This is a genomic window from [Actinomadura] parvosata subsp. kistnae (assembly GCF_900323885.1).
Classification (GTDB): Bacteria; Actinomycetota; Actinomycetes; order Streptosporangiales; family Streptosporangiaceae; genus Nonomuraea; species Nonomuraea composti.
This window is the reverse complement of record NZ_OOHJ01000018.1, coordinates 1,616,574-2,067,793: the sequence shown is the minus strand read 5'-3', so window position 1 is coordinate 2,067,793 and position 451,220 is coordinate 1,616,574. Positions and strand designations below refer to the sequence as shown.

General features: G+C 70.4%; 407 protein-coding genes, 4 tRNA genes, 3 rRNA genes, 3 pseudogenes and 2 riboswitches (2 of these 419 cut by a window edge). Of the genes and pseudogenes, 210 read left to right on the top strand and 207 right to left on the bottom strand.

The genetic code is table 11. From position 1 onward, the window contains the following. The 9 genes from trpA to KIS93_RS29530 form a co-directional block, all read left to right on the top strand. A protein-coding gene (gene trpA, locus KIS93_RS29570) for a tryptophan synthase subunit alpha (RefSeq protein WP_230465740.1) crosses the window boundary here: on the top strand, window positions 1-131 show its 3' end. The gene continues 646 nt to the left of window position 1, outside the view; the window shows 131 of its 777 coding nt (coding positions 647-777); its start codon lies beyond the left edge, outside the window; its stop codon occupies window positions 129-131. A 178-nt stretch (window positions 132-309) separates the two neighbouring features. Continuing rightward, a complete protein-coding gene (locus KIS93_RS29565) occupies window positions 310-1,080 on the top strand; it encodes an oxidoreductase (RefSeq protein WP_080044560.1) in 771 nt (256 codons plus the stop codon). Between the two features lie 31 nt (window positions 1,081-1,111). Further along, complete coding sequence (locus KIS93_RS29560; RefSeq protein ID WP_080044561.1) at window positions 1,112-1,843, top strand: SDR family NAD(P)-dependent oxidoreductase; 732 nt, start codon at window positions 1,112-1,114, stop codon at window positions 1,841-1,843. Window positions 1,844-1,982: 139 nt separating this feature from the next. After that, window positions 1,983-2,804, top strand: coding sequence for a CPBP family intramembrane glutamic endopeptidase (locus KIS93_RS29555; protein ID WP_080044562.1), 822 nt, complete (start codon window positions 1,983-1,985; stop codon window positions 2,802-2,804). After that, window positions 2,801-3,979, top strand: coding sequence for a histidine kinase (locus KIS93_RS29550; RefSeq protein ID WP_080044563.1), 1,179 nt, complete (start codon window positions 2,801-2,803; stop codon window positions 3,977-3,979). Before KIS93_RS29555 ends, KIS93_RS29550 begins: the two co-directional genes overlap by 4 nt. Window positions 3,980-4,039: 60 nt before the next feature. Next, window positions 4,040-4,819 (top strand): ATP-binding protein, encoded by a 780-nt coding sequence (locus KIS93_RS29545; protein ID WP_080044564.1) that lies wholly within the window; start codon window positions 4,040-4,042, stop codon window positions 4,817-4,819. Further along, window positions 4,812-6,194, top strand: coding sequence for an ATPase domain-containing protein (locus KIS93_RS29540; protein ID WP_080044565.1), 1,383 nt, complete (start codon window positions 4,812-4,814; stop codon window positions 6,192-6,194). Before KIS93_RS29545 ends, KIS93_RS29540 begins: the two co-directional genes overlap by 8 nt. A 31-nt stretch (window positions 6,195-6,225) precedes the next feature. Further along, on the top strand, window positions 6,226-6,495 hold the full coding sequence (locus KIS93_RS29535; RefSeq protein ID WP_186404508.1) for an STAS domain-containing protein: 270 nt from the start codon (window positions 6,226-6,228) through the stop codon (window positions 6,493-6,495). Window positions 6,496-6,674: 179 nt separating this feature from the next. After that, a complete protein-coding gene (locus KIS93_RS29530; RefSeq protein ID WP_080044567.1) occupies window positions 6,675-7,439 on the top strand; it encodes an NBR1-Ig-like domain-containing protein in 765 nt (254 codons plus the stop codon). A 57-nt stretch (window positions 7,440-7,496) separates the two neighbouring features. On the opposite strand, the gene KIS93_RS29525 is transcribed toward KIS93_RS29530, so the two are convergent. The 3 genes from KIS93_RS29525 to KIS93_RS29515 are packed head-to-tail and all read right to left on the bottom strand — an operon-like array spanning window position 7,497 to window position 10,253. Further along, a complete protein-coding gene (locus tag KIS93_RS29525; protein ID WP_222107655.1) occupies window positions 7,497-8,471 on the bottom strand; it encodes a SpoIID/LytB domain-containing protein in 975 nt (324 codons plus the stop codon). A 17-nt stretch (window positions 8,472-8,488) separates the two neighbouring features. Beyond that, window positions 8,489-9,367, bottom strand: a complete 879-nt coding sequence (locus KIS93_RS29520; RefSeq protein WP_080044569.1) for a peptidase inhibitor family I36 protein — start codon at window positions 9,365-9,367, stop codon at window positions 8,489-8,491. Window positions 9,368-9,413: 46 nt separating this feature from the next. Further along, entirely contained in the window at window positions 9,414-10,253 is an 840-nt protein-coding gene (locus KIS93_RS29515; protein WP_080044570.1) for a peptidoglycan-binding domain-containing protein, read from the bottom strand. Window positions 10,254-10,711: 458 nt separating this feature from the next. Between KIS93_RS29515 and KIS93_RS29510 the strand changes: the two genes are divergently transcribed. After that, a complete protein-coding gene (locus KIS93_RS29510) occupies window positions 10,712-10,918 on the top strand; it encodes a cold-shock protein (protein ID WP_080044571.1) in 207 nt (68 codons plus the stop codon). 719 nt (window positions 10,919-11,637) lie between these two features. Further along, complete coding sequence (locus KIS93_RS29505; RefSeq protein ID WP_080044572.1) at window positions 11,638-11,904, top strand: helix-turn-helix domain-containing protein; 267 nt, start codon at window positions 11,638-11,640, stop codon at window positions 11,902-11,904. Window positions 11,905-12,004: 100 nt separating this feature from the next. On the opposite strand, the gene KIS93_RS29500 is transcribed toward KIS93_RS29505, so the two are convergent. Then, entirely contained in the window at window positions 12,005-12,646 is a 642-nt protein-coding gene (locus KIS93_RS29500) for a DUF3159 domain-containing protein (RefSeq protein WP_080044573.1), read from the bottom strand. Then, window positions 12,643-13,788 (bottom strand): FAD-dependent oxidoreductase, encoded by a 1,146-nt coding sequence (locus KIS93_RS29495; RefSeq protein ID WP_186404507.1) that lies wholly within the window; start codon window positions 13,786-13,788, stop codon window positions 12,643-12,645. Before KIS93_RS29495 ends, KIS93_RS29500 begins: the two co-directional genes overlap by 4 nt. A gap of 98 nt (window positions 13,789-13,886) precedes the next feature. Between KIS93_RS29495 and KIS93_RS29490 the strand changes: the two genes are divergently transcribed. Then, entirely contained in the window at window positions 13,887-14,495 is a 609-nt protein-coding gene (locus KIS93_RS29490; RefSeq protein ID WP_080044574.1) for a TetR/AcrR family transcriptional regulator, read from the top strand. Window positions 14,496-14,518: 23 nt separating this feature from the next. On the opposite strand, the gene KIS93_RS29485 is transcribed toward KIS93_RS29490, so the two are convergent. Further along, a complete protein-coding gene (locus KIS93_RS29485) occupies window positions 14,519-15,337 on the bottom strand; it encodes a DeoR/GlpR family DNA-binding transcription regulator (RefSeq protein WP_080044575.1) in 819 nt (272 codons plus the stop codon). 297 nt (window positions 15,338-15,634) lie between these two features. On the opposite strand from KIS93_RS29485, the gene KIS93_RS29480 reads away from it, so the two are divergent. Genes KIS93_RS29480 through KIS93_RS29455 form a run of 6 tightly spaced genes read left to right on the top strand, consistent with a single transcriptional unit; the run spans window position 15,635 to window position 21,958 of the window. After that, complete coding sequence (locus KIS93_RS29480; protein ID WP_222107654.1) at window positions 15,635-16,927, top strand: ABC transporter substrate-binding protein; 1,293 nt, start codon at window positions 15,635-15,637, stop codon at window positions 16,925-16,927. Window positions 16,928-16,982: 55 nt separating this feature from the next. Continuing rightward, the gene (locus tag KIS93_RS29475) at window positions 16,983-17,924 is read left to right on the top strand and encodes a carbohydrate ABC transporter permease (protein WP_080044577.1); all 942 of its coding nucleotides are present in this window, start codon (window positions 16,983-16,985) and stop codon (window positions 17,922-17,924) included. Between the two features lie 5 nt (window positions 17,925-17,929). Continuing rightward, window positions 17,930-18,775 carry a carbohydrate ABC transporter permease gene (locus tag KIS93_RS29470; protein ID WP_080044578.1) on the top strand — a complete coding sequence of 282 codons (846 nt, stop codon included), beginning with the start codon at window positions 17,930-17,932 and terminating at the stop codon, window positions 18,773-18,775. 39 nt (window positions 18,776-18,814) lie between these two features. After that, on the top strand, window positions 18,815-19,678 hold the full coding sequence (locus KIS93_RS29465; RefSeq protein WP_080044579.1) for a ketose-bisphosphate aldolase: 864 nt from the start codon (window positions 18,815-18,817) through the stop codon (window positions 19,676-19,678). Between the two features lies 1 nt (window position 19,679). After that, complete coding sequence (locus KIS93_RS29460; protein ID WP_080044580.1) at window positions 19,680-21,011, top strand: ADP-dependent glucokinase/phosphofructokinase; 1,332 nt, start codon at window positions 19,680-19,682, stop codon at window positions 21,009-21,011. Continuing rightward, window positions 21,008-21,958, top strand: a complete 951-nt coding sequence (locus KIS93_RS29455; RefSeq protein ID WP_080044581.1) for a class I mannose-6-phosphate isomerase — start codon at window positions 21,008-21,010, stop codon at window positions 21,956-21,958. Before KIS93_RS29460 ends, KIS93_RS29455 begins: the two co-directional genes overlap by 4 nt. 8 nt (window positions 21,959-21,966) lie before the next feature. On the opposite strand, the gene KIS93_RS29450 is transcribed toward KIS93_RS29455, so the two are convergent. Beyond that, on the bottom strand, window positions 21,967-22,425 hold the full coding sequence (locus tag KIS93_RS29450) for a DUF3592 domain-containing protein (protein WP_080044582.1): 459 nt from the start codon (window positions 22,423-22,425) through the stop codon (window positions 21,967-21,969). Window positions 22,426-22,494: 69 nt separating this feature from the next. Between KIS93_RS29450 and KIS93_RS29445 the strand changes: the two genes are divergently transcribed. After that, complete coding sequence (locus tag KIS93_RS29445; protein WP_080044583.1) at window positions 22,495-22,992, top strand: hypothetical protein; 498 nt, start codon at window positions 22,495-22,497, stop codon at window positions 22,990-22,992. 82 nt (window positions 22,993-23,074) lie between these two features. Here the strand turns inward: KIS93_RS29445 and KIS93_RS29440 are convergent, their stop codons facing one another. From KIS93_RS29440 to KIS93_RS29430, 3 genes are all read right to left on the bottom strand, one after another. Next, complete coding sequence (locus KIS93_RS29440; protein WP_080044584.1) at window positions 23,075-23,971, bottom strand: hypothetical protein; 897 nt, start codon at window positions 23,969-23,971, stop codon at window positions 23,075-23,077. Between the two features lie 345 nt (window positions 23,972-24,316). Continuing rightward, window positions 24,317-24,580 carry a type II toxin-antitoxin system VapC family toxin gene (locus tag KIS93_RS29435; protein ID WP_230465741.1) on the bottom strand — a complete coding sequence of 88 codons (264 nt, stop codon included), beginning with the start codon at window positions 24,578-24,580 and terminating at the stop codon, window positions 24,317-24,319. 121 nt (window positions 24,581-24,701) lie between these two features. Then, complete coding sequence (locus KIS93_RS29430; RefSeq protein WP_080044585.1) at window positions 24,702-24,947, bottom strand: hypothetical protein; 246 nt, start codon at window positions 24,945-24,947, stop codon at window positions 24,702-24,704. A 1,808-nt stretch (window positions 24,948-26,755) separates the two neighbouring features. Here KIS93_RS29430 and KIS93_RS29425 point away from each other — a divergent pair. The 4 genes from KIS93_RS29425 to KIS93_RS29410 all read left to right on the top strand — a co-directional run bounded on the left by KIS93_RS29425 (window position 26,756) and on the right by KIS93_RS29410 (window position 29,859). Then, entirely contained in the window at window positions 26,756-26,962 is a 207-nt protein-coding gene (locus KIS93_RS29425) for a cold-shock protein (protein ID WP_080044586.1), read from the top strand. A gap of 354 nt (window positions 26,963-27,316) precedes the next feature. Beyond that, window positions 27,317-28,744, top strand: a complete 1,428-nt coding sequence (locus KIS93_RS29420) for a DEAD/DEAH box helicase (protein WP_080044587.1) — start codon at window positions 27,317-27,319, stop codon at window positions 28,742-28,744. A gap of 461 nt (window positions 28,745-29,205) precedes the next feature. Beyond that, complete coding sequence (locus tag KIS93_RS29415; protein WP_080044589.1) at window positions 29,206-29,607, top strand: site-specific integrase; 402 nt, start codon at window positions 29,206-29,208, stop codon at window positions 29,605-29,607. Between the two features lie 18 nt (window positions 29,608-29,625). After that, a complete protein-coding gene (locus KIS93_RS29410) occupies window positions 29,626-29,859 on the top strand; it encodes a tyrosine-type recombinase/integrase (RefSeq protein WP_080044591.1) in 234 nt (77 codons plus the stop codon). A gap of 72 nt (window positions 29,860-29,931) precedes the next feature. Here the strand turns inward: KIS93_RS29410 and KIS93_RS29405 are convergent. Both KIS93_RS29405 and KIS93_RS29400 read right to left on the bottom strand, forming a co-directional pair. Beyond that, window positions 29,932-30,007: transfer RNA gene (locus tag KIS93_RS29405), tRNA-Lys, on the bottom strand. 49 nt (window positions 30,008-30,056) lie between these two features. After that, window positions 30,057-31,211, bottom strand: coding sequence for an acyl-CoA dehydrogenase family protein (locus KIS93_RS29400; RefSeq protein ID WP_080044597.1), 1,155 nt, complete (start codon window positions 31,209-31,211; stop codon window positions 30,057-30,059). An 89-nt stretch (window positions 31,212-31,300) separates the two neighbouring features. Here KIS93_RS29400 and KIS93_RS29395 point away from each other — a divergent pair, with 89 nt between their 5' ends. Then, window positions 31,301-31,588: a PspC domain-containing protein gene (locus KIS93_RS29395; protein WP_080044599.1), complete on the top strand. Its 288-nt coding sequence runs from the start codon at window positions 31,301-31,303 to the stop codon at window positions 31,586-31,588. A 102-nt stretch (window positions 31,589-31,690) separates the two neighbouring features. Here KIS93_RS29395 and KIS93_RS29390 read toward each other — a convergent pair whose 3' ends face one another. Both KIS93_RS29390 and KIS93_RS29385 read right to left on the bottom strand, forming a co-directional pair. Further along, a complete protein-coding gene (locus KIS93_RS29390) occupies window positions 31,691-32,971 on the bottom strand; it encodes an MFS transporter (RefSeq protein ID WP_186404506.1) in 1,281 nt (426 codons plus the stop codon). Between the two features lie 110 nt (window positions 32,972-33,081). After that, window positions 33,082-33,432 (bottom strand): metallopeptidase family protein, encoded by a 351-nt coding sequence (locus tag KIS93_RS29385; RefSeq protein ID WP_206068432.1) that lies wholly within the window; start codon window positions 33,430-33,432, stop codon window positions 33,082-33,084. A 93-nt stretch (window positions 33,433-33,525) separates the two neighbouring features. On the opposite strand from KIS93_RS29385, the gene KIS93_RS29380 reads away from it, so the two are divergent. The 5 genes from KIS93_RS29380 (at window position 33,526) to KIS93_RS29360 (ending at window position 36,589) form a co-directional block, all read left to right on the top strand. Next, entirely contained in the window at window positions 33,526-35,028 is a 1,503-nt protein-coding gene (locus tag KIS93_RS29380) for a metallophosphoesterase family protein (protein ID WP_246005378.1), read from the top strand. Beyond that, window positions 35,029-35,101 (top strand) — tRNA-Glu (locus tag KIS93_RS29375). Window positions 35,102-35,199: 98 nt separating this feature from the next. Then, window positions 35,200-35,274: transfer RNA gene (locus tag KIS93_RS29370), tRNA-Asp, on the top strand. A gap of 5 nt (window positions 35,275-35,279) precedes the next feature. Continuing rightward, a tRNA-Phe gene (locus tag KIS93_RS29365) sits at window positions 35,280-35,356 on the top strand. Between the two features lie 168 nt (window positions 35,357-35,524). After that, a complete protein-coding gene (locus KIS93_RS29360) occupies window positions 35,525-36,589 on the top strand; it encodes a hypothetical protein (protein ID WP_186404505.1) in 1,065 nt (354 codons plus the stop codon). Between the two features lie 13 nt (window positions 36,590-36,602). On the opposite strand, the gene KIS93_RS29355 is transcribed toward KIS93_RS29360, so the two are convergent. Then, complete coding sequence (locus KIS93_RS29355) at window positions 36,603-36,974, bottom strand: hypothetical protein (RefSeq protein WP_080044608.1); 372 nt, start codon at window positions 36,972-36,974, stop codon at window positions 36,603-36,605. Between the two features lie 247 nt (window positions 36,975-37,221). After that, window positions 37,222-39,261 carry a cellulose binding domain-containing protein gene (locus KIS93_RS29350; RefSeq protein WP_080044609.1) on the bottom strand — a complete coding sequence of 680 codons (2,040 nt, stop codon included), beginning with the start codon at window positions 39,259-39,261 and terminating at the stop codon, window positions 37,222-37,224. 169 nt (window positions 39,262-39,430) lie between these two features. Here KIS93_RS29350 and KIS93_RS29345 point away from each other — a divergent pair, with 169 nt between their 5' ends. Beyond that, complete coding sequence (locus KIS93_RS29345; protein ID WP_222107653.1) at window positions 39,431-40,312, top strand: fructosamine kinase family protein; 882 nt, start codon at window positions 39,431-39,433, stop codon at window positions 40,310-40,312. On the opposite strand, the gene KIS93_RS29340 is transcribed toward KIS93_RS29345, so the two are convergent. Together KIS93_RS29340 and KIS93_RS29335 are read right to left on the bottom strand one after the other, a co-directional pair. After that, window positions 40,313-41,095 (bottom strand): hypothetical protein, encoded by a 783-nt coding sequence (locus KIS93_RS29340; protein WP_155128930.1) that lies wholly within the window; start codon window positions 41,093-41,095, stop codon window positions 40,313-40,315. A 142-nt stretch (window positions 41,096-41,237) separates the two neighbouring features. Further along, on the bottom strand, window positions 41,238-41,726 hold the full coding sequence (locus tag KIS93_RS29335; RefSeq protein WP_222107652.1) for a hypothetical protein: 489 nt from the start codon (window positions 41,724-41,726) through the stop codon (window positions 41,238-41,240). A 231-nt stretch (window positions 41,727-41,957) separates the two neighbouring features. Here KIS93_RS29335 and KIS93_RS29330 point away from each other — a divergent pair, with 231 nt between their 5' ends. Continuing rightward, on the top strand, window positions 41,958-42,770 hold the full coding sequence (locus tag KIS93_RS29330) for a hypothetical protein (protein ID WP_155128932.1): 813 nt from the start codon (window positions 41,958-41,960) through the stop codon (window positions 42,768-42,770). 56 nt (window positions 42,771-42,826) lie between these two features. Here KIS93_RS29330 and lpdA read toward each other — a convergent pair whose 3' ends face one another. Next, entirely contained in the window at window positions 42,827-44,206 is a 1,380-nt protein-coding gene (gene lpdA / locus KIS93_RS29325; RefSeq protein WP_080047436.1) for a dihydrolipoyl dehydrogenase, read from the bottom strand. Between the two features lie 39 nt (window positions 44,207-44,245). Then, window positions 44,246-44,620 carry a tautomerase family protein gene (locus KIS93_RS29320; RefSeq protein ID WP_080044613.1) on the bottom strand — a complete coding sequence of 125 codons (375 nt, stop codon included), beginning with the start codon at window positions 44,618-44,620 and terminating at the stop codon, window positions 44,246-44,248. 21 nt (window positions 44,621-44,641) lie between these two features. Here KIS93_RS29320 and KIS93_RS29315 point away from each other — a divergent pair, with 21 nt between their 5' ends. From KIS93_RS29315 to KIS93_RS29305, 3 genes are read left to right on the top strand one after another with little or no spacing between them, the layout of a single operon-like run. After that, a complete protein-coding gene (locus KIS93_RS29315) occupies window positions 44,642-45,292 on the top strand; it encodes a response regulator (RefSeq protein ID WP_080044615.1) in 651 nt (216 codons plus the stop codon). Between the two features lie 6 nt (window positions 45,293-45,298). Beyond that, a complete protein-coding gene (locus tag KIS93_RS29310) occupies window positions 45,299-46,351 on the top strand; it encodes a quinone-dependent dihydroorotate dehydrogenase (protein WP_186404504.1) in 1,053 nt (350 codons plus the stop codon). Between the two features lie 18 nt (window positions 46,352-46,369). Then, window positions 46,370-46,924, top strand: a complete 555-nt coding sequence (locus tag KIS93_RS29305) for a GNAT family N-acetyltransferase (RefSeq protein WP_080044617.1) — start codon at window positions 46,370-46,372, stop codon at window positions 46,922-46,924. 125 nt (window positions 46,925-47,049) lie between these two features. Here KIS93_RS29305 and KIS93_RS29300 read toward each other — a convergent pair whose 3' ends face one another. From KIS93_RS29300 to KIS93_RS29285, 4 genes are all read right to left on the bottom strand, one after another. Continuing rightward, window positions 47,050-48,642: a beta-N-acetylhexosaminidase gene (locus KIS93_RS29300; protein WP_080044618.1), complete on the bottom strand. Its 1,593-nt coding sequence runs from the start codon at window positions 48,640-48,642 to the stop codon at window positions 47,050-47,052. Beyond that, a complete protein-coding gene (locus KIS93_RS29295; protein ID WP_080047437.1) occupies window positions 48,639-49,472 on the bottom strand; it encodes an N-acetylmuramoyl-L-alanine amidase in 834 nt (277 codons plus the stop codon). The genes KIS93_RS29300 and KIS93_RS29295 overlap by 4 nt, the downstream gene beginning before the upstream one ends. A gap of 69 nt (window positions 49,473-49,541) precedes the next feature. Then, on the bottom strand, window positions 49,542-49,790 hold the full coding sequence (locus KIS93_RS29290; RefSeq protein ID WP_080044620.1) for a hypothetical protein: 249 nt from the start codon (window positions 49,788-49,790) through the stop codon (window positions 49,542-49,544). Between the two features lie 121 nt (window positions 49,791-49,911). Then, window positions 49,912-50,961, bottom strand: a complete 1,050-nt coding sequence (locus KIS93_RS29285) for a LacI family DNA-binding transcriptional regulator (protein ID WP_080044621.1) — start codon at window positions 50,959-50,961, stop codon at window positions 49,912-49,914. A gap of 221 nt (window positions 50,962-51,182) precedes the next feature. On the opposite strand from KIS93_RS29285, the gene KIS93_RS29280 reads away from it, so the two are divergent. Continuing rightward, window positions 51,183-51,779, top strand: coding sequence for a TetR/AcrR family transcriptional regulator (locus KIS93_RS29280; RefSeq protein ID WP_230465745.1), 597 nt, complete (start codon window positions 51,183-51,185; stop codon window positions 51,777-51,779). Window positions 51,780-51,928: 149 nt separating this feature from the next. On the opposite strand, the gene bldC is transcribed toward KIS93_RS29280, so the two are convergent. Continuing rightward, the gene (gene bldC, locus KIS93_RS29275; RefSeq protein ID WP_013133571.1) at window positions 51,929-52,132 is read right to left on the bottom strand and encodes a developmental transcriptional regulator BldC; all 204 of its coding nucleotides are present in this window, start codon (window positions 52,130-52,132) and stop codon (window positions 51,929-51,931) included. A 322-nt stretch (window positions 52,133-52,454) separates the two neighbouring features. Then, complete coding sequence (locus tag KIS93_RS29270) at window positions 52,455-53,318, bottom strand: DUF8083 family protein (RefSeq protein WP_080044624.1); 864 nt, start codon at window positions 53,316-53,318, stop codon at window positions 52,455-52,457. 107 nt (window positions 53,319-53,425) lie between these two features. Between KIS93_RS29270 and KIS93_RS29265 the strand changes: the two genes are divergently transcribed. Both KIS93_RS29265 and KIS93_RS29260 read left to right on the top strand, forming a co-directional pair. Continuing rightward, on the top strand, window positions 53,426-54,505 hold the full coding sequence (locus KIS93_RS29265) for a Glu/Leu/Phe/Val family dehydrogenase (protein WP_080044626.1): 1,080 nt from the start codon (window positions 53,426-53,428) through the stop codon (window positions 54,503-54,505). Between the two features lie 151 nt (window positions 54,506-54,656). Further along, window positions 54,657-54,887, top strand: coding sequence for a DUF3073 domain-containing protein (locus KIS93_RS29260; RefSeq protein WP_080047438.1), 231 nt, complete (start codon window positions 54,657-54,659; stop codon window positions 54,885-54,887). Between the two features lie 215 nt (window positions 54,888-55,102). Here KIS93_RS29260 and purM read toward each other — a convergent pair whose 3' ends face one another. From purM to KIS93_RS29240, 4 genes are all read right to left on the bottom strand, one after another. Beyond that, entirely contained in the window at window positions 55,103-56,128 is a 1,026-nt protein-coding gene (gene purM, locus KIS93_RS29255; protein WP_080044627.1) for a phosphoribosylformylglycinamidine cyclo-ligase, read from the bottom strand. Beyond that, complete coding sequence (purF, locus tag KIS93_RS29250; protein WP_080044628.1) at window positions 56,125-57,561, bottom strand: amidophosphoribosyltransferase; 1,437 nt, start codon at window positions 57,559-57,561, stop codon at window positions 56,125-56,127. Before purF ends, purM begins: the two co-directional genes overlap by 4 nt. A 50-nt stretch (window positions 57,562-57,611) precedes the next feature. After that, entirely contained in the window at window positions 57,612-58,355 is a 744-nt protein-coding gene (locus KIS93_RS29245; protein ID WP_080044629.1) for an SDR family NAD(P)-dependent oxidoreductase, read from the bottom strand. 87 nt (window positions 58,356-58,442) lie between these two features. After that, window positions 58,443-58,850, bottom strand: a complete 408-nt coding sequence (locus tag KIS93_RS29240) for a MarR family winged helix-turn-helix transcriptional regulator (RefSeq protein WP_080044630.1) — start codon at window positions 58,848-58,850, stop codon at window positions 58,443-58,445. 1,072 nt (window positions 58,851-59,922) lie between these two features. Between KIS93_RS29240 and KIS93_RS29235 the strand changes: the two genes are divergently transcribed. Continuing rightward, window positions 59,923-60,597 (top strand): DUF4190 domain-containing protein, encoded by a 675-nt coding sequence (locus KIS93_RS29235; protein WP_186404503.1) that lies wholly within the window; start codon window positions 59,923-59,925, stop codon window positions 60,595-60,597. Here the strand turns inward: KIS93_RS29235 and KIS93_RS29230 are convergent. Continuing rightward, the gene (locus KIS93_RS29230) at window positions 60,594-61,031 is read right to left on the bottom strand and encodes a sterol carrier family protein (protein WP_418113503.1); all 438 of its coding nucleotides are present in this window, start codon (window positions 61,029-61,031) and stop codon (window positions 60,594-60,596) included. The genes KIS93_RS29235 and KIS93_RS29230 overlap by 4 nt on opposite strands. 114 nt (window positions 61,032-61,145) lie before the next feature. Here KIS93_RS29230 and KIS93_RS29225 point away from each other — a divergent pair, with 114 nt between their 5' ends. Both KIS93_RS29225 and KIS93_RS29220 read left to right on the top strand, forming a co-directional pair. After that, on the top strand, window positions 61,146-63,218 hold the full coding sequence (locus KIS93_RS29225) for a PhoX family protein (RefSeq protein ID WP_080044635.1): 2,073 nt from the start codon (window positions 61,146-61,148) through the stop codon (window positions 63,216-63,218). A 34-nt stretch (window positions 63,219-63,252) separates the two neighbouring features. After that, window positions 63,253-65,136, top strand: a complete 1,884-nt coding sequence (locus tag KIS93_RS29220; protein WP_080044636.1) for an ABC transporter ATP-binding protein — start codon at window positions 63,253-63,255, stop codon at window positions 65,134-65,136. On the opposite strand, the gene KIS93_RS29215 is transcribed toward KIS93_RS29220, so the two are convergent. Further along, window positions 65,094-66,512, bottom strand: a complete 1,419-nt coding sequence (locus KIS93_RS29215) for a DHA2 family efflux MFS transporter permease subunit (protein WP_080044638.1) — start codon at window positions 66,510-66,512, stop codon at window positions 65,094-65,096. The two genes, KIS93_RS29220 and KIS93_RS29215, sit on opposite strands and share 43 nt — an antisense overlap. A 72-nt stretch (window positions 66,513-66,584) precedes the next feature. Here KIS93_RS29215 and KIS93_RS29210 point away from each other — a divergent pair, with 72 nt between their 5' ends. Together KIS93_RS29210 and KIS93_RS29205 are read left to right on the top strand one after the other, a co-directional pair. Continuing rightward, window positions 66,585-67,229 carry a TetR/AcrR family transcriptional regulator gene (locus KIS93_RS29210; RefSeq protein ID WP_080044640.1) on the top strand — a complete coding sequence of 215 codons (645 nt, stop codon included), beginning with the start codon at window positions 66,585-66,587 and terminating at the stop codon, window positions 67,227-67,229. Between the two features lie 10 nt (window positions 67,230-67,239). After that, window positions 67,240-67,986, top strand: a complete 747-nt coding sequence (locus KIS93_RS29205; RefSeq protein ID WP_080044642.1) for a methylenetetrahydrofolate reductase — start codon at window positions 67,240-67,242, stop codon at window positions 67,984-67,986. Here the strand turns inward: KIS93_RS29205 and KIS93_RS29200 are convergent. From KIS93_RS29200 to KIS93_RS29190, 3 genes are read right to left on the bottom strand one after another with little or no spacing between them, the layout of a single operon-like run. Continuing rightward, window positions 67,947-69,431 carry an MFS transporter gene (locus KIS93_RS29200; protein ID WP_080044644.1) on the bottom strand — a complete coding sequence of 495 codons (1,485 nt, stop codon included), beginning with the start codon at window positions 69,429-69,431 and terminating at the stop codon, window positions 67,947-67,949. The two genes, KIS93_RS29205 and KIS93_RS29200, sit on opposite strands and share 40 nt — an antisense overlap. A gap of 55 nt (window positions 69,432-69,486) precedes the next feature. Then, a complete protein-coding gene (locus KIS93_RS29195; protein WP_080044646.1) occupies window positions 69,487-70,149 on the bottom strand; it encodes a Crp/Fnr family transcriptional regulator in 663 nt (220 codons plus the stop codon). A 33-nt stretch (window positions 70,150-70,182) separates the two neighbouring features. After that, the gene (locus KIS93_RS29190) at window positions 70,183-72,204 is read right to left on the bottom strand and encodes an adenylate/guanylate cyclase domain-containing protein (RefSeq protein ID WP_230465746.1); all 2,022 of its coding nucleotides are present in this window, start codon (window positions 72,202-72,204) and stop codon (window positions 70,183-70,185) included. Between the two features lie 197 nt (window positions 72,205-72,401). On the opposite strand from KIS93_RS29190, the gene KIS93_RS67655 reads away from it, so the two are divergent. Then, window positions 72,402-73,268 carry a collagen-like domain-containing protein gene (locus tag KIS93_RS67655; protein WP_196223950.1) on the top strand — a complete coding sequence of 289 codons (867 nt, stop codon included), beginning with the start codon at window positions 72,402-72,404 and terminating at the stop codon, window positions 73,266-73,268. Between the two features lie 54 nt (window positions 73,269-73,322). On the opposite strand, the gene purL is transcribed toward KIS93_RS67655, so the two are convergent. The 4 genes from purL to purS all read right to left on the bottom strand — a co-directional run bounded on the left by purL (window position 73,323) and on the right by purS (window position 77,241). Further along, entirely contained in the window at window positions 73,323-75,572 is a 2,250-nt protein-coding gene (gene purL, locus KIS93_RS29180) for a phosphoribosylformylglycinamidine synthase subunit PurL (RefSeq protein ID WP_080044649.1), read from the bottom strand. Further along, window positions 75,569-76,249: a phosphoribosylformylglycinamidine synthase subunit PurQ gene (purQ, locus tag KIS93_RS29175; protein ID WP_080044651.1), complete on the bottom strand. Its 681-nt coding sequence runs from the start codon at window positions 76,247-76,249 to the stop codon at window positions 75,569-75,571. Before purQ ends, purL begins: the two co-directional genes overlap by 4 nt. 140 nt (window positions 76,250-76,389) lie before the next feature. Next, window positions 76,390-76,776 carry an ATP-binding protein gene (locus KIS93_RS29170; RefSeq protein WP_080044652.1) on the bottom strand — a complete coding sequence of 129 codons (387 nt, stop codon included), beginning with the start codon at window positions 76,774-76,776 and terminating at the stop codon, window positions 76,390-76,392. A gap of 219 nt (window positions 76,777-76,995) precedes the next feature. Beyond that, window positions 76,996-77,241, bottom strand: a complete 246-nt coding sequence (gene purS / locus KIS93_RS29165; RefSeq protein WP_080044654.1) for a phosphoribosylformylglycinamidine synthase subunit PurS — start codon at window positions 77,239-77,241, stop codon at window positions 76,996-76,998. 231 nt (window positions 77,242-77,472) lie between these two features. On the opposite strand from purS, the gene pdhA reads away from it, so the two are divergent. The 4 genes from pdhA (at window position 77,473) to KIS93_RS29145 (ending at window position 81,597) form a co-directional block, all read left to right on the top strand. Continuing rightward, window positions 77,473-78,555 carry a pyruvate dehydrogenase (acetyl-transferring) E1 component subunit alpha gene (gene pdhA / locus KIS93_RS29160; protein ID WP_080044655.1) on the top strand — a complete coding sequence of 361 codons (1,083 nt, stop codon included), beginning with the start codon at window positions 77,473-77,475 and terminating at the stop codon, window positions 78,553-78,555. Continuing rightward, window positions 78,552-79,532, top strand: a complete 981-nt coding sequence (locus tag KIS93_RS29155; RefSeq protein WP_080044656.1) for an alpha-ketoacid dehydrogenase subunit beta — start codon at window positions 78,552-78,554, stop codon at window positions 79,530-79,532. The genes pdhA and KIS93_RS29155 overlap by 4 nt, the downstream gene beginning before the upstream one ends. A 12-nt stretch (window positions 79,533-79,544) precedes the next feature. Beyond that, window positions 79,545-81,173 (top strand): 2-oxo acid dehydrogenase subunit E2, encoded by a 1,629-nt coding sequence (locus KIS93_RS29150; protein ID WP_080044657.1) that lies wholly within the window; start codon window positions 79,545-79,547, stop codon window positions 81,171-81,173. 130 nt (window positions 81,174-81,303) lie between these two features. After that, window positions 81,304-81,597, top strand: a complete 294-nt coding sequence (locus KIS93_RS29145) for a Dabb family protein (RefSeq protein ID WP_080044658.1) — start codon at window positions 81,304-81,306, stop codon at window positions 81,595-81,597. On the opposite strand, the gene KIS93_RS29140 is transcribed toward KIS93_RS29145, so the two are convergent. The 3 genes from KIS93_RS29140 to KIS93_RS29130 form a co-directional block, all read right to left on the bottom strand. Then, the gene (locus KIS93_RS29140; protein ID WP_230465748.1) at window positions 81,594-81,857 is read right to left on the bottom strand and encodes a hypothetical protein; all 264 of its coding nucleotides are present in this window, start codon (window positions 81,855-81,857) and stop codon (window positions 81,594-81,596) included. The two genes, KIS93_RS29145 and KIS93_RS29140, sit on opposite strands and share 4 nt — an antisense overlap. Before the next feature lie 31 nt (window positions 81,858-81,888). Next, the gene (locus tag KIS93_RS29135) at window positions 81,889-82,827 is read right to left on the bottom strand and encodes an MBL fold metallo-hydrolase (RefSeq protein ID WP_080044659.1); all 939 of its coding nucleotides are present in this window, start codon (window positions 82,825-82,827) and stop codon (window positions 81,889-81,891) included. Window positions 82,828-82,966: 139 nt separating this feature from the next. Then, the gene (locus KIS93_RS29130; RefSeq protein ID WP_080044661.1) at window positions 82,967-84,772 is read right to left on the bottom strand and encodes an acyl-CoA dehydrogenase; all 1,806 of its coding nucleotides are present in this window, start codon (window positions 84,770-84,772) and stop codon (window positions 82,967-82,969) included. A gap of 101 nt (window positions 84,773-84,873) precedes the next feature. Between KIS93_RS29130 and KIS93_RS29125 the strand changes: the two genes are divergently transcribed. From KIS93_RS29125 to KIS93_RS29115, 3 genes are all read left to right on the top strand, one after another. Continuing rightward, a complete protein-coding gene (locus KIS93_RS29125) occupies window positions 84,874-85,671 on the top strand; it encodes a class I SAM-dependent methyltransferase (protein WP_230465749.1) in 798 nt (265 codons plus the stop codon). Between the two features lie 16 nt (window positions 85,672-85,687). Then, a riboswitch (guanidine-III (ykkC-III) riboswitch) is annotated at window positions 85,688-85,756 on the top strand. Between the two features lie 33 nt (window positions 85,757-85,789). After that, window positions 85,790-86,104: a DMT family transporter gene (locus tag KIS93_RS29120; protein ID WP_080047441.1), complete on the top strand. Its 315-nt coding sequence runs from the start codon at window positions 85,790-85,792 to the stop codon at window positions 86,102-86,104. Window positions 86,105-86,133: 29 nt separating this feature from the next. Continuing rightward, window positions 86,134-86,520 (top strand): VOC family protein, encoded by a 387-nt coding sequence (locus KIS93_RS29115; protein WP_080044663.1) that lies wholly within the window; start codon window positions 86,134-86,136, stop codon window positions 86,518-86,520. A gap of 18 nt (window positions 86,521-86,538) precedes the next feature. Here KIS93_RS29115 and KIS93_RS29110 read toward each other — a convergent pair whose 3' ends face one another. Next, window positions 86,539-86,988, bottom strand: a complete 450-nt coding sequence (locus KIS93_RS29110) for a hypothetical protein (protein WP_186404502.1) — start codon at window positions 86,986-86,988, stop codon at window positions 86,539-86,541. A gap of 83 nt (window positions 86,989-87,071) precedes the next feature. Between KIS93_RS29110 and KIS93_RS65750 the strand changes: the two are divergent. Together KIS93_RS65750 and KIS93_RS65745 are read left to right on the top strand one after the other, a co-directional pair. Further along, window positions 87,072-87,485: pseudogene (locus tag KIS93_RS65750) on the top strand (GNAT family N-acetyltransferase); the annotation flags it as partial. A 42-nt stretch (window positions 87,486-87,527) separates the two neighbouring features. Continuing rightward, window positions 87,528-87,998 carry a GNAT family N-acetyltransferase gene (locus KIS93_RS65745; protein ID WP_230466597.1) on the top strand — a complete coding sequence of 157 codons (471 nt, stop codon included), beginning with the start codon at window positions 87,528-87,530 and terminating at the stop codon, window positions 87,996-87,998. Here the strand turns inward: KIS93_RS65745 and KIS93_RS29100 are convergent. After that, window positions 87,985-89,991 carry a molybdopterin-containing oxidoreductase family protein gene (locus tag KIS93_RS29100; protein ID WP_080044666.1) on the bottom strand — a complete coding sequence of 669 codons (2,007 nt, stop codon included), beginning with the start codon at window positions 89,989-89,991 and terminating at the stop codon, window positions 87,985-87,987. The genes KIS93_RS65745 and KIS93_RS29100 overlap by 14 nt on opposite strands. A 213-nt stretch (window positions 89,992-90,204) precedes the next feature. On the opposite strand from KIS93_RS29100, the gene KIS93_RS29095 reads away from it, so the two are divergent. Next, window positions 90,205-92,580: a lysylphosphatidylglycerol synthase transmembrane domain-containing protein gene (locus KIS93_RS29095; RefSeq protein ID WP_080044668.1), complete on the top strand. Its 2,376-nt coding sequence runs from the start codon at window positions 90,205-90,207 to the stop codon at window positions 92,578-92,580. Here KIS93_RS29095 and mgrA read toward each other — a convergent pair. Both mgrA and KIS93_RS29085 read right to left on the bottom strand, forming a co-directional pair. Beyond that, window positions 92,549-93,547: an L-glyceraldehyde 3-phosphate reductase gene (gene mgrA, locus KIS93_RS29090; protein WP_080044670.1), complete on the bottom strand. Its 999-nt coding sequence runs from the start codon at window positions 93,545-93,547 to the stop codon at window positions 92,549-92,551. The genes KIS93_RS29095 and mgrA overlap by 32 nt on opposite strands. Next, a complete protein-coding gene (locus KIS93_RS29085) occupies window positions 93,544-95,637 on the bottom strand; it encodes a S9 family peptidase (protein ID WP_080044674.1) in 2,094 nt (697 codons plus the stop codon). The genes mgrA and KIS93_RS29085 overlap by 4 nt, the downstream gene beginning before the upstream one ends. Window positions 95,638-96,126: 489 nt before the next feature. Here KIS93_RS29085 and KIS93_RS29080 point away from each other — a divergent pair. The 5 genes from KIS93_RS29080 to KIS93_RS69140 all read left to right on the top strand — a co-directional run bounded on the left by KIS93_RS29080 (window position 96,127) and on the right by KIS93_RS69140 (window position 103,137). Further along, window positions 96,127-97,648: ribosomal RNA gene (locus KIS93_RS29080) — 16S ribosomal RNA — on the top strand. Window positions 97,649-97,939: 291 nt separating this feature from the next. Further along, window positions 97,940-101,044, top strand: a 23S ribosomal RNA gene (locus KIS93_RS29075). 63 nt (window positions 101,045-101,107) lie between these two features. Then, window positions 101,108-101,224 (top strand): 5S ribosomal RNA (gene rrf / locus KIS93_RS29070). The 16S, 23S and 5S rRNA genes sit together here, the layout of an rRNA operon. A 440-nt stretch (window positions 101,225-101,664) precedes the next feature. Continuing rightward, window positions 101,665-102,240, top strand: coding sequence for a dihydrofolate reductase family protein (locus tag KIS93_RS29065; protein ID WP_080044676.1), 576 nt, complete (start codon window positions 101,665-101,667; stop codon window positions 102,238-102,240). A gap of 639 nt (window positions 102,241-102,879) precedes the next feature. Then, window positions 102,880-103,137, top strand: coding sequence for a carboxylesterase family protein (locus KIS93_RS69140; protein ID WP_420895876.1), 258 nt, complete (start codon window positions 102,880-102,882; stop codon window positions 103,135-103,137). 887 nt (window positions 103,138-104,024) lie between these two features. Here KIS93_RS69140 and KIS93_RS29055 read toward each other — a convergent pair. Then, window positions 104,025-104,789, bottom strand: a complete 765-nt coding sequence (locus KIS93_RS29055; RefSeq protein ID WP_080044677.1) for a PhzF family phenazine biosynthesis protein — start codon at window positions 104,787-104,789, stop codon at window positions 104,025-104,027. 168 nt (window positions 104,790-104,957) lie between these two features. On the opposite strand from KIS93_RS29055, the gene KIS93_RS29050 reads away from it, so the two are divergent. Further along, a complete protein-coding gene (locus tag KIS93_RS29050; RefSeq protein WP_080044678.1) occupies window positions 104,958-105,341 on the top strand; it encodes a cell division protein SepF in 384 nt (127 codons plus the stop codon). A 487-nt stretch (window positions 105,342-105,828) separates the two neighbouring features. On the opposite strand, the gene KIS93_RS65740 is transcribed toward KIS93_RS29050, so the two are convergent. The 6 genes from KIS93_RS65740 to KIS93_RS29025 all read right to left on the bottom strand — a co-directional run bounded on the left by KIS93_RS65740 (window position 105,829) and on the right by KIS93_RS29025 (window position 113,142). Then, window positions 105,829-106,053, bottom strand: a complete 225-nt coding sequence (locus KIS93_RS65740; RefSeq protein ID WP_246005377.1) for a hypothetical protein — start codon at window positions 106,051-106,053, stop codon at window positions 105,829-105,831. Continuing rightward, complete coding sequence (locus tag KIS93_RS29045; RefSeq protein ID WP_246005376.1) at window positions 106,050-107,120, bottom strand: hypothetical protein; 1,071 nt, start codon at window positions 107,118-107,120, stop codon at window positions 106,050-106,052. Before KIS93_RS29045 ends, KIS93_RS65740 begins: the two co-directional genes overlap by 4 nt. A 162-nt stretch (window positions 107,121-107,282) precedes the next feature. Next, entirely contained in the window at window positions 107,283-109,010 is a 1,728-nt protein-coding gene (gene argS, locus KIS93_RS29040) for an arginine--tRNA ligase (RefSeq protein WP_080044680.1), read from the bottom strand. Further along, complete coding sequence (locus KIS93_RS29035) at window positions 109,007-111,322, bottom strand: HAD-IC family P-type ATPase (protein ID WP_080044682.1); 2,316 nt, start codon at window positions 111,320-111,322, stop codon at window positions 109,007-109,009. Before KIS93_RS29035 ends, argS begins: the two co-directional genes overlap by 4 nt. Before the next feature lie 130 nt (window positions 111,323-111,452). Further along, entirely contained in the window at window positions 111,453-112,472 is a 1,020-nt protein-coding gene (plsX, locus tag KIS93_RS29030) for a phosphate acyltransferase PlsX (protein ID WP_230465750.1), read from the bottom strand. 112 nt (window positions 112,473-112,584) lie between these two features. Beyond that, window positions 112,585-113,142: a DUF1707 SHOCT-like domain-containing protein gene (locus KIS93_RS29025; protein WP_230465751.1), complete on the bottom strand. Its 558-nt coding sequence runs from the start codon at window positions 113,140-113,142 to the stop codon at window positions 112,585-112,587. Window positions 113,143-113,320: 178 nt separating this feature from the next. On the opposite strand from KIS93_RS29025, the gene KIS93_RS29020 reads away from it, so the two are divergent. Further along, window positions 113,321-114,637, top strand: a complete 1,317-nt coding sequence (locus KIS93_RS29020; protein ID WP_080044683.1) for a KamA family radical SAM protein — start codon at window positions 113,321-113,323, stop codon at window positions 114,635-114,637. A gap of 392 nt (window positions 114,638-115,029) precedes the next feature. Further along, window positions 115,030-115,980: a hypothetical protein gene (locus KIS93_RS29015; protein WP_155128938.1), complete on the top strand. Its 951-nt coding sequence runs from the start codon at window positions 115,030-115,032 to the stop codon at window positions 115,978-115,980. A gap of 1,161 nt (window positions 115,981-117,141) precedes the next feature. Here the strand turns inward: KIS93_RS29015 and KIS93_RS29010 are convergent. The 3 genes from KIS93_RS29010 to KIS93_RS29000 form a co-directional block, all read right to left on the bottom strand. Continuing rightward, on the bottom strand, window positions 117,142-117,297 hold the full coding sequence (locus KIS93_RS29010; protein WP_168021673.1) for a hypothetical protein: 156 nt from the start codon (window positions 117,295-117,297) through the stop codon (window positions 117,142-117,144). Window positions 117,298-117,636: 339 nt separating this feature from the next. Further along, window positions 117,637-118,503, bottom strand: a complete 867-nt coding sequence (locus KIS93_RS29005) for an ABC transporter ATP-binding protein (protein WP_186404500.1) — start codon at window positions 118,501-118,503, stop codon at window positions 117,637-117,639. After that, window positions 118,496-119,431, bottom strand: coding sequence for an ABC transporter permease (locus KIS93_RS29000; RefSeq protein WP_080044686.1), 936 nt, complete (start codon window positions 119,429-119,431; stop codon window positions 118,496-118,498). The genes KIS93_RS29005 and KIS93_RS29000 overlap by 8 nt, the downstream gene beginning before the upstream one ends. 611 nt (window positions 119,432-120,042) lie before the next feature. Here KIS93_RS29000 and KIS93_RS28995 point away from each other — a divergent pair. The 5 genes from KIS93_RS28995 to KIS93_RS28975 all read left to right on the top strand — a co-directional run bounded on the left by KIS93_RS28995 (window position 120,043) and on the right by KIS93_RS28975 (window position 125,640). After that, complete coding sequence (locus KIS93_RS28995; protein ID WP_230465752.1) at window positions 120,043-121,551, top strand: peptide ABC transporter substrate-binding protein; 1,509 nt, start codon at window positions 120,043-120,045, stop codon at window positions 121,549-121,551. 128 nt (window positions 121,552-121,679) lie between these two features. Continuing rightward, window positions 121,680-122,624: an ABC transporter permease gene (locus KIS93_RS28990; protein ID WP_080044688.1), complete on the top strand. Its 945-nt coding sequence runs from the start codon at window positions 121,680-121,682 to the stop codon at window positions 122,622-122,624. Continuing rightward, window positions 122,617-123,591: an ABC transporter permease gene (locus KIS93_RS28985; RefSeq protein WP_080044693.1), complete on the top strand. Its 975-nt coding sequence runs from the start codon at window positions 122,617-122,619 to the stop codon at window positions 123,589-123,591. Before KIS93_RS28990 ends, KIS93_RS28985 begins: the two co-directional genes overlap by 8 nt. Before the next feature lie 11 nt (window positions 123,592-123,602). Next, complete coding sequence (locus KIS93_RS28980) at window positions 123,603-124,640, top strand: ABC transporter ATP-binding protein (protein ID WP_080044695.1); 1,038 nt, start codon at window positions 123,603-123,605, stop codon at window positions 124,638-124,640. After that, window positions 124,624-125,640 (top strand): ABC transporter ATP-binding protein, encoded by a 1,017-nt coding sequence (locus KIS93_RS28975; protein WP_080044697.1) that lies wholly within the window; start codon window positions 124,624-124,626, stop codon window positions 125,638-125,640. The genes KIS93_RS28980 and KIS93_RS28975 overlap by 17 nt, the downstream gene beginning before the upstream one ends. A 41-nt stretch (window positions 125,641-125,681) precedes the next feature. On the opposite strand, the gene KIS93_RS28970 is transcribed toward KIS93_RS28975, so the two are convergent. The 5 genes from KIS93_RS28970 to KIS93_RS28950 all read right to left on the bottom strand — a co-directional run bounded on the left by KIS93_RS28970 (window position 125,682) and on the right by KIS93_RS28950 (window position 130,011). After that, on the bottom strand, window positions 125,682-126,866 hold the full coding sequence (locus KIS93_RS28970; RefSeq protein ID WP_080044699.1) for a lipid-transfer protein: 1,185 nt from the start codon (window positions 126,864-126,866) through the stop codon (window positions 125,682-125,684). Continuing rightward, window positions 126,863-127,270 (bottom strand): Zn-ribbon domain-containing OB-fold protein, encoded by a 408-nt coding sequence (locus KIS93_RS28965; RefSeq protein WP_080044701.1) that lies wholly within the window; start codon window positions 127,268-127,270, stop codon window positions 126,863-126,865. The genes KIS93_RS28970 and KIS93_RS28965 overlap by 4 nt, the downstream gene beginning before the upstream one ends. A 54-nt stretch (window positions 127,271-127,324) precedes the next feature. Next, the gene (locus KIS93_RS28960) at window positions 127,325-128,515 is read right to left on the bottom strand and encodes a S8 family serine peptidase (RefSeq protein WP_080044702.1); all 1,191 of its coding nucleotides are present in this window, start codon (window positions 128,513-128,515) and stop codon (window positions 127,325-127,327) included. After that, entirely contained in the window at window positions 128,512-129,117 is a 606-nt protein-coding gene (locus KIS93_RS28955; protein WP_080044704.1) for a hypothetical protein, read from the bottom strand. Before KIS93_RS28955 ends, KIS93_RS28960 begins: the two co-directional genes overlap by 4 nt. A gap of 87 nt (window positions 129,118-129,204) precedes the next feature. After that, complete coding sequence (locus KIS93_RS28950; RefSeq protein WP_080044706.1) at window positions 129,205-130,011, bottom strand: SAM hydrolase/SAM-dependent halogenase family protein; 807 nt, start codon at window positions 130,009-130,011, stop codon at window positions 129,205-129,207. A 117-nt stretch (window positions 130,012-130,128) separates the two neighbouring features. On the opposite strand from KIS93_RS28950, the gene KIS93_RS28945 reads away from it, so the two are divergent. From KIS93_RS28945 to KIS93_RS28935, 3 genes are read left to right on the top strand one after another with little or no spacing between them, the layout of a single operon-like run. Further along, window positions 130,129-130,428 (top strand): DUF3263 domain-containing protein, encoded by a 300-nt coding sequence (locus tag KIS93_RS28945; RefSeq protein ID WP_080044708.1) that lies wholly within the window; start codon window positions 130,129-130,131, stop codon window positions 130,426-130,428. Between the two features lie 39 nt (window positions 130,429-130,467). Then, the gene (otsB, locus tag KIS93_RS28940) at window positions 130,468-131,238 is read left to right on the top strand and encodes a trehalose-phosphatase (protein WP_080044710.1); all 771 of its coding nucleotides are present in this window, start codon (window positions 130,468-130,470) and stop codon (window positions 131,236-131,238) included. A gap of 53 nt (window positions 131,239-131,291) precedes the next feature. Beyond that, complete coding sequence (locus KIS93_RS28935) at window positions 131,292-131,870, top strand: hypothetical protein (RefSeq protein ID WP_080044711.1); 579 nt, start codon at window positions 131,292-131,294, stop codon at window positions 131,868-131,870. A 9-nt stretch (window positions 131,871-131,879) separates the two neighbouring features. On the opposite strand, the gene KIS93_RS28930 is transcribed toward KIS93_RS28935, so the two are convergent. Together KIS93_RS28930 and KIS93_RS28925 are read right to left on the bottom strand one after the other, a co-directional pair. After that, a complete protein-coding gene (locus KIS93_RS28930) occupies window positions 131,880-133,142 on the bottom strand; it encodes an MFS transporter (protein ID WP_080044712.1) in 1,263 nt (420 codons plus the stop codon). A 44-nt stretch (window positions 133,143-133,186) separates the two neighbouring features. Continuing rightward, window positions 133,187-134,611, bottom strand: coding sequence for an alpha,alpha-trehalose-phosphate synthase (UDP-forming) (locus KIS93_RS28925; RefSeq protein ID WP_080044714.1), 1,425 nt, complete (start codon window positions 134,609-134,611; stop codon window positions 133,187-133,189). 31 nt (window positions 134,612-134,642) lie between these two features. Between KIS93_RS28925 and KIS93_RS28920 the strand changes: the two genes are divergently transcribed. From KIS93_RS28920 to KIS93_RS28895, 6 genes are all read left to right on the top strand, one after another. Continuing rightward, a complete protein-coding gene (locus tag KIS93_RS28920) occupies window positions 134,643-135,197 on the top strand; it encodes an RNA polymerase sigma factor (protein ID WP_080044716.1) in 555 nt (184 codons plus the stop codon). 79 nt (window positions 135,198-135,276) lie between these two features. Beyond that, window positions 135,277-135,418: riboswitch (SAM riboswitch) on the top strand. A gap of 13 nt (window positions 135,419-135,431) precedes the next feature. After that, the gene (gene thrC / locus KIS93_RS28915) at window positions 135,432-136,667 is read left to right on the top strand and encodes a threonine synthase (RefSeq protein ID WP_080044718.1); all 1,236 of its coding nucleotides are present in this window, start codon (window positions 135,432-135,434) and stop codon (window positions 136,665-136,667) included. 24 nt (window positions 136,668-136,691) lie between these two features. Beyond that, the gene (locus KIS93_RS28910; RefSeq protein ID WP_043633550.1) at window positions 136,692-136,967 is read left to right on the top strand and encodes a MoaD/ThiS family protein; all 276 of its coding nucleotides are present in this window, start codon (window positions 136,692-136,694) and stop codon (window positions 136,965-136,967) included. Between the two features lie 243 nt (window positions 136,968-137,210). Next, complete coding sequence (locus KIS93_RS28905) at window positions 137,211-137,411, top strand: cold-shock protein (protein WP_020546479.1); 201 nt, start codon at window positions 137,211-137,213, stop codon at window positions 137,409-137,411. 390 nt (window positions 137,412-137,801) lie between these two features. Then, window positions 137,802-139,427: a chaperonin GroEL gene (gene groL, locus KIS93_RS28900; RefSeq protein WP_080044720.1), complete on the top strand. Its 1,626-nt coding sequence runs from the start codon at window positions 137,802-137,804 to the stop codon at window positions 139,425-139,427. A 153-nt stretch (window positions 139,428-139,580) separates the two neighbouring features. Continuing rightward, the gene (locus KIS93_RS28895; protein WP_080044721.1) at window positions 139,581-140,105 is read left to right on the top strand and encodes a hypothetical protein; all 525 of its coding nucleotides are present in this window, start codon (window positions 139,581-139,583) and stop codon (window positions 140,103-140,105) included. Window positions 140,106-140,468: 363 nt separating this feature from the next. On the opposite strand, the gene KIS93_RS28890 is transcribed toward KIS93_RS28895, so the two are convergent. Both KIS93_RS28890 and KIS93_RS28885 read right to left on the bottom strand, forming a co-directional pair. Next, on the bottom strand, window positions 140,469-140,999 hold the full coding sequence (locus KIS93_RS28890; protein ID WP_080044723.1) for a YbhB/YbcL family Raf kinase inhibitor-like protein: 531 nt from the start codon (window positions 140,997-140,999) through the stop codon (window positions 140,469-140,471). Between the two features lie 150 nt (window positions 141,000-141,149). After that, window positions 141,150-143,177 carry a HelD family protein gene (locus tag KIS93_RS28885; protein ID WP_080044725.1) on the bottom strand — a complete coding sequence of 676 codons (2,028 nt, stop codon included), beginning with the start codon at window positions 143,175-143,177 and terminating at the stop codon, window positions 141,150-141,152. Window positions 143,178-143,306: 129 nt separating this feature from the next. Here KIS93_RS28885 and KIS93_RS28880 point away from each other — a divergent pair, with 129 nt between their 5' ends. Next, window positions 143,307-143,633, top strand: coding sequence for a hypothetical protein (locus tag KIS93_RS28880; protein WP_080044727.1), 327 nt, complete (start codon window positions 143,307-143,309; stop codon window positions 143,631-143,633). Between the two features lie 204 nt (window positions 143,634-143,837). Here KIS93_RS28880 and KIS93_RS28875 read toward each other — a convergent pair whose 3' ends face one another. From KIS93_RS28875 to KIS93_RS28865, 3 genes are all read right to left on the bottom strand, one after another. Beyond that, complete coding sequence (locus KIS93_RS28875; RefSeq protein WP_080044729.1) at window positions 143,838-145,484, bottom strand: DNA repair helicase XPB; 1,647 nt, start codon at window positions 145,482-145,484, stop codon at window positions 143,838-143,840. A 133-nt stretch (window positions 145,485-145,617) separates the two neighbouring features. Further along, entirely contained in the window at window positions 145,618-145,974 is a 357-nt protein-coding gene (locus KIS93_RS28870; RefSeq protein WP_080044731.1) for a hypothetical protein, read from the bottom strand. 86 nt (window positions 145,975-146,060) lie between these two features. Further along, window positions 146,061-147,539, bottom strand: a complete 1,479-nt coding sequence (locus tag KIS93_RS28865; protein WP_230465753.1) for an AMP-binding protein — start codon at window positions 147,537-147,539, stop codon at window positions 146,061-146,063. 308 nt (window positions 147,540-147,847) lie between these two features. Here KIS93_RS28865 and KIS93_RS28860 point away from each other — a divergent pair, with 308 nt between their 5' ends. Then, on the top strand, window positions 147,848-149,200 hold the full coding sequence (locus tag KIS93_RS28860; protein WP_080044734.1) for a hypothetical protein: 1,353 nt from the start codon (window positions 147,848-147,850) through the stop codon (window positions 149,198-149,200). A 23-nt stretch (window positions 149,201-149,223) separates the two neighbouring features. On the opposite strand, the gene KIS93_RS28855 is transcribed toward KIS93_RS28860, so the two are convergent. Continuing rightward, a complete protein-coding gene (locus KIS93_RS28855; RefSeq protein WP_080044735.1) occupies window positions 149,224-151,587 on the bottom strand; it encodes a helicase C-terminal domain-containing protein in 2,364 nt (787 codons plus the stop codon). Window positions 151,588-151,632: 45 nt separating this feature from the next. On the opposite strand from KIS93_RS28855, the gene KIS93_RS28850 reads away from it, so the two are divergent. Then, window positions 151,633-152,628: a serine/threonine-protein kinase gene (locus KIS93_RS28850; RefSeq protein WP_155128942.1), complete on the top strand. Its 996-nt coding sequence runs from the start codon at window positions 151,633-151,635 to the stop codon at window positions 152,626-152,628. Here KIS93_RS28850 and KIS93_RS28845 read toward each other — a convergent pair. Continuing rightward, window positions 152,621-153,238 carry a TetR/AcrR family transcriptional regulator gene (locus KIS93_RS28845; RefSeq protein ID WP_080044737.1) on the bottom strand — a complete coding sequence of 206 codons (618 nt, stop codon included), beginning with the start codon at window positions 153,236-153,238 and terminating at the stop codon, window positions 152,621-152,623. The genes KIS93_RS28850 and KIS93_RS28845 overlap by 8 nt on opposite strands. Window positions 153,239-153,323: 85 nt before the next feature. Next, window positions 153,324-153,710, bottom strand: coding sequence for a hypothetical protein (locus KIS93_RS28840; protein ID WP_080044738.1), 387 nt, complete (start codon window positions 153,708-153,710; stop codon window positions 153,324-153,326). Between the two features lie 101 nt (window positions 153,711-153,811). Here KIS93_RS28840 and KIS93_RS28835 point away from each other — a divergent pair, with 101 nt between their 5' ends. Together KIS93_RS28835 and KIS93_RS28830 are read left to right on the top strand one after the other, a co-directional pair. After that, window positions 153,812-154,432, top strand: a complete 621-nt coding sequence (locus tag KIS93_RS28835; protein WP_222107650.1) for an HAD family hydrolase — start codon at window positions 153,812-153,814, stop codon at window positions 154,430-154,432. A gap of 93 nt (window positions 154,433-154,525) precedes the next feature. Then, window positions 154,526-154,921, top strand: coding sequence for a cold-shock protein (locus KIS93_RS28830; RefSeq protein WP_080044739.1), 396 nt, complete (start codon window positions 154,526-154,528; stop codon window positions 154,919-154,921). 25 nt (window positions 154,922-154,946) lie between these two features. Here KIS93_RS28830 and KIS93_RS28825 read toward each other — a convergent pair whose 3' ends face one another. Next, the gene (locus KIS93_RS28825) at window positions 154,947-156,527 is read right to left on the bottom strand and encodes an MFS transporter (protein ID WP_080044740.1); all 1,581 of its coding nucleotides are present in this window, start codon (window positions 156,525-156,527) and stop codon (window positions 154,947-154,949) included. Between the two features lie 114 nt (window positions 156,528-156,641). Here KIS93_RS28825 and KIS93_RS28820 point away from each other — a divergent pair, with 114 nt between their 5' ends. Together KIS93_RS28820 and KIS93_RS28815 are read left to right on the top strand one after the other, a co-directional pair. Further along, the gene (locus KIS93_RS28820; RefSeq protein ID WP_080044741.1) at window positions 156,642-157,442 is read left to right on the top strand and encodes a DUF3027 domain-containing protein; all 801 of its coding nucleotides are present in this window, start codon (window positions 156,642-156,644) and stop codon (window positions 157,440-157,442) included. 66 nt (window positions 157,443-157,508) lie between these two features. Beyond that, window positions 157,509-160,544 carry a sacsin N-terminal ATP-binding-like domain-containing protein gene (locus KIS93_RS28815; RefSeq protein ID WP_080044742.1) on the top strand — a complete coding sequence of 1,012 codons (3,036 nt, stop codon included), beginning with the start codon at window positions 157,509-157,511 and terminating at the stop codon, window positions 160,542-160,544. 85 nt (window positions 160,545-160,629) lie between these two features. On the opposite strand, the gene KIS93_RS28810 is transcribed toward KIS93_RS28815, so the two are convergent. The 4 genes from KIS93_RS28810 to KIS93_RS28795 all read right to left on the bottom strand — a co-directional run bounded on the left by KIS93_RS28810 (window position 160,630) and on the right by KIS93_RS28795 (window position 165,603). Beyond that, entirely contained in the window at window positions 160,630-162,093 is a 1,464-nt protein-coding gene (locus tag KIS93_RS28810) for an alpha/beta hydrolase (protein ID WP_155128944.1), read from the bottom strand. Between the two features lie 196 nt (window positions 162,094-162,289). Next, window positions 162,290-163,531, bottom strand: a complete 1,242-nt coding sequence (locus KIS93_RS28805; protein WP_080044744.1) for an MFS transporter — start codon at window positions 163,529-163,531, stop codon at window positions 162,290-162,292. Between the two features lie 23 nt (window positions 163,532-163,554). Then, a complete protein-coding gene (locus KIS93_RS28800; RefSeq protein WP_420895875.1) occupies window positions 163,555-163,983 on the bottom strand; it encodes a MarR family winged helix-turn-helix transcriptional regulator in 429 nt (142 codons plus the stop codon). 156 nt (window positions 163,984-164,139) lie between these two features. Further along, complete coding sequence (locus tag KIS93_RS28795) at window positions 164,140-165,603, bottom strand: NCS2 family permease (RefSeq protein WP_418115103.1); 1,464 nt, start codon at window positions 165,601-165,603, stop codon at window positions 164,140-164,142. Between the two features lie 59 nt (window positions 165,604-165,662). Here KIS93_RS28795 and KIS93_RS28790 point away from each other — a divergent pair, with 59 nt between their 5' ends. Together KIS93_RS28790 and thpR are read left to right on the top strand one after the other, a co-directional pair. Next, on the top strand, window positions 165,663-165,875 hold the full coding sequence (locus KIS93_RS28790; RefSeq protein WP_080044747.1) for a DUF2530 domain-containing protein: 213 nt from the start codon (window positions 165,663-165,665) through the stop codon (window positions 165,873-165,875). A 2-nt stretch (window positions 165,876-165,877) separates the two neighbouring features. Further along, the gene (gene thpR, locus KIS93_RS28785; protein ID WP_080044748.1) at window positions 165,878-166,435 is read left to right on the top strand and encodes an RNA 2',3'-cyclic phosphodiesterase; all 558 of its coding nucleotides are present in this window, start codon (window positions 165,878-165,880) and stop codon (window positions 166,433-166,435) included. 675 nt (window positions 166,436-167,110) lie between these two features. Here the strand turns inward: thpR and KIS93_RS28780 are convergent. Next, window positions 167,111-168,079 (bottom strand): aldo/keto reductase, encoded by a 969-nt coding sequence (locus KIS93_RS28780; protein ID WP_080044749.1) that lies wholly within the window; start codon window positions 168,077-168,079, stop codon window positions 167,111-167,113. Between the two features lie 85 nt (window positions 168,080-168,164). Here KIS93_RS28780 and KIS93_RS28775 point away from each other — a divergent pair, with 85 nt between their 5' ends. Next, window positions 168,165-169,475, top strand: coding sequence for an MATE family efflux transporter (locus tag KIS93_RS28775; protein WP_155128946.1), 1,311 nt, complete (start codon window positions 168,165-168,167; stop codon window positions 169,473-169,475). A 62-nt stretch (window positions 169,476-169,537) separates the two neighbouring features. Then, window positions 169,538-170,545, top strand: a complete 1,008-nt coding sequence (locus tag KIS93_RS28770; protein ID WP_080044750.1) for a hypothetical protein — start codon at window positions 169,538-169,540, stop codon at window positions 170,543-170,545. A gap of 3 nt (window positions 170,546-170,548) precedes the next feature. Here the strand turns inward: KIS93_RS28770 and KIS93_RS28765 are convergent, their stop codons facing one another. Next, window positions 170,549-170,920, bottom strand: coding sequence for a hypothetical protein (locus KIS93_RS28765; RefSeq protein ID WP_080044751.1), 372 nt, complete (start codon window positions 170,918-170,920; stop codon window positions 170,549-170,551). A 43-nt stretch (window positions 170,921-170,963) separates the two neighbouring features. On the opposite strand from KIS93_RS28765, the gene lhgO reads away from it, so the two are divergent. The 6 genes from lhgO (at window position 170,964) to KIS93_RS28735 (ending at window position 178,583) form a co-directional block, all read left to right on the top strand. Then, window positions 170,964-172,181: an L-2-hydroxyglutarate oxidase gene (gene lhgO, locus KIS93_RS28760; protein WP_080044752.1), complete on the top strand. Its 1,218-nt coding sequence runs from the start codon at window positions 170,964-170,966 to the stop codon at window positions 172,179-172,181. A 17-nt stretch (window positions 172,182-172,198) separates the two neighbouring features. Further along, window positions 172,199-172,891 (top strand): response regulator transcription factor, encoded by a 693-nt coding sequence (locus tag KIS93_RS28755; RefSeq protein ID WP_155128948.1) that lies wholly within the window; start codon window positions 172,199-172,201, stop codon window positions 172,889-172,891. Then, a complete protein-coding gene (locus tag KIS93_RS28750; RefSeq protein ID WP_080044754.1) occupies window positions 172,891-174,318 on the top strand; it encodes a sensor histidine kinase in 1,428 nt (475 codons plus the stop codon). The genes KIS93_RS28755 and KIS93_RS28750 overlap by 1 nt, the downstream gene beginning before the upstream one ends. 65 nt (window positions 174,319-174,383) lie before the next feature. Beyond that, complete coding sequence (locus KIS93_RS28745; protein ID WP_080044755.1) at window positions 174,384-175,043, top strand: response regulator transcription factor; 660 nt, start codon at window positions 174,384-174,386, stop codon at window positions 175,041-175,043. A 100-nt stretch (window positions 175,044-175,143) separates the two neighbouring features. Then, window positions 175,144-176,916, top strand: a complete 1,773-nt coding sequence (locus KIS93_RS28740; protein ID WP_230465755.1) for a GTPase family protein — start codon at window positions 175,144-175,146, stop codon at window positions 176,914-176,916. Continuing rightward, the gene (locus KIS93_RS28735; protein ID WP_080044757.1) at window positions 176,913-178,583 is read left to right on the top strand and encodes a YfjP family GTPase; all 1,671 of its coding nucleotides are present in this window, start codon (window positions 176,913-176,915) and stop codon (window positions 178,581-178,583) included. Before KIS93_RS28740 ends, KIS93_RS28735 begins: the two co-directional genes overlap by 4 nt. A gap of 79 nt (window positions 178,584-178,662) precedes the next feature. On the opposite strand, the gene KIS93_RS28730 is transcribed toward KIS93_RS28735, so the two are convergent. The 4 genes from KIS93_RS28730 to tdh all read right to left on the bottom strand — a co-directional run bounded on the left by KIS93_RS28730 (window position 178,663) and on the right by tdh (window position 183,436). After that, complete coding sequence (locus tag KIS93_RS28730) at window positions 178,663-179,814, bottom strand: MFS transporter (protein ID WP_155128950.1); 1,152 nt, start codon at window positions 179,812-179,814, stop codon at window positions 178,663-178,665. A gap of 38 nt (window positions 179,815-179,852) precedes the next feature. Continuing rightward, window positions 179,853-180,764 carry a LysR family transcriptional regulator gene (locus KIS93_RS28725; protein WP_080044759.1) on the bottom strand — a complete coding sequence of 304 codons (912 nt, stop codon included), beginning with the start codon at window positions 180,762-180,764 and terminating at the stop codon, window positions 179,853-179,855. Window positions 180,765-181,234: 470 nt separating this feature from the next. Further along, the gene (locus KIS93_RS28720; RefSeq protein WP_080044760.1) at window positions 181,235-182,404 is read right to left on the bottom strand and encodes a glycine C-acetyltransferase; all 1,170 of its coding nucleotides are present in this window, start codon (window positions 182,402-182,404) and stop codon (window positions 181,235-181,237) included. Window positions 182,405-182,407: 3 nt separating this feature from the next. After that, window positions 182,408-183,436: an L-threonine 3-dehydrogenase gene (gene tdh / locus KIS93_RS28715; protein WP_080044761.1), complete on the bottom strand. Its 1,029-nt coding sequence runs from the start codon at window positions 183,434-183,436 to the stop codon at window positions 182,408-182,410. A 158-nt stretch (window positions 183,437-183,594) separates the two neighbouring features. Between tdh and KIS93_RS28710 the strand changes: the two genes are divergently transcribed. From KIS93_RS28710 to KIS93_RS28695, 4 genes are all read left to right on the top strand, one after another. Then, a complete protein-coding gene (locus tag KIS93_RS28710) occupies window positions 183,595-184,737 on the top strand; it encodes an ROK family transcriptional regulator (RefSeq protein WP_080044762.1) in 1,143 nt (380 codons plus the stop codon). Between the two features lie 96 nt (window positions 184,738-184,833). Next, window positions 184,834-186,039 carry a Gfo/Idh/MocA family protein gene (locus KIS93_RS28705; protein WP_080044763.1) on the top strand — a complete coding sequence of 402 codons (1,206 nt, stop codon included), beginning with the start codon at window positions 184,834-184,836 and terminating at the stop codon, window positions 186,037-186,039. Between the two features lie 12 nt (window positions 186,040-186,051). Next, a complete protein-coding gene (locus KIS93_RS28700; RefSeq protein WP_080044764.1) occupies window positions 186,052-186,639 on the top strand; it encodes an RNA polymerase sigma factor in 588 nt (195 codons plus the stop codon). A gap of 154 nt (window positions 186,640-186,793) precedes the next feature. Continuing rightward, window positions 186,794-187,219, top strand: coding sequence for a hypothetical protein (locus KIS93_RS28695; RefSeq protein ID WP_186404498.1), 426 nt, complete (start codon window positions 186,794-186,796; stop codon window positions 187,217-187,219). Between the two features lie 44 nt (window positions 187,220-187,263). On the opposite strand, the gene KIS93_RS28690 is transcribed toward KIS93_RS28695, so the two are convergent. From KIS93_RS28690 to KIS93_RS28660, 7 genes are all read right to left on the bottom strand, one after another. Next, the gene (locus KIS93_RS28690) at window positions 187,264-188,346 is read right to left on the bottom strand and encodes an SPFH domain-containing protein (RefSeq protein WP_080044766.1); all 1,083 of its coding nucleotides are present in this window, start codon (window positions 188,344-188,346) and stop codon (window positions 187,264-187,266) included. Between the two features lie 2 nt (window positions 188,347-188,348). Continuing rightward, complete coding sequence (locus KIS93_RS28685) at window positions 188,349-188,780, bottom strand: NfeD family protein (protein WP_080047447.1); 432 nt, start codon at window positions 188,778-188,780, stop codon at window positions 188,349-188,351. 73 nt (window positions 188,781-188,853) lie between these two features. Next, window positions 188,854-190,044, bottom strand: coding sequence for a L,D-transpeptidase (locus KIS93_RS28680; protein ID WP_080044767.1), 1,191 nt, complete (start codon window positions 190,042-190,044; stop codon window positions 188,854-188,856). Window positions 190,045-190,117: 73 nt separating this feature from the next. Further along, window positions 190,118-191,221 carry a fumarylacetoacetase gene (gene fahA, locus KIS93_RS28675; RefSeq protein ID WP_080044768.1) on the bottom strand — a complete coding sequence of 368 codons (1,104 nt, stop codon included), beginning with the start codon at window positions 191,219-191,221 and terminating at the stop codon, window positions 190,118-190,120. Continuing rightward, entirely contained in the window at window positions 191,218-191,976 is a 759-nt protein-coding gene (locus tag KIS93_RS28670; RefSeq protein WP_186404497.1) for a hypothetical protein, read from the bottom strand. The genes fahA and KIS93_RS28670 overlap by 4 nt, the downstream gene beginning before the upstream one ends. Then, a complete protein-coding gene (locus KIS93_RS28665) occupies window positions 191,973-193,142 on the bottom strand; it encodes a homogentisate 1,2-dioxygenase (protein ID WP_080044769.1) in 1,170 nt (389 codons plus the stop codon). Before KIS93_RS28665 ends, KIS93_RS28670 begins: the two co-directional genes overlap by 4 nt. Before the next feature lie 91 nt (window positions 193,143-193,233). Continuing rightward, complete coding sequence (locus tag KIS93_RS28660; RefSeq protein ID WP_080044770.1) at window positions 193,234-193,863, bottom strand: IclR family transcriptional regulator; 630 nt, start codon at window positions 193,861-193,863, stop codon at window positions 193,234-193,236. A gap of 129 nt (window positions 193,864-193,992) precedes the next feature. Here KIS93_RS28660 and KIS93_RS28655 point away from each other — a divergent pair, with 129 nt between their 5' ends. From KIS93_RS28655 to KIS93_RS28645, 3 genes are all read left to right on the top strand, one after another. Next, complete coding sequence (locus KIS93_RS28655) at window positions 193,993-194,553, top strand: hypothetical protein (protein WP_080044771.1); 561 nt, start codon at window positions 193,993-193,995, stop codon at window positions 194,551-194,553. A gap of 39 nt (window positions 194,554-194,592) precedes the next feature. Continuing rightward, complete coding sequence (locus KIS93_RS28650) at window positions 194,593-195,708, top strand: NAD(P)/FAD-dependent oxidoreductase (protein WP_080044772.1); 1,116 nt, start codon at window positions 194,593-194,595, stop codon at window positions 195,706-195,708. 138 nt (window positions 195,709-195,846) lie between these two features. Beyond that, window positions 195,847-196,314, top strand: a complete 468-nt coding sequence (locus KIS93_RS28645) for a hypothetical protein (protein WP_080044773.1) — start codon at window positions 195,847-195,849, stop codon at window positions 196,312-196,314. On the opposite strand, the gene KIS93_RS28640 is transcribed toward KIS93_RS28645, so the two are convergent. Beyond that, window positions 196,296-197,552: an MFS transporter gene (locus KIS93_RS28640; RefSeq protein ID WP_080044774.1), complete on the bottom strand. Its 1,257-nt coding sequence runs from the start codon at window positions 197,550-197,552 to the stop codon at window positions 196,296-196,298. The genes KIS93_RS28645 and KIS93_RS28640 overlap by 19 nt on opposite strands. A gap of 184 nt (window positions 197,553-197,736) precedes the next feature. Between KIS93_RS28640 and KIS93_RS28635 the strand changes: the two genes are divergently transcribed. Genes KIS93_RS28635 through KIS93_RS28620 form a run of 5 tightly spaced genes read left to right on the top strand, consistent with a single transcriptional unit; the run spans window position 197,737 to window position 206,094 of the window. Then, window positions 197,737-199,455 (top strand): fatty acyl-AMP ligase, encoded by a 1,719-nt coding sequence (locus KIS93_RS28635; protein ID WP_080044775.1) that lies wholly within the window; start codon window positions 197,737-197,739, stop codon window positions 199,453-199,455. Next, the gene (locus KIS93_RS28630; RefSeq protein ID WP_155128954.1) at window positions 199,448-202,192 is read left to right on the top strand and encodes an MMPL family transporter; all 2,745 of its coding nucleotides are present in this window, start codon (window positions 199,448-199,450) and stop codon (window positions 202,190-202,192) included. Before KIS93_RS28635 ends, KIS93_RS28630 begins: the two co-directional genes overlap by 8 nt. After that, on the top strand, window positions 202,098-203,420 hold the full coding sequence (locus tag KIS93_RS65735; protein ID WP_230466599.1) for an MFS transporter: 1,323 nt from the start codon (window positions 202,098-202,100) through the stop codon (window positions 203,418-203,420). The genes KIS93_RS28630 and KIS93_RS65735 overlap by 95 nt, the downstream gene beginning before the upstream one ends. Window positions 203,421-203,450: 30 nt before the next feature. Continuing rightward, window positions 203,451-204,743: a glycosyltransferase gene (locus KIS93_RS28625; RefSeq protein WP_080044777.1), complete on the top strand. Its 1,293-nt coding sequence runs from the start codon at window positions 203,451-203,453 to the stop codon at window positions 204,741-204,743. A 52-nt stretch (window positions 204,744-204,795) separates the two neighbouring features. Continuing rightward, window positions 204,796-206,094, top strand: coding sequence for a hypothetical protein (locus tag KIS93_RS28620; RefSeq protein WP_080044778.1), 1,299 nt, complete (start codon window positions 204,796-204,798; stop codon window positions 206,092-206,094). A 220-nt stretch (window positions 206,095-206,314) separates the two neighbouring features. Here KIS93_RS28620 and KIS93_RS28615 read toward each other — a convergent pair whose 3' ends face one another. The 4 genes from KIS93_RS28615 to KIS93_RS28600 all read right to left on the bottom strand — a co-directional run bounded on the left by KIS93_RS28615 (window position 206,315) and on the right by KIS93_RS28600 (window position 210,701). Next, window positions 206,315-207,658 (bottom strand): ABC transporter substrate-binding protein, encoded by a 1,344-nt coding sequence (locus KIS93_RS28615; RefSeq protein WP_080044779.1) that lies wholly within the window; start codon window positions 207,656-207,658, stop codon window positions 206,315-206,317. Window positions 207,659-207,684: 26 nt separating this feature from the next. Further along, complete coding sequence (locus tag KIS93_RS28610) at window positions 207,685-208,563, bottom strand: carbohydrate ABC transporter permease (RefSeq protein WP_080044780.1); 879 nt, start codon at window positions 208,561-208,563, stop codon at window positions 207,685-207,687. After that, a complete protein-coding gene (locus KIS93_RS28605; RefSeq protein ID WP_222107649.1) occupies window positions 208,563-209,399 on the bottom strand; it encodes a carbohydrate ABC transporter permease in 837 nt (278 codons plus the stop codon). Before KIS93_RS28605 ends, KIS93_RS28610 begins: the two co-directional genes overlap by 1 nt. Window positions 209,400-209,546: 147 nt before the next feature. Further along, complete coding sequence (locus tag KIS93_RS28600; RefSeq protein ID WP_186404496.1) at window positions 209,547-210,701, bottom strand: ROK family transcriptional regulator; 1,155 nt, start codon at window positions 210,699-210,701, stop codon at window positions 209,547-209,549. 156 nt (window positions 210,702-210,857) lie between these two features. Between KIS93_RS28600 and KIS93_RS28595 the strand changes: the two genes are divergently transcribed. The 3 genes from KIS93_RS28595 to KIS93_RS28585 all read left to right on the top strand — a co-directional run bounded on the left by KIS93_RS28595 (window position 210,858) and on the right by KIS93_RS28585 (window position 214,474). Further along, on the top strand, window positions 210,858-212,981 hold the full coding sequence (locus tag KIS93_RS28595) for an alpha-galactosidase (RefSeq protein WP_080044783.1): 2,124 nt from the start codon (window positions 210,858-210,860) through the stop codon (window positions 212,979-212,981). Between the two features lie 120 nt (window positions 212,982-213,101). Then, window positions 213,102-213,434, top strand: a complete 333-nt coding sequence (locus tag KIS93_RS28590; RefSeq protein ID WP_080044784.1) for a hypothetical protein — start codon at window positions 213,102-213,104, stop codon at window positions 213,432-213,434. A gap of 14 nt (window positions 213,435-213,448) precedes the next feature. After that, on the top strand, window positions 213,449-214,474 hold the full coding sequence (locus KIS93_RS28585) for a protein-L-isoaspartate O-methyltransferase family protein (RefSeq protein WP_080044785.1): 1,026 nt from the start codon (window positions 213,449-213,451) through the stop codon (window positions 214,472-214,474). 42 nt (window positions 214,475-214,516) lie between these two features. On the opposite strand, the gene KIS93_RS28580 is transcribed toward KIS93_RS28585, so the two are convergent. Continuing rightward, on the bottom strand, window positions 214,517-215,641 hold the full coding sequence (locus KIS93_RS28580; protein ID WP_230465756.1) for an alpha/beta hydrolase: 1,125 nt from the start codon (window positions 215,639-215,641) through the stop codon (window positions 214,517-214,519). Window positions 215,642-215,822: 181 nt separating this feature from the next. On the opposite strand from KIS93_RS28580, the pseudogene KIS93_RS65730 reads away from it, so the two are divergent. The 6 genes and pseudogenes from KIS93_RS65730 to KIS93_RS28555 all read left to right on the top strand — a co-directional run. Then, window positions 215,823-216,008: pseudogene (locus tag KIS93_RS65730) on the top strand (hypothetical protein); the annotation flags it as partial. A gap of 113 nt (window positions 216,009-216,121) precedes the next feature. Further along, window positions 216,122-221,479, top strand: a complete 5,358-nt coding sequence (locus KIS93_RS67650) for a type I polyketide synthase (RefSeq protein WP_281261980.1) — start codon at window positions 216,122-216,124, stop codon at window positions 221,477-221,479. Beyond that, window positions 221,476-222,768 (top strand): crotonyl-CoA carboxylase/reductase, encoded by a 1,293-nt coding sequence (gene ccrA / locus KIS93_RS28570; protein ID WP_080044788.1) that lies wholly within the window; start codon window positions 221,476-221,478, stop codon window positions 222,766-222,768. Before KIS93_RS67650 ends, ccrA begins: the two co-directional genes overlap by 4 nt. Window positions 222,769-222,859: 91 nt before the next feature. Continuing rightward, window positions 222,860-223,276 carry an SgcJ/EcaC family oxidoreductase gene (locus KIS93_RS28565; RefSeq protein ID WP_080044789.1) on the top strand — a complete coding sequence of 139 codons (417 nt, stop codon included), beginning with the start codon at window positions 222,860-222,862 and terminating at the stop codon, window positions 223,274-223,276. A 76-nt stretch (window positions 223,277-223,352) separates the two neighbouring features. Next, the gene (locus KIS93_RS28560; protein ID WP_080044790.1) at window positions 223,353-224,726 is read left to right on the top strand and encodes an ATP-binding protein; all 1,374 of its coding nucleotides are present in this window, start codon (window positions 223,353-223,355) and stop codon (window positions 224,724-224,726) included. Between the two features lie 34 nt (window positions 224,727-224,760). Further along, window positions 224,761-225,939, top strand: coding sequence for a tetratricopeptide repeat protein (locus tag KIS93_RS28555; RefSeq protein ID WP_080044791.1), 1,179 nt, complete (start codon window positions 224,761-224,763; stop codon window positions 225,937-225,939). On the opposite strand, the gene KIS93_RS28550 is transcribed toward KIS93_RS28555, so the two are convergent. Then, window positions 225,936-226,916: an aldo/keto reductase gene (locus tag KIS93_RS28550; RefSeq protein ID WP_080044792.1), complete on the bottom strand. Its 981-nt coding sequence runs from the start codon at window positions 226,914-226,916 to the stop codon at window positions 225,936-225,938. The genes KIS93_RS28555 and KIS93_RS28550 overlap by 4 nt on opposite strands. Before the next feature lie 62 nt (window positions 226,917-226,978). Here KIS93_RS28550 and KIS93_RS28545 point away from each other — a divergent pair, with 62 nt between their 5' ends. From KIS93_RS28545 to KIS93_RS28530, 4 genes are all read left to right on the top strand, one after another. After that, a complete protein-coding gene (locus KIS93_RS28545; protein ID WP_080044793.1) occupies window positions 226,979-227,857 on the top strand; it encodes a LysR family transcriptional regulator in 879 nt (292 codons plus the stop codon). 32 nt (window positions 227,858-227,889) lie between these two features. Further along, the gene (locus KIS93_RS28540; RefSeq protein ID WP_186404495.1) at window positions 227,890-228,090 is read left to right on the top strand and encodes an EF-hand domain-containing protein; all 201 of its coding nucleotides are present in this window, start codon (window positions 227,890-227,892) and stop codon (window positions 228,088-228,090) included. A 64-nt stretch (window positions 228,091-228,154) separates the two neighbouring features. Beyond that, a complete protein-coding gene (locus tag KIS93_RS28535; protein ID WP_230465757.1) occupies window positions 228,155-229,336 on the top strand; it encodes a helix-turn-helix domain-containing protein in 1,182 nt (393 codons plus the stop codon). Window positions 229,337-229,390: 54 nt separating this feature from the next. Continuing rightward, the gene (locus tag KIS93_RS28530; protein ID WP_230465758.1) at window positions 229,391-231,046 is read left to right on the top strand and encodes an alpha-amylase family protein; all 1,656 of its coding nucleotides are present in this window, start codon (window positions 229,391-229,393) and stop codon (window positions 231,044-231,046) included. Here the strand turns inward: KIS93_RS28530 and KIS93_RS28525 are convergent. Beyond that, the gene (locus tag KIS93_RS28525) at window positions 231,033-231,641 is read right to left on the bottom strand and encodes a TetR/AcrR family transcriptional regulator (protein WP_080044796.1); all 609 of its coding nucleotides are present in this window, start codon (window positions 231,639-231,641) and stop codon (window positions 231,033-231,035) included. The genes KIS93_RS28530 and KIS93_RS28525 overlap by 14 nt on opposite strands. Before the next feature lie 68 nt (window positions 231,642-231,709). Here KIS93_RS28525 and KIS93_RS28520 point away from each other — a divergent pair, with 68 nt between their 5' ends. Genes KIS93_RS28520 through KIS93_RS28510 form a run of 3 tightly spaced genes read left to right on the top strand, consistent with a single transcriptional unit; the run spans window position 231,710 to window position 234,996 of the window. Further along, window positions 231,710-232,435, top strand: a complete 726-nt coding sequence (locus tag KIS93_RS28520) for an SDR family NAD(P)-dependent oxidoreductase (protein ID WP_080044797.1) — start codon at window positions 231,710-231,712, stop codon at window positions 232,433-232,435. Between the two features lie 14 nt (window positions 232,436-232,449). Beyond that, entirely contained in the window at window positions 232,450-233,217 is a 768-nt protein-coding gene (locus KIS93_RS28515; RefSeq protein ID WP_080044798.1) for an alpha/beta fold hydrolase, read from the top strand. A gap of 24 nt (window positions 233,218-233,241) precedes the next feature. Next, a complete protein-coding gene (locus tag KIS93_RS28510) occupies window positions 233,242-234,996 on the top strand; it encodes a bifunctional metallophosphatase/5'-nucleotidase (RefSeq protein WP_080044799.1) in 1,755 nt (584 codons plus the stop codon). A gap of 43 nt (window positions 234,997-235,039) precedes the next feature. Here the strand turns inward: KIS93_RS28510 and KIS93_RS28505 are convergent, their stop codons facing one another. The 4 genes from KIS93_RS28505 to KIS93_RS28490 all read right to left on the bottom strand — a co-directional run bounded on the left by KIS93_RS28505 (window position 235,040) and on the right by KIS93_RS28490 (window position 238,936). Continuing rightward, the gene (locus KIS93_RS28505) at window positions 235,040-235,780 is read right to left on the bottom strand and encodes a cytochrome d ubiquinol oxidase subunit II (protein WP_080044800.1); all 741 of its coding nucleotides are present in this window, start codon (window positions 235,778-235,780) and stop codon (window positions 235,040-235,042) included. Window positions 235,781-235,792: 12 nt separating this feature from the next. Further along, complete coding sequence (locus tag KIS93_RS28500; protein ID WP_080044801.1) at window positions 235,793-237,043, bottom strand: cytochrome ubiquinol oxidase subunit I; 1,251 nt, start codon at window positions 237,041-237,043, stop codon at window positions 235,793-235,795. Between the two features lie 97 nt (window positions 237,044-237,140). After that, the gene (locus KIS93_RS28495; RefSeq protein ID WP_080044802.1) at window positions 237,141-237,809 is read right to left on the bottom strand and encodes a response regulator transcription factor; all 669 of its coding nucleotides are present in this window, start codon (window positions 237,807-237,809) and stop codon (window positions 237,141-237,143) included. Further along, the gene (locus tag KIS93_RS28490) at window positions 237,809-238,936 is read right to left on the bottom strand and encodes a sensor histidine kinase (RefSeq protein ID WP_230465759.1); all 1,128 of its coding nucleotides are present in this window, start codon (window positions 238,934-238,936) and stop codon (window positions 237,809-237,811) included. The genes KIS93_RS28495 and KIS93_RS28490 overlap by 1 nt, the downstream gene beginning before the upstream one ends. Before the next feature lie 69 nt (window positions 238,937-239,005). On the opposite strand from KIS93_RS28490, the gene KIS93_RS28485 reads away from it, so the two are divergent. Further along, window positions 239,006-239,227: a hypothetical protein gene (locus KIS93_RS28485; protein WP_080044803.1), complete on the top strand. Its 222-nt coding sequence runs from the start codon at window positions 239,006-239,008 to the stop codon at window positions 239,225-239,227. Between the two features lie 21 nt (window positions 239,228-239,248). Here KIS93_RS28485 and KIS93_RS28480 read toward each other — a convergent pair whose 3' ends face one another. Then, complete coding sequence (locus KIS93_RS28480) at window positions 239,249-240,151, bottom strand: fatty acid desaturase family protein (RefSeq protein WP_230465760.1); 903 nt, start codon at window positions 240,149-240,151, stop codon at window positions 239,249-239,251. Between the two features lie 190 nt (window positions 240,152-240,341). Here KIS93_RS28480 and KIS93_RS28475 point away from each other — a divergent pair, with 190 nt between their 5' ends. Next, complete coding sequence (locus KIS93_RS28475) at window positions 240,342-240,482, top strand: hypothetical protein (RefSeq protein ID WP_155128958.1); 141 nt, start codon at window positions 240,342-240,344, stop codon at window positions 240,480-240,482. A gap of 10 nt (window positions 240,483-240,492) precedes the next feature. Here the strand turns inward: KIS93_RS28475 and KIS93_RS67645 are convergent, their stop codons facing one another. The 3 genes from KIS93_RS67645 to KIS93_RS28460 form a co-directional block, all read right to left on the bottom strand. After that, window positions 240,493-243,369, bottom strand: a complete 2,877-nt coding sequence (locus tag KIS93_RS67645; protein ID WP_080044805.1) for an AfsR/SARP family transcriptional regulator — start codon at window positions 243,367-243,369, stop codon at window positions 240,493-240,495. 87 nt (window positions 243,370-243,456) lie between these two features. Next, complete coding sequence (locus KIS93_RS28465; RefSeq protein ID WP_080044806.1) at window positions 243,457-244,194, bottom strand: hypothetical protein; 738 nt, start codon at window positions 244,192-244,194, stop codon at window positions 243,457-243,459. Between the two features lie 38 nt (window positions 244,195-244,232). Beyond that, on the bottom strand, window positions 244,233-245,501 hold the full coding sequence (locus KIS93_RS28460) for an FAD-dependent oxidoreductase (protein WP_080044807.1): 1,269 nt from the start codon (window positions 245,499-245,501) through the stop codon (window positions 244,233-244,235). A gap of 65 nt (window positions 245,502-245,566) precedes the next feature. Here KIS93_RS28460 and KIS93_RS28455 point away from each other — a divergent pair, with 65 nt between their 5' ends. Next, window positions 245,567-246,169, top strand: a complete 603-nt coding sequence (locus KIS93_RS28455) for a TetR family transcriptional regulator (RefSeq protein ID WP_186404494.1) — start codon at window positions 245,567-245,569, stop codon at window positions 246,167-246,169. 59 nt (window positions 246,170-246,228) lie between these two features. Continuing rightward, window positions 246,229-246,447, top strand: coding sequence for a hypothetical protein (locus KIS93_RS63635; protein WP_222107646.1), 219 nt, complete (start codon window positions 246,229-246,231; stop codon window positions 246,445-246,447). Between the two features lie 64 nt (window positions 246,448-246,511). Here KIS93_RS63635 and KIS93_RS28445 read toward each other — a convergent pair whose 3' ends face one another. The 12 genes from KIS93_RS28445 to KIS93_RS28390 all read right to left on the bottom strand — a co-directional run bounded on the left by KIS93_RS28445 (window position 246,512) and on the right by KIS93_RS28390 (window position 260,496). Then, on the bottom strand, window positions 246,512-246,724 hold the full coding sequence (locus KIS93_RS28445) for a hypothetical protein (RefSeq protein WP_080044809.1): 213 nt from the start codon (window positions 246,722-246,724) through the stop codon (window positions 246,512-246,514). Between the two features lie 37 nt (window positions 246,725-246,761). Beyond that, window positions 246,762-247,112, bottom strand: a complete 351-nt coding sequence (locus KIS93_RS28440) for a nuclear transport factor 2 family protein (protein ID WP_080044810.1) — start codon at window positions 247,110-247,112, stop codon at window positions 246,762-246,764. A gap of 3 nt (window positions 247,113-247,115) precedes the next feature. Then, window positions 247,116-247,433 (bottom strand): DUF3140 domain-containing protein, encoded by a 318-nt coding sequence (locus tag KIS93_RS28435; protein WP_080044811.1) that lies wholly within the window; start codon window positions 247,431-247,433, stop codon window positions 247,116-247,118. 50 nt (window positions 247,434-247,483) lie between these two features. Beyond that, entirely contained in the window at window positions 247,484-247,930 is a 447-nt protein-coding gene (locus tag KIS93_RS28430) for a YdeI/OmpD-associated family protein (RefSeq protein WP_080044812.1), read from the bottom strand. A gap of 331 nt (window positions 247,931-248,261) precedes the next feature. After that, window positions 248,262-249,278: a LacI family DNA-binding transcriptional regulator gene (locus tag KIS93_RS28425; RefSeq protein ID WP_080044813.1), complete on the bottom strand. Its 1,017-nt coding sequence runs from the start codon at window positions 249,276-249,278 to the stop codon at window positions 248,262-248,264. 68 nt (window positions 249,279-249,346) lie between these two features. Beyond that, on the bottom strand, window positions 249,347-249,613 hold the full coding sequence (locus KIS93_RS28420; protein ID WP_080044814.1) for a sulfurtransferase TusA family protein: 267 nt from the start codon (window positions 249,611-249,613) through the stop codon (window positions 249,347-249,349). Between the two features lie 24 nt (window positions 249,614-249,637). Next, window positions 249,638-251,677 (bottom strand): sensor histidine kinase, encoded by a 2,040-nt coding sequence (locus KIS93_RS28415; protein WP_080044815.1) that lies wholly within the window; start codon window positions 251,675-251,677, stop codon window positions 249,638-249,640. A 60-nt stretch (window positions 251,678-251,737) separates the two neighbouring features. Then, window positions 251,738-255,730, bottom strand: coding sequence for an Ig-like domain-containing protein (locus KIS93_RS28410; protein WP_080044816.1), 3,993 nt, complete (start codon window positions 255,728-255,730; stop codon window positions 251,738-251,740). 9 nt (window positions 255,731-255,739) lie between these two features. Next, window positions 255,740-257,572: a glycoside hydrolase family 127 protein gene (locus tag KIS93_RS28405; RefSeq protein WP_080044817.1), complete on the bottom strand. Its 1,833-nt coding sequence runs from the start codon at window positions 257,570-257,572 to the stop codon at window positions 255,740-255,742. Then, entirely contained in the window at window positions 257,565-258,329 is a 765-nt protein-coding gene (locus KIS93_RS28400; RefSeq protein ID WP_080044818.1) for a carbohydrate ABC transporter permease, read from the bottom strand. Before KIS93_RS28400 ends, KIS93_RS28405 begins: the two co-directional genes overlap by 8 nt. Beyond that, window positions 258,326-259,237 carry a carbohydrate ABC transporter permease gene (locus KIS93_RS28395; RefSeq protein WP_080044819.1) on the bottom strand — a complete coding sequence of 304 codons (912 nt, stop codon included), beginning with the start codon at window positions 259,235-259,237 and terminating at the stop codon, window positions 258,326-258,328. The genes KIS93_RS28400 and KIS93_RS28395 overlap by 4 nt, the downstream gene beginning before the upstream one ends. Beyond that, complete coding sequence (locus KIS93_RS28390; protein ID WP_080044820.1) at window positions 259,234-260,496, bottom strand: ABC transporter substrate-binding protein; 1,263 nt, start codon at window positions 260,494-260,496, stop codon at window positions 259,234-259,236. The genes KIS93_RS28395 and KIS93_RS28390 overlap by 4 nt, the downstream gene beginning before the upstream one ends. 111 nt (window positions 260,497-260,607) lie before the next feature. On the opposite strand from KIS93_RS28390, the gene KIS93_RS28385 reads away from it, so the two are divergent. Next, a complete protein-coding gene (locus KIS93_RS28385; protein ID WP_080044821.1) occupies window positions 260,608-261,621 on the top strand; it encodes a LacI family DNA-binding transcriptional regulator in 1,014 nt (337 codons plus the stop codon). A 673-nt stretch (window positions 261,622-262,294) separates the two neighbouring features. On the opposite strand, the gene KIS93_RS67640 is transcribed toward KIS93_RS28385, so the two are convergent. Together KIS93_RS67640 and KIS93_RS28375 are read right to left on the bottom strand one after the other, a co-directional pair. Beyond that, the gene (locus KIS93_RS67640; RefSeq protein WP_080044822.1) at window positions 262,295-263,902 is read right to left on the bottom strand and encodes a cellulase family glycosylhydrolase; all 1,608 of its coding nucleotides are present in this window, start codon (window positions 263,900-263,902) and stop codon (window positions 262,295-262,297) included. A 120-nt stretch (window positions 263,903-264,022) separates the two neighbouring features. Continuing rightward, a complete protein-coding gene (locus KIS93_RS28375) occupies window positions 264,023-264,679 on the bottom strand; it encodes a TetR/AcrR family transcriptional regulator (RefSeq protein WP_080044823.1) in 657 nt (218 codons plus the stop codon). Window positions 264,680-264,772: 93 nt separating this feature from the next. Here KIS93_RS28375 and KIS93_RS28370 point away from each other — a divergent pair, with 93 nt between their 5' ends. The 3 genes from KIS93_RS28370 to KIS93_RS28360 are packed head-to-tail and all read left to right on the top strand — an operon-like array spanning window position 264,773 to window position 268,505. Further along, entirely contained in the window at window positions 264,773-265,252 is a 480-nt protein-coding gene (locus KIS93_RS28370) for a (2Fe-2S)-binding protein (protein WP_206068067.1), read from the top strand. Next, entirely contained in the window at window positions 265,249-266,235 is a 987-nt protein-coding gene (locus KIS93_RS28365) for an FAD binding domain-containing protein (RefSeq protein ID WP_080044825.1), read from the top strand. Before KIS93_RS28370 ends, KIS93_RS28365 begins: the two co-directional genes overlap by 4 nt. Next, entirely contained in the window at window positions 266,232-268,505 is a 2,274-nt protein-coding gene (locus tag KIS93_RS28360) for a xanthine dehydrogenase family protein molybdopterin-binding subunit (protein WP_080044826.1), read from the top strand. Before KIS93_RS28365 ends, KIS93_RS28360 begins: the two co-directional genes overlap by 4 nt. A 44-nt stretch (window positions 268,506-268,549) precedes the next feature. Here the strand turns inward: KIS93_RS28360 and KIS93_RS28355 are convergent, their stop codons facing one another. After that, entirely contained in the window at window positions 268,550-269,083 is a 534-nt protein-coding gene (locus KIS93_RS28355) for a TetR/AcrR family transcriptional regulator (RefSeq protein WP_080044827.1), read from the bottom strand. 82 nt (window positions 269,084-269,165) lie between these two features. Between KIS93_RS28355 and KIS93_RS28350 the strand changes: the two genes are divergently transcribed. After that, window positions 269,166-269,624: a nuclear transport factor 2 family protein gene (locus KIS93_RS28350; protein ID WP_080044828.1), complete on the top strand. Its 459-nt coding sequence runs from the start codon at window positions 269,166-269,168 to the stop codon at window positions 269,622-269,624. Window positions 269,625-269,673: 49 nt separating this feature from the next. On the opposite strand, the gene KIS93_RS28345 is transcribed toward KIS93_RS28350, so the two are convergent. Both KIS93_RS28345 and KIS93_RS28340 read right to left on the bottom strand, forming a co-directional pair. Further along, window positions 269,674-270,966 (bottom strand): ArsB/NhaD family transporter, encoded by a 1,293-nt coding sequence (locus KIS93_RS28345; protein WP_080044829.1) that lies wholly within the window; start codon window positions 270,964-270,966, stop codon window positions 269,674-269,676. Window positions 270,967-271,044: 78 nt separating this feature from the next. Beyond that, window positions 271,045-271,581 carry a hypothetical protein gene (locus KIS93_RS28340; protein ID WP_155128960.1) on the bottom strand — a complete coding sequence of 179 codons (537 nt, stop codon included), beginning with the start codon at window positions 271,579-271,581 and terminating at the stop codon, window positions 271,045-271,047. A gap of 303 nt (window positions 271,582-271,884) precedes the next feature. On the opposite strand from KIS93_RS28340, the gene KIS93_RS28335 reads away from it, so the two are divergent. The 4 genes from KIS93_RS28335 (at window position 271,885) to KIS93_RS28320 (ending at window position 275,598) form a co-directional block, all read left to right on the top strand. Next, the gene (locus KIS93_RS28335) at window positions 271,885-273,483 is read left to right on the top strand and encodes a pectate lyase family protein (RefSeq protein ID WP_222107645.1); all 1,599 of its coding nucleotides are present in this window, start codon (window positions 271,885-271,887) and stop codon (window positions 273,481-273,483) included. 475 nt (window positions 273,484-273,958) lie between these two features. Further along, window positions 273,959-274,228 (top strand): hypothetical protein, encoded by a 270-nt coding sequence (locus tag KIS93_RS28330; protein ID WP_080044831.1) that lies wholly within the window; start codon window positions 273,959-273,961, stop codon window positions 274,226-274,228. Window positions 274,229-274,538: 310 nt separating this feature from the next. Continuing rightward, window positions 274,539-274,685: a helix-turn-helix domain-containing protein gene (locus KIS93_RS28325; protein ID WP_155128962.1), complete on the top strand. Its 147-nt coding sequence runs from the start codon at window positions 274,539-274,541 to the stop codon at window positions 274,683-274,685. 25 nt (window positions 274,686-274,710) lie between these two features. After that, window positions 274,711-275,598, top strand: a complete 888-nt coding sequence (locus KIS93_RS28320; protein WP_080044832.1) for a YDG/SRA domain-containing protein — start codon at window positions 274,711-274,713, stop codon at window positions 275,596-275,598. Window positions 275,599-275,674: 76 nt separating this feature from the next. Here KIS93_RS28320 and KIS93_RS28315 read toward each other — a convergent pair whose 3' ends face one another. The 5 genes from KIS93_RS28315 to KIS93_RS28295 all read right to left on the bottom strand — a co-directional run bounded on the left by KIS93_RS28315 (window position 275,675) and on the right by KIS93_RS28295 (window position 280,713). After that, window positions 275,675-278,755: a DEAD/DEAH box helicase gene (locus tag KIS93_RS28315; RefSeq protein ID WP_080044833.1), complete on the bottom strand. Its 3,081-nt coding sequence runs from the start codon at window positions 278,753-278,755 to the stop codon at window positions 275,675-275,677. A gap of 219 nt (window positions 278,756-278,974) precedes the next feature. After that, a complete protein-coding gene (locus tag KIS93_RS68425; protein WP_329607667.1) occupies window positions 278,975-279,109 on the bottom strand; it encodes a DUF397 domain-containing protein in 135 nt (44 codons plus the stop codon). Window positions 279,110-279,127: 18 nt separating this feature from the next. Further along, entirely contained in the window at window positions 279,128-279,505 is a 378-nt protein-coding gene (locus KIS93_RS28305) for a DUF5753 domain-containing protein (protein WP_080044834.1), read from the bottom strand. A gap of 142 nt (window positions 279,506-279,647) precedes the next feature. Further along, window positions 279,648-280,154 carry a GNAT family N-acetyltransferase gene (locus KIS93_RS28300; protein WP_080044835.1) on the bottom strand — a complete coding sequence of 169 codons (507 nt, stop codon included), beginning with the start codon at window positions 280,152-280,154 and terminating at the stop codon, window positions 279,648-279,650. Between the two features lie 130 nt (window positions 280,155-280,284). Continuing rightward, a complete protein-coding gene (locus KIS93_RS28295) occupies window positions 280,285-280,713 on the bottom strand; it encodes a MarR family winged helix-turn-helix transcriptional regulator (RefSeq protein WP_080044836.1) in 429 nt (142 codons plus the stop codon). Between the two features lie 154 nt (window positions 280,714-280,867). Between KIS93_RS28295 and KIS93_RS28290 the strand changes: the two genes are divergently transcribed. Both KIS93_RS28290 and KIS93_RS28285 read left to right on the top strand, forming a co-directional pair. Continuing rightward, window positions 280,868-281,752 (top strand): MBL fold metallo-hydrolase, encoded by an 885-nt coding sequence (locus KIS93_RS28290; RefSeq protein WP_080044837.1) that lies wholly within the window; start codon window positions 280,868-280,870, stop codon window positions 281,750-281,752. A 4-nt stretch (window positions 281,753-281,756) separates the two neighbouring features. Then, complete coding sequence (locus tag KIS93_RS28285; protein ID WP_080044838.1) at window positions 281,757-282,953, top strand: MFS transporter; 1,197 nt, start codon at window positions 281,757-281,759, stop codon at window positions 282,951-282,953. A 4-nt stretch (window positions 282,954-282,957) separates the two neighbouring features. Here KIS93_RS28285 and KIS93_RS28280 read toward each other — a convergent pair whose 3' ends face one another. The 3 genes from KIS93_RS28280 to KIS93_RS28270 form a co-directional block, all read right to left on the bottom strand. Next, complete coding sequence (locus KIS93_RS28280) at window positions 282,958-283,494, bottom strand: hypothetical protein (protein WP_155128964.1); 537 nt, start codon at window positions 283,492-283,494, stop codon at window positions 282,958-282,960. A gap of 11 nt (window positions 283,495-283,505) precedes the next feature. Continuing rightward, window positions 283,506-285,341, bottom strand: a complete 1,836-nt coding sequence (locus tag KIS93_RS28275) for a DUF6571 family protein (protein ID WP_186404493.1) — start codon at window positions 285,339-285,341, stop codon at window positions 283,506-283,508. Between the two features lie 209 nt (window positions 285,342-285,550). Then, a complete protein-coding gene (locus KIS93_RS28270; RefSeq protein WP_080044841.1) occupies window positions 285,551-285,784 on the bottom strand; it encodes a hypothetical protein in 234 nt (77 codons plus the stop codon). 159 nt (window positions 285,785-285,943) lie between these two features. Between KIS93_RS28270 and KIS93_RS28265 the strand changes: the two genes are divergently transcribed. Next, entirely contained in the window at window positions 285,944-286,495 is a 552-nt protein-coding gene (locus KIS93_RS28265) for a hypothetical protein (RefSeq protein WP_080044842.1), read from the top strand. A gap of 27 nt (window positions 286,496-286,522) precedes the next feature. Here the strand turns inward: KIS93_RS28265 and KIS93_RS28260 are convergent, their stop codons facing one another. Continuing rightward, window positions 286,523-287,725: a helix-turn-helix domain-containing protein gene (locus KIS93_RS28260; RefSeq protein ID WP_080044843.1), complete on the bottom strand. Its 1,203-nt coding sequence runs from the start codon at window positions 287,723-287,725 to the stop codon at window positions 286,523-286,525. Between the two features lie 247 nt (window positions 287,726-287,972). Between KIS93_RS28260 and KIS93_RS28255 the strand changes: the two genes are divergently transcribed. Further along, window positions 287,973-289,427 (top strand): serine hydrolase domain-containing protein, encoded by a 1,455-nt coding sequence (locus KIS93_RS28255; protein WP_230465761.1) that lies wholly within the window; start codon window positions 287,973-287,975, stop codon window positions 289,425-289,427. A 150-nt stretch (window positions 289,428-289,577) separates the two neighbouring features. Next, window positions 289,578-290,801: a serine hydrolase domain-containing protein gene (locus tag KIS93_RS28250; RefSeq protein ID WP_080044845.1), complete on the top strand. Its 1,224-nt coding sequence runs from the start codon at window positions 289,578-289,580 to the stop codon at window positions 290,799-290,801. Window positions 290,802-290,822: 21 nt separating this feature from the next. Here KIS93_RS28250 and KIS93_RS28245 read toward each other — a convergent pair whose 3' ends face one another. Then, on the bottom strand, window positions 290,823-290,999 hold the full coding sequence (locus KIS93_RS28245; protein WP_155128968.1) for a hypothetical protein: 177 nt from the start codon (window positions 290,997-290,999) through the stop codon (window positions 290,823-290,825). Window positions 291,000-291,122: 123 nt separating this feature from the next. On the opposite strand from KIS93_RS28245, the gene KIS93_RS28240 reads away from it, so the two are divergent. The 3 genes from KIS93_RS28240 (at window position 291,123) to KIS93_RS28230 (ending at window position 293,760) form a co-directional block, all read left to right on the top strand. Further along, on the top strand, window positions 291,123-291,530 hold the full coding sequence (locus KIS93_RS28240) for a hypothetical protein (protein WP_080044846.1): 408 nt from the start codon (window positions 291,123-291,125) through the stop codon (window positions 291,528-291,530). Window positions 291,531-291,730: 200 nt separating this feature from the next. Further along, the gene (locus KIS93_RS28235) at window positions 291,731-293,038 is read left to right on the top strand and encodes a hypothetical protein (protein ID WP_246005375.1); all 1,308 of its coding nucleotides are present in this window, start codon (window positions 291,731-291,733) and stop codon (window positions 293,036-293,038) included. A 68-nt stretch (window positions 293,039-293,106) separates the two neighbouring features. Continuing rightward, entirely contained in the window at window positions 293,107-293,760 is a 654-nt protein-coding gene (locus tag KIS93_RS28230) for a maleylpyruvate isomerase N-terminal domain-containing protein (RefSeq protein ID WP_080044847.1), read from the top strand. Window positions 293,761-293,828: 68 nt separating this feature from the next. Here KIS93_RS28230 and KIS93_RS28225 read toward each other — a convergent pair whose 3' ends face one another. The 5 genes from KIS93_RS28225 to KIS93_RS28205 are packed head-to-tail and all read right to left on the bottom strand — an operon-like array spanning window position 293,829 to window position 298,215. Beyond that, the gene (locus tag KIS93_RS28225) at window positions 293,829-294,506 is read right to left on the bottom strand and encodes a hypothetical protein (protein WP_155128970.1); all 678 of its coding nucleotides are present in this window, start codon (window positions 294,504-294,506) and stop codon (window positions 293,829-293,831) included. Beyond that, window positions 294,497-295,954, bottom strand: a complete 1,458-nt coding sequence (locus tag KIS93_RS67635) for a hypothetical protein (RefSeq protein WP_155128972.1) — start codon at window positions 295,952-295,954, stop codon at window positions 294,497-294,499. The genes KIS93_RS28225 and KIS93_RS67635 overlap by 10 nt, the downstream gene beginning before the upstream one ends. An 11-nt stretch (window positions 295,955-295,965) precedes the next feature. Next, a complete protein-coding gene (locus KIS93_RS28215; RefSeq protein ID WP_080044849.1) occupies window positions 295,966-296,808 on the bottom strand; it encodes an ABC transporter ATP-binding protein in 843 nt (280 codons plus the stop codon). Then, entirely contained in the window at window positions 296,805-297,593 is a 789-nt protein-coding gene (locus KIS93_RS28210; RefSeq protein WP_080044850.1) for a zf-HC2 domain-containing protein, read from the bottom strand. The genes KIS93_RS28215 and KIS93_RS28210 overlap by 4 nt, the downstream gene beginning before the upstream one ends. Window positions 297,594-297,627: 34 nt before the next feature. Continuing rightward, window positions 297,628-298,215 (bottom strand): RNA polymerase sigma factor, encoded by a 588-nt coding sequence (locus KIS93_RS28205; RefSeq protein WP_080044851.1) that lies wholly within the window; start codon window positions 298,213-298,215, stop codon window positions 297,628-297,630. 120 nt (window positions 298,216-298,335) lie between these two features. Between KIS93_RS28205 and KIS93_RS28200 the strand changes: the two genes are divergently transcribed. Genes KIS93_RS28200 through KIS93_RS28190 form a run of 3 tightly spaced genes read left to right on the top strand, consistent with a single transcriptional unit; the run spans window position 298,336 to window position 302,571 of the window. Continuing rightward, window positions 298,336-300,162, top strand: a complete 1,827-nt coding sequence (locus KIS93_RS28200; RefSeq protein ID WP_080044852.1) for an ABC transporter ATP-binding protein — start codon at window positions 298,336-298,338, stop codon at window positions 300,160-300,162. After that, window positions 300,162-301,985 (top strand): ABC transporter ATP-binding protein, encoded by a 1,824-nt coding sequence (locus KIS93_RS28195; protein WP_080044853.1) that lies wholly within the window; start codon window positions 300,162-300,164, stop codon window positions 301,983-301,985. The genes KIS93_RS28200 and KIS93_RS28195 overlap by 1 nt, the downstream gene beginning before the upstream one ends. A gap of 43 nt (window positions 301,986-302,028) precedes the next feature. Continuing rightward, a complete protein-coding gene (locus KIS93_RS28190; RefSeq protein ID WP_186404491.1) occupies window positions 302,029-302,571 on the top strand; it encodes a hypothetical protein in 543 nt (180 codons plus the stop codon). A gap of 50 nt (window positions 302,572-302,621) precedes the next feature. Here the strand turns inward: KIS93_RS28190 and KIS93_RS28185 are convergent, their stop codons facing one another. The 4 genes from KIS93_RS28185 to KIS93_RS28170 are packed head-to-tail and all read right to left on the bottom strand — an operon-like array spanning window position 302,622 to window position 307,411. Beyond that, on the bottom strand, window positions 302,622-303,386 hold the full coding sequence (locus KIS93_RS28185) for a hypothetical protein (RefSeq protein WP_080044855.1): 765 nt from the start codon (window positions 303,384-303,386) through the stop codon (window positions 302,622-302,624). Further along, the gene (locus KIS93_RS28180; RefSeq protein ID WP_080044856.1) at window positions 303,383-304,615 is read right to left on the bottom strand and encodes a vWA domain-containing protein; all 1,233 of its coding nucleotides are present in this window, start codon (window positions 304,613-304,615) and stop codon (window positions 303,383-303,385) included. Before KIS93_RS28180 ends, KIS93_RS28185 begins: the two co-directional genes overlap by 4 nt. Then, window positions 304,608-305,762, bottom strand: coding sequence for an AAA family ATPase (locus KIS93_RS28175; protein WP_222107644.1), 1,155 nt, complete (start codon window positions 305,760-305,762; stop codon window positions 304,608-304,610). Before KIS93_RS28175 ends, KIS93_RS28180 begins: the two co-directional genes overlap by 8 nt. A 2-nt stretch (window positions 305,763-305,764) precedes the next feature. Then, entirely contained in the window at window positions 305,765-307,411 is a 1,647-nt protein-coding gene (locus KIS93_RS28170) for a serine hydrolase domain-containing protein (RefSeq protein ID WP_080044857.1), read from the bottom strand. Between the two features lie 64 nt (window positions 307,412-307,475). Here KIS93_RS28170 and KIS93_RS28165 point away from each other — a divergent pair, with 64 nt between their 5' ends. Both KIS93_RS28165 and KIS93_RS28160 read left to right on the top strand, forming a co-directional pair. Then, window positions 307,476-308,210: a Clp protease N-terminal domain-containing protein gene (locus tag KIS93_RS28165; protein ID WP_080044858.1), complete on the top strand. Its 735-nt coding sequence runs from the start codon at window positions 307,476-307,478 to the stop codon at window positions 308,208-308,210. Between the two features lie 205 nt (window positions 308,211-308,415). Further along, window positions 308,416-309,534: a serine hydrolase domain-containing protein gene (locus KIS93_RS28160; protein WP_080044859.1), complete on the top strand. Its 1,119-nt coding sequence runs from the start codon at window positions 308,416-308,418 to the stop codon at window positions 309,532-309,534. Between the two features lie 50 nt (window positions 309,535-309,584). On the opposite strand, the gene KIS93_RS28155 is transcribed toward KIS93_RS28160, so the two are convergent. The 5 genes from KIS93_RS28155 to KIS93_RS28135 form a co-directional block, all read right to left on the bottom strand. Next, the gene (locus KIS93_RS28155; RefSeq protein ID WP_186404490.1) at window positions 309,585-310,949 is read right to left on the bottom strand and encodes a hypothetical protein; all 1,365 of its coding nucleotides are present in this window, start codon (window positions 310,947-310,949) and stop codon (window positions 309,585-309,587) included. A gap of 149 nt (window positions 310,950-311,098) precedes the next feature. After that, entirely contained in the window at window positions 311,099-312,142 is a 1,044-nt protein-coding gene (locus tag KIS93_RS28150; protein ID WP_186404489.1) for a hypothetical protein, read from the bottom strand. A 72-nt stretch (window positions 312,143-312,214) separates the two neighbouring features. After that, window positions 312,215-312,886, bottom strand: coding sequence for a restriction endonuclease (locus KIS93_RS28145; protein WP_080044861.1), 672 nt, complete (start codon window positions 312,884-312,886; stop codon window positions 312,215-312,217). Between the two features lie 106 nt (window positions 312,887-312,992). After that, window positions 312,993-315,074: an NAD-dependent DNA ligase LigA gene (gene ligA, locus KIS93_RS28140; protein WP_080044862.1), complete on the bottom strand. Its 2,082-nt coding sequence runs from the start codon at window positions 315,072-315,074 to the stop codon at window positions 312,993-312,995. Between the two features lie 43 nt (window positions 315,075-315,117). Further along, window positions 315,118-315,498: a YybH family protein gene (locus KIS93_RS28135; RefSeq protein ID WP_080044863.1), complete on the bottom strand. Its 381-nt coding sequence runs from the start codon at window positions 315,496-315,498 to the stop codon at window positions 315,118-315,120. 61 nt (window positions 315,499-315,559) lie between these two features. Between KIS93_RS28135 and KIS93_RS28130 the strand changes: the two genes are divergently transcribed. Together KIS93_RS28130 and KIS93_RS28125 are read left to right on the top strand one after the other, a co-directional pair. Continuing rightward, on the top strand, window positions 315,560-315,988 hold the full coding sequence (locus KIS93_RS28130) for a winged helix-turn-helix transcriptional regulator (RefSeq protein ID WP_080044864.1): 429 nt from the start codon (window positions 315,560-315,562) through the stop codon (window positions 315,986-315,988). Between the two features lie 48 nt (window positions 315,989-316,036). Then, complete coding sequence (locus KIS93_RS28125) at window positions 316,037-317,413, top strand: FAD-dependent monooxygenase (protein WP_080044865.1); 1,377 nt, start codon at window positions 316,037-316,039, stop codon at window positions 317,411-317,413. On the opposite strand, the gene KIS93_RS28120 is transcribed toward KIS93_RS28125, so the two are convergent. Continuing rightward, complete coding sequence (locus tag KIS93_RS28120; protein WP_186404488.1) at window positions 317,395-318,051, bottom strand: hypothetical protein; 657 nt, start codon at window positions 318,049-318,051, stop codon at window positions 317,395-317,397. The two genes, KIS93_RS28125 and KIS93_RS28120, sit on opposite strands and share 19 nt — an antisense overlap. Window positions 318,052-318,114: 63 nt before the next feature. On the opposite strand from KIS93_RS28120, the gene KIS93_RS28115 reads away from it, so the two are divergent. Next, entirely contained in the window at window positions 318,115-318,735 is a 621-nt protein-coding gene (locus tag KIS93_RS28115) for a TetR/AcrR family transcriptional regulator (RefSeq protein ID WP_080044866.1), read from the top strand. 5 nt (window positions 318,736-318,740) lie between these two features. Here KIS93_RS28115 and KIS93_RS28110 read toward each other — a convergent pair whose 3' ends face one another. The 4 genes from KIS93_RS28110 to KIS93_RS28095 form a co-directional block, all read right to left on the bottom strand. After that, entirely contained in the window at window positions 318,741-319,211 is a 471-nt protein-coding gene (locus KIS93_RS28110; protein ID WP_080047456.1) for a PPOX class F420-dependent oxidoreductase, read from the bottom strand. A gap of 81 nt (window positions 319,212-319,292) precedes the next feature. Then, on the bottom strand, window positions 319,293-319,781 hold the full coding sequence (locus KIS93_RS28105; protein WP_186404487.1) for a GNAT family N-acetyltransferase: 489 nt from the start codon (window positions 319,779-319,781) through the stop codon (window positions 319,293-319,295). A 56-nt stretch (window positions 319,782-319,837) separates the two neighbouring features. Beyond that, window positions 319,838-320,275 carry an anthrone oxygenase family protein gene (locus KIS93_RS28100; RefSeq protein ID WP_080044868.1) on the bottom strand — a complete coding sequence of 146 codons (438 nt, stop codon included), beginning with the start codon at window positions 320,273-320,275 and terminating at the stop codon, window positions 319,838-319,840. A gap of 72 nt (window positions 320,276-320,347) precedes the next feature. Further along, window positions 320,348-321,208 carry a hypothetical protein gene (locus KIS93_RS28095; protein ID WP_155128976.1) on the bottom strand — a complete coding sequence of 287 codons (861 nt, stop codon included), beginning with the start codon at window positions 321,206-321,208 and terminating at the stop codon, window positions 320,348-320,350. Between the two features lie 65 nt (window positions 321,209-321,273). Here KIS93_RS28095 and KIS93_RS28090 point away from each other — a divergent pair, with 65 nt between their 5' ends. The 4 genes from KIS93_RS28090 (at window position 321,274) to KIS93_RS28075 (ending at window position 324,051) form a co-directional block, all read left to right on the top strand. Next, window positions 321,274-322,542, top strand: a complete 1,269-nt coding sequence (locus KIS93_RS28090) for a cytochrome P450 (protein ID WP_186404486.1) — start codon at window positions 321,274-321,276, stop codon at window positions 322,540-322,542. A 167-nt stretch (window positions 322,543-322,709) separates the two neighbouring features. After that, window positions 322,710-323,132, top strand: coding sequence for a hypothetical protein (locus tag KIS93_RS28085; RefSeq protein WP_080044870.1), 423 nt, complete (start codon window positions 322,710-322,712; stop codon window positions 323,130-323,132). Window positions 323,133-323,228: 96 nt separating this feature from the next. Further along, window positions 323,229-323,708, top strand: a complete 480-nt coding sequence (locus tag KIS93_RS28080) for a phospholipase (protein WP_080044871.1) — start codon at window positions 323,229-323,231, stop codon at window positions 323,706-323,708. A gap of 10 nt (window positions 323,709-323,718) precedes the next feature. After that, window positions 323,719-324,051 carry a DUF4326 domain-containing protein gene (locus KIS93_RS28075; protein ID WP_222107643.1) on the top strand — a complete coding sequence of 111 codons (333 nt, stop codon included), beginning with the start codon at window positions 323,719-323,721 and terminating at the stop codon, window positions 324,049-324,051. Window positions 324,052-324,114: 63 nt separating this feature from the next. Here the strand turns inward: KIS93_RS28075 and KIS93_RS28070 are convergent, their stop codons facing one another. Further along, a complete protein-coding gene (locus KIS93_RS28070; protein ID WP_080044872.1) occupies window positions 324,115-324,651 on the bottom strand; it encodes a nitroreductase family deazaflavin-dependent oxidoreductase in 537 nt (178 codons plus the stop codon). Between the two features lie 244 nt (window positions 324,652-324,895). Here KIS93_RS28070 and KIS93_RS28065 point away from each other — a divergent pair, with 244 nt between their 5' ends. The 7 genes from KIS93_RS28065 (at window position 324,896) to KIS93_RS28035 (ending at window position 331,883) form a co-directional block, all read left to right on the top strand. Beyond that, entirely contained in the window at window positions 324,896-325,354 is a 459-nt protein-coding gene (locus KIS93_RS28065; protein WP_080044873.1) for a hypothetical protein, read from the top strand. A gap of 72 nt (window positions 325,355-325,426) precedes the next feature. Beyond that, the gene (locus KIS93_RS28060; protein WP_080044874.1) at window positions 325,427-327,907 is read left to right on the top strand and encodes a polysaccharide lyase family 8 super-sandwich domain-containing protein; all 2,481 of its coding nucleotides are present in this window, start codon (window positions 325,427-325,429) and stop codon (window positions 327,905-327,907) included. After that, window positions 327,900-328,460, top strand: a complete 561-nt coding sequence (locus KIS93_RS28055; RefSeq protein WP_155128978.1) for a hypothetical protein — start codon at window positions 327,900-327,902, stop codon at window positions 328,458-328,460. Before KIS93_RS28060 ends, KIS93_RS28055 begins: the two co-directional genes overlap by 8 nt. 105 nt (window positions 328,461-328,565) lie before the next feature. After that, window positions 328,566-328,994, top strand: coding sequence for a VOC family protein (locus KIS93_RS28050; protein ID WP_080044876.1), 429 nt, complete (start codon window positions 328,566-328,568; stop codon window positions 328,992-328,994). Next, window positions 328,991-329,341, top strand: coding sequence for a YdeI/OmpD-associated family protein (locus KIS93_RS28045; RefSeq protein WP_080044877.1), 351 nt, complete (start codon window positions 328,991-328,993; stop codon window positions 329,339-329,341). Before KIS93_RS28050 ends, KIS93_RS28045 begins: the two co-directional genes overlap by 4 nt. 246 nt (window positions 329,342-329,587) lie before the next feature. After that, on the top strand, window positions 329,588-330,070 hold the full coding sequence (locus tag KIS93_RS28040) for a hypothetical protein (protein WP_155128980.1): 483 nt from the start codon (window positions 329,588-329,590) through the stop codon (window positions 330,068-330,070). A 16-nt stretch (window positions 330,071-330,086) separates the two neighbouring features. After that, the gene (locus tag KIS93_RS28035) at window positions 330,087-331,883 is read left to right on the top strand and encodes a glycoside hydrolase family 2 protein (RefSeq protein ID WP_230465765.1); all 1,797 of its coding nucleotides are present in this window, start codon (window positions 330,087-330,089) and stop codon (window positions 331,881-331,883) included. A gap of 1 nt (window position 331,884) precedes the next feature. On the opposite strand, the gene KIS93_RS28030 is transcribed toward KIS93_RS28035, so the two are convergent. Both KIS93_RS28030 and KIS93_RS28025 read right to left on the bottom strand, forming a co-directional pair. Then, window positions 331,885-334,884 (bottom strand): hypothetical protein, encoded by a 3,000-nt coding sequence (locus tag KIS93_RS28030; protein ID WP_080044880.1) that lies wholly within the window; start codon window positions 334,882-334,884, stop codon window positions 331,885-331,887. Window positions 334,885-335,024: 140 nt separating this feature from the next. After that, on the bottom strand, window positions 335,025-336,059 hold the full coding sequence (locus tag KIS93_RS28025) for a LacI family DNA-binding transcriptional regulator (protein ID WP_080044881.1): 1,035 nt from the start codon (window positions 336,057-336,059) through the stop codon (window positions 335,025-335,027). Between the two features lie 244 nt (window positions 336,060-336,303). On the opposite strand from KIS93_RS28025, the gene KIS93_RS28020 reads away from it, so the two are divergent. Genes KIS93_RS28020 through KIS93_RS28005 form a run of 4 tightly spaced genes read left to right on the top strand, consistent with a single transcriptional unit; the run spans window position 336,304 to window position 340,596 of the window. Further along, entirely contained in the window at window positions 336,304-337,242 is a 939-nt protein-coding gene (locus KIS93_RS28020) for a carbohydrate ABC transporter permease (protein WP_080044882.1), read from the top strand. After that, entirely contained in the window at window positions 337,242-338,066 is an 825-nt protein-coding gene (locus KIS93_RS28015; RefSeq protein ID WP_080044883.1) for a carbohydrate ABC transporter permease, read from the top strand. The genes KIS93_RS28020 and KIS93_RS28015 overlap by 1 nt, the downstream gene beginning before the upstream one ends. Before the next feature lie 26 nt (window positions 338,067-338,092). Next, entirely contained in the window at window positions 338,093-339,361 is a 1,269-nt protein-coding gene (locus KIS93_RS28010) for an ABC transporter substrate-binding protein (protein WP_155128982.1), read from the top strand. Further along, a complete protein-coding gene (locus tag KIS93_RS28005) occupies window positions 339,358-340,596 on the top strand; it encodes a hypothetical protein (protein WP_080044885.1) in 1,239 nt (412 codons plus the stop codon). Before KIS93_RS28010 ends, KIS93_RS28005 begins: the two co-directional genes overlap by 4 nt. Here KIS93_RS28005 and KIS93_RS28000 read toward each other — a convergent pair. Next, window positions 340,557-342,236 carry a S1 family peptidase gene (locus KIS93_RS28000; protein WP_230465766.1) on the bottom strand — a complete coding sequence of 560 codons (1,680 nt, stop codon included), beginning with the start codon at window positions 342,234-342,236 and terminating at the stop codon, window positions 340,557-340,559. The two genes, KIS93_RS28005 and KIS93_RS28000, sit on opposite strands and share 40 nt — an antisense overlap. A 250-nt stretch (window positions 342,237-342,486) precedes the next feature. On the opposite strand from KIS93_RS28000, the gene KIS93_RS27995 reads away from it, so the two are divergent. From KIS93_RS27995 to KIS93_RS27940, 12 genes are all read left to right on the top strand, one after another. Continuing rightward, window positions 342,487-343,419 carry a DUF2218 domain-containing protein gene (locus KIS93_RS27995; RefSeq protein WP_080044886.1) on the top strand — a complete coding sequence of 311 codons (933 nt, stop codon included), beginning with the start codon at window positions 342,487-342,489 and terminating at the stop codon, window positions 343,417-343,419. A 68-nt stretch (window positions 343,420-343,487) separates the two neighbouring features. Then, window positions 343,488-343,880 carry a GntR family transcriptional regulator gene (locus KIS93_RS27990; RefSeq protein WP_080044887.1) on the top strand — a complete coding sequence of 131 codons (393 nt, stop codon included), beginning with the start codon at window positions 343,488-343,490 and terminating at the stop codon, window positions 343,878-343,880. Next, a complete protein-coding gene (locus KIS93_RS27985) occupies window positions 343,877-344,722 on the top strand; it encodes an ABC transporter ATP-binding protein (protein WP_080044888.1) in 846 nt (281 codons plus the stop codon). Before KIS93_RS27990 ends, KIS93_RS27985 begins: the two co-directional genes overlap by 4 nt. Continuing rightward, the gene (locus KIS93_RS27980; RefSeq protein ID WP_080044889.1) at window positions 344,719-345,681 is read left to right on the top strand and encodes a hypothetical protein; all 963 of its coding nucleotides are present in this window, start codon (window positions 344,719-344,721) and stop codon (window positions 345,679-345,681) included. Before KIS93_RS27985 ends, KIS93_RS27980 begins: the two co-directional genes overlap by 4 nt. Before the next feature lie 45 nt (window positions 345,682-345,726). After that, window positions 345,727-346,491, top strand: coding sequence for an aminoglycoside phosphotransferase/kinase family protein (locus KIS93_RS27975; RefSeq protein ID WP_080044890.1), 765 nt, complete (start codon window positions 345,727-345,729; stop codon window positions 346,489-346,491). Window positions 346,492-346,734: 243 nt separating this feature from the next. Continuing rightward, entirely contained in the window at window positions 346,735-347,841 is a 1,107-nt protein-coding gene (locus KIS93_RS27970; protein WP_186404485.1) for a HesA/MoeB/ThiF family protein, read from the top strand. Between the two features lie 52 nt (window positions 347,842-347,893). Further along, on the top strand, window positions 347,894-348,679 hold the full coding sequence (locus KIS93_RS27965; protein ID WP_080044892.1) for an SDR family NAD(P)-dependent oxidoreductase: 786 nt from the start codon (window positions 347,894-347,896) through the stop codon (window positions 348,677-348,679). An 88-nt stretch (window positions 348,680-348,767) separates the two neighbouring features. Continuing rightward, the gene (locus tag KIS93_RS27960; RefSeq protein ID WP_080044893.1) at window positions 348,768-349,571 is read left to right on the top strand and encodes a S1C family serine protease; all 804 of its coding nucleotides are present in this window, start codon (window positions 348,768-348,770) and stop codon (window positions 349,569-349,571) included. 13 nt (window positions 349,572-349,584) lie between these two features. Continuing rightward, window positions 349,585-350,574 carry an AAA family ATPase gene (locus KIS93_RS27955; protein ID WP_080044894.1) on the top strand — a complete coding sequence of 330 codons (990 nt, stop codon included), beginning with the start codon at window positions 349,585-349,587 and terminating at the stop codon, window positions 350,572-350,574. 8 nt (window positions 350,575-350,582) lie between these two features. After that, window positions 350,583-351,515: a DUF58 domain-containing protein gene (locus KIS93_RS27950; protein ID WP_080044895.1), complete on the top strand. Its 933-nt coding sequence runs from the start codon at window positions 350,583-350,585 to the stop codon at window positions 351,513-351,515. Further along, a complete protein-coding gene (locus tag KIS93_RS27945) occupies window positions 351,512-352,471 on the top strand; it encodes a VWA domain-containing protein (RefSeq protein ID WP_080044896.1) in 960 nt (319 codons plus the stop codon). The genes KIS93_RS27950 and KIS93_RS27945 overlap by 4 nt, the downstream gene beginning before the upstream one ends. A 1-nt stretch (window position 352,472) precedes the next feature. Then, window positions 352,473-353,534, top strand: a complete 1,062-nt coding sequence (locus KIS93_RS27940; RefSeq protein WP_080044897.1) for a VWA domain-containing protein — start codon at window positions 352,473-352,475, stop codon at window positions 353,532-353,534. Between the two features lie 70 nt (window positions 353,535-353,604). On the opposite strand, the gene KIS93_RS27935 is transcribed toward KIS93_RS27940, so the two are convergent. The 3 genes from KIS93_RS27935 to KIS93_RS27925 form a co-directional block, all read right to left on the bottom strand. Continuing rightward, window positions 353,605-354,012 carry an RNA-binding S4 domain-containing protein gene (locus KIS93_RS27935; RefSeq protein ID WP_080044898.1) on the bottom strand — a complete coding sequence of 136 codons (408 nt, stop codon included), beginning with the start codon at window positions 354,010-354,012 and terminating at the stop codon, window positions 353,605-353,607. A gap of 63 nt (window positions 354,013-354,075) precedes the next feature. Then, window positions 354,076-354,645: a DinB family protein gene (locus tag KIS93_RS27930; RefSeq protein ID WP_230465767.1), complete on the bottom strand. Its 570-nt coding sequence runs from the start codon at window positions 354,643-354,645 to the stop codon at window positions 354,076-354,078. 22 nt (window positions 354,646-354,667) lie between these two features. Further along, window positions 354,668-355,558 (bottom strand): diacylglycerol/lipid kinase family protein, encoded by an 891-nt coding sequence (locus tag KIS93_RS27925; protein ID WP_080044900.1) that lies wholly within the window; start codon window positions 355,556-355,558, stop codon window positions 354,668-354,670. A 316-nt stretch (window positions 355,559-355,874) separates the two neighbouring features. Here KIS93_RS27925 and KIS93_RS27920 point away from each other — a divergent pair, with 316 nt between their 5' ends. Continuing rightward, window positions 355,875-359,144 (top strand): GH92 family glycosyl hydrolase, encoded by a 3,270-nt coding sequence (locus KIS93_RS27920; protein WP_080044901.1) that lies wholly within the window; start codon window positions 355,875-355,877, stop codon window positions 359,142-359,144. Window positions 359,145-359,323: 179 nt separating this feature from the next. Beyond that, a complete protein-coding gene (locus tag KIS93_RS27915; protein WP_186404484.1) occupies window positions 359,324-359,812 on the top strand; it encodes a CAP family protein in 489 nt (162 codons plus the stop codon). Window positions 359,813-359,870: 58 nt separating this feature from the next. Here the strand turns inward: KIS93_RS27915 and KIS93_RS27910 are convergent, their stop codons facing one another. From KIS93_RS27910 to KIS93_RS27890, 5 genes are all read right to left on the bottom strand, one after another. Beyond that, entirely contained in the window at window positions 359,871-361,259 is a 1,389-nt protein-coding gene (locus tag KIS93_RS27910) for a cytochrome b (RefSeq protein ID WP_080044903.1), read from the bottom strand. 126 nt (window positions 361,260-361,385) lie between these two features. Beyond that, a complete protein-coding gene (locus KIS93_RS27905) occupies window positions 361,386-362,138 on the bottom strand; it encodes a ZIP family metal transporter (protein WP_186404483.1) in 753 nt (250 codons plus the stop codon). 120 nt (window positions 362,139-362,258) lie between these two features. After that, a complete protein-coding gene (locus tag KIS93_RS27900) occupies window positions 362,259-363,248 on the bottom strand; it encodes a sigma-70 family RNA polymerase sigma factor (protein ID WP_080047460.1) in 990 nt (329 codons plus the stop codon). A gap of 45 nt (window positions 363,249-363,293) precedes the next feature. After that, window positions 363,294-364,079, bottom strand: a complete 786-nt coding sequence (locus tag KIS93_RS27895) for an SDR family NAD(P)-dependent oxidoreductase (RefSeq protein ID WP_080044904.1) — start codon at window positions 364,077-364,079, stop codon at window positions 363,294-363,296. A 67-nt stretch (window positions 364,080-364,146) separates the two neighbouring features. Then, the gene (locus tag KIS93_RS27890; RefSeq protein WP_080044905.1) at window positions 364,147-364,602 is read right to left on the bottom strand and encodes a winged helix-turn-helix transcriptional regulator; all 456 of its coding nucleotides are present in this window, start codon (window positions 364,600-364,602) and stop codon (window positions 364,147-364,149) included. 91 nt (window positions 364,603-364,693) lie between these two features. Between KIS93_RS27890 and KIS93_RS27885 the strand changes: the two genes are divergently transcribed. Together KIS93_RS27885 and KIS93_RS27880 are read left to right on the top strand one after the other, a co-directional pair. Then, window positions 364,694-365,287: a dihydrofolate reductase family protein gene (locus KIS93_RS27885; RefSeq protein ID WP_080044906.1), complete on the top strand. Its 594-nt coding sequence runs from the start codon at window positions 364,694-364,696 to the stop codon at window positions 365,285-365,287. A 29-nt stretch (window positions 365,288-365,316) separates the two neighbouring features. Continuing rightward, window positions 365,317-365,703 (top strand): PPOX class F420-dependent oxidoreductase, encoded by a 387-nt coding sequence (locus KIS93_RS27880; protein ID WP_080044907.1) that lies wholly within the window; start codon window positions 365,317-365,319, stop codon window positions 365,701-365,703. Here the strand turns inward: KIS93_RS27880 and KIS93_RS27875 are convergent. Both KIS93_RS27875 and KIS93_RS27870 read right to left on the bottom strand, forming a co-directional pair. Further along, the gene (locus KIS93_RS27875) at window positions 365,696-366,820 is read right to left on the bottom strand and encodes an RNA ligase RtcB family protein (RefSeq protein WP_222107642.1); all 1,125 of its coding nucleotides are present in this window, start codon (window positions 366,818-366,820) and stop codon (window positions 365,696-365,698) included. The genes KIS93_RS27880 and KIS93_RS27875 overlap by 8 nt on opposite strands. A 100-nt stretch (window positions 366,821-366,920) precedes the next feature. Further along, a complete protein-coding gene (locus KIS93_RS27870; RefSeq protein WP_080044908.1) occupies window positions 366,921-367,781 on the bottom strand; it encodes a helix-turn-helix transcriptional regulator in 861 nt (286 codons plus the stop codon). Between the two features lie 124 nt (window positions 367,782-367,905). On the opposite strand from KIS93_RS27870, the gene KIS93_RS27865 reads away from it, so the two are divergent. Then, the gene (locus KIS93_RS27865) at window positions 367,906-368,889 is read left to right on the top strand and encodes an aldo/keto reductase (RefSeq protein ID WP_080044909.1); all 984 of its coding nucleotides are present in this window, start codon (window positions 367,906-367,908) and stop codon (window positions 368,887-368,889) included. Between the two features lie 6 nt (window positions 368,890-368,895). Here KIS93_RS27865 and KIS93_RS27860 read toward each other — a convergent pair whose 3' ends face one another. Next, window positions 368,896-369,957: a serine hydrolase domain-containing protein gene (locus KIS93_RS27860; protein WP_080044910.1), complete on the bottom strand. Its 1,062-nt coding sequence runs from the start codon at window positions 369,955-369,957 to the stop codon at window positions 368,896-368,898. Window positions 369,958-370,020: 63 nt separating this feature from the next. Then, window positions 370,021-370,578: a dihydrofolate reductase family protein gene (locus tag KIS93_RS27855; RefSeq protein WP_186404482.1), complete on the bottom strand. Its 558-nt coding sequence runs from the start codon at window positions 370,576-370,578 to the stop codon at window positions 370,021-370,023. Window positions 370,579-370,721: 143 nt separating this feature from the next. On the opposite strand from KIS93_RS27855, the gene KIS93_RS27850 reads away from it, so the two are divergent. Both KIS93_RS27850 and KIS93_RS27845 read left to right on the top strand, forming a co-directional pair. Beyond that, window positions 370,722-371,504, top strand: a complete 783-nt coding sequence (locus KIS93_RS27850) for a serine/threonine-protein kinase (protein WP_186404481.1) — start codon at window positions 370,722-370,724, stop codon at window positions 371,502-371,504. After that, on the top strand, window positions 371,504-374,314 hold the full coding sequence (locus KIS93_RS27845; protein ID WP_186404480.1) for a WD40 repeat domain-containing protein: 2,811 nt from the start codon (window positions 371,504-371,506) through the stop codon (window positions 374,312-374,314). The genes KIS93_RS27850 and KIS93_RS27845 overlap by 1 nt, the downstream gene beginning before the upstream one ends. Window positions 374,315-374,344: 30 nt before the next feature. On the opposite strand, the gene KIS93_RS27840 is transcribed toward KIS93_RS27845, so the two are convergent. Then, complete coding sequence (locus KIS93_RS27840) at window positions 374,345-375,520, bottom strand: ABC transporter substrate-binding protein (protein ID WP_080044913.1); 1,176 nt, start codon at window positions 375,518-375,520, stop codon at window positions 374,345-374,347. A gap of 253 nt (window positions 375,521-375,773) precedes the next feature. Here KIS93_RS27840 and KIS93_RS27835 point away from each other — a divergent pair, with 253 nt between their 5' ends. Then, the gene (locus tag KIS93_RS27835) at window positions 375,774-376,616 is read left to right on the top strand and encodes a lytic polysaccharide monooxygenase (RefSeq protein WP_080044914.1); all 843 of its coding nucleotides are present in this window, start codon (window positions 375,774-375,776) and stop codon (window positions 376,614-376,616) included. Window positions 376,617-376,663: 47 nt separating this feature from the next. Here the strand turns inward: KIS93_RS27835 and KIS93_RS27830 are convergent, their stop codons facing one another. After that, window positions 376,664-377,305, bottom strand: a complete 642-nt coding sequence (locus tag KIS93_RS27830; protein WP_080044915.1) for a class I SAM-dependent methyltransferase — start codon at window positions 377,303-377,305, stop codon at window positions 376,664-376,666. 33 nt (window positions 377,306-377,338) lie between these two features. Next, the gene (locus KIS93_RS27825) at window positions 377,339-377,878 is read right to left on the bottom strand and encodes a hypothetical protein (protein ID WP_080044916.1); all 540 of its coding nucleotides are present in this window, start codon (window positions 377,876-377,878) and stop codon (window positions 377,339-377,341) included. Window positions 377,879-378,087: 209 nt separating this feature from the next. On the opposite strand from KIS93_RS27825, the gene KIS93_RS27820 reads away from it, so the two are divergent. Beyond that, the gene (locus tag KIS93_RS27820) at window positions 378,088-378,315 is read left to right on the top strand and encodes a hypothetical protein (RefSeq protein WP_080044917.1); all 228 of its coding nucleotides are present in this window, start codon (window positions 378,088-378,090) and stop codon (window positions 378,313-378,315) included. A 25-nt stretch (window positions 378,316-378,340) separates the two neighbouring features. Here the strand turns inward: KIS93_RS27820 and KIS93_RS27815 are convergent, their stop codons facing one another. Further along, window positions 378,341-378,835, bottom strand: a complete 495-nt coding sequence (locus KIS93_RS27815; RefSeq protein WP_186404479.1) for a CAP domain-containing protein — start codon at window positions 378,833-378,835, stop codon at window positions 378,341-378,343. A 183-nt stretch (window positions 378,836-379,018) separates the two neighbouring features. Here KIS93_RS27815 and KIS93_RS27810 point away from each other — a divergent pair, with 183 nt between their 5' ends. Both KIS93_RS27810 and KIS93_RS27805 read left to right on the top strand, forming a co-directional pair. Continuing rightward, window positions 379,019-380,017 carry an NAD-dependent epimerase/dehydratase family protein gene (locus KIS93_RS27810; protein WP_080044919.1) on the top strand — a complete coding sequence of 333 codons (999 nt, stop codon included), beginning with the start codon at window positions 379,019-379,021 and terminating at the stop codon, window positions 380,015-380,017. Between the two features lie 55 nt (window positions 380,018-380,072). Further along, window positions 380,073-380,648, top strand: coding sequence for a DUF4291 domain-containing protein (locus KIS93_RS27805; protein WP_080044920.1), 576 nt, complete (start codon window positions 380,073-380,075; stop codon window positions 380,646-380,648). Here KIS93_RS27805 and pafA read toward each other — a convergent pair. Next, on the bottom strand, window positions 380,632-381,990 hold the full coding sequence (gene pafA, locus KIS93_RS27800) for a Pup--protein ligase (protein WP_168018345.1): 1,359 nt from the start codon (window positions 381,988-381,990) through the stop codon (window positions 380,632-380,634). The two genes, KIS93_RS27805 and pafA, sit on opposite strands and share 17 nt — an antisense overlap. 155 nt (window positions 381,991-382,145) lie before the next feature. On the opposite strand from pafA, the gene KIS93_RS27795 reads away from it, so the two are divergent. Beyond that, window positions 382,146-382,541, top strand: coding sequence for a DUF6086 family protein (locus KIS93_RS27795; protein WP_080044921.1), 396 nt, complete (start codon window positions 382,146-382,148; stop codon window positions 382,539-382,541). Here the strand turns inward: KIS93_RS27795 and KIS93_RS27790 are convergent. Continuing rightward, window positions 382,507-382,932, bottom strand: a complete 426-nt coding sequence (locus tag KIS93_RS27790; RefSeq protein WP_080044922.1) for a MerR family transcriptional regulator — start codon at window positions 382,930-382,932, stop codon at window positions 382,507-382,509. The two genes, KIS93_RS27795 and KIS93_RS27790, sit on opposite strands and share 35 nt — an antisense overlap. Window positions 382,933-382,990: 58 nt before the next feature. Here KIS93_RS27790 and KIS93_RS27785 point away from each other — a divergent pair, with 58 nt between their 5' ends. Beyond that, on the top strand, window positions 382,991-384,040 hold the full coding sequence (locus tag KIS93_RS27785; RefSeq protein ID WP_080044923.1) for an aldo/keto reductase: 1,050 nt from the start codon (window positions 382,991-382,993) through the stop codon (window positions 384,038-384,040). On the opposite strand, the gene KIS93_RS27780 is transcribed toward KIS93_RS27785, so the two are convergent. The 6 genes from KIS93_RS27780 to KIS93_RS27755 form a co-directional block, all read right to left on the bottom strand. Beyond that, complete coding sequence (locus tag KIS93_RS27780; RefSeq protein ID WP_186404478.1) at window positions 384,041-384,232, bottom strand: hypothetical protein; 192 nt, start codon at window positions 384,230-384,232, stop codon at window positions 384,041-384,043. Next, complete coding sequence (locus tag KIS93_RS27775) at window positions 384,232-384,396, bottom strand: hypothetical protein (RefSeq protein WP_186404477.1); 165 nt, start codon at window positions 384,394-384,396, stop codon at window positions 384,232-384,234. Before KIS93_RS27775 ends, KIS93_RS27780 begins: the two co-directional genes overlap by 1 nt. A gap of 55 nt (window positions 384,397-384,451) precedes the next feature. Beyond that, window positions 384,452-384,712 (bottom strand): hypothetical protein, encoded by a 261-nt coding sequence (locus KIS93_RS27770; RefSeq protein ID WP_080044924.1) that lies wholly within the window; start codon window positions 384,710-384,712, stop codon window positions 384,452-384,454. Window positions 384,713-384,716: 4 nt separating this feature from the next. Then, window positions 384,717-386,105 (bottom strand): hypothetical protein, encoded by a 1,389-nt coding sequence (locus tag KIS93_RS27765; protein ID WP_080044925.1) that lies wholly within the window; start codon window positions 386,103-386,105, stop codon window positions 384,717-384,719. Window positions 386,106-386,109: 4 nt separating this feature from the next. Further along, window positions 386,110-386,337 (bottom strand): hypothetical protein, encoded by a 228-nt coding sequence (locus tag KIS93_RS27760; RefSeq protein ID WP_080044926.1) that lies wholly within the window; start codon window positions 386,335-386,337, stop codon window positions 386,110-386,112. Between the two features lie 399 nt (window positions 386,338-386,736). Then, window positions 386,737-387,036 carry a nucleoside triphosphate pyrophosphohydrolase gene (locus tag KIS93_RS27755; protein WP_080044927.1) on the bottom strand — a complete coding sequence of 100 codons (300 nt, stop codon included), beginning with the start codon at window positions 387,034-387,036 and terminating at the stop codon, window positions 386,737-386,739. 126 nt (window positions 387,037-387,162) lie between these two features. Here KIS93_RS27755 and KIS93_RS27750 point away from each other — a divergent pair, with 126 nt between their 5' ends. Then, window positions 387,163-388,173: an HNH endonuclease family protein gene (locus KIS93_RS27750; protein ID WP_080044928.1), complete on the top strand. Its 1,011-nt coding sequence runs from the start codon at window positions 387,163-387,165 to the stop codon at window positions 388,171-388,173. 49 nt (window positions 388,174-388,222) lie between these two features. Here KIS93_RS27750 and KIS93_RS27745 read toward each other — a convergent pair whose 3' ends face one another. Next, window positions 388,223-389,284, bottom strand: a complete 1,062-nt coding sequence (locus KIS93_RS27745) for a PDDEXK family nuclease (RefSeq protein ID WP_155128989.1) — start codon at window positions 389,282-389,284, stop codon at window positions 388,223-388,225. 49 nt (window positions 389,285-389,333) lie between these two features. Continuing rightward, window positions 389,334-391,823 (bottom strand): DEAD/DEAH box helicase, encoded by a 2,490-nt coding sequence (locus tag KIS93_RS27740; RefSeq protein ID WP_080044930.1) that lies wholly within the window; start codon window positions 391,821-391,823, stop codon window positions 389,334-389,336. Between KIS93_RS27740 and KIS93_RS27735 the strand changes: the two genes are divergently transcribed. The 3 genes from KIS93_RS27735 (at window position 391,822) to KIS93_RS27725 (ending at window position 396,172) form a co-directional block, all read left to right on the top strand. Further along, a complete protein-coding gene (locus KIS93_RS27735; protein WP_080044931.1) occupies window positions 391,822-393,111 on the top strand; it encodes a hypothetical protein in 1,290 nt (429 codons plus the stop codon). The two genes, KIS93_RS27740 and KIS93_RS27735, sit on opposite strands and share 2 nt — an antisense overlap. A 143-nt stretch (window positions 393,112-393,254) precedes the next feature. Beyond that, window positions 393,255-394,379 carry a hypothetical protein gene (locus KIS93_RS27730; protein ID WP_080044932.1) on the top strand — a complete coding sequence of 375 codons (1,125 nt, stop codon included), beginning with the start codon at window positions 393,255-393,257 and terminating at the stop codon, window positions 394,377-394,379. Beyond that, entirely contained in the window at window positions 394,376-396,172 is a 1,797-nt protein-coding gene (locus KIS93_RS27725; RefSeq protein WP_080044933.1) for an ATP-binding protein, read from the top strand. Before KIS93_RS27730 ends, KIS93_RS27725 begins: the two co-directional genes overlap by 4 nt. Before the next feature lie 7 nt (window positions 396,173-396,179). Here KIS93_RS27725 and KIS93_RS27720 read toward each other — a convergent pair whose 3' ends face one another. After that, window positions 396,180-396,914 (bottom strand): TetR/AcrR family transcriptional regulator, encoded by a 735-nt coding sequence (locus KIS93_RS27720; RefSeq protein ID WP_186404476.1) that lies wholly within the window; start codon window positions 396,912-396,914, stop codon window positions 396,180-396,182. Continuing rightward, window positions 396,898-397,764, bottom strand: coding sequence for an RNA polymerase sigma factor (locus KIS93_RS27715; protein ID WP_186404475.1), 867 nt, complete (start codon window positions 397,762-397,764; stop codon window positions 396,898-396,900). The genes KIS93_RS27720 and KIS93_RS27715 overlap by 17 nt, the downstream gene beginning before the upstream one ends. 1,137 nt (window positions 397,765-398,901) lie before the next feature. Between KIS93_RS27715 and KIS93_RS27710 the strand changes: the two genes are divergently transcribed. Together KIS93_RS27710 and KIS93_RS27705 are read left to right on the top strand one after the other, a co-directional pair. Further along, complete coding sequence (locus KIS93_RS27710) at window positions 398,902-404,649, top strand: DNRLRE domain-containing protein (RefSeq protein ID WP_186404474.1); 5,748 nt, start codon at window positions 398,902-398,904, stop codon at window positions 404,647-404,649. A gap of 79 nt (window positions 404,650-404,728) precedes the next feature. Continuing rightward, window positions 404,729-405,850 carry a DUF6461 domain-containing protein gene (locus KIS93_RS27705; RefSeq protein WP_080044935.1) on the top strand — a complete coding sequence of 374 codons (1,122 nt, stop codon included), beginning with the start codon at window positions 404,729-404,731 and terminating at the stop codon, window positions 405,848-405,850. Window positions 405,851-406,169: 319 nt separating this feature from the next. Here KIS93_RS27705 and KIS93_RS27700 read toward each other — a convergent pair whose 3' ends face one another. Continuing rightward, a complete protein-coding gene (locus KIS93_RS27700) occupies window positions 406,170-406,607 on the bottom strand; it encodes a helix-turn-helix domain-containing protein (protein WP_080044936.1) in 438 nt (145 codons plus the stop codon). 5 nt (window positions 406,608-406,612) lie between these two features. Further along, the gene (locus KIS93_RS27695; RefSeq protein WP_080044937.1) at window positions 406,613-407,224 is read right to left on the bottom strand and encodes a TetR/AcrR family transcriptional regulator; all 612 of its coding nucleotides are present in this window, start codon (window positions 407,222-407,224) and stop codon (window positions 406,613-406,615) included. Window positions 407,225-407,483: 259 nt separating this feature from the next. Between KIS93_RS27695 and KIS93_RS69135 the strand changes: the two are divergent. The 5 genes and pseudogenes from KIS93_RS69135 to KIS93_RS27675 form a co-directional block, all read left to right on the top strand. After that, window positions 407,484-407,768 (top strand): annotated as a pseudogene (locus KIS93_RS69135) (Dabb family protein); the annotation flags it as partial. Between the two features lie 258 nt (window positions 407,769-408,026). Then, window positions 408,027-408,491, top strand: coding sequence for a (2Fe-2S)-binding protein (locus tag KIS93_RS69130; protein WP_230466603.1), 465 nt, complete (start codon window positions 408,027-408,029; stop codon window positions 408,489-408,491). Continuing rightward, complete coding sequence (locus tag KIS93_RS27685) at window positions 408,488-409,471, top strand: FAD binding domain-containing protein (protein WP_080044939.1); 984 nt, start codon at window positions 408,488-408,490, stop codon at window positions 409,469-409,471. The genes KIS93_RS69130 and KIS93_RS27685 overlap by 4 nt, the downstream gene beginning before the upstream one ends. Beyond that, window positions 409,468-411,657, top strand: a complete 2,190-nt coding sequence (locus KIS93_RS27680; protein WP_186404472.1) for a xanthine dehydrogenase family protein molybdopterin-binding subunit — start codon at window positions 409,468-409,470, stop codon at window positions 411,655-411,657. The genes KIS93_RS27685 and KIS93_RS27680 overlap by 4 nt, the downstream gene beginning before the upstream one ends. 464 nt (window positions 411,658-412,121) lie before the next feature. Next, a complete protein-coding gene (locus KIS93_RS27675) occupies window positions 412,122-414,233 on the top strand; it encodes a HEAT repeat domain-containing protein (protein ID WP_080044940.1) in 2,112 nt (703 codons plus the stop codon). 229 nt (window positions 414,234-414,462) lie between these two features. On the opposite strand, the gene KIS93_RS27670 is transcribed toward KIS93_RS27675, so the two are convergent. The 4 genes from KIS93_RS27670 to KIS93_RS27655 form a co-directional block, all read right to left on the bottom strand. After that, window positions 414,463-414,837 (bottom strand): hypothetical protein, encoded by a 375-nt coding sequence (locus KIS93_RS27670; protein ID WP_080044941.1) that lies wholly within the window; start codon window positions 414,835-414,837, stop codon window positions 414,463-414,465. A 180-nt stretch (window positions 414,838-415,017) separates the two neighbouring features. Further along, window positions 415,018-415,926: an NmrA family NAD(P)-binding protein gene (locus KIS93_RS27665; protein WP_080044942.1), complete on the bottom strand. Its 909-nt coding sequence runs from the start codon at window positions 415,924-415,926 to the stop codon at window positions 415,018-415,020. Between the two features lie 280 nt (window positions 415,927-416,206). Next, a complete protein-coding gene (locus tag KIS93_RS27660; RefSeq protein ID WP_080044943.1) occupies window positions 416,207-416,683 on the bottom strand; it encodes a MarR family winged helix-turn-helix transcriptional regulator in 477 nt (158 codons plus the stop codon). A 128-nt stretch (window positions 416,684-416,811) separates the two neighbouring features. Further along, window positions 416,812-417,474: a DUF4097 family beta strand repeat-containing protein gene (locus tag KIS93_RS27655; protein WP_080044944.1), complete on the bottom strand. Its 663-nt coding sequence runs from the start codon at window positions 417,472-417,474 to the stop codon at window positions 416,812-416,814. A gap of 183 nt (window positions 417,475-417,657) precedes the next feature. Here KIS93_RS27655 and KIS93_RS27650 point away from each other — a divergent pair, with 183 nt between their 5' ends. After that, window positions 417,658-418,371, top strand: coding sequence for an SDR family NAD(P)-dependent oxidoreductase (locus KIS93_RS27650; protein WP_080044945.1), 714 nt, complete (start codon window positions 417,658-417,660; stop codon window positions 418,369-418,371). Beyond that, window positions 418,361-418,897 carry a MarR family winged helix-turn-helix transcriptional regulator gene (locus tag KIS93_RS27645; RefSeq protein ID WP_080044946.1) on the top strand — a complete coding sequence of 179 codons (537 nt, stop codon included), beginning with the start codon at window positions 418,361-418,363 and terminating at the stop codon, window positions 418,895-418,897. The genes KIS93_RS27650 and KIS93_RS27645 overlap by 11 nt, the downstream gene beginning before the upstream one ends. Before the next feature lie 174 nt (window positions 418,898-419,071). Here the strand turns inward: KIS93_RS27645 and KIS93_RS27640 are convergent, their stop codons facing one another. Beyond that, window positions 419,072-420,322 carry an MFS transporter gene (locus KIS93_RS27640; protein ID WP_080044947.1) on the bottom strand — a complete coding sequence of 417 codons (1,251 nt, stop codon included), beginning with the start codon at window positions 420,320-420,322 and terminating at the stop codon, window positions 419,072-419,074. After that, window positions 420,319-421,026: an ArsR/SmtB family transcription factor gene (locus KIS93_RS27635; protein ID WP_222107641.1), complete on the bottom strand. Its 708-nt coding sequence runs from the start codon at window positions 421,024-421,026 to the stop codon at window positions 420,319-420,321. Before KIS93_RS27635 ends, KIS93_RS27640 begins: the two co-directional genes overlap by 4 nt. Window positions 421,027-421,154: 128 nt before the next feature. Here KIS93_RS27635 and KIS93_RS27630 point away from each other — a divergent pair, with 128 nt between their 5' ends. Then, complete coding sequence (locus tag KIS93_RS27630; RefSeq protein WP_080044948.1) at window positions 421,155-421,718, top strand: hypothetical protein; 564 nt, start codon at window positions 421,155-421,157, stop codon at window positions 421,716-421,718. 23 nt (window positions 421,719-421,741) lie between these two features. Here the strand turns inward: KIS93_RS27630 and KIS93_RS27625 are convergent, their stop codons facing one another. Continuing rightward, entirely contained in the window at window positions 421,742-421,918 is a 177-nt protein-coding gene (locus KIS93_RS27625; protein ID WP_155129001.1) for a hypothetical protein, read from the bottom strand. Window positions 421,919-422,234: 316 nt separating this feature from the next. Here KIS93_RS27625 and KIS93_RS27620 point away from each other — a divergent pair, with 316 nt between their 5' ends. Then, complete coding sequence (locus tag KIS93_RS27620) at window positions 422,235-423,614, top strand: S1 family peptidase (RefSeq protein ID WP_222107640.1); 1,380 nt, start codon at window positions 422,235-422,237, stop codon at window positions 423,612-423,614. 703 nt (window positions 423,615-424,317) lie between these two features. Here KIS93_RS27620 and KIS93_RS27615 read toward each other — a convergent pair. After that, a complete protein-coding gene (locus KIS93_RS27615; RefSeq protein WP_080044950.1) occupies window positions 424,318-424,905 on the bottom strand; it encodes a TetR/AcrR family transcriptional regulator in 588 nt (195 codons plus the stop codon). Between the two features lie 175 nt (window positions 424,906-425,080). On the opposite strand from KIS93_RS27615, the gene KIS93_RS27610 reads away from it, so the two are divergent. The 3 genes from KIS93_RS27610 to KIS93_RS27600 are packed head-to-tail and all read left to right on the top strand — an operon-like array spanning window position 425,081 to window position 428,474. Then, complete coding sequence (locus KIS93_RS27610) at window positions 425,081-425,641, top strand: DUF308 domain-containing protein (protein ID WP_080044951.1); 561 nt, start codon at window positions 425,081-425,083, stop codon at window positions 425,639-425,641. 1 nt (window position 425,642) lies between these two features. Beyond that, window positions 425,643-427,082 carry a dihydrolipoyl dehydrogenase family protein gene (locus KIS93_RS27605; RefSeq protein WP_080044952.1) on the top strand — a complete coding sequence of 480 codons (1,440 nt, stop codon included), beginning with the start codon at window positions 425,643-425,645 and terminating at the stop codon, window positions 427,080-427,082. Between the two features lie 33 nt (window positions 427,083-427,115). After that, window positions 427,116-428,474: a tetratricopeptide repeat protein gene (locus KIS93_RS27600; RefSeq protein WP_186404471.1), complete on the top strand. Its 1,359-nt coding sequence runs from the start codon at window positions 427,116-427,118 to the stop codon at window positions 428,472-428,474. A gap of 425 nt (window positions 428,475-428,899) precedes the next feature. On the opposite strand, the gene KIS93_RS67625 is transcribed toward KIS93_RS27600, so the two are convergent. Beyond that, window positions 428,900-429,712 carry an MFS transporter gene (locus KIS93_RS67625; protein WP_268966911.1) on the bottom strand — a complete coding sequence of 271 codons (813 nt, stop codon included), beginning with the start codon at window positions 429,710-429,712 and terminating at the stop codon, window positions 428,900-428,902. A gap of 341 nt (window positions 429,713-430,053) precedes the next feature. Between KIS93_RS67625 and KIS93_RS27580 the strand changes: the two genes are divergently transcribed. Then, window positions 430,054-430,494, top strand: coding sequence for a MarR family winged helix-turn-helix transcriptional regulator (locus tag KIS93_RS27580; protein ID WP_080044955.1), 441 nt, complete (start codon window positions 430,054-430,056; stop codon window positions 430,492-430,494). An 11-nt stretch (window positions 430,495-430,505) separates the two neighbouring features. Next, window positions 430,506-431,591, top strand: a complete 1,086-nt coding sequence (locus KIS93_RS27575) for an FAD-dependent oxidoreductase (protein ID WP_080044956.1) — start codon at window positions 430,506-430,508, stop codon at window positions 431,589-431,591. A 213-nt stretch (window positions 431,592-431,804) separates the two neighbouring features. Here the strand turns inward: KIS93_RS27575 and KIS93_RS27570 are convergent, their stop codons facing one another. The 13 genes from KIS93_RS27570 to KIS93_RS27510 all read right to left on the bottom strand — a co-directional run bounded on the left by KIS93_RS27570 (window position 431,805) and on the right by KIS93_RS27510 (window position 451,059). After that, window positions 431,805-432,554 (bottom strand): SDR family NAD(P)-dependent oxidoreductase, encoded by a 750-nt coding sequence (locus KIS93_RS27570; protein ID WP_080044957.1) that lies wholly within the window; start codon window positions 432,552-432,554, stop codon window positions 431,805-431,807. 10 nt (window positions 432,555-432,564) lie between these two features. Further along, window positions 432,565-433,347 carry a transposase family protein gene (locus KIS93_RS27565; RefSeq protein ID WP_080043313.1) on the bottom strand — a complete coding sequence of 261 codons (783 nt, stop codon included), beginning with the start codon at window positions 433,345-433,347 and terminating at the stop codon, window positions 432,565-432,567. Between the two features lie 756 nt (window positions 433,348-434,103). Continuing rightward, a complete protein-coding gene (locus tag KIS93_RS27560; RefSeq protein WP_155129013.1) occupies window positions 434,104-435,252 on the bottom strand; it encodes a hypothetical protein in 1,149 nt (382 codons plus the stop codon). Window positions 435,253-435,276: 24 nt separating this feature from the next. Continuing rightward, complete coding sequence (locus tag KIS93_RS27555) at window positions 435,277-436,428, bottom strand: DNA adenine methylase (protein ID WP_080044958.1); 1,152 nt, start codon at window positions 436,426-436,428, stop codon at window positions 435,277-435,279. A gap of 2 nt (window positions 436,429-436,430) precedes the next feature. Continuing rightward, window positions 436,431-437,744 carry a hypothetical protein gene (locus tag KIS93_RS27550; RefSeq protein WP_155129016.1) on the bottom strand — a complete coding sequence of 438 codons (1,314 nt, stop codon included), beginning with the start codon at window positions 437,742-437,744 and terminating at the stop codon, window positions 436,431-436,433. Window positions 437,745-437,831: 87 nt separating this feature from the next. Then, window positions 437,832-440,000 carry a helicase HerA domain-containing protein gene (locus KIS93_RS27545; RefSeq protein WP_080044959.1) on the bottom strand — a complete coding sequence of 723 codons (2,169 nt, stop codon included), beginning with the start codon at window positions 439,998-440,000 and terminating at the stop codon, window positions 437,832-437,834. 229 nt (window positions 440,001-440,229) lie between these two features. Further along, window positions 440,230-443,088, bottom strand: coding sequence for an ATP-dependent helicase (locus tag KIS93_RS27540; protein ID WP_222107639.1), 2,859 nt, complete (start codon window positions 443,086-443,088; stop codon window positions 440,230-440,232). A 30-nt stretch (window positions 443,089-443,118) separates the two neighbouring features. Next, entirely contained in the window at window positions 443,119-445,782 is a 2,664-nt protein-coding gene (locus tag KIS93_RS27535; RefSeq protein ID WP_080044960.1) for a site-specific DNA-methyltransferase, read from the bottom strand. Between the two features lie 4 nt (window positions 445,783-445,786). After that, entirely contained in the window at window positions 445,787-448,885 is a 3,099-nt protein-coding gene (locus KIS93_RS27530) for a BPTD_3080 family restriction endonuclease (protein ID WP_080044961.1), read from the bottom strand. Window positions 448,886-448,903: 18 nt separating this feature from the next. Next, window positions 448,904-449,050, bottom strand: a complete 147-nt coding sequence (locus KIS93_RS27525; RefSeq protein WP_155129019.1) for a hypothetical protein — start codon at window positions 449,048-449,050, stop codon at window positions 448,904-448,906. Between the two features lie 420 nt (window positions 449,051-449,470). Continuing rightward, window positions 449,471-450,247: a P-loop nucleotide/nucleoside kinase family protein gene (locus KIS93_RS27520; RefSeq protein WP_080044962.1), complete on the bottom strand. Its 777-nt coding sequence runs from the start codon at window positions 450,245-450,247 to the stop codon at window positions 449,471-449,473. Between the two features lie 81 nt (window positions 450,248-450,328). After that, entirely contained in the window at window positions 450,329-450,802 is a 474-nt protein-coding gene (locus tag KIS93_RS27515; protein WP_080044963.1) for an NUDIX hydrolase, read from the bottom strand. A gap of 56 nt (window positions 450,803-450,858) precedes the next feature. After that, entirely contained in the window at window positions 450,859-451,059 is a 201-nt protein-coding gene (locus tag KIS93_RS27510) for a winged helix-turn-helix domain-containing protein (protein ID WP_268967027.1), read from the bottom strand. A gap of 135 nt (window positions 451,060-451,194) precedes the next feature. Here KIS93_RS27510 and KIS93_RS27505 point away from each other — a divergent pair, with 135 nt between their 5' ends. Next, on the top strand, window positions 451,195-451,220 hold the beginning of the coding sequence (locus tag KIS93_RS27505; protein ID WP_080044965.1) for an IS256 family transposase. Its footprint extends 1,264 nt past the window's final position; 26 of the gene's 1,290 nt are visible here — the first part of the coding sequence; its start codon is at window positions 451,195-451,197; its stop codon lies off the right edge, out of view.

Sequence of the window (451,220 nt, the reverse complement as noted above, 5' to 3'; positions counted from 1 at the left end):
CGCAGGCGTGCGCGTACGCGGACGGCGTCGTGGTCGCCTCCGCCCTCATGCGCCGCGCCCTCGACGGCGCCACCCCCGCCGAGGTGGGCGCGGACGTGGCCGCCATCCGCCGGGCCCTTCCGGCCGGCTGACGGGCCGGCTGACGGGCCGGCTGACGGGCCGGTTGACCGGGCGGGGGCCATAGGAATGTCCTATGGCCCCCGTCGCCTTTTCCTCTTTGCTTCTCCTTCTTTTCCGGGCGTAGCTTTCTGAACAGCGCGGCGAGCTTTTCCGCGCAGCTCCCTTTTCCCTGTTCGAAAGGCTTTTGGCATGTCCGGATTCGAAAAGGAACTCGCCGGAAAGCGGGCCCTGGTCACGGGCGGCACCCGCGGAATCGGCGCGGCCATCGTCAGCCGGCTCCTCGAAGCGGGCGCCGACGTGCTCACCACCGCCAGAGCCGCGACGGGCGCCGCGCCGGAGGGCGCCTCCTTCGTGCGGGCCGACGTGCGCACCAAGGCCGGGGCCGAGGCGCTGGCCGCGGCCGTCCAGGACGTGCTCGGCGGCGTGGACGTCGTGGTGCACAACGCGGGCGGCGCGCGCCCGTACGAGGGCAGTGCGGCCATCCCCGACGAGGAGTGGCAGGACGCCCTCGACCTGAACCTGCTGGCGTCGGTACGCCTGGACGCCCTGCTGACGCCGGGCATGCGGGAGCGCGGTTCGGGGGCGATCGTGCACATCTCCTCGGCAGCCGTCCTCACCCCGGAGGCGTCGTCGTTCCTGCACTACGTGGCGGCGAAGGCGGCGCTGGAGACCTACAGCCGCGGGCTCGCCGCCGAGCTGGCCCCGCACGGCGTCCGCGTGAACACCGTGTCTCCCGGCCGGGTCGCCACCCCCGGAGGTGAGCGGACGCGGACGCAGTGGGCGGAGGTGGCCGCCCGCACGGGCGTCGGCGGCGACGCCGCCGGCGCCACCCCGCCGCTCGGCCGCGACGGCCATCCGGACGACATCGCGCACGCGGTGCTGTTCCTCGTCTCGGAGCGGGCGAGCTGGCTCACCGGCAGAAATCTCATCGTGGACGGCGGCGAATTCCCGATGGGCTGAAAACCGGAAAAACCAGGAAAGGAGATTCGACATGGAATTGCGCGGCAAGACCGCCCTGGTCACCGGCGGCACCTCCGGCATCGGCCTGGCGACCGCCCGCCTGCTGGCCCGCGCGGGCGCCGACGTCGTCATCACCGGCCGCGACGCCCGGCGCGGCAAGGACGCCGTGCACGCCACGCGGGAGGACGGCGAGGTCCGCTTCGTCCCGTCCGACCTGGCCGACCTCGACTCGGTCGCCGAGCTGAGCCGCAGCAGCGGCCCGGTCGACATCCTCGTCAACAACGCCGGCGCCTTCCCCGCCGCGCTCACCCTCGAACAGAGCGTGGCGGGCTACGACCGCGTCTTCAACACCAACGTCCGCGGCCCCTACTTCCTGGTCGCCGCGCTCGTCCCGCACATGATCGAGCGGGGCGGGGGCAGCATCGTCAACGTCACCACGCTCGCCGCGCACCGGGGGTTCTCCGGCGCCTCGGCCTACAGCGCGTCCAAGGCGGCGCTGGCGTCGCTGACCCGCACGTGGGCGCTGGAGTTCGCTGATGGCGGCGTCCGCGTCAACAGCGTCGCCCCCGGCCCGACCCGCACCGAAGGGGTGCTGGCCGAGTGGGGCGAGGAGGGCAACGAGGGCGTCGCCAGGGACCTGGGTCTCACCCGGACGGCCGCACCGTCTGAGATCGCCGAGGCGATCCTCTTCCTCGCCTCCCCGCGCGCCTCGTACATCACCGGCACCACCCTTCACGTGGACGCCGGCGGCACCGCGTTCTGACCGGCCCGCGCCTGTCCCTCGTGCGAGCTACCCGCGAGTGTCCGCCGCACGGTGACGATTTCCGATCGCCGGATCCCTAGCGTTACGGGCATGACGCGACGATGCCCGTCGCGATGTCCCCCCAGGTGAGGAAGTCGTCATGCGGTTGTTGAAACAGCTGGTCCCCGTCGCGCTGGTCGCCTTCGTCGGTGGCGCGCTCGCCGGCGCGGTGCAGGGAATCTGGATCCTCACCCTGCTCGTCGGCGTCGCGACGGCCGCGCTCGCCGTGTACGTGTACGCCCGCGTGGTGCGCTGGTCCGAGCGTCGCGACCCGGTCGAGGTGGGCAGGCAAGGGGCCGTCCCCGCCATCCTCCGGGGGCTGCTGATCGGCGGCGCCCTGTTCGCGGCCGTCATCCTGAACATCGCCCTCGTAGGCGGCTACCACGTCGACGGCCTGGGATCACTGACGGGCGCGCTCGGGGTGTTCGGCTTCATGGCCGCCGCCGCGGTGACGGAGGAGCTGCTGTTTCGCGGCATCCTGTTCAGACTCGTCGAGGAACGCGTGGGAACGTGGCTCGCGCTGACGCTGACCGCGCTGCTGTTCGGCGCGTCGCACCTGTTCAACCCGCACGCCACCCTGTGGGGCGCGATCGCCATCGCGATCGAGGCGGGCGGCATGCTCGCCGCCGCCTACGCCGCCACCCGCACCCTGTGGGTGCCCATCGGGGTGCACTTCGGCTGGAACTTCGCGGCGGCCGGCATCTTCGGCGCGGAGGTCTCGGGCAACGGCACCCCCCAGGGGCTGCTGCACGGCGTGACGTCGGGGCCCACCTGGATCACGGGCGGCGAGTTCGGCCCGGAGGGCAGCATGTACGCGGTGGTGTTCGGCCTGCTGCTGACGGTCGTGTTCATGTGGCTGGCCCGCCGGCGCGGCAACGTGGTCCCGCTGCGGCGCCGCGCGAACGCTACGCTCGACGGATGACCCTGCGGCGCGTCACGGACCTGTGGCGGCGATGCGACGTCGTGGTCCGTGACCTACCGCTCGGGCTGCTGCTCGCCGGCGCGTCCCTGCTGCCCGCCCTCCACGGCAGGGGGACTCAGGTCGGCGACCTGCCCACCCGGCCCTTCGACGCGCTGGCCGTCCTGGTGATCGTGCTCGAATGCCTGCCGCTGGCCGTGCGCCGGCGGTGGCCGGCCGTCTGCCTCTTCCTAGTGTCGCTCGGCTTCGCCCTCGACCAGGTGCAGGGCTATCACGTGTTCGCCAGCAACGCGATGCCCATCGCGCTCATCAGCGCGGGCGCCCATCTCGAACGCGGCCGGCGGGTCGCGGCAGCACTGCTCACCGCCGCGTACGTGCCCCTCGCGATCGCGGTCGACCGGCTCGGCGCGACGGAGAAGGCGGACGGCTACGTGATCTTCTACCTGGCGCTGGCCCTCGCCTGGGGCATCGGCGCCTGGCTGCGCGCCACCCGCGCCGCCGAGGCGGAGCGCCGCCGCCACGCCGCCGAGGCCGCCCGCGCCGCCGAACGCACCCGGATCGCCCGCGAGCTGCACGACGTGGTGACCCACCACGTGACGGCGATGGTCGTCCAGGCGGAGGCGGCCCGCTACCTGACCGCCGCCCCCGACCGCCTCGACACGACGCTCAGCGCCGTCACCGACACCGGGCGGCGGGCCATCACCGACCTGCGGCACATGCTCGACCTGCTCAAGCCCGACCACGACACCGACGTCGGCGCGAGCTCCCCGGGCGAGCTGCGCACGCTCGTGGAGCAGACCCGGCGGGCCGGGCAGCCGGTGGAGTTCACCGAGGAGGGCAGCCCGGCGGAGTCGGCGGGCAGCGCCGAGTTCGTCACCTACAGGGTCGTCCAGGAGGCCCTGACGAACGCACTCAAATACGCGCACGGCAGCCGTACCGTCGTCCGCGTGCGTTACGGCGAGCAGGAGATCAGCGTGGAGGTCAGCACCGACGGCGCCGTCTCCAGGACCGCCTCTCTGGGCGGCAGCGGGCGCGGCCTGGCCGGCCTCCGCGAACGCGTCGACGCTCTCGGCGGCGCGTTCAGCGCCGACCGGCAGGCGGGCGGCGGCTTCCTCGTACAGGCCCGCATCCCCGCCGGCGGCACCGATCTGCTTAGCGGGGGCTGGGGCCGGGCATAGAGGTGGGCATGATGCCGCCCCGGGTCACCGTCGGCGGGAGGGCCGGAGGGAGGCCCAGGTATGGCCTTAGTGCCTGGCTCCGAAGCGAGCGAGCCGATCGAGCACCTGTTCACGGTGAGCCCCGGGGTGCTGGCCGGCATCCGGGCCTTCGTCGGCCGGCTGGCCGAGGAGGCGGGGCTCACCGACCGGGAGCGGGATCGGATCGTGCTGGTCACGCACGAGCTGTCGGCCAACGCGATCGAGCACGGCGCCACCGACATGATCTCCGTGCGGTGGGAGGACACCGACCAGGGTGTCTGGATCACCGTGTCGGACCAGGGCGTGTTCGAGGTCGGCGTGACGCTCGGCGATCGCGGGCGGGGCCTGCGGATCGTGCTCGCCCTGGCCGACGAGGTGACGATCCGGCCGGGCCGGCGCGGCGACCAGGGCACGGTGGTGCGGCTGCGGGTGCCCGTCCGCGCGAGCGTCCCGGCGGTCCTGCCGCGGATTCTCCTCGTGGACGGCGACCGGTTCTCCGGCCGGTCGTTGTCCTCGTTCCTCGACGCCGAGGGTTACCCCACGGTGGTGACGGGGTCGGCGCAGGCGGGCCGCGACGAGTCGGCGAGCCCGCCCCGCCTCGCGATCGTCGACCTGATGACCTCCAACGGCCTGACCGTCCAGCTCTGTGACGACCTCACGCGGGCGGGCGTCCCGGTCCTGGCCATGTCGATCCTGCCGCCGCCCGCGAACCTGCGCTCCAGCCGGTTCCTGCGCAAGCCGGTGCATCCCCTGGAGGTGCTGGCCGCGGTGCGGCTGCTGACCGAGCCGTCCGGCGCCGCCTCGGAGGTGCGCCGTGCCTGAGCGGCGGCTGGCGAGCGGGCAGGCCCGGCTCGACGCCATACTCGACGGCGGCCTGATCAACCCGTCCGTCGCCCTCATCGCGGGCCTGCCGGGCAGCGGCAAGACCGTCCTGGCGCAGCAGTACGCGTTCGCGAACGGCACCGAGCGGCTTCCCGCGATCTACCTCAGCACCGTCGCCGAACCGTTGAGCAAGATCCTGTACTTCGGCGAGGCCCTGTCGTTCTTCGACCCCGGCCGGGTCGGCAGGGAGGTGCTGTTCGAGGATCTCAGCGGCGAGCTCGACGACAACGGCCTGACCGGCATGCTCCACCGCATCACCGCCCGGGTCGAGCGGCAGCCGTGCTCGCTCCTGGTCATCGACAGCTTCCGCGCGCTGCGCTACCGCGGGGTCGGCGAGCGGGACTTCGAGGGCTTCGTCCACCAACTGGCCGGTCACCTGGCCGCCACCGGCACGATGGCGCTGTGGCTCGGCGAGTACCGGCGCGACGAGCTGGAGGGCTGCCCGGAGTTCGCCGTCGCCGACGCCGCCGTCCTGCTCGCCACCGAGGACTCCGGGCAGCGCGACAACCGGGCCCTGCGGGTGCTGAAGCTGCGCGGCAGCGGCTTCCGCTCCGGCGCGCACGCCTACCGCATCGAGAGCGCCGGCGTGCGGGTGTTCCCGCGGCTCAGCGACATCGACGCCGGCTCGTACGAGCTGGGTGAGAGCCGGGCGACCTCCGGCATCACCGCGCTGGACGAGCTGATCGGCGACGGCTACTGGCCCGGCTCCGCCACCCTGGTGATCGGCCCCTCGGGGTCCGGCAAGACGGTGATGGGGCTGCAGTTCATCTACGGCGGCGCGAACCAGGGCGAGCCCGGCGTGTTCGCCTCGATGCAGGAGAACCGCGTCCAGCTCGAACGGATGATCAACGGGTTCGGCTGGGACATCGACTCGCGGGGCGCCGTGCTGCGCTGCGACTCGCCCAACGACATCTACATCGACCAGTGGTACTACGACCTGCTCGAAACCATCAGAGCGACCGGCGCGCACCGGCTGGTCATCGACAGCCTCGGTGACCTCGCCGCCGCCTGCCCCGATGAGAAGCGGTTCAGGGAGTTCGTCTACGCGTTGCTCAACCACTGCTCCCGGGCGGGCATCAGCGTCCTGCTGACCTACGAGTCGGCCGAGCTGTACGGCCACACCCGGCTGTCCGAACGCGGAGTGTCACACCTGTCCGACAACGTGATCCTGCTGCAGTACCTGCGGAACGAGACTCACGTCGGGCGGGCGCTGACCGTGCTGAAGACCCGAGCCAGCCGTCATGTCCCGCAGCCCCACGAATTCGACATCACCCACGATGGCATCGACATCAAAGCACCCCTCAAGATCATTTGAGGCGCACCGGGATCAGGCCTACCCGCACACCGTGCACCTCATCGGTGAGCTGGACGTCACCGGTTGCGACGTCCTGGAGGCCGCGCTCCGCAAGGCGGCGCGCCCCGGCCGCGACCTCGTCGTCGACTGCGGCCGGCTCCGCTTCATCGACGCGGCCGGGATCACCGTCCTGGTGCGCGCCGCCCGGATGATCGGTCCCGGGCGTTTGCGGCTCACGAACGTGCGGGCCGGCCCGGCCGAGCTCATCGACCTGCTCAACCTGCCCGCCACCGTGCCCAACCTCCGCCGTGACCTTGCGTGATCGCGGGACAGCGCTTTCCCTGCGCCCCCGGAAAAGGTGGAAAACGCCGCCCTTGGGGTGGTTCGTACTGTTACCTTCGCACGGTGGACGACAGACGTGCACGGGCGGAGGCGATCGCGGACTTCGCGGCGATCCTCCGGGAGTTACGTAGCGCATCCGGTAACCCTCCTTTTCGTGAGATGTCCGGCCGGTCGGGGGCGATCTCCCACACGACGCTGCACGAGGCCACGAAGGGCAACCGGCTCCCGAGCTGGGAGACCACCGTGGAGTTCGTCAAGGCCTGCGGCGCGGACCCGGCGGCGTACCGCGAACGCTGGGAGAGCGCCAACCAGGCGGTCAGGTCGCCGGGCACAGCTCCGTCCGAGCCGCCGCCTCCCGCGCGGGACCAGGGAAGGCGGCTCCGGCCGGCCTACCTGGCTGCGGTGGCGGTCGTCCTGGTGGGAGCGGCGGTCCTCACCGTGGTCGCCGTCAATCGCGGCGCCCGGCCCGCCGCGCAGAGCGTCGCCGCGACCAGCAGCCCGTCCCTCGTCGCGTTCTCCCCGGCCGAGTGCCCCGTGCCCGCGACCAACCCGCCCTGGGCCGCCCCCCTGCACGAAGGGGACAAGGCCGAGTTCGTCGAGGACGTCACCCTTCCCGACTGCACCCGCGTCGGCGCCGGCGAGACCGTGACCAAGGTGTGGCGGCTCAGGAACGCCGGGACCGTGCCATGGAAGGGCTACTCGCTGCGCCGCCTCGACGTGACCCAGCAGAACCACCACTGCCAGACCATCTCCGACGTGCCGATCGCGGACACCCAGCCGGGCGAGACGGTCGACATCCGGACCGAGGTCACCACGCCCCGCAAGCCGGGCCTGTGCTACGTGCGCTTCAAGATGGTGGACGCCACCGGGGCGATCGTGTTCCCCGGCAACCGGCCGATCAACTTCCAGCTCATCGTCGGCTGACAACGCGGGTTCTCCGCCGTGCCGGCACGGCGGAGAACCGGAGCGGGACGCCCAGCCTCAGGAGGTGCTGAGCACGATCCCCGTGTAGTAGTGCTTGAGGATCCTGGAGTAGCTCCAGCCCGCCGCGGCCTTGTCGCGGGAGCCGTACTGCGACATCCAGTCGCCGTCGACCCAGTTGCCGCACGCCGTCGTCGTGGCGCAGTACTGCGCCCGGAAGATCTTCCCGCCTCGGGTCAGGCGGGCGCCCCAGGTGGCGTCCACGGCGGCGTTCGTCGTCGCCTTCGCGGAGCCGGGCTCGTACACCTGGCTCGACGTGTGGTCGTAGACGTCGAAGCACTGGCCGCTCGGCGTCTTGCGGTTGGAGTGCAGCGCCCAGTACCAGCCGAAGTTCTTCACGGCCATCGCCCCGGCCTTCAGCGACTCGGCGGGCCAGCTCGACACCCACTCGTTCGGCAGGACGTTCTTCACATAAGTCTTGAAGTCCACCCGTTCCACGCGGTCCAGGGAGGTCCGGTAGACGAGGATCGTCGTGGGCAGCTTCGTGTCCGTGCCGTCGGTCTTGCACTCGGCCGGCGACGAGGGCGGCGGGGTGGGCGGCGGCGCGGAGCTCAGGAACTGGTGCGAGGCGTTCTGGTTCTTGAGGGTGGCGTTCAGGTTGCCTTTGGCGCCTGCGGCGAAGTCCTGGTAGGTGCCGGCGTAGCCGGTGTTGTAGTAGACGCGGACGGTTTTGCTGCTGCGGTTCCAGACGGAGGCGGCGGCGTTCTTGATGCATTCGCCCTTGCCGGCGCCGGGGCCCTTGAAGTCGTAGCAGGTGGGTTGGGTGGTGGCGTAGTCGGCGACCGATCCGGTGAAGTCGGAGACCGATCCTTCGTTGTTGCTGTTGAAGTAGTAGCAGAACTCGCCGCTGTCGCAGACGCCGTCGCGGCTCGCGGCCGAGGCGGGCGTCGCGGTGGCGAGCAGTCCTCCGCCGAGCGCCAGCGCGGTGGCCGCCGCGGCGAGCCTCGGTAACAACCGGACCGTTCGTGCGAACACAGTCGTCCTCCTCATCGCTATCGGACGTTGTAGCCCTGGGAGTTCCAGAACGAGGTCGGGTTCGGGTTGTCCAGGTGCGGGTCGCCGACGCTCTTCGCCGCCCTCGTCTGCCGTCCCAGCCGCATCTCGACGTGGGTGTGCGCGGACGCGCGGCTCGACACCCCGTGCCACGACTCGGTGGCGATGACCTGGCCGCGGGTGACCTGCTGGCCCACGCGCAACGAGGAGAGCGGAGCGGAGTGCAGGTAGATCACCGTCTTGTTCGCGGCGGCGTTGTAGATGGCGATCGTGGACAGGTTCGCCCGGCCGGTCGCCCCGCGTACGACGTTGATGACCTCGCCCGCCACCAGCGCGTGCACGTTCGAGCCCACGCCCCGGGCGATGTCGATGCCCTCGTGCCGGCCCTCCGTCGAGGTGTAGCCGTCGAAGCCGCAGGTGATCGTGCCGCTGGCCGTATAGAGCGAGTACGACATGTTGCTGCGCGACGACGAGGACGGGCCGAACTCGTGCGAGGCGTTCTGGTTCTTGAGGGTGGCGTTCAGGTTGCCTTTGGCGCCTGCGGCGAAGTCCTGGTAGGTGCCGGCGTAGCCGGTGTTGTAGTAGACGCGGACGGTCTTGCTGCTGCGGTTCCAGACGGAGGCGGCGGCGTTCTTGATGCATTCGCCCTTGCCGGCGCCGGGGCCCTTGAAGTCGTAGCAGGTGGGTTGGGTGGTGGCGTAGTCGGCGACCGAGCTGGTGAAGTCGGAGACCGATCCCTGGTTGTCGCTGTTGAAGTAGTAGCAGAACTCGCCGCTGTCGCAGACGCCGTCACGGCCCGCGGCCGAGGCGGGCGCGGCGGCGGCGAGCAGCCCCCCGCCGAGCGCCATCGCGGTGAGGATCGTGGTGAACGTTCTCATGCTGTTCTCCTTGGTTTCGGTTCGGAAAGATCGAGTCGCGGACGGGTCAGCGGCGCCGGTACTCCTCCCAGGTGCGGATGGTCACCGCCGGGCCGTCGTCCTCGCCCCGGTCGGCGAGCCCGTTCAGGCCGAGGTAGTAGTCGCCCACCTGGTGCTGGGCCTGGCTCGACAGGCTCGGGTCGCTGATCGCGACGGCGTGGATGTGCCACGGCCAGTCGCCCTGCCGCGGGCTGCGCACCCAGGCGGCGAACCCGACCACCCGCAACGCGCGGACGACCGCCGTGCGGGTGGCGGCGCTCATCCCCGCCACCGAGACGTCGACGACACCGCCGCCGTCGTGGGTGCCCGCCGAGGTCGGGTCGCCGCCCGGGTTGTACGAGCCCTGGTCCAGGACGAGCTCGCGCCCCAGCAGCCGCTCGGCCTCCGTCAGCATGCCGTTCGTACGGGCGTTGACCACGAACCCGTCAGTGGACACGCGCCCACCGGGCTCGATGACGGCGGTGACCTTGAAACGGCCGGCGCCCAGCTTGGTGAGCGACGCCTTGCCCGGCAGGCCGTTGGCGTCGAGCCCCGTCAGGCCGAGCGACTTCTGATACTTCGCGTAGGCCGCGACGGTGGTCGTGCCGAAGTACCCGTCCACCCACTTCGCGTCCAGCAGGCTCCGGTCACGCAACGCCTGCTCGACGAGGAGCACGCTGTCCTTGGCACCCGGGGTCAGCGTGCTGTCGGGCCGCCGCGGGTCGATCTGGGCCGCCTTGACGGTGGCCTCCATGCTGACGCTGGGAAGGGCCCCCGCCTCGGCCGCCTGCGCCCCGCCCGTCCCGGTCAGCAGTGAAGCGAACAGAACGGCGGGGGCGAGTGCGGCGGCGCGTGCGGGCAGCGTCATAGTGGCTCCTGGTGCGGGGTGGGGTGTCGAGACCTGAGCGACGAGGACCAACGTCGCGGTCCGCTCAGGTGTCCGCAAGGCGAACGGTGTTGTCAGCCTGTCCGGCGTGCTGCTCTTACACGTGTACGCGCAGGTCAGAGGCCGTCCGGGGGAGTCGCCGCCCGAGCGTCCGCAAGGACACCTTCCACCGGCGGGCGGCCGCGTCGGGATCGAGCGCGTACGGCCGCAGACCGGTCCGAGCCCCGGGCTCCACGTGGGGCCTGGACACTGCTCCGCCAAACTGTGGTAGGCTTGCGGATGTTGCAGTTGTTGTACCCATAAGACTTGTGCGCACCTGGCAGACGATTCTCCAGGTGCGTTTTTTGTTTCCGGTCATCTCCGGGTGGGCTTCATCGCGGCGACACCGCGATCCGCACAGTGCGGATCGCGTGACTCCCCAATCTCTGAAGGAGATCGCCATGGCATCCGGAACCGTGAAGTGGTTCAACTCCGAAAAGGGCTTCGGCTTCATCGAGCAGGACGGCGGCGGCGCCGACGTCTTCGCGCACTACTCCAACATCGTCGCCAACGGCGGCTACCGTGAGCTGCACGATGGCCAGAAGGTGTCCTTCAACGTCGTCCAGGGCCAGAAGGGCCCGCAGGCGGAGAACATCGTGGCCGCCTGACCTGACGCGGCCGAACGGGCCCGCACCCCATCATGGGGTGCGGGCCCGTTCCATGTCCGGCCTCAGGCGGGGCGGGCAGGAAGCTTGCCATGCCTGGATCCGAAAATCTGTATCGGCGGTGGTAGACATTCGCCACTGCGCGTACTATGGTTTCTGACATAGCAAGAAACGGATCCATCGGGCAGCGAAAGTAGTTCCTGGCATCATGACGAACTGCCCGCAGCAACACGAAGTCAGAGGTTGACGGCAGAAGGTCGGACGTGACGGGCCAGCGCAGTAGGTAGGGGCCCTGATCGTGGACGCGCTGCCGAAGACGAAGTTGGCAAGTGGTCCGAAAGAGAAAGAAGAGGAAGGGAGTGTAGACGCCATCGGGATCGCCCGTTGCCGGCTGAAGTTGCGCCGCACGGGTACCGCAGTTCCACGGGATTGGTAGGTGGTCTACGGTCACGCATCCGCGATCCGCGCATCGCCGCCGCTCTATGCGGTGGATGCGCACAACAGTAAGCCGGCCGGACGGCCGGTAGATGGTGTTGAACTCTTTCGGGGCCCCGGCGCAACAGGCGCCGGGGCCCCCTGTTCGCGTGATGAGAAGGGAATGTATGGATCAACGCCGCTCGGTTGCCGAGAGTCACGCACCGGCTCCCGGCAGGATTACGGAAACGACGGCCGAACGCACGGCCGAAGACCGGTTCGACGATGAGGACTACCCCGCCTACAGCATGGGCGCGGCCGCCGAGATGCTCGGCGTCACCCCCACGTTCCTGCGGGCTCTGGGCGCCGCGGGCCTGATCGAGCCGAAACGCTCCAGCGGCGGCCACCGCCGCTACTCCCGCTACCAGTTGCGGCTGGCCGCGCGGGCCAGGGAGCTCGTCGATCAGGGCACTCCCGTGGAAGCCGCCTGCCGGATCATCATCCTGGAAGACCAGCTCGCCGAGGCGCTGCGGATCAACGCCGCCTACGAACGCGAGCGCACCGCCGGAACCTAGCGGCCGACAGCGCCCCTGCGGCCTGGTCTCGACTGCGCTGACCAGGCCACACCGCGCCCGCCCACGGCCCGAACGACGAGCCGCCGACGAGGGAGCACTCTCATCGGTTCTGTCCGATGGCCGCCGGAGCCGGGTCTGCTCGAGCCCGCAGGATCCGCCAGCACAGATAGACGCAGACGCCCATCGCGGGCGCACCGCCCAGCAGTACGGCGGCGATGCCGAGCGGAGTCACCTTCCCGGTCAGGTACAGAGGCAGCAGCACGATGGTGGCGATGCCGTACTTCGCCACGAAGACCGCCGTGCACAGCTGGTAACGCCGTCGCCGTGCCGGGTCTCGCCGCCAGCCGAACCGTTCGGCGCGTGCTGCCCCCACCGCCAGGCCGATCACGGGCCACCGCACGAGAATGGACGCGAGGAACACCGCACCCCCGGCCGCCTGCATGAGCACGGTCGGAAGGTAGAAGTCGGCCGCGTGCCCGGTGCTCCCGGCCAGCGACGCGGAGACCCCCACGACGACCAGCCCGACCGCTGCCTGCCAGTACTTCCTGCCGGCGAGCACCCGAGCCACGGCGAACACCGCCACACCGCCGACCGCCACCAGCGCGGACGTCGACACCTGACCAGTCACCAGGTAGGCGACCAGGAACAACACCCGGGACGCGGCTCCTTCGGCGACCGTGCGCCAGCCGCCCATCGCGGCGAACCAGGACAACGACTTCTGGGTCAGCACGTCGAGGCTCATGTGCCCGCCTTCGCCGCGGCGGGCGCGGGGAAGCCGTCGCGGCGCATCGTGTCCTCATAGGCGCCGATCGCGTCGATCAGGTCCAGCCGGCCGTGATACGCCTCGACCAGAGCCGCGCAGAGGCGGCGCGCGTCCTGCATCGCCAGGTTGCCGCCGAACCCTGGGGCCAGGTGGATGGCGTCGCCGATGACCGTCACCGGGCCGGCGGGCCAGGCGGGTACGGGCGGGATCGTCCCGATGCGCAGGGCGACCGTGAGGTCCGGCCACGCCTCGGTGACGACCCGCCGCAGGGCCGCGGGCAGGTGCCCGCCCAGCTCCTTGGCCAGGCGCCACCGCGCGGCCGGTGACGCGGCCTGGCCGAGCTGCTCCCGCGTGATCGGCAGAGCCCACATCGTGTAGTCCTCGGCCGTGGCGACCGCGTCGAGGGGCAAGGCGGGCAGCCACCGCTGCCGCGCGGCCACCGGCGGCTCGGTGAACCGCAGCACGCCCAGCGCCATCATCGTGCCGCCCACCTGAACGCGGGCGGGGCTGTGGCCGATCAGCTCGGGCAGCCCGGTATCGGCGATCGTCCGCAACGCGGTCGCGCCCATGAGCATGCGCCGTCCCGAATCGACCACCCGCGCGTGCGGCAGGTGCTGACGGCGGACCGCCGAGCCGATGCCGTCCGCGCCGACCAGCACGTCCGCCGTGTCCGTGCCGCCGCCGGCGAACCACACCTGGACGGTGCCGTCGGCCCGCTGCTCGAACCGCGTGAACTCCGTTCCGAACCGGACCACGTCCGCCAGCCCCGCCAGCAGCACCGCACGCAGCAGCGGGCGATGAGCCTGCCGCCCCGGGCGCGGCAGATTCCCCACGCCGGTGGCCGGTTGAGTACCCACGACGGTGAGCGTGCCGTCCACGTCGGACAACGTCAGCGTCCGCTCGCGCGGCCCGCCCATCGTGGCCTCGGCCATCGCGGCGTGCGCCGGAGGCAGGCACGCGCGCAACGCCTCGGCGCCTCGATCGTCGACGTGCAGGCTGACACCCTGCGCGCGGCCCTCTGCGTCGTCCCGCTCGTACACGACGACGTCGATTCCGGACCAGCGTAAGCCCTGCGCCAGCGTGAGCCCGCCCAGACCGGCGCCAATCACGATCACCTTCATCGCAGCCCTTTCTTCATCACTGATGAAGTTCAAGCTATCGGCGCCCGGACCTGAAAGTCCACCAGCGATGAAGAAAGCTCCGATAGACTGGCCCGGTCATGACAGAGCACAGTTCCCCCGCTCGTCCCGGCCGCTGGCGCACGGGCGCGGAAAGCAAGCAGCGCATCCTCGACGCGGCCCGCGCGCTGTTCCGCGAGCACGGCTACGGCGGCACCACGGTGCGCGCGGTCGCCGCCCGAGCCGAAGTCGACCCGGCGATGGTGTTCTACTTCTTCGGCAGCAAACAGGGCCTGTTCGCCGCCGCCGTCGAGCTGTCCGCCCAGGTCCCGCCGGCCATCGAATCGATCTTCGCCGGCGGCCTCGACGGCATCGGCGAGCGCATCGTCCGGACACTCGTGGAGAGCATCGACGCGTCGGGCCGCACCCCGCTCGCCATGCTCACCCGGTCGGCCCGGGCCGACGACCAGTCCGAGACGTTGATCCGCGAATACATCGACCGGGAGATCACCGGCCGGGTGGCGGCACTGCTCGGCACGCCGGACGCCACAGTCCGGGCCGGCATGGTCAACGTCCAGCTCCTGGGCCTCACCGTGGCCCGCTACATCGTCAGGGTCGAACCGATCGCGTCATCGTCCGTCGACGAACTGGCCGGCTGGTTCGGACCGCTCGTGCAGCACTGCCTGACCGGACCGGCCCCATCGTCCTGAGTGACGTTCGCCGGCGATCGGCCCTAGGGCCTGGTCGCAGGGGTGAGGACCTCGACGCCGCTCGTCTTGAGCGCGGCCCGCAGGTCGGCGGGCGGTGCGGTGTCGGTGATCAGATAGTCGGCGGCGCCGAGCTCCGACACCTGGGCGAACAGGCGGCGGCCGAACTTGGAGGAGTCGGCGAGGATCGCCACGCGGGCCGCACGCGAGATCATCTCCTGCATCATCGCGGCCTCGGCGAGGTTGCTCGTCGTGTAGCCGGCGTCGGCGGCGACCGCGCCGACGCCGATCAGCGCCAGGTCGCAGCTGACGTCCAGCTCGGCGCCGGTGTTGGCGCGGAAGCTGACCGGGCCGATCGTGGCGAGGGTGAGCGCGCGGACCGCACCGCCGAAGACGTAGATGTCGCGGATGGCCGTGGGCGGGAGCGCGCTCGGCACCAGCAGGTTGTTCGTGGCCACCGTGAGGTCGCGGTGCTGGCCGAGGCTGCGGGCGAGCGCGAGGGTGGTCGTCCCGCCGTTGATCATGATGGTCGAGCCGTCCTTGACCAGGGTCGCGGCCAGTGCCCCGATCTTCTCCTTCTCCTGCTCCTGCACGGCGAGCCGCTGGTCGACGGCGCGGTCGGTGCGGGAGACCGTGGAGAGGCTGACGGCGCCGCCGTACGTGCGCACGAGGATGCCCTCGGCGGCCAGTTGGTCGAGGTCGCGGCGCACGGTGTCGATGGAGACGCCGAAGCGCTCGGCCAGCTCGCCGACCGTGACCTGCCCGGACTCCGCGACGTACGCGGCCAGCTGAGCCTTGCGCCCGGCGGGTAGGTGGCGCTGCCGCTCGTCCCTGCCAACGCTCACTGATTCCCCCTTGTCAGTGCGGCAGTATGCCACAAACACGCCTCTGTTGGGCATAGTCCGGCACAGAGCCGATGAGAGTCGCAAGAGCGAGCAGCGCTGCCGAAGGGCCGGTGGCGGCGGGGATATCGAAAGCTCAGGGGGCGGCGAGGGGATGCCGATGCCTGCTTCATGGCACCAGAGTATGCCGTAGTTCGCAGCTTTCTGCGGTTCTTCTCTTGTTTACATTCGTAACCCGCTGCTAACGTGACGGCCAACGCGGCAGAGGGCGGAAAGATCTCGAAATAGAAGGAGCCCGTCATGGCGGTTCGTGCAACCCGGATGAGGCGAGTGGTGGGGACGGTGGCGGCGGCCACGACGGTCGCGTTGGCAGCGGCGTGCGGCTCGGGCGGCTCGGGCGACGACACCGCCTCCGACGGCACCGTGACCCTGGAGTTCGCCCAGTGGTGGGGGGCCGAGCTCCCGGCCGGGGAGTTCGACAAGATCGTCAACGATTTCACCGCACAGAACCCGAACATCAAGATCAAGCTGCTGAGCGCGCCGTACGCCTCGACGAAGCAGCAGCTGATCACCGGCGCCGCGTCGAAGACCCTCCCCGACGTGGTGGGCCTCGACGGCGCCTGGGTCAACGACTTCGCCAAGCAGGGCGCGATCACCGACCTGTCCAAGCTGATGGCCGACGCGAAGTACGACGCCGGCCAGCTCGCCAGCCAGGTGCAGCTCGAGGGCAAGACCTACATGATCCCGGTGGTCAACTTCGTCTATCCGCTCTTCGTCAACAAGGACCTGCTCACCAAGGCCGGCGTCGCCGAGGTGCCCGCCACGCGCAGCCAGTTCCTCGACGCGGCCAAGAAGATCAGCGCGACCGGCGGTGACGTGAAGGGCTGGGTGCTCCCGCTCGACACCGCCGTCCCCAACGGCGTCCAGAACGACGTCATGTCCTGGCTCTGGGCCTCCGGCGGCAGCATGCTGACCGGCGGCAAGCCCAACCTGACCAGCCCGCAGGTCAAGAGCGTGGTCGAGTACGTGAAGAGCCTGAACGACGCGGGCGCCATCGCCCCCGGCTCGCTCACCATGAAGGAGCAGGACAAGGTCGAGAAGTTCAGCAACGGCCAGGTCGGCATGATGATCGACTCGCTCGCGCACATCAACCTGATCAAGAAGAACAAGCCGGACCTGAAGTTCGAGGTGGCGGCCCTGCCCGCCGAGGACGGCTACACCGGCAAGCGCGGCATCCCGTACGCGTCGTGGGGCATCGGCATCTCCGACTCCACCGAGCACAAGGCCGAGGCGTTCAAGTTCGTGTCCTACCTGCTCAGCAAGGAGACCAACGCGAAGCTGAGCACGATCGCGAACGGCTTCCCCGGCAACAAGAACGCCAAGCCCGACTTCAGCGACAGTGACCCGCTGTTCAAGACCGCTTTCGACATCTACCAGCAGGGCTACCCGGCCAACGAGTTCGTCGGCCTGCCCAAGTCCGAGGACCTGATGCGCAGCTTCGCCGAGCAGCTCCAGCTCGTGCTGACCGGCAAGACGAGCGTCGACGACGCCCTGGCCAAGTCGCAGGAGTCCTGGTCCTCGGTGATCGGGTAGCCCGCCCAGGCGCCGTGCCGGTCACCCGGCACGGCGCGCGATCAAGGAGAAAGCGATGACATCCACGACGGCGCCGAAGGCCGCGGCGCCCACCGGGGGACAGGTCACACCCGGCCGGGCCCGCGCCACCCTGGCCGGGCGCCTGACCCCGTACGGCTATCTGTCCCCGACGGTGCTCCTGATCGTGGTCCTGATGGTGGTCCCCATCGTCATGGTGATCAGCTACTCGTTCCGGGACAACGTGATCGTCGAGGCGAACCCGGTGTTCGCCGGGTTCGCCAACTACACCAAGGTGCTCACCGACCCCGACTTCCTGGCGGCGCTGAAGAACACCGCCCTCTTCATCTCGGTCAGCACCGTGGCCCACCTGGTGCTCGGCCTGGCCTTCGCGATGATGCTCAACAGCCCGTTGCTGGGCGGGGTCGCCAAGGCCGTCTTCCGGATCGTCTACATCCTGCCCTGGCTGTTCACGATCGCGGTGATCGCCGTCATCTGGCGGCTGCTGCTCGACCCGTCCGGCGTGGTCAACTACGTGCTGCGGACCCTGGGCCTCATCCAGGAGGGCGTGAACTGGCTCGGCGACCCGGACAAGGCGCTCTGGGCGATCACGTTCGTCAACATCTGGTCCGGCTACCCGTTCTTCATGATCAGCTTGCTCGCGGCGCTGCAGGGCATCCCCGGCAACCTGTACGAAGCGGCCGCGATGGACGGGACGAACTGGTACCAGCGCTTCGTCCACGTGACGCTGCCCCAGCTGCGGCCGGTGATCGTCAGCATGGCGGTGCTCGACCTGATCTGGACGTCCCAGCAGTTCGCCCTGATCTGGATGACGACCGGCGGCGGCCCGCTGAACACCACCGAGATGCTCAGCACCTACACCTACAAGCAGGCCTTCAGCGAGTACGAGTTCGCGACCGCGTCCGCCGCCGCCGTCATCGTGCTGCTGCTGACGATGATCCTGGCCTTCTTCTACGTACGCCAGCAAAGGGAGCGGTGAGACGCATGGCCACCACCGTCAAGACCCGCCGCACCCTCGCCAAAGCCGGCGTCCTCACCGGGCTCGTCATCGGCGGGCTGTTCGCCTTCCTGCCGGTCCTGTGGATGGTGTCCACCTCGCTCAAGAGCAACGGGGAGGTCTTCCAGAATCCGCCGAAGCTCGTCACCGAGAGTTTCTCGTTCGACGCGTACTGGGCGATCCTGGGCGACGGCACCCAGCTGCGGTACTTCCTCAACAGCTACGTCGTCGCCTTCGCGGTGACCATCCTGACCCTGCTGGTGGCCCTGCTGGCCGGGTTCGCGTTCAGCCGCTTCACGTTCCCGTTCCAGAAGACCATCAACGCCGTGATCGTCAGCGTGCAGGCGGTGCCGCCGATCACGCTCGTCATCCCGTACTTCGGGCTCGTCGTGGGGCTCGGGCTGTACAACACCTATCCCGGCCTGATCCTCACGCACATGGTGTTCACGCTGCCGTACGCGATCATCATGATCACCGCGTACCTGAACACGCTGCCACGGGAGCTGGACGAGTCCGTCAAGGTCGACGGCGGCACCAACTGGACCGCGCTGTGGCGGATCCTGGTGCCGATCTCGGTGCCTGGGCTGATCGCGGTCGGCGTGTACACGTTCATGATCTCGTGGAACGAGTACCTGTTCGCGCTCTCGCTGACCCGTACCGACGACATGCGTACCGTGCCGATCGGCATCCAGCTGCTCATGGGCCAGCACTCCTACGAGTGGAACCAGATGATGGCGATGAGCATCCTCGGGTCCGTGCCGGTCCTCCTCCTCTTCCTCCTGTTCCAGCGACGGTTCATCGGCGGGCTCACCGCCGGCGCCGTCAAGGCCTGACGACACATACCCAGCACGCAATAAGGAGACGACACCTACATGCTGACGACCGGCAAGGCGATCCTGGACGTCGCCAACGAACACGGCTTCGCCGTGCCCGCCTTCAACATCAGCGACTGGGCGATGTTCAAGGGCATCGTGGAGATCAGCGAGGAGACGAACGCGCCGCTGATCGTCGGGATCCACCCGGACGAGGTGCGGCACATCGGCCCCGAGATGATCACCGGCATCGCCGAGCGGTCGCACAACTCGAGCGTCCCGATCGCGATCCACTGGGACCACGGCGCCACCTATGAGCAGATCCTCCAGGCGATCCGGTACGGGTTCACCTCCGTGATGATCGACGGGTCGCTGAAGCCGTTCGAGGAGAACATCGCGATCACCAAGAAGGTCACCGACACCGCGCACGTCCTCGGCCTGTCGGTGGAGGGCGAGCTCGGCACGATCGGCGGGAACGACAGCTACGCCGAAGCCGGTGCCGCCGAGATCATCTACACCGACCCCGACGACGCGGTCACGTTCGTCGAGCAGACCGGCGTGGACAGCCTCGCCGTCGCGATCGGCACCTTCCACGGCCTCTACCCGGCCCACCTCAAGCCGGAGCTGAAGCTCGACCTGCTCAAGGAGATCAAGAGCCGGGTGCGGATCCCCCTCGTGCTGCACGGCGGCTCCGGCAACCCGGACGACGAGATCCGCGAGGCGGCGCAGATCGGCATCAACAAGATCAACATCTCCACCGACATCAAGGTCGCCTACCACGACAAGATGCGCGAGGTGCTGGGCGACGACCCGAAGGTGCGCGAGCCGAACGCCATCCAGCCCGCCTGCATCGAGGCCATGAAGGTGGTCGCCGCCGAGAAGATCGAGCTGTTCGGCGCCGCGGGCAAGGGCTCCCTCTACTGACATGGCCGACGCTTCTCGGGTGATCCTGGGGCTGGGCGGCTGCGTCGACCACGAGTTGAAGCTCACCGCCGGCGTCCTGGAACAGCTTGTCGCCGAATACCGCATCGCGGCCGCGGAGCTGACGTCACCGGCCACCGTGACCAGCGAGCGGGACCTCGTGGTGTCGATCCTCGGGTACGTCGCCCGCGGCGGAGGCGGCGAACACTTCGTCGCCGCCGCCCCGGCGCTGCCGGCCTTCGCGAGCCGGTTCCCGTACCGGGAGACCCTCGGCGGCACCTCGGTGCGGGCCGGGATCGTGATGAGCCGGCTCGGCGTGCCGTCCACGCTGCACCTGGTCAGCGTCAACGACACGTTCCGCCGGCTGCTGCCGGCGGACTGCGCGTACGTCAGCAGCGGCGCCGGGGACACCTTCCACCCCCACCTGATCGTCCAGTACGACCAGGGCCTGCGGGTCCGGGCCGGCGACATCGACATCGCCGCGCCGTTCCCGAACCGCCTGATCTACGTCAACGACCCGGCGAACGCCGCCATGCTGCTCACCGGCGACCTCGGCGACCGGCTGAGCGAGGCCGACGTCTTCCTGATCTCCGGGTTCAACGCCATGCGCGACGAGGCGGAGCTCGGTGACCGGCTCACCACCCTGAAGGAGCACATGCGGCGGCTGCCGCCCACGGCGGTGACCTACTTCGAGGACGCGGCCTACCACGAGCCCGCCTTCAGCCGCCGCGTCCGGGACGAACTGCTCGACGTGATCGACGTGTACGGGCTGAACGAGGACGAGCTCCAGTCGTACCTCGGACGGCCGGTCGACCTGCTCTCGGCCGAGGACGTCGCGCGGGCGCTCACGGCGGTGCACCAGCTCATCCCGGTGCCGACGCTGGTGCTGCACACCAAGTACTGGGCCGCGGCGCTCGGCGTGGGCGACTACGCCGGCGCCCTCGACACCGGCACCGTCATGGCCGCCACCCGCTACTGCCACGGCGACACCTTCACCGAGGAGGACGTCGAACGTCTGCGCCGGCTGCCCCGGCGGCCCGAGTCGGTCGCCTTCGCGGCGGCGCTGCGCTCGCGCATGGGGGCGACCGTGGACTGCGTCCCCGGCTTCGCCCTCGACGTCCAGAACCCGACCACCGTCGGGCTCGGCGACACGTTCGTCGGCGGCTTCCTCGCCGAACTGGCCACCATGAAGGGATCGGCTTCCTCACTGAGCGGGGCCATGAAGGGTCCGGCTTCCTCACTGAGTGAGGCCATGAAGGGTCCGGCTTCCTCACTGAGTGAGGCCATGAAGGGACCGGCTTCCTCACCGAATGAGGCCATGAAGGGACACCGATGACCGTCGAGGTGCTACCGGCGAACCAGCCCGAGACCTTCTACCGCGGCGCCGGGCGGATCGCCGCGTTCCGCAACGTGGCGGCGCTGCCCGACCGCCCGGAGGACTGGGTGGGGTCGGTGACCCCCAGGTTCGGGCTCGCCCCGTCCGGGCTGTCCACCCTGGCCGACGGCCGCGTGCTGGCCGAGGCGATCGCCGCGGACCCGCGCTGGTGGCTCGGCCCGGAGCGCACCGACACCGGCGTGCTGGTGAAGCTGCTCGACGCCGGCCAGCGGCTGCCCCTGCACGCGCACCCCGACCGCCGCTTCGCCACCGCGCACCTCGCCTCGCCGTACGGGAAGACCGAGGCGTGGGTGATCGTCTCCGCGCGGCCCGGCGCGTACGTCCATCTGGGTTTCGCCCGCGACGTGGAGGCCGCCGAGCTGGCCGGCTGGGTGGCCGGGCAGCAGACCGAGGCGATGCTCGCCGCCACCAACAAGATCCCGGTCACGTCCGGCGACACGATCCTCTGCCCGGCCGGCCTGCCGCACGCGATCGGCGACGGCATCCTGCTGGTCGAGGTCCAGGAGCCGACCGACTTCTCGGTGCTGCTGGAGTACGAGGGCTTCGGCCTCGACGGCGGCCACCTCGGCCTCGGCTACGACCTGGCCCTGCGGTGCGTCGACCGCCGCGCCTGGACGCCGGCCCGCCTCGCCGACCTGCGCGGCACCCCGGAACGGCTGCTCCCCGAAACCGCGGACGAGTTCTTCACCGCCCGCCGCGTGCGTGGCGGCGAGCGCCTGGACCGCGGCTTCAGCGTGCTGGTCGTGGTGGCCGGACAGGGCCGCCTCCTGGGCGAGAAGGACGACCTGCTGCTGCGGAGGGGAGACACGCTGCTGGTCCCGTACGCGGCGGGCCCGGTCCTGCTGGACGGCCAAGTGGAGGCGATCCGCCTCTCAGCGCCCGCCTGACCAGGCCGTCACCTGGCAGGCGACCGGCGCCCCTTGACGAACAGCACCACACCGACCGGCGTGAACAACACGCCCAGCCCGCCGACGATCAAGGGGGCGAGGAACGCCGGCCAGAACGCCGCGATCACCGCGTCGGAAGGGTCGCCCGGATCGTAGGCGACGGGCACGACGTCACCCTTCTCGTACATCGGCGGATTCGTACCGGTGGAGCTCCGGAACGAGTGGCGCCTGCCGTCGACGCTGAATTCCACGGTCGGATACCACGAGACGCTCTCGCGCGTACGCCCGTGGGAGTCCCGGCTCGTGGAGGTCTTCGCGGTCATCTCGACCACGACGCCGTCGACCCGCTCGGCGGAGCCCAGGAAGCTCGCGGTCGTGACGGCCAGCGTGACGGCGACGGAGACCAGCACGAGCCCGACCACAGCGAAGATCGCCCCGATGATGGTGATGAGTCGCCCGCGCCGCATGGCGACCAGTCTGCCCTAAGGCGGGGAGAACGACCCCGTGGCCGGATGATCGTCGTAGCATGCCGTGCCATGAGCAGACGATCAACGGTCGCGGCCGTCCTCGCCCTGGCCATCCCCGCCGCGCTCGTCCCTGCCCCCGCCCTGGCCGCCCCGAAGACCTACCTCATCAAGAACGACGACCGCTGCCTGACCTACGCCGCGGACCACACCCCGGCCAAACTGGGCTTCCGCGCCCAGGCGAACTACTGCCCGTCCACGACGTTCGACGGTTATCTGTGGAAGCGCACCGCCCGCTCCCAGCTCGCCGTCACGTACCGCGGGCGCACGTACTGCCTGGGCGCCCCCAAGGGCACCGCGGTGCAGGTGGGCCGGTGCAGCGACGACAAACGCCAGCAGTTCACCTTCCCCGTGGTCAAGGAGGGCGTGTGGGACACAGTCGTCCAGATCAGATGGAAGCACCTGCGCGACCTGTGCCTGCACCACAATGTGCGGCGTCCGTGGCAGATCTCCGCGGCGACGTGCGGCCGTTCCGGCAGCGACCAGCACTGGGTCATGGTGCGCCGATGACAGCCCGCTGATCACGACGAGCACGAGCTACTGGAGGGAGCTGGACATGTCCCCCACCAAGGGCTAGATCGCTGATGTGAAATCAGTGGTCGTAGGAGATCAGGGATCGTTTCACTGGCGCGCCAGTGTTCCAGTTGTGCCAGATGGCGGCGTTGAGTGCGAGGATGCGCTGGCTGACCCTGGCCCAGAGGCCGTCGGTGGTACGGGCGTTGTGGCGTTCGAGACCGAGTTGGTTCTTCAGGGTCCAGATGATCGCTTCGATGCGTTGGCGTAGCCAGCCGGGAAAGGGCAGGGCAGGCCCAGGCTCGTCTTGGCGGTTCGGCCGGATCAGCGGGTGGCCCAGGTCAGCGGCGGCTTTCTCGATGCCGGCGCCGGCGAATCCCTTGTCGCACACGATCGGGCATGGTGCGGGCGCGATCTCGGTGACGTGCAGCAGGTGCAGGGCCTGTTTGCGTTCGTCGAGCTCTTTGGGGCAGGCCAGGCTGAAGCCGGTCACCGCGCCGTCGGCGGTGGTGATGAGCATCAGCTTGGCACCCCAATAGAAGGCGTGGTGGGACTTATCCATGCCGTATCCGGCGATTTCGCCCAGGCCGGATCGGTTGACCGTCACGCGCGATGCTCCGCAGCGGATCGGCGTGCCGTCCATCAACCGCAGCGGTTCGTGCCAGGTCGGAACCTGGCGGGCTATCCACGATGCCGCCGCCGACATCTGCGGGCCCAGATCGCGCAGCTGCCGGTTGTAGACGGCCTGGGATGGCAGTCGCGGGAACAGGTGGCCGATCCTGGCCGCTGCAGTTCGTAACCAGTAGCGTTCCTGGTCGCATCGCAGCAGCACCTGCGCCACCGCCACGACCACCGCCTCGGCCGAGGTCAGTACCGGTGGTCGACCTCGTTTGCGAGGCCGTTCCCGCGAAGGCATCACATGATCGTCCAGATAAACGTAGAGTGCCGTCAGAAGGGCGTCCAGCTCAGTCTTCACAAACCGATCTTGGACGCCCTTCGCTGTGCCCGCAGACGATCAGCGAATTTCACATCAACGATCTAGACCACCGTCATCCTCACCAACCAGGACCTGAGCATGAACGCGGCCATCCCCCGCCTCGCGGGTGTGAAGTGGTAGGGCGCCCGGGGCTCGAACCCGGAACCTACGGATTAAAAGTCGCAGTTCTCAATGCCGCACACTACCGAATCGTGTTCTCTTGTGCCGCGATGTCATCGGTTGCCCGCACTCAAAATGTCCGGAAATGCCGCCCAGTGTTATGCCGTATCAGGGGCCGACGAGCATCCGATGAGCAACCACGGGAGGGATGTCATCCTCTTACTGTCAGGGCTGTGCGGGGGTGACGTCGGTGTGCGGGAAGTCCTCGCCTTTGAAGAGCAGGGGCTGGTCGAGGTCTTTGGCGAGAGCGTAGGCGAAGCAGTCGCCCATGTTGAGCTTGGCCTTGGAGTTGTTGCCCTTGCTGTAGGTCTGGTACGCCTGGCGGGCGATCCTGGCCTGATGGGGTGTCACCGGCTCGATGATGAGGCCCATCTCATCAACGAGCGTGTCGAAGGCGTTGCGCATGGCCTCACCACGGTTGTCCGCCACGATGGCCGCTTCGACGTAGTTGACGGCCGAAATACGACATACGTTTGCGCGATGGTGTGAGCGAATGGGATGGCCTCTGGCTCACCGTTGATGACGGCAATGATGGCGCTGGAGTCGATGATCACGCGGGAAGACCCGTGTCCGGATCGTACAGATCATCAACAGACAGTCGGTCTCGACCGAGGTGGGTCCGCATGCCGGCGGCGATGCTCAAGATCCGTTCGGCCCTGCCGGCGGCTTCGGAGCGGCGTTCCAGCGCATCCAGGCGGCGTTCGAGCACTTGAGCGGCGTACTGGGTTTCCTCGGCCAGCCGGATGACCCGGCGGGCGAGGTCATGAATGGGCTCGTGTTCGAGGTCCACGCTCACCGTCGCTCGCCTCCCTCCGTCGCGGCGCTTGAGTTGCACCTCCAGCGTAACTGGTGGCCGAGCTTCACTCTGGTCGATGGCCGGCACCCTTCTGCGGTTTCCGCAAAGTCAGGGATTCTCCCCTGGCGCGATGTCGGCGGCGGCATGCCAGGTTTCCCGGATCTCAGGGCGGAGTCCGCCGCAATCGGCGATCGGCAGTCCATGTTCACGAGCCCACGCCCGCACCTGCGATGCGGTCGGCTGCTGGTCGCTTGGCCGTGCGATCTCTGCTGGTGTCCTTGGCGAGGAAGGGCACGAAGGAGCGTCGGTGGCTGGTGGGTGTTCATCTGAGCCGGACGTTGTGGTGGTGCAGCCAAGGCGGGTGAGGGTGCGGCGCCGCTTGCCATACATGTGCTCGTCCTGCACTGCCCTCGTGGATCCGCCTCTTGGGATGTTAGGAAATCTAGCCCACCTCCGCACCCGCCACATGATCGACGTGAGAGGCGGGCAGGGCCGGGGGCGAGGTGATGGCGATGAGCGAGCACGACCAGGATCAAGATGGAAGTCAAGATCGAGGGTGCGATCAGGGGCGGGGGGATGGGCTGGCGATCGTGGTGTGGCATTCGGCGGTTTGCCCGGTGATGGGCCTGCGGGGTGGGCTGCGCACCACGACCGCCGCCGGCTAGATCCGGGAGGCGGATCACGTCCTGGTCGGCCGGCTCGCCGCAGCGGTGGCGGATCTGTCACGGCTGGCGTTCTGCGACTTTGAAGGCGTGGGCGCGCTGATCGGCGCGGGTGCGCGAGCTCGGCGGTCGACTGGTGCTGGCCGGGGTGCGCGGCTGCTGCACCGCACCGGCCTGGACCGATTCTTCCGGCTGCTTCCGGGCCCGGCGGTGACCGGCGGGGCAGGCCCGCCGGGCGCCGTGCCGAAAGGCTCTGCGCAGCTGGTCGCCGGGTGAACCCCGGCCAGGCCAAGGACCATGGCAGGCGCGGCACAGGTCGTCTTGGCCGGCGGCAGGCCCTACCGGCCCCGGCGCGGGACGAATCTCGACTCGGATCGATGAACCCAGCGAAAACACCGCCACGGCTCCGCACGGAGCGACTCTGGTGATCACTTTCATCATCTTCGGCATCGCGGGCCGTCACGATCCTGGAAATCGCGCTCTGCCTGGTCATGCTTGGCCCGGCCGCCGCCGAGTTCGCCTCGTTCCTGCGTCATCACCCGTCGCGGCGCCGGCGGCGGGCTACGCCAGCTGGCCGCCGGCGCGCGGCACATCTGGCCCGCCCCAAGAACGCCCCCAAGAACGCCGTGGCGGGGTGCTGGGTCGTGCGCTGACCAGCGCCGGGGCTGCTCCGGCTGGAAGGTTCGTCCGTCCTGGCCGCTGCCGCCGGGTACCGCGCCGACCTGCTGGTCTGCTCGGCCGTACAGGCAGGCCGCGCTGGCCGGGACGCTTGCGGGCCCAGAACCGTAAGCCTTTCCCAGCCTGAACAGCGGCCTGTTCGATGAGCTGCAGGACGAGGAGATTGCCTGGCCGAACGGGGTGGCGGTGCGGGCAACGGCGCAGTTGCACCTGGAACATGCGGGTCAAGGCCGCAATGGCGCGCGGATGGTGCCGACGTTGGCGGGGGCATGCGCAGCACGGCGGCACATGTGCTAGATTGGGCTCAGTTGCAGTTGTGGTACCCATAAAGACTTGTGTGCACCTGACGGTATGTAGCCTCAGGTGCATTTTTTGTTTTTCCGGTCATCTCCGGGTGTGGTCCTGCCGCGGCGACGCGGGATCCGTTCGATACGGATTTCGGCTTTGCACCTATCAAAGGAGATCAACATGGCTTCTGGCACCGTGAAGTGGTTCAACGCGGAAAAGGGCTTCGGCTTCATCGAGCAGGACGGCGGCGGCGCCGACGTCTTCGCGCACTACTCCAACATCGTCGCCAACGGCGGCTACCGTGAGCTGCACGAGGGCCAGAAGGTGGCCTTCGACGTCACGCAGGGCCAGAAGGGCCCGCAGGCCGAGAACATCGTTCCCGCCTGACACTGACGCACCACGCAGCCGGGGCCCGCGCCGTAGGGCGCGGACCCGGCGCGTTGCTTTTGTGGCATCCCTCGTGCCGTGATGGCCTCACAACCCGAGAAGCGCAGCGTGGCTGTTCTTCCGCCGCACACCGGATGCACCACCGATGGCTCCGGTTCGGGCACAGGCCCGCTCCAGTCCTACGGCGCGGCAGCACAGCCGCGTTCTTTCGGCGAAAGCCGACCATTTCGACGTACGAACCCAGGCCGTTTCCGCCGGTTCGACTCGTCTTTTCTTCGGCTCGTGCTCGCTGTTCTTGTGCCGCTCATCGCACCGAGAACCACCTGACACGTGCCGCATCGAGGAAGGTTCTGCATGAACCACGCAACTCGCGCGCACGATCGCAACTCTTCGCCCCGGACGGGCGGCTCCGCCCGAAGCAAGGGCGGCCGATTCGGCTCTCGGTCTCAGGGCCGTTCAGGCGCCTCCAGCCGGGGCGGCAACGGGCGGCGTCCTGCTGCGGTCCAGGGAGAGTTCGCGCTCCCGGTCACTGTCACCCCGGCCCTGCCCGCAGCCGCGACGTTCGCTGAGCTGAGCATGCCGCCCGCGGTGCTGAAGGTGCTCACCAGCCTGGGCATGAACGAACCGTTCCCGATCCAGGCGGCCACGCTGCCGAATTCCCTGGCCGGCCGGGACGTTCTGGGGCGGGGGCGCACCGGGTCGGGCAAGACGCTCGCCTTCGGCCTGGCCCTGCTCGTCCGCACCTCCGGACAGCGGGCACAATCACGGCGACCGCTTGCTCTGATCCTCGTCCCCACCAGGGAACTGGCCCAGCAGGTCACCGATGCGCTCACGCCGTACGCCCAAGCACTGAAGCTGCGGCTGGCCACGGTCGTCGGCGGCATGTCGATCGGCCGCCAGGCCCAGGCGCTGCGCAACGGCGCGGAGGTCGTCGTCGCGACCCCGGGGCGGCTCAGGGATCTCATCGAGCGTGGCGAGTGCCGCCTGGACCAGGTCGGCGTCACCGTGCTGGATGAGGCCGACCAGATGGCCGACATGGGCTTCATGCCGCAGATCACCCACCTGCTCGACCAGGTGCGCCCAGGTGGCCAGCGGATGCTGTTCTCCGCCACTTTGGACCGCAACGTCGATCTGCTGGTCCGCCGCTATCTGAACGACCCGGTGGTCCATTCGGTCGACCCCTCGGCGGGCGCGGTCACCACGATGGAACACCACGTGCTGCACGTCCAGGGTGCCGACAAGCAGGCCACCACTGTGGAGATCGCTGCTCGCGACGGCCAGGTGATCATGTTCCTGGACACCAAGCACGCTGTGGACCGGCTCACCGAACAGCTGCTCAACAGCGGAGTGCGCGCCGCCGCGCTGCACGGAGGCAAGTCCCAGCCCCAGCGCACCCGCACCCTCGCGCAGTTCAAGAGCGGCCACGTCACGGCGCTGGTGGCGACCAACGTCGCGGCCCGCGGCATCCACGTCGACAACCTGGACCTCGTCGTCAACGTCGACCCGCCGAGCGACCACAAGGACTACCTGCACCGCGGCGGCCGCACCGCCCGCGCCGGCGAGTCCGGCAGCGTCGTCACCCTGGTGCTGCCCAACCAGCGCCGTGACATGACCCGTTTGATGGCCGACGCCGGTATCGTCCCGCAGACCAGCGAGGTCCGTTCGGGCGAGGCCGAGCTGAGGCGCATCACGGGCGCCCAAGCTCCCTCGGGCGTCCCCGTGACCATCACAGCACCGGTTGCCGGTCGTCGGTCGGGGCGGAACGGCAGACGATTCCGGTAGCAGCCGATGGCCGCTCGCCCAAGGCCAGGTAGTCAAGGCTTTTGGGCTGTTGGCAAGAGCGCCAGGCCGAGAAAGGCGGCGCGGCAGGCCGCCCGCGATCTCGCTCGGTCGCTGGAGGCGGCGCCGGTGACCGGGTACCGCATGGTCGCTCAGTGGTTGCGCTACTGGTTGTCGGTGGTTGTGCAGCGGATCCGGCCGACCGCGGGCTGTCGGGGCGGCACGTCGTGAGAATGTTCTCGGCTGTGGCCCAGCGCCGCACCGCTACGGCAAGCCGATCAGCGCGGCCACCCTGGAAAGGATCCGCGCGACGCTGCGGGCCGCCTTGAACGAAGCCGTCCGGGAAGACGTAATCCGTGACAACCCGGCTCGCGGACTACGGCTACCGTCGCCACGCCACGTCCACCCCCTGGTGTGGACCACGGCGGGTGGCCGCGTGGAGGCGCACTGGTGAGCGCCCCGCCGTGGCGGTGTGGACGGTCGAGCAACCCACCGAGTTCCTCGCCTTCGTCCGTGACGACCGACTATTGGCGCTGTGGTGGCTGATCGCTCTGCGCGGTCTGCGGCGCGCCGAGGTAGCCGGCCTGCGCTGGATCCACCTCGACACCGACCGGCGCGAACGCGCCATCACCTGCCAGCTCGTCCACACCGACCACGGTCTGTTCCCATGCCCGCCGAAGAGCGCCTCCAGCCAGCGTGGGATCGCTCTGGACATCGACACTCTCCGGCTGCTGTACCGCTACGAACGAGTCCAGCGCGGTGGAAGGGGCACCGCTTGGTTGCCGTCAACACCGATGTTCACGCGTGAGAACGGCAGGCAATCGATCCCGACTACCTCAGCTACCGCTTCCACAAACTGGTCCTGACCAGCGGACTTCCCCGGGTTGCGGCTGCACGACCTGAGAGATGGAGCCGCGACGCTGGCCCCGGCAGCGGGAGCGGATCCGCGCGTGGTGCAGGGCATGCTCGGACATGCGAGCATCGTGCTCACCGCCGACACGTACACGTCGGTGCTGCCGCAGCTGTATCACGAGAGCGCCTGGGCCACCGCCCGGCTGGTCCTCAAGGCGGCTCGCAAGACGGCGCGCAAGGTGAACAACGCCCGCCCTCGCAGGTGACTCACATGTGTCCCACCGTGACTCACGATCGGACGACTCGACTACACCATCGCGGGAAACCCCAGGTCGGAGTGGTAGGGCGCCCGGGGCTCGAACCCGGAACCTACGGATTAAAAGTCCGCAGCTCTGCCAATTGAGCTAACGCCCCTCGCACCAGCAAGGGTACAGAGATTACCGCCCTGCCCGCGACGCCTCCATCACCGGTAAGCCGCCATCCCCGTGAGCGCCTCCCCCAGCACCAGTGTGTGGATCTCCTGCGTGCCTTCGTAGGTCAGGACGCTTTCCAGGTTGTTCATGTGCCTGATCACAGGGTACTCCAGCGTGATCCCGTTCCCGCCCAAGATGGTGCGAGCCTGGCGGGCGATGTCGAGGGCGGCGCGGACGTTGGCGAGTTTGCCGAAGCTGATCTGCCGGGGCTCCAGCTTGCCGGCGTCCTTGAGTTCGCCGAGGTGGAGGGCGGTGAGGCCGGCCTGGGCGGTGGCGACGTACATCCAGGCGAGTTTTTCCTGGGTGAGCTGGTACGCGCCGATCGGCTTGCCGAACTGTACGCGGGTCTTGGCGTAGTCGACGGCCGCTTCGAGGCAGGCGCGGGCGGCGCCGACGACGCCCCAGACGATGCCGTAGCGGGCTTCGGACAGGCAGGAGAGGGGGCCGCGCAGGCCGGTGACGCCGGGGAGGGCGGCGGAGGCGGGCAGGCGGACGTCGTCGAAGTAGAGGGAGGAGGTGACGGAGGCCCTCAGGGACATCTTCTTGTGGATCTCAGGGGCGGAGAAGCCGGGGGTGGTGGTGGGGACGACGAAGCCCCTGATGCCGTCGTCGGTCTGCGCCCACACGACGGCGACGTCGGCGACGGAGCCGTTGGTGATCCACATCTTGGAGCCGTTGAGCACCCAGTCGGTGCCGTCCTTCTTGGCGTACGTGCGCATGTTCGCGGGGTCGGAGCCGTGGTCGGGCTCGGTGAGGCCGAAGCAGCCGATGGCCTCGCCGGCGGCCATGCGGGGGAGCCATTCCTCTTTCTGCTCGTCGGAGCCGTACCGCCAGATGGGGAACATGGCGAGCGAGCCCTGCACGGAGACGAAGGAGCGCAGGCCGGAGTCGCCGGCTTCGAGCTCGCGGCAGGCGACCCCGTACGAGACGGCGTCGGTGCCGGCGCAGCCGTACCCCTGGAGGTGCATGCCGAGCAGGCCGAGCGAGCCGAGCGCGGGCGCGAGGTCGCGGGCGGGGAAGACGGCTTCCTCGAACCAGTCGCCCACGTGGGGCAGGACGCGGTCGGCGACGAAGGACCTGACGGTGTCGCGGATGAGCCGCTGGTCAGGGTTGAGTTTGTCGTCCAGGCGCAGCAGGTCGTCCATGGTGGTCCTCTCGTGCAAGGGGGACTACCAGGGTTCTACCAGGGGCAATCCTGATGTGCGAACACCGGGCCGCCGGGCAGTCTTGAGGCATGAGCGAATACAACGTCAAGAAGCTGCGTCGCACTCACAAGGGCCGGATCATCGCGGGCGTCTGCTCGGGCGTCGGCGAGTACGTGGGGATCGACGCCAACCTGGTGCGGATCGGTCTGGCGATCGCGACGCTGTTCGGCGGGGCGGGCGTCGCGCTGTACGCGATCGGCTGGCTCCTGATGCCGGACGAGGAGCACGACACCTCGATCGTCCAGGACATCATCAACAAGCAGCAGGCCAAGTCCACCTCGACCGACTGGAGCGGCGAGCAGAAGCCGCAGCAGTGATCAGGCGGTGGTCTCGGCAGGCATGCGGGCGCTCCCGCCCAGAAGCCGCAGCAGTGATCGGGTGGTGGTCCGGGCGCTCCCGTTCAGGAGCCGCGGCGGCGATCAGGCGGTGGCCTCGGCGGGCATGCGGGCGCCCTCGTCACGGGACTCGGTCCAGATCAGGGCCAGTACGGCCGCGCTGATCACCCCGGCGACCCCCGCCAGCGCGACCACCGGCTCGGGGCCGAGTCTCTCAGCCGCGAACCCGCCCACGATGATGCCGATGCCCTGCACGGCCATCAGCCCCGACTGCACGAGGCCGAACGCCTGCGCGCGACGTTCGGCCGGTACGTACTGGACGAAGGCGGCGTTGGCCGCGAGCTGGTACGCCCCGCCGATGCCCGACAGCACCCATGCCGCCAGCACCACGGCCAGCGGCGGGCGCAACGCGGTGACGACGAGGGGCGCGCAGCTCAGGACGGCCATCCAGCCCATGAGCCGCAGCCGCCGCGGCGCCGGCACGAACCTGCTGAACAGGAACGCCCCGACGACGGTGCCGGCCGGCATGGCCGCCATGAGCAGCCCGGTGATCACGGGGACGGGCAGCGATCCGTCGGCGAGCCTGGCCGCGTACGGGGCGGCGATGCCTTCGGGCAGGATGTAGAACCCGCACAGCCAGGCGAACAGCACCAGCGTGCGCAGCTTGCGCGAGCCGAACACGAGCCGGGCGCCGCCCGCGGTCATCGACCACATGGAGGGCTTGGACGCGCCCGCGCTGGCGGGCCGGCGGCGGACGCCGGAGGCGAGGATCAGCGCCGATCCGAGGAACGTCGCGGCGTCGAGGGCGAGCGCGCGGTACGGGCCCATGGTGGCGATCAGCGCTCCGCCGGTGGCGAACCCGAGCATCTGCACGCCCTGGTTGGTCATGTTCTGCAGCGCCGAGCCGATGACGTACGCGTCACCTTCGAGCACTTCGGGCAGCAGCGCCGCCCGCGCGGCCGAGAAGGGCGCGCTGAGCAGCACGACCAGGAAGACGAGCGCGCACAGCGCCCAGAACGGCACGCCCGGCACCGCCATCGTGCCGACCAGCGCGGCCCGGACGAGGTCGCAGGCCAGCATGACGCCCCTGCGGGCGAACCGGTCGGCGAGCCCGGCCAGCAGCGGCCCGCCGGCGATGGAGGGCAGGTACGTCAACGCGTACACCGCGGCGGTGGCCAGCGGCGAGCCGGTGCGGTCGTAGACGAGGACGGCGAGCGCCACCTGGGCGAGCTGGTCGCCGAGGAGCGACAGGCACTGGCCGTACCAGAGCGCCCGGAACTCCCTGATGGCGATGACTTCCCGATATGTGACTTGTCGTGCTTCTCCGGCACGGCGATGCCGTCCCGGCGGCCGTCGCGCCCGCATGGCCCCCACTGGACTCCGCTGTGCCTGACTCAGGGTGCTCGCTATGTCACCTAAGGTGCCCGACGAGCAGGGGAGACCGCAACCGAAAGCAGCCAACCAAAAGCAAAGGGTTACCAGCCCAATTCGTGAAGGCGGGCGTCGTCGATGCCGAAGTGATGGCCGACCTCATGCACGACCGTGATGCGGACCTCGTCGATCACCTGTTCCTCGGTATCGCAAATTTCACATATCGGATTGCGGTAGATCTCGATCCGGTCGGGCAGAACTGCTGAGTACCAGTCGCCGCGTTCGGTGAGGGGGACACCGGTGTACAAGCCGAGCAGGTGGGGCTCGGGCGGGTCATCGACGACCGTGACGACGACATTGCTCATGGCACGCGTGAGGTCCGGCGGAATCGTGTCCAGGGCCTCGGCCACGAGCTCCTCGAACTTCTCCCGCGATACCTCAATCACGCCTGCCATTCTGCCCCGCTCGACAGGTAAGCAAGAAACCGTATGAAGTTCGTGCACAGGTCAAAGGCCATCCTTCGATCGCGTGCTGCGAGGCTGGCGGCGGTGCTCGCCGTGGCCGCCGTGGGCGCCTGGCTCGGGATCTTCCTCAGCGGCACCGTACGCGCCCAGGTCGGCCCGGTGGAGACCGGCATGTCGCTGCGCCCCGCCTGGGACGGCGAGACCGTCGTGGACGCCAGCCCCCTCGGCACGCTCACGTTCCAGACCCACAGCGCCCCGCTCCGGCTGCGCATCACGCTCGAGAACATCGACCAGGAACGCGCCAAGTCCTTCCTCGAAGACCCGCGCCTGGCCGAGCGCCTGCCGGCCGTGATCGAGGAGGACCTCCTCGACGGCGTGCGCGCCCTCGTGATCCGCTCACTGCTCTGTGCGGGCGCCGGAGCGCTCGTCGCGGTCCTCATGGTCTTCCGGCGCCCGAGAACGGCTCTGGTGGGCCTTCTGGCGGCTTCTGTGGCCCTGGCCGCCACCGGAGCCCTGGCGGCGCTCACGTTCCGCCCCAGCTCGCTCGTGGAGCCGCGCTACTCGGGCCTGGTCGCCGCCGCCCCGTCCCTCGTCGGCAGCGCCGAGTCGATCGTCACGCGCTTCGAGTCGTACCGCTCCCAGCTCACCAAACTCGTCACGAACGTCTCCAAGCTGTACGACACGGTCTCCACCCTGCCCCTGTACGACGCCGACCCCAAGACCATCCGCGTCCTGCACGTCTCCGACATCCACCTCAACCCCATCGCCTGGAACGTCATCCGCTCCCTCAAGGACCAGTTCGCCGTGGACCTCATCGTCGACACGGGCGACATCTCCGACCACGGGTCCAAGGCGGAGAACAAGTTCGTCGACGAGATCTCCGGGCTCAAGGTCCCGTACGTGTTCGTGCGCGGCAACCACGACTCGATCACCACGCAGAAGGCCGTCGAGAAGCAGAAGAACGCGATCGTCCTGGACGACACCTCCAAGGAGGTCGCCGGCCTGACCATCTACGGCCTCGGCGACCCCCGCTTCACCCCCGACAAGTCCGTGGCCGTCGACTCCGACCCGGCCGCGCTCGCCGACTTCGGCCGCGCCCACCTGCCCAAGGTCGGCAAGGCCGACCTGATCGCCGTCCACGACGGCGAGGTCGGCAACGGCTTCTCCGGCGCCGCCCCCATGATCCTGGCCGGCCACACGCACGAACGCCGCACCACCGTCTTCCCCACCGGCACCCGCATGCTCATCCAGGGCTCCACCGGCGGCGCCGGCCTGCGCGCCCTCGAACACGCCCAGCCCACCCCCGTCCAGGCCTCCGTCCTGTACTTCGACAGAGAGACAAAACGCCTGCGGGCATGGGACGACATCACGCTCGGCGGCCTCGGAGAGCAGTCGGTGTACATCCAGCGTCACGTGGAGCCCGACCCGCAACGTATGATTTCCCCGGAGCCAACGAACGCCCCGTCGCCAACGGGATCGATCACTGGCACCCCCGCCTCGCCGGCCGCCGGTCCGCCACTTTGGCATCAAGGGCAATCGTCCCCTATGCTTCAGAGGTCCCCGACGGAAGGCGACAGGGAAACCTAAGCCCCCATCGTCTAGCGGCCTAGGACACCGCCCTTTCAAGGCGGCGGCACGGGTTCGAATCCCGTTGGGGGCACCGCGAGCGCCTAGCGCACCCGCAAAACGGCTGGTCCAAGACCACCGAAGAGCTGGTAAGCTAAGCGAGCGCAAACAGCAAGAAAAAGCAAGACGCAAGGTCCTGTAGAGCAGTTTGGAGTGCTCGCCACCCTGTCAAGGTGGAGGTCGCGGGTTCAAGTCCCGTCAGGACCGCTCTGGGTCAGGTAGCTCAGTTGGTACGAGCGTCCGCCTGAAAAGCGGAAGGTCGGCAGTTCGACCCTGCCCCTGACCACCAGCCATTCAGCTTATGAAAGCCCCGAACGGATCGTCGTTCGGGGCTTTTTGCTCTTCACCGAAGATGCACGGACGACAATCGAAAGGCTCTGGGTGCCTGCTTGCTCGCCGTCCAGGCGGCCATGCACGTCACCGGCCAGGATCGTGAGGGCTGGGGCATACTTCCTCGATGACGACTGATGCTCCGACATCGCTGGGGTCCATAACGTGCCCGTCCGGGCGGCTGGTGGTGGCTGACACCGGTTATCTGTACCTGTGGTCGGGGGACGCGCCTCCGGTGATGGACGACGCAGTGTCGCGGGACGGCATCCGCTCATCGGTCGATCTCGCCGTGGCCGGCCCTGATGCCGAGGCCGCTGCTCGGTCCTTCAATCGTCAGCAGGGCACGTGGCTGTACGACATTCCCGAACATGGCGTCGAGCAAATGGTCGGCGTTTTCGCTGACCATTGCCAGGCGCACGGGCTCAATGCCTGGCTGGAACGTCAGGAGCCTCAGGTGGCGCATCGTGAGCGGGTCGAGCACGCGGTGCGGGCCGGCGGTTCGGAGTTCATCATGAGCGGCGTTCCCGTCGTCGCGATCGGTGGTCTGCCCACCGATCGGGGCATCGCCGTGACAGCGAGCTCCCGTGACTACGGAAGGATCGGTGTGCGATGGGAGTCGGTCACCCTGAGGGTGCGCTCCACGCCACCCGCCTCGACCAGGCTCTTGGGCCACGTCGGGGTGGACGCGGGCCGGCTCAGCCTCATCGATGCCGACGGGTTGGCATCCTGGCGGCATGAGGAGCCGCTCGACGGCCTGGCGGACGTCGCGTTCTGGGGGCGATCGGAGCAGGAGGCCGCTGCCGGCTTCGGCGCCCCGCTCCTGACGCATCCCGGTGAGGAGGGGGTGTACGGGTGGGCGGACCTGCCTGTCAGGGAGGCGGCCGACCGTGCCATCGCTCTGCAGGAGTGGAAGCAAGCCGATCCGGAACGGATGATCGCGGTCGATTTCCGGCCGCACTCCCACCACTGGCAGATCATGGCCCAGGTCAGAGCTTCGGAGCACGAGGCCGGGACGATCGAGGTCGGGGGCACCCGGACGATGTGCTTCCTGACCAGCTGGGGGGATGGCTTCTTCCCCGTCGTGGCCGGCCACGACGCCGACGGACACCTCGTGCAGGTCCGGATCCTGCTCGGCGACTCGGAGCGTCAAGCTCGACTTGAGGAGATGTACGACCGGTTCAGCCTGGATTGAGCACCGCGTTCGGTCAGGCGCGCTTGTCCTCCACGTGGATGACGGTCAGGTCGTGTCCGTCCTGGTCGCGCTTGGTGCGCCCGTGGAGGCCGACCACGAGGTGGTCGTGGTCGTCGAGCTCGTCGGGGGCGACGTAGGTGAGGATGTCGGGGTGGTGACCGGTCACCACCCAGCCGGGGGCGTCGCGTAGCTCGATGGTGTCGAAGTCGCCGGCCGGGGTGCCCGGGTGGACGGGGCCGTACTCGCGCAGGAGGGTCGTGGCCTGGTCGGCGAGGTCGCCGTCGGGCCGCATCAGGATCACGCACGTGTCGTGGCCGAACAGGACCCAGGACTTGGCGGGGTCCAGCAGGGTGCGCCAGGTCTCGATCGCGGACGTGTGGTTCATGCGGGGGAGCGTAGTGGCCGGGTACGACAACCCGGAGTGCGCGGCAACTCGGACTACGCGGCCACCCGTAGTACGCGGCCACCCGTAGTACGCGGCCGCCCGTAGTACGCGGCCGCCCGGAGTACGCGGCCGCCCGGAGTACGCGGCCGCCCGGAGTACGCGGCCACCCGTAGTACGCGGCCGCCCGGAGCACGCGACAACCCTGAGCACGCGGCTGCGGGCAGCCGCGTGCTCTGGAAAGCGCAGGTCACTCGGTCGTGCAGACCGTGCCGTTCAGGGTGAAGACGGACGGGAGGACGTTCGGGCCGCTGTAGTTGCCGACGTACCCGATCGTGGTGGTGGCGTCCGTGGCCAGGGACGGGTTCGCGGGCTCGTTGGCGGCCTTGACGTCCGAGCCGGTCTGCGTCCAGACGGCGCTCCAGCCGCTGCCCAGGCTCTGCCACGTGCGGGGCCAGGTGAAGGCGAGGGTCCAGCCGTTGAGGGGGGCGCCGTGGTTGGTGATGTCGATGGAGGCGACGTAGCCGCTGGCCCAGTCGGTCTGGATGGTCAGCTTGACCGAGCAGGAGCTGGTGGCGGGGGTGCCGGTGGTGAAGGTGAGCGGGGGTGAGGGGTCGGAGGTGGCGCCGCCGGTGTCGCGGGCGATCACGTTGACGGTGTAGCGGGTGCCGGGCTTGAGGTTGTGGACCGTGAGGGTGGTGGCGGAGGTCTCGCCGAGCTGCTCGGTGATGGCGCCGTTCTGGCGGTGGACCTCGTACTTGGCGATGGGGCGGGTGCCGGGCTTGGCGGCGGGCCAGGTGATGGTGGCGGTCCGGTCCGTGACGGCGCTGACCGTGGGCTGGCCGGGGGTGCCGGGGCGGCCGGCCTGCACGGAGGACGGCTTGAGGACGACGGTGGTCAGGGAGAGGGGCGGCAGGGTCTGGGTGGTGGCGGTGCCGGACGTCGTGGTGGTGATGGCGGTGGCGCCGTTCGTGTGGGACAGGACGGTGGGCGCGCCGGCGGCGGGCGTGAAGCCCGAGTAGGCGAGCTGGACCGGGTACGACGTGTCGGACGAGGTGTTGATCATCAGGACGGCCAGGTCGCCGTTCGGACGGCGGGCCGCGTGCGCGGTGACCTTGGGCTGGTCCGTGGCGGCGCGGATGAACCGGTCACCCGGCCGGGCGAACTTGCTCACCATCTGCAACGCGTAGTAGGGGGCGAACGGGGTGTTCAGCGCGGGCTCGCAGACGGTGCCGTCGGAGGTGCAGCTGCCGCTCGACAGCAGGCCGAAGTCGCCGTAGTCGGTGTGTCCCTCGACCTCGGTGACGGTGCCGATGCCGTTGTGGACGTTCCACCAGTCCACGGTGAAGACGCCGTTGGCCAGCAGGGACGCGTACGCGTCGGCGGCGGCCAGGGCACCCGGCTGGGTGGTGGAACCGTTGCTGCTGGAGCCGGTGTTGAACTCGGTCATCGCGATGCCGATCCGCTCCGAGCCGGGCCCGGCGTACTTGGCGATCTGGTCGCGGGTGAGCTGGATCATGTCCGGTACGTGGCCGTTCCGGTCGAGGGCGCCGGGGTACCAGTGCAGGATGACGAAGTCGATCTTCGGCCCCGCGGCGGACAGGACGATCTTGTTCCATGAGCCGCTGTCGCCCTCGGCCGTGATGGCATCGGGCCAGTTCGCGGGCGTGGTCAGCACGGCGCCGATCTTGATGGTGGGGTCGACTGCCTTCATCGCGTCGGCGTAGGCGACGACGTGGCGGGCGTACTCGTTCGGGCTCTTGTCGGCGTGGTCGTCCGCCTCCCAGGCCGAGCCGTAGTGGCCGTTGCCGTAGTTCTCGTTGCCGATCTCCCAGTACTTGACGCCGTACTTCTTGACGATGTTGGCCTCGCGCACCCAGCCGGCCGCCTCCTCGGCGGTGCCGGTGCCGTAGTTGGCGGTCACCATCGGCTGCGCGCCGGTGCGGCGCACCCCGCGCATGAACGTGTCGAAGTCGGTGTTCGGGGCGACATAACCGCCGGGGGCGGTGTGGGTGGCCCAGTGGTAGATGTCGGAGTACGAGCCGCCGGGGTAGCGCAGCAGCTTCATGCCCGCGTCCTTGAGCAGGTCGGCGGTCTGGTCCGTGCCCAGGTTGGTGTCCCAGATGGCATGGTTGGTGCCGAGGCCCGTCTCAGGGACGGTGGCCAGTGCGGCGCGGGCGTTCACCGTCACCTTGACGGCGGTGCTCTCGTCGGCGTACGCGGCAGGAGCGGTCAGAGCGGTCAGCGTCAGCAGGGCCGCCAGCGCGGCTCGCAGGGGAACTTTCGGCATCGGCGCACCTCGTGCTGGATTTGCGGGTATTCAGCTCGACGCCTCCTCCTGACCAGGAAGCATCATGATCATGGGCGCGGGGCCGCGCGGGCGTCAATCGAGGCTGAAACTTTCACGCCGCGAGCGGACGGGCGGCCGCTCGCGCAGTGACGGCCCTGTGGAGGTGACGGTGGAGGTGCCTGTGGAGGTGACGGTGGAGCTGCTGCTGGCACGGCTGCGCGCGGCCGGGTTCGAGGCGGAGTCGGTACGGGCGGCGCCCGGCGGGGTGGTGGCGCTGGCGGGGATGGCCACGTTGCGCGACGGGTCGCGGGTGTTCGCCAAGACGTTACGTTCGGCGGGGTCCGATCTGTTCGAGATCGAGGCGGCCGGGCTGCGCGCGCTACGCGAGCTGGGCGGGGTCACCACCCCGGAGGTGCTGGCCGTGACGCCGGACCTGCTGGTGCTGGAGCCGCTGCCGCCCCGCCGCGAGGACGACGAGCGCTTCTGGGAGGAGCTGGCGCTCGCGCTGGCGGGCCTGCACGCCGCCACGGCGGGCGAGCGGTTCGGCTGGCACCGGGACGGCTGGCTGGGCCGCCTGCGCCAGGACAACACGTGGGACGACGACGGGCACGCCTGGTTCGCCCGTCGCCGCATCCTGCGCTGGCTCACGGAGCCGCTGGTGGCGGCGGCGCTGGACCGCGAGGACCGCGCGGCGCTCGAACGCCTCTGCGCGGCCCTGCCCGACCTGCTGCCGCCCGCCCCGCCGGTGCTCACGCACGGCGACCTGTGGCGCGAGAACATCCTCTGCGGCCCCACCGGGGCGCCCGCGCTGATCGACCCCGCCGTCTCCTACAGCTTCGCCGAGGCCGACCTCAGCATGTTGTGGTGCTCGCCGCGCCCGCCGGCCGCCCAGCGCTTCTTCGAGGTGTACGCGGCCCCCGCGCCCCTGCCGTCCGGCTGGCAGGAGCGCATGCCGCTGTACCACCTGCGGGAGCTGCTGAGCAGCATCGCCCACGACGACAACGCCAGGGAGTGCGCCGAGGCCGTGCGGGAGATCGTCGCGCCGTTCTGATCAGTTGTACTTGTAGAGCCTGGTGGCCTTGCGCCGGCCGTGGTCGAACACCGAGGCCCGGTACATGCTGATGGACAGGTCGCCGTGCTCGGCCCTGCCGCAGGTGCCGACGCCGGCGAGCTGGTGGATCTCGTAGCGGGTGGTCGGGTCGCCGCCCACGAAGTACTCGGCGCGCGCCTGGTACTCGTCGGCGGCGGTGTCGCAGGCGTAGACGAACGTCTTGCGCTCGCCGAAGCACAGGGTCGCGGCGCCCTTCGTCGAGGTGCACGTCCTGGACTTGCCGCGGGCGCCGGCGGGGGTGGTGCGGGTGTCGCGCTTAACTGGATATTTCGCGACATTCTGGACGGTCTTCCAGCGGCCGTACTTGACCCGGTGGTTGCCCTGGTACAGCGCGGCGCGGAAGGTGACGACCTTGCCGATCTCGCGGTTGCCGCGCACGGCACCCTTGCGGCCGAGGTTGTGGATGACGTACTTGGTGCCGAGGTAGCCGTTCAGGTAGTACTCGACCGCGGGATGGCGGTGGTCGTCGGCCGTGTCCTCGATCGTGATGCCGGGGCGGTCGCTCCCGTCGGGGCCCACGCACGCCTCGGCGCCCTTGAGCCGTACGCAGACGGGCTCCGCGGCTGCCTCCGTGGGGGCGCCGACGGGCTCCGCGGTGGCCGGGGCGATCGGGGCCGCCTGGATCGTGCGATGGGGCGGTGCGACCGCGGCCGCCGCCCCATCGGTGCTGAACGCGGTGGCCATGATCACGGCCGCCGCGATGACTGCGCGACGTAATGCCACTCCAACCTCACCAGCCTCACCTGCTCGCTGAGCTTTGCCTGAGTGAGACGCGAAGAATGCAGTGAAAGTTCCGGAGTGTTCAGCAATCGTTCAGGAATAGCCAGATGCGATCGTTCAGGAAACGTCGGAAGGAATCCCTGGATCAGGCCGCGAGCCGCTTCGGCGTCACGCTGGCCAGCAGCAGGAGCAGCGCACTCTGGGCGAGCATGCCGGGCGCGAGCGGCGGCGCACCGCCGACCGACTTGGTCAGCGCGTACCACCACTGGGTGAGCGGCGAGTACGAGTCCCACTGCGGGTCCATCGCACCCATGCCGTGGTTGACCGACACGTGCATGAAGACGCCGTACGCGGAGGCGAGCAGGACGACCGCCGCCAGCACGCGCGCGACGGTGAGCACCGGCCCCGAGTCGCGCAGGAGCAGCAGCACCAGCGCGACCACCTGCAGCGCCAGCGCCACCCAGGGGATGAGCTGCGCGGGGCTCTGCCAGTGGCGTTCGAAGGCGAGCTCCAGCGCGGCGCCCACGATGCCGATCGCGACCAGCGCCAGCAGGCCCAGGCGGAGCAGCGTGGCGCCCCGGGAGGCCGGCAGGCGCGAGTGCCGTGCGGTCGTCTGAGGGGGAGTTGAGGTCATGAGGGGGGACCACCGTCCGATGCGAGGGTCTCTTGCGGAGTCGACTCCAACGTCTCCAGGCATCCTCAGAGGAGTCTGGGCGAATTCTGAAGATCTGGTGAGAAGTCCGCGCCCCGGGCGCAAGGACGACTGCACGACATCTTCACGACATCCGCACACGGCTGTGGTGGAGCCGACCGGGCCGGACGGGGTGTGCTCGGAAGGGAGAGCACACAGGGGGAGGTGCCGCCGGTGCAGAGCTGGATCGACCAGCCGATCATCGATCCCGCCGTTCCCGTGCGGGAGCGCCGCCTGCTCGCGGGTGCGCTGCCGTTCCTGCTCGGCCGGCCCGAGCCGGAGCCGCCGCGGTGGGTGCGGCGGCTGTTCGGCGTCGGCGGGCTGTGCGCGGCCGTGCCAGGGGCGGTGCTGGGCCTGACGGCGTTCCAGACGGGGCACGAGAGCATGGGGCTGGCCGCCATGATGGCCTTCCTCACCGGGGTCCTGTTCGTCGGGGTCGCCCGCCAGAACCCGGCCGATCGTTTGGCCCGCCGGCACGCCGGCCGCTTCGTCGTCCCGGCCGAGCTGGACGAGCCCGCCCTCGACCTGCTGGCCAGGGCCAGGAGGGCGGTCCGCGACGTGACCGGCTCCCGCGTGCACCGCCTGGGGCTGCTCGACGCGATCGCCAACGACGTCGTGCTGCCCGAGCGCCTGTGGGAGATCGCCAGGATCGTCCGCGTCCACACGGACCTGCGGGCCGAGCAGGCGCTGGCGCTGGCCGAGGTGATCACCCCGGAGCTGACCGCCGTGCTCGAACCTCAGCGGGAGGCGCTGCGTCGCTCGGTGGCGGCCGTCACGGAGCGGGTGTGGGAGCTGGAGGCGTACGCCTCCCGCGTCCGCGCGGCCGACTCCGCGTTACGGGCGAGCGAGCTGCAACGCAGCAACGACAAGTATCTCGACCTGCTGGCCATGACGGGCGACACGGAAGGCGTGCGTGCCCTGTCCGCGCAGGCGGACGCCCTGGCCGCCTCGCTGCGCGAGGCCGTGGCCGCCGGGCGGGATCTCTGACCCCACTGTGATCGGCACGACCGCGGAGAGCCGTACCGATCACCACCGAAGCCTCTTCACATGTTGATCATGTGGCCCGCGAGCCCGTGGATGGCCTCCTTGACGGCCTCGCCGAGCGTCGGGTGCGCGTGCACGTTGCGGGCCACCTCGTGCACCGTCAGGTCCCACTGCTGCGCCAGCGTCAGCTCCGGCAGCAGCTCGGTCACCTCCGGCCCGATCAGGTGCGCGCCGAGCAGCTCGCCGTGCGTGTTGTCACTGATGATCTTCACGAACCCGGCCGAGTCGCCCAGGCCGTGCGCCTTGCCGTTGGCCGTGAACGGGAACTTCGCCACCTTCACGTCGTAGCCCAGGTCGCGGGCCTGCGCCTCGGTGTAGCCGAAGCTGGCCACCTGCGGCTGGCAGTAGGTCGCGCGCGGGATCATCACGAAGTCGAGCTCCATGGTCTCGGCGCCCGCGATCGTCTCGGCCGCGATGATGCCCATGGACTCGGCGGCGTGCGCCAGCATCAGCTTGGCCGTGACGTCGCCGATGGCGTAGATGTGCGGCACGTTCGTGCGCCCGCGCCCGTCGACCGCGATCGCGCCGCGCTCGGTCAGCGCCACGCCGGTCTTCTCCAGCCCGTAGCCGTCGACGCGCGGCTGGAACCCGATGGCCTGCAGCACCTTGTCGGCCTCCAGCACCTGCGTCTGGTCGCCGCGCGTGACGGTGACCTTGACGGAGGAGCCGGTGTCCTCGATGGCGTCGACCCGGGTCGAGGTCATGACCTCGATGCCGAGCCGCTTGTAACGCTTGGCCAGCTCGGCCGAGACCTCTTCGTCCTCCAGCGGCACCATACGGTCGAGGAACTCGACGATGGTCACCTTGACGCCGTAGTTGTGCAGCACGTAGGCGAACTCCACGCCGATGGCGCCGGCGCCCGCGATGACGATGCTGCCCGGCAGCTCCTCGGTGAGGATCTGCTCCTCGTACGTGACCACGCGCTCGGACAACTGCGTGCCGGGGATCAGCCTGGTGGTCGCGCCGGCCGCGATGATGCAGTGGGAGAACGTGATCGTCTCGCCGTTGACCTGGAGCGTGTTCGCGTCGAGGAACGTGCCCCGCCCGTCGTACTCCGTGATGGCGTTCTTCTTCATCAGGTAGTGAACGCCCTTGACCCGCCCGTCGGCCACCTTGCGGCTGCGCTGGAAGGCCGCGCCGTAGTCGAAGGTGACCTCGCCGCTGATGCCGAAGGTCTTCGCCTCGTTGTGGAAGATGTGAGCGAGCTCCGCGTTGCGCAGCAGCGCCTTGGACGGGATGCAGCCCACGTTCAGGCAGACGCCACCCCAGTACTTCTCCTCGACGACCGCGGTGCGCAGTCCGAGCTGGGCGGCGCGGACCGCGGCCGTATATCCTCCAGGACCCGCGCCGAGAACGACGACGTCATAGTGAGTGCTCATGAGTCGGACCATACCGCCCGCCCGACTCTGCCCCTGACCTCAGACCTCCACCTTGTACGACAGAGAGAGCTCATCTGCGGGAACACCGCGAATTCCCCAGTTCGGCTTGGGCATCTCAATGATCGTGATCTCCACGTCCTCGGGGTCGAATCCCGACTTCTCGTAGATCTCGCGGATCAGCGCCTTCTTGGCCTCGTCGCTGCGGCCCGTGAAGCACACGACCTCGATGATGAGATAACGCTCACTACGCTGAGGGCAGACGAAGTCGTCCGCGTCGAGCAGCAGGAACCGGTGGAACCGCTTGTCCTCCGGGATCCCCCACGCGCTCACCAGGCACGACTGGAGAAGGTCGGAGACCTCCCGCTGCCGCCCCGCCCACACGTCCCTGCGCCCGTACACCTTCACTTGTGCCATGGTCAGCCAATATAGAGGACTGTGATCCGCATACTCCTGGCCGACGACGAGGCCATGATCAGAGCCGGGGTCCGGGCGATCCTGGAGTCCGACCCGGAGCTGGAGGTCGTGGCCGAGGCGGGCGACGGCAGGCAGGCGGTCGACCTGGCCATCAGCCACCACCCCGACGTCGCGCTCCTCGACATCCGCATGCCCCGCCTCGACGGGCTCGCCGCCGCCGCCGAGCTGCGCCGGGCCGCGCCCGGCACCGCCGTGGTGATGCTCACCACGTTCGGCGAGGACGACTACATCGCCAAGGCGCTCGACATCGGGGCCAGCGGGTTCCTGCTCAAGTCGGGCGACCCGCGCGAGCTCATCGCCGGCATCCACGCGGTCGCCGGCGGGGCCGCGTACCTGTCGCCGAAGGTCGCCCAGCGCGTCATCGCGCAGCTGTCCGGCGGCCGGATGGCCAGGGGAGCCGTCGCCCGCGACCGCATCTCCGGGCTCACCGAGCGCGAGCGCGAGGTGCTCGCCCTGCTCGGGGCCGGCATGTCGAACGCCGAGATCGCCCGCGAGCTGCACATCGTCGAAGGCACGGTGAAGGCGTACGTGAGCGCCATCCTCACCCGGCTCGACGTGCGCAACCGCGTCCAGGCCGCGATCATCGCCCACGAGGCCGGCTTGGTAGCCTGACCCGTGATGTATCGCCTCGTGTTCTCGCAGGTCTTGCGGCGTCTCGACGCCGAGGCCGTGCACCGATTCACCGTGAGCGCCCTCGCGCTCCTCGCCCGGCTGCCGCTGGTCAAGCGGCTGCTGCACCGGGCGCTCGCGCCGCACGACCCGGCCCTGCGCGTGACCGCGTTCGGCGTGCACTTCCCCGGGCCGCTCGGGCTGGCCGCCGGCTTCGACAAGGACGCCGCCTGCGCCGAGGCGCTGTCGGCGCTCGGTTTCGGCCACGTCGAGGTCGGCACCATCACCGCGCACGGCCAGCCCGGCAACCCGCGGCCCCGCCTGTTCCGGCTGGTCCGGCAGCACGCGGTGATCAACCGCATGGGCTTCAACAACGCCGGCGCCGTCGCCGCCGCCCGCCGGCTGCGCCGCACCCGCAGCGTGCCGGTCGTCATCGGCGTGAACATCGGCAAGACCAAGGTGGTGCCCGAGTCCGAGGCCACGGCCGACTACGTCGCCAGCGCCAAGGAGCTCGCCCCGCTGGCCGACTACCTCGTCGTCAACGTCAGCTCGCCCAACACGCCCGGCCTGCGCAACCTCCAGGCCGTCTCGCTCCTGCGGCCTCTGCTCACGGCCGTGAAGGAGGTCGCCGACGCCACGCCCCGCCGCACGCCGCTGCTCGTCAAGATCGCACCCGACCTCGCGGACGAGGACGTCGACGCCGTCGCCGAGCTGGCCCTGGAGCTGGGCCTCGACGGCATCATCGCCACCAACACCACCATCAAGCACGACGGCGAGACCGGCGGCCTGTCCGGCCGGCCGCTCAAGGCCCGCTCCCTGGAGGTCCTGCGCCGCCTGCGCGCCAAGGTGGGCGACCGCATCACGCTCGTGTCCGCCGGCGGGGTCGAGGACGTCGACGACGTCTGGGAACGCCTCCTCGCCGGAGCCACCCTCGTCCAGGGCTACACCGGCTGGGTCTACGGCGGCCCCCTCTGGGCCGCGCACATCCACCGGCAGCTCCTGCGCCGCGTCCGCCGCCACGGCCTCAAGTCGGTGACGGAGGCCATCGGCCGCACCGCCTGAGCCCCTTATCGTGAGACGGTGATCGAACCGATTCCCCTTGCCGGCGACGTCGTCCTCCGCCTCGTGACCGAGCAGGACGCCGAAGCCCTGCTCGCCGCCTACGTCCGCAACCGCGACCACCTCCGGCCCTGGGAGCCGCGCAGGCCCGACGAGTTCTTCACCCTGGCCGGGCAGGCCGAGCGCCTCAAGAGCCTGCTCGAACTGCAGGCCAGGGGGCAGGCCGCGGCCTGGGTCCTGGCCGACGGCGACCTCGTCGTGGGCCGCATGACGCTCAGCAACATCGTCCGCGGCCCGTGGCTCAACGCCGACCTCGGCTACTGGATCGACGCCGAGTACGTCGGCCGCGGCCTGGCCACGAGTGCCGTCCGTGAAGTGTGCCGCATCGCCGACCAGGAGCTCGGCCTGCACCGCCTCGCGGCCAGCACGCTGCTCGACAACGAGGCCTCGCAGAGCGTGCTGCGCAAGTGCGGCTTCGAGCAGTTCGGCGAGGCGCCCCGCTACCTGGAGATCGACGGCCGCTGGCAGGACCACCGCCTCTTCCAGCTCATCCTCAACGACCGCCCCGCCTTCTGACCCCCGGACGGCCGGCCGTCGCCCTCCGAGGCGAGCCGGCCTCTCCCCAAGCGAGCTGCCCCCTCCGAAGGAGGGCGGCAAGCCTTCCCCTCCCCCAAAAGAAGTACAGCGGGCGGAGGCACGGGCTAGATGCTGGGCCGGGTCGACTCCGCGTGGTGGGTCATGGCGTCGATCCGGGCCATCACCTCGGTCACCCGCACCCCGGCGGGCCGGTGGGGCCGCCGCCGCTGCCAGGGCCGCGGCCCGTCGAGCGGCCGGTACTCGACCCCGAGCGCGTCCAGCCGCCCCAGGTGCTCGCCCAGCCGCCCCGGGAAGTCGTCGGAGGCGGAGCCGGCCCACGCGACCTCGGCCAGCGCGCAGGCCCGCGGCCACAGCCGGTAGTCGACGGTGCGGGCGTCGGGCACGCGCTCGGTCCACAGCTGCGCCTGCACCCCCAGGACGTGCCCCCGCTCCTCCTCCGTCCATTCGGCGGGCGCCGGCGAGAAGGCCGCCACGTCGGAGAGGGTGATGGCGTCGCCGATGGCCATGGGCTCGTCGGGCGAGGAGGCTTCGGCGTAGTCGAAGTACAGCGGGAAGACGGGCGTGGCCACCACGTCGTGCCCGGCGGCGGCGGCGCGCCGGCCGACGTTCATGCCGCGCCACGGCATGACGACGGTGTCCTGGCGCAGCCCGCCGCTGACGAACGCCTCGTCCCACACGACGGCCCGCGCGCCGCGCTCGGCGAGCGCGTCCGCGAGCCGCCGCAGGAACCACGCCTGGAGGTCGTTGGCGGTGGCCAGCCCGAGCGACTCGCGGTAGGCGGCGATCTCGGCGGAGGCCGCCCAGTGGTCGAGGACGACCTCGTCGCCGCCGATGTGCACGTACGGGGTCTCGCCCAGCGCGCCCAGCAGCTCGTCGAAGATCGTGGTCAGGAACTCCACGGTGGGCGGCAGCGGCGACAGGATGGCGGGGGAGATGCCCCAGCGGTCGAGCACGTCGTGCCGCTCCCCGGTGGCCCCGAACTCGGGGTAGGCGGCGAGGATCGCCGAGGCGTGCCCGGGCACGTCGATCTCGGGCACGATGGTGACGCAGCGGGAGCGCGCGTAGGCGCCCATCTCGGCCAGGTCGTCGAGGGTGTAGTAGCCGCCGTGCGGCACGTCGTCGTAGGTCTCGGGCTCGCGGTAGTAGTTGGTGGCGGTGCGCGGCCGGTGCGAGGCGACCTCGTGCAGCAGCGGGTACGCCCGGCTCTCGACCCGCCACCCCTGGTCGTCCACGAGGTGCAGGTGCAGCCGGTTGAGCTTGTGCACGGCCATGAGGTCGATCAGCCGCAGGATCTCCCGCTTGGGGAAGAAGTGCCTGGCCACGTCGAGGTGCAGCCCGCGCCAGGCGTATCGGGGCGCGTCCTCGACGCGTACCCCTGGAACGGGCCAGGACCCGCCGGAGGAGAACCGGTAGGAGGCGTCGGGCAGGAGCTGGCGCAGGGACTGCGCCGCGTAGAAGGCGCCCGCCCGGCCGCCGGCCGCGATCTCCACGCCCCGGGAGCCGACCGTGAGCCGGTAGGCCTCCTCGCCCAGAGACGGGTCCCGCCGGACGTCGATCTCGCCGGAGTCGCCGGGCAGCGGGTCGAGCCCGGCCAGCGCCGTACGCACGGCGTCGACCAGGTCGCCGGACACGGTCACGCCCGAGGTCAGCACGTAGGAGGCGGAGAGGTCACGCAGGAGCGAGGGGCGAGGAATCATGCTTCGAGATAGTGCTGCAATCCGTTCGCGAGCGCCAGGGCGATCTTCTGCCGGAACTTCGGGTCCTGGAACTTGGCCGCTTCGGTGGCGTTACGCATGTTCCCGCACTCGACGAAGATCTTCGGCACCGTGGAGAGGTTGAGCCCGCCGAGGTCGCTGCGGTAGTTGAGGGCGTTCTTGCCGATGTAGGTGGAGTAGGGCAGCCCGGTGCCCTTGTGGAAGGCGTCGCGGACGGCGATGCCCAGCTTGCTGGAGGCGCCGACGACCTTGTCCACGGGCCCGTTGATCTTCTTGGGCATGATGACGTGGAAGCCGTGGCCGGCCGGTGCGGCGCCGTCGGCGTGCACGGAGATCGCGGCGTCGGCCTTGGCCTTGTTGCCGATGGCGGCCCGCTCGGTGATGCAGGGGCCGACCCCGTTGTTGCTGGTGCGGGTCAGCTTGACCGTGGCGCCCCGGCCTTCAAGGATCTTGGTCATCCGCCGGGAGACGTCCCACGTGAAGGCGGCCTCGCTGTATCCGCTGTTGGTGGAGGTGCCGGTGGTGTCGCACGCCTTCCACTGGGTCAGGACGTTGACCTTGCGGTTGATCTCGGCGGGGTGGCGGTAGTTGGCGCCGTTGTGGCCGGGGTCGATGACGACGACCTTGCCGTCGAGCGGCTTGGCGTCGGGTGGCGACTGCTTCGCGGATGAGGAGGAGGAGGGGGGTGAAGCCTGGGCCGCGGTGGTCGCGGGGGCGGCCTGACCTGCCGCGGCGCCACCGGATCCGGTGCCGCCACACGCGGAGGCGATCAGGCCGCAAACGGCGAGGACTGTGGCTGGTAGAGCACGCATGCCGTCCAACTTACGGCAGAGCGGGAGCTTGAGTCCGTCTCATACCAAGCGTGGCGAGTGACCAGTTGCTTACCAGACGCGCTCGCCGACCTCCTGACGTTCGAGCAGGGCGGCCAGCTCCCGCGCGTCCTCGGCGTCGAGGCCGAGGACGACGCGGGGGCGGCCCCACGGGTGGTCGAGCGAGTGGGCGACGTAGCTGGCGACCGATTCGGCGCCGCCGTCGGTGCTGCGCCCCCTGCCCGCCCGCCAGTGCCCCCAGGCGCGTTCGAGCTCGGCCGCCGCGCGCTGGGCGCAGGACACCAGTTCCGGATCACGCATGACTGTTCCCCCGGATCAGACCGTGGCCGGATCCGAATCCGGCCACTCTTAGCATGACCCTGCCGAGTAAACCGCCGTGTGGCCGCGCCTCCACACGGCTTGACCCGACTTTGAGGCTTCCTTAGGCAGGTCCCGTGCTCCGTCGCACGATCAGCTCAGGGCGGACCTCGCGCAGGCGCGCGGCCTTCGCGGGGTCGCCGATCCGGTCGCTCAGCAGCGCCGCCGCCGACCTGCCCATGGAGCGGCGGGCCTGGTCGACCGAGGTCAGCGAGATGTGGTGGGAGGCCGACAGGTGCGTGTTGTCGTAGCCGACCACCGAAAGGTCTTCGGGCACGCGCAGGCCCAGCTCGCTCGCGGCGGAGAGCACCCCGAGCGCCACCACGTCGTTGGCGGCGAAGATCGCCGTGGGCCTCGGGTCGCGGGTCAGCAGCGCCGTCGCCGCCTCCCTGCCGCCCTCCTCGGTCGAGTCGGCGGCCTCGACCATGATGTACGGCGCCAGCGAGTGCCTGCGCATCGCCACGAGATACCCCTCGCAGCGCGACGATCGCCGGCCCTCGATGTGCGCGATCCGCTTGTGGCCGTGCTCGACCAGGTGGTCGATGGCCAGCCGGGCGCCGAGCTGGTCGTCGTCGACCACGATGTCGACGCCGTCGAGCTCGATGTCACGTTCCCCTACGACGACGGTGGGCGTGTACGCGGTGGCCTCGATCAGCGTCTCGCTGGTCGGCGGGATGCCGAGCAGGACCAGCCCGTCGACCCTGAGCTCCAGGAAGGCCTCGACGGCCTCGTCCTCGAACGCGGGGTCCCACTGGCTGTTCCCGATCAGCATGCGCAGCCCGTCGCCGTGCAGGCTCTCCTGCAGGCCGTCGAGGAACTCCGCGTAGAACGGATTGTGCAGGTCGGCGACGAGCGCCCCGACCAGATGGGTACGGCCTTCGACGAGGCTGCGCGCCACCGCGTTCGGCCGGTAGCCGAGCTCGCGGGCGGCCTGCAGCACGGCCTGGCGCCGGTGCTCGCTCACGTGCGGGGATCCGCGCAGCACGAGGGAGACCAGCGATTTCGACACGCCGGCTCGTTCGGCGACGTTACGGATGGTGGGTCTGGGCCGAGGCAGTGCGTCTACCTCTCTTAGCTCAGTGATGGTTGAAGTGTTGACGGGCGGTCCTGACATGTGTCTCCCCCGCGATGCGGATATGGGCACCTGTCTGACCAAACGATCGAGTTAGCCGCAGGGTACGGCCTCCGTTACGGATTGGCTCAATCTGGCTGTCCAAAGCTGGATATTGACCGGAAGCTTCCACGTCAGCTCGTGGGTACGGCGTCGGATACCGTACAGATGTGACACCCGGGAAGTCAGCCGAGACGGCACGGCCGGCTCGGCGCAGGCTCAGCGTGGACCGGCGTCGGGAAGAGCTCATGGCGGCGGCGCTGGAGCTGTTCAGCACCCGCGACGCGGAAGACGTCTCGATCGACGACGTGGCTTCGGCGGCGGGGGCTTCGCGGGCCCTGGTCTACCACTACTTCGGCGGCAAGCAGGAGCTGTACGTGGCCGCGCTGAGAAGCGCGGCGGAGCAGCTGGAGTCCCGGCTGCGGCCCCAGGGGGGCGGCCGGCCGCTCGACGAGCTGGCCTCGGGGCTGTCGCGCTACTTCGACTTCGTGGAGGAGCACGCGGCCGGTTTCGCCGCGCTGCTGCGGGGCGGGCCCGCCAACAGGACCGGCGAGGTCGGCGAGATCGTCGACGGCGTGCGCCGGAGGTTGTTCCGGCTCATCCAGAAGCAGATGGGCGTCGAGGAGCCGAGCCCGGTGCTGCGCACGACGCTGCGGTCGTGGATCGCCTCAGTGGAGACGGCCGGTCTCGACTGGCTGGAGCATCGCGACCTTGAGCGCCCGATGCTGGAGAACATGCTGGTGCAGCACATGGTGGCGCTGCTCGGCGTCGCCGCCGCCCATGACGGCGAGGTCGCCGGGCTGCTGGAGCGGCTGGCGTAGGGGAGCCGCCGCCCGGGAGCGGGGGAGGCAGGGAAGAGTGGCGCCGGCGCGGGCGACGCCAACTTCCCCATCGTCACAGCGGTGGACCCGGCCAAGGCGCGGCCTGGTCCACCCCCTTAAACCCCCCTGAGGTCCGTGAGGACCCTCGGCTACTCGGAGCGCTGCTGCGGAATCCCCGCGAGCAGTGCGCGAACCTCGGTCTCCCGGTAACGCCGATGACCGCCGAGGGTACGAATCGACGTCAACTTGCCCGCCTTGGCCCACCGCGTAACGGTCTTGGGGTCGACCCTGAACATGGTCGCGACCTCAGCGGGCGTGAGCAGTGGCTCGGCCTCGGGTGTACGAGCTGACATTTGTGCGGCCTCTCCTCCGTGTGGACCGGCGTAGCGATCCTGTGACTGCCTTTGCGCGTGTCACGGATGTCCCCCTATAGCCCAGAGCGTGCGGCTTTTCTGAGCCATATGCGGCATCACCCGATGTGACCATACCGCCACGCAGAGCGATTGGCGAGCCCTTCTTTGACCCAACTGCCCGCCCCCGTGGCCATGTCACGCTCGGTGATTCTAGCGACACGGTTCGTGGTATCGCAGTGAAAACGGCAAACTACTCAGTTCGCAGAAGAGAGCAGCCGCGAGACGTGACCTACTCATGCAGGTCAGACGGCCGTATTGGGGCTCAGTTGGCAGATTCCAGCAGTTGCATTGACTTCCACCGCAGGATGACCCTCTGGTACATGGCGTAGGCAAGTTCTTCTTGACCCGTGTCCAGGCCCGTCAGGGCCGCCGAGAGCTCCGCGACGGACTGGTCGGCCTGCAACGCGTCGTCGTCCATGAGGTGGACGAGCCCGCCGTAGTCGAGCTCCACCAGGGAGTGCGGGTGGAACTCCTCCAGCCACCTCGCGACGTCCTCCACGTCGAAGTTCGCGGCGACGTCGCCCAGATGCCGGCGCAGCACGCTCAGCGCCCGCGCCGTGCGCCTCCTGGCCTGGGCCATGGAGGTGACGTAGATCAGGTTACGCCCGGTAGTGGTGGTCACGTCCTGTCCCGGGTTGGCGGAGCCGAGCACCAGCCAGCGCTCGTTCCCATCAAACGGCACGAACCACGATGGCGGCACATGCCACGCCGTGGTGCGGATATGCGTGCGCAACGCCGCCGAACCGGCCTGCCGCTTGTAGCGGTCGAAGTCGTCGGCCGTCTGCTCGGCGATCGCCTTGGGCACGAGATGGTCCATCAGTTTCACCGGAGTGGTGCCACGGAGCCGTGAGAACGCCAGCCACGAGCGCAAACGGGTTTGCCAGGGGCAGACATAGAGCCGGTCCTCAACGCGCCGCAGATAGGCGTTGGGGCTCTCCTGGGCGGGAACGGGTTGAGGGGGCATGCCGAGCAGGCGCATGACGGACTCGCCGTGCTCCGCATTGAGCGCGTTCGCACGACGAGGGCGGTCACGTGAGTCGGCATAGTCGGCCCACACCTTGCGCTCGGACTCGGCGAACGCGGTCAGTGGCTCATAGACACGGAGGTAGGCGGCATAGGGCAGCACGGAGGCATCGTGTCACGAAGCGAACCTGCGTGCACCGTCGAGGCTTACTACTCTGTGAGGTGATCTCCGCCGCGACGGTGCGGCGGACCGGACAGGGAGTCACTACCGTGACCGACGTCTTCGGAGCGTCTCACAAAGACGTTCACGAGCAGGTCGTCTTCTGCGCCGACGAGCAGAGCGGCCTGCGTGCCATCATCGCCATCCACAACACGGCGCTGGGCCCGGCCCTGGGTGGCACGAGGTTCTATCCCTACGAGAGCGAGTCCGCGGCGCTGGCCGACGTGCTCAACCTGGCCAAGGGCATGGCGTACAAGAACGCGCTGGCCGGCCTCGACCTGGGCGGGGGCAAGGCCGTGATCATCGGCGACCCGGCCCGCGACAAGAGCGAGGCGCTGCTGCGCGCCTACGGCAGGTTCGTCGAGTCGCTCGGCGGGCGCTACATCACCGCCTGCGACGTCGGCACCTACAGCGAGGACATGGACGTCGTCGCCCGCGAGTCGCGCTTCGTCACCGGCCGCACGACGGCGAACGGCGGGGCCGGAGACTCCTCCATCCTGACGGCGTTCGGCGTGTTCCAGGGCATGCGGGCCTCGGCCGAGCGCGTCTACGGCACGCCGTCCCTGCACGGCAGGCGGGTCGGCGTCGAGGGGGTCGGCAAGGTGGGGCACCGCCTGGTCGAGCTCCTGCGCGAGGACGGCGCCGAGGTGGTGATCTGCGACGTCGACCCCAAGGCGGTCGAGCGGGTGCGCCTGCGCCACCCCGAGGTGGACGTGGTGGCCGACGCGCGCACGCTGATGGCCTCCGACCTCGACGTCTTCGCCCCGTGCGCCCTGGGCGGCGCGCTCGACGACGAGACCGTGACTACGCTGCGCGCGAAAATCGTCTGCGGCGCGGCCAACAACCAGCTCGCCCACCCCGGCGTGGAGAAGCAACTCGCCGAGCGCGGCATCCTGTACGCGCCCGACTACGTCGTCAATTCCGGCGGTGTGATCCAGGTCGCCGACGAGATCGGCGGCTTCGACATGGAACGAGCCAGGTCGAAGGCTGCCCAGATCTACGACACGACTCTGAAGATCTTCGCGATCGCGGCCGACGAGGGCGTTCCACCCGCGGTCGCAGCAGATAGGCTGGCCGAGCGCAGAATGTCGGAAGTCGGGCGTATTCGGGCCATTTGGCTAGGGCACTGACGCCCCGCGCCCATACGGCGTACCGAGCTGGGCACAAAACAGGTACGGTAATAGGCGAACGATAGGCTGACGCCCGTAGTCAGGCGGCGTCAGTGTGTGGTGCGTTAGCGACGAGGGGTCGGGGACGACCCCACACGAGGGGGTCGAGCCAATGGGGCGCGGCCGAGCAAAGGCCAAGCAGGTCAAGGTTGCTCGCCAGCTGAAGTACAACAGCGGTGGCACGGATCTTGACCGTCTTCGCGACGAACTCGGGGTCGGAGACTCCAGCCGCAATGACGACGCCGACGACCTCAACGATGAGCTGGCGGATCGCTATGCCGATTACGCCGATGACTATGGCGCCGGAGACGACGACGATGGCCGTACGTCCGGCCGCCGTTAGCCGTTCTCCTGAGTGATGTGGCCGAGGGGCCCGGCGGCGCGCACGCCGGGAGCCTCGCTCACGCTCGTCGGGCCCCACGGGCAACCGTGGGGCTTTCGTCACGTGTGTCGGAAAGTTAGCGGTGGACGCATCACGATCACCTCTGTGATGCGTCCACTTCCGCATGCCCGGGCACGGGTGCGGGCCAGGCGTCGCCTGCGCCTGGCCCGTGGTCGTCAGCGGTAGCGGGCCTGGCCGGTGCCCGGCGCGATCTCGCCCATCACCCAGGCGTCCAGGCCGCGACCGGCCAGCAGCCCGATGGCCGCGTCGGCCGCCTCGGCGGGCAGCACGGCGGCCATGCCGACGCCGAGGTTGAACGTGCGGTCCATGTCGCGCTGCGCGATCTTCCCGTAGGCCGACAGGACGCCGAAGATCGCCGGAGGTGTCCAGGACGAGCGGTCGAGCAGCGCGTCCAGGCCAGGCGGCAGCGAGCGCGCGAGGTTGCTCTCGATCCCGCCGCCGGTGATGTGCGCGTAGGCGTGCACCTCCACCGCCCTGGCCAGCTCCAGGCAGTGCAGCGAGTAGATGCGCGTGGGCTCCAGCAGCTCCTCGCCCAGCGGCCGGCCCAGCTCGGGCAGCACCGCGTCGAGCGACAGGTTGCTCTCCCGCAGCACGTGCCGCACCAGCGAGTAGCCGTTGGAGTGCACCCCCGAGGAGGCCATCGCCAGCACCACGTCGCCGGCGGCCACCCGGTCCGGCCCCAGCATGGCGGACGCCTCCACCACGCCCGTGCCGGCCCCGGCCAGGTCGTACTCGTCGGGGCCCATCGCGCCGGGGTGCTCGGCCGTCTCGCCGCCGACCAGCGCCGCCCCGGCCAGGCGGCAGCCCTCCGCCACGCCGCCGACGATCTCGGCGATGCGCTCGGGCACCACCTTGCCGCAGGCGACGTAGTCGGTCATGAACAGCGGCTCGGCCCCGCAGACCACCAGGTCGTCGAGGACCATGCCGACCAGGTCGATGCCGATCGTGTCGTGCTTGCCGTACTGCTGGGCGATCATGACCTTGGTGCCCACGCCGTCGGTGGAGGTGGCCAGCAGCGGGCGCTGGTACTTCAGCAGGGCCGAGGCGTCGAACAGGCCGGCGAAGCCGCTGGCGTCGTCGACCACCTCGGGCCGCCGCGAGCGCGCGACCTTGTCCTTCATCAGCTCGACGGCGCGCTCACCCGCCTCGATGTCCACCCCTGCGGCCTCGTAAGTGCTCACGCTTTGCTCTCCAACACGAACTTGCCCACGTTGTCCTGGTCGATCGGGATCGGGTACTCGCCCGTGAAGCAGGCGCGGCAGAGCCGGTCGGACGGGATGGTGGTGGCCTCGGTCAGGCCCTCCAAAGAGATGTAGCCGAGAGAGTCGGCCCCGAGCGAGGCGCGGATCTCCTCCACCGACAGCGAGCCCGCGATCAGCTCCGCCCTGGTGGCGAAGTCGATGCCGTAGAAGCACGGCCACTTCACCGGCGGCGACGAGATGCGGACGTGCACCTCGCGCGCCCCCGCCTCGCGCAGCATCTTCACGATCGCCCGCTGGGTGTTGCCGCGCACGATCGAGTCGTCCACGACCACCAGGCGCTTGCCCTCCACGACCTCGCGCAGCGGGTTGAGCTTGAGCCTGATGCCGAGCTGCCGGATGGTCTGCGAGGGCTGGATGAACGTGCGGCCCACGTAGGAGTTCTTCACCAGGCCCTGGCCGTACGGGATGCCGCTCTCCTGGGCGTAACCCACGGCGGCCGGCGTGCCCGACTCGGGCGTGGGGATGACCAGGTCGGCCTCCACCGGGTGCTCGCGGGCCAGCACCCGGCCGACCTCGACCCGGGTGACCTGGACGCCGCGCCCGGCGATGGTGGTGTCGGGGCGGGCGAGGTAGACGTACTCGAACAGGCAGCCCTTCGGCTCCGCCAGCGCGAAGCGGCGGGACCTGACACCCTGCTCGTCGATCGTGAGCAGCTCGCCCGGCTCGACCTCGCGCACGAACGTGGCGCCCACGATGTCGAGGGCCGCCGTCTCGGAGGCCACCACCCAGCCGCGCTCCAGCCGGCCCAGCACCAGCGGGCGGATGCCCTGCGGGTCGCGGGCCGCGTAGAGCGTCTTCTCGTTCATGAAGACCAGCGTGTACGCGCCCTTGACCTGCGGCAGCAGCTCCGCCGCCGCGTCCTCGACCGAGCGGCTGCGATCCTGCGCGAGCAGCGTGGTCAGGACCTCGGTGTCGGTGGTGGCGCGGATGGAGCCCGGAGCCAGGCGCTGGGCCAGCTCCGGGGTGTTGATGAGGTTGCCGTTGTGGGCCAGCGCCAGGCCGCCCACCTCGGTGGAGCTCAGCGTGGGCTGCGCGTTCTCCCAGACGCTGGACCCGGTCGTGGAGTAGCGGCAGTGACCGATCGCCAGGTGGCCGCGCAAGGTGCTGAGCACCGACTCGTCGAAGACCTGGGCGACCAGGCCCATGTCCTTGTAGACGAGAATGCGGCTGCCTTCGCTGACCGCGATGCCCGCGGACTCCTGGCCGCGGTGCTGCAACGCGTACAGCCCGTAGTAGGTGAGTTTGGAAACTTCCTCGCCCGGAGCCCAGACGCCGAAGACACCGCAGGCGTCTTTAGGTGCGCGGTCGTGGGGGTCCAGGTCATGGCCGAGCCGGCCGTCGCCCTTCAGCACATGCCTCAGTTTAGGTTGGCCGCTTCCGTGCTCGCACACCCGGGTGGAAATCAGAGGGCGTGGGCTGACCTGCCCGCATTCGAACCGTCGCGGATGATCTCTCCCGTCACGTTGTGGTTGGCCGCCGAGCCCAGGAAGACGATCAGCGCGGCCATGTCGTCGGCGGTGGAGAGCCGGCGTGACGGCGTGCGGGCCGCGAGCCGGTCGAGCACCTCCTGGGGGAACGCGCGGACGCCGGTGACCGTGAGGCCCGCGACGGCCACGTTCACGAGGATGCCGTCCTTGCCCGCCTCCCAGGCCAGGGCCCTGGCCATGCCGTGCAGGGCCATCTTCGCGGTGCCGTACGGGCCGGGGCCCGGCACGCCCTCCTCGGCGATGCCGGACGAGACGAGCACGATCCGGCCCCACTGCCTGCGCCGCATCTCCGGCAGCACCGCCTGGATGAGCAGGGCGTTGCCGGCCACGTTGGCGTGCAGCGCCGCGGACCACTCGGCGGCCGGCACGTCCTCGAACGCCATGCTGCCCGGCTGGACCGTGCCCCAGCGGACGGCGTTCGCGACGAGGGCGTCCACCGGGCCGGTCTGCGCCACGGCGGGCGCGATCGTGCTGTGGTCCTCCAGGTCGAGATGGACGGCCGCGCCGCGGACGCCCTCCTTCTCGACGCGCCTGACGATCTCGGCGGCGCGGTCGGCGCCCTGGTTGTAGGTGATCGTGACGTCCGCGCCCGTTCTGGCGTAGGCGAGGGCGGTGGCGGCGCCGATACCGGACGAGCCGCCGGTGACGAGTACATGCATGGAAAGTCTCCTTGGAATTAGCCGACTAATTAGCCAGCTAAGTGGGAGAGGTGCTTGCGTGGCAAGGGTGTTTCGCCAGGGGTGAACTCAGCTCTGCCCGACGCGGAGGAGCTTGGCCAGCAACTCGCGCTCCTCCTGGGTGAAGCCGCGCTGGAGGTCCGCGTCGAGCTCGCGCCAGATCGCCTCCACCGGCTCGCGCAGGGCCTTGCCCGCGTCGGTCAGGTACACGCGGCCGATCCGTGGCCGGTCGGGGTCGGGGGCGCGGTAGACGAAGCCCACGCGCTCCAGGCGTTGCAGGGTCTTCGTGACGGTCGGCGGCTCGACGCCCAGCCGGGCGATCAGCTCGCCCTGCGTGAGGCCGTCCTCGCGCCACAGCTGGTTGAGCAGCAGCTCCTGGCCCACGTGCAGGCCCAGCGGGATCAGCGCGGCGGCGAGCTGGTTGCGGTGGGCCTTCATGAGCTTGATGAGCGCGTACGTCAAGGTCTCGTCCAGCATGCACTCATCTTGCCTCCCGCCTGGTGCTTTGGCGCATGGTGACCCAAGGATGAGCGGCCTCTTACCGTGTCGCGTGGTTTAGCCGACGGCTTCCGCGAAAGGGTGAAGTATCCGGCATGCAGACCCTCGGGAGACGCAGACGTGACCACACCTGAGGACCCGAACGAGCCCCGCGAGAACCCGAACGAGCCTCGCGAAGGACGGCGCCCGGGCGAGGACCGCCCCCAGGATGGCCGCTCCCAGGAGGACCGCCCCGAGGAGGGCCGCTCCCCAGAGGACCGCCCCCAGGCGGGCCGGCCCGAGAGCGCGCCGCCGCAGCACGAGCCCGAGTGGTGGAGCGAGGGCACGCTGCCGGAGGACGAGCGGCCGCCCGCGCTCCGGCCCTACGAGCCTTACGCGGGCGGGCCGACCGGCGGGGACGAGACGCCCGAGGAGTGGTCCTCCGGCGGCCCTCCGGGCGCCGGCCCCACGGCGGCGCCGCCGTACCGGAGCCCGAGCCCACGCCCCCACCCGGACCTACGCCCGCGCCTCAGCCTGGGCCTGAGCCTTCGCGGGAGCCGGGGGATGAGCCGATCGCGCCCGTTCCGCCTGTGGTGCCGCGGCCCGACGTGCCGCCGACGCACGAGCCGAGGCCGGCCGGCGAGCCGTCCCATCCCGACCTGCCGACCTCGCCGGAGACGCCGCAGCCCACCGGGAGCGACGCCGAGGCGACCCAGGTGTACCCGATCCCCGGCGCCACCCCGTCCTATCCGGGCTGGGGCGGGCAGCCGCAGGAGGAGCCGCCCGCCAGGCAGGCGCCCTCCCGCTACGAGCAGAGCGACCAGCCGGAGCAGCCGCACTTCGCACCGCCGCCCGGGGCGGGCACGCCGGCGGGGGAGAGCCCTCCGCCCTGGCAGCAGCCGCCCTCGACCGGAGAGAGCGCCTCGTCCGGGGAGAGCGCCGCGCCGTGGCAGCAGCCGCCCTCGTCCGGGGAGGGCGCCGCGCCCTGGCAAGCGGCCTCGACCGGGGAGGGCGCCTCGTTCGCGCAGGGCGGGCCGTCCGGTGGGAGCGCGGGCGGGTCGTCCGAGGAGGGGTGGCGCCCTGGGAGAGCACGCCGCCCGGAGGGACGCGGATCCCCGGAGCGGGCACGGTGCCGCAGGGCGGCCAGGCGGGCGCGCCCGGGGGTGGGCCCACGGAAGGGCAGGAGCCGGATCCGTCGGTGCCGGGCACGACGCCCTCCAGCCCGTACGGCGGCCCGCCCGGCTATCCACCACCTCCGCCCCCGGGAGCCCCGTACGGCGCCCCGCCCGGCCAGTACGGCCAGCTCGGCCAGCCGGGAGAGCACGGCGGCGCGTACGGCCAGCCCCAGTACGGCGGCCAGCCCGGCGGCCAGTACGGCGGCGAGTACGGCGGCCAGTCCGGCGGCCAGTACGGGCAGTACGGTCAGTACGAGCAGGCGAAGCCGGGCAGCGGCCTGGCCACGGCCTCGCTGGTGCTGGGCGTGGCCAGCCCTTTCCTGGTGTTCGTCTGCTTCACGGGCCTGATCACCGCGATCCTGTCGATCGTGTTCGGCTGGGTGGCGCTGGTGAAGCGGGCGGGCAAGGGCCGCGCCATCGCCGGCATCGTGATCAGTGTCCTGTCGCTGATCCTGTTCGCGATCGTGGCGATCTGGTTCTGGAACGTGGTGCAGGAGTGCGCGCACCTGCCGGGCCAGCTGGCGGATCGCTGTTTCGAGAGCAAGTTCCCCTGGATGAGCGGCACCCGCTAAAGCGGCAAATATCCGGACAAGTCGGCTCGGGCGCCGCTCGCTGACACGGCTCCTTTGGCCATGGCCTCGTCCCAGGTCAGCCGCCCGAGCGCGAGCTCGATCCACGTCCGCCCGTCCATCTCGACCACGTTCGGCGGCGTGCCGCGCGTGTGCCGCGGCCCCTCGATGGCCTGCACGGCCGCATACGGCGGCACCCGCACCTCGACGGTGCGCCCGGGCGCCGCGCTCGCCAGCTTGTCCAGCAGGTGACGAACGGCCATCCGCCCGGCGTCGCGCTCGGGCTGGAGCCCGCGCTCGTAGGCGGCCAGCACGGCGGCCACGAGCGCGTCGGGCAGCGCGGCGGCGGGCCCGTCGTAGGCGGGCTCGTCGAGCGCGACGAGCTGCCCGTCGAGGGCCGCTCTCAGCTTCTCCTGATCCATTTTGCGTGGTGGCACCCGGCCATTGTCTCGCGGGAAGCGTTCATCGAGACGGAGGTCGTCGTTCACCTGAGGTTTCGACGGCGACCGTAGCCTCCCGGCGGTACAACCGCGCACTTATCTGGAGGACCTGTGGCGAACCCCAACGCGGGGCGGCGGCTGCTGCCGTTGCTTTCCACCCCGCACAAAGGTGGCCGATCCGCGCTGACCTGTCAGTTCCGCTGCGGCAACGCGTGCGCGCATGACGTGGCCAACACCACCGGCAACGCCTACTTCGGCGACGTGGTGAAGGAGGCGCTGTCGCGGCGCGGCGTGCTGCGCGCCGGCGCGCTAGGCGCCGTCGTGGTGGGTGCGGGCGTGGCGGGGGCCGTGCCGGCGCTGGCCGACGAGCCCGGGGTGAGCGCCGCCGGGCACGGGTGGAGCGGCGGCGGCAGTGACATCAGGTTCACCGCCGTGCGGCCGAACAAGGACGACAAGCTCACCATCCCGGACGGTTACCAGTCCTCCGTGGTCGTGCGGTGGGGTGACCCGGTGCTGCCGGACGCGCCGGCGTTCGACTTCGACAACCAGACCGCCGACGCCCAGAGCAAGCAGTTCGGCTACAACTGCGACTACGTGACGGTCTTCCCGATGGGCCGGGACCGGGCGCTGATGTGGGTCAACCACGAGTACACCGACGAGAGCCTGATGTTCCGCGGTTACACCGGTGGCGCGGCGGCGACCGAGGAGCAGATCAGGATCGGGCTGGCCGCGCACGGCGGGTCGGTCGTGGAGATCGAGCGGGCGGGCAGGACCGGCGAGTGGAAGCTGGTCACCAAGGGCCGCCGCCGCTACAACCGCCGCATCACCGCGCAGACGCCGATGCGGTTCTCCGGCCCCGCCGCCGGCAGCGACCTGCTGAAGACGGCCGCCGACCCCAAGGGCACGACGCCCGTCGGCATGCTGAACAACTGCTCGGGCGGCACCACCCCGTGGGGCACGGTGCTGACCACCGAGGAGAACTTCAACCAGTACTTCGTCAACGCCGACAAGGTGCCCGCGGCGCAGCAGCCGTACATCTCGCGCTACTCGATCACCACCGGCACCCCGTCGTCGAGCCGCCGCTTCGACCGCGTCGAGGAGCGCTTCGACCTGGCCAAGCACCCGAACGAGGTCAACAGGTTCGGGTGGATCGTGGAGATCGACCCGTTCGACCCCGACTCGACGCCGGTCAAGCGCACCGCGCTCGGCCGCTTCGCGCACGAGGCCGCCACCACGACGCTGGCCCGCGACGGTCGCCTGGTCGTCTACATGGGTGACGACGGCCGCTTCGAGTACATCTACAAGTTCGTCTCGAAGAACCGCTACATCCCGGGATTCGACCGGCACAACCGGGCGCTGCTGGACGAGGGCACCCTGTACGTGGCCAAGTTCACCGGCGACAGCCCGGCGAGCGAGATCGACGGCTCCGGCAAGCTGCCCTCCGACGGCCTGTTCGACGGCTCGGGCGAGTGGATCCCGCTGGTGTCGGGCGACAGGTCGTACGTGGACGGCATGTCCGCCCAGGAGGTGCTGGTCTACACCCGTACGGCCGCCGACAAGGTGGGCGCGACGAAGATGGACCGTCCCGAGGACATCGAGCGCAACCCGGTCACCGGCGGCGTCTACGTGGCGCTGACCAACAACAGCAACCGCACGGCGGCCCAGGTGGACGAGGCCAACCCGCGCCCGTCGAACAAGCACGGCCACGTGCTGGAGATCGTGGAGCGGCGCAACGACGCGGGCGGCCGGACGTTCGCCTGGTCGCTCCCGCTGGTCTGCGGTGACCCGAACGACGCCTCCACGTACTTCGCCGGCTTCGACAAGACCAAGGTCTCGCCGATCTCCTGCCCGGACAACGTGACGTTCGACAAGGACGGCAACCTCTGGATCTCCACGGACGGCAACGCGCTGGGCATGAACGACGGCCTGTTCGTGATGCCGGTCAAGGGCAGGGAGCGGGGCTACGTGCGCCAGTTCCTGACCGTGCCGGTCGGCGCGGAGACCTGCGGCCCGCTCGTCTCGGACGACCAGCGCAGCGTGTTCGTGGCGGTGCAGCACCCGGGCGAGACGGACGGCGCGAGCCCGGACGCCCCGAGCAGCCGCTGGCCCGACGGCGAGGGCAGCCAGCCGCGCCCGTCGGTGGCCGTGGTCTGGCACGCGCAGGGCAAGAAGATCGGGGCTTGACCTCGACTTAACTTGAGGTCGTAGCGTCCATGCCATGAGCATGGAAGTGACGGCCTGGCACCAGCTGTACTCGATGAACAACCGGCCCGAGCGTCGCTCTGTCTCCAGGGCGACGCTCCGGCGTATCGGCGCGTTCGCGCGCCCGCACCGCCGCAAGCTGACGCTGTTCCTGCTGCTGAGCGTGGTGACGGCGGGCCTGGCGGTGGGGGCGCCGCTGCTGGCGGGCCGGGTGGTGGACGCCATCTTCTCCGGCGAGCCGCTCGGCGTGGTCGTCACGGTGGCGCTGGCGATCGCGGGCCTGGCGATCGCGGAGGCGGGCCTCGGCCTGGTGAACCGGTGGTTGTCGGCGAGCCTGGGCGAGGACCTCATCCTCGATCTGCGTACGGCCGTCTTCGACCACGTGCAGCGGATGCCGGTCGCGTTCTTCATGCGCACCCGCACCGGCGCCCTGGTCAGCCGGCTGAACAACGACGTGATCGGCGCGCAGCGGGCCTTCACCGACACGCTGTCCGGCGTGGCGGGCAACATCGTGACGCTGGCGCTGACGCTCGTCGCGATGGTCGGCATCTCCTGGCAGATCACGCTGCTGGCGCTGCTGCTCCTGCCCGTGTTCGTGCTGCCGGCCCGGCGGATGGGCACCAGGATCGCCCGGCTGCGGCGCGAGGCGGCCGACCACAACGCGGCCATGGGCACCCAGATGACCGAGCGGTTCTCGGCGCCGGGCGCGACGCTGGTCAAGCTGTTCGGCCGGCCGGCGCACGAGTCGGCCGAGTTCGCCCGCCGGGCCCGCCGCGTCCGCGACATCGGGGTGCGCTCGGCCATGACGCAGTCGGCGTTCGTCACCGCGCTGACGCTGGTCTCGGCCCTGGCGCTGGCCCTGGTGTACGGGCTCGGCGGCTTCTACGCCCTGGCCGGGCAGCTCGCGCCCGGCGCGCTGGTGTCGATGGCCATGCTGCTGACCCGCCTGTACGCGCCCCTGACCGCGCTGGCCAGCGCCCGCGTGGACGTGATGAGCGCGGTCGTCAGCTTCGAGCGCGTCTTCGAGGTGCTCGACCTCAAGCCGCTCATCCAGGACAAGCCGGACGCCCGGGAGGTGCCGGAGGGCCCGGTGTCGGTCGAGTTCGACGACGTGCGCTTCGCCTACCCGTCGGCCGACAAGGTCTCGCTGGCCTCGCTGGAGGAGGTCGCCACGCTCGACACGCGCGGCGGCGTCGAGGTGCTGCACGGCGTCTCGTTCCGGGCCGAGCCGGGGCAGATGGTGGCGCTGGTGGGCTCGTCCGGGGCGGGCAAGTCCACGATCGCGCAGCTCCTGCCCCGCCTGTACGACGTCGACTCCGGCGCCGTCCGGCTGGGCGGCGTGGACGTGCGCGACCTGAGCGCGGACAGCATCCGCGACACGCTCGGCATGGTCACCCAGGACGGCCACCTCTTCCACGACACGATCCGCGCCAACCTGCTGCTGGCCAGGCCGGAGGCGGACGAGGCGGAGATCTGGGACGCGCTCACCCGCGCCCGCCTGGCCGACCTCATCAGGTCGCTGCCCGACGGGCTGGACACGATGGTGGGCGAGCGCGGTTACCGGCTGTCGGGCGGCGAGCGCCAGCGGCTGACGATCGCCCGCCTCCTGCTGGCCAGGCCGCGCGTGGTCATCCTGGACGAGGCCACCGCGGCGCTCGACTCGACCTCGGAGGCGGCCGTGCAGGCGGCGCTGGGGGAGGCGCTGGAAGGCAGGACCGCCGTGGTGATCGCGCACCGGCTGTCCACCGTCCGCGCCGCCGACCTGATCCTGGTGATCGAGGACGGCCGGATCGTCGAGCGCGGCACGCACGCGCAGCTGCTCGCCGCCGGGGGCCGCTACGAGGAGCTGTACCGCACTCAGTTCGAGGACCCGACGGTCTCCGGGGTGGCGGCGGCCTGAGGCTCCTCGGGCGGGGCCGGCTGGGGGCGCAGCGACCAGAGCGCGACCGGGATCGCCGCCAGCACCACGACCGCCGCGACGACCAGCGTGAACCGGTAGCCGTCGAGGAAGGCGGGCAGCGGCGGCAGGCCGCTCGCGTTCTGCGTGGCGGTCAGCAGCGCCCCCAGCACGGTGATGCCGAGCAGCCCGAACACCTCGCGGGAGACGTTGAGGACGCCCGAGGCCACGCCTGAGCGGCCCTTGGGCATGCCGTTGAGGACGGCGGCGGTCAGGGGGACGAGCAGGCCGCCGCCGAGGCCGTACAGGATGAACCAGGGGGCGACGTCGGCGAAGTCGCCGTCGGCGCCGACGCGGGAGAGCAGGAAGATCGCGCTGCCCATGAGCGCCATGCCGAGCGCGACCGTGCGGCCGATGCCGAGCCGCGCGCTGACCTGCTGCGACAGCAGCGCGACGACGCCCATGACCAGGGCCATCGGCACGAACGAGGCGCCGGCCTGGGTGGGGCTGAAGCCGAGCACGTTCTGCAGCCACAGGGCGCTGAAGAAGTAGATGCCGAACACGCCGAACGACCAGATGCCGCTGGTCAGCATGCCGCCGGTGAAGACGCGCGAGCGGAACAGGGAGATCGCGATCATCGGCTCGGCCGCGCGCGACTCGACCGCCACGAACCCGGCGACGGCCGCCGCGAACCCGCCGAACGCGGCCAGGATGGGCGCCGAGGTCCAGCCGAGCGTCTCGCCCTCGATGAGCGCGAACGTCAGCGCGAACAGCGCGAGCGCCGACAGGGTCAGGCCGGGCAGGTCGAGGCTGTGGCGCACCCGCCGGGCGGCGGCGGGCAGGGCCCGGATCGCGATGCCGGCCGTGACGAGCCCGAGCGGGACGTTGATCAGGTAGATCCAGCCCCAGTGCAGGTGCTCGCTGATGAAGCCGCCCAGGGCAGGCCCGAGCGCCATGGACAACGCGCCGGCGCTGCTCCAGATGCCCACGGCCCGGCCGCGCTCGGCGGGGTCGGGGAAGATCTGGCCGATCAACGCGAGCGTGGTGGGCGTCAGCAACGCGGCGCCGACGCCCTGCGCGGCGCGCGCGGCGATGAGCGCCCCGCCCGAGGTGGCCAGCCCGGCCGCGAGCGAGGCCACGGTGAAGACGGCCAGCCCGCCGAGAAAGACCCGGCGGGCGCCGAGCACGTCGGCGAGCCGCCCGCCGACCAGCATGAGGCCGGCGAAGACCAGGATGTACGAGCTCACGATCCACTCCAGGCCGGAGATCGTCAGCCCCAGCTCCCGCTGGATCGTCGGCAAGGCGACATTTCCCACGTTGTTATCGAGATAGGTCATGAACGTGCCCAAGGTCACGGCGACCAGTGCCCACCACCGCATGGCGGTTCCTCCTATACAGCGTACTTGTACGCCGTATAGTTCAACTTGTACGGCGTATAGTTGTCAACCGTGATGGGAAAACTGACCGCTCAGGCGATCGCGGAGCGCGCCCTGGAGATCGGCGACACCGAGGGCATCGACGCCGTGACCATCCGCCGCCTGGCGACCGACCTCGGCGTCACCCCGATGGCCCTCTACTGGCACTTCAAGAACAAGGAACAACTGCTCGTCGGCATGGCCGACCACCTCATCGGCGGCTTCGCCCCCAAGCCCGCCGACGACCGCCCCTGGCAGGCCCAGCTCCGCGACCTCACCGAAGGTCTGATCAGGGCGCTGCGCACGCACCCCTGCGCCAAGAACGTGCTGGAGCAGATCGACCCCGTCGCCGTGCCGAACTTCCTGGCCGTCTGGAACCACGCGCTCGGGCTGGCCCGCGCCGCCGGGTTCGGCGTGGACGAGAGCTGCCTGATCACCAAGTACCTGCTGCAGAGCGCCATCGCCATCGCCGACGCCCCCGTCCACGGGCAGGCCGAGCCCGACCGCGAGGCCCGCGTCAGGGCCAAGATGGTCGGGCTGCAGTCACTGCCCGTGGAGACGTACCCGTACCTGGTGGAGATGGCCCGCCCGCTGGTGGGAGGCACGGACCCGGTGCTGTACGACACGTTCGGGGTCGATCTGGTGCTGGGCGGCATCGAGGCGCTCGCCGGCCGGCGTTAGAGTCCAGACCATGCCCTTCGAGCCGATCTGCGAGATCGAACCCCCCACCAAGCCCGATCTGAAGCACGTACGGCACCAGATCGGCACCCTCAGCAAGATCGCCCACGCGTTCCTCATCCCCGACAACCACATCGGCCGCGCCACCGTCTCCAGCGTGGCCGTCGCCCACGAGGTCGAGGCGATGGGCGGGCGCGGCATCGCCTGCCTCAACTCGCGCGACCGCAACCTGCTCGGCTTCCGGCGCGACCTGCTGACGGCGGCGGCGTACGGGGTCGACCAGTTCCTGTTCGTCTACGGCGACAAGCCCACGAGCGGCAACCGGACCGGCGACCTGAACGTGCGCTCCATGATCGAGGAGGCGCGGGCCTTCTCAGCCGACTTCCGCGTGGGGGCCGCCGCCGGGCTGCGCCCGCTGCCCGCGTGGAAGCGCACGGCCGACTTCCTGTTCTCCCAGGTCAGCTTCTCGGTGGAGCAGCAGCTGCGCTGGCGCGAGGCGCACCCGGTCGACGTGCCCGTCTACGCCGGTGTCATGGTGCTGGCCAGCGAGCGGCACGCCCGCACCCTGGCCGCCGCCATCCCCGACATCGCGCTGCCGGAGGAGCTGATCGCGAGGGTGGCCGCCGACCGCATGGCGGGCGTGGAGGCGGCCTGCGAGCAGGTCCTCGCCCTGCGCGACAGCGGCGCCTTCGCCGGCGTCCACCTGGTGCCGGTCGCCCGCTACCGCGACGTCGAGTCCCGCCTGGCGGGCGCACTCTGAGGCGCGCTCTGAGGCTGGCGGGCCAGGGCCGCCAGCACGGCGCCGATGAGGGCGACCCCGAACAGCACCGCGTACGCCCGCTGGAACCCGTCCATGAGCTGGCCCACCGCCACCGGTGACAGCGTGGACAGGGTTCCGGCGTACACCTGGGCCCGCACCTGCGGCCCCACCGAGGCGGTCAGGACGCTGAGCGACAGGCCGACGCTGATGACGATGCCGACGTTCATCACCATGACGCGGAAGCCGTTGACCACCCCCAGGCTGCCGGCCGGCAGCGCCCGCATGACCTGGGTGGTGTTGCCGGTCAGGAACGTGCCGCTGCCGCAGCCGGCCACGAACAGGCCGATCCCGATCACCCAGTACGGCGTGCCGGGGTCGGCCGTGAGCATCAGGGTGCCGAGCCCGGCCGCGCTCATCACCGCGCCGCCGATCGACAGCGCGTACGGCGAGATGCGCTGCCCCAGCAGGCCCACGATCGGCGAGGCCAGCCCGATCCCGACCGGCACGGGCAGCACGCTCAGCCCGGCCGTGAAGGCGTCCACGCCCCGGGCGGCCTGGAAGTACAGCGCCACGACGAGGATCAGCGCGGAGCGGGCGAGGGCGTTGCAGAACGAGGCGAGGTTTGCGCAGGTCAGCAGCCGCCCGCCGAACAGCCGCAGGTCCAGCACGGGGTTCGGGGCGCGCCGCTCGGCCAGCACGATCAGCGGCACCAGCACCACGAACAGGCCCGCCCCGGCCAGCACGACCGGGCTGGTAGGTCCGCTGGAGCCGGCCGTGGACAGCGCCAGCAGCAGCGCCGACAGCGCCGCGAACACCAGCACGTTGCCCAGCGCGTCCACCGGCTCCTTGGGCCGCCTGGGCATCTTGCGTAAGATCGCCGCGCCGACGCCGAGCGCGAGCAGGCCGGCGGGCACGTTCACCCAGAAGATCCACTGCCAGCCGGCGGTCTCCGCGATCAGGCCGCCGAGCGTGGGCCCGGCGAGCTGGGCCACCGACAGCGTGCCGATGTAGACGCCCATGCCCTGGCTGAGCCGTTCGGGCGGGAACGCGTCGGTGATGATCACGGTGCCGTTCGCGAGGATCATGGCGGCGCCGATCGCCTGCAGCACCCGCATCGCGATCAGGAACCACACGCCCGGCGACAACCCGGCCAGCAGCGAGGCCACGGTGAACAGCGCGAACCCCGCGAGGTACACCTCCCGCCTGCCGAGCAGGTCGGCCACCCGGCCGAACAGCACCAGGCTCGCGGTGTTGACCAGCAGGAACGACAGCAGGATCCAGCCCGACTCCAGCGCGTCGGCGCGGAAGTGCCGCACGACCGTCGGCAGCGCGACGTTGAGCGTGCTGCCGGCGATGCCGATGAGGACGAGGCCCAGGCTGGTGACCGCGCACACCCGCCAGGCGTAGCGCATGCGTGTGCCGTCTTGGGGGGTGACCGCGACCATGCCCTCCACTATGACGTACGACGTACGTCCGGTTTGGTGCCAGGGGCCCCGAACGTCACCTGGCGCGCTTGCGCAACCCTTCGAGGTCGTGGATCACCACGCGCCGCCGGCCCGTCTCGATCAGGCCCCGGTCGCGCAGGGTGCGGAGCGCCTTGCTGACCGCCTCCCGGGAGGCGCCGGTCCAGCCGGCCAGCTCGTCCTGTGACAGGGGCAGCGCCACCCGGACGCCGCTGTTGGTCTTCTCGCCGTACCGGTCGGCCAGCTCCAGCAGCCGCGTCGCCACCCGCCCGGTGGTGTCGAAGGCGCCGTACTCGATGCGCTTGCGGTCGGAGTCGCGCAGCTTGCCGCTGATGAGCCGCATGAGCAGGACGGCGATGCGCCCGTGGGACTCCAGGAACGAGATGAAGTCGCGCACCACGATCCCGGAGATCGGCTCCAGCGCGGTCACGGTCGTCGAGCGGGGCGAGCCGTCGATGGCCGACAGCTCGCCGAGCAGCGCGCCGGGGCCGCGGACGGCCAGCACCACCTCGGTGCCGCTGCTGGTGTGCGAGGAGCACTTGACCCGGCCATCCAGCAGCACGAGCACCCAGTCGGACGTGTCGCCCTCGGTCATGATGGTCGTGCCCCGGTCCCAGCGCCGCAGCCGCCCGGCCGAGCGCAGATCCTCGACCTCCTCGGCCGTGAGCATGGTGAGGAACTCTCCGGGCTCTGCATCCATGCGCCCGATTATGTCGGCACACGAACCGACTTACTACGCCAATCCCTCAAGAACGTAGGCCGTGACGAGCTCCTCCTTGCCCTTGAGGTTGAGCGCACCCAGCGACTTCACCTTCACGCCATCGCCCAGTTGCCGGTAGGTGGTCTCGCCGATCACCACCGTGCCCGGCTCGGCCAGGGCCTGGAGCCGGGCGGCTACGTTCACGGCGTCGCCCATGGCGTTGAAGCCGCGCAGCTCGGGGCTGCCGATGTTGCCGACCAGCGCGGGCCCCGTGTTGACGCCCACCCGGAACGTCGGCCACTCCACCGTGTCGACCTTCCAGGCCATCTCCTCGGCGATCTCGGCGGCGGCCTGCTGCATCTGCAGCGCCGCCCGGCACGCCTGGCGCGCGTGCCCCGTCTGCGTCGCCGGCGCGTTGAACAGCGCCAGCAGCGCGTCACCCACGAACTGCACGATCGTGCCGCCGTTGTTGAGGATGCAGGGGACGGCGGCCGTGTGGTAGCGGTTGAGCATCTCGACGATCTCGCCCGGCGTCACCTTCTCCGAGAACGTGGTGAAGCCCTTGAGGTCGGCGAACAACGCCGTCAGCTCCTTGAGCTGGCCGCCCAGCTCCGCCTGCGCCGGGTCGGCGAGCAGCGCGTGCGCCACGTCCGGCGACATGTACTGGTGGAAGAGCGTGTGCAGCTCCTGGTAGAGGCGGGCGTTCTCCAGCGAGATCGACAGCTGCCCGGCCAGCGTGGCGGCCAGCGCCTCGTCCTGGCTGGTGCGCCCGACCGGCACCTCCAGCACGCCCGCCAGGTTGCCCTTGACGGTCAGGGGGAAGGCCAGGAGCTGGTCGCGCCGGATCGGGTTGCCGTCGGTGAACGCGTAGTCGCGCGAGCCGATCTGCGTGCGCCCCTCGGACACCAGGGCGATCTTCACATCCCCGTACGCCTGCCGCACCCGCTCCAGCGACACCGTCAGCAGCTCGTTCTCCGGCAGCCCGACCTTGGTCTGCGCGCTCACCGCCACCAGCGCGGCCAGCCGCTCCGACAGCTCCCGCTCGTTGGCCAGCGCCTCGCCCGCCCGGTCGAGCACCGCCGCTTGGCCCTCGTTGAGCCGGAACTTGCCCGACAACCGGGCCGCCGCCAGCGGCTCGCCCCGGCGTACGTGCTCGACCAGCTCCTCCAGCGCCTCGTCGTAGTCGCGTTGGATGCGCCGCACGGTCGCCGCGAGCGCCACCGAGTCGAACAGGCCCGCGCTCGACCCCTCCCGCCTGAACTGCAGGTAGGAGCTGTAGGCGACGAAGACGAAGGCGAGCGTGAGCAGGATGTGCCACTCCCACCACGACAGGTGCCAGTTGAGCTGCGACATGCCCGCGACCATCGACTCGGCCAGCAGCGCGTACGCGGTGATCAGGCTGATCAGCATGGCCGCCGGGCGCCGCCGGTGCAGCAGGAACATCATGACGCTGGCCGCCGCGTACAGCAGCAGGCCGGGCACCGACGCCCACATCAGCCAGTCCATCGGCGAGACCATGGGCGGCTCGCTGAGCGGCGTCAGGCCGGGCACCAGCGACACGACGCCCCAGAGCGCCATGAACCCGAGCAGCGCCCCCCTGATGAAGTGTTGCGCCCCGAGCACCGCCGCGGCCGCCTTCTCCTGGAGCGGCAGCGCCGAGACGAACGCGAACGCCGCGGCGATCGACAGCCCCACCTGCTGGCCGATGTCGAACCCGACCGAGCCGGTGGGCAGGATCACCTTCGGCGTGGCCAGCCCGTGCAGGAAGAAGAACCCGGCGCTGCTCAGGAAGACCATGGAGACGAGGAAGAGGCGGGCGTCCTGCCGCCGCCTGGAGGCCTCGCTGATGAGGACGCCGAGCACCACGTTCACGCCGGCCACCAGGAGGATCAGCCAGAAGTGGCTGGCGTTGTGCTGCCAGAAGATGTTGATGTGCGGCTGGGCCAGCAGGAGCCAGAGGCCGAGCAGGGGCAGGATCAGGTGGATGGCCCAGACCACGCCGCGTACGGGCTGGGTGGCCGGGGGGAGGTAGGGCGTGGGGCCGCGCGTTGGCACAGACCGATTATCCACGGGAGATCGGTGTCGCCAATGCGTCCTTTTACTCACCCGAGTCGGAGACAGTCCGTCAATCTGGTCAGTAACCCTCCGTTTCGTGACATACACGTTATGTAGTCGCTGTCATCCATTGGAACGGTCGAAGCGTGAATCTCATGCACAACATGAGCACCACTCGTTCCCCTGGAAGGAAAGCCGTGGCCATCAAGATCCGTGGCGGGCGCACGATCACGCTCGCCGCCGCCGGGGCGCTGGCCGCCTCGCTGCTCACCGTCGGTGGCGTCGCCACCGCCTCCTCCGCCGCCTCCGAGGTGCACGCCTGCGTGCACAAGAAGACGCGGTACGCCCGCATCGTCAACCCGACGACGAAGTGCAGGAAGACGGAGGAGCGGATCCTGATCGGCGGCTCCTCCACCTCGACGACCACCGTCCAGCAGGGCGAGCAGGGCCGCCAGGGCGAGCGCGGCCCGGCCGGCCCCCAGGGCAAGCCCGGTATCCAGGGCCCCAAGGGCGAGACCGGCCCGGTCGGCCCGCAGGGCAAGCAGGGTGAGCCCGGCCCCGCCGGCCCGCAGGGCCCGAAGGGCGCCGACGGCAAGGACGGCAAGGACGGCCTGCCCGGCAAGGACGGCAAGGACGGCGCGACCGGCCCGCGCGGCCCCGAGGGACCGAAGGGCGACACCGGCCCGCAGGGCCCGAAGGGTCCGAAGGGTGACCCCGGCTCCGGCGCCACCTACACCACCTACACCAAGACGGCGACCATCAGGGGAACCGGCTCCGAGACCGCGAGCTGCGGCTACGGCGGCATGGTGACCGGCGGCGGCTTCTCGTTCGGCACCCTCAAGAACGCGGTCGTCACCGCCAGCATGCCCTCCGGCAACGGCTGGACCGTCAGCGTGGCCAAGGACGACAACGGCGGCGGCAACGACGACTACGACAGGAAGGCCGCCGCCCCGACGGCGACGCCGACCGCCACCCCGTCGGAGCAGACCTTCACCCACGGCGGCGGCAACAACGGCACCAGCGTCAGCGGCACCGTCTACGTCGTCTGCATGAAGAAGGCGTGACAACGGAGGAGGGCCGGCACGGAACCCCGTACCGGCCCTCGCCCGTGGAAATCCTCAGCCGAACAGCGCGGGCAGCGCCGCCGTGTGCGTCTCCCGCAGATCCTCCACGGAGACCTCGAACACGCCCTTGACGACCAGCGACGCCCCGCCGGTCACCCCGAGCCCGTAGCACGGCACGTCGTGCCGCCCGCACAGCGAGGCGAACTCGTCGTAAGCCTCGGGCCGCACGACGACGAGCGCCCGCGCGGCCGACTCGCTGAACAGGTCGGTGAACGCGTCGCCGGTCAGCTCGATCTCGGCCCCGACCCCCTTGGCCAGGCAGGACTCGGCCAGCGCGATGGCCAGGCCGCCGTCGGACAGGTCGTGCGAGCCCTCCAGCAGCCCGCGGCGGGCCGCCTCGACGAGCACGGTGGCCAGGGCCTGCTCGGCCGCGAGGTTCGCCTGCGGCGGCAGCCCGCCCAGGTGGTGGTGCTCGACGTGCGCCCACTCGGAGCCGCCGAACTCGGCGCCGGTGTCGCCGAGCAGCACGACCCGCAGCCCTTCGCCGGTGAACCCGGTCGGCACCCGCTTGGCGACGTCGTCGATGACGCCGAGCACGCCCACGACGGGCGTCGGGTGGATGGCGGTGGAGCCGGTCTGGTTGTAGAAGGAGACGTTGCCGCCGGTGACGGGCACGCCGAGCGCCTTGCAGGCGTCGGCGAGGCCGCGGGTGGCCTCGGCGAACTGCCACATGACCTCGGGGTCCTCGGGGGAGCCGAAGTTGAGGCAGTTGGTGACGGCCAGCGGCTTGGCGCCGGTGACGGCCACGTTCCGGTACGCCTCGGCGAGCGCGAGCTGCGCTCCCGCGTACGGGTCGAGCTTGGCGTAGCGGCCGTTGCCGTCGGTGGACAGCGCGATGCCCCGCGTGGTCGGCTCGGCGCCCTCGATGGCCTCGGAGATGCGCAGCATGCCCGCGTCGGCCGGCTGGGCCAGCACGGTGTTGGAGCGCACGTACCGGTCGTACTGGTCGGTCACCCACGCCTTGGAGGCGAGGTTGGGCGAGCCGAGCAGCTTGAGCAGGGTGGCGCGCAGGTCGGCGGGCCGCTCCAGCCGGTCGGGCGTGTCGGCGTTGAGCGCGGCCTGGCCGGCGGGCTCGTGGAAGGGCCGCTCGTAGACGGGGCCGTCGTCGGCGGCGGTGCCCGGCGGGATGTCCACGATGACCTCGCCGTCCCAGGTCATGACGAGGCGGCCGGTGTCGGTGACCTCGCCGATGACGGTGGCGGGCACGTCCCACTTGGCGCAGATCGCCATGAACGCGGGGATGTCGCCGGGCCGCACGACCGCCATCATGCGCTCCTGCGACTCGCTCATGAGGATCTCCTCGGGCCTGAGCGAGGGGTCGCGCAGCGGGACCAGGTTGAGGTCGACGGTCATGCCGCCGGTGCCCTTGGCGGCCAGCTCGGTCGTGGCGCAGGAGACGCCGGCCGCGCCGAGGTCCTGGATGCCGACGACGACGTCGGCCGCGTACAGCTCCAGGCAGCACTCGATGAGCAGCTTCTCCATGAACGGGTCGCCCACCTGCACGGCGGGCCGCTTGGCCTGCGACTCGTCCTCGAACGTGGCGCTGGCCAGCACGGAGGCGCCGCCGATGCCGTCGGGGCCGGTGGACGCGCCGAACAGCACGACCTTGTTGCCGGGGCCGGGCGCGGTGGCGAGCTTGATCTGGTCTTTGCGCAGCAGGCCCACGCACAGGGCGTTGACCAGCGGGTTGCCGAGGTAGCAGGGGTCGAAGACGACCTCGCCGCCGATGTTGGGCAGGCCGAGGCAGTTGCCGTAGCTGCTGATGCCCTCGACCACGCCGGGCAGCACCCGGCGGGTGTCGACGGCGTCGGCGGCGCCGAAGCGCAGCGCGTCCATGACGGCGATCGGGCGGGCGCCCATCGACATGATGTCGCGCACGATCCCGCCGACGCCGGTGGCGGCGCCCTGGTGCGGCTCGACGTAGGACGGGTGGTTGTGCGACTCGATCTTGAACGTGGCCGCCCAGCCGTCGCCGATGTCGACCACGCCGGCGTTCTCGCCCATGCCCACGAGCAGCGCCTCGGACTTGGGCGCCTTGGTGGCGAACTGCTTCAGGTGCACCTTGGACGACTTGTACGAGCAGTGCTCGGACCACATGACGCTGTAGATGGCCAGCTCGGAGCCGGTGGGACGGCGGCCCAGGATCTCTTTGACCCGGTCGTACTCGTCCTGCTTCATGCCGAGCTCGGCGAAGGGCATCGGCTCGTCGGGAGTCTCGGCCGCCCGCTTCACACTGTCTGTCATGCGTTCACCAGGTTCTTCAGGATGGAGGTGAAGATGCCGAGGCCGTCGGTGCTCGGGGCGCCGACCAGCTCTTCGACGGCATGCTCGGGGTGCGGCATGAGGCCGACGACGTTGCCCGCCTCGTTGCGGATGCCGGCGATGTCGTTGAGCGAGCCGTTGGGGTTGCCGACGTAGCGGAACACCACGTGCCCGCCCGACTCCAGCGCGGCCAGCGTGTCGTCGGAGGCGACGTAGCGGCCCTCGCCGTGCTTGATCGGCAGCACGATCTCCTGGCCGGGCGTGAACGCGTTCGTCCAGGCGGTGCCGGTCTGCTCGACCTTGAGCCGCTGGTCGCGGCAGACGTAGTGGAGCGAGGCGTTACGGGTGAGCGCGCCGGGCAGCAGGTGCGCCTCGCAGAGGATCTGGAACCCGTTGCAGGTGCCGATCACGGGCAGCCCCGCCTTCGCGGCGGGGACGAGCTCCTCCATGAGCGGCGCGAAGCGCGAGATGGCTCCGCAGCGCAGGTAGTCGCCGTAGGAGAAGCCGCCGGGCAGGAAGACGGCGTCGACTCCCTTCAGGTCGTGGTCGGCGTGCCACAGCGGCACCGCCTCGGCGCCCACGAGGCGCACGGCTCTGGCGGCGTCCTGGTCGTCGAGAGTTCCTGGAAACGTGACTACGCCCACACGGGCAGCGCTCATGACTGTCGTCCCCTCCGGAGGAATGCGCGCGCGCACCACCGTCTCTTGGGGCGGACGGCGGTGACATCAGGTTATCGGGTGCGCTCGGGTGGTCCGCATCGACTCGGTGGTGGAGCGAAGGCGCAGCTCAGGTGCCGCCGCTAGACGGCGGCGAGCTCGCGGGGACGGGCGTCGGCGCCGTCGTCCCAGGCGAGGTGCTTGCGCAGGTGGACCGTGGTGCCCCGGCCGGGGGTGATGCCGAAGGAGATCTCGTCGACGACGCTGCGCATGATCAGCAGGCCGCGGCCGTTCTCGGTGTCGGGGGGCGGAAAGGAGTGCGGCATCGTCGGGACGCCGTCACCGTTGTCGGCCACGCGCACGTCGCACTGGCCGGCGCCGATGGCCGCCGTCACCTCGTAGCGGTTGGCCGGCCCTCCGTGCCGGACCGCGTTGGAGCACGCCTCGGAGACGGCGAGCAGCATGTCGGCGATGCACGTCTCGCTCACGTTGAGTGAACGCATGGCGTCGCCTAGCACTCGCCTGACCATCGGTATGCCGATCGCATCCCGAGGCAGTGCCAACGAGAACTCAATATCCACCGGACTCCTCCGGGCGCCGGAATCTCACCTGGAGTAGGTTTCCCTGAGAAAACGGGGCTAACCGCAAAATCACGTTGTTGTTATTTAGTGTTGGCACGCCCGTGGCATTGTGGCACGGCCCAACCAGGCTTTAACCGCCCCAGGGGAAATCGGGGCGGCAAATGTGCCTTAGCCCTCGACCCGGACGCTGAAGTCCTCGATGACGGTGTTGGCGAGCAGCGTCTCCGCCATCTTGCGCACTTCTTCGAGCGCCGCCTCGTCGGCCGGGCCGTCGAGCTCGACCTCGAAGCGCTTGCCCTGGCGCACGGCCGAGACGCCGGAGAAACCGAGGCGGGGCAGCGCCCTGGCGATGGCCTGGCCCTGCGGATCGAGGATCTCGGGCTTCAACATGACGTCCACGATGACGCGGGCCACTGCGTTCCTCCTGGGAGCGGTGGGTGGGTGGGAAGCACAGCCTACCGGCGCGTGTGGCTGTCACTACAACGGGAACGGGGAGGACATGGGGCTTGCGCACAGGGCTGTGACGTCTGCCACGATGGCCCCAAACGCGTACGAACCACCACCTCGCGGTTCGGCGTTAGGTAAGGCTGGCCTAAGGTGGCAACCCCATCCCATAGACCGGCCCCTGACCAGCAGGAGTGGCGCATGACCATAGACGCCTCAGGATCATCTCCTGAGCTCGTCCAGCTGCTCACCCCGGAGGGAGAGCGGGTCGAGCATCCCGACTACGACATCGACCTGACCCCGGAGGAGATCCGGTCGCTCTACCGCGACCTGGTGCTCGTCCGGCGCATCGACCTGGAGGCCGTGGCCCTGCAACGCCAGGGCGAGCTGGGCATCTGGGCCTCGCTGCTCGGCCAGGAGGCCGCCCAGATCGGCTCGGGCCGCGCGCTGACCGACGCCGACATGGCCTTCCCCACCTACCGCGAGCACGGCGTGGCGTGGTGCCGCGACGTCGACCCGGTCAAGCTGCTGGGCCTGTTCAGGGGCGTCAACCACGGCGGGTGGGACCCCAAGGAGCACAACTTCCACCTCTACACGATCGTCATCGGCAGCCAGACCCTGCACGCCGTCGGCTACGCCATGGGCATCCAGCGCGACGACGCCAGCGCCGCCACCATCGTCTACTTCGGCGACGGCGCCACCTCCCAGGGCGACGTCAACGAGTCGTTCATCTGGGCCAGCGTCTTCAACGCGCCGATCGTGTTCTTCTGCCAGAACAACCAGTGGGCCATCTCCGAGCCGCTGGAGAAGCAGACCCGCATCCCCCTCTACCGGCGGGCCTCCGGGTTCGGCTTCCCCGGCGTCAGGGTCGACGGCAACGACGTGTTCGCCTGCCTCGCGGTGACCCGCAAGGCGCTCGAAGCCGCCCGTACCGGGCAGGGCCCCACCCTCATCGAGGCGTTCACGTACCGGATGGGCGCCCACACCACCACCGACGACCCGACGCGCTACCGCGTGGCCAGCGAGCTGGAGGCGTGGAAGCTCAAAGACCCGATCGAGCGGGTCAAGGCGTACCTGTTCAAGAACCAGCAGGCCGACCAGGCGTTCTTCGACTCCGTCGACGCCGAGGCCGACCAGCTCGGCGCCGACCTGCGCCGCCGCTGCCTGGCCATGCCCGACCCCGAGCCGCTCGACATCTTCGACCACGTCTACCGCGAGCCCCACGCCCTGATCGACCGGGAGCGCGCCCAGTTCGCCGCGTACTTGGAGGGGTTCGAGAAGTGACGGTACTGAGCTTGTCCAAAGCCCTGAACGAAGGCATGCGCCGGGCCATGGAGGACGACCCCAAGGTCCTCATCATGGGCGAGGACGTCGGCAAGCTGGGCGGCGTGTTCCGCGTCACCGACGGGCTGCAGAAGGACTTCGGCGAGGACCGCGTGATCGACACGCCGCTGGCCGAGTCCGGCATCATCGGCACCGCCATCGGGCTGGCGCTGCGCGGCTACCGGCCGGTCTGCGAGATCCAGTTCGACGGGTTCGTCTTCCCCGCCGCCGACCAGATCATCACGCAGCTCGCCAAGATGCCGATGCGCTCGCTGGGCGCGATCAAGCTGCCGGTCGTCGTCCGCATCCCCTGCGGCGGCGGCATCGGCGCGGTCGAGCACCACAGCGAGTCGCCCGAGGCGTACTTCACGCACACCGCCGGCCTGCGCGTCGTCGCCTGCTCCAACCCGGCCGACGCCTACACCATGATCCAGCAGGCCATCCGCAGCGACGACCCGGTGCTCTTCTTCGAGCCCAAGCGCCGCTACTGGGAGAAGGCCGACATCGACACCGGCTCCACCGACTGGTGGACCCCGCTGCACTCCGCGAAGATCGTCCGGCCCGGCGCCGACGTCACGCTCCTGGCCTACGGACCCATGGTCAAGACCTGCCTGGAGGCCGCCACCGCCGCCGAGGACGACGGGCGCTCCCTGGAGGTCATCGACCTGCGCTCGCTCAACCCGCTGGACGAGCCGCTCGTCATGGAGTCCGCCCGCCGCACCGGGCGCGTCGTCGTCGTCCACGAAGCCCCCGTCAACAGCGGCTTCGGCGCCGAGCTGGCCGCGCGCATCACCGAGGAGTGCTTCTACCACCTGGAGTCGCCCGTGCTCCGGGTCGGCGGCTTCTCCACCCCCTACCCCCCGTCCAAGCTGGAGGAGCACTACCTGCCCGACCTGGACCGCGTGCTCGACGCCGTCGACCGGACCTTCGGGTACTGAGGGGGTTGCGCGATGCGACGCGAGTTCAAGCTGCCTGACGTCGGCGAGGGCCTGACGGAGGCCGAGATCGTCCGCTGGCACGTCAAGGCGGGTGACACGGTCAAGGTCAACCAGATCGTCGTGGAGATCGAGACGGCCAAGTCGATCGTCGAGCTGCCGATCCCCTGGGACGGGGTGGTGGCCGGCCTGATGGCCGAGGAGGGCGACACGGTCGACGTCGGCCTGCCCATCATCGCGGTGGACACGGCCGAGGACGGCGCCCCCTCGACCCCCGCCGGCGGCGGCGCGCCTTCGGAAGCGACTTCGGCGGAGGGCGTGCCTTCGGGTGCGGGGACGCCTGCCCGCGCCTCGGCCGACCCGGCCGCCCTGGCCGACGACATGGTGCCGAGGCCGCCGGCGGAGGGCGCGGTCGAGCCCGGCGCGCACGGCAGCCCGGCCCCGAAGGAGGAACGCCAGGCGGTCCTGGTCGGCTACGGCGTCAAGACCGGCGCCACGAAACGCCGCCCCCGCAAGCAACCGTCCCGGGGCATCCCGGCCAACCCGGTGGCCAACCCCTCCCGCGTGGAGGTGGACGGCCCCCCGACCCCACCCGGAGCCGCAGGCGCCCCCGCCCCTGCCGCCGTCACGGGCGCCCCCGCCCCGGCCGCTCCCGCCGCCGCAGGCGCGGGCGCGCAGGCCCAGGCGGCTCCCGCCCTCGCCGCCGCTCCCGGCGCCGGGTCGGCGGGACGTGGTACGGCGGAGCCCGGCGCAACGCGTACGACGCCCAGCCGCATAGCCGTCCTGGCCAAGCCCCCGGTCCGGAAGCTGGCGAAGGACCTGGGCGTGGACCTGGCGACCATCACCGGCACAGGCCCCCAGGGCTCGATCACGCGGGACGACGTCCACGCGGCGGCCCAGCAGCCCCAGGCTCAGGAACCCCAGGCTCAGGAGCCCACGCCCGTCCGCGAAGAGCGCATCCCGGTCAAGGGCGTCCGCAAGGCCACCGCCCAAGCCATGGTCGGCAGCGCGTTCACCGCCCCCCACGTCACGGAGTTCCTCCAGGTCGACATGACGCAGACCATGGAGGCGGTCCGCCGCCTGCGGACGATGCCGGACTTCGCCGAGGTCAAGGTGAGCCCGCTGCTCCTGGTGGCCAGGGCGGTCCTGACGGCGGTCGGGCGGCACCCGGCGATCAACGCGTCCTGGGCGGAGGAGACCCAGGAGATCGTCATCAAGCACTACGTGAACCTGGGCATCGCGGCGGCGACGCCGAGGGGCCTGCTGGTCCCCAACATCAAGAACGCCCAGGACCTCTCGCTCCCCGACCTGGCGAAGGAGCTGGCGGCCCTCACGGAGACGGCCAGGGCGGGCCGCACCCAGCCGGCCGAGATGTCGGGCGGCACGTTCACGATCACGAACGTCGGCGTCTTCGGCGTGGACGGCGGCACCCCGATCATCAACCCGGGGGAGGCCGCGATCCTGGCGGTCGGCCAGGTGCGGGACATGCCGTGGGTGGTGGACGGCGAGCTCGCGGTGCGCAAGGTGGCGACGCTGTCGCTCTCGTTCGACCACCGGATGGTGGACGGCGAGCTGGGCTCGCTCTTCCTGGCGGACGTCGGCGCGATGCTGGAGGACCCGCTCCGCATGCTGGCCTGGAGCTGAATCAGCGGATGGAGTACGGCGGCCGCCGGGAGGACCCCTCCCCCGGCGGCCGCCGTACGGCGGGACGCCCGCACCCACCGACACCAGAGCGACCAGGGCCCGCGCCTGATACATCGATAAAGTGGCCCGTATGATTCGCCACATCGTGCTGTTCACCTGGACCGAGGCCGCGACGGCCGAGCAGAAGGCCGCCGTCACGGCCGAGCTGCGCAAACTTCCCAGCCTGATCCCGCAGCTGCGCGCGTACACGGTGGGCGCCGACGCCGGCATCAACCAGGGCAACCACGACTACGCGGTGGTGGCGGACTTCGACAGCGCCGACGACTACCTGGTCTACCGCGACCACCCCGACCACCAGAAGGTGATCGCGGAGCACATCAAGCCGATCGTGGCGACCCGCGCCGCCGTTCAGCTGGAGATCTAGAGCTCGGGCGGGTTGTTCTCGCGGTGCATGAGCCTGTTGTCGGAGGTCTGGCCCCGCCGAGGGGCCAGCACGATGCTGAGCACGACACCCACGCCGCCGACGATCATGAAGATGAGGCCGATGACGTCCATGTGCACGCTCTGCCCGAACACGTCGGGCTCGATCGCGAACCTCAGGATGGCGCCAAGCGTGAGGAAGAAGATGCTGACCCCGACCCCCATGACGACCTCCAGGCAAAAGGCGAGTACAGCCTCGGTCATACCCGGCTGACGCTGATCACACCCGTCCCGTCTAAGCGAGACAGGAAAGCGGCTCGCCTCCGTTGTAGGCGATCATGTCGAGCACGGCGGTGACCAGGTCGATCGGCGCGCCGAGGGGTTGCCCGTCGAGCTCGGAGTAGGCGCGGTGCAGGTTGCCCACGATGCGCTCGGAGTCGAGCAGGCCGGCCCACTCGCCGAGGTCGGTCTCCCTGGCCGCCTCCAGGGGCGTCAGGCCGGCCTCCTTGCCCCGCCGGGCGACGTCCTGGACGAAGCGCAGGTACCCCTCGACCCGCTCGTAGGCCTCCGGCCCGCACACCTCGCCGTGCCCGGGCACGACGGTCTCCGCCCCCAGCTCCCTGAGCTGGTCGAGGGCCCGCAGCGTGCCGGCCACCGAGCCCATGAGCACGAACGGGGTGCCGCCGTTGAAGACGAGGTCTCCGGTGAACAGCAGGCGCCGCTCCGGGATCCACACGTAGGAGTCGTTGGTGGTGTGGGCGGCGTGCCCGACGTGCCGTACCTCGCAGCGCAGCTCGTCGGAGTGCAGGGTGATGCGGTCGGTGAAGGTGAGGAACGGCGGGGTCGGCTCCATCTTGCCCCACTCCACCTCCGCCGACCACGCGGCGCGATACGGGGGCACGCCTTCGGCGATGATCTGCTCGCGCACGCCTTCGTGCCCGACGATCGTGGCCTCGGGGAAGAGCCAGTTGCCGAACGTGTGGTCGCCGTGGTGGTGGGTGTTGAGCAGCGTGGTGACCGGCCGGTCGCTGACCTTGCCGATGGCCTCGCGGAAGGCGCGGGTACGGCGTTCGGTCGCGCAGGCGTCGATGACGATGACGCCGCGGCGCCCGGCCAGGAACCCGGTGTTGTTGATCCACCAGCTCCCGTCGGGCTGCAGGTAGGCGTAGACCCCGTCGGACACCTCTTCGACGCGCGGCGGCGGCAGGGGGTGGTCGTGCGCTGAGGAGCTCATGCTCGGACGCTACACAAGGCCCGCGGGAGCACAAGGCGGGAAAGCGGAAGGGCGCCCGCTCGCGGCCGGGCGCCCTTCCTGTGTGACTGCCGCGGGTGGCAGTGAGGTGTGGCTGAAAGATCCCGCGGGGGGCGGTGGCTCAGAAGGCTTCTTCGGGCAGCTCCATCAGCTCCAGGCCGGTGGCGGTGAGCACCCGCCGCTCGGCCCCCAGCCGGGGCAGCACGGTCTTGGCGAAGAACGAGGCGGCTCCGACCTTGCCCAGGTAGAACGGGTCCTCGCCGCCGCCCAGCTTGCCCAGCGCCACCTCCGCCTGGCGCAGCAGCAGCCAGCCGATGACGAGGTCGCCGAGCGCGAGCAGGAACCGGGTGGTGTTCAGGCCGACCTTGTAGACCTCGTCGGGCCTCTCCAGCGAGCCGAGCGCCCAGCCCGCCATGGTGTCGCCCATGGCCTTGACGTCGGCGGCGGCCTCGGCGAGCAGCTTGCGCTCCTCCTTGAGCCGCCCGTTGCCCGCCTCGGAGGAGGCGAACTCGTTGATCTCGGCCAGCAGCGCGCCGACGGCGGCGCCCTGGTTGCGCAGGATCTTCCTGAAGAACAGGTCCTGCCCCTGGATCGCGGTCGTGCCCTCGTACAGGGAGTCGATCTTCGCGTCGCGGATGTACTGCTCGATCGGGTAGTCCTGGAGGTAACCGGAGCCGCCGAGGGTCTGCAGGGAGCGGGAGAGCAGCTCGTACGACCGCTCGGAGCCGACGCCCTTGACGATGGGCAGCAGCAGGTCGTTCATGGCCGCGGCGTGCCGGTCGTCGGGGTCGATGAGCAGGGTGTCCTGGAAGGTGGCCGTGTAGAGCACCAGCGCCCGCATGCCTTCGGCGTACGCCTTCTGCAGCATGAGCTCGCGCCGCACGTCGGGGTGGTGGGTGATGGTCACCCGGGGCGACGCCTTGTCGGCCATCTTGGCCAGGTCGGCGCCCTGGACGCGGGCCTTGGCGTACTCGAGGGCGTTGAGGTAGCCGGTGGAGAGGGTGGCGATGGCCTTGGTGCCGACCATCATGCGGGCGTGCTCGATCACCATGAACATCTGCTTGATGCCCTCGTGCACCTCGCCGACGAGCCAGCCGACGGCGGGGTGCTTGTCGCCGAAGGTGAGCTCGCAGGTGGTGGAGACCTTCAGGCCCATCTTCTTCTCGACGTTGGTGACGTAGACGCCGTTGCGCTCGCCGAGCTCGCCGGTCTCCAGGTCCACGTGGTACTTCGGCACGAGGAACATCGACAACCCCTTGGTGCCGGGGCCGTGGCCTTCGGGGCGGGCGAGCACGAGGTGGAAGATGTTGTCGGTCATGTCGTGCTCGGCGCTGGTGATGAAGCGCTTGACGCCCTCGATGTGCCAGGTGCCGTCGGGCTGCCGCACCGCCTTCGTCCGCCCGGCGCCGACGTCGGAGCCGGCGTCGGGCTCGGTGAGCACCATGGTGGCGCCCCAGTTCTTCTCGATGGCCAGCTCGGCGAAGCGCTTCTGCTCGGGGGTGCCGAGCTTCCACAGGGTGTAGGCGAAGTTGGGGCCGGCCGCGTACATGTAGAGGGCGGGGTTGGCGCCCAGCACCATCTCGGCGGTGGCCCAGGCGAGGCTGCGCGGGATGCCGGGGCCGCCGAGGTCCTGGGGCAGGTCGAGGTGGGCCCAGCCGCCGTCCACGAGTGCCTTGAACGACTTCTTCACGCCGTCGGGCACGGTCACGGTGGAGGTGACCGGGTCGAACACCGGCGGCTTCCTGTCACCTTCCTCGAAGGAGTCGGCGAGCACGCCGGTCGCCAGCCGGTTCATCTCGTCCAGCACGCTGCGCGCGACGTCCTCGTCCACTTCAGCGAAAGGCCCGGTGCCGAGGATCTCGCCTCTCCCGAACACCTCGAAGAGGTTGAATTCCAGGTCACGCACGTTGCTCTTGTAGTGGCCCATGGGCGTCGATCTCCTTGAACCGAGGCTTTCTACTGGTGAGTAACCTTACTCTGAAATGCTACCCGCGGGTAACCCTCGATATGCGTGGCATGCTCGTCTCCATGGACGCCGAAGAACTCGCCGCCAGGTGGCGGGATCGCCTCGACTCGTGGGCGATCCCGCACGAGATCCTGGCCCAGGCCCCCGTGGACCCGTGGAGTCATTCGCCCGAGAGGTTCGGCACCCGTACCGACAGGGCGCTGGCCGAGCCCGACGACGGCCCCACCATGACCCGCCTGGCCGAGGCGCTGCCGGAGAAGGGCACACTGCTCGACGTCGGCTCGGGGCCCGGCGCCTCGTCGCTGCCGCTGCACGCGCGCATCGGCCACCTCTACGCGGTCGACACCTCCGGCCCCATGCTCGAAGGGCTGGCCGCCAGGGCGGAGAAGCTGGGCGTGCCGGTCACCACCATCGAGGGCCGCTGGCCCGACGTCGCCGACCAGGTCCCGCAGGCCGACGCGGCCGTGGCGGCGCACGTCGTCTACAACGTGCCCGACCTGGCCGACTTCCTGCTCGCGCTCGACGCCCGCACGCAGGGGCGGGTCGTCCTGGAGCTGCCGCACCGCCACCCCATGAGCTGGATGACGCCGCTGTGGCAGCACTTCCACGGCGTCGACCGGCCGGTGCGCCCCATCGCCGAAGACTGCGTGGCCCTGGCGGCGGCGCTCGGCTTCAACGTCCAGGTGGAGGAGCGGGAGGCCCCGCTGGAACGTTTCACCTCCCTGGAGGAGCTGGCCGCCAGCGCGGTGCGCAGAGTGTGCCTCGACCCCTCCCGCACGGAGGAGGTGGCGCGCACGGCGGCGGAGCTGGGCATGTGGCCGGTGCCACGCGACCGCTGGGTCACGATCTGGTGGGAATGACGGGTTTGTCCCGCACGTTCACTTGAACGAGCGGTCAAGCTCCCGGACGAGACGCGCCGTACCCGGAACGCCAAGACGACGCACTCCAGTCAGTCTCGTCTCTCAGGGAGTGCTCATCATGGCGTGGATCGTCCTTGTGCTGGCCGGCCTCTTCGAGGTCGCCATGGCCCTCTCGCTCAAGCTCAGCAACGGCTTCTCGCATCTGTGGTGGACGCTGTCGTTCGTGGCCACCGCCGTGCTCAGCTTCGGCCTGCTCTCGTACGCGCTCAAGTCCCTGGAGGTCGGCACCGCGTACGCCGTCTGGACCGGCGTCGGCGCAGCGGGCACCGCGATCCTCGGCATGCTCGCCATGGGCGACGAGGTGTCGCCGGCGCGGCTCGTCTCCATCGCGCTGATCCTGGCGGGCGTCATCGGGCTCAAGACACTGGCTTAACGCCTTTGGTGGTGTCTATTGTGTGATCCATGATCGAGATTCACGCCGTCACCATCGACGCCGCCGACCCGTACGCCATCGCGAGCTGGTGGAGCCAGGCCACCGGGCTGCCCCTGGGCGAGGGGGACAAACCCGGGGACGACGAGGTGATGCTGCGCACCAAGCAGGACCCGTTCCTGCTGTTCATCCGCGTCCCCGAGGGCAAGACCGTCAAGAACCGGGTGCACCTCGACGTCAACGGCACCGAGGGCAGGACCCGCGACGAGGAGGTGGAGCGGCTCATCGGGCTCGGGGCGACCATCTACGACGATCTTCGCAAGCCCGACGGCAGCGGCTGGGTCACCATGCGCGACCCCGAGGGCAACGAGTTCTGCGTGTGCCGGAGCACCGCGGAGCGGGAGGCCCAGGCTCAGTAGGGTCACGGCTCAGTAGGGTCACCGGGCGGTACGCGCTCGTCCCTGCATCGTGAGCGTCACCACGCCGGCGATCAGGTAGACGAGCGCGCCGTGCCACAGCGCGTCCACGGCCGAGCCGAACACCCCTTCGCCGTCGAGCACGAGCTGCACCGGGTAGTCCAGCGCCGCGACGATGCCCGCGGGCAGCAACGCGAACTTGAACGGGTGCCTCAGCGACCAGAGCCGCGCCTGGCGGGTCACCCGGTCGCCCTCGTGCGGCTTGGACACCGCGCCGATCGCCGCGACCAGCGCGAACAGGCTGATCCCGACACCCAGCGACCACACCAGCCCGGCGCCGCCCATGAGCAGGCCGACGCCATAGGTGACGGCGGCCGCGACACCGCCGCTGATCGCGGCGGTCTTCCAAGGAGCGCCGCGCAGCGCGGCGCCGGACAGCGATACCTCATCGCGTCGACTGATTTCGTTCATGTCTTCATGCTGCCTTTCGGCCGCCCTCGGAGGCATCGGGGTCCGACCCTGAGCTGTCCCTGGGAAACTGGCATGATTCGGGCATGCGGGATATCGAGATCGTGCGGCTGGGGACGGATGAGGGCGAGCGGCTGCGGGAGGTGCGGCTGCGCGCGTTGCGGGACGCCCCCGACGCGTTCGGCTCCTCCTATGGCCGGGAGGTCGAGTTCCCGCCCGAGAAGTGGGCGGAGCGGCTGGCGAGCCCCGAGTCGCGCTGGTGGGTGGCCACGCGCGACGGCGCCGACGTCGGGCTGGTGTGCGTGCGGCTGGAGGAGGGGAACAAGGCCCACCTGCTGTCCATGTGGGTGGCGCCCGAGGCCAGGCAGGCGGGCGTCGGCTCCCGGCTGGTGGACGCGGCCGTGGAGTGGGCCAGGACCACCCCGGCCGAGGAGATCGGCCTGTGGGCGGTCGACCGCAACCACGCCGCCCGCGCCCTCTACGCGCGCAAGGGCTTCACGCCGAGCGGCAAGGTGATGGCGCTGCCGTCCAACCCGGCCCTCATGGAGTCCCACTACGTGCTGTCGCTGATCTTCCGGCGGGCCCGCAAGGAGGACGTGCCGGCCATCGTGGCGATGCTGGCCGACGACCCGCTCGGCGCCCGGCGCGAGGGGGACCCGAACGACGAGCGTTACCTGGCGGCGTTCGAGCGGATCGACGCCGACCCGTACGACGAGCTGATCGTCGCGGAGCGGGACGGCAAGGTGGTGGGCACGATGCAGCTCACGTACCTGGCGGGGCTGTCGCGGCTGGGCGCGGAGCGGTGCCAGATCGAGGCCGTCCGGGTCGCCGCCTCCACCCGCGGCCAGGGGCTGGGCCGCAAGATGATCACATGGGCGATCGACCGGGCCCGCGCCCGCGGCTGCGCGATGGTGCAGCTCACCTCCGACAAGTCCCGTACGGACGCGCACCGCTTCTACGACGGCCTCGGCTTCACCGCCTCCCACGTCGGCTACAAGCTCACACTGGGCTGATCTCCACGAAGTTGTCGTGGAAGCCGGGCCCCCTGCCCATGTCGGCGTCCCGCTCGGCCACGACGGCGTTCGGGTTGGCGCCGCCGGGGCTGAGCTTGGGCCAGCGGCCCTTCGGCGTGGCCACCACCCCGGCCGCCACCCGGTCGCTGATCTCCACGTCGGCCAGGAACTCGCCGCCGTCGTTGTGCACGCGCACCCGGCGGCCGTCCTCCAGCCCGCGCGCGGCCGCGTCGGCCGGGTTGACCAGCACGGTCGGCTCCTTGGCGCGCCGCCGCAGCTCGGGGTTGTTGCCGAAGGTCGTGTTGAGGAACGTGTGCGAGGCCGGCGTGACCAGCGTCAGCGGGTAGCGGGGGTCGGCGGCGCCGGAGGCCGTGTACGACGGCACGTACGCCTTGCCCGCCGGCGGGAAGCGCAGCCGCCCGGACGGCGTCGGGAAGCCCTCGGCGAACGGCGTGAACGGCTTGGGGTAGTTCATCCGCACCCAGCCCTCCTTGCGCAGCCGGTCCAGCGTGATGCCCTCCACCGACGGGTGCCCGCTGGTCAGCAGCTGCTCGGCCAGTTCGAGGTCCGAGTCGTACAGGGACGGCTCGGTCATCCCCATGTGCCGGGCCAGCCGCCGGAACGTCTCGGTCGTGGACAGGCACTCGCCCGGCGGCTCCACGGCCTTCTCGTTCCACAGCAGGTACATGTGCCCGTAGCCGGCGTGCAGGTCGTGGTGCTCGGTCTGCATGGTGGCGGGCAGCACGATGTCGGCGTAGTCGACGGTGTCGGTCGGGAAGTGCTCCATGACCACCGTGAACAGGTCCTCGCGCAGGAGCTGCCGCCTGATGGCGTTGGAGTCGGGGGAGGAGCCGACCGGGTTGGCCGCGTACACCCAGAAGCACTTGACCGAGGCGAGCTGCGAGGCCGCCTTCGTCATGGTGAGCGTGCGCACCGGCGCGGCGAGCAGGTCGTCGCGGCGGTCCACGTTCAGGTGCACGTGGTCGCTGGTGGAGAAGGCGAGGCCGCCGCCGGGGTGGCGCCAGTCGCCGGTGACGCCGGGGATGGCGGCGATGACCCGCAGCGTGGCGCCGCCGCCCGCGTGCCGCTGCAGGCCGTGCGTGGCGCGCAGCGCGGTGGGGCGGGTGTGGGCGAGCCGCATCCCCAGCCTGTGGACGGCCTCGGCCGGGATCCCCGTGATCTCCGCCACCCGCTCGACCGGGTGGCGCAGGATCTCCTCACGGAAGTCGTCCCAGCCCTCGGTGTGCTCGGCCAGGAACTCCTCGTCCTGGGCGTTCTCGGCCAGCACGACGTTGAGCAGCCCGAGCGCGAGCGCCCCGTCGGTGCCCGGCCTGATCGCCAGGTGCTCGTCCGCCTGGTCGGCCGTCCTGGTGCGGATGGGGTCGATGGCGACGACATGGGCGCCGTTGGCGCGGGCGTCCTGGATGAACTTCCACAGGTGGTGGCCGCTGGTCAGCGTGTTCGTGCCCCAGAGCAGGATCAGCTTGGACAGCGCGAAGTTCTCCGGGTCCATGCCGGCCGCGGTGCCGAGCGTGCGGCGCAGCCCCGCGTTGCCGGCCGCGGAGCAGATGTTGAGCCAGTGCTTGGAGGCGCCGAGCAGGTTCCAGAACCGCCGGCCGGCCACGCCCTCGCAGCCCTGGAGGTAGCCGAGCGAGCCGGTGCCCAGGTACGGCCAGATGGCTTCCCCGCCGTGCTCCTCGACGATGGCGCGCAGCCGTACGGAGATCTCGTCGAGCGCTTCCTCCCACGTGATCCGCTCGAACTGCCCCGAGCCCTTCGGCCCGGTGCGGCGCAGCGGGTACAGGATGCGGTCGTCCGCCCGGGTGTGCTCCAGGTAACGGTTGACCTTCACGCAGAGCGCGCCCCTGGTGTACGGCTGGTCGGGGTTGCCGCGCATCTTGACGGCCCTGCCGTTCTCGACGGTCACCACCCAGGAGCAGGTATCCGGGCAGTCCAGCGGACACGCCCCCAAAACCCTCAATTCACCCGACATGGGACCCAGCCTACGTCCACCGCCAGCAGGAATTCAGAGGTGAACAGTGGGAAGTGCAGCGTGTAGCCTGCCCCGTGCGACACTGCGGGGACGATTGAGCACACTGGAAGTCAGAGATCGTATGGTCCGGCACGGGAAGGTGCGGAATCGCTGTCGGTGGCCGATATCAGGGAACGAGATGACGCGGAAGGCCTCACGGAGGGAGAGCCTGCCGTGGCCGAGCCGCGCGCGGACGACGACGTCTACGTCGTAGAGCCGCTGCTGCCCCATCGCCTGCGCCGCCCCTCCGACCTGCTGCGCTTCTTCGCCACGCTCATCGTGCTCGGCGCGGTCATCCTGCTCGCCCTCGTCGCCAAGCAGACCCTCATCGGGCTGGAGGCCGACGTCAAGGAGGGCGCCGAGCTGGTGCCGCTGCTGAGCAGGATCGCCGCCTTCCTCGGCGGCGCCGCCGTGCTCATCGTGCCCGTCGCCTTCGCGGTCGAGCGCGTCTTCCACCGCGACGGCCTGCGCGTCGCCGAAGGGCTGATCGCCGCCATCGTCGGCATGGCCGGATCGTTCCTGCTCGGGCAGTGGCTCGTCGGCGGCAACGTCAACGACCTGCGGGTGCTGCTCACCGGCAACCGGCTGATCGAGCCGCTCAACACGCTGCTCACCTCGGTCATCGCCTACTCCACCGCCGTGCGCATCTCCCGCCGCCCCACCTGGCGCATGCTGATGTGGACGACCATCGCGCTCTACATCCTGGCACTGTTCTCCGGCCGCCAGATCACCATTCCCAGCGCCATCGTCACCGTCCTGGTCGGCATGGCCATCGGCTACGCCACCCTGTACGGCGTCGGCAGCCCCAACACCCGCCCCCCGGGCAACGCCGTCGTCGCCGCGCTGCGCAAGCTGTCGTTCAGCCCCGTCTCCGCCCGCCGCGTCGAGGACGACCACCAGGGCAGCCGCCGCTACGCCATCGGGCTCAAGGACGGCTCCAGCCTCGACGTCACCGTCCTCGACCGCGACCGGCAGGTGGCCGGCCTGCCGTACCGGCTGTGGCGCCGCATCCGCCTCAACTCCGAGACCCGGCGCCGCGCCATCCGCTCGCTGCGCGCCGAGCTCGAACGCGAGGCCCTCATGGCGTACGCCGCCCAGGCCGCCGGCGCGAGCACCCCGCGCCTGCTCGGCACCAGCGAGATCGGCACCGAGGCCGCGCTGCTCGCCTACGAGCACATCGAGACGCGCCCCCTCGACGAGGTGCCCGACGACGAGATCGACGACGAGCTGCTCGCCCAGATCTGGGAGCAGGTGGAGTTGCTGCAGATCCAGCGCCTGGCGCACCGCCGGCTCACCGGAGACAGCATCCACCTCGACCGGGCGGGCCGCGTCGTGCTCACCGACGCGCGCAGCGGCGAGGTCGCCGCCGGAGACCTGCTCCTGCGGCTCGACGTCGCCCAGCTCCTCACCTACCTGTCGCTGCGCGTCGGCCCCGAACGCTCGGTGCGCGCCGCGGCCGACGTCATGGGCCCCGACGCCCTGGCCGCCGCCATGCCGCTGCTCCAGCAGATCGCGCTCACCAGGGAGACCCGCGCCGCGCTGGGCAAGGCCAAGCACGTCCTGCCCGGCATCCGCGAGCACATCGTCGCGCTCAAGCCGCAGAGCAAGGTCGAGGAGGTCCGCCTCGAACGCTTCCGCCCCCGCACCCTGATCACGATCATCGCCAGCGCCGTCGCCGCCTACATCGTGCTCTCCCAGCTCAGCCAGGTGGACGTCTACCACGTCCTCACCACGGCCAACTGGGCCTGGTCGGGGCTGGCGCTGGTGGCCTCGTTCGCGAGCTTCGTGGCCGCCGCGCTCATGCTGCGCGGCTTCGTGCCCGAGCACCTGCCGCTCTGGCGCACGGTGCTCGTGCAGTTCGCCTCCTCCTTCGTCAAGCTGGTCGCGCCCGCCGCCGTCGGCGGCGTCGCCATCAACACCCGCTACCTGCAAAAACGCGGCATCCACCCGGCCAGCGCGGTGGCCAGCGTGGGCGCCTCCCAGCTCATCATGCTGGTCTTCCACATCTCGCTGCTGGCCCTGTTCGCCTACATCACCGGCTCCACCACGCCCACCTCGTTCACGCCCTCGCGCGGGCTCGTCCTGGTGATGCTCGCGGTCGCGGTGCTGGTGGTGGCGGTGCTCGGCGTGCCGCCGCTGCGCCGCCTGGTGACCTCGCGGCTGCGCAAGCTGTTCTCGAACGTGCTGCCCCGGCTGCTCGACGTGCTCCAGTCGCCGCGCAAGATGGTCGAGGCGTGCGTCGGCACCCTCATGATCACCATCATGTTCGTGTTGTGCCTCGACGCCTGCATCGCCGCGTTCGGTCACGAGATCAGCTTCACCGCCGTGGCGGTCGTCTTCCTCACCGCCAACGCCATCGGCTCGGCCGCGCCCACACCCGGCGGGCTGGGCGCGGTCGAGCTGGCGCTCGTGGGCGGCCTGGTGCTGGCCGGCGTCCCCAAGGAGCTGGCCACCTCAGCCGTGCTGCTGTACCGGCTGCTCACGTTCTGGCTGCCGGTACTGCCGGGCTGGGCCGCCTTCACCTACCTCCAGCGGCACGAAGCTCTGTGACTTTGTCGATGGCGGCCAGCTCGTCCTCGGTGAAGGCCGGGCCGTCCACGCACGCCACGTTGTCCTCAAGCTGCTGGACGCTGCTCGCGCCGATCAGCACGCTGGTCACCCGCGGATCCCGCATCGCCCACGACAGCGCCATCTGAGCCAGCGTCTGCCCCCGCGTCCGCGCGATCTCGTTCAGGTCGCGCGCCAGGTCCCGGTCGATCCGGTCGGCGCTCAGGAACCGGCTGGTCGCCGCCCGCGAGTCGGCCGGCACCCCCTCCAGGTACCGATCGGTCAGCAGCCCCTGCGCCAGCGGCGAGAACACGATGCAGCCCATCCCCGCCTCCTCCAGCGTGTCCAGCAGCCCGTCCTCGATCCAGCGGTTGATGATCGAGTAGGACGGCTGGTGGATGAGCAGCGGCGTGCCCAGCTCCCGCATGATCCGCGCGGCCTGCGCCGTCTGCTCCGGCGAGTAGTTGGAGATGCCCGCGTACAGCGCCTTGCCCGAGCGCACCGCCCGGTCCAGCGCCCCCATGGTCTCCTCCAGCGGCGTCTCCGGGTCCGGCCGGTGGCTGTAGAAGATGTCCACGTAGTCGAGGCCCATGCGCCGCAACGACTGGTCGAGGCTGGCCAGCAGGTACTTCCGCGAGCCCCACTCGCCGTACGGGCCGGGCCACATGTCGTAGCCCGCCTTGGTGGAGATGATCAGCTCGTCCCGGTACGGGGCGAAGTCCTCGCGGAAGATCCGGCCGAAGTTCCGCTCCGCCGAGCCGTACGGCACCCCGTAGTTGTTGGCCAGGTCGAAATGCGTCACCCCGAGGTCGAACGCGCGCCGCAGGATCGCCCGCGACGTCTCGATCGGCCGGTTGTCGCCGAAGTTGTGCCACAGGCCCAGCGACACCGCCGGCAGCTTCAGCCCGCTGCGCCCGCTCCGGTTGTACGGCTGGCGCTCGTAACGCCCCTCGTCCGCCTGATACGTCATGACGACGTGCCCCTCTCGATGATCCACGACAGCGCGAACGCCTCTTCCCGCCACGCGTCGTAACGCCCGCTGCGGCCGCCGTGCCCGGCGCCCATCTCCGTCTTGAGCAGGAACGGCCCGCCCTTCGCCGTGGCGCGCAGCCGCGCGATCCACTTCGCCGGCTCGTGGTAGAGCACGCGCGTGTCGTTCAGGCTCGTGATCGCCAGGATCGGCGGGTACGGCCGGCCGTCCACGTTCTCGTACGGCGAGTACCCCTTCATGTACGCGTACACCTCGGGGTCGTGCAGCGGGTCGCCCCACTCGTCCCACTCGATCACCGTCAGCGGCAGCGACGGGTCGAGGATCGTGTTCAGCGCGTCCACGAACGGCACCTCGGCCACCACGCCCGCGAACTCCTCCGGCGCCAGGTTCGCCACCGCGCCCATCAGCAGCCCGCCCGCCGAGCCGCCCCTCGCCACGATCCGCTCGCTCCAGCCGGCCTGCTTCAGGTGCCTGGCCACGGCCACGAAGTCGGTGAACGTGTTGCGCTTCCTCGTCAGCTTGCCGTCCTCGTACCAGCGCCGGCCCATCTCGCCGCCGCCGCGCACGTGCGCGACCGCGAAGACGAACCCCCGGTCCAGCAGCGACAGGCGCGGCACCGAGAAGCCCGGGTCGATCGACGTCTCGTAGCTGCCGTACCCGTACAGCACCGTCGGGGCCGGCTTGGCGGCGTCCTTGCGCTTGACGATGGAGACGGGGATCTTCGTGCCGTCCTCGGCCGTCGCCCACTCGCGGAACTGCTCGTAGTCGGCCGGGTCGTAGCCGCCGAGCACCGGGCGCCGCTTCAGCAGGATCAGCTCGTGGGAGTCGAGTTCGTAGTCGTACACGCTGGGCGGGGTCACCATGCTCGTGTACGCCAGCCGCAGCCGCGTCGTCGTGAACTGGGGGTTGCCCGCCGGGCCGACGTCATACAGGGGCTCGGGGAAGTCGATCTCGTACGCGTTGCGCTCGGCCGCCTCGGCCCGCTCGCGCCACGTGCCGCCCGCGCCGCCGTACGGCAGGACGCGCAGGCCGGTCAGGCCGTCGCGGCGGAAGTGCACCACGGCGTGGTCGGAGAACGCGTCGATCTCCAGCAGCCGCGTGTCGTCGCGGTGGGCGATCAGCGGGGTCCACTCGGCCGGGTCGTCGAGGGGGGCGGTGGCCAGCTCGAAGTTCTCGGCGTTCTCGTTGTGCAGCACGTAGAAGAAGTCGCCCGCGTGCTCGATGCCGTACTCGACGCCGGTCTTCCTGGGGCGCACCACCGTGAACTCGCCCGCCGGGTCACTGGCGTCGAGGATGCGCACCTCACTGGTGATCTTGCTGCCCGCGCCCAGCACGAGGTACTTCTCGCTGCGGGTCAGCCCGATGCCCACCCAGTACCGCTCGTCGCTCTCCTCGTAGACCAGCACGTCCTCCTGGGTGCCCAGGGTGTGCCGGTAGACCTGGTACGGGCGCCAGGCGTCGTCCACGCGCGTGTAGAAGAACGCCGAGCCGTCGGAGGACCAGGCGCCGCCGTAGAAGATGTCGGGGATCTCGTCGGGGAGCAGCTCGCCGGTCTCGAGGTTCTTGAACCTGAGCGTGAAGCGCTCGTCGCCCTTGTAGTCGGTCGAGAACGCCAGCATCGTGCCGTCGGGGGTGACGGAGCTGGTGCCGACCGAGAAGAACGCGCTGTCGCCGGCCAGCTCGTTGCCGTCGAGGATGACCTGCTCGCGGTCGAGCCGGACGCCGGGGGTGATCTCCGGGGGCGCGTCGCTGTCGGCCGGGACGCGGCACGAGACCGCGTACTGCTTGCCCTCCTCGGTGCGGGTGAAGTACCACCACGCGCCCTTGCGGCTGGGCACCGACAGGTCGGTCTCCTGCGTGCGGCCCTTGATCTCCTGGAACACCTGCTCCTGGAGGTCGGCCAGGTGGGCGGTCTGCTGCTTGAGAAAGTCGTTCTCCGCCTCCAGATAAGCGGTCGTGTCTGGATCTTCCTTGTTGCTCAGCCAGGCGTACTCGTCGATGACGGTGTCGCCGTGATGGGTGCGCTCCGTGGGGACCTTCTTCGCCACTGGCGGCGTGTTGCTGCTCACGTGGGGAGTCTATGTTCGGTCGTGATCGTTCTGTTGCCGGAGAAGCGAGCGAAGCGGCACGAGCATCGGGAAGCGCTGCTAATCTTTAAGAGCCGACGCGGTGCGGCGCAACCCTCCTCCATCACTCCGGTGACTTTGGTGTGTTGTGCCACGCTTGTCGGTAATCCCTTGAGACTCGCCGGTCCGGTGATCGATTCGCAAGTCGGTCGACGGGCTGGTAAGTTAGAGGGGTTGTCTCCGAAAGGGGGCAGGGATTAATTCCCGCAGGTCGAGCGAGTCCGGTCAATTTGACAGAGACTTGAACGGCTGGAAGAATTAAGACCACAACGACGAAATGAACGCCTCCGAGCGGGGGCCGCGAGAGTGGCTCTGGTGAGGAAGTACGCGTCCGTTTCTTGAGAACTCAACAGTGTGTTAAAAGCCAGTGCATGATTTTCATGCAACACCTCGTCAAGTATTGACGATTTGCTTGGATTAGTTTCCAGACATTGTTTGGAGAGTTTGATCCTGGCTCAGGACGAACGCTGGCGGCGTGCTTAACACATGCAAGTCGAGCGGAAAGGCCCTTCGGGGTACTCGAGCGGCGAACGGGTGAGTAACACGTGAGCAACCTGCCCCTGACTCTGGGATAAGCCCGGGAAACTGGGTCTAATACCGGATACGACCACCTCCGGCATCGGGTGGTGGTGGAAAGTTTTTTCGGTTGGGGATGGGCTCGCGGCCTATCAGCTTGTTGGTGGGGTAGTGGCCTACCAAGGCGACGACGGGTAGCCGGCCTGAGAGGGCGACCGGCCACACTGGGACTGAGACACGGCCCAGACTCCTACGGGAGGCAGCAGTGGGGAATATTGCGCAATGGGCGGAAGCCTGACGCAGCGACGCCGCGTGGGGGATGACGGCCTTCGGGTTGTAAACCTCTTTCAGCAGGGACGAAGTTGACGTGTACCTGCAGAAGAAGCGCCGGCTAACTACGTGCCAGCAGCCGCGGTAATACGTAGGGCGCAAGCGTTGTCCGGAATTATTGGGCGTAAAGAGCTCGTAGGTGGCTGGTCGCGTCTGCCGTGAAAGCCCGCAGCTTAACTGCGGGTCTGCGGTGGATACGGGCCGGCTAGAGGTAGGTAGGGGCAAGTGGAATTCCTGGTGTAGCGGTGAAATGCGCAGATATCAGGAGGAACACCGGTGGCGAAGGCGGCTTGCTGGGCCTTACCTGACGCTGAGGAGCGAAAGCGTGGGGAGCGAACAGGATTAGATACCCTGGTAGTCCACGCTGTAAACGTTGGGCGCTAGGTGTGGGACCCTTCCACGGGTTCCGTGCCGGAGCTAACGCATTAAGCGCCCCGCCTGGGGAGTACGGCCGCAAGGCTAAAACTCAAAGGAATTGACGGGGGCCCGCACAAGCGGCGGAGCATGTTGCTTAATTCGACGCAACGCGAAGAACCTTACCAAGGTTTGACATCACCCGGAAAGCTCTGGAGACAGAGCCCTCTTCGGACTGGGTGACAGGTGGTGCATGGCTGTCGTCAGCTCGTGTCGTGAGATGTTGGGTTAAGTCCCGCAACGAGCGCAACCCTTGCTCCATGTTGCCAGCAACACCTTCGGGTGGTTGGGGACTCATGGGGGACTGCCGGGGTCAACTCGGAGGAAGGTGGGGATGACGTCAAGTCATCATGCCCCTTATGTCTTGGGCTGCAAACATGCTACAATGGCCGGTACAGAGGGTTGCGATACCGTGAGGTGGAGCGAATCCCTAAAAGCCGGTCTCAGTTCGGATTGGGGTCTGCAACTCGACCCCATGAAGTCGGAGTCGCTAGTAATCGCAGATCAGCAATGCTGCGGTGAATACGTTCCCGGGCCTTGTACACACCGCCCGTCACGTCACGAAAGTCGGCAACACCCGAAGCCCGTGGCCCAACCAGCTTGCTGGGGGGAGCGGTCGAAGGTGGGGCTGGCGATTGGGACGAAGTCGTAACAAGGTAGCCGTACCGGAAGGTGCGGCTGGATCACCTCCTTTCTAAGGAGCACTCTCACCCGTCACCGCCGAATGTGTGGTGGGGTGACAGCTCACTAGTGGAGCACTGGCTACTCAGCCGGTTCGCGTCGTCGGACCGCAAGTACCGCCCCTGTAAGGGGGAGTGGGAACGGGGTTTGCGAGGGCGTGGATCGGCTGGACACACTGTTGGGTCCTGAGGAAACGGGCGACTGTTTTCTTGGAGACAGGGCCACTCAAGCAGCACTGAGGTGTTGTGGCGGTGGTTTGCTGTTTGTTGTTTGAGATTTGCATAGTGGACGCGAGCATCTTTGTGGCCAAGTTTTTTAGGGCACACGGTGGATGCCTTGGCATCAGGAGCCGATGAAGGACGTGGGAGGCTGCGTTAAGCCTCGGGGAGTCGCCAACCAGACGTTGATCCGGGGATGTCCGAATGGGGAAACCTAGCACCAGTCATGTGGTGTTGCCTCCGCCTGAATGTATAGGGCGGTTGGTGGTAACGCGGGGAAGTGAAACATCTCAGTACCCGTAGGAAGAGAAAACAAGAGTGATTCCGTGAGTAGTGGTGAGCGAAAGCGGATGAGGCTAAACCGGGCGTGTGTGATAGCCGGCAGGCGTTGCATGTCCGGGGTCGTGGGACCTTCTGGCGGTCTCTGCCGGGACTGCAGACAGTGATAAATCGATGGGGTAGTTGAAAGCTCTGGGAAGGGCTGCCGTAGACCGTGAGAGCCGGGTAGGCGAAACCTTGTCGACTGTTGGAGGGGATCCCAAGTAGCACGGGGCTCGAGGAATCCTGTGTGAATCTGCCAGGACCACCTGGTAAGCCTAAATACTCCCTGATGACCGATAGTGCACGAGTACCGTGAGGGAAAGGTGAAAAGTGCCCCGGTGAGGGGTCGTGAAATAGTACCTGAAACCGTGTGCCTACAAGCCGTAGGAGCTTAGCTGGGCTTGCTCAGCTGTGATGTGACTGCGTGCCTTTTGAAGAATGAGCCTGCGAGTTATGGTGTGTGGCGAGGTTAACCCGTGTGGGGGAGCCGTAGCGAAAGCGAGTCTGAAGAGGGCGTTTGAGTCGCATGCTGTAGACCCGAAGCGGGGTGATCTACGCATGGGCAGGTTGAAGCTCAGGTAAGACTGGGTGGAGGACCGAACCCACCAGGGTTGAAAACCTGGGGGATGATCTGTGTGTAGGGGTGAAAGGCCAATCAAACTCCGTGATAGCTGGTTCTCCCCGAAATGCATTTAGGTGCAGCGTTGCGTGTTTCTTGCCGGAGGTAGAGCACTGGATGGCCGATGGGCCCGACAAGGTTACTGACGTCAGCCAAACTCCGAATGCCGGTAAGTGAGAGCGTGGCAGTGAGACTGCGGGCGATAAGGTTCGTAGTCGAGAGGGAAACAGCCCAGATCACCGACTAAGGCCCCTAAGCGTGTGCTAAGTGGGAAAGGATGTGGAGTCGCAGAGACAACCAGGAGGTTGGCTTAGAAGCAGCCACCCTTGAAAGAGTGCGTAATAGCTCACTGGTCAAGTGATTCTGCGCCGACAATGTAGCGGGGCTCAAGTACACCGCCGAAGTCGTGGCACTGACAGCTATGTGCTGTTGGTGGGTAGGGGAGCGTCGTGTATGCGGTGAAGCGGCAGAGTGATCTAGCCGTGGAGCGTACGCGAGTGAGAATGCAGGCATGAGTAGCGAATCGAGGGTGAGAAACCCTCGCGCCGGATGACCAAGGGTTCCTGGGCCAGGCTAATCCGCCCAGGGTAAGTCGGGACCTAAGGCGAGGCCGACAGGCGTAGTCGATGGACAACGGGTTGATATTCCCGTACCCGCTTCAATGCGCCCATACTGAACCCCTTGATACTAAGAGTCCTTAACTCGCCTAAAGCCTTCGGGCTTGGGGTCAGAGTGAACGCTCGGCCTGATTGGGTAGTAGGTAAGCGATGGGGTGACGCAGGAAGGTAGTCCAGCCCAGGCGATGGTTGTCCTGGGGTAAGCATGTAGGGAGTGCGGTAGGCAAATCCGCCGCGCATTAATCCTGAGATGTGATGCCGAGCCGATTGTGGTGAAGTGGATGATCCTATGCTGCCGAGAAAAGCCTCTAGTGAGTGTTGTGGCGGCCCGTACCCTAAACCGACTCAGGTGGTCAGGTAGAGAATACTAAGGCGATCGGGTGAACTGTGGTTAAGGAACTCGGCAAATTGCCCCCGTAACTTCGGGAGAAGGGGGACCTCTGCTGGTGATGAGTCTTGCACTCGGAGCTGGTGGGGGTCGCAGTGGCCAGGGGGAAGCGACTGTTTACTAAAAACACAGGTCCGTGCGAAGTCGTAAGACGATGTATACGGACTGACGCCTGCCCGGTGCCGGAACGTTAAGGGGACCGCTTAGCCGCAGCAATGTGGCGAAGGTGAGAACTTAAGCGCCGGTAAACGGCGGTGGTAACTATAACCATCCTAAGGTAGCGAAATTCCTTGTCGGGTAAGTTCCGACCTGCACGAATGGCGTAACGACTTCCCCGCTGTCTCAACCGCAGACCCGGCGAAATTGCACTACGAGTAAAGATGCTCGTTACGCGCAGCAGGACGGAAAGACCCCGGGACCTTCACTACAGCTTGACATTGGCGTTTGGAGCGTCTTGTGTAGGATAGGTGGGAGACTGGGAAGCTCGGACGCTAGTTCGGGTGGAGTCATTGGTGAAATACCACTCTGGTCGTTTTGAACGTCTAACTCTGGTCCGTGATCCGGATCGGGGACAGTGTCTGGTGGGTAGTTTAACTGGGGCGGTTGCCTCCTAAAGGGTAACGGAGGCGCCCAAAGGTTCCCTCAGCCTGGTTGGCAATCAGGTGTTGAGTGTAAGTGCACAAGGGAGCTTGACTGTGAGACTGACGGGTCGAGCAGGAGCGAAAGCTGGGACTAGTGATCCGGCATCGGCGTGTGGAAGCGGTGTCGCTCAACGGCTAAAAGGTACCCCGGGGATAACAGGCTGATCTTCCCCAAGAGTCCATATCGACGGGATGGTTTGGCACCTCGATGTCGGCTCGTCGCATCCTGGGGCTGGAGTAGGTCCCAAGGGTTGGGCTGTTCGCCCATTAAAGCGGTACGCGAGCTGGGTTTAGAACGTCGCGAGACAGTTCGGTCCCTATCCGCTGCGCGCGTAGGAGACTTGAAAGGGGCTGTCCCTAGTACGAGAGGACCGGGACGGACGAACCTCTGGTGTGCCAGTTGTACCGCCAGGTGCACGGCTGGTTGGCTACGTTCGGAAGGGATAACCGCTGAAAGCATCTAAGCGGGAAGCTCGCCTTGAGATGAGGTCTCCCACCCTGTGAGGGGGTAAGGCTCCCGGTAGACGACCGGGTTGATAGGCCGGAGGTGGAAGCGCGGTAACGTGTGGAGCTGACCGGTACTAATAGGCCGAGGACTTGACCACAAAGCAACTCTTGCTCGCGTCCACTATGCAGTTCTGAGACAGCAAATGGCTGTTTCGCAGGGTTACGGCGGTTATGGCGGGAAGGAAACACCCGGTTACATTCCGAACCCGGAAGTTAAGCTTCCCTGCGCCGATGGTACTGCACTCGGGAGGGTGTGGGAGAGTAGGTCACCGCCGGACAATCTTTATATGGAAGGGCCCCGATTCGTCGGGGCCCTTTCTTTTTGCCCTCAAGGCGTCAGACCGGGTCCGGCGATCCCGATCCTGGGCTCCGCGGTCGCCTGGAAGCGCCCGGCTGGAGCAGGTCTTGGGCATCGCACGAGCACGCGCCGTCTCTTCGGCGGCTGCATCCGCCGGCGACGCCTTCGCCCGCCCTCGCGTGGTTGGCCGTCGAGTCGTTGGTCGATCGGCGACCGGCCCACCGCGCCGGGCATCGAGCCACCGGGAAGAAGAGCGCCATCCTCAGCGCAAGGGGGCGCCCTGCCCAGCGCGTCGGATGGGCCGGAAAAGTTTTGGGAGAAAATCCGGGAGAGGTGTCGGATCGGGGCGGGGGCGTTCGTAGCAGGGGTGAGGCCGCCGCAAGAGGCGCGCGACCAGCTTCTCGCTCGTAAGGAGTCACCATGACCGCCACCTACACCTTCGACATCTTCTCCACGCTCGACGGCTACGCCAACCACAAGGGGGACTGGGGCGGCTACTGGGGCAAGCAGGGCCCCGAGTTCCTCGCACATCGCGCCGCCGCTTACAGTGAGCCGCTGCGCATGGTGCTGGGGTCCAAGACGTACACGTCGAACGCGCCGTTCCTGGCCCCGGGCTTCGACCGCAGCCTGTTCGACGAGTGGATCACGCACATGTTCGACTCGCCGGTCACGGTGCTCTCCAACCGGCTGACGGAGCCGCTCGCGTGGCCGGGCACGACCATCGAGCCCGGCGACCCCGTCGAGGCAGTCAGGCGCCTCAAGGCCGAGTCCGACGTGCCGCTGCGCTCCCACGGCAGCCTGATGCTCAACCGAGCGCTCCTGAACGCCGGCCTCGTCGACATCATCGAGGTGACGGTCTTCCCGGTCATCAGCGGTGCGACCGGCGTCGACCGGATCTTCGACGGCGCGGACGACTTCGACCTGGAGCTGATCGAGGCCCGAACCTTCGACACCAACACGCAGGTCCTGACCTACCGACCGACCCGACACGGTTGATCGCCCGGACGCGACGGGTGTTGGTGACGGAGTGAGCGAGGTAAAGCGAGCGGGGCGATGCTGCTGCCGCCCCCGCCGGATGGACGGACCGGCCGCGCTGGGGACCCACCTGGGCCACTTACGCGGCTTGGCCCGCCCTGGGACCATACACAGCCTCGTCCGGCCTGCCTTGGAACCTTGCACGGCTTCGTCCGGCCGCTTTGGTACCTTACGCGGTTCGTCCGGCCGCTTTGGAACCCTGCACGGCTGCGCCTGGCCCGCCCTTCACACCACCGCGCGCCGCACCCGGGCCGCTGATACGGGAGAAAGCAGCTCCCATGGGTAAGGGGCGCACAGGATCGGCGATCAGGAGGCGCCTGGGCGGCTGCGCGGCGGCTTTGGTGGCGGCGTTGCCGGTAGCGATGGCGCCTCCCGTATACGCGGGGGCCAGTACCGCGCCGGCGGCCGTGACTCAGGACGGGCCGATGGCTGTCATTCGACAGAAGCGGGTGGCCGTCAGCCAGGACGGGTCGGTGTCCGTCACTCTCGACATGGGCGGGTGGCTGTGACCCGGGACGGATCGGGGGCCGCCCCTCAGCCCGGGCCGGTGGGCGTGGCCCAGGACAGGCCGGTGGCCATCACTTAGCTCGGCCGGTAACAGTGAACCGGCCTGAGACGGTAGTCGTGACCCAGAGCGGGCCGGTTGCCGGGATCCAGAAGCAAGGCGTCTCGTCGGTTCGGGGGATTGCGTACGCCGCCGCGCCGATCGGGTCGCGTCGCTTTCTGCCGCCGGCTCCTCCGCGCAAGTGGACCGAGCCCAAGGACGCCTCGCGTCTTGAGCCCGGCGTCCTTGCAGGATCACGACGAGCACGAGGCCGTCGAGGGGACCTCGCTGTCGGAGGACTGCCTGACGCTTAACATGTGGACTCCGTTCACCCGAGGCAGGCAAGCCCGTTATCGTCTTCATCCACGGCGGCTTCGTCACCGGCTCGGCTCCCAGTCCCTGGTACGACGGGACCGCGCCGGCTCTGCGGGACGCGCACCGTGGTCGGCGAATCGGCGGCAAGATCAGCATCTCGCCCTGCTCGGCAGCCCGTCCGCCGACGACCTCTACAACGGGGCGGTGTTGCAGAGCCGAACGGCCGGTACTACCGCGACCCGGCAGCGGTCGCCCAGCGCTTCACGCAGTTGGTCCGCGTCCGCGACGCCCGGCAGCGGCTGAATCCGGACGTCGGCAAGCTGCAGGAGGCCGCTCGCGAGCTGTACGCCACCAAGTTCGCTGACACCACCTTCCACCTCGTGGTCGACGGCACCGTCGTCCCCGAGCTGCCGATAGAGCGCATCGCCTCACCCGACGACCCGGCCAAAGCCGGTCATCATCGGCACCACGCTCGACGAGGCCCGCTACTGGATGTACTACCTGCCCGAGATCGACAGGCTGCCTCACGAGCTACGACGAGCCCTGATTGCGCTCCCTGGTCGGTGACCGAGCTCACGCGGCCATCGGCGCGTACCGGAGTGAGCGCCCCGACCTCACCCCCACTCAGGTCGGGATCGCGCTGAGTGGCGGCGTCGGGTTCCGCATGCCGCCATCCGGATGGAGCCCGTGATGCAAGTCCATGACCGCGCGCGACACGAATGCCGCCTTGGTGACCCGCCTCTCGCGGAAGACCGGTCGCCGCCACTACCGGGGTGATCAGCGCCTCATGCGGCTTGGGGAACGTGCGCAGGCGTTCGGCCTTGCCTGCCCGCCCGGTTCGGCCCCATAGGCCGGTAAGGGGCCGTACAGGGCTGGGCCGCGGCGATCAGACGTGCAGCTCGCCCGAGAGGACGGTGATCGCATGGCCCGCGAGGTGGACGCGGTCGCCGGCGTGGGTGACGTGGACGAGGCCGCCCCGGGACGAGAGTTGGGCGCCCACCAGTGAGGTACGGCCCAGGCGTTGCGACCAGTACGGGGAGAGGGCGCAGTGGGCCGAGCCGGTCACCGGGTCCTCCGGGACGCCCACCCTGGGGGCGAAGAAGCGGGAGACGAAGTCGGTTTTGGTACCGGGGGCTGTGACGATGATTCCTCTTGCGTCAATGAGGTTTAGAGCGGCTATGTCGGGGGTAAGAGCGATTACCGCTTCTTCCGAGTCCAGCTCCACCAGCAGGTCGAGCTGACTTTTCCCGACCCGCACCGGGGAAGCACCGAGGGCTTTCGCCAGCCCGGGAGGGGGCTCGCTGAGCGTGACCTCCTTGGCGGGGAAATCCATTGTGATCATGCCGTCGGGGCGCCGATTCACGGTAAGCGTGCCGCTGGCCGTGCTGAATTCGAGCGGCCCCTCCGCCGCACCGGTCGAATAGAGGACGTGTGCGGTCGCGAGAGTGGCATGACCACACAGCGTGACCTCAACGACAGGGGTGAACCACCGTAGCTCATCCCCTAGCAGGAAGGCGGTCTCGGAGAGGTTCATCTCCGCGGCTACGCTCTGCATCCATTGCGCAGTAACCGGAGTGTCCAACAGGCAGACAGCCGCGGGATTACCCTGGAAAGCTGAGTCAGTGAAGGCGTCGACCGTGAAGAGGCGCATGTGGCTGATGGTATACGGGGGTCGGATATCCAGCTGCAAGCAGGCTGCAAGCCGTACAAAATGGAATTAGGGCTGGGCGTGTCGCGTGGCGAATGCGGAATCGTCGGTTACCGTCCAATGTGTAGGGACGTGCCGATTACGGTGAGTTCCTGAGGAAAGGACAAGCCGATGGGGGCAGTGCGCAAGGTGGTGAGCTACCTTGGCCTGAGCGGGGTCGATCACTACGACGAGGGCTATGACGACGACGAGCAGTACGAGGACGAGTACGTCCCCGCGACCGAGCGGGCCGCCAGGCGGTGGCGCGCGAACGTCGACTCCTCGCGGATCGTGATGGTTCAGCCGCTCAAGTACAACGACGCACCGTTGATCGGCCAGCACTTCCGAGACGGTCAGACGGTGATCATGGACGTCACGGGCATGTCGATGCCTGAGGCGACGCGGATGGTGGACTTCGCCGCCGGGCTGGCATTCGGCTGCGAGGGGCGGATCGAGCGCATCGCCGAGCGCGTCTTCCTCCTCGCGCCGGCTCACGTGGAGATCGAGACCACCTGAGCCCGTAGACACCTGAGCTGAGCATCGAGGAACCTGCCCTGGGCGAGGGGCGGGTTCCTCGTCATTTTGCGGCCCGAGAACCGGACGGTGCCCAGCCCCTCGCCCCGGCTGGCCGACTGGGTGCCCAGCTCTGACTCTTGCCCAGCCTGCATTGTGCGCACCGTGCCCGCTGTGCCGTGCCCGGGGGGTGAGGTGTGCGCGCCTGTGCCGGGGTGCGCGCTGTGGGCCCGTTCCGGGGGTGCGCCTTGTGCGTCTGTGCCCGGAGTGGGCGGTGTGGCCCTGTGCCGGAGGTGCCCGCTGTGTCCGATCTGGGCAACGTGTAGGCAGCCGGGCGGAGGAACTGGCCGCGCGGTGGGGCTGGCCGTGCAAGGAGCGGCTGGCCATGCGACGTGGGCGTTGCCGCCGCGCGGTGTGGGCGTTCCCGCCGTGTGGCCGGTGTCGGGCGGGGAGCTCGCCGGCGGCGTGCTCCCCGCCCGACCGGCTGGGGTCAGTGGGCGGCGCGGGGGCCGCGGCGGATGAGGCGGGTGAGTTCGGCGGCGTCCTCCGCCGCCTGCTTGGCGCGGGTCTCCGACTCGCGTGCGTACGCGTGCAGCGCCCACACCGCCCCTTCGGCCAGCTCCTTCAGCTCGTTGACCTGCCCGGCGACGTAGCGGGCGTCGGCCTCGATGAGCTTGCGGCGCTGCCAGAGCTGCCAGCCGGCCAGGCCGATCATGGCGACGGCGGCGGCGGCGAGCAGGTGGGGCCGAGAGCGGCGCCGGCGAGGCAGGCGACGCCGGCGACGATGAGCACCAGGGCGGCCCATGGGCGGCCGCGCGGCACCATGCCCTCGGTGAGGATGGACTCCTCGGCGGCGGCGAGGGAGGCGGCGTCGGGGCCTTCGGGGCGCAGGTGGATGCGGTGGCCGAGGAGCGGGACGGTGAGGGTGGCGGGTGGTTCGAGGCGGCTGTCGGCCTCCAGCTCCTCCGCGACGCCGCGCAGGATGGGCGCGGCCACGTGCAGGGCGATCGCGGCGAGGTGCGGGTCGGCGCCGGGGCGCAGGTCGTCGAGCAGGTACGAGCTGAGCGACGCCATGGGCCCGGCGGGCCCGCCCTGCCCGATGAGGGTGCGCAGCACGGCCAGCGGCTCGTCCTCGGCCCAGGCGGCGGCCGGGGTGGCGGGGTTGTTGTCGAGCGGGGCGGGCGAGTCGTGCTCCGACTGCCGGGTGGAGGTGATCTCGGCGCAGCGGCCGCGGAGCCGGGCCAGCCGGGCGGCCGCCACGGACGGCCTGGCCAGCTCGGGGATCTCGGCCATCTCGGGGAAGTCGGCCAGGGAGGGCGGCACGACGACGGACGGCTCGCCGGGCACGAGGGCCTGCACCCACTGCTCGGGGTCGGCGTGCTCTTGGACGGCGAGGGCGTCGAGCTTGCGCAGGACGAAGATCTTGCCGGCGGGCCCGTAGGCGCCGCGGGCGGCGGCCAGCCAGAGGGAGCGCTGACCGTGGGAGACGGGCCGGTCGAGCGACAGCTCGCCGAACGCGGTGCCCAGCCAGGAGGCGTGGATGCGGCTGCCCTGCCCGGACACGGCCAGCGCCAGGCAGAGGAACAGGGCGGTCTGTTGCTGGTCGCGGCCGGCGGCCCGGCTCAGCGGCTCGAGCGGGTCATCGCCGGACAGGAGGGCGACGAGCGCTTCGAGTGCCGGGGGCAGCCAGTAGCCGGGTACGTCGCTGAAGCTCGGCGCGGCCGGAGGCGCGGTGCCCTTGGCGGCGAGGTGCGCCAGCAGCGCTTCGGCGTAGCGATGCAATTCGGTCGCTGCTTGGGGGCTCGCAGTCAGGTCCGTGCTCAAGGCAGAGAACTCCCCCATTTCGGCCTCAGTTCATGACCGCGTAAAGCCTAGCCGTTGGGGCGCGCCAACCCGGTGGAGGCGCGCCCACGACGGAACGGGAGACTTTGAGCCAACTGCCTGTTACATGCGCTCGGGGACAGGGACGCCCAGAAGGTCGAGGCCCGTCTCCAGCACCCGCAACGTCAGCGCGCACAGGGCGAGCCGCTGGTCTCGGGTCTGGGGGTCGACGCCTTCCTTGATGACCGGGCACTCCTCGTAGAACGTGCTGAGCAGGCTGGCCGTCTGGAAGAGGAACGCGCACAGGCGGTGCGGCTCGGAGGCGGCGGTGACCTGGGCGACGAGCTCGCCGAAGCCCAGCAGGTGCAGGCCGAGGGCGCGCTCGGCGGGGGCCGCGAGCACGATGGGCGCGGTGGCGTCGGCCGGGGAGATGCCGGCCCGGCGGAAGATCGAGCGGATCCGGGCCGTCGCGTACTGCATGTAGGGGCCGGTGTTGCCGGTGGTGGCCACCATGCGGTCGAGGTCGAAGACGTACTCGCTGTCGTGGCTCACCGACAGGTCGGCGTACTTCACCGCGGCCATGCCGACGGCGTGGGCGATCTCCCGCTGGGTGGCCTCGTCGTAGCCGCGGTCCTCGATGAGCTTGGCGGCGCGGTCGATGGCCTCCTGGAGGAGGTCCATCAGCTTGACGGACTCGCCGGAGCGGGTCTTGAAGCGGCGGCCGTCCTTGCCCAGCATCATGCCGATGCGCACGTGCTCGGCCTGGACGGTGTCGGGCAGCCAGCCGGCCTCCTTGGCGGCGGCGAACACCATCTGGAAGTGCAGCGCCTGCTCGTTGCCCACGACGTAGAGGATGCGGTCGGCCTTGAGGTCGTGGACGCGGTAGCGGATGGCGGCCATGTCGGTGGTGGCGTAGCCGTAGCCGCCGTCGCTCTTCCTGATGATGAGCGGCAGCGGCTTGTCGTCGGAGCCGGTGAAGCCGGGCGGGAACACGCAGAGCGCGCCCTCGCTGAGCACGGCCGTGCCGGACGCCTCGAGGTCGTCGCAGGTCTTCTGGAGCATGGGGTTGTACATGCTCTCGCCGGCGATGTCGGCGTCGGTCAGGGTGACGCCGAGCACGTCGTAGACCTTGTTGAAGAAGCGCACGGTGGCGTCCATGAACACGTGCCACAGGCGCAGCGTGTCGGGGTCGCCCGACTGCAGGGTGCTGACCCGCGCGCGGGCACGCGTCTTGAACGCCTCGTCACCGTCGAACTTGGCCCGCGCCGCCTGGTAGAACTCGGTGCCCTGGCCGGCCTCCAGTTGCGCGACCGCGGCCGGCTCGCCGATGTCGAGCAGGTGCTCGATGAGCATGCCGAACGGGGTGCCCCAGTCGCCCAGGTGGTTTTGCCTGATGACCTTGTTGCCGAGGTGCTCGTGCAGGCGGGCCAGCGAGTCGCCGACGATCGTGGTGCGCAGGTGGCCGACGTGCATCTCCTTGGCCGCGTTGGGCGCGGAGTAGTCGATCACGACGGTCTGCGCGGGCGTGACGGTGCCGACGCCGAGGCGCGGGTCGGCCAGCATCTGCCGGGCCTCGGACTCGACCCACGCGTCGCTGAGCGTGATGTTGAGGAAGCCGGGGCCGCTGACCTCGACCGTGCCGGGGAAGTCGGCCAGCTCGGCGGTGATCGCCTCGGCGACCTCCCGCGGGGACCGTCGCAGGCGCTTGGCCAGGCTCATCGCGACGTTCGCCTGGAAGTCGGCGAACTGGGAGGGCCGGATCAGCGGATCTGCGTCGGCGTGCTCGGGGCCGAACGCGCGGGCCAGCGCCTGCTGGACGCGCTCGGTGAGCACAATCTGCGGGTCGGTCATGGTCTAAGGGTACCGGCGAGCTTGACCGCGCCGCTTATCATGAGCGCCGCCACGATCGAGATGCCGGCGGCGGTCAGGTCGTTGCCGAGGTCGCCCGGCTCGAGGGCGAAGAACTCCCTGACGAACGGCAGCGCCATGCCGATGACGAACAGCACCGCCATGCCGCCGACGAGCAGCACCCGCCACCAGTTGAGCGGCCTGGCGATGAGCACGAGCACCCACCAGGTGGTGAGGAAGAGCGTGATCACGGCCGCCGTCTGGTTCTCCAGGAGACTGGCGGCGCCGTTGTGCGCGGCCCAGAACGACACCAGCACCGCCGCCGCGCACAGCACCCCCGCCGGTACGGCGAAGCGCAGCACCCGCCGCACGAACCCGGGCTTGGACCGCTCAAGGGTGGGCGCCAGCGCGAGGAAGAACGCGGGGATGCCGATGACGAGGGCGTTGACGAGGGTCGAGTGCCGTGGCGCGAACGGGAAGGCCACCCCGGCGACCCCGACGAGCAGCGACAGGACGATCGCGTAGAACGTCTTGGTGAGGAACAGGTTGGAGACCCGTTCGATGTTGGCCAGCACCCGCCGGCCCTCGCCCACGACGTGCGGCAGCGTGGCGAACCTGTCGTCGAGCAGCACGACCTGCGCGACGGCCTTGGTGGCGGGGCTGCCCGCGCCCATGGCGATGCCGAGGTCGGCGTCCTTGAGCGCGAGCACGTCGTTGACGCCGTCGCCGGTCATGGCCACGGTGTGGCCGCGGGCCTGGAGCGCGGCCACGAACTCGCGCTTCTGCTGCGGGCTGACCCGGCCGAAGACGGTGTGGGTGTCGAGCAGCTCGCCGAGCTTGGCGGGGTCGTCGTGGGGGAGGGTGCGGGCGTCGATGGAGCGCTCGCCGCCGGGGATGCCGAGGCCGGTCGCGATGGCGGAGACCGCCAGCGGGTTGTCACCCGAGATGATCTTGAGGGTGACGCCCTGCTTGGCGAAGTACCCGAGCGTCTCGCGGGCGTCCGGCCGGACGCGCTGGTCGAGCGTGACGAGCGCGACCGGCTCCACCTCCGCCTCGCCGCTCTCGGTGCCCGGCAAGGAGTCCGTACGGCACAGCGCCAGCACCCGCGTGCCCGTGGCGGCCAGCTCGGTGGCCCGGTCGAGGCAGGCGCCGCCGCGCAGCAGCACGTCGGGGGCGCCCAGCACCCAGGCGCCGTGCTCGCCGAAGTCGGCCCCGCTCCACTTGCGCGCCGAGGAGAACGGGACGGTCGAGCGGGCCGTCCACCCTTCAGGGGCGGCGGGGTGGCGGGCCCTGATGGCCTCGGCGGTGGCGTTGGGCCGCTCGTCGAGGTTGGCCAGGGCCGCCAGCGCCTGATCCGCGGCGGGGTCGTCGCCGACGGGCAGGACCTCGCCGAGGTCCATCCCGCCCGCCGTGAGCGTGCCCGTCTTGTCCAGGCAGAGCACGTCGACCCTGGCCAGGCCCTCGATCGCGGGCAGCTCCTGCACCAGGACCTTGCGCCGGCCCAGGCGGACGACGCCGACGGCGAACGCGATGGAGGTCATCAGCACCAGACCCTCGGGGATCATGGTGACGATGCCCGCGACGGCGCCGGTGACGGCGGTGCGCAGGTCGGCGGAGTTGTGCAGCTGGCTGTAGATCAGCAGGGCGCCGATCGGGATGACCAGCCAGGTGATGTACTTGATGAAGTTCGAGACGCCCGCGCGCAGCTCGGAGTGGGCGAGGTGGAACTTGCTGGCCTCCTCGGCCAGCTTCGCCGCGTACGCGTCGGTGCCGACCCGCGTCGCCACGAACGCGCCCGACCCGGCCACCGCGAAGCTGCCCGACAGCACCTGGTCGCCCTGCTGCTTGTGCACGGGGTCGGCCTCGCCGGTGAGCAGCGACTCGTCGATCTCGAGGCCGTCGGAGTGCACGACCTCGCCGTCCACGAGCAGCCGGTCGCCGGGGCCGAGCAGGATGAGGTCGCCGAGGACCACCTCGTGGGGGTGGATCTCGCGTTCCGCGCCGTCGCGGCGCACGCGTACGGGAGCCTCGTTGATCACGGCGAGGCGGTCGAGCGTGCGCTTGGCCCGCAGCTCCTGGACGATGCCGATGAGCGCGTTGGCCACGATGACCAGCCCGAACAGGCCGTCCTGCCACTCACCGAAGATCAGGATGAGCGCCCAGAGCACGCCGATGACGAGGTTGAAGAGGGTGAAGACGTTCGCCCTGAGGATCGCGCTCAGCGAGCGGCTGGAGCGGCGCGGGATGTGGTTCGCCTTCGCCTTGGCCACCTGCTCGAAGGTGAGCCCGTGGGCCACCGAGATGAGCCCGTCCACATAAGCCCCCGTTTCTGCGGATCGGTCTCACACCTTAGAGGTTCCTGAGAAGCGGGGGGAGGTACTTGAGTCGGGTCTTCGTGACCTCCTGAAGGAGGAGATCCGCCGTGCGACGGCCCTGACCTGCGCGTCACCACAGCCGGTGGGAGCGGCCCCCGGCGGACATGCGTTCGCCGATCGCGGACACCACTCCCGCGGCCGACAGGTCCGCGGCCAGTTGGCACGCCGCGCTGATGCCCTGCGCCTTGGAGGCGCCGTGGGCGATGACGACGGTGCCGTTCAGCCCGAGCAGCACCGCGCCGCCGTGCGCCTCCGGGTCGAGGCGGCGGCGCAGCTCGCGCAGGCGCGAGCGCTGCATGGCGGCGCCCAGCCGGGCCAGCCGGCTCTCGCTGACCGCCTCCCGCAGCTCGGCGAACGCGTAGCGGACCGCGCCCTCCATGGTCTTCAGCGCCACGTTCCCGGTGAAGCCGTCGGTGGTGATGACGTCGACCTTGCCGGTCAGCAGGTCGTGGCCCTCGACGTTGCCGGCGAAGTTGATGCCGGGGGAGCCCTGCAGCAGCTCGTGCGCGCGCCTGACCAGCTTGTCGCCCTTCTCGGCCTCGCTGCCGATGGTGAGCAGGCCGACCTTGGGGTCGGTGATGCCGTGCGCGAGCTCGGCGTACGTGGCCCCGAGGTGCGCGAACTGCACCAGCATCTCCGGCTTGACCTCGGCGTTCGCGCCCGCGTCGAGGAGCACGGCGGGGGCGGGCAGCGTGGGCAGGTCCACGGCGATGGCAGGTCTGAGCACGCCCTGCTGGCCCTTCAGGCGGAGCCTGCCGGTGGTCACGATGCCCGCCGTCGACCCGGCGGACACGACCGCGCAGGCGTCGCCGCGGCGGACGAGGTGGCAGGCGATCGCGATGCTGGAGCGGGGGCGGCGCAGGCTGGCCAGCGCGCCCTCGTCCATCTCCAGCGCCTCCTCGGCGCGGACGATCGGCACCTCTTTGGTGGCGTCGTGGTCGGCCAGCGCCTCGTAGAGGACGCGCGGGGAGCCGACGAGCACGACGGGCAGGCCGCGCTCCCGGACGGCGTGCACGGCCCCGGCCACGATCTCGTGCGGCGCGTGGTCGCCGCCCATGGCGTCGAGCGCCACTGGCCTGCTCTCGGACACTGCTCACCTCGTACGGCATCGAGCCCGCCGCCACGGCTTCGGCCGGTTCGCGGGCTCGGTACGTCCGCACGCAGGCAAGGCAGGTGCCAGGGTAACCGGCGGGTAGGACCGGCTAGTGCAGGTTCCAGTCGTCCTTGCCCCGGGTGACGATCACCTTGGAGAACTTCGACGCCCCCGTGAGCCGGATCAGCGGCCCGTCCACCTCGGAGCCCGCCGTCACGTTCCGCTTGCCGAACAGGGAGCTGCCCTCGTCGATGACGTGGGCGTCTTCGGGCACCCGCACGATCATCTTGCTGAACCGCGCGCTGGTCTCGATCGTGATCTCGCGGCCGGGCAGCACGGCGTCGGACAGGTCGATGACGAGTGCCCCGAACCGGGCGGACAGCCGCAGGTGCCGGGAGGCGACCCACCGCCCCTTGCGCACGACCTTGCTGAACTTGGAGCTGATCACCTGCTGCTCGATCGCGGCGGGCACGTCGGACGCGGACACCTGGGGCAGGTCCCGGGTGAGGGGCACGAGCTCGCCCATTGTCTTGGCCGTGTAGGCCACGTCGAGGCGGTCGGCGTGCTCGATGGTGGTGAGTCTTCCCGTGGCGAGTGCCTCTGCCAGCACGGCGGCCACGCGGTCGCGGTCGGCGTCTGAGGCGCGCAGGTCCGGATCGTCGGTCACGAAAAATCAGTGTACGCCCATACGCGATATGTCGCGAGTGCCCTCAAACCTCAAGGAAAACTTGGAGCCCAGCGGAACCGCGAACGCGGGCAAGCGCGTCCGGGTATTAAGAACCGTAGACGCGCGACAGGGTCGTGAGGTTTACACCCGATCGAACAAAAAAGATGGGAACGGCCTAGTGATCTTGAACCAAGCAGGCACGCGACGTTTCCGGGCGTACACGTCCAAGCATCTCGACCAGCTTCTGCAGCGCGCGGGGCTGGGGGACGACGAGCGGCTCAAGGTGCGCGCCGTCGCCACGGTGCTGCCCTTCCGGACGAACGCCTATGTCGTCGATGAACTCATAGATTGGTCGGCCGCGCCCGACGACCCCATGTACCGGCTCGTCTTCCCACAGGAGGACATGCTGCCCGCGGCAGACGTGGCCAGGCTGGCCGACCTGCTGAAGGCGGAGGCGCCGAACGCCGAGATCCAGGCCGAGGCCAACCGCGTACGCGCACAGCTCAACCCGCATCCCGCCGGCCAGAAGGAGCTGAACGTCCCCAAGATCGGGGACGAGCCCGTCCCCGGCATGCAGCACAAATATCCGGAAACCGTGCTGATCTTCCCCAAGCAGGGGCAGACCTGTCACGCCTACTGCACCTACTGCTTCCGGTGGGCGCAGTTCGTCGGCGACGCGGACCTCAAGTTCGCCTCCGACGACATCGAGCAGATGGTCGGCTACATCCGCCGGCATCCCGAGGTCACCAGCGTGCTGATCACCGGCGGCGACGCCATGATCATGGGCGAGCCGGTGATCAGGCGCTACATCGAGCCGCTGCTGGAGCTCGACCAGCTCGAATCCATCAGGATCGGCACCAAGGCGCTCGCCTACTGGCCGCAGCGCTTCACCACCGACCCCGACGCCGACGACACGCTCCGCCTGTTCGAGCAGGTCGTCAAGGCGGGCAAGAACCTCGCGTTCATGGCGCACTTCTCGCACCCGCGCGAGCTGGAGTCCCAGCTCGTCGGGTCGGCCGTCGAACGCATCCTCGGCAGCGGCGCCACGATCAGGACCCAGGCGCCCCTCATCAGATCCATCAACGACGACCCCGCCGTGTGGTCGGGCATGTGGCGGCGCCAGCTCAGAATGGGGTTGATCCCCTACTACATGTTCGTCGAGCGCGACACCGGGCCCCAGGACTACTTCGCGGTCCCGCTGGCGCGCGCGTACGAGATCTTCCGGGACGCGTACTCCACCGTGTCCGGGCTCTGTCGCACGGTGCGCGGGCCCTCCATGTCGGCCACGCCGGGCAAGGTGTGCGTGGACGGCGTCATGGAAGTCGCCGGGGAGCAGGTGTTCGTGCTCCACTTCATCCAGGCCCGAGACCCCTCACTCGTGGGGCGGCCGTTCTTCGCGCGCTACGACCCGTCCGCCGTGTGGCTGACGGACCTGCGCCCGGCCTTCGCCGAACGTTTCCCGTTCGAGCCGGCGGACGCCCTCCTGACCGTCTGACCCGGCCGCGCGCGTCCACCGCGACCGGAGAATTTCCGGGCCCCGGCCTGTGAACATTTGTTTTCGCGACCCTTTGTTCACGGACTGCCGGGGCCCTCTTGTGTGCACCGGCGAGTCGCGCACAATATCGGAAACAAGACCCGCCTATTTCCCGTTTTGTGCCGCCGCTCAACACTCCCCCTTTACTCGGTAACCGGGCTGCAAACCCCTGCTACATGGGGATTCATGCGCCTGCGGCCGATCAAGCCGAGTGATAGAACTGCTTGCGTAGCTCAGCCGTGGCGACACGCTTCGTGTGGTGCCCATAGCGCGTCCGCAACGGCATACGGGGGTTATCGATTCGCATTTCCACCGCATTCGAGAGCGATCGATCACGAGCCGGGAAGGCAATCATGAATCGAGTAGTCAAGGCGGCGCTGGCCGTCACAGCATTCGGCTTGGCGGCGGCGGCGATGGCCGTGCCGGCACAGGCGGAAGTCCAATACAACACCGCCAGGTACGTTCCGATCGACGGCCTGGGCGGAGGCACCATCGCCGGCGCCGACCCGCTCGGCGGGCTGCTCAGCAGCCTCGTCGGCAGCGGGGGCGGCCTGCTCGGCGCCCTCGGCGGCGGCGCCAAGTCCGGCGCCGCGTCGGGCGGCCAGATGTCCGAGGTCGAGCGCGACATCGCCAGCGAGAACCAGGCGGAGAGCGACGGCACCACGGCCAACGCGGCCGAGGACGTCACCGCCGACGGCGGCCCGCTGCCCGAGCTGTCGCCCATCGTCAGCAGCCTCAGCAGCGTCCCGCTCGGCGGCGGCGGCCTGACCGAGTCCCTGCCCCTCCTGGGCGCCTCCCGCATGGCGATGCCCTCGGTCAAGGGCGGCAAGCAGGCCCAGGGCGACGTCCTGGGCGGCGCGATGGCCGGCACGGTCGGCTCGTCCTTCGAGAGCGCGGTCAGCTCCCTGAGCGGCACCAACCTGCTGCCCGTCTCCGGCGGCGCCGCCACGACCAAGACCATGGCGAGCAGCTCCCAGGGCCTCGGCAACTTCTCCGCCGACGCCCTCCTGGGCGGGGTCACCGAAGCCACGTGGCGCGCGCTCCCGCACACCGCGGGCCGCCAGCTCGGCCCGGCGATCGGCCAGGTGACGCCCGCCGAGATGGCGCCGGTCGTCCAGGCGCTGCCCGGCACCACCCAGGCCGCCTCGATGGACGAGCTGGCCCCGCTGGTGGAGGACACCTCCGCCTTCGTCGAAAGCCGCGGCGTGCAGACCGCCGGCGCCTACGGCGACCTGATCACCGCCCTCGGCTGGACCACCGACGCGCTGACGAGCTCGGTACGGGGCACCGCGGCCCGCGACTAGTCGCCGCACTGGGCTCGCGACCAGGCAACTCCTAGAAACGCGGCTGGACACACCTGAGCTCATGGCCGGGCACTCCCTGATGCGCGGCTAGGCGCGGCTTCCGGGACGGTGACCCGGGCCATGACCTCCAGGTTCGTGACCGGACGCGGCTCCTGGACGCGACCCCCAGGTTCGCGACTGGGCCGTGATGGAGGCGCTGACGAGCGCGGCCTCCCAAGACACCGGCCAGGACGGTTCGCGGGTGTCCTAGGTGCCGACACCCGGGCACCGGCCTGGTGGTGACGCGGGCGGCCGGCTCGCACGCCCCAGCAGTCCCCTGACGGCGAACCCCATCGACCGGGACACCGCCCTCCGACGGGCCTCATCGGCCGTTGCTCCACCTGAGGTCGGGGGATCCCCTGATCTGGGCCCTCTTCGCTAGAGGTCTGGGTTTCCTCTGATCCGGCCAGGGCCCGGAGGTCCACGCGCACTGCCGGACCTCCAGGTCGCACTGGCGTGGACTCCGGGCCGGGGTCCCTTCGACGGGGACGCCGTCGCACCGATGCGGCAGGCCGCGCGGGCGCCCTTTAGGTGCCGGGCGCCCGCGGCACTGGCGCGCGTAGGTTACGAGTCCGCCGCCACGCAGGGGGCGGGCTCAAGTCGGGCCTGGGCGGACGCGCCCTCGCCTCGGGGCGCACACGGCGCCGCCACTGCAGGGCAGCGGCGCCACGCCCCACAGCGCCACCGGCCCCACCCCGGGGCCGGTGGCGCCCTTCTTTCCGGGGCGGGCCTTTCCGACGACGGATCTTTCCAGCGTCGGGCCTTTCTTGCGTCGGGCCTTCTTGTGGCGGGCCTCTTCTCGCCTGCTCGCCCACAACCACACCCATACTTCACGGCACAGCCAAGGTCACCGCCACCCGCCGCACGTGGCTGATGGCCTCCAGGAATACGCCCGCTGACCGCCACGTGGCCGGCCGCCGTGACGCGCGCCCACTTGACCGTCCGCGGGGTAGAAGCGTTGCCCGGACACGCGGGGTAGAAGCGTTGCCCGGACAGCCCCCGGCACTCGACGGCCGCCGCCTGTAGGGGCCTTGTGGTGCCTGAGTGGCCCCAGGAAGGGGTGGGACGGCCCTCCCGAGCCTCCACGCCTCAGGCGGCCCTCCAGGGCGCTGCGGGCGGGTCTCAGGGGAGGCGGACGCCGGTGCGGCGGGCGATCTGGGCCTGCAGCCGGGCCATCTGCCAGTGCAACTCGAGAAGCTGCTCGGCGAGCTGCATCCTAGGAATCTCGGCCACGTCCTCGATGGCCAGGTGGTCGATCGCGGCCGCAAGCTCTCCCATCGCGCGCCCCCACTCCATCACCGTTCCCCGGATCGAATTGACGTTCGAATCCTATCGGAACGGCAGGCTCGGTGTCAGTCTTTTACCCCTCCAGTCGCCGGGCGTTTCGCACACCTGACCGAATGGGTGACGAGGCCCACCTCGACGGTCAAGGTGGGCTCGCGTAGCGGCGGGTCACCACTGAAGGGTCAGAGGCCGTTTCCCTGGAGGGCCGTCAGCCGGAGTGCGGCGGGTGGCGGGCCACGGCAGCGCGTAAAGGATGGGTGGAAGCCCGGAACGGCGGGGGAGTGACGTGCGACGTCAAGGAAAGCGGCCGGTCGCAAGAGATGCGACCGGCGATCAGCCCTTGTTGTAGGCGGCGATGACTTCCTTGGGGTCGCCGTCCATCTTGATCTTGCCCTTGTGCAGCCAGATCACCCGGTTGCACGTCTGCTCGATCACCCGCAGGTCGTGCGCGACCAGGAACACCGTGCCGGCCGACTCGCGGATCTGCCGGATGCGCTCCTCGCTCTTCTTCCTGAACTCCCGGTCGCCCGTCGCCAGCGCCTCGTCGATGAGCAGGACGTCGTGGGTCTTGGCGGAGGAGATGGCGAAGCGCAGGCGGGCGCCCATGCCAGAGGAGTAGGTGGACATCGGGAGCTGGACGAACTCGTCGATGCCGGAGAAGTCGACGATCTCCTGGTACTTCTCCTTGACCTCGGCGGGCGTCATGCCCATGGCGTAGCAGCCGAGGACGATGTTGCGCTCGCCGGTCAGCTCGCGCATGAGGGCCGCGTTGACGCCGAGCAGCGAGGGCTGGCCGTCGGTGTAGACGGCGCCCTTGTGCGGGGGCAGCAGGCCCGCGATGGCGCGCAGCAGCGTGGACTTGCCCGAGCCGTTGCGCCCCACGATGCCGATGGCGTCGCCGTGGTAGGCCACGAAGGTCACGCCCTTGACGGCGTGGACCTCCTTCATCTGCGGCCGGCCCTGGCGCCTGAGGATGCGCGTGAGGGCGTTGACCGCGTTGCCCTTCTCGGCCTCCGAGGCGGCCCCGTAGACGCGGTAGACGATATGGAGATCGTCGACGATGACGGTGGGAGTGCCTGTGGGGACGTCGAGGGGCCGCTTGCCCGGGGGCTCCGGGTTGGGATGCACTCTCACATCCTTGCCGGGGTCGGCGGGCTTGTCGCCCTTCACCTGTGACAGCTCCTTGGTCAGTTCAGCCACGCCCGTACCTCTCCTCGGACCGCCAGAAGTACCAGAAGCCGAAGCCGAGTGCGAACACCGCCCAGAATACGCAAGACACCAACACCATCGTCGGCGGGTGGTGCCCATAGGCGGTGTTGTAGCTCGGGATGAGAATCTCGCGCATCCACTCGATGTAGGAGGCGGCCGGGTTGAGATACATCAGGTCGGCCACCCACTGGGGCAGCCCCGCGGCGCCCACCACCTTGGCCTGGATGGAGAAGAACACGCCGGAGGCGTAGAGCCAGGTGCGGGTGATGAACGGCAGGAGCTGGTTGAGGTCGCGCATCTGGGCGCCCATCCGGGCGACCACCAGACCGGCGCCGACGTTGAACAGCGTCTGCAGCAGGAGCACCACCGGGATCATGAGCCAGTACCAGGTGGGCCACTCGCCGGTGGCGGCCACGAGGACCAGCAGGACGCCCATGGAGATGGCCAGCTGCTGGAGCTCCTGGATGGTGTACGCGAGGGGGAGCGAGGCCCTGGGGAAGTGCAGGGCCCGGATCATCGACAGGTTGCCGGAGATCGACTTCGCGCCCGCGGTCACCGTGCGCTGCGTGTAGGTGAAGATGAACATCCCCGTCAGCAGGAACGCGGGGTAGTTGTCGATGTCCTTGCCGCCGCCCAGGATGACGCCGAACATCACGAAGTAGATGCCGGCGTTGAGCAGCGGCGTCAGCACCTGCCACAGCTGGCCGAGCGCCGAGCTGGAGTATTTCGTGACGTTGCGCGAGGTCGCGTACGTCAGGATGAAGTGTCGGCGCTGCCACAGCAGGCGCAGGTAGACAGGGAACCTCGGCCGCGCGATGGCACGGCGAAGCCCGTATCTCTTGGCGAGCTTGGCCAGCGGCTCCTGCCCGCTTCGGCCGCCCGCCTGGGCGTCCGCGACAGCGGATTCCGGCTGGCTCATGGCAAGGACTCTATTGGATCCCGGTCGGTGGGGTGCCTGTCGTACGGGTTGACGACGGACAGTTGGACAGACTGTTGGACGGAGTCTTCGGACGCTGGGTTCCAAGGCGTCGTCAAGACCTGCTCAACCGTAGCCCAGCGAGCCGGGGCGTGGTGGCGGAGGCACGAGCACAGTCGTGTAGGGGGTATTTTTCATCGACTGTTCATGTCCAGGCCCTGCCCCTTGAGGTGGATTTGTACCGTTTGCTCCACTTGGGGCTTATTGTCTGTGACGTTGGATTGGCACACGTGTGACCGAACTGCAACGCGCCAGAGACTCGCTGGTGGCAAGTAGTGAGGGATAGTCGCGATCGACTGGCAGGGCGTCGGCTGGTTTGACCATGTCAGCCAAATCCGGGGGGATACCAGGAACCCCCCGTCAGGCTGCTCACGATCACCGCAGCTCAGCGCTTGGCGCCCACCTGTAGAGGGAGGATTTCTTTCACCATGCGTGTTACTAAGGGCGCACGGATCGTCGCCGGTACCGCGCTGCTCGCCCTCGCGGTTGCCGCGTGTGGCGGCGGTGCCTCGGACAACGGTGGCACTGCCGCGGGCGGTGAAACGCCGGTCCGCATGGAAGTCGGTGAGCCCCAGAAGCTGCTCTTCCCGCAGGACACCACGGAGACCGAAGGTGCCGAGGTGCTCGCCGCGGTGTTCTCGCCGCTCGTGCGTTACGACGAGAACAAGCAGCCGGTCGAGGAGGCCGCCGAGTCCATCACCACGACGGACAGCAAGGTCTGGACGATCAAGCTGAAGTCGGGGTACACGTGGCACGACGGCACTCCGGTGAAGGCCGAGGACTACGCCCGCGCGTGGAACTTCGCCGCTCTCCAGGACAACGCCATGAGCTCGTCCTACTTCTTCGGGCGCGTCGAGGGCTACAACGACGTGCACCCGGGTGAGGGCAAGACGCCGACGGCCAAGGAGATGAAGGGCCTCAAGGTCGTGGACGACTCCACGCTCGAGGTCACGCTCTCCGCGCCGTTCTCGCAGTTCAAGACCATGCTGGGCTACACCGCGTTCTACCCGCTGCCCGCCTCCGCGATCGGCGCCGACGGCAAGCTCAGCCAGGCCTACGGCGAGAAGCCGATCGGCCAGGGGATGTTCAAGGTCGACAAGCCCTACAAGAAGGGCACCGACCAGACGATCGAGATGTCGGTCTACGACAAGTTCCCCGGCAAGAAGCCCGCCGGCTGGACGAAGCTGCAGTTCAAGATCTACACCAGCTCCGAGACCGCGTGGAACGACCTCCAGGCCGAGAACCTGGACATCCACGACTCGCTGCCCGCCACGGCCATCTCCACGGCCAAGCAGGTGCTCGGTGACCGGTACTTCGACGAGCCCGACGCCTCCATCGGCTACATCGGCGTCCCGCTGAAGTACAACAAGGACTTCCAGAACGTCGACGTGCGCAAGGCCATCTCGATGGCCATCGACAGGAAGACCATCGCGGACACCGTCTTCTCCGGCACCCGCTCCCCGGCCGACGACTTCATCAACCCGGCCATCCCCGGCTACCGCCAGGGCGCGTGCACCGCGTGCACGTACAACCCGGCCGAGGCCAAGAAGCTGTACGAGAGCGCGGGCGGCCCCAAGAGCATCGAGCTCGGCTACAACGCCGACGGCGGCCACAAGGAGTGGATCGAGGCCGTCGCGAACAACCTTCGCGCCAACCTCGGCATCGAGGTCACGCCGAAGCCGTTCGAGAAGTTCCAGGGCATCCTGGACGCGCTGGACGCCAAGGAGTACAAGGGCCTGTTCCGCATGGGCTGGTCCATCGACTACCCGTCTCCTGAGAACTACCTGACCCCGATCTTCGGCACCGGCGCCATCGGCACCGGCTCGAACTACGGTGGTTACTCCAACAAGGACTTCGACGAGCTGGTGGCCAAGGGCGACCAGGCCACGGACGCGGCCGAGGGCCTGAAGCTCTACCAGCAGGCCGACGACATCCTCATCAAGGAGCTTCCTTACATCCCGGTTTACTTCTACCGGAGCAACTTCGGGCACTCGACCAAGGTCAAGAACGTCAAGCTCAACCTGCTCAACCAGATCAACTGGGCGGACGTCGAGAAGGCCTGACGTCATTCGTCTGGCGGACGGCACTTGCCGTCCGCCCGTCGGAGGACTGAGCTTGGAGGCAGCCACTCGGGCCGGGTAAATCACGGATTCCGAGAGGCTGCCTCCAAGTGTGTACCGGAGGGCTGGAAATGGGCCGATATGTCATCAGGCGACTGATCCAGGCGATACCCGTCCTGATCGGCGCCACGCTACTCATCTTCTGTATCGTCTTCGCGCTGCCCGGAGATCCCGTCGCGGCACTGTTCGGAGACAAGCGCCCGGACGCGGCCGTGGCCGAGGTCCTGCGCGAGCAGTATCACCTCAACGATCCGCTGCTCCTGCAGTACTGGTACTACATCAGCGGCGTGCTGTTCCGCGGCGACTTCGGCGTCAACTTCGCCCAGGTGCCGGTCTCGGAGATCCTCGCGGGCAAGTTCCAGGTCACACTGAACCTGGCACTGACCGCGCTGATCATGGAGGCGATCCTCGGCGTCGGCCTCGGCCTGTGGGCGGCGCTGCGCCGCGGCAAGGCCACCGACACCATGATCCTGGCCTCGACGCTGCTGCTGATCTCGATCCCCACGCTGGTGACGGGCTTCGTGCTGCAGCTGGTGCTGGGCGTGAAGCTCAAGCAGTGGACCGGGCTGGACATCTTCCCCGTGGCGGGCACGTTCGCGGGCCTGCGCAGCTACCTGCTGCCGGGCTTCGTGCTGGCCGGGGTGTCCGTCGCGTACCTGACCAGGCTCACCAGGACGAGCCTGGTGGAGACCCTGCGAGCCGACTACATCCGCACGGCCACGGCCAAGGGCCTGTCCAGGCGGCGCGTCATCGGCAGGCACGGTCTGCGCAACGCCCTGATCCCGCTCATCACCTATCTGGGCGCCGACCTCGGCAACCTCATGGGCGGCGCGGTGATCACCGAGACGATCTTCAACCTGCCGGGAATCGGCAATCAGCTCTTCACGTCGGTCTACCTGCGTGAGCAACCGGTCGTGGTGGGCACCATCACGGTGCTGGTGCTGATCTACATCCTGGCCAACCTGGTCGTCGACCTGTTGTACGCCGTGCTCGACCCGAGGATCCGCTATGAGTAACCCAACGCCGCCGGGCGGGCCGGGACTCCCGGAGACGCAGACGCTGGTCCCGGACACGGTGCCGGCCCCGGCGCCGGAACGCAAGGGCACCACGACCAAGAGCGGCAAGCCCGCGAGCCTGTGGACCGACGCCTGGTACGACCTGAGGCGCAGGCCGATGTTCATCATCTCGGTGATCATCATCGTGATCCTGCTCGTCATGTCGTTCTGGCCGTCGCTGTTCAGCGGCATCGACCCGTACAACGCCAGGACCTGTGACCTGTCCACGGCGCGGCAGGCGCCGAGCGCCGGCCACCTGTTCGGGCGCGACAACCTGGGCTGCGACGTCTTCGCCAGGACGATCTACGGCGCCCGCAACTCGATCGTGATCGGCGTGCTCACCACGCTCATGACCACGATCATCGGCGGCCTGCTCGGCATCATCGCCGGCTTCCGCGGCGGCGTGGTCGACACGCTCGCCTCGCGGGTCACGGAGATCTTCTTCGCCATCCCCTCGATCCTCGGCGCGCTGCTGATCGCGGCCACCTTCCGCGGCAGGGCCAACAGCATCTTCCTGGTCATCGTGGCCCTGACGGTGCTCGGCTGGCCGATGGTGTTCCGCATCATGCGGGCCGCGGTGATCACGGCGAAGAGCCAGGACTTCGTGGTCGCCGCCAGGGCGCTGGGGGCGGGAGCGGGCCGGATCATGTTCCGCCACCTGCTGCCGAACTCCCTCGCGCCGGTCATCGTCGTGGCCACGATCAACCTGGGCACCTTCATCGCGGCCGAGGCCGCGCTGTCGTTCCTGGGCGTCGGCGTGCAGTCGCCGGACATCTCATGGGGCCTGATGATCGCCGACGCGCGCAACAGGTTCCTGGAGGCACCGCTGCCCCTGGTGTTCCCCGCGGTGTTCCTGAGCCTGACCGTGCTCGCGTTCATCATGCTGGGCGACGCCGTGCGCGACGCGCTCGACCCGAAGCTCAGGTAGGAGGGGGCTCAGTGAAGAAGACGTCCACCAACGTGTTGCCCGCCGAGGGAGGGCTGGGCGACGAGCCGTTGCTGGCGGTCGACGACCTGCACGTGGAGTTCCACACGCGGGCCGGCACCGTGCGCGCCGTCAACGGCGTGAGCTACACGGTCGGGCCCGGCGAGACGCTCGCGGTGCTGGGCGAGTCGGGGTCGGGCAAGTCCGTGACGGCGCAGGCCATCATGGGCATCCTCGACATGCCGCCGGCGGTCATCCCCAAGGGGCAGATTCGCTTCCGCGGCACCGACCTGCTCAAGCTGTCGGAGGAGGCCCGCACCCAGGTGCGCGGCCAGCGCATCGCGATGATCTTCCAGGACGCGTTGTCCGCGCTCAACCCCGTCTTCACCGTGGGCTGGCAGATCAGCGAGATGTTCCGGGTGCACCGGGGCATGTCGAAGTCCGACGCCATGAAGAAGGCCGTCGAGCTGATGGACCGGGTCCGCATCCCGGCCGCCAGGCAGCGCGTCAACGACTACCCGCACCAGTTCTCCGGGGGCATGCGCCAGCGCATCATGATCGCCATGTCGATCGCGCTGGACCCCGAAGTGCTGATCGCGGACGAGCCGACCACGGCCCTGGACGTGACCGTCCAGGCGCAGATCATGGAACTGCTGGCCGAGCTGCAGCGCGAGAGCCAGATGGGCCTGATCCTCATCACCCACGACCTCGGCGTCGTGGCCGACGTGGCCGACAAGATCGCGGTCATGTACGCGGGACGCATCGTCGAGCAGGCGCCCGTGTACGACATCTACAAGGCGCCGGCGCACCCGTACACGAAGGGCCTGCTGGACTCGATCCCCAGGGTCGACCAGAAGGGCCAGGACCTGTACGCGATCAAGGGCCTGCCGCCGAACCTGCTGGACCTTCCGACGGGCTGCTCGTTCCACCCGCGGTGCCCGTACCGGCAGGACAACTGCGTGACCGACGTCCCCCCGCTCTACGAGATCAGCGGCACGCGCGGCAGCGCCTGCCACTACTGGAGGGAGGTCCTCGATGGCGACCAGCAGTGAGCGCATCCTGGAAGTGCGTGACCTGGTCAAGCACTTCCCGCTGACCCAGGGGATCCTCTTCAAGAAGCAGATCGGCGCCATCAAGGCCGTGGACGGCGTCTCGTTCGACCTGAACAAGGGCGAGACGCTGGGCATCGTGGGCGAGTCGGGCTGTGGCAAGTCCACGCTCGCCAAGGTGCTGATGGCGCTCGAACGGCCCACCTCGGGCTCGGTGAAGATCAACGGCCGGGACATCGCCAAGGCCAGGGGCGGCGAGCTCAAGCGCATGCGCCGCAACATCCAGATGGTGATGCAGGACCCGTACACCTCGCTGAACCCCCGGATGACCGTCGGCGACATCATCGGCGAGCCGTACGAGATCCACACGGAGGTCGCGCCCAAGGGCGACCGGCGCAAGAAGGTGCAGGAGCTGCTGGAGGTGGTCGGGCTCAACCCCGACCACATCAACCGCTACCCGCACCAGTTCTCCGGCGGCCAGCGGCAGCGCATCGGTATCGCGCGCGGGCTGGCGCTGCAGCCGGAGATCATCGTCTGTGACGAGCCGGTCTCCGCGCTCGACGTGTCGATCCAGGCTCAGGTGATCAACCTGCTGGAGCGGCTGCAGAACGAGTTCAACCTGGCCTACATCTTCATCGCCCACGACCTGTCGGTGGTGCGCCACATCTCCGACCGGGTCGGCGTGATGTACCTCGGCAAGTTCGTGGAGCTGGGCAAGGACACGGAGATCTACGACCGGCCCGCGCACCCGTACACGCAGGCGCTGCTGTCGGCGGTGCCGGTGCCGGATCCCGAGGGGCGGGAGCAGCGCGAGCGGATCATCCTCCAGGGTGACCCGCCGTCCCCGGCGAACCCGCCCAGCGGGTGCCGCTTCCGTACGCGGTGCTGGAAGGCCCAGGAGATCTGCGCGCAGGAGGAGCCTCTCCTGCAGATCCGCCCGGGCACGGGCCATGAGAGCGCCTGCCACTTCGCCGAGACGCACGACGTGGTGCACGTGGGCTGACGCGGCTCACACCGCGGCTCATCCCGTGGCTCCTACCGGGCTCATACCGTGGCGATGATCGCCGACCCGTGGCCGAACAGGCCCTGGTTGGCGGCCAGGCCGACGCGGGCGTCCGCCGTCTGGCGGGCGCCCGCTCCGCCTCTGAGCTGCGTGGTCAGCTCGACGAGCTGGGCGATGGCCTGGGCGGGGATCGCCTCGCCGAACGAGGCCAGGCCGCCCGACGGGTTCACCGGGATGCTGCCGCCCAGCGCCGTCCGGCCGTCGCGCAGCAGCTTCTCCGCCTCGCCCGGCGGGCACAGGCCCAGGTCCTCCATCCAGTCCAGCTCCAGCGCCGTGGACAGGTCGTACACCTCGGCCAGCGAGACGTCCTCCGGGCCGACCCCGGCCTCCTCGTAGGCCGCGTGCGCGATCGCCGCCCTGAAGGGCCTCTCAGGCGCGGGCACGGCCGCGGTGGAGTCGGTGGCGAAGTCCGGCAGCTCCAGCACCGTGTTCGGGAAGACGGGCGTGACCGTGGAGACGGCCGCCAGGCGGACGAACGGGACGCTACGGCGGCGGGCGAACTCCTGCGAGGCCAGCACCACCGCCGCGCCCCCGTCCGAGGTGGCGCAGATGTCCATGAGGCGCAGCGGGTCGGCCACCATCGGCGAGGCCAGCACCTCCTCGGCCGTGACGCGCTTGCGGTAGCGGGCCATCGGGTTCAGCGAGCCGGCCAGCGCGTTCTTGACCTTCACGGCGGCGAAGTCGGCCGGCGTCGAGCCGTGCAGGGCCATGCGGCGGCGGGCGTAGAGGGCGAAGTAGGCGGGGTTCGTGGCGCCCAGGAGGCGGAAGCGCAGCCAGTCGGGGTCGTCGGGACGGTCGCCGCCCACCGGCTTGAAGAAGCCCTTGGGGGCGGCGTCCGCGCCGATCACCAGCGCCACCTCGCACAGCCCCGCGAGGATCCTGGCCCGCGCGATGTCCAGCGCCTGCGCCCCGGACGCGCACGCCGCGTAGCAGGAGGCGACCCTGGCGCCGGACCAGCCCAGCTCCCTGGCGTAGGAGGCGCCGGAGACGAAGCCCGGGTAGCCGTTCCTGATCGTGTCGGCGCCGACCACGTACTGCACGTCGGTCCACTCCAGGCCGGCGTCCCGCAGGGCTTCGCGGGCGGCCGCGACGCCGTACTCCAGGAAGGGCCGGCCCCACTTGCCCCACGGGTGCATGCCCGTGCCCAGCACCGCCACCGCGCTCATGAGGCCCGCCCCCACATCCACACCAGCGGGCCGTCGGCCAGCGGGCCCGACGTCAGCTCCAGCTCCATCCCCACCTCCAGCTGGTCCACGGTCAGCCCCTTGACCTGGCCGAGCACCACGAGGCCGACCTCGTCGAGCTCGACCGCGGCCAGCGTGACCGGCTCGTACGGCTCGGCCGCCACGTAGGGGGCGGGCGGCGGGTAGCAGGCGTTCGTGTACGACCAGACCCGGCCGCGCCTGGGCAGCGGCAGCACCTCCATGTCCGTGCCCGGGCAGCGCGGGTTGGGGCACGAGCCGCGCCTGGGCGGGAAGCAGACCGTGCCGCAGGCGGTGCACCTGGTGCCGAGGAGGCGGGCGCCGTCCTCCGGGGAGTGGGCGAACCAGCCGTCGATGGCGTACGTCATAGCCGGAGTATCACACAAGCGCTTGCTAGGTTGAATCCCCCGGCCCGGGCGGGCTCAGGTGGTGGGCTCCCGCCTGCGGCCGCCCTGCCGCAGCACCACGCGCGCCGACATCAGGACCGCCAGCACCACCATGCCCGTCACCACCGGCACCCTGGAGCCCGGCGCCGGCCCCGCCCCGAAGTACGGGCCCGGCCGGGGCGCCCCCGACGCCGGCACGTCCAGCCTGGCGGCCTCGCGCAGGGCGAGCAGCGCGTTGGCCACGCCGTGCCCGTAGGCGGGGCTGTAGCCGTCGGCGGGCCGCTTCCTGGTGCCCAGCTCGACGGCCATCCGCACGTGGTACGGCGACAGGCCCGGATGCGCCGACCTGATCAGGGCCGCGATGCCGGCGACCATGGCGGCGGCCGAGCTGGTGCCGTCGCCGACCACGTACGAGTCGCCGCCGTCGGCCGTGACGATCTCCGTGCCGGGGGCGACCACCGACACGTAGTCCTGCTTGTTGGAGAAGGCGGTCACCTTGAGCCGCCGGTCCACCGCGCCCACCGCGATCACCCCGGGGTAGGCGGCGGGGAAGTTCTTCCTGTTGCCGGCCTGGCCGTCGTTGCCCGACGAGGCCACGAGCACGGCGCCCTTGCCGATCGCGTACTGGACGGCCTCCTCCTCGGCCGCCGACCCCTCCCAGGCGCCGCTGCCGCCGCCGAGCGACATGCTGATCACGTCGGCGCCGTGGTCGGCGGCGTACCTGATGCCCTTGGCCAGCGCGTCGCGCCAGCCGGGGCGCTGCCTGCCGCGCAGCGGGTCGCCGTTCTCCAGCGTCACCCTGATCGACATGACCGCGGCGGCGGGCGCCACCCCCAGGACGCCGCCCTTGCGGCCGTCGCCGTGCCCGCGCCCGGCGATCAGGCTGGCCATCGCGGTGCCGTGCGGCCCCCAGGCGGCCTCGCGCTCGCGGCCCTCGGTGCCGGTCAGGTCCGGGCCCGGGACGACGGCGCCGCGCAGGTCGGGGTGGTGAGCGTTCACACCCGTGTCGAGGACGGCCACCAGCACGCCCTCGCCCCTGCTCGTCCGCCACGCCTCGGGCAGCCGCAGCGCGCCGAGCTGCCACTGCCCGGCCCGCGCCGCCGTCGCCACGTCGTCCGGGCGCGCGGTCTCGCCTCCGTCGTCGGCCCGGGTGGCGGCGGCGGTCATCAGCCCGCTCGCGCCGGTCACCAGGCCGGCGATCAGGACGGGCAGGGCGAGCCGTCTCATCGGGTCAGCACCTGGTGCAACGCCGTCGCGAGCTGCCGCGCGGCGTCGCGCAGCCGCGGTACGAGGTGGTCGCCCGGCCGGTAGACCCGCCCGTCGCTGTACCCGGCGGCCGTCGCCACCAGGTAACGCTCCCCGGACCCGACGACCGTCCCGGCGAAGTACTGGCGGTCGCCGAAGCGCTCGGCGGGCCCGCCGGGGAAGGCCGCGGGCCGCACGGTGGCGGGCCGCCCGGAGCCGTCGTGGCCGGTTCCGGGCGCGTCGAGCACGGCGATGCCGACGGTGACGACGAAGGTCTGGGTGCTGTCGGCGTACGTGGCGCGCAGGGCGACGCGGCAGCCGGGCCGCACGGCGGCGGGCTGGAAGGCGGTCAGGCAGGGCGCCTCGGGGGCGACCCCGGCCAGCAGGTACGTGACCCTGGCACCCGACGGGCTGTGGCCGGGCACCGAGCCGGGGAACACCCGCACGACCGGCCAGGCGTGCCAGCGCTCGGAGACGGGGGGAGAGGGAGTGGGCCAGATCGCGGAGACGAGGGAGAGCAGCACAACGGACAGGTGGAACACGGCGACCTCGAACGGAAGGGGAGGGACCTCCGATCTGCCCATGCATTCTGACATGCGAGTGCGCGGTCAATCCGACGCTTCGGTAAACAGCCCGATACGCGGAGTAATTACGGATCTGCGGCTTTCCGCCTACGGAGTGGGGGAAAGTCGCACATGTGCCCCAGGTGGGAGCCCCAGCCGCTGCGCCGCGTCACCCGAGTTCACCGCGATCGCGATCAGCCCCGCCGAGTCCGCGAACGCCACCAGCTCCCCCGGCGGCACCGCCGTGTACGTCTCCCGGTACGGCAGGGCGAGCTGCCGCCGCCCCAGCCACACCCCCAGCGTGTCGCCCACCTGGACACCCAGCGCCTGGAGGTCGCCGGCCGCGATCGAGAGCTGCGTGTTGCCGTACCGGTCGACCGAGACGACCTCGCCCTCCACCGAGCCCTCGCGCAGCAGCGAGGTAGGCTCGGGCAGCGAGACCAGCCTGGCCGTCGGCACCTCGGGCCCCAGCTCGGCCGGGCTCAGCCCCCCGCACAGCCGCCCCGCGACCGGCGAGAACACGTCGCGCCCGTGAAAGGTCGGCGAGACAGGGTGCAGGAAGTGATCGGCGTTGCTGATCTCGTACGCCGCCCGCGCGCCGCCGCTGGCGTGCACGGCCCACGACAGCAGCCCGTTGTCCGGGCCGATGAACACCCGCCCGCCCGCCTCCACGGCCACCGCCCGCCTGGCGCCCCCGGCACCGGGATCGACCGCGCCGATGTGGATGCCTTGAGGGAGGTAAGGGATGGTCTGGGCGAGAACCGCCGCGCCGCGCCGTACGTCGCCCGCGGGGATCAGGTGGCAGACGTCGATCACCCGCGCTTCGGGCGCGATCCCGGCGATCACACCATGACAGGCCGCCACATAACCATCCTCGAGCCCATAGTCGGTGAGGAGCGTGATGACTGGGGTCACATTTCGTGACTGTACGTCTCCCAATCCGCCGTGAACAGCCGCACTCCGCACATTACGATGGCCACGGGCCGCGTGCGGGCGATGTGATCGTCACCCGCCCCTTTCGAGGAGGACACCATGGGAGCACCGCTCAGCGGTGACAATGCTGCCCAGGACCCGTCCCGACAACCACTGTCCGACCGCGAACTCGAGCTCCTCGCCTTCGAGCGCCAATGGTGGCGCTACGCGGGCGCGAAGGAGCACGCCATCAAGGAGACCTTCGGGATCTCCGCCACCCGCTACTACCAGCTGCTCGGCGCCCTCATCGACCGGCCGGAGGCGCTCGAGCACGACCCCATGCTGGTCAAGAGGCTGCGCAGGTTACGGTCCACCCGTCAGCGCGACCGCGCGGCCAGAAGGCTCGGCATGCGTCCCTGACCTGCTGGGTACGGCAGGCGCGTGAAGAACATCCCTGGAATGGAAGCGATCCTGAGCGATCCGGCCGGCGCCGTGATCGGGCTCGACTTCGACGGCACCCTGTCGCCGATCGTCCCCGACCCCGCCAAGGCCGTGATCCACCCCAAGGCGCCCGAGGTACTCGCCGACCTGGGTGCGCACGTCCTCGCGGTGGCCATCGTGACCGGGCGTCCCGCGGCCACCGCACTGGAGCTCGGGCCGGGCCTGGCCGACGTGCCGGGGCTGGTCGTGCTCGGGCACTACGGCTTCGAACGCTGGGAGGGCGGGCGGATCTCCGCGCCCCCGCCCCCACCAGGAGTGCCCAGGGCCGAGGCCGAGCTGCCGCTGCTGCTCGACTCGCTCGGCCTCGACGGCGTGACCGTCGAGGACAAGGGCCGGGCCGTCGCCGTGCACACCCGGCGCAGCCCCGACCCCGAGGGCGCGCTGGCCAAGCTGCGCGAGCCCCTGGCGAAGCTGGCGGAGAAGCACGACCTCGTGATCGAGCCAGGCCGCATGGTGCTGGAGCTGCGGCCACCCGGCATGGACAAGGGGCACGCGCTGAGCCTGTTCCTGGCCGAGCGGGCGGCGCGGTCCGTCATGTTCGCCGGCGACGACCTGGGCGACCTGGCGGCCTTCGACGCCGTACGCGACTCCGGGCTGCCCGGCGTCACCGTGTGCAGCGGCTCCGCCGAGGTCACCGCGCTCGCCGAGCGGGCCGACATCGTCGTCGACGGGCCCGAGGGCGTCGTCGCGCTGCTCGCCGAGCTGGCCACCGCCTTCACCCGGCCCTGAGCTCTCAGTCATTTGAGACTGATCTGCAAGTCGTGATCCCTAGGGTCGGGCGCATGCAGAAGCGTTCCCTCGCCGTCGCGGCCGCCACCGGGGCGGCCGCGATCACCCTCCTGTCCCTCTCCGCGCCCGCCGTCGCCGCCCCCGCCCAGCAGCTCACGTTCAGGGGCATGACGCTGTACGTGCCGATCCAGTGGGAGGTCCACCGGTTCGGCTCCGACGCCGTGCAGGTGGTCACCGGCCGGTGCGGCAGGGCCATGGGCTGGAGCACCCCCGAGTGCGACTCGTTCTACCTGCTCGGGCCGAAGTACATCAAGGTCGGCGCCGAGGGCTGGGGCCCCTACACCGGCGAGCGGCCGTTCTACACGGCAAGTGACGTGCAGCCCTGCCCGTTCAACGACAAGTGGGGCGAGGTCGTCGGGCCCAAGGTCAGCCGGGGGCTGCGCCAGGTCGGGCCCGGCCACAAGGCCGCCTACAACGCCTGGCAGGCCAAGTGCGTCTCCTACTCCGGGAGCCGGACGTACAAGCGGTTCACGCAGCGCGAGTGGTACCTGCCGAAGACGAAGCTGCTCGTCGTGGACCAGTGGAACACGCCGGGGCTGGCCGACACGCTCAAGCACGCCGACTGGAGGTGACACCCCGGGTCAGGTACGGGCGCGCGCGCCCCGGCCCGACACGAGCACGCCGGTGACCGCGAGGCCGATGAGCACCGGCACCATCAGGAACGCGTCGCGGGTGCCGAAGCCGTCGGCCAGCGCGCCGAGCACCAGCGGCCCGATGGCCATGGCGGCGCCCGCCCAGATGGGCGAGGCCGCCGCCGCCCGGTCGGCCCGATCGCCCGAGGCGGCGATCAGCGCGGCCAGCGCCAGCGGGAAGTGCAGGGCCGCGCCGAGCCCGCAGATGACCAGCCCGGCGTACGACAGCACCAGGTGATCGCTCAGCCAGAACACCAGCCACCCGGCGAGCGTCAGCCCCAGCGCGCCCGCGAACAGCGGCACCGGCGGCAGCCGCAGCGCGAGCTGCGCCCCGGCGAACCTGCCCGCCGCCATGCCCGCGATGAACGCCGTCAGCCCGGTCGCCGCCGCGGCGGGGGACAGGCCGGTGCTGAGAGCCAGCAGGCCGGCGGCCCACAGGGTGAACGTGAACTCCAGGGCCACGCAGCAGAACAGCACCGCGCCCGCCAGGTGGAACCGCCACCCGGTGCTGGGAGCGGCGGCCGGATCGGCGTCGCGGCCGGCCCCGGTGGCGTGCGTGCCGGTAGAGCTCGCGTCCGCGCCGGTGGAGCCCGCTTCCTGGCCGTTCGGTGAGCCGGTGGATGGGCCGCTCGGCAGGCTCGCGGGCCAGACGCGGCCCATCGTCACGACCAGCAGGGCGCTCAGGACCGGCGTGACGAGAAGGGCGGCGCGCCAGCCGAGCGCGCTCTGCCCGACCACGCTGAGCCCGAACGTCATCGCCATGCCCGCCACCACCGCGACCGCGTTGGCCTCGCTCAGCGCGGCGGCCCCGGCGCTCCCGTGGTGGTCGCTGAGCGCCGCCATGGCGGTGTAGAGCATGGCGGAGCCGAAGCCGCCGGCGACGGCGTACCCGAGCAGCGTCAGGGGCAGGGTGTCGGAGGCGAAGACGGTGAGCAGGCCGGCGTTCATCCCGGCCAGGCCGGTCCAGCTCGTGGCGCGCCGGCCGTACCTGCGGGTGAGGAGAGGGAGCAGGAGGCCGGCCGCGATCGTGCCGGCGGCCATGGAGGTGCCGTGCAGGCCCGCGACGGTGGCGGAGGTGCCCTGGTCGGCGCGCAGCAGCGGCACGGCGGCGCTCAGGCCGTACACGAAGGTGGCGAAGGCGCTGAGCAGCAGGTAGACGAGCCAGGTCGGGCGGTCTCTGATCAGACGGACGGGCGATAATGCCGTGCTCACCCGGCGGCCTCCCCCACTCGGAATGCCTCCATCGTAGGCGAGCGTCAGGCGAGGGCTTCGAGCTGGGTGGCGAGCCACTTCTGCGGCGGCAGGGCGGTGGCGGCGGCGTGCAGCTTGTCGCGGCGGGTGCGGCGCTCGTCCTCCGGCATGACCAGCGCGTCGTGCAGGGCGGCGGCGGTGCCGCTGATGTCGTAGGGGTTGACCATGAGCGCGTGCGCGCCGAGCTCGGCGGCGGCCCCGGCCTCGCGCGAGAGCACCAGCGCGCAGTGGGGCGACAGGACGGGGCCCTCCTTGGCGACGAGGTTCATGCCGTCGCGGATGGGGTTGACCAGCAGCACGTCGGCCAGCCGGTACGCCGCCAGCGAACGCGGGTAGTCGTCGTTGACGTTGAGTATCACCGGGTCCCAGTCGACGGTGGCGTACTCGTCCTCGATCTGCTGGGCGCAGCGCTGCACGGACGCGGTGTACTCGCGGTACTCGGGCAGGTCGTGGCGGCTGGGGTAGGCGAAGGCCAGGTGTACGACGCGGCCGTGCCACTCGGGGTGCGCGGCGAGGAACTCGCGGTAAGCGATCAGGCCGCGCACGATGTTCTTGGACAGCTCGGTGCGGTCGATGCGGACGATCAGCTTGCGGTCGCCGACCTGCTCCCTGAGCGCGGTCATGTGCGACTCGACGTCGGGCTCGCAGGCGCGCCGCCACAGCGCGTCGCCGTCCACGCCGAGGCTGTGCACGCCGATGCGGGTCGTCCGGCCCTCGTAGGTGACGCTGCGGCCGGCACGGTCGGCCTCCGCGCCCAGGAGGCGCTCGCAGCAGTCCATGAACGCCTGGGCCCACCTGTCGGTGAGGAACCCGGCGTGATCGGCCCCCAGAATGCCTTCCAGGACCTCTCCGGCCACGTCGTCGGGCAGCAGCGAGAAGTACTCGGGCGGCGCCCACGGGGTGTGGCTGAAGTGGGCGATGCGCAGGTCGGGCCGCTCGGCGCGGAGCATGGCGGGGGTGAGGGTCAGGTGGTAGTCCTGCACCATCACGCGGGCGCCGTGCCCGGCCTCCTCGGCCAGCGCGAGCGCGAACGCGCCGTTGTAGTCGCGGTACGACTCCCACTCGCGCTCGAACCTGGTGCCGAAGTTGGGCGAGTTCGGGATGTCGTAGAGCAGGTGGTTGACGAACCAGAGGGTGGAGTTCGCCACGGCGTTGTAGGCGCGGTGGAAGGTGGCGGGCGGGATGTCGAGCATGCGCAGGGGGCCGGTATCGTAGCCGACGTGGTCGATGCGGCCGCCCGAGGCGAGCCGCACGGCGCTGCGGTCGCCGTCGGAGAGCGCGGCGCAGACCCACAGCACGCCGTCGTCCTTGGCCACGCCCGAAAGGCCCGAGACGAGGCCGCCGCCGCCGCGTTTCATGGTGAGCTCACCGTCGTCGGAGACGGTGAAGGAGACAGGCCCTCTGTTGGAGGCCAGCAGGACGCTGTTCATCGCAGCTCCCTTCGATCATAGGATCCCAGCTATGGCGCTTGATGAGCTAACCGAGGAACTCGCCCGCTCCGCTGCTGCGGGAGATCATCGCGCACTTGGCGAGCTCCTCGCGCGGATTGAGCCCGATGTGATGCGTCACTGCGCCCGGATCCTCCCCTATCACCAGGACGCGGAGGAGGCCTCGCAGGATACGTTGCTGGCCGTGGCGCGTAACATCGGGCGCTTCGAGGGGCGGGCCAGGTTCAGCACCTGGCTGCACATCGTGACGGCCAACTGCGCGCGCACCACGTACCGGTCGCTGAAGCGCAGGGCGGCGGAGCAGACCTCCGACGAGCTGCCCATGCAGAAGCCCGACGTGCGGCGGGTCAGCGTGATCGCGGGGTCGCGGCTCGACCTGCTCGACGCGATGGAGGCGCTGGAGGCCGACAAACCGGACCTGGCGCAGGCCCTGGTGCTGCGCGACATCGTCCAGCTCGACTACAACGAGGTGGCCGAGCAGCTCAACATCCCGCTGGGCACGGCGAAGTCGCGCATCCATCAGGCCCGCAAATACGTGCAGGGCGTGCTGGGCGAGGACTATCGCTGAGACTGGTTGTCTCGCATGTTGAGACGGGTGGTAATTTCGGCCACTTAAGCGGGTAGAGTCCATTTCAACAACTGCATATTGCTCATCCAGAGGGGTGGAGGGACCGGCCCTGCGAAGCCCCGGCAACCCTCCCGGCTTTCGACTCGCGACCTGGCGAGGCCGACCGGGACAAGGTGCCAATTCCGGTTCGCGGTCAAGGTGGCCGTGGGCGAAGATGAGGGAAGGCCTCGCTTCATGTCGCTCGACTTTGGTCCTGCCGTCGCTCTGTCCTGCCGCGAGTGCGGCGCCCGTTACCCGCTGGGCCCGAACTTCGCGTGTCAGGAGTGTTTCGGGCCGCTGGAGGCAGCCTACGACTTCGGCGAGGTGACGCGCGCGGAGATCGAATCCGGTCCCGCGAACATCTGGCGTTACCGCTCGCTGCTCCCCGTTCCGGTCGACGTGGCCAGTAAGCCCAATATGAACCCCGGCTGGACGAAATTGGTCAAGGCCGGAAACCTGGGGCGCGCGCTCGGCATCAAGTCCCTTTACGTCAAGGACGACTCGGGCAACCCCACCCACTCCTTCAAGGACCGGGTCGTGGCCATGGCCGTGGAGGCGGCCCGGAACTTCGGTTTCCACACGCTTTCCTGCTCCTCCACGGGCAACCTCGCCGGCGCCGTCACCGCCGCCGCCGCGCGGGCCGGGCTCGACGCGTGCGTGTTCATCCCGGCCAACCTGGAAAAGGCCAAGATCGCCATGGCGCGTGTCTTCGGCGGGCGGCTGATCGGCATCGACGGCACGTACGACGAGGTCAACCGCTTCTGCTCCGAGCTGATCGGCGACCCCATGGGCGACAAATGGGGCTTCGTCAACGTGAACCTGCGGCCCTACTACGCCGAGGGCTCCAAGACGCTCGCGTACGAGATCGCCGAGCAGCTCGGCTGGCGGCTGCCCGAGCAGATCATCATCCCCATCGCGTCCGGCTCGCAGCTCACGAAGATCGACAAGGGCTTCAAGGAGCTGGTGAAGCTGGGCCTCGTGGAGGACACCCCGTACAAGATCTTCGGGGCGCAGGCCGCCGGGTGCTCGCCGGTCTCCACCGCCTACAAGGCCGGGCACGACGTCGTCCAGCCGGTCAAGCCCGACACCATCGCCAAGTCGCTGGCCATCGGCAACCCCGCCGACGGGCCGTACGTGCTGGACATCGCCCGGCGCACCGGAGGTGGCGTCGAGGACGTCACGGACGCCGAGATCGTGGCCGCGATGAAGCTCCTGGCCTCGACCGAGGGCATCTTCGCCGAGACCGCCGGCGGGGTCACCGTCGGCGTGCTGAAGAAGCTCACCGAGAGCGGGGTGCTCGACCCCGAGGCGGAGACCGTGGTGCTCAACACCGGCGACGGCCTCAAGACGCTCGACGTGCTCTCCGGCGAGGCCGTCGAGCCGACCGCCGTGATCAAGCCCTCTCTCGACGCGTTCCGCGCGACTGTCTGACAACCAGGAAAGGCGATTTGAACCATGAGCGTTTCTGTGCGGATTCCCACCATTCTGCGCACGTACACCGGGGGGAACGCGGAGGTCAGTGGCGAAGGCGCGACTCTTCGTGACGTGCTCGCCAAGCTCGACTCCGACTACCCGGGGATCGGCGCGAGAATTCTGGATGAATCGGGCAAGATTCGTCGTTTCGTCAACGTTTACGTTGGGGAAGAGGACGTCCGTTTCGCCGAAGGGCTCGACACTCCCGCCCCCGAAGGCACGCAGATCTCCATCATCCCGGCCGTCGCGGGCGGCTGAGCCCCGGAGGTCACCCCGTTGAAGGCGCCCCTAGTGGGCGCCTTCTCCTTTTCCAGGCCAATTCAACGTTGAACGACCCGCGCTGCGAAGAAATAGGCAGTTTGCGGATTGACTCTGTTGCCAAACCCCGTGCCACAGGTATGGTCGAGGGCGATCGTCTGGCTGCTTTTCCCTTAAGTCATACGATTACAGGTCCCGCGGAGGAATGGGCGAGATCTGGGAGACCAGTAAGAGGAGTCGGAAGTGGCGCAGGGCACCGTCAAGTGGTTCAACGCGGACAAGGGCTACGGCTTCATCGCGGTAGACGGTGGTAAGGATGTATTCGTCCATTACTCAGCGATCCTGATGGACGGGTACCGCTCTCTCGAACAGGGGCAGCGTGTCGAGTTCGAGATCACGCAGGGCCAGAAGGGGCCGCAGGCGGAGTCCGTCCGCGCGGTCTGAACGTAACCGCTGGTATGCACCGGGCGGGAACGCACGGCAACGCAGTCCGTGCGAACCGTCACCTCTCTTTCGCCGACTCGAGTGCGGCGGGCCGCTCCGCGCGGCTCGCCGTACCGACCGTCCGCGCGGGTGCTTGGGACGGCGGGTGAGGGTGATGCCGGCGCGGCTCGCCGTAACGGCGGACTGACCTGGGCGGTAATGCCGGGCAGGGTGGCGTTCGCTTGCACTCGGCAGGGTAGAGTGCTAAACAGTTCGTTGGCACTCTGTGCAGCAGAGTGCCAACACCGGATCGAGACGATGGGGTCTGCCGAACGGAGATGCTGACCCATGCCGTCGCGGGCGTCGGCTCGGTCCACGACAAGCCACCCTGCATCTGGGAGGTCTAGCCTTATGGCAGCCAAGATGATCGCGTTTGACGAGGACGCCCGGCGCGGTCTCGAGCGCGGTATGAACCAGCTCGCCGACGCCGTCAAGGTGACCCTCGGCCCCAAGGGCCGCAACGTCGTGCTGGAGAAGAAGTGGGGCGCTCCCACGATCACCAACGACGGTGTGTCCATCGCCAAGGAGATCGAGCTCGAGGACCCTTGGGAGAAGATCGGCGCCGAGCTGGTCAAGGAAGTCGCCAAGAAGACCGACGACGTCGCGGGTGACGGCACCACCACCGCCACCGTGCTCGCCCAGGCGCTGGTGCGTGAGGGTCTGCGCAACGTCGCCGCCGGCGCCAACCCGATGGCCCTGAAGAAGGGCATCGAGGCCGCCGTCGAGCGCGTCAGCGAGGAGCTCTCCAAGCTGGCCAAGGACGTGGAGACCAAGGAGCAGATCGCCTCCACCGCCTCCATCTCCGCCGCCGACGCCGAGATCGGCTCGCTCATCGCCGAGGCGATGGACAAGGTCGGCAAGGAAGGCGTCATCACCGTCGAGGAGAGCAACACCTTCGGCCTCGAGCTCGAGCTCACCGAGGGCATGCGCTTCGACAAGGGCATGACGTCGATGTACTTCGTGACCGACTCCGACCGCATGGAGGCCGTGCTCGAAGACCCGTACATCCTGATCGTCAACAGCAAGGTCTCCGCCAACAAGGACCTGCTGCCGCTGCTCGACAAGGTCGTGCAGTCCGGCAAGCCGCTGCTGATCATCGCCGAGGACGTCGAGGGCGAGGCCCTGGCCACCCTGGTCGTCAACAAGATCCGCGGCCTGTTCCGCTCCGTCGCCGTCAAGGCGCCGGGCTTCGGCGACCGCCGCAAGGCGATGCTGAACGACATCGCGATCCTGACCGGCGGCCAGGTCATCGCCGAGGAGGTCGGCCTCAAGCTCGAGACCGCCACCCTCGACCTGCTGGGCCGCGCCCGCAAGGTCGTGGTGACCAAGGACGAGACCACGATCGTCGACGGCGCCGGTGACGCCGAGCAGATCTCCGGCCGGGTCAACGAGATCCGCGCCGAGATCGAGCGCACCGACTCCGACTACGACCGTGAGAAGCTGCAGGAGCGGCTGGCCAAGCTCGCCGGCGGCGTCGCGGTGATCAAGGCCGGTGCGGCGACCGAGGTCGAGCTGAAGGAGCGCAAGCACCGCATCGAGGACGCCGTGCGCAACGCCAAGGCGGCCGTCGAGGAGGGCATCGTGCCCGGCGGTGGCGTGGCGCTGCTGCAGGCCGGCGCCAAGGCGTTCGACAAGCTGGAGCTGAACGGCGACGAGGCCACCGGTGCCGCCATCGTCAAGAAGGCGCTGGAGGAGCCGCTCAAGCAGATCGCGGTCAACGCCGGTCTCGAGGGCGGCGTCGTGGTCGAGAAGGTGCGCAACCTCACCCCGGGTGAGGGTCTGAACGCGGCCTCCGGCGAGTACGTCAACATGTTCGAGTCGGGCATCATCGACCCGGCCAAGGTGACGCGCTCGGCGCTGCAGAACGCCGCCTCCATCGCGGCGCTGTTCCTGACGACCGAGGCCGTCATCGCCGAGAAGCCCGAGAAGACCCCCGCCGCCCCGGCCATGCCGGGCGGCGGCGACATGGACTTCTAGGTCTTTTCTCGCCGCACGGACGAAGAGCGGCCCGGGTTTTCCCGGGCCGCTCTTGTTTTGTTTCTCCGTTATTACGTTTCGTCATTGATCGCTTACTTCAAGTGAGGGAAGGTGGGTGCGCTCACACCTCGACCTCGACCGAAGGAGCGAACAGTGTTCTTCCGCAGCAGGCGCGTTCTCGGAATCGCCGCCCTGGCCCTGACGGCCGCCACCGCGGCGGCCGCTCCCGCCCACGCCGACCACGAGTGGACGGCCTCCGACTGGGCCGCCGCCTTCGCCGCGGCCCACGCCGACGCGGTGGCCGAGGCCCGCGCGGACGCCGAAGAAGCGCAGGCCCGGGCGCACGCCGACGCGAAGGACGCCAAGGCCAGGGCCGAGAACAAGCCGGGCACGCGGATCCGCTTCGGCGGCGAGCCGAAGAGCGACATCGAACCGGCGCGCGACATGGAGTCGGCGCGTGACATCGAGTCGGCGCGTGACATCGAGCCTGCGTACGACGTCGAGCCGAAGAGCGACACCGAGCCGGCGTATGACGTCGAGCCGGCCCGCGACATCGTGCTGCCGCGCGAGCTCCAGATGCTCCCCATCTGCGCCCCGGGCCCGGGCCTCGGCATCCCCCTCGTGGACGAACTCCTGCCGGGCCTCGTAGGCTGCCCCGCCGCCGCCCTGGCCCGCTGAAACCAACTCACCTCAACCCGCCGGGACGCCGACCCGCTCGGCCCGCCGAGCAGGTCGGGCGATGCGCCGGACCGCAGAAGGCTGAGCCGCCAGCCCCGAGCCGCCAGCCCCGAGCCGCCAGGCTGCCAGCCGCCGGGCTACTGGGTGGGCTGCCGAGCCGGTCGGCTGAGCGCGCGAGGCGCCTGGGCGAACATGCTGAGCCGCTGACTGCTGACCGCCGGCCGTCGGGCTGCCTGGCCTGCGGGCGCCACGCGTGGCGGGCCATGCGCCGGGCAGGTTGGTCCGCCGGATGTCACGTGCGGCGGGTGGTGCCGGGGTGGGCCTGGGCGCCTGACGTTCGCCAGGCGCCCGCGAAGGCCCGGGCTAGACGCCGAAGTGGGCGACGATGTGGCCCCTGGCCAGGGTGTTGGCGGTGATGTTGAAGCCCACTACCGCCGGGCTGGCGTCGGCGTCCACCCCCAGGTGGTCCACGCCCAGGGCGTGCACGGTGAAGACGTAGCGGTGCGGGTCGCCGGGAGGCGGGGCGGCGCCACCGTACGCCTTGGTGCCGTAGTCGTTGCGGGCGTGGACGGCGCCGTCGGGCAGGCCCTTGAAGTCGGGGGCCGTGCCGGCGCCCGTGGGCAGCTCGGTCACGGTGGCCGGGAGGTCGAACAGGACCCAGTGCCAGAAGCCGCTGCCCGTGGGGGCGTCGGGGTCGTAGCAGGTGACGGCGTAGCCGCGGGTGCCCTCAGGGGCGCCGGACCAGCGCAGGTGAGGCGACTGGTTCTGGCCGCTCATCCCCCAGTCGTCGAAGACGTGGAGATCGGCGAGTCGTCGGCCGTCCTGGATGTCGTCGCTCTCGACCGTGAGCGCGGGCACCGACGGCAGGAACTCGTGGGGAAGGGGTGCGGGCACGGCATCCTCCTAGAGTGAGTAGCTGCTGCTTGCTCAGCCATCCTAGAAGCGGCCGCGCCCGCCGCCCGTCAGGCGTCACGAGCGCCCGCCCTCCGTCAGGCCGCCAGAGCAGCCGGCCGTCCATCAGGTGTCACGAGCGCCCACCACCCGTCAGGCCGCCAATTGTTCGGGGAGTGGCTTGTCGTGCAGGACCGTCAGGGAGGTGACGGCGCGGGTGAGGACGACGTACAGGCGGGCCAGCCCGCGCGGCTCGGCCGCGACGATGTCGGCGGGTTCGACGACGATGACGTGGTCGTACTCGAGGCCCTTGGCCAGCGTGGCGGGGACGATGAGGAGGCGGTGTTCCTCGGCGGCGTCGGGGTCGAGGACGGCGTGCGGGAGGTCGGCCAGCGCCTTGGAGACGTCGGCGACCAGCGCGTCGGGGACGATCACGCCGATGGAGCCCTCCTTGGCCAGCGCCTCCTCGGCGGCCTGGGCGATCGCGAGGCCCTGCCGGATCGTGAGGGAGCCGGCGCCGGGCCGCAGCGAGCGGGGGGCGGCGAGGTCGGGGGCGATGGAGGGGAGGAGGCGGGCGGCGTAGTCGAGCACTTCGCGGGGGACGCGGAAGCCGAGCGTCAGCTCCGTGACCTCGCCTTCGGGCTGGCCGAGGTGTTCGAGCACCGACTTCCAGGAGCTGGTGGACCAGGGTGTGGTGCCCTGGGCGAGGTCGCCGAGGACGGTGGCGGAGCCGTTGCGGCAGCGCCGGCCGAGCGCCCTGAGCTGCATCTCCGACAGGTCCTGGGCTTCGTCCACGACGAGGTGGCCGAGTGAGGGCGTGCGTTCCATGAGGTCGCGCAGCTCGTCGAGGAGGGCCGCGTCGGCCGCCGACCATTTCGCGGACTTCCAGCTCCGGTACGGCTTGCGCCAGATGAGCAGCTCCTGCTCCTCAGCCGTCAGGTCGGTTTTGGCGGCCTGGGCGAGGAAGGCGGGGTCGGACAGGAGGCGGTGGAGCACCTGTTCGGGCGTCAGTTTCGGCCACACCGCGTCGACGAGCTGCTTGACGGGCTTCGAGCGAGCCACGGCGTCCTGGACGCGGTCGTCGGGCGACTCGCCGCGCTGCTCCATCCTGACCAGCACCATGTGGGCCAGGCGCTGGGCGAGCGCGGCCCGGCCGGGGTTGTAGCGGGTGGTGCCGCGCAGGGAGGCCACGATCTCGCGGACCTCGTAGTCGGCCACCCGGTAGCGGTAGGCGCCCTTGGTGAACACCACGCCCTCGGTCGGCTTGACGATGTGCAGCCAGAGGGCGCGTTCGAGGACGGCGGCCATCCTGGCGTCGCCCTTCACGGCGGAGACGAGCGGGTCTTCGGGGGCCGCGTGCTCGCCGAGCAGGCCGGCGACGGTGGTCTGGTCGACCTTGACCTCGCCGAGGGCGGGCAGGACGGAGGAGATGTAGGACAGGAAGGCCCGGTTCGGCCCGACGATCATGACGCCGGACCTGGCCAGCCGCTCGCGGTGGGTGAACAGCAGGTAGGCGGCGCGGTGCAGGCCGACGGCGGTCTTCCCGGTGCCGGGGGCGCCCTGGACGCACACGGTCTGCGCGAGCGTGGAGCGGACGATCTCGTCCTGGTCGGGCTGGATGGTGGCGACGATGTCGCGCATGGGGCCGGTGCGGGGGCGCTCGATCTCCTCGGTGAGGATCTTCGAGGGGCCGATCTCGACGCCTTCGCCGAGCGGTTCGTCCTCGAACGCGGTCAGCTCGCCGCCGTGGTAGCCGAAGCGGCGCCGGCGCACGATGCCCATGGGGTCGGCCGGGCTGGCCTGGTAGAAGGCGCGGGAGACGGGCGCCCGCCAGTCGATGACCAGCGGCTTGCTGTGGCCGTCGTGCACGTGGCGGCGGCCGACGTAGATGGTGGCGGGCAGCTCGGCCTGCTCCTCGCCGCTCTCGTCCCGCGCGTCGGGGGCGCGGTCGAGGCGGCCGAAGAACAGCGGGGTGTCGGGGTGGTCGGCGAGCGCGGCCACCCGCTGGTCGAGCAGCGACTGGAGGATCTGCTGGGACACCCAGTCGCCGGCCGCGTCGGCGGACAGCGACTGCGCGTGGGCGCGCATGGCTTTGAGCGCGGCTCGTGATTCGGCGAGGTGGGCCTGCTCGGCGGCCAGGACGTCGGTGGGTATGTCCGGGGCCAACTCGTGCGTGGGCATGCGAAAGCGCCTCCCTGGTGAGATACGGAGGTGGTCAAAGGCAGCGAATCGGCCAGTCTAGTAGGGATTTCCGCACGCATCCAAAGCATTTACCGGCGCCCGGCTGGGTAGGCATAGGAGGTGGCGCGGGTGCAGCTTCGTTTCTCGCCGATCATCCCCACGATCGCGAGCTTCCTGCTCGCGGCGTTGTGGGGTCTGTCGGTGTTCGCGGGGTGGGGGCTGGAGGCGTTCTGCGCGGGCGGCGAGGCGCCCGCCGCGTGCTCGCAGCGGCTCGGCGCGGTCTCCACCGTGTCGGGGCTGTTCGCCGCGCTGGCCGCCTGCTGCACGGTGGCGGCATGGCTGCTTCCCTGGTCCAGGCAGGATTCGCGGGCGTTCGCGCAGCTCATGGGCGCGGGGGTGCTGGCGTGGATCGCGGCCGAGGGCGTGTTGTTCCTCGGGGGCATGCTCGTCCGCTGATCCGAGCAAGCTGCAACGAACCTGGGAATACCGAAAAAATCGGGCATATCAGGTGGGTTTGTCGGATCATGGGGGTATGTCGCAGGCGGCGTGATAGTACGCAGGTGAGGGGGGTGGTTCGAATGTCGGCCCGCGGAGTCTCGTGGACGTGACGCCACGATGAATGCCTGGCCGCTCAGGACGAGCGGCCGGGCATCACAACCGTCACACCCCGCCCATCACGTCGTCGGCGTCGATGATCTGGTACGCGTACCCCTGCTCGGCCAGGAACCGCTGCCGGTGCGCCGCGAACTCCTGGTCCACCGTGTCGCGGCTGACCACGGTGTAGAACCGCGCGCCCCCGCCGTCGGACTTGGGCCGCAGCACCCGTCCGAGCCGCTGGGCCTCCTCCTGGCGCGAGCCGAACGTGCCCGACACCTGGATCGCGACCGTCGCCTCCGGCAGGTCGATGGAGAAGTTCGCCACCTTCGACACCACCAGCACCTGGATCTCCTTGTCGCGGAAGGCCTGGTAGAGCCGCTCGCGCTCCTTCACTCGCGTCTCGCCCTTGATGACGGGCGCGTTGAGGTGCTCGCCGAGCTCGTCGAGCTGGTCGATGTACTGGCCGATGACCAGCACCTGCTCGCCCAGGTGGCGGCGGACCAGCGCCTCGGTCACGTGCGTCTTCGACGGCGTGGTGGCGCAGAAGCGGTAACGCTCCTCCGACTCGGCCATCGCGTACGCCAGCCGCTCCTCGTCCGTCAGCGTGACGCGCACCTCGACGCAGTCGGCCGGCGCGATCCAGCCCTGGTTCTCCATCTCCTTCCAGGGCGCGTCGTAACGCTTGGGGCCGATCAGGGAGAACACGTCGCCCTCGCGGCCGTCCTCGCGCACCAGCGTCGCGGTCAGCCCGACCCGCCGGCGGGCCTGGAGGTCGGCGGTCATCCGGAAGATCGGCGCGGGCAGCAGGTGCACCTCGTCGTAGACGATGAGCCCCCAGTCGCGGGCGTCGAACAGCTCCAGATGGCTGTAGACGCCCTTACGCCGGGTGGTCATCACCTGGTAGGTGGCGATGGTGACCGGGCGGATCTCCTTCTTGTTGCCGGAGTACTCGCCGATCTCGTCCTCGGTCAGCGACGTGCGCTTGATCAGCTCGGTCTTCCACTGGTGGGCGGAGACCGTGTTGGTGACCAGGATCAGCGTGGTGGCCTGGGCCTGCGCCATCGCGGCGGCGCCGACGATGGTCTTGCCCGCGCCGCAGGGCAGCACGACCACGCCCGAGCCGCCGTTCCAGAACGCCTCGGCCGCCTCACGCTGGTACGGCCGCAGCGACCAGCCGTCCTCGCGCAACGTGATGGGGTGGGCCTCGCCGTCGACGTAGCCGGCCAGGTCTTCGGCCGGCCAGCCCAGCTTGAGCAGGGCCTGCTTGACGTTGCCGCGGTCGCTCGGGTGCACGACGACGGAGTCGTCGCCGAGCCGCTCGCCCAGCATCGGCTGGATCTTCTTGGAGCGCAGCACCTCTTCGAGCACGGCCCGGTCGGTGGAGGTCAGGACGAGCCCGTGGACGGGGTCCTTCTCCAGCCGCAGCCGCCCGTAGCGGGCCATCGTCTCGGCGACGTCCACCAGCAGCGCGTGCGGCACCGGGTAGCGGCTGAAGCCGATGAGCGCGTCGATGACCTGCTCGGCGTCGTGGCCGGCGGCGCGCGCGTTCCACAGCGCCAGCGGGGTGACGCGGTAGGTGTGCACGTGTTCGGGCGCGCGTTCGAGCTCGGCGAACGGCGCGATCGCCTTACGACAGGCGTCGGCCCGCTCGTGGTCGACCTCGAGCAGCAGCGTCTTGTCCGACTGGACGATCAGCGGTCCATCGCTCACTGGCAGTCTCCGTGGGGTTTCGGACGGGGGCCTGGCGCAACAGGACCATCGTCTCGCGATCCCGGCGCCCCCGCTCCGACTCTCCAACAACGGGCGGGCCAGGATTAGTCCTCAGGATCGCCTGGTCGCGTGGTCAGCGGTCGTCGAAGGCGCCGCTGACGCCGAGGACGATGAACGTGCCGATGGTGAGCACGAAGCCGACCCCGAACAGGATCCAGCTCCACATCACCATGGTGCGGGCCGTGCCCGGCTCGTGGCTGGACTTGCCGATGGCCAGGCCGGCCAGGATCGCGCCCGGCAGGGCCAGGACGTTGCAGCAGGAGACGAGCGCGAAGATGTTGAGCACGAGGGCGACGATCGCGTTGGCGCTCGGCCCGTTGCCGCGCGGAGGAGGCGGCGGGTAGCCGTAACCGTACGGCGGAGGCGGCTGCTCGCCGTAGGGGGCGCCATAAGGCTGGTACGGATATCCCGACGGGTCACCCTGACTCATGTTCACCTCCAGACAGGTCAACACTTATCACGGAATTGACACGCGTCTGACCGAGAGCACGAGATGGGTCCGGCTCGGCGGGCGGCTCAGCCGAGCATGCCCCGCAGCGCCTTGCGGTCGAGCTTGAGCACGCTGGTCAGGGGCACGGAGTCGACGAAGCGCACCTCGCGCGGGTACTTCACCCGCCCCACGCGCTCGCGGGCCCACTCGATCAGCTCCTCGGCCGTCACCGTAGCATCCCGCCTGAGCTGAACGAACGCCACGACCTCCTCGCCGAGGCGGGGGTCGGGCCGGCCCACGACGCCGGACACGACGACGTCGGGGTGCCGGTCGAGGGCGTCCTCGACGTCGCGGGGGAACACGTTGAAGCCGCCGCGGATGATCAGGTCCTTCTTCCTGTCCACGATGTAGAGGTAGCCGTCGTCGTCCACGCACCCGATGTCGCCGGTGCGCAGCTCCTTGCCGACCAGCGCGGTGCCGTCGGGGTCGGGCTCGCGCTCGCCCCAGTAGCCGAGCATCAGGGAGTCGCCGGAGACGCAGATCTCGCCGACGTCGCCGGGCTCCACCTCCTCGCCGTCGTTGTCGCGGATGGTGATCGTGTAGCCGGCCAGCGGCAGGCCGACGCTGCCGACCCGGCGCCGGCCCGGCGGGTTGAACGTGGTGACCGCGCTGGTCTCGGTCAGCCCGTACCCCTCCAGGATCTGCACGCCCGGCATCCTGCGCTCGAACTCCTCCAGCGTCCGCCTGCCCAGCGGCGCCGCGCCGCAGGTCAGGTAGGCGAGGTCGGGCAGCGGGTGCTCTTCGAGCGGCTCGGCGAGCAGGGAGTGGATCATGGAGGGCACGACGGTGCCGTAGTGCACGTGCTGCTCGGCGGCCAGCCGCAGGAACTCGCGCGGGTCGAACCAGCGCGTCAGCACCGCCTGCTGCGGCTCGCTCGCGTGCAGCGAGGCGATCGTGACGATCAGTCCGTACGAGTGCGTCAGCGGCACCGGCACCAGCGCCCGGTTCCTGCCTTCCTGGTGGGACAGCTCGAAGGCGTCCTTGGCCACGTGCCACAGGCCGTGGTGGCTGAGCATGACGCCCTTGGCCCTGCCGGTCGTGCCGCCGGTGTAGAGGAGCGCGGCCAGGTCGTCGGGGTCGCGGGCGACGGGGCCGCGTTCGGCCGCGCGTTCCAGCTCGCGGGTGTCCACGTGGACGGGGAGGTCGACGTTCGCGGCGCGTACGGTGCCGGCCAGCTCGGGTGAGGTGACGACGGCGGCGGCGCCGCTGTCGAGCAGGACGTGGCGCAGCTCCTCCGGCCCCACCAGGAACACGACCGGCGTCACCACCGCGCCCGCCGCCCACAGGGCCTGGTAGACGATCGGCACCTCGGGGGAGTTGGCCATCATGACGGCCACCCGGTCTCCTGGCCGGATGCCCGCCTCGGTGAAGCCGCCGCACATCCGGCGCGCCCGCTCGGCGAGCGTGTGGCTGCGGTGCCAGACGCCTTCGTAGTACATGGAGTCGTGGTCGTCGAACCGGCTCCACGACTCCTCCGCCAGCCTGCCCAGCGTTTGCTCGGTCACATGCACAACCTGATGCGTGTGAGGAGCCGCAGTCAAGCCTCGGCTCTCTTGACTAGTCATTGTGGATGGTGTTCTTGTAGCCCGTAAATAGGCATAAAGCTTCCTCTATCGCCATTCGTGTTTTCATGTCGCTCTAGATCGTGTAAAGGTGGGGTACCAAGGGTCGCAAGGCGGTCCTGGCCGCCTGTCTCCGCAGTTCAGGAGCGGAGTGGTGACGCTCGGTAACGTGCGTCGATAACGCGAAGAAACTCGTTGTCTCGTCGTAATTCCTGTAGAAAAGTTTCCAGTCAGACCTCCGAGGTGGCTCCGTGACCGAAACGCCTGAAGCGGGCGAGATCGACCTCGACAACATGACGCTCATGGGGAGCCACCTCGCGGTCACCGGGCACCTGCGCGCCATCACCGGGCCGGCCACCGGACAGCTGACCCGGCGGGAGGCCGACACGCTGCTCCGCTCGTACCTGGAGCCCCGCGGCTTCTCCGAGGCGGTGCGCCGGCTGGCCACCCGGCACCTGCTCATCCTCGTCGGCGAGCACGACACCGGGCGGCGGCTCGGAGCGCTGGCGCTGCTGTCGCGCATGTCGCTGGCCGTGAGCACGATCACCGTGCTGTCGCCCGCCGCCGGCGCCGCTGACCTGCTGACCGGCACCGAGTACAAGCCGGGCCGGGCGTACCTGCTGCACGACTGGATCACCGCCGGCACCGACCGCACCGAGCTGGTCAACCTGGCCCGCAAGCTGGCCGAGCTGGGCTCGTACCTCGTGATCACCAGGAGCGGCGGCCCGTCGCAGGCCGTCGAGGTCGAGCACGCCTGGGCCGCGCCCGAGCCCGGCGAGCTGTTCGACCTGTGCCTGCGCGCCTACGGCCGGCGCGCCGGGCTGCGGCCCGACGAGCTGACCCGCGCCAGGGAGCTGGCGCGGACGCTGCCGACGCCCGCCGAGGTCGTCCGCCTGGCCGCGCGACTGTCGCCCGGCGGCGAGCCCGCCGGCGAGGAGGTGACGGCCTGGCTCGACACCAAGCCGCCCATGCGCGAGGTGCTGGCCGTGGCGGCGCTCGCCTTCACGCACCGGCTGGCCGAGCCCGCCTTCGGCGAGCAGCTCGCCCGGCTCGAACGCCTCTGCCAGGAGATCGGCCACCGCCCCGCCGGCGGCCCGCTGATCGGCGTCGAGGACGGGCTCGTCACCTTCCGCGCCCCCCACCAGCGGGCGCGGGTGCTGGCCGAGCTGGTCGCCCGGTACGGGTTCGGGCTGTGGCAGCCGCTGCGCGAATGGGTCAGGTCGCTGCCCGGGCAGGGGCCGGCCGTCCAGGTACGGGCGGCGGAGGGCGTGGCGCTGCTGGCCCGGCACTCCATGAAGGAGGCGCGGCAGGAGTTCCTGGAGGTCTGGGCCCGGGGGAGCGCGGCCGAGCGGGTGGCGGCGGCCAACGTGCTGTCGTACCTGTGCGCCGACGACACCCTCGCCCCCGAGGCGCTCGGCATCGCGCTGGGCTGGGCCGCCGACCCGCACGACATCCGGGCGACGGCGGCGGCCGTGGCGCTGGGCGGCGGGCTGTCGGTGCGCTACCCCGACGACTGCGCCCGGGTGCTGCGCCGCCTGGAGACGCTGGGCGGCCCCGCGGCGGCGGTGGCCGCCCAGTCACTCAAAAGCCTGCCCGCCCGGTGATGGTGGGGCAGGGTGATGGGGGGTCAGAGACCGGCGACGCCCGTGATGCGGTGCAGGGCGAAGCGGTGCACGGCCGCGCGCGTCTCGTCGTACGCCGTCAGGTAGCCGCCCTCCATGCGCGCCGGCTCCAGGATGCGTGAGGTCGCGTTGCCCTGCGAGTCGAGGTACCCGATCCACACCCGCACGCCCTGCTTGATCGCCTCCTGCAGCGCCGAGATCGTGGCCGTGGCGGGCCCGCGCGGCACCTGGCCGCCAGGCGCGTCCACCGGCTCGCGGCGGGCCAGGTGGGCGGCGTCGCCGGCCCGCAGCGCCCGCACGGCCGCCGCCGCCACCTCGGGGTCGAGGCCGTTGGGCGAGGCCACGGCGCGGGCCGGCGCCACACCCTCGGTGCGCCGGCTTTCGAGCTGCGAGATGATCACGTCGCCGTCGAGCGACTCGGCGACCGGCGCGTACCCCATGGCCCGCAGCGAGTCGACCAGCGCCGCCCTGGACGAGCGGGAGGCGATCACGGTCGGCGCGAGCCGGCGCAGCCGCAGCGCGGCCGAGCGGCGGTCGGCGGTGATCTGGTCGAGCAGCGCGGGGTCGTCGCAGCGGATGTACGCGCTCGCCGTGCCCACGCGGATGCGCCCGTGCCGCCTGGCCACGTCCGTCACCAGGTACGACAGCGCCTGCGGCACCGGCGTGGCCGAATGCCTGGCCAGCATCGCGACCAGCTCCTCGCCGCCGTGCCCCGCGTCGAGCGCCCGCCGGATCGAGCTCTCGCTGAACCGGTAGACCGTGGCGCCGCCCTTCGACTCGACGTCGGCGGTGAGCGTCATCCAGCGGTTGAGCTCGCTCGTCAGCGGCCCCGGCGCGACCGCGGTGAGGTCGGCCTGCAGCAGCACGTGATCGACCGGCTCGGGCAGCAGCGGCGCCAGCACCTCGGCCGCGTCGCCGCCCTCGACCAGCGCCCGCCCGTGCCCGGACAGGGCGCCCAGCCCCGTCACGCCGACCTGCTCGGCCTCCCGAAGCGTGAAGTCGACGAGCTGCTCGCGCAGCGGCCCCCGGCGGCGCGGCTGCTCCCACGCCAGCCGTTCGAGCACGGAGTCGCGGTCGGGCGCCAGGCCCGGCGCGGCGGCCAGCACGCCCAGCGCGGCCGCCCTGACCCCCGGCGCGGAGGAGCGGCGCAGGTCGGTGTGCAGGGCGTTGAGCGGCCGGTCGCGGTCGTCGCGCTCGCCGACCAGGCCGGGCACCCGGTCCATGTGCAGCCACGTGGCGGCCAGCGTCGTCCAGCGGTCGGCGGTGGGCCGCACCCGCCACAGGTCGTAGCCGGAGGTCGGCAGCCACTCGCCGTCGACGCCGCCGCCCGCCGCGATCAGCCCGGCCGCGTGCGCGACCTCGACCACCAGCGCCGTCACCCACTCCGGCAGGTCCAGCTCGCCCGCCGTCCGCTTCAGGTCGCGCACCCCCAGCCCGCCGGTGCGCAGCACGCCCGGCGGCTCCACGCTCCACCGCTCGCACAGCTCCTCGACGGCCCTGACGAACGAGAACGCCTGCCCCGCCGCCGTGCGGTCGGCCAGGCTCGTGTCACGGGTGGCGCCGGTCAGCGGCGGCGGCACCGCCAGCAGGTCGCGGTGCACCCGGCCGCCCCGCAGGAACAGGCCGACCTCGCGGGGCAGCGTCACGCTCTCCTCGCCCGTGGCGGCCAGCAGGCCGCGCGCGAGCAGCTCCTCGATGGGGGAGCGGGCCGAGGCCACCCGCACCTCGCGCCTGGCGTTCGGCACGCGGCCGGTCGGCGGGCCCCACACGAGCTGGTCGAGCGCCGCCCGCGCCTCGGGCGAGACCGACTCGACCAGCGCGGCCGGCCGCGCCAGCGCCGCCGCCAGCCGCTCCTTGCCCGACCCCGGCGTGCCGGGCGCGACGTCGTCGGCCATCTCGTCGAGCTGCTCCGGCGCGTGATGCCGGAACGCGTCGGCCGCCCTCGGGCCCAGCCCCGCCGGGTCGTCGAGCACCTTGCGCACGCCGGGGCCCAGCTCCAGCGCGTCGTCCGGCCCGTAGACCAGCGCCAGGTCGCGCAGCCTGTCGAGCGCCGTGGACAGCGCGGGCTCCGGATCCCGGCCCTCGGCGGGCTTTTGACGCGCGCTGTCATCGGACGCCAGCGCCCTCCCGACGAGGTCGCGCAGCGCGTCCTTCGAGATCGGCTCCTCCCGCACCGCCAGCGTCTCCACCACGGCCAGCGTGAACCGGTCGAGCCGGTCCAGCACCCTGCCGATCGCCGAAGGACTGGCGGCCCGCGAGGCGAGGCCCTCCAGATGCGCGGGCACCGGAGTGATCAACTCGGGACGCGCGGAGACGAGCGCCCGCAGCTGTTCGTCGGTGCGCCCCCTGATCCACTCCGTGAACTCCATCGTTGCCATGGTATGTCCCCCCTGATTGGGGCAGCATTGCTAGGCGTGATAGAGCGCGCGGACCAGCTCGTGCTGAACTACGTCTCGAAGGCGGCCGACGCCGCCCACGGCGTGCTCCGGCCCGACCAGCGGCTCGACTTCGCCAAGCGGCTGCGCGCCAGGATCGAGATCGAGCGGCGCGGCAGCCAGAGCGCCCGCGAGGTGGCGAAGGTGCTGGCCCGCTTCGGCGATCCGGCCGCGCTGGTCGAGCGGGAGGTCAGGCGGCTGGCCGAGCGCGGCGTCCCGACGGGACGCGACCTGGCCCGCACGGGCGCGCCGGGCGCGTCGGGCGTTTCGGGTGCGTCGGGCGGGCCCGGCACTCCGGGCGCGCCGGCCGGGCTTGTCACGGCTCCGGACGGATCGGCGGAAGGCGCGCCGGGAGCGCGAGCGGAAGGCCCGTCCGGGACGCGGGTGGAAGGCGCGTCCGGGACGCGGGCGGAGGGACCCTCGGGGACGCGGGAGTTCCCCGCGATCGTGGACGACCGGGACGGGCCGCCCGGCGTCCGCGCGTACCGGAGGATCGCCCAGGACCGGCTCGACCGGCGGCGGGAGGGCCGCGGGCTGCCGTTCGCGGGGCTGCGCAGGGCGGCCATGTCGAGCGCCAACCCGATGGCCACCGGCGGCCGGGACGCCAGGACCATCGTCAAGGAGCACCCCCGCGACGTCGCCGCCATGGTGATCCTGGTCGTGGCGGCGCTGCTGGTGCCGGTCGACCTGCCGCCGCTGGCCATCTTCGAGGTGCCCCTGGTGGTGTGGGCGGTGGGGGCGGCGCTGGTGCTGCTCGGCGACGGCTGGAACGCCCGCGACAAGTTCCTCGGGATCGGCGCGCCGCTGCTGGGCTACTCGGTGGGCGGCGTGGTCATCGGCGGCCTGCGGGTGGGGATCGAGGCGGGGCTGCAGGCGTTCGTCCAGCAGTTCTTCGACGTCAGCGGCACCATGTTCATGATCGGTACGGGGGTCGGCGTCGTCTGGCTGGCCTACCGGCTGCTCGACGTCAGCTGACCGGCGCGGGGCTGGGCAGCAGGCCGACCGCCAGGCGTACCCAGGCGGCCACGAACTGGTCCTTCTCCGCGTGCCCCGGCAGCTCGCCCACCGTCTCCTGGAACAGCCGGTAGTGCACCACGGAGCCCCCGAGCACGGTCGCGATGCCCGCCCAGTCGAGCTTGACGTCGCGGTACTCGGGCTGTGCCTGGAACCAGGTCACGATGGCGTCGAACATGGGCTGCAGCAGCCCCTCGCGCACGACCGCGACGAGCTCGGGGAACTGGCTCAGGTCGCGGAAGAAGACCCGGGTCAGCTCCGACTCCTCGCGCACCTTGGCCAGGCCGGCGCGGCACACGTGGGCCAGCCGTTCCTCCAGGTCCACCGACGCTTCCATGCTGCTCAGCTCGGCCAGGCTGCCGGCCACCTGGAGGCGGGTCCTGCTGGCGTGCTCGTTGATGGCGGCGGCCAGCACCTCGTACTTGGACTTGAAGTGCCGGTAGAGCCCGCCGGCGCCGGGAGACAGCCCTGAGGCGGCCTCGATCTCGGCCACGGATGTGGCGGAGTAACCCCGCTCGGCGAACAGCCTCAGGGCCTCATCGATGATCCGCTCACGGGTCGATCTGCTCATATCTACGGTGATACCTCCGTAAGGAGAGTAATCGTTGCCGCGAGTCGCGCTTCAGCGGCACGCGGCAAGGGCCGGACTTTGCACGTCAGGAGCCCGCGCGCCGGATCAGGCCGGCCACGGCGGAGCCGAGGATCAGCCAGACGACGGCGGCGAGCCCGTAGTTGACCAGCGCCGTCCAGCGCGGGTCGGCGAGCTGGAAGAGGTTGGCCAGGCCCAGCGACAGCCACGAGGCGAGCAGCTCGACGAGCTGGTACCAGACGTTGCCGGGGTTGGCCTTGAGCGCGGTGAAGAGCGCGTAGAGCACGAGGGCCAGCGCGGCGACCCTGCTGAGCAGCCGGACCAGGCCGGCCAGGAGGGCGGCGGCGCGCCGGCGGACGCTCACGGGGCGCCCGCCGGGCAGGGCCGGGCGGTGGGGGCGGGGCGCGGCGGAGGAGGCGACGAGCCGGTCGCCGGGCTCAGGGGTGTCGGTCACGGCGGCTCCTCTCCGATAAGTAACTCCTTTCTTCCCATTTCTCTTGCCGTGGAACAAGGGCCGTTACCGCGGGTAGGAGCTCGTTTGGCATCCTGCAGCATGTGAAGACTTCGGTGGGATTCGACCTTGACATGACATTGGCCGACACGCGGGCGGGCATCGCGGCCGTTTACGACGAGCTGGCCGTGCGATTGGGCGTGCCATTTGACAGTGCGGCGATCGTGCGCCGGTTGGGGCCGCCGCTGGAGGTCGAGCTGGCCAACTGGTTGCCGGCGGAGGAGGTCCCGGCCGCCGCCGACCTCTATCGCGAGATATATCCGGAAATGGGGGTTCCGGTGCACACGGCCATGCCCGGTGCCCACGAGGCCATCGAGGCCGTACGCCGGGCCGGCGGCGGCGTGATCGTCGTGACGGGCAAGAACGTCCGCGACGCCAAGGGCACGGTCAAGACACTGGGGCTCGACGTGGACGAAGTGGTCGGCTCGGTTTTCGGCCCCGACAAGGGATCGGCACTCGCGCGCTTCGGCGCGGCGGCTTATGTTGGTGACCATGTCGCGGACATCCAGGCGGCACGCGCGGGCGGCGCCGTGAGCGTGACAGTCGCTACCGGTCCTTACACCGTGGGAGAGCTGCGTGATCACGGAGCAGATGTGGCACTGGGCGACCTGACCGAATTCGCCGCCTGGTTCGCCGGTTGGCAGCCCCATGACGCGCTTCGGTAATTGTCCGGCATTTACCCGGTCGCCCCGCCGCGGCGCGGGGCATAACCTACATCCATCCATCCTTCTTTTCGACTGTTTGAACGAGGTCCTCCTGTGCCGAGTGGCAAGGTCAAGTGGTACGACGCCGACAAGGGTTTCGGCTTCCTCACCCGCGACGACGGCGGTGAGGTCTTCGTGCATTCATCCGCGCTGCCCGCGGGCGCGGGCGCGCTCAAGCCCGGCCAGAAGGTCGAGTTCGGCGTGGCCGAGGGCCGCAGGGGCCAGCAGGCGCTGTCCGTCAGGATCCTGGACCAGCCGCCGACCCTGGCCAAGACGAAGCCGAAGGGCAAGCGGAAGAAGCCGGACGAGATGGTGGTCATCGTCGAAGACCTGATCAAGCTGCTCGACGGGGTCTCGACCTCGTACCAGCGGGGCAAGCACCCTGAGGCGGCGCACGCCAAGAAGATCGCCCAGGTGCTGCGCGCGGTGGCCGACGACCTCGACGCCTGACACCGGCCCGTCCTGGCGGGGCGGGTCAGCCGTTCGGGTTGGTGAGGGGTTTGGTGGGGTCGAGCTTGGCGGGCGGCTCGTCCTGCACGTCCGGCTCGGGGTACGGGGCGGTCTCGGGATGGGCGGCGGCGGCTTCGGCCGTGGTTTCTGCGGCGGCCTCGGCGCGGCGGCGGCGCAGGTCGGCCTTCGTCGCGCGCACCCGCTTCCCGCGCGCGACCAGCAGCCACCCCAGCGCCCCCGTCAGCACGACCGACAGCGTCACCAGCCCCGCCAGGCTGCTGCGGCCGAGCGAGAGCACCAGCCCCACCAGCCCGCCGAACACCCAGGCGAGCTGCAGCACGGCCTCCACCACCCCGAACGTCGAGGACCGCACCTCCTCGCCGATCTCCCGCTGCACGATCGCGTCGAGCGCCAGCTTGCCCAGCTCCTGCGCGAACGCCGCCACCAGCGAGATCAGCAGCGCCGTCCACACCCCGAAGAAGACCGCGCTGACGACGGTGGTGACCGCCGTGATGGCGAGCGTGACCAGCACGATGAGCTGCGGCGCGTGGTTGCGCGTCCAGTTGGCCACCGCGGCCCCCGCCAGGCCGCCCAGCCCGGCCGCGCCCGCCAGCAGCGCGATCGTCTTGGGGATGTCGAAGAACGGGTCGTGCGCCCACGGCTCGGCGGCGGCCAGCCACGGCACCGCTTTGTCCTGCACCAGGAACAGCAGGAAGAACAGCAGGAAGCCGGAGAAGACGCGCACGGCCACGTTCGCCCAGACGGCCTCGGCCACGGCCGGCCCCACCTTAAGCAGGGTGCGCCAGCGCGGGGCGGCGCCCTCCTCCTCGGTGTCGGGGGAGTCGACGTGCCGCGGCAGGCGTACCGCGACGACGCCGAGCAGCAGGAAGGCCACCATGGCGACGCGCAGGATCACCGCGCTGCCCAGCCACGCGGTCAGGCCCGCGCCGACCGGCACCGCCACCCCGGCCGAGACCAGCGTGAACAGCGCCACCCGCGCGTTCGCCGACACGAGCGTGATGTCGGCAGGCAGCACGCTCGGCATGATCGCCGCCCGCGACACGTTGTACGCCTTCGACAGCACCAGCACGCCCAGCGCCCCGATGAACAGCGTCGGCAGGTCGCCGGGCCCCACGGCCGCCGCCATGGCGAAGCACAGCAGGCCGCGCCCGAACAGCGTGCCCGCCATCACGTAGCGCCGCCCCGACCTGAACCGGTCGAGTATCGGCCCCACGAACGGCGCGAGCAGCCCGAACGGCAACATCGTGATGACGAGGTAGAGGGCGACCGAGCCGCGCGCCTCGCCCACCGGCACGCCGAAGAAGACGGTGCTGGCCAGCGCCACCGTGACGAGCGCGTCACTGGCGCTGTTGCCGGCCGACAGCTCGATCAGCCGGCCGAGCCCGGTGCGGCCCGCGCCGCCCGCGTACGTGAGCCTGCGGGTGGCCTTGCCGACCTTGCGCGCTCCTTTGGCGGTGGCCCGGCCGGCCCGTGCGGTGCCGCTGGCGGTGGCCTTGCCGGCGCGCACGGTGGCGCGTCCGGCGCCGGCGGCGCCGTGCGCCACGCGCCGGGAGATGTGGCGTGCCCGCTCCCAGCCTCCCTCCACGGTTACCAGTCTTACCCGATCCTGGCCCGATCTCAGCCGTGTGGGCCCCCACAGGTCCCGTGATGGGTGAGAATGAAGTGTGAGCGAACAGCACCTTTCGGCGAAGGCGGTCCGATGAGCCGCACCAGGGCCCGCGTCTCCGCTCCCGACCAGGCCTGTGTCGCCGCGGTCGATCTGGCGCGCGCCGCGGCCGAGGAGCTAGCGCGGCCGGGCGAGCCCGGCGAGCACCTCGGTTATGAGAGCGAAGGCGACCGGATCGTCACCCACTACTTCGCCTGTCTCGATCGGGCCTATCGCGGCTGGCGCTGGGCCGTCACCGTGACGCGTGCCTCGCGCGCGAAGAAGGTCACGGTCAGCGAGGCCGTCCTGCTGCCCGGCACGGGGGCGCTGCTGGCGCCCGAGTGGCTGCCGTGGAGCGAGCGCCTGCGCCCCGGCGACCTGGGTGTGGGCGACCTGCTGCCCACCGCCGACGATGACGACAGGCTCGCGCCGGGTTTCACCGAGACCGACGACGACGCCGACCATCAGGCGGTTTTCGAGTACGGCCTGGGCCGGGCCCGTGTGCTCTCGGCCATTGGCAAGGACCGGGCGGCCAGACGCTGGCACTCGGGCGAGCACGGGCCGCACACGCCGATCGCACACGCCGCTCCCGCGCAATGCTCCACCTGCGGCTTCTACTGGCTGCTGGCGGGTGGCTTGCGGCAGATGTTCGGGGTCTGCACTAACGAGTACGCCCCCGACGACGGCAAGGTGGTGTCCGCCGACCACGGCTGCGGCGCCCACTCGGAGGCCGCCGTGCTGCCGCCGCCCGTGGAGCAGGCCATCCCGATCCTCGACGACCTGGGCTACGACCTCATGGAAGAGGAGGCGGGCTCGGTCGACGCATCGGCTTCCGAAGAGCTCGGCCATTCCTGACCGTGAGTGTCGGTGAGGGCCGCTAACCTACGGTGGCCCCCAACCCTCCAATCAGGATCGTGATCGATGAGCGACACCTACGGCACTGACCGGATGCGAGCAGCCGTCCTCTCTGCCTGGACGGCCTCGCCCGCCCGGTTCCGCGAAGACGCCAACGCGGAGGAGGACTTCGCGCTCGGCGGCTACCGCGATCGGCTGATCGTCGAGCTGGCGCAGAATGCCGCCGACGCGGCGCTGCGGGCGGGCGTGCCAGGGGTGCTGCGGCTGACGTTGCGTGGCGACGTGCTGACGGCCGCCAACACCGGCGCGCCGCTCGACGCCACCGGCGTGGAGAGCCTGTCCACCCTGCGCGCCTCGGGCAAGCGTGACGAGGCGGGCGCGGCGGGCCGGTTCGGGGTCGGGTTCGCGGCGGTGGTGTCCGTCTGCGACGCGCCCTCGATCGGCTCGCGCGGGGCCCCCGCCGTGCGCTGGTCCCGCACGGAGACCGCGGCCCTCGTCGCCGAGATCCCGGCGCTCGCGGGCGAGCTGGCCGAGCGCGGCGGGCACGTGCCGCTGCTGCGGCTGCCGTTCGACGAGCCGCCGATGATCGACATCCCTGAGGGCTTCGACACGGTCGTCCGGCTGCCGCTGCGCGACCACGCCAGCGTCGAGGCGGTGCGCCGGATGCTGGCCGAGGCCAGCCCCGCGCTGCTGCTGGGCATGCCGGCGCTGGAGAGCATCGAGATCGATGTCGACGGCTCCACCCGCACGGTCGTGGCCGACGGCTGGCACGTCGTGTCCGAGTCCGGCGAGTTCACCCCCGAGGAGGTGGGCAGGCTCTTCGCCGACCGGCCCACCGAGGAGCGGGCGCGGCCCTACTGGTCGCTGCGCTGGGCCGTGCCGGTCACCGGCACCGGCGAGCCCGGCCCGCTGCCCGCCACCGTGCCGCCCGTCGTGCACGCGCCCACGCCCAGCGACGAGCCCATCGACCTGCCCGCGCTGCTCATCGCCTCGTTCCCGATGGCCACCGACCGGCGGCACGTGGCCAAGGGCCCGCTGACCGACTTCCTGGTCGAGCGGGTCGCCGACGCCTACGTCCGCCTGCTGCGCGAGCTGCCGCGCACGTCCAAGCTGCTCGACCTCGTGCCGTCCCTGATGGGCAAGGGCGAGCTCGACGCGCGCATCCGCCGGGCCGTCCTGGAGCGGCTGCCCGACACGCCGCTGCTGCCCGCACTGTCGGCGCCCGCCCCGGTCGTGCAGACGCCGTCGTTCGCCGACGAGAAGGTCTACGAGCCCGACGCGCAGTGGCGGGTCGAGCACCCCGCGCCCGAGCCCGACGGCGACGGCTGGGTGGTGACGGGCCGCGAGGCGGCCGTCGTGGCCTCCGCCACGGCCGAGCTGCTCACGACCGTCGCCGACTTCGTGCCGGGGCTGCTGCCCGCCGGCTGGCCGGCCCGCCATCCCGCGATGGCGGCGCTCGGGGTGCGCAGGGTGGAGCTGGCCGAGATCGTCGACCTGCTGTCGGGCGAGGCCGTGGAGGGGCGCGAGCCGTCGTGGTGGCGCTCGCTCTACGACGTCCTGCCCGGCGACGACCCCGAGTCGCTGGGCGCGCTGCCGGTGCCGCTGGCCGACGGCCGGCTCGTGCGCGGGCCGCGTGGCACGCTCATCCTCACCGACGGCGGCGCCGACCTCGACCTGACGCCCCTGGGCCTGCGCATCGTGCACCCGGAGGCGGCGCACCCGGCGCTGCTGCGGCTGGGCGCGGCCGAGGCCACGCCGCGCACCGTCCTGGAAGACCCGCTCACCAAGGCGGCCGTCGCGCAGTCGCTCGACAGCCCCGACCCCGAGCCGGTCGCGCGCGCCGTGCTGTCGCTGGTGGAGGCGTCCGGGCTGGCGCCCGGCGAGGCGCCCTGGCTGGCCGAGCTGGCGCTGCGCGGCACCGACGGCGAGCTCTACCCGGCCGGCGAGCTCATGCTGGCCGACGGGGCGCTCGCCGCCGTCCTGGAGGCCGACACGCACCTCGGCGTGGCCGCCGCCGAGCTTGAGGAGACCTACGGGCCGCGCGTGCTGGCCGCGGCCGGCGTGCTCGACGGGTTCGCCGTCGTGCACGAGCCCGACGTGCTGCTCGACCCCGACGAGTGTGACCACGACCTCGACGGCGAGGCCGACTGGCTCGACCACGTGCTCGACCTGCTGCCCGACCTCGACGTGCCGCCGCTGGTGCCCGAGTTCCTGGCGGTGCGCGACCTGGAGCTGGTGGCCGACTGGCCGGCCGCGCTGGAGCTGCTGACCACGCCGCCGCTGCGGGCCGCGCTGCACCCGCTGCGCGTCGAGGGCGTCGAGGTGCCGTCCTACACGGCGTGGTGGCTGGCCAACCACCCCGTGCTGGGCGGGCGCAAGCCGCTGGAGCTGCGGCTGCCCGGCGCCGACCCGCTGCTGCAGGGCCTGTACGCCGACGCGCCCGCCGGGCTCGACGAGGCGGCCCTGTCGATGCTCGGCGTGCGCACCACGCTGCCCGAGCTGCTGGCCTCCCACGGCGGCCCCGAAGAGCTGCTCGACCTGATGGCCGACGAGTCCATCGAGGTCGACCGGGCCCAGCTGCGCGCCCTGTGGATCGCGCTGGCCGCCGTCGACCCGTCGCGGGTCGCGCCGCCCGCCAAGGTGCGGGCGGTGCTCGGCGGGGACATCGTGGTGGCCTCCGCCGACGACGCCGTGGTCGTCGAGGCGCCCGACCTGCTGCAGCTCGTGACCGACCGGCCGCTGGTGCTGGCCTCCTACGATCTGGCCGAGGCGCTGTCGGAGCTGCTCGACCTGCCGCTCGCCGGCGAGCTCACCACGGGCGAGGTCACCTCCGAGGGTCAGACGCGGCCGGTGCCGGCCCAGGTGCGCTCGCTGCTGCCCACCGCGCCCGAGACGTACGTCGAGCACGAGAAGCTGCTGGTCGACGGCGTGGAGTGCGCGTGGCGCTTCTTCGAGGGCGCGGTGCACTGCACCGGGGTCGACGGGCTGGCCAGGGGGCTGGCGTGGGCGACCGGGCAGTGGAACGACCGGCTCGCCGTGGCGGCCCTGCTGCGCGACCCGGAGGCGGTGCCGCTGCTGCTGGCCGAGGCCGACCTGAGCTGACCCGACCTGCCTTGCGCGTGCCGGAAGGCGCGCTCTGAGCTGAGCGCGCCGGGGAGGCGCCCCCGCAGGCCCTCCCCGGCCGCGGTCAGGCGGCGCAGGTGGTGCCGGCGGCGGGCACCTTGCCCTCGATCACGTACGCGTCCACGGTCTTCATGACGCACGCGTCGCCCGACAGGTACGCGCCGTGGCCCTCGCCCTCGTACGTGACCAGCACGCCCGTCTTGAGCTTGGCCGTCAGGCTCGTCGCCCACCGGTACGGCGTGGCCGGGTCGCCCTTGCCGCCGACGACCACGATGGGCGCCGAGCCGGTCGCGTCGACGCGCCGGGCGGCGTCGTCGCCCCGTACCGGCCAGTGGTCGCAGGCCCCGCCGGTGACGCCGTCGAACGACAGCACCGGGAAGATCTTCTTCACCCGCTCGTTGATCCGCTCCATCTGCGCGGCGGTCGGCCGTTCGGCGTAGTCGGCGCAGTTGATCGCCTGGAGGCTGGTCATCATCGTGTTGTACGTGCCGTCGGGCCGCCGCCCCGTGTAGGAGTCGGCCAGGGCGAGCAGGATCGTGGCGTTGCCCTTGAGCGCGGCGGCGGTGGCCTGCTCCAGCATGGGCCAGCTCTGCTTGGCGTACAGCGGGGTGATGACGGCGAGCTGGCCCAGCCAGAACGTCAGCTCGCGGTCGCCCACCTTGATCGGCTTGGTCTTGAGCCCTTCGACGAAGTCCTCGACCGTCTTGACGACGGCGGCGGGGTCGGCGCCCAGCTCGCAGCTCTGCGCCACGCAGTCCTTCGCGAACGCCTCCAGCGCCTGGTCGAAGCCGGTCGCCTGGATGACCGCGCGCTCCTCGAACGTCACCGACGGGTCGAAGGCGCCGTCCAGGACGAAACGGCCCACGTTCTTCGGGAAGTGCGTGGCGTAGACGGCGCCGAGGTGGGTGCCGTACGAGAAGCCGAAGTAGTTGAGTCGCCGGTCACCGAGCGCGGCCCTGAGCAGGTCGAGGTCCTTGGCGGCGTTGACGGTGCCGACGTGCGGCAGCACCTTGCCGGACTCCTTCTGGCAGGTCTGCGCGAACTCCGCGGCCAGCGCGTCCTGGTCGGCGTCAGCCTCCGCGGCGAGCATCCGGGCGAACGTGTCGCCGCACGTGACCCCCGCGCTGCGGTCGACGCCGCGCGGGTCGAAGCTGACCAGGTCGTAGCGGGTGCCGAGCTTGCTGAACGCGGTGGCGGCCATGGCCAGCGAGTCCACGCCCGAGGCGCCGGGGCCGCCGAAGTTGAACACCAGGGAGCCGAGCCGGTCGCCGGTGGCCTTGACCCGGATGAGCGCCAGGTCGATCTTCTCGCCGTCGGGCTTGGCGTGGTCGAGGGGGACCGGGAGCTTGCCGCACTCGACGCCGGGGCCCGGGGTGAGCTGCTTGCCGTCGGGGCCGACGAGATCCGTGCAGGCGCCCCACGCCACTGTGCCGCCGCTCTTGGGCGGGGGAGAGGGGGAGCCGCCGCCGGTGCCGCAGGCGGTGAGGACCAGGGCGCCCAGGAGGAAGGTTGCGATGGGCTTCTTCATGCAACCCAGCATGGGTTGGGGGGCTTATGCCGATGTAGTGGGCGAAAACACCAGTTGGAGGTGACTTCGGGGAGCGGGCGGAGATGACGAATGTCACGAGTCTCGCGGCCGAAGCGGCTCGCGTGGACGGCGAAGGGGCGGGCCCCAGAGGAGCCTGCCCCTTCACACGTGCCGGCGGTGACGGCCGGCGAATGACTCATGCCATGGCGAGCGCGGGCTTGCGTACCCGCGAGCTGATCAGCCGCGTCATCACCACGGCCAGGCCCGTCCCGACCAGCACCAGCACGCCGGACAGGATGACCCCCGTGCGCGGCCCGCCCAGCTCGGACAGCCAGCCGATCAGCGGCGCCCCCAGCGGCGCCCCGCCCGTGAAGACGAGCATGTAGATGCCCATGACGCGGCCCCGCATCTCGGGCGAGGTGGCGATCTGGACGCTGGCGTTGGCGACGGTGTTGATGGTGATCAGCGCGATCCCGGTGGGGATCAGCAGCAGCAGGTACGCGGGGTAGAACGGCGCGACCCCGGTGGCGATCTGGAACAGCCCGAACCCGATCGCCCCCGCGAAGAGCACCTTGCGCGACAGCCGCGCCCGGCGCGCCGCGAGCAGCGCCCCGACGAGCGCCCCCACCGCGAACATGCTCGACGCCAGCCCGAACGACGACGCCCCGGCCCCGAACACCTCGCGGGCCATGAGCGCGATCGACATCGAGAACGACTGCGAGAACATCGACACGAAGGCGATCAGCAGCACCGGCATGAGCAGCTCCTCGTGCCGCAGCACGTACCGGAGCCCCTCGCGGAGCTGGCCCTTGGCCCGGGGGACGGGCTCGGAGAGGTTCAGCTCGGACTTGCGCATGAAGATCAGGCTGGAGATGACGGCGCCGAACGTCAGCGCGTTGATCAGGAAGATCGGCCCCGTGCCGCCCAGCACGTAGATCAGCACGCCGGCCAGCGCCGGGCCGACCACACGGGCGAGGTTGAAGATGGAGCTGTTCAGCGCGATCGCGTTGGGCAGGTCCTTGCGGCCGACCATCTCCACGACGAACGCCTGCCGGGTCGGCACCTCCACGCAGGAGATCAGGCCGAGCAGGAACGCCATCACGTACACGTGCCACACCTGGGCGGTGCCCGTCATCGTGAGGATGCCGATCGTCAGCGCCAGCCCGGCCATGAGCGACTGGGCGGTGATGAGGATCGGCCGCTTGGGGTAGCGGTCGGCGAGCACGCCGCCGAACATCCCGAACAGCAGCATCGGCAGGAACTGCAGCGCGGTCGCCGTGCCGAGCGCCGCCGCGCTGCCGTGGGCGTTGCCGGGGCCGGCGGTCAGGTCGAGGACCAGCCAGTCCTGGGCGGTGCGCTGCAGCCAGGTGCCGACGTTGGAGACGATGCCGCCCGCCGCGAACATGCGGTAGTTGCGAACCCTGAGTGACCGGAACATCCCGGTCCTGGGTTCTTCGGGCTCTATATCTTGCTGAGCTTCTCCAAGATCGGTGCCGCCTGCCTGAGGATCGACCGCTCCTCCGGCGACAGCTCCTTCAACCGCTGCGTCAGCCACGCCTCCTTGCGGCGGCGCTCCTCCTTCAGCAGCTTCTCGGCGGCCTCGGTCACCGAGACGGTCACCTGGCGCCGGTCGGTCGGATGCGGGGTGCGGGCGACCAGGCCGCGCTCCTCTAGAGCGGCGATCACGCGGGTCATCGAGGGTGGTTGCACCTTCTCGAGCTCGGCCAATTCTCCGGGGGTTATCCCGGAATGCCGTTCCACCGCGGCGAGCGTCGCGAACTGGGTGGGCGTCAGCGAGTGCGCCGCCGCCTGTCGTCTTAGGCGTCGGTTCAGCCTTGCGAGTGAGACGCGCAGGGCTGAAGCGAGACCGGCGTCGCTGCGCAGGTCCATCTTGGGCTGGGTTTTGGTTAGCATGAGTCATTACCTTTGCTAACTATACGGCAAGACAAGATATTTCCGGACAGAAGTGTCATCTCATCCCTTGATACCCCGAAGCCGTCCCGCACGTGCGGGACGGCTTCTCAAGTGTGACGGCCGGGTACGGGCTCAGAGGCCGAGCATCGCCCGGATCGGGCCGATCGCGAAGTAGAGCGCGAACAGCACGGCCACGCCCCACAGCAGCGGATGCACCTCGCGCGCCTTCCCGCGCACCACCTTGACCAGCACGTAGCTGATGAACCCGGCGCCGATCCCGTTCGAGATCGAGTACGTGAACGGCATGATGACGATGGTCAGGAACGCCGGGATCGCGATCTCGAAGTCGTTCCAGTCGACGTCCCGGATGGCCGTCATCATCAGGAAGCCCACCAGCACCAGCGCCGGCGCGGCGGCCTCGTACGGCACCACCGTCACCAGCGGCGCGAAGAAGATGGCCACGAGGAACAGCAACCCCGTGACCACGCTGGCCAGGCCGGTGCGAGCGCCCTCGCCGACCCCCGCCGCCGACTCGATGTAGGTGGTGTTCGACGAGACCGAGCCGGCGCCGCCCGCGGCGGCCCCCAGCGAGTCGACGAGCAGGATCTCCCTGGTACGCGGCAGCGTCCCGTCCTCCTGCACCAGGTTCGCCTGGCGGCCGACCCCCACGATCGTGCCCATCGTGTCGAAGAAGTCCGTGATCAGCAGGGTGAACACGAGCAGGGCGGCCAGCAGCACGTCCACCCGGACGAAACCGCCGAACGGGTCGAACTCGGTGAACAGCACCAGCGGGTTGTGGAAGCCGAACAGCTGATCCGGCACGACCGGCCGGTTGAGCTGCCAGCCCGCCGGGTTCTGCGGCGAGAACGCGCCCGCCTTGACGATCGCCTCGACGACGATGGCCAGGATCGTGGTGCCCACGATCCCGATCAGGATCGCGCCCTTCACCTTGCGCGCCACCATCGCCGCCGTCGCCAGCAGCCCGACGATGAACACGAAGATCGGCCACGAGGTCAGGCTGCCGCCGATGCCCAGCTCCAGCGGCGTGCCCGCGGCCTTGCGCACGAACCCCGAGTCCACGAACCCGATCAGCGCGATGAACAACCCGATGCCCACGCTGATCGCGGTCTTGAGCTGCGCCGGAATGGCATGGAAGATCGCCGTCCTGAGCCCCGTCAGCACCAGCACGGCGATGATGATCCCCTCAAGGAAGACCAGGCCCATGGCCTCCTCCCAAGTCATCACCGTGGCGATCTGGAAGGTGACGAAGGCGTTCAGGCCCAGCCCGGCCGCCATCGCGAACGGCACCCGGCCCACGACCCCCATCAGGATCGTCAGCACGCCGGCCACGAACGCCGTGCCCGCCGCCACCAGCGCCACCGGCGGCGTCGAACCGTCCGCGATGAACTGGCCGTCCACGTCCTTGCCGTTGGCCAGGATCAACGGGTTGAGCACGACGATGTACGCCATGGTGAAGAACGTGGCGATGCCACCGCGTACCTCACGGGAAACGGTGGACCCTCGTGCGGAGATTGCGAAGAAACGGTCTATCGCATTACGTGTGTCACTCACGACGCGAAGAGTGACAGTAGTGATGAGCTGCGAAAAGAGTCGGTGATGAGATCGAGACCCGATTGGAAGCTAGGCTGGACAACGTGAACCAGCAGTGGCACCCCGACCCGGAGCCCATCAAGACCAACGACACCGCCGCCATCGCCGTCGGCACGGCCGTCTGGGCGCTCGCCTTCGTCGCCCTGCTGATCTTCCGCCCCGCCCCCGAGAACACCTGGTGGATCTGGACCTGCCTCACCGGCGTCGGCTTCGGCCTCTTCGGCATGTGGTTCGTCCGCCGGCCCCGACGCGGCTGACCGTGCGGCTCTTCGCGGCCCTCGTCCCGCCCGACGACGTGCTCGACGAGCTCGCCCAGGCCATCGCGCCGCACGTCGGACAGGTGCCCGGGCTGCGCTGGCCCGCCCGCGACACCTGGCACATCACGCTCGGCTTCTTCGGCGAGGTGCCCGAACGCGTGCTGCCCGACCTGCAGACCCGCCTCGAACGCGCCGTCCGCCGCCACCCCGCCCCCAACCTCACCTTCGACCGCTTCGGCGCCTTCTCCTCCCCCCGCCGGGCCCGCGTCCTCTGGGCAGGAGTCACCGGCGACCCCATGACCCGGCTCGCCGACTCCGTCCGCGCCGCCGCCCGCCGCGCCGGCGCCACCCAGACCGACGAAAAACGCTTCCACCCCCACCTCACGCTCGCCCGCGCCAAGACCGAGACAGACCTCCGGCCGCTGGTGGAGTCGCTGTCCGGCTTCACCGGATCGCCGTGGCGGGCCGAACGGGTGCGGCTCGTGCGCAGCCACATGGGGGCGCAGGTGAGGTACGAGTCACTCGCGGAATGGGCACTGGCACCCGCCGGGCAGGGCTAGGCTCCAGGTCGTGGACCGTCCTCGCCCCTGGCTGCTGCCCATCGTGCTCGGCCTCCTCCTGCTGATCGTGATCGTCGGCGCCCTCCTCACTTGACCCGGGCCACGCCCGGGGCCATGCGCACGCCACCCCCTGGCCGCACGCACGCCTCGGGGCGCGCGGGGTGTGGGCGACGCGGGCGTGGGCGTGGTGAGCGCGCGCTGGGCCTGAACTGCGGCCGGTGCACCTGCACGCGGCGGACGCACCTGGACGCGGGCGCGTGGCGGGCGCACATCGGGCGGCGAGGCTGTGCGTATGAGCGGCGGGCGCGTGGGTCTTGCGTGCATGTGTGTGCTCGGCGCATGTCCGGCCGCCTGGGCGTGTGTGCAGAGGACGGCAGCGCCGTGGCCGGCGCGCATGTGTGCCTGCCGATGCGCGTCGGGCGGCAAGGCTGTGACCAGCGCCGATGCGTGCGGCGAGTTCGCGTGGACCGGTGCGCATCCGGCCGCTTCAGCATGGGCGGCGGGTCTCCACGCTGCGCATTCCCGCCCGGGGGCGTGGGGCCGGGTGGCGGGCGTTGCTGGGGCAACGGCCCGCCGTTGGTGTGGATGCCGTCCGTACCGGTGCGGACGCGGCGGGGAGCGGCGTGGATGCCGTCCGGAGCGGTGCGGAGGCCGCCGGACACCCGGGAGAGGGGTTTACCAGGCGTAGTCCTCGGGGGCGGTGCGGTGGCCGGGGAAGATGGTGTCGAGGCGGGACAGGGCGGACTCGTCGAGGTCGATTTCCAGGGCGCGCAGGCTGCCTTCGAGTTGCTGCATCGTCCGCGGCCCGATGATGGGCGCCGCGACGGCGCGCTGCTTGAGGAGCCAGGCGAGGGCGACGTCGGCGGGTTGCTCGTTCAGTTCGTCGCAGAACTTCTCGTACTGCTCGATCTGGTCGCGGTGCTTCTCGAGCTGCTTGAGCATGTTCTCGTCCCCGGAGCGGCCCTTGTCGAGCTTGCGCAGGACGCCGCCGAGGAGGCCGCCGGCCAGGGGGCTCCAGGGGATGACGCCGAGGCCGTAGTCTTCGGCGGCGGGCAGCACTTCGAGCTCGGGCGCGCGGGTGAGCAGGTTGTAGTGGGTCTGCTCGCTGACCAGGCCGAGGAAGTTGCGGCGGGCGGCGGTCTCCTGGGCTTTGGCGAGGTGCCAGCCGGCGAAGTTGGACGAGCCGACGTACAGGATCTTGCCCTGCTGCCGCAGGACCTCCATCGCCTCCCAGAACTCGTCGAACGGGGTGGGGCGGTGCACGTGGTGGGCCTGGTAGATGTCGATGTAGTCGGTCTGCAGGCGCTTGAGCGACGCGTCGCAGGCGCGGCGGATGTTGAGTGCGGACAGGCCGCGCTCGTTGGGCCAGTCGCCCATGTCGCCGTAGACCTTGGTGGCGAGGACGGTCTTCTCGCGGCGCCCGCCGCCCTGGGCGAACCAGCGGCCGATGATCTGCTCGGTGACGCCCTCGCCCTTGACGCCTCCATAGACGTTCGCCGAGTCGAAGAAGTTCAGCCCCAGCTCGTGAGCCCGGTCCATGATCGCGAAGGAGTCTTCCTCCGTGGTGCGGGGGCCGAAGTTCATGGTGCCGAGGCAGAGCGGGCTCACGAGGAGACCGCTGCGTCCGAGGTTGACGTAGTCCATGGCGCCAACCTTAAGGACCTGGAGTGCACTCCAGGCCATAGACTCGCTTCATGATCTCGGAACCCCTGCCGGATCTTCCCATGTCATGATCGCCCTGCTCCGGGCCGCGGTGCCGATCTTTCTGGCGATGGTGGCGGGCATGGCGGGGTCGCTGGTCGTCACGTCGGTGCTCGGTAAGCATGACACGGTCACGCTGGCCGCGTTCGCCGTGGTGAGCTCGGTGCTCAGCACCGCGAGCGCCGCCGTGCAGGGCGCGTTACGCGGGCTCGGGCCGTTCGTGGCGCCGTTCAGGGACGAGCCGGCGGCGGCCGTGCCGGTCGTGCGGGACGCGCGCTGGCTCAGCCTGGCCACGGGCGTGCTGGGGGCTCTCGCCGTGCTGTGCGTGCCGCTGCTCGCCGGGGCCGGCGGGGTGCCGGGCGAGGTGGTGCGGGAGATGGGGGCGCTGCCGTGGTTTCTGGCCGGATATGTGCTGATCTTCGCGTCCACCGGCGGGGCGAGCACCATCCTGGTCGCGCTGGGGCGCAACCGTGACGTGCTCTGGCCGACGCTGGTCTTCGCGATCGGGCTGAGCGGCCTCACCGCCGCGCTGGTGCCGGCGCTCGGGCTGACCGGGGTGGGCGTCGCCTGGGTGGTGTCGGGCGCGGCGGCGGCGCTGGTGGCCGCGAGCCTCCTGCGGCGGGCGCTCGGGCGGCCCATCGGCCAGGCCAGGCCCAGGCCGCGCGAGATCGTGAAGCTGGCGAAGGTGAGCATCCCGCTGGCCGGGACGGTGCTCGTCAAGTTCGGGGTGCTGGGCGTGGTGACCTTCGCCGCGAGCACCACGAGCACCCGCGACACCGCCGCCCACGCCGTGCTGAGCACCCTCACCGGCTTGATCATGCTGGCCTCCCTGTCGGTCGCGCAGGCCGCGGTGCCCGACGTGGCCCGGGCGCCCGATGCGGCCGGGGCGCGGCGGGCCCAGCGGGGCGCGGCTCTGCTTGCCGTTACAGGGACGCTTGTGGTGGCCGGTTTGCTGCTCGGGCTCGGGGAGAACGTGCTGGTGCTCTTCAGCGACGACCTCGCCGTGCGGGAGCGGGCGTTCGGGCTGCTGCCGCTGATGTTGCTGTCGGCGGTGCTCGACGCGGCCCAGGCCGTGCAGGGCACGGGCCTGACCGCGCTCAAGCGCTCCGCCGCCAGTCTGCTGTATTTCGTCATTGGGTACGGCCCGCTCGTCGTGGCCGCCGTGCCCGTCGCCAGGACGTGGGGGATCGACGGCCTGTGGACGGCCATGGCGCTGGCCAACGGGCTCCTGGTGGTGTTGCAGGGCACCGGCTTCCACCGCCACAGCGCCAAGGTGGGGGCCGGAGCGGAGGTGACACAAGGCCGGAGCGGAGGTGACACAAGGCCGGGGCGGCGGTGACGCAAGGCCGCCGCGGAGGTGACGCAAGGCCGTCGCGGCTTCCGTGAGGCATGATGGCTGGCGTGGGGGACTTCGTGATCAGAGTGCTGGTCGTCGTGGCGGCCGTGTGCCTGCTGCCTGCCGGGCCGGCCTTCGCGGCGCCCGACGACGGCGCGGAGAAGCTGTTCACCTTCAAGGACGCGCGCATCACGGAGTCGAGCGGCCTGGCCGTCTCGCCGACGCACGAGGGCATCTACTACACGCACAACGACAGCGCCGCCGCCCCCACGTTCTACGCGGTCGACGGGGAGGGCCGGACGCGGGCCACGTTCCAGGTGAGAGGGGCGCAGGCGCGCGACTGGGAGGCCATGGCGGCCACGAAGGACCCGCGGACGGGGCGCGGCGTGCTGTGGTTCGCCGACATCGGCGACAACCTCGACGGCGCCTGGCCGAACGTGTCGGTCTACAAGGTCATGGAGCCGCGCACGATCGCCGACGCGACGCTGCCCGCCGTCCGCTACCGGTTCAGGTACGCCGACGGGGCGCGCAACGCCGAGGGCCTGATGGTGCACCCGAAGACGGGGCGGCTGTACGTGGTGTCCAAGGAGTTCGCCGGCTCGGTGTACGCGGCGCCGAAGCAGCTGCGTACGGACCGGGTGAACGTGCTGCGCAAGGTGGCGAGCGCGCCGCTCATGGCCACCGACGCCGCGTACGCGCCCGACGGCTCCTCGTACGTGGTGCGCACCTACTTCTCCGCCACCCTGTTCCGCCCGTCCGGGGAGACGATCGGGCGGGTGCCGATGCCGGAGCTGGAGCAGGCCGAGTCGATCGCGTTCACCGCGGACGGCAGGTCGCTGCTGGTCGGCAGCGAGGGGCCGCGCAGCCCCGTCTACCGGGTGCCTCTCCCGGCGGGGAGCGCGCCCACGCCGAGCCCGGTCAAGGCGGAGGACACCGGCAAGGAGGAGACGCCGGTGGCGCGGGCGGACGACGGCGACGGCACCGGCCTCACCCTGGGGAACGTGCTGATCTGGCTCGCCGCGGCGGCGGCGGCGATCGGCGTGATCACGTTCCTGGCGCGGCGCACCCGGTGAGGCTCAGGGCCGGCGCATGGTGGCGGTGAAGATGTCGCCGCGCAGGGCGCGCTCGACCACCGCGATCGAGCGTGACAGCCGCACCAACCGCGGCCCCTCCTGCCGGTAGGTGTCGAGCACCGCCTCGATGGCGTGCGGCGGCAGGTGGCCCTTGAGGTCGACCGCGGCCGCCCGGTAGCCGGCGCGGGCCGCCTCGACGGCGGAGGTGACGTGGTGGCGGGCCATCGCGGCCAGTGCCACGGGATGCCGTCTGAGCACCTCGTACGCCCGGTAGTCCGGCGGGACGGCGTCGAGCAGCCAGGCCACGGCCGAGGTCTCCCAGTCGGGCACGCTCGGGGGGCGGACCTCCGCGGGCCATTCCGGTGGGACGTACATAGGGGCATCGTACTCATGTTCGATTCGTCCGGATATGGCGGGGATGGCCAGTAACGCGGAAAATCATCTTGTGACGGAGAAGATCGGAGTCGTGGGCGCCGGCATCGTCGGCCTCGCGGTGGCACGCGAGCTGGCCACCGCCAGGGGGGCCGAGGTGACCGTTCTGGAGAAGGAGGGGCGCGTCGGCGCCCACCAGACCGGCCACAACAGCGGCGTCGTGCACGCGGGGATCTACTATCCGCCGGGCTCGCTCAAGGCCAGGCTGTGCCGGGAGGGCGTGGCGCTGCTCAAGGAGTACTGCGCGGCGTACGCGCTGCCGTACGAGGAGGTGGGCAAGCTCGTCGTGGCGACGAGCGGAGCCGAGCGGCCGCGGCTGGCGGCGCTGGCCGAGCGGGCGCGCGCCAACGGCGTGCCCGGCATCGCCGAGCTGGACGCGCTGGCGCTGCGCGAGATCGAGCCGCACGCGGTCGGCGTGGCCGCCGTCCACTCGCCGCACACCGCGATCTGCGACTTCCCCGCCGTCGCGCGCCGGCTCGCGCTGGACGTGGCCGAGCTGGGCGGTTCGGTACGCCTGGCGCACCCGGTCCGGGCGCTGCGGGAACGGGCGGGCAAGGTCGAGGTGGTGGCCGGGAGGCGCAGGTTCGCCTTCGACCGCCTGGTGGTGTGCGCGGGGCTCGGCACCGACGCGGTGGCCAGGATGGCGGGCGCGGGCGGCGACGTGCGGATCGTGCCCTTCAGGGGCGAGTACTACGCGCTCAGGGGCAAGGCCAGGGAGCTCGTGCGGGGCCTGATCTATCCGGTGCCCGACCCGCGCTACCCGTTCCTCGGGGTGCACCTGACCCGGCGGATCGACGGCGGCGTGCTGGTGGGGCCGAACGCGGTGCTGGCCATGGCGTACGAGGGGTACCGATGGTCGAATTTCGGTAATGTCCGGCAAATTCTTGGTTGGCCGGGGACCCTCCGGATGGCCCGGGCGCACTGGCGTACCGGACTTAAGGAAGTCTATGGATCTCTGGTCAAGGACGCGTTCGTCATGGCCGCCCGCCGGTACGTGCCCGAACTCGGCCCCGCTGACCTGGAGCGGGCGCCCGGCGGCGTACGCGCGCAGGCCGTCGCCAGGGACGGCGGCCTCGTGGATGACTTCGTGGTAGATGTCCGGGGGAAGGTGGTTCTGGTGAGGAATGCCCCTTCTCCGGCGGCCACCTCAAGTCTGGCCATTGCCCGGCATATTGCCGGAATTGTCCCAGCACTCGTCCGATGAGGGCATCCTTGGAAGTGATGGAATCACGCCTGCTGATAGTCGAGGACGACCCGAACATCCTCGAACTCCTCGCCGCGAGCCTGAGGTTCGCGGGTTTCGACGTGACCACGGCGAAGAGCGGCCTCGACGCCGTCGCCGCCGTCCAACGCCACCGCCCCGACCTCGTCGTGCTCGACGTCATGCTGCCCGACCTGGACGGTTTCGAGATCGTCAAGCGGCTGCGCAGCGGCGGGGTGCACACGCCGGTGGTGTTCCTCACCGCCCGCGACGAGACCGAGGACAAGATCCGCGGGCTCACGCTCGGCGGCGACGACTACGTGACCAAGCCCTTCAGCCTGGAGGAGGTGGTCGCCAGGATCCACGCCGTGCTGCGCCGCACCGCCGGGGAGACGCAGGCGGCGCCGCCACGGCTGACGTTCGCCGACATCGAGCTCGACGAGGAGAGCCACGAGGTGTGGCGCGGCGGCAACGCGGTCGCGCTGTCGCCCACCGAGTTCAAGCTCCTGCGCTACTTCATGACGAACGCCGGGCGCGTCCTGTCCAAGCCGCAGATCCTCGACCACGTCTGGGACTACGACTTCCGCGGCGAGGTCGGCATCGTCGAGTCGTACGTCTCCGTGCTCCGCCGGAAGATCGACAACCGGAGCCCGCGGCTCATCCACACCCTGCGCGGTGTCGGATACGTCCTGCGCCTGCCACCGAGCTCCTGATGCGCGGCCTGCCGCTGAGGATCAAGCTCATCGCGTCGATGCTGGCGCTGTTGGGCCTCGGCATGTTCTTCATCGGCCTGGTGAGCGTCTCGGTGCTGCACGGCTACCTCATCGACCGGGTGGACAGCCAGCTCCACCTGCTCAGCGCGCGCATGGACAAGAAGGTCAGGAGCGACTGGAGGCGGGACAGGGAGACCGGCGAGCATCCCATCCTCATCGAGTCCGACGCGATCGCCCTGGTCAAGGAGCCGGACGGCGCGTACGTACCGATGCTGACCGACCGCGACGTGGACAAGAAGCCCAAGCCGGTGCTGCCACCTGAGCCCGGCGCGGCGCCCTACACCGTGCCCTACACCGCGCCCGCCGTCAGCGGCGACGGCGAGTGGCGGGTGCTCGGCCACCTCGTGGCCCAGCGGCGCACCCTCGTCGTCGCCGTGGACCTGGAGGAAGTGGACGCCATCACCACCCGGCTCGTGCTCATCGAGCTGCTCGGCGGCGGCGGCATCCTGCTCATCCTCGCCGTGGTCGGCGTCACGATCGTGCGGCACAGCATGCGGCCGCTGCGCGAGATCGAGCGCACCGCCGAAGCCATCGCCGGAGGCGAGCTGCACCGGCGGGTGCCCGACGGCGACCCGCGCACCGAAGTGGGCGGCCTGGCCCGATCACTCAACGGGATGCTGGCCCAGATCGAGGCCGCGTTCGCCGCCAGATCCGCCTCCGAGGCCGCCGCCCGCCGCTCCGAGGACCGCATGCGGCAGTTCGTCGGCGACGCCTCCCACGAGCTGCGCACCCCGCTCACCTCCATCCGCGGCTTCGCCGAGTACGCCAGGCAGAACCCCGGCGCCGACCCCGCCGAGCTCATGCAACGCGTCGAGCACGCCGCCGGGCGCATGAGCGTCCTGGTCGACGACCTGCTCCTGCTCGCCCGGGTCGACCAGCAGCGCCCGCTCAAGATGCAGCCGGTTGACATGCTGGCACTGGCCGCCGACGCCGTGCAGGACGCCCGCATCCTCGCCCCCGACCGCGTGATCAAGCTGGACGTCGTCGGCGGCGCCGCCCTGATCGTCTCCGGCGACGAGGTGCGCCTGCGCCAGGTCATCAGCAACCTCGTCACCAACGCCATCGTGCACACCGAGCCCGGCTCCCCGATCATCGTCCGGGCCGGGGCGACCACCGGCAAGCTGTTCATCGAGGTCGTCGACAACGGGCCCGGCCTCACCCCCGAGCAGGTCGAGCGCGTCTTCGAACGCTTCTACCGCGCCGACTCCGCCCGCTCCCGCCGCCGCTCCGCCGAGGACCGCGGCAGCGGCCTCGGCCTCGCCATCGTGCAGGCACTCGTGCACGCCCACGACGGCACCGTCACCGTCGACAGCTCCCCCGACGCCGGCTCCACCTTCCGCGTCGAACTCCCACTCGCCTTGGAGTGAGCCTTCAGCTAACCCTCAGGTCATTTTGTCACTCTAAGTACGTGACAAGACCCGAGGCGCTGATCATGGTGGTGGACGACGAACCCAGCATCAGGGATCTGCTCGCCGCCAGCCTGCGCTTCTCCGGGTTCGAGGTGCTGACGGCCGCCGACGGCGAGGAGGCCGTCGAAGTCGCCGTACGGACCTCGCCCGACCTGGTGGTGCTCGACGTGATGCTGCCCGACCTCGACGGGTTCGAGGTCGCCCGGCGCATCGAGGCGCCCGTCCTGTTCCTCACCGCCCGCGACGCCACCGAGGACAAGATCGCGGGGCTGCGCGTCGGGGACGACTACGTCACCAAACCCTTCAGCCTCGAAGAGGTCCAGGCCCGGATCCGGGCCGTGCTGCGGCGCACCCGGGGCGAGATCACCCCCGCCAGCAAGCTGAAGGTCGCGGACCTGGAGCTGGACGAGGAGGCGCGCGAGGTGTCGCGCGCCGGGCGGCCCGTGCGGCTTTCTCCCACCGAGTTCAAGCTGCTGCACTACTTCATGGTGAACGCGGGGCGGGTGCTGTCGAAGGCGCAGATCCTCGACCACGTGTGGAACTACGACTTCGGCGGGGACGCGGGCGTCGTCGAGTCTTACGTGTCGTATCTGCGGCGCAAGGTGGACGACGTCGAGCCCCGGCTCATCCACACGCTGCGCAGCGTCGGCTACGTCCTCCGCGAACCCCCGGCCTCGGGCTGACCCTGACCCGCCGAAGGACCTGTGCCGGAGTACGGCCAGGTGGGGAGGGAATGCGGGTCAGTCCCGAATACCTGCTGGATTCGGGGTTAGCGTGGATCCCATGGATCTGCTGGGCGCGCTGGAGTCGCTGCGGCGGCCGCTGGACAGGGAGCTGTTCCCGCTGGCGGTCGGCGAGGCGGACGCCGACCGGCGCGCCCTGCGCGAGCTGACCGGCCAGCTCGACGACTACCTGCTGCCCCGCCTGCGCGCCCTCGACGCCCCGCTGCTGGCCGTCGTCGGCGGCTCGACGGGCGCGGGCAAGTCCACGCTGGTGAACTCGCTGGTCGGCGCCGACGTGGCCGAGCCGGGCGTGCTGCGCCCGACCACGCTGGTGCCCACGCTCGTGGTCAGCCCGGCCGACCGCTCCTGGTTCATGGGCCAGAACGTGCTGCCCGGCCTGTCCCGCGCCACCGGCGACGGCCCGGGGGCGCTGCGCGTGGTGACCTCGCCCGCGCTGGGAGCGGGCCTGGCGCTGCTGGACGCGCCCGACATCGACTCCGTGGTGACCGCCAACCGGGAGCTGGCCGCGCAGCTGCTCGCCGCCGCCGACCTGTGGCTCTTCGTCACCACGGCCGCCCGGTACGCCGACGAGGTGCCGTGGAGCTTCCTGCGCTCCGCCCGCGAACGCAGCACCGCCCTGGCCGTCGTCCTCGACCGGGTGGCCCCGGAGGCGGTCGAGCCCGTCTCCCGCGACCTCGCCCGCCTCCTCGCCGAGAACGGCCTGGAAGGCACCCGGCTGTTCACCGTCCCGGAGGCGGCGCTGCCCGACGAGAGGGCGCGGCTGCCCGCCGCCTCCGTCGAGGACATCTCCTCCTGGCTCACAGGGCTGGCCGCCGACGCCGCCGAGCGGGCGCGGGTCGTCCGCCAGACGCTGTCGGGGGCGCTCGACAGCCTGGCCACCCGGGTGCCGTCGCTGGCCGCCGCCGTCGAACGCCAGCAGGCCGCCTTCGACGGCCTGCACTCCATCGTGGCCGGCGCGTACGCCGGCGGGATGGCCGACTTCGACGAGGGCATGCGCGACGGCTCGCTGCTGCGCGGCGAGGTGCTGGCCCGCTGGCAGGACTTCATCGGCACCGGCGACCTCATGCGCTCCCTGGAGAGCCGCGTCGGATGGCTGCGTGACCGCATCGTCGGCTTCTTCACAGGACGCGTGCCGGAGGCCCAGCTCAGGGACGCCCTGGAGAGCGGCGTCGAGGCGCTGATCAGGGGCGCCGCCGACGGTGCCGCCGAGCGCGCGTTGGAGGGCTGGTCGGCCGCGCCCGGCGGCCCCGGCCTGCTCGAACGGCTCGGCGCCGTCGAGTCCGCCCGCCTCGGCCGCGCCTCCGGCGACCTCGGCAAGCGGGCCGAGGCGGCGGTGCGCGGCTGGCAGGAGTACGTCCTCGACCTCGTCCGCGAGGAGGGCGCCGAGCGGCGGACGGCCGCACGGGTGGCCTCGTTCGGCGTGAACGGGGCCGGGCTGCTGCTCATGCTGGCCGTGTTCGCCTCCACGGGCGGGCTGACGGGGATCGAGGTGGGGATCGCGGGCGGCACGAGCGTGCTGTCGCAGAAGCTGCTGGAGGCCGTGTTCGGCGACCAGGCGGTGCGGTCGCTGACCGCGCGGGCCAGGGATGACCTGCGGGAACGGGTGCGGGTGCTGCTGGACGAGGAGGCCGCCAGGTTCACCGGGCAACTCGACTCGGTCGCGCCGCCCCGGGGCACGGCGGACGCCCTGCGCTCGGCGGCCCTACGCGTCCGCGACCACCGCGCCGAGCTGCCCGCCGCCGTGACGGCGGAGCTGCCGACGCTGGAGGACCCTCGCGCCGCTGACGGCCGCAGTCCGGAGGAGAGGCCGTGAAGGTGTTGCGGCGCAAGGAAGAGCCTTCGCTGGACTCGCGGCTGGCCGCTCTGCTGGAGGCGGCCGAGCTGGGTGAGGGGCGGGTGTCGGAGCAGGCGGTGACCGGCGCGCGTGCCGTCGCCGAGCGGGCCGGGGTACGCCGTGAGCTGTCGATCGACCACACCGTGGCGGCCCTGGCCGGGGCCACCGGCAGCGGCAAGTCGTCCCTCTACAACGCGCTCGCCGGCCAGGACCTCGCCGACGTGGGCGTCACCAGGCCCACCACCTCGACCGCCCAGGCGGCGCTGTGGGACGGCGAGGGCGCCGGGCCGCTGCTCGACTGGCTCGACATCCCGCGCCGCCACTCGGCGGCCGACGATCCCGGCCTGTCCGGGCTCGTCCTGCTGGACCTGCCCGACCACGACTCCATCCGGCTGTCCCACCGGCTGGAGGTGGACCGGCTGGTGGAGCAGGTCGATCTGCTGGTGTGGGTGGTGGATCCGCAGAAGTACGCCGACGCCGCCCTGCACGAGCGCTACCTGCGGCCGCTGGCCGGGCACCGGGACGTCATGGTCGTGGTGCTCAACCAGGTGGACCGGCTGCCTTCCGACGCGGTGGACCGTTGCCTGGGCGATCTGCGCCGCCTGCTCGACGACGACGGGCTGCCGGGGATCCCTGTGCTCGCCGTCTCGGCGCGTACGGGAAGGGGCTTGGACGAGTTGCGGGCGTTGCTGGGGGAGCGGGTCTCCGAGCGCAAGTCCTGGTCGGCCCGCCTGGCGGCCGACATCACCGCCGCCGCCGAGCACCTGGCCGCCGCCGGCCCCGCACAGCCTGTGGACGGCGACCGTTCTCCCCAGGCTGTGGACGGAAGGGCGTCGGGTGGCGGCAAGCGGTTGGGCGGGGCGGAGCGGGCGCTCACCGGGGCGTTGTGCGCGGCGGCCGGGGTGCCGACGGTCGTGGAGGCGGTGGCCAAGGGGCACCGGCATCGGGCCGTCGTCGCCACCGGGTGGCCGGTCACCAGGTGGGTGCGCAGGTTCCGCCCGGACCCCCTGCGCAGGCTGCGCCTCGGCGGTTCGTCACCCTCTGGCCGGGCGCAAAGAGAGATCGTCGGGCGTACGTCCGTGCCGGCGGCCTCCGCCGTGCAGCGGGCACAGGTGGAGACGGCCGTCAGGGACGTCGGCGAGGTGGCGGCGGCCGGGATGCCCGGGGCGTGGGCGGCGGCGGTGCGGCAGGCGGCCAGGTCGCGTGCCCCCGAGCTGGCGGACGCGGTGGACCGGGCGGTCGCCACGACGTCCGCCGTCGGCACGAGGCGGCCCCGCTGGTGGCGGGCCGTGAACGTGGTGCAGTGGGCGGTGTTCGCGGCGATGCTGGCCGGGGCGTTGTGGCTGGGCGTGCTGTTCGGCATGGACTACCTGCGGCTGCCCCAGCCGCCGCTGCCGACCGTGGGCATGGTGCCGTGGCCGACGGTGCTGCTGGTGGGCGGCGTGCTGGCGGGGGTGCTGATCGCGTTGCTGTCACGGCTGGCGGCCTGGGCGGGCGGCCGGCGCAGAGCCCGCCGAACGAGCCGAGCCCTGCGTGCGTCCATCGGCCGGGTGGGTGAGGAGCTGGTGCTGGAGCCGGTGGAGGCGGAACTGGACACCTACGCCCGCTTCAAGGAGGCCGTGGACCTGGCCCGCGCCCACGCCTGAGGAAGCCACGGGCGTGGCCCGCGCCCGCACCTGGCTCATGCCTGGCCAGCGCCCGCGCTTGCGCAGGAGGCCGCGCGCGTCAGGGGCGGCGGAGGAGCAGGGCGGCGGCCAGCGCTCCCACCAGGGCGAACGTGGCGGCGGCGAGGAAGGGGGCGCCGGGGCCGAAGCGTTCGCCGACCACGCCGGCCACCGCCGAGCCGGCCGCGCCGCCCACGCCGAGCCCGGTCGAGATCCAGCCGAACGCCTCCGCCTGCGCCGTGGGCGCGTACTCGTCCACGAGCAGGGACGACGTCGTCAGGGCCGGGTTGAGTGCCAGCCCGCCGGCGAACAGCACCACGCAGAACGCCGGCAGCGGCCCCACCAGCACCAGGGGCGCCAGCGCGAGCCCGAGCAGCGCCATCAAGGCGACCAGCCGCACCTGGGGGGACGAGGCCCACGAGCGGGCCCCGTAGGCGGCGGCGCCCGCGATGCCGCCCAGCGACAGGGCCGCGACCAGGATGCCCGTGGCGGCGGGTAAGTCGCGGGCGGCGGCCAGGGCGGGCAGGCCCACCTGCAGCGCTCCGAAGGTGCCGCCGTGCAGGAGGACGACGGCCATGAGCACCAGCATCCGCCGGTCGGCGAAGGCGCGCCCCCGCCCGGTCGCGTGCGCGTCCGGGCCCACCTGGAGTGCCCGGGCGAAGGCCAGCGTGCCGGCCCCGGCCGCCGCGGCGACGAGACCGAGCGCCAGCGACGCCGAGGCCACCGCGATCAGCAGCCCGAACACCAGCGGCCCCGTGAGCATGGCCAGCTCCTGCACCAGGTACACCAGGCTGTAGGCGGTGGTCCGCCCCTCGCCGTCGACCCTGCGGCCCCACTCGATGCGCATGCTGACGGAGACGGGCGGCAGGCCGATCCCGGCGATCCAGGCCAAAGCCACCATGGGCCACCACGGCAGGCCGGGCCGCGCGCACCCGAGCAGCGCCAGCAGCGCCGCCACGTGCAGGAGCGCCGTGGCGGCCAGGACGACCCTGCCTCCGTGGCGGTCCATGAGCCGCCCCTGCACGGGCCTGCCCATGCCGGCCCCGACGGAGAACGCCGCCGCCGCCACCCCGGCCAGCGCCAGCGACCCGCTCGCGCCCTGCACGACGAGCACGATCCCGACGGGCGCCACCTGCTGCGTGAGCTGGGCGAGGAACCCGAGCACGGCCTGCACCGCCACGCCTGGCAGCCTGAGCATCGCGCGGTACGACATCACTCCAGGCTAGAACGCCATGATCACGGCGGAGTGTTTCAGCCCGTTCCGAGGGATCCGGCCACCTCGCGCAGGGCCGCGAGGAGCGGGCGCAGGAGAGGATGGGCGTCGGAGCCGCGGCGTACGGCGGCGAAGACGCGGCGCTCCGGCCCCGGCGTCTGCCGCACCGCCACCCCCGGCAGCGCCATGTCGCGCAGCGCGAGACGCGGCACCAGCGCCACCCCGGCCCCCGCCCCGACCAGGGCGACGACGGCGCGGAAGTCGTCGGAGCAGTGCACGAGACCCGGCGTGAAACCCGCCTGCTGGCAGGCGAACGTGATCACGTCGTGCACCGGGTTGCCCGGGTAAGGGCCGATCCAGGTCTCGGAGGCGAGCGAGGCGAGCGAGGTCAGCGTGGCCGAGCCGGCGAGCGGATGGTCGCGCGGGAGCACCAGGTCGAACGGCTCCGCGTACAGGGGGCGGCGCGACAGGCGGGGATCGGCGGCATCGGGTGCGCCCCGGTACTCCACCGTGATCGCCAGATCCGCCTGGCCGTCGAGCAGCATCGCGAGGCTGTGGTCGCCCTCGGCGTCCTGCACGCGGACCCGCACACCCGGGGACGTCTCACGCAGGGCGGCGATCGCGGGGGAGAGCACGGCGCTGATCGCCGTGGCGAAGCAGGCCACCGTGACCTCGCCCGCCTCCCCCGACGTGTACGCGGCCACCTCGGCCTCGGCGCGTTCGAGCTGGGCCAGGACCTCGTTCGCGTGACCGAGCATGATCTTGCCCACGGCGGTGAGGTGCACGCCGCGACCGTCCCGGGTGAGCAGGCGGTGCCCCACCTCGTGCTCCAGCGCGGCGAGCTGCTGGGACACGGCGGAGGGCGTCAGGTGCAGCGCGGCCGCGGCGGCGGTGACCGTGCCGTGGTCGGCCACCGCCCGCAACGTCCGCAACCGCCGCGTGTCTATCACGCAGCGAGAATACTCACGCCCGCCGAGGAGCAAGGACGCGCCGCCGGGAAGGGGCGCGCCCCTCGGAGACTAACGCGCCCCACGGAGAGTAACTCGCCCCCGGAAAGGCGCGCGCTGCTAGGGGAGAACGCGCTCCGGGGAAAGGGCGCGCCGTCTCAGGGGAGAGGCACGCTCCCTCAGGGAAGGAGCACGTCCCCTGGGGAGGGGCGCCCCCTGGGGAGGGCGCGCTGTCCCGAAGGGGAGCCCGTCGCGGAGGGGCGCGCGTCATGGAAGGGCGCGCATCATGGAGGCGCGCCCCGCCGGGACGGGCGTGCCGCCGCAGAGCGCGCCGCTCGGAGCGGTAACGCGCCCACGGAGAGGCGCATGCCGCGCGGGGAGTAACGCGCCGCCGGGGCGGGCGCCCCGCCGGGGCGGGCGCGCTGCCCGGGAGGGGCGGGCCGTCCCGGGCGGGCGTGTCGTCGGAAGAAGGGTCAGGCGCGGGCCTGGATGAAGGCCTGGACGGCGCGGTCCACGTCCTCCTGCGAGTGGGCCGCCGAGAGCTGGACGCGGATCCTGGCCTGGCCGTGCGGTACGACCGGGTAGGAGAAGCCGATCACGTAGATGCCCAGGTCGAGCAGGCGTTCGGCCATGGCGGCGGCTTCGGCGGCGTCGCCGATCATGACGGGCACGATGGGGTGGTCGCCGGGCAGGATGTCGAAGCCGGCCTTGGTCATCTCGCTGCGGAAGCGGGCCGTGTTGCTGCGCAGCCGTTCGCGGGCGTCGCCGGAGGTCTCCAGCAGGTCGAGGATGCGCAGGGAGGCGGAGGCGATGACGGGCGCGAGCGAGTTGGAGAACAGGTACGGGCGGGAGCGCTGCCGCAGCAGCTCGCAGATCTCCTTGCGGGCCGAGACGTAGCCGCCGCTGGCGCCGCCGAGCGCCTTGCCGAGGGTGCCGGTGATGATGTCGATCCGGTCGGTGACGCCGTGCAGCTCGGGGGTGCCGCGGCCGGTGGGGCCGACGAAGCCGACGGCGTGGGAGTCGTCGACCATGACCATGGCGTCGTACTGCTCGGCCAGGTCGCAGATGTCGCGCAGCGGCGCGAGGTAGCCGTCCATGGAGAAGACGCCGTCGGTGACGATCAGCCGCCGCCGGGCCTCCGACGCCTCCTTGAGGCGGGCCTCCAGCTCGGACATGTCGCGGTTGGCGTAGCGGAAGCGCTGGGCCTTGGACAGGCGGATGCCGTCGATGATGCTGGCGTGGTTGAGGGCGTCGGAGATGACGGCGTCCTGGGCGTCGAGGAGGGTTTCGAAGACGCCGCCGTTCGCGTCGAAGCAGGAGCTGTAGAGGACGGTGTCCTCCATGCCGAGGAAGCCGGACAGGCGGGACTCCAGCTCTTTGTGCACCTCCTGGGTGCCGCAGATGAACCGGACGGAGGCCATGCCGAACCCCCACCGGTCGAGCGCCTGCTTGGCGGCCTCGACCACGGTGGGGTCGTCGGCCAGGCCGAGGTAGTTGTTGGCGCAGAAGTTGAGCACCTCGCGGCCGGCCACGCTGACCTGGGAGCTCTGCGGGGTGGAGATGACCCGCTCGGGCTTGAGCAGGCCCGCCTCGGTGATCTCGTCGAGCGTCGTACGCAGTTGCTGGCGCACGTTCGTGAACATGTGTCAGTCGCTCCAATCCAGGATGACCTTGCCGGTACGCCCACTGGCGGCGGTGTCGAAGGCGGCGTCGTAGTCGCGGTACGAGAACCGGTCGGTGATCACGGGGGAGAGGTCGAGGCCCTTCTCCAGCAGGACGGACATGTTGTACCAGGTCTCGTACATCTCCCGGCCGTACACGCCCTTGATCGTGATCATGGAGGTGACGATGGTGGCCCAGTCGACGGCGAACTCCTCGGCGGGCAGCCCCAGCATGGCGATCTTCCCGCCGTGGGTCATGCTCGCGATCATGTCGCGGACGGCGACGGGGTTGCCGGACATCTCGAGCCCGACGTCGAAGCCCTCGCGCAGGTGGAGCTGGCGCATGCCCTCGGCGATGGAGGAGCGGGAGACGTTCACGGCGAGGGAGACGCCGAGCTTGCCGGCCAGGTCGAGGCGTTCGTCGCTGACGTCGGTGATCATGACGTTGCGCGCGCCGACGTGGGTGGCCACGGCGGCGGCCATGAGGCCGATCGGGCCCGCGCCGGTGATCAGCACGTCCTCGCCGACCAGGGGGAACGACAGCGCGGTGTGGACGGCGTTGCCGAACGGGTCGAAGATGGCGGCCACGTCGGGGTGGACGGGGACGCGGTGCACCCAGACGTTGGAGGCGGGCAGGGTGACGTACTCGGCGAAGGCGCCGTCCCTGTTGACGCCGAGGCCGATCGTGTTGGCGCACAGGTGGCGGCGGCCGGCCATGCAGTTGCGGCACTTGCCGCAGACGATGTGCCCTTCGCCGCTGACGAGGTCGCCGACGGCGATGTCCTCGACGCCGGGCGCGACCTCGACCACGTGGCCGCAGAACTCGTGCCCGACGATGAGCGGGAGCTCCAGCGTGTGTCGCGCCCAATCGTCATATTTCCGGATATGGAGGTCCGTGCCGCAGATGCCGGTCCGCAGGACCCGGATCTTCACCTCGCCGGGACCCACTTCGGGCTCGGGCACGTCCACCAGCCACAGGCCGGGCTCGGCCCGCTCTTTGACCAGCGCTTTCATGGCCCCCTCTTTCCCCTTACGAACCTAGTGCACTGTGCCCGCCCGGCACGGGAGGTGTCCATCGAGGAGTTCTTAAGTGCCCCCACAGCTCTGCTTCACGCGACCCCCGTACCTGGCAGAATTAGCCAAATCTCTTGCGATAACCGGTTGGAGGTCGGGTGCGACAGCAGAGCGGGGACGCCTCCCTCCTGCGCAGGCTCAACTCGGCGGCGATCCTGCGCGTCCTGCGGGAGAGCGGGGTCGCCACGCTGTCGGAGCTGGCGCGGGCGGCCCGGGTGTCCAGGCCGACCGCCGAGGTGATCGTCGAGGGCCTGCTCGCCGAGGGGTGGGCCGAGGAGTGCGGCGAGGAGGAGGGCGACCGCCGGCGCGGGCGGCCGGCCCGGCGCTTCCGCTTCCGTGCCGCGGCCGGGCACGTGGCGGGGGTCGGCGTGGGTGCGTCGTGGCTGCGGGCCATGGTGACGGACCTCGACGGCACGGTGGTGGCCGAGCGCCGGGTGCCGCACCATCCGTCGATGCCCGCGGGCGACCGGCTCGACGCCGTCGCGGAGCTGGTCGGCGCCGTGGCGGCCGAGGCGGGTCTGGCCGTGCCGGGCCTGGCCGCCGTGGGCGTCGGCACCACGGGCATGGTCGACGGCTCGGGCCGGGTCGTCAAGAGCGTCGTGCTGGCCGGGTGGACGGGGCTCGACCTGCGGGGCGAGCTGTCCCGCCGGATCCCGGCGCCGGTGCTGGTGGACAACGACATGCGCCTGGCCGTGCTGGCCGAGCACTGGCGCGGCCGGGCGCGCGGCCGCAGCGACGTGGTCTACCTGTTCGCCGGCAGCAGGCTCGGCCTGGGGCTGCTCATCGGTGGCCGGCCGCACCGGGGCGCGCACGCGGCCGCGGGCGAGATCGGGCGGCAGCCCGGCGACCACTGGCGGGCCTACCGGCACATGACGGAGTACGCGATCGCGGTGGAGCCCGGCGAGATGCGCTCGCAGCGCGAGGCCGCGCGGTTCGCGATCGAGCGCGCCCGCGCCGGCGACGAGCAGGCCGCGCGGGCCGTCCGGGCCTTCGCCCGCCACCTCGGCGAGGGCCTGATCACGGTGGTCAACCCGCTCGACCCCGAGATGGTGGTGATCGGCGGCAGCCTGTCGAAGGCCGGTGACCTGATCATCGAGCCCATCAGGGAGCTGTTCGCGGAGGTCTGCCTCCACCCGCCGGTGGTCGTCGCCTCGGCCCTGGGCGGCGAGTGCGTCGCGCTGGGCGCGGTCAGGTGGGCGCTGGACCACGCCGACCGGCACCTCTTTACGCAGCCGTCCTGACGAAAACTGTCACTTAGATGGCCCTATTGCTCAAGTTTGCTTAGCAGGACATGATTTAAGCCGACGCCTTGAGTTAATCGAGCGGAAGGAACGCCCGTGGAAGACCTGCGCCTCGGAGTGATCGGTCTCGGCCTGCGCACCAGCCTCGCCCGGGCCGCGCACCGGCCCGGCAGGGGCGCGGTCGTGGCCGCGCTGTGCGACTCCGACCCGGCGGTGCTCAAGCGGCAGGCGGGCACGTTCGAGGCGGACTTCCTCACGAAGGACTACCGCGAGCTGCTCGACCGCCCCGACCTCGACGCCCTCGTGGTCAACACGCCCGACGACACGCACGAGCGCCTGGCCGTCGACTGCCTGCGCGCCGGCAAGGCCGTCTACCTGGAGAAGCCGATGGCCATCACGGTCGAGGGCTGCGACGCCATCCTGCGCGCCGCCCGCGAGAGCGGCACCCGGCTGTACGTGGGGCACAACATGCGGCACATGGGCGTGGTGCGGCTGATGCGCGACATCATCGCCAAGGGCGTCATCGGCGAGCCGAAGACCGTGTGGGTGCGCCACTTCGTCTCGTACGGCGGCGACTACTACTTCAAGGACTGGCACGCCGACCGCACCCGCACCACCGGCCTGCTCCTGCAGAAGGCGGCGCACGACCTCGACGTCATCCACTGGCTCGCCGGCGGCTACACGACCAGGGTGAACGCCCTCGGCGACCTGATGCTCTACGGCGACCTGCCGCGCCGCGCACCCGGCACCCCGCGCCCGGAGGGGTGGCTGCAGCAGTACGAGTGGCCGCCCACCGCGCGCAAGGACCTGCACCACGTCGTGGACGTCGAGGACGTGTCGGTGATGAACATGCGCCTGGACAACGGCGTCATCGCGGCCTACCAGCAGTGCCACTTCTCGCCCGACTACGTGCGCAACTACACGGTGATCGGCACCGAGGGCCGCCTGGAGAACTTCGGCGACGGGCCGGGGGACACCGTCAAGGTCTGGAACACCGGGCCCACCGGCTACCGGGACGACTGCGACATCGCGTACAAGGTGCCGGCGGCGACGGGCTCGCACGGGGGCGCGGACATGGAGATCGTCTCGGAGTTCCTGAGATTCGTCAGGGACGGCGGGGTGACGGACACCTCGCCGGTGGCGGCCCGGATGAGCGTGGCGGCCGGGTACATGGCGACGATGTCGCTGCGCGACGGCGGCACGCCGTACGACGTGCCGCCGCTGGACGCGGACCTGGCCGCGTACTTCGATCGGGGTCAGGTGCGCGGTCAGACGGAACCGGGCGGCGCGCCCGGACAGTAGACATATGTGGATATGTCATTACGTGCTCGAATACGTGGCGGGGACCAGGCGGCCTTCGGGGAGCTCTTCGACGAGTGCTCGAAGGCCGTCTACAACCACGCCTTCCGCCTGACCGGCAACTGGTCGACCGCCGAGGACGTGATGGCGCTGACGTTCCTGGAGGCGTGGCGCCTGCGCGGGAAGATCGATCACGAGGGCGGCTCGCTGCGGCCCTGGCTGCTCGGCATCGCGACGAACGTGCACCGCAACCTGCGCAGGACCGCCCGCCGGCATGACGACGCGCTGGCCAGGATGCCCAGGGGCGACGTGGTGCCGGACTTCGCCGACGAGGTCGTGGGCCGCATCGACGACGCCGAGCGGCTGGCCGCCGTCCGCGCCGCGTACGACGGCCTGCGCCGCCAGGAGCAGGACGTGTTCGCGTTGTGCGTGTGGGCGGGCCTCGACTACGCCCAGGCGGCGCAGGCGCTCGGCATCCCCGTGGGCACGGTCAGGTCCCGGCTCTCGCGGGCTCGCAAGAAACTCGCCGGCGCGGGGGAACCACCGCCCGCGCCGAGACAGTCATCAGGTGACCGAGGCCCCGACAAGGAGGAGATCCGATGAACTGGCCGGCCGAACGTGATCTTCCCGAGGGCCGTCGCCGACTGCTCAAGGAGTTCGTGATGACCGAGATCGACCGCACCCCGCGCAGGCGCCGCCTGCCCCGCCTCGCCGTCCTGGCCCCGCCCTGGGTCTGGCGGCCGCCGCCGCGGTGGCCGTGCCGCTGCTGCTGGGCGGCTCACCGGCCTACGCGGTGGCCAAGCTGCCCGACGGGCTGATCCACATCGACATCCACGAGGCCAAGGACCCGGACAAGCTGGAGGCGGACCTGCGGAACATGGGGGCGAACGTGGTCGTGGACTACATCCCCATGGGCAAGAAGTGCAGCCCCCAGCCCCGCAGCAGCCACTTCCTCAGCTCGGAGGAGGCCCCGCTGCACGTGTTCCCCACGCCTGAGGAGGCCGGGCCCGGCTTCGTCATCGATCCCCGGGTGATCGGGCCGGACCAGACGGGGGTGCTGGAGTTCAGCGTCTCGGAGACCGCCGGGGGCGGGATCGTCGCGGGCATCTGGGCCAGGGTGGGCGAGGGGCCGATCGCCGACTGCACCCTGGTGGACACGACCGAAGCGCCACTGTCGCACTGACCCCCGCCGGTGCCGGCCCTGAGCGGCCGGCACCGGCGCCGGGCTCAGCGCTCGGCCTCCGACGGCTTCTTGTCGAGGTCGAGGTCGGGGAACGGGGAGGGCTCGTCGACCCGCTGCGTGATCTGCCGGGGGCCGTTGGGGCTCTCGGCCTCTTGCGCGTCGGCGACGGCCTCGGCCGCGGCCTCCGCCGCCTTGGCCGCCTCCTCCTCGGCGGCCGAGCTCTCCGGCACCTCCTCGCGGGTGGCCGCCGAGCGCGGCAGCGCCTCCGTGAACGCCTTCGAGACGCCCTGCAGCGCCGAGGTGACCTCGCTGGGGATCACCCAGAACGTGTTGCCGTCGCCCTGCGCGAGCTGCGGCAGCACCTGGAGGTACTGGTAGGCCAGCAGCTTCGGGTCGGGGTCGTTGCGGTGGACGGCCTGGAAGACCTGGTCGATCGCGCGCGACTGGCCCTCGGCCTCCAGGATCGCGGCCGTGCGCTGGCCCTCGGCCCGCAGGATACGGCTCTGCTTGTCGCCCTCGGCCGTGAGGATCTGCGACTGCCGCTGGCCCTCGGCGTTGAGGATCGCGGCCCGCTTGTCGCGCTCGGCCCGCATCTGCTTCTCCATCGCGTCCTTGATGGTCTTGGGCGGGTCGATGGCCTTGATCTCGACGCGGTTGACGCGCAGCCCCCACTTGCCGGTGGCCTCGTCGAGGACGCCGCGCAGCTGGCTGTTGATGGTGTCGCGGGAGGTGAGGGTCTTCTCCAGGTCCATGGAGCCGACGACGTTGCGCAGCGTGGTGACGGTGAGCTGCTCGACGCCGGTGATGTAGTTGGCGATCTCGTACGCCGCCGCCCGCGGGTCGGTCACCTGGAAGTAGAGGACGGTGTCGATCTCGACGACGAGGTTGTCCTCGGTGATGACGGGCTGGGGCCGGAAGGAGACGACCTGTTCGCGCAGGTCGATCATGGGATAGACGCGGTCGATGTACGGGATGACGAAGTTGAGGCCCGGCTTGAGAGTGCGGTGGTAGCGGCCGAGGCGCTCGACGTTGCGGGCCCGGGCCTGCGGGACGATCCGCACCGCTTTGAGCAGGGTCAGCACGGCGAAGAGTATGACGAACAGTCCGACCAGCAAGAGCGGATCCATGGTCACTCCCGGGGATATACGAGGGCTGTCGCTCCCTCGATCTCGATGATGTCGACGGTCGCCCCTGTGGGGATCACCAGCGTCTCGTCGTAGGCGCGCGCCGACCATTCCTCGCCCCCGATGCGCACGCGGCCGTCGCGGCCCGTCACTTCGGCCACGACGTACGCGGGTTTACCGACGAGCGCTTCCACGCCGAACCGCTGCAGCGGCGGCTGTCTGATATGACGCATCGCGATCGGCCTGAGCACGAGCAGGCCGGCCGCCGAGGACACGGCGAAGAAGATCAACTGCAGGGGGACGGGCAGCCCGATGGCCGCGGTGGCGGCGGTCAGCAGGGCCGCGACGCCGAGCAGGCCGAGTGAGGCCGTGAGCGTGAAGATTTCGGCCACGCCGAGGACGACTGCGAGGATTATCCAGATGATCCATTCATCCATGTCCTGGCCCTCCCGATAGGACAACGGGCCTGCGCCGGCGTGCGGTTCCTCCCTCTCTACCGTAATCCCGATGTCAGCGCTGCGGCACCCTCTCACCTGGGGTGCCGGCGTCACGCAACGCGCTTCCCTGCCGCCATTTCTCCCACGAGAGCTGCCAGAAACCCCATCCGTTGTTCCATTCCAATATCCGGTCGGTGCCGGTGATCGTGACCGGGTCGCCGCGCAGGGAGGTGGCGTAGAACCAGGCGGCCTGGTCGGGCCGGGCGTTGACGCAGCCGTGACTGACGTTGGACCGGCCCTGGGCCCACACGTTGTCCTTGGCGTGCACGTATTCGCCGCTGTTGGAAATGCGCACGGCGTGGTCGATCATCATGTCGTAAAAACCGGGATCGCCTTTTTCGCGGCCGGGGGAGATCATGCGGACCGGATTTCCCTTGTCCATCGTCAGGTGGATGCCGCTGGTCGTGGTGTATTCGGTGGTGGTGGCCATGCCGGCGCTGATGGCCATGCGCTGGGCGACCTTCCCGTCACGCAGGACGACCATCTGGTGGGTTCTGGTGTCGATGATGCTGGTCTGCCTGCGGCCGACGGCGAAGGAGAAGGTGGAGTCGGTGGCGCCGTACAGGCCGTCGCCGGCCCGCACGCCCGCCAGGTGCGCGGTGACCGTGACCCGCTGCCGCGGCTGCCACAGCCGCCGGGTGCGGTAGACCACCTGCGTGTCGCTGGTCCACCGCCAGGCGCCCTCGACCGGGGTCTGCGCGCGCACCTCCAGCGTGCGCTCGACGGCCGCCTTGTCCTCGATGGGCGCGTCGAAGTCGATGACGATCGGCATGCCGACGCCGACCGTCTCCCCCGGCAGCGGCGCGGTGGCGGCCACCTGGAACGTCTTCGCGGCGCTCCTCGTGCGGATGCGGCCCATCGCGACCGTGGCGGGCGCGCCCTCGCGGATGGCGGTGGCGGTCACGGTGTACTCGGCGGCGGGCTGGAGGGTCCAGTCGGTACGCCACGTCGTGCGGGTGTCGTCGAGCCGGCCGGGCACCGGCTCGCCGCCCTCGTAGACCAGCACCTGGCTCAGCGTGCCGCCCTGCGCCTTGATCACCAGGCCGTGATCGGTGCGGGCGCGCTTGGCGTCGAACGGCGGCCACACCTGCACGACCGGCGGCGCCGCGGGCGTCTCGACCGCGCCCGAGCCGCAGCCGCCGGCCAGGAGCAGGCACCCGCAGACCAGGAGAAAGGCGACACAAAGCGTCGCGGCATGCCGCATGTGACTCCTGCTTTCCGAGGGAAGGGAAGCTCCAAGGGTAGCGGTGAGTCACGGCGCAAGCACGCCGAGTCAGCTATCCGGCAGTTCCGGAAACCTCCCCCAAGGTCAGCCCCGCCGCACTGGCCCGGATCGTCACCGTGTCGCCGTCCTGGAGGAACGTGCGGGTCTCGCCGCCCGGCAGCTTGATCGGCTCGGTGCCGTTCCAGGTCAGCTCGATGAGCGAGCCGCGCTGTCCCTGCTCGGGCCCCGAGATCGTGCCGCTGGCGAACAGGTCGCCGGTGCGCAGCGAGGCCCCGTTCACGGTCAGGTGGGCGAGCATCTGGTCGGGCGTCCAGTACATCGCCGAGTACGGCGGCCGCGCCACGACCTCGCCGTTGAGCAGGATCTCCAGCTCGATGTCCAGCCCCCAGTCGGCCTGCCGGCGCAGGTACGCCGCCGGCTCCGGATCCTGCGCGCGGCCGGGGATCCGGGGCAGCGCCTCCAGCGGCGTCACCCAGGGGGAGATCGACGTGGCGAACGACTTGGCCAGGAACGGCCCCAGCGGCACGTACTCCCACGACTGGATGTCGCGCGCGCTCCAGTCGTTGACCAGCGTCACCCCGAACACGTGGTCCTCGAACGCGCCGGCGGGCGAGCCCATCGAGGTCGGCACGCCCACCACGAACCCCAGCTCCGCCTCGATGTCGAGCTTCTGGCACGGCCCGAACACCCCGGGCCCGAGCTGCCCCTGCGGCCGCCTGATCGGCGTGCCGGAGACCACGACCGTGCCCGACCTGCCGTGGTAACCGACGGGCAGGTGCCGCCAGTTCGGCTGCAACGGCTCCGAGCCCGGACGGAAGATCTTGCCGATGTTGCTGGCGTGGTCGAGCGAGCAGTAGAAGTCGACGTAGTCGGCCACCTCGAACGGCAGGTGCAGCCGCACCTGGTCGAGCGGGATCAGGTGCCGGTCGGTGACGAACCTGTCGCTGGTCAGCTTGGTCTGGATCAGCGCCCTGGTGTCGTGCCAGGCCGCGCGGCCCCTGGCCATGAACGGGTTCAGCGAGGGGGCGGCGAAGACCTCGTCGTGCAGGGCGGAGGCCAGGTCGAGCACCTTGTCGCCGTACCTGACGCCCACCCTGGGCCGCTGCCCCGGGCAGGAGAAGACGCCGTACGGCAGGTTGTCCACACCCCAGCTCATGAGATCAGCCCCAGCGTGCGCAGGTCCTCCAGGGGAGCGCTGGTGTTGCACGAGCCGTAGCTCACCAGCAGTTGCCGGGCCCGCTCCGCCGTGTCCTGCTGAACGGCGTGCGCCAGCCTGACCAGGTGGCCCACGTCGGTCGTGCGCAGCACCGGCGCCGGGTCGCGGCCCTCCACGGCCTCGCAGACGGCCAGCAGCAGGTTCAGGAAGCCGTGCCGGTCGACGCCGAGCGAGGGGTCGAAGTGGCGGACGGCGTGGTGCAGCCCGGCCGTGGCCTTGAACGGGATGCCGCTCTCCGCGCACGACCTGATGAACTGCCCCAGGTGCTCCACCGGCGGGAACTCCTCGGCGGTGGTGCCGCCGCAGCGCACCTTCAGCCCGACGCCGTCGGGCACGTCCATGGCCGTCTTGCGGGCCGGCACCTCGGCGAACAGCCGCACGCCGTCGCGCAGCCCCAGCGTGTCCACCAGCTCGGCGACGGAGGTGTCGGGCGGCAGGCGCGTCTCGACGTAGTCGACCGGCAGGTCGCCCCAGTCGGGCAGCTCGCTGGTGTCGGCGATCAGGCCGATCCGGCGCGGCCGGTAGTCCCGGGCGCGCAGCCGGTCGAGGCGGCTGGCCGGGCAGAGGAAGCGGTGGGTCAGGACGTCGCTGCCCCGCTCCAGGTCGCGCTCGTTGCGGGCGAGCGCCTCGTCCATGTGCAGGGACGTCGGCGGGAACAGGCCGGCGTCGTCGATGAGTGCGGTGTAGAGGTTCATCGTGCCCAGGTCCAGGCGTATCCGGGGTCCTCGCAGGACAGCGCGCCCTGGCCGAGGTCGAGCGGGCGGAACGTGTCCACCATGACGGCCACCTCGCTGGTCGTCGTGACGCCGCGCGAGACCGCGTCGATGACCGCCTCCACCGCGCCGGGCTGCGGCCCGTGCGTGAAGCCGGCCGGGTGCAGCGAGACGGAGCCGACGTCGATGCCGGAGCCGGCGCGGGCCGAGTAGTCGCCGCCGACGTAGAACATGAACTCGTCGGAGTCCACGTTGTGGTGGTTGTACGGGATCGGCACGGCCTCGGGGTGGTAGTCGAGCGGCCGCGGGCAGAACGAGCACACCACGAACCCCGGCCCCTCGAACGTCTGGTGCACCGGCGGCGGCGCGTGCGTCTTCTTCACGATCGGCTCGAAGTCCTCGATGTTGAACGCGAACGGGTAGAGGCAGCCGTCCCAGCCCACCACGTCGAACGGGTGGTTGCGGTAGACGAGCCTGGTCAGCCCGCCGCGCGTGCGCACCAGCACCGGCACCTCCTCGCCCTCGACGACGAGCGGCTCGGACGGGGCACGCAGGTCGCGCTCGCAGTAGGGCGCGTGCTCCAGGAACTGGCCGTACTGCGACAGGTAGCGCTTGGGCGGCCTGATGTGCCCGGACGCCTCGATGGCCAGCACGTTCGCGGTGCCCTGGGGGACCCAGCGGTGGATGGTGCCGGTCGGGATCACGACGTAGTCGCCCTCGCCGGCCTCGATCACGCCGTACGTGGACTCGAAGCGCGCCCGGCCGCGCTGGACGTACACGCATTCGTCGCCCATGGAGTTGCGGTAGAGCTCGCTGGGCCGGTCGCTGGTCGCGTACGACAATCGGACGTCGCCGTTGCCGGCTAGCAGGATGCGGCCGGAGACCAGGTCGCCGGCGCTGGAGAGGTCCTGGGTGCGGAAGTGGCGCGGCGAGAGCGGCAGGTTGGGCTCCAGGCGGGTGCCTGTGGCCGGCGTGACGGCCTCGGCCTTGACGATCGCGGTGGGCAGGTAGCGGTGGTAGAGCAGCGAGGAGTCGGACGAGAAGCCCTCCTCGCCCATCAGCTCCTCCGCGTACAGGCCGCCGTCCGGCCGCCTGAACTGGGTGTGCCGCTTGCGTGGCACCTCTCCCACGACCCGGTAGTACGGCATCCGGCCCCTCCCCTGCCTGTCCGACTATCGGACGGAAGTGTCCTCTATCTGTGACTACCGTCTGCTATGCGTGCGCGGATGTCAACCCGGCTCAGGCCAGCTCGGCGGCCAGCTCGGCCGCGGCGGCCACCACCCGCGGCCCCGTGGACTCCTCCAGCGGCCCGAACGTCACCACCCCCACCGACGCCTCCAGCCACGGCAGCCCGGTCACGGGCGCGGCGACGCCACGTGCCCCCTCCTGCAACTGCCCCTCAGTCACGAAGTAGTCGTGCCGCCCCTCCCGCAGCGCGAGGATCGCCTGCCCCGCCGCGCCCCTGGCCAGCGGATGGCGCGAGCCCTCGCGGTAGGCCACGTGCATATCCGTCCAGGACGGCTCCACCACCGCGACGGCCAGCCCGTCGTCACCCTCGGCCACGGTCAGGTGCGCCGTCGCCCCCACCTGCTCGGCCAGCCGCCGCAGCGTCGGCACCGCCGCCGCCCGCAGCAGCGGCTGCACCGCCTGGGCCAGCGCCAGCACCCCGAACCCGAGGTGCACCCGCCCCTCGGCGTCCCTGCGTACGAACCCCTCGCTCAGCAGCGTCGTCAGCAGCCGGTACACCACGGGACGGCTCAGCGACAGCTCGGTGCTCAGCTCCGTCGGCGTGCGCCCGCCCTTGCCGTCGGCGAGCAGTCTGAGCAGGCGGAGCCCGCGCTCCAGGGTCTGAGCTGATTCAGCGGCCATGCGACCGAATGTAGTGACGCCGCACGGTGATGGGGGTACGTATCGGCGTAGAGGAGCCGGGGGGTAATCATGCGGCAAAGGTGGGTTCTCCTGCTTGCCGGGATGGCGATGTGCGCCCTTTCGCCTGCCATGCCCTCGCTCACCACCACCCCCATGGTGCGGGTCGCCCGCGAGACCCCCGCCGACCAGAGCCTCGTCGAGGACACGTTCTACCTCACGGTGGGCATCGAGGTGAGCCAGTGGCTGCTGCCCACCGTCAAGGGCGTCACCTTCCGCCCGTCCTACCTGGCGGTCGGCGTCAAGGTCGATCCGAGCGGCCACCTGTACGGCACGCCGCAGCGCTCCGGCACGTTCGTGGCCACCGTGCAGGTCTGCTCCGGGCGGTCCTGCCGCCGGCAGGACGTCACGCTCGTGGTGCTGGCCAACGTGCCGTGGGAGCCGCGCGAGCTGACCTTCCCCGGCCGGGCCGGCACGACTCTGAACGGCGAGATCGGCATCAACGGCGGCCCCGCCGGCGTCGTGCCCACCTTCACCGTGACCGACCACGACAAGGTGCCCGAGGGCGTGAGCATCGGCCCCGACGGGCACGTGGGCGGCGTCCCGGCCGCGCCCGGCATCTCCGAGGTGCCGGTCCGCATCTGCGTGGCGGGCAACTGCGCAGGCGTCGTCGTCCGGCTGATCATCGTCTGACCCTTGTCGCGGGGGCCGGTTTGCGGTCACGGTGGTCGTATGAAATCGGTCATTGTGGTCGGAGCGGGTATTTGGGGGTCGTCACTGGCGTTGCGGCTGGCCGAAACCGGCTGGCGGGTGACGCTGATCGAGCAGCACAAGCCGGGGCACGTCCGGCAGGCCAGCGCGGGCGAGACGCGGCTGCTGCGCTGCGCGCACGGGGCCGACGACTGGTACGCCCGCCGCGCCTGGGAGGCCAGGGACGGCTGGCGGCGGCTCGGCGAGCGGGCGGGGGAGCGGCTCTACCTGGAGTCGGGGGTGCTGTGGTTCGCCCGGAGGCCGGACGGGTGGGAGCACGCTAGCGCCCAAGTGCTGAAAAATCTGGACATCCCGTGTGAGGTGCTGGATCCGGCCGACGGCGCCCGGTTCTTCCCCGACTTCCGCGGCGACGACCTCAGCTTCGTGCTGCGCGAGCCGAACGCCGGCGTGATCAGGGCCAGGCGGGCCACCCAGGTCACCGCAGGCCTCGCCGAGGACGCCGGGGCCCGGGTGGTCAGGGCGCGGGCTGTGCCGGTACCGGAGCAGGCCGCCGTCGAGATCGACGGCGAGGTCCACCGCGCCGACCGGGTCGTGTGGGCGTGCGGCGCCTGGCTGCCGCAACTCTTCGACGGGCTGCCGATCACCGTGACCAAGCAGGACACCCTGCACTTCGCCGTGCCGCCCGCCTGGTCCGTCCCCGAGACGCCGGCCTGGCTGGACTACGACGTCTCCGCCTACGGGCACGGCGACGTGGACGGGGTGGGCATGAAGTCCACCTCCGACGCGGAAGGGCGGCCGTACGAGCCCGAGCACGACAGCCGCGCCGTCGACGCCGACAGCGTCGAGCGGGCCGCGAGCTACCTCGGGCACCGCTTCCCCGCGCTGGCCGGGGCGCCGGTGCTGTTCAGCCAGGTCTGTCAGTACGCGCTCACGCCGGACGCCGAATGGCTGCTCGCCGAGAGGTCGCCCGGCGTGTGGCTGCTGGGCGGGGACTCCGGGCACGGGTTCAAGCACGCGCCGGCGCTGGCCGCGTACGTGGCGGGCGTGCTCGACGGCGCGCACGCGCCGGACCCGCGCTTCGGCCCGCACGAGCGGCTGCCCACCCGCGGCCTGCGGACCAGCGGCCACGTGGGGTAGGGCGGCCCCTACCTGACCTGCGGACAAGCGACCGGTCGGGGTAGGGCGCGCCTTACCCCGACTCGGGGGACGGCGGGCATGATCCGGGCGGGCCGCGCGGCGGAGACTGAGGCATCACCACTTCTCAGGAGGCCCGCCATGAGCACCACCACCGTCGCCAAGCCCCAGACCCCCGCCGTCCCGCCCGTCGTGCACACCGCCGCCATGTTGTGGCTGGCGGCCGTCGCGTTCGGCGCGTTCGAGGCCGTGCTGATGATCGGCAAGCTGCTTTACGAGGGCACGCCGGTGCTCGACCTGCTGCCGCAGGCCGGGTTCCGGCTGGCCGTGTTCGCCGGGGCGGTGTTCCTGGCGCTGAAGCTGAAGGGCGGGGCCAACTGGGCCCGCTGGACGCTGGCCGGGACGCTCGGCGTGTTCGGCACGCTCTCGCTGGTCATGGAGCCGATCCAGTACCTGCTCGCGGGCGGCTCGATCACCGGCGCCATGGCCGGGGCGGACGCGATGACCTGGGCGTTCGCCGCCAGCCGGACCCTGCACGTGCTGGCCGTGCTGGGCGGCGTGGCGCTGATGTTCCAGCCCAGGGCCAACGCCTACTTCAGGTCCGCGTGAGCGGCCGCTCGCGACTGGGGTGCGCGCAGGTCGCGCACGCCGGGTGACAGCAGCGCGGCCAGCGTGGAGATCACGATGACGACCGCGCAGCCGAGCAGCGACTCCTCGGTGCCGAACCAGCCCGCCGCCGGCCCGGCCAGCAGCAGCCCGATCGGGCCGAACATCATCGAGCCGAGGATGTCGTACGAGCTGACCCGCGACAGCGACTCCGCCGGGATCTCGCGCTGCATCGTGGTCTGCCACAGCACGCCGAACACGTCGAAGCAGACCCCGAACACGAACGCGCCGGCCACGATCACCCACAGCGGCGCGTCCAGCCCGAGCAGCACGTACGGCAGCGCCGTCGGCAGGCACAGCAGCACCCCCAGCAGGATCGGCCGGCTCGGCCGCAGCCGCAGCGAGATGAGCACGCCGGCGATCGTCCCCACGGCCTCGCCGGCTAGGAACCCGGACCAGGCCAGCGGCCCGCCCAGGCTCTCCTTGGCCAGCAGCGGTCCGAGCACGCCGTGCGCGGCCTGGATGGCCATGACCAGCAGCGAGAACTGGGCGACGACCACCCAGATCCACTGCCGGGAGCTGAACTCGCGCCATCCGTCGCGCAGGTCGGCCAGCACGGAGCGGGCCTCGCCCCGCCGGCGGTCGCCCGGCTCCAGCCGCAGCAGCGCGACCAGCACGCCCGCCACGGCGAACAACGCGCCGCTCATCACCAGCGCCCAGCCTCCGCCGAACAGGACGACCATGCCGCCGCCGAGCACCGCGCCCGCGACGCGGGAGGCGTTCGCGCCCAGGCCGAGCAGCGCGTTGCCGGTCTGCAGCCGGTCGAGGGGGACGACCTCGGGGATGATCCCGGTCAGCGCGGGGAACGTGACCGCCGTCGCCACCCCGGACAGCGCCGCCGCCGCGATCAGCGCGGGCAGCGGGGTCCAGCCGATGAGCAGCATGGCGCCCAGGGCGAAGAACCCGGACGCCATCACGAACTCGCCGGCCATCATCACCCGGTGGCGCGGCAGCCGGTCCGCGATCACGCCGCCGACCAGCATGAACAGGATCATGGGCAGCGACTCGGCGGTGAGCACCGCCGACAGGGTGGAGGCGTCGGCGCCGGGCAGGTTGAGCACGCCGAACGCCAGCGCGACGGGAGCGAACGCGCTGCCGAGCACGGAGATCGTGCGCGCGGACAGCAGGAGCGCGAAGCGGCGGTCTCTCAGCAGGCCGAGATCGCCCAGATAGCCGTGCATGACCTCGAACCCCCCAAGCTGCCCAAACCATGCCATTCTGCCGCACGGAATGTGCTGTGTCGTCTGGTTATTTCTTGTCACCCGGGCAACAAGACCGGCCGCGGATTGTGCCGGTCCCGGGCAAGAATCACGCCCGCTTCCTCCCGTAATTTGCTAGGTCCTGCTCACGGTGAGGGGACCAGGCATGCGCGACATGTTGCTCGCACAGGTGGCCCGGTGGGCCCGGGAGCTCCCGCGGGAGCCCGCGTACACGTTCGTCGACCATCTCGGCGGCGGCACCCGGCACACGCTCACCTGGGGGCGCGCCGACCTCAAGGCCAGAGCGCTGGCCGTACGGCTGCGCGAGCTGGCCGGGCCCGGTGACCGGGTGGCGCTGCTCGTGCCGCAGGGGCTCGACTACGTGGTGGCGATGCTGGGCACCCTGTACGCCCGGCTCGTCGCGGTGCCGCTGTTCGCACCCGGGCTGCCCGGCCACGGCGAGCGGCTGGCCGGGGCGTACGCCGACGCCGACCCCGTGATCGTGCTGACCACGACCGCAGCCCTGCCCGGCGTCACCGACTTCCTCGCCACCGCCCAGGCCCCCAAGCACGTGCTCACCGTGGACACCGTCTCCGACCTGCTCGCCGACGAGTGGGAGCCGGCGCCCTTCCACCCCGGCGACCTCGCCTACCTGCAGTACACCTCCGGCTCCACCCGCACCCCCGCCGGTGTCGAGATCACCCACGGCAACCTCACCGCCAACGCCACCCAGCTCTGGGAGCTGTTCAGAGCCACCCCCAGGACGTCGGTCGCGGCCCTGTGGCTGCCGCTCTTCCACGACATGGGCCTCGTCGCCACCGTGGCCATGCCGATGATGGGCGGGAACCAGGCGGCGTTCATGGACCCGGTGGCGTTCGTGATGCGGCCGGTGCGCTGGCTGCGGCTGCTGTCGGAGTTCGCGGACGTGTTCACCGCCGGGCCCAACTTCGCCTACGAGTACACCGCCGCCCGCGTCACCCCCGAGGAGAAGGCCGGGCTGGACCTGTCCGGCGTCCGCGTCATGCTGAACGGCGCCGAGCCGGTGCGGCCCGGCGCGATCGAGGCGTTCGACGCCGCCTTCGCCGGGTGCGGGCTGCGGCCCGAGGCGCACACGCCCGCGTACGGGCTGGCCGAGGCCACCGTCTTCGTCACCGCGACGGGCCGGGACGAGCGGCCGGTCGTCACCACCTTCGACCGCGACGCGCTCCGCGACGGGCGCGCGGTGCCTGCCGCGACGGGCACGCGCCTGGTGTCCTGCGGGCGGCCCTACGGCCAGCGGGTCCGCGTCGTCGGCCCCTCCTCGCGAGCCCTGCCCGACGGCGAGGTGGGCGAGATCTGGGTCCAGGGGCCGAACGTGGCCCGCGCCTACTGGCGCGACCCGGCACGCAGCACCGAGGTGTTCGGAGCCGTGCTGGAGGGGGCCGAGGGGACGTGGCTGCGCACCGGCGACCTGGGCGTGCTGCACGACGGGCGGCTCTACGTCACCGGGCGCATCAAGGACCTGATCATCGTGGACGGCCGCAACCACTACCCGCAGGACATCGAGGCCACCGCCCAGGAGTCCCACCCGGCGATCCGCCGCGACCGCGTCGCCGCCTTCGCCGTGCCCGGCGACGCCGTGACGCCAGACGCGGGAGGGGTGCTGGGGCCTGTGCCCGGAGAGGCGGGGGAACGGGTGGTCGTCGTGGCCGAGCGGTCGCGGGGCGGGGAAGGGGCCGATGCGGGGGAGGTCGCGCGGTCCGTACGGGCGGCCGTCCGGAAATATCACGACCTGTCCGTGCACGACTTCGTGCTGACCACCGCCGGCACCCTGCCGAGAACGTCCAGCGGCAAGATCGCCCGCCAGGCGTGCCTGCGGGCGTACCTGGAGGGCCTGTTTGTTTGAGTTGGCGGGCCGCCTGGTCTACCGGAGCCGCTGGACGCTGCTGGCACTGACCCTCGCGGCGGCCGTCCTCGTCGCGCCGCTCGGCATGGAGCTGTTCGGCCGGATGGCCGACGGCGGCTTCGAGGACCCGCGCGCCGACTCCACCACCGCCGCCCGCTGGACCGACGACTGGTACGGCGGCCACGCCCCCGACGTCGTCGTCCTCTACCGGCACCCCACCGTCAAGGTGCGCGACGCCCGCTACAAGGCCGCCGTGCACGACTCGCTGCGCGCCCTCCCGGCCAGGTACGTGCGCGCGATGGCCACGTACTGGACGACCGGTTCCAAGAACATGGTCTCCCGGGACGGCCACGCCACGTACGCCGTCGTCACCCTCAAAGGCGACGAGCAGCGCGCCTACGCCGCCATCGCCGACCGGCTCAGGAACGTCGAGAACCTCTACGTGTCCGTCGGCGGCTCCGTGCCGCTGCTGACCGAGCTCAACGACCAGACCGCCGCCGACCTCGCCCGCGCCGAGGCCATCTCCATGCCGGTGCTGCTGGTGCTGCTCGTCGTGGTGTTCGGCAGCCTCGTGGCGGCCGGGCTGCCGCTCGTCGTGGGGCTGCTCGCCGTGCTCGGCGCGCTCGTGCTGCTGCGGCTGCTCACCTCGGTCACCGAAGTGTCCGTCTTCTCCCTGAACGTCGTCACCATGCTCGGGCTCGGCCTGGCCATCGACTACTCGCTGTTCGTGCTCAAGGCGTTCAGGGAGGAGATCGCCCGCGGGGCCACCAACGAGCAGGCCGTCGTGCGGACCATGGCCACCGCCGGCCGCACCGTCGCCTTCTCCGGGCTGACCGTCGCGACGGCGCTGCTGGGGTTGCTGCTGTTCCCGCAGATGTTCCTGCGCTCGATCGGGCTCGGCGCCGCCGCCGTGGTGCTCGTCGCCGTCGCGGCCGCGCTCATCGTGCTGCCGGCCGTGCTCGGCGTGCTCGGGCCGCGCGTCAACGCGCTGCGCCTCACCCCCGACTTCGGGCCGCGCCGCGCCGGCGGGCTGTGGCACGCCGTCGCCTCCAGCGTCATGCGCCGGCCCCTCCTCTACCTGGTCGCGGTGACCGTCGCGCTGGTGGCGCTGGCCGTGCCGTTCCTGCACGTCAAGTTCGGGAACGTGGACCACCGCGTGCTGCCCGCGGCCTCCGAGAGCCGCCGCGTCGCCGAAACCCTCGACCGGGACTTCACCCGCAACGCCATGGCCGCGATCGACGTCCACGTCCTGGTCGAACGCACCTTCACCGAACCGCCGCCGCTCCCCGGGCCGCTCGGCCAGGGACACACCCCGATCAGCGCCGTCACCCCGATCAGCCCCCTGGACGTCCGGCCGCTCGTCCGCCGGCTGGAGCGGCTGCCCGGTGTCACCGATGTCGAGGTGGCCGGGCTGTCCCAGACGAACGGGGCCGTCCGGCTCGCCGTCCGCTACGCCTCCGACCCCATGTCCGACGCCGCCCGCGCCCTCGTCCGCGCCATCCGCGCCCTCCCACCCGAGCCGAACGTGCGGCGCGTCGTCGTCGGCGGCCCCACCGCCGCCCAACTCGACCTCCAGGACAGCCTCGCCGCCACCCTGCCGTGGATGGCGCTGGTCGTGTGCTCGGTCACGGCGGTCCTGCTGTTCGCCGCGTTCGGGTCACTCGTGCTGCCCCTCAAAGCCCTGCTGATGAACGTGCTGTCCATCGGAGCCTCGTTCGGCGTCATCGTCTGGGCCTTCCAGGACGGTCACCTCGCCACCGCCCTGCGCTTCACCTCCACCGGCGCCATCGAGGCCACCGTCACCGTGCTCATCCTGGCCGTCGTGTTCGGGCTGTCCATGGACTACGAGCTGTTCCTGCTGTCGCGGGTGCGGGCCGAGTGGCTGCGCACCGGCGACAACACCGCCGCCGTCGCCGCCGGGCTGCAACAGACGGGCGGCGTCATCACCAGCGCCGCCCTGCTCCTGCTCGTCGTCATCGGCGCCTTCTCCACCGCCGGGATCGCCATCGTGAAGCTGCTCGGGGTGGGGATGTTCGTGGCGATCGTGGTCGATGCGACGCTGGTGCGGGCCTTGCTGGTGCCTGCTTCGATGCGGTTGATGGGCGGGGCCAACTGGTGGCTGCCCCGGTCCTGGCGGCGCTTCCACCAACGCATCGACCTCCACGCCCCCGCCCCCGCCCCCGCCCCTGCTCTCGTCGCTGTGACGCCGCCCGACACGGGAGCGCCACGTGCCATCGCGCCGCCGCCCGCAAGCACCGCGCCTGCAAGCACCGCGCCTGCAAGCACCGCGCCCGGGAGCGCCGTGTCCGGGAGCGCCGTGTCCTCGGGTGCCTTGCCTGAGGAGGTGCCGTTCGTCGTGACCGTCAAGGGGCGGCCGGCCGTCTTCGGGGCGGACACCGATCCCGTGCCGATCGCCGTCCCGCCCCCTGAGGTCGCGCGACCCGCGCTGCGGGCGCACCCGTACGATCCCGCGCGGCGTACCGAACCGGAGGGTGGCGGGGAAGGGCGGCGGGCCGGCTGGGTGCGGGTCGTGGAGCGGCGCGCGCGGGAGGTGCGGCCGTTGCCCGGCGGCGGGTGGACGTGGGTGGAGTGGACGAATGAGCAGCCTGGCCGTCGGCCGGGCGGGGCGGCGGGCCACCCGGGTGTGGCCGTTGTTCCTCGTCACGGGGCTGGCCGGTTTCCTGACCACGCTGGACAACACGGTCGTCACCGTCGCCGTCCCCAGCATCCAGCGTGACCTCGGCGCGAGCCTGGCCGCCCTGGAGTGGGTGGCGACCGGGTACATCCTGACGTTCGCGGGCCTCATGCTCGCCGGCGGCCGGCTGGCCGACGTGCACGGGCACCGGCGGGTGCTGGTGGCGGGGCTGGCGGTGTTCACGGTGGCCTCGCTCGGCGCGGGGCTGGCGGGGTCCGTCGAGGTGCTGGTGGCGGCGCGGCTGGCGCAGGGGGCGGGGGCGGCGTTGATCCTGCCCGCGACGCTCGCCGTGCTGGCCGGGCGGGAGGAGCGGCAGCGGTCGATGGGGGTGGCCGTGTGGATGGCGTCGGGGGCGGCGGCGCTGGCGCTCGGGCCGGTGGCGGGCGGTTACGTCAGCCAGCATGCGCACTGGAGCTGGGTGTTCCTGGCCAACGTGCCGCTGGGCGCGGTGATCATCGTGCTGGCCGCCGTGGCCGTACCGACCGGCGAGGGTGGCGCGGGCGGCGGGCGGGAGCTGGATGGGGGCGGGGCGGTGGCGTCGGTGGTGTTTCTGGGCGCCGGGACCTACGCGCTCATCCATGGTGGCGCCCACGGGTGGGCGTCGGTGCCGGCCGTGGTGGCGCTCATCGTGTGTGCGGGTGGCGGGGCGGCGTTCGTGGTGGCCGAGCGGCGGGCTCGGGAGCCGATGGTGGAGCTGGGGTTGTTCAGGGTGCGCAGCTTCGCGGGCGGGGTGGCGGCTCAGGTGCTCTGGGGGCTCGGGGTCAACGGGGTGTTCTTCTACACGGCGATCTTCCTGCAAGGGGTGCTCGGGTTCACGCCGACCGACTCCGGGGTGGCGTTCGTGCCGCTGGCGTTGCTGGTGGTGGTCGTCACGCCGGTCGTGCCGCTGGTGGAGCGGTGGCTGGGCGCCGGGCGGACGGTGGCGGCCGGGCTCGTGCTGGTGGCCGGGGGGATGGCGCTCGCCGCGACGCTGGAGGCCGGGGACGGGTGGGGGCGGTTGTTGCCTGCCGTGTGCGCGATCGGGGTGGGGTCGGCGCTGACGATGCCGCTCGGGTCGGCGGTGCTGGGTGCGGTGCCGGAGCCGAGGGCCGGGGTCGCGGGCGGGATCTTCTCCGTGAGTCGTGAAATTTCGGGACTCTTTGGGATCGCTGCCGTCGGCGTGGTCGTGCACGCCTCCGGAGACTTCGCCACCGGCTACGCGGCCGGGCTCCTGGCAGCGGCGGGGCTGGTGCTGGCCGGGGCGCTGATCAGCCTGGTCACGCTGCCATGAGGGTGCTGCCATGAGGACGGGGGCGCCGGCGTGAGGGTGGCGGTGCTGGCGTTCGGGTCGCGAGGGGACACGCAGCCGTGCGCGGCGCTCGCGGCGGAACTGGCCGCGCGCGGGCACGCGGTCACGCTGGTCGCGGCCGCCCGCTACGCCTGGCTGGCCGAGCGCGCCGACCGGCACGCCTGGCCCGCCGGACGCGCCGACCGGCACGCGCACCCGCGCCTGGTGGGAGGTGCCGGCCGAAGGAGCGGGGTGGCGTTCGTGGGGCTCAGCGTGGATCCGGTGGCGGTGGTGGAGAGTGAGGAGGGGCAGAGGTGGTTGCGGAGCGGGGCGCTGGGGTTCGTGCGCGGGTTCAGGACCGTGGTCGAGCCGATGGCCGCCAGGCTCGTCCAGGAGGTGGACGCCGCCTGTGCGGGTGCGGAGCTGGTGCTCGCGCCGGCCCTGGGCGCCTTCGGCAGGCACCTGCACGACCGGTACGGCATCCCGTACCGAATCCTGCAGTTCCAGCCCGGCGAGCCGACCCGCGCGTTCCCCAACCCGCTGGTGCCGTTGACGACCCTGGGGCCGCTCGGGAACCGGGCCAGTTACGCGGTGGTGGAGCGGCTCGGCTGGCTGGTGCTCGGGCGCATGGTGAACCGGCTGCGGTCGGGCGTTCTGGGGCTGGGGCCGTTGCGGGGGAGCCCGTTCGTGGCGGATCGGCGGGCGCGGGTGCCGGTGTTGTGCGGGGTGAGCCCGCTGGTCGTTCCTCGGCCTGCGGATTGGCCGGAGCAGGTGCATATGACCGGCTATTGGCGGCTGCCGGGTGCGGCGGAAAGGGCGTACGGCGAAATTGAGGATTTTCTGGAAAGCGGGCCGGCGCCGGTTTTCGTGGGGTTCGGGAGCATGGTGCCGGATGAGCCGGAGCGGTTGGCGGCCGAGGTGACCGCGGCGTTGCGGCGGGCGCGCGTGCGGGGGGTCGTGCAGGGGTTGCCGGTGGAGGAGGGCGACGATCTGCGGGTGGTCGGGGAGGTGCCGCACGAGTGGTTGTTCCCCAGGATGGCGGCGGTCGTGCACCACGGCGGGGCGGGGACGACGGGGACGGCGCTGGCGGCGGGGGTGCCGAATGTGGTGTGTCCGTTCTTTTCTGATCAGCCGTTCTGGGGCAGGCGGGTGGCGGCGCTCGGAGTGGGGTCGCGGCCGCTGCCGGTGACCCGGCTCACCAGGGACAAGTTGGCGGCTCGCCTGATCGACATAAGTGAATATCGGGAGAACGCCGTACGACTGGGACGGCTACTACGTGTTGAGCATGGCGTGAAGAACGCCGTAGATCTCATTGATCGTGCTTGATCGTCCGGATATTGTTCATATGCCCACGATCACCCCCTGGAAGTTAGGTGCCATGAGACGGCGGCTACGGCAGGTCTTCATCATCGGTCTCACTCTCTCGCTGCTGGGCATCGGTGTCCCCGCGCATGCGGAGGACGGCGACAGGAACTGCAACGACGAGCTGCCGCCCGGCACCCCGTCCTATGTCGTGTGCACCTGGCTGAACACGCCGGAGGAGGCGCTGGACACGGCGCTGTTCTGGCTGGGCAACGACGGCGAGAACATGGAGAACGCCGCGCCGATCCCGCCGATCATGATCGACTGCGGCGAGGAGGGCAACTCCTGCCCGACCGACGCCGAGGGTGACGGCCAGCTCCACGACGTCGACTCCCCCGACGTGCCGGGCGCCGAGGACGGCGGCACGCCCGAGTGCCAGAACGGCGAGCAGTGCTACGTCGACCCGAACACGATCACCGCCGCCGAGAAGACCGCCGCCCAGGCCACCCCGGCCGGCCAGGCCACGCAGACCATGGCCCAGACGCAGACCACCATGCGGGTCTGGATCGACACCGAGCTGGCCGACGACTACAAGGCCGGCAAGCTCGCCGAGGCCGCCAAGAAGGTCGCCGCGCTGGTCGCCACGCAGCCCGGCGTCGTGGGCGTCCGGTTCACCTCGCAGCTCGGCTACAACCAGACGTTCGCCACGGCTGACGAGCTCGACACGTTCGTCTCCGAGGCCGCGACCACGCTGCGCACGCTGCTGCCGGGCAAGAAGCTGGCCGCGCACACGGTGGTGCCGGTGCTCGGCTGCGGCGCGGACACGAGCTGCACGGCCGAGCTGACCAAGAAGTACCCGCTGCTCGACCCCGAGCGCATCGGCGCCTGGCTGAGCAAGGGCTACATCGACCAGCTCGCCCTCGACAGCGGCCACCTCGCCACCGAGTACGCCACCTGGAAGATCGACGCCGCCACGGCCCAGCGCAACCAGTGGGCGCAGGTCCAGGCCCGCGCCTGGGACGCCTACGCGCAGATCGCCGCCGAGGACGCCTCCTTCGCCGCTGCCGGCTCCTCCGCGCTGACCGAGGAGCAGGTCACCAAGGCCATCGCCGAGCGCATCGCCGCGCCGCTGCGCCAGGACGCCGCCGAGACCGTCACCCTGTGGACGCGCTGGCAGAACGACCAGGGGCAGGTCAGCCGCGTGTACGGCGAGAAGTGGGCCGCCAACACCACGTGGGAGCAGCTCAAGAAGCTCGGCACGATCAAGCCGCGCCTGGCCACCGTGTACGACCCGGCCCACCCCGAGGTGGACCTGGCCACGGACCTGAAGAACCTGTCGGAGGTGTTCGGCCAGGTGTACCTGCACACCTCCTGAGCCGCTGACGCGCAAGCGCGAGAAGGCCGGGCGCCGCCCCACCGACGGGGCGGCACCCGGCCTTCCGGTTTCCGTGACCGGTTCACCGTGAACCACGCGGATGGCCCACTTCGCGCACGTCACGGCGGTCAGCCGGGGAGCCGGAGGAGCGTTGCCCTGGATGGAGGCCCGCCACGTGCGGGGGTGGGGTGACGTGGGCTGTGCCGTAAGGAATAAGGATTTACCCGAAGAGCCCGTTGACGGTGGCGTTCGCCTGGTCGAGCGAGTTCACGTCGGCTTTGAAGGAGAAGATGGCGTCCATCGTCTCCGTCATCGTCGCCGTGATGTCCGCCCAGTGCTCGGCGATCGGGGCCAGGTGCGTCGTGCCCTGCTCGACGTGCATGGTGAACGGCTTGACGTCGATGCCCGCGTCCTTGAACGCCTGCTCGGCCTTCACCGTCGCCGTCTTGATCGCGGGGAACACGATGGCCTCCTTGGCGACGATGTCCTCCTGGCAGGCGGGTGAGCCGAGGAACTTCACCCACGCCCACGCCGCGTCCGGGTTGTCGCTGGTGGCGGAGATGTTGTCGGCCAGGCCGTTGAAGAGGCTGGCCCGCTTACCGGTCGGCCCGATCGGGGTGGGGGCGAGGGCGGACTTGACGCCCTTCAGGTTCCAGTACGTCTTGGTGTTCCAGCTTCCCTCGGTGACCATCGCGTACTTGCCCGCCCCGTACGCGTCGATCTGCCCGACTCCGGAGCTGACGATGTCCATGGTCGGCATGTACCCCTTGTCGATGAGCGAGGTGAACCACTTGATGGTCTCCTTGAACTTGGGGTCGGCGTAGTTGAACGTCGTGGGCCACGGGTTCTTGTCGCCGTACTGCCACCCGTTGCTCATCGCGTACATGCTCCACTCGGTCTGGCCGAAGCCGGCGCCGCTGCCGTTCAGGCCGAGGCCGTAGGTGGCGACGTTCTTCTTGTCGAAGCCGGGCTCGTCGCCGCGCTTGCCGTTCTTGTCGACGGTGAGGCGGGCGATGACCTTCTCGTACGTGCCGCCGTCCTGCGGGTTCCAGCTCAGCTCGGCCATCTCCTCCGGCTTGATGCCGGCCTTCTTGAGCAGGTCGGTGTTGTAGATGACGGCCACGGTGTCGAAGTCCTTGGGCAGCCCGTACCGTTTGCCGTCCTTGGCGACCCACAGGTCGGCCAGGCCGTCCTGGTAGATCGACAGGTCCACCTTGTCCTTGGTGACGTATTCGTCCAGGGGGAGGATCTGGCCCTGGGCGGCCAGCTCGGGGTAGCGGGACAGGTGGCCGACGAACACGTCGGGGGCGGTGCCGGAGACGAAGGCGGTGGTCAGCGTGTTCCAGTAGTCGTCCCAGCCGTACTGGGTGATCTTGACGGTGTATTGGGGATTCGCCTTGTGGAAGGCGTCGGCGCACGCCTGGTACTGGGGCTGCTGGGCGGTGTCCCAGAGCCAGTAGTCGATCGTGACGGGGCCGGCGGCGGCCTGCTCGGGCTCCTCCTGGGCGCCGCATCCGGACAGCAGCAGCACCGCCGCGCCCGCGACGGCAAGACAACGCTTCATCACAACAGGACCTCTCGAATGGGGGGTTATTTGACGCCGGTGTAGCCGATGGAGTCGATGACGCGGCGGCCCAGCACGGCGAACAGCGCCATGATCGGCAGCGCGGCGAAGAGGGTGGCGGCCATGAGGCCGGCCCAGTCGGGGCTGCCCTGCGGCGTCTGGGAGCGGAAGATGCCCAGCGCGACCGTCAGCACCCGGACGTTCTCCGCCTTGCCCACCAGCAGCGGCCAGAAGTAGTCGTTCCAGCTCGTGATGTACGTGAGGATGGCCAGCGTGGCGATCGGCCCCCGGCTCATGGGCAGCACGATGCGGAAGAACGTGCGCACGTGCCCGGCCCCGTCGATGCGGGCCGCCTCCTCCACGCCGGCGTTGATGCCGAGGAAGAACTGCCGCAGGAAGAACACCGCGAACGGCGTCATGAGCAGGTGCGGCAGCACGATCCCGAGGAACGTGTTGAGCAGCCCCAGCTCCTTGATCAGCACGAAGTTGGGCAGCGTGGTGAAGATCGGCGGCACCATGAGGGCGGTGACGAAGAGCGTGAAGACGGCGTTCCTGCCGGGCCAGCGCAGCCGGGCGAAGGCGTAGGCGGCCAGCGCGCCGAAGAAGACCTGCCCGGCCGTGGTGATCGTGGCGACGACGATCGAGTTGCGCAGGTAGAGCCAGAAGTTGACGGTGCCGCTCGACCCGCCCTCCGCGACCGCCTCGGCGGTGCTCGACAGGCCGAGCACCCGGCGGTAGGCGCCGAGCGTGAAGTCCACGGGCAGCAGGTCCGCGGCCCCGGCGGCGAGCGCGCGGGTGTTGGAGAAGGACGTGCGCAACATCCAGTAGAACGGGAACAGCGTCACCAGCATGACCAGCACGAGCACCGCCCAGCCGGCCACCCGGCCCCACCTGACCCTGGCCATCACGACCCCCTCAGATCGGACTCGCCGGCGCGGGAGAGGCGCAGCTGCACGTACGCGATGCCGGCGAGCAGCACGAACAGCACGGACGACAGCGCGGCGGCGTAGCCGAAGTTGAACCGGTTGAACGCCAGGTCGTAGATGTAGAAGTAGATGACCCTGGTGGCGTTGATCGGCCCGCCCGACGTGGTGACCGCGATCGTGTCGAAGACCTGGAACGATCCGATCACGCTGAGCACCATGACCAGCGCCATGACGGGCCGCAGCAGCGGCAACGTGACCCGCCAGAACGTGCGCCACTCGGAGGCGCCGTCGATGGCGGCGGCCTCGTACACGCTGGGCGGGATCATCTGCAGGCCGGCGAAGATGAGCAGCGCGGTGTAGCCCATGTGCCGCCAGGTGTTGATCCCGGCGATGGTGGGGATGGCGAGGTCGGAGCCGAAGAACGCGACCCGGTCGAAGCCCAGCCACTCGATGACGTTGTTGACCACGCCGAGCTGGAAGTCCAGCATCCAGAACCAGACGAGGGCCACGACCACGTTGGCGACGAGGTAGGGCAGCAGCACGATCCCGCGCACCACCATCGACTTCGTCAGCCGGTAGAGCAGGACGGCCAGCAACATCGAGATCACCGTCTGGGAGACGATGTTGAGCACGACGTACTCGGCGGTGACCTTCAGCGCGTTCCAGAACAGCCGGTCGCCGAACAGCTTCTCGTAGTTCTCCAGCCCGATGAAGCGCGGCGGCGTGAGGACGTTGTACCTGGTCAGGCTGAGGTAGGCGCCGCGGACGGCGGGCCACAGGTAGAAGAGCGCGAAGCCGATCGCGGCGGGGAGCACGAACAGGACGGCGACCGGCAGGTCACCGAGACGGCGTCGCAGAGGGGGCGGAGGGGTGGGTTCTGGCACTGTCCCGGGCGGAGTGCGGGGGGCGGCGCGGACGGTATCACTGGTCAACTGACCTCCTAGTGCCCGCCGGCGGGTGGTTCAGCGGTGCAGCAGCAGATGCTGGAGAGCGGTGACGGCCGCTCCCCTGGCCCACTCGTTGAAGGCGAAGGGCTTGACGGCGACCCGTACGGGACGGGCCGTCCAGTGGGTGTGGGCGGCGAGCGCGGTGTGGAACGCCTGCGCGCACACGTCGTACATGTGGACCGACTCGCCGGACAGGACGACGAGCTCGGGCCCGGTGAGGTTGGCGACGGTGGCGACGACCTGGCCGAGGGCGGCGCCGGCCTCGTCGAGGACGCGGCGGGCGACGGGGTGGCCGTCGGCCGCCAGCGCGAGGCAGTCGTCGAAGGTGAGGTCGGGCCGGTCGATCGTGGTGGCGATCGAGCGGCGGATGGAGGGGGAGGAGGCGTACGCGCGGGCGCAGCCGCGGTGGCCGCGCTCGCACAGGGGGCCGCGGTCGTCGATCTGCAGGTGCCCGATGAGCCCGGTGGCGCCGGACTGCCCGGTGACCAGCCGGTCGCCGACGACGAGCCCGCAGCCGAGGCCGGCCCCCACGGTGACCAGCGCGAACGACGAGTGTCCCACGCCTTCGCCGAACCACTGCTGCACGGCCGTCAGCGCCCGCACGTCGTTGTCGAGCACGGTGGGCACGCCGACGGCCCGTTCGACCAGCTCGGCCAGCGGTAGCTGGCTCCAGCCGAGGAACGGCGAGGTGTGCACGACGGGGTCGGTGGGCGTCGCGGTGCCGGCCAGGCTGATGCCGACCCCCGACAGGGGGCGGCCCGGCACGGTCAGCTCCTCGACGGCCTCGGTGATCCGGCCGAGCACGTGGTCGATGTCGTGGCCGGCCAGCGGCCTGGACGTCTCCGCCTGCACGGTGGCGGCCAGGTCGGTGCGGACGGCGAACAGCTCGTCCGCGGTGAGCTTGATGCCGGCGAACGACATGCGGGAGGCGTCCACCTGGAGCGGCTGCGAGGGGCGCCCGACGGTGGCCGGGCCCTCCTCGCCGCTGGCCTCCAGCAGGTAGCCGGCCTCGATGAGCGGCCTGGTCAGCTTGGTCAGCGCGGACGGCGACAGGGCCAGCCGCCGTGCCACCTCCGCCCTCGACAGGGGGCCGTGCACGAGCAGCTCGACGAACACGGAGCGCATGGCGTCGGTGAGGCGCACAGGGTCCGTGGCGGTGTGTGAGAACACGAGGGCCATGGTTGGGGTTATTTGTTCGCGTTGTCAAGTAAAGCCGTGGTATGGATCACAGCTTTCTGCACGACGGAGAAAGGGTTCATTGACCACGTGCATTAAAGCGGGTTAGTCTCCAGCCGCCTGATCGATCCAGCAGCTCGGGGGACGCCGATGCCTGTAATCCCGCTCGACGACCACCATTGGGCGCTCACCACGCCCGCCTCCACGTACGTCATAGGCGTGGAGATCGACCCGGACACCGGGGAGGCCGCGCCGCGGCAGACGTACTGGGGCCCCCGGCTCCCGGACGAGGCCGCGCGGCAGGTCACCGGCCTGCCCAGACGGCACGTCTCCAGCTTCTCCACGCCCGGCGAGGTCGAGGAGCTGCTGCCGGTGGACGGCGGCAAGCGCTGGGGCGTGCCCTCGCTGCAGGTCGCGTTCGGCGACACGCGCTCCCTGGAGCTGCGCTTCGCCGGAGCGCGCCGGCACGACGAGGGCGGCGGCGCCGAGCGGCTCGACGTGCTGCTCGCCGACGCGCACTTCCCGTTCGAGGTCGTGCTGTCCCTGCGGGTACGCGACGACACCGACGTCATCGAGCGCTGGACCACGGTCAGGGCCGGGACGCAGGCCGTCGTCACGCGCCTCGACTCCGGCAACTGGTTCGTCCCCGACGCGCCCGGCTACCGCTACAGCGGCGTGTTCGGCGCGTGGGCCGAGGAGTCGCAGCTCCAGCGCGGCCCGCTGCCGGTCGGCGAGCTGGTCTTCACCAGCCGCCAGGGCATCACCAGCCACGTCGCGAACCCGTGGGTGATGATCGACGACGGCGCGGCCACCGAGGAGCACGGCGAGGTCTGGGGCGTCGCCCTGGCCTGGAGCGGGAGCTGGCGCCTGACGACCACGCACCGGCCGGAGGGCGGCGTCTGCGTCTCCGGCGGCTTCGGCCACGACGGATTGCGCTGGACGCTCGCGCCCGGGGAGGAACTGGTCACGCCGTCCGTGCTGGGCCTCTACTCGCCGGGCGGGTTCGGCGGGGCGAGCCGGGCCTGGCACGCGTACGCCCGCGGGCACGTGCTGCCGACCCCCGCCGAGGAGCGGCCGGTGCTCTACAACTCGTGGGAGGCCACGACGTTCGCCGTCACCGAGGCGCACCAGCTGGAGCTGGCCAAGACCGCCGCCTCGATCGGCGTCGAGCTGTTCGTGATCGACGACGGCTGGTTCGGCCGCCGCGACGACGACACCACCTCGCTGGGCGACTGGTTCCCCCACCGCGAGCGCTTCCCCGACGGGCTGCGCGGCATGCTCGACGGCATCCGCGACCTGGGCCTGCGGGTCGGGCTGTGGGTGGAGCCCGAGGGGCTGAGCAAGGAGAGCGAGCTGTACCGGGCGCACCCCGACTGGGCGCTGCACCTGGAGCACCGGCGCCGAGACGAGAAACGCGGCCAGCTCGTGCTCAACTTCGCCCGCGACGACGTCCGCGCGTGGGCGCTCGGCTGGCTCGACACGCTCGTCACCGAGCTCGGCCTCGACTACCTCAAGTGGGACATGAACCGGCCGTTCACCCAGGCCGGCTGGCCCGAGCGGGGCGCCGGCCAGGACCATGTCTGGATCGAGCACACGCGCGGCGTCTACCAGGTCATGCGGGAGCTGCGCGGGCGGCATCCTGGGCTGCGCATCGAGTCGTGCGCGGGCGGCGGCGGCCGGGTCGACCTCGGCATCATGCGCTACACCGACGAGGTCTGGCCGTCCGACAACACCGACGCCCGCGACCGGCAGACCGTCCAGCACGGCTTCTCCCAGCTCTACCCGGCCAGCGCCATGTCCGCCTGGGTCACCGACTCGCCCAACCCGACCACCCGGCGCGCGATGCCGCTGCGTTACCGCTTCCACGTGGCGATGGCGGGCGTGCTCGGCGTCGGCGGGAACCTGTCGGAGTGGACGGCGGGCGAGCTGGAGACGGCCGCCGAGCTGATCGCCCAGTACAAGCGGGTCCGCAGGACCATCCAGCAGGGCGCCCAGTACCGGCTGGCCGGCACCCCCGGGCAGGAGCGCTCCGCCGTCCAGTACGTGCTCGGCGACCAGGTGGCCGTGCTCGTCTACAACCCGCTCGGCAACGCCAAGCGCGGCCCGCGCACGCTCCGGCTGGCCGGGCTCGACCCGGACGCCGTGTACGAGCTGGAGTCCGACGGCTCCCGGTGGTACGGCGCCACCCTCATGGGCGCCGGCATCAGGCCCGCCGCGTGGGCGCCCATCGGCGCCGACCACCGCAGCGAGCTGGTCGTGCTCAAGAAGGTGTAACCGGGCCGCGAAAGCGCTGAGTGGACCTGTTCGGCCGTGGTGGCGCGTGCGACTTTGGGAGCGGGGCCGGGTCACCGCCCGCGCCGGGGTTTCACACATCGCGCGAAGGGGGAATCAACCATGGCTGAGAACTTTGAGGAGCTGCCCGCTCCGTCTTCCGTTCGGCTGATCGACTTCGAGGAGGCGAGAGTCGTCCCGGGCATCGTGCCCAACTCGTTCATCCTGATCGTCAGCGGCACCAAGCCGTATCTCAACATGACAGTCAGGCTCTCCCCGCTGGTCTACATCCGTCAGCCGGAATTCTGGGGGATCGAGGTCGTCGGCTCGCTGCCGGGCGTCGGCCTTCCCGCCACGGCTCCCTACACGGTGTCGCTGCCGCTCGACGGCATCCTCGGCACCGAGGGGATCGAGGTCATCGGGGCCACGAAGAAGAAGGAGATCAAGGTCCCCTAGGAGGTATCTCTCGTATGACGCAGGCGCGGGAGGCGGTACGGCGCGCTCTCGCCTGCGTCGACGAGCCCGCCTACCTCGCTCTCGACGACGGCGCGCGGCTGCCGCAGACCGCCGGCCCCGCCGTCGTCACCAGGATGCTGGAACGGCTGGAGGTCGAGCCCGGGCACCGGGTGCTGGAGATCGGCACCGGGTCCGGGTTCACCGCCGCCGTGCTGTCGCGGCTGGTGCGGCCCGGCGGGCACATCACCTCCATCGACATCGACGCCCGGCTGACCGCGCGGGCCGCCAAGCTCCTCGACAGCGACGGCTGCCGCAACGTGCGGCTGGTCACGGGCGACGGCACGCGCTGGGTCCCCGACTCCCGCTACGACCGGGTGATCGCGTGGGTCGCGCCCGTACGGGTGCCCGACGTCTGGGTGCGGCAGGCCGTGCCGGGAGCGGTGCTCGTCAGCCCCGTCCACCTCGCGCCGCTGGCCCGCGCCATGGCCGTGGTCCGCCTGCGCCGCGGCCCCACTCCCGACCGGCTCGCCGCCGACCTGCTGATGCCGGGCGGCTTCTCCGAGGCCAGGCCCGAGCCGCACGACCACTGGCCGGTGCCGTCCTACGGCGTCGACGCGCTGACCCGCGACGCCGCCGGCCGCATGTGGTGGGTGGCCGCCGAATGGCTGCGCGCCCACGAGCCGGCCGTCGGCATGCGGCTGCTCGAACTCATGATCACCGACGGGTGGCACACCGCCTGGCCCGTCCCCGGCGAGCGCGGCGCCGACCTGCACGCCTACCTCATGGCCGCCCGCCCCGACGGGCTCACCACGGCCGCCCTCGGCGCCCAGGGCTGGGGCGCCGGCTACTCCCAGCCCGACGGCGTGGCCCTGGTCGGCCCCGCCGACGACCTGTTCGTCGCGGGCGCCCCGGCCGCCGCCGAACGGCTCGACCGGTGGGCGCGCGAATGGCGCGAGCGCGGCCGGCCCGGCATGGCCGACCTGGAGCCCCGCCTGCACCGGCGCGGCTCCGGCTGGGACGTCCGCGCCGTCGTCCCCTAGGCTCGGGTCCCCTTGGCTTGGGGACGTGCGGGCCCGCGCTTCCTAGGCTCCCAGCGCCTTGCGGATCATCGGGTACGAGCTCTTGAACTCCCTGATCCAGTACGGCCACGTGTGCGTGCCGTTCCCGTACAAATGGAGCGTGTGCGGGATGCCGAGCCCCTTGAGCCGCTTGCTCAGCGCCTTCGCCGTGTACGCCGAGATCGGCTCGCCCAGATGCGCCGGATGCCACGGCGAGCCCGGCGGGTCCAGCGGGCCGTTGAAGCTGTTGGTGCCGCTCGACAGGTAGAGGCTGACGCCCTTGAGGTTCGCCGCCAGGGCCAGGGGGTCGTTGGCGGCCCACACCCGCTTGTTCCGCTTGGGGTCGCCCCACAGGGCGAGGGGATCCTGCTTCTCGCTGGCCTGGGCGTTCATGACGATCTCCGGGATGCCGGGGAGCCTGGTGGCCAGGATGCCGCTGTACGCCCCCGCGAAGCGGAACATGCCGGGGTAGCGGGCGGCGTACTTGACGGCGCCGTACGCGCCCATGGACAGGCCCGCGACCGCGCGCCTGGTGCCGGCCCGGTAGCCGACCTCCAGCAACCGGCGCACCTCGTACGTGTGGAACGTGGCCCACGCGGGCGGCCCGCCCCTGCCGCCGTTGTACCAGTCGGTGTAGTTGCCGGCGCGGCCCGCCTCCGGCATGACGACGATGGCGTCCAGGTCGGCCGTATAGGTGGAGATGTCGGTCATGCGGGTCCACGACGTGTAGTCGTCCGCGCCGCCGTGCAGCAGGTACAGCACCGGCCACGTCCGCCTCGCGCCCTTCGACCAGCCCCGCGGGAGGAGCAGGCGGACCGGCAGCATGCGGCCGACCGACGGGGAGGAGATGAGCACGTCCAGCGTGCGGGCGTCGAGACGGCGCTCGCGCACCACGCGGGCCGGGCCCGGCAGCGCCTTCTGCCACGGCAGGTAGCCGGTGTCCTGGGCGGGCTGCGGGGTCGGGCTCGTGCTCGGCTGCTCCGTGGCCGAGCCGTCGGGGGAGAGCGACCAGTCGGGGTCGGCGGCGGCCCCGCTCGGAGCCGCGGACAGGACGAGCACCGGCACCACCACCGCTGCCACCACCGGCACCACCAGCGCCCGCCATCGGCGCAGGGCGGGTCGCATGGTCGGCTGCGTGCTTGAGGACATGGTCGGGCCCCTTCGCCGGGAGTGCACGCGAGGGTAGGCGGTGCGGCGGGGGAGCCGCTATGAGCGTCCGTACGAAAATCCGCCTCCGGTTACGCTCCGCCGGATAAATCATCACGAGCGTGACAAAACCCGGCCGAGGAATGTTCCGTCCGGGCCTGACCCCCGCCCCCGGCCCCTGGGTATGTTGGCCGATCACCCCAGATGCATGGGAGCGCTGATGGACGTACCCGGCGAAGGTGAGATCCGCCGCTTCCTCGTCGAACGGCTCGGCGAGCACGTGGACCCCGACCGGCCCCTGGGCGAGTACGGGCTCTCCTCCCGCGAGTCGGTGGCCGTCGCGGCCGAGCTGGGCGAGCTGCTGGGCCGCGAGCTGAGCCCCACCCTCCTGTGGGAGCACCCCACCGTGAACCGCCTGGCCCGCGCGCTGGCCACCCCCGAGCCTCCCGTACGCGCCGCGCCCCGCCCGGCGAGCCCGTCGCCGTGGTCGGCGTCGGCTGCCGCTTCCCCGGCGCGCACGGCCCCCGGGCGTACTGGGACCTGCTCATCGAGGGCCGCTGCGCGGTCGGCCAGGTCCCCGCCGGCCGGTGGGAGGCGTTCGGGGCGGCGAGCGCGACCGCCACCAGGCACGGCGGGTTCCTCGACGACGTGGCCGGGTTCGACGCGGAGTTCTTCGGCATCGCGCCCGGCGAGGCGGCGGCCATGGACCCGCAGCAACGGTTGCTCCTCGAGACCGCCTGGGAAGCGCTCGAACACGGCGGCATCGCCCCCCGATCGCTGGCCGGCACCCGCACCGGCGTGTGGACCGGCATCTCCGGCAACGAGTACGCCTACCTGACCACCGCCGACCTCGCCTCCGTCGACGCCTGGACGGCCACCGGCGCGGCGCTCGGCATGGGCGCCAACCGCCTGTCCTACCTGCTCGACCTGCGCGGCCCCTCCATGGCCGTCGACACCGCCTGCTCCTCCTCCCTCGTCGCCACCCACCTCGCCGTCTCCAGCCTGCGCGCCGGCGAGTGCGACCTCGCCCTCGCCGCCGGCGTGAACGTCCTGCTCTCCCCCGTGATCACCCTCGCCTTCGACCGCGGCGGCGGCACCGCGCCCGACGGCCGGTGCAAGGCCTTCGACGCCTCCGCCGACGGCATGGTGCGCGCCGAAGGCTGCGGGGTCGTGGTGCTCAAACGGCTGACCGACGCCCTGCGCGACGGCGACCGCGTGCTCGCGCTCGTCGGCGCGACCGCCGTCAACCAGGACGGCCGCTCCAACGGCCTCGTCGCCCCCAACCCCGAGGCCCAGGAGGCGCTGCTGCGGCACGTGTACGGGGACCGCGGCCCCGACTACATCGAGGCCCACGGGACGGGCACGTTCCTCGGCGACCCCATCGAGGCCCGCGCCATCGCCGCCGCCATCCGCACCCCCGTCCTGCTCGGCTCCGCCAAGACGAACCTCGGCCACCTGGAGGCCGCCGCCGGCGTCGCCGGGCTCATCAAGACCGTGCTCGCCCTGCACCACGGCGTCATCCCGCCCAGCCTGCACTTCCGCCACCCCAACCCGCACGTCCCCTGGGACACCTTGAAGGTCGTCACCGAACCGACCGCCTGGCCACGTCCCGACGCGCGGGCGGGGGTGTCGGCGTTCGGCTTCGGCGGCACGAACGCGCACGTCTGCCTGGAGGCGTACGACGTCGGCCCGGATGTCCGTCTGGGCGCGTCCGACATGGGCCCTGGCGCCTCGGCGCGCCCGGTGGGCACCGCCAAGCACGTCTTCCTGCTCACCGACACCACCGAGGCCAGGGTTCGCGACCACGCCCGCGTGCTGGCCGCCTGGCGGCCCGAGTCGGGCCTGCGGGACGTCGCCCACACGCTCGCCCGGCGCGCCGGACGCGGCAGGGCGGCCGCCGCCGTGGTGGCCGCCGACGCCGCCGAGCTGATCGACCGGCTCCACCGCCTCCAGCCCCCACCTGCCACGCAGGGGACGGACGCCGGGCCCGTCTGGGTGTTCGGCGGATACCGGCCCCAGCCGCCCGACCTGGGCCTCTACGACGTCGAGCCCGCCTACCGCCACACCATCGACACCCTCGCCCCGCTGCTCGCCGCCGAGGCCGGGATCGACGTGCACGACCCGCTCCCCTCGGGCGTGGCCACGATCCAGCCGATCCTCTTCGCCGCCCAGCTCGCCCTGGCCCGGACGTGGCGGGCCTACGGGTTCGAGCCGGCCGCCGTGATCGGGCACTCGATGGGGGAGGTGGCCGCCGCCGTGGTGGCGGGCGGGCTGTCGCTGCCGGACGCCGTCAAGGTCATCTGTACCCGCGCCCGGCTCCTCGGCGGGCTCGGCGGCGGCGGGGCGATGGCCGTGGTGGCGGTGGACGCCCACGAGGTGCCTGCCGACCTGCACGTGGCCGTGTACTCGGCGCCCGGCCAGTGCGTGGTGACGGGGGAGCCGGAGCGGGTGGCGGCGTTCGCCGCGTCCGTGGCGGCGCGCGGCCTGTTCGCCCGGACGCTCACCGCCGAGGGCGCCGGCCACTCGCCGCAGGTCAAACCGCTGCTGCCGGTGCTCAGGGAGGAGCTGGCCGGGGTCGCCGGGGGCAAGCCCGTGGTGCCGTACTACTCGGTGGTCTTCGAGGACCCCCGCGAGGCGCCGGTGTTCGAGGCGGCCTACTGGGCGGCCGGGGTCCGGCGTCCCGTACGGCTCATGCAGGCCGTACGTGCCGCCGCCGAGGACGGCTACACGCTCTTCACCGAGCTGAGCCCGCACCCCGTGCTGACCGGCGCGCTGCGCGACACCCTGCCGCCCGCCGCCACCCTCACGACGGGCGACCTGTCCACGCAGCTCGCCACCGCCGCCACCCGCGTCGCCCCGCGCACCTCGGGACGCGTCGTGGACGTGCCGCATTCGCCCTGGCATCACGTCCGCCACTGGGCCGGGCCCGTGCCGCCGTCGCGCCCGGCCGGTCCGGACGGCAGACTGGTCGTACGCGACTGGGTCCCCGAGCCACCACGGGAGGCGGGCCCGTCCCGCGCGTGGCTCATCCTGGCCGATGAGGGGGATGCGCGGGCGGCCCGCCTCCATGCCCTCCTCTGCCCCGCCGCCACCCTCCTCGTGCTGCCCGCCACCTGCCCCGCGCCGCTCCCCGGCGGGCTCGGCCCGGCGTCGTCCGTGCTCGTCCTGCCTCCGCGCGGACTCGACCCGGCCGGGGCGCGGCGGGTGATCCTGAACGTCGCCGCCCTGGCCGCCCGGGGCTGCCGCGTCACGATCGGCACCGAACGGGCCCAGGCCGTCCTGGAGGGCGACCGGCCCGACCCCGGTCCTGCGGCACTGCGCGGCCTGGTGCGGGTGCTCGCCCTCGAACGGCCGGAGCTGCACGCCACGCTCGTGGACTTCGACGACCTCGCCGACCTGGCCACCGAACTGACCGCTGAGCCGGGAGACGACGAGGTGGCCTGGCGGGGCGGGGTGCGTCACGTGGCTCGCCTGCGCCGGGCCGCCGTCCCGCCCGCCCGCCAGGACCCGGTGGGCGGGCCGGGGGCGTACATCGTCACCGGCGGGACCGGCCGGCTCGGCCGGCTCGCCGCCCGCCGGCTGACCGAGCGCGGTGCCACTCGTGTCGTGCTGAACGGCCGGACACCGGCGCCCGCCGAAGGGGTCGCCGAGGTGGTGACGGGCGACCTGGCCCAGCCCGGGACGGCCGAGCGGCTGGTGGCGGCGGCCATGGCGGGAGGGATGCGGCTGCGCGGCGTGATCCACACGGCCGGCGTGCTGGACGACCGCATGGTCACCGACCTGGACGCGGGGAGCCTGGAACGGGTGTGGGCGGCCAAGGTGGACGGCGGCCTGCGCCTGCACGAAGCCACCAAGGCGCTGGACCTGGACTGGTGGGTGGCGTTCTCGTCGGCGGCCGGCCTGCTCGGCTCCCCCGGGCAGGCGGCCTACGCGGCGGCGAACGCCTGGCTCGACGGGCTGTGCGAGCTGCGCCGCGCCGAAGGGCTGCCGGGGATCGCCATCGCATGGGGGCCGTGGGCCGGCACGTCCGCCGGGGCCGCCCTGCCCGCGGTGGAGCCGCTGACGGCGGAGGAAGGGCTTGAGGCCCTGGAGGTGCTCGTCCGGGGCGGGATGTCGGCAGGTGTGATCAAGGTGGACGTGCGGCAAGCGGTCACGATATTTCCGGCCATCGCCCGCATCCCGTATTTCGCCGACGTGACCACCGAACCAACCAGCCCGCCGGGCGGCTTGGCCGGTCTCGCGGGTCGCGCCGACGGTTCAGCCGGTCTGGCGGGTGGCGTGCCCGGTCGTATGGATGGCTCCGTCGGTCTCGCGGAGGGCGCGTCCGGGCCTGCGGGCCGCTTCGGCGGGACTGCGGGCGTGCGGGGCGGGGCCGTCGCCGGGCTGGAGTCTGGCGGCCCGCTGGATCCTGCCACGCTCACCCCCGAGGACGTGCTCGTGCGGGTCAAGGAGCGGGTGGCGGTCGTGCTCGGGATGGGTGCGGACGGGCTGGACGAGAGGACGGCGCTGACGGCCCTCGGGCTGGACTCGCTGGCCGCGACCCGGCTGCGCGGCACGATCGAGCACGACTTCGGCGTCGCGGTGCCCACCACGCTGATGCTCACGGGCGGCACGGTGGGCGTCCTCGCGGGAACGGTCGCGGCCGAGCTGGGCTTGACGGCAGACGTGCCCGCCGTCGCGGCCGGGCTGGACCTGGCGGGTGACGTGCCCACCGTCGCGGCCGAGTTGGGGCTGGCGGCCGACGTGCCTGCCGTCGCGGCGGTGCTGGGTTCGGCGGCCGGAGCGCGTGCCGTCGCGGCGAGGGATGCGGCGGAGCGGCAGGTGGTGCGGGTGCTGGCCGGGCTGCTCGGCCGTGAGCCCTCCGTCACGGACCCCGTCCCACCGGATGTCCTGCCCGAGGCATGCGCGGTGCTGAGCCGCGAGCTGGGCAAGCCGGTCCAGCTCGACGCGGCGGCCGGGATCAGCGCCGCCCATCAACGGGTCGTGAGGGCGGCGGAGCTGGCCGAGGTCGTGCGGGGGCTGGAGGAGGCGGAGGCCGAACGCGGGGTCGTGCGGCGGCTCAATGCCGTGGCCGCCGGCAGGCCGCTGTACCTCGCGCACCCCGCCGGCGGCACCACCGGCGTGTACGCGTTGCTGGCCGACCGCCTCCCCGCCACCCCCGTCCGGGGCCTGGAGCGGCTGGACGGTGCCCTGGGCGTTCCCGAGCGGGCCGAGCGTTACGCCGAGGTGATCAAGGAGGCGGGGCCGGGGCCGTACCGGCTGGGTGGGTGGTCGTTCGGGGGGATCCTGGCGTTCGAGATCGCGCGGCGCCTGGGCGAGGCGGACGTCGAGCTGGTGGCGATGATCGACTCCGGCCTGCCGGACCAGGTGCCGGAGGAGGAGCGGCGGGAGATCGAGGCCCGCCGGTACGCGGACTTCGCGGCTCACCTGCGCCGGACGTACGGCGTGGACGTGCGGCTCGACCCGGCCGAGCTGCGGGACCTGACGGAGGAGGAGCGTGCGGCCGTGGTGAGGGCGCGGATGGCGGGGTCGGGAGCGCTGGAGGCGCTGCCGGGCGCGGTGCTGCGGCACCAGCTGACCTCGCACGAGGACACCAGGGCCATCGAACGGTACCGCCCCGCCGCCCCGTACCACGGCCGGGTCGTGCTCTACCGCTCCACCGAGCCCACACCCTGGACGGTGCGGGACTCCCGTTACGCCCATGAGGACGACCCGGCCAGGGGTTTCGGGCCGTACTGCCCGCGGCTGGAGATCGTCGAGATCCCCGGTTCGCACCATCTGGACCTGCTCGACCCCCCACACGTCGAGATGATCGCCGAGCACCTGGGAGGACTGCTATGACGCTGGCACAGGCAGTGGTGGCAGGCGCGGAGCCCGCCGAGCTGGCGCGCCTGGACGTGCCGACCACCTACCGGGCCGCCCACCTGCGCAAGGACGAGGTGGGCACGTTCGACCCGGACGAGCCGGACAAGGACGTGCGCCGGACGTTGCACGTCGGCGAGGTGCCGATGCCGGAGCTGGCCGAGGACGAGGTGCTGGTCGCGGTGATGGCCAGCGCGATCAACTTCAACACGGTCTGGTCGGCGATGTTCGAGCCGATCCCGACGTTCGCGTTCCTGGAGCGGTTCGGGCGGACGGACCCGCGGCACGACCTGCCGACGCACGTGCTCGGCTCGGACGCGGCGGGCGTGATCGTCAGGACGGGCCGGGCGGTGCGCCGCTGGCGGGTGGGCGACCGGGTGGTGACGAGCCCGGCGTACGTGGACGGCGAGGACCCGGTCGTGCAGCACGACGGGATGCTGGCCGCCGACCTGCGGGCGTGGGGCTTCGAGACGAACTTCGGCGGCCTGGCGGACTTCGCCGTGGTCAAGGCCACGCAGCTGCTCGCCAAGCCCCGGCATCTGACGTGGGAGGAGGCGGCCTGCAACATGTTGTGCGCCTCGACGGCGTACCGGATGCTGGTCGGCGAGCGCGGCGCGCGGATGAAGCAGGGCGACGTGGTGCTGCTGTGGGGGGCGACGGGCGGCCTCGGCGGCTACGGCGTGCAGCTGGTGCTGCGCGGCGGCGGCATCCCGGTGGGCGTGGTCAGCTCGCCGGCGAAGGCGGAGCTGCTGCGCAGGATGGGCTGCCGGCACGTGGTGGACCGGGCGCAGTTCGACGACCTGAGCGACGAGAAGGCGTGGCGGCGGCTGGGCGCGGAGGTCAGGCGGCAGGTGGGGGAGGACCCGGCCATCGTGTTCGAGCACACGGGCAGGGAGACGTTCGGGGCCTCCGTGTACGTGGCCAGGCGCGGCGGCTCGGTGGTGACGTGCGGCTCGTCCAGCGGGTACGCGCACGAGTACGACAACCGGCACCTGTGGATGAAGCTGAAGCGGATCATCGGCTCCCACGGCGCGAACTACCAGGAGTGCCACGAGATCAACCGGCTCATCTCGCTCGGCCTGATCCATCCGACGCTCTCGACCGTGTACCCGCTGGTGGAGGCGGCGGACGCGGCCCGTGCCGTGCAGCTCAACCAGCACGTGGGGAAGGTGGGCGTGCTCGCCCTGGCCCCGGAGGAGGGGCTGGGCGTGGAGGACCACGAGCTGCGCGAGCGGATCGGCGAGGATCGCCTGCGCCTGTTCCGGTGACATGTCCTTGCCCTCTTGCGGAGCGGAGCGCTCCGTTAATAGCATGCTCTTATCGGAGCGAATCGCTCCGAATAACAGAGATGAGGACGTCATGGCAGGCAGCACGGACATCGCCGCGATCAGGAGCCTGGTCGCGGAGGCCGAGAAGCACCAGAACGACGTGGAGCCGTTCATCGCCCTGCACACCGCCGACACCGCCATCGTGAACATCGCCGGACGGCGGGTGGCGGGCAAGGAGGCGCTGACCAAGGTGATGAAGGCGGCGCTGGAGTCACCACTGGCCGACGTGATCACTAAGACGGAGGTGGCGGACATCCGGTTCGTCCGGCCGGACGTGGCGATCGTGACGTCGATGAAGCGGGTGTTCGACGGCCGTGACCCGGAGGTGCGGCGGGACCCGCGCGCGGCGCTCCCGGCGGAGTCCGGCTGGCTGACGTACGTGGCGGTGCGGGAGGAGGACGGCGCCTGGAGGATCGCTTCCGCGCAGACCACCCCTATCCGGGCGTGAATAACCCCAGGTAGGCGAGATTTCGGTATCTTGCGTAGTCCGAGATGACCGAAACTGCGACAGAAGGGAACGGCACGTGCCCGACGATGCCGGCCTTCAGGCGCTCCGCGAGGCGGCGCGTCTCTCACCGGACAACCTCCCCCTGCGGCGGCATCTCGCCGGGCAGCTCCTCGCCAAGGGGTACCTGGCGGACGCCGAGGCCGAGTTCCGCGCCGCGCTCGCGCTCGCCCCGCAGGACCCCGAGCTGATCGGCGGGCTGGCGGACGCGTTCATCCGGCAGAGCGCGTTCGGCGCGGCGATGGCGGCGCTGGAGCCGCTGCTGGCGACGCCGGGCTACCCGCCGGCGGTGGGCGTGCTGGCGGCCCGGGCGCTGCTGGGCGAGGGTGATACGGCCAAGGCCGCCTACCGCTACTACGAGGCGACCTCCCGCGACGCGTCGGTGGCGGACAAGGAGCTGGAGGCGCGCATCACCGGCTCGGCCGGCCCCGCCGCCCGGCCGCCGGCGCCGATGGCGAGCGAGCCGGCCGAGTCGCCGTTCCTGCCGTCCGTCCCCCAGCCCGGCGACGCCAGCACGGCGGAGGTGGAGCGGTCCGGGGTCTCCTTCGCCGACGTGGCCGGCATGGAGACGGTCAAGGAGGCGTTGCGGATCAAGCTGCTGCTGCCGACGCAGCAGCCGGAGATGTTCGCCGCGTTCGGCAAGCGCGCCGGCGGCGGCGTGCTGCTGTACGGGCCGCCGGGTGCGGGCAAGACCCACCTGGCCAGGGCCGCCGCAGGGGAGCTGGGGGCGGCGTTCGTCAACGTCGGCCTGGCCGACATCCTCGACATGTACATCGGCAACAGCGAGCGCAACCTGCGCGCCACGTTCGACCTGGCCCGCCGCAACCGCCCGTGCGTGCTGTTCTTCGACGAGGTGGACGCGCTGGCGGGCCGCCGCTCCGACATGCGCAGCGCGCACGGGCGGCAGCTCGTGAACCAGTTCCTGTCGGAGCTGGACGGCGTGGACCAGAACGCCAACGAGGGCGTGCTGGTGCTGGCCGCCACGAACGCCCCCTGGTACGTGGACGTGGCCTTCCGCCGTCCCGGGCGGCTGGACCAGCCGGTGTTCGTGCCGCCGCCCGACCAGCAGGCGCGCGCGGCCATCCTGCGCATCCTGTGCCGCGACAAGCCGCTGGCCGAGATGGACTACGACGCGGTCGCGCAGGCCACCGAGCTCTTCGTGGGCGCGGACCTGAAGGGCGTGGTGGACCGGGCGGTGGAGGCCAAGCTGCAGCAGTCGATCAGCGCCGGCCGGCCGATCCCGCTGACCACACAGGACCTGCTGGCCGCCGCCAAGAGCGTGCGGCCCACGGCGGTGCGCGAGTGGATGGGCACCGCCCGCAACTACGTCATGCACGCCAACGACTCCGGCGCCTGGGACGAGCTGATGCCCTGGGTGAAGATGAAGTGGTAGCGGGAGCGTCCCGGATGAGGCGGGTGCGCGGGCCGTGGTGACGGCCGCCGATCCGGTCGAGCGGGCGCGGACGTTGCTGCGGCTGCGGCGGCCCGCCGACGCCGAGCGGGAGCTGCGCGGCCTGCTCGCACAGGAGCCGCAGCACGTCACCGGCCACGCCCTGCTGTCGCTGGCGCTGATCGAGCAGCGCCAGGTGGACGAGGCCGTCGCGGAGGCCAGGGAGTCCGTACGCCTCGCCCCCGACCAGTGGTTCCCCCATTACGCCGCCGCCCAGGTGCACAACCGGGCCGGCCGCCCGGACGACGCGATCGCCGCCGTCCGCGCGGCCCTGGACCTCGCCCCCGAGTACGCCCCCGCCTGGGAGGTCCTGGCCCGCGCGCACCTGCTGAAGGGGGAGTGGCAGGCGGTGGCGGACGCGGCGCTGCGCGGCCTGAGCTTCGAGCCGGAGGACGCCGACCTGGTCAGCCTGGTGTCGCTGGCGTACACCAACCTCGGCGACGCCCGCCAGGCGGGTGCCGCCGCCGCGCACGCCCTGCGGATCGACCCGGAGAGCCCGACGGCGCACTTCGTGAGCGGCCGGGCGGCGCTGCGGTTCGGGGAGCCGGGGCGGGCGGCGGAGGAGTTCCGCGAGGTGCTCCGCCTCGATCCGGGCTTCGGCCCGGCCAGGGACCTGCTGGTGGCGGCGCTGAAGCAGCGCAACCCGGTCTACCGGAGGCTGTCGCGGCTGCGCGGCAGGTTCCCGCAGGGGTGGCGGCTGATCTTCCTGCTGCCCGCGGTCCCGCCGGTGATCCTGGTCTTCGTCGTGCTCGCGCTGCTGCACTGGGTGGGCTGGGTGGCCGAGGCGTGGACCACGCTGCGCCTGTCCCGGGGCGGGACGACCCGGCTGTTGTTCGAGGGCGTGGAGGCGCGGGTGGCCGCGCTCTGCCTGGGCCTGGTGGCGGCGGGCGCGGCGCTGCTCGTCGCGGGCATCGCGCTCGGCCACGACGTGCTCGGGACAGCGGGGGCGGCCGTGGCGGCCCTGGTCACCCCCGTGCAGGAGGCCGCGCACACCGGCGCGCCCCGCCGCCGGGCCGTCCTGTACGGCTGGGCGGCCCTGCTGGGCGCCGCCGTCGCCGTCGCGGCACTGCTCCCGAACCCGGGCGTGGTCCTGCTCACCATGTACGCGGCCATCGCCACAGTCTGGCTCGCCGGCCTAGTCAGAGGCCGCATCTAGAGCAGCGTCCCGCCGCTGACCTCGAACTTGGCGAGCGCCTCGTCGAGCCTGGCCAGCGTGTCGGGGTGGAGGGTGAGGTCGGCGGCGGCCAGGTTCTCCTCGATGTGGGCGGGGGTGCGGCTGCCGGGGATGGTGACGACGTGCTCGTCCTGGTGCAGCAGCCAGGCCAGGGCGAGCTGGGCCGGGGTGATGCCGAGGTGGGCGGCCAGCGTCCTGATGGGGGCGTAGCGGTCGTTGTTGCCGGCCAGGTTCTCGGCGGAGAAGCGGGGCGCGTTGTGGCGGAAGTCGCCTTCGCCGAGTGCCTGCACGGTACCGGTGAGGAAGCCGGTGCCGAGCGGGCTCCACGCCACGATGCCGACGCCCAGCTCGCGGGCGGCGGCGAGCAGGCCGGGGTCCACGGGCCGCCACATCGACCACTCGTTCTGCACGGCCGTCACGGGGTGCACCGCGTGCGCGGCCCTGAGCTGGGCCGCCGTCACGTTCGACAGGCCGATGTGCTTGATCAGGCCGTCGCGCACCAGCTCGGCCATCGCGCCGACGGTCTCCTCGATGGGCACGCCGGGGTCGGGGTAATGAACGTAGTAGAGGTCGATCACGTCGGTGTCCAGGTTGCGCAGGCTGCGTTCCGCGTAGCCGCGCACCAGGCGGGGATCGGCGTTGACGCGCAGCTCGCGGAAGGCGAACCCGACCGGCTGGGCGCGGCTCGGCTCCCCCTCGGGGATGGCCAGGCCGAACTTGGTGGCGACGACCACCTCGTCCCTGCGGCCCTTGATCGCGCGGCCGACCAGGCGCTCGTTGTGGCCGTCCACGCCGTAGGCGTCGCTGGTGTCCACGTGGGTGCCGCCGGCGTCGAGTGCCGCCTTGAGCGCGGTCTCGGCGCGGGCGTCGTCCACCTCGCCGTACACGCCGGGCGAGAGCACCATGGCGCCGAATCCGATCGCGGGAACCCGCAAGTTGCCGAGAGTCCTTGTCTTCATGGCTCCGATCCTGCCGCCGGGGCCCGCCCGGCGTCCAAGACCTCCTGCTATAACCAGTGGCTATGGATGTGCATTTGCGGGAGTTGCGGTATTTCGTGGCGGTTGCCGAGGACCTGAACGTGACGCGGGCCGCCGAGCGGCTGTTCGTCTCCCAGCCGGCGCTGTCCAAGCAGCTCAGGGTGCTGGAGGGGCTGCTCGGGTTCCGGCTGTTCGAGCGGGTGCCGAGCGGGGTGGTGCTCACCCGGCAGGGCGAGGCGCTGCTGCCGGTCGCCCGCGACCTGCTCGAACGCTGGAACGCCGGCGTGGAGCAGGCGCGGGCGGCGGCGCCCACGGGCACGCTGGTGATCGGCCTGCAGACGGCCGTGGGCCGGGGGTTGCAGCAGGAGGCGCTGCGCCGCTTCCGCGAGGCGATGCCGGGGTGGGAGGTGTCGCTGCGGCTGGTCGGCTGGGACGATCCCAGCGGCGGGCTGGCCGACGGCTCGTCGGACGTGGCGTTCATCTGGCTGCCGGTGCCGGCCGGGCTGCGGACGTACGTGCTGGCCACGGAGCGGCGCGGGGTCGCCATGCCCGCCGATCATCCGCTGGCGGAGCTGGCGGAGATCCCGTTCGAGGCGCTGCGGCGGGAGCCGTTCATCGCGCTGCCGCAGGCGGCGGGGCCGCTGCGGGACTTCTGGCTCGGGCTGGACGCGCGCGACGACGAGCCGGTGGTCGGGGTGACGGCGAACACGCCCGAGGAGGTGTTCGAGGCGGTGATCAGCGGGCTCGGGGTGGTGCTGGTGGCCGAGGGGAACGCGGCCCTCTACAAGCGGCCGGGCATGACGTACCGGCCCGTTACAGGGCTGCCTCCCGGGGAACTGGCCATTGCCTGGCGCGAAGGGGACGCGAGCCCGCAAGTCCTCGCATTCATCGACGCGCTGCGACAGGTGACCACTAAGGTCTGACCCGAGTTCGGACTCGTAGAGAGGTGCCCCCCATGAACGACTACGCGACCACCTTCGACCTGATCGACGCCGACAAGGACGGCCGCATCTCCGCGGTCGAGCTGGTCCGGCTGATGGACGTGCTCGGCCAGCCCGTGTCGCTGGAGGCCGCCCAGCAGGGCGTGCAGAAGCTGGACAAGGACGGCGACGGCCTGATCGACCTGGAAGAGTTCAGCGCGTTCCTCCAGAAGTGATAAGAAACAAGCGTTTGCTGCGCATTCTTCTGTTGCCTGGGTCACAATGGCGGCAGGAGGGACGATGGCGATCAAGAGTGACATCAGCGAAAGCCGTACACCCGCGGACATCGTGAAAACGCTCAGGTCGGGCATCGGCCCGGTCTCCGAAGAGGTGATCGAGGAGATCCAGGCCCGCATCCCCGAGTACGCCCGGCCATCGGACGAGATCTACATCAAGGTCGTGCGCATGGCGGTCGAGCAGGCCATCGAGGGCTTCCTCGACCGCATCGAGCGCCCCGACGCCCCGTGGGACCCGGAGCCGTTCCGGATGATCGGCAAGGGGGAGGCGGCCGAGGGCCGCAACCTGGAGCCGCTGCAGGCGGCGATGCGGCTCGGCGCCCGGGTCGGCTGGCGGCGGCTGACCGAGCTGGCCGGCCCGCTCGGCCTGTCCCCCCAGTCCTTGTACGACCTGGGCGAGGCCATCTTCGTCTACCTCGACCAGCTCGCCGACGCCGCCGCCGAGGGCTTCGACGAGGCCAGGGCGCACGCCGCCGGCGAGATGGAGCGCCGCCGCGCCCGCCTGCTCGACCTGCTGCTCAGCCGCCCGCCCGCCAGCCCCGACGCCATCGCCGACCTGGCCAAGGCCGCCGCCTGGCGGCTGCCGAGGACGGTGGCCTGCGTGGCGCTCGACGACCAGTACGGCACCTGCCGGCTGCCCCCGCTGCCGCCCGACGTGCTCACCGGCCCGTCCCGGCCGGTGCCGTGCCTGCTCGTGCCCGACCCGGCGGGCCCCGGCCGGGCGCAGCTCCTGGAGCACGCGCTGCGCGGCCACCGCGCCGCCATCGGCCCGGCGGTGCCGCTGGCTTCGGCGGCCACGTCGCTGCGGTGGGCGGGGGAGGCGCTCGTCCTGTCGCGGCGCGGCGTGCTGCCCCGGGGGCTGCTGCGGTGCGCCGACCACCTGGCCACGCTCGTGGTGTTCAAGGACGAGGAGCTGGTCAGCGCGCTGGCCGAGGTGCGGCTCGCGCCCCTGGCCCACCTGCGGCCCACCCAGCAGGACCGGCTCGCGGAGACGCTGCTGGCGTGGCTGCGGCACGGGCGCGGCGCCGGCGAGGTGGCCGCGAAGCTGCACGTGCACCCGCAGACCGTGCGCTACCGGCTGCGGCAGCTCGAAGAGCTGTACGGCGACCAGCTCGCCGACCCCGACATCCGGTTCGAGCTGGAGATCGCGCTGCGGGCCAGGCAGGCGGTGCTGGCGGCCCGGTAGTGGCCCGTGGGGTGTCATGAGAGGCGTCCCGTGGGGTAGCGGGACCGGATGCGCATGACGTACACCTCCGACGTCTGGTGGAAGAACGCCGTCGTGTACTGCCTGGACGTGGAGACGTTCAAGGACGGCAACGGCGACGGCGTGGGCGACTTCCGCGGGCTGACGCAGCAGATCGACTACCTCGCGGGGCTCGGCGTGACGTGCTTGTGGCTCATGCCGTTCTTCCCGACTCCCAACAAGGACGACGGTTACGACATCACCGACTTCTACTCCATCGACCCCCGCTTGGGGACGCTGGGCGACTTCGTGGAGTTCATGCGGACCGCCCACGACCGGGGGCTGCGGGTGATCGCCGACCTCGTCGTCAACCACACCTCCGACCAGCACCCGTGGTTCAAGGAGGCCCGGTCGAGCCGCGACTCGCCCCGCCGCGACTGGTACGTCTGGTCGGACAAGCCCGAGCCGGACAACCCCGAGCAGATCGTCTTCCCCGACAAGGAGAGCAGCGTCTGGGAGTACGACGAGGGCTCCGGCCAGTACTACCTGCACAGCTTCTACCGGCACCAGCCGGACCTGAACGTGGGCAACCCCGAGGTCAGGGACGAGATCACCCGCATACTCGGGTTCTGGATGGAGCTCGGGCTGTCGGGGTTCCGGGTGGACGCGGTGCCGTTCCTCATCGAGAACGTCAACCCGCGCTTGGCCAACCCGCACGAGTTCCTGGCGGACCTGCGGGCGTTCATGACGCGGCGCAAGGGCGGCTCGATCCTGCTCGGCGAGGTGAACGTGCCGTACAAGGACTTAATCGCCTACTTCGGTGACGGGCTGGGCGACCAGATCACCATGTGCTTCGACTTCATCGGCATGCAGAAAGCGTGGCTGTCGCTGGCCCGCAACGACGCCACCCCGCTGGCCGACGCCCTGCGCGAGCGCCCGAAGCCGCCCAAGGACTGCCAGTGGGCGATGTTCCTGCGCAACCACGACGAGCTGACCCTCGACAAGCTGACCGAGGAGGAGCGGGAGGAGGTCTTCCGCGCGTTCGGGCCGAAGAAGGAGATGCAGATCTTCGGGCGCGGGCTGCGCCGCCGCCTGCCGACGATGCTCGGCGGCGACCTGCGGCGGATCAAGATGGCCTACAGCCTGATGTTCTCGCTGCCCGGCACGCCCGTGATCTTCTACGGCGAGGAGATCGGGATGGGCGAGAACCTGGAGGAGGAGGGCCGCATGGCGGTCCGCATCCCCATGCAGTGGTCCGAGGACGGCGGCTTCAGCCAGGCCCCGCCGGTCCGGGACATCCCCGAGGGCTCCTTCGCGCCCGACCGGGTGAACGTGGCCGACCAGAAGCGGGACACCGGCTCGCTGCTGCGCTGGTTCCAGCTCCTCATCGAGCGCTACCGGGAGTGCCCCGAGCTGGCGTGGGGCGAGTACACCGTGCTGGAGACCGGGCATCCGGCCGTGCTCGCGCACCGCTGCGACGCCGACGGCGCCACAGTGGTGGTCGCGCACAACCTGTGCGACACGGCCCAGGACGTGGAGCTGCGGCTGGACGGGCTGGAGCGCTTCCAGCTCACGGACCTACTGGTGGACGGGACGCTGGAGGTCTCGGACCAGGGCGTGGTGCGGCTGCCGATGGACCCGCACGGCTGCCGCTGGCTGCGCGCCTCCCGCCCGGAGATCCCCCCGGAGGACGCCTCCGTCAAGTCGTTGTAGCAGACCCGTCGACGGCCGGCCAGGCGGTCATGGCGAGGGTGGCGACGGCGAGCAGGTCCTCGTAGGAGGCGCCGTCGCGGGACTGCGTCGACATGCCCTGGATCGTCGCGGCGTAGAAGGTGGCCAGCCTCGCCGTGTCCGTCGCGGCGGGCAGCCGCCCGGCCGCCACGTCGTCGTCGATGCGCCGCTTGATCGCCGCCTTGGCCTCCTCCCTGAACCCGCGCAGCAGCGCCTCCACCTCGGCCGACTCGGGCCCGCAGTTCACCGCCGCGGTGATGACGAGGCAGCCGCGCGGATGCTCGGCGCTGGCGTACTCGGCCGCCGCCTCCCGCAGCACCCGCTCGATCGCGCCGCGCCCGGTGGGCTCCTCGGCCAGCGCGCGGGTGGTGAAGGCGCCGTAGGTCTGCTGGTAGCGCCGGACGGCCTCCTCGAACAGCCGCCGCTTGTCGCCGAAGGCCGCGTACAGGCTGGGTGGTCTGATGCCCATCGCGGCGGTCAGCTCCGCGACCGAGGTGGCCTCGTAGCCGTGCCGCCAGAACGTGAGCAGCGCGCTCTCCAGCGCCGCCTCCCTGTCGAACTCCCGTTGCCTGGCCATGCGCCCATTCTATAGCGATCGCTATGTTATGGTTTCTGTAGCGATCACTAAAGAAAGGTTGCACAGCGATGAAGACTGCCCTCGTCACGGGCGCGAGCAGGGGAATCGGCCGCGCGATCGCGCTACGCCTGGCCAAGGACGGGTTCCGCGTGATCGTGAACTACGCCAGGGACGCCGAAGCCGCCCAGGAGGTCGTGGACCTGATCGGCCCGAACGCGGTCGCGGTGCGCGCCGACCTCGGCGTGCCCGAGGAGGTCACCGCGCTCGCGCAGCGGGTCAGGGCCGAGACGGACGTGCTCGACGTGCTGGTCAACAACGCCGGGGTCGGCCTGCCCCAGCCCATCGCGCAGGTCACCCGGGACGGCTGGGCCCGGGTCTTCGCGGTCAACGTCGAGGGCCTGTTCTTCCTCACCCAGCAGGTGCTGCCGCTGATCCCCGACGGCGGCAGGATCGTCAACATCACCTCGGGCGCGACCCGCATCGCCTTCCCCGAAGGCATCGCGTACGCGATGAGCAAGGGCGCGGTGCGCACGTTCACGCTGGCCCTGGCCAAGGAGCTGGGCCCGCGCGGCATCACGGTCAACGACGTCGCGCCCGGCATCATCGACACCGACACCAACGCCGATTGGCTGCGCGGCGACCCCGAGGCGCAGGCGTACGCGGCGAGCAGGCACGCGGTCAACCGCGTCGGCCACGTGGACGAGATCGCGGGCGTCGTCGCCTTCGCCGTCTCGCCCGACGCCGCCTTCGTCACCGGCACCACCCTCGACGCCACCGGCGGCGGAAACCTCTGAGGAGCAAGAAAGACATGCCCACGGTCACCTACGACGGCGGCACCGTCCACTACCACCGGGCGGGCAGCGGGCCCGGCCTGGTCATGGTGCACGGCACCGGCGGCGACGCCGTCACCAACTACGCCCACCTCGTCCCCGGCCTGGCCGACCTGCGCACGGTCATCACCCCCGACTACGCGGGCAGCGGGCGAACCTTCGACCCGGGCGGCGACCTCACGCTCGACCTGCTGGCCGGGCAGGTGGCCGCCGCGTTCGAGGAGCCGTCCGACCTGGTCGGGTTCTCGCTGGGCGCCGCCGTGGCGGCCAAGGTCGCCGCCGAGCGGCCCGAGCTGGTCAGGCGGCTGGTGCTGATCGCCGGGTGGACGCACCTGGCGGACTCGCGGCTGGAGCTGGGCCTGCGGACGTGGGCGCGGCTGGCCGCCACCGACCCGGAGAGCTTCGCCGCGTACGGGCCGCTCGTGGCGTTCAGCCCGGGGTTCGTCAGCTCGGTGGGCGCGAAGACCCTGATGGCGGGCGAGCCGCCGCGCGGCACCGTGCGCCAGATCGAGCTGGACCTGCGCGTGGACATCAGGGACCTGCTGCCGAGGATCACCGCTCCGACGCTGGTCATCGGCAACACCCAGGACCACCTGATCCCGGTCGAGCACGCCCGCGCGCTGCACGCGGCCATCCCCGGTAGCGAGTACGCCGAGCTGGACAGCGGCCACGTCGTCCTGCACGAGCGCCCCGCGGAAGTCACGGCATTGATCAGGGATTTCATCACTCGCGTGACCAATGAGTGATTTGTCCAAGTTACTGTCCGCACCATGCAGACCATGAAGCTCGCCCTCGCCGGGGCCGCCGCGACCAGCGTGCTGGCCCTGGCGGCACTCCCCGCGCAGGCCGCCGCGCCGGCGAAAACGGTCACGGTCACGGTCATGGGCACGTCCGACCTTCACAGCAACGCCCTCAACTGGGACTACTTCAAGGACGCCGCCTACGCCGACAGCCAGGGCAACCACGTCGGCCTGGCCAAGGTGTCCTCGCTGGTCAACCGGATCAGGGCCGAGCGCGGGGCGGACCACACGCTGCTGTTCGACTCGGGCGACACGATCCAGGGCACCCCGCTGGCGTACTACTACGCCAAGGTCGAGCCGATCACCGAGACCGGCGAGACCCACCCGATGGCCAAGGCCATGAACGCCATCGGGTACGACGCGGTGACGCTGGGCAACCACGAGTTCAACTACGGTCTGCCGCTGCTGGCCACCTGGATCGACCAGATGAAGGCCCCGGTGCTGGCCGCGAACGCGGTCCGCGACCGGTCGGGGCTGCCCGCGTACAAGCCGTTCGTGATCAAGACGATGAAGGTCAAGGGCGAGCAGCCGATCAAGGTGGGCGTGCTCGGCCTGACGAACCCGGGCGTGGCCATCTGGGACAAGGCGAACGTCGAGGGCAAGCTGCGCTTCACCGACCTCGTCGAGTCGGCGAAGAAGTGGGTGCCGGTCATCCGGGGCCTCGGCGCGGACGTGGTCGTCGTGACCGCGCACGCCGGCGACAACGGCATGTCCTCCTACGGCGGTGACCTGCCGGTGGAGAACGCCTCGGCGATGGTGGCCGAGCAGGTGCCGGGCATCGACGCGGTGCTGTTCGGGCACGCGCACAACGAGGTCGCCCAGCGGTTCGTGACGAACAAGGCCACCGGCAAGCAGGTGCTGCTCACCGAGCCGGGCAAGTGGGGCCAGCGCCTGTCGCGGCTGGACTTCCAGCTCACCAAGCAGCGCGGCCGGTGGGTGGTGACGAGCAAGTCGTCCACCACGCTCAACACGAACACGGTCCCCGAGGACCCGAAGATCGTGACACTGCTGAAGCCGCAGCACGACACCACGGTCGGCTACGTCAACAAGGTCGTCGCCAAGTCGGCGCAGGAGCTCTCGGCGGCCGAGTCGCCGTACAAGGACACGCCGATCCTCGACTACATCCAGCACGTGCAGATCGAGACGGTCAAGCAGGCGCTGCCGGACAACACGCTGCCGGTGCTGTCGATCGCCGCGCCGTTCAGCCGCAGCGCCGTCTTCCCCGCCGGTGACGTCCGGGTCAGGGACGTGGCCGGCCTGTACGTCTACGACAACACCCTCCTGGCGGTCAAGCTGACCGGTGCCCAGATCAAGGACTACCTGGAGTACTCCGCCAAGTACTTCAACCAGCTCGCCCCCGGCGACCCGGTGGACGTCGCCAAGCTGACGAACGCCGGCAACACGCCGGACTACAATTACGACCAGCTCGCCGGCGTCTCGTACGACATCGACGTGGCCAAGCCGGTCGGACAGCGGATCGCGAACCTGACCTATGACGGCGCGCCGATCCCGGCGGACAAGGAGTTCGTGGTCGCGATCAACAACTACCGGCAGTCGGGCGGCGGCGGCTTCCCGCACGTCACCACCGCCCCCGTGCTCTACAACGCGCAGGTGGAGATCCGGCAGGCGCTCATCGAGTACGCCACCGCCCAGGGCACCATCGACCCGGCCGGCTTCGCCGCCGCCAACTGGAAGCTCACCAGGGACGGGGCGCCGCTCTTCTAGTCAGAGGGAGGAGGGCCCGCTCACTCGGCGCCGGAACGTCCACTCAGAGGTAGGAGGGCCCGCTCACCCGGTGCCGGAACGTCCACCACACCCACGCCTGCGCCGCCACCAGGAACGGGATCAGGGTGAGGACGACCGGCACCAGCAGCGGCCCCGACGTGCCGGGCTCCAGCGGCAGCCGGAGCCCGGCCAGCACCGCCACGACCACCAGCGCCGCCGAGGTGAGCGCGTACGTGCGGCCCTCGCCGGCCCCGCCCGCGAGCACCGCCGCCCGTGCCCGCAGCGCGCCGCGCAGCCGCAGCGCCGCGAACGTCAGCCCGTGCGTGGCGAACAACGCGGCCGGCACGAGCGCGGCGAGCAGCGCCACCGGCCCCTCGATGCCGAGCAGCACGTGGGCCAGCAGCGCGCCCCAGCTCAGCGCCAGCCCCCAGCTCCCGGCCACGATCGCGCCGTCCCAGAACGCCTGCCAGCGCGCCCCCGGGACGCGCCCGCGCAGCCACAGCCCCATGTCGCGCACGACCCAGGCCAGCAGCAGCGTCACGACCACGGTGTGGTTGCCGTGCAGTAGCTCGCCCTCCAGCCGGGGGAACAGTCCGGCCAGCACGCCGGCCGTGGCGACCAGCCACACCTCGTTGCCGAGGAAGAACGGCGCGATCGCGGCGATCACCTCGCGCCGCTCGCCCGCCGACCGCCCCAGGTACGGCAGCGCCATGCCGACCCCGATGTCGGCCCCGGCCAGCACCAGATACCCGATCGCGAAGAAGCCCAGAATGAAGATCTCCATGACAAGCGTCCCTCAGAAGGTAGGAGCGGGAACGGGCACGTCCACCGGCCGGTCGCCGAGCGCCACCGCGCCGGGCCCGCGCCTGGCCTGCCGGGCCAGCAGCCAGTAGTTGACGGCGATCAGGGCTGCGAACACCGTGACGAACCCGGCCAGCGAGAAGACCATCTGGCTCCACGTCACCGGCGACATGGCGTCGGACGTGCGCAGCAGCCCGTACACGGCCCACGGCTGCCGGCCCATCTCGCGAAACACCCAGCCGGCCAGCATGGTGACGAACGGGACCGGGATCATCAGTGTCAGCAGCCAGTGCCAGAGCCGGAAGCGGTGCACCACCGGCCGGATCAGCATGAGCAGGAAGCTCGGCGCGGCCACGAACAGCATGACGGCGAACAACGTCAGCATCGTGATGCCGCCCGCCTGCACCGCGCCCGCGGGCGGCAGGTAGTCGCCCGGCCCGAGCCTGGCCACCATCTCGGCCTGCGCGGCGGCCAGCCGCTCGGTGTTGTTCACCCACGCGGCGGCCTTCGTCGGCTGCAGCGTCTGGAACCCGATGCCGCCGAACGTCGCCGTCACGAACAGGCCGGGCAGTGCCAGGCCGATCCCGATCCGCAGCGACTTGCGGAACACGTCCTGCTCGGCGGTGCGCTTGCGCAGGTGGTACGCGCTCACCCCGGCCATGAAGAAGCCGCCGACGACCATCGCCCCCGACAGCACGTGCCCGAACGCCACCTGCGCCGCCGGGTTGGCCACCATGGCGCCGAAGTCGGTCAGCCGCAGCCGCCCGTTCTCCAGCACGTGCCCGACCGGGTGCTGCAGGAAGCCGTTGGCCACCATGATCCAGAACGCCGACGCGTACGCGGTGAGCGTCACCCCCCAGATCAGCGCGAGGTGCGCCCACCGGTTCAGCTTGTCCCAGCCGAAGATCCACAGGCCCAGGAACGTGGACTCGACGAAGAACGCCACCAGCGTCTCGATGGCCAGCGCCGAGCCGAACACGTCGCCCGCGTACTCCGTCAGCCCGCTCCACGACAGCCCGAGCTGGAACTCCATCACGAGCCCCGTGACGATGCCCATCGCGTAGTTGATGATGTAGAGCTGGCCCCAGAACCGGGTCATCCGCAGGTGCACGGGGTCGCCGCTGAAGGTGGCGCGGGTCTGGACGACGGCGACCAGGGTCGCCAGCCCGAGCGTCAGCGCCACGAACAGGAAGTGCGCGCCCGCGGTGAGCGCGAACTGCAGGCGGGCGAGGTCCACGATGTCCATACCGCAGACCCTCCCGGTACGGTTGCGCCCGCCGCGTCATGCCGGCGCGTGCACCCGCCTTACATCCCCGGTAGCACGAAGCCCTCCGGCGTACCACTCAGGGAGTAAGCCAGCCTGGGGTGATCATGCCGGCCTCGTACGCGATGACGACGAGCTGCGCCCTGTCGCGCACGCGCAGCTTGGTCATGATCCGGCTGACGTGCGTCTTCGCCGTGGCCGGGCTGAGCACGAGGCGGGCCGCGATCTCGTCGTTGGACAGGCCGCCCGCCACGAGCGCCATGACCTCGCGCTCCCGCTCGGTGAGCGCGTTCAGCTCGGGGCCCGGCTCCGGCCGCTTCACCCGGCCGGCGAACTCGGCGATCAGCCGCCGCGTGATCGACGGTGCGATCAGCGCGTCGCCTCTGGCCACGACGCGGACGGCGTGGATCAGCTCGGCCGGCTCGGTGTCCTTGACCAGGAAGCCGCCGGCGCCCGCCCGCAGCGCGCCGTAGACGTAGTCGTCGAGGTCGAACGTGGTCAGGATGATCACCTTGACGCCGTCCAGCGCCGGGTCGCCCGCGATGCGGCGGGTGGCCTCCAGGCCGTCGAGCTCCGGCATGCGGATGTCCATGAGCACCACGTCGGGCCGGTGCTCGCGGGCCCGGGCGACCGCCTCCGCGCCGTTGGCGGCCTCGGCCACCACCTCGATGTCGTCCTCGTCGCTGAGGATGGACCGGAACCCGGCGCGGACCAGGGTCTGGTCGTCGGCGAGCAGTACGCGGATCATCAAGCCCCGTTCGTCGGCTGGTTCAGTGGCAGGCGGGCGGTGACGCGGAAGCCGCCTTCGGGGCGCGGGCCGGCCTCCAGGGTGCCGCCGAGCGCGGTCGCGCGCTCGCGCATGCCCTGGATTCCGAAGCCGCTGCCCCCGTCGTACGTGGCGCCGGGCCCGTCGTCCTCCACGGTGACGATGATATTTCCGGACTTGTGGGTGATTGTGAGCGTGGCCTGGTCGGTGCCCGAATGGCGGGACACGTTCGTCAGCGCCTCCCTGACGATGCGGGCGGCGGCCAGGTCCACCTCGGTCGGCAGGGCGTCGAGCGGCCCGGACAGGTCCGTACGCACCTTCAGCCCCGACGCGGCGACCAGCGCGTCCACTCGTGCCAGGCTGTCGGCCGGCGCGACCGGCGCGTCCTCGTCCACCTGGCGCAGCACCCCCAGCGTGGTCCGCAGCTCGCGCAGCGTCTCCTTGCTGGTCTCCTTGATCGTACGCAGCGCCGCCTCGGCCTCCTCTGGCCGCTTCCTGATGCCGTGCAGCGCCGCCGACGCCTGCACGTTGATCATGGAGATGTTGTGCCCGAGCACGTCGTGCAGCTCCCTGGCGATGCGCAGCCGCTCCTCGCTGGCCCTCCGCCGGGCCTCCTCCTCCTTGGTGAGCAGGGCGTCGAGCGCGTGCTGCCGGGCCTCCGACAGGTACGCCCGCCGGTTGCGGGTCACCCCGCCGAACGCGATGGACGCCACCACCCAGCCGGTGATCATCATGAACATGCTGTCGTCGACGTGCCTGGTCGCGCCCGTCTCCCCGATGCCCATGGCGAGCAGCGCCGCCGCCCCCGTGGCGATGGCCGCGGTCAGATGCCCGCGGTCGGCCGCCGTGTAGAAGGCGATGAAGAGCATCACGATGACCGGCCCGTCGAGCCCCGCGTACGGGTAGTAGGCGGCCACCGACACCGTCATCACGATCAGCGCCGCCACCGGGTACCGCTGCCGCGCCAGCAGCGCGGCGCAGGCGATCGCGGGCAGCACGACGTCCAGCACGTTGGGCCGGCCGGGGCCGCGCAGCGCCAGCAGGCAGCCGGCCAGCACGGCGGCGATGGTCACGAGGGACACGATCGTGCTGGGTGAGGGCCTGCGCATGCCCCACATTCTGTACGTTCGCGGACAGGCCCGGGTAATCGCGGCGGCGCTTCTGGGTAGAGCCGTTCCATGAGCATTGAGGACGAGATCCGGCAGGTCGAAGAGGACCTGGCCCGGTTGCGAGCCGAGAACAAGGACATGCGCGACCAGATCCGCACCATGGGCGCGACCGACCAGATCGAGATCTCGGCGATGATCAGCCAGTCGGACGAGCAGCTCGAACTGATCGCCGAGCTCGAACGCCGCCGTGACCGGTTGATGGAGAAGCAGAAGGAGGAGGGCGCCCATTGAGCGGGCGCCCGGAGAAGGAGGTCAGCGCAGCGCGGCGCCGACCTGGTGGAGATGTCTCAACGCCTGCCCGTACGACTCGACGAGCCCGGTCTGGAGATAGTCGACGCCGATCTCCTGGCAGTAACGCTCGACGATCGGCTGCGCCTTGCGCAGGTTCGGGGCCGGCATGTTGGGGAACAGGTGGTGCTCGATCTGGTAGTTGAGCTGGCCGAGCGCCACGTCGGTGAACAGGCTGCCGCGCACGTTGCGGGAGGTCAGCACCTGCTTGCGGAGAAAGTCCAGCTTGTCCTCCTTGGTCAGCACGGGCATGCCCTTGTGGTTCGGCGCGAACGTACAGCCGAGGTAGACCCCGAACAGACCCTGGTGCACGACCAGGAACAGCAGCGCCTTGACGGGCGGCAGCACGGCGAAGACCGCGCCGAAGTACAGCACGAAGTGGACGAGCAGGGCGCCCAGCTCCAGGCCCCGCCGCTTGGCCGTCGGCTGGAACAGCGCCTTGACGCTGGCCACGTGCAGGTGCCACGCCTCCAGCGTGAGCAGCGGGAAGAACCAGAACGCCTGGTACTTGGCGATGAAGCGGGGCAGGCCGGTGCTGCGGGCCACCTGGTCCTCCGACCAGACGATCACCGCCGGTGACACGTCGGGGTCGTGGTCCTCGTGGTTGGGATTGGCGTGGTGCTTGTTGTGCTTGGTCGTCCACCAGCCCCAGCCGAGGCCGATGGCGAGGTTGCCGAGGATCAGGCCCGCCGCGTCGCTGGGGCGGCGCGTCCTGAACACCTGGCGGTGCCCCAGGTCGTGGGCCAGGAAGCCGAACTGCGTGAAGATCACGGCCAGCACGGCCGCGACGAGGAGCTGCCACCAGGAGTCGCCGACCCAGGCGAACAGGGCCCAGCCGCCGCCGTACGCGACGGCCGCGACGGTCATCCGGATGGCGTAATAAAAGGGACGCCGGTCGAGAAGACCGGCGTCCGCAATACGATGGGCTAGTCGGGCGAAGTCACTGCCTCGAGTGTCGATGGTGCCAGGACTGGCCACTGCTCTCCTTACCTCACGGTGCAAGTTGCCCTAACCTTGGCGCATCCGCCGCCAAACAGGAAGCGCCTACCCTGGCGGTGTGATCTACGCCTGCCCGCCTTTCAGCTCTGAGGTCCGTGAGGTGGTGGCCGCGACCTGGGGTGTCGAGGGCTCCGCCGAGCGGCTGCACGGCGGGGAAGAATCAGCCCGGGTCGAGCTGTTCCACCGCCTGCAGCCCTGAAGAGCCACCGTCACAGGCATTCCAGCGCGTGCTTCTCGGGGTCGGGGAGTGTCGCGCCGCGGGCCAGCGCCGCCCGGCACTCCTCGGCCCCGAGCGCCTGCTCGCACCTGCCGATCAGCCCGTTGACGTGGGGGTCGGCGGACTCGGCGATCCCGCGCAGCGCCCGCGCCGCCCCCAGCAGCTCGGCCGCCGGCAGCGGCGCCAGGTGCTCGGCCACCCCCTCCAGCACGGCCGCCCGCACAGTCCGGTCGGAGCAGCCCGCCATCAGCTCCAGCGCCCGGCGCAGCGGCCCGGCCGGGTCGCGGCTCACCCTGGCCAGCTCCACCCGCAGCAACGCCCCGAACTGCGCGGTCGTCTCCACCCCGAGCGCCATGGCCCGCTCCAGCAGCCGCGCCGCCTCGCCCGGGTCGCCGCCGCGCCGGGCCAGCTCGGCCCTGGCGTGCAGCACCCGGGCCATCATGTCCGGATCTTGCACGCGGGTGGCCGCCGCCCACGCCCGATCCAGCGCCTCCGCCGCCCCGGCGTGATCGCCGGCCCGGCCCTTGAGCTGCCCGAGCCGCAGCAGGAACGTCATCGGCCCCAGCGGCGTCTCCAGCCCGGACAGCTCGGCCGCCAGCCGCTCGGGCTCCTCACCGAGCGCGGCGGCGGTGGCGAAGTCGCCCCGGTTCTCCGCGACCAGCGACAACCAGTAGAGCGCCGCCCACTGCCCCCACCGGTCGCCGGTCTCGCGGAACCCGGCCAGCGCCGGCTCCAGCAGGTCCTCCGCGCCCGCCACCGCGCCGTACTCGAACCGCGTCGCACCGGTGGCCAGCAGCGCCGCCGACCGCGTCCACAGGTCGGGATGCTCGCGCAGCCGCGCCAGCGCCCGCTCCGCCAGCTCCACCGCCTCGCCCGGCGGCGCCATGCTGCTGCCCAGCACGAACGCGTTGAGCGCGGCCGGATGGTCGGACGCGCGCACCGCCGGGCTGATCCCGCCACCGGTGAGCGCCACGCACAGCCCGTGCGCCAGCTCCCGCCCCGGCGGCGCCACCTCGCCCACCCTGGCGAGCACCGCCGCCGCCTGCTCGGCTGCCTCCCGCCACCGGCCGCGCACGATCCACGGCCAGAAGCGCAACAGGATGAGCCGGAGCGGGTCGTCGGTGTGGCGCAGCGCCGCGTCCAGGTTGTCGCGCTCGGCGTCCAGGACCGCCAGCCAGGCGAGCTGCGCCCCCGTCCGCAGGTGCGGCTCGGCGGCCTCGGCCAGCTCCGTGTAGTAGCGGGCGTGCGCCCGGCGCACCTCGGGCAGGTCGGCGGCGGCGTACTGCCTGATGGTCTCCAGCATCGTGTAGCGGTCGCCGGAGACCGCGATGAGCGACTTGTCCACCAGCGAGGACAGCAGGTCCGGGTCGCCGCCGCAGACGCGGGCGACGGCCTCGTACGTGGCGCCGCCGGAGAACACCGTGAGGCCGCGCAGCAGCTCCCGCTCGCGCTCGGACAGCAGGTTCCAGCTCCAGTCGATGACCGCGCGCAACGTGCGGTGGCGCGGCTCCGAGGTGCGCCCGCCACGGAAGGCCAGCCGGTCGCCGAGCTGCTCGACCAGCACCGACATCGGCATCGTGCGCAGGCGCGCGGCGGCCAGCTCGATGGCCAGCGGGATGCCGTCCAGCTCGCGACAGACCCGCTCCGCCTCTGCCCGCGTCACCACCAGGTCCGGCCTCGCGGCAGCGGCCCGGTCCATGAACAGCTCGGCGGCCGGCCCCTCGGGCAGCGGCAGCACCTGGTGCAGGCGCTCGCCGGGGATGTCGAGCGGCTCCCTGCTGGTGGCCAGCACGCGCAGGCCCGCGACCTCCGACAGCAGCTCCCGCGCCACCCGCGCGGCCTCCTCGACCACGTGCTCGCAGTTGTCCAGCACGATCACGGGCGCGGTGCCGCGCAGCGCCGCCCCCAGGCTCCGCGCCCCGAACATCCCCTCCATCAGGCCGGTGGCCTTGAGGACGTCCTCCACCGCCGCCCGTACGCTCGCCGCCGGGGCCAGCTCCACCAGCCACACCCCGTCGCGCACCACCAGCCCGGCCGCCACCTCCACCGCCAGCCGCGTCTTGCCCGCGCCGCCCGGCCCGACGAGCGTCACCAGCCTCGACTCGGCCAGCGCCGCCCCCACCCGCCGGAGGTCGTCCGCCCGGCCCACGAACCTGGTGAGCCGCGCGGGCAGGTTGTTCCTCGGCGCCTGCCGCTCCGCCGGGTCCCGCAGCGCCTCCAGGTGGGCCTGCCGCAGCTCGGGGCCGGGGTCCGCGCCCAGCTCGTCCGCGAGCGCCGCCCTGATCCGCTCGAAGAGCGCCAGCGCCTCGCCCCGCCGCCCGCGCGCGGTCAGAGCCCGCATGAGCAGCGCGTGGAACGGCTCACGCAGCGGATGCGCCGCGACCAGCCCCTCCAGCTCGGCCACCAGCTCACCGTCACCGTTCCTGTCGAGGTCGGAGGCGATGCGGGCGGCCAGCGCCGTCAGCCGCAGCTCTTCGAGCCGCGCCGCCGGTCCCGCCGCGAACGGCAGCCCGGCCGCGTCCGCCAGCGCCGGCCCGCGCCACAACGCCAGCGCCGCCCGTACGTCGCCCTCCCGCACCAGCCGCTCGAACACCTGCGCGTCCACCTCGCCCGGCGGCACGTCGAGCAGGTAACCGGCGGGATGCGAGCCGATCAGCCCCGGCGCCTCCCTGCGGGCCCTCGACACGAGCGACTGCAGTGCCGCCATCGGATGCGCGGGCGGGTCGTCCGGCCACAGGTCGTCGATCAGGCGGCCGGCGGTCACCACCCGGCCCGGGTCGAGCGCCAGCCGCACCAGCAGCGCGCGTACCCGCGCACCGCCGACCTCGCCGCCCGCCACCCGCAGCGGCCCCAGAATCCCGACCCGCATCCACCCCTCCCGCCGAACCCCGCCGAACCCCGCCGCGCCCACCGAAGCCCGCCGAAGCCCGCCGGGTCAACAGTACGGGCCACGCGTTCAGTGGCCGAGGCGGTCGCGCAGCAGCTCGAAGGGCAGGTGCGGCACCGTGGCCTCGCCGAACTCGGGCAGCCCCACGAACAGCTCCTCGTCCACCGTGTACAGCCCCGCCACGGTCGCGGACCCCTTGGTCAGCCGCGGCTCGATGTTGTAGAAGCTGCCGCTGCCGTACTGGATCCGCACGCTCTTGAGCGCCGGCCGCGCGCTGGCCAGGCACGCGCCCATCGGCAGCCCCAGCTCGGTCGGCGAGGTGAGCGTGTGGGCGTTGCCCGCCACCACCAGCGCGGGCTCGATGCGCGCCGACAGCACCCGCTCGGCCATCAGCGCGTCCCGCTGCGACCAGTCGCCGGTGAACATCCCCCCGTCGAACAGCGTCACCGACAGCTCCGGCACCGCCTTCAGCATCGCGAAGTGGCCCGCAGTGACCCGCCCGTCGCCGAGCCACCGCAGCGGATGGTCCAGGCCCGTGCCGTCGGCCAGGTAGACGTCGAGCTGCGGCTTCAGGTCCTCCGGCCATTCGAGGGCGAGGTGGGTCAGGTCGAGTGCCCGCATGAGGCCGAGGATGACCAGCGGGTTCTCCCTGACGCCGTGCACCTCGCCGAGCAGCAGCAGCCCCGTCTCCTCCAGCGAGCGCCTGGCCCGGTCGAGCGCGGCCTTCTCGACCGGCAGCTCGTAGTCGTCCGTACGGAATTCGGTGACGGCCCGCAGCAGGCCGTCCAGGGTGTCGACGCCTGGCATGCCTCCACAGTGTTCGCCCCGGTCGCCGCGCGCAACCGTCAGGAGAACACCTTGGCCTTCAGCGGGGGGATCCGCTCCACGCCGCGCAGGAACGTCTTGAACCCGATCCGCGCCGCCCGGCTCTCCCCGACGAACTGCCTGGCCGCGCGCAGCGAGCCGCGGACGGCGGCGAAGCCGTACTCGCGCATCCGCTCCTCGTATCGGCCGATGGCCGCCACCGGGTCGCCGCCGCCGGTGAGCTCCGCGCACAGGAGGCGGGCGTCGCGCAGCGCGGTGTTCGCGCCGATGCCGGCCATCGGGGTCATGCTGTGGATGGCGTCGCCGAGCAGGGTGATCGGGGTGGGCTGCCACGGCCCGATCGGGATCGAGGTACGGATCGGCAGCAGCGTGACCGCCTCGGCGGGGGAGAGGCCGACCATCGTCAGCAGGTCGGGGTGCCAGCCCCGGATCATGCCCGTCACGGTCGCCTTGAGCTGCTCGCCCGTCATGCCCGCCAGGTCGGCGGGGAACCGCCCGGCGGCGGCGCCGAACGCCCAGAGCAGGTAGCTGCTGGTGTTGTCCATCAGCACGCCTTCCTGCTCAGTCACGCCGATGCCGGTGGTGTCGCGGGTCGTGGGGAGGTCGTCGTCCAGGTCGTGCGGGGCCGTGAAGAAGCCCATGCCCTTGGGCGGGATGATGCTGTTGGGCCCGTCCACCAGCCGGGGCGCCAGCAGCGCGCGCGTCTCCGGCGTCAGCGGGTACTTCCCCGCGACCGTGACGATCCCGGTGTCCACCCGCCGGGCGTGCGGCAGGTACTGCTGCCGCACCCGCGAGTTGCCGCCGTCGGCGCCGACCACGATGTCCGCCGTCGCGCTCGTGCCGTCGGCGAAGAAGAGCCGGGTGCGCCCGTCGGGCAGGCGCTCGTACCTCTCGTACGTCTTGCCGAACCGCACGTGCTCGTCGAGCCCCGACAGCAGCACCTGCCTGAGCGTGATGCGGCTGACCGAGTGGTGGTCGTCGGCCGGGTCGGCGGCCTTGGGATTGCGGATCACGGTCAGCGTCCTGAGCTGCTCGGTCAGGAACCCGAAGTCCTGCCCGCCGCGGCCGGTGGTGTCGAGGAACGCCCGCCACAGCTCGGGAGGCAGGCAGTCGTGCAGGGCGCGGGCGCCGTTGGGGTCGATGTGCACGCGGTAGCCCTGCAGCCGGTCGGACGGGGTGCGGTCCCGCTCGTAGACGGTCACCTTCATGCCTGCCTTGACCAGCCCTTGCGCCAGGCAGAGCCCGCCGATGCCGCCCCCGATGATCGCGATGTCCTTCGTCGTCGTCATGTCCCTCACTATCAACCATCCGTCTGAATGTGTCAACCATCCGGATGGTTGATAAGCTTCCGGCCATGAGACGTGAACCGGAGGAGAAGCAGCGCGACCCCGAGCGCACCAAGGCCCGCATCCTTCAGGCGGCACTGGAGGAGTTCGCGGCCAAGGGCTTCGCGGGCGCCCGGGTCGGCGAGATCGCCGCCAGAGCAGGGGTGAACAAGCAGCTCATCTCCTACTACTTCGGCGGCAAGGAGGGCCTCTACCAGGCGTTGAACACGCGCTGGCAGGCCGAGGAGAGCACCTTCGCCGACCGCTCCGCCTCCCTCGGCAAGCTGGCCGCCGACTACGTACGCGCCAACTCCGCCCGCCGCGACTACGGCCGCCTGATGCTCTGGCAGAGCCTCACCGAGACCGGCCCCCCGGACCCGGCCTTCGTGGCCGACGTCCGCCGCGACCTGGAACACCTGCGCCAACGCCAGGAGGACGGCGAGTTCCCCGCCGACCTCGACCCGGGCGCGGTGCTGGTGGCGCTGTTCTCGATCACGGCCGCCGGCATCACGTTCCCGCAGCTCGTACGGGCCGTGTGGGACGAGGACCCGGAATCACCGGAGTTCGCCGAGCGGTACGCCCGCGAGATCGACAAACTGGTGGCACACCTGGGGCGCGGGGCGCGCGGTTGAGTGCCGCGGCGGTGTGCCTCAGCGTCCCGGCACACCGCCTGGCAAGGGGAGAAGCACGAATGAGCGAGCAGGGCGACTGGCGGGAACTGCGAGATCGCCGCATGGCTGAGCCCGGGGCGGCCGAGGCGTACGAGGCGACCCGTCTGGCCTACGAGCGGGGCAGGACGGCCCGAGTGACCCGCCTGGCCCGCGACCTGGGCAGGACCATGCGGGCGATGGGCGAGGAGGGCGGGACATCGAGGTGTACCGCACGCCGAGAGCCGCCGCCTGACGCGTGAAGGGCCGGGCCCCGGTGGCGGGCCGGCCGTGGGGCGGGCCCGCTGGGTCACACCGTCGAGGGGCCTACTGGGTCGAGAGGCGGTCGAACAGGGCCAGGGCCGCTTGGCGGACCTCCTCCGGGGAGACCCCGTCGAGGGTCTGGCGGGCGTCGTCGATGTCGCGGGTGGTGGCCAGGGTGATGGCCACGGACGAGGCGGCGGCGCGGTCGATCGATCCCGTCGGGGCGGCGTCGGCCAGTTCCTGGGCGCTCGCGGCGAGGTCGAGGTTGTCTCTCAACGGATCTCCTCGGGTGAAGACGGTTCGGCCCATTGCATCATTTGGCATCGTGCCGCATCCACCATTCGGTGAATTCCCGGCATCGCCCATCGGGAGCGAACCGTATCACCCAGAGGTTGCTGTACGTTTTATCCGGATATGTCGTGACCCCTTGGATGACGCTCACGTCCTCGGTCACGCACACCGGATGCCACTCGAACGTGGCCTCACCAGGCTTGTCCTGGCGGCCCAGCCACTCGCGCACGATGTCGTCGCGTCCCTGCCACGGCGAGCTGTAGGGCTCGGTGTAGTAGACGGCGTTCTCGGTGAACAGGGCGGCGATGTCGTCGGGATCGTTGGAGTTCCACGCGCGTACGTAGCCCTCGATCCACGGATGCGGCTGGACCATGGGTCATCCTCTCAGCGGGTCGTGGCCCACGGACATGAGCTCGCGCCGCGACTCGTCGTCCGTGCGGTCGCCCAGGGTCTCGACCAGCTCCACGACCTGGCGCATGACGTCGAGGTCGGTCTTGGTGAGGTCGCCCTTCCGCTTGCTCAGGACGTGCAGCACGCCGCGCCCCAGCTCGTCGATGCCGAGGTCGGGGTCGGGCGGGAAGCCGTCCTCGTCGGAGGCGTCGGCGAGCAGGTACGACCGCAGCTCCTCGGAGTTCATGTTGACCGCCCGATGGAACTCGTCCCACAACATGTCGGTGTCGAAAGCCTCAGTCATATCGCCCCGCTACCCGTCAGGTCCTCTGTTACGCACCCGTCACGCCCAGGTCATGCCACGCCCTCGGCGAGCCTGGCCACCGTGTCGGCGACGCGCCGCCGCCGGGTCTCGGGCTTCTTGGCGCCCTCGACGTTGAGCACGTGCCACCTCTTGCGTGAGTACGACAGGCTCTCGAAGAACCGCTTGGCCTCGGGTGCCGCGTCGAGTGCCGCGGCCAGGTCGCCGGGCACCGTCACCTCGCGAGGTGCGGTGTCCAGTGTGACCTTCACCTCGACCTCGTCGCCTGCCGCCACGCCGGAGCCCTGCCGGTTCTCGGCGCTGAGCGGCACCATGAAGCGGCCGCCCATGGTGGCGACGGTGCTGCGGTAGGTGTGGTCGTTGATCGTGACGTTGACGGCCGGCCGCCTGCCGCCGCCGAGCGCTTCGACGGTCTCGGCGGGGATCTCGAAGCCGGTGGCGGTCTTGCCGTTCAGCTCGATGGTGGTGCGGAATCTCATCGCGGACCCTCCAGGTCGGATGGTGATGAGACTATGTGCCGACAAAAAAAGTTGTCAATGCCTCAGGTCACGATTCATCGAACATCGGATCTCGTTTAGGTATGGAGGTACTAAGAGCGCCCCTTCCGCTCTCGTTCATCAATGGAGTCGCCTTGGCGCGGGGGACGCTGGGGCGGCTCCCGTACGGGAACTGCCGCGAGGAGGGGACGGCACGTGTCACGGGCTCGGACGGGCGGTCTGCCAGCCGCGGTCCCAGCCCGTGACACGTGCCGAGCGGGCCAAGAAGAAAGAGCGGGCCACGAAGAAAGAGCGGCCAAGAAGAAAGAGCTGGTCACGCGCCGGATGGGGCGGGGCCGGTGCTGCCGCGCGGCGTGAGGACGGCGGCCTGATCCTCGTACGGGGGCACGTCCTCGCCCGCGATCAGCGCGAGCAGGCGCTGCGCGGCATGGGCCCCGTAGGCGGGGATGTCGCGGGTCAGCGCGGTCAGCGGGGGCCGCACCACCTGGGCGAGCGGCGAGTCGTCCCAGGCCACGATGGACAGGTCGCGTGGCACCTCGACCCGCATCTCCTGCGCCACCGAAAGGCCCGCCACGGCCATGATGTCGTTGTCGTAGACGATCGCGGTGGGCCGGTCGGGCGAGCTGAGCAGCCGCCGGGTGGCCCGCGCGCCCTCCTCGCCGGTGTAGTCGGTGTGCACGATGACGTGCTCGGCCACGCCCTCGCACGCCTGCGTGAACGCCTGGTCCCGGACGGTCGTGTGCACGAGCTCGGGCAGCCCGGCCACCCGCGCGAGGCGGCGGTGCCCGAGCGCGACGAGGTAGCCGACGGTCTCGCGCACGGCCTCGCCCTCCTCCGACCAGATGGCCGACAGCGAGCCCGACTGGGAGGGGTGGCCGATGACGACGGCCGGCATGCCGAGCCGCTCCAGCTCGGCCACGCGGGAGTCGTCGTAGTGCAGGTCCACGAGGAACACGCCGTCGATGCGGCTCTCACCCCACCAGTGGCGGTAGACCTCGCTCTCCTGCTGGTGGCTGGTGACGACCTGGAGCAGCAGCGCGTACGAGCGGTCGGCCAGCACCCCCTCGATGCCGCTGATCAGCTCCATGAAGAACGGCTCGACCCCGAGGATGCGCGCGGGCCGGCACAGGGCGAGGCCCACGCAGTTGGCCCGGGCGCCGTTGAGTGCGCGGGCGGCGCTGTTGGGGCGCCAGCCGATCTCGTCGGCGATGGCGACGATCCGGGCGCGGGTCGCCTCCGACACGCCCGGCTGCCCGTTGAGCGCGTAGGAGACCGCCACCTTGGACACTCCCGCCCGGCTGGCGATGTCGGCGATCGTCGGTCTCTTCACGGAGTCCCTCTCTGAACCGGATAACCCTCCATACTTTAGGCCAGGCGGCCGGCCCGGTCGTTAACCGCTTAAGCCGCGTGCCACGGCTTCGACTCCTGCGTCTCCGCCGCCGACTCGGCCACCCGCAGCGCGTACGTCGGCCGCTCCCCCTCCACCGGCCCCAGGTAGGTGTGCCCGGTCAGGTGGCACCACGCCGGCAGGTCCACCGGCGCGGCCGGGTCGGTGGCGATGAGGTGGATGACGGCGCCCGGCCCGGCGGCGCGCACGTGGGCCCGCAGCTCGATGAGCAACTGCACGCAGAGCTTGTCGCCGCCGTCGACTACGAGATCAGGCATGCGTATAGGAAACCACCACTCGCCTCACGTCCGCGCCAGCGGCCCGGCCGTCAGGAGCGGCAGCATGACCTCGACGCGGGTGCCCGCCCCCGGCTCGCCGGTCACCACGCAGATGCCGCCCAGCTCGGCGGCTCGTTCGCGCATCGAGCCCAGCCCGACGCCGGCGCGGTGCGACTCGGGCAGCCCCTTGCCGTCGTCGGTCACGAGCACGCGCAGCACCGACTCCTCCCGCTGGAGCACGATCCGCGCCCTGGACGCCTCGGCGTGCCGGCCGATGTTGGTCAGCGCCTCCTGGACGATGCGGTAGACGGCCACCTCGACGGCCGCGGGCAGGTCCTCCAGGTCCCCTTCGACCTCCACCTCGACCTCAGTGCCGGGGGAGGAGCGCGCCGCCAGGTCGCGGACCGCGCGGGCGAGGCCGAGGTCGTCGAGCGCGGGCGGGCGCAGGCCGTACACCAGCTCGCGGATGTCGCTGGTCACGGCGCTCATGCCGGCGTGCAGCTCCCGCAGCAGCTCGTCGGCGGCCTCCGGGGAGCTCTTGAGGCTGAGGCGGGCCATGTTGATGGTCATCGCCATCGCCGAGAGCGTCTGGCCGAGGCCGTCGTGCAGGTCGCGGCGCAGCCGGCGGCGCTCTTCCTCCCTGGCCGTCAGGATGCGCTCGCGCGATCGTTGCAGGTCGGCGGCCATGCGGACGGCGTGCGCGACGTCCGCCGCGTACGGGGTGAGCGTGGCCAGCACCCGCTCGTTGTGCGCGGCGGGGAAGCGGCGCGGCCCCGGCGGGCCGACGAGCAGGCGGCCGACCCGCGCCCCGTGCCAGACCAGCGGCACCTCCCGCGCGTCCGGCCCCACCCGGCCGCTCTCCACGTAACGGGGCTCGCCGTCGGCCACCTCCACGGCCACGCCCTCGACCGCGAGCCCGTCACGCAGCACGCTGACCACCGAGGTCAGCGCCCTGGCCGGGTCGGCGCCGCGCACCGCCTGCGTCAGCCGCTCGGCCAGCAGGCCCGGGTCGCCGACCGCGCCGTACAGGAGCCGGTCCATGGCGCGCTGCAACGCGCGCCGCAGCGGCTGGAAGAACGCGCCCGCGAACAACGCGGCGGCGACGCCGGCCACCTGGTCGTAGCCGGAGACGACCAGGCTCGACAGCGTGCCCGCGCCGAAGTAGACGAGGCTGACCACGACGACCACGCCGGCCGCCACGAACGCCCGGCTGATCACGGTGTCGATGCCGTACAGCCGGTAGCGCATCACCGCGAACGCCACCGCGAACGGGATCGCCGCCGCCCACGCGATCGCCGGCCACATGAACACCGGCCAGATCGCACCCAGGATCAGGAAGAAGATGTACCCGGCGAACGCGAGCAGCGGCCAGCCGATCTGCCGCCGCCCCGCCGGGTCGGCCCGCCGCATCCGCACCGCCAGCGACAGCGCGGCCAGCGCCATCGCGGTGTAGATGCCCGCCCAGCTCACGGTCGTGATCACACCCATGTACGGATGCAGCGCCGGGATCTGCAGCGGGTTCGGGATGATCGCCGGGAACGGGGTGGTGCCGGGCGCGGGCGACATCCTGAACACGTACCGGACGGTCGCCGCCCCGATCGCCACGCAGCCCAGCCACAGGGCGGGCCGCCACCGCTTCGACGGCAGCCGGCCGTCCGGCGAGTACAGCGGCAGCACCATCGTGAGCGTCAGCCCGCACACCGCCCACCCGAGCTGCGTCGGCACCCGCAACCACCCCGCCAGCGCCATCTCGCCGTGCGAGGCGGCGCGGAACATCAGCGCGTTCGACACGTCGCTGACGGCCGCCGCGAACCCGCCGACGCACATGAGCCACGCCATGTTGAGCCGGGGCCGGTGGTGGATGAGGAACGCGCCGACGGCGGGGAAGGTGAAGGTGACGGCGGACTGCGGGCTCAGGGTCAGCATGGGCGTCCACTCGTCGGTCAGCCCGGCCCAGATGAGGATCGCGGCCAGGCCGAGCACCGGCGAGGCCACGGCCATGGCGGCCGCGACCACGAATCTGGCCGTCAGGCGTCTCGGCTTGTTCCCGGCGAGTTCGGCCATCGTGCTGTCCCGCTCCTGTCCTGGCCCCGCGAAACAGGTGGGGCCAGGACAGAATAGGCGCTACTGGACGGTGACGGTGGCCTTCGCCGCGATCGTCGTGCCCGCCACCTGGCCGCTCACCCCGAACGTGCCCGGCTGGGCGTACCTCGCGGGATCGACGGCCTCCCAGGTGACGGCGACCGAGCTGTCCTTCGAGCCGTCGTTGTACGTCGCCACGACCGTCTTCGGCAGCGACGGCGCGACCCTGGCCCGGGTGGTGACGGCCTCCTCGGCGAGCGAGGTGATCGTCACCTCGCCGGTGGTGCGAACGTACACCGTCGCCTGGGCCGGCTGGCGCACGCCCTCGGCCAGGCCGGTGACGGTGAAGCTGGTGCCGCCGGTCCTGACCTGCTCCGGCGTCACCTGCTGCCAGGTGACGGCGGCCTGGCCGCGCGAGCCGTCGGCGTACAGGGTCTCGACCGTGGCGGGCAGCTTCGGCAGCGTGCCGGCCAGGGTGGGCACGTGGACGGGGCGCACCGCGTCCGGCGGCACCTCGTACACCTTGACCTCCAGCAGGCCGACCGACGCCCCGCCCGATTCGAGCTGCACGCGCAGTCGGGAGGTGGTGACGGTGTCGAAGGAGACGGTGTTGTAGGCGTCCACGGCCTTGGGGTAGGACTGGACGCCGGTGACGTCCTCGAAGGAGTCGCCGTCCCACTGCTGGATCTTCCACGAGGCGGGCACGCGCACGCCGCCGCCGTCGTCGAAGAAGTACACGTCCGCCTTGTTCACCTGGACGGGCGCGGGCCAGTCGAGCTGCACCCACTGCGTGCCCTGCTGCGGCCAGGTGCCCCAGCGCGGGTTGGCGCCGTCGTTGGAGCGCGGCGGGTCGATGCCGTCGTTGATCGCGCCGACGCGCTCCCACGGGGAGGTGTAGGAGGCGGTGGGCGTGGCCTTGGGCGCCACGTTCGCCTGGGCCGCCTGGCTGGTGGCGGTGACGCGCACGGTGGCGGTGGTGCTCTTGGCGCCGTCCGTGGCGGTCAGCTTCAGCGTGTACGCCCCGGGCTCGGAGAACGCGACCACCGTGGCGGGCCCGGCCGGGTCGGTGAAGTACGCCTCGCCGGGCCCGTCCGCCTTCGACCACTGCGTGCTCAGCGTGCCCTTGGGCAGGGCGTCGTCCTTGACCACGGCCTCGACCCTGACCTGCCCGGGCCGGGTGAACGCCGGGTCCACGACGGGCACCACGGACGGCGCGTGGTTGGTGACGCGGCCGGCCTCGGCGCCCGACCGGTACGCCTGCACCTCCTTCAGTGCGGTCGCGTACCCGGGCCGGTGGGTGACCAGGACGCGCAGCTTCTGCGTGGTGACGGCGGGGAAGCGCACCTCGTTGAGGTTCGCGCGCGGGTAGCGGGGCCGCTTGTCCTGGCCCGGCACGTCCTTCCAGGTGTCGCCGTCGAGGTACTGCACCGAGTAGAGGGCGGGCTCGCCGTACGCCTTGCGGTCGTTGAAGAAGTACAGCTTGACCTGGTCGACCTCGCGGGCGGAGCCGAGGTCCACGGCCAGCCAGTCCTGGGCGTCGCCGGAGCCCTTGGCGTCCCAGACGGGGGCGTTGATGGTGGAGCCGTCCACCGCTCCTGCGGGGTCGCCGTGGGAGGCGGTGGCGGACGTGACCAGGTTGGGGCGGTCGGCGCGCAGGTCCACGCCGGCCTTCTGGAACAGGTCCTCGACGCGGTCGCCGGTCAGCTCGACCTCGGTCGGGGCCTTGAGCGACGGGGCCTTCCCGGCGTGCACGACCGTGCCGCCCTCGACCTGGCCGGTCCTCGGGTCCCAGGTCGCGTGGGCGAGGCCGGAGAGCGTGACCTCGCGCTTGCCGTCGACGAGGATCGAGTACCCCTCGGGCACGCCGGGGTAGTGCCGGGTGCCGTCGCCGGGCTTGTCCCAGACGATGGTCAGGTCGGCGCCCCGGTAGTCGACGCCGTTGACGGTGAAGTGGTCCCAGCCGATGTCCACCGGCCACAGCTCCACCTTGCCGTCCGAGCGCGGGCGCAGGCCCATGACGTCCTCGATGACGGTCCAGTTGCTGCTGCCGAGGATCGTGTGGTGGATCCAGGAGCGGTAGCCGATTGTCCTGGTCTGCGGGTCCCAGTTCGCCCAGAACTCGTTGGCGTCGGGGTAGCGGGTGTCGCCGCCGACGTACTGCGACCAGGCGTTCCAGTACAGGAGCTGCTTGTACTGCTCGGGAGTGATGTACGGACTGGCGTACTGGCGCAGCGCCTTGGAGAACAGCGCGAAGTTCCGGGTGGAGTTGATCTGGGAGAAGTTGTTGGTGCCGGGGTTGCCGGCGGCGGCGGCCTCCGCCTTGTCCTTCTGGTTGGCCGTGTACGCCGGGAAGATCGGATATTCCGCAGGATCAGCCCACAACCGGAGCGCTTCCCGATATTTCGGGTCATCGGTGGGGACGAGGCCGGTGGCGTACGGGATGTAGTTGTTGGACTCCTTCCACGGGATCAGGTTGCCCGTCTGCAGGTCGCGGTGCTTGAACAGCTTGGCCTGCTCGTCCCACAGCAAGGAGAGGATGCCGTTCCGCACCTTGTCCGCGACGCCGCGCAGCTCCGTGGCCTTCGCCCGGTCGCCCGCCAGCTCGTACGCCTGCGCCGCCGCCATCGCGTTGGCGTAGACGTAGGCGCCTTCCAGCCGCTCGTTGGCCCGGTCGTAGTAGTGGAACGACACCGCGTCGGCGTCGTTGCCGGTCATCGCCTCCCAGTCGTACTCGATGACGCCGTTGTCGTTGGAGTCGTACGCGGCGAGCTGCCCGTACACGTCCTTCTCGGCGTACCTGGCCAGGTTGCGCAGGATCGACGGCTGCCCGCCGTGGATCTGGTAGCTCTCCAGCGCGGCGGCCGAGATGTACTGGGTGTAGCTGTTCGACCAGTTCTCCGGGTCGCCCGGGTTGTCGGTGTACTTCGAGCCGCGCGAGACCTCGCCCGCCGACACCCACGGCCCGTACGAGTAGATCGGGTCCCGCAGGTACTTCAGGTCCTGCACGAACATCGGCACGGTCAGCACGATCGCGTTGTTGTAGCCCAGCGCCCCCTCCACCGACGTGGGGAACTGGAAGTCGTTGCCCGGGATGTCGGCGTCGAGGAAGTTGAAGCGCATCAGCCACCAGCGGTAGTAGACGAACTTCTTGATGTTCTCGTCGGGCACGTCGATGTAGGGCAGGTTGTCGGCCCACCAGGCGTTGTAGTCCTGGAGCTGGCGGCGCAGCGCCTGCTCGGGCGAGCGGCCCTTGTAGCCGTCGTACTCCGCGCGCGACCTCGGCAGCTCCTCGGTGACGAAGCCCATCTGCACCTTGGTCCGCACGGTCTTGCCCGGCTCGACGGTGAGCGAGCCCGTGAGCGTGCCGTCCGACACCTTCAGCCCGTCGCCGCTCAGCCGGGGGAAGATCGTGGTCAGCTTGTTCTTCGCCCACACCGTGCCGGTCAGCTCGCGGTCGCCGTCGGCCTGCTTGGCGTACGGCGAGGTGACGGTGACGGGCACCGTGCGCGGCTCCGCCCCGGTGTTGGTGATCTCCAGGGTGGTCACGGCCACGTTCTCGTGGGTGATGAACTTCTTGACCCCGACGGCGAGCCCGTCACCTGAGTACCGGCCGGTCCAGTGGCTGGGCATCTGCAGGCGCTTGCCGACGTCCTCGGTGAGCGGGGTGCCGAGCGAGATCTCGTACGCGTCGCGGTTGTCGATGCTCTCCCAGTACGCCACGTACCCGCCGAAACCGAGCACCGACGGGTCGTGCTCCTTCATGAACAGCGCCCGCCCGCGCGTCATCAGCCACGGCCCGGCCGGGTCGTCACCGGGGCGGGCGAGCATGCGGTCGATCCAGTACGAGTCGCCGCCCTTCTCCTTCTTGTAGATCTCGGCCATCATCCGGCGCGGGTGGTAGCTCACGGGCTCGGCCGGCACCGGGTCGTCGCCCGTGAAGACCGGCAGGCCGAGCGTGTCGTCCGCGTGGGACGGGGCCACGCCCAGCGAGGCTGTGAGCGCTAACACGGCCAAGCACACCAGCGGTTTACGCACGTACCTCTCCTAGATCGTCGGAAGCCAGACGCGCATGGTCGCGGGGCCGCGGTTGCCCCAGCGGTGGTAGGGCACCAGCCGCAGCCGCACTTCGGCGCCGTCCTCGGCCGTGCGCGGCGGTCCGTACGGCCAGGAGCCGTCGCTCCCGGACGCCAGCCGCGCCCCCACCTCCAGCTCCACCACGCCGTCCGCCTCGTGCTCCACCGGCGGCTCCACCTGGGCGGTCACCCCGGCCAGCGGCGGCTCGTCGGCCACCGACTCCGCGCAGTAGACGAGCGGCCCCCGCTCCACGGCGGCGCTGCCGCGCAAGGCGTCGATCCGCCGGTCCGGCACGGTCCACCGGGGCCGCATCGGCAGTTCGAGCCGGATCTCGTCGCCGGCCCGCCACGGCCCCTCCACGTAGGCGTAGCCGGGATCGACCGGCCGCACGACCGGGCCCTCGGGCAGGGGCGCGTCCGGGGAGGAGGCCGGGACGTGCGCCAGCGTGGCGTCCGTCGCCCAGGCCGGGACGCGCAGCCCGATCCGGCCCTCCCCGTCCTCCAGCACGCGCACGCTCACCGAGCCCTGCCACGGGTAACCGGTCTCCACCCGCAGCGCCAGCCGTCCCGAGCGGATCTCCGCCGGGGTGAGGTGGTGGATCAGCACGCCGTCGTCCTTCGCCGCGGCCACGTAGGCGGGCAGCGAGGCGAGCGTGCGGGCGATGTTGTTCGGGCAGCACGACACGTCGAACCACGGCGAGCGCAGCCCGCCCTCGGCGGCGTGGTTGACGCCGTCCAGCGGCGTGGCCGGCACCCGCACGTGCAGCGGGTTGACGTAGAAGAACGACTTCCCGTCCAGCGCCACGCCGGTGGCGAGCACGTTGTACATCGTGCGCTCGGCCAGGTCGGCGTAACGGGCGTCGCCGGTGGCCAGCAGCAGCCGGTGCGCCAGCATGATCGAGGCGATGCCCGCGCACGTCTCGTTGTAGGCCCGGTCCGGCGGCAGCTCGTAGTCCTCGCCGTACGACTCGTCGGCATGCCTCGAGCCCATGCCGCCGGTCAGGTGCGTGCGCCGCGCGACCGTCCGCTCCCACTGCGACTCGACCGCCTTCAGCAGCTCCTGGTCGCCGGTCTCGACCGCCACGTCCACCACGCCCGAGGCCAGGTAGAGCGCGCGCACGACGTGCCCGCGGAACACCTGCGCCTGCCGGACGGGCACGTCGTCCTGGTAGTAGCCGCGCCCGAACGGGATGTCGGCCAGCGCGGGCAGGCCGCGCCGCTCGACGAAGCGGCGGGCCATCTCCAGGTACCGCTCGGCGCCGGTCGCCCGGTACAGCTCGACCAGCGCCATCTCGATCACCGGGTGGCCGCACGTCTCGTTCGTGTCCATGAAGCGGCGGCACACGTGGTCGGCCGCCTTCGTCACGACCTCCGTGAGCTGGTCCGCGCCGTGCCTGCGCAGCCGCGCCACGCCCGCCTGGATGAGATGGCCGTAGCAGTAGAGCTCGTGACCCCACTCGAAGTCCGTGTAACGGCTGCCCGACCAGCGCGTGTTGAGGTAACCGTCGCCCTCCTGCGCCCGCGCCACGATCTCCGCCAGCGCGGGCAGGCCCGGATGGTCCGCCCAGGCCATCGCCTCCAGCAGCTTGTAGATCTCCGAGTCGCTGAACTCCCGCCCCCTGCGCGGCCGCTCACCGCGGAAGTTGCCGATCCAGCCTTCGCGTTCCTCCCATTCCTGGCAGTGGGCGATCGTCACCTCGTTGTTGAGCGCGATCCGGTCGCCCCAGAAGCCCGGCAGCACGCGTACGGAATCGAGGCCGAGAGGGGCGAGGACGCCCGAAGAGGGCAGGACGGGATTAGCCACGCAGAGCTCCTGACATGAATCCGCGCACGTAGTGGCGCTGCAGAACGATGAAGAGGACGAGACAGGGAAGCGCCATGACCATCACGCCGGCCTGGAGCATGCCGTAGTCGATGGCGCCGAACGTGTGCTGCGTCATGCTCACCACGGCCACCGGCAGCGTGAAGGACGATCCGTCGTTGAGCAGGATGAGCGGCGCGAAGAAGTCGTTCCACGAGGCCAGGAACGCGAACAGGCCCACCGTGATCAGCGCCGGCCGCACCGCGTGCAGCAGGATCCGCGCGAACGCCCGGAAAGTGCCGCAGCCGTCCACCAGCGCGGCCTCCTCCAGCTCGCGCGGCAGCGCCTCGAACGCGTTGCGCATCATGAACAACGCGAACGGGAGCTGGAACATCACGAACACCAGCGACAGCCCGACCAGCGAGTTCTGCAGCCCGAGATAGCCGAGCAGCACGTAGAGCGGGATCAGGATCGTCGCGTACGGCACCATGAGGATCGCCAGCGTGGCCAGGAACAGCACGTTCTTGCCCGGGAAGTCGAAGCGGGCGAAGCCGTAGCCGCCGAGCGCCGAGACGACCAGCGTGCCGCCCACCGTCATGACCGACACCAGCACGCTGTTGACGGCGTAGGTGTCGATGCCCTCGCCGAAGCGGGCCATCTCCAGGTAGTTCGACGGCTCCTCCAGCGAGGCGTAACCGCTCCACACCAGCGGGAACAGGAACAGCACCGCCAGAGCGGACAAAGTGAGGTAACGGCTCAACGGAGCCTCCGCATCATCAGCGTGTTGAGCCCGACCAGGGCCACCAGCAGCACGACCGACAGGGCCGCGGCGCCGCCGAGGTCGAAACGGAAGAACGCGTCCCGGTAGACGACCATCACCATGGAGACGGTGCTGTTGTCCGGGCCGCCGTTGGTGAAGACGAAGAACTGGTCGAAGGCCAGCAGCGAGCCCGTGACGCTGAGGATCAGCATCAGCGCCAGCGTCGGGCGCAGCAGCGGCAGCGTGATCCTGGTGAAGATCTGCCAGCGGTTCGCGCCGTCGCTGCGCGCGGCCTCGTACACCTCGGTCGGGATGGCCTGCAGCCCCGTCAGCAGGATCAGCATGTTGAACCCGGCGAACCGCCAGATCACCAGCGTGATCGTGGAGAACAGCGCCATGTTCGGCGTGCCGATCCACTTGACCGGCTCGCTCGTGATGCCGAGGGCCTGCAGCATCGGGTCGATGGGGCCGAAGTCGTTGTTCAGCATCCCGTAGAACAGCAGGCCCGCCGCCGCGAAGCCGACCGCGCCCGGCAGGAAGAACGCCGTCCTGAAGAACGCGATGCCCGGCCGGCGGTCCTGCACGAGCAGCGCCAGCCCCAGCGCCACCCCCGACAGCAGCACTGTCGTGATGGCCGTGTACTTCAGCGTGAAGACCACCGCGTCGAGGAAGAGCGGATTGTCGGCGATCTTGACGTAGTTGGCGGGAGCGTTGAACGTGGCCTGGCCCAGCAGGGGCCAGCGGTTCAGCGACATCCAGACGACCAGCACCAGCGGGGCGAGGAACAACACGCCCACGATGACGGCCGTCGGAGCCGCGTACAGCCAGCCCTGCACCTTCCTGCTGCGCCACCGGGCGGACGGCGCGCTGTGAGCCGCCCGCCTGGAGCGCGTGACCGTCAGCGTCATTGCTGCAGCGACTTCGTGATCTCGGCGTTGAGCTGCGGCACCTTCGAGGCGTCACCGAAGACGGCCTCCCTGGCCAGCCGCAGCCACGGGCCCTGCGGATCGTTGTAGGTCTGGCCGAACCGCAGCGCGAACGGCGTCTGCCCCTTGGCGACCAGCGAGTTGATCAGCACCACGCGCGGGTCCTCGGCCGAGTACTTGTTGCTGGCCAGGTCCGTCCGCGCGAGCACGTCCTTGTTCTTGGCCATCACCTCGACCTGCGCCTGGTCCGAGACCGTCCAGGAGACGAACTCCCAGGCCGCGTCGGCGTTCTTCGACGTCGCGGAGATCCCGACCGAGTCGCCGCCGACGAACGTGGACTCGCCGCCGTCCGGGCCCGCGATCGGGGTGACGCCGATCTTCATGTCCTTCGGCATCAGGCCGAGCGTGGTGGACGGCATCGGCATTACGCCGATCTCACCCTTGGGGAAGAAACCGGTCCAGGTGGGGCCCTGCTCCTCCTTGGCCGTCGGGCCGGTGACCTTCTTCTCGTACAGCTCGCGCCAGATCCTGAACACCTCGGTCATGGCGGGCTGGTCGTTCAGCGACGTGGTGCCCTTGTCGTCCATGACCTGCGCGCCGGCGGCCCAGACGGACGGCCAGAACGTGAAGACGTAGCAGCCGCCGCAGTTGCCGCCGAAGAAGGTGCCGTGCACCTGGCCGTCCTTGCCCAGCTTCTCCTGGATGGTGGTGGCCTGCTGGGCGAACTCCTTGAGCGTCTTGGGACCCTTCTCGGGGTCGAGACCGGCCTTCTCGTACAGGTCCTTGTTCCAGAACCAGACCGACAGGTCCAGAGTGTGGGGGAGGGTGTACTGGCGGTTGTCCAGCGTGCCCAGCTTCATGTGCGAGGGTGCGAGCTTGTCCTTGAACGGCAGGGCCGCGATCCTGTCCGTGATGTCCATGAACAGGCCCTGGGAGGTGTAGTTCGGGACGAAGATGACGTCCGCCGCGAACACGTCGGGCAGCTGCTTGGCGCCGGCCGCGGCGGCGATGCGGGGCTGGTAGTTGTCGGTGGGGATGACGGTGAGCTTGACCTGGTTCTTGTGGGTCTTGTTGTACTCCGCGACCAGGCGCTCGCTCTGGGTCTGCGTGGCCGCGCGGGTCCACATGGTGATGGTCACGGGGCCGTCCGCCTGCTGTGTCCCGCCGCCGCTGTTGCCGCAGGCCGCTGCTGTGAGCGTTAACACACCGAGGAGGGAGATCCCGGCCAGCCTTCGTCTCATGATCTGCTCCTGGACTTAAAGGTTTTCGGAAACGTAGAAGAAACATGAGCCCATGTCAATGGGTGCTATGGTGCTAAGCGGTTCACAAATCACCGAAAAGGGTTTCGAAGTATGGCGGGTAAGCGGGCGACCATCAACGACGTGGCCTCGCTGGCGGGGGTATCGATCGCCACGGCCTCCAAAGCGCTCAACGGGCGCCAGGACGTGCGGGCGGCCACGCGCGAACGCGTGCTCGCCGCCGCGGCCGAGCTCTCCTTCCAGCCGAACGCCCTGGCCAGAGGACTCCTGTCCGGCCAGACCAGGACCGTGGGGCTGCTGACCTCCGACAGCGTCGGCCGCTTCGGCATCCCCGTCCTCCTCGGCGCCGAGGACGCCTTCGGCGCCGGCGAGATGGCGGTGCTGCTCTGCGACGCGCGCGGGGACGCGATCAGAGAACAGCACCACCTGCGCGCCCTGCTGTCCCGGCGCGTGGACGGCCTCATCGTCGTGGGGGAGAGCACCAACCCACGGCCGTCCGTCAGCAAGGACCTGCCGGTCCCCGTCGTGTACGCCTACGGCCCCTCCGACGACCCCTCGGACGTCTCCTTCGTCCCCGACGACGTCGGCGCCGCAGCCATGGCCGTCAACCACCTCCTCGCCCTCGGCCGCCGCCGCATCGGCCACGTCACCGGCCCCACCCACTACAAGGCGGCCCGCGACCGCGAGGAAGGCTTCCACCGCGCCCTCACCGAAGCAGGCGTCGAACAGGCCGGCCAGACCCTCTCAGGCGTGTGGTCACAGAGGTGGGGCCGCCACGCCGCCGAAATGCTCCTCATGGCCGAACCCGAGATCGACGCCGTCTTCTGCGGCAGCGACCAGATCGCCGCCGGCTTCGTGGAAGCGGTACGCGAACGCGGGCGGCGAGTCCCCGACGACATCGCGGTGGTGGGCTACGACAACTGGGAAGTCCTGTCCACCGAGACGCGCCCCGCCCTGACGACCGTGGACATGAACCTGGAGGTGTTGGGCCGGACGGCGGCCCAGCACCTGTTCGCCGCCATCGACGGCAAGGCCACGCCGGGCGTCCACACATTGCCCTGCCAACTCGTCATCCGCGACTCCACCTCCCCACCCGGCGTGTCCTGACGCCTCCGGCCCGTCTCGCGGGCGCCGTCGACGTCGCGCCGAGCCACGCCGCACCACCTCCCGCCGACCCGGCGCCGTGAACGAGCGCCCGCCGCCGGCGGCTGGCCCGGCCACACTCCGGTCGATGGGCTGCCCGTCCGGCACGGCGCGCGGTGGCTCGCTCGCCCCGGCACGTTTCGCTGGGCGCCGACCACGTTGCGCCGAGCCGCACCGCACCACCTCCCGCCGACCCGGCGCCGTGAACGAGCGCCGGCCGCCCGCGGTCGGCCCGCCGCGCCACGGCCTGTCGCCGCCGCGCCACGGCCTGTCGCCGCCGCGCCACGGCCTGTCGCCGGCTCGCCGCGCCGCTGGCCCGTGCGTCCGGGCGCGGCAGCGCGAAGGTCCGCGGGTCCGGCTTGGCGGCGCGAAGGCCCGTCGGCGGGGCGGCCCGCCCGTTTGGCGCGGCGCAAGGCCGCCACGGCCAGCCGGCCGCTGGGCCCTGGCTTCCGGCGCCGGGTCGGCGAGTAGTCGTGCAGTGCGGCGCGGCGCGGCGCAACGTGGACGGCGCGCAACGCAACCCAGCGCGCCCAGCCGCACCCGCGCGAGTGCGCCGTACCCGAACGGGCGGGTCGCACCAGCGGCACCTACGTCAGCGGGCCGCCCCACGAGCGTGGGGGCGGCCCGCGCTAAACCGTCAGGAGGTGGCGCACGTGTACGAGCTGACCGTCGCCGTGTTCCCCCCGGGTCGGGTGACCTGGAAGCCGAAGCTGGTCGAGGCCCCGGCTCCCACGGTGCCGTTGTAGCCGGCGTTCCTGGCGGTGACCGTCTGGCCGTTGACGCTCACCGACGCGTTCCACGACCCGGCCAGGGTGTGGCCGGCGGGCAGGGTGAAGGTGACGGTCCAGCCGGTGATGCCCGTAGTGCCGGTGTTGGTGACGGTGACGGGTTGGACGACGTATCCGCCGTTCCACTGGCTCTGCACGGTACCGGCGGCGGTGCAGCCGCCGCCGGTGCCGCCGCCGGAGGTGGTGAAGGTGGCGAGGGCGGAGGCGGTGGACTGGTTGCCGGCGCCGTCCCGTGCCCGCACGTACACCTGGTACTGGGTGGAGGGCGTGAGGCCGGTCAGGGTGACGGAGTTGGTGGTGGCGGAGCCGAGGAGGGGGTCGGTGGTGCCCTGCTCGCGGTAGACGTCGTAGCCGGCGAGCCCGGAGCCGCCGGAGTCGGTGGAGGCGGTCCAGGTGAGGGTGGCGCCGGTGGAGGTGATGCCGGACGCGGCGGGGGTGCCGGGTGTGGTGGGGGCGGTGGTGTCGGTGCTGCCGCCGCTGAAGTAGGTGGCTTCGCGGGAGGTGGCGGCGATGCCGTTGGCGCCGTTGAAGATGCGTTGTCCCCAGGAGGTGAGGGCGGCGGGGTTGAAGTTGGTGACCATGTCGAGGTATTCGACGCCGCCGCCGTTGCCGCTCCATGACCAGCCGATGTAGCCGATGCCGCGGGACACGGCCTGCGCCATGATGGTGTCCTCGTCGGGGTCGCCGTCGGAGTGGTTGAAGCCGAATTCGCCGATCACGAGGGGCAGGCCGGCGGTCTGGAAGGCGTCGAGGTAGGCGGTGATCTCGGCGGCGGTGTCGAAGACGCCGTACATGTGGATGGAGAACACGGTGTTCTTCTGGGTGTCGGCGGCGGCGACGGTCTTGGCGTTGTCGCGCATGGTGAACTGCCAGTCCTGGCCCCAGTTGGGGGCGTCGACCATCAGCATGTGCTGGAAGCCGAGGCTGCGCATGCGGGTGATGGCGTTGCTGGTGGCGGCGGTCCAGGCGGAGACGTTGTTGTTGCCGTACGGCTCGTTGCCGATGTTGACGATGATGAAGTCTTCGGTGCCGGTGAGGGCGCTCCGGACGCTGCTCCAGTAGTCGACGGCCTGGTCGAGCGTGTACGCGCCGCTCTGCTCGCCGTACCCGGTGGTGTCGTGGTTTTCGAGCACGCATATTAACCGGTTCTGCCGGCACAGGGAGACGACGTTGGCCACGTCGGTGGCGTTGTTGGGGGTCCATCGGCCGCCGCTGAGCACGACGCGCACGGTGTTGGCGCGCAGGGCCTTGATGTTGGCGAAGGAGCTGGTCTGGCTCGTGTACCAGGTGTGCGCGTGGCTGACGCCGCGCATGACGAACGCGTTCCCGTTGGCCTCCAGGATCTTGGTGCCGCTGACCCGGAGCCCGACCGCGGCGTGCGCGGGCGCGGGGACGATCAGCATCGAGACGAGCAGCGACAGGAGCGCCGCCGCCGCGAGCCCGAGTCGTTTGGTCATGGGGGGTGCCCTTCTGGTGGTGTTAACCGGTTAGGTACGGCACATGGTCCGCAGAATCCGCTCCGATGTACAGCGAAGGAGTGACAGGCGGTCAGGAATGCCTGGAGAGGGGTGAAACTTTCAGCGTTCCCTGAGCGTGGGCAGGCCGGCCGCCAGCGCGGAGAGCGCCCGCAGCAGCGTCGGCAGCAGCACCGGGCAGGTGGCGGCCAGCTCGGGGTCCTCGGCGTAGACCTGGGCGAGCGCGGGCGGCGGGTTGGAGGCCGGGTAGAGCATGCCGGCCAGCCCGCTGGCGGCGCCGACCAGCTCGGCGCCCTCGCGTTCGGTCAGGTCGGTCGCCCGCGCGAGCTCGGCGCCCATCGCGCCGACCTGGTCGAGGACCGCGTGCTTGAACGTGCGGGCGGCGGGGACGGACACGTTGTGCTCGAGGCTGGTGGAGGCGTGGCCGAGCAGGTCGCAGAAGAGCGGCCGGTCGGCGATGGTCTCGGCGAGCACGGTCATCGCCTCGGCGGTGGAGCCGACCGTGCGCAGGCGCTCGGCGACGGCCTCGCCCCACTGGTGCCACTCGTCCACGAGCAGCTCCAGGTAGATCTCCTCGCGGGTGCCGAAGTACCGCACGATGTTGGACTTCGCCAGCCCGACGGCCTCGGCGACCGCGCCCAGGCTGACGTTGCGTACCCCTGAGGTGCGGGCGAGCTCGCGCGCGGCGGCGAGGATGGCCTCGCGCCGCTGCTGCTTGTGCTCGGGCCGCCGGGCCCGGAGGAATGCCGACCGCGTCATGTCGTCCTCAGCATACTGGCGCCGATTTAAAAGAACAGCGTTCCCTTGTTAAGGGAACGCCGTTCTGTTAGCGTCCGGTGCAAAGCCGGGAGGATGCCAGTGACCGAGATACGGATGAAGGTGAACGGCTCCGTCGAGTCCCTCGACGTCGAGCCGTGGGTGAGCCTGCTCGACGCGCTGCGCGAGCGGCTCGGGCTGACCGGCCCCAAGAAGGGCTGCGACCAGGGCGCCTGCGGGGCCTGCACGGTGCTCGCCGACGGCGTGCGGATCAACGCCTGTCTCGCGCTGGCCGTCCAGTACGACGGCAGGGAGATCACCACGATCGAGGGCGTGACGCATCCGCTGCAGGAGGCGTTCGTGCGCAACGACGGGCTCCAGTGCGGCTACTGCACGCCCGGCCAGCTCTGCTCGGCGATCGGCATGCTGGCCGAGTACGAGGCCGGCATGCCCAGCGCCGTGACCGGGTCGCACGGCCTCGACGACGCCGAGATCAGGGAACGCATGAGCGGGAACCTGTGCCGCTGCGGCGCCTACAACGGCATCGTCGACGCGATCAAGGAGGTCTCCGGATGAGACCGTTCGCCTACGTCAAGGCCGCCGACGTCGACGAGGCCGTGCGCGCGGCCACCGGGCCGGGCGTGAAGTTCCTCGGCGGCGGCACCAACCTGGTGGACCTCATGCGCGAGGGCATCGAACGCCCCGACACCGTCGTGGACGTCACCGGCCTGCCGTTCGACACGATTGAGGAGCTGCCCAGCGGCGGGCTGCGCATCGGCGCGCTCGTCCGCAACAGCGCCCTGGCCGCCGACGCACGCGTGCGCACCCGCTACCCGATGGTGTCGCAGGCGCTGCTGTCGGGCGCCTCGGCCCAGCTGCGCAACATGGCCACCGTCGGCGGCAACCTGCTCCAGCGCACCCGCTGCCCCTACTTCTACGACCACGCCTCGGCCTGCAACAAGCGCGAGCCGGGCGCCGGCTGCGACGCGCTCGGCGGGTTCAACCGGAGCACGGCCATCCTGGGCGTCAGCGAGCACTGCATCGCCGCGCACCCGTCCGACCTGTGCGTGGCGCTGGCCGCCCTCGACGCGATCGTGGAGGTACGCGGCCAGGACGGCACCCGCCGCGTCCCGATGGCGGACTTCCACCGGCTGCCCGGCGACACCCCCGACATCGAGACCGCGCTGGCCCCCGGCGAGCTCGTCACGGCCGTCGAGCTGCCGCCCGCCCCGGCCGCCGCCAACTCCCGCTACCGCAAGGTCCGCGACCGCGCCTCGTACGCGTTCGCCCTCGTCTCGGTCGCGGCGGCGCTGGAGGTGCGCGACGGCGCGATCACCGACGTGCGGCTGGCGCTGGGCGGAGTCGCCCCCAAGCCGTGGCGCGCCACCGAGGCCGAGCGCCTGCTGCTCGGCGGCCCGGCCGACGAGGGCGCCTTCCGCCGCGCCGCCGAGGCGGAGCTGGCGAGCGCCACCACCAGGGACGGCAACGCGTTCAAGGCCCGGCTCGCCGTGGCCACGATCACGGCCACGCTGCGAGAGCTGGGAGGAACGGCCCGATGAGCATCAAGTACGCCGAGACCGAGCCACGCACCGGCACCACCGAGAAGTACGTCGGCCAGGCGATCGACCGGGTCGACGGCCCCGCCAAGACCACCGGCGAGGCCCGCTACGCCGCCGAGTACCCGTACCCAGGGCTGGCCTACGCGGCGCTCGTGCACGCCACGATCCCGCACGGCCGCATCACCGGCATCGACACCGCCGAGGCGCTGGCGGTGCGCGGCGTCATCGACGTCCTCACCCACCAGAACACCCGGCCGATGAAGCCCGCCCCCAAGGTGAGCTTCCTCGACCTCAGCACGCTCGTCGCCGGCACGTCGGTCAACTACCTCGCCACCGACGAGGTGCTCTGGAACGGCCAGCCGGTCGCCGTCGTGGTCGCCGAGACCCCCGAGACGGCCCGGTACGCGGCCTCGCTGGTGCGCCCGTCGTACGAGGAGTTGCCCGCCGCGGTGGACCTGGCCGCCGAGCAGGGCAACGCCGTCCCCCAGAAGGGCAACCTGATCAGCGAGGCCGAGGCGACCAAGGGCGACGCGCCGGCCGCGCTGGCCGCCGCCCCGTACAAGGTGGACCTGACCTTCACCACGCCGCCGCACAACCACAACGCGATCGAGCCGCACGCCACCACCGCCGTCTGGGACGGCGACCGGCTGACCGTGCACGAGGCCACCCAGAACATCACCTGGACGCGCAAGCACCTGGCCCAGCGCTTCGAGGTGCCGGAGCGCAACGTCAGGGTCCTGTCCCCCTACGTCGGGGGCGGGTTCGGCGGCAAGGGCTCGGTGTGGGCGGGCACGCTGCTCGCCGTGCTCGCCGCCCGCGCGACGGGCCGCCCGGTGCGGCTCGCGCTCACCCGGGAAGGCGTCTACCACACGGTCGGCGGGCGGACGGGCAGCATCCAGCGGGTCGCGCTGGGCGCCGGCGCCGACGGGAAGCTGACCGCCGTCCTCCACACCACCGTGTCCAGGACGGGACGCAGCGGCGGCAACGGCGAGCCGATCACCGCCGGCACCCGGCACCTGTACGCCGCCCCCAACATCCACCTGCGGCAGAGCACCGTCCGGCTCGACCTGCTGGCCAACACGTTCATGCGGGCGCCGGGCGAGTCCATCGGCACCTTCGCCCTGGAGTCGGCCGTGGACGAGCTGGCCTGGGAGCTGGGCCTCGACCCGGTCGAGCTGCGCCTGCTCAACGAGCCCGACCGCGACCCGGTGGGCGGGCAGCGGCTGGCGCACCGCAGGCTGCGGGAGGCGTACGCGCTGGGGGCGGAGCGGTTCGGCTGGCGCGAGCGCGACCCGCGCGCCGGCGCCATGCGCGACGGCCGGTGGCTGGTCGGCATGGGGGTGGCCACGGCCTACCACCCGTCGCTGCGGATGCCGGCGAACGTCACGATCCGCCTGAACGCGGACGGCACAGCCGTGGTGCGCTGCGGCCTCCAGGAGATGGGCATGGGCACGGCGACCGTGCTGGGGCAGATGGCCGCCGACGAGCTGGGGGTGCCGCTGGCGTCCGTACGCGTCGAGTACGGCGACTCCGACCTGCCGGTCGCGCCCGGCGCCGGCGGCTCGACACAGACCGCGAGCGCGGCGGCGGGCGTGCAGGACGCCGCTGCCAAGCTGAAGCGCACCCTGCTCGGCCTGGTCCGCCGCTCGCCCGGCTCGCCATTGCGCGGCCGCAAACCGGACGAGGTGGAGGCCCGCGACGGCGGCCTGTACGCGGGGGCCGCCGGTCAGACGTACGCGGAGATCCTGGCGGCGGCCGGCCGCGATCACGTGGAGGTGGAGAGCAAGGCGGGCATGCTCGGCTTCATGGCGCGGACCCTGCGCGAGCGCAGGCGCTGGGTGCGCGCGGCGACCGGCGCCCAGTTCTGCGAGGTGCGCGTCGATCCCGACACCATGGAGGTACGCGTCTCACGCTGGCTCGGCGTCTTCGACGTCGGCACCGTCATCAACGCCAGGACGGCGGCCAGCCAGCTTCGCGGCGGCATCGTGATGGGCATCGGCATGGCGCTGTCGGAGCAGACGCTGATCGACCACCGCAACGGGCGGATCATGAACGCGAGCCTGGCGGAGTACCACGTGCCGGTGCACGCCGACATCCCGCGCATCGACGTCCACTGCCTGAACGAGCCCGACTCCGGCATGCCGCTGGGGCTGCGCGGGGTGGGGGAGGTGAGCATCACGGGGGCCGCGGCGGCGGTGGCCAACGCGGTGCGGCACGCGACCGGCAAGCGGGTGCTCGACCTGCCGATCACCCTCGACAAGCTGCTGTGAGCCGCTTGCTCACTCGGTTTGTCTATTTCTCGCGAGCCGCTTGCTCATTTCTCGCGAGCCGTCATGAGCGCGCGGGCGGCTTGGCCGGCCGCGCGTGCCGCCTGGGTCGCCCGCTCCGGGTCCACCATGGCGGTGACGGTGGCGCCGTCCACCAGGACGAGGAGCTGGTCGGCCAGCAGGTCGTCGGCGACCAGGCCGCGCAGGTAGTCGCGCAGCCGCCGCTTGTGCCGCCGCGCCACCTCGGCGACCGCCTCCGAGGTGGCGCCCAGCTCCCCGTACGCGTTGACGAACCCGCACCCGCGGAAGCCGTCCTCGGCGAACCAGCGCTCCAGCCACCCGAACACCGCCTCGGCCGACCCGCCGTGCTCCGCCACGTAGGAGGTGAGCGAGCCCATCCACCGCTCGTCGCGCCGCTCCAGATAGGCCACGACCAGCGCCTCCTTGGAGGGAAAGCACTGGTAGAGCCGCTTGAGCGACACCCCGGAGGCGGCCCTGACGTCGTCCATGCCGACGGCCCTGATGCCGCGCCGGTAGAAGAGCTCGCCGGCCGCCGCGAGCAGTCGTTCGGCGTGTTCCATGGCACCTCGCTTGCTCCGGAGAACGGTCGTTCTCTACGATAGCTCGCGAGAACGACCGTTCTCACGTGTCGAGGAGGCCACCATGTCCCGCCCGCCCGTCCCGCCGTTCACCGAGGAGAGCGCCCGGATCAAGGTCCAGGCCGCCGAGGACGCCTGGAACACCTGCGACCCCGACAAGGTCGCGCTCGCGTACACGGAGGACTCGGTGTGGCGCAACCGCGGCGAGTTCGTCACCGGACGCGACGAGATCAGGGCGTTCCTGCGCCGCAAATGGGACAGGGAGCTCGACTACGCCCTGCGCAAGGAGCTGTGGGCGGTGCTCGGCGACCGCATCGCGGTCCGCTTCCAGTACGAGTCCCGCGACGCCTCCGGCCAGTGGTGGCGCAGCTACGGCAACGAGCAGTGGGAGTTCGACGCGTCCGGGCTGATGCGGCGCAGGGAGGCCAGCATCAACGACGTGCGCATCGAGGAGTCCGAACGGCGCATCTTCGGGCCGCGCGGCGACGACGAGCGCGGCGTGGACGTGCTGCCGCTCAGGTGACGCGCTGTCGCTCGGGTGACGTGTGGTCGCTTGGGTGACGTGCTCGCGGTCAGGTGAGGTAACGCAGCCACAGGTACGGGGTGGACACCGCCACCGTGACCAGCGTGACGACCAGCCCGTACCGCGTGAACTGCCAGAAGCTGATCGGGGTGCCGTTGCGGGCGGCGATGCCGACGACCACGACGTTCGCCGCCGCCCCCACCGCCGTCGCGTTGCCGCCCAGGTCGGTCCCCAGCGCCAGGGCCCACCAGAGCACCTGGGCGTGCTCGCCGCCGCCGTTCGCCTGCACGAGGTCGGCCACGATGGGGCTCATCGTGGCCACGTACGGGATGTTGTCGACCACCGCCGACAGGCCCGCCGACGCCCACAGCAGCACCATCGTGGTCAGCCCGAGCTGCCCGTGCGTGGCGGCGGCCGCCGCGTCGGAGACCTGCCTGATCACCCCCGTCTCCACCAGCGACCCCACCATGACGAACAACCCGGCGAAGAACACCAGCGTCGGCCACTCGACCTCGCTGATCGCCTCCTCCGTCGTCACCTTCGTGGCCGCCACCAGCACCCCCGCGCCCAGCAACGCGACCACCGACGGCTCGTAGTGCAGCACCGGATGCAGCACGAACGCCGCCAGCACCAGCGCCAGCACCGCCAGCGACTGCCACAGCAGCCGCCGGTCGGCGATCGCCTCCCGCTCGTTCAGCGCCATGACCTCGGCCGCCAGCTCCGGGTCGTAACGGAAGCTGCGGCGGAACAACCACCGGCACAACCCGATGAACACCGCCATGAGCACCACGATCAGCGGCGCCAGGTGCACCAGGAAGTCGTTGAACGTCAGGCCGCCCCGGCTGGCGATGATGATGTTCGGCGGGTCGCCGATCAGGGTGGCGGTGCCGCCGATGTTCGAGGCCATGGCCTCGGCGATGAGGAACGGCGCCACCGGCAACGCCAGCCGTTCACACACCAAGAACGTCACCGGGGCGATCAGCAGCACGGTCGTGACGTTGTCCAGCAGCGCCGACGCGCTCGCCGTGATCAGCACGAGCAACGCCAGCAACCGGAACGGCCGCCCGCGCGCCCGCTTCGCGGCCCAGATGGCCAGGAACTCGAAGACCCCCGTCTGCTTCAGCACCCCGACGATGATCATCATGCCGAGCAGCAGGAAGATGACGTTCCAGTCGATACCGGACGACTGCGAGAAGAACGCCGCGCCCGCGTGCGTGGCGTGCAGCAGCAACATGACGCCTGCCCCGCCGAGCGCCGCCGCCACCCGGTGCACCCGCTCGGTCGCGATCAGCGCGTACGCTCCGAGAAAGACGGCCACCGCCGCCCAGGCCGTCACCGTCATGTCGGGGCGCACTCCTCGCTCGATGGACCACTCCCGACCCACCGTGCTCGGCGGGTCACTTCCGACCCACCGTATCGATCAGGAGACGCGGATCCACCGGGGGTCGTGGTGCCGCTGCTCCGCCCCGTCCCCCGGCACGTAGTCAGGCACCGAGCACAGCACCACCTCGCCCTGCACCTCCAGATACCTGATCAGCCCCGCCGCCACCGACAGCAGCGCCTCCGCCCCGCGGTCCCGCGCCGGCGGCAGCCGGTCGAGCAGCACCGTCACCACGTCGCACAGCCCGAACTCCGCCGGCAGCAGCGCGGCCACCTCCCTGACGAAGCTCGCCGTCACCCGCGCCTGAACCATCACCGTGCCCGGCTCCGACCGCCCCGACCCGGCGCAACTGTCGCACCCGCTGCTGGCGTGCGGGTTGATGGAGATCGTTCCGGACCCGAGGCACATCATGCACCGGCCCGACTCGGCGGCGTGGCGCGTGGCCGCGTCACGGTCGGTCAGGGGCTGCCCGCAGGTGCACGAGAAGGTGTTGTAGGTGCCTTCGACGTAGTCGTGGTAGGCGATCTCGTCGGGGGCGAAGGGGACCCACTCGGTCGTGATGACGTGCTCGTCCATGGGGGTGCGTAGGCTCTCGTGTCGGCTCCGGCGGGTGGAGCCCCCCAAGATAGCCGCCGAGCCCGGCGCGGATCACGCGATCGGCAGAAGACATCACCTACCGTGACGATGCCTCTTACAATCGCTTGCAAGATCCACTCGTCATCCTGCAACAAAACTGCACACCAAACCGGTTGACGCGCCTAACAATCGGTTGCATAAAGATGTGAAGCTCGTCCCGTCAGGCAGCGCGACCAGGGCGGTCTTCGCTGTCGAAACAGCGCACGCGCCCCGTCGCCGCCCCTCACCCCCGGAGGCTCCACGGTGCGCAGCAACAACCAGCTCCACGCGGCATGGCGAGTGCCCTTCATCGCCGCCGCGTTCGCCACGGCCCTCGTCACGGCCCTCCTGGTCATGCCGAGCGCGTCCGCCGCCACCCTGTTCAGCGACGACTTCCAGGACGGCGACGCCGCCGGCTGGTCCCGCTCCGGCGGCAGCTGGTCGGTGGTCACCGACGGCTCCCCGGCCTACCGCCAGTCGGGCACCAGCGCCGACGCCCGCGCCCTGGCCGGCAGCGGCTGGACCGACCAGGCGGTGCAGGCCCGCGTCAAGCCGATCTCCTACAACGGCTCCGGCCGGTACGCCGCCGTGCTCGCCCGCGCGCAGAGCACCAGCAGCTACTACTTCCTCGGCCTGACCAACGCGGGCACCGCCGTCCTCGGCAAGCGAACCGGCGGCGCGCCCATCACCCTCGCCACCGGCTCCGCCACCATCACCCCCGGAGAGTGGCACACCGTCCGCTTGGAAGCGTTCGGCAGCACGCTGCGCGGCTTCGTCAACGACGTGCAGGTGGCCACCGCCACGGACACCACGTTCGCCTCAGGCCGGGCCGGCCTGGCCGGCTACTACGCCAGCGCCACGTTCGACGACGTGCTCGTCACCGACCTCGGCGGCCCCACCGTCTCACCCACCGTGCCCACCATCCCGCCCGGAAGCTGCCTGCCGCCCGCCGGCTCACCCGTCGGCTTCGCCTCGGTGAACGCCTGGGGCCAGAACGGCACCACCGTCGGCGCCGGCGGACCCACCGTCGCCGTGGACACGGCCGCCGAATTCCTCGCCGCCATCGGCCAGCAGGGCCCCCTCACCGTCTGCGTCCTCGGCACCATCACCCTGCCATCCGGCATGCACAACGTCACCTCGGACAAGACCATCCTCGGCGTCGGCGCCACCTCCGGCCTCACCGGCGGCGGACTCAACATCGGCCTGCCCGCCGACGACTCCATCACCACCCCGCCCGCCAACGCCGTCCACAACGTCATCATCCGCAACCTGACCTTCCGCGGCGCCACCGACGACTCCATCAACGTCCAGATGTTCAGCCACCACATCTGGATCGACCACAACGACCTCGCCAATGGCTACGACGGCCTCATCGACATCAAGCGCGGCTCCTCCTACATCACCGTCTCCTGGAACCACACCCACAACCACACCAAGAACATGCTGCTCGGCCACGACGACGGCAACGCCGCCCAGGACGTCGGCCGCCTCAAGGTCACCTACCACCACAACTGGTTCGACCGCACCCCGCAACGCAACCCCCGCGTCCGCTTCGGCGAGCCCGTCCACGTGTTCAACAACTACTACGTGTACAACACCGACGTCGGGGTCGCCTGCCAGGCTGATGCCGGCTGCCTGGTGGAGGGCAACTACTTCGAACGAGTGGAGGAACCGGTCACCAACTCGTACGCCGGCCCTTCGGGACGGTGCGTCGCCCGCAACAACGTCTTCACCGACGACTCCGGAACGCCCGACTGCAGCGGCACCGTCCAGGAACCGTCCACGTACTACTCGTACACGCTGGCAGACCCGACCACGATCAAGACCGCGGTCATGTCCGGCGCCGGCGTCGGCAAGATCTAAGCGCTAACTGCTCGGGCCTCCGCAGGGGGCGCTACGCGCTCGTGGTCTCCAGGCAGCACCCCAGCTAACTGCTCGGTCCTCCGCTTCCGGCGGCGCTTCGCGCATTGGGCTCCGGGCAGCGCCCCAGCTCACTGCTCGGTCCTCCGCTTCTGGCAGCGCTTCGCGCGATGGGCTCCGGGCAGCGCCCTGTGGGGAGCCAAGCTCCCCCACACCCCCTTGCCGGGGGCCTCCCGGCCCCGGACCCCCGGCCTGGGCCGAGTTCCGCGTCCTTGTTCGCCAAGCGCCCCCGGTCATGCCTTTGGCAACGGCCACAACTGGCACCGGCACAACCGGCAATCAAGCCGACACCCCGCTTGCTCAAGGAGGCCACCTACCTGTGCGGAGTGGCCCCTGAGCCGGAGTGGGACATCCTCGGCTGGCGACAAGCCGTACCCGGCCCATCGGTCGGCATCAATTCTCAGGCCATACTTCACATGTGGAGGAGGGCGTCCGGCCCGATGAGGTGCAGTGGCTCTTGGATGAGCTCTGCACCCGCAAGGGGTTCTGCCTCCCGACCGAGAAGCGACAGCAACTGCTCGAACAGGCGCCCTTCACAAGCGTGGACGCCTTCACAGACGCCGTCCTCACCGCAGAGGGCATGGACCCGTCCCTCCACAAGAAGCTGCGTGGAGGCGTACGGCACGTGGTCCAACGCCACCTGGCCACCGTCCGCCACGAGCCCCAGGATTGGCCTATCGACATGTGACCACTCCCATCGGGAGGTCCAGACGTTCAAACGTTGCCGCGAAGGACAAATTTGCTCATAGTGGCCTGTCGCCTCGCCTGCGCCCGATCAGAGGTCAGCGCAGGTCTAGCTTCTTGCTTCGACGATCGCCCAAACAGCCTGACCTCACGGGCGGCACCGCAGAAAGACCGGACGGCAGACGAGTGGCGCGGTCGTCGGCCGCACCGCCTCTACGCAGCCTCCCTGTTCAGAATTTGCCCGAACGTCCGCCTCGCAGATCGTTTCAGCCATAGCCGCAGTTGGCAGGAGGAAGTCCTTCGAAGGTGTGAAGATGGTCGATCTGCAGGCGATGGCAGACAAGATTCGATGCCGGATCGCCGACGGGATCTACCAGCCAGGCATGCCGGTCCCCGGCGAGCCGCGACTGGCGGTCGAGTCGCAGATGCCCGATTGTCTCGTCTGTCCCATGGGAACCTAGTGCGGCATTTGCTAGTTATTGTGGCATGGCGAAGACGTTCGGCCACATAGCTGGCCACCCAGTGGGTTCTACGTATGGAACGCGACGAGAGCTCTACGACACCGGCCTGCATACCGAGCTGCGGGCCGGCATCTCCGGCAATGCCAAGGAGGGCGCGGACTCCATCGTGGTCTCTGGCGGATACGTTGATGATGAGGACTATGGTGACTTAATCATCTACACCGGTCACGGTGGTCGAGGCGATAGCGGTAGGCAGGTCGCGGATCAGGACATCAACGCGCGTGGGAACGCGGGGCTAGTACGCACTTATCTGGAAGGATGGCCAGTCCGTGTCATTCGAGGTGCCCACAAGGGGTCTCCTCACGCACCCGCCACTGGGTATCAATATGGTGGGTTGTATCGCGTCGACTCTTACGGATCCAAGGTAGGTGCCGATGGGTTCCTCATCTGGCAGTTCAAACTTGTGCGAATTCCTGATGAGGAGCACCGCAAAGCGGAAGACCAGGCTAAGGAAACGCCAGGCCCAGCGCCTGTGACGACGAGCCTGGTCCAGCGCGTCGTTCGTAGCAGCGCTGTGGTGCAGCAAATCAAGGACTGGTATGGCCACCAGTGTCAGGTCTGTGGGCTGATTCTGCAGGTCCAGGGCGGCTACTACAGCGAGGGTGCGCATATCCAAGCGCTGGGTCGCCCGTACAACGGGCCCGACGTGGTGGAAAACGTGCTCTGCCTATGCCCGAACGACCATGTCCGCTTCGACAATGGCGCGATCTATCTCTCAGATGACCTCAAGGTAGTGAACGCTTTCACCGGTGCCGTGGAAGGGCAGCTTCGCAAGCATCCGAGGCACCGCATCGGATTGACGTATGTGGCTCAGCATCGGGCGAGATGGACTACTGGCAGGCCACGGACCTGATGGGGTGCCGCTGCTCTGTTTGCGAGCCGGTTTCTCCAGCATCGGCAACGCCTGGCCTCGATGTGGGTGAATGCTCTTATCCGGCAATGGCTGCGCGGCGAAACAAGTCCGCGGGCATCTCCTCATCGAGTTGCCAGGTGATGCCCATCGGGCGCTCGCCCCGATGCTCTACATAGCGGACCTTGCCGTGGAAGACGAAAGCTTCGGGATGACCGAGATCGTTCTTCTTGCGCTCACGAGTGAACAGCAGTACATGGCTGCCCTCCACCGCGTGGTTCTGGTAACGACGGCCGGTTGTAGAGGTCGCGCTGGTGCGGTTCTGGGATTCCCAGTGGAACAGGCGCGAGGTCAGGGCGTAGTCGTGGTACATCGTCTGCGGCGAGAATTCCTTTTCGTTCTTCTGCAGGGTCACCAAGAGAGCGTCGCACTGAGTTGCTGGGCTCCAGGCGACCCCCTCCCGGGTGTTGGCGGGCACCTGCCCGCCCACAGAAGCCCAACCGATGGCGGCGAGTATCTCCTCGCTGGAGTAGGAGGCGTTGATCGCTAGTGGCACGCCATCAAGCTCCACTGGCTTGGCCACGTACCGCGGCCGCTCAATGCCGAAGGCGAGCACCTGCCTAATCTCGTCGCACAGTGCCGTTTCGCCGCGTAGTCGGTCCAGAGCATCGTCATATGAGGCGTACCCGCCTCCATCGCGCCAGAACGAGAAGAAGAGCATCCGAGCAAAGGCTTGATCAGTTGGAGACAACGTCGCGTAACGGGGGCCATCCGGGCGCAGTAGCCGGGCGTAGGTTGCGCCGCGGGCCCGGTCGTCCACGTGCAGCAACGAGCGGGTGCGGCGCCCCAGTGCTTCCTCCATCGCAGAGGCGTCCCCGGGCAACAGTCCGCTACGGCGCAGCAGAGAAGTCCAGAAGCGGTCACTCCGATACAGGTCACTGATGTCGCGCCCGCTCTCCTCCAAGTACCTGATGAGTGACAGCTCCGCCAGAGAGCGAATTTCCTGCGACAGCGTCTTTACCGTTGCCCCGAGTTGGACCTTGAGATCCGCCAGCAGTCGCTCCTTGGTCACTCGATCGAGCACAATCTGGCTCCCCGCCGGCAGTAGCGGGAAGTCATCCTTGACCTGCTTGTCCAACCGCCCTCTGGAGAAGCCCGTCAGTGCCTGGAACCGGTTGGCGAACCGGTACTCCTTTCGGTGCTGCCCAACAAAGTCGAGCACAGTCAGCACGTCCTTCTCGGGCGTACGGCGGAGACCGCGGCCAAGCTGCTGCAAGAAGATGGTGGCGCTTTCGGTAGGCCGCAGCATGAGCAAGGTGTCGACGTCGGGCACGTCCAGACCCTCGTTGAACAGGTCCACCGCGAATAGGAACCTAACCTCACCTTCGGCGAGCGCCCGCAGTGCCGCCTTTCGAGTGCCGTCCTCCGTCGATCCATCCACGGCCAGCGACGGTAGCCCGTGCTTGGTGAAGAAGTCGGCCATGTAATGTGCATGCCGTACCGAAACGCAAAAGCCCAGTCCGCGCATGGTGTCTAGGTTGCTCACCTTGTCGCGTACAGCGTTGAACACCAGCCGGGCTCGGGCATCGTCCCCGGTGAAGACGTTGTCGAGAGCGGACGCGTCGTAAATGCCGCGCGTCCACTTCACCCCGGACAGGTCGGTCCCGTCGTTGATCCCGAAATAGTGGAACGGGCACAGGAGGTCGGCATCCAGGGCATCCCACAACCGCAGCTCCGAGGCAATCCGCCGATCGAAGAACTCGTCCTGTACCCACGTGCCATCGGACCGCTCGGGCGTCGCGGTCAGGCCGAGCAACTCCTTCGGCTTGAGATGGTTGATGATCTGCCGATAGGTCGGCGCGGCGGCATGGTGGAACTCGTCAATCACGACGACGTCGAAGTGCTCGGGGTCGAACTCTTGGATGTTGCGGGTGAGTGATTGCACGCTGGCAAACACATGCCGCCAGCGCCGCGACTTTTCCTCTCCCACGTGCAACTCACCGAAGTCAGGTACGGCCAGCACCTGCCGATACGTACGCATCGCCTGAGCCAGGATTTCCCGTCGGTGCGCCACAAACAGCAACGATGGCTGCCGGACCAGTCGCTGCTGCAAGTTGCGGTAGTCGAACGCGGCCACGACGGTCTTGCCCGTGCCGGTCGCCGCCACCAGCAGATTGCGGTGGCGGTCGTGGATGGTGCGCTCCCGGTCGAGGTCGGCCAGCATTTCGCGCTGGTGGTCGAAGGGGTGCGGTACCAACTCGGGGATGTCGAACAACTGCTTGCCCGCCTGGGAGCGGGCCAGCGCCTCATCAAGGCGATCGGCATCGGTCGCTGGGTCGTATGGCTCGAACTGGGACCGGTTCCAGTAGGAGTCGAACGTCGCTTCGAACTTGTCCAGCAACCGAGCGGTCGTCACCGACGACAATCGAACGTTCCATTCCAGCCCGTCCAGCAGTGCCGCGCGGGAGAGGTTGGAACTGCCGACATAGGCGGTATCGAAGCCGGTGCGGCGGCGCAACAACCACGCCTTGGCGTGCAGGCGAGTGGAGTTACGCTCGTAACTAATCTTCACCTCGGCGCCGAAGTCGTTGACCAACCGATCCAGCGCTCGCCGTTCGGTCGCTCCCATATAGGTCGTCGTGATCACCCGCAGCGGTACCTTGCGCTGCCGCAGCTCAGCCAGCGGCTTCTCCAGAATGCGAAGCCCCGACCACTTCACGAAGGCACACAGCAGATCCACTCGATCGGCACTTGCGAGCTCGGCGGCGAGCTCGTGCGCCAGGTTCGGATCCTCGCGAGCGTTGGTCAACAGGGCCGCTTCCGACAGCGACGTTAGCGGCCGGCGTGGGGGTACCGCTCCCGGACCGGGCTCCACGATCGACAGGAGCTGGTTCGGCCCTTCTGCGATGGTTTCCGGTTCGGTCAGCTGCGCCAGCAGCCGGTTGGCCAGCGCTACTTGCTGGTCAGGGTGTCCCTTCAGCGAGGTGAAGGCACGCGCTGCCGTTTCTCCGATAAAACGGCCCAGCAGATGGGCGACCTCTTCGTCGTCGATTTTCGACACCTCGATGAGGTGGCCGGCTTGCCGCCAAGCCTGAATCTTCGCGTCGAGCGTGCCGGTGAGCAGGAGGTCGTAGAGACCCAAGATCGGAGCGTCGGTCATGTCCCGCCCTCAGAACGACATAGGAAGATCACATATCTAGCTGATGCCACCCAGGATGACAAGGGACGACCAGGCGTTCTCGTCCGTGATGGTGGATATGACCTTGAAAATGTTGCGGAGGGGAGAGCTCCGACCCTGACGGCAATCAGTCGAAGAAATCAAACTCTCCTGAACGGACTTCCGCCAGGAAGGCTTGCCATTCCGCCTTGGTGTCGATGATCACATCGCCTTGGAGCTGGTGTGGCGGACCGCTACCCGTCCAGACCCATCCTGAAGGGGGCCGGCCTCCACGCAGTTCCCGCCGCCGTCGGCGCTGTAGCTGCTGATGTGCCAGGCGATCTCAGGGGCGGTCATGATCGAGTGACTCCGTCCCTAGGCGTCCGCGAGGCTCTGCGCGACCGCGGCGATCAGCTTGAGCGAGTCATCTGGGCTGAGCGTGTGGTGTCGGATGCGGTCATATTTCAGCTCAAGCCTGTCGGCGGGATCGCCCTCGACGTAGATCGCATCGGCTGGCGTTGGGACGTAGGCGAGGACTGGAAAGGGCTTTGGGAGCCGGAAGATGCGGAAGGCGCCGCCCGGGCTGGCATGTGCGCCAACACAGAGTGGACGGATGCAGATCTCGGTGTTGGAGGCGGAGGCGCACCTGCTGAGATGGGCCAATTGGTCGCGCATGATTCCGGGTCCGCCGACGGGGCGGTGGAGAACGTACTCATCCAGGACCGTGGAGAAGTGAGGGCCGTCGGTGGTCAAGATCTCCTGGCGGAGGGGCGGAACTCGACCCAGCGGTTGACCCGCTCGTCGGGATCCTCTACGCGGATGCTGGTTTCCGTCGCAGACCGTGACAGGGAGTGAGCCTCAGCAACAGCGGCGTCACGCCCCTCCGCACGATTCACTACGTGCTGTCACTTTCGAACGTGTACAGCGCGAGCGGTGGCTCGCCCGGGAGCGGGCCGGCCTCCCGCCAGCCCAGCCGGTGGTACAGCTTGGCGGCCGGCGCTTGGGGAGAGGTGATCAGCCAGGCCTTGGGCCAGCCGGCGATGGCCTGGGTCAGCAGCGCGGAGGCGATTCCCTTTCCGCGGGCCTCGGGGTGGACGAACAGCTCGACCACCTCGAAGGAGCCCGCGATCATCCTGGACAGGGCGGATGCGCCGAAGGAGTGCTTGAGCACGTCATAGATGCGGTTGCCTGACAGGTCGGCGGGGGTCGGCCAGCCGTAGCAGACGCCGACCAATCGCCCTTCGTGGTCGTGTTCGGTCCATGCGGCGAAGCCGGGGCGTTTCATGGCTTCCGCCAGGCGATCGGGGTAGGCGTCGAGTTGCTCCGGGGACTCCGACCAGGGCGGGTCGGCGTAGCAGCGGCGGTACAGGGCGGTGATTTCGGCAGGGTCGAGCCGCGTCATGGATGTGCTGTCCCTTTCCGGGCCGGGTGATGGGCGCGGTGATCAGTATGGTGGCCCGGCGGCGATGAGGGTGAAAGTGAAGCCCGAATCGGCGCATCCGGGAGGGCCCGGCAAGGGTTCGAGTGTCGGCTCAGGAACGGACGATGGCCTGTTCGAGCAGCTGCTGAAGGGTGCGTTGCTGCTCGGCGTTGAGGCCGGCCAGGGGGGAGTCCTGGACGAGGAGTTCGAGGAGCCGGTCGCGGAGGGTGGTGCCCTCCGGGGTGAGGACGAGCTGCTTGGCGCGGCGGTCGGTGGGGTGGGCGCGGCGCTCGATCAGGCCCTGTTTTTCGAGCTTGTCGACGATGAAGGTGGCGTTGGAGGGCTCGCAGCTCATGCGTTCGGCCAGCTCGCGCATGGTCATGGGGCCGGTCATCTCCCGCAGCGCGGTCGCCTGGGCGGCGGTGAGGCCCAGGGTGACCGCGCGTTCGCGTACGTGCACGGCGATCTGCTGGGCCAAGCCGTTCACCAGGCCGCACAGCTCCCGCTCGGCGACGGCCTGCGGCTCCGGGGACATGGTCATACCTCTCATCGTAGCAACTCCATCAAGCCAGCACCTTTTCAGTCTTAATGGTTCTAGTCAACATAGTTCAAGCTTGACTGCTTCAAGCTTGATGCTTATGGTGGCCGGGTCGCCGGCGAGGGACGCGGCGATGGCTTCTGGAAGGAATGCGACCATGACGAACACCACGGTTGACCAGGACGAACGGCTACAGCGGCCAGCAGGGATCAGCTCGGTGCAACTGGGTGACACGAGGGTGTCCTTCGTGCCGGACGGGGCCATCCAGGGGAGGCCGCATCGCTGGCTGCCGGACACCACGCACGAGACCTGGGCCGCCCACCCCCAGTACCTCGACGCGTCCGGGCATCTTGTGGCGAGCATCGGTGGTCTTCTGGTGGAGCACGGCGACCGCGCGCTGTTGATCGACGCGGGGTGGGGGCCGGTGTCGCTGCCGGCCGAGCCCGAGAGCCCGAACGGGGCCGTTCACGGCGGTGCGCTCCTGGACAGCCTGGCCGAGCTCGGGCGCAAGCCGGAAGAGATCGAGGCGGTGGCCTTCACGCACCTGCACATCGACCACCTCGGCTGGGCCTGGCATCTCACTCCGAGCGGCCGGCCCGTGTTCACGCGGGCCGAATATCTGGTGGCCGAGCCGGAATGGGACCAGCGGGACCTGCTCGCGCAGGGCATCAGCGAGGAGGAGGCCGCCGCGCTGACGCCGCGCGTGCGCACGGTGGCGGACGGGCAGGAGATCTTTCCTGGCGTACGGGTCCAGGTCACGGGTGGTCACACGGCCGGGCACACGCAGTACGTCATCACCGGGGGCGGCACCCGGCTGATCGCCTTCGGCGACGCCCTGCACTCACCGATCCAGGTGGATCATCCCGAATGGTCCTGCCTCTACGACCACGATCCCGCCCAGTCCGCCGAGCATCGTCGCCGGCTCGTCGCCGAGCTGGAGCAGCCTGACACGATCGGCTTCGGCATCCACTTCGCCGACGCGGTCTTCGGGCAGGTCCGCCGGGACGGCACCGGCTCCGCCTGGCACCCCCTGAACGTCTGAACCCATGACCACGACCCTCACCCCCGGCCTGCCCGTCCGCTCACCCGCACGGCACTGGCCGGGAATCGCCGCGACCGCGCTGACCGCGACCGTCGCGGGCATGCCCGGGTTCACCGTCGCGGCGCTGGCCCCGGCGATCGAAGCGGACCTGCACATCTCCCGCAACACCGTCGGCCTCGCGATGAGCCTCTTCTACGCCGCCACCGCCCTCGGCTCGCCCGTCGCCAAGCGGGTGGCGGCGCGGTTACCGGTCCCCGCCGTCCTCGCCAGCACGGCGCTGGTCGCGTCGGCGGTCATGATGGTGGCGTCCCGGGTGAACGGGGCCGGGACGCTGACAGCGGTCCTGCTGGTGGGCGGGTTGAGCAACGCGCTCGTCCAGCCGGTGGCGGGGCGGCTCATCGCGGCACGCGTCCCCGAACATCGGCGTTCGCTGGCCGCGGGCATGATCGGCGCGGCGCTGGGAGCGGGCGCCCTCGTTCCCGGCCTGCTCGTCGCCCTGGTCCTCCCGGCTCACGGCTGGCGGAACGCGCTGCTCGTCGCCGGCATCGCCGCGCTCGTTCCGGCCGCGCTCGCCCCGCTGGCCCGGACACCCGAAAGCCCACAGCCTGCAAGGCCGAAGGAAGCCGGTGACCAGCGCCGGGCCGTGGGGCGGGTGCTCTGGCTCTGGGCACTGGCCGCCGCGCTCTCCGCCGCCGGCAACAACGCGGTGGCCACGTACTTCGTCGAACTGGGCACCCACGCCGGGCTGGGCACCATCGTCACGGGCAACCTGCTGTCGCTCAGCGCCCTGTTCGCCATCGCCGTCCGGATCATCGCGGGCGCCCTCACCGACCGGGCTCCGCACCGCAACTCGGCGGTGATCGTCATGATGATGCTCACTGGAGGGCTCGGGCTGGCACTGATCGCGATCGGGACGCCGGCGATGTTCGTTTCCGGTGCGATTCTGGCCTTTTCCGCGGGCTGGGGGTGGACCGGGCTTCTGCTCGCCACCACGCTGCGGCTTGTGCCTGGACGGAGTGAGGAGGCGGGGCACACCGTGCAGGTCGGCGTCTACGCGGGGGCCACCATCGCTCCCTTCACCTTCGGTGCTTTGTCCAGCGCCTTCGGGTTCCCCGTTACCGCCCTCATTGCTGCCGTGGCTGCCGCCGCCGCGGCAGGCGCGATGGCTGGCGGGGCGATGCTGCTGCGGAAGGTGGGATGACGGGTTACTTGGAGGGGGTGAGCAGGATGGGCTTGAGCTGGCGGACGAATTCGATGGCGTCCGCCCGGTGGTCCCGTCCTGGGGCGCCTGGGGTGATGTAGATGGACAAGCGACGGCGAGCGTCAGGAGTCCAGGCGTAGGCGTAGGTGCTCAACCCCTTCTTGCCCTCATACTGTGCCGTGTAGCCGGGCCCGAGGCCGGTCGGCAGATCCACCCCACGGTCGTGTTGCTTGGTGCTTTCCAGCTCATCCAGGGAAAGGGCCGACGGATCGTCGAAGGATATCGACAGCTCTGCTCCCGGCTCGTCGCTCTGCGGTTTGCTGACGATGCAGCGGTCGAAGCGTTCTCCCGGTCGGCTTCCCGAGGCGAGGAAATCGTCCAGGCCGATGGCTCGGGCGATGGCCTGCCTGGAGATCAGGCCGCACTCCTGTGGCTGCGCCGTGACATCGCCCAAGGGGCGCGTGTCAGGAGGAGGCGAGGAGGAACAAGCCGAGCCGGCCAGCGTCACCACCATCAGCACTGCTGGGAGGGATTTTCTCATCCGCCTGGTCCTTAGCTGCCGCCCGCGTACTTGAAACCGTCGTTCACGGCGTTGGAGGGATCGCGGAACACCGCTCCGATGTCTGGATGGGTAACCCACTCCGTGTACGCCTCGTGCTGTTCCTCGGTCATCTTGCTCCACGGGATGATCTCGCCGCCGTTCATGAAGTCGCCTGCCGAACCTCGCGGGTAGTTCAGGGACGCATACGGATGGGTCCTCGCGGGAACTTCTCCGTCACCGAAAAGGCCGTGCCGCATCATCGCGTCCGCCGTGATGTCGGTGAACATGTCGATTGTCTGGCCGGTGGTCGACTTGGCCTGGCTGCGTGCCACCGTCCCCTGCTCACCGACGAACTGGCCGTACACCTGCGCTTTGGTCTTGTCGAAGAGCAGGTCGGCGATTTTCCCCTGAGGGCCGGGAACCAGGTCGGCCACGCTGGTGATGGCCTCCTTGAACGCGCCGAACATCTTGTCATGCTCATCGGCCTTCGTGATGTTGGCGATGTTCCCCGCCTCGGTGACGATGTAGAAGGTGCGGCTGAGTCTTTCGATGGTCTGACTGAAGGTCGCTCCGTCGGAGCTGGTCATCCGCTTCTCAAGGATTTCCTGCCGCTGGTCGTTGAGCTCGGCGGTCGTCGCATGCGGATGAGCCTTGCGCCACTCCTCGAAGTCGGCGCGATTCTGCTCCGAAAGCTTCGCGGCCCGTTCGTTCAGCACATCGAGGCTGTACTGTCCTTGCGCCGTCACCACCGTCTTGAACACGCCCGGATCCGCGAAGGCCCACTTCATCACGCCTTTGATGCCGTCACGGTCCAGCGAGGTTCCGTAGGCTTGCGTGCCCTCGAGATTGGTGTCGGGGTCACGTGAGACCACCCCTGCCTTGTGCGCGAGCCGATCCATCGTGGTGCGGTTCAGGTCCCCCATGTAAGAGCTCAAGATGTTGCCCACGCTCTGCCGCGTGTTCCGGAGGTTGTCCTGGACCTTCGGGTTGCTCCAGAAGCGCATCGCCCAGGACGCGATCAACGCCGACTTGTAACCGCGTGACTGCTCAGGAGGCAGATCATGATCCCGGATTCGGGTCGTGGCGGCTTCGAGGGCGTGGCCGAGGTCGCTGTCGGTGGCCTCGTACCAGACGCGTTCCCGCATCAGGTAGTCGAGCGGTTTGCGTTGCGGGTCGGTGAAGAAGTCCTGGGCGGCGCGGGGGTTGTGGGCGAGGGCGGCGGCGACGGCGGCCATCGGGTCCTTGTAGGCGGCCGGGAGGTCGTTGGACGGTTGGGTGGCGGCCATGAGGTTGCGCCAGTACAGGGAGCTTTGGGGTTGTTCGCGCTCGAAGTCGTAGACCTTGGTGGCGATCTCGCGCAGGAAGGTGTCGTCGAAGGTGCCGGTTCGCAGGAGCTTGTTGAGGGCGAACGCGGTTTCGGGGGTGTCGAGGTGCTGGAGGAGCTGGTCGGCGTAGTTCTTGGGGAGTTTCATGTCGCCGGCGCCTCGTGAGGCGGTGGCGAGGGTGGTGCTGAGGGCGGCCGACAGTTTGTCCAGCTGGGCGATCGCTTCCGGGTCGGAGCCGGTGACGGTGGTCTGGCGGCGGTAGAGCGAGGTGAGGAGCTGCTTGAGCTCCCGCGGGGGCAGCTGAGTGGCGAACGCGAGGGCGAAGTACGGGTCGTTCTGGTGTTTCTGCAGCTCGGCGAGGGTCTGCGGGTCGATGGTGCCGTTCTTCATGGCGGTACGCAGGGCGTCCGCGAGGCGCTTGGCCGTGGCGGCGCCGGCGGCGGGCGTGTCGGAGAGCCACGCCGACTCGTCGGCCCAGAGGGACTTGGACTTGCCGAGCGTGGCCTTTTCGGCGGCCAGCATGAGGTCGAGGCGTCGTTGCAGGTCGGGGACCTTCGTGCTGATCTGGTGGCCGATGTCGCGGGCCGTGCCGGGGCCGTACAGACTGAGCTGGACGGTGCTCAGCGCCTTGTCCACCTGCGCGCCCACCTCGGGGACGCTCGTGCTGAGCCGCTTCATCAAGGAGATGAGCTGCGTCATCAAGGCCGGGTCGATGCCGAGGGGCACGGGGCTCATCGGCCGGTCCTGTCGGGGTGGAGGGTGTCCAGCAGGCTGAGGGCACGGGTGAAGATGCTCTTGTACGCCTGGTCCCAGGCTCGGACGTCGTTCAGGAGCTTGTCGGCGGCGGGGCCTTTCATCGCGCCGGAGTCGATGAGGTGGATCAGCCCGCGAATGTCGCCGTTGTGCTGATCGTTCAGCTGCTCGATCTGCCGGCGCGCGGCGTTGATCTGCTCCTGCGTCGCCATGCTGGGACCCCTGCGGCTGCCGACGGGCGGATGGACCCTACGAAGGGTAACCAGCGCGGGCGCGATTCGCCGGGTCGTACACCGAAGCGGCATGAAGAACGCCGAGGCCGGCCGGGGGCGGTGCTTTTCTCGGGAAGCCGGGGGTCGCACACTGCGGGTATGAAGGCGTGGCGCATCGGGACGATCCTCCTCGCGATCCTGCTGACGATCGTCTACCTGGTCTATCTGGCGGGCATCCCGCTCGGCCTGGTGACGCACCGGCTTGAGGTGCACGAGGTGGCGCTGGCGGCGGCGCTGCTGGCCGGGGTGTGGTTCGCGGCCTCGTCGTACTCCATCACCGACTTCTCGATCGGCGCGGGAGGGGTGAGCGCGCGGCTGGACAGGACCGAGGCCAGGCAGCGGGTGCTGGAATCGGAGCTGCGGGCGTTGCAGGTGGCGTTGAGCGGGCTGGTCACCAAGTACGAGTGGGACCATCTGCGGCGGCTGGCCGGTGAAGGGCCGGTGCCCGCGCGGTTCCGGCAGGACGGGAAGCTGCAGCTGGAGCTGGAACGGCTGGACGCCATGGCGTTCGTGGAGCCGGTCGATACGCAGCGGGGGCTCAACGCGATTCGCGAAGATCATGGGCATACGTACGAGGAGTTCGACCTCACGCGGTATGTCAGGATCACGAAAGCGGGGCGCGAGTATCTGCGGCTGCGCGAGAAGTTGTGAGCGGCGCCTCGTCAACCGAGCTGTGAGCTACTTCGCCAGCGACTCCGCGATGAGACGCCAGATCTCCGCCGCCAGGTCCATGTTGCCGCTCTGCTGAGCCTGCTCGGCCAGCTTGCGTAGCCCGTCGAGCGCCGGCTCCTGCTTGCCCTCCAGGAGCAGCACGCGGTTGCGCAGCACGTCGAGCCTGATCCGGTCTTGGAACGTCAGCAGGTCGTCGAAGCCCGCCAACTGCTCCAGCATCGCGCGCGCCTCCGCGGGACGGCCGGTGATGACCGCGAGGCGGGCGCGCAAGGCCAGGAGCTGCTGCTCGACCGTCGGCGTGCCCCCGAACGGCAGGGCCGCCTGCACCTCCTCGACACGCTGCTGAGCGATCTCCGTGTGGGGCGGGTCGGTCAGGAGGGCGAGCCGGGCCGAGCTGATGCGCAGCCGCATCCACAACGTCAGGTCGTCGCGGCCGTCGAAACCGGCGATGGCCTGGTCCATCAGCTTCCCGGCCGTGTCGACCTCGCCCTGACGGATCCGCAGGCTCGCGACGGTCCACAGGGCCTGCGCCCACTGCGGCCCTGATCCCTGCTCCGTCAAGGTGAGCAGCTCGTCGGTGTAGGGGGCGGCGTCGGGGACGCGGCCGGCCTCGGCCAGCGCCGACACCAGGGCGATCAGCGTCGCCGTGCGGACGCGGGCGGGCAGTTCCTCGCTTCTGGTCAGCTCGTAGGCGCGGGTCGCGGTGTCGACCGCACCGGTGATCTCGCCGGTGCTGCGCAGGCACCGCGACAGCTCGGCCAGCACCCTGGCCTGCAGCTCGGGCAGCCCGATGCGGGTGCTGAGCTCGGCCAGCTCGTCGAGGCACGCCCGCTGCTCGGTGTACTCCTGCCGCCGCCCGTGCCACTCGGCGACCTGCCAGAGCGCCTGCCAGCGCAGCAGCGGATCTTCACCCTCCGAAGCCTTGAGGGCTTCGCTGAGCGTCTGAGCGGCCTCGTCCTGGCCGAAGCCGGTGGCGAGCGTGAGGCTCTGCGCGAGGGACGTCCCTGTGGACTGCGTGAGCTCGGCCGGGCTGATGCCGAGCTGCTCGGCCAGGTAAGCGACGGCCCGCTCGGTGGGCTGACGCGCGCCGGACTCCAGCCGGGACAGGTATCCCGTGGACATGCCCTCACCCGCGAGCGCGGCCAGCGTCAGGCCCCGCTCGGTCCTCAGTTGCCTGAGCCGGCGGCCGAAGACTGGTTGTTCGAGCATGTCCGGACTCCCGGGTTGCGGTGACGACGTCCGACGTCCAAGGGGGTACGTCATACCCGAGCTTACCCCACTTGCCTACATCTAGACAAGTTATTGCCAAGGCTAATGGAGAGGTGATGGACAGCTTGGCAAATCTGTTTGGCAATTAGTTGCCAAAGGTTTGGCAAGACCGTACGGTTGGTCTCGTTCGACGGAGCCGGACAGACAAACGCCGGCCCGAATGACTCACGTCTGAAGGAGCACGACCATGTCCATCACCCTCACCGACCAGGACCAGCACACCCTCCGCCTCGCCGGCTGGGGTGCCGTCTCGCTGATGTCGGCCGCAGGCGCGGCCGGTTCGGCGCACAGAGCTGGTACGGAGGGCTCGATCGCGCTGACCTCCGCCACGGGGCTGGTCGGGCATGTACTGGCCCAGGCGCCCAAGGGTGTGAGGTACGGCAGGACGGTGGCCGAGCTGGCCGACCAGGTGCTGCCGGCGCTGTCCGCCTCGGTGAGCCTGCTCAACCGGGTGGACCCGGCCGAGGCCGGCAACTTCCGCCGCACGGTGCTGGCCGCCGTCGAGGCCGCCCTCCACAGCCAAGAGGGTGAGCCCAGCCCGACGATGACCGAGATGGCCCGCAAGATCACCGAATCCCTCGAGACCGGCCGTCCCGAGCTTGAGAAGGTCATGCAGGAGATGGTCGAGGCCGGGATCGTCGGCGTGACCGTCCGGGTCCGCGACGAGCGCGGCGAGTGGACCGGCAGCGCGGGCGCGGCCGAGCTGGGCGGGGCGGAGGCGCCGCCGGTGGACGGGCATGTGCGGATCGGCAGCAACACCAAGACCTTCACCGCCACGCTGGTGTTGCAGCTGGTGGCCGAGGGCCGCATCGAGCTGGACGCGCCGGTGGCCGGCTACCTGCCCGAACTCGATCTGGACGGGCGGATCACGGTGCGGATGCTGCTGCAGCACACCAGCGGGGTGTTCAACTTCACCGGCGAGTACTTCGAGGACGGCACCTTCGTGCCGGGCATCCCGGCCACCCAGGCCGGCCGGGAATGGGTCGAGCGCCGCTTCCACACCTACACCCCGCACGATTTGGTGAAGGTGGCGCTGGCCCAGCCGGCCCGGTTCGCGCCGGGCACCGACTGGAGCTACAGCAACACCAACTACGTGCTGGCCCGCCTGCTCATCGAACGCCTCACCGGCCACCCCGTCGCCGAGGAGATGCACCGCCGGATCCTCGCCCCGCTCGGCCTGACCGGCACCGTGCAACCCACCACCCAGACCGGCCTGCCGGCCCCGTACGCGCACGCCTACTACCGGCTGGACGAGCAGACGGTGGACGTCAGCGAGCACAACCCGTCATGGATCTCCAGCGGCGGCGACATGATCTCCACCACGCGGGATCTGCAGACGTTCCTGCACGCGCTGGTCACCGGCCGGCTGCTGCCCACGCACCTGCTGGCGCAGATGTTCACCCCGGAGGCGAAGGCCGGCTACGGGTTGGGGGTGTTCGTGCAGCCGGCGCCCGGCGGCGGCACGCTGATCACGCACAACGGCGGCATCGCCGGCCACGCCGCCCTCATGTACGCCACCCCCGACGGCGGCACCGTGCTGACCGCGGCCCTGAACTACGTCGACGACAGCGACCTGTCCATGGCGGCGGCCTTCCAGCAGGCCAACCAGCGCCTCGTCCAGGAAGTCTTCGGCCAGGAGTGAGCACCCAAGGCCGCCGCCGCATGTCAGCGACGGTGTCAGGGCGGCGACGGCTTCGTATCAGGGCCGCCGGCGAAGGTTGGGGCCATCAAGGGGTTCGGCGGCGAGGAACGCACTCGCCGGAACATCACCACCACCGAAAGAGAGACCGATATGAGCGTCAACGGCTTCACCGCGACGGGCCTGCGCCGGCTGCGTGAGGTGCTGACCCGGCACGTCGATTCCGGCAAGATCCCTGGCCTGGTCGCTCTGGTCAGCCGCGGCGGGCACACGCACGTCGAGGCGATCGGCACCATGCGGCACGACGGCGGCGCGCCGATGAGCCGCGACACCATCTTCCGGATGGCCTCCACCAGCAAGCCCGTCTCCATCGCCGCCGCCATGGTGCTGCTGGACGAGTGCCGGCTGCGGCTGGACGACACCGTCGATCAGTGGCTGCCCGAGCTGGCCGACCGCAAGGTGCTGCGCAGCCCCGACGCCGAGCTCGACGACACCGTCCCGGCCCGCCGCCCGATCACCGTCCGCGACGTGCTCACCTCCACCTTCGGCCTGGGCATGGACTTCACCGCCCTCGGCAAGCCCATCATGAACGCCGTCTTCGCCGCCGGCCTGACCCCCAACCTGCCGGTCGAGGTGCCCGAGCCGGACGAGTGGATGCGCCGCCTGGGCGAGCTGCCGCTGATGTACCACCCCGGCGAGCAGTGGCAGTACCAGCTGGCCAGCGACCTGGCCGGCGTGCTGGTCGCCCGGGTCACCGGCCAGAGCTTCGAGGACTTCCTGCGCGAGCGCATCTTCGAGCCGCTGGGCATGCACGACACCGCCTTCCACGTCCCCGCCGACAAGATCGACCGCCTGCCCACCCTGTACGCCCCCGACCCGGCCACCGGCGAGTTCCTGGTCTGGGACGAGCCGGAGAACGGCCGCTGGAGCAAGCCCCCGGCGTTCCAGGGCGGCGGTGGCGGGCTGGTCTCCACCGCCGACGACTACCACGCCTACTTCCGGATGCTGCTCAACGGCGGCACCCACAACGGCCGCCGCATCCTGTCCAGGCCCGCCGTCGAGCTGATGACCACCAACCGGCTCACCCCCGAGCAGAACGCCGCCCGCACCGAGCTGGCCACCAACAACGTGCACATCTCCTTCGGCCAGGGCCAGCAGGGCGGCTGGGGCATGGGCATGGCGGTGCGCACCTACCGCGGCGACTACGCCCCCGTCGGCCAGTTCGGCTGGGACGGCGGCAGCGGCACCTCCGCCTACGCCGACCCCGCCAACGACCTCACCGGCATCCTGCTCTGCCAGCTCGGCTACTCCGTCCCCAACCCCGCCCACCTGATGAGCGACTTCTGGACCACCATCTACCAGGCCATCGAGGACTGACGCCCGGCGGGCCGCCCGAACTCACCCGGGCGGCCCGGCCTCAGCGTGCTCGCCACCACTCCTGGTGAGCTGATCGCCCGCCCGCGTCGCGATGGGCGTCGGCGGCTCGCTGATCACGCCCGCCAACCTGCCCATCATGATCACGGTGTTCATGGACGAGGCGGAGCGGCGCAAGGCCCTGGCCGCCGTGACGCTCATGCCCGAATCGAGAGGGCCCGCGATCAGGGTCGTGTCAGGGCGGCGGCGGCCCGGTATCAGAGCGGTCGGCGAAGGTGAGTACCACACACCAGCACATCACAGACGGAACGGAGCACCCCCGCCATGTCCCTCACCCTGACCCCCCAGGACAAGATCACCATGCGTACCGCCGCGTGGGGCACGGTCTCGCTGATGGCCGCCGCCGACGCCGCCGGCCGGCCTCACCGGGCCGCCACCCACGGCTCCGTCGCCCTGGCCTCCGCGACCGGCCTGACCGGGCACGTGCTCGCCGAGTGGCCCAAGGGCGTGAACCTGCGCGGCAAGTCCGTGGCCGAGCTCGCCGACATCGTGCTGCCGGCCCTGACCGCGGCCATGCGCCTGCTCAACAGCAACGACCCGGCCGAGGCCGTGAACTTCCGCCGCACCGTCCTCGTCGCCGTCGAAGCCGCCGCCCGTACCCACCAGGGCGCGCCCAGCCCCACGCTGGCCGAGATGATCCGCAAGATCACCGCGGCCCTGGACGCCGCCTGAACGCGAACCTGAATAACGCGGGCATAACCGCTTCCGGTGACGGCCGGGTTATGGCCCGCGCGCTGGACTACCTCCCCGACGGCCGGGACAAACCCGGCCCGCTCCACGGGGGGAAAGTCCGTGACAGCCACCCTGGCCCGGGCGCGCGTGCGCGGGCCGCCTCCGGCCGCGGCCTCTCGGGGCATCGGGTGTTCGGGTGCGTGCTCGTCCTGGCCGCCGCACTGCGCGTGCTGGTCATGCTCGGGTACGACACCGCGCAGCTCTACTGGTACGACTCGTTCACCTACCTCGACACGGCCGTGCACATGAGGCCGCCGGGCGCCTTCCACCCCGCCGGGTACTCGTGGTTCCTGTGGGCCCTGCGCCCCTTGGGCAGCGTGGAGCTGGTGGCGGGGGTGCAGCACGCGATGGGGCTCGGCGTCGCGGTGATGTTGTACGCGCTGCTGCGCCGCTGGTCGTCGCCCGGCTGGGCGGCCACGGCGGCGACGGTGCCGGTGCTGTTCGACCCGTCCTTCGTCCGGCTGGAGCACGCCGTCCTGTCGGACCTGCAAGTGATCTTCCTCGTCACGGCCGCGCTCCTGGCGTTGCTGTGGCGGCCCGGCGCGCGACCCTCCGCCAGGGCCGTGGTCGCGGCGGGGCTGCTGCTCGCGCTGGCCGGGCTGACCCGCACCGCCGCCGTCCCCCTGCTCGGGCCGGCCGCGATCTTCCTGCTGGCGCGCCGCACACCGTGGCGGCGGGTCGTGGCGTTCGCGCTGGCCGGCGGGCTGCCGCTGCTGGCCTACGCCGGCTGGTACGCCCAGCACCACGGCCGGTTCGCCCTGAGCGGCTCCGACGGCGTCGCCCTCTGGGCCCGCACCATGACCTTCGCCGACTGCTCACGCATCCAGCCGCCACCCGGCCTGGCGCCGCTCTGCCCGAACGGCACCGTCCTTGACGCCGCCTCCGAGTACGTCTGGGACCCCGGCTCCTCGCTCAACCGCCTGCCCGGCGACCGGTTCACCCACAACGACCTGGCCAGATCGTTCGCCATCGCCGCGATCACCGCCCAGCCGCTCGACTACCTGCGCGAGGTGGCGCGGGACACCTCGCTCGCCTTCACCTGGCAGCCCGTCGCCCACCCCCGGCGCGTGAGCGCGCACACCACGTTCCCGCGCGGCTCCTGGCCGCTGCCCGAGCAGCACGCCCTCATCGGCAAGGTCCGCCGCGAGTACGACCAGGACATCCGCGGGATGCGCTCCGTGGAGCCGTTCGCGTCGGTGCTGGCCGCCTACCCGTACCCGTGGCCGCTGCACGGGCCCGCGTTCGGGGTGCTGCTGGTGGCCGGTGGCGTCGGCGCGCTGCGGCGGGGGCGCAGGGTCGCGTTGCTGCCGTGGTCGTTCGCGATGTTCCTTCTGGTCGCGCCGGTGGCCGCGCTCGACTTCGACCACCGGTACGTGCTGCCGGCGATCCCGGTCGCGTGCCTGGCGGCCGCGCTCGCGTTGCGGCGTGAGCGCGGTCACGGATCATGACATGGAGGTCGTTCGCGGCATCGGGAACTCGCTCGCATGCCGGTCGCGCGCCCTGTTAGCGTGCCGAGGTGGATCTCTTCTCACAGTCTTGGGCGGCGCTGCGCGCGGCCGTCGCCGAGCTGCCCGACGAGGACTTCGAGCGGCCGTCCGGGTGTGTCGGCTGGCTCATCCGCGACCTCGCCTGCCACCTGGTCATCGACGCGCAGGACGTGCTGATCACCCTCGCCACTCCCGAAGACAGGGAGCCGACCCGCGACGCGGTCACGTACTGGGACCTCGTCGAGCCGCCTACCGGCGACGACCCGCTCGACGCGCTGACCGTCCGGCTCGCCGCCGCCTACCAGGAGCCGCGGCTGCTCAAGTTCCACCTCGACGACGTCGGCTCGGCCGCCGGGCGCGCCGCCGAGCTCGCCGACCCGGCCGCCCGGGTGGGGACCAAGGAGCAGGTTCTCACGGTGGGCGACTACCTGTCCGCGTACGTCCTGGAGTGGACGCTGCACCACCTCGACCTGATCGCCCACCTGCCGGGCGTCGCCGGGCCGTCCGCCGAGGCGCTGGCCCACTCCCGTGCGACGCTGGAGAAGCTGGCCGGGGCCGCGTTCCCCGCGTCGTTCTCGGACACGGACGCGCTGCTGGTCGGCACCGGGCGGCGGGAGGCGACCGCCAAGGAGCGGGCCGAGCTGGGCGAGCTGGCCGGGCGGCTGCCCCTCGTGCTGGGCTGATCCCGGGCCCGCGGCACCGGTCCCCGGCTCGGGGGCGCTGATGCCGAGGTCGCGGCGTTGCTCTCAGGTCAGCGGCGTAGGTCGCGGAGGGCCAGGGCGAGCCACGCGTACGGGATCGGCAGCAGCGCCAGCCAGAGCTGGTGCGCCTGGTCCCAGTAGCCGAAACCGCAGGTCGGCGGCCAGAGCCGGACCTGGTCCGGCAGCAGGATGGTGGCGAGCACCAGGCCGAGCTGCACCACCACGGCGGCCATGGCGGCCTGGCGGCCGGGCGCGTGGCGGACGGCGGTGGCCGCCGCCGCGAGGGCGATGCCCAGGCAGGCGGCCATCTCGATCAGCAGGTCGCCGACCGGGAAAAGGGCGCCGTCGGGGAGCCGGGTCAGGGCGTAGGCGAACGCGGCCAGCCAGATCGCCACCGCCGCGCCCCCCGCCAGCAGGCAGCGCAGCGACTGGCGCACCCAGCGCGGGACGGCCGCCGCGCCGAGGTCGGCGGACATGGCGTCCACCAGGGCGAAGGCGGCGGCCGAGCCGAGCAGGGTGCCGGCGACGCGCATGAGCAGCAGGGCGTCCTGGCCGGACAGCGGCTGCCCGGCCTGGGTGAGGGAGAGCAGGCCGCCGACGAAGGCCGTGACGAGGGCGAGCGGGCCCCAGTCGATGGCCTTGGCGAGTGGGCGGATCAGGAGGACGGCCGCGTGCCACCTGGTCCGGGGCACGGTCGTCGCCAGCCCGGCGGGCATGGTCAGGGACATGGGTTCGCTCCTTGGGGCGTGTCGTGCGTTCGGGGCAGGCCGAGCAGCGGGAGGGCCTGGTCGATGGTCGTGGCGGGGTTCGTCAGCGTGGCCCAGTGGGCGTGCACGCGCTCGCGGGCGTCGGGGACGGCGAGCAGGCGCTTGGCGTAGTCGACCTCGGCGGCTCCCCATCTGGCCAGGAAGAGCTGGCCGTGGTTGTCGTCCAGATGGTGCTCGCGAGGGAGTTCGGGCGGCGAGACCTGGCCGGTGATCCAGAGCGTCACGAGCGTGCGGGCCTGCCCGCCCGCGTCGCACATCCGGCTCGGGGCCGGTCCGCCGCGCAGGCCGGTGGCCCAGACCGCCACCTCGCGCGCGAGGATCGCGCGCTGGTCCGGGTGGCCCCACGTCATCGGTGGGCGGATCATGAAGGTGTCGAGGTCGGCGCCGTGCATCCAGGTACTGGTGAGCTGCTGGACGCGGGGTACGCGGGCGCGCAGCGTGGCGGGCAGCGCGTTCGCCGCCGGGAGCACGGCCTGCTCCCACAGCGGGATCCACGGCTCGTACCCCCGGTAGGCGCAGTACGTGATGCCCTGCCGCCGCTCGCAGCGGTAGGCGTCGGGGCCGAAGTAGCGCTCGCGCACCCGAGGGTCCACGTCCTCCATCGTCTGCAGGCCGGGCTTCGGCCTCGGGGTCGGCGGCTCCGACGCCGCGGCGGCCCCCGCGGGCACCGCGACGGCCAGCGCCGCCACCAGGGCCAGGGCGGGCACGAGCCGGGCGCGGTGCCGCAGCGCCGCGACGGCCGCGCATCCGGCGGCGAGCGCGAGCACGTACAGCAGGTGGATGGCGGACGGGCGGTCCGCCCAGTCGGCCTCGTGCACCTGCATCACCGGCAGCAGCCACCCGGCGGAGCCGTGCTGCGGGTTCGTGTAGATCAGGTAGCCGAGCACGGCCGCCACCATCGGCCCCGCGACCAGCCACCGCGCCCACCGTCCGACGGCCACCCCCAGCGTGGCGGCCAGCATCGCGGCGGCCACGGCGGTCAGCGGCTCCCACACGTCGAGCCGGCCCGCCACCGGGCCGCTCAGCACCCTGATCGCGAGGTACCCGCCGACCGCCACGGCCGCCGCCAGGCCGGCGACGAGCGGCGTGGCCAGCAGGATCGCCCGGGTCCTGTGCTCGGCCCGCCCCGGCAGGGCCGACAGGCTCTCCGGCATCCCGTGGCGGCCGTCGCGCGAGGCGGCCAGGCTCGCCACGATCAGCACCACCGCCCCCAGGCAGGTGGACAGGCCGGTCGCGTGCACCGGGTCCACGCCCAGATGCGGCCGGCGGTCGTGGCCGAGGTAGGTCTGCAGGGCAAGCACGAGCGCCGTCGCGCCCCACACGAGAGGGTGCCGGGCCAGCCTGCGGGTCTCGAACAGGAACAACGCCCACGTCACGCCGGCTCGCCGGGCGTCCACGGTCGGTCTCACGTCGCCTGATGTCACGCCGCCACCTCCTCTCCGAGCAGCATCAGGTAGCCGTCCTCGACCCCCGGCGTCGCCTGCTCGGCGGCGGGCGGCCGGTCGCCGAGCGTCCGGTAGCGGCCGTCCGCCGTGCGCCAGAACATCCGGGACGTCGCCGGCGCCTCCGCCGACAGCCACACCTGCCCGTCCGCGACCCGCGCCAGCTCGCCCGGCGTGCCGTCGAAGACGGCCCGGCCGCCGCGCAGCACGATCACCCGCTCGCACAGCGCCGCCACGTCCTCCGTCTGGTGCGTGGACAGCACGACCGCACGGCTCTCACCGAGCCGCGAGACCAGCGCCCTGAACGACATCCGCTGCTCGGGATCGAGCCCCACGGTCGGTTCGTCGAGGATCAGCAGGTCCGGCTCGCCCAGCAGGGCCTGGGCCAGCGCGAGCCGCTGCCGCATGCCGCCCGACAGCTTGCGTACCTTCGTCCTGGCCTGCCCCGTCAGGTCCACCTCGGCCAGCACCCGGCGCACCTCCGCGTGCCGGTGCTCGCGGTCGGTCAGCTCTTTCAGGATGGCCACGTAGTCCACCAGGTCGAACGCGGTGAAGTGCGGGTAGAAGCCCGGGTCCTGCGGCAGGTAGCCGAGGCGGCGGCGCAGCGCGGTGCGCTGGGAGGGGCTCGCCGGGTCCAGGCCGAACGCGGTGACCGAGCCGGAGTCGGGGGCCAGGGTGGTGGCCAGGCAGCGCAGCAGCGTCGTCTTGCCGGCGCCGTTCGGGCCGAGCAGGCCGGTGACGCCGGTGCGCAGGGTGAGGTCGAGGTGGTCGAGGGCGGGCCGGCCGCCGTACGTCTTGGTCAGGCCGTTGATCTGGATCATGAAACGCTCGCCTTACGGATGCGGAGGATGAGCAGGAGGGCGACCCCGGCGTAGCCGAGCTGGGCCAGGGGTCCGAACGCGGCCAGCGGGCCGCTGACGAGCAGGCCCGTGCCGACGATGGCCAGCCACAGCCCGCCCACGGCGAGCGCGGCGATCGGCACGGGCAGCCGGTGGGACAGGGCCAGGCACCCTGAACTGGCCGCCAGCGAAGGCAGCAGCCAGGCGGCGCTCAATCCTGGCGGGGCGGGCAGCAGCGGCGTGGCGAGCGCGGCCAGCGCGGTCGCGACCGCCAGCACCGTCACCGCCCTGGTCAGGAGCAGGCGGGGGCCGGCCATCGGCGTGGCGGCCATGAGCTCGTGCGCGGGATCGACGCGCGGCCCGTACGCCAGCGCGATCCCCGCCAGCGGCAGCACCGGGGCCATGACCAGGAACACGGGCATCAGCTCGGGCGCCTCCCGCGCCGCCAGCACCGCGAACGTCAGCGCGGTCACCACCGCCGCCAGCCAGGCCCTGCTCATCGTCGGCGTGGCCGCCACCAGCCGGGCGAGATGGTCGGGGACGCCGCCGTGGCGCAGGAACCGCTCGGCCGGGCTCGGTCGGGGCCCCGCCAGCCGGGACTCCAGCCGCTGCCAGGACGTCTCCAGCCATTCCCGCTCGTACGGGATGGCGGCCCGGCAGGCCGGGCACCGTTCGAGGTGGGCCTCCACGGACATCGCGGGGGCGGGGGGCAGCGTGCCCGCGAGGTAGCGTTCGCGCAGATCATCCGGAATGTGCCAGTTCGTCATGACAGCTCCTCAAGAGGGCGGATACGCGCGGTCGTCATGACAGCTCCTCGCGCAGCCGGGCCCTGGCCCGCGCCGCGCGGGACTTGACCGTGCCTTCGGGGATGCCGAGCAGGTGCGCCGCCTCCTTGGTGGTGAGGCCGTCCAGGACGGTGGCCTCGATGACCGCGCGCAGCTCGGGGGAGAGCCTGTTCAGTGCGGTGCCGAGGTCGCCGTGCTCCACGCCGAGCAGCACGGCTTCCTCGGCGGACCCGGTCACCTGGCCCGCGTGCCCGTCGGGGTCGGCGCCGGTGCCGATCCAGCGGGCGCCGCCGCCGCGCAACGCGGAGATCAGCCGCCGGACGGCGATCGTCCACAGCCAGCCCGCCGGATTTCCGCCGTCGAACCGGCCCGCCGATCGCCACACCGCCAGGAACGTCTCCTGCAAGGCGTCGTCCACGACGTCCGGATCGGCGCAGCGCCTGGACAGCCTGGCGCGCAGCCACGGGGCGTGGCGCTGGTGGAGCAGGCGCAGCGCGGCGGTGCTGCGCGCGGCCACGGCGGCGAGCAGCTCGGCGTCGGTGCTGTCCGGGTCGACGGCCGGCGGGTCCGCCGCGCGCCTGCGCCAGAGGTCGGAGGGTCTCACGTCTCTGTCTATCGCCGCGTGCGCGGGATCCGGTTCGCGCCGCGCCCTCACGTAAAAGGGTTCGAAAACTGTCGGTGGCCGGTGATACAAAGCAGGTTCCACCTAGCAAGGGGCCTGAGCATGTCGATCACCAGTGGCTCGGAGTTCTCCGTCGCCGGGCCGCGCACCAACCGTCGCGGCCCCGCGCGCTGGCTCTGGTCGCACCTGCGCCGTCACCCGCTGCACCTGCTCGGCTTCCTCGGCGGGTCGGTCGTCATGGTGGTGCTCAACGCGCTGGTGCCGCAGCTCACCGGCGACGCGTTCGACGCCGTGCTGGGCGTGCGGGGCGAGCCGATGGACGCGCTCGGGCTGATCGCGTGGGCGTTGCTGGCGATCGTGGTGGCGCGCGGGGTGTTCGACCTGGTGGCGCGGCTGTCGAGCGAGGTGCTGGCCAAGCGGCTGGAGCGCGACGCGCGTGACGAGCTGTACGTGAGCCTGCTGGGCAAGAGCCAGACCTTCCACAACCGGCAGCGGGTCGGCGACCTGATGGCCCGCGCGGCGAACGACATCCGGCAGCTCTCCATCATGATCACGCCCGGGGCCGACCTCATCGTCGACTCGGGGCTGACCGGGCTGGTGCCGCTGTTCTTCATCGCCGCCATCGATCCGCGGCTGCTGCTGGCGCCGGGGATCTTCGCGGTGGTGTTCGTGGTGGCGCTGTGGCACTACATGCGGCAGCTCAACCCGGTCGCGACGCGGATGCGGGAGGAGTTCGGCGAGCTCAACGCGGGGCTCAACCAGGCCGTGCGCGGCATCGAGGTGATCAAGGTGACTGCGCAGGAGGCGCAGGAGCGGCTGCGCTTCCGCGCCAACGCGCGGCGCTATCGCGACTCGTTCGTCCGCAACGGGCTCGTGCAGGCGCGCTACCTGCCGACGCTGCTGTTCGCGTTCGCCATGGCGGCGGGGCTGTGGCACGGCCTCTACCTGCAGAGCGTCGGGGCGATCACGATCGGCGAGCTGGTCGCGTTCATGGGGCTCATGGGCATGCTCGGGTTCCCGACGCAGATGTCCATCTTCACGTTCTCGCTGATCCAGATCGGCATCGTGTCCGCGCGCCGGATCCTCAGCATCATCACCTCCGACAGCGAGATCGAGCAGCGTGCCGACGGGCACGCCGCGCCGATCAGCGGCGAGATCGTCTTCGAGGACGTCACGTTCGGCTACGACGACGACGGCGAGCCCGCGCTGCGCGGCGTGTCGTTCACGGTGCGGCCGGGGGAGACGGTGGCGATCGTCGGCGAGACCGGCTCCGGCAAGAGCACGCTGACCAAGCTGGTGCCGCGCATCTACGACGTCACCTCGGGGCGCATCCTCGTCGACGGCGTCGACGTACGCGAGTGGGACCTCGACTCGCTGCGCTCCCAGATCTCCACGATCGAGCAGGACATCGTGCTGTTCTCCCGCTCCGTGGCCGAGAACATCGCCTTCAGCAAGGGGCAGCGCGCCGACCGCGAGGCGGTGGAGCGGGCGGCGCGCGACGCGCAGGCCGCCGAGTTCATCGACGAGCTCGACGACGGCTACGACACGGTGATCGGCGAGCGCGGCGTCACGCTGTCCGGCGGGCAGCGGCAGCGGTTGGCCATCGCGCGGGCGCTGCTGACCGACCCGGCCATCCTCGTGCTCGACGACTCCACCAGCGCCATCGACTCCGCCACCGAAGACAGGATCCAGCAGGCCATCGGGCGCATCCTCGAAGGGCGCACCACCCTGCTCATCACCCACCGGCTCTCCCAGATCCGCTGGGCCGACAAGGTGCTGCTGCTGCGGCGCGGCCAGGTGGCCGACTTCGGCACGCACGACGAGCTGATCGGGCGCAGCCGCCTCTACCGGCGCGTGTTCGCCCACTACGACGAGGCCGACCTCGCCGGTGAGCCGGTCCTGGCCGCTGAGCAGGGAGGGGTGCGCTGATGGGCTTCCTCATGGACGGCCTCGACGCCGAAGACTACGACCGCACCTACAACGACCGCGACCTGCTGCGCCGGATCATGTCGTACTTCCGGCCCAAGCTGGGCGCGATGGTGCTGGTGGCGTCCATGATCGTGCTGGGCTCCGCGGCCCAGGCGGTCATCCCCACGCTCGGCAGCCTCGCCGTCGACGCCATCGCCGACGGCACCATCGGCGAGGTCGGCTGGCTGCTGGCGGCGGGCATCCTGGCCACCGGCGTGTTGTCGTGGGGCCTCAACTACGTCCGGCAGAAGAACAGCGCCAAGGTCACCGGCGACGTCGTGCTGCGCCTGCGCGAAGACGCGTTCGACGCGGTGCTGGAGCGCGACCTGTCCTTCTACGACGAGACGCCGTCCGGCCGGATCGTCAGCCGGGTGACGTCCGACACCGACGACTTCGCCACCGTCTCCACCCTCACAATGGACCTGATCAGCCAGGTGCTGATGGTCGGCTTCGTGACGGCGCTGCTGTTCGCGCGCAGCGTCGAGCTGGCCCTGCTGACGCTGCTCGTGGTGCCGGTCGTGGTGGGGCTGGCGCTGCTGTTCCGGCGGCTGGCCCGGCTCAGCACGCGGCGCGCCCAGCGCTCGCTGAGCCGCGTCAACGCCAACCTCCAGGAGACCATGGGCGGCATCGCCGTCGCGAAGAACTTCCGGCAGGAGCAGCAGGTCTACGACGAGTTCCGGCCCATCAACCAGCAGAGCTACCAGGTGACGCTGCGGCAGGGGTTCGTCTTCTCCGCCATCTTCCCCGTGCTCTTCCTCGTGGCCGGGCTCGCCACGGTCGCGCTCGTCCAGCTCGGCGGCGCGAACGTCGTCACGGGCGGGCTGTCGGCCGGCGACTGGTACCTGTTCCTCCAGGGCGTGTCGCTCTTCTGGTTCCCGCTGACGTCCATCGCCGCGTTCTGGTCGCAGTTCCAGCAGGGGCTGTCGGCGTCCGAGCGGGTGTTCGCGCTGATCGACGCGCCGCCGCGGGTCGTGCAGAGCGACGCCCAGCCGGCCGGGCGGCTGGCCGGCCGCATCGAGTTCCAGAGCGTGACCTTCGGTTACGACCCGGCGCAGCCCGTACTCCGGAGCTTCGACCTCGTCATCGAAGCCGGCGAGAGCGTGGCGCTGGTCGGGCACACCGGCGCCGGCAAGTCCACGCTCAGCAAGCTGATCACCCGCTTCTACGAGTTCCAGGACGGGCGGCTGCTCATCGACGGCCGCGACATCCGCACCCTTGAGCTGGGCAGCTACCGGCGCCAGATCGGGGCCGTGCCGCAGGCGCCGTTCCTGTTCAGCGGCACCGTCGCCGACAACATCCGCTACCCGCGCCCCGACGCCACCGACGAGGAGGTGCTGGCCGCCGCGTCGGCCGTCGGCGGCGGCGACTGGATCGACGCCCTGCCCGGCGGCCTGGAGACCGACGTCGGCGAGCACGGCCGCGCCCTGTCGATGGGGCAGCGCCAGCTCGTCGCCCTGGCCCGGCTGCTCATCCAGGACCCGGCGATCGTCGTCCTCGACGAGGCCACCGCCAGCGTCGACCCGCTCACCGAGGCACAGATCCAGGAAGGGCTCGACGTGGTGCTGGCCGGCCGCACGTCGATCGTCATCGCCCACCGGCTGTCCACGATCGAGCACGTCGACCGCATCATCGTGCTCGACCACGGGCAGATCGTGGAGGAGGGCGACCACGCCACGCTGCTGGCCAAGGGCGGGCGATACTGCCAGGTCTACAACACCTACTTCCGGCACCAGTCACCCAACTACCGGGCGGGGACGGGCTTCGTGCCGGTCAGCTCCGGCTGAGCGGCGCCCGGATTGTCGGCCGCCTGCCCTAAGCTCTGCCGTCATGAGCGAATCCAGCGGGTTATCCGCCACCGTGCACGCCACCCACATCGACCTTCATGTCAGTTACCGGCAGGCGTACCTGGTCGACTGCACCGACGACGCCGAAGGCCCCGAGGGCATTCCGGACGATCACCCGACCCACCCTGTGGGGATCGTCCGCGTCGAGGGCGGGGACGCGTTCCTCGTCACCGGTCTGCACACCGGGACGGTCGACTTCACGGTCGCGGTGGCTGACCGCGATCCCGGGGCGGACGTCGAAGGCTTCGAGGACGTCGTGGAGATCAGCATCGAATCCGAGTCCGGCAGGTTCGAGCTGCGGGAGTGGGGCGGGCCCGGGCACGAGCTGCCCGAGCTGCCCGCCGGGCCCGGGTGGTACCGGCTGCGGTACCACGCGCGGGGGATGGACGACGCGACCGACGACGCGGACCTGTCGAACGGGCCCATCGATCACTACCTGCTGCAGATCTGGCCGGCGGAGGAGACGCTGCCGCAGGTGGTCAAGCACGGCAGCGCTTCTGCGGCGTACTGGCGGCAGCCCGACTGACGACGGCTTTTCGAGGCCGCTCACCTGGAGATGTGGCGCGTCTCCGCAGGTCAGCCGTGGTCGCGGAGGGTGCGGAGGGTTTCGGCCTGTTCGGCGGTGACGCCCTTGGCGCGCTGGGCGACGGCCTCCTCCGGGGTCAGGCCGGCGCCTGCCCAGGACGCCGTCTCCTCGAACGGGATGCCGGCCCGCCACCACTCCCGCGCCACCGCCATCGGGGTCAGGCCGCGCTGGATGTAGCGGGCGGCCTCTGACGGTTTGAGGCCGAGCTCCTGCCACATGCGGGCGGTCGGGGCGTCCACGTTGTGGCGGGCCCAGGCGGCGGCCTCGTCGTCCACCCAGTCGGCGCCGCAGTAGCTGTAGATGACGAGCGCGTCGGTGTTGCCCAGGCGGGTGATGAAGCGGTGGGCGCGGTCGCGCGGGTCCCCGCCGCCCGCGAACGCCATGAGGCTGGTGAACGCGTCGCCCGGGGCCGTAGGGTCGTCGGCGTCGCGGGGCTTGCGGCCTCGTTTGAGGTCGTACGCCTGCTCCGGGGTGTGACCCTGGTGCTTGAGGGCGATGGCGTCGGCGAGGCCGAACTCGTACTCGTGCCAGAGGAGCGCCTCCGAGGCGGTCATGCCCGCGGCGCGGCACTCGCCCACCGTGCCGGGGGTGACGTGGGCGGTGCTCCACTGGGTGGCCTGCGCCGGGTCGGTGACCCCGGCGCGCCGCCACGCCGACGCCTGCTCGGCGGTCAGCCGCCACGTCCACCAGCGGTGGGCTTCGGCGGGCGGGATCCCGGCGGCCTCGTACGGGGCCGGGTCGAACGGCGTCGTCATGATGCTCCTTCCAGACGTACGGTTTCCGCCCACCCGGGCGCCTGCCCGTTCGCGTCCAGGAGGGCGACGATGACGCGGGTGGTCCTCGGCGGGTGGGCCGGCCACGGGGTGCGGCCGTCGGTGATGGCGATGATCAGGTCCGGTGGCGGGCGCTTGGCCAGGGCGGCGGCGAAGCCGGCCCGCAGGTCGGTGCCGCCGCCGCCGTCCAGGTGCAGGGCGGGGATCCGGGTGACGGTCTGCGGGCGGTACGCGCGGGCGTCGCAGGTGATCACCGTGAGCAGCCGCCGTCCGACCCCCACGGCCCGCAGGATGCCGGTGACCTCGGCGAGCGCCTGGGCCAGCATGGTCTCCGTGATCGAGCCCGACGTGTCGATCAGCACGGTCACCGAGGGCAGGGGCCGGCGCATGCTCGGCAGGACGACGTCCGGCAGCGCGGCGGCCCTGCGTGACGGCCTGCGGTAGGTGTAGTCCACGCGGCCCGCCGCCTCGGCGAGGCCGTGGCGTACCTTCGCCGACAGGTGGCGGCGCCAGCTCACCGCAGGCTCCAGCACCTGGTCGGCCCAGCGGCGCCAACCGGCCGGGACGTCGTCCTGGGCGTTCAGGCGTTCGCGGATCCTGCGGGCGGTGTCCAGAGCGGTCAGGCGGGCGGCGGTGGGGGAGAGGGCGGGCAGGTCGTCGCGGTCCCAGGCGCGGGGCAGGCCGTCGCAGCCGCTGCCGCAGTCACCTGCGGTGTCGGGGGACGGTGGGGTCCCGGGCTCCGGACGATGGTGCCGGTCGGGTGGGGGGTTCGTGCGCAGCGCGTGCCAGTACTGCTCGGCGGTTCCGTCGTCGGGGAGGCCGAGCGTGGACGGTGTGGTCACCTCCGAAGGGCGGAGGGGGGTGAGGTCGTCGTTGATCTCGGCGTCGGTGGCCAGGTTCCACGTGCGTTGCTCCTCTGCCTGCGGGTGCACGGTGCTGCCCGGGTAGCGGCGGGCGTGCTCGCGCAGGAGGTGGGTCACCTGGTGGATGAGCCAGAAGCTCACCTCCTGGACGCTCTGCCGCGCCAGCTCCTCCGTCCCGACGTACACGTGCCAGCCCGGATCGGCGGGGAAGCGGCGCAGCTCGCCCGAGGAGGGGCCGGTGGCCAGGACGGGAGTGAGGGAGAGCAGGGCGTTCGCCAGGTAAGGGGCCTGGTGGGCGGCGCGGACGCGGGCCGCCGACCACTTCTCCCACAGCTCGGGGCTAGCCATCGAGCAGCCCGGCCGCGCGCAGGATCGGGGTCAGCTCCAGCAGCGCGTCCGGGATGCGGGCGCCGGGAGGGCGGTGGGCTGCGAGCGTGCGGGCCGCGAGGGTGGCCACGTCCGGTGCGGTACGGGCGGCCTTGGCGATCACCCGCCAGGCGGCGTCCCACCGCTCCACGTCACCGGCGGACACCGCGACCGCCACCACCGAGGTGAGCACGGCGAAGGCGCGGTCGCCGCGCCGGGGCAGCTCGAACGCGTCCGGGTTCGCGAGCACCGCCGCCGGGTCGGGCAGGTCCAGGTGCTCCAGCCAGGACAGGAACTCCAGGGCCGCGCCCTCGCCGACGGTGCCGGTCACGAGCATGGCCAGCACGTCGTCCGGGGCGCCGGCGGCCTTGCACGCGGCCATCAGCTTGGCGGCCGCCTCCCACGAACGCGGGCTGGGCCACCCCTGCCCACCGCCGCCCGTCCCCAGCCCACCGCCGCCTGTCCCCAGCTCATGACCGCCCGCGCCCGGCGCGCCGCCGTTCGATGGGACCTGGAGTGCCAGGGTGGGGCGGAGCTCCAGGAACGCCGCCACCGTCGCACGCGCCTCCATCACCTGCTCGCGGGACGGAGGCTGCGCGAACCCGGTCAGCGACGGCGCTGGGAACCCCACCGCCAGGCCCCGTGCGATGTGCCGGCCGTCCACCGGCCAGTTGAGGTGCACGAGCCGGTTGGCCAGCGGCGGCGCCAGGTCCCAGCCGTCGGCGGCCTCGTCGGGCGGGTTCGCGGCGGCGACCACCTGCACCTTGTCCGGCAGCCGGACGTCGCCGACCACCCGCTCCAGCACCACCCGCAACATCGCGGCCTGCACCGCCGGGGGAGCGGTGGTCAGCTCGTCGAGGAAGAGCAGGCCATGCCCGGCCGCGGCCAGCCGCTGGGCCCAGGCCGGCGGGGTCAGCCGGACGGCGCCGTCGGAGATCACCGGCAGGCCGGCGAAGTCGCCCGGCTCCCTGATCGAGCCGATGACCACCTCGATGGGCCAGTTCAGGGAGGCGGCGAGGGCCACGACGGCCGAGGTCTTGCCGGTGCCGGGGCTGCCCCACAGCAGGGTCGGCACGCCTGCCGACACCGCGATCGCCAGCGCCTCCAGCACCGTGCGGCTGTCTCCCACGCTCACCTCCCCGCCGCCTGCGGTCCGGAGTCACCGGTCGCGTGCGCGCTCGGGTTGCCCGCCGCACGTGCGTTTCCGGCCGCCGGCGCGCTCCGGTCGCTCGCCGCGTCCGGGTCCCCGGTCGCCAGAGGGCTCGCGTTGTCCACAGCATGTGCGTCTCCGGTCGGGCTGTTCCTCGTACGAGCGGCGTCTCCCGCCCCCTGCGGACGCGGGCCGGGCGCCAGTTGGGTCACCAGGCCGGGGACGCCGAGTTGCCGGGCCAGCAGTGCGAGCTCGTGCGCCGGCAGTTCCCGCCGCATGGTGGCCACGCCGTCCACCAGCGGCGAAGCGGTCAGCCGTACCTGCCCGACAGCTTCCCGGAACGCCTCCGGATCCCATGGGAACGAGACCTCGGCCCGTTCGGCGATCCGGGCGACGTCCTCGGGGGAAGGCTGTGAGGGGATGCCGAGCCGGGAGGTGAGGCGGTCGCCGACGAGCAGGCCGGCCAGGTAGGCGCGGCCGGTCGCGAGCGGGCGGCGGGGGCGGGGGTCGGCGCCGTGGACCCAGGCGGTGACGATCTCGGCGACCAGGCGGGCGGCCGCGTGGCCAGGCCGGTCGGACAGGCCGAAGTCGCCCAGGTCGAACTGGTTGGCGGAGATCACCAGCGCCACCCGGTCGTCGGTCCAGCCGCGGGTGAAGTGGGTCCAGCCCCAGGGGTACTCGCCGCCGTGCCCGATGTAGGGGTGCGCGCCGCCGAAGACGTTGAACACGAACCCGACGGACATGCCGGGCTGCGGCCCGAAGAGTGTGCCCCCGGGCGCCTGGGCGGTGATCATCTGCTGGGCCAGCTCCGGGGAAAGTATGGGGGACCCGCCGCCGAGGATCGCCAGCACGAACCGGGCGTGGTCGGACGGCGTGCTCAGCGCCGAGCCGGCCGGGTAGTCGCCCGGGTACAGGCCGGGCAGCGGCAGCCGCAGGCCGGGCAGCGTGGCGTAGCCGGTGGAGCGCCGGGCGAGCAGGTCGTCCGGCACGAAGTCGGGGTGCTGCGCCCTCGGGAACACGGTCGATTCCATCCCCAGCGGCGCGAACACGTGCCGCGCCACCCATTCCGAGAACGTCACCCCGTCGGGGTTGAGCAGCTCGACGAGGTGCCCGGCCACGGCGATCCCGACGTTGCTGTACTGGTAGCGCGCTCCCACGGGCCCCGCCCAGAACGGCACCATCGTGCCCCCGTACGCGTCGGAGCGCTCCGCGTCGAGCACCCGCCGCAGGTGCTCGCCCAGCGGCGGGGGCGGCACGCGGTCGACGTTGCCCATGCCGGCGCCGAGCCCGCTGTGGTGGGTGAGCAGGTCCCGCAGCGTGATGGGGCGCGGCCCGTGCGGGTTGACGACGCGAACGTACGACTCGATGGGCTCGTCCAGCCCGATCACGCCGCGTTCGACGAGCTGGAGGGCGGCGACCCCGGTGTACGGCTTGCAGTCGGAGCCCGTGGGCGCGACCGTGCCGGTCGTCATCGGGCGGCCGGTGGCCAGGTCGGCGACGCCGTACGCCCTGGCCAGCGCCACCTCCGTGCCGACCCCGACCGCGATCGACAGGCCGGGCGTGCCGCAGTGCTCCATGATCTCCGGCACGAACGTGTCGAGCGCCTCTCCCAGCGTGCTGATGTCCATGCGTCAAGGCTGGCATTGACGCTGCCGAATCGTCAAGGCGAACGTTGACAGTCATAATGGTACGGTGCCAGAGCTACCCGACCTCGCCGAGCTGCTGTCGATCGTCGAAGCACGCAGCGCCGACGACACCGACGCCCTGACCCGCCTCACCGTGGCCGAAGGCGTGCTGTCCGACCTGCGGCAGGTCGGCGACCGCCTGCTCGGCTACCTGGTCGAGCTGGCCAGGGCCGAGGGCTGCTCATGGGCCGACATCGGCGACCACCTCGGCATCAGCCGGCAGGCGGCCCAGCAGCGTTACGGGCGGCGCTGGTCCAGCCTGACCATCGCCGATCTGGCCAGGTCGGGGGCGTTCGAGCGGTACACGGGCCGGGCCAAGGAGACCCTCGAACGCGCCGAAGCGCACGCCCGCCGCCTCGGCCGCGCCGCCATCGAGGCCGGTCACGTGCTGCTCGGCATCCTCGACGACCCGAACACCCTGGCCGTCCGCGCCATCGCCGCCCAGGACACCGACCCGGCCGCCGTACGGGAAGGGCTGGAACGCCGGCTGCCCACCGGCCCCGGGTCGCCGGCGGCGCTCTCGGTGGGCGCCGACGCCCGGCGCGCCCTCGCGGCGGCGCTCACCGAGACGGCCGAACTGCGGCACAACTACATCGGCACCGAGCACATGCTCCTCGGCCTCCTGCACGACAAGTCGGGCACGGCGGGCAAACTCCTGTGGGAGCACGGCATCGCCCTGGAGCCGACGCGGGCCGCCGTACGGGCCGAGCTGGAAGCGTTCCTGCGTGCCAGGGAGAGCTGACGCGGGCTGACGTACGGGCTGCACGGGAAGCATCCCTCGCGCCGGGGCGGGCTGACGGGGGCTGACGTACGGGCCGCACGGGAAGCGTCCCTCCGCGCCGGGGCGGGCTGGCGCGCTTCGAGGAGGGGCGGTAGGGCAGGCCCTACCGCGAGGTTTCCCGTGTACGGGATCGAGACCGTCCCTGACCGTCCGTAGTTTTGACCGCATGATCGCAACGAGCCTCCGCCGGTGGACCGGCGCCTCCGCCCTCGCCCTCGCCGTTCTCGGCGGCACCGCCACGCAGGCCGCGGCCGCCGCCCCGTCGCTCCAGGCGACTCTGAACGACCTCGTCGCCAAGCATGGCTTCCCCGCCGCGCTGGCCTCCGTGCAGGCGCGCGACGGCAAGCTGCGCAACCTCACCGCCAAGGGAGAGGAACGTCCGCCGGCCGACGGGTACGTCCGCATCGGCAGCAACACCAAGACGTTCACCGCCGTGACCGTGCTGCAGCTCGTCGGCGAAGGCAAGGTCAAGCTGGACGCCCCCGTCGAGAAGTACCTGCCGGGCCTGCTGCGCGGCAAGGGCATCGACGGGCGGCGCATCACCGTACGTCAGCTCCTGCAGCACACCAGCGGCCTGCCCGAGTACACCGACACCCTGTTCGCCAACGGCATCCTGCCGATGCTGCACGAGCACCACGAGCCCCGCCAGCTTCTCGACATGGCGCTGCGGAAGAAGGCGCAGTTCGCGCCCGGCACCAAGTGGGTCTACACCAACACGAACTACATCGTCGCGGGCCTGCTCATCGAGAAGGTCACCGGTCACCGCGCGAGCGAGGAGATCACCAGGCGTACCGTCGACAAGATCGGCCTCAAGCGCACCTACTTCCCGGCGGACGGCGACGAGAAGATCCGCGACCCGCACCCCACCGGCTACCACCGGGACGACCTGGAACAGCCGATGACGGACGTCACCGACTTCGACCCCTCCGGGGCCTGGACCGCCGGCCAGATGATCTCCACCCCCAGCGACCTCAACCGCTTCTTCACCGCACTCCTCGACGGCAAGCTGCTCAAGCCCGCCCAGCTCAAGGAGATGCGCACCACGGTCGCGGCGCCGCAGATCGGCCGCGACGGACGGTACGGGCTCGGCCTGAGCAGCGTGAAGCTGTCGTGCGGCGTCACGGCCTGGGGCCACGGCGGCTCCATCCCCGGCTACTACACCTCCAACGCCGCCACGGAGGACGGCCGCGCCGCCGCCATCGCCGTCACCCACATCCCCACCTCGGCCCCCGCCCAGCAGCAGGTAGAAGCCACCCTGGACACCGCCCTCTGCTCCCAGCACTGAGCCACAGCCCGGGACACCCGTCAGCGTTGGACAGCCGCCCGGGACACCCGTCAGCGTTGGACAACCGCCCGGTGCACCACCCTGTCGTTGCCGCGTCCCGGCCAGGCCATGACGAGTAGCCGCTGCCCCACCCTCTTCTCCCAGTCCGGCGGGTCGTAGTGGACGCGGATCCGGTAGTGCCCCTTCCTGCCGCGTAACGCGAGGTCGGGGAGCTCGACGCCGGCCAGGTTGTCGGTGAGCACGATGCTGCCGGTCGGGCTGTCGTAGCCGACCTCGACCACGTGCTCCCAGCCCTTGGTCTCGACCGGCGGGCGGCGGTCGTAGGTCTCGGTGGTGACGCAGACGCGGTAGGTGGTGTCGACCTCGATGAGCAGCCGGCCGGGCGAGGTGGCCACCAGGTCGAGGTCCTGCTCGTACGCCCCGTCGTCCGGCATGCCCTCCCCCTCGTACGCCTCCAGCCAGACCTCGGGCCAGACCGGCTCCTTCTCCCTGGTGGCCCGCACGGGCTCGATCAGCGGTCGGTGGCGCGGCGCCCGGTCGCACTGGGCCTGCTCCTCGGCCTCCCACGCCAGCATCTCGGCCTCCTCCTCGGCCGCCGCCGCATCGAGGTCCGCCCTGGCTTTGGGGCAGATGTCGCCCAGGAGAGCGGTCTCGTCGAGCACCGCGACGCCGTGCGCGGCCCGGAACTCGGCCGCCTCACGCAGGTCACCCCGCGTGTAGATGCCGCAGAGCCGCCGCCCGTACGCGATCAGCCGCTCGTCCGGCATCTCCTTGCCGAACGGCGGGTTCTCGATGCGCCGGACCGCGCAGACGAACCGCTGCTCGCCCGACGCCCTCGTCAGGTCCGCCGCCTCGCAGTCGCTCGCCGTCGTGAACCGGCCGGGCGCGTGATCCGACGGCGGCACGAAGGCCAGCACCGCCGCCGTCGCCACGCTCGCCACCACCGTCTGGTACGGGCGGCGCCCGCGTGGGCTGCCGCCGTGGGTGAGGAGCAGGAGCAGCGCGGAGGCCGTGAAGGTGGCGCTGTACCAGAGCGGGGAGATACCGGGGCCGGCCGAAAGCATCTGATCCGGAAATATCGGGACACCACGTAACGGGCTCTCGTACAAGGCCGAATCCGGCAGGAGACTGATGGAGGGGCCGACGACACCGCTCACCGCGCCGACCACCGCCGCGACCAGCAGCACCCCGACCGTGCCGAGCACGAGCCGGCGCGTGCGCACCAGCACGGCCGCCAGCACCAGCCCTGCCGCGCCGCCGATGCCGACGAGGATGTCCAGGGGCAGCCAGAGCTGCCGCAGGAACCAGCCGCCCGTGTCGAACCACGACGCGACCGGGCCACGCGGCCCCACCCAGGTGAACACGCCGTCCACGCAGTTCACGACGGCAGGCACCAGCGGCAGTACCACCGCCACCACCTGCACCGGCCACCACCGCAACCGAACCTTGACAGCACCACCCCGAGCCCGGGGACTCAGGGCTGTGCCACTACGCGACGCGGAAGGCCGGCTGCTCGTGGATGCGGCACTGTGCGGCTGCGGCGGCGCGCTGGGCCCGGCGGCGCTCACGTCTGCGGTGCTGTGCGGCCTCGGCGGTGCGGTGGACTGCGGGCTGGCGGACGCGCCGGTCGGGCTCGCGGAAGCGGCGGGTTGCGGGGGCGGGGCGTGGCGCCCGGCGGGCTCGCGGGTGTGGTGTCGTGCGGCCCTGGCAGCGCGCTGGGCTCCGCGGCGCTCGCGGATCCGGCGCTGTGCGCTGGCGCGTCGGGCTGCGGGCTCGGGGGTGTGGCGCTGTGGGGGTCCGGTGGTACGACGGCGGGCCCAAGGCTTGTGGGGGTGGCGTTGTTCGCTGCCCTGGGCGGGTTGCCGACTTCGCGGGCGGAGCGGCCGAGCCACACAGCCGTGACCACCTCGATCACCAGCCCGGCCCCTTCGCCCCACACGTACGCCGGGCTGAACGGGAACGACAAATCGGGCACCAGCACGGGCGCGGCGGCGACCGCGGCGCCCGCCCACAGCGTGCCCCGACGCCACCGCCCGTCCTTCGCCTGAGCCACCAGCGTCAGCACGAGCCAGAGCAGCCACGTCACCCCGCCCAGCGGCAGGACCCGGTACAGGATCTCGGCATCGATCGAGGCCAGCTCCAGTGCCAGGTGGGCCAGGGCCCGCACCGGTTGCAGGAGCCCCACGACGAGTGCCACCAGCCGCAACGACCGGGACACCCCGCGCGTCACCCGGTAGAGCAGCACCACGGCGGTGGCCCATACGACGATCTCCGGCAGGTCGACCCAGGGCAGGCGGTCGGTGAGCTCGCACAGCGCCCACACGTACAGGGTGATCCGCAGCAACCGCTCGGCCGCGCCCGGCCTCCCGCCGGAGCCGTCGTGGCGCTTCGGGAGGAGCTGCCACAGCCCCCAGACGCGTACGAGCCCCACCAGGACCAGCATCAGGAGGTGGTCGGTGTCCAGCTCGTCGGGCTCCCCGGCGTACCGGCCGTAGACGAGCAGCAGGGGCAGGCGGGCGTCGCCGCTCAGGAACGCGGCGGCGCCGGACGCGGCGACCAGGACCGCGAGGGCGGCGATGAGGATGGGGCCGAGGCGGTAGCGGAGCACGGGAGGGTTCCTTGGGGGGTGAAGGAACAAACCGCCCAACCCTAGCGGCGCGGCGGAAAGGCGTCGAGGAGGTCAGCCGGCCAGCTCGTCTCCCTCCACCGCCATCGGTGGCGGCACCCGCTGCGGGGTCAGGGTCGTGCGGCCGGTCAGCCAGTCGGCGAGGAGGTCGCGCTCGATCAGGAGGAGGGGCTGGCGGGCGGTTAACGCCTCGGTGCGGGCCTGGCGGGTGAGGCGCCCGGAGGTGACGAGGACGCCGGTGTGGCCGGCGAAGGTGTTGGCCAGTGCTCCCAGGAAGTTGCGGACCTCGGGGGCGCCGACCGTGCGGCTGTAACGCTTGCACTGCACCGCGTACGGGGTGCCGCCGGGCGCGACGGCGGTGATGTCGACGCCCCCGTCACCCGCACGGCCCCGCTCACGGACCCGCCGGAACCCTTCGGCGATCATGCGTTCGGCGACGAGGTGCTCGAATTGGGACCCGGTCATGAGATCGACCTTCGCCAATTCGGTGTTGGCCGCGAGGAATTGCCGCCGATGCGCTTGGATAACCCGATATCGCAGGAATATGGCCCCGCAGAAAACGGCGATCAGGAGCACCGCGATGCCGACCGCCTGCGCCGGATTCGCCATGGCGAATTTGGCCATGAGCGCCACCGCGATGGCGGCGCCCACGAGGCCGAGCAGCAACAACTGCTCCCGCGTGCTCGACTTGGAGCGCTTCCTGCGACGTCCGTGCCGCTTCGCCATCGTTTCCTCCCGAAGGTTGGTGCTGATGGCGAGTATGAACGGTGGCACCGACAGAATTCGAGCCCGCGGTCCTTTGTGGAGAAATGCCGTTGATGTCGGAGAACAACTAAAGGGACGGCGCCGGGATGAACGCGGCCACCTGCTCGGCGAACTCCTCCGGGCTCACGATCGGCACGCCCAGCGTCTCGGCCTTGGCCCGCTTCGACCCGGCCTTCTCGCCCGCCACCAGCAGCGAGGTCTTGGCGGACACGCTGGAGGAGGACTTGCCGCCGGCCCGCTCGATCAGCTCGTTGACCTCGTTGCGGGTCAGCGCCGCCAGCGGCCCCGTCATCGCGCCGGTCACCACCACCGACATCGAGGCGAGCGGCAGGCCCTCGGCCGGCGCCTCCGGCTCTTCGCTGGGCGGGGTGGCGCCGGGCTCCACCATGTTCACCCCCGCGCGGACGAGCTTGTCGATCAGCGGGGCGAGCTCGATCAGCTCCTCCACCACGACCGGCGCCTTCTCCGGCCCGATGCCGTCGACCTGCTGGATCGCCTCGGCGTCGGCGGCGCGCACGGCGTCCATGGTGGCGAAGTGGCGGGCGATGCGGCGGCTCATGGAGCGGCCGGTGCCGCGCACGCCGAGCGCCGCGAACACCCTGCTCAACGGCCGCGTCTTGGCCTGCTCGATGGCGGCCAGGAGGTTGTCGGTGCTGGTCTCGCCCATGCGCTCGAGGCCGAGCAACTGCTCGCGGGTCAGGAAGAACAGGTCGCCGAAGTCGGCGATCAGGCCGGTGTCGAGGAGCTGCTTGATGCGGTTTTCCGCCAGGCCCTCGATGTCGAGGGTGTCGCGGCCGACCGCGTACGTGATGGAGGCGATCGCCCGGCAGCCGCGCCCGCGCACGCACCGCCACCGCTCCTGGGAGCTGTCGATCGCGTCGCCGCACGACGGGCAGACCTCGGGGATCGGGATCGGCCGCTCGTCGCCGGTGCGCAGGTGCACCACCGGCGCCTCGACGCGCGGGATGACGTCGCCCGCCTTGTAGACGGTGACGCTGTCGCCCAGCATGAGGCCGCGCCGGGTGATGTCGGCGACGTTGTGCAGGGTGGCGTAGGTGACGATGCTGCCGTCGAGCTCGACCGGCTCCAGCACGGCGCGGGGCGCGATGACGCCGGTGCGGCCGGTGTTCCACGTGACGTCGAGGAGCTTGGTGATCTTCTCCGTGGCGGGCAGCTTGTAGGCCACCGCCCAGCGCGGCGCCCGCGAGCTGAACCCCGCCTCCGCCTGGTCGGCCGCCAGATCGCACTTGATCACGATGCCGTCGATGCCGAACGGCAGCTCCGCCCGCGCCGCCGCGATCTCCCCGATGCGGCTCTGCGCCTCGTCGAGCGTGGTGGCCACGATGCCGGCCACCGGCGTGGCGGCCGTGGTCTGCACGCCCTGCGCGGCCACCCACTCCATGATCTTGCTGTGCGGCCATTCGCGCAGGCCCACGGCCAGGTCGGACGTGTCACCGGGCGCGGGCAGGGCGCCGTAGCCGAAGAACGTCAGCTCGCACACGTACGGCCGGTCCTGGGCGCGCAGCGTGCCCGCGGCGGCGCTGCGCGGGTTGGCGAACGTGGTGCCGTCGTGCGCCTGCCGCTTCGCGCACGCCTGCTCGAACTGCGAGGCCGTCATCATGACCTCGCCCCGCAGCTCCACCGTCACGGCGTCGGCCAGCCGCTCCGGCAGGCCGACGATGGTGCCGATGGCGTGCGAGACGTCCTCGCCCGCGCTGCCGTCGCCCCGCGTGACGAGCTGGGCCAGCCGCCCGTGCCGGTAGCGGGCCGAGATCGCCAGCCCGTCGAGCTTGGGCTCCACGCTCCACGCCGTGACCGGCCGCCCGAGCCTGCGCTCCACCCCCGCCGCCCAGTCGGCGAGCTGCTCGGCGCCGAAGACGTTGTCGAGGCTCAGCATCGGCACCGTGTGCGGCACGTCGCCCACCACCGCGCCGCCGGCCACCTTCCCGGTGGGCGACGACGGCAGCACCGACTCGGGATGCTCCTCCTCGTACGCCTGGATGCCGCGCACCAGCCGGTCGTAGGCGTCGTCGTCGATCGTCGAGGTGCCGTCGGCGTAGTAGGCGGCGGCGGAGTCGACCGCGAGCTGCACCGCCTCGGCGTAGGCGGTGTCGTCGGCGAGGGCGGTGAAGGGGGGTGTCTCGGTCATGCACCCATCATGACCTGCGGCACCGACAATTCGGCGGGCCGGCTCAGCGGGCCGTACCGAACGGGTTGTCGATCGCGTACCGCCACCGGCCGTCCGCGCCGCGCCTGGCCACGTCGGTGGCGGTGCCCTCGATATGGACGTGCTCGCCGTCGCGGCCGGTGCCGTCGATCTCCCAGTCCACGATCAGCAACGCGAGGTCGCCGGCCGCGTACACGTGCCGGGGACGCACCGTGATCGGCACCCCCAGCCCCATGAACGCCACGTTCGCGGCATGCGCGTCGGCCCCGGTCAGCGCCCTGCCCGGCTCGGGCACGAACACCGCCCCGCCCTCGTACACCTCGGCCACCGCCGCCGGGTCGCCGCTGTTGAAGCGCTCGGCGAACACGCCGGGCACGTCCTGCGGCCGCTCCGCGAGCTCACGCATCGTCCACCACTCCCTCTGAGCAGGTAGAAAACAGGTGACGGCAACGCTAGGAGGCTCCTCGGTGGCTCACCAAACGGTTCGTCACGCGCCCGGACTGCCGGACGACTCCCGGGCCGCCGTGGCCGAGCCCACCCCGTCCTGCCCGGTGGAGATCACGCTCGCCGCGCTGCGCGGCCGGTGGACGACGCTGGTGGTGCGCGAGCTGCTCAAGGGCGAGCACACGTTCACGCAGCTCGCGCAGGCGTTGCCGGCGCTCTCGGACAAGGTGCTGACGGACCGGCTGGCGCAGCTCGCCGACAGCGGCGTGCTCGTCCGCGACCGCCGCCCCGGCTGGCCGCCCCGCACCTCCTACCGCCTCACCCCGCGCGGCCGGCGCCTCGGCCCGGTGCTCCAAGCACTGTGGGACTGGGGCGCGGCAGAGGGCGACACCGACTGGGGTGCGGCAAAGGACGACAGCGGCCGGGGCGCGGCAGAGGGCGACAGCGGCTGACAGCGATCCGGCAGCGATCCGGCAGAGCCCCCTGGCACCGTCGCGGCCATGGACATCACGGACGTTCTCATCGCAGGCGCCGGCCCGACCGGCCTGACCCTCGCCGTCGACCTGGCCCGCCGCGGCGTCGCCTGCCGCGTCGTCGAGCAGTCGCCCGAGCCCGCGGGCGGCTCCAAGGGCAAGGGCCTCCAGCCGCGCACGCAGGAGGTCTTCGACGACCTCGGCGTGGTCGCGCCGATACTCGCGACCGCCACCCCGTACCCGCCGCTGCTGGTCAGGATGGGCCGGGTGCCCGTCTGGCGGACCCGCATGCACAAGCCCGCCGCCGCCACGGACGCGGTGCCGTACCCGACGGTCATGATGCACCCGCAGTGGCGCACCGAGGCGGTGCTGCGGGAGCGGCTGGCCGAGCTGGGCGGAAAGGTGGAGCAGGGGGTGGCGCTGGCCGGGTTCGAGCAGGACGCGGACGGGGTGACGGCCAGGCTGGGCTCCGGGCAGAGCGTGCGGGCGCGTTACCTGGTCGCCGCGGACGGCGGCAGGAGCCCCGTACGCAAGGCGCTCGGCGTCGGCTTCACCGGCGAGACCCGCGAGGAGCAGCGCAGCGCGCTGGCCGACGTGCGGGTGGCGGGCCTGGACAGGGAGCACATCCACGTCTGGGTACGGCCGGGCAAGGGCATGGTGGCGCTGTACCCCATGGCCGGCACCGACACCTTCCAGCTCCTCGCCACGCTGAGGCCCGGCGTCGAGCCGGAGCGGACGCTGGCCTGGTACCAGCGGCTGTTCGCGGAGCGGTCGATGCTGCGCGGCGTGCGGCTGACGGAGCTGCTGTGGTCCTCGCTCTACCGGGTCAACATCCGGCTCGCCGACCGTTACCGCTCCGGCCGCGTCTTCCTGGCGGGCGACGCCGCGCACGTGCACCCGCCGGCGGGCGGCCAGGGCCTCAACACCGGCGTGCAGGACGCCTACAACCTGGGCTGGAAGCTGGCCAGGGTGCTGGCGGGGGCGCCGGAGGCGCTGCTGGACACGTACGAGGAGGAGCGCAGGCCGATCGCGGCCGGGGTGCTCGGCCTCAGCGCGGGCCTGCACGACAGGAAGTCGGTCAAGCGCGACGAGGAGACCTACCAGCTCTCGCTGAGCTACCGGGGCGGCTCTCTTGCCAGGAGCGGCGGCGAGCGGGTGCCCGACGGCCCGATCACGCTCGCGGACGGGCGGCGGGCCCGCATGTTCGACCTGCTCAGGGGGCCGCACTTCACGCTGCTCTCTCCGGACCCCGCGCCCCGCGTCCCCGGTGGTCCTGAGGTCCGGACGTACGTGCCCGCGCGGCCGTACGGCACGGAACGGCACACCCTCGTCCGGCCGGACGGCTACGTCGGCATCGCCACCTCCTCGGCCGACGACCTGGCCGCCTACCTGGCGATGGTGTGAGGAACGCGGACGAGGCGGACCCCGTACACCACGATCCAGACCACCCACAGCAGCCAGCCGGCGAGCCCGATCAGCCCGAGCGGCCCCTCCTCCCGCATGACGGCGTAGGCGAGCGTGGCCGAGGTGAACTGGAGCGCCGCCGCCACGAACCCCAGCACCCCATGCCAGAGCCGGACGAACCCGGCGCGCAGCCCGGCGACGGACAGGCCGACGAGGGCGGTCGCGAGGAACGTGCCGTTGAGGGTGAAGACCGCGTCGTGCAGCGCCCAGAGGTCGGGGGAGGCGTCCGGCGCGGTCCTGGCCAGGGCGAGGCGGGTGGCGATGACGCCGGTGAAGGTGAGGTTCTGCAGGAGCAGGCCGGCGAAGCCCACCAGCGACCACGCCTCGGCGCGCTCGCGATCCGACCGCCACAGGACGGCGACCGCGCCCGCGCCGAACAGCGTGGCCAGGAGCCACGTGGCGGGGGCGAGGGCGGACACGAGACCGACGAGGCCGCCGTGCTCGGCGTAGAACGCGTTGACCGCGCCGATCGGCGAGCCGGCGAGGGGCAGGCCGGCCGGGGCCAGGACCAGGTTGGCGCCCGCGATGCAGGCGGCGAAGCCGAGGGCGGCCAGGCCGGTGAGCCGGGAGAAGCGCATGGCGAAGCTCCTTTACGATGGTTATATTCAATATAAGCAGCGTAAAGCCATAAGGTGCAAGGCATGGGTGAAGGAGCGCGCAAGTACGACTCGCTGCGCCGCACGGCGCAGGCGCTGGAGACGCGGGCCGGGATCGCCGAGGCCGCGCGGCGGCTCTTCGTCGAGCGGGGCTGGGCGGCGACGACCGTACGGGACGTGGCCCGCGAGGCCGGCGTGTCCGTGCCGACCGTCTACTCGGTGTACGGCAACAAGGCCGGCCTGACCCGCGCCCTGGCCGACGCGGCCGGGCTGGAGGCCGACATGGAGCGGCAACTGGCCGGGCTGGAGGCGCCCGAGGCCGGCCCCGAGCGCCAGCTCGCCGCGATGGCCGGCTTCGACCGGAGGCTGTACGAGCGCGCCGGCGACGTCATCACCCTGCTGCGCGAGGCCGGCCGCACCGAGCCCGAGCTGGCCACCGTCTACCGTGACGCCCGCGCCCGGGCCGATGAGACCCGCGTGGCGGTCTTCTCCTCCTGGCCGGCCGGCACCCTGCGCGCGGGCCTCGACGTGCGGGCCGCGACCGACGTGTACGCGGGCCTGTGCAGCATCGACGTCTACACCACGCTCACCGTCGAACGGGGCTGGTCACCGGATCGGGTCGAGCGGTGGTGGGGCGAGGCCCTGGCGCGCGAGCTGCTTTCCTGACCAGGTCAGTCCGCCGACACCAGGCGCGCCGGGAACCCGCCGGTCGCGATGGGCCCCCAGCGGTCGATGGCGATGCGGATCAGCGACTTGTCCTGGCGCCGCATCGCCTCGCGGTACTCGTCCCAGTCGGGGTGCTCGCCGGCGATGCACCGGTAGTACTCCACCAGCGGCTCCAGCGCCTCCGGCATGTCCAGCACCTCCGCGTGCCCGTCCACCTGCACCCACGGGCCGTTCCAGTCGTCCGACAGCACGCAGATCGACACCCGGTCGTCACGGCGGGCGTTGACCGCCTTGGCCCGGTCGGGATAGGTGGAGACCACGATCCGGCCGCTCTCGTCCACGCCGCAGGAGACGGGCGAGAGCTGGGGCCGCCCGTCCGCCCGGGTCGTGGACAGCAGGCCGTGGTGCCGGGGGCGCAGGAAGTCGAGCAGTTCGGGCAGGTCGACGCGGCGGGCGGTAGCGATGTTCGGAGCCATCTCGATGCCTTTCACTTCAGAACGTGCTCCGATCCTTTCAGACCGTCGCCAGCCGCCTCATGCGGCACTCGCGCCTCCGTGTCAGGCCGCCAGCAGCAGCCCCATGTAGTACTCGTCCACCCGCCGCCCGTCCACGTCCAGCGCGGAGCGCCGCAACCCCTCCACCTGAAAGCCGCACGCCAGGTACAGCCCGAGCGCCCGCAGGTTGTGACTCATCACGGTCAGCTCCAGCCGCGCCATCCCGGCCGCCCGCGCCTCCCGCACCGCCTGCTCCAGCAACCGCCGCCCCAGCCCCTGCCCCGCGTGCGCCGCCCGCACCCCCATCACGACATATCCCGTACGCCGGGCGCGCCTGTACGGAAGCACCTCCACCTCCACATACCCGGCCGCCACCCCGCCCTCCGCCATGGCCACCACCACGAACGACGCCCCATCAGGCGGCAGCCGCTTCGGCACCGGATCACGCTCACCCGGCTCCAGCAACATGAAACTGCTCTCCTCGTCCAGCCGCAGCTGCAGGTCGAGCAGGGCGGGCGCGTCGCCGGGCCCGGCACGGCGAATCTCGATCACGGACGCCGAGCCTGCGCGCTCCCGGCGCCCGCCGTCAACCCGGCCGGCTCCGATCCCTACAGCTGGACGAGCCCGACCCCCACCAGGACGAGGCCGGCCGCCGACGCCACGGCGCGCAGCGTGTTGAAGGCCGTCCATCGCGGCGAGTAGTCCGTGAACGACATGGTCCCGGCGTCCAGCGCGTTGTTCATCGGCACGTTGATCGCCACGGTGACGAGGAACGAGCCCACGAAGCTCACCGCGGCGGCGGCGAAGAACCACAGGGCGGCCGGGCCGTTCGCGAGGATGCCCGTCACCAGCGCCGCCAGCGGCGAGCCGAGGAAGGCGAGGTAGAGCCACGGGTTGAGGATCTTGCGGTTGATGCTGCGCATCGCGGCCTCGGCCTGGGCGGGGTCGATGGCGTTCAGGCCCGGCATGACGGACATGGAGAAGGTGTAGAACAGGCCCGTGAGGGCGCCGTGCAGCAGGAGGGTGATGAGCGCGAGTGCAAGCATGGTCTTATCGTGACGCCCACCGAGTGAGACGGTCCAGCGGTGATGCGCTCGCTTCCATACGCGAGCGTCTACCTACTCGTGCGTGTCATGGCATGCGTCAGGGATCCGGTCGCACAGGACGGGCAGCCTGCTCACCGCGTTCAGCACCACCCGGTCGCCCAGCGGCCGGTCGAGCCTGACGACGCCCTCGCCGGACATCCCCACGCCGGCGCACATGCCGGAGCCCTGGTCGGGGACGTCGATGCCCAGCACCACCACGTCGGCGTGCTCGGCGACCCGCACCCGGACGTCGAGCGGCTCGCGACCGCAGACGCCGTAGCTGTAGCGCACCAGCAGCGTGCGCGCGTCGAGCGGCTGGTAGTCGTGGACCTCCTCGCCGCCGATGCGATCTCCGATCAGGTCCTCCAGCCGGCCGAGCGCGTCCCAGTCGATCGCCACCTGGTCGATCGTGCCGGGCAGGTCCGCGAAGCGCAGCCGCCAGGCGGGCACGGTTGCCATGCCGCGCAGCGTCTTCAACCGCATCGTGGTGAACGTGGCCCTGGTCATGTGGTAGCTCTCGTCCTCCGGGAAATCGGCGTCCGTGCCGCCCCACGGCGACTGCTCCAGCAGGGCCTGCCGGGCGCTGATCAGCGGCACCCGCCTCGTGGTCCCGTCGTCCCAGCGCACCTGCCCCTCCGCCGGGGTCGCGGGCAGCGGGCCGGCCACCTTCCAGCCGAACTCCTCGTCGTGCCGGATCTTGTCCAGCACCTTCGGCGGGATCACGCTCAGCTCTCCCAGCGGCACGAACCCGTCGCGCCACCGCTCGGCCGCGCCGCTGGTCCGCCAGGTCCAGACGGCCAGGGCGGCCTCGTCCTCGAACGCCCTGTGCAGTGCCATCGGCGCCGCACCGAGGAACAGCAGCACCGCCACGAGCGTCACGCCTAATCGCACCATGTGGTGATCTTGACAGAATCGTCCTGAGGGTTGCCAAGCGAACGAGATCGGGAGACCGTGGCGGCGTGCGCGATATCCCCGGACCTCCCACCCAGTCAGACAGCGGGCTGAGCGCCATCACGGCGGCGGGCGGCCTGCACGCCTACCAGCTCGACCTGCACGAACGGTACGGCCCGCTGGTGCGTTTCCAGCTTCCCGGCGCTCCGTCGGCCGTCTCGGTGGCCGATCCCGTGCTTTTGGAGGCCACGGCCGCCGTCAACAGCCGCTCGGACCGGCTTTTCGCGTTCCTGGAGCCGCTGTGCGAGGCGGGCAACCTGCAGACCCTGCCCGCCGACGAGCACGGCCCGTTCCGCCGGGCGCTGCTGTCGGTTCTCGCCGGCCGCCGCTCCCACGAGGCTCACTTCCCCGCGTTCACCGCCCTGGCCACGGACCTTGCCGACCGCTGGGCCGCCGCGGGTGAGGTGGCGCTCCAGCAGGACCTGAGCGCGCTGTCGCTGCGCATGATCTGCCAGTACGCCCTCGGCGGCGACATCGACGACCCCGCCGGGGTGGTCAGCGCGTTCGAGACCGTGCTGACCGTCTACCTGGGCCGCGGCCACGAGAGCGACGACGACCTGGCACGGGCCGAGCAGGCGCTGGCCCACCTGCGCGCGGTCGTGGACGGCGTCCTCGCGGCCGGCGGCAGCGACCTGGTGGCCGCCCTGGTCAAGGCCGACATGAGCGCGGCCCGCATCCGCGACACCGTCCTCATGATCATGCTGGCCGCGCACCACACCACCGGCGTGGCCGTCTCCTGGACCCTCCACCTCCTGGCCCGCCACCCCGACGCCGCCGCCCGGGTGGCCGCCGAGCTGGACGACGTGCTCGGCGAGCGACCCGCCCCGTCGTACGCCGACCTCAAACGCCTGCCCTACCTGGAGATGGCGCTCAAGGAGTCGATGCGTCTCTACCCGCCTGGCCCGTACGGCGCCCGCGAGACCACCGAGGACCTCACCCTCGGCGGCCACCCCATCCCGGCCGGCACCACCATCTTCTACCCGTTCTGGGCCGTCCACCTGAACCCGGAGCACTGGCCGGACCCGCACGCCTTCATCCCCGAACGCTTCACCCCTGAGGCGTCGGCAGGCCGCCCCCGGTTCGCCTATGTTCCGTTCGGGCTGGGGCCGCGCAGCTGCGAGGGGGCGAGCCTGGCCATGGTGGAGGCCGAGCTGGTGCTGGCGGTGCTGCTGAAGCGGTTCCGCTTCGAGCCGGTCGAGGGCCATCCGGTGGTGCCGGTGGAGCGGTTCGTGCTGTGGGCCGAGGACGACATCCGGATGCGACTGACGCCCCGGTGACCGGCGCGCGTACGAACGAGAGGGCCCGCCGGATGACGTGATCGCGTGTGGCACTGATCACGGCAGATGTGTGGATTCCTGCACAGATGATCGCTCGCGGTCTCCGTAGTGTCCCTGCTGTCGGGACAAGCCCGGCAGCACCGACACGAAGGAAACGGAGCCCGATCATGCGTAAGACCCTCGCGACCGCCGCCCTGGCCGGCTCGATGGCCGTCACCGCCCTGGCGCTCAGCCCGGCCGTCGCCCACGCCGCCACGCCCACCGCCACCACGACCACCGCCGCGAGCACGGTCACGGTCGTCAAGTGGGGCAAGTTCTTCTCCAGCGACCGCAAGGCCTACACCTACGGCAAGACGTGGGCCTCGCACGGCAAGGTGTTCACGAAGTGGTACGGCGTGGACCGTCCCGGCGGCAAGAAGGGCTGGGTGTGGTTCGAGTACTACCAGAACGGCTCGTGGCACAAGTTCAACAAGTCGTGGGATGGCGAGGTCGTCGGCGCCTGGAGCGGCAAGGGGATCAAGAAGGTCTACACCTTCACCTGCTGGGCCGGGAAGTTCGACAACTGCGGCAAGAAGTACCGCATCTACTAAACCTTGAACCGGCGTTGCCCGGCATCCCGCCTGGACGACGGGGCGGTCACGCGAAGCTACCCATGACAGCTTCCTGGTCTCACGGAGCAGGCTCTCATGGTCGTATCATCGCTCGCCGCCCTCGCCCTGGTCGCCGCGTTCCCGGCCCCGGCCGTGACGCCGCAGCGGAATCCCGCCGCGTTCCCGGCTCCCGCCGTGACGCTCCAGCAGAAACTCGCCGCGCTCTCTGCGCTCACCCAGCCCACCGCCCGCAGCGCCGCCGCCTGGCGGCACGCACGGGACGACCGGTCGTCCTGGGCGCCCTACGCCTTCGACTGGTCGACCGACCTGTGCTCGGGCAGCCCCGACAAGCCGCTCGGCTTCGACTTCACCACGCCGTGCGTGCGGCACGACTTCGGGTACCGCAACTACAAGGCGGTGGGCCGCTTCCCGGCCAACAAGGAGCACGTCGACCGGGCCTTCCTGTTCGACATGAGCCAGGTGTGCGCCACGTACGCGCAGATCCGCAGGACCGCGTGCGACCGGCTGGCCCGCTCCTACTATCAGGCGGTACGGCGGCTGGGAGCCGTCGTCTGAGGAGGCCACGGTGGCACAGCGGGTCAAGGTCGAGGGCGACAGGTACCACGGGCACGTGCCGGAGGGCGCGACGTACGTCGGCAGGGCGGCGCCGGGGCTGAAGGCGAGCCCGTACAACAGCCCGCACAGCGTGGGCGGCAAGGGCTGCCGGACGTGCGGCGGGCGGGTGCACGAGCGGTCCGAGGTGATCGAGCTGTACCGCGCGCACCTGCGCGAGCATCCGGAGCTGGTCGAGCGGGCCCGTCAGGAGCTGGCGGGCCAGGATCTGGCCTGCTGGTGCAAGCCCGACCAGGAGTGCCACGCCGACGTGCTGCTGGCCGTCGTGGCGGGGCAGGAGCCGTGAATCCCGGCCGGCGAGGCTGGGCTCCGTAGAAGCTCAGCTCGCGGGGACGAACGCCGTAGGGGCTCAGCTCGCGGGGATGAGCTCGAAGACCGGGTGGTGGCCGGCCTCGGCGACGAAATCCTCCACGGGGGAGTCGGGGGTGGCCAGGAAGTACGGGCGGGTCGGGGTCGCGATGGCGATGTAGCGCTTGAGCACCGGGCCGGCCTCCTGCGGGGTGGCCTCCCGCACGGTGTAGGCGCGGGTCTCGAAGCGGCGGCGCAGGCTCACGTGCCCGTCCGCGCGGACGTTGTGCACCCACGAGACGACCCCGTAGGGGGCGACCAGCCAGCGCTTGCCGGCGTGCTCGACCACGGTCACCGGGTTGACGCGGGGGAGCCCGCTCTTGCGGCCCCGGGTGGTGAGCAGGTAGGAGTGCGGCACCAGGCCGGCGCGGATGAACACGCTGATGATGGCGTCGCCCACGCGGCGGCCCCGGCTGGAGCGGAACTGCCGGGGTGGGCGGGAAGGCTGGGCGGGCTGCGCGGGCTGGGCGGGCTGGGCGGGCTGGGCAGGGTGGTCGGGAGCCGGGTCGGGGGTCGCGTCGGGGGTCGCGTCGGCCATGTGCCGCACCTCTCGTCGGTCACTGCATGGGCCTATGTCCGGACATGTCCAGCCTATGCTCGGCCGTCCGGCTCCGCCGCGCTGCGGTCCGGCTCCGCCGCGCTGCGGTCCGGCTCCGCCGTGGCGCAGGATCGGCGATCCTGACCGCTTTCGATGACGGGCAAGAAGGTTGAAAGCAGGAGCAAGCCCGCTGAAATCGGGCGACCGCACAGTGAGGGCATCCCCCTTCGAAAGGACGGTCCCGATGGCGATCCCCCGTACCCTCGCCGCCCTGACCATCGCCGCCACCGCCACCCTGGCCCTCACCACCCAGGCAGCCGGCGCGGCGAGCGGCGCGTGGGGTCCGTACCACGCGCCCGGCAAGGCGGCCAAGACCAGCGGCACCCTGACCGCCACGGGCGAGGACCACGCGGACCTGCCCACCGCCGACGTCGTGCGCATCGCGGGCAAGGTGGAGGACAGGACCCGCGGCACGAGCTGCGGCTGGGCGGTCTTCCGCATCACGTACCGGTCGGGCAGCAACCTGCCGAACAAGGAGCGCTGGGCCCGCGACTGCTCCTACGGCACCCCGAAGCCGTTCAGCTTCAAGTATCGGGACGTCTACCAGGTGGAGCTGAAGGTGTGCTCGGAGGCCAAGGCGGCCAAGCCGTCGCTCAACTGCTTGTACGCGGGCACGTGGAAGACCCTCTACCTGTCGAAGTGAGGGCCTGTGAAGGCTCCTGAAGATCATGTACGGTGAGCTCCAGCGTATCCTCCGAACGGCCTGGAGCTCGCCGTGCCGCACCTGTCCCGCCGCCAGGCTCTCTCCCTGATCCCCGGAGCCGGCCTGCTCGCCGCCGTCGCCGCCGCCCCCGCGCGGGCCGCCGCGATCGACCACGCGCGACTGCTCGCCAACACTGTCGCGATCTTCGCCGGCACCTCCGACGTCAACGCCCGTCCCGAGGTGGCGGGCAAGCTCGCCACCATCGTCAGCACGGCCAGGCAGCGGCTGACCGCCATGGCGCAGGCGGGCAGCGGGGAGTTGTTCGCCGGGCTGGCGCTGGGCACCGACGACGTCAACCTCCGGCTGGCCTACCAGTACCTGTACGAGATCGCGCTGGCCACGCGGACGCCCGGCAGCGCGCTCGACGGTGACGCCGCCGCGCGGCAGCGGGTCGCCGACGGCCTGCGCTGGCTGCACGAGCGGTACTTCGGCGACCAGGCGGCCGGATACTACGGCAACTGGCACAACTGGGAGATCGGCATCCCCACGCACGTGAGCCGGACGCTCGTGCTGCTGCCCGAGGAGTTACGCGGTGACCTGACGGCCACCTATATCGCCTCCATGGACGCCTACCTGCGCAACGGCAAGAACGGCGACGTCGACCTCGACTCCCGCTTCCACACGGGGGCGAACCTGGCCGACATCACCGCCAACCGCATCCTCCAGGGCGCGCTCACCGCCGACGACGCCCGCGTCACCAAGGCCGTCGCCGACCAGGCCACCGTGTTCGCCACGATCGACCCGTACCGGCTGGAGCACGGCAACACCGACGGCTACTACCGCGACGGCTCGTTCATCCAGCACCATTCGGTCGCCTACACCGGCTCGTACGGCCGCAGCCTGCTGACCCGCGTCGTGCAGACGCTGAAGATGCTCGAAGGGGTGACGAGCGGCGGGCAGGACCTGCCGGCCGTGGTGCAGCGGTGGGTCACCGACGGTTTCGCGCCGCTCATCTTCGAGGGCTGGATGATGGAGATCGTCAAGGGGCGGGCGGTCTCGCGCACCTCCAGCGGCTACACCGACATCGGCGTGGTCGTGGAGGCCATCGCCGACCTGGCCGACCACGTCGAGGACGCGCTGCCGCTGAAGAAGTACCTCAGGTTCCTGCCGGCGGCGGACACGGCCGCGTTCGTCTCGCCGGTGAGCATCGCCCGCTACGCCGCCATCCGCGCTGACGCCTCCGTCCCGGCCGCGGACCTGAACCCGCCCGCGCGGTGCGTCGCGTTCAACGCCATGGACCGCACCGTGCACCGCCGCCCCGGCTACGCGTTCGCGCTGGCGCGCAGCTCCGAGCGGATCAGCAAGTACGAGTACATGAGCGGCGAGAACCTGATGCCGTGGTTCCAGGGCGACGGGGCGTACTACCTGTATCTCGCGGGTGAGGACCAGCGGGAGGTGTTCGGGGTCGACTACTACACGGCCGTCTCGCCGTACCGGCTGGCCGGGGTCACCGCGCCGGTGGAGGAGCGGCGGACGGTGCCCGAGCTGTACGGCCGCCTCTGGTACGAGAACCCGGGGCACCCGCTCAACTTCACCTCCTCCTCGGAGTCGCAGAACACCTACGTGTACTTCCCGCGGGCCGGGAACGCGTTCTCCGGCGGGGCGACGCTCGGCGCGTACGGCGTCGCGGGCATGGTGCAGTCGGACGACGCGGCGTACACGGCGAAGCAGGCCGGCCTCCTGCCGGACGACTTCGTCGCCTACCGGAACGCGCGGGCGACCAAGTCGTGGTTCATGTTCGACGACGAGATCGTGGTGCTGGCCGCGGGCGTCTCGGGGCAGGGCGGTCGCGACGTGGTGACCACGGTGGACAGCCGCATCGCCGCGCCCGGCGACGCGGTGGCGCTGACCGGGGAGCAGTGGGACGGGCGGGCCTGGCAACCGGGCGCCGCCGTCGCGCCGCGCTGGTTGCGCTACGCCAACGGCACCCGCGGCACCGCCGTCGGCTACGCGTTCCTGACCAGGCAGCCGGTGTCGGCGGGGCTGGAGACGGTCACCCGCAGCCGCCGGGTCGTGCGGACCAGTAACCCTGACACCAGCATCACCAAGAACGTGTTCACCGCGGCGATCGGGGGTGACGTGCCGGCCTTCGCCTACGCGCTCGTCCCGAACGCCACCGAGCGGGCCCTGCGTGCCTACGCCGGCGGCCCGGTGAGCGTCCTGGCCAACGACCGGCACGTGCAGGCCGTGCGGCACAAGGGGCTCGGGATCGTGGCCTGCAACGTGTTCACCGACGGCCCGCGCGAGGTCGAGCGCCTGCTCGTGGACGGGCCCGCCGCGGTGATCGTCCGGTCGTCGGGCGGGCGTACGACGGTGGCGCTGTCGGATCCCACGATGAAACGCGAGCGCGTCTCCGTCGTCGTGCGTGGGCCCCGCCTCCGGACGGTCACGGCCGACGAGGGCGTGACGGTGCGCCGCGTGCCGGGTGGCACCCTGATCCGGGCTACCACCCACCAGGCCTACGGCCGCTCGTTCACCGCGACCCTTGACTGAGCGGGTGGAGCGGGCCAGGCAGCTCGTGGGCGAGATGCTGATCTACTGCTTCGCGGTCGTCCTGGCCACCGGTGCCTTCCTGGCCCTGCACTACGCGCCCTCCGGCGAGGAGGTGTTCTACGACGGCGGCTACGAGCCGCTGCGCGGCGTCCCCATGAGCGCCGCCTACCAGTCGGCGCTGGAGATCAGCTTCGACGTGCGCGGCGGCCTGCTCCTCCGGCAGCTGCACCTCAGCTCCACCACCCTGCTCCTGCTGGGCACCGTCGTCTGGGCGATGCTCGGGCACTTCCGGTACGCGCCCGCGTGGCTCGGCCTGGGCCTGACCGTGGCCGGCATGCTGGGCGGCTACGGCTCGGTGGACGACCTGTTCGCCGGCACCGCTCTCGGCGGGGTTCCGATCGTCGTCTGGTACGGCCTGCACCTGCTCGCCGCGCTTACCCTGATCGTCTCGCTGGTCGTCGCGTCGCGGCGGGAGGCCGCCCGCCGGCCCAGGACGCCCGGCTTCGTGGCCCTGACCCTCGCCCTCACTCTCCTGGTGTTCCTCTGGCCGTGAAAGTGGTATTTCTCCGGCCGTGAAAACTCGCTCGGAAAAGTGCTCAATTGGTGAGCACTTTAGGGGTTGATGATGAACGTACGAACCCACCGAGAGGAGCACGACATGTTGCGGGGACTCAGCACCACCGCCTTCTACTCGCCCGACTTCGAGGCGACCAAGCGCTGGTACACCGAGCTGTTCGGCATCCCGCCGTACATGGACACCCCGGCGTACATGGAGTGGCGCATCGGCGACTACCAGCACGAGTTCGGCGTCATCCACAGTCAGTACGCCGGCACGCCCCTGGCCATGACGCCCGACCCCGCCACGATCGGCCGGCCCGCCGGCGCCATGATCCACTGGCATGTCGACGACGTGCCGGCGGCGGTCGAGCGGCTCGTGGCGATGGGCGCCAAGGAGCACGACCCGGTCCACGACCGGGGCGACGGGTTCATCACCGCCTCCGTCATCGACCCCTGGGGGAACGTCCTCGGCCTGATGTACAACCCCCACTACCTGGAGATCCTCGCGTCCATGAAGGGCACGTCATGATGATCTTCCAGGACGCCGCCGCGTGGCGGAGCTGGCTGGCCGGCCACCACGGCACGGAGCGCGAGGCGTGGGTGGTGCTGGCCAAGAAGGGCACGACGCGGCCGACGAGCCTCACGTACGAGCAGGCTCTGGAGGAGGCGCTGTGCCACGGCTGGATCGACGGCCTGACCCGCCGCCGCGACGCCGCCACGTACCTGCAGCGTTACAGCCCGCGCCGGCCGCGCAGCCGCTGGTCGCAGCGCAACCTCGACCGGGTGGCGCGGCTGCGCGAGCAGGGCCGCATGCGCCCGGCCGGCCTCGCCGCCGTCGAGGCCCACGAGGGCGGGGCCGCCGGCCGGATCGGGTGACGATCGGACCGGATGCCCAGGATTCCGGACGGCCCGGCGGGCGCAGCGGGACGCCGGGCGGCCCGGAAGGGGAGGGTCGGGGGCATGGCAGACGTTTCCCCCTCCCCGGCCGGTGACGGCCTCTCCGCCGACCGAATCCCCGCTGGCCGAATCCCCGCCGATCGGCTCCCCGCGGACCGCCTGTCCGCGGGCCGGGTGCTGGGTTTTCTCGCTCACCGCTGGCCGACCCTGGCGGGCCTGGCGGCGATGGCGCTTTCCGTCGCGGACGAGCAGGACGGGCGCGGCCAGGCGCTCATCGTCTTCCTCGCCGCCCTCATCTACCTCGGCACCGCCCTCGTCGGGCGGCCGGGAGCGGTGTGGATCCTGTTCGGCGCGGCCGTCGTGGGGGTGACGGTGGTGCGGGTGCTCGGCGGCGAGCTGTGGACGATGCTGGTCGCGGGGGCGGTCACCGTCGTCGTGCTCGCCCTGGTGAGCGACCTGCCGCGGCGGCCCAGGCTGGCCGCCGTGCAGATCCCGCTGATGCTCGTCCTGGGGGCGGCGGCGCTGGTCGCCCTGTCGCTGGACCCGGTGCTCGGCACGTGTCTGGTCGCGGCGGCCCTCATCGGCCACGCCGTGCAGGACGTGATCGTGTGGCGGGCGAACCAGGTGGTGACCCGGTCGCTCGCCGAGTTCTGTGCCGTGCTCGACTTCACGCTCGGCATTGCGATCATCGTCCTGCTGTTCGTCTGACCCTACGATGAGGCCCGTGGCCCTTGACCTTCCGCGTCCGGAATATCCGCGCCCCCAGATGGTCCGCCCCGACTGGCTGAACCTCAACGGGCAGTGGCAGTTCGAGATCGACGCCGCCGACTCCGGCCTGGAGCGCGGCCTGCGCGAGCGGGACCTCGCGGGGACGATCACCGTGCCGTTCGCGCCCGAGTCGGAGCTGTCGGGGCTCGGGCACACCGACTTCATGGAGGCGGTCTGGTACCGCCGCACGGTGCCGATCCCCGCCGCGTGGGCCGGCCGCCGCACGTTGCTGCACTTCGGGGCCGTCGACCACGACGCCACCGTGTGGGTGAACGGCGTGGAGGTGGCCCGCCACCGCGGCGGCTTCTCGCCGTTCACGGCCGACCTGTCGGACGTGGCCCGCCCCGGCGAGGACGCGACGATCGTCGTACGCGCCCGCGACCCCCGTCACGGGCCGCAGGCGCGAGGCAAGCAGTCCACCCGCTACGGCAACTACGAGTGCCTCTACACCCGCACCACCGGCATCTGGCAGACGGTGTGGCTGGAGCCGGTCCCCGACGTGCACCTGCGCCGGCCGCGCATCACTCCGCAGGTGGCGACGTCCTCCTTCACCGTCGTCACCCCGCTGTCGGCCAACCGGCCGGGCAGCACGGTCCGCGTGACCGTTTCCGACGCCGGGGGCCCCGTCGCGACCGCGACCGCGCGCGCCGACGTGGATCTCGCCCCGTCCCTGCGCCTGGAGCTGCCCGCGGACCGGGTCCGCCTGTGGGAGCCCGGCGAGGGCTTCCTGTACGACGTGCGGATCGAGCTGCTCGACGCCGGCGGCGCGATCACGGACGCCGTGGACAGCTACGCCGGGCTGCGCTCCGTCGCCATCGACGGCAGGCGCGTGCTGATCAACGGCCGGCCCGTCTTCCAGCGGCTCGTCCTCGACCAGGGCTACTACCCCGACGGCCTCATGACCGCCCCCTCCGACGCCGCCCTGCTGCGCGACATCGAGCTGGCGACGGCCGCCGGCTTCAACGGCGCGCGGCTGCACCAGAAGGTGTTCGAGGAGCGTTTCCTCTACCACGCCGACCGGCTCGGCTACCTGGTGTGGGGCGAGTTCGGCGACTGGGGCGCCTTCGACGGGCTGGAGCAGCACCCCACGGCGTCGTTCGTCACCCAGTGGCTGGAGGTCCTGGAGCGCGACCACTCGCACCCGTCCATCATCGGCTGGTGCCCGCTCAACGAGACGGGCCAGGCCATCGACGACCGGGTCACCCAGCTCGACGACGTCACCCGCGCCCTGTTCCTGGCCACGAAGCTGGCCGACCCCACCCGCCCCGTCCTCGACGCCTCCGGCTACAGCCACCGGGTGCCCGAGACCGACGTCTACGACGCGCACAACTACGAGCAGGACCCGGCGGCGTTCGCCGCGCAGGTGGGCGGGCTGGGCAAGGACGAGCCGTACGTCAACACCGCCGACGGCGGCCGGCCCGTCTCCGTCCCGTACCGGGGGCAGCCGTACTTCGTCAGCGAGTACGGCGGCATCTGGTGGAACCCCGAGCTGGCCGGCACCGAGCAGGACGCCGCCCGCGTCGGCTCCTGGGGCTACGGGCAGCGCGTGCGCGACGAGGAGGAGTTCCACGCCCGCTTCGCCGGGCTGACCGGGGTGCTGCTCGACGACCCCGACATGTTCGGCTACTGCTACACGCAGCTCACCGACGTCTTCCAGGAGGAGAACGGCATCTACCGCTTCGACCGCACGGACAAGCTCGACGTCGAGCGGGTCCGCGCGGCCCAGTCGCGGCCGGCCGCCTGCGAGCGCTGAGTCACCTCATCACCCGGACGTCGTCGAAGTCGACCGCGGCCCGGCCCGTGACGAGCTGGACGGAGCCCGCGCCGGTGACCGGGTCCGGGTCGGTCACGGTGACGCGCGGCGACGGCTCGTCGCCGACGAAGGCCCGCAGCTCGGCGCCGCGCAGCTCGACCCGGAGCCTCGTCGGGCCGCTGACCGCCGCGCCCGTGCCGGTCGCGAGCACGCCCTTGCCGGCCTTGTAGACGTCCACGGAGCCGTTGGGGCGCAGGTAGACGAGGTAGCCGGACTGCGTGTAGGCGTCTCCCGGCTGGGCGGTGCGCACCTGGACGCCGGCGAACGCGGTCGAGGTCGCGAGTGTGCGGAAGTCGACGCGGGTCTCCACCGCGCCGTCGGCGATCGTCAGGCCGTTGACGTAGCTGCGCCAGCCCGTCCTGGTCGTGTCCTGCTGGCGGTAGACGCCGCCGGTGACGCTCCAGGCGCCGTCCACGACGGTCCACGCCTGCGACGGCGCGGAGAAGCTGTCGCGGAAGACGACACCCTGGGCGTCCGGCACGACGGTCAGCGGGAGGGTGTCCAGCTCGGTCGTGCCGCTGGTGCGTACGGTGCGGACGGTGAGCGGGCACGGGCCGGGCAGCGTCGTCTCCCGCACGGTGACCTGCGCGGTCGCCTGGGTGGTTACGGGCTCGGCCAGGCAGGGGCCCGACACCGTCGCCTCGCGGATCGTGCGGCCGGAGAGCCGCACCTCGACGCGCGTGCCCGCCACCGCCTCCGCCGCGCCGAGCGAGGCGGTGACGAGGTTCTTGCCGACGTCGGAGCGGGCCGCCGCGGCGACCAGGCGGGCGGCGTCGCGCCGGCTCAGCACGTCCTTACGGACCAGCGCCGCGGTGGTCTTGGTGACGTGGGTGACGAACGCGTGGTGGCCGTCCCACTGGTCGCCGGCGCGCAGGCGGTCGGCGACCGTGCAGCCGGTGCCGTCGTCCGCGTTGGCCACGCCGGTGTCGCGGTCGCCGATGAAGACGTGCGCCCGCTCGTCCGAGCCGGCGCACGCGTCGTCCACCACCCGCAGGTCGTACGCCAGCGTGCCCTGGGCCTTGACATCGAGCACCTGGAGCGTGCGCTTGCCGCTCGCCACGGGGAAGGACGACGGCCACAGCACCGCCGAGCCGGTGCCGGACCAGCGGATCTCCAGGCTGCGGCCGTCGCGGTTGACGACGACGCCGGAGACGTTCGCGGCTTCGGAGCGCGAGCCGACAGCCACGGGCCCGCCGCCGATCCACCGCACGGTGTCGTCCGCGTCCAGCACGAGGGGGATGCGCTCGAAGAACGGCGTGGAGCCGGCCTCGACGCGCACCCGCAGCCGGTCGTCCAGGGTCACGGACTTGGTGCCGCCCGCCGCCGCGTACCGGATCTCCAGGTCGTCGAGGTCGCCGGCCGTCGCCGGGTCCACGGGGGCGCCGTCGCGGTAGAAGGCGGGCACGGGCTGGTCGTAGGAGTCGAAGTGGAGGCCGTCCGCCGCCGTCCATCCGGTGCCCCACGACAGCTCCGCGTCCCCGGGCCGGGTGCGGGGAGCGCCGATCTGGGGCGCGTTCTGGCCCTGGACGATGACGCCGAGCTTCGGGTCGTACAGGTAGTTGAGGCCGAACCGCTGGTTGTCCCAGAAGCCGTACTGGGTGGTGACGTGCTTGCCGAACCCCAGGCCGACGGCGTACGCGGTGCGCTTGGCGAAGACGAACCGCTGGCCGGTGACGGAGTCGGCGCGGTGCTCGGTGTACGGGGCGCCGGCGTAGGGGCGCAGCGTCTTGATGGCGGCCAGGCGCTCGGCCGCCGCCGGGTGGTACTCCTCGCCCAGCGCCACGTCCCTGATGATCGCCGGGTCGAGGTAGGCCCAGGTCGGGGCGATGAGCGGGGCGACGGAGGTCTGCCAGCCGGCCTTCGCGAACGCGGCGCGGCGCTGCTCGGTCTCCTCCCGGGTGGCCGAGTAGGCGCGGGCCTGCGGGAGCACTGCGCCCCAGAGGTTGTTGGAGCCGATGGGCAGCTCGTCGGCGTAGTTCCAGCCGCGGTGCCGGGAGTCGATGGCGGTGTTGATGAAGTAGCCGTCGAGCGCCTGGTCGTAGAGCAGGTTGTACTGGGCCCAGTCCAGGTAGCGGCCCTGCATCCGGTCGATGACCGGCCGGGTGGCGGGGTCGGCCCAGCCGGCCAGGTCCTCCGACTCGACTTCGAGGCTGTAGCGGTGGGCGACCGTGCCGTCGCGGTAGAAGCCGGCCTCGCTCTGCGAGACCCGCTCGTGCTCGGCCAGCCGCTGCTCGAAGCGGGTGCGCAGGGCGGCGTCGCCGAAGCGGGGGAGCAGGCGGGAGACGCCGACGAGGCCGCCGGCGACCTGGTTGGCGAACTGGGCGCCGCGCGGCCCCCACACCTCCTCGTCCTCCAGGAACCACCTGCTCGCGGCCTTCATGGCCGTGGTCAGCCCGGTGACCAGGGCGGGGTCGAGCGTGCCGTCGGCGTCGAGGAGGTCCAGCATGATCGCGTACAGCTCCAGCGCGAACCCGGTGGCGGCCCGCGAGTGCACGTCGCCGGAGCCCTGCGGGAACGAGCCGTCGTCGTTCTGGGTGGTCAGCAGGAACCGCAGCGCGGCCTCCAGCCGGCCGCGCAGGGCCGGGTCGCGGTGGTAGGGGTTCCAGGGGCGGTCGGCGGTGTAGAAGTAGGCGAGGGTGAGGACGTTCTCCATGACGCGGGCGTCGCTCGGGCCCTGCCCGGTGCGCCAGCAGCCGCAGGTGATGAAGCCGTAGTCGGTGGCGCTGTCGTCGTTGACGCTGTTGGCCAGGCGGGCGAGGTTGCCCAGGTAGGGGGCGATCTGCTGTTCGAGGCCGGTGAAGTCGGCGAGGTCGATCGTGCCGGGGTCGAGGGCGGCGACCTCGGGGAGCGGGGCCTGCTGCGGGGCTGCGGCGGCGGGGGTGGCGGGGGTCAGCGCCAGCGCCGCGGTGATGGCCACCGCGGCGACGCGTTTCTGGCTCATGATGGTGCCTTCCAGGGGGTGCCAGCGCGGAGAGGGACGTGACCTGCGCTGATGTGGCTACCATGATCGTGAATCGATTCACGACAATGCGATGGGGCGGAGCCTACGAGCGGCCTCGCGGCCGTGTCAACAACCCCTGATCAGCCGGGCAGGGAGGTCTCGCGGATCACCAGCTCGGGCTCGAAACGCCCCAGCGTGTCGCGTTCCGTCTCCATTCCCAGCAGGATGCGCACGGCACTCGCGCCGAGCGCCGCCGACGGATGACGGATGGTGGTCAGCGGCACGATGGCGAAGTCGGCGAACTCTATGTCGTCGTACCCGACCAGGGACAGGTCCTCCGGCACCCGCAGCCCGCCCATGATCAGCCCGTGCAGCAGGCCCAGCGCGAGCAGGTCGTTGCCGGCCACGATGCCGTCGGGGAAGCCGTCGGCCGGCCGGCGCAGCAGCGTGCGCGCGACCGCCTCGCCGACCTTCGCGGTCTGCACCTGCACCCGGATGATCTCCAGCGAGGCGGGTTCGCCGGACTCCTCGACCGCCCGCTTGGCCCCCGCGAGCCGCAGGTCGACGTGGGGGTGCGGGCCGCCGATGAAGATCAGCCGCCGCCGCCCCTGGTCGAGCAGGTGGGTGGCCGCGAGGTGGCCGCCGCGCTCGTTGTCGCCGGAGATCGCCGGATAGCTGTGCGGCCCCGTGGCCGTGCCGACCAGGACGAACGGCGTGCCCCTGCGGCCCATGCCGAGCAGCTCCTCGGGCACGTCGCCGACGGGGGCCGCGAGGATGCCGCTGACCTGCTGGGACTCGAAGAAGCTCAGGTAGGCGCGCTCGCGCTCCTGGCTCTCGTCGCTGTTGGCCACGAGGATGAAGCGGCCGTGGGCGGCGGCCTCGGCCTCGGCGCCGGCGGCGAGCTCGGCGTAGACGGGGTTGCCGATGTTGGAGACCAGCAGCCCGAGGGCCAGGCTGTGGCCCACGCGGAGCCGGCGGGCCGCCTCGTTGCCGACGTAGCCGAGCTCGTCGGCGGCCTCGATGACGCGCCGCCGCAGGTCGGGGGAGACCCGGCCCGGCTGGGTGAAGGTGTAGGAGACGGTGGCGCGCGAGACGCCCGCGCGGGCGGCGACGTCGGCGACCGTGGGGGTGGAGACGTCGGCCTTCGACTGCTTCGGCGCTGATCCGGCGGCCATCGGGCTCCTCACTCACGCGTTCCCGAGCGATGTCGGGCCTCAGCCTAGCGGACCCGTGAATGGATTCACGAAATCGTCCGGAAGCGCCGTCACCTCATTGACATCGCCGAGACCGCCCCCGTAATGTGCCCGAAACGTCGTGAATCGATTCACGACGCAGTGGGCTCCACGACGTGGGCACGGCGAGAGCCGCTCCGTCCAGCAGGCCACGTGCATCCATGGTCACCCCCGAGAGGAGTCACACGTGGCTGCCACTCATGCGCCGACGACACCACCCGACCTCCGCGAACCCCCCGGACAGGCCCCGCCGAGGCGGCGCCGCGTCGGGGTGCGCGCGCCCTGGTGGTTCGTCGTGCCCGCGATCTCGATCTACCTGTTCATCGTCGTCGTCCCCAGCGCCAACGGCGCGCTGTTCTCCTTCACCGACTGGAACGGCCTGCGCCCCGACTGGTCCTTCGTCGGCCTGGACAACTTCGCCGCCGTCTTCTCCGACCGCACCGCGCTCGACGCCCTGGTCAACACGCTCACCCTCGCGGCGGCCGCCACGATCGTGCAGAACGTCGTCGGCCTGCTCCTCGCGCTCGGCGTGAACAGCCTGGTCAAGAGCCGCTACGTGTTCCGGGTGATCTTCTTCGCGCCCGTGGTGCTCACGCCGCTGGTCGCCGGGTACGTGTGGAGCTTCCTGCTGTCGCCCAACGGCGCCGTGAACGACGCCCTGCGCGCGGTCGGCCTCGGCGCGCTGGCCCACGACTGGCTCGGCGACCCCGACACGGCCCTGTACGCCATCGTCCTGGAGATCGTCTGGCAGTTCTCCGGCTACTCCATGGTCATCTACCTGGCCGGGCTCCAGGCCATCCCCGCCGAGGTGCTGGAGGCGGCCACGATCGACGGGGCGGGCGCGTGGAGCAAGTTCCGCCGTGTCGTGCTGCCGCTGCTCAACGGCGCCGTGGTGATCAACGTGATGCTCTGCCTCATCGGTGGGCTCAAGCAGTTCGACCAGGTCATGGCCATGACCGGCGGCGGCCCCGGCACCGCGACGGAGACGATCTCGACGGCCATCTACAAGAGCGCGTTCTCGCTCGGCGACTTCCCGTTCTCGATCGCGCTGGCCGTCGTCATGACCGTGGTCATCGCGGTCCTGGCGGCCGTGCAGTTCCGCCTGACGCAGAGGAAGAGCTTCTGATGCACTCCCGATACACCTGGCGCACGCTGGCGCGCGAGGTGAGCCTGATCCTGCTCGCGCTGGCCTTCCTCGTGCCGCTCGTCGGCCTGCTCAACGTCTCGCTCAAGCCGCAGGACAGCCAGACCGGGGCGCTGGCCTTCGCCTTCCCGCCCACCCTGGACAACTACGCCCAGGCGTGGAGCCAGGCCAGCCTCGGCGCCGCGCTGGCCAACAGCTTCCTCATCACCTCCGTCAGCGTCGTGCTGATCATCGCCCTCGCGTCGATGGCCGCCTACCCGCTGGCCAGGGTGACGCGGCGCTGGTCGCGGTACACGTTCTACCTCGTCATCGGCGGCCTGCTCATCCCCGGCCAGCTCGCCCTGCTCCCGCTCTACGCCACCATGCGCGACCTCGGCCTGCTCGGCTCGCTCTGGTCGGTCATCCTGATCAACGTCGGGCAGCAGATCCCGTTCTCCGTCTTCCTCTACACGATGTTCCTGCGCGAGCTGCCGCTCGACTACGAGGAGGCGGCGCTGCTCGACGGCTGCGGGCCGCTGCGCTCGTTCGTCTCCGTCGTCTTCCCGCTGCTGCGGCCGGTCACCGGCACGGTCGTGATCCTCAACGCGGTCGGCATCTGGAACGAGTTCTTCACCCCGCTGCTGTATCTCGGCGGCAGCGACAACACGACGGCGCCGGTGGCGATCTACGGCTTCGTCAGCCAGTACGTGTCGCAGTGGCCCCTCATCTTCGCCGGCCTGGTGATCAGCGTGATCCCCATCCTCGTCGTCTACTTCGCGCTGCAGAAGCACATCATCAAGGGCTTCGCCGGCGGCCTCAAAGGCTGACCCGCACCCCCCGTTTGGAGTTCGTCATGAAGATCGTCACAACGCTCGCCTCCGCCTGCTGCCTCGCGGTCGCGGCGGCGGCCTGCTCGACCTCGGGCGGCCAGACCACCGCCACCTCCGGCGAGCAGGTGCTCACGCTCGCCGCCGCAGGCCAGGGCCCGGCCCAGGCCGCCGTGGAGGCGTTCAAGAAGGCCAACCCCGGCGTCGTCGTCAAGACCACGTTCACCGAGGACGACGCCTCCTACCAGCAGCAACTGCGCACCCAGCTGTCCTCGGGGACGGCCCCCGACGTGTTCCGCATGTGGCCGGGCGGCGGCAACACCATGGCCGTGCGCGACCTCGGCGCCGACGGCATGCTGATGGACCTGTCGGGCGAGAGCTGGGCCGGCGGCCTGAGCGCCGACCTCAAGGCCGTCACCACCGACCCGGCCGGCAAGGTCGTGGCCGTGCCGGTCACCATCGGCGCCATCGGAGCCGTCTGGAACGACCAGGCCCTCGCCAAGACCGGCCTGGCCAAGCCCACCACCTGGCCCGAAGTGCTCAAGTTCTGCAAGGACGCCAAGTCCAAGGGCGTCGTCGCGTTCGCGCTCGGCCTCAAGTCCGCGTGGGTCACCCAGCTCGTCCCGTACGCGCTGACCGCCTCCCTCGTCTACGGCCCGAACCCGGCGTTCACCCAGCAGCAGAAGGACGGCCAGGCCAGCTTCGCGAAGTCGGAGTGGAAGCAGGCCATGGACAAGTACCTGCAACTGCGCGACTCCGGCTGCTTCAACGACAGCCCCAACGGCGTCGGCTACGACGAGCAGATGCAGCTCCTCGGCCAGGGCAAGGCGCTCGGCGCCGTCCACGTGCTGTCGGCCGTGCAGTCGGCGCTCAACTCCGCGCCCCAGGGCACCACGTTCTCGATGACCCCGTTCCCCGCCACCGACAACGCCGGCGACACCTACCTGCCGGTGTCGGTCGGCATCGTGTACGGCGTCAACGCCAAGGCCAAGAACCCGGCCCTGGCCAGGAAGTTCCTGCAGTTCCTCGCCTCCCCTGAAGGCCAGGCGCTGTACGCGAAGGAGTCCGGCAGCAGCCCGGCCCTGCCCAGCCCGTCCTTCCAGCCCGACGCGCTGCAGCGGCCGGTGCTCGACGCCGTCAAGAACGGTAAGTCCACCCTCTACCCCGACCAGGGCTGGCCCGGCCCGAAGGTGCAGCAGGAGCACCTGACCTCCGTGCAGGAGCTGTTCAACGGCACGATCGACGTGCCGACCCTGCTCGGCCGCATGGACAAGGCGTTCGGTGAGGCCAAGTGAGCCTGGAAGCCTGCCTCTGGATCACCCCCAAGATCTTCGACGACCTCCAAGACCCCGCCCCGGGCGTGGCGGCCTTCTTCGACCACCACGCCGACTGGCTGGCCGATCGGCCCGTCACGATCGTGTTCTGCGCGGGCAACGGCGACCACGTGCTCAACTACGCCGGCCGCGACGCCTGGGACCAGCGCTTCGACTGGGCCCGCTACAACTGCTTCGCGCTGGCGCCCGGCGGTCCGGCCGCCGCCACCAGGGCGCACAACCGTGACTGGCTGGCCCGGGTGCGCGACGGCGGCGAGCGCTCGGCCAACCCGTACTCGGCCGGGCCCATGTTCGTCCTGTCCGAGCAGCCCATGGACTACCGGACGCTGGCCGGCGTCTACGCGGCCGTGCGCGCCGAGGCCGAGCGGCGCGGCCTGCGGGTGAGCCTGCTGGAGTACCTGGAGCCGGGCCCCGAGTTCTGCCGCAGCGAGTGGAAGACCGGGCGGCACCCCGAGGCGGCGGCCGGCACCGCCGACGCCGGCGGGCACATCGTGCCGGGTGTCATCGACGTCACCGCGCCGCTCGCCGCCGACCCCCGCCCCTACGCCGCCTACCCCGGCGGCATCGCGGCCGGGCTGCTCGCCGGGGACTTCGTGGCCGCGCAGACCGCCGCGTTCACCGCCGACTTCGGCCTGGACGGGATCCTGCTCGGCAACCAGTTCGGGCTGGTCGGCTTCTGGCACCCCGACAACGCGCCGCCGCTCACGCCGGAGCGGTCGGCCGGGATCGAGCGGTTCTTCCTGCGGCTGCGCGAAGCCATGGGCGACCGGCTCGTCTACTGGATGGACACGTACTGGCGGGCCGAGGTGGAGCGGGCGGCCTGGGGCATGACCGACGCCGCCTACCACACGCTCGACGCCGTCCTGATCAGCACGTTCGCCGTGCTCGTCGAGCGCACCGAGATCGTCCCGAACCTGCTCAGCAAGGCCGCGCTGGGCGGCCCGCGCCCGCTGCTCGGGCTGGACTTCGTCGATCCCTGGTACTGGTACCGCACCTACCTGGACGACCGGCGTACCTACCTCTACCAGCGCGAGGTGCTGGCGGCGCACGCCGGGTCCGTGGCCGGGGTGTCGTTCTTCGCCAACGACACCTTCGGCCATTTCGTACCGGAGGCCGAGCTGGCGGCCACCTTGGAAGCGGTCAGGAAGGCGGACGTTCAGGAATGGCCGTCCGGCGGGGGCGAGAACTGGCCGTAGCGGACGTCCCGCGTCTGGTCACCGAGATACGGCTGCCCGTGCTGCCCGTGCTGCCCGTACTGTCCGGCCGGTCCGTAGCCGTAATTGGAGCCGTTGTACCCGCCGTACGGAGCCTGCGGGGGGACCGGCGCCTGGTGCTGGTGGCTCGGGGGAAGCTGGTGCTGCTGCCACGGCGGCGGCGGGATCGCCCCGTACGGCGGCGCGTCCGAGCGGGCGCGGCGGCGCCGGCCGAGCAGCTTCACCACCACCCCGACCAGCACGATCGCCAGCAGCACGCCGGCCGCGATCAGCACCCACATCAGGATCGGCTTGGGCGACTCGTCCTTGCCGGCTGAGATCGCGGCCTGCGTGTCGCTGATGTACTTGGCGACGTACGGATGGTTCGGGAAGAGCGCCTGCACCTCGCGGAACTTGGGCAGCGCCTCCTCGTACCAGTTGCGGAAGTAGTCGTTCAGCGCCTCGTTGTACCGGGTGGTGGTCACGGCCTGGGCGGGCTTGACGTTCTTCTCGCCGAGCTTCTCCTTGATGATGCTCACGGGCAGCACGAAGCTCTCGCTCTCCGACGCCTCGCCGCCCTCGCTCACCGTGCCGGCGATCAGCATGCCGACGACCTTGCCGTCCTTGCTGAACACCGGGCCGCCGGAGTTGCCGTGGTAGGACGGCGCCTGCGTCTGGATGTAGGGCACGCCCGTCTGCGTGGTGCGCTTGGCGTTGTACGGCCCCTCGGTCAGCGCCGGCTCCAGCCGTGACTCCAGGCTGAAGAACGGCGTGTTCGTGACCAGGCCGGGGAAGCCGCTGATGTAGAGGGTGTCGCCGGTGCGCACGTCGGCGTCCTCGCCGAGCGGGACGGTCGGCAGGTTCTGCTGGCCGTTCACCTTGAGCAGCGCGAAGTCCTTGCCCGGGTAGCTCTCGCCCACCGAGACCAGCTCCGCCGGGGTCGCCTTGGCGGTCTTGTCGACGCCGCCGCCGGGCAGGCTCTGCAGCACCGACAGGCTCTGCTGCAGGTTGCGGATCTTCATGTGGCCGGTGTTGAACGTGACGTAGATCTGCTGGGCGAGCTTGAGGATCTCCTCGTCGGCCTCGATGCCCTGCAGCCCCGCGATGATCTCCTTGGCGTCCTGCTCGTTGAACTTGGCCAGCGCCTGCTGGGCGAAGAGCTTGCTCAGCTCGGTCTCGCCGACCTGGACGCAGTGCGCGCCGGTCACCATGTACCCGTCGGGGGTGACCCACCAGCCGGTGCACAGGCCGCCGACCTCGGCGTCGACCGTGCGCTCGGGGGTGGTCTCGGTGAGGTAGGTGTCGACGTCGGCGGCGATCCGCTGGAAGAGCCACTTGGCGATGCTGCGCTCGTCCGAGGAGATCTTGCCGGCCTGCACGGCCTCGACGGCCTGCTGCGTGAGCCGGCTGAACGCGGTCTCGTTGATCGTGCTGGTCGGGACGGCGACCGTACCGGTGTAGGTGAAGCTGGTCAGCTGGACCGCGGGCTGCGTGCGGGCCGCCAGCCACGTGCCGACGGGCACGTCGGGGCGCTCGCCGGGCGCGTCGTCGGCCGCCGCGGGGGCGGCCGGCAGCGCCACCGCGACGACGGCCGCCGCGGCTGCGGCGATCTTCGTCCACCTTTTCCTGAAATATCCGCTCACGTACGGAATGGTGAAGCGGTGATCTTGTCCACGGCTTGGAGCCGACTGGGAACGGGATCCCGCGCCCGGACGGGTGACGTTTGGTGCTCCAGGTGACCCCCACCTGGAGCGCCATCAGGCTAGCGGCGCGCTGTCCGCTTTGTCTATGTTTATTGCTAGATGTCGCACTCTTCCCGGTCCAGACTCTTGAAGCGGGCGGGGGACCTGCGGGAAAGTGTCGGCGTTTCCCGAGACTAAGGCGGTATATGTCATGGCTGTTTCCGCGGCATCGGTGATGACGCCCCGCGGGGCCCGCTACATCAAGCAGCTCGTCTCCCACATGAGCCACAAGGTCACGACGGACCTCGACGACGCGGGGCGCGGCACCATCACCCTGGAGTACGGCCAGTGCGTCCTGGCCCCCGAAGCCCGGCATCTCACGATGACGGCCACCGCCGACACCCAGGAGAACCTCGAACGCGTCCAGGACGTCGTCGCCCGCCACCTGCTCCGCTTCGCCACCCAAGAGGAGCTGGAGGTCGTCTGGCTGCCGCTGACCGAGCTCGTCCACCCCGCCGTCGCCGACTACACGCTGCAGCACAGCACGCCGGCCGACGCCGTGCTGCGCGACCTCGCCGCCGAGACCCGCACGGCCACCGGCGGCTCGTCCGGCATGCAGATCACCGCCGACGAGGGCGCCCTGCTGACCATGCTCGTCCGGCTCACCGGCGCCCGGCGGGCCGTCGAGGTGGGCGTCTTCACCGGCTACTCCTCGATCTGCATCGCCCGCGGCCTGCCCGCCGGCGGCCGGCTCCTGGCCCTGGACGTGAGCGACGAGTGGACCTCCATCGCGGCCCGCCACTGGGAGAAGGCCGGGGTGTCGGACCGGATCGAGCTGCGCCTCGGCCCCGCCCTCGACAGCCTGCGCGCCCTGCCGGCCACGGCCGAGTACGACTTCGCCTTCATCGACGCCGACAAGGAGAGCTATCCCGCGTACTACGAGGAGATCCTGCTCCGCCTGCGCCCCGGCGGCGTGATCGTCCTGGACAACGTCCTCCAGGGTGGGCGGGTTCTCGACCCCGTCCACCAGGATCCGCGGCACACCGCCATGCGCGGGCTCAACGACCTGGTGGCGGCCGACGACCGGGTGGACGCGGTGATGCTGCCCCTGCGCGACGGCGTCACGGTCATCCGCAAGCGCTGACCCCGGGTTGACACGGACGATCAGAAGCAACACCCTTTCACTATTCCATTAGTGAAAGGGTGTTACGGTTGATCGAGTTCGACCTGGACCGCGGCTCGGGCGTGTCGACGTACCTGCAGCTCGTCCACCAGGTGAAACAGGCGCTGCGGCTCGGCACGCTGCGGCCCGGCGACCAGCTGCCCACCGCCCGCGAGGTGGTCGAGAGCCTGGCCATCAACCCCAACACGGTGCTCAAGGCCTACCGGGAGCTGGAGCGCGAAGGGCTGGTCGAGGGGCGGCCGGGGATGGGCACGTTCGTCCGGCAGGGTGTGGCGGGCCCGACGCTCGCCGAGCACACGCGGCTGCGCCGCACCCTGGAGGCGTGGGTGCGCGAGGCCCGCGCGGCCGGGCTCGACCAGGAGGACCTGCGGGCGCTGTTCGCCGTGGTCCTGGCCGACGCCGCGAAGGAGGGCGCGGCGTGACCCCGGCGCTGGAGGCGACCGGGCTGGGGGTGCGCTACCGCCGCACGTGGGCGCTGCGCGACTGCTCGCTGGCGGTCCCCGCCGGGCGGGTGGCGGCGCTCGTCGGGCCCAACGGCGCGGGCAAGACCACGCTCATGCACGCGGCCGTCGGCCTGCTGCGTCCCGCGCGGGGCAGCGTCCGCGTGGCCGGCGAGGCGGCGTTCGTGGCGCAGGACAAGCCGCTGTACGACAGCTTCACCGTCGCCGAGATGCTGGCCTTCGGCCGCCGCATGAACCGCCGCTGGGACGGCGACGCCGCCGCCGGCCGCCTCGGCGCGCTGGGCATCCCGCTGGACAGGAAGGTGAGCGGGCTGTCGGGCGGGCAGCAGGCGCAGGTGGCGGTCACGCTCGCGCTGGCCGTCCGGCCGGACCTGCTCGTGCTGGACGAGCCGCTGGCCAACCTCGACCCGCTCGCCCGCCACGACGTGATGCGCTCGATCATGGCGGAGGTGGCCGAGCGGGAGCTGACCGTGCTGCTGTCCTCGCACGTCGTCTCCGACCTGGAGGAGACGTGCGACTGGCTGGTGGTGCTGAACGGCGGCCGGCTGCAGGTCAGCGGCGACATCGAGGAGCTGCTCGACGGGCACCGCGTGCTCACCGGCCCCGACGGGGCGTCGGCGGCGGGGGTGCGGGTGGTGAGCGCGAGCCGTACCGGCAGGCAGGTCAGCATGCTGGTCAGGGGCGCCTGCCCGCCCGATCCGCGCTGGCGGGCGCGCCGCCCGGGGCTGGAGGAGCTGGTCATGGGCTACCTGCGCAGCCCCGAGTCGGCGGCGCTGCCCGACCTGACGGGGGTGGGCGCGTGATCTGGGTGACCTGGCGCCAGCACCGGGCGCAGATCCTCGTGACGGCGGGCTTCCTGGCGCTGCTGGGGGTGCTGCTGCTGGCCTCGGCGATCGAGGCGAGCCGGTACGTCGCCGAGCACGCCCCGCCCGGCTGCCCGGGGCCCGCCCTGGCGTGCGGCGAGCTGGCCGTGGCGCTCGGGCGGCGCTACGACGCGGTCTACTCGGTGTTCGGCTGGATGCCGCTGGTGGCCCCCGCGCTGATCGGCGCGTTCTGGGGGGCGCCGCTGCTCGGCCGCGAGTACGAGCGCGGCACCCACCGCCTGGCCTGGACCCAGTCCGTGCCCGTGTGGCGGTGGCTGACGGTCAAGCTGTCGGTCCTGGGCGCGGCGGTCGTGGCGGGCGGGCTGCTGCTGTCGCTGATGGTGAGCCTGTGGCGGCCGGTGTTCCGGACGGGCGTCGACTCCACGTTCGGCAACATCGGCGTGTTCAACATGGTCGGGGTGGAGCCGGCGGCGTGGTGGCTGTACGCGTTCGCGCTCGGCACGCTGGCCGGCTCCCTGTTCCGGCGGACGCTGCCCGCGATGGCGCTGGCCGTGGCCGGCGTGGCGGTGGCCATGTTCACGCTGTTCCAGCTGAGCGACCACTACGCCGAGCCGGCGCGGGTCGAGCTGTCCGGCACCGTGCTGCTCGACGACCCCGACGCCCGGCTGGTGAGCGCCGCCTGGGTGGAGCCGTCCGGGAAGGAGGTGGCCGAGCCGGCCGGCAGCGGCTGCCCGCGCCGGGTGGATGTCGGCCAGAGCAGCAGGAACGCCGACGCGTGGCAGGCGTGCCTGTTCGGCAAGGGCTACCGGTACGCGGTGTACTACCATCCGGCGTCCCGGTTCTGGCGCTTCCAGTGGACCGAGGCGGGGATCCTGGCGGTCGCGTCGGCGGCGTTCTGCGGCCTGGCCGTGCGCCGCACCCTGCGCCGGCCCGGCTGACGGCGCGACCTTGATGGGGGCCGGATCGGCAGGCACTATGCCCTCATGATGGGGGAGCGGCTCGGAGGGGGGAGCGACGAGGGCGCCGTGCGCGTGGGCGCGACCGTGCGGCGGCCGGTGCGGGAGTGGACGGCCTCCGTGCACGAGCTGCTGCGGCACCTGGAGCGCAAGAGGTTCGAGGGGGCGCCGCGCGTGCTGGGCGTCGACAGTGACGGGTACGAGGTGCTGACGTACCTGGAGGGCGACAGCATGGGCGAGGCGCGGGTGTGGCCGTCGTGGACACGCGCCGAGGACACGCTCGTGCAGGTCGCGCGGTGGCTGCGCGCCTACCACGACGCGGTGGCCGACTTCGTGCCGCCGGCCGGGGCCCGCTGGCGGTCCGGCCGGCGCTGGGAGCCCGGGCTGATCATCGGCCACAACGACGCCGGCCCCTTCAACGCCGCCTACCGGGCGGGGCGGCTGGCGGGGTTCTTCGACTGGGACTTCGCGGGGCCCACCACCGTGGACGCCGACGTGGCGATGGTGGCGCACTGCTGGGTGCCGCTGCACGCCCGGCACGTGGACGCCTCGACGGGGTTCACCGCGTTCGAGGCGCGGCCGGCCCGGCTGCGCCGGTTCCTCGACGCCTACGGGTGGGCGGGCCGGCCGGAGGCGCTCGTCAGGAACGTGCAGGTGCAGATGGCCGAGCGGGCCGCGCTGATCCGCCGGCGCGGCCACACGGGCGAGGGGCTCTACGCCCGGCTGCTGCGGCGCGGCGTCGCCGACGAGCTCGATCAGGCCGTTCGCGAACTCGACGAGTTTTCTCGCTGACGAATTCCGAGTAAGACTCTTTGTCAGCCGCCCCCGGGTCGGCATGATATGCGCGGGAGAATATCCGCGGAGAAAGGGTAGCGATGGAACGGCGTCCCGTCATGGTGAAGGTGGAAGAAGGCCCGTTGCGCGTCGGCGCGGTGACCGCGTCGAACTCGCACGGAAACTGAAACGCCGGCTCGGGTAGCGTCCTGTGGGTGAGGCATTCCGGGCTTCACCCACACCCTTGCAGGAGGCATGTCCGTGGCCGACACCGCATCGCGCCCACGCCTGCGTGACAGCGTCATCGTGCAGGCGGACGGCGGCACGCTGCTGTTCCTGTGCCTGGCCGACCGGACCGTGAAGAGATTCGTCTGCGACGAATTCGTGAAAGACGTGGTGGTGCTTCTCGACGGCACCCGTACGATCGACGAGATCGGCGCGCTCGCCTGCGGCGACGACCTCGACGCACGCGCGCGGGTGGCCGAAGTCGTGCAAATCCTGGCGGCCGAGCGGCTGCTCAGCGGGGTCGCCGAGCCGGACCGCGAATTTCGCCTTTTAGGCGCGGCCCGCGCGGAATTCTACGACCGCCAGCTTCGGCTGCTCCAGGACTTCTGCGACGAGGGCTGGTCGCGGGAGAGGAGTGGCGCCGACCTCCAGCGGCGGCTGGGCGAGGCGACCGCCGTCGTCTGCGGGATCGGCGGGCTGGGCGGCTGGGTGGCGCTCGCGCTGGCCGGGGCCGGCGTCGGCCGGATCCGCGTCTGCGACTTCGACCGGGTCGAGGTCTCGAACCTCACCCGGCAGGTGCTGTTCAGGATGGCCGACCTGGGCGTGCCCAAGGTGGAGGCGGCGGCCGCCCGGTTGCGCGAGATCAACCCGTTCGTCGAGGTCGAGGCCGTGGAGCGGCGCATCACCTGCGCCGGCGACCTCGCCGACGTGGTCAAGGGCGCGGACGTCGTCGTCAACGCGGCCGACCTGCCCACGCCGAACGACGTGGCCGGCTGGGTGAGCGAGGCCTGCTGGCCGGACGTGCCGCACATCATGGGCACCGGGTACGCCTACCACATCGGCGTCCTCGGCACCTCGATCATCCCCGGCCGGACCGCCTGCTGGTCCTGCGTGCGCGCCGAGACGTTCGCCGACCACGGGCGCGACGGCATGGAGACGCTGGTGGGCAAGCGGGAGAAGGCGGGCGCGATGGGAGCGCTGTCCGGCCTGGTCGGCAACATCCTGGCGTGGGAGGCGATCCGCATCCTGGCGGGGCTGCCGCCGGCGCTCGGCGACCGGTGGGCCGAGGTGGACTTCTGGCCTCTGGAGGTGCGCTCGCGGGCGATCCCGCGGCGGCCGGAGTGTCCGACGTGTGGCCGCTGATCTTTTCCGAATATCGTTCTAGTATTGCGGGCATCCCGGGAAAGGGGCAGGCATGGGCGTACTGGACGGCAGGGTAGCGGTCGTCACCGGAGCGAGCAGGGGCATCGGCGCCGCCATCGCCGAGCGGCTGGCCGCCGAGGGGGCTCGGGTCGTCGTCGCGGCCCGTACGGTCGACGCGGCGCACAGCAAGCTCGAAGGGACGATCGGCGAGACCGTCGCGCGCATCGAGGCGGCGGGCGGCACCGCCTTCGCCCAGCCCACCGACCTGTCGCGCGAGCACGACAGGCAGGCGCTCGTCCGGGCGGCCGAGCAGCGCTACGGCCCGGTGGACATCCTGGTCAACAACGCCGCCGTCACCTACTTCGCGCCGGTCGCCGAGTTCACCGGCCGCCGCTACGACCTGATGTTCGAGGTGCAGGTCAACGCCCCCTTCCACCTCGCCCAGCTCGTCGTCCCCGGGATGCGGGAGCGCGGCGCGGGCTGGATACTCAACATCTCCTCGATCGCCGCCCGCCACCCGGCCTTTCCGCCCGGCCCGTACGCGGCCTTCGGCGGCACCGTGTACGGCATGTGCAAGGCCGCGCTCGAACGCTTCACCACCGGCCTGGCCGCCGAGCTCTACGCCGACGGCATCGCGGTGAACGCCCTGTCGCCGAACAGGGTCGTGCCCACCCCCGGCAGCCTCTTCCACCGCCTCACCGCCGACGACGACCCGAACGCCGAGCCCCCGTCCGTCATGGCGGAGGCCGCCCTGGCGCTGTGTCACCGCCCGGCCGCCGAGCTCACGGGGCGCATCGCGTACTCGCAGGATCTGCTGGACGAGCTGCGGCACGTCTGAGCGGCGGCCGGACCCGTGTGACCGGTTCTCATGAACTTCTCAGGTGAGGTTTGTGGCACTTTGAGCTGAGATTTATGACTATGGGGCGATGGAGCGCGTGCCGCAGGAGGCCGGTGCGGGCGAGGCTCAGCAAGCGCAAGGGGCCTCGGCCGGGAGGAGGGCTCGGCGGTTCGCCGCCGCCGGTGCCGCGCTCGTCGTCGTGGCGGTGCTCGCGTACTGGCTGGGCGGTCTAGGAGGCGGCGACGGACGGGAGGCCGCGCCCCGGCCGAGCCCGAGCCCGTCGCCCAGCACGACGCTCACCGTGCCCGACGTCTACAAGCGGGTCGGGCCCTCGGTGGTGGTCATCCAGGCCGGCAAGTCGCTCGGGACCGGGGTGATCGCGGCCGAGGACGGGACGATCCTCACCGCGTACCACGTGGTCAAGGGCGCCAAGGACGTCGACCTGACGTTCGCCGACGGCACGAAGGCGAAGGCCGAGATCACCTCCTCGAACGCCAAGCGCGACGTCGCCACGCTCAAGCCCGCGAAGCTGCCGGAGATCGTCGTCCCCGCGACCATCGGCGGCGCCGTCGCCGTCGGCGCGCCCGTCGTGGCCATCGGCAACCCGCTCGGCCTGACCTACAGCGTCTCCACCGGCGTCGTGTCCGGCCTGAACAGGTCCGCCGAGAAGGGCGACCTGAGCGGGCTCATCCAGTTCGACGCCTCCGTCAACCCCGGCAGCTCCGGCGGCCCGCTCCTCGACGCCCGCGGGCTGCTCGTCGGCATCGTCGTCTCGATCGCCGACCCGGGAGGCGACGAGGCGTTCGCCGGCATCGCGTTCGCGGTGCCGATCGGCCTGGCCCTCGGCGGCGGCGAAGGCGACGGCCCGCCCGGCGAGGGGCTCCTGATATGACGAGAAGGGCTCCATGACCTCGACCGACCCCCGCGACCCCGCCCATCCGCTCGAACAGGTCCTGTTCGAGGTCAAACGCACCATCGTCGGGCAGGACGTGCTGCTGGAGCGCATGGCGGTCGCGCTCATCGCCGACGGGCACCTGCTCGTCGAGGGCGTGCCCGGCCTGGCCAAGACGCTCGCCGTACGGTCGCTGGCCGCCGCGATCGACGGGACGTTCCAGCGCGTCCAGTTCACCCCCGACCTCGTGCCCGCCGACCTCGTGGGCACCCGCGTCTACCACCAGCACTCCGGCGAGTTCAGGACGGAGCTGGGCCCCGTGTTCGCGAACCTGCTGCTGGCCGACGAGATCAACCGCGCCCCCGCCAAGGTGCAGAGCGCCCTGCTGGAGGTGATGCAGGAGCACCAGGTGACGATCGGCCGCGAGACGTTCCGCGTGCCCGAGCCGTTCCTCGTCATGGCGACCGAGAACCCGATCGAGTCCGAAGGCACGTACCCGCTGCCCGAGGCGCAGGTCGACCGGTTCATGATGAAGGTCGTCGTCGACTACCCCACGCAGGCCGAGGAGCAGGCCATCGTCGCCCGCGCGCTGCGCCCGCCGGAGCCGCCGCAGGCCATGGTCACCGCCGACGACCTCATGGCCATGCGGGCCCGCGCCCAGACCGTGTACGTCGATCCGGCGATCGTCGACTACGCCGTCCGGCTGGTGTCCGTGACCCGCTCCCCGGCGACGGCCGGGCTCGGCGAGCTGGAGCGGTACGTCACCTACGGGGCCAGCCCCCGGGCGTCCATCGCGCTCGTCACCGGCGCCAGGGCGCTGGCCTTCCTGCGCGGGCGCGACTACGTGCTGCCGCACGACCTGTCCGAGCTGGCCCTCGACGTGCTGCGGCACCGCCTCGTGCTGTCGTACGAGGCCCTGGCCGACGACGTCGACGCCGACACGATCATCACCAGGGTCCTCGGAGCCGTCCGGGCGCCCGACGTCGTCCTGCAGAACCGCTGAGCCGCGCCATGGCAACCGCCCCCGAGAAACTGCTGCTCCGCCTGGAGTGGAAGGTCGTGCGCCGGCTCGACGGCCGGCTCCAGGGCGCGCACCGCACCACGTACCGAGGCGCCGGGATCGACTTCACCGGGCTGCGCGCTTACCAGGAGGGCGACGACGCCCGGCACATCGACTGGAACGTCACCGCCCGCCTGGACGAGCCGCACCTGCGCGTGTTCACCGAGGACCGCGAGCTGACGGTGTGGCTCGTGCTCGACCGGTCGGCGTCGATGGCCGCCGGGCGGCCGGGGCGCGGCAAGCACGACGTGCTCGCCGAGCTGGCGCTCGTCCTCGCCCGGCTGTTCGGACGGGGCGGCAACCGGGTCGGCGCCCTCCTGTACGACACCGGGACGCCGCCCCGTACTGGCCGGCGGCACGATACGAGCCACGGCGCGGGGATGGTGCGCATCGTGCCGCCCGGCACCACGCGGCGGCATGCGTTGCGCATCGCCGCCGAGCTGGAGCGCACCTCCGAGGCGCGCGGCGGGGCCACCACCGACCTGGCGGAGATGCTGGACGCGGCCGGGCGGCTCGCGCGCCGCCGCGCCCTTGTCGTCGTGCTGTCGGACTTCATCGGCGACGGCGACTGGGAACGCGCGCTCCAGCGCCTGGCCCGCAGGCACGAGGTGGTCGCCCTGCGGATCGTGGACACCGCCGACGACGTGCTGCCCGAGGCCGGGCTGATCGTGGTCGAGGACGCCGAGACCGGTGAGCAGCTCGTCGTCGACTCCGCCGACCCGCTGCTGCGGGTCCGCTTCCGCGAGGCCGTGGACGCCCGCGACGCCCGGCTCGCGGCGGGCATGCGCCGGGCCGGCGTGCCCGTGCACCGCGTCGACACCGACCGCGACCTGGCCGAGGCGCTCGTCGAGGTCGTCGCCCGCACCCGGGACCGGTCGCCATGACTCTCTCCTCCCCGCTGCTGCTGGTGGCCGGGCTGCTCGTCACGGCGGCGCTGGCGTGGGCGGTCATCGTCTCGTCCCGCCGCCGGGCGGCGGCGCTCGCCGCGGCCGGCGCGAGCCCCGCCAACCTGAGGACCTACCTGGGGGCCGGCCTGACGGTGGCCGGCGTCGGGGTGCTCGCGGTCGCGACCGCAGGACCCGCCGCCATGGTGCCGGTGCCGCGCGTCTCGGGCACCGTCATCCTCGCCATGGACGTCTCCACCAGCATGGGCGCCGACGACGTGGCGCCCAACCGGCTGGCGGCGGCGCAGCGGGCGGCCCGCGCGTTCGTGGCCGCGCAGCCCGCCAGCGTCGACATCGGCGTGGTCGCCTTCGAGCGGGGCGCGCTCACCACCGCCCGGCCCGACGCCGACCACTCCGTGGCGCTCAAGGCCATCGACCGGCTCAAGGTCACCGGCGGCACCTCCCTGGGGACGGCCATCCTGGCCTCGCTGACCGCCATCACCGGCAAGCAGGTGGCGCTCGGCCGCGACGGCGCCGCCCCCGACATCGGCTACTGGCCGTCCGCGACGATCGTGATGTTCACCGACGGCCAGAACCGGGCCGAGGGCCAGGACGCGGACGTCGAACGCGCCGCCCAGGCGGCCCAGCGGGCCGGCGTGCACATCCACACCGTCGGGGTCGGCACCACGGCCGGCACGACCGTCGAGGTGGCCGGCTACCACCTGCAGACCTCGCTGGAAGAGGAACCCCTCACCATGATCGCGGAGACCACCGGCGGCGCCTACCACCCCGCCTCCGACGCCGCGCGGCTCGACGGCGTCGCCGACTCGATCGACCTGCGGCTCACCGTCTCCGACGAGCCGCTGCCCCTCGCCGGCGCGCTGATCGGGCTCGCCCTCGCGCTGCTCGCGGCGGGCGCGGCGGTCACCGTGCTGCGGACCGGGCGGGTGATCTGAGATGACGCTCTCCTGGCCGTGGGCTCTCCTGTCCGTCCTGGTCATCCCGCTCGTCTTCGCGGTCCGCTGGTGGGCGCTGCGCCGCCGCCGCCGGGCCGCCGTGCGCGTCACCTCGATCGCGCTCGTCCGCGCCGCGCTGCCCGGGCGTACGCGCTGGACGCGCCGGATCCCGGCCGCGCTGTTCGTGGCCGGGCTCGCGCTGCTCGCCGTCGGGGCCGCGCGGCCGCAGGCGTCGGTGCCCGTGCCGCAGACGTCGGCGACCATCCTGCTCGCGCTCGACACCTCCGGCTCCATGTGCTCCACGGACGTCGACCCCAACCGCCTCACCGCCGCCAGGCAGGCCGCCGCCGACTTCATCGAGTCGCTGCGCGGCGGGCCCCGCGTCGGCCTGGTCACCTTCAACGGCACCGCCGGCCTGCTCGTGCCGCCCACCGACGACACCGACGCGCTGATCGAGGCTCTGGAGAGCCTCACCGTGGGCCGCGGTACCGCGATCGGGCAGGCCATGCTCACCTCGATCGACGCGATCGCGGAGGTCGACCAGTCCGTCGCCCCCACCGGGGCCGCCCCGCCCGCGGGAGGCGGCGGCTACGCCAGCGCGGCGATCGTCGTGCTCACCGACGGCGCCAACACGCAGGGCGTCGATCCGCAGACCGCCGCGCAGGAGGCGGCCCTGCGCCGCGTCCGCGTCTTCACCATCGGCTTCGGCACCACGACGCCGAGCCCGATGGTGTGCCAGAGCACGCAGTTCGACGGCGGGTTCGGCGGGTGGGGCGGCGGCTTCGGCGGGCGCGGCGGCGGGTTCGACCGGGGCGGCCGCAACATCCGCCTCATCGACGAGCCCGCGCTCAAGCGGATCGCCCAGACCACCGGCGGCTCCTACCGCCGCGCCGAGAACGCCGACCAGCTCAAGAGCGCGCTCGGCGACCTGCCGAGCCGGTTCAGCGTCGTCCGGCAGCAGGTCGACACGGCCGCCGCCTTCGCCGCCGGCGGCGCCGTCCTGATCGCCGCGGCCCTGTCACTGTCGCTCTGGTGGAACCGCCCCCGCATCACCACGCGCTGACGCCGCCGCTCGGGGAGAACACCGCGTCATCGCGGTCGTGCCGCCCTTCGCGCCGCGGCCCGCCTGCCGGTCACTCCGGCCGGCGGCCCCGCCCTTCGGCCCCCGGCCGGCCGAGCAGCCGTTCGAGGTCGCGGCGCTCGCGCTTGGTGGGCCGGCCCGCGCCACGGGCCCGCACCGCCACCGTCACCGTCTCCTCGCGCGGAGGCGGCGGCGGGCTCTTGTCGACGTAGCACTCGGCGGCCACGGGCGCGCCGACCCGCTTGGTGATGATCCGGGAGACGACCACGATCCGTTCGCGCCCCTCGTGGCGCAGCCGGATCTCGTCGCCGACCCGGACCGCGTGCGCGGGCTTGACGCGCACGCCGTTGACGCGGACGTGACCGCCCCGGCAGGCGTCGGAGGCGGCCGAACGGGTCCTGGTGAGCCGCACCGACCAGATCCAGCTGTCGACGCGCGCACTCACCTGCTCATCTGCCACTCCGACACAGTACAGCGGGCCTCAGGAACGTGCGGGAGCCCGCCCGGACGGGCGCCGGGGTGGTCAGCCGGCCTGGCGGGCGGCCTGTTCGACGCGGTCGCGGTAGTCGCGCCACCAGGTCTCGTCGTCGCTCGGCATGGCCTCGTTCTTCCGTCGGCCCACGGAGCCGTCGATCAGCTCCCGCACGATGTCGGCGTGGCCGGCGTGGCGGTAGGTCTCGGTGAGCACGTGGACGATGATCCGGTGCAGGGTGACCGGGTTGCGGTCGTCGGACCACCAGGCGACGTGGCCGGGGGCGTCGAGGGGCAGCTCCTCGATCGTGGCGTCAGCGTGGGCCCAGGCGCGCCGGTAGAGGGAGACGATCTCCTCGCGGGACTCGTCGGGCGTCGCCCACATGTCGGCGTTGACCTCGGCGCCCTCCTCGATCCAGGGCAGCGACTCGCCGTGGGGGCGGCCGAAGGTGTCGCCGAAGTAGCCGAACTCGACGCCGGCCAGGTGCTTGACCAGGCCAAGGAGGTTCGTGCCCGTCGGGGTGAGCGGGCGGCGGGCGTCGTACTCGGACAGGCCGTCGAGCTTCCACACGAGGCCCTCGCGGGCGAGCTTGAGATAGGAGTGCAGGTCGGATTTGTGCATGCCGGGCATTGTGGCATCCCGGTCAGGGGGCTTCGGTGAGCGCCAGCCGCCAGGCTCCCGGCTCGACGGTCCACGTACGGTCGGCGACGGGGCCGAGGAGCTCGCCGTCGGCGTTGACCCGCATGGGCGGGCCGGAGATCCGCACGCGCGCGCCGCGCACCGTGGCCACGTCCTGCCTGCTGGTGTGGCGGCCGAGGCGCAGCAGCACCCCGTACAGGAGGCGGCGCAGCGGGCCGGTGGAGAACGAGATGACCACGTCGGCCAGGCCGTCGGACGGAACGGCGGCCGGGGTGAGGGGGGTGCCGCCGCCGATGGAGCTGCCGTTGCCGATGCCGACCATCAGCACCCGGTGCCGGCCGTTCGCGACGACCCGGCCGTCCACCTCCACCTTGAGCGGCAGCCCGCGGGTGCGCAGGCCGGCGATGACGCTGCCCGCCGCGTACGCGAAGCGGTGCAGCACCGGCTTGAGCGGCTGGGCGGCCCGCGCCGCCTCGACGCCCACGCCGATGTGCACGGCGTTGACCACGATGCCGCCGCCGTCGTCGCGCAGCAGGTCCAGCGGGCGGGGCTCGCCCAGGGCGGCGGCCCGGGCCGCCTCGATGGGGTCGAGCGGCACGCCCAGGGCGCGCGCCAGGTCGTTGCCGGTGCCCAGCGGCACCAGCCCGACGGTACGGGTGCCCAGCTCGCCCCGCTCGGCCAGGGCCGCGACCAGGGCGTGCAGCGTCCCGTCTCCGCCGAGGACGACGGGGTCCCGGTCCGGATGGGCGGCCAGCGCCCCGGGCAGGCCGGCCGGATCGTCGATGCGCACCCGTTCCGTGTCGGCGTGCTCGCCCAGGACGGCCAGAACCTCGGAAACCACCTCTTCGCCGACGCTTCCCGCCGACGCGTTGACGATCGCCAGCAACCGGCGCATCCGCCCTCCTTCGCCGCGCTACCTGCCGCACGCGCCTACCCGCCCCGCACGCGTCTACGCGCCCAACCGAAGGCGAACGCCCCCCGCGCCGCTCGCCGACCCGGACGCACACGTGCCCCGCCATCCACCGGCCGCGGAGGTGAACGCCCCCCAGCCCCCCGCTGGGCGTGGAGGCGAACGTGTCCCCGCGCGCGGGATGACACGGCTTGACAGGGTGCGGTCGGAAACGTTTAGTGGGCTCTAGGTTGACAGCGCTGTCTGACGGGCGGACCCGCCGACCGCGGCATGGCGGGCCCGCGAGCCTCCTGGAGGAGCCTTGTCCCGTTCAGCATGGGTGGCGGCCTTATCCGCCGTCACCGTCCTACTGCCCGGCACCCCCGCCCACGCCGCTCCACCTCCCGACGTCGCCGACCTCGCCTCCTACGTCAACCCGTTCATGGGGACGAAGGACGGCGGCCCCGACTTCGGCCACGGAGGCGGCGCCGGGATGAACTTCCCCGGCGCGGCGCTCCCGTTCGGCATGATGCAGTGGAGCCCCGACACCGTCCGCGCGTCGGGCGGCGGCTACAAGTACGAGGACAACCGCCTGCGCGGCCTGTCGCTCACGCACATCTCGGGCCCGGGCTGCACCGGCGCGCAGGACTTCCCGGTGATCCCGATTTCGGGCACGGTGGGCCGCTCCCCGGCCACCCACTTCGACGACTACGTCCAGACGTTCAAGCACGAGAACGAGAGCGCGTCCCCCGGCTACTACGGCGTCACCCTGGACACCGGCGTGAAGGCGGAGACGACCGCCACCACGAGGGCGGGCGTGGGCCGCTTCACGGGCCCGGCCGGCAAGCCGCTCACCCTGCTGCTCAACGTCACCGGCTCGGTCAACGGCGTGGACGACGCCGAGGCGAAGATCAGCGGGAACACGGTGAGCGGCTGGGCGAAGACGGGCGGCTTCTGCGGCACGGACAGCCGCTACTACGTCTACTTCCACGCCACGTTCGACCGCCCGGTCCGCGCGTACGGCACCTGGCGCAACGATTCGGTGGTGCCGGGCGAGGTCCAGGTGAGGGGCGCTTCGGAGGCGAAGGTGGCGCCGACGCCCAAGCCGCACGGCCTGGCCGGCGTCACCGCGCCGCGGAAGGGCGCGCCGGCCGCGCAGCCGAGCCCGCCGCCCGGGCCGCAGGCCCGCGCCACGGCCCAGGACGTGATCGTCAAGGGCCCGGGCATCGGCGCCTACCTGCAGTTCGACCCGGAGACCCCGGTGCAGATGCGGGTGGGCCTGTCGTACGTGAGCATCGACGGCGCCAAGAAGAACCTGCGTGCCGAGGTCGGCTCCCAGGGCTTCGACCGGATCGCGCAGAGCGCCAGGCGGGCCTGGAACGACCGCCTGGGCCAGATCCGGGTGAGCGGCGGTGACGAGACGAGGAAGCGCACGTTCTACAGCAGCCTGTACCACGCGCTGCTCCAGCCGTACGTGTTCGACGACGTGGACGGCACCTACACGGGCTTCGACTACCGCACCCACCAGGTGAGACGCGGCCACCACCACTACGCCACGTTCTCCGGCTGGGACGTCTACCGGGGCCAGATGCAGCTCGTCGCGCTGCTCGCGCCGGACGTGGCCAGCGACATCGCGCAGTCGATGTACGACGACGCCCACGCGGTCGGCGACGTCTGGGACCGCTGGTCGCACCAGAACACGATCACGGGCGTGATGAACGGCGACCCGTACCACTCGATCATCGCGAGCATGTACGCGTTCGGCGCCCGCGACTTCGACGCCAAGGCGGCGCTGACCGCGATGGTCAAGGGCGCCCAGCGGGTCGGCGAGGATCCCGGCACCGGCTACGTCGAGCGGCCCGGCAACGCGTCGTACATGAAGAACGGCTACGTCCCGGTGGACCCCTCGACGACGCTGGAGTACGCGGTCGCCGACTTCGGCATCGCGCAGCTCGCCGGCCGGCTCGGCGACACCGCGACCCGTGACGCGTTCATGAAGCGCGCCCAGTCGTGGCAGAGCGTCTACAACCCGGCGAACAGCTGGATCCAGCCGCGCTTCGGCGACGGCTCGTTCGTGCCGGGCTTCGACCCGGCAAGCGCTTCCATGTACGTGGAGGGCAACGGCGCCCAGTACCACTGGATGGTGCCGCACAACCCGCGCGGCCTGTTCGACGCCATGGGCGGCGACGCGAAGGCGATGGCGCGGCTCGACACGTTCTTCACCGAGCTGAACGCGGGGCCGGCCAAGCCGTACGCCTACCTGGGCAACGAGCCGTCGCTGCTCACGCCGTGGCTGTACGCGTGGGCGGGGCGGCCGTACAAGACGCAGGACCTGGTGGCGCGGGCCCGCAAGGAGCTGTTCAAGCCGACGCCGGACGGCCTGACGGGCAACGACGACCTGGGGACGATGGGCGCCTGGTACGTCTGGGCGTCGATGGGGATGTATCCCGCGATTCCCGGGCGGGCCGAGCTGGTGCTCAACAGTCCGGCCTTCGAGCAGATCGTCGTCACCCGCTCGAACGGCAGGACCATCACCATCAACGCCCCCGGCGCCTCCGACACCAACCGCTACGTTCAGGGGCTCAAGGTCAACGGCACCGCGTCGGACAAGGCGTGGCTGCCCGAGGGGTTCACGGGGCGGCTCGACTACACGCTCGGCCCGGAGCCCGACACCGCGTTCGGCGCGACGGACCCGCCGCCGAGCTTCCAGGCCGGCATGCAGCCCTACCTGGTCAGCCTCGCCCCCGGCGCCGCCCCGGTCGAGCCGGGCGGCACGGTCACTACCACGCTCACCGTCCAGGCCGTCGGCGCGGGCGGCACGCTCACGTGGACCGCCGACCCGCCGGCCGGCGTCACGGTCACCCCGGCGAGCGGCACCGTGAACGTCCCGGCCAACGGCCAGGCCACCGCCGAGCTGACCGTCACGGCCGCGGCCGACCTGGCGACCGGGTTCACCACGGTGCCCGTCGAGGTCGCCGGCACGAGCGCGGCCGTCAAGCTGAACGTCGCCCGGCGCGGCACCATCGAATGGCACCAGAACAACGCCGGCATCGGCGACGACGACGAGGCGGGCCTGGCGAACTTCGACGGCGTCGGCTGGAGCTACTCGGCGCAGGCCCTGGCCGCGGCCGGCGCCCGCCCCGGCGGCACCGTGACGTGGAAGGGCTACGACTTCACCTGGCCCGACCGCGAGCCGGGGGAGTGGGACAACGTGCAGGCGAGCGGCCAGACCGTGGACCTGACCGCCCCGGCGGGCGCCAAGACCCTCGCCCTGCTGGGGGCGGGCGCGTCCGGTGACATCCAGACCGACGTCACCATCACCTACACGGACGGCTCGACGCAGCAGGTCAAGGTCGGCTTCAGCGACTGGGCGCTGGCCCGTGACGCCTACCCGCCGCGGTTCGGCAACGAGATCGTGCTGCGCACGCCGTACCGGCTGGACGGCGGGGGCGGGCGGCAGGACATCAACGTGTACGTCTTCGCCGTCACCCCGATCGAGCTGGACGCGTCCAAGCAGGTGAAGAGCCTGACGCTGGCCAAGCCGACGGGCGCGGCGACCGCGCACGTCTTCGCCTGGTCCTTCGGCCTCTGAGGCGCCCGCGCGGGCCGGCCGGTCCCGGCCGGCCCGCGCCGGGAGTGTCCGCTCTCGGACACCGACTGGGCCTGGCGCATTGTCCGGGACGACGGAGGATGAGCGTGGGCGGCACCCCCGCCGCCGCCCCTGCCGGGCGCACCCGGCGGGGATCCACCCAGGCTGCACAAGGATGTGTCATGGCCGGAACCCGTCCCGCTCTGCCCGACAGCACCACGCCGGAATTCCAGGCTGAAGCGCTGGCCGAGGCCAACGCCTACCGGGCCAAGCACCACGCGCCGCCGCTCGCCATGGACCCCGAGCTCAACGCGTACGCCAAGGAACGGGCGGCCACCCGCTCGGAGCAGTCAGGGCTCGACGCCGGGCACACCGGCCTGCGCAAGGGGACCGGCGAGAACATCTTCTGGGGCGGCGGCTCGGAGGCCATGCCCGGCTCCGCGGCCGTCAAGAACTGGTACGACGAGATCTCCAGCTACGACTTCGCCGCCGCCAAGTTCTCCTCGGATTCGGGGCACTTCACGCAGCTCGTCTGGAAGGGCAGCACCAAGGTCGGCATCGGCCGCGTCTCCGGGAACACCGGCGAGTACGTCGAGACCTACATCGTGTTCGTCTTCGAGCCGCCCGGCAACATGGAGGGCGCCTTCGCCGAGAACGTGCTGCGCGCCTGACACGTGAAGGGCCGGGCCTGCCGCATCGCTCCGGCAGGCCCGGCCCGCATGTGCGCTGTCAGCGCTGTCCCGCCGAGAGCATGGCGGGCTCCCGGTCGGCGGGCTCCAGGCGCTCGTGGAAGCCGCCGTCCGCCGACCGCGTGATGATCCCGGTCTCCACGCCGTGCTCGGCCACGTGGCGCTCCGACTCCTGCAGGGCCAGGCAGATCCAGCGGGTGACGACGAAGGCGACGACGGGCGCGACGAGCACCGCGTACCTGAAGAAGATCGTCACGGTGTTGACGTTGAGCTGGAACTGGTGGGCGAGCTGGTCGTTGGCCGCGGCCGCCCACAGCAGGCCGTAGAACGTGATGCCGGCGGCGGCGATCGCCGTCTTCACGGGCGTGTCGCGCGGCCGGTCGAGCACGTCCCGCGCGGGCGTCTCGCGGGCGGCGCGGCGCGCGCTCCTGGGCCGGCCCAGCGCGTCGCGCCGGCCGCGCCGCGCCAGGAGGAAGCGCTCGGCCATCGGGTACGCGGCCAGCGCCGTGAAGAACACCCCGGGCACCACGACCGTGGGGACGAGGACGGCGAGGCTCAGCGTGTAGCTCCCCAGGGTGAGCTCCCAGCCGGGCATGATCCGCAGGGCGCCGTCGAGGAAGCCCATGTACCAGTCGGGCACCGAGCCGGCCGAGATCTGCGTCGGGCTGGCGGGGCCGTACAGCCAGATCGGGGCGATCTGGAACCCGAACCCGAGGATGATCAGCATGCCGGTCGTCGCGGCGGCCATCAGCGGGCGGGCACCGCGCCGCGCCGGCAGCGAGGCGACGAAGCGCGAGTGGCCGTTGCGCCGCACCAGCAGCTCGCGGGCGATCAGCAGCGCGGCCACGAGGGCCGAGAGCAGCAGGTGCCCGCCGTACATGACGGGAATGACCTGCTCGCCGGGGAAGGCGTCGCCGAACATCAGCCCGGCCACCCAGCTGCCCACCACCGGGATCGACTGCACGACCGACAACATCAGCCACAGGCTGCCGCCCGACAGCAGGTCGTCGGGCAGGGCGTTGCCGGTCTCGCCGGCGAACATGCCGAGCGCCAGCAGCGCCACCCAGATCAGCCACTGCCGGGTGCGCGGCCGGCGGAACGCGCCGGTGAGGAACATGCGCAGCAGCTGCAGCACGACCGCCGCCACGAAGACGAGGGCCGCCCAGTGGTGGACCTGGCGGATGAGCAGACCGCCGCGCACCTCCAGGCTGAGGTGCATGGTCGAGTCGAACGCCTGGCTGACGAAGAGCCCGCGCAGCGGCGCGTAGGGACCGTCGTAGGTCACCTGCGCCATGCCCGGGTCGTAGAAGAACATCAGCGCCGCGCCGCTGACCAGCAGCACGACGAACGACCAGACGGCGATCTCGGCGAACATGAACGTCCAGTGCGAGAACTGGAACGAGCGGCTCTTGACCGGTGACGAACGCATCTTCAGGCCCCCTTACCTTGCCTACACAGAAGACGTCGGCGGGGTGCCCGGTGTGACAACGATCGGCGCCCAGGGGACCGTGAGACGCGTCACTTCGTGCGGCGTCAGGTGGCGGAGGCGGGGCCGTCAGCCGCCGGACTTCGACACGGCGAACGCGAGCAGGAACCCGGCCAGCGTGATGAGCCCCGTCATCAGATGGGAGTCCTCGAACGCCTCGGGGATCATGGTATCGGCGATCATGGTGAGGATCGCCCCGCCGGCCAGCGCGATGATGCCCGCCAGCACGGCCGCCGGCGCCTGCCCCAGGAGTGCGTACCCGGCCAGCGACGACAGCCCGCTGACCACGGCGATCCCGCTCCACAAGCCGAACACGTACGTCTTGGACCGGCCGGCCCGGCGCATGCCGGCCGCGCTGGACAGCCCCTCGGGCACGTTGCTGATGAACACCGCCGCCACCGTCACCACGCTCACCGCCCCCCCGCCGAGCAGGCTCGCCCCGATCACCAGCGACTCCGGCACCCCGTCGAGCACCGCGCCCAGCGCGATCGCCGTGCCGGACCCCGCCTGCTCCTGCGACGGCTGCCGGTCGCCGGAGCGCTTGCGATGCCGGGCGCCCCGGCGGGCCAGCAGGATATTGCACCCGGTGTAGAGCACCGCGCCGGCCACCGCGCCCACCACCGTGGGCACCAGCCCGGCGCGCTGGTGCGCCTCCTCGATCAGCTCGAACGACACCGCCGAGATCAGCACGCCGGCGCCGAACGCCATCACCGACGCGATCAGCCGCTGCGGCATCCGCACCAGGTAGCCGGCGAGCGCGCCGAGCACGAGCGCGAGCCCGGCCAGCAGCCCCCACCCGCCCGCCTGCAACCACTCGGGCATCGCACTCCCTTCCCGCCGATCGGCGCCCCCGGGCCTCTGGTCGTTCCTACCACGACGACGCCGGCGCCGATCCACGGCAGCCCGCGCTGCTCCCGCACGCCGAGCGTCAGGGGCCGAGCGTCAGGGGCCGAGGGTCGGGGGCAGGTCGAAGCGCTCGAACAGGCCCTTGTCGCGGAAGGCGACGATCCGGTCGATGCCCGCGCCGGAGACCGACAGGACCATCACGGCGTACGCGTGGTGCGCGCCGCCGGGGCCGCGCTGGTACAGGCCGGCCGCGGGCTGGCCGTTGGCCGCGGTCGCCACCAGCCGGAACTGGCCGGGCCGGGTGAGCACGCGCGTCCGCAAGAAGCGGCCGACGCGCTCGCGCCCGGCGAACCAGGTCGGGGTGGGCGGCATCTCCAGGACGGCGTCCGCCGTCAGCAGCTCCATCAGCGCGGCGACGTCCGCGTGCTCGAACGCGGTGACGTAACGCTCCAGCAGCTCCCGCTGGTGCCCGGCGGCGGCCCCGGGCAGGTCGTCCTCGGCCGGCGCCACCTGGCCGAGCTGTGCCCGCGCGCGTTGCAGGACGCTCTTGACCGCGGGCACGGAGATGCCGAGCAGCTCGGCCACCTCCGCCGCCCGCAGCGCCAGCACGTCCCGCAGGATGAGCACGGCGCGCTGGCGCGGCGGCAGGTACTGCAGCGCGGCGACCAGCGCCAGCCGCAGGCTCGCCCGCGCCACCACCGTGGCGGCCGGATCGTCGTCCGCGGTGGTGAGCAGCCGATCGGGGAAGGGCTGCAGCCACGGCACCTCGGCCGGCGGCGCCAGCGGCCCGTCGGGGTCGTCGGCGGGGCCGCCGAGCCCCGACGGCAGTGGCCGGCGCTTGCGCCGCTCGAGCGCGGTGAGGCAGGCGTTGGTCGCGATCCGGTAGAGCCAGGTACGCATCGACGCCCGCCCCTCGAACCCCTCGTACGAGCGCCACGCCCGCAGGTAGGTCTCCTGGACGAGATCCTCGGCGTCGTGCACCGAGCCCAGCATGCGGTAGCAGTAGGCCAGGAGCTCGGTCCGGTACGGGGAGGTCAACTGGGCGAAGACGTCGCCGCCCGGCCGGACCTCCGTCGTCTCTGCCATGATCGTCGCCTCTCGGTCGTGCTTCGTGCGTTCCATGGGGGGTCGTCAGTCGGGGATCAGGCCGCCGGTGAGGTTGACGATCGCTCCGGTCATCGCGGCGGCCCGGCCCGAGGCGGCGAAGACGGCCGCGTCGGCGATCTCGGCGACCGTGGGCAGGGCTTTGCGCAGCGTCCGGTCGGCCATGCGGGCCTCGAACGCGTCGCGGGTGATGCCGTAGGCGGCGGCGTGCAGGCCGTACACCTCGGACAGTTGTGCCGTCTCCGGCATCCCGGCCGCGTTGAGGCAGACGACGCGGATGCCCTGCGGCCCGAGCTCGGCGGCCAGCCCGCGCGACAGCGCCTCGACGGCCGCCCAGGCCGGCGCCATGCCGCCCATGAGCGGGACGGCGGTCCGCGACGGGCTCGCGGTGATCGTCAGGATCACGCCGGATCCCCGCATGCGGCGGGCGGCGGCTCGCGCGGTGAGGAAGGTGGCCCTGGGGTAGGTGGCCAGCGGCAGCGAGAAGCCGTCGGGCGTCAGGTCGGTGAGGCGGATGCCCTGGATGCCGGTCTGGGGGAGGCTGACGGCGTTGAAGGAGATGTCGAGCGACCCGGCGTCCCTGACCACCGCGTCGGCGTGCGCCTCGACGGCGGCCTCGTCGAGGACGTCCACGGTGGCGACGTCCGCCCGGCCGCCCGCGGCCCGGATCTCCTTCGCGACCGCCTCCAGCGCGGCTTCGGTGCGCCCCGCGAGGGCGACCCTGGCCCCCTCGGCGGCGAAGGCGCGCGCGACCGCGCCCCCGATCGCGCCGCCGGCTCCGTAGACGACCGCGTTCTTCTCTTCGAGCAGCACTGCTCCTCCTCCTGGTGAAAGGCTCTTACGCGGATCGACTCGGAGGCCGGGCGAAAGGAATCGGTCGTCAGGCCACCGCCGAGCCGGGGCCGGGCAGCGGGTCGATGTCGCCGGCGTGCATCGGCTCGCCGCAGTGGGCGCAGCGCAGGTCGACGTGGCTGATCTCGCCGCAGGCGTGGTGGCGGTAGAGCACGGGCGGCCCGGCCTGGCCGGAGAGCCATTTGTCGCCCCAGGCGGTCATGACCATGAGCAGGTCGACCAGCTCGGTGCCCTTGGGGGTCAGCCGGTATTCGTAGCGGGGGCGGTTGTCGTAGGGGTGGCGGTCGATGACGCCCTGCTCGACGAGGTGGTTGAGGCGTTCGGTGAGCACCTTGCGGGAGATGCCGAGATCGGCCTGGAGCTGGTCGAAGCGGCTCATGCCCACCCAGATGTCACGCAGGATCAGGGGCGACCACGGCTCCCCGATGACGTCGAGGGTACGGGCGATGGAGCAGGCCATGTCCCCGAAGTTCGTGCGTTGCATGACATCAGTCTATCCATTGGGGTTCCCTAAGGGAACTTCAGCGTGTTACGGTCATGGAGTCTCCTCAAGGAACCCCGGAAGGACCACGCAGATGAGCAAGGTCATCACCGCCCTGGCCGTATCGGTCGACGGATACATCACCGGCCGCGAGCCAGGCCCCGGCCGCGGGCTCGGCGACGCCGCGACGCTGTTCGACTGGTACTTCGACGGCGACACGCCCAGCCAGGTCTTCGACGGGTTCAAGCTGAGCGCGCCCAGCGCCCGGGTCTTCGACGCCCTCGCCGGCCGCGTCGGCGCGGTCGTGGCGGGGCGCAACACGTACGAGGACTCCGACCACTTCGGCGGCGGCAGCCCGCACCCGCACGCCCGGTTGGTCGTCCTCAGCCACCGGCCGGCCCCCGAGATCACCGACCGGCAGATCCTCGTCACCACCGGCATCGAGGACGCCATCGCCGCCGCCCGCGAGGCCGCAGGCGGCAAGGACGTCGGCCTGATGGGCGGCGGCGTCACCACCGCGGCACTCAGGGCGGGCCTCGTCGACGAGGTGATCCTGCACCAGGTGCCGATCCTGCTCGGCGGCGGCCGGCCGTTCTTCCAGGAGCTGCCCGCCCACGTACGCCTGCGCCTGCTGGAGGCCGTCCCGGCCCCCGGCGTCACCCACCTCCACTACCAGGTCCAGCACTGATCACCCCCTGATCCGGCAAGGAGAAGAAGATGACGCTCAACCCCGAAGTGCGCCGCGCCTTCGACAGCACCGCCCTGGCCCACCTCGCCACCGTCCTGCCCGACGGCTCCCCGCACAGCATCCCGCTCTGGGTCGGCACCCGCGGCGACCACATCGTCTTCCTCACGGGGCCGCAGTCGCGCAAGGCCCGCAACCTGCGCCGCGACCCCCGCGTGGCGCTCTCCGTGGCGCCCGCCGACAACCCGTACCAGCCGGTCATCGTGCGCGGCCGGGTCGTCGAGTGGATCGAGGGCGACGCCGCCTGGGAGATCATCGACGAGATCTCGACGAAGTACATCGGGCAGCCCTACTCCCGGGAGCAGGACCGCGTCGTCCTCGTCGTCGAGGCCGAGCACCAGACCGTCGGCCTCACCTAGAGGCGCCCCGCCTGCGGCGGTGCTCCTTCGGCAGCTCTGGCGTCTTGTACGTGACCAGCGGGATCGTGGTGGCCACCGGCGTGGCCAGCTCGTGCGCCACCAGGTCGGCGATCACCTGCTCGATCCGCTTGTACGCCGTCGGCGCCTCCTCGAAGAGCAGCTGCCGGTCGCCGCACACCACCACCGACCCCAACGGGGTTCGCCGCAGCTCCTCGACCGTGTGCTTGGCCTTCCCCCGGCGCAGCGCGTCCGCCCGCGACATCTTGCGGCCCGCGCCGTGCGCCACCGAATGGCCGGCGTCCGGCCCGGCGTGCGCGGCCACCAGGTACGACGGGGTGCCGCGCGTACCGGCGATGAGCACGTCCCGCCCGTCGCCCGGCGCCGCCCCCTTGCGGTGCAGGTAGATCCCGTCTCGGACCTCGACCAGGTTGTGGCACTGGTCGACGATCGGCTCGGCCGGCTCGAACCCCAGGGCGTGCGCGACCCGCGCGGCCAGCAGCCGCCGGTTGAGCGACCCCCACCGCACGGCCTCGTCGTGCCGGGCGAGGTAGTCGGCGGGATCGGCGGCGGGGCCCGCGCCGTGGACCTCGGTGTGCTCCCGCAGGATCCGCTCACCCAGCCCGCGCGACCCGCTGTGGACGACCAGCACGAGATCGCCCGCGGCGAGCCCGAGCCGGCTCGCGTGTCCCGGATCGAGGACGCTGCCGACGCGGGCCAGCTCGACGAAGTGGTTGCCCCGCCCGACCGTGCCGAGACCGTCGAGGTGACCCGCGGGAACGTCGCCCTTCACCACGTCCCAGGCGGGGTCGTCATCTTCCGGCACGCGGTCGAGGTCGGGGAAGCGGGCGGCGAGCTTCTCGGGATCGGCCCGCTTCAGCCTGACGGGAAACACGGCGATGCCGCAGCCGATGTCGGAGCCCACCAGGAACGGGTAGAGGACGGTCGACGTCATCGCGGCGCCGATGGGGGCGCCCTTGCCGGGGTGCAGGTCCGGCATGCCGGCCACGTGGATCATGCCGTCGAGGGCGGCCACCTGGTGGCACTGCGCGACGGCGTCGGACTCGATCCAGCTCGTGGGGGAGGCGAACACGGCGACGGTGGCCTGGTGCTGGGACAAAGGTGCTCTCTTGCTGAACAAAAGGGATGTGGGCGGGCGACACCACGGTCCCCTGAGGTCACCTTTCGGGGCAAACGATTTTCGAGAGCCGCTCCCGACCTCAGCGTTCGAGCCGGCCCGAGACCTCGGAGGGGAACTCCTCCGTGCCGAGCACCCGCAGCAGCTCCAGCCGCTCGCGCGTCTCCGCGTCGGCCGGGGTGAACACCAGCAGCTGCTGCCCCTGGTCGGGCGTGAGCAGCGTCTCGCAGTCCATCACCAGGCGCCCCACCCGAGGGTGCAGCAGGGTCTTGCGGTTGGCGCGCCGCACCGCCACCTCGTGCTCCGCCCAGAGCCGCCGGAAGTGCGCGCTCGCCTCCCGCAACCGCGCGACCAGCCCGGTGACCACCGGATCGCTGGAGCGGCGGCCGGCGACCGCGCGCAGGTCGGCCACCATCTGGCGGGCCTGGTGCTCCTGCTCCTCCGGCGGATGGACGCCACGCGCGGCGGGATCGGTGAACCAGCGGTACACCATGTAGCGCCGGTCGCCGGTGTGACCGGTGTGGTCGCCCATCATCAGGAGCGACACCCGGTTCTGGGCCAGCACCTCGCCCAGGTCCGACAGCACCACGGCAGGGGTGTCGCCGAGCAGGTCGAGCATGCGCACCATGCCGGCCCGGGCCAGGCGGGCCACCTCGTCGGCGGGCGGCGGATGGTGCCCGGCCAGGTGGAACAGATGATCGCGCTCGTCGTCGGACAACCGCAGCGCCCGCGCCAGCGCCCCCAGCAACTGCGTGGACGGCTGGCTGCTGCGGCCCTGCTCCAGACGTACGACATAGTCGACCGACATGCCGGCGAGCATCGCCACCTCTTCCCTGCGCAGACCGCTCGTGCGGCGGCGGGGGCTGTCGGCCAGGCCCACCTCCGCCGGGCGGATCGCCTCGCGGCGGCGGCGCAGGAAGTCGGCGAGCTGCTCACGTTCCATGCCTCCATCCTGCCGTGCGGCCGGTCAGCGGAGCCAGGGAGCGGCTCTCCCATGATGAACGCTCCGCTCCCGCCCGCCTCGCCCCCGCCCCAAGCTGGAGGAAACCACCTGAAAGGCAGAAATCATGCAGACCAGAACCCTGGGCCGTACCGGGCCGTCCGTCTCCGCGCTGGGCCTGGGCGCGATGGGCATGTCCGGCGGGTACGGCGCCTCCGACCGCGCCGAGAGCATCGCCACCGTGCACGCCGCCCTCGACGCCGGCGTCACGCTCATCGACACCGCCGACTTCTACGCCATGGGCCACAACGAGCTGCTGCTCGCCGAGGCGCTGCGCGGCCGGAGCCGGGACGACTACCGGCTCAGCGTCAAGTTCGGCCAGCTGCGCGGGCCCGGCTCCGAGTTCGGCGGGCAGGACGGCCGCCCCCAGGCCGTCAAGAACTTCCTGGCCTACTCGCTGACCCGGCTCGGCACCGACCACATCGACATCTACCGCCCGGCCCGGCTGGACCGCACCGTGCCGATCGAGGAGACGGTCGGCGCGATCAAGGAGATGGTCGAGGCCGGGTACGTGCGGCACATCGGGCTCTCGGAGGTCGACGCGGAGACGATCCGCCGGGCCCACGCCGTGCATCCGATCGCCGACCTGCAGATGGAGTACTCCCTGCTGACGCGGGAGGCGGAGACCGACGTCCTGCCGACGCTGCGGGAGCTCGGCATCGGCCTGACCGCGTACGGGGTGCTCGGCCGCGGCCTGCTGTCCGGCCGCTGGAAGCCCGCCCCCGGGGACGCGCGCGCCTTCAGCCCCCGCTTCTCCGGCGACAACCTGGAGCACAACCTCGCCCTCGTGGACGCGCTGCGCCGGGTCGCCGACGTGAAGGGCTGCACCGTCGCCCAGCTCGCCATCGCCTGGGTGGCCGCGCAGGGCACCGACATCGTGCCGCTGGCCGGCGCCCGCACCCGCGAGCGGCTGGCCGAGGCGCTGCCCGCGATCGACCTGACCCTCACGGCCGACGACCTCGCCGAGATCGAGAAGGCGGTGCCGGCGGGGGCAGCGCGCGGGGACCGGTACCCGTCCAGGTTCATGGCCGACCTCGGCGTGGGGAACTGACGCGGCTCAGCCCTGGCCGAAGACCTCCTGCACGAGGCGCTGGTTGGCCTGCTGGAAGGCGGCCGCCATGGACAGGTCGCTGTCGTCGACGTAGTTCAGGGCCGCGGTCAGCACGGTGCCGCCGTCGGGGGTGGCGTACATGAGGGCGGCGTGGCCGGCGATGCCGCCGTTGTGCGTGATCAGCGTGCCGCCGCCGGGCGCCGGCTGCACGAACACCCCCAACCCGTAGCCCGCCTTGCCCTCCGGCGTGAACATCTCCGCCAGCAACTGCGCGGGCAGCAGCCGGCCGGTGACCAGCGCGTGCAGGAACGTCTGCAAATCCGCCGTGGTGGAGATCATGTCGCCGCCGCTGGAGATCCATGACGGGTTGTGCTCGCTGACGTCCACCGTCTGCTCGTCCAGCCGGTAGTAGGCGTGCGCGAACGGGGCCGGCAGGTCGGTCTGGGTGGTGGGTTGCACGGTGCCGGTCAGGCCGAGCGGGGCGAGGATCCGCCGGTGCATCTCCTCGGCGACGGGGCGGCCGGTGACACGCTCGATGAGCAGGCGGGCCAGCACGTAGTTGGTGTTGCTGTAGCTCCAGTCGGTGCCCGGCGCGAACCGGGCCGGCTGGGCCAGCGCCACCTTCACCAAATCGTGCGGGGTGTAGGTGTGGAAGCGGCGCTCGACCCATTCCCGGCCGGCCTGGGTGGCCGGGATGCCCGGCACGAAGGTGCCGTCCTCGAAGTACTCGCCGGTGAAGTTGAACACCCCGCTGGTGTGCTGCAGCAGCATCCGCACCGTGATCCGCCCGTCCAGATCGAGTTCGGGCAGGTAGCCGGCCACCGGCGCGTCCAGCTCGATGCGGCCCTCGGCCACCAGCTGCAACACCAGCGTGGCGGTGAAGGTCTTGGTGTTGCTGCCGATCCGCACATGCCCGTCCACCGGCGGCAACTCAGCCCCGCCCAGCTCGGCCGCGCCGGCGCTGCCGGTCCATTCGCCGCGCTCGTCGCGGACCCGGACGGTCACGCCGACGATCCCGGCCTCGACCATCTCCTGCATGATCTTCTCAAGCTCTGCGCTGTTGTTCATGAGCCCTACGATCACCGGCCGCGCTGATACCGGGCCGTCACCGCCCTGACACCACGGCTGACATCAGGCGGCCTTGGCGGGCCGGTAGACCAGGTACAGCACCCCCGTCGAGAACGTCTCGGACCTCACCAGCTCCAGCGGGATCGTCTCGTCCCCCTCGTCGAACAGCCGCTCGCCCTTGCGCACCGCGATCGGGTGCACCAGCAGGTGCAGCTCGTCGAGCAGCCCGGCCCGCAGGAGCTGCCGGATCACCGAGACCGACCCGCTCACCGCGATCCGGCCGCCGGGCTCGTTCTTCAGCGCGGTCACGGCCTCGGCCAGGTCGCCCCGCAGCAGCTCGGAGTTGCGCCAGGTGAACTCCAGCTCCTGACGCGACACCACGATCTTGCGCGCGTCGCCCAGCGACTTGGCGTAGCCGGCGTCCTCGCCGCCCGCGGCCTCGATCCCCGGCCACGCCCCGGCGAAGCTGTCGTACGTCTTGCGCCCCAGGAGCAGGGTGTCGGCCATCTGCCCGCTCACGGCCGCGCCCATCTCGTCGTTGAAGTACGGGAAGTGCCAGTCCCCGGGGTTCTCGACGACGCCGTCGAGGGAGATGAACAGGCTTGCGGCGATCGTCCTCATGATGTTCCTCCTGCTGGAAGCCTTGCGGCTGCTCGATGTGCCTTCAGCTTCGCGAAGCCCGCTTACGGAACCCTTAAGGTCCTCCTCCCGTCCACCCGAGAGACGATCTCAACCAAGGGCGTGCCGCACGCGTCTAACGGCGCATGGACGGGGAACGGCTGGGCCGGTACTGGCTGGCGGGGCAGTTGGGCGCGGGGGGTCAGGGCGTCGTCTACGAGGCCTATGACGAGGCGGCCAACCGGGTCGCGGTGAAGGTGCTGCACGCCTACCTCTCCGGTGACTCGGCGCTGCGGCGCCGGTTCATGCGGGAGGTGGCGGCGGCGCAGCGGGTGGCGTCGTTCTGTACGGCGCGGATCGTCGATCACGATCTGCAGGGGGAGCGGCCCTACCTGGTCACCGAGTTCGTGGCGGGGCCGAGCCTGCGCAGGGCGGCGCCGTTCGTCGGCGACGAGCTGCACCGGCTGGCGGTCGGGGTGGCGACGGCGCTGGCGGCCATCCACCAGGCGGGGGTCGTGCACAGGGACCTCAAGCCGGAGAACGTGCTGCTGGGCCAGGACGGCCCCCGCGTGATCGACTTCGGGATCGCGCGGGCGGCCGGGCTGTCCATGACCTCGACGGGCGAGCTGACGGGCACGCCCATGTACATGGCGCCCGAGGTGTTCGCCGGCGGCCGGGCGGACGCCTCGGCCGACGTGTTCGCCTGGGGTGCGCTGGTGTACTTCGCGGCCACGGGGCGCAACGCGTTCGAGGCGCCGACCACGGTGGCGGTGATCCACCGGCTGCTCAACCACGACCCCGACCTGGCGGTGCTCCCGCCCGGCCTGCGGGGGCTGGTGGCGGCGGCGCTGTCGAAGGACCCGGCGGCCCGGCCGTCGGCGCACGAGCTGCTGACCGGGCTGCTCGGGGCGCCTCCCAGGGGTCGCTGATGGCCGAGGGCGCGCAGGCGGCGGCGTCCGTCCGGCCGCCGAACGCGCTCGCCGGCGAGCCGGCGCTCGGCATGCTGGCCGAGCAGACCTACGCGGCGCTGCAGGCGCCGGCCCGCGAGCAGGCCAAGCGGTTGCTGCTGCGGCTGGTGGACGTCCGGGACGGGCAGGAGGGTGCCCGGCGGGCGCGGCTGGAGGAGCTGACCGACGGGGCGGCCGGTTCGGCGTACGTGCTGGGCGAGCTGGAGAACGCCCGGCTCATTGTCCGGGAGCGCACCACCGGCGATGTGCCACTTGAGGAGGGCGCCGCCGAGGACGGCGTGGACACGGTGTCCCTGGCCAAGCCCGCGCTGCTGCGGGCCTGGCCGCGCCTCCAGGAGTGGGTCGGCGCCGACCGTGAGGCGCTGGCGCGGCACCGCAGGCTGGGCGAGGCCGCCCGGCACTGGGCCGAGCACGGCCGCAACCCCGACGACCTGCTGCGCGGCACGGCCCTGCGCGAGGCGCTGTCCTGGACGCCGACGCTCCCGTCCCATCTCGCGCTGAACTCCTCGGAGACGGAGTTCCTGGCGGCGGCCAAGGCCGAGGCCGACGCGCGGCGCAGGCGGGGCGGGCTCCTGACGACCGGCGTCGCCGTCCTGCTGGTCGCCGCCCTGGTGGCGGGGGTGATCGCCTGGCAGCAGACCAGAGCCAGCCAGGCCAGCACCAGTCAGCTGGCCGACAAGCAGACCCAGGAGCGGGCCAGGCTCCTCGCGCTCCAGGCCGACGCCATCCGCGGCGACGACCCGGCCAGGGCGATGCTGCTCAGTGTGGCCGCGTACCGGATCGCGCGGGTCCCCGAGTCGGAGGCGGCGGTGCTGAGCTCGCTCGCCCAGCCGCAGCGGCTCGTCTTCAAGGACCCGAACCTGAACAACACCGGCCGCGCCCTCAGCCAGGACGGGTCCCTGCTGGTCAGCGCGGGCGGCGACAAGGTGCACGTCTATGACGTCGCCACGGGCCGGCAGACGCGCACGTTCGGCGGCGTCGGCAAGGGGCCGTTCACGGCGGCCCTGAGCCCGGACGGCGACACGCTGGCCCTCGGCTCCGACGGCCGGATCCGGTTGTGGAGCCTGAAGCGCGGCAAGCTGATCGGCGAGGGCAAGGCCATGGACGCGACCGGCAGGTACCCGCAGAGCCTGCGCTTCAGCCCCGGCGGCGGCTACCTGGAGGCGACCGCCAACCTGGGCGGGCCGTGGCTCGGCTTCTGGAGCACCCGCACCAGGGCGCTCGTGCCGATCGGCGAGCCGTCGGGGGCCGACGTGGAGGTGGGGCCGGGGGACGAGATGGCCCTGGTGTCCACAGGGGGACGGACCGAGCTGCGCACGCCTCCCTCCGGCGGCACCGCCCGCCCCACCAGCCTGCCGGACGGGTACGGCGGGCAGTACGCGGCATTCACCCCCGATGGCAAGCGCGTCGCGCGCATCGAGGACGGCCGGATCCGGCTGTGGGACCTCGCAAGCGCCAAGCCGGTGGGCCCTGAGCTCCCGCTGGCCGGCGGGGTGGAGTTCTCGGCCGACGGCCGGTTCGTGCTCCTCTACGAGGGGCTGCCCGAGTACGGCACGGTGCGCCGCCCGTCCGAGGTGGTGCTGCTGCGCGTCGCGGACGGCGCCCGCCTGATGAGCTTCACCACCACCGCCGCCATCGCCGAGCGGCCCCGCTTCAGCGCCGACGACCGGCGCCTCACGCTGCTCGACGACGCCGGCCAGGCCACCGTCTACGACCTCGGCCGCTACACGGCGCCCGCGCGGGCGGTGCCGGAGAAGTACTCCGGCCCGCAGCTCAGCGCCGACGGCCGCACGGTGCTCGGCCTCGACGGCCGCCGGATCGCGACCTGGTCGGGAGCCGGCTTCGCCCAGCAGGGCAAGGTGCTCAGCCTGAGCGCCCTCCACCTGCTCGGCGGCGAGGACAAGGAGGAGCTGATGACGGCGCTCAGCCCCGACGGCCGGACCGTCGCCGTGGCCAACAACACCGACCGCGGCGTCCCGCTCACCCTGCTCGACGCGGCGACCGGCCGCAAGCTCGGCTCGATCGCCGACGCCATCGGCTACGACTTCGGCCACACGCTGTCCTTCAGCCCGGACGGCCGGCTGCTCGCGCTGTCCTCCACCGCGCCGAACGACTACTACGGGCAGGGCAGCCTGTTCATCGCCGAGGCGGGCGAGCCGCGCAAGGTGACGATGTTGTCCAACATCCACGCGGGCCCGCTGTCCTTCAGCCCTGACGGCAGGTACCTGACCACCGGCGACGCCTGGGGCGTGGACGTCATCGACCTGAAGACGCGCAAACCGCTGACCGGCGCACAAGGGCCGGGCACGATGGCCACCTCCTGGATGGTCTTCGACCCGACCGGCCGCCGCGCCGTCGCACCGTACGGGAGCAGGGGCGTCGCCCTCTGGGACACCGCGACGTGGAAGCCGACCGGTCAGTTCTTCCGGGTGGAGGGGGACGTCCTGACCGCCCGCTTCTCGCCCGACGGCCGGACGCTGGCGATCGCGCACGACAGCCGCGTCACCGTCGTGGACCTCACCACCGGCCGGCAGCGCGGCGAGCCCCGGCCGGCCGCGGCGGTCCAGTACGACCCGGCGCTCGCCGACCCGGCGCCGCGCCTGGCGTTCCTGCCCTCGGGCGACCTGCGGGTGGTGGGGCACGACGGCACGTTCGACGACCTGCCGCTCACGGCGGAGCGGGCGCTGGCGAAGGTGTGCGCGCGCACGTCGGGCAGCCTGTCGCCGCAGGACGGCGCCGAGCCGTTCACCGACCCGTGCGGCCGGGGATAGCCCTTTGCTCAGCGGGTGCTCAGCGGGTGCTCAGCGGGCGAAGGTCAGGCCGGCGTCGGTGCGCAGCTGCGGCAGGCGGGTGTTCGTGACGATCGCCAGCTCGGCCGGGTGCCGGCCGCCCGGCTGCCACTGCCCGCCCACCAGCGGGATCGGGGCCACGTTCGGGGTCGGCCCGCCGGTCCAGTCGAGCGGGCCCGCGATGGTCTCCAGCCGGGTACGGCCGATCGCGTCCGCCACCGAACGCCGGTCGGCGGGGTCGCCGGCGGTGGACAGGGCATGCACGGCCACCTCCACCAGGGCGTAGGCCAGGCCCAGCGGCTGGAGCCACTGGTTGCCGGTGCGTTGCTCGTAGGTCTCGGCCAGCAGCGCGGGCGTGGTGCCGTCGAGGCTGGAGCGGTACGGGTGGCGGGGCGACCAGTAGACGAGGGTGGCGATGCCGGCGCCGCTGAGGTCGCTCGCCGTGCACGGATAGGTCAGCCAGCGCGAGGAGGTGATGAGGCGGGGGCGCAGCCCGTGCTCGGCGGCCTCGCGGTGGAAGAGGGCGAGGTCGCGCTCGGTCGCGGCGGTGGTGACGATCTCGGTGCCGGCGCGCAGGAAGGAGCCGATGTGCGGGGCGAAGGTGGTGGCGGGCTCCGGGTAGCTGCCGGGGTCCACCAGCCGGTGGCCCCGGCCGCCGGCCCGGGGCAGGAAGCCGCGCCCGGGGTGCCGGAGCAGGCGGCCGGGCAACTGGTCGTTCCACAGGCAGCCGACCGGGGCGGGACGCGGCGCGCACAGCTGCCACATCTCGGCGAACACGCCGGCGATGTCGTCCAGGCCCCAGGCGAAGTGGTAGGTCCAGGTGAACGGGCGGGACGGGTCCGCGCCGCGGCCGTACACGTACGCCTGCCAGGGGAACGTCGTGGACACGCAGGGCACGCCCAGTTCCTCGCACGTGTCGGCAACCGCGGGCAGCACCTGGGTGCCGCCCAGCGTGAGCACGACCCGGGCCCCTTCCTGCTCGACGAGCTCGCGCACCGCCCGGCGGGCCGTGCCCGGGTCCGAGCGGCTGTCGCGGGAGGCCAGGCGGAGCGGGTACCGCCGGCCGCCGTTGACGACGTGCGGCACGGCGGGCGCGAGAAGCGCCAGCACGAAGGACAGCGGGTCGCCGAGCAGGGACAACCGCCCGGTGCACGGGACGACGGCGCCGACGCACAGCTCTCTCCCCATAGGTCCTAACGTATCCGCGCCATCACCTTCTGTAACCAGCCATCTGACAGCAGACCCTGACATTGAGCCTTGTGATGCGGCGCCGATCGTGTCACCATCACTTCAACTCATAGGAAACTTTCCTAACGGATTCTCTTGCGAAAGGGAGTGCCGAGTGCGACGAAGCCTGATCCCACCGGCCGCCGCACCGCTATCTCCCCTGCTGACCGCCTTCTCCTCCGTACCAGCTCCTTCCACCCCCAGGAGTACGCCCATGCGCAAGAGCACGATCGCCGCGACGGTGGCGGCGTCCGGACTGCTGGCCCTGCTGCCCGCCTCCGCGGCCAACGCCCACGGCACCATGTCCAACCCGCCCAGCCGCGTCTACGTCTGCAAGAACGAAGGCCCGGAGACGCCCAAGTCCGCCGCCTGCAAGGCCGCCGTCGCCGCCGGCGGCACCCAGGCGTTCTACGACTGGAACGAGGTCTCCCTCCTCGAAGCGGGCGGCCGGCACCGCGAGCTCATCCCTGACGGCAAGCTCTGCAGCGCGGGACGCGAGAAGTACCGCGGCCTCGACCTGCAACGCGCCGACTGGCCCGCGACCAAGGTGAGCCCCGGCGCGTTCACGCTCACCTACCACGCCACCGCGCCGCACGCCAACAGCAACTTCGAGTTCTACATCACCCGCGAGGGCTGGAACCCCACCATGCCCCTCAAGTGGTCCGACCTGGTGCCCATCAAGACCTTCAACGGCCAGAACCCGACGACGTTCACCAACTGGACCATCAACCTGCCGCAGCGCACCGGCCGCCACATCCTCTACTCGATCTGGCAGCGGGTGGTCGGCAGCAACGAGGCGTTCTACACCTGCTCGGACGTGGACTTCGGCGGCGGCACCCCCTCGACCCCCACCCCGACGCCGACCCCGACCACCACCCCCACTCCCACCCCGACCCCGACCGCCACCCAGCCCGGCGGCACGTGGAGCGCCGGCACGGCCTACCGGGCGGGGGACAGGGTGACGTACAACGGCCTCACCTACGAGTGCACCCAGGCCCACACGGCACTCGCCGGCTGGGAGCCCCCGAACGTCCCGGCCCTGTGGAAACGCGCCTGACTCGCCTGGGCGGCGATCAGCAGCTGATCGCCGCCCCGCGCTCGCACCTACAGCCGGCGCATCAGCAAATGCCCACGGCGGAACCGCTCGTCCTCCAGCGGCTCCCGCAACATCCGCCCCACCTCGACGAACTCCTCCTTGCCCGCCAGCTCCGCCAGCTCGTCGATCGGCCACCGGTACGCCGTCGTCACCTTGTGGTCGAACTCCACCACCGGCCCGCCCTCGGACTCGAAGAACCCCAGCAGCAGGTGACCCCCCGGAGCCAGCACCCGGCGGAACTCGGCGAAGTATGCCGGCAGCTCCGCCGGCGGGAGGTGAATGATGGAGTACCAGGAGACCAGCCCGCCCAGCTCCCCGTCCGCCACGTCGAGGGCCCCCATCGAGCCGAGCTCGAACCGCAGGCCGGGATAGTCCCTGCGGGCGATGTCGAGCAGCGCGGGAGACACGTCGACGCCGTACGCGTCCAGCCCGAGGTCACGCAGGTGCGCCGTCATGTACCCCGGCCCGCACCCGGCCTCGACGACCCGCCGGCGCCCGCTCTCCCGCACGAGCTCCGCGAACGCGGCGACCATCGCCCGATCCAGCGGCAGGCGGCCGAGGGAGTCGCGGGCAAGGTCGGCGTAGAGGTCGGCGACGGCGTCGTAGGCGTCCGCCGTCGCGGTCAGGTAGGTGGAGGAGGAGTCAGCCATGGCGGACGACTGTAGCCCATCGCCCGGCCGCCCTCATCCCGGAGCGTTGTGCAGATCCACGATCTGGTTGATCTGGCTGGGCGTACGGATCTCAACAGCCTGTGGAGGAACCCGCAGGTCCTGCAACACCTGCGCGGAAGGCGGCCAGGCGGAGCGCCGGCCATAACGATGGGCCGCCGCGCTGTCCATGTGCCACACGCTCGCCCGCAGCGAGAACGACTCCGTCAACCACAACTCGTAGTTGTCGAGATCCCCGGCCAGGTGGGTGATGTAGCGAGGAAGCACGGTCTGCGCGACCGCCTCGGCCGAGTCCGCCACGGTGACACCCTCGCACTGGTCACTCGGCGCCCGGTGCCAGCCTTTGGCGTACTGATCGGTGTACTCGATGAGATAGGCGAACCGCTCCGTGCTCTCATGAGCGTCCGGCACATCGAGCTGCTCGACCGCCCGCGCCGACAGCTTCGCCCATTCGGCGAGCTCGGTGTAGAGCGACAGCAACTGCCGGGCTCGCGGAGCGTTGTCGTCGTGGGCTGCGGTCTCGTCCATCGGCGGCATGTTGAGCAGCGCCGCCACCTGATGGAGCCGACAGGGAGGGACCAGGCGGTTCCAAGCGTCGAGGAGATCGTTTGTCACGGCCCTCAGTGTGGAGCGTCACCAAACGACCGGTCAGGAAAAGCCTAAAAGATCTTCCGAATTTCCAGATAGGCTTTTCCCTCGAAACCGGGACGCTTCAGAATCAACCTCGGCTCTCACTTCCGATACGCAACCCCGCTGGGTCCACGATGAATGTCCAGGAGTTACGCGCGGCGCTCGCCGCCACCGATCTCGACCCCCGCCTCTACTGCATCCTGGAGCAACCGGATGACAGCCAGTGGTGTCTCCGCAAGCAGGGGAAGACGTGGCAGACGTTCTGGTATGAACGAGGCGCTGAATACGAAATGCGGCGGTTCAAGGACGAGAAAACTGCCTGCGTGCACTTCTTCGGCCGGATCACTCAGCGGGCGCCTTGAGCGTCGCCACATGGCCTTCTTCGGCTCACTTGGCCGCGAAGTCCTGAGTCCAGTGGATCACGCCATTCGAGTCCTCGACCGCCCCCACCCCGATGAAGGTCAGCCTGCAGTTCATGATGTTGACCTTGGTCCCGGGGGTGTCCATCCACGACTGCACGACCTTGGCCGGGGTGGGGTGGCCCTTGGCGATGTTCTCCGCGAAGCCGCTGCCGCCCGTGAAGCCGGCCTCCTCGATGCGGTCCCTGAAGGATCGGCCGTCGAGGGAGGTGCCGGAGAAGTAATGGTGCTCCGCCATGTCGGCCGAGTGCCCGCGGGCGGCCTTGTGGAGCTGCGGGTGGTGCTTGACCGGCCGGCACCCCTTCTTCTTCGCCCGCCGCGCGTTGACGAGCCGCACCACCATGTTCTCCTGCGCCGTCCCGACCTTGGCCGCGGCCGACGTGACGGCCTGCGCCGCGCTCATGGGCGCGCCGACCGTGGCGAGGAGAGTGGCTGCGGCTAATAACCCAAGGGGACGACGCATGGGAAATTCCTCCAGTCGCGATGAATGCATGACGGCTTCGCATTCTGTCGTGATCCATTCCTGTCTGCCAACCAGGGAGTGGCGCTCCGAGGATGAACGCTCTTCTACCGCCCGGTCCGGAATCGCAGCAGAGTGGGCCGAAGCGGGGAATCACCCCACGGATGCGTCACTAGGAGTCTTCTCATGCGTGTCTTCCTCACCGGCGGAAGCGGTTTCGTCGGTCAGCACCTGATCCGCCGATTGCAGGCCGAGGGGCACACCGTGCTCGCCCTGGCCCGCTCCGCCGCCAGCGCGCGAAAGGTGACGGACGCCGGAGCGCAGCCGCTGCGCGGCGACCTGGCCGAGCTGGCCGGGCCCGGCACCCCGATCTGGCTCGACCGCCTGCACGACGTGGACGCCGTCGTGCACGCCGCGGCCCGGATGGAGTTCTGGGGCGACGACGCGGGTTTCCTGGCCGACAACCACGTCCCGACCGTCGCCCTGCACGAGGCTGCGCTGAAGGCGGGAGTGTCCAGGTTCGTGCTCATCAGCGCCGCGGGCGTGTCGACCGGCACCCAGCGCGCCGCCGTGGTCGACGAGAGCACCGACGACGGCACCCCGCTCATCGCCTACTGCCGGGTCAAGCTGGCCACCGAGAACGCGTTGCGCGCCGCCCCGTCGCCGGGGACGACGCTGGTGATCCTGCGCCCGCCGTTCATCTGGGGCGCCGGGATGACCACCCTCGCCGAGACGGCCGAGGCCGCCGGCAAGGGACGGTGGCTGTGGATCGATGGCGGCCGCCACCTCATGGACTTCGTGCACGTCGGCAACCTCGCCGACGCCGTCGTGCCGGCCCTCACGCACGGCCGCCACGGCGTGCCGTACTACGTCACCGACGGCACCCCCATGCCGGTCCGCGACTTCTTCACCGCCCTGCTGGCCACCCAGGGCGCCGACGTCAGCGCCGCCCGGAGCATCCCGCGGGCCGTCGTCGCGCCGATCGTGGCCCTGCTGGACGGCGCCGCCCGCCTGCTCCGCCGCCCCACCCCACCGCCGCTCACGAACTGGCTGGTCGCCGTCATGGGCCGCGACCGCTCGTACGACATCGGCGCCGCCCGCACCGACCTCGGCTACCGCCCGCGCGTCAGCCTGGACGCCGGCCTGAGGGAGATGGCACCCCAGCCCGCCGCCAGTGCGGGCTGACCGCGGGAGAAAAACGGCTCGCGAGGCCGAGGGGACGGATGGCAGGGTGCGATCCATGGCACCCCGCTACCAGATCCGCGCCGACCACGACGCCGGCACGATCGTGGTCTACCAGGCGTACTCGCCGGCCATCGCCGACGCGGCGCTGCGGGCGGGCCGCTTCGTCGCACCGTTCTCGTTCCACCGGATGACGTGGATCAAGCCGTCGTTCCTGTGGCTGATGCACCGCAGCAACTGGGCCCGCAAGCCCGGCCAGGAACGCGTTCTCGCGGTGCGGATGACCCGCGAAGGGTGGGAGGAGGCGCTGTCGCAGGCCGTCCTCACGACGGCGGACCCGGCGGCGCTGGCCGGGGCGGCCGTGCACGTCCAGTGGGATCCCGAACGCTCGGCGCGCGGGGCGGCGCTCAACCACTACAGCATCCAGGTGGGCATCGGCCGCCGGCTGATCCGCACGTTCACCGACGACTGGATCGTCGGCCTCACGGACCTGACCCCGCAGGTCCGCAAGGCCGCCACCCTGATCCAGACCGGCCAGGCCGCGCGGGCGCAGCGGCTGATCCCCACGGAGCGCCCCTACCCGCTGCCCCGGGCCCTGGAGGACCGCCTCTGCCCGGTCACATGCTCGCGATGAGTTTGTCCACCCGCTCGTCGACGCTGCGGAACGGGTCCTTGCACAGCACGGTCCGCTGCGCCTGGTCGTTCAGCTTGAGGTGCACCCAGTCGACGGTGAAGTCGCGCCGCTTCTCCTGCGCCTTGCGGATGAACTCGCCGCGCAGCCGCGCCCGCGTGGTCTGCGGCGGCACCGACTTCGCCTCGAAGATCTTCACGTCGGACGCCACCCGCTCCACCGAGCCGCGCTTCTGCAACAGGTAGTACAGGCCGCGCTTGCGGTGCACGTCGTGGTAGGCCAGGTCGAGCTGCGCCACCCGGGGTGAGGACAGCGGCAGGTCGTACTTCTTCCGATACCGCTCGATGAGCTGATATTTCGTGACCCAGTCAATCTCCCGGGACACCAGGTCCAGATTGCCCGTCTCGACCGCCCGCAGCGTGCGCTCCCACAGCTCCAGCACTCTGTGCGCGACGGCGTCGCCGCCCCGCCGGTCCACGAAGTCCTTCGCCTTGCCCAAATACTCCTGCTGGATGTCGAGCGCGGACGCCTCCCGCCCGTTCGCCAGCCGCACCCGCCGCCGCCCGGTCATGTCGTGCGAGACCTCGCGGATCGCCCGGATCGGGTTCTCCAGGCTCAGGTCGCGCAGCACGATCCCGGCCTCCACCATGCGCAGCACCAGGTCGGTGGCGCCGACCTTGAGCAGCATCGTGGTCTCGCTCATGTTCGAGTCGCCGACGATGACGTGCAGGCGACGGAACCGCTCCGCGTCACCGTGCGGCTCGTCACGGGTGTTGATGATCGGACGCGACCGCGTCGTCGCGCTGGAGACGCCCTCCCAGATGTGCTCGGCCCGCTGCGACACGCAGTAGACCGCCCCGCGCGGGGTCTGCAGCACCTTCCCCGCCCCACAGATGATCTGCCGGGTCACCAGGAACGGGATCAGCACATCGGCCAGCTGCCCGAACTCGCCGTGTCGTCCGACGCAGTAGTTCTCGTGGCAGCCGTAGGAGTTTCCGGCCGAGTCGGTGTTGTTCTTGAACAGGTAGATGTCGCCCGCGATGCCCTCTTCGCGCAACCGCTTCTCGGCGTCGACGAGCAGCCCCTCCACGATCCGCTCGCCGGCCTTGTCGTGAGTGACCAGCTCCACGACGTTGTCACATTCGGGGGTGGCGTACTCGGGATGGCTGCCCACGTCCAGATAAAGGCGGGCGCCGTTAGGCAGGAACACGTTGCTCGATCGACCCCACGACACGACCCGCCGGAACAGGTAGCGCGCTACCTCGTCAGGGGACAGCCTGCGTTGACCCCGGAAGGTGCATGTGACGCCGTACTCGTTCTCCAGGCCGAAGATGCGTCGGTCCACCACCTCACCCTACTCTCCCCGCCGCCGCCATGGTCGGAAGGGAGCGGCGCACTCGGGTGGGTTCGCGCTGCGTTGCCGTCATCGTGGCCTCCACGTCGCACGTCACGGACCCGGCCGCGGTTGAAGGCCGGGATGCCGCCCGAAAGGATGGCACGGTGAGCCAGTACTACCAGGTCGGTGAGCACGTCCTGTGGAACCCCTCGAACGGGGTCTCCGCGCTGTTCCTGCGGACCGCCCAGGCTCTCGCGCCGGAGACGGGCCTGCCGACCGGGCTCGGGCCGATGGAGAACGACGAATGCCAGGTCGACCTGCCGGTTTTCACCGCGTTCGTGGGCGCGCTGGTCGATCGCTACGAGCGTTCGAATCATCCGATCCTGCACGCCCTCATGGAGGGCTTCATCGCCACGGCGCTGGTGCTCGTCCAGCGCGCCGAGGCGGAGCTGATCCGATCGGGCGGCCGGCGGGACGTGCGGGTGAGCAGGCCTTTCGGGGGAGGTGCCGGGCGGTGGGCGGAGCTCACGGCGCGGCACGCCCGCGCGATGCCCCGTTGAACGCAGGCTGCGCGCACTCCACGACGTCGTCCCGCAACCCCAGCCGCCCCTCGTAAAGGGCCACCTTGTGGGTGATCAGCTTCAGGCATTCGTCGAGTTCGTGCATTTGTGCGAGCACCCGTTCCCGATGCTCGCGCAACACCGCCAGCCGCTCCGCCTCGTTCCCCTGCCCGGCCCGCACCAGCTCGGTGTAGCGCCGGATGTCGGTCAGCGGCATGCCGGAGGCCCGCAGCCGGATGCACACGCCCAGCCAGTCGACGTCATCCTCGCTGTAGACGCGATGACCTGCGCTTCCCCGCCGTACCGGCTGGGCCAGCAGCCCCTCCCGCTCGTAGAAGCGGAGCGTGTGGACGCTGAGCCCGGTGCGCTCGGCGACCTGGCCGATGCTCATCCCCGACATGCCGCCCAGTTTGACTTAGAGCCGACTCTAGAATCTACGGTTCCGAAGTATGAGATATCGCATCCTGGGTGGCACCGGTATCGAGGTCAGCGCGTACTGCCTCGGCACGATGATGTTCGGCGCGGCCGGCAACCCCGACCACGACGACAGCATCCGCATCATCCACGCCGCCCTCGACCAGGGCATCAACTTCGTCGACACCGCGGACATGTACTCGGCGGGCGAGTCCGAGGAGATCGTGGGCAAGGCGCTGCGCGGCCGGCGGGACGACGTGGTGCTCGCGACCAAGGTGCACTTCCCGATGGGGGAGGGGCCCAACCGGGGCGGCAACTCGCGGCGCTGGATCGTCCGGGAGGTCGAGTCGAGCCTGAAGCGGCTGGGCACCGACTGGATCGACCTCTACCAGATCCACCGCCCCGACCACCGGACCGACATCGAGGAAACCCTCGCCACGCTGACCGACCTGGTGCGCCAGGGCAAGATCCGCGCGTTCGGCAGCTCGGCCTTCCCCGCGCACGAGACGGTCGAGGCGTACCACGTGGCCCGGCAGCGCGGCCTGTACCGCTTCCGCACCGAGCAGCCGCCGTACAACATCCTGGCCCGCGGCATCGAGGGCGACGTGCTGCCCACCGCGCAGCGGCTCGGCATGGGCGTGCTCACCTACAGCCCGCTGGGCTGGGGCTTCCTGACCGGCCGCTACCGCAAGGGGCAGCAGATCGACCTGTCCCAGGGCCGCGCCGCGCGAGCCCCCGAGCGCTTCGACCCGTCCATCCCCGTCAACGCCGCCAAGCTCGACGTCGTCGAGGAGCTGGTGAAACTGGCGGACGAACTCGGCCGCACCCTGCCGGAGCTGGCCATCGCCTTCGCCGCATCACACCCGGCGGTCACCTCGGTCATCCTCGGCCCGCGCACGATGGAGCAGCTGGAGGGCCTGCTGAAGGGGGCGTCGCTGGTGCTCGACGACGCCGTCCTCGACCGGATCGACGAGCTCGTCCCGCCCGGCACCAACGTCTACCACCCCGTCGGCCTCTGGAGCCCCGCCCCGCTGACCGACCCGGCCCTGCGCCGCCGCCCCCTCGGCGACCGCGCCGCGACCTGATCAGAAGTACTGCGAGGTCAGGTCGGTGGTCGGCCAGGACGACACGGTCCCCTTGTTCATGTCGTCCACCTTGTTCATGTCGTCGTCGATCCCTTCGAAGTCGAGCGGACCGCTCTCCTCGCGCTGGTTGAACAGCAGGGCGTAGCCGAACCCGTTCTGCGGCCGCGCGAGGTGGGTGAACGTGCCGGGCATCAAGCCGCTGTGCGAGTGACCTGCCGGCACCACCGGCCGCCCCCGTACCAGGAGCCGTACTCGTTGACGCCGATCTCCGGCTTGGCCACCAGCTTCGCGACCGACGCCGAACTCAGCACCGTCCCCGGCCGGTCGAACGCCGACGTCCACCGCACCAGATCCACCGTGGTTTCTTATCAGCCGTCTGCGCGCTCCTAATCCACGACGAATCGGTGCGATCTACTGCCCGGAACCGAACATCCGCCGGAACCGCTCCATGACTTGCTGCGCGTCCGCCTCGCTGATCTCGATCAGGTCTTGGCTGGCCTCGCCGCGGCGCCAGTCGTCGATGGAGTCGCTCTCGTGCCACTGAAGATCCTTGTGCAGCGCCTCGTCCACGATCCCGCCGCCTGGGAGGATGCGTCGTCGCGCCAACCCGCTGGGTGCGTCCGGGGTATCTTCGGAGAACACCATCGCGTAGTAGGTCACCTTTTCGTCCACGGTGTCATCCTCCCTCGACTATGGCGGGGATGCGATCGGCACCTGGCGGGACGGGGACGGCCTCGAAGATCTGCTCCTCGTACTTCTCGAGGAGCTTCCTGTCCTCCGGGGTAAGGTTGCGCTTGAACTCGTATATCTCGTGCGTGACCTCCTTCGCCCACAGGCTCTCGGGTGTGTGTATCTGCAGTTCGAAGAGCTGCCCGTCAGGTCCGCGCCATCGAGTGTTGACCCCCTTGTACCTACGGTGGTCGCCCCATGAGGGCTTCTGCTGGACCAGCTTGAAGCCTTGCCGCTCCATCGCCGCCTTGACGTCCGCGACCCCCTTCACATAGCGGGTGTCGTCGAAGGTGAAGGTGTAGCGGATGCTGTCGTGGACCTTGTCCTTGATCAGGCTTTCGGGTGTTCTGGTTGGGAACTCGTCGGTGAGCTTGGCGAGCTTCTCCTTGAAGCGGTCGGATCCCTTGAGGACGTGGTCGGGGAACCCTGCCATCTCGGCACGCACGTCTGCTGCGGCGGCCTTGACGCCACGGGAGATCTGCGGCTCCGCGGCTCGCGCTCGTACGAGTGCCTGATCCGCCATGGCGTTGACGCGCGGGTCCAACTCGACTCCTTTCCACTTCCAGCCGCCCTCAGGTGTGATCCGTGGTGGAGCGACTTGCTTGCCGACCCTCGCCTTCGCCTTTTCGAGCAGCCTCGTGATCTTTTCAAGAGCACGTGGAACTCTGCTCGCTGCCGATGCCCCGCTCGCCCCGCCCGCCGTGGCGGCGCTCGCCAGGAGATCCGGTAATAGCCGGCCGAAGGCACGATCAGGGTTGGTGGCCCAGGTGTCCCAGTCCACGATGGCCTTGAGCGTCTCCAGCGGGTTCCGGATGCCGTAGAGGACGCCGCGGGCGCTGTCCTCCATTTGGTGCTGCCAGCCGTCCGGGTCGATGGTCTTGCGCGCCGGCGAGGTCTCCCACAACCACCTCATGAACCCGGTCGTGGATTCCCAGGCGCCCTTGGCCACCTCGGCTGCCTGGTTGCCGGAGTTCTGGTCGAAGTCGAAGGCGGACCGGATGCCTTGCCCGAGCCGGTCCCAGAAGCCGCCGACAGTGGGGAGCGGCTTGCCGGGAGCGAATATCTCGGAGTTCACGAAGACCGGCTGCCCGGGCTGGACCGCCGGGTCGTGGGCCACGATGCGTTCCAGGAGCACGACACGGCGGTGAATGTCGGGGATCTGTTGTCCGGCCCAGCCGGCGATCTGCCGGATGATGTCCGCCTGCGTGGTGGCGAGGCCTGCATGACGCAGGAGATTCCACAACTCGCCGCCCACGGAGTCGAGCGCGGTCTCCGCGTTGCTCAACTCGCTCTCCAGCACTTCGACGCCGTCGGGCACCATGCCGTCGATGTCCACGGTCTTACTCCGGTGTCCGGGCCAGCAAGTAACGGAACTCGTCGACGGCGGCCGCGCATGCCTTCATCAGCGCTTGTCGTTGTGCGGCCAAATCTCTGCCGAACCTGTTGGCGGCCGGGCCTGTCCAGACCGGTTGTCCCATCAACCGCACTGCTCGGTCCAGGCTGCCCTTGATCTGGCCGGTCAGGTCCTCGGCCCGACGTAGTGCCTGCTCTATCTCATCGCGCGTCATTCCGGCATTTCCTGAGGACTGCGGGAGATTGCCGCTGCCCGCGGAGCGGGCGGGTGGCGAAGGAACATCTTCTGCTGCGTTGCCCTCATCCGGGATCCCTCAAATCGTTGGAGGATGTCGTCCCTGAGATCACCGCGACGATAAGGGGCGAGGTGGATGGCGTCGCGGAGAAGTACCGAACCGGCATGAGGGACTGAAGGCCCGAGCCGGCGACCCGTCAGGTGTGGTGATGGCCTAGGTCATTCCAGGTGTTTGCAGCGTGCGTGGCGAAGGGCTGTTCATCTCACCGAGGAGCGGGGTGCCAGTCCTGCTGAAGAAGCACGCCGGCCGGTCCGTCCATGCGGTGGTGAGTGTTTCGGTCTCGCCTGCAGAGGGGATCACGTCGGAAGCAATACGGTGTCATGCCAGGTAGAGGCGGTCTCGGAAGGCGCCGCGCTGCTTCCGTTTGGTGGCCGCCACCTCTTCGATCGCCGCCCACTCGTGCCCATGGACGGCGGCCAGTGCGCGCAGAACTTCGTACACATCGGCGATCTCCTCCGCGACCTCGGCGGGAGCTGCTTCGTTGAGCTCGGTGGCCTCTTCGAACAACTTCGCCAGCAGGGCCTTCCGGTAGTCGGCCTCGTCGAGGACGGTGACGATCGGCTCCCTGCCTGCTTGGCGGATGATGTCCGGAATGTTGTCGCGTACGAGCTTCCCCATGCTTGCCGCCTCCACCTTGTTGCAGCCCCGAATGAGGGTCCTGACCCTATCGAGCCTCGGTGACACTCCAGTGATCGCGAACTACCCTGAAGCGGTCGATATCGCGATCAAGACTGGCATGTACGGATGACTGTGGACTTCTTTCGCGAAGAGCCGACCGCGCGGTCCTCGTGGCGGCTGGCGGTGCTCATGGGCGCCAACTCGCGTACCTACAAGTTCGCTCTGGGGCAGGCGCTGCTGGGCGCCGCCGCCGAGGGGCGTACGGACATCCTCCTTCGCGACCTGGCCGAGCCATACGCCATGAGCCTGGTGGAGCACCTCGCTGAAGCGCCGCAGACGTCATCGAAGACCGTCCCCGGCGGGACGGACTTCCTGACCGTGGCGCAGGAGGAGAGCGCCGAGTCCGTACGGCTCGGCTCGCCGACCGAGAAGCTGCTCGCTGCCGCCATGAAGTCGATGCCGACCATGGTGATGCAGAAGTTCCACAATCTGCGCGGCGATGGGGCTGAAGTGCCGCACCGCTTCTACGAAGTGACCGGTACTTCCCGGGAACGGGTGGTCAAGCTGACGGACCATCTCCGGGCGGTCGCCATGTCCGAGCAGAAGGCCAGCCTGGAGGCGGAGCTGGCCGCGCGGTGGAGCATCGTCGAGACGTCCTTCGCCGCGGGGGTGGGCCGGAGCCTGGTCGAAGAGGGGGTCGCGGTCGACCTGGACACGCTGCTGATCACCGACAAGCAGCGGCGGCGCTCGGTCGCCGGGGTCACCGAGGCTGTGATCGGGTTTCAGCATGGGCGGTGCATCATCTGTGCTCAACTGCTCGTCCCCGGCGTCGATGACGTGGCCGTGGATCATGTGTTCCCGTACTCGTTCAAGCGGCTTCTGCGTGGTGCGGACGTCGACCTGGACGCGATCTGGAACCTCGCCCCGGCGCACAGGGACTGCAACGGGCAGAAGAGCAACCGGCCTCCCACGGAGGGGCAGCTCACCCGGCTCGCACAGAGGAATGAGGCGATCATGCAATCGCCTCATCCGCTGAAGAAGACCCTGCAACTGACCCTGAAGCGCCATGGCTTCGCGGACGGGCGCGTCGGCGAATGGTGGAACTTCATCCAGAGAGTGCGCCGCCATATGGGCTGATTCCGCTCACTGCTGCACGAAATGCCTGCTTCAACGCGTTTCCGATACTTCACACCGCAGCGAGCTGGCTGAGGAGTTTCGCGACGTCGTTCCACTTGGCCACGGCATCAGGCGCCGGAAAGAACGGGTAAGCCGCTGTCAGCGGCTTGCTCGTCAGAGTGCGCAGCGTCGCGAGGCAGGCGTCCGCTAGTTCGTGGCGTCCGCGGTCGCGGAGGGGGTCGAGGTTGATGCACAGGGCCCGGTTCTTCGGGTAGAGCTGCGCGATGCGCAGGTCGTTCCGGCTTGAGACGATGACGCCCGCGGCGGTGTGGGTCAGGGGGAGATCTTCGTCGTCGGCCCACTGCTCCAGCAGGGTCCAGAGGGTGCGGACGTCTTCGTCTGCCTTCTCGCGAAGCTCGCTCAGGCTCGGCCGCGCGACGGCGGACTTGGCGGAGGCGGCCGCGGTGCGTCCGTACACGGCTGGCACGAGGGTGCGCCAGCCGTGATTCTCCGCGACGTACTGCTTGATCTCCACCGCGAGAACCTCCGCAGGGTTCATCTGCTCGTTGAGGAACTCCACAATGCGGCGGAGATCGTCCGGGATGGCGTCGGCGACGAAGACCAGCCGGATCCTGCCCGCACGCAGGTTGTCACCGACCTTGGCGAAGAAGGCCTCCACGGTGGCAGTGTCGTCCTCGCAGAGCTGGGCGATCATCTCCTGGGGGTCCCGGCCGGCCTCGCGCTGCGTCTGCTCGAACAGCTCCTGAAGGCTGAGCACGGGCCAGTAGAGAACGCCGTTGGCGGCGTAGTCGAGCAACTGGCCGACGACCTCGCGGCGGATGCGGCTGTCGCCGGCGCGCTTGACCTCGACCAGGGTGGGGATGCCGTCCTGGTCGACGAAGAGGTGATCGAGGCTCCAGCGTCCGCCGCCACCGTCCCGGTCGGGGACGCCGGCCTCCCGGCGTACCAGCAGCCAGCGGCGCGGATCGCCGGGCGTCATCTGCCCGCCTGCCAGGAGGTCCGGATGGGTGGCGAGCAGTTCCTGGAGAATGTCTTCTGCCTCGTAGGGCGCCGGCCGCATCGCGAGGAGGCGGCCGGACTCGTCGATGTGGAACATTCCGTCGCTGTTCATGGCCGTCCTCCAGCCAGTCGATGGAACCAGGCGTTGCTCGATGGTCAGCTCAGCGGTCCGCGGGGTCGTCGGGCGGCAGTACGAGTTTCGGGAGATCGCGGGCGAGGACGTTGAAGTAGCGCTGCGTCGACCACGACGTCCGATCGCCGATGACGTACAGGCGCCGCTTGGCACGGCTGACGGCGACGTTCAGCAGGTTCGGGCGCTTGGCGGCCCAGGCCTTGGCGCCCGGCCGTTGCGGATCACCGCCCAACACGAGGATGACCACCTTGGCCTCCTTGCCCTGAGCCGTGTGGACGGTTCCCGCCTCCACGCCGGGAAAGCGCCGCGCGACCTGCTGCATCCCGCGGACGACGTCCCGGAACGGGCTGATCACGAAGATGTCCTGCGGCGGGACCTCGTCGCGGGCGAGCCGGGCCAGGATGCGTGCCAGCGCGGCCCCTTCCTCGGGGATCCAGTGCCCGCTGGAGCCGGCTCCGACGACGTCGATCCACACGCTCTCCGGCAGCTCGATCGGCGATTCGGCGTGCTTGCCGTAGACCATGAGCCCGTCGTAGGCGATGGTGTTGGAGATGCCGAACATGGGCTCGTCGCAGCGGCGGTGGACGCGCAGCGGCGCGCCGACCCAGACGGGTGCGTCCTCGCCGGGTAGATAGGTGCCGTACGCGTTCGTGTGATCGGCCAGTTGCTGAACCGAGGTGCGTCCCGGCAGCCAGTGCTCCTCCTGGACGCCGAACGTCCGCCGCAGTGCCTGCTGGGCGGCGAACGGCAGCGTCATCACCGGCTCCAGCTGCAGCGGATCCCCTACGGCCACCACTCGCCGGGACCGCCAGATCGCGCCCGCCGCGAGCTGCGGTGCGGCCTGGCCGGCCTCGTCGATGAACAACCAGCCCAGCGCCTCCCGTGTGAGGTGCGCGAACACGCGATCGAAGGAGGCGAAGGTGGTGGAGATGACCGGGACCAGGAAGAACAGGCTCTGCCACGCTGCCCGTCCGGCCTGCTCCGGCACGCCTGAGGGCACTTCCCCAGTGACGACGTCCATGGCGGCTTGCAGGCTTCTGCGCATCCGCGTCGCTTCTGTCCGGAGGAACGCCTGGTGCAGGCGAAGGGCCTCCGCGAACAGGTCGGTGCGGGCGTGGTTCCAGGCCTCGTCGGTCCACGGCGTGTGCATTTCCCGGTGCTTCTCATCGGTCCACCAGCGCTCGTCCGGGAAGAACCGTCCGAGCCGCTCTCGCTGGACGGCCAGCCGGGACCGGAGCTCGGCCAGCCGGCACCGGGCGGTGTGCGACTCGGCGCGCAGGGAGTCGCGCTCGCGGGTGAGCTGTGCGGCGGCCTGGCGGAGTCCTTCCAGCCGCGCGGTCGCGGTGCCGAGCGCGTGCTCGGCGCTCCGGACGTCGCCTGCCAGGGCGCGGTCCTGCGCGTGCCACTCCCGGGAGGCCTTCCCGAGTGTGAAGAGCGCGGTGACCAGGCTCGGCTGGAACTGCTGGTGCTCCTGGCGGCTGCGTTTGCGTGCGGTGAGTTCCTGCCGCGCCGCCTCCTCAAGACGTTCGGCGTCGTCGATCTCGGTACGGAGGGCGGTGAGGCGTTCCTCCACGACGGTGATCTGCTCGGTCGTCCGGGTGATGATGCGCTGCTGTACGGGCAGGTCCCGCAAGGCGTCGTGGGCGACAGTCCGCTCGCGCCGGAGGGCCTGGACGCGTTCATAGGCGAGGGTGAACGACTCGACGGCCGTCGCCCACGAGTCCGTCACGGTGCTCTGCCAGGTTTCGAAGCTCATCCGCAGGCCGGGCTCGTCGGCGGTGCCGTACCAGGCCTTGCTGACGAACTCCATGCGGTACGACTTCCTGCCCAGCTTGGCGGCCACCAGGCCCCACGCGGGCTCGCCGAGCACCCGGGTCGCCACCTCGTCGAAGTAGGCGGCCTCCCCTCGCCAGAGCGCGTCGATCGCCTTCTGCCCGGGGATCTCGGTCGTGACGTTCTCCACGGCCCCGTTGTTGGCCGAGGTGACCACCATCTCGAAGCCGGTGAGCTCTTCGCGCCACAGGCTCACCACCCGCCGGAATCCGCCTGTCTGCCAGCGCATCTCTCCGGTGAACGCGGCCTCGGTGCTGGGCAGCCTGGACAGGCGCAGTGCGCGCTCCACGACGTTGGCCGCGATCAGATCCCTGAGCATCGTCGTCTTGCCGGTGCCCGGAGGCCCGTTGACGGCGAACAAGCCCGCCCCCGGGGCCAGCTCGGACATGATCGTGTTGACCGCGAACTGCTGGCTCAGCGCGAGCGGCAGGCTCGGCCCCTGAGGCCACCGTCCCGCGGGGACACGTTCGGGCGCCACGTGGTCGAAGACCACCTGCGGCTCCTTGCGCAGGTCCGTACGGGGCGGCTCCGGCATCCGCAGATAGGCGTCCAGGGCAGCGCCATAGGCGCCTGCCCGGACGGCGGAGGCCACGCGTTCGAGATCGTGGATGATGAAGCTGTTCAGGAAGTCGGTGCTGCCGTCGTCGTCATGCTCGCGCCGACGCGATACCCGGGCGCTTCTCATGGCCGCCTACGTGCTGGCCATCGCCGGCGCTGCGGTCGGCATGCGAGACACCGCGCGCTGGCGCCACCGCGTCGTACGCCGCCGTGCCAAGGACAGGGAGTACCGGGTACGCACAACAAAGACTGAGCGCGTAGTCGTCGGCCGCCGCCGCGCCAAGAAGCCCCCGAAACGCAAGACCAAGGTGGAGCGGGGCAATTTCGCGAAGAAGGTCGAGCACCGGATCAACCACTATTTCGCCAAGTACATTCCTCCCGGCATGGACCACGACCAGTGGGAAGCCGAAACGGAGGGCATACGCCGGAGCCTGCGCGACGAGCTCACGGAGGTCTACGGTGAGACCCGAGTCGGAGTCGAGAAGATCGCCTGGCTCATCCGGCACCGGGCGGGCAAGGCCGCCACGCGCCGCAGGCAAGGCATGCTGTGGAGCTACCGCCGGGAACTTGCCACTCCCCTCGGGACGAAAGCGCGGGCGACACTCGGACTGCTCACCCTCGCAGGTGCAGGCGGCTGGGCCGCTGCCGGCATCGTGCCGGTCGAGCCTCGTGCGATCGGCACGATTCTCCTCCTACTGATCGCCGGGTGGTTCTGCGCTCGCACCTGGCTGCGCATCGTCCTGGAGCGTCGCCGGTACGCCGCCGACCGGGCTGAGAACCTCTCGGCCTACCAGAGTGATTTGGAGGCGCTGGCGAGGTGGCGAGCAAGGCTGGAGGACAAGCCTGATGACGAGGAAATGGCAGCCTGGCTGGACTGCGACCGCAAAGTGCTCCTGGAGGAGGCATTGCGGCATTACAGGCTGACCATGAGCGGTGTCATCGCGCACGCCTTCATCGAGGCTCCCGCCCGGGGGAGCGAACGCGCACGGCTGCGTGGAGGTCCGTGGCGCTACACGAAGTACCAGCTCCTGGTCTTCCTCGTCACTGAGGAAGGGGTGCGCCAGTTCACTGTCACCCTCGACTTCTTGAAAGGCGCCTTCCACAACCGGCAGCGGCTCAACTACCGCTTCGAAGCGGTCGCGTCCGTAAGCGTCAAGCAGTCGGACGACGGCGGGCGCGATTTCCAGCTCTCGCTCGTCAACGGCAACGAGATCAGTGTCGAGGTGAACTCGGGGGTGGAAGAACTACAACACGGAGAGCGTCCCGGAGCGGTGTCCGAAGTGTCGCTGGACGCCGCAGGACTGCCTCACACCCTTCATGTCCTGGAAGCGATCGCCGCCGAAGGAAAGAAATGGGTCGATCAGCGGGAGCTACGGACAGGGAATCTCTCGGCCGCTTTGGACAACCCCGAATAGGCGAGATCAAGCATTCGTGCGTGCGGCTTCCTTCGACAGTGACCTGGTGCTTATGAGACCTGGAACTTCGTCGGACACGTGGTTACTCTGCAACAGAGTGTGGTGATCGGTTGCGAAGCGTCACTGGAGGAGCTGGAGGTCCAGTGGAACAGCGTGACGCGCAAAGCCTTGCCGACATCCTGTCGGTCGCGCCATGGATGGAGCTCGAAAAGTATGTCGACCACCTGAGGGACCGGGTCGATGTGGCCGTTCTGGCCTCACACGCGCGGCGTGAGCAGCTCCGTGCCGAGATATTGGCGGAGAATCCGGATTTAAGCGCCCAGATCCGCCGGCCGTCGCCTGAGAAGATGCAATGGGCCAAGCATCTCCTGGGCACCGGGATCGTCGCCGCCTCCGATGGGACGCTCGCCGCCGTACCCCTCCTGAGCGGTACGAAGGTCCAGGTGGGCGTGGTGATCGTTACCAATACCGGCGAATCCGTCGGGCTCGTGACGAGGGTGTTCGAGCACGAGCTGACCAGCACTGGTGACACGGCCAGGGAGTTCTTCGACAATCTCCGCAAGGTGCACGGCACCTCCAACCTGGCCAGCCGCGCCCTCATGCTCTTCGGCGAACGCAAGCTCCTGCTTGCGCAAGAGGCCGACTGGCGGATGATCCACGGGGAACTGGTTCCCTTCGAACTCCGTACGGGCGTGGGGCATCCGCGGGAGAACCTGCCGCCCGTCTTCGAACTCGTCCGCCACTACATCAAGGACCAGCGGTTCATCGCGGTCAGCGAAAGCCCCGAGGACCTGGACGTTCTCAACGCCGGCATCGTCCTGGAGCCGGGGGAGTTCATCGAGTTGCGGACGCTGGCCGACGACCTCACCGGTTTCCTGGACGGCGATGAGGGGGCAGGGACGACCAAGGCGGGGTTCAACAACCTGGACCGCGCCAGGTTCCGGGCCTTCATCGCAGAGGTGGGGCCGGAAGTCACCATTCTGCTCATCAAGGCCGGGCACCGTCCGTTTCTGCTGGAGTGCCACCGGGAGCGGGTCGAGGAGGCGGCGGCGCTCTTCCTCGCCGACGCGCTCTGGACGCGTGGCCTGCCGGACACCGGCGCGCCTGTGACCGCGCGCGGCTTTCCGTTCCACATCGACCTCGCCGACAACGTGGCCCGCACGATGTTCAAGGGCGGGGAGTTCCGGACGTTCGTCGAAACGCGCTTGATGGAACTCGGGGTGGAGCACGGACTCACCGATCTGGACCCACGGAGGACACGAGGATGAGCTCGGACACCGAGGTCGAAGCCGAGGCCGAAGAACCGCTGGAAGAGCCGGAAGACCAGCACGACGCGCCTGCCCCCACAGACCAGGAGATTCCCGCTGAAGAACTCGAGGCGACCAAGGCCAGCCTCGCCCGCTCGCTGATCACGCTCGGTTTCGTCGCCTTCGATGGGCCTGGGACGGACAACACCAGCAGCGGCGTCATGGTCTCCGAACAACTGCGCCGCCATTTCCGCCGCGACGCCTACGTAGGCGTCAACGACACCGAACAAGGCATCACCTTCCTGGGACGCGTCGTCGAAGGCCCCTTCCACAGCCCGCACGAGATCGGCCCCGACTCGGCCATCAGCCGCACCACCCTGCTCCATCCAGAACGCACCCAGTTCCGGCCCACCTATTACGCCGCAGGCACGATCGAGATTCTCGGCGAGGTCACCCCTTCGGAGAACGTGCTCCCCACCTCGACCCGCCCCCGGCCGTACTCCCAGGTATTCATCTATCCCAGCGACCGGCTACGCCGGATGCTGGGCATCGAAGGGGACATGCAACTGGGCTCGCTGCTCGGCTACGACGACGTGAGAGTCGAGGTTGATTCGGCGAACAAGGGGTTCCTGCCGCGTAACGCAGGCATCTTCGGCACTGTGGGATCGGGCAAGTCCAACACCACGCAGGTGCTGATGGAGGAGGCCATTCGGGCCGGCTGGGCGGTGGTCGCCATCGACGTCGAGGGCGAGTACGTACGGATGGACCAGGGGAACGACGAGCCGCACCTCGCGCGCCTGCTGGAGGAACGTTTCGACGAGCGGCGTCCGCGCGGCATCCCGGACTTCCGGGTGTACGTGCCCAACGCCGGTATGACCGATGCGCCCAACCCTCTGCCCTTCAAGGTGCCGATCGCCGACGTGCCCGAGGAAATCGTCGCAGACGTGCTCGAATTCACCGAACCCCAGGTGAGAATGTGGGGAGCCATCACGGGCCAGGCCCGGCGCAATGCGGAGAGGGCCTCCCGGCCGGCCAGGATGGGCGCCCTCGCCGCTCCGGCACCGCCTCCTCCTGCCCGTCCGTACGACCTCAGCGACCTGATCGACGGCTTGCAGGAGGACCCGACCACGGGCGGCATGCCCCTGCTCTCGCCGAAACTCCTCTCCACGGAGAAGGCCACCGCGTCCACCTTGCGGAACAAGCTGTACAAGCTCGGTAGGTCCGAGATGCTCGACTGGGGGCCCACGAGGAACACCCCGTACCTGGACGTGGACGAGCTGCTCGTCAAGCGGCGCCTGAGCGTCTTCGACGTGAGCGAGACCAACGACAGCGCCCGCAACATCGCCATCTCCTTCCTGCTGCAGGCCCTGTTCGACCGGGTGATCGCGGTCGCTCGTGGCGAACCCATCGGCAAGGACGGCCGGCCGCGTCCACCGGTGCTGGTGGTGATCGAAGAGGTGCACACGTTCGTCTCCCGAGCCAGTGCGGGCCGGATGCGCGCGGTGCTGGACCAACTGCAGGTCATCAGCCGTCGTGGCCGCAAGCGGTGGATGGGCCTGGTGCTGGTGTCACAGCAGCCCGGGCATGTGCCGGAGGAATTGTTCGAGCTGGCGAACACGCGGTTCATCCATCAGCTCAAGTCGGCCGGTAACCTCGCCCCGGTACGCGCCACCACGGGCGGCGTGCACGAGGCGCTGTGGTCGACGGTTCCCGCGCTGGGGCAGGGGCAATGCCTGCTGACGGGCTCGGTGTTCCGCAACCCGGTCTTCGTACAGATGCGTCCGGCGCGTTCCCGGCGCATGCACACGGCATAACGAACGCTCAACGTGCTGTACGAGCGCTTCCCAGGAAGATGTCAACGACGGTCCCGACGAGCACTTCAGTTGGCGGTGACTTCTCGGCTTCTAGCCACTCGCAGATGAGTTCGTGGAGCACACCGTGCACCCCTAGGGCATACAGGTACGGATCTCGGGAGCGACCTCCGGGCAAGTTGGTCACAACTCTATGAAAGACCTCGGCGAAGCGTCTGAGAGCCTGTCGCCGGGCCTCTTCGATGGAACTGGTTTGAGCTGCTTCCACATGCATGATGCGCGCCCGTCGCCAGTCCGCGATGGTGAAGTGGATGTATCGCGTTATGCCGTCGACGAACTGAGCTTCAGGCGCTGTAGCCTCTTCCATCGCTTTGGTGACCTGGGTAAGGACGTCGTCCACGACGCGCTCGTACAATGACTGGAGCAGTCGCTCGCGCCCGCTGAAGCACTCGTAGAAGGCTCTGCTTGAGATGCGAGCTTCCGAACAAAGTCGTTCGATGGTGGTGGCGTGAAAGCCCGGCTTCGCGAACAGGGTGTACGCGGCGGTGAGGAGCCGCTCACGTCGATCCGCCAGCCGTTGTTCTGCGCTCAGCCCTACATACCGTCGGGCCCGCTGCTCTTGGATGCGGCGGAGCTCGTCGGTCTTCGGCTGGGGGGTGCGCTGTCGAAGCTGACGTGCACCGGGCGCGCCAAGCGAGGACCGTTCGATCAGCTCTTCGAACGGCTCATCAGCCGCGCCATTCACGAGAGATCCCTCCTTCAGGGGCGTGTTGCTGTTCGCTCTTTCTCCACCGATACAGTGCCCCCTCGACTGCCCGGACTGAGGCTTCGCCGAGCAACTCGGCGATTTCCTCTTGGCTGTAGCCGTCGAGGGTGAGGGCGACAATCGCGCGGGTGCGTTCACCGGTACGGCGCAGATCATCACGAACGCGGATCCGGCCCAGTGCCTGAGACTCCAAGTCGGCGGTGCTGCCGGCGTCCGGGGCCAGCATGATGGCCTCTCGGGCGAGTGCCCGGGACCACTTCTTCTGCTGTGCTCGGCGCCTGCGGAACTCGTTGGGGAAGACGAACAGGCACGCTCCCATGAAGTAGGTGGGAAGGCTCGCGCCGCCCTCGTAGCGCCAGCCGCCCTCGACGAGTGCGTGTCGGCGGAATCGCGGGAGGGCGAGTGCGACAGTCATCGTGGCCAACTCCTCGCGGGCATCTGAGTCGCGGTGCAGCTCTTCGAGCTCCGCATCGGTGGGTGTCAGGAAGAGTCTGCGAGTGGCGGTGAGTTTGAAGATGTATCCGGTGTACATCCAGCCACGAAGCACTGACATGCCGTAGCGGGCCAACTCGTTCTCGAACTGTCGATACTTCTCTCCGCTGAAGTCGTACAGAGCCATCTCATCGCGTAGCCGCTGGTCGGCCGCGCGACGTTCCAGGTTTTCCCGAAGCTGGCTCGCCTCCGCTGCGTGCGACGCCGAGATCGCCTGCGCCATCTCGGAGCAAGTCAGCGCGTCAAGATCGAAAAGATCTTGTTCAGCAGGTTTTACCGGCTGGGCAAGCGCGCTGACCACAGGCGCCGCGCCCGTGATCTGGTCGCTGTCGCTCACCGTTCCAGCCTTTCTGCTGACGCCGATCTAGATGACTCCCTTGTAAGTGGGTGCGCCGCAGGGACCCCACGGAACTTCCCAAGATTTTTTCGCGCGGCGCTTCTGGATGATTCTCGTGGGGTGACCTCCTCTGTGCGACATAGGAGCCACGGTCGTCGTCATCACCCTCGGGAGGTTTTCGTGGCAGTACCGCCGGGCCCACTGCTGAGTGTCCGTGCCGCCGTCGTGCTGTTGCTGGCGATCGTCGTGGGCTTGCTCGCAGGCCTGCTCGCCTCTCTCAGCGGGCAACCCCTACCGGCAGCGTTTCTGCTGGGTGGCGGAGCCGCTGGCGGAGCGCTGGCCCTGTTCCACGCAGTCATCGGACGCTAGAGCGACCGTGGCTACACGGCGTCGCTGGGCAGTAGCCAACTCTCGCCATGGACGATGGAGTACTGGTCCGTGGTGAAGATGCGGTGGCGAAAGTGGTTGCGTTCCCCGGCGCCGCACGGTGGGCGCCGCCTGGTCCAGGGCGTTGGAGGCTGCTCTCCAGACCGGGGTTGAGCATGTGGGCACAGTCCGAGGCCTGTGCCCGCCGACCAAGCCGGAGTTTCTGCACGCACTTGGCATGATCAACGGCTGTGTTACCCCGCGCCGGGCGGCCGGAAGCGGTCTCCGGGGATGCTGGATGGCCTAGAACGCTATCTGACCTGGGGAAACGTAATCAAGATCATCCGAGTGCATGTCCCCTGATCATGGTCTTACGGCTGCATGCCGACACTGTCGGCTGCCTAGCAACGTCATAAACAAGAGGCCTGCGGCTGTGAAACCGCAGGCCGGGCGCCTGAAATGCTGATCTAGGTGAGGGTCCCCTGAAGGTTGCCGTCCTTCGCGTGCCCGCTGGGCCGCCGTCTCACCCGTTGGGGTCCCCCTCGGTGACAGGCCAGAGTCGTCTGCGACTGACGAAGATCCCGATCTCAGATGCTCACCGACAAAGCTCCACAAGGCTATGAGCTGGCCGAATGTGATCCGGCAGGCGCAGGTCCGCGTGATCTGTGATCACGGAGCATCCCGTTCCCGATACTGGAAACGATCTTTACTTTAGTTTCGCCTCATGTGATGATCAGGGCCGTTTTGCTACTTCTGTTCGAAAGGTTGTACATGACCACACGCCGATTAGCACCCGGCTTGTCCACCCGAACGCGCCGCCGCGGCGCCCTGATCGCGGCCCTGACACTGCCGCTCTCGCTCATGAGCGCACCTGCGATCGCCCAAGGTCCTACGCCACCTCCCTCCTCGGCACCCGGAACGACAACCGCCACCACGGAACCAACACTCAAAGCGGCCTGGGACCAGGCGGTCAAGACCGGCAAACCCGTCGAGGTCCCCACCCACTCCACCGAGACCATGAAGGTCTGGGCCAACCCCGACGGCAAGAACATGCGAGCCGAGCTGCACACCCGTCCCGTTCAGCTCAAGAACGCGGCCAGCGGCGCCTGGGAACCCATCGACACCCGCATCGTCACCCGCGACGGCAAGCTGCAGGCCACCCGGGTCAAGACCCCGCTCACCTTCGGCGGGCGCGGCGCCAAGCAACTGGTGTCCGCTCCAGGGAAGCACGGCGAGATCGGCTTGGGCGTGACCCGCGCGCTCCCGGAACCCAAGGTCTCCGGCAACGCGGTCACCTACCCCGACGCCGTAGCACCCGGGGCGGACCTGGTGGTCCTGGCCCAAGCCGACGGCTTCATCTCCCAGGTCGTCTTCCGACAGCGGCCGACCGGCCCGGTCACCGTACGGCTGCCGCTCACCCTGCCTGAGGGCACCACCTTCGGAAAGACGCCACAAGGGCTGCCGCAGCTCAAGGACGCCAAGGGCAAGGCCAAGGCCGCGCCGATCGTGCTGACCGCGACGGACGCCCTGGTCGAGGCCGCCCCCGACCAGGGCCGGACCCACCCGGTCAAGGCCCAGGTCGAGACCACAGGGAAAACCTCGGAGCTGGTATTCACCCCGGACGAGACGTTCCTGGCCGACCCGGCGGTGACCTACCCGGTGACCGTCGCCGCGTCCTCCACCTGGTTCGGCGGCGGCGCCCCCGACGACGCCTGGATCAGCAAGAACGACCCGTACAACAACAACTCCGCAGCCGGATACCTACGCGCGGGCACCACCTCCACCAGCGCGGATGTCGCCCGCGTGTACATGAAGTTCAACACCAGCGACCCGGTGCTGCAGGGCGCCACCGTCAACGACGCCGACCTGCGGATCTGGAACTACAAGTCCGGCGGGCCCAACGGACAGCTGTGCGGGGAGACCATGGGCGCGGGCATCCGGGCCGCGCGCGTCACCGGCGAATGGACTCTCGACGGCACGATCGACAGCCTGGACTGGTACAACCAGCCCTCGAGCACGGCCCCGGAGACGGTGAACAAGGCCGGCTACAACTACGACGCCGACCCCGCCAGCTGGTGCGCCAAGGACGAGGAACTCTTCTACGAGGTCACCGCCATGACCCGCGCCTGGATCCAACAGGGCGAGGCCAACCACGGGATCGTACTGAAGGCCGCCAGCGAGACCGCCGCGATCAACTGGCGCCAGTACTACTCCAGCCAGTTCGGCGGCGGCAGCCCTTACCCCGGCTACCGCCACCCACCCGCACTCATCATCACCTACACGCCCGCCCCGGTCAGGACCACGGGATTCATGATCCCGTACAAGGAAATCCCGACGGTAGGCGACGCCCGGGACAACAGTTTCCCCTCGACGGAGGAACTGAGCGCGCCGCTAATGACGGAGGACGAAGTCCTCGCCGCACGCGAAAGCGTCCCCTTCGACTACTCGATGGAGGATTCTCAGCTGGGACTCGCCACCCCGGACGACCTGACTCCCGAGCAGTGGGAGGAGGCCGTGGGCGCGACCTTCGTGCCGGACGAGGTCGGGCGCTGGAAGTTCAATGAAGGTGAGGGATCGACCGCGGTCGGCACTACTCCGGCCGGGCATGACGCCACACTCGGCAGCGGAACGCGGTGGGTGGCGGGCAAGTCCGGCTCAGCGCTGTCGAACGCGCCGATGGCCCGCATAGCGGCCGCCCACCGAGCGGTTCAACAAGGCAAGCCGGTGGAGGTGCCCGAGGAGACGTCCGAGACGAGCATCACGTACGCGCAGGCCGACGGGAAGACGTTCAGTACCGAGATCACCGCGGGTCCGGCACGCACGAAACAGAACGGCTCGTGGGTCCCCATCGACACCTCGCTCTCCAACCAGGACGGCGTCCTGAGGCCCAAGGCGATCAAGTCCGGGATCGACGTCAAGGTGTCGAACGGCGGCGAATCCCCCTTCCTGGAGCTCACCGATGCGGACGGAGAGAGGTACGCGCTGAGCTGGCCCACTCCGTTGCCGGTCCCCTCCGTGAAGGGCGGCGTGGTCACTTACGCGGACGCGGCCGGCAAGGGCGCGGACCTGGTCGTGACGGTGCTGCCTACCGGATTCCGGCACGATGTCGTCCTGCGTGAACGGCCGGCGAAACCGCTGGAACTAAGCATCGGCGTCGAGACCACTGGTCTCACCTTGGACGAAGGCAAAGGCGGGCGTCTGCTGCTCAAGGACAAAGCCGGCAAGATCGTCGCTTCCGCGTCGCAGCCGACGATGTGGGAGAAGGGTGCCCGGGGAGTCCTGCCTGGGGCTGATCAGGCCAAGGTCAGCGCTGACGTGGTGACCAAAGACGGCCGGACCGAGTTGGTATTGAAGCCGGATCACAGGTTCCTGACCGCTCCGGACACGGTCTACCCGGTGCGGGTGGATCCGACGGTCGCGCTGCCGCTCAACCACGATGTCGAGGTGAACTCCGACAACGACGCGGACTGGCCGGCCGACCCGACCGCGCCGTTCCTGCTGGCGGGCACTCAGACTGGTGGCTACAAGTACCGGGTGCACCTGAGGTTTGATACGGCGGCCGTGGCGGGCAGCACGGTGACGGATGCCAAGCTGTCGATGAACACCATCGACGCCCAGAACTGCGGCGCCACGGTCGGTGCGGGCATCCAGGTCGCTCGTCTGACCAGCGCGTGGGACCCGGACAATGTGCACTGGGCCAACAAACCCGCTCTCACCACCGAGGACGCCTCGACCAACACCAAGGGCGTCAACGAGGACTGCGCCACCTGGCCGGACAGCATGGAGTGGAATGTCACCGGCATCGCGCAGGACTGGGCGTCTGGTGCGGCCAACCATGGCCTGGTGCTGAAGTCGCCCGGTGAGGCCAACGTCAGCAACTACCGGGTATTCACCTCCGCGGAAGACACGGACTTCGCCAGTCCGCCAAAGCTGATCATCACCAGCAGCGCCCCGGCCTCCTCGCCCACGGTGAGCGGGCCGACGATCACGCCCTCGCAGGTCGTGAACGGCACCACCATGGTGGGCTCACTCACGCCGCAACTGGCCGCGACGGTTGCTGACACCGCTCCGGGCGCACTGATCGGTCAGTTCGAGGTCGAGCACGATCCCACCGCGACCGGGCAGGGCACCGGCCAGATCTGGGCGGGCGATTCGGCCACCGTCACCTCTGGAGGCCAGGCCATCGCGGCCGTACCCGTGGAGAAGCTGTCCAACGGATGGAAGATCCGCTGGCGCGTTCGTGCCGTCAACGCCACCACGACCACCACGTCGGCATGGTCGGAGTGGCAGAGCGCGACCGTGGCCGTGGCCACGACAGACCCGGCGGTGGGGACGTTCGAGGTCATCCCGTCGCAGCTGGTGAACGGCAAGACGGTCACGACGAGCCTGACGCCAACCCTGCGTGTGGTCGTCAACGGCCCGGAGGGGCAGCCGCTCAGGGCGGAGTTCGAGGTCGAGCACGACCCGGCCGCCGCCGGACAGGGCAGCGGCCAGATCTGGACCGGAGCCGTCGACGGCGTCGTCTCTGGCGGCCAGGCCGGCGTGTCCCTTCCCGAGGGCACGCTCAGCGACGGCTGGAGTGTCCGCTGGCGCGCCCGCGCCATCGCCGGACAGGCGGCTTCCCCCTGGGCGGACTGGCAGCCGCTCACCGTCAACACAGGCCAGGGACAGCAGCAGGCGCTCGCGACGACGGCGCGGCCAGTGATCCGCACGGATCAGAGTTTCACGGTCGCCGCCTGGCTCAGATGGAGCGACAAGGACGGGAGCTACTCGGTGTTCGAGCAGAAGGGTACGTATCAGGCGCCCTTCTTGCTCGGCAACGACCCCGAAGACGGCCTGGTGTTCACCTTCACGAGTGCGGACGCCTCGGACGCCGCGGTGGAGGGTGTGGTGTCAGGTGTGGAGCCGCCTGTCGATGGCTGGTTCCATCTGGCCGGGAGTTACGACGCCACCACCAGGACTGCCACGCTCTATCTGAATGGCACGCCGGTGAAGTCACAGGTCATCAGCTTCCCGACGTGGGACGTCGAGTCCGCGATGAGCATCGGAGCCCGCATGCAGGGTGACCTCGATGAGGTTCACATGTTGCAGAGGCCACTCGCTCAGGAGGACGTCGTCCAGCTCTATACACTCACCGATCTACCAGATCCCAGCCCTGACACGTCGAGGCTCGGCGTGGCCGCGGCGGCCTCCAGGAAGTTTCCCTACAACCGCCTGACCCACGAGGACTGCGCGACCGCTGTCGGGAAACCCGAGCGACCTGCCTGGGAAGCGGCGTACTTGGGTCCGGTGAGGCGGGCCTTCCACTACAAGAACTCCTACAACATGTGCTACGCGATGTGGATCGGCGAGCGCGACGAGGACAACAACCTGGACGACGAGGAAGACGTCCGCAGAGTGGCCAAGTGGTACGGGCGCCTGACCCTCGTCTTCCACACACACGTCGGCAAGGGCAACAAGAACACCCAGGCCAGGGATGCGAAAGCAGGCATCAACAGCCGCCAGATCAAGGTCTGGGCAAGGCTGGACGAGGTGAATATCATCGACTCTGACTGGGGGTCTCGCCGGCTCAACCTGGGGCTCGGCCAGAACGGTCTCAACTGCAAGACCACCTACGTCGAGGGCGGAGTCGTCAAGGACGGCACTCATGGCCGGACTGCCAAGATCACCGACTGGGCCGGCGGAGGCGACTTCGAATTCACGCTGAGCGTGCCTTGGGATGGACTCGACCATCCGGACAAAGTTGGCACCTGTGCCGTGCAGCCCTTCGTCCGCTACATCGACAACCCAGACATCACCGACCTGATGTGGTATTTCCATCCGCGCTTCCGGGAGAAGAAACACGTCCAGACCTTCATCTGCGACAGCGCCGACTGGATCGCGGCACACGCCGGAGGATGCATTGTCGGATCCGTGGCGCCCATCTTCATCCTCAATGCCAACGACACCGACAGAGGAAAGAAATCCGTCGAGAAGAGCGTGGAGAACATCTATACGGCGCTGTACGACCCCCAGAACAGCAAGCCCAATCCCCCTGGATGGCCGACCAAGAAGATTCCGGGAGGTTGGAACATCAACAATCCCGGCTGCAATTACGTAGCGGGACAGCCCGGCGGGTGTCTGCACCGGACGCGGGACACAGAAATACACCGCAAGAACCGTAGCGTGGCGATTCCGGCGTGCACCACCTATGATCGAGCATACTCTAGACCGGACTCGTGCGACGAATACCCGTTCGCAACCACCCTCGAAGGGGCCGGATCCGGCACCAATTACTCAGTCAAGGTGATGCACGAGAGCGACAACTGCTCATCCGGTTCCCGGTTGTCGGTCTTCTACCAGAGAAACCGCATCAGAGAGCGTTCGCCCTTCTGGGTGGACGTCATCCAGCTCGGGCATTCACGCCCGGCGAGCGGAGCCCCCGGCATCGTGGCCACGGAGGCGCTGTATCCCGAAGAAATCTCCGATTTCCGAGGCTGCAGTATCGATGGAGTCGACAATCCCATCGGTCCCAACTGATCAGTTAGATTGATCGGCGAGCGGTCTCCGGCACGGGCCTCGGCCCGTGCCGGAGACCCCGGCGAGCGGACGAGAGGCCATGAGCGACTACGCGGACATTGACGACGTCTTCCCCGACCCGGCGGGCCTCATCTGGATGAAGGGCATCGCTGCCGACCAAGCACTGCGCGACATCGGTGCCGATCCCTCCGGCGAGGTCGTGAACGCCGACTGGAGCCGAGTCCAGGCGACGCTCTGGGACTCCTATGAGGACGACGAGAACGAGGACCATGAAGCGTCCGGACGGGCGGCGCTGTTCGCCGTGGAGGGCGATGGTGCGGTTCTGATCGAGCCGATGTCCTGCTGGGGCGCCGACACGGCGCTGCTGCGGCGGCTGACCGCCTCAGGTGGAGAGGCGCTGGGCCTGAGTTGGACCGTCAACTTCCACGTCTCCGTCACCTTTGCGGCTCGCGGAGAGATCCTGGCCACGTTCGACCCGATGGAGTTATCCGCCGCCACCGGCGATGCCCCGGACGCCGTTGCCGGCTGGCTGGACTCCCTGCCGGTCAGCGCTGCCGAATGGCACGGCAACGGCAAAGCGGCAGCCTTCGCCCTGGGCGAGCGCCTGTCCGGCATCCGCGTCGACAGTGCGTGGCTTGCACGCCGCCACCGACTGGTGATCCCGTCCGACTCCACGTCACCCCCCGCGCTGTTCCTCGACAAGCAGATGCGCGCCCTGGCCGCAGCCGATCCGCGGATAGGCGCCCTCGCCGCCGCCCCCGGACCGGACAAGCTGCCGGAGATCGTCCGCATGGCCGTGGACCTGGCACTGCGCACCACCGGCCTCGACGGAGAGATCGTGGACGAAGCCCTCGACCTACTGGCCACCGGTGAGCGAGGCACCCGCGCGGCAGCGGCCCGCGAGCGACTAAGGCGCCTGCACACGACACTGCGGCAGGAGGCCCAGGCCGCGTACGAGCATTCCGGAGCGACCGGCTTCGCCGTGCCAGGCCACGACACGGAGGTCGGTCGGCTCATGCTGCGGCAGGAGGCGGTGGAGACACTACTGCACGCGCTCGACCCCGATCTGGAGAAGGCCGCTTCCAACGCACTGAGCCGTGCGGCGGCCACCCGGCTGAGTCACGAGAACGGCGACTACCTTCGCCACCGCACGCTCACCGCGATCCAGTACTACATCGTCCGCGGCGAGAACTGGCTGTAGCTGGGCAAAACAGGCGGCTGGAGACCATTGGGTCTTGCGCTCTGGGGCCGCAGCCCTGGAGGCGCCTCCGGGTCCCGGTGACACCGGAGCCGACGATGAGCGGGATGGGCGGCGGTAGCCGGACAGGCCGTGGGGATAGTTGGCCGAGACCTCGCTCAGAGGCGAGAGTCCATTTCGCCAGCGTGGCCCATGAAACTACGAGTGACCTGGGAAACGCTCTCAAGGCCAATAGCCTGGTGGAGATGAGTGCCGCGGCAGGATTCGAGCCTGCGGCAAAGAGCTCGAGTCGAATGGCGTCCTGTTTCTCCACGCTCGTTACCTAGAAGGGAGTGGTGTGGAGCACTGGCCTCCTCGGATGCATGATCGAGATGCCGTTGATCCCGATCATCCCGTACCTCTCGAACAACCGCTTATAGTCGCTGGGCAGCCGTAAGCCGAGCGACCCTCGGTTCCGGCCCAGCCGCAGGAGCCGGGTCGGGGCGGTGTCGGCGAGATCGACGAGCGTGTGTGCATCCTGGCTGAGCAGTCGTCGGGCCGGGGTCAGCTCCACACCGTGCGGGCCGCGGTTGGAGAGCGGGGTGCCGACCGCTCTCTCCAGCGCACAAGGATCGCTCGCGACGGCACGGGCTGGGTGGGTGATGCGCAGGCGTTCGGAGGTGCCCGTGAACGTGCCCGCCCCGGCGACGGCGAGGAAGTGGTGCAGAAGTCTCAGATCGAAATCCGGTTCCATGACGTTCGCGAAGTCATGGGGATCCATCCGCTTCAGGGAAGGTCCGCCTGGGGTGCCGAGCCGTGGAGTGCCTGGTCGACCAGGCGTTCGGCGAGCGATTCGTCGAAGGGGACTCTCAGCACGAGGAGCCGGTGGTAGCAGGCTCCCCACAGTTGATCCACGATGATGTCGAGGTCGGCGTCCTTCCGCAGTTGCCCCTGCTGTACGGCGAGGCGCAGGCGTTGCCGGGCGAGTTCGCGCCGGGGGAGGGCGTAACTCTCCGACCAGGCCCGGGCGAGGTCCGCGTCCATTTGCGCGGCGCCGAGGAGTTCGCTGACGGGCTTTTCCGCGCCCTCCTCCTTCAGCCAGCGCACGAACGCCGTGAGCTGGCTGATCAGGTCGGCGCGCACGTCACCGGTGTCGGGGAACTCCAGCACCCGCCGGCTGTGGGCGAAGTACGCCTCCGCCGCGAGGACGCCGGGCGAGGGCCACCACTTGTAGAGGGTGGTCTTGCTCGATCCCGCCTCCATCGCGACCCGGTCGAACGTGACCGCCTGCATGCCGTCCTGCAGCAGGATGCGTCCGGCTGCGGCGAGCACCGCGGCGCGCACCTCCGCGGCCGGCCGGCGGCCCCGGCCGCGCCGGACCGCAGTCTCCTCGGACATCCGCACCCCTTTTTATGGACGATTTGTTCATTTCGATGGTACCGTCATATGTGGACGAGTTGTTCATATCCTATCGGCGGCTCTGACATGGTGAACAACGCCGTGGCGCCGCCTGCGGCGCCGTCACGGACGGTGCCCGCGAGTGCGTGGGACGAGATCCACGTCCTGCGTGCGGGCGCCGGCTACGGCCGGCCGGGCACCGAGGGGACGACCGGATCCTCCGGGCCGAGGTGAACGAGAGCTGACACCTGAAGTTCCCATGACGAAGGGAGAAGGCGTGATGATCTATCACGGCATCCGGTTCGCCTTCAGACCGGACACGACACCGCGACAGCGGAGGGAGGCTCTCGAGCGCCTGCGTGAGCAGGGCAAGGCCATCCCGTCGGTGAGATCCTTCGCCGTCGCCCGTGACCACGGCGGCGAGTACGAGTGGGGCGCCATCTTCGTGATCGAAGACCTGGACGGTTACCGCGAGTTCCTGACGCACCCCGCGCACCGCCTCGCCGACGAGACCGCACTGCCGCTGGTCGAGGACATCGTCTCGTTCGACCTGACCGACGACCCCGACCCGGAGACGGGCGCGAGGATCACCGAACTGCGGCGACGGCTCGCGCAGGCCCCGGTGGAGCACGATCCGCCGGCTGACAGGCCCGTGCACACCCGGCGTACGGTGCTCAAGACCATCGCGGTGACGGCGGCGGGAACGGCCGCCGCCGCCGGCACGGGCGTCGCCGCTCCCGCGGCCGCGGCCTCCCGGCCCGCCGGCGTCGCTCAGGCGTACGCGGTCGCCCCGGGGGCGTCGGTGGAGGTCGCCCTGACGGTCAACGGGCAGGCGCGCAAGGTCGTCCTGGAGCCGAGGGTGACGCTGCTGGACGCGTTACGCGAGCGGCTGGGCCTGACCGGCACCAAGAAGGGCTGCGACCGGGGTGAATGCGGGGCGTGCACGGTGCTGGTCGACGGCGAGCGGGTCAAGTCGTGCCTGACGCTGGCGGTGATGCGGCAGGGGGCCGAGGTCACCACGGTGGAGGGGCTGGCGCGGGGCGAAGAGTTGCACCCGGTGCAGGAGGCGTTCATCAGGCACGACGCCTTCCAGTGCGGAGCGTGCACTCCCGGGCAGATCATGTCCGCCGTGGCCTGCATCAACGAGGGGCACACGGGCTCCGAGGCGGAGATCCGCGAGTGGATGAGCGGGAACCTGTGCCGGTGCGCGGCGTACCAGAACATCGTGGCCGCCGTCGCCGACGCCGCGAAGGAGGCACGGCGATGAGAACCTTCGGCTACACGGTCGCGCGCAGCCCGGCCGAGGCGGTACGGATCGCCGCGAGCACGTCCGCGCCGGCCTACGTGGCGGGCGGCACCGACCTGCTCAACCTGATGCGCGACGGCGCGCAGGCCCACGACCATCTCGTGGACGTCAACCACCTCGGCCTCGACGAGGTCGCCTTCGATTCCAGGAGGCTGCGCGTCGGCGCGGGGGCCAGGATGCGGCAGGTCGCCGAGCACCCCAGGGTGCGGCGGGAGTTCCCCATGCTGTCGGAGGCGCTGCTGGCCTCGGCGTCCCCGCAGGTCCGCAACATGGCCTCGATCGGCGGCAACCTGTTGCAGCGTACGAGGTGCGGGTACTTCCGCGACGCGGCCGCACCGTGCAACAAGCGCACGCCGGGCAGCGGCTGCCCCGCGATCGCCGGGCACAACCGCGGACACGCGATCCTGGGCGGCGGCGACCACTGCATCGCCACGCACCCCTCGGACCTGGCGGTGGCGCTGAGCGCGCTGGACGCCACCGTGCACCTGCTCGGCCCCGGGGGCGAGCGCGCCGTCCCCATCGCCGGCTTCTACCTGCTTCCCGGGGCCACCCCGGACAAGGAGACCGTGCTGCGCCCGGGCGAGCTGATCACGCGGGTGGACGTGCCGCGTACCGCCCTGGCCGGGCGGTCGCGCTACCTGAAGCTGCGCGACCGGGCCACGTTCGAGTTCGCGGTGGTGTCGGTGGCGGCGGCGCTGCGCACCAGCGGGCGCGTGGTGCGGGACGTACGGCTGGCGTTCGGCGGCGTCGGCACCCGCCCGTGGCGGGATCTCCGCGTCGAGGACGCGCTGCGCGGCCGGCCGCTGACCGTGCAGGCGATCGCCGAGGCGGGCCGGCTCCTCGTCCGGGACGCCGAGCCGCGCGAAGGCAACACGTTCAAGGTCGAACTCGTTCAGCGGGCGCTGACGAGCATCCTCAGCGAGCTGGGAGGGCTTCGATGAGCGGGCTGGTGGGGCAGGGCGTGGCACGGGTGGACGGCCGGGCGAAGGTCACCGGCGCCGCCCGGTACGCCGCGGACCAGGAGGTGCCCGGCGCGCTGCACGGGTTCCTGGTGATGAGCACGATCGCGCGTGGCGAGGTCGTGGAGATCGACACCAGGGCGGCGCTGGCGCATCCCGGCGTGGTCGCGGTCTACACCCACGCCGACATGCCGCGGCTGAGGGTGCCGGACTTCCCGTACAACCGGCCGTACATCCCCATGCAGGACGCGCGGGTGCACCACAACGGACAGCCGGTCGCCTACGTCGTGGCCCAGACCCTGGAGCAGGCGCAGGAGGCGGCGAACCTGGTGAAGGTGCGCTACCGGGCGCAGGCTCCGGTCGCGCGGATGGCGGACGTGCTCGACCAGGCGTTCCTGCCGGACAGGTTCCGCGGCAGGGCCAACGAGGACGGCCGTGGCGACGCCGCCGCCGCGCTCGCGCAGGCCGAGGTGCGCGTCGAGGCGACGTACAGCAGCCCGATGCAGCACCACAACCCGATCGAGCCGCACACCACCACCGCCGTGTGGGCGGGCGACGGCACGCTGACCCTGTACGAGAGCACCCAGGGCGTGGCCTTCACCCGCAACATGGTGACGCAGGCGTTCGCCGACGATCCTCCCAAGGACGTCCGCGTCATCTCGCCCTACCTGGGCGGCGGTTTCGGCGCCAAGGGCCCCACCTACCCGCACACGCTGCTCACCGCTGCGGTGGCCCGCCTGGCCGGCCGTCCGGTGAAGCTGGTGCTGTCGCGCGCGCAGATGTTCACCTCCAACGGCCACCGCGCCGAGTACCGCCACCACCTCCGGCTCGGCGCCACCCGCGAGGGCCGCCTGACCGCCATCGCCGACACCTCCACGGCGCAGGTGACCCGCCTGGACGGCCGCATCTACAACAGCAGCGACTCCACGCTCCAGCTGTACGCCTGCCCGAACGTGCACGTGCGGCAGCTCGGCGTGCGGCTGGACCTGCCCACGTCGAGCTACATGCGCTCGCCGGAGACGACCGCGCACTTCGGCCTCGAGACCGCCATGGACGAGCTGAGCCACGAGCTCGGCATCGACCCGGTGGAGCTGCGGATCCGCAACCACACCGACGTCGTCCAGCAGACCTGGGCTGGCGGGGAGCCCGAGCGGCCCTACGGCGGCAAGCACCTGCTGGAGTGCTACCGGGCCGCCGCCGAGGAGTTCGGCTGGGCGCGGCGCAACCCCAGGCCGGGCACGACCAGGGACGGCGACGAGTACGTCGGCTGGGGCATGGCCACCGAGACCCACACCTACGGCCACATCGACTCCGAGGTCCGCCTCACGATCGGCCCCGACGGGCGGGCGACCGTACGGACGGCCAGCCAGGAGATCGGCACCGGCACCTACACCGTGCTCAGCCAGGTCGCGGCCGACGAGCTGGGCATGCCGCTCGGCCACGTCACGACGCTGCTCGGCGACACCACCTACCCCGCCGCGTCCATCTCGGCGGGGTCGTCCACGATGCCCAGCGTGGTGGGCCCGGTGTCGGAGGCGGCGAAGAGCGCGCGGGCCGCCGTGATCGCGCTGGCCGTCGCCGACCCGCGCTCCCCGCTGCACGGCGTGCCCGCCGCGGAGGTCGTGGCCGAGGACGGCCGCCTGCTCGCCTCCGGCGACCGCGGCGACACCTATCGCGACGTCATGGCCCGCCACGGCCAGGAGGTCACGGTCACCGGACGCAAGCCCAACACGCGAGGTCACTCGTTCGGCGCGGTGTTCGTGGAGGTACGCATCCAGCCGAGGCTGGGCAGGCTCCGCGTGACCCGCGTGGTGACCGCGCACGACCTGGGCCGCGTGCTCAACCGCCGCACCGCGCGCGGGCAGGTCATCGGCGGCGTGACCTGGGGCATCGGCTTCGCGCTGATGGAGCACACGATGGTGGACCCGGTCACGGCGCGCGTCGTCAACCCCAACCTGTCCACCTACCTGGTGCCGGTGTGCGCCGACACGCCGTCGGTGACGGCCTTGTTCGTGGACGAGCCGGACCCGGACAGCCAGGCGCTCGGAGCGCGGGGCTTCGGCGAGACACCGGGCACCGGCGTGCCCGCGGCCATCGGCAACGCGATCCACCACGCCATCGGCCGCCGCCTCCGGGACGTCCCCTTCACACAGGACAAGCTGCTCTGACGCCTGCGCGCGGGCCAGGCCGCGAGCAGCCCGTACGAGTTCAGGGTCATGAACGCTGATGATCCCGATCGGGGCGCGGTGAAGGAACCGGCCGCCGGACGGGACTGGGAGGCCGCCTGGGAGATCTTGGCGCCGTACGCCGAGACCGGCTGCTGGAGAAGGCGGGGCGCAACGATGAGGCGCGATCGCCGTGCTCACGGAGTCCGGCCGCAGTCGTTCGCACCTGTCGCTTCCTTATCTGGCAGGCCCACCTGGGCGAGCACGGCGGACATCGCCGTTCGCCCCGATACCGGGCCGATGCCGTCCTGACGCGGCTGCTGACACAAACACCGGCCGGACCAGGATCGACCACTCGGTGATCTGGCAGAGCGGCTCGGCCACTACGTCCACACGTCTGTGGTCGGCGGCACCACCGCTCGCGGCCGTCTGCCGGAATGTCGGTGGGTTGCGGCAGGATCTCCACCATGGCCAACGAACTGGATCCGTTCGCCGGGCTGGGCGATGTCCGGTGGAGTCGTATGCGTCACGCCTACGGCTCCGCCACCGAGGTTCCGGAGTTGCTGCGTGGTCTGGTCGACCCTGATCCCGCCGTACGTGAGACGGCCCTGGACGGCATGTACGGCGCCGTGCACCACCAGGGTGACGTCTACCCGTGCACCCTGGCGGCGATCCCCTTCCTGCTCCGCATCGCCGAGGCCCCTGGTCTGCCGGGCCGGGCGGAGGTGGTGGAGCTGCTGGCGAGCATCGCCTCGGCCGAGGATCCCACCGAGCTGAGCGGGCCGTACAAGAAGGCCAATGAAGCCGTGACCGGCCCGTTCCCGCTGTGGGAGCGCCTGCTCGGCGATCCCGACCCGAAGGTGCGCGAGGCCGTGGCCGGCCTCTTGGCCGCCTGCGTGGGCGACGCGCGGGCCGTCGTGACGAGCCTGACCGGCCGGCTGGGAGGTGAGGGCGACCCAAGAGTACGGGAGGCCATCGTGCGGACCGCGGCCGCGCTGGGCCGTCGCCAGAACGGTGCGGTACGTGGTGCGGAGGGCGTGTGCGACTGGCTGGGGCGGGTCTTGACGGCGGAGACGGACCCGCAGGTCCGGCTGGTGATGCTGGCGGAGCTGGCCTCGCTGGGCGGTGGTGCGGCGGTCGAGGTCGGTGAGGCGCTCGAACTGCTCACCGCCCTCTACGAGACCGGTACGCCGCCGGTCACTCCACCCGCGGACTTCGAGACCCCGACCCTGATCGGAGCCCTGCGTCGGGCACGCGAGGAACGTGACGTGGGCCGGCGCGCGCCACAGGCGGGCGAGCTCGTGCGTACCGTGTCCACAGGCTCGGGCGACCGCGTTGATGATCGCGTACGCCTTCTGACGGCCCTGCTCCGCTCACCCGACTGGGAGTGCCAGGTGGACGCCATGGGCCCCGCGCACGTCCTGCTGGCCAACTGGCGTGGCGACTATGCCGGACTTGTCTCCGTCCTCGGCGAACGCATTCGCGACGGGCGAGGAAGAGGGCGGTCGGGCGCCGTCGTGATGTCGGAAGCGGTCGGCGTCCTGGAGGATCTGGGCGAGCTGGCGGCGCCCGCCGCGGACGCCCTGGCGGAGGCCCTGGCCATCACAGACAGGCGCGTGGCCGGCCAGACGCGGCTGGAGGACGCGGAGCTGCCGTGGGTGATCGAATGGCCTGGTGACCAGCCGACGGTGAGCCCCGCGCTGCAGGCGCTGAGCGGAACGGGGGACGACCGCGCACTGCCGATGCTGGCCTGGGCGCTGGAACGCGAGCACATGCCCAGAAACGTCGCCCAGCTCGTGGGCAGTTTCGGGCCACGGGCCGCACCCCTGCTGCCCCTGCTGCGCCGCCGCCTGCACGACTTGCCGGCCGATGAGCCGCACGACCACCGGCACGAGAGCATTGCCTGGGCGCTGTCCAGGATCGGGCCGGCGGCGGCCGAGGCACTGCCTGACCTGCTCGGCCAGCCGGTCACCGAGGGTTTGCTGGCGGCGTTCGCGGCGATCGGGCCCGAGGCCGCCGCGTGCGCGCCGATCCTGCGGGAGGCCGCGGCCTCGCCCCAGCGAAGCCTGGCCATCCGGGCGGCGAAGGCATTATGGCTGGTCACAGGGGATGTGGGCGCGGCCCTCGCCGTCGTCGACCGTTACCTCGGCGGCGACGACAAGTACGCCATCCGGCCAGCGGTGGACCTCCTCGGCGAGCTGGCCCCCGCGATGGCGGAGCCCGAACGGGCCGCGAAGGCCAGAATCGCCCTGCTGCGGCGGCTGGCCAAGCGCAAGGACCCGCACGGCTGGGCCCCGCTGGCGGCCGCCCGCGCCCTGTACCGGCTGACCGGCGATCCCGAGGTGGTGCCGCCGGTGGTGGCGCGCGCGTGGGAGCTCAACAGGCACACCCGGACGGAGGCGGCCGAGCTCTGCGCGGAGCTCGGGCCGGCCGCGGTGGAGGCCCGGCCGCTCCTGGAGGCCGAGCTGGGACGGGCGCGCCGGCACAACGCGTCCGACGACGGGTACGGCAGCGCGCAGATCGTCGATGACGAGAAACTGCTCCGCCGCTGCCGGGAAGTCCTTGCCGCCATGAGCTGACCCCGCCCGGCTGATCGCCTGTGACCTTGGCCGGCGCGAATCAGGCGCCTGACTGGTCGCCGGGCAGGGCAAGGAGACGGGGCAGCCGCCGTTTCTCGACGAACCGTACGAGCGCGAACCCCGTCAGCCGCCGGCCGCTATGGGCGGCCAGGCCCGACGAGGAAGGCCGGTCCGAAAGCCGCAGATTCCCATCATGATGAGCAATCGCCCTGGGCCCCAGGTGACACCCTCACAACCAGATCATGGGCCCGTCGTCTGACGGATCCAGCGCGGTGAGCGACTCGTCCAGCCTGCCCGTCAGGTCGGCGATCACCAACTCGGTGAGCGTGCCGGAGAAGGTGTACCGGTCGAACTCGACGTCCCAGGCCATCGTCCAGCGGTCGGGGTCCGGATTACTGGTGTCCCACCAGATGAAGTCGCGGCCCTCGGTGTCCGCGCACCACAGCAGCCCTCCCGGTTCGGGATGGAAGGCGAACGGGTGAGACGCCGGATCATCGGCCCGGATGCTGCGCTGCGCCCCCTGCCGCTCGTCGATCTGCCTGACATAGCCGCCGCGGTCGGACTGATGGGGCACCACGACCCAGATCCACTCCCCGGCCAGCACGGGCCCGGGGTGGCGCGTTCCGCCACGACCGGGACCTGACCCGTTGCGCCCGCCGGCACGGCGCCTATGAGCAGGACCTGGCGGCGATCGGGTGTCCGAACGGACAAGAAGCCTCTCCGTCACGGAGCCCGGGTCGCCGCCGGACCGGCTGATCGACGGTCAGGACCGGGACGACGAGGACTAGTGCGCGGGTGAGGTGGCGCGGACGAAGTCGGTCATCGACACGGGCGTGACGTCCGGGTACCTCTCGTTGTCCAGGCGGTCGAACTTGGCCTTGCCGCTCACCATGCACCACTGGTACTGCAGCGCCACATAGTCGAACGGGTTCTGCGCCACCGCCGCCTGGCGGGCGATCTCCGCGCGCAGGTCGTCGGAGGTGCCGAGGTGCCGCAGCTCCAGGGTACGGCCGGAGCCGCGCTGGACCGCGTCGTGGAACTGGCGCATCGACATGACCTCGCCGGCGAACCGCAGCGTGCCGGTGGCGGCCGGGTCGAGGGCGACGGCGGCCGTGTAGGCGGCGGTGTCGGCCACCGAGGTGAGGTCGAGCGGCTGGTCGGGGTCTCCCCAGTGGGACAGGGTGCCCTGCTCCCAGTCGATGAGCCCCATGAAGCCGGTCATCACCTCGTAGAAGGCCCCGTTGAGCACGGAGATCACGTCAAGAGGGCTGCCGGCGCGGGCGGCGGCGGCCTGGCGGCGCCAGTCGATCATGAAGTTGTCGCCGTCGTCCAGTTTGGTCAGGTCGAAGGCGAAGTCGGAGGGGATGAACCGCCGGGCGCCGGCCTTCTCCGCGGCGCGCAGGAGGTTGGCCTGCCCGTCCACGATCACGTCGGGGCCACCCTGAACGGCCGAGATCACGGTCGTGGCGTCGCCGACGGCCTCCGCCAGCCGTTCGGCCGGGTCGGTGATGTCACCCTCGACCAGCTCCAAGCGGTCGGATCCCAGAGCGGTCAGGGAACGCTTCTTCTCCTCATCGGCACCAGGACGGACCAGGGCTCGGACGGGGGCGCCCCGGTCGAGAAGGGCCTTGACGATCTGGCCGCCGAGCAGCCCGGTGGCACCGGCTACAAAGATCTTGGGGAAAGCGGACATGGCGAAGTGGACTCCTTGCCAGAAATCAATAGGTATGTGCACTCACGTGCCTGTCAGGGACACGTCGAGATATCGGTGAGCACGGTCTTGCCGCCGGTGCGGCGTGCGCGTCAGACGCATGCCGGCGGTGCGGCGCGCCTCGACGGTGGCGCGCCTCGACGACGGTGCGGCGCGCCTTGACGGCGGCTGCAGCGCGTCTCGACGCGGCATGCGCGTCAGGCGCCCGCTCCGACGGGAAGCGTCGGTCGATCGCCGGTGTGGGCGAGCTCCGGAACCTCTCTCAGCGCGCCTTTTTGATCGCTTCGCTGAGCGCGGCCAGGCTCGCGGCCAGTTGCTCGACGTCGGCCGCCTCCCAGTCGGACAGCAGAGCGGCGATGGCGGCGGCGCGTGCCTTCCAGAGCTTGCTGATGGCGAGCTTGCCGGCCCGGGTGACGCTCACCAGCTGTGCCCGGGCATCGTCGGGATCGGGCCGGCGTTCGATGAAGCCGCGTGCCTCCAGGCGTTTGGCCGGGGGTGACAGGGTGGATTTGTCCACCTCCATCAGCTCGGCCAGGACCGACAGCCGCACGGGTGCGTGCAGCGACACCTGGGCCAGCAACGTGTAGTCCCCCAAGGACAGCTCCAGCCCGGAGGACGCCATGATCTTGCGTCGCGTGGCCGGGGAGAACATCCAGTTCCCCACCGTGGCCAGCGCCGCCGCCACTCCGTCGACGTCCTTCCGAGCTGGGCCGTCCTTGCCGGCCGACACGTGCTCCATCCTCACACCGTTCCCGAAAAGGTTGGTTAAACAAAACCAACTATGCCGGATGAGGAGACCGCATGCAAGTGCATACACCTTCGAGGCCGGCGCGCAGCGCGCCTCGTTGGACAGGAGCCACTGAGGGATCAGAGGCTGCGGGCGGTGATGTCGCCGCTGGACGTGGTGGCGTGGATGTCCAGCTCGACGGTGCCGCTGTTCTTCAGGGCGTTGGTGATGCGGCCGTGGGTGGTGCCGGCGTCGAGGGAGGCCGAGACGCCCGCGGCGGCGGTGACGGAGATGTCGCCGGACTGCGTGGCGAGGACGAGCGTGCCGCGTACGGCCTCGGCGATCTGGATGTCACCCCGCGCGGTGGTGATGCGGGCGGGGCCGGTCAGGCGGCCGACCTCGACGTCGCCGTCGGTCGCGGTGAGGCGCAGGCCGGCGAGCTCGTCGAGCTCGATCCGGCGGTAGGCGCCCTCGAAGGCGACGTTGCCGAGGCGGCCTGCGGTGCGCAGCTCGGCGCCGGCCGTCCTGGCCTCGACGTGGGAGCCGGCGGGCAGCTCGACCGTCACCGCGACGGATCCGGTGGGGCCGAGGTACTGGTTCCTGATCGCGGTCTCGACGCGCAGGACGCCGTCGGCGTACGCGACCGAGGTCTGCTCGGCGGCCTTGACGTCGCGGGCCTTGGCGGGGTTGGCGGGCTGGATCCGGACGGTGGTGTCGGTCCGGTCGGTGGCGACGAACTCGACGCGCCCGGCGGGGATGTGCAGGACGGCGGTGATCGGGGCGGGGGTGGTGAAGGTGGGCATGATGAGGTCCTTTTTCGTGATGTGGGGTGGTCCAGCGCGGTGGCTGGGCCGTTCATGTCCCTCACGATCGCCGAACGCCCTGATACCGGGCCGTCGCCGTCCTGACACCGCCGCTGACATGCGGCGGCCCGCGTCGAAGACCGGGTAAGCTGACTTTAGACCTAAACTCAGAGGAGGATCCGCATGACACGCACCATCGTGGTCACTGGCGGCGGCACCGGCATCGGGAAGGCCGTCGCCGCCCGCTTCGCCGCCGACGGCGACCGCACCGTCATCATCGGCCGCCGCGCCGACGTCCTCGACCAGGCGGCCAAGGAGATCGGCGCCGCCGCGCTCGCCGCCGACCTGAGCGATCCGGGCCAGGTCGAGCGGGTACGCGCGGAGCTGGCCGAGCGCTTCGGCGCCATCGACGTCCTGGTCAACAACGCCGGCGGCAACGTCGCAGGTCACGGCGACGTCGCCGAGCAGTGGACGGCCAACTTCCGCGCGAACGTCCTGACCTCGGTCCTGCCGACCGAGGCGCTGCGCGACCTGCTCAACCCCCAGGGCCGGGTCGTGTTCATCAGCTCGATCGCGGCCCTGCGCGGCTCCGGCGGCAGCTCGTACGGGCCGATGAAAGCCGCTTTGCACCCTTACGCGTTCGACCTCGCGGCCGCCCTTGGCCCCCGCGGCATCACCGTGAACGTCGTCGCCCCCGGCTACATCGAGGACACCGAGTTCTTCGGCGACACCCTGACCGGCGAGCGCCGCGCCGCGCTCCTCGCCCAGACGCACACCGGCCGCGCGGGCACGCCACAGGACATCGCCGAAACCGTCCACTGGCTCGCCTCACCCGGCGGCGCCCACGTCACCGCCCAGATCATCCAGGTCAACGGCGGCGCAGAACGTGGCCGCTGACGACCTGCCCCGCGACGGCGCCGACGCCATCCAGGACGCCTGGCGGCGCGAACTGCCGGGCGTCCCCGTCGAGTCGATCGGCGTCATCACCCGCATCTGGTGGGCCGCCAAGGCCTTCGGCGACGAACGCCGCCGCCTCCTGAACCGCCTCGGCGTGGACGTCGCGACCCTCGACCTGCTGTCCACGCTGCGGCGCAGCGGCCCGCCGTACCGGATGAGCCCGGGCGAGCTGGCCGAGGCGTGCATGGTCACGCGCGGCGCCATCACCCAGCGCGTGGAACGCGCTGTCAACGCCGGCCTCGTCGAGCGCACCACCTCCGGAACGGGCTACCACGCCCGCGCCGTCACCCTCACCCGCGCGGGCCACGCGCTGCTCGACCGCGTCGTCGCCGACCTGCTCACCGCCGAGGACCGGCTCATCGGCCACCTCACACCCGAACGCCGCGACCAGCTCGCCGACCTGCTGCGCGACCTGCTCGCCGGCCTCGACGTCCCGCCCCCGTCCGGCCAGGTCGGCGACGCGTAGGGAAGACGGCCGTACGTGGAAGCCGCGTGGGGGAGACGGCCGCCACGTGGAAGTATCGCGTGGGGGAGGCGGCCGCCACGTGGAAGTATCGCGTGGGGGAGGCGGCCGTGGCGTGGAAGTGTCGCGTGGGGGAGGCGGCCGTGGCGTGGAAGTGTCGCGTGGGGGAGGCGGCCGTCACGTGGCGGCGGTCTGCACGGCCTGCGGGCGGGCGTCGAGCAGCGCGGCCTCGACGCGGCGGTTGCTGGTCATGGTCGCGGTGACGGCCGTCATGGCGAGCAGGAGGCCGGCGGCGGCGTACAGCGGAGTGCGCAGGTCGTAGGCGGTGGCCAGCCAGCCGCCGAGGAACGCGCCGAACGGGGCCGCGCACATCGCGAGCATGCGGGACGTGGACGCGACCCGGCCCATCAGGTGAGCAGGGACGATGGCCTGCCGGAGCGAGGGCCCGAGCACCATCGTGGCGCCCATGCCCGCCCCGCAGACGGCGAGCGCGAGCCCGGCCACGTACGCGTTCGGGGCGGCGGCGAGCCCCAGGATGGCCAGGCCCTCGATGGTCGCGGTGCAGGTCAGCGCCGTGCCGGTGCCCAGACGCCGGCCGAGGAAGGACGCGATGCCGGCGCCGAGCAGGCCGCCGGTGGCCTCGGCGGTGAGGAGGAGGCCGAAGCCCAGGGCGCCGACGCCGAGACGTTCGTGGGCGAACAGGGCCAGGACGGTCTCCACGGCGAGAAAGGCGATGTTCCCGACGGCCGGACGGAGGGCGAGCCCGAGCAGCAGCCGGTCCTTGAAGACGTAGGAGGCCCCGGCCCGCGCCTGCCGCAGCAGCGACTCGCGGGCTTGGGCGGCCGGGCGCGGCACGGCGGGCAGCGACCGTACGAGCAGCGCGGACAACGCGAACGACACCGCGTCGGCCAGCAGCGGCACCGACCGTCCGAGCGCGAGCAACGCACTGCCCGCGGGCGGCCCAGCGAACCCGGACGTCGCGGTCTGGGCGCCGCGCAGACGAGCGTTGGCGCGTTCGAGCAGCGCGGGGTCGCGCCGGAGCAGATCCGGCAGGTACGCCGTGGCCGCCGTGTCGAAGAACAGCCCGCCGAGGGCGAGCAGGAACGCGGTGCCCGCCAGCAGCGGGATGCTCAGCATGTCGAACGCCGCCGCCGCGGCCGGGACGACGAGCAGCACCGCCCGCGCGGCATCCGTGACCCACATCGTCCGCCGCCGATCCCACCGGTCCACCAGCGCACCGCCGAGCACCCCGAACAGCAGCCAGGGCAGCGTGCCGGCGGCCGTGACGACGGCGAGCGCCATCGGATCCCTGGTCAACGCCACCGCCAGCAACGGCAGCGCGGCATGGGTCACGCCGTCGCCGAGCGAGGACACCGTCTGCGCCGTCCAAAGCCGCCCGAACCCGACCGGCAACTTCACCGAGGTCATTCGCCGCCCTCCTCGACCCGCGCACCCGGCTCCTCGACCGGCGCGCCCGGCTCCTCGACCCGCGCACCCGGCTCCTCGACCGGCGCACCCGGCTCCGCGACCGGCGCGCCCGGCTCCTCGACCCGCTCACCCGGATGATCGCTTCGCGGGCCGGGATCATCGCTTTGGGGGCCGGGATCCTCGCTTCGGGGGCCCGAATTCGGCCGGAACAACGCGAAGACCAGCGACACGTCCGGAAGCGACGAATCCGACAACGCCCGGTACTCGTCCGCCAGCGCGTGCAGCCGGGCCCCCAGCTCCGCGAACTGCTCCTCGGTGAGTCGCAGATGCGCCATCCGTACGTGCCGCTCGCCCTCCGCCGGCGCCGCCTCCAGGTCCGCGACAGCATTGCGCAGCAGGACGTCCGGCTGCCCCGGCCCCGGATCCGGCAGCTCGATCGACCGCGCGGCCATCGCGTAGTACCGCTCGGTGACCCCTCTCACCTTCCGCGTCGCCACCACCTTCACCAGACCGGCCCGCTCAAGCAGCCGCACGTGATAGCTGGAGCTCCCCTTCGCCAGCCCCATCCGCTGAGCGATCTGCGTGATCGTCGCCGGCTCGAAGCGCAGCATGGCCATGATCCGGTGACGGGTGAGGTTGGAGACGGCGCGCAGCTGCTCGTCGGTGGTGACGTGAAACGTCTCGGGGAGATCGTCGGAAGACATGCCTGCAATGGTCAACGATTCTTGACCATTCCGCAAGGGGTTGGTCCCCTGCAATCGGCGGCGAACTTTCCCGCCGCACGCGTCGTCGTACTCCCACCAGCACCATCGTCGGTATGCGAGGGTCCAGCATGAGCGCGCTACGCCTGATCACCCTGTCGGCCGCCGCGCTGGCCCTCGCCGCCTGCACGACTCCCCGCGCCGCGACCAGCCCTCCCGCATCGGCCCAGCAGCCCGTCTCGGCGTTGCCCCAGCCGACCTCGACCACCGATCTGGGACCCCGTCCCCGCCCCAGGATCTGCGACCGCCCCGGCACCCACCGCGTGCCCGCCCCCGACGTCCTCAACATCAACGAGCTCGCCTTGGACGGGGACCAGGTGCTGATCAGGGCCAAGCCGACCACCATGGTCTGCGGCCCGAGGGTCGCCAACGACGCCTACTTCGAGCCCGCCCCCGGCCCCGCCAAGACCTACCGCCTGACCGACCGGGCCACGGTCGCCCTGGTGGACATGACCGACGGCCCCGGCACCGCCCGCTACAGCGCGGCGTCGTTCGTCGAGCTACTGCGTGCCACACCCGAGCTGAGCCTGGACAACGGCCACCTGGACCCGCACTTCCGCTCCTTCCGCACCGCCACCGTCACGTACGCGGACGACACGAAGATCACCACGCTGGCCCAGGGCTACAAGCCTTGAACACCCGTCATTCCTGCCCTGGATCATTTCAGCTGGGTCACGGTGCCCCACAGCGGCCGTAGCAAGCAGTTGACTTCGGATCGCAGGTCGACAGCTCCCCCGTCGGCCTTTCGGTCGATTGTCGCGATCTTCGCCTTGTACTCCAGCGTGCGCTCCGAAGAGTGCCTGGTGGATTTCAGAGGGGAGGCGTTGTCAGCCATGGTGTGATCACTAAGACTTGATTTTGTTCGGCAGGCGATCGTCCAGAGCCTGCGGAGAGCGACTGTCCAGATGCTTCACTCACCCCACAGAATAATAAGCAGATCAAGCCTTACTTCTGGCAGAAGCGCGTGTTAACTTCGCCGCCGAAACCCTCAGATATGTGGAGGTGAAATGGCGGGTCGTTCTTCATGGTTAGCAGGTGGGGCAGCAACGAGGCGGACAACTTTCCTGGCCATCGCGGCACTACTGCTGCCGTTGGCGGCGTCCAACCTCGTAGGTTCTCCCGCTGCGGCATCCCCTGCTCCGACCGAAACCGTGGTGCTGGCCGCAGGGCGGCAACCAAAGGTCCACCGTCCAACACTGGAAAAGCTGCAGCGGGACGCGGTCCGCAAGGGAATCTCCTTGGAGCAGGCCGTGGACGCTTACATCGCGCAGAGAGCAAAGACTGATCCGGCGGCGACTGCGAATTGGCCGGACGGCCCGGTAGATATCCCCGACGTCGCTATCGACGATCTTTCTGCCGCGCACATCGAAGTCCTGAAGGGGATGGCGAAGGCCCAAGGCGTCACGTTCAGCGAGGCCATCCAGCGCCACGGATCATGGCCTGCGACCAAGCAGAGGCTGGTCCAGCTTCAGCAAGCCTTCAAGGGCGAGTTCGCCGGCGGTGAGCGCGCTGCCGACGGCTCACACGTGTGGCTCGGTTTCAAGGGGGATGTCCCGGCTCCGGCCATAGAAGCGGCCAGAACACTGCCTCTCCAGGTGGAGCTACAAGGCCGGCTGGGCTACACCGAGGCGGAGCTGAACGACGCCAAGAAGCGCGTGCATCACGCCCTGCGGGATGACCCTCGCTTCTCTGATGTGGCCAGCTATTACGACGCCAGGACCGGTACTGTGCACAGCCTCGTCGTCCCCGCTCCCGAGGCCAAAGCGTCCGTTCAGGACGACGCCATCGATTCGGCGGTGTCTTCGCTGGTGACCAATCCGGCCATCGCCGTGGACGTGACGGTCACGGACGGGCCCGTCGCATCCACCTTCTCCTCCACCTCCGCCTCCGCTTCAGTCTCCACCGCTGAAGACCCTTACATCCGGGGCGGAGGGAATTTGGGAGACTGTACGTCCAACTTCAACGTGGTGGCCACCTGGGACTACGAGACGCGGCGCCATGGCACGGCTGGACACTGCGCCAATGGCGCATCGACCAGGAGATACTGCAACTACTCCATCGATGGCAGCAACTGCACCACGATCAGCTTGACCAACTCATGTTGGTTGGATTGTGACTACGGTGAAGCGGCGCTCTATACGCGGGGAAGCCTGACGCTCACCCGGACCTTCTACTGGAGCTCTAACCAGAAGGCATATGTGGATGCCGAGGACCCCGTTCAGTGGGTCGGTGATAACGTGTGCAAGTGGGGGAAGGCCACGGGAACCACTTGCGGCACCGTAAAGAGAACCAACTGGTCCAACGGCACCGCAGATAATCTCTTCGTCACCGACCAGCGCTCGGGGACGGACTGCGATCACGGTGACAGTGGTGGCCCGGTCTTCACGGGAGGCCCCGCGGCAGGCTTCACCGCATATGGCATCGTCGTCGGAGAGGGCTCTCTCGCGGGCCAGTCGGGTCTCTACTGCGCGTACAGCCATGTGAGCGTGTACCGCGATGCGTTCGGTTACAGGATTTGGAACCGAGAATAGAGAGGCCAAGGGTAGCCTGGGGCTGGGCCGTGGTCCTCTAGGGCGGTCCAGCCGTCCCTCCTCGCCGAAGGGGGTTGTCTTCGTGAGACGGCTACCCGGAATCGCTGCGGTTCTTTGTGTGGCACTGAGCTTGGTGGCCTGCACCGCAGATGCCCGCCGAAACGGGGCGTCCGCGGTCGCTTCGCCCGGACCGTGCCCCTCGGACAAGGTGTGCCACACCATTGTTGGCACCGACCCGGCCATCGCTGTATATCGGGGTGAATTTTATTCCACCTTGATGCCGCTGACAGCACGGCTCGAGTGGGTGAAGAGTGAATCGTGCCTTGTGCTGGTGAGATATGGCGATCCTTATCGGCAATTCAGGACACTAATCCCCCTATGGCCCGAGGGTACGAAGCCGGTGCGGGCATCCGACGGCAGGCGAGGCATCGAATTTCCTCGAGCGGGAAAGATATTCGAGGGATCTTTGCTCGCGGCGGGCGGCTCGGATTTCCCGCCCAACCTCCAACCGCCCGTTCCTCGGATCTCTACTTTGACTCGACCGCCTGGCGCGTGTACCGCCCATGATGGGTTTTTCGTCATCGAACCGTTTGGGATCAAGCGTTTGGGCGGTTAGTGTCGCATCGTAGCCGTACTGGGTGGGTCCGTCCCGGCATAGGACGACGGCGGACCCGTGAAACTGATTCTTCCTGCCTCGAATGGCTCAGTCGGTAACAGCATGAACCTTCAGGAGTCTCTCGACTCCGTGCAGGAAGGTCTCGCTGATCAGCGCCGGATCGAACAGGCATCCGGCCGCCATGGCCCCGTCGCGCAGCATCACAAAGTGACGAGCGGCAGGCTCGGCGCCGACCTCCCGGATTTCGGCCAGCAGCCCCGTGATGGTTTCCAGGAACCATTCCCGGTGGGCGAGCACGGCCTTGCGTGCCGGCGATTCAGGATCGGGATATTCAGCGGCGGCGTTGAGAAAGGCGCACCCCCGGAAGCCAGGGGACTGGATGGCCTGGGCGATGCCCTTGCTGAGGGTGAGGACGGTGTCGGCGGCCGGTAGCCCGGCGGCGATGGCCTCTTCGGCAGGGCTCCGCATGGCGCGGTCGACGCCGCTCAGATAGGCGAGGACGAGGTCTTCCTTGCCGGCGAAGTGCCGGTAGAGGGTGGCGCGCGTCACCTGCGCCTCGGCGACGATGCGGTCGATGCCGACGGCACGGATGCCCTCCCCGTAGAAGAGCCGGGTGGCCGTCTCGAGCAGCCGGGACCGCGCTTCCGACGGCCGTCCTGCGGATGCGTTGCGCATGCGACCACCCTAGTAGGTAGAACGTTCGGTCTTGACAATCCACGCCCCAGGCAACAAGCTTCGAGAGGTAGAACGTTCGGTCTCGTTCCGAATCCGTCGACGACCAGGACCGTCGGCAGCAGCACCGACCCGGGACGCGACCGGCGCGCGCCACCCACCCTCTGAAAGGACCGTCATGAGCTCCATCGCTGCTTCCCCCGGCATCTCCGGAACCGCACTCACCCTGCGGCGGCTGTACTTCGTCCGGTTCGCGTTCGCCATCGTCTGGGCCCTCGTGATGTTCACCACCGCCGCGAACCTGGGCCCGCTCGCGATCACCCTGCTCGTGCTCTACCCCCTGTTCGACGTGGCCGCCGCCGTCATCGACGCCCGCGCGTCACGCACCACCGGCTCACCTGCCCTCCTGCACGTGAACGTCGCGGTCAGCCTGATCACGGCCATCGGCGTGGCTGTCGCCTGCACATCCGGGATCCCGGCGGTGCTGCGCGTGTGGGGCGCGTGGGCGATCGTGGCCGGGGCGGTCCAGCTGATCGTGGCCGTCACCCGGCGCAAGATGGGCGGCCAGTGGCCGATGATCATCAGCGGCGCCATCTCCGTGCTCGCCGGCGCGTCCTTCATCCTCGGCGCCGCCGCCCCGAACCCGACCCTGATGAACGCGGCCGGCTACGCCATCCCCGGCGGCATCTTCTTCCTCATCTCGGCCATCCGCCTCGGCCGCGCCGCGAAGGGCAACTGACATGAACGGCACCATCTACGACGTCGTGGTCATCGGCGCCGGCCCGGTCGGGGAGAACGTCGCCGACCGGGTGGTGCGGGGCGGGCTGAGCGCCGCGATCGTCGAGCGTGAGCTCGTCGGCGGGGAGTGCTCCTACTGGGCCTGCATGCCGACCAAGGCGTTGCTGCGCAGCGCGGCGGCGCTGCGGGCGGCGCGCCAGGTGCCCGGCGCGCGGGAGGCGGTGACGGGTGATCTCGACGTGGCCGCGGTGCTGGGCCGCCGCGATTCGTTCGCCTCGCACTGGAAGGACGACGGCCAGGTCGCCTGGCTCGACTCGTCGGGGATCGCCCTGCATCGTGGCCAGGGCCGGATCGTGTCCGCGAACGAGGTCGAGGTGACCGGCGACGACGGCACTCGGGTGACGTTGACGGCCCGGCACGCGGTGGTCATCGCGACCGGCAGCAGCGCGCTGCTGCCCGACATTCCCGGCTTGCGCGACGCCGCCCCCTGGACGAGCCGGGAGGCGGCCGCCGCGAGCGCGGCTCCCCGCCGCCTCGCGATCATCGGCGGTGGCGTGGTGGCGTCGGAGATGGCCACCGCCTTCGCCGCCCTCGGCTCCTCGGTGACGCTGCTGGCCCGCGACGGTGTGCTGCCGCAGGCCGAACCGTTCGCCGGCGAGCGGGTCACCGAGTCGCTGCGGGAGTCCGGAGTTTCGGTACGCCTCGGCACGACCGCCGCATCGGCCCACCGCGACCACTCCGGAACTGTGCACATCACGACGACCGACGGCGACCGGATCGAGGCCGACGAGGTGCTGGTCGTGATCGGCCGCACCCCGAACACCCACGACCTCGGCCTCGACGCCCTCGGCCTGACGCCGGGCACCTGGCTCACGGTGGACGACACGCTGCGCGTAGTGGCGGAGGACGGGACACCGATCGGCGACGGACGGCTGTACGCCGCGGGCGACGTCAACCGGCGCGTGCTGCTCACCCACCAGGGCAAATACCAGGCCCGCGCGGTCGGCGACGTCATCGTGGCACGGGCGAAGGACGAACCGGTCGAGGACGGCCGCTGGGGCCGCCACGCGGCGACGGCCGACGAACGCGCGGTCCCCCAGGTGATCTTCACCGACCCGGAGATCGCCTCGGTGGGCCTGACCGCGTCCGCCGCCGAAGCCGCCGGGATACGCACCCGCGTGATCGACTACGACCTGGCCGCCGTCGCCGGCGCCGCCCTGCATGCCGACGGCTACCAGGGCCACGCCCGCATGGTCGTCGACGAGGACCGTAAGGTGATCGTCGGCTTCACCCTCGCCGGCCCGGACGTCGCGGAGCTGCTGCACGCCGCGACGATCGCGGTGGTGGGCGAGGTCCCGCTGGACCGGCTGTGGCACGCGGTCCCGCCGTACCCCACGGTCAGCGAGGTGTGGCTACGGCTGCTGGAGACGTACGGCCGCTGACCTCTCTTTCTGCGACCATGCGGCCATGCGGCCATGGTGGCAGAGTTCAGGGTCATGAACGCTGATGATCTCGATCGGCAGTGGCGTCTGTACGAAGGGGTGACGCCGGACGTCGTGGATCGTCTGATCGAGCACGGGCACCTCGACACGGTGGTGGCGACGGCCCGCTCGGGCGAGTGGTTCTCCGCCGCCGGCGCGGTGAAGGAACTGGCCACCCAGCGGGACTGGGAGTCCGCATGGGAGGTCCTCGCACCGTTCGCCGAGACCCGCTGGTGGCACGCGATCAAGGTGGCCGCCGATCTGCTGGAACGGCAAGGACGCGTGGACGAGGCCGTCGGGCTGGTACGGGCACAGGCCGAAGGCGGTGAGCGCCTGGCCTGGAGCGCGCTGGCGAGATTGCTGGCCCGGCATGGGCGGGTGGATGAGGCGATCGAGGTGTTGCGTCCTCACCTGGAGGACTGGTTGCTGCTCGAGGCGCTGGCCGAGGCCGCCGAGGGACACGGCCGCGACGAGGAGGTGACCGAGCTGCTGCGACCGGCGGTCGAGGACAAGCTGCGCACCGGTGAACCGTGGAACGCCGTGATCCTGATGGGCCGGGTGCTGGAACGGCAAGGACGCGTGGACGAGGCTCTCGACCTGCTGCGGCACAGCAACGAGGCCGACCAGTACAGTTTCGCGAACGAGGTCGAAGAGTTCACCGCGATGCTGGCCCGCCACGACCGGCTGGAGGAGCTTCGCGAGCTCGCCGCCGAACCCGACGGCGGCTACGCCGCGTGCGCTCTGGCCGACCGGCTGGCACAACGGGGAAGGATCGATGAGGGCATCGCGATCCTGCGCGGCGCACCAGGGAAGTGGCTGTCGAAGGTCGTGCATGACCTGGTGCGTCTGCTCGCGGAGAGTGGCCGGGTGGACGAGATCGTCGAGGCGGCTCGTCCCGAGATGGAGGGCCGGGACTGCGGGTGCCTGCTGACGGAGGTGGTGGACGTCCTGGTCGCCAACGGCCGCGCCGGAGAGGCGCTCGATCTGATCGCCGAGATGGCCCGGCACCATGAACACGATGAGAACCTGGTGGACTCCTTGGGCCATCAGCGATTGATGCTGCTGGCCGAAACCGGACGCCTCGACGAGGCGATCGCCGAGGCGTCGACCCCCGCTGAAGATCCATACGGCTTCCGTGCCGATTCTCTCGCTCGGTTGCTGGAGAAGGCAGGGCGCGCCGACGAAGCGATCGCCGTCCTCATCGAGTCCGGTCACAACCCTTCGTACGCGGCCGGGCTGCTGATCGAGCGGGGCCGCGTGGAGGAGGCCGTCGCCATCTGCCGCCGGCCGAGCGCCACCCCCGCCATCGCGCCCAGCGCCACTGATGAACGCCATGAGGAGTGTCCGTTCTGACTGGCCTGGCGTCAGGGAGATCGGCTTTCTCATGAAGAAGAATGACATGGATGCCAGCTGGATCAACGCGCCGACCACGAAGGCGTACGGCACCGCCAGTGCCGCCGCCACCACCCCCGTCAGCGCGTTGGCCACCGGAACCGTCCCGTAGCTCGACAGCGTGACCACGCTCATCACCGTGGCCAGCCGCGCCGGGTCGCTGGTGAGCTGCACCAGCGTCATCACCGTCGTCCCCGACAGGCTCGCGGTCACCCCCACCAGCACGCTCACCGGCAGCGCCCAGCCCAGGGCCGGGACCGCCGCCAGCGCCCCCAGGCAGGCCGCCTGCACCAGCACTGACACGATGACCAGCGGCCCGGCCGGCACCCACCGCCGCACCACCGCCGCGCCCAGCGCGCCCGCCGCCGCACCCAGCCCAAAAGCGGTCAGCATGAACCCCATGCCGGGCGCGCCCCAGCCGCGGTGCTGCGCCAGCAACGCCAGCCCGATGTTGTACGGGCCGGTGAACCCCAGCTCCACCACCGCAGCACCGGCGTCGACCCGACCGTACGCAGCCCTTCACCGATGTTTCGCCGCACGGTGCCGGTCTCTCGTCGGGCGGCCGGCCGCAGCCGTACCAGCAGCAGGCACACCAGCGACACCGCGAACGTCGCGGAGTTGAAGGCGAAGGCCGCCGCCGGCCCGGGCCCGGCCGCCAGCAGCCCGCCCAGCGGCGCCCCCAGCATCAGCGACGCCCGCCGGACGAAGGTCATCATCCCGTTCAGCGCCGCGAGCCGGTCCGGCTCGACCAGCCGGGGCGGCATGGCCCCCGCCGCCGGCATGAACATCGCGTCGGCGATCCCGAACAGCACCGCCGTCACCGCCAGCACCGCGATGTCCGGCCCGCCCATGGTCAGCACGGCCGTCACGGCGATCACCACCATGCGCGCCGCGTCGCTGGTGACCATCACGGCCCGCGACCCGAACCTGTCCGCGATGCCCCACCCACCAGCATCAGGAGCGCTCTTGGTATCGCTGCCGCCGTCGCGACCAACGCCGCCCCCGCCGCGCCGCCCGCCGTGGTGGCGGCCCAGACCTAAACCTCGTCCCCCAGGAGCGAGAAACCCTGCCCGGCCAAGTAGGCAGGCACCGACCAGCGCTTCATTCCTCGCTCGGTACCCGAGCCCCGAGTGAGAAACACCGCGAACGGGTACTTCCCGGCACCATGCGGCCTGGCCTGGTCGCGAAGTGCCTGACACCCTGCACCAACGCCATCCTGGCCCCGTCGTGGTGTTCCCATCCTGATCAAGGACAACATCGACACCGCGGGCCTGGGCGGCACGGTCGGCTCCACCGTACTGGCCGGCCGACCTTCGACCCGGCACGGCCGGTCGCCCGGCTGCCGGCGGCCGGCGCGGTGCTGCTGGGCACGACCGACCTCACCGGGCGATCGACATCTGGCGTCCATGTCTGATGACCTCCGCCCGTCGGCCTGCCGGTGTTCGGCCAGCCGGCCCTGGCCCGGCTGCTGCCTTGGAAACGGTGTTACGGCGGAGACCTCCATTTGATTATTAACACCGCAACAGTTAACGTGTTAACCATGAAGGAAAGCACGCTGGAGTTGATGCGGTGGGTGGTGTGGGCGCAGCGGCGCATCGCCGATGACTGGATACGGGAGCGCGGCCTCACCCACGAGCAGAGCGCCGTGCTGGCGTACCTGTCGAAGAACCCCAACGCCATCCAGCGCGACATCGTCCGGGCCACGCGCACCAGCGCGCCCGGCGTCTCGCGGCTCCTGGCCGGGCTGGAGCGGCGCGGCCTCGTGGAACGCCGCACGCAGGAGGGCGACACGCGCAGCCGCCGGGTGCAGGTCACCCCGGCGGGCGCCGAGCTGATCCAGGGCTTCGAAGAGGCCATGGACCGCGTCGAGGAGTCGATCCTCGCGCCGCTCGGCGACGAAGGGCGGGCCCGGCTCCACGACCTCCTGGAGCAACTCGCCTCCCGGCTCGACCCGCCCAGCCTCCCCGACCCAGAACAGTAAGGAACACCTGCATGACTCAGATCACGATCATCGGCGCCGGTCTCGCGGGGCTGACGCTGGCCCGAACCCTGGCCGTCCACGGAATCCCGTCCACGGTGTACGAGGCGGAGGCGTCCGCGCAGGCCCGCGGCCAGGGCGGCATGCTCGACATCCACGACTACAACGGACAACACGGGATCCGTGCCGCCGGCCTGATGGATGGCTTCCGATCCCTCATCCTCGAAGGCCGCCAGGCATCCCGCGACGTGGCGCCCGACGGCACCATCCTGGCCGACCATCCCGACGACCCCACCGCCGGCCGCCCCGAGGTGCAGCGCGGCGAGCTCCGCCAGTTGCTGCTGGACTCCCTCCCCGCCGGCACCGTCGTCTGGGGCCACCGGACGCAGCACGTCCGGACCCTCCAGGACGGCCGCCACGAAGTGACCTTCGCCAACGGATCGACGATCGTCACCGACATCCTCATCGGCGCCGACGGCGCCTGGTCGAAGGTCCGGCCGCTGCTGTCCGACGCCACACCCACCTACGCCGGACGTTCGATGGTCGAGACGTACCTGTACGAGAGCGACACCCGGCACCCCGCCACCCTGGCGCTGGTCGGCGGCGGCTCGATGACCGCCTACGACGAAACCACCGGCATCGGACTCGGCGTGCAACGCGAACGCGCCGACACCCTGCACTCCTACGCCATGTTCGACCAGCCGCTCGACTGGTTCGACGACATCGACTTCACCGACGGCCCCGCCGCCGCCCGCACGATCGCGGCGATGTTCAAGGGCTGGGCGCCGGAGCTCGTCGCGCTGGTCGCCGACAGCGACATCCCACCGATCTTCCGCCCTTTGTACGGTCTGCCGATCGGGCACCGCTGGGACCACGTGCCTGGGGTCACCCTCATCGGCGACGCCGCCCACCTGGCACCACCGGACGGCGAAGGAGCGAACTGGGCACTGTTCGACGCCGGCCAGCTCGGCAACGCCATCGCCAACCAGCCGGAGGACGTCGACGCGGCCATCCGCGCCTACGAAGCGGCGCTGTTCCCGCGCAACATCGACACCGCCACGGCAGCCGCAGCCTACTACCCCGACTTCAAACCGTCCTGACCCGTCCACCCCAGGCAAGCGGCGTCACCGCTGTCACGGTGGGGCGCAGTATGAGGTGAGCCCGCCGTCGATCACGAGCTCGGCCCGGTGCATCGGGGTGCGCTGCGTGTCCGGCCGCCGGCCGCCCTGCTCGTCCAGGAGTTCCTCGATCATCGGCGTGACGATGACGCCGGGGTGCGATCCAGGATGGACGCGCGCTGACGGCGCTGCGGCTCAGGCGTTGTAGCCGCCGTGGGCGTCCAGCTTGGCGCCGGTGACGTACGACGCGGCGGGGCCGGCCAGGAAGGCGATTGCCGCGGCGATCTCGTCGGGGTGTCCCATGCGCTGCAGGGACAGCGAGCTGAGCAGGGCCTTGAGGGTCTCGGGGTCAGGCGCGTCCATGCCGCCCTCCATCAGCCCGGCTTCCACGACGTTGGCGGTGATGCCTCGGGAGCCGAGGTCGCGGGCGACGCCCATGGTGTACCGTTCGATCCCCGCTTTGGTCGCCGCGTAGTCGGCCACGCCCGGGACGCCGACTCGGGTGCCCAGCCCGGAGCTCACGGTGATGACGCGGCCGCCCTCGCGCAGCACTCGGGAGGCGGCCCGGATGACGGCGATCACCCCGAGGTAGTTGGTGGCGTGCATCCGGTCGAGCGCGGCGGTGTCGGCGTCCGGGTCGTCCACCGTCCCGCTCGCCGAGATCGCGGCGTTGTTGACGAGAATGTCGAGGCCGCCGAAGTGCGCGACCACGTCGTCGATCAGTGCCGGCGCCTGGCTCACGTCCGCCTGGTCGGACTTGAACGCGGCGACCTTCGCTCCCTTGCCGCGCACCTCGTCGACGACGGCCTGGGCCTGCTTGTCGGAGCTGACGTACGTGAACGCGACGTCGGCGCCCTGCTCGGCAAGCAGCCGTACGGTCGCGGCTCCCAGCCCGCGGGACCCTCCGGTGACGAGGGCGACCTTGCCGGTCAGCGGCTTGTTCATTGAGCCCTTTTCATCCTGAGTAACGGCCCTCCTCGATGAGCTGCAGGACCAGGATGGCCTGCACGATCGTGGTGGCGCGGTGCGGGCAGCATCGCAGCCGGGTCAGTAACTTCCAGGTCTTCAGGGTGGCAACGGCACGTTCCCCGCAAGCACGGATGCGGGCGTGTGCCCGGTTGACCGAGCGCTGATGGTGCGACAGCGGCGGCCGCAGTCGATGGCCTTTGAACGGCGTGCGGATGCTGCCTCCCGCGCCCTGATATCCCTTGTCGGCGAGAGTCTTGACCCCTGCGACCATCAGGGCGTCGATCAGGCCGGTGGTACGCGCCGCGGTCAGGTCATGCGTGGCACCGGGCAGCGCGGGTGAGGCCCAGACGAGTCGGCCGGCCGGATCGGCCAGGACCTGCACGTTCACACCGTGACGTCGGTGTTTGCCGGAGTAGTACGGCCGTTCGTCGGCCAGCCGGTCGATCGGGATCAGGGTGCCGTCCAAGATGGCGTAGGCCAGCCGGCCGGCGCGTAAGACGGCGGCGTGGACGTCGTCGGCGAGCAGGGCGAGCAGGTCGGTCGCTTCACGGACGTAGCGCCAGGCGGTGCTGGCGCCGATGGCGAAGCCCGCGGCCAGTCGCGCATAGGTGTCGCCGTTGCGCAGATGGGCCAGGACCAGCAGGGCTTGCCGGGACGCATCCAGGCGCCGCCAGCGGCAGCGCCGCTCGGCACGCCGGGCACGGAGCAACTCGGCCAGGCGGATCAGGGTGTGATTGGACAGCGGAATCGCAGCAGGGTAAGACAGCAACGAGGCTCTCCGGTAGAGGCATCGGATCTTGGTCGACTGCTGTCTTACCGGGAGCCTCTTCTCATGCCAACCGGTCCCGCCGCTGCCCCTGCTGACCAGCGTGATCAGGTTGGAAAAGCCTCCCTGATCATGGCCTCACAGCTATATGCGGGCGCTGCCGGTTGCCTGGCATGGTTTACAAACAAAGGTGTACGGCTATGGAGCCGCAGGTCAGGGGACTGAAAGGTCGATCTAAGTGAGTGTCCCCGCCAGGATTCGAACCAGCGGCACCCGCTTTAGGAGAGCGCGGATTGTACGGCTGGTCTACGTTTCCTGACCTGGGGAAACAACTCATCCAGCGTATCAAGCAGGTAAGATCATCCCGCCTATGTCCCGCAGCGCCGGAGCGCAAGAAGGCGTTCCTGTTAAAAAGGCAGGTCCGAAGCTAAGGCGCGAGGGTGAACCGCAACGAGCGCTGCAAGATCTCTGTCCACGCTCACACCCTTCCGGGCTCCAGGCCGTTAAGTCATGCGGGGCAGCATCCTGTTGCGCGATCTAATGAGCCGGTTACCGCAACGGGCGCCAAGCACGGATGCCGCGGGACGTGACTGCTAGTAAATGACAGGCTCAGAGATACTCCAAGCCACAGTAGGGGTGGCGACCAAGCTCGCCGGACTGTCGCGAGGTAAATGGAAGAACGGAATCGAGGCTAAGCGGATTCCAGGTTCGATGAGCATTTCCATGGCTGGGAGGCCGAGTGCTATATGGTGACCAAACTTACTCTCGGGGAATCTGGGAACTGAACCACTCCAATGCTTCCCAGAGGATATTGCCTCCCTCACCGCGGAGGGCAGCAATGGGAAAAGTGGGGCGGTCGCTGATAGAGTCATCGGGAAGTGTCACTCCAGGAATAGCATTAATTCTGCGCAGCAGCTCCCGGCGGAGCGCCACGTCGTCGAATGGTGGGCGCTGGCTCAAGTAGTCGAAAGTTACATGGATCTTGCTCGTAAACGGATAGATGGTGATCGCCCAGTAGTCGAAATCCTCTCCATCCAGCATCGGCAGACATGAGGGCTCGCCTCGGTCGCTATAAGTAATGGAGCCGCCTAGTTTTGACCAACGCTCAAGAAGAAGCGCAATAGTCGGAGCCTCCTCTTGGTGTCGGCTGAGCAATTCATTGAAGCGTTGGGCCCGTTCCGACGTTGCGACGCGTTGTAGTTGAAGCGCAGGACTAGGAGAGGCTGATACTGACTGCGATGACGTAGGAGCAGATCCACCGTCAAGTGTCTCAAGAATGGCTGCGCCAACGGTCTCTAGCAGATCTATGACGTCTTGGACCTCGTCCGCCTGTATGGACATCTTGGCGCCGGGTAGATCAGGGTTGCGATCTGCTTCATGCGAGATCTTGTTTCGTCGATTTGCTATCTTTGCAAGTTTGTCGATCAGATCACTCGACGTGACTCGGTTTCCATCCGAACGTTGTGCAGTCAACACTCTCGCCACCTGCTCCCAGAGGGGCAGATCAGTGACTAGCGCGAAACCTTCTTTGATTTTCGCGGGATGTTGGAAAGATCTATAGCTCAAAGACTTCTTCAGATGACTGCGGAGGCCAGCCTCCAAGGAAACGAGTCCCGTACTCACCTCTTCAAAAAGACCCATCGGGATCTCGAAGGAAAGAAATTTCTTAGGTTTGGTCGTGCTACTCGGTTGCTGTGCGATCACTACGGCGCGGTGGTAAATCTCTTCGTGGACCCAGTGGTCAAGAGCCGCCACAGCTTGGACCCAAGCAGCACGATAAAGGTCGTCGACGTCGAAAGACCCAACCTGAAGTCTCGACAGCATACGGCCGCCCTCGACGATCTGGCGAGCATATTCCAAGTTCTGTTTGAACTCATGGAATGCCTTGTGGTGGGGGGCGGAGGGCACGGGCGACCTTTCCTGGACGGACTCTCAGCTATCTTCGTTGAATTCGAGAGGCATGAATTGTTCGTTCAGCGGCACGCGAGTTGGAGGTAGCGTTGTAAGGAGTAGCTCCTTACGCCGGCCCCGGAATCTGCTGGAAACGCTATAGTGCAGGTCCACCAAGCGTTTCGAGATGCGCCAAGCGCGTACCCGAAGGAGGCGCGTGCTTTCCTTAGTTGGAGTCATCCTGGACGTCGAGTAAAGTTCTGGATTGGTGGTCAGCGCAGGGTGATTGTCATACGACAGAATCCAACGGTTCTGTGCATTGTGTCGAAGATAGCTCGCCAACTGATAGTGAGCCGTGTCGTTCTCCCATGACCCGTCGCTCGATGAGTAACCGCCGGCCGGGTCAAACGAATGACCGTAAAGTTTCGACGACTTATTGATGTAGGGTGGATCGATATACGATATGACCCTGTCCGGCAGAAGTTGTGGATACCATTCGGCAACATCTTCAAGAGTATCTTTCCAATCCTTGCACCACACATCCACAATGCGATTGCTCCGATAAAGCTCACCTATGTACCGCAAGCGTTCCGCAAGAGCTTCCTTATTGAATCGACAGTCGATCTTATAGGCGCTTTCCTGTTTCCGTCCGCCAATCGGCCCTGCTCTCCCGTGAAGAATGCCGGAAAAGGTCGTCCGGTTCAAAAATAGACATTTAACGGCGACATCGCGATCGTCCTTCGATCGCGGCTGCCACGCACGCCAAAAGTCCCACCGCTCGAGAGTAACTGGTTCGTCGTGCATCCTATCTATAAGCCACTCAGTCTCCGAAGCGGCGACTTGCCAGAAGCGAGCTACCAGTGGATCAGCATCAGCAAGAAGGACACGATCGACGAGACCCTGACTTGCGAGACTCAGAGAGGTAGAAGCGCCTCCTGCAAAGGGCTCAACAAACAGGCTCGGCCGACCGATGGATTGTGAGGCAGACTCCACTAGCTCGCCAATAACCTTCGACAATCCAGACTTAGCTCCTGGGTATCGAAGCGGCGAAAGATGCCGAGAAGGAATGGTGACGCTATCGCGAATATCAAGCACGTCGCGTACGGCCCTAGGCATATCGCGGATATGCAGTGGCGATTGTCCTGGCGATATGCCACGTTGGGTTAGGGCGGCGTCAGGGTTAAGCATCGTCATTTTTATGCTTGCCCACCTTCGTTAAGGTCTTCAAGCCCCAACTTATGTTTCGCGACGAGGCGAAGAACGTCAGTCCCGATACCAATAGGATAGGCTGCTTTCGAGTGGGCGAGCGCAACAGGGATAAGGCCATCTCGATACATCGACGATCCTGTTCTGTCGATTACATCCAGAATCGCCGGTAGGGAAGGGTATGCGGACGGATCGTGCTGCCCACCGTGATCATCATAAGGCGCTCCAGCGGCTGGCATGACAGTGATTACTACAACACGCCCATCCAGTGCGCGGTAAAGAAACTTTCTGCCCCAATAGGTTTCCGAGCCGTAGGCGATAGAGTTGGTGGCGTTGGTCATTTTCGCGATAACCTCTGAGTCCACGATAAGTAGCTCGCCAGGTTTGAGAGCTTCATGTCTTGCCAGAGCAGTCGCGTAGTCGACAGCGGCTCCGTGCTTCTCGACGCCGCAGATAAAGGGCCCAGCGCCAGGTGCTGCTGGTGTCATCTTTTGGAAGTATGTGAGAGCTCGCGCCCTAAGCTTTGCAGGAGGCCCGTAGACCGCCATTGGCCCATCGACGATGAACAGAGTCGTGGCGAACAGCGCGCTCCGCGATTGCTCCCAGAGCAGAGTCGACAGACCCACTAGGACTAGCAGCTCCACAACCTGCATAAGACGGCCGAGCGCAGCAGCATTTTCGCCGTCTTCGACAACCTCTTCGTAAATACGAAGAGTGTCTGTGGGCCAGAGCACTTTCCCGCACCCTGGGCAGTCGCATCCGCTTTCTGGAACGGGAATAGCCTTCTGCTTACACAGGGCTTCCGGACAATCTACGGGAACCGTAGTCGCAGGCGCCCCTGGCGCACCATGAAGAAGCATAAGCAGCTGCAGAAGACTCTGATTCAGCCGATTGACTTCGATCTTCTTGCCCCGGAACAGCGCATCAATACATTCTCGCCAGGACTGCTGGATGGTAATTCCAGCTCGAAGGTAGGCGCCGGCCACTGGCATATCCAGCGAAACGAGTGCAGAGTTTACCGCCTCATGCAGTACCACTGGATCGACGAATCGTTCATTGCGCTGAGTCTCCATGAGGTTAACATCAAGCCATATAGCCGCAGCTTGCGCGTACCCATAACGCACCGACGGAAGGCCATCTCGAACCGGTACAACCATAAGAGACCCGTCGATGCCAATAACTGCGGTCAATTGGTTTGTTCCGATAGTTCGCTCGAGTTCTGATCGCGTGCGAATTTTGGGCTGCAGCCATGAAAGATCGCTCACGTGCTCTGCAGGTACATAAAACTCTGCCTTGTCTGCCATGGCGCGGACTATGGCATTCGAGTGAGCCAGCCGTGACGCGAGCTCTTTACCGCCAGCGATAGTTTCGTAAGGCATAAGCGCAACCCGTCAGTCTTCCGATGGATTCAATGGCGGCAGACCAGCAGCTGCTCGCGCTTCGTTTACAAGATTCAGTCCGTATCGATCTATCTGGACGGAAATGATGAAAGGGGAGGACATGGTTTTGAGGCGTACGTATCCTCTGTCTTCATGACTAATAATGGCATCTCCGAAAGCCTTGAAGTCGTAGTACCGTCCGAGTTCGTTGACTTCTCGAGAGTTATTTAGATGGGCGACCACCCAGTTCTTGGTGTTTGCGAGTACCTGGTGATCAACTCCAGTGATCTCCTGAGTTGCGTATAGCATTCCAATGTTGAGCTTGCTGGCTTGTTTCGCGAGCCGAACCCATACGTCGAGGTCGTTGCTGTACTTTTCAGAGGAAAAGAGGTTGTGAGCCTCTTCCAATGCTATCTGGATGTCCGGCGGCTCAGACCCGGATGTGAAGACAGTAGTCTGGCGCTCGATGAGGTACTCAGCCAGCCCTTCAGAGAGCTTGCGAATCACCGGATCGGGGCCAAGATGAAGGTCAACTATTACGATGCGCCCATTGACAAGCTCTCCGTAAATTTCTCCGCGATAGTCGATCTGCGCAGATGGAGCATGGAAGGCTTTGAGTGGCTTCAGTTTTGCGAAACCTGATACTTGTCTGTTCTGATTGACTTGCGTATAGATTGGCAGAGCGGAGCGCCATGGATCTCCAGATACGAATGACTGTAGGCCCTTCGCCGCGTCACCTGTGAGATCGTTTGCTTCCTCACGCTGAAGAATCCAGTCGATTACTTTGACGAGAGAGTTTCGCTCAACCCCAACAATGCGTCCACCGGGGAAGCGTTTGATATGTCCAGAGCCAAGTTGTTGTTCGAGTGCATCAGCCAGCGCTGCCCTCATGACGACCGGGGCTTGCCAGTCTCGCACTCGACCACCTGGCTCATGGCGGGACGCTGGTACCGCAAAGTCTGCCTTCGCAAGCGCACCATAAAGCAACAATCGTCCCCGTCCGGCACGCGCCTGGCGCTCGTAGGCTTCGTTGTCGGTCTCGCCCGCTATTGGTGTTCCAGCGAAGTCGGCTTGTACGAAAGCCTTCACATAGTCTGAAGTGACGTCAGCAAGGGCGTTAGAGATAACACCCTTGGTGGCTTCGATTTGCGCAGGATCAAAGAAGTTGAAGCCCAGCGGACGAACATTTCGTTGACTGCCATCGGCTCCGAACTTATAGATAACGACATGATCAGGTCCGATGGCGGCTAGTTCTGTGCCGTCTTGAGTATTCGGATTCGCGTACTCGCCCTGAGGGTCGAATATTAGCTGCCCGATCGGAGCCTGACCGCTGGAACGTCTCTGTTCCGAAACTGCGAATACTCTCGCAGCGACTGTCTTCATTGTATTTGACTTGCCCATGCGGGTCATCCCGAACATGCCCGTCTTCGTGCCAATGAAATCTTGAATATTAACCGATACGGCAATGTCCGATTGTTTTGCTAGGATTGTTCGCCGTCGAGTCGACGAGTATCTAACTGTTCCAATCCTTACCATCTGAACCGGATCGCTGGTAGGTTTGATATATGACGCGAGAGCGCTGAGTCCCTCTCCGACCGGCTTGAAGACGCGGTAGGTGGCGGTCGCATAAAAGTTGTCTACATCGTGGCCGAATTCCAGTACCTGATGACCGTCACGTATATCTTCATAGAAGGTGCCGATGATTCTGCAGTTGAGACCGGTGAAGGAAACTCGGTTCTTGGTGAACGGATCTATGTCCACGTCAAGGATCGCTGATGGTGAGGGGTTGTGCTTTCTCGACAAAGCGTCCCGAAGAGCTTCTTCTCTCACGGCGAGGTGATCGCGCTCGAGGCTTAGGGGCGCAGTGCCTTCCACGCGCAGCAGCAAAACTTCGTCATCATCACCGCCACCGTTCCCTAGCTCGCGGGCCGTGGCTAGGAGAAAGGCGAACTGGGGGATTCCGCCGACATCGGCCTTCCATCGGTCGTGCGTGATCACAACAGCTCTGGTGTAGTCCAGCTCATGGATTGCCCCAATACGGATCGCCCGGTCGTCGGCTAGCAACATCCTTTCAAGAAGGGTGCCTGATCCGACGTTAGGAATGAGATCGACCACTGTAGGACCTTCCTTGGGTAGGCCGCGGTAACCACGCCACCAAGCCATGATGCCGAAGTTTGCCATCGATTGAAACAGCTTGCCCGCAGGTTACAGATGAAAATGTCACAATTTGCGCCATGACAAGCTGTGTGTATGGGATTGTCCGAATGCCGTCTAACAGGCAGGCTTGATGGAGTTATGGCGGTGGTAACGACTGGCTGCGCTCTGTGTCCGGATGTCGGCCCATTTAGTCCTTGTGACGAGCGACATTGGAAGAACATCAGCGGATTCCAGCTGGCTCGCATGCCGGATACTACGTCGAGTCCCTGCACAGTCCAGCCATGTCACAGCGGGCGCAGGCATCGCACCAGGAAGATTTGCGCGGTAGCTGGTTATCACGGAGAGCTTCCCCAGCGTCCGAGATCTTGCTCTGGATGTCTTGCAACAGGCTGTCGTTGATGATTTCACGCGAACTGGAGGTGCTGTCGTCGAGGTTGAGCACCTCGACCAGGTCGGCGTTGCAGCCGCTCAGCTCCTTATATCCGGCGGCGTAGACATGTAGCTGGTCGCGGGAGATGTCGTCGGCCTGGGCACGCTGGGTGGACTTGAAGTCCACGATCGAGGTCTCGTCGGTGTCGAGGCGGCGGATAAGGTCGATCCGGCCGTCCACGGTTACGCCGGGCGCGACGTGCACTCGGATGGGTTGCTCAGAGTGGAGCGTGTTGTGCAGCCGATCGCCGTTCTCCCTCAGGTAGCGGCGGATGGCGCCCCGCGCGGCAGTGCGCAGCTGCTTCACTAGTTCTGTTCCTGCGAAGGGCGCGTTGAGGTGTCGGTCGACCAGCTCGTCGATCTCGGAGGCGTCGACAATGTCCCCGTCGATGGCTCGTTTGTGGATCTCCGCGAGCGCGTCGTGCAGCGACTTGCCGTAGCCGAGCTCTTCGGCAATTGGCTGGTCGAAACCGTACATGAAGCGCAACTTGAACTGGTAGGGGCACTCGAAGAGGTACTTCAGCTCGCTGAAGCTCAGAGTGACCTCAGGGGTCTCGCGCCGGGCTCTCGGCTCTAGCCGTTCGGCGGACAGCGGCGCCTCGGCGGTGAGCACGTACGGGTTGCGGGTGGTGAAGGCGAAGAAGTCCGACTCCTTGCGGTAGAGGTTGGACTCCCCAGGTGAGTAGGTGACGGCCAGGTACTTCTGCGACCGGGTGACCGCGACGTAGAAGAGCCGGACCTCGTCGGCCTCGGTGCCCCTGTAGCGGTCGGCGTCCTCCACGGCCTCGGGCGGGATGATGTGAAAGGCGTTGAGACCGCCGTGTCGCTTGCCGGGGAAGCGGTTCTTGCGCATCGCGGGGACGAACACGGCCGGCCACTGCATGCCCTTGGCCTGGTGGACGGTCGAGATGACCACCGCGTCCGGAGTCGCGTAGCCGACGTCGGCGTCGCTCTCGGCGTAGTAGTCGGGTGCTTGGTAGGTGAGGAACGACACGAACCGGTCGTACAGGTCCGACAGCGAGCTCTTGTAGTTGATTTGCTCGAATGCGGTGATGACCTTGCTGAACTTCCCGAGGTTGTAGAAGGCTAGCTCCCCCCGGGTCGAGTCACCGGGCACCCGCTCTTCGCGGATCCGGACGGCAGCGAGGAAGTCGGCGTAGATCTGTTGCAGGGTGAAGGTGATGCGGCGGTGGAGCTTGAGGTTGAGCGTCCGAGCGCGGTGCAGAATCGCCATTCCCTCGTCCAGGTCGGTGTCGTCGAGGCCGAGATCTGCGGCGTGCCAAGCATCTCTGACGTTCTGCTCGGTCACCGGCACTGGCTTCTGTCCGCCGGTCTGGCCGATGAGGAACTCGTACAGCTTGACGCAAGCTTGCACCTCGGGCGCCTCAAATAGCCGAGTCAGGCCCTTGATGACGTACGGGACGCCGCGCCGCTTGAACTCCTCCACCAGCGGTCCGGCGTCCTTGTTCACGCTGCGGAACAGCACGGCGAAGTCCGACCAGGACAGGCCACGGGGTTCGGCACCGCTGGTGTCCTGGAACGGCAGGCCGCGCATCTTCTCGATCCTGTCGCAGATCCACCGGGCCTCGGCCGCCGCGTCGTCGAAGGCCAGCGCGAGCAGGTCACCGCGATCGAACCGCTGGTGCCCGGCCGCGACCATCCTCTTCGGCAGCCGCTGGTCGGCGTTCAGCTCCGCGATGGACTGGCCGAGAGAAACCACGCCGACGCTGGAGCGGAAGTTCTCGCCGAGCGTGACGGTCTGGACGCCTTCGTACCGATCGGCGAAGGTGAGGATTCCCGAGACGGCGCTTCCGCGCCACTGGTAGATCGTCTGGTCGTCGTCGCCGACCACGCACAGGTTCGCTCCCCAGCGGGTCAGCCCGCGGATCAGCTTCTCCTGGATCGGATTGGTGTCCTGGTACTCGTCCACCACCAGATAGCGGATGTTGTCGCGAACATGCCGGACCAGCGTGCCCGCGATCGGGGAGTCTGGATCCTCTTCCAGCAGATCGACGATCGTCTTGAGCTGGTCGGTGAAGTCGAAGTAGTTGTGCTCAAACAGCAGCCCGCGGTAGGCGTACAGACTGTCCATGAGGCCCTCGCGCAGGAGCTCCTGGTCGACGGTGTCCTCCCGCAGGATGTTGAGCACCTGCATATAAAGGCGTGAGTCGCGGTAGCGCTTCAGGAGTTTGTCCTGTCCCTTGACCAGGGCCTTGGTCTTGGTCAGCCCGCTCTTGCTGCTGTTGCGGTCGATGAACAGCCGGGTCTGAATCTCGTCTAGCACGCTGAACTTGAAGGTCTCGGGCACGTGCTGCTGCAGCGCGTCGAGGGCGTAGGCGTGCATGGTCCCGATGAACATCTCTGCGAGCCCAGTCATCTCGCCGAGCTCCTTGCTCACCAGCGTGTTCACACGCTCTTGGAGCTCGGACGCGGCCTTGTTGGTGAAGGTGAACGCCACCACGTTGCGCGGGTGGACCTCTGGCCGGCGCAGGATCTCGGTGATCCGCTGGGAGATGACCTGCGTCTTGCCCGACCCCGCGCAGGCCACGATCAGCAGGGGGTCGTCGACTGTGGCGATCGCGCTCCGCTGAGTGTCCGTGTATCTCATGTTGAGGATGATGCCAACCCTCACCGACATTTTGTGAGTTAGCACACATTTTCGAGGTGCTGGGTTTGCCTCCACGCGCGAAGGCAAACCCAGTCTTGGACAGGCTCAAACGTCGTAGACCTGAAGGACCTCGTCGCCGTAGTGATTGATCACCTTCACCGCGATCTTCCCGGTATCGGGGGTGCGGAACGGCTGCGAGCGGGTCGTGTAGAGCTGCTCCCAGGCGGCCTCGTCGATGTCGGCCTTGAGCGCCTTCTTTAGCCGCTCGTACGGCTTCTGACCGCCAGTGAAGTAGCAGTGCCGAACGAAGAACGACTCACCGTCATAGTCGGTGTCAATCATCCACATGGCGATCTCGTTCGTACCGTTCGACCGGATCTCGCCTCGGGTGGGGTCGTAGACGTCGATCCCGCGCACCTCCACTATCACGCCCTCGTCGGTGCGCTCGAGCGCGATGTCCGGCTCACCGAAGACCATGAATAGGTTGCCGGTATCGGTCTTCTTCAGCACGTCCGCCATGACGAGGTCGGTGTTCATCCGCACCAGCAGCACCGGCAGCTTGCCGAGCTTGCGCTCCTCCTGCACGGATGCGAAGTCCTCGGCGTTCGGCTTGAACTCCTCGGTGGTCTTGATCGCCTGCGGGTCGAAGGCGAACGCGCACACGATGAGCAGGTCGAAGCCCAGGCCTCGGAGTGCCTCGCGGGCCGCGCGCCGGATCCACTCCGGGTTCACCGTGCCATACTGCGGGCCGATGCTCACTGCGATTCGCTGGGGTACGTCCTTCTCGCTCGTCTGCTGGATGCCCTCGGCGTTGATCAGTTCGCCGGCGAACGGGATGAGCGACTCGAACTCCAGCCGCTCGTTCTTCCGGCCATTCTGCACGCCGGCCTTGGCGAGGTTGTCCAGGATCGACTGTTCGAAGCTGGATGCGTCCGCCTCGGTCGCGGCCTGTTCGGTGCGAGACAGTACGGCGGCCGCGATGGTCTTGTGCGGGGCCAGGGACTCCACCGTGAAAGGGCCAGAGACACGGAGCTTTGACTTGTCCTCATAGGGCTGATCATAGAGAAGTTCTTGTTCGGAGTGACGCTTGATCGCGGCGTTGATTTGTTCGCGAGTCATCCCGGGCTCGAGATCGGGATTGTTCGCGATCGATTTCAATCCAATATGTGGGATTCGCTTGTAAACAAAACCTCTGCGGATGTCGTTATCGACGCCTCCTGAGATAGGCGGGTGTCCAGAGATTTTCGCCTCGCGAAGTTGCCCCTCTCTAGAATCGGCAAGAAGATAGTACGGGTAAAGAGCGCTCATTAGCCGCTGCCTGGCCAAGGCCAAGGCGACACGCGACGTGTCAATAGTGATCCAGCGACGTCCCCACTGTTCAGCAGAATACGCTGTTGTTCCTGCGCCACAAGTTGGATCCAGCACTAGGTCTCCTGGATCGGTTGTCATGAGAAGGCAGCGCTCGATAACCTTTGTGTTCGTCTGGACAACATAGATCTTCGGATCACCGAAGCCTGCTGTCGTCGTATCGTCCCAGGAGTTATTGTATGGAAATGCCGGGAAGTCGTCCAGGTATCGGACGTAGCGCAGAGTCTTTCCTAGACCAATCAGTCGATTGGCGGCCTTGAGGCGCTCCATTCCGATTCTATTTGTCTTCCAACCGCCCTTGTTGGGCGAGTAGGTAACGCCGTCCACCTCTACCGGAAATACTGTAGTCTGTCCGACACGGGTAGTCTGGCTTGTCAGATTATCGGCGGTGAATACCCTGCCTTCAGGGGGTTGTCCGCTAGAAGATATGCGAATGCGCTGCCCGTCTGGAAGCTCGACAAATGAGTAGCCGGAGGCTCCCGGTCCCGACAGCCCCTTGCTTTGAAAGAGCTGCCGATACTTTACATTCTCCAACTTTTTGGCGTACCACAATATATAGTTGGTAACGCCGGCGAGTACGTTTGTGCCACCTGCAAAGCTTCCCGCGCCGGATGTCGTTTTGAATGTGATCAGGCTGGCGAAGTTCTCGTTGCCAAAGATCTCGTCGAGTAGCGATCTTACGAGATGAACGTTTTCATCGCCGATTTGCACGAAGACACTGCCGGATTCAGTGAGTAGGTCGCGGGCGATAATGAAGCGGTCCCGCAGATAGGTGAGGTATGAGCCGATCCCGTGCTTCCATGTGTCGCGAAAAGCCTTGATCTGCTCAACCTCCCGGGTCACGTCTTCCGGCTTGCCGTCCCTCACTTTGTTGTGCTGCATGGAAGGTTGGAAGTTGGAACCGAACTTAATTCCGTACGGCGGGTCGATATAGATCATCTGAACCTTGCCGCGGAGGTTCTCTTTCTCCACGAGTGAGCCCATGACCTGGAGTGAGTCGCCAAGGATCATCCGGTTGGACCAGTTCGCCTGGTGCTTGTAGTACTCGACCGCCTCGAAACCCTCCAGGCCGTCGAAGGTGTCAAAGAGTGTGAGTTCCGGCTCGTCCTCGGGGCGCTCAGCCGTACGGCGCAAGTTCTCGATGAGGACGCGCGGGTCGATCTTTTCCTGGATGTAAATTGGCGGAGCGTCAACCACCAGGTCCTCGGAGTCCTGAGCGTCTTTGCCCTTCCAGACCAACTGCGGGTCCAGTTCAGGGTTACGGGGATAACGCAGCTTGGCGATCTCGGCGGCCTGCTCATCCAGCAGGTCGTGGGAGTCTGCGGTGGGGATGTTTGTCCGCTTGTCCTCGTGCTTGAACGACTCGACGATGGTCGGCCCGGAGGTCTTCTTCGGCGGCATCCCGCTACTTCCCTTCACCGGCGAGGATCATTGTGGTCGTGGGGTCGAGGTCCCATGTAGGGCCGACCTGAGCACTGGTACCGAAGCCGCCATACAACGCTTGGATCGCTTGCTCCAGCCCGGTGCGGAACTTCTCAGGATCTTTCAGTTCGCAGTAGCTCCACTGGCCGAAGCCACCGTGGTTGTTAACTGCGGGAACCCAGCGATCACGCGTCGTCACTGCCTTCTCGTGGGTGGAATCGGCGGGCTTGTGGCTGCCGGAGACCTCGACGATCAGCGTGCGGACCAGGTCATCGCCGGGGATGGGCTTCAGCCGTACCAGGAAGTCCGGGACGTATTGGCGGGTCTGGCCGCTGATTGAGTAAGGGATGCTGAAGCCTAGGTGGTCATTCTTGACGTAGGCAGCGACCTGTTCCATGGATTCCAGGATCTGGGCGACCTTCTGCTCCCAGGTGTTACCGTCCACCCCGTCGAGTACGACGTAGTTGACGTGGCTCTTCTCCTCAGCGGTCGGGAAGACCTGCTTGGTGGTAGAGAAGTTCACCTCGGCGGTGGAGCCGACGTGGTCGAAGGGACGGAAGATCGGCAAGGCGCGCGGCTGCCGGTCGCCCTTAGTGGTCAGGATCGAGTCCTTGATCCGTCGGGCGGCTCGATCGCCGTGCTGGGCGATCAGCAGCAGGCCGACGAAGGTATGGGGGTCGTAGTCGATACATTCCGCCAGCCAACGCTTAGTGATCCGCAGGATTTGCGGGAAGAGCCACGGCTTGCGGTCGTTGGGGTCAGTGAGGTAACTCTCCATGACCCGCCTAGCTAGCTCGAAGGCGACCTCCTGCTCACGAGCCTCTTGCAGTCCTTGGAGGACATCCATACCCACGTCGCCCACGACGCCGGCGACCGTGGTCTGAGTAGGGATCATGTCGGTGGTGATCCGAATCCGGCTGTCCTCGTCGAAGTCCGCGACCAGTTCTTCATCGGGCAGTTCAATGCGGTAGCCGACAAGCCTTGGAAAGCTGATCTCCGCGTGTTCGCGGCCAGGAATGGCGCGCACATGGCGGGTGACACGCAGCTTCGGATCGACGACCTTCCCACTGGTGGGCATGAACTGGAACGGCACGCCGTATACATCGGCGTACTCAGGGGTGAAGAAGCCGTTCTCGTCGACCGCGTAGGAGCGGCGGCGCAGGCCGCGTCCGACCACCTGCTCGCACAGGAGCTGGGTGCTGAAGGCGCGCACGCCCAGGATGTGCGTGACGGTGTTGGCATCCCAGCCTTCGGTGAGCATGGAGACGCTGACCACACAGCGGACGTGCCCGCCGAGTTTGCCGGTCTTACCGACGGTGTTCATCACCTCGCGCAAGATCTGGACATCGTCTACATCATCGGCGGAGCGGCCTGGGAAGCGTTGGGCGTATTCCTGCTTGAACTCCTCGATCTCGCGACCGAGTGTCTTGCGGAACTCTGGCGTCAACTCGCCTTTCTCGAACTGCTCGGAATCAACCAAGATCGTTGGCGGCCGATGCAGCCACTGGCCGTTGTCGTCCACGTTGGAGAACAGCGGAAGCTTGCCACGGACCGCGACGGTCGTCTCCTCGCCCACCGGCTTGTCCCAGCCACCAATCCAGTCGTAGACCATCTTGGAAACCGTGGTGTTGTTACACACCACGATGAAGACCGGCGGGGGGTCGCCCTGCTTGGCTGCCTCTGAGTCCTGCCACGCTTCGAAGGACTTCTTGTAGGAGTCGTAGAGGCTGTGCAGAGCGCCTTCGAGAGCCGGCGGCAGGTGCTCGGGCGAGACGCTCTGGTCCTTACGGCCCTTTTTGGGGAGCTGGTCGCGGATGTTCTGCCACAGCTGGAGATAGGTAACGTCGACCGAAGTGCTGTTATCATCCACCGGCACCCGGGGGATCTTCACGATCCCCGACTCGATCGCCTCCACTAGGGAGAAGTCGCTTGCCACCCAAGGGAAGAGCGTGCCCTCCTTGTAGCCGGAGCCGGCCAGGAAGAACGGGGTGGCGGACAGGTCGTAGACGGCCTTGATGCCGAGCTTGGCCTTGACCGCCTGCAGGCCCCGGAACCATACGCGAGCCTCATCGTTGCGACCTTCGGCTTCCTTCTTGCTCTCGCCGCTGAGACTTGTGTCGGCGCCCTCTTCTGGGTCGTCGATTCGGTCGCGGTAGCAGTGATGGGCCTCGTCGTTGAGGACAACGATCTCAGACTTACTGTCGCCCAACTCCCGGCAGACTCGCGCCACCATCTGGCCAACGGTCTCCAGGAACGGGCTCGGAGCGCCGGACTTGCCGGCCAGCAGCTCCTTGGTGGTCTTGGCCACGCCCTGGCCGAGCTTGGTCTCGCGACGCTGGAACGCGTGATAGTTCGTGATGACGATCTTCGCTTGGGCGAGTGAGCCGTACAGATCGACCGGAACCAGGTCGCGCATTCGGTAGTAGTTGCCGTCGTCCTCGGGCAGCAGGACACGGAGCCGATCACGGATCGTCAGGCCTGGAGCGACGACCAAGAAGCGCTTGGCGAACCGCTTGTCCTGCGGGCTGGCAACCTTGTTCAAAGTCTGCCAGGCAATCAGCATGGCCATCACGATCGTCTTGCCCGAACCGGTCGCCATCTTCAGCGCGACCCGGGGAAGCCCGTTGTTGTAGGTGGCGTTGATCTCGGCGAGGGTGTTGTGGATCGAGGGATCGCCCTGCTTGTGCGCGGCCTCGGCAAGGTAGATCGCGGTCTCGGCGGCCTCGCGCTGACAGAACAGGATCTTGTTGTCCCTGCTGGGATCGCTCCAATATTCGAGCAAGCGGCGCGAGGTCGGGGTGACGTCGGGATAGCCGCGGATGCGCCAACCGTCGACCTTGCGCCGGATCGCGTTGACAAAGTGGTTCTGCTCGATCTGATCGCCGGTCAGTCCAAGCTCGGGAAGGTCAAGCGCGACTTGCGCATTGCCCTTCTGGGCCTTGGGGACTGGGATGAAGAAGGAACTCGGGCGACGGCCTTCCTTGATGTCGCCGGGGACGCCGTGGCTGTCGAACTCGAAGTGCTTGCTTGGCGGGAGGTAGGGCGAGTTGATGATCGGGTTCTCGATGACACGGTCCGTCACTCGCCGCCTCCGTAACTATCAGGTTTTTAGCGCCCCCAGATTAGCGGCCTTGACCACAAATGGCCACGGGATTGCGATCTTGTTCTTTCCTGCAACGGGCGGCGCTACGAAGAAGTTCATGAGGGGATACTCATCTGTATCTTCAGACATCGTCTTACGAGCCATGCGCGGCATGGTCGCTGTTCCCTCGACCGCCGCATCTTTCGCGGCGAGAACACCGTCACTCGATGGCAACCCGACCCGGAGCGCAGGGCCGCCAGGCTCGAGCACCGGAAGCCGTGCGGCAGCCGATCGCCCCAGCCGGTTCGGAGATTGCCGAAGTGAGCGATCGTCAGGGCGTTAGCTGGTTACATCTGACGTCTGAGGGCGTGCTGGATGCTGCGTGCCCGGACCGGCCGAAGAGCCGCAGCCGGGCACGCAGACCGGCCAGCGCGCCCGGCGGACCGCGCAGCGGGCCGCCCTTGAAACCGTAGAGAAAAGTCTCATCCAGTCGGCGAGCACTTGGGCGAGCATGCTGTCTACCCGCGCTTTTGCTGGTCTCGAGGAAGCTCAGTCGATGCTTGACGCCTTGCTGAGGTTCGTCGCTCAGGGTAGCTCCAGTCCCGCAAGGATCCGGTTCAGCTTCTCGCGCGCTTGGTGGACGAGAGCGATTGCGGTGCCGAGCCGATTGTCGACGACGACGTGGGCGGTGGAGGGTTGAGTCTCGGTGTTGAGGGTGCCGGCGTACGCCTCCCAGTTCTGGAGCTTCCACGCGTCGCGCGGGTCGCCGCGGAGTTCGACGTGCTCGCGCATGGATGCGGCGTCGCATCGCACCCACACCACCGCCACGTTGCCGCCCCCGGCGGCGCAGCGATTGATCAGGGCAGACACCCAGTTGGGGTCGGCCAGTTCGGCGATGAACGGAGCCGACAGGATCGAGGAGGTCCCTGCGCTCAGGTTGTCGAAGGCCGTCTCCATCAGGCAGCGGTACTCCAACGGTCGCACCTCGCGCAGGTACAGCTCCGTGTGCCGGTCGTCAGGGTCGCCGCCGAGAGAGACAAGGAGCCGCTCGACCAAAGGGCGGGTCAAGGTGTCCTTGTCGAGGAGGGTCCAGCCAGTGAGACAGGAGAGGAACCGGGAGAACTCGGTCTTGCCCGATCCGGGGTAGCCGGCGACGAGTGTGAGGGTTGGCTTCGAGCTGCCGCGGCCCTGGTGGCGTCGCCACGCGCCAATGACGCCGTTGAGGAGGGTGTTCGCCCCGTCATTGCCTGGGTGGCCCGTGACTTGGAGCAGGGTGTGTTCGATCAGGCGGTCGGCTGCGTTGTCGCGCGAAGGGTCGGCGGGCGTCGGGAGAGCTGGGATGCTGTCTTCCGATACGGTCATTTCACCTGAAAGCGGTAGACGGAGGCAAGGGCGGTAGCTGGTCGTCGCGGTTGAAGCTGCGTGCCATCGACTGCGCCTGATTCAGCCGATGTGGGGACAGTTGCCTTGCAGGAAGTGGCTGATTCTCAGCCGCATGGAGCGGTGCATGTCGTAGGTGTCGAGTTCGTCCGGCATCACCCAGCGCACCTCTCGGGATTCCGGGCTCGGAGTCGGCTCGCCGCTCACGGGTCGCGCCGTAAGAACGAGAGAGAACTCCTGGCGGACCTCGTCGTTGCCGGTGTAGTGAATGACGTGGCCGGGGTTGCTGTAGGTGCCGACCAGCCCCGTGATCTCGCAGGTGATCCCGGTCTCTTCGAGGGTCTCGCGGATGGCGGCCTGAGGGATGGACTCGCCGAGGTCGATGGCGCCACCGGGCAGGGCCCAGTTGTCGTTGTCGGAGCGGCGGATGAGCAGCAGTTCGCCGGCCTCGTTGGTGACGACGACATTCACGGAGGGGACGAGGCTGTTGGCGGCTGGTGCTCTCGGGTCGTTGTAGTAGTCGATCCGCTGGCTCACGTCCCCGGAGCCTACTCCGCGGAGGCGCTCTCCTTGAGGACGTTGGCGTTCTTGCTCTACTCGGCCTCGCTGCCGGTTTTGACGAAGCTGCCCAGGTTGGGGACGGTGTAGACCTTCCCCGCGCTTCTGAGGCGTTCCATGGCCTTGCGTATGGTGGGGCGGGCGACTCCGAACTCTTCCATGAGCTTGACCTCGGAGATCTTGAACTTGGGACCCCACTCGCCCGAGTTGATGCGCTCGTTCAGGACTTCGAGGATCTGCTCCCAGCGGGAACGGTCCTGAGCAATGCTTGAGACCTGTGGATCGGTCGGGAGGGGGGTGTACCTTCCCGATGATCATGCGAGTTCTCAAGACATGACCGACGCGCCAACGTCGGTCGGGAAGGCACACCCGTGCTCACCGTAGTCCCTGACCCTGC

Excerpts from the sequence above, each read along its gene's own strand:
- KIS93_RS29565 (WP_080044560.1), top strand. The coding sequence starts at position 310 with ATGTCCGGATTCGAAAAGGAACTCGCCGGAAAGCGGGCCCTGGTCACG.
- KIS93_RS29560 (WP_080044561.1), top strand. The coding sequence starts at position 1,112 with ATGGAATTGCGCGGCAAGACCGCCCTGGTCACCGGCGGCACCTCCGGC.
- KIS93_RS29555 (WP_080044562.1), top strand. The coding sequence starts at position 1,983 with ATGCGGTTGTTGAAACAGCTGGTCCCCGTCGCGCTGGTCGCCTTCGTC.
- KIS93_RS29550 (WP_080044563.1), top strand. The coding sequence starts at position 2,801 with ATGACCCTGCGGCGCGTCACGGACCTGTGGCGGCGATGCGACGTCGTG.
- KIS93_RS29545 (WP_080044564.1), top strand. The coding sequence starts at position 4,040 with ATGGCCTTAGTGCCTGGCTCCGAAGCGAGCGAGCCGATCGAGCACCTG.
- KIS93_RS29530 (WP_080044567.1), top strand. The coding sequence starts at position 6,675 with ATGTCCGGCCGGTCGGGGGCGATCTCCCACACGACGCTGCACGAGGCC.
- KIS93_RS29520 (WP_080044569.1), bottom strand. The coding sequence starts at position 9,367 with ATGAGAACGTTCACCACGATCCTCACCGCGATGGCGCTCGGCGGGGGG.
- KIS93_RS29515 (WP_080044570.1), bottom strand. The coding sequence starts at position 10,253 with ATGACGCTGCCCGCACGCGCCGCCGCACTCGCCCCCGCCGTTCTGTTC.
- KIS93_RS29510 (WP_080044571.1), top strand. The coding sequence starts at position 10,712 with ATGGCATCCGGAACCGTGAAGTGGTTCAACTCCGAAAAGGGCTTCGGC.
- KIS93_RS29505 (WP_080044572.1), top strand. The coding sequence starts at position 11,638 with ATGGGCGCGGCCGCCGAGATGCTCGGCGTCACCCCCACGTTCCTGCGG.
- KIS93_RS29500 (WP_080044573.1), bottom strand. The coding sequence starts at position 12,646 with ATGAGCCTCGACGTGCTGACCCAGAAGTCGTTGTCCTGGTTCGCCGCG.
- KIS93_RS29495 (WP_186404507.1), bottom strand. The coding sequence starts at position 13,788 with ATGAAGGTGATCGTGATTGGCGCCGGTCTGGGCGGGCTCACGCTGGCG.
- KIS93_RS29490 (WP_080044574.1), top strand. The coding sequence starts at position 13,887 with ATGACAGAGCACAGTTCCCCCGCTCGTCCCGGCCGCTGGCGCACGGGC.
- KIS93_RS29480 (WP_222107654.1), top strand. The coding sequence starts at position 15,635 with ATGGCGGTTCGTGCAACCCGGATGAGGCGAGTGGTGGGGACGGTGGCG.
- KIS93_RS29475 (WP_080044577.1), top strand. The coding sequence starts at position 16,983 with ATGACATCCACGACGGCGCCGAAGGCCGCGGCGCCCACCGGGGGACAG.
- KIS93_RS29470 (WP_080044578.1), top strand. The coding sequence starts at position 17,930 with ATGGCCACCACCGTCAAGACCCGCCGCACCCTCGCCAAAGCCGGCGTC.
- KIS93_RS29465 (WP_080044579.1), top strand. The coding sequence starts at position 18,815 with ATGCTGACGACCGGCAAGGCGATCCTGGACGTCGCCAACGAACACGGC.
- KIS93_RS29460 (WP_080044580.1), top strand. The coding sequence starts at position 19,680 with ATGGCCGACGCTTCTCGGGTGATCCTGGGGCTGGGCGGCTGCGTCGAC.
- KIS93_RS29455 (WP_080044581.1), top strand. The coding sequence starts at position 21,008 with ATGACCGTCGAGGTGCTACCGGCGAACCAGCCCGAGACCTTCTACCGC.
- KIS93_RS29450 (WP_080044582.1), bottom strand. The coding sequence starts at position 22,425 with ATGCGGCGCGGGCGACTCATCACCATCATCGGGGCGATCTTCGCTGTG.
- KIS93_RS29445 (WP_080044583.1), top strand. The coding sequence starts at position 22,495 with ATGAGCAGACGATCAACGGTCGCGGCCGTCCTCGCCCTGGCCATCCCC.
- KIS93_RS29425 (WP_080044586.1), top strand. The coding sequence starts at position 26,756 with ATGGCTTCTGGCACCGTGAAGTGGTTCAACGCGGAAAAGGGCTTCGGC.
- KIS93_RS29420 (WP_080044587.1), top strand. The coding sequence starts at position 27,317 with ATGAACCACGCAACTCGCGCGCACGATCGCAACTCTTCGCCCCGGACG.
- KIS93_RS29400 (WP_080044597.1), bottom strand. The coding sequence starts at position 31,211 with ATGGACGACCTGCTGCGCCTGGACGACAAACTCAACCCTGACCAGCGG.
- KIS93_RS29395 (WP_080044599.1), top strand. The coding sequence starts at position 31,301 with ATGAGCGAATACAACGTCAAGAAGCTGCGTCGCACTCACAAGGGCCGG.
- KIS93_RS29390 (WP_186404506.1), bottom strand. The coding sequence starts at position 32,971 with ATGCGGGCGCGACGGCCGCCGGGACGGCATCGCCGTGCCGGAGAAGCA.
- KIS93_RS29385 (WP_206068432.1), bottom strand. The coding sequence starts at position 33,432 with ATGGCAGGCGTGATTGAGGTATCGCGGGAGAAGTTCGAGGAGCTCGTG.
- KIS93_RS29360 (WP_186404505.1), top strand. The coding sequence starts at position 35,525 with ATGACGACTGATGCTCCGACATCGCTGGGGTCCATAACGTGCCCGTCC.
- KIS93_RS29355 (WP_080044608.1), bottom strand. The coding sequence starts at position 36,974 with ATGAACCACACGTCCGCGATCGAGACCTGGCGCACCCTGCTGGACCCC.
- KIS93_RS29350 (WP_080044609.1), bottom strand. The coding sequence starts at position 39,261 with ATGCCGAAAGTTCCCCTGCGAGCCGCGCTGGCGGCCCTGCTGACGCTG.
- KIS93_RS29335 (WP_222107652.1), bottom strand. The coding sequence starts at position 41,726 with ATGACCTCAACTCCCCCTCAGACGACCGCACGGCACTCGCGCCTGCCG.
- lpdA (WP_080047436.1), bottom strand. The coding sequence starts at position 44,206 with ATGAGCACTCACTATGACGTCGTCGTTCTCGGCGCGGGTCCTGGAGGA.
- KIS93_RS29320 (WP_080044613.1), bottom strand. The coding sequence starts at position 44,620 with ATGGCACAAGTGAAGGTGTACGGGCGCAGGGACGTGTGGGCGGGGCGG.
- KIS93_RS29310 (WP_186404504.1), top strand. The coding sequence starts at position 45,299 with ATGTATCGCCTCGTGTTCTCGCAGGTCTTGCGGCGTCTCGACGCCGAG.
- KIS93_RS29300 (WP_080044618.1), bottom strand. The coding sequence starts at position 48,642 with ATGATTCCTCGCCCCTCGCTCCTGCGTGACCTCTCCGCCTCCTACGTG.
- KIS93_RS29295 (WP_080047437.1), bottom strand. The coding sequence starts at position 49,472 with ATGCGTGCTCTACCAGCCACAGTCCTCGCCGTTTGCGGCCTGATCGCC.
- KIS93_RS29290 (WP_080044620.1), bottom strand. The coding sequence starts at position 49,790 with ATGCGTGATCCGGAACTGGTGTCCTGCGCCCAGCGCGCGGCGGCCGAG.
- KIS93_RS29285 (WP_080044621.1), bottom strand. The coding sequence starts at position 50,961 with ATGTCAGGACCGCCCGTCAACACTTCAACCATCACTGAGCTAAGAGAG.
- bldC (WP_013133571.1), bottom strand. The coding sequence starts at position 52,132 with ATGTCAGCTCGTACACCCGAGGCCGAGCCACTGCTCACGCCCGCTGAG.
- KIS93_RS29260 (WP_080047438.1), top strand. The coding sequence starts at position 54,657 with ATGGGGCGCGGCCGAGCAAAGGCCAAGCAGGTCAAGGTTGCTCGCCAG.
- KIS93_RS29245 (WP_080044629.1), bottom strand. The coding sequence starts at position 58,355 with ATGCATGTACTCGTCACCGGCGGCTCGTCCGGTATCGGCGCCGCCACC.
- KIS93_RS29240 (WP_080044630.1), bottom strand. The coding sequence starts at position 58,850 with ATGCTGGACGAGACCTTGACGTACGCGCTCATCAAGCTCATGAAGGCC.
- KIS93_RS29220 (WP_080044636.1), top strand. The coding sequence starts at position 63,253 with ATGAGCATGGAAGTGACGGCCTGGCACCAGCTGTACTCGATGAACAAC.
- KIS93_RS29215 (WP_080044638.1), bottom strand. The coding sequence starts at position 66,512 with ATGCGGTGGTGGGCACTGGTCGCCGTGACCTTGGGCACGTTCATGACC.
- KIS93_RS29210 (WP_080044640.1), top strand. The coding sequence starts at position 66,585 with ATGGGAAAACTGACCGCTCAGGCGATCGCGGAGCGCGCCCTGGAGATC.
- KIS93_RS29205 (WP_080044642.1), top strand. The coding sequence starts at position 67,240 with ATGCCCTTCGAGCCGATCTGCGAGATCGAACCCCCCACCAAGCCCGAT.
- KIS93_RS29200 (WP_080044644.1), bottom strand. The coding sequence starts at position 69,431 with ATGGTCGCGGTCACCCCCCAAGACGGCACACGCATGCGCTACGCCTGG.
- KIS93_RS29195 (WP_080044646.1), bottom strand. The coding sequence starts at position 70,149 with ATGGATGCAGAGCCCGGAGAGTTCCTCACCATGCTCACGGCCGAGGAG.
- purL (WP_080044649.1), bottom strand. The coding sequence starts at position 75,572 with ATGACAGACAGTGTGAAGCGGGCGGCCGAGACTCCCGACGAGCCGATG.
- purQ (WP_080044651.1), bottom strand. The coding sequence starts at position 76,249 with ATGAGCGCTGCCCGTGTGGGCGTAGTCACGTTTCCAGGAACTCTCGAC.
- KIS93_RS29170 (WP_080044652.1), bottom strand. The coding sequence starts at position 76,776 with ATGGTCAGGCGAGTGCTAGGCGACGCCATGCGTTCACTCAACGTGAGC.
- pdhA (WP_080044655.1), top strand. The coding sequence starts at position 77,473 with ATGACCATAGACGCCTCAGGATCATCTCCTGAGCTCGTCCAGCTGCTC.
- KIS93_RS29150 (WP_080044657.1), top strand. The coding sequence starts at position 79,545 with ATGCGACGCGAGTTCAAGCTGCCTGACGTCGGCGAGGGCCTGACGGAG.
- KIS93_RS29145 (WP_080044658.1), top strand. The coding sequence starts at position 81,304 with ATGATTCGCCACATCGTGCTGTTCACCTGGACCGAGGCCGCGACGGCC.
- KIS93_RS29140 (WP_230465748.1), bottom strand. The coding sequence starts at position 81,857 with ATGACCGAGGCTGTACTCGCCTTTTGCCTGGAGGTCGTCATGGGGGTC.
- KIS93_RS29135 (WP_080044659.1), bottom strand. The coding sequence starts at position 82,827 with ATGAGCTCCTCAGCGCACGACCACCCCCTGCCGCCGCCGCGCGTCGAA.
- KIS93_RS29130 (WP_080044661.1), bottom strand. The coding sequence starts at position 84,772 with ATGGGCCACTACAAGAGCAACGTGCGTGACCTGGAATTCAACCTCTTC.
- KIS93_RS29125 (WP_230465749.1), top strand. The coding sequence starts at position 84,874 with ATGGACGCCGAAGAACTCGCCGCCAGGTGGCGGGATCGCCTCGACTCG.
- KIS93_RS29120 (WP_080047441.1), top strand. The coding sequence starts at position 85,790 with ATGGCGTGGATCGTCCTTGTGCTGGCCGGCCTCTTCGAGGTCGCCATG.
- KIS93_RS29115 (WP_080044663.1), top strand. The coding sequence starts at position 86,134 with ATGATCGAGATTCACGCCGTCACCATCGACGCCGCCGACCCGTACGCC.
- KIS93_RS29110 (WP_186404502.1), bottom strand. The coding sequence starts at position 86,988 with ATGAACGAAATCAGTCGACGCGATGAGGTATCGCTGTCCGGCGCCGCG.
- KIS93_RS65745 (WP_230466597.1), top strand. The coding sequence starts at position 87,528 with ATGGAGTCCCACTACGTGCTGTCGCTGATCTTCCGGCGGGCCCGCAAG.
- KIS93_RS29100 (WP_080044666.1), bottom strand. The coding sequence starts at position 89,991 with ATGTCGGGTGAATTGAGGGTTTTGGGGGCGTGTCCGCTGGACTGCCCG.
- mgrA (WP_080044670.1), bottom strand. The coding sequence starts at position 93,547 with ATGACGTATCAGGCGGACGAGGGGCGTTACGAGCGCCAGCCGTACAAC.
- KIS93_RS29065 (WP_080044676.1), top strand. The coding sequence starts at position 101,665 with ATGACCGCCACCTACACCTTCGACATCTTCTCCACGCTCGACGGCTAC.
- KIS93_RS29055 (WP_080044677.1), bottom strand. The coding sequence starts at position 104,789 with ATGCGCCTCTTCACGGTCGACGCCTTCACTGACTCAGCTTTCCAGGGT.
- KIS93_RS29050 (WP_080044678.1), top strand. The coding sequence starts at position 104,958 with ATGGGGGCAGTGCGCAAGGTGGTGAGCTACCTTGGCCTGAGCGGGGTC.
- KIS93_RS65740 (WP_246005377.1), bottom strand. The coding sequence starts at position 106,053 with ATGATCGGCCTGGCCGGCTGGCAGCTCTGGCAGCGCCGCAAGCTCATC.
- argS (WP_080044680.1), bottom strand. The coding sequence starts at position 109,010 with ATGACCGACCCGCAGATTGTGCTCACCGAGCGCGTCCAGCAGGCGCTG.
- KIS93_RS29015 (WP_155128938.1), top strand. The coding sequence starts at position 115,030 with ATGAATCGAGTAGTCAAGGCGGCGCTGGCCGTCACAGCATTCGGCTTG.
- KIS93_RS29010 (WP_168021673.1), bottom strand. The coding sequence starts at position 117,297 with ATGGGAGAGCTTGCGGCCGCGATCGACCACCTGGCCATCGAGGACGTG.
- KIS93_RS29000 (WP_080044686.1), bottom strand. The coding sequence starts at position 119,431 with ATGAGCCAGCCGGAATCCGCTGTCGCGGACGCCCAGGCGGGCGGCCGA.
- KIS93_RS28995 (WP_230465752.1), top strand. The coding sequence starts at position 120,043 with ATGGAAGTCGGTGAGCCCCAGAAGCTGCTCTTCCCGCAGGACACCACG.
- KIS93_RS28990 (WP_080044688.1), top strand. The coding sequence starts at position 121,680 with ATGGGCCGATATGTCATCAGGCGACTGATCCAGGCGATACCCGTCCTG.
- KIS93_RS28985 (WP_080044693.1), top strand. The coding sequence starts at position 122,617 with ATGAGTAACCCAACGCCGCCGGGCGGGCCGGGACTCCCGGAGACGCAG.
- KIS93_RS28975 (WP_080044697.1), top strand. The coding sequence starts at position 124,624 with ATGGCGACCAGCAGTGAGCGCATCCTGGAAGTGCGTGACCTGGTCAAG.
- KIS93_RS28970 (WP_080044699.1), bottom strand. The coding sequence starts at position 126,866 with ATGAGCGCGGTGGCGGTGCTGGGCACGGGCATGCACCCGTGGGGCAAG.
- KIS93_RS28965 (WP_080044701.1), bottom strand. The coding sequence starts at position 127,270 with ATGACGTACGCCATCGACGGCTGGTTCGCCCACTCCCCGGAGGACGGC.
- KIS93_RS28960 (WP_080044702.1), bottom strand. The coding sequence starts at position 128,515 with ATGAGACGGCTCGCCCTGCCCGTCCTGATCGCCGGCCTGGTGACCGGC.
- KIS93_RS28955 (WP_080044704.1), bottom strand. The coding sequence starts at position 129,117 with ATGGGCAGATCGGAGGTCCCTCCCCTTCCGTTCGAGGTCGCCGTGTTC.
- KIS93_RS28945 (WP_080044708.1), top strand. The coding sequence starts at position 130,129 with ATGGGAGCACCGCTCAGCGGTGACAATGCTGCCCAGGACCCGTCCCGA.
- otsB (WP_080044710.1), top strand. The coding sequence starts at position 130,468 with ATGGAAGCGATCCTGAGCGATCCGGCCGGCGCCGTGATCGGGCTCGAC.
- KIS93_RS28935 (WP_080044711.1), top strand. The coding sequence starts at position 131,292 with ATGCAGAAGCGTTCCCTCGCCGTCGCGGCCGCCACCGGGGCGGCCGCG.
- KIS93_RS28925 (WP_080044714.1), bottom strand. The coding sequence starts at position 134,611 with ATGAACAGCGTCCTGCTGGCCTCCAACAGAGGGCCTGTCTCCTTCACC.
- KIS93_RS28920 (WP_080044716.1), top strand. The coding sequence starts at position 134,643 with ATGGCGCTTGATGAGCTAACCGAGGAACTCGCCCGCTCCGCTGCTGCG.
- thrC (WP_080044718.1), top strand. The coding sequence starts at position 135,432 with ATGTCGCTCGACTTTGGTCCTGCCGTCGCTCTGTCCTGCCGCGAGTGC.
- KIS93_RS28910 (WP_043633550.1), top strand. The coding sequence starts at position 136,692 with ATGAGCGTTTCTGTGCGGATTCCCACCATTCTGCGCACGTACACCGGG.
- groL (WP_080044720.1), top strand. The coding sequence starts at position 137,802 with ATGGCAGCCAAGATGATCGCGTTTGACGAGGACGCCCGGCGCGGTCTC.
- KIS93_RS28885 (WP_080044725.1), bottom strand. The coding sequence starts at position 143,177 with ATGCCCACGCACGAGTTGGCCCCGGACATACCCACCGACGTCCTGGCC.
- KIS93_RS28870 (WP_080044731.1), bottom strand. The coding sequence starts at position 145,974 with ATGAGTCAGGGTGACCCGTCGGGATATCCGTACCAGCCTTATGGCGCC.
- KIS93_RS28855 (WP_080044735.1), bottom strand. The coding sequence starts at position 151,587 with ATGGAGTTCACGGAGTGGATCAGGGGGCGCACCGACGAACAGCTGCGG.
- KIS93_RS28845 (WP_080044737.1), bottom strand. The coding sequence starts at position 153,238 with ATGAGCAGATCGACCCGTGAGCGGATCATCGATGAGGCCCTGAGGCTG.
- KIS93_RS28820 (WP_080044741.1), top strand. The coding sequence starts at position 156,642 with ATGAGCCGCACCAGGGCCCGCGTCTCCGCTCCCGACCAGGCCTGTGTC.
- KIS93_RS28815 (WP_080044742.1), top strand. The coding sequence starts at position 157,509 with ATGAGCGACACCTACGGCACTGACCGGATGCGAGCAGCCGTCCTCTCT.
- KIS93_RS28810 (WP_155128944.1), bottom strand. The coding sequence starts at position 162,093 with ATGAAGAAGCCCATCGCAACCTTCCTCCTGGGCGCCCTGGTCCTCACC.
- KIS93_RS28805 (WP_080044744.1), bottom strand. The coding sequence starts at position 163,531 with ATGTTCCGGTCACTCAGGGTTCGCAACTACCGCATGTTCGCGGCGGGC.
- KIS93_RS28800 (WP_420895875.1), bottom strand. The coding sequence starts at position 163,983 with ATGGACCTGCGCAGCGACGCCGGTCTCGCTTCAGCCCTGCGCGTCTCA.
- KIS93_RS28780 (WP_080044749.1), bottom strand. The coding sequence starts at position 168,079 with ATGGACTACGTCAACCTCGGACGCAGCGGTCTCCTCGTGAGCCCGCTC.
- KIS93_RS28775 (WP_155128946.1), top strand. The coding sequence starts at position 168,165 with ATGATCGCCCTGCTCCGGGCCGCGGTGCCGATCTTTCTGGCGATGGTG.
- KIS93_RS28765 (WP_080044751.1), bottom strand. The coding sequence starts at position 170,920 with ATGTACGTCCCACCGGAATGGCCCGCGGAGGTCCGCCCCCCGAGCGTG.
- lhgO (WP_080044752.1), top strand. The coding sequence starts at position 170,964 with ATGGCCAGTAACGCGGAAAATCATCTTGTGACGGAGAAGATCGGAGTC.
- KIS93_RS28755 (WP_155128948.1), top strand. The coding sequence starts at position 172,199 with ATGGAATCACGCCTGCTGATAGTCGAGGACGACCCGAACATCCTCGAA.
- KIS93_RS28750 (WP_080044754.1), top strand. The coding sequence starts at position 172,891 with ATGCGCGGCCTGCCGCTGAGGATCAAGCTCATCGCGTCGATGCTGGCG.
- KIS93_RS28745 (WP_080044755.1), top strand. The coding sequence starts at position 174,384 with ATGGTGGTGGACGACGAACCCAGCATCAGGGATCTGCTCGCCGCCAGC.
- KIS93_RS28740 (WP_230465755.1), top strand. The coding sequence starts at position 175,144 with ATGGATCTGCTGGGCGCGCTGGAGTCGCTGCGGCGGCCGCTGGACAGG.
- KIS93_RS28730 (WP_155128950.1), bottom strand. The coding sequence starts at position 179,814 with ATGTCGTACCGCGCGATGCTCAGGCTGCCAGGCGTGGCGGTGCAGGCC.
- KIS93_RS28720 (WP_080044760.1), bottom strand. The coding sequence starts at position 182,404 with ATGTTCACGAACGTGCGCCAGCAACTGCGTACGACGCTCGACGAGATC.
- tdh (WP_080044761.1), bottom strand. The coding sequence starts at position 183,436 with ATGAAAGCGCTGGTCAAAGAGCGGGCCGAGCCCGGCCTGTGGCTGGTG.
- KIS93_RS28700 (WP_080044764.1), top strand. The coding sequence starts at position 186,052 with ATGTCATTACGTGCTCGAATACGTGGCGGGGACCAGGCGGCCTTCGGG.
- KIS93_RS28690 (WP_080044766.1), bottom strand. The coding sequence starts at position 188,346 with ATGGATCCGCTCTTGCTGGTCGGACTGTTCGTCATACTCTTCGCCGTG.
- KIS93_RS28685 (WP_080047447.1), bottom strand. The coding sequence starts at position 188,780 with ATGGATGAATGGATCATCTGGATAATCCTCGCAGTCGTCCTCGGCGTG.
- KIS93_RS28680 (WP_080044767.1), bottom strand. The coding sequence starts at position 190,044 with ATGCGGCATGCCGCGACGCTTTGTGTCGCCTTTCTCCTGGTCTGCGGG.
- fahA (WP_080044768.1), bottom strand. The coding sequence starts at position 191,221 with ATGAGCTGGGGTGTGGACAACCTGCCGTACGGCGTCTTCTCCTGCCCG.
- KIS93_RS28670 (WP_186404497.1), bottom strand. The coding sequence starts at position 191,976 with ATGAACCTCTACACCGCACTCATCGACGACGCCGGCCTGTTCCCGCCG.
- KIS93_RS28665 (WP_080044769.1), bottom strand. The coding sequence starts at position 193,142 with ATGCCGTACTACCGGGTCGTGGGAGAGGTGCCACGCAAGCGGCACACC.
- KIS93_RS28660 (WP_080044770.1), bottom strand. The coding sequence starts at position 193,863 with ATGGCCGCTGAATCAGCTCAGACCCTGGAGCGCGGGCTCCGCCTGCTC.
- KIS93_RS28655 (WP_080044771.1), top strand. The coding sequence starts at position 193,993 with ATGCCCTCGCTCACCACCACCCCCATGGTGCGGGTCGCCCGCGAGACC.
- KIS93_RS28650 (WP_080044772.1), top strand. The coding sequence starts at position 194,593 with ATGAAATCGGTCATTGTGGTCGGAGCGGGTATTTGGGGGTCGTCACTG.
- KIS93_RS28645 (WP_080044773.1), top strand. The coding sequence starts at position 195,847 with ATGAGCACCACCACCGTCGCCAAGCCCCAGACCCCCGCCGTCCCGCCC.
- KIS93_RS28640 (WP_080044774.1), bottom strand. The coding sequence starts at position 197,552 with ATGCACGGCTATCTGGGCGATCTCGGCCTGCTGAGAGACCGCCGCTTC.
- KIS93_RS28635 (WP_080044775.1), top strand. The coding sequence starts at position 197,737 with ATGCGCGACATGTTGCTCGCACAGGTGGCCCGGTGGGCCCGGGAGCTC.
- KIS93_RS28620 (WP_080044778.1), top strand. The coding sequence starts at position 204,796 with ATGAGACGGCGGCTACGGCAGGTCTTCATCATCGGTCTCACTCTCTCG.
- KIS93_RS28615 (WP_080044779.1), bottom strand. The coding sequence starts at position 207,658 with ATGAAGCGTTGTCTTGCCGTCGCGGGCGCGGCGGTGCTGCTGCTGTCC.
- KIS93_RS28610 (WP_080044780.1), bottom strand. The coding sequence starts at position 208,563 with ATGGCCAGGGTCAGGTGGGGCCGGGTGGCCGGCTGGGCGGTGCTCGTG.
- KIS93_RS28595 (WP_080044783.1), top strand. The coding sequence starts at position 210,858 with ATGCCTGTAATCCCGCTCGACGACCACCATTGGGCGCTCACCACGCCC.
- KIS93_RS28590 (WP_080044784.1), top strand. The coding sequence starts at position 213,102 with ATGGCTGAGAACTTTGAGGAGCTGCCCGCTCCGTCTTCCGTTCGGCTG.
- KIS93_RS28585 (WP_080044785.1), top strand. The coding sequence starts at position 213,449 with ATGACGCAGGCGCGGGAGGCGGTACGGCGCGCTCTCGCCTGCGTCGAC.
- KIS93_RS28580 (WP_230465756.1), bottom strand. The coding sequence starts at position 215,641 with ATGTCCTCAAGCACGCAGCCGACCATGCGACCCGCCCTGCGCCGATGG.
- ccrA (WP_080044788.1), top strand. The coding sequence starts at position 221,476 with ATGACGCTGGCACAGGCAGTGGTGGCAGGCGCGGAGCCCGCCGAGCTG.
- KIS93_RS28565 (WP_080044789.1), top strand. The coding sequence starts at position 222,860 with ATGGCAGGCAGCACGGACATCGCCGCGATCAGGAGCCTGGTCGCGGAG.
- KIS93_RS28550 (WP_080044792.1), bottom strand. The coding sequence starts at position 226,916 with ATGAAGACAAGGACTCTCGGCAACTTGCGGGTTCCCGCGATCGGATTC.
- KIS93_RS28545 (WP_080044793.1), top strand. The coding sequence starts at position 226,979 with ATGGATGTGCATTTGCGGGAGTTGCGGTATTTCGTGGCGGTTGCCGAG.
- KIS93_RS28540 (WP_186404495.1), top strand. The coding sequence starts at position 227,890 with ATGAACGACTACGCGACCACCTTCGACCTGATCGACGCCGACAAGGAC.
- KIS93_RS28535 (WP_230465757.1), top strand. The coding sequence starts at position 228,155 with ATGGCGATCAAGAGTGACATCAGCGAAAGCCGTACACCCGCGGACATC.
- KIS93_RS28530 (WP_230465758.1), top strand. The coding sequence starts at position 229,391 with ATGACGTACACCTCCGACGTCTGGTGGAAGAACGCCGTCGTGTACTGC.
- KIS93_RS28525 (WP_080044796.1), bottom strand. The coding sequence starts at position 231,641 with ATGGCCAGGCAACGGGAGTTCGACAGGGAGGCGGCGCTGGAGAGCGCG.
- KIS93_RS28520 (WP_080044797.1), top strand. The coding sequence starts at position 231,710 with ATGAAGACTGCCCTCGTCACGGGCGCGAGCAGGGGAATCGGCCGCGCG.
- KIS93_RS28515 (WP_080044798.1), top strand. The coding sequence starts at position 232,450 with ATGCCCACGGTCACCTACGACGGCGGCACCGTCCACTACCACCGGGCG.
- KIS93_RS28510 (WP_080044799.1), top strand. The coding sequence starts at position 233,242 with ATGCAGACCATGAAGCTCGCCCTCGCCGGGGCCGCCGCGACCAGCGTG.
- KIS93_RS28505 (WP_080044800.1), bottom strand. The coding sequence starts at position 235,780 with ATGGAGATCTTCATTCTGGGCTTCTTCGCGATCGGGTATCTGGTGCTG.
- KIS93_RS28500 (WP_080044801.1), bottom strand. The coding sequence starts at position 237,043 with ATGGACATCGTGGACCTCGCCCGCCTGCAGTTCGCGCTCACCGCGGGC.
- KIS93_RS28495 (WP_080044802.1), bottom strand. The coding sequence starts at position 237,809 with ATGATCCGCGTACTGCTCGCCGACGACCAGACCCTGGTCCGCGCCGGG.
- KIS93_RS28490 (WP_230465759.1), bottom strand. The coding sequence starts at position 238,936 with ATGCGCAGGCCCTCACCCAGCACGATCGTGTCCCTCGTGACCATCGCC.
- KIS93_RS28485 (WP_080044803.1), top strand. The coding sequence starts at position 239,006 with ATGAGCATTGAGGACGAGATCCGGCAGGTCGAAGAGGACCTGGCCCGG.
- KIS93_RS28480 (WP_230465760.1), bottom strand. The coding sequence starts at position 240,151 with ATGACCGTCGCGGCCGTCGCGTACGGCGGCGGCTGGGCCCTGTTCGCC.
- KIS93_RS67645 (WP_080044805.1), bottom strand. The coding sequence starts at position 243,369 with ATGCGGGTCGGGATTCTGGGGCCGCTGCGGGTGGCGGGCGGCGAGGTC.
- KIS93_RS28465 (WP_080044806.1), bottom strand. The coding sequence starts at position 244,194 with ATGCCAGGCGTCGACACCCTGGACGGCCTGCTGCGGGCCGTCACCGAA.
- KIS93_RS28460 (WP_080044807.1), bottom strand. The coding sequence starts at position 245,501 with ATGACGACGACGAAGGACATCGCGATCATCGGGGGCGGCATCGGCGGG.
- KIS93_RS28455 (WP_186404494.1), top strand. The coding sequence starts at position 245,567 with ATGAGACGTGAACCGGAGGAGAAGCAGCGCGACCCCGAGCGCACCAAG.
- KIS93_RS63635 (WP_222107646.1), top strand. The coding sequence starts at position 246,229 with ATGAGCGAGCAGGGCGACTGGCGGGAACTGCGAGATCGCCGCATGGCT.
- KIS93_RS28440 (WP_080044810.1), bottom strand. The coding sequence starts at position 247,112 with ATGGTCCAGCCGCATCCGTGGATCGAGGGCTACGTACGCGCGTGGAAC.
- KIS93_RS28435 (WP_080044811.1), bottom strand. The coding sequence starts at position 247,433 with ATGACTGAGGCTTTCGACACCGACATGTTGTGGGACGAGTTCCATCGG.
- KIS93_RS28430 (WP_080044812.1), bottom strand. The coding sequence starts at position 247,930 with ATGAGATTCCGCACCACCATCGAGCTGAACGGCAAGACCGCCACCGGC.
- KIS93_RS28420 (WP_080044814.1), bottom strand. The coding sequence starts at position 249,613 with ATGCCTGATCTCGTAGTCGACGGCGGCGACAAGCTCTGCGTGCAGTTG.
- KIS93_RS28415 (WP_080044815.1), bottom strand. The coding sequence starts at position 251,677 with ATGGCCGAACTCGCCGGGAACAAGCCGAGACGCCTGACGGCCAGATTC.
- KIS93_RS28395 (WP_080044819.1), bottom strand. The coding sequence starts at position 259,237 with ATGACGCTGACGGTCACGCGCTCCAGGCGGGCGGCTCACAGCGCGCCG.
- KIS93_RS28390 (WP_080044820.1), bottom strand. The coding sequence starts at position 260,496 with ATGAGACGAAGGCTGGCCGGGATCTCCCTCCTCGGTGTGTTAACGCTC.
- KIS93_RS28385 (WP_080044821.1), top strand. The coding sequence starts at position 260,608 with ATGGCGGGTAAGCGGGCGACCATCAACGACGTGGCCTCGCTGGCGGGG.
- KIS93_RS67640 (WP_080044822.1), bottom strand. The coding sequence starts at position 263,902 with ATGACCAAACGACTCGGGCTCGCGGCGGCGGCGCTCCTGTCGCTGCTC.
- KIS93_RS28375 (WP_080044823.1), bottom strand. The coding sequence starts at position 264,679 with ATGACGCGGTCGGCATTCCTCCGGGCCCGGCGGCCCGAGCACAAGCAG.
- KIS93_RS28370 (WP_206068067.1), top strand. The coding sequence starts at position 264,773 with ATGCCAGTGACCGAGATACGGATGAAGGTGAACGGCTCCGTCGAGTCC.
- KIS93_RS28365 (WP_080044825.1), top strand. The coding sequence starts at position 265,249 with ATGAGACCGTTCGCCTACGTCAAGGCCGCCGACGTCGACGAGGCCGTG.
- KIS93_RS28360 (WP_080044826.1), top strand. The coding sequence starts at position 266,232 with ATGAGCATCAAGTACGCCGAGACCGAGCCACGCACCGGCACCACCGAG.
- KIS93_RS28355 (WP_080044827.1), bottom strand. The coding sequence starts at position 269,083 with ATGGAACACGCCGAACGACTGCTCGCGGCGGCCGGCGAGCTCTTCTAC.
- KIS93_RS28350 (WP_080044828.1), top strand. The coding sequence starts at position 269,166 with ATGTCCCGCCCGCCCGTCCCGCCGTTCACCGAGGAGAGCGCCCGGATC.
- KIS93_RS28345 (WP_080044829.1), bottom strand. The coding sequence starts at position 270,966 with ATGACGGTGACGGCCTGGGCGGCGGTGGCCGTCTTTCTCGGAGCGTAC.
- KIS93_RS28340 (WP_155128960.1), bottom strand. The coding sequence starts at position 271,581 with ATGGACGAGCACGTCATCACGACCGAGTGGGTCCCCTTCGCCCCCGAC.
- KIS93_RS28325 (WP_155128962.1), top strand. The coding sequence starts at position 274,539 with ATGGTCGATCTGCAGGCGATGGCAGACAAGATTCGATGCCGGATCGCC.
- KIS93_RS28320 (WP_080044832.1), top strand. The coding sequence starts at position 274,711 with ATGGCGAAGACGTTCGGCCACATAGCTGGCCACCCAGTGGGTTCTACG.
- KIS93_RS28315 (WP_080044833.1), bottom strand. The coding sequence starts at position 278,755 with ATGACCGACGCTCCGATCTTGGGTCTCTACGACCTCCTGCTCACCGGC.
- KIS93_RS68425 (WP_329607667.1), bottom strand. The coding sequence starts at position 279,109 with ATGACCGCCCCTGAGATCGCCTGGCACATCAGCAGCTACAGCGCCGAC.
- KIS93_RS28300 (WP_080044835.1), bottom strand. The coding sequence starts at position 280,154 with ATGACGCGGCTCGACCCTGCCGAAATCACCGCCCTGTACCGCCGCTGC.
- KIS93_RS28295 (WP_080044836.1), bottom strand. The coding sequence starts at position 280,713 with ATGACCATGTCCCCGGAGCCGCAGGCCGTCGCCGAGCGGGAGCTGTGC.
- KIS93_RS28290 (WP_080044837.1), top strand. The coding sequence starts at position 280,868 with ATGACGAACACCACGGTTGACCAGGACGAACGGCTACAGCGGCCAGCA.
- KIS93_RS28285 (WP_080044838.1), top strand. The coding sequence starts at position 281,757 with ATGACCACGACCCTCACCCCCGGCCTGCCCGTCCGCTCACCCGCACGG.
- KIS93_RS28280 (WP_155128964.1), bottom strand. The coding sequence starts at position 283,494 with ATGAGAAAATCCCTCCCAGCAGTGCTGATGGTGGTGACGCTGGCCGGC.
- KIS93_RS28275 (WP_186404493.1), bottom strand. The coding sequence starts at position 285,341 with ATGCTGGCCGCCGAAAAGGCCACGCTCGGCAAGTCCAAGTCCCTCTGG.
- KIS93_RS28270 (WP_080044841.1), bottom strand. The coding sequence starts at position 285,784 with ATGGCGACGCAGGAGCAGATCAACGCCGCGCGCCGGCAGATCGAGCAG.
- KIS93_RS28265 (WP_080044842.1), top strand. The coding sequence starts at position 285,944 with ATGAAGGCGTGGCGCATCGGGACGATCCTCCTCGCGATCCTGCTGACG.
- KIS93_RS28260 (WP_080044843.1), bottom strand. The coding sequence starts at position 287,725 with ATGCTCGAACAACCAGTCTTCGGCCGCCGGCTCAGGCAACTGAGGACC.
- KIS93_RS28255 (WP_230465761.1), top strand. The coding sequence starts at position 287,973 with ATGTCCATCACCCTCACCGACCAGGACCAGCACACCCTCCGCCTCGCC.
- KIS93_RS28250 (WP_080044845.1), top strand. The coding sequence starts at position 289,578 with ATGAGCGTCAACGGCTTCACCGCGACGGGCCTGCGCCGGCTGCGTGAG.
- KIS93_RS28245 (WP_155128968.1), bottom strand. The coding sequence starts at position 290,999 with ATGAGCGTCACGGCGGCCAGGGCCTTGCGCCGCTCCGCCTCGTCCATG.
- KIS93_RS28240 (WP_080044846.1), top strand. The coding sequence starts at position 291,123 with ATGTCCCTCACCCTGACCCCCCAGGACAAGATCACCATGCGTACCGCC.
- KIS93_RS28225 (WP_155128970.1), bottom strand. The coding sequence starts at position 294,506 with ATGTCCCTGACCATGCCCGCCGGGCTGGCGACGACCGTGCCCCGGACC.
- KIS93_RS28215 (WP_080044849.1), bottom strand. The coding sequence starts at position 296,808 with ATGATCCAGATCAACGGCCTGACCAAGACGTACGGCGGCCGGCCCGCC.
- KIS93_RS28210 (WP_080044850.1), bottom strand. The coding sequence starts at position 297,593 with ATGACGAACTGGCACATTCCGGATGATCTGCGCGAACGCTACCTCGCG.
- KIS93_RS28200 (WP_080044852.1), top strand. The coding sequence starts at position 298,336 with ATGTCGATCACCAGTGGCTCGGAGTTCTCCGTCGCCGGGCCGCGCACC.
- KIS93_RS28195 (WP_080044853.1), top strand. The coding sequence starts at position 300,162 with ATGGGCTTCCTCATGGACGGCCTCGACGCCGAAGACTACGACCGCACC.
- KIS93_RS28190 (WP_186404491.1), top strand. The coding sequence starts at position 302,029 with ATGAGCGAATCCAGCGGGTTATCCGCCACCGTGCACGCCACCCACATC.
- KIS93_RS28185 (WP_080044855.1), bottom strand. The coding sequence starts at position 303,386 with ATGACGACGCCGTTCGACCCGGCCCCGTACGAGGCCGCCGGGATCCCG.
- KIS93_RS28180 (WP_080044856.1), bottom strand. The coding sequence starts at position 304,615 with ATGGCTAGCCCCGAGCTGTGGGAGAAGTGGTCGGCGGCCCGCGTCCGC.
- KIS93_RS28170 (WP_080044857.1), bottom strand. The coding sequence starts at position 307,411 with ATGGACATCAGCACGCTGGGAGAGGCGCTCGACACGTTCGTGCCGGAG.
- KIS93_RS28160 (WP_080044859.1), top strand. The coding sequence starts at position 308,416 with ATGATCGCAACGAGCCTCCGCCGGTGGACCGGCGCCTCCGCCCTCGCC.
- KIS93_RS28145 (WP_080044861.1), bottom strand. The coding sequence starts at position 312,886 with ATGGCGAAGCGGCACGGACGTCGCAGGAAGCGCTCCAAGTCGAGCACG.
- ligA (WP_080044862.1), bottom strand. The coding sequence starts at position 315,074 with ATGACCGAGACACCCCCCTTCACCGCCCTCGCCGACGACACCGCCTAC.
- KIS93_RS28135 (WP_080044863.1), bottom strand. The coding sequence starts at position 315,498 with ATGCGTGAGCTCGCGGAGCGGCCGCAGGACGTGCCCGGCGTGTTCGCC.
- KIS93_RS28125 (WP_080044865.1), top strand. The coding sequence starts at position 316,037 with ATGGACATCACGGACGTTCTCATCGCAGGCGCCGGCCCGACCGGCCTG.
- KIS93_RS28120 (WP_186404488.1), bottom strand. The coding sequence starts at position 318,051 with ATGCGCTTCTCCCGGCTCACCGGCCTGGCCGCCCTCGGCTTCGCCGCC.
- KIS93_RS28115 (WP_080044866.1), top strand. The coding sequence starts at position 318,115 with ATGGGTGAAGGAGCGCGCAAGTACGACTCGCTGCGCCGCACGGCGCAG.
- KIS93_RS28110 (WP_080047456.1), bottom strand. The coding sequence starts at position 319,211 with ATGGCTCCGAACATCGCTACCGCCCGCCGCGTCGACCTGCCCGAACTG.
- KIS93_RS28100 (WP_080044868.1), bottom strand. The coding sequence starts at position 320,275 with ATGCTTGCACTCGCGCTCATCACCCTCCTGCTGCACGGCGCCCTCACG.
- KIS93_RS28095 (WP_155128976.1), bottom strand. The coding sequence starts at position 321,208 with ATGGTGCGATTAGGCGTGACGCTCGTGGCGGTGCTGCTGTTCCTCGGT.
- KIS93_RS28085 (WP_080044870.1), top strand. The coding sequence starts at position 322,710 with ATGCGTAAGACCCTCGCGACCGCCGCCCTGGCCGGCTCGATGGCCGTC.
- KIS93_RS28080 (WP_080044871.1), top strand. The coding sequence starts at position 323,229 with ATGGTCGTATCATCGCTCGCCGCCCTCGCCCTGGTCGCCGCGTTCCCG.
- KIS93_RS28070 (WP_080044872.1), bottom strand. The coding sequence starts at position 324,651 with ATGGCCGACGCGACCCCCGACGCGACCCCCGACCCGGCTCCCGACCAC.
- KIS93_RS28065 (WP_080044873.1), top strand. The coding sequence starts at position 324,896 with ATGGCGATCCCCCGTACCCTCGCCGCCCTGACCATCGCCGCCACCGCC.
- KIS93_RS28050 (WP_080044876.1), top strand. The coding sequence starts at position 328,566 with ATGTTGCGGGGACTCAGCACCACCGCCTTCTACTCGCCCGACTTCGAG.
- KIS93_RS28045 (WP_080044877.1), top strand. The coding sequence starts at position 328,991 with ATGATGATCTTCCAGGACGCCGCCGCGTGGCGGAGCTGGCTGGCCGGC.
- KIS93_RS28040 (WP_155128980.1), top strand. The coding sequence starts at position 329,588 with ATGGCGCTTTCCGTCGCGGACGAGCAGGACGGGCGCGGCCAGGCGCTC.
- KIS93_RS28030 (WP_080044880.1), bottom strand. The coding sequence starts at position 334,884 with ATGAGCCAGAAACGCGTCGCCGCGGTGGCCATCACCGCGGCGCTGGCG.
- KIS93_RS28025 (WP_080044881.1), bottom strand. The coding sequence starts at position 336,059 with ATGGCCGCCGGATCAGCGCCGAAGCAGTCGAAGGCCGACGTCTCCACC.
- KIS93_RS28015 (WP_080044883.1), top strand. The coding sequence starts at position 337,242 with ATGCACTCCCGATACACCTGGCGCACGCTGGCGCGCGAGGTGAGCCTG.
- KIS93_RS28010 (WP_155128982.1), top strand. The coding sequence starts at position 338,093 with ATGAAGATCGTCACAACGCTCGCCTCCGCCTGCTGCCTCGCGGTCGCG.
- KIS93_RS27995 (WP_080044886.1), top strand. The coding sequence starts at position 342,487 with ATGGCTGTTTCCGCGGCATCGGTGATGACGCCCCGCGGGGCCCGCTAC.
- KIS93_RS27975 (WP_080044890.1), top strand. The coding sequence starts at position 345,727 with ATGATGGGGGAGCGGCTCGGAGGGGGGAGCGACGAGGGCGCCGTGCGC.
- KIS93_RS27965 (WP_080044892.1), top strand. The coding sequence starts at position 347,894 with ATGGGCGTACTGGACGGCAGGGTAGCGGTCGTCACCGGAGCGAGCAGG.
- KIS93_RS27960 (WP_080044893.1), top strand. The coding sequence starts at position 348,768 with ATGGAGCGCGTGCCGCAGGAGGCCGGTGCGGGCGAGGCTCAGCAAGCG.
- KIS93_RS27955 (WP_080044894.1), top strand. The coding sequence starts at position 349,585 with ATGACCTCGACCGACCCCCGCGACCCCGCCCATCCGCTCGAACAGGTC.
- KIS93_RS27950 (WP_080044895.1), top strand. The coding sequence starts at position 350,583 with ATGGCAACCGCCCCCGAGAAACTGCTGCTCCGCCTGGAGTGGAAGGTC.
- KIS93_RS27945 (WP_080044896.1), top strand. The coding sequence starts at position 351,512 with ATGACTCTCTCCTCCCCGCTGCTGCTGGTGGCCGGGCTGCTCGTCACG.
- KIS93_RS27940 (WP_080044897.1), top strand. The coding sequence starts at position 352,473 with ATGACGCTCTCCTGGCCGTGGGCTCTCCTGTCCGTCCTGGTCATCCCG.
- KIS93_RS27930 (WP_230465767.1), bottom strand. The coding sequence starts at position 354,645 with ATGCACAAATCCGACCTGCACTCCTATCTCAAGCTCGCCCGCGAGGGC.
- KIS93_RS27925 (WP_080044900.1), bottom strand. The coding sequence starts at position 355,558 with ATGCGCCGGTTGCTGGCGATCGTCAACGCGTCGGCGGGAAGCGTCGGC.
- KIS93_RS27915 (WP_186404484.1), top strand. The coding sequence starts at position 359,324 with ATGGCCGGAACCCGTCCCGCTCTGCCCGACAGCACCACGCCGGAATTC.
- KIS93_RS27910 (WP_080044903.1), bottom strand. The coding sequence starts at position 361,259 with ATGCGTTCGTCACCGGTCAAGAGCCGCTCGTTCCAGTTCTCGCACTGG.
- KIS93_RS27905 (WP_186404483.1), bottom strand. The coding sequence starts at position 362,138 with ATGCCCGAGTGGTTGCAGGCGGGCGGGTGGGGGCTGCTGGCCGGGCTC.
- KIS93_RS27900 (WP_080047460.1), bottom strand. The coding sequence starts at position 363,248 with ATGGCAGAGACGACGGAGGTCCGGCCGGGCGGCGACGTCTTCGCCCAG.
- KIS93_RS27890 (WP_080044905.1), bottom strand. The coding sequence starts at position 364,602 with ATGCAACGCACGAACTTCGGGGACATGGCCTGCTCCATCGCCCGTACC.
- KIS93_RS27885 (WP_080044906.1), top strand. The coding sequence starts at position 364,694 with ATGAGCAAGGTCATCACCGCCCTGGCCGTATCGGTCGACGGATACATC.
- KIS93_RS27880 (WP_080044907.1), top strand. The coding sequence starts at position 365,317 with ATGACGCTCAACCCCGAAGTGCGCCGCGCCTTCGACAGCACCGCCCTG.
- KIS93_RS27870 (WP_080044908.1), bottom strand. The coding sequence starts at position 367,781 with ATGGAACGTGAGCAGCTCGCCGACTTCCTGCGCCGCCGCCGCGAGGCG.
- KIS93_RS27865 (WP_080044909.1), top strand. The coding sequence starts at position 367,906 with ATGCAGACCAGAACCCTGGGCCGTACCGGGCCGTCCGTCTCCGCGCTG.
- KIS93_RS27860 (WP_080044910.1), bottom strand. The coding sequence starts at position 369,957 with ATGAACAACAGCGCAGAGCTTGAGAAGATCATGCAGGAGATGGTCGAG.
- KIS93_RS27855 (WP_186404482.1), bottom strand. The coding sequence starts at position 370,578 with ATGAGGACGATCGCCGCAAGCCTGTTCATCTCCCTCGACGGCGTCGTC.
- KIS93_RS27850 (WP_186404481.1), top strand. The coding sequence starts at position 370,722 with ATGGACGGGGAACGGCTGGGCCGGTACTGGCTGGCGGGGCAGTTGGGC.
- KIS93_RS27845 (WP_186404480.1), top strand. The coding sequence starts at position 371,504 with ATGGCCGAGGGCGCGCAGGCGGCGGCGTCCGTCCGGCCGCCGAACGCG.
- KIS93_RS27840 (WP_080044913.1), bottom strand. The coding sequence starts at position 375,520 with ATGGGGAGAGAGCTGTGCGTCGGCGCCGTCGTCCCGTGCACCGGGCGG.
- KIS93_RS27835 (WP_080044914.1), top strand. The coding sequence starts at position 375,774 with ATGCGCAAGAGCACGATCGCCGCGACGGTGGCGGCGTCCGGACTGCTG.
- KIS93_RS27830 (WP_080044915.1), bottom strand. The coding sequence starts at position 377,305 with ATGGCTGACTCCTCCTCCACCTACCTGACCGCGACGGCGGACGCCTAC.
- KIS93_RS27820 (WP_080044917.1), top strand. The coding sequence starts at position 378,088 with ATGAATGTCCAGGAGTTACGCGCGGCGCTCGCCGCCACCGATCTCGAC.
- KIS93_RS27815 (WP_186404479.1), bottom strand. The coding sequence starts at position 378,835 with ATGCGTCGTCCCCTTGGGTTATTAGCCGCAGCCACTCTCCTCGCCACG.
- KIS93_RS27810 (WP_080044919.1), top strand. The coding sequence starts at position 379,019 with ATGCGTGTCTTCCTCACCGGCGGAAGCGGTTTCGTCGGTCAGCACCTG.
- KIS93_RS27805 (WP_080044920.1), top strand. The coding sequence starts at position 380,073 with ATGGCACCCCGCTACCAGATCCGCGCCGACCACGACGCCGGCACGATC.
- KIS93_RS27790 (WP_080044922.1), bottom strand. The coding sequence starts at position 382,932 with ATGAGCATCGGCCAGGTCGCCGAGCGCACCGGGCTCAGCGTCCACACG.
- KIS93_RS27785 (WP_080044923.1), top strand. The coding sequence starts at position 382,991 with ATGAGATATCGCATCCTGGGTGGCACCGGTATCGAGGTCAGCGCGTAC.
- KIS93_RS27780 (WP_186404478.1), bottom strand. The coding sequence starts at position 384,232 with ATGCCCGGCACGTTCACCCACCTCGCGCGGCCGCAGAACGGGTTCGGC.
- KIS93_RS27760 (WP_080044926.1), bottom strand. The coding sequence starts at position 386,337 with ATGACGCGCGATGAGATAGAGCAGGCACTACGTCGGGCCGAGGACCTG.
- KIS93_RS27755 (WP_080044927.1), bottom strand. The coding sequence starts at position 387,036 with ATGGGGAAGCTCGTACGCGACAACATTCCGGACATCATCCGCCAAGCA.
- KIS93_RS27750 (WP_080044928.1), top strand. The coding sequence starts at position 387,163 with ATGACTGTGGACTTCTTTCGCGAAGAGCCGACCGCGCGGTCCTCGTGG.
- KIS93_RS27745 (WP_155128989.1), bottom strand. The coding sequence starts at position 389,284 with ATGAACAGCGACGGAATGTTCCACATCGACGAGTCCGGCCGCCTCCTC.
- KIS93_RS27735 (WP_080044931.1), top strand. The coding sequence starts at position 391,822 with ATGGCCGCCTACGTGCTGGCCATCGCCGGCGCTGCGGTCGGCATGCGA.
- KIS93_RS27740 (WP_080044930.1), bottom strand. The coding sequence starts at position 391,823 with ATGAGAAGCGCCCGGGTATCGCGTCGGCGCGAGCATGACGACGACGGC.
- KIS93_RS27725 (WP_080044933.1), top strand. The coding sequence starts at position 394,376 with ATGAGCTCGGACACCGAGGTCGAAGCCGAGGCCGAAGAACCGCTGGAA.
- KIS93_RS27710 (WP_186404474.1), top strand. The coding sequence starts at position 398,902 with ATGACCACACGCCGATTAGCACCCGGCTTGTCCACCCGAACGCGCCGC.
- KIS93_RS27705 (WP_080044935.1), top strand. The coding sequence starts at position 404,729 with ATGAGCGACTACGCGGACATTGACGACGTCTTCCCCGACCCGGCGGGC.
- KIS93_RS27700 (WP_080044936.1), bottom strand. The coding sequence starts at position 406,607 with ATGGATCCCCATGACTTCGCGAACGTCATGGAACCGGATTTCGATCTG.
- KIS93_RS27695 (WP_080044937.1), bottom strand. The coding sequence starts at position 407,224 with ATGTCCGAGGAGACTGCGGTCCGGCGCGGCCGGGGCCGCCGGCCGGCC.
- KIS93_RS27685 (WP_080044939.1), top strand. The coding sequence starts at position 408,488 with ATGAGAACCTTCGGCTACACGGTCGCGCGCAGCCCGGCCGAGGCGGTA.
- KIS93_RS27680 (WP_186404472.1), top strand. The coding sequence starts at position 409,468 with ATGAGCGGGCTGGTGGGGCAGGGCGTGGCACGGGTGGACGGCCGGGCG.
- KIS93_RS27675 (WP_080044940.1), top strand. The coding sequence starts at position 412,122 with ATGGCCAACGAACTGGATCCGTTCGCCGGGCTGGGCGATGTCCGGTGG.
- KIS93_RS27665 (WP_080044942.1), bottom strand. The coding sequence starts at position 415,926 with ATGTCCGCTTTCCCCAAGATCTTTGTAGCCGGTGCCACCGGGCTGCTC.
- KIS93_RS27660 (WP_080044943.1), bottom strand. The coding sequence starts at position 416,683 with ATGGAGCACGTGTCGGCCGGCAAGGACGGCCCAGCTCGGAAGGACGTC.
- KIS93_RS27655 (WP_080044944.1), bottom strand. The coding sequence starts at position 417,474 with ATGCCCACCTTCACCACCCCCGCCCCGATCACCGCCGTCCTGCACATC.
- KIS93_RS27650 (WP_080044945.1), top strand. The coding sequence starts at position 417,658 with ATGACACGCACCATCGTGGTCACTGGCGGCGGCACCGGCATCGGGAAG.
- KIS93_RS27640 (WP_080044947.1), bottom strand. The coding sequence starts at position 420,322 with ATGACCTCGGTGAAGTTGCCGGTCGGGTTCGGGCGGCTTTGGACGGCG.
- KIS93_RS27635 (WP_222107641.1), bottom strand. The coding sequence starts at position 421,026 with ATGTCTTCCGACGATCTCCCCGAGACGTTTCACGTCACCACCGACGAG.
- KIS93_RS27630 (WP_080044948.1), top strand. The coding sequence starts at position 421,155 with ATGAGCGCGCTACGCCTGATCACCCTGTCGGCCGCCGCGCTGGCCCTC.
- KIS93_RS27625 (WP_155129001.1), bottom strand. The coding sequence starts at position 421,918 with ATGGCTGACAACGCCTCCCCTCTGAAATCCACCAGGCACTCTTCGGAG.
- KIS93_RS27615 (WP_080044950.1), bottom strand. The coding sequence starts at position 424,905 with ATGCGCAACGCATCCGCAGGACGGCCGTCGGAAGCGCGGTCCCGGCTG.
- KIS93_RS27610 (WP_080044951.1), top strand. The coding sequence starts at position 425,081 with ATGAGCTCCATCGCTGCTTCCCCCGGCATCTCCGGAACCGCACTCACC.
- KIS93_RS27605 (WP_080044952.1), top strand. The coding sequence starts at position 425,643 with ATGAACGGCACCATCTACGACGTCGTGGTCATCGGCGCCGGCCCGGTC.
- KIS93_RS27600 (WP_186404471.1), top strand. The coding sequence starts at position 427,116 with ATGGTGGCAGAGTTCAGGGTCATGAACGCTGATGATCTCGATCGGCAG.
- KIS93_RS27580 (WP_080044955.1), top strand. The coding sequence starts at position 430,054 with ATGAAGGAAAGCACGCTGGAGTTGATGCGGTGGGTGGTGTGGGCGCAG.
- KIS93_RS27575 (WP_080044956.1), top strand. The coding sequence starts at position 430,506 with ATGACTCAGATCACGATCATCGGCGCCGGTCTCGCGGGGCTGACGCTG.
- KIS93_RS27570 (WP_080044957.1), bottom strand. The coding sequence starts at position 432,554 with ATGAACAAGCCGCTGACCGGCAAGGTCGCCCTCGTCACCGGAGGGTCC.
- KIS93_RS27555 (WP_080044958.1), bottom strand. The coding sequence starts at position 436,428 with ATGACGATGCTTAACCCTGACGCCGCCCTAACCCAACGTGGCATATCG.
- KIS93_RS27550 (WP_155129016.1), bottom strand. The coding sequence starts at position 437,744 with ATGGCAGACAAGGCAGAGTTTTATGTACCTGCAGAGCACGTGAGCGAT.
- KIS93_RS27545 (WP_080044959.1), bottom strand. The coding sequence starts at position 440,000 with ATGGCAAACTTCGGCATCATGGCTTGGTGGCGTGGTTACCGCGGCCTA.
- KIS93_RS27535 (WP_080044960.1), bottom strand. The coding sequence starts at position 445,782 with ATGCCGCCGAAGAAGACCTCCGGGCCGACCATCGTCGAGTCGTTCAAG.
- KIS93_RS27525 (WP_155129019.1), bottom strand. The coding sequence starts at position 449,050 with ATGGCTCGTAAGACGATGTCTGAAGATACAGATGAGTATCCCCTCATG.
- KIS93_RS27520 (WP_080044962.1), bottom strand. The coding sequence starts at position 450,247 with ATGACCGTATCGGAAGACAGCATCCCAGCTCTCCCGACGCCCGCCGAC.